General features: G+C 52.6%; 409 protein-coding genes, 4 tRNA genes, 3 rRNA genes, 1 other RNA gene, 4 pseudogenes and 1 riboswitch (1 of these 422 only partly in view). Of the genes and pseudogenes, 262 read left to right on the top strand and 159 right to left on the bottom strand.

Annotation, left to right across the window (positions count from 1 at the left end):
- A protein-coding gene (gene lptD / locus HVZ52_RS19190) for an LPS assembly protein LptD (protein ID WP_181598596.1) crosses the window boundary here: on the bottom strand, positions 1 to 464 show its 5' portion. It extends 1897 nt beyond the left edge of the window; 464 of the gene's 2361 nt are visible here — the first part of the coding sequence; the start codon lies at positions 462 to 464; its stop codon lies beyond the left edge, outside the window.
- Positions 465 to 807: 343 nt separating this feature from the next.
- Between lptD and djlA the strand changes: the two genes are divergently transcribed.
- Entirely contained in the window at positions 808 to 1623 is an 816-nt protein-coding gene (gene djlA / locus HVZ52_RS19185; protein ID WP_131380616.1) for a co-chaperone DjlA, read from the top strand.
- 94 nt (positions 1624 to 1717) lie between these two features.
- Here the strand turns inward: djlA and rluA are convergent, their stop codons facing one another.
- The 3 genes from rluA to polB all read right to left on the bottom strand — a co-directional run bounded on the left by rluA (position 1718) and on the right by polB (position 7824).
- Positions 1718 to 2377 (bottom strand): bifunctional tRNA pseudouridine(32) synthase/23S rRNA pseudouridine(746) synthase RluA, encoded by a 660-nt coding sequence (gene rluA, locus HVZ52_RS19180; protein WP_016151668.1) that lies wholly within the window; start codon positions 2375 to 2377, stop codon positions 1718 to 1720.
- 11 nt (positions 2378 to 2388) lie between these two features.
- A complete protein-coding gene (rapA, locus tag HVZ52_RS19175) occupies positions 2389 to 5295 on the bottom strand; it encodes an RNA polymerase-associated protein RapA (RefSeq protein WP_181598595.1) in 2907 nt (968 codons plus the stop codon).
- A 177-nt stretch (positions 5296 to 5472) separates the two neighbouring features.
- Complete coding sequence (gene polB / locus HVZ52_RS19170; protein WP_080859379.1) at positions 5473 to 7824, bottom strand: DNA polymerase II; 2352 nt, start codon at positions 7822 to 7824, stop codon at positions 5473 to 5475.
- Between the two features lie 599 nt (positions 7825 to 8423).
- On the opposite strand from polB, the gene HVZ52_RS19165 reads away from it, so the two are divergent.
- The gene (locus HVZ52_RS19165) at positions 8424 to 8807 is read left to right on the top strand and encodes a DUF4751 family protein (RefSeq protein ID WP_016155677.1); all 384 of its coding nucleotides are present in this window, start codon (positions 8424 to 8426) and stop codon (positions 8805 to 8807) included.
- A gap of 44 nt (positions 8808 to 8851) precedes the next feature.
- Here the strand turns inward: HVZ52_RS19165 and araD are convergent, their stop codons facing one another.
- The 3 genes from araD to araB are packed head-to-tail and all read right to left on the bottom strand — an operon-like array spanning position 8852 to position 12827.
- The gene (gene araD / locus HVZ52_RS19160) at positions 8852 to 9547 is read right to left on the bottom strand and encodes an L-ribulose-5-phosphate 4-epimerase (RefSeq protein WP_016151673.1); all 696 of its coding nucleotides are present in this window, start codon (positions 9545 to 9547) and stop codon (positions 8852 to 8854) included.
- Positions 9548 to 9604: 57 nt separating this feature from the next.
- The gene (gene araA, locus HVZ52_RS19155; RefSeq protein WP_181598594.1) at positions 9605 to 11107 is read right to left on the bottom strand and encodes an L-arabinose isomerase; all 1503 of its coding nucleotides are present in this window, start codon (positions 11105 to 11107) and stop codon (positions 9605 to 9607) included.
- A 10-nt stretch (positions 11108 to 11117) separates the two neighbouring features.
- The gene (araB, locus tag HVZ52_RS19150) at positions 11118 to 12827 is read right to left on the bottom strand and encodes a ribulokinase (protein ID WP_016151675.1); all 1710 of its coding nucleotides are present in this window, start codon (positions 12825 to 12827) and stop codon (positions 11118 to 11120) included.
- A gap of 339 nt (positions 12828 to 13166) precedes the next feature.
- Here araB and araC point away from each other — a divergent pair, with 339 nt between their 5' ends.
- Complete coding sequence (araC, locus tag HVZ52_RS19145; RefSeq protein ID WP_003018834.1) at positions 13167 to 14012, top strand: arabinose operon transcriptional regulator AraC; 846 nt, start codon at positions 13167 to 13169, stop codon at positions 14010 to 14012.
- A 119-nt stretch (positions 14013 to 14131) separates the two neighbouring features.
- A complete protein-coding gene (locus HVZ52_RS19140; RefSeq protein WP_047417216.1) occupies positions 14132 to 14899 on the top strand; it encodes a DedA family protein in 768 nt (255 codons plus the stop codon).
- 18 nt (positions 14900 to 14917) lie between these two features.
- Here HVZ52_RS19140 and thiQ read toward each other — a convergent pair whose 3' ends face one another.
- From thiQ to sgrR, 4 genes are all read right to left on the bottom strand, one after another.
- Positions 14918 to 15619: a thiamine ABC transporter ATP-binding protein ThiQ gene (thiQ, locus tag HVZ52_RS19135; protein WP_016151677.1), complete on the bottom strand. Its 702-nt coding sequence runs from the start codon at positions 15617 to 15619 to the stop codon at positions 14918 to 14920.
- Positions 15603 to 17213, bottom strand: coding sequence for a thiamine/thiamine pyrophosphate ABC transporter permease ThiP (thiP, locus tag HVZ52_RS19130; RefSeq protein ID WP_080859377.1), 1611 nt, complete (start codon positions 17211 to 17213; stop codon positions 15603 to 15605). Before thiP ends, thiQ begins: the two co-directional genes overlap by 17 nt.
- Positions 17189 to 18172, bottom strand: coding sequence for a thiamine ABC transporter substrate binding subunit (gene thiB / locus HVZ52_RS19125; RefSeq protein WP_181598593.1), 984 nt, complete (start codon positions 18170 to 18172; stop codon positions 17189 to 17191). The genes thiP and thiB overlap by 25 nt, the downstream gene beginning before the upstream one ends.
- A gap of 33 nt (positions 18173 to 18205) precedes the next feature.
- Positions 18206 to 18308, bottom strand: a riboswitch (TPP riboswitch).
- A gap of 239 nt (positions 18309 to 18547) precedes the next feature.
- Positions 18548 to 20203 (bottom strand): HTH-type transcriptional regulator SgrR, encoded by a 1656-nt coding sequence (gene sgrR, locus HVZ52_RS19120; protein WP_016155682.1) that lies wholly within the window; start codon positions 20201 to 20203, stop codon positions 18548 to 18550.
- Positions 20204 to 20302: 99 nt separating this feature from the next.
- On the opposite strand from sgrR, the gene sgrT reads away from it, so the two are divergent.
- Entirely contained in the window at positions 20303 to 20425 is a 123-nt protein-coding gene (gene sgrT / locus HVZ52_RS19115) for a glucose uptake inhibitor SgrT (protein WP_016151681.1), read from the top strand.
- 115 nt (positions 20426 to 20540) lie between these two features.
- The gene (locus HVZ52_RS19110; RefSeq protein WP_065554749.1) at positions 20541 to 21719 is read left to right on the top strand and encodes a sugar efflux transporter; all 1179 of its coding nucleotides are present in this window, start codon (positions 20541 to 20543) and stop codon (positions 21717 to 21719) included.
- A 45-nt stretch (positions 21720 to 21764) separates the two neighbouring features.
- Here the strand turns inward: HVZ52_RS19110 and leuD are convergent, their stop codons facing one another.
- Genes leuD through leuA form a run of 4 tightly spaced genes read right to left on the bottom strand, consistent with a single transcriptional unit; the run spans position 21765 to position 26446 of the window.
- Positions 21765 to 22370 (bottom strand): 3-isopropylmalate dehydratase small subunit, encoded by a 606-nt coding sequence (leuD, locus tag HVZ52_RS19105; protein ID WP_181598592.1) that lies wholly within the window; start codon positions 22368 to 22370, stop codon positions 21765 to 21767.
- A 10-nt stretch (positions 22371 to 22380) separates the two neighbouring features.
- Positions 22381 to 23781, bottom strand: coding sequence for a 3-isopropylmalate dehydratase large subunit (gene leuC, locus HVZ52_RS19100; protein ID WP_016155685.1), 1401 nt, complete (start codon positions 23779 to 23781; stop codon positions 22381 to 22383).
- A gap of 2 nt (positions 23782 to 23783) precedes the next feature.
- Positions 23784 to 24875 carry a 3-isopropylmalate dehydrogenase gene (leuB, locus tag HVZ52_RS19095; RefSeq protein WP_016155686.1) on the bottom strand — a complete coding sequence of 364 codons (1092 nt, stop codon included), beginning with the start codon at positions 24873 to 24875 and terminating at the stop codon, positions 23784 to 23786.
- Complete coding sequence (leuA, locus tag HVZ52_RS19090) at positions 24875 to 26446, bottom strand: 2-isopropylmalate synthase (protein WP_016151686.1); 1572 nt, start codon at positions 26444 to 26446, stop codon at positions 24875 to 24877. The genes leuB and leuA overlap by 1 nt, the downstream gene beginning before the upstream one ends.
- Before the next feature lie 831 nt (positions 26447 to 27277).
- On the opposite strand from leuA, the gene leuO reads away from it, so the two are divergent.
- From leuO to mutT, 23 genes are all read left to right on the top strand, one after another.
- Positions 27278 to 28225: a transcriptional regulator LeuO gene (gene leuO, locus HVZ52_RS19080; RefSeq protein ID WP_016151687.1), complete on the top strand. Its 948-nt coding sequence runs from the start codon at positions 27278 to 27280 to the stop codon at positions 28223 to 28225.
- A 318-nt stretch (positions 28226 to 28543) separates the two neighbouring features.
- Positions 28544 to 30268 (top strand): acetolactate synthase 3 large subunit, encoded by a 1725-nt coding sequence (gene ilvI / locus HVZ52_RS19075; protein WP_181546307.1) that lies wholly within the window; start codon positions 28544 to 28546, stop codon positions 30266 to 30268.
- A 2-nt stretch (positions 30269 to 30270) separates the two neighbouring features.
- Entirely contained in the window at positions 30271 to 30762 is a 492-nt protein-coding gene (ilvN, locus tag HVZ52_RS19070) for an acetolactate synthase small subunit (RefSeq protein ID WP_003829566.1), read from the top strand.
- A gap of 175 nt (positions 30763 to 30937) precedes the next feature.
- A complete protein-coding gene (gene cra / locus HVZ52_RS19065) occupies positions 30938 to 31942 on the top strand; it encodes a catabolite repressor/activator (RefSeq protein WP_016151689.1) in 1005 nt (334 codons plus the stop codon).
- A 613-nt stretch (positions 31943 to 32555) separates the two neighbouring features.
- Entirely contained in the window at positions 32556 to 33014 is a 459-nt protein-coding gene (gene mraZ / locus HVZ52_RS19060) for a division/cell wall cluster transcriptional repressor MraZ (RefSeq protein ID WP_005124560.1), read from the top strand.
- A 1-nt stretch (position 33015) separates the two neighbouring features.
- Entirely contained in the window at positions 33016 to 33957 is a 942-nt protein-coding gene (rsmH, locus tag HVZ52_RS19055) for a 16S rRNA (cytosine(1402)-N(4))-methyltransferase RsmH (RefSeq protein WP_016151690.1), read from the top strand.
- Positions 33954 to 34319, top strand: coding sequence for a cell division protein FtsL (gene ftsL / locus HVZ52_RS19050; RefSeq protein WP_006686695.1), 366 nt, complete (start codon positions 33954 to 33956; stop codon positions 34317 to 34319). The genes rsmH and ftsL overlap by 4 nt, the downstream gene beginning before the upstream one ends.
- A gap of 15 nt (positions 34320 to 34334) precedes the next feature.
- Positions 34335 to 36101, top strand: coding sequence for a peptidoglycan glycosyltransferase FtsI (gene ftsI / locus HVZ52_RS19045; protein ID WP_016151691.1), 1767 nt, complete (start codon positions 34335 to 34337; stop codon positions 36099 to 36101).
- Positions 36088 to 37575, top strand: a complete 1488-nt coding sequence (murE, locus tag HVZ52_RS19040) for a UDP-N-acetylmuramoyl-L-alanyl-D-glutamate--2,6-diaminopimelate ligase (protein WP_181598591.1) — start codon at positions 36088 to 36090, stop codon at positions 37573 to 37575. The genes ftsI and murE overlap by 14 nt, the downstream gene beginning before the upstream one ends.
- The gene (gene murF, locus HVZ52_RS19035; protein WP_019078371.1) at positions 37572 to 38930 is read left to right on the top strand and encodes a UDP-N-acetylmuramoyl-tripeptide--D-alanyl-D-alanine ligase; all 1359 of its coding nucleotides are present in this window, start codon (positions 37572 to 37574) and stop codon (positions 38928 to 38930) included. Before murE ends, murF begins: the two co-directional genes overlap by 4 nt.
- On the top strand, positions 38924 to 40006 hold the full coding sequence (gene mraY / locus HVZ52_RS19030; RefSeq protein WP_016151694.1) for a phospho-N-acetylmuramoyl-pentapeptide-transferase: 1083 nt from the start codon (positions 38924 to 38926) through the stop codon (positions 40004 to 40006). The genes murF and mraY overlap by 7 nt, the downstream gene beginning before the upstream one ends.
- 2 nt (positions 40007 to 40008) lie before the next feature.
- Complete coding sequence (gene murD, locus HVZ52_RS19025; protein WP_016151695.1) at positions 40009 to 41325, top strand: UDP-N-acetylmuramoyl-L-alanine--D-glutamate ligase; 1317 nt, start codon at positions 40009 to 40011, stop codon at positions 41323 to 41325.
- Entirely contained in the window at positions 41325 to 42569 is a 1245-nt protein-coding gene (ftsW, locus tag HVZ52_RS19020) for a cell division protein FtsW (protein ID WP_016155689.1), read from the top strand. The genes murD and ftsW overlap by 1 nt, the downstream gene beginning before the upstream one ends.
- A complete protein-coding gene (gene murG, locus HVZ52_RS19015) occupies positions 42566 to 43633 on the top strand; it encodes an undecaprenyldiphospho-muramoylpentapeptide beta-N-acetylglucosaminyltransferase (RefSeq protein ID WP_047499873.1) in 1068 nt (355 codons plus the stop codon). Before ftsW ends, murG begins: the two co-directional genes overlap by 4 nt.
- A gap of 51 nt (positions 43634 to 43684) precedes the next feature.
- Positions 43685 to 45160 carry a UDP-N-acetylmuramate--L-alanine ligase gene (gene murC / locus HVZ52_RS19010; protein WP_016151698.1) on the top strand — a complete coding sequence of 492 codons (1476 nt, stop codon included), beginning with the start codon at positions 43685 to 43687 and terminating at the stop codon, positions 45158 to 45160.
- The gene (locus HVZ52_RS19005) at positions 45153 to 46073 is read left to right on the top strand and encodes a D-alanine--D-alanine ligase (RefSeq protein ID WP_181598590.1); all 921 of its coding nucleotides are present in this window, start codon (positions 45153 to 45155) and stop codon (positions 46071 to 46073) included. Before murC ends, HVZ52_RS19005 begins: the two co-directional genes overlap by 8 nt.
- Before the next feature lies 1 nt (position 46074).
- A complete protein-coding gene (gene ftsQ, locus HVZ52_RS19000) occupies positions 46075 to 46908 on the top strand; it encodes a cell division protein FtsQ (RefSeq protein ID WP_003018758.1) in 834 nt (277 codons plus the stop codon).
- A complete protein-coding gene (ftsA, locus tag HVZ52_RS18995) occupies positions 46905 to 48167 on the top strand; it encodes a cell division protein FtsA (protein ID WP_003018755.1) in 1263 nt (420 codons plus the stop codon). The genes ftsQ and ftsA overlap by 4 nt, the downstream gene beginning before the upstream one ends.
- Positions 48168 to 48353: 186 nt before the next feature.
- Positions 48354 to 49505 (top strand): cell division protein FtsZ, encoded by a 1152-nt coding sequence (gene ftsZ / locus HVZ52_RS18990; RefSeq protein ID WP_181598589.1) that lies wholly within the window; start codon positions 48354 to 48356, stop codon positions 49503 to 49505.
- A 100-nt stretch (positions 49506 to 49605) separates the two neighbouring features.
- On the top strand, positions 49606 to 50523 hold the full coding sequence (gene lpxC, locus HVZ52_RS18985) for a UDP-3-O-acyl-N-acetylglucosamine deacetylase (protein WP_181598588.1): 918 nt from the start codon (positions 49606 to 49608) through the stop codon (positions 50521 to 50523).
- Between the two features lie 286 nt (positions 50524 to 50809).
- Positions 50810 to 51316, top strand: a complete 507-nt coding sequence (secM, locus tag HVZ52_RS18980) for a secA translation cis-regulator SecM (protein WP_029139762.1) — start codon at positions 50810 to 50812, stop codon at positions 51314 to 51316.
- Between the two features lie 60 nt (positions 51317 to 51376).
- Complete coding sequence (gene secA, locus HVZ52_RS18975) at positions 51377 to 54082, top strand: preprotein translocase subunit SecA (protein ID WP_016151702.1); 2706 nt, start codon at positions 51377 to 51379, stop codon at positions 54080 to 54082.
- A gap of 56 nt (positions 54083 to 54138) precedes the next feature.
- Entirely contained in the window at positions 54139 to 54528 is a 390-nt protein-coding gene (gene mutT, locus HVZ52_RS18970; protein WP_016155691.1) for an 8-oxo-dGTP diphosphatase MutT, read from the top strand.
- 88 nt (positions 54529 to 54616) lie between these two features.
- On the opposite strand, the gene yacG is transcribed toward mutT, so the two are convergent.
- From yacG to coaE, 3 genes are read right to left on the bottom strand one after another with little or no spacing between them, the layout of a single operon-like run.
- Entirely contained in the window at positions 54617 to 54811 is a 195-nt protein-coding gene (gene yacG, locus HVZ52_RS18965) for a DNA gyrase inhibitor YacG (protein ID WP_016151704.1), read from the bottom strand.
- A gap of 9 nt (positions 54812 to 54820) precedes the next feature.
- Entirely contained in the window at positions 54821 to 55564 is a 744-nt protein-coding gene (gene zapD, locus HVZ52_RS18960) for a cell division protein ZapD (protein ID WP_016151705.1), read from the bottom strand.
- Positions 55564 to 56184, bottom strand: coding sequence for a dephospho-CoA kinase (gene coaE / locus HVZ52_RS18955; protein WP_046275369.1), 621 nt, complete (start codon positions 56182 to 56184; stop codon positions 55564 to 55566). The genes zapD and coaE overlap by 1 nt, the downstream gene beginning before the upstream one ends.
- Positions 56185 to 56409: 225 nt before the next feature.
- On the opposite strand from coaE, the gene HVZ52_RS18950 reads away from it, so the two are divergent.
- A complete protein-coding gene (locus HVZ52_RS18950) occupies positions 56410 to 57453 on the top strand; it encodes a GMP reductase (RefSeq protein ID WP_019078378.1) in 1044 nt (347 codons plus the stop codon).
- A 55-nt stretch (positions 57454 to 57508) separates the two neighbouring features.
- Here the strand turns inward: HVZ52_RS18950 and hofC are convergent, their stop codons facing one another.
- The 4 genes from hofC to nadC form a co-directional block, all read right to left on the bottom strand.
- Positions 57509 to 58711 (bottom strand): protein transport protein HofC, encoded by a 1203-nt coding sequence (gene hofC, locus HVZ52_RS18945; protein ID WP_181598587.1) that lies wholly within the window; start codon positions 58709 to 58711, stop codon positions 57509 to 57511.
- Positions 58701 to 60086, bottom strand: a complete 1386-nt coding sequence (gene gspE, locus HVZ52_RS18940; protein ID WP_181598586.1) for a type II secretion system protein GspE — start codon at positions 60084 to 60086, stop codon at positions 58701 to 58703. The genes hofC and gspE overlap by 11 nt, the downstream gene beginning before the upstream one ends.
- A gap of 9 nt (positions 60087 to 60095) precedes the next feature.
- Positions 60096 to 60533, bottom strand: coding sequence for a prepilin peptidase-dependent pilin (gene ppdD, locus HVZ52_RS18935; RefSeq protein ID WP_016151710.1), 438 nt, complete (start codon positions 60531 to 60533; stop codon positions 60096 to 60098).
- Between the two features lie 242 nt (positions 60534 to 60775).
- Positions 60776 to 61669 (bottom strand): carboxylating nicotinate-nucleotide diphosphorylase, encoded by an 894-nt coding sequence (gene nadC / locus HVZ52_RS18930; protein ID WP_016151711.1) that lies wholly within the window; start codon positions 61667 to 61669, stop codon positions 60776 to 60778.
- A gap of 87 nt (positions 61670 to 61756) precedes the next feature.
- On the opposite strand from nadC, the gene ampD reads away from it, so the two are divergent.
- Both ampD and ampE read left to right on the top strand, forming a co-directional pair.
- Entirely contained in the window at positions 61757 to 62320 is a 564-nt protein-coding gene (ampD, locus tag HVZ52_RS18925) for a 1,6-anhydro-N-acetylmuramyl-L-alanine amidase AmpD (RefSeq protein WP_016151712.1), read from the top strand.
- Positions 62317 to 63171 (top strand): beta-lactamase regulator AmpE, encoded by an 855-nt coding sequence (gene ampE, locus HVZ52_RS18920; protein ID WP_016155697.1) that lies wholly within the window; start codon positions 62317 to 62319, stop codon positions 63169 to 63171. Before ampD ends, ampE begins: the two co-directional genes overlap by 4 nt.
- 81 nt (positions 63172 to 63252) lie before the next feature.
- Here ampE and HVZ52_RS18915 read toward each other — a convergent pair whose 3' ends face one another.
- The 3 genes from HVZ52_RS18915 to aroP form a co-directional block, all read right to left on the bottom strand.
- On the bottom strand, positions 63253 to 64203 hold the full coding sequence (locus HVZ52_RS18915) for a family 43 glycosylhydrolase (RefSeq protein WP_181598585.1): 951 nt from the start codon (positions 64201 to 64203) through the stop codon (positions 63253 to 63255).
- Positions 64203 to 65609 (bottom strand): MFS transporter, encoded by a 1407-nt coding sequence (locus HVZ52_RS18910; RefSeq protein WP_016151715.1) that lies wholly within the window; start codon positions 65607 to 65609, stop codon positions 64203 to 64205. The genes HVZ52_RS18915 and HVZ52_RS18910 overlap by 1 nt, the downstream gene beginning before the upstream one ends.
- 157 nt (positions 65610 to 65766) lie before the next feature.
- Positions 65767 to 67140, bottom strand: a complete 1374-nt coding sequence (aroP, locus tag HVZ52_RS18905; RefSeq protein WP_085951098.1) for an aromatic amino acid transporter AroP — start codon at positions 67138 to 67140, stop codon at positions 65767 to 65769.
- 564 nt (positions 67141 to 67704) lie between these two features.
- Between aroP and pdhR the strand changes: the two genes are divergently transcribed.
- From pdhR to traT, 5 genes are all read left to right on the top strand, one after another.
- On the top strand, positions 67705 to 68469 hold the full coding sequence (gene pdhR / locus HVZ52_RS18900) for a pyruvate dehydrogenase complex transcriptional repressor PdhR (protein ID WP_003018699.1): 765 nt from the start codon (positions 67705 to 67707) through the stop codon (positions 68467 to 68469).
- A gap of 162 nt (positions 68470 to 68631) precedes the next feature.
- A complete protein-coding gene (aceE, locus tag HVZ52_RS18895; RefSeq protein WP_016151717.1) occupies positions 68632 to 71295 on the top strand; it encodes a pyruvate dehydrogenase (acetyl-transferring), homodimeric type in 2664 nt (887 codons plus the stop codon).
- Between the two features lie 14 nt (positions 71296 to 71309).
- Complete coding sequence (gene aceF, locus HVZ52_RS18890) at positions 71310 to 73184, top strand: pyruvate dehydrogenase complex dihydrolipoyllysine-residue acetyltransferase (protein WP_181598584.1); 1875 nt, start codon at positions 71310 to 71312, stop codon at positions 73182 to 73184.
- Between the two features lie 175 nt (positions 73185 to 73359).
- Positions 73360 to 74784 (top strand): dihydrolipoyl dehydrogenase, encoded by a 1425-nt coding sequence (lpdA, locus tag HVZ52_RS18885; RefSeq protein WP_016155701.1) that lies wholly within the window; start codon positions 73360 to 73362, stop codon positions 74782 to 74784.
- A 195-nt stretch (positions 74785 to 74979) separates the two neighbouring features.
- Positions 74980 to 75711 (top strand): conjugal transfer complement resistance protein TraT, encoded by a 732-nt coding sequence (gene traT / locus HVZ52_RS18880; protein WP_043018444.1) that lies wholly within the window; start codon positions 74980 to 74982, stop codon positions 75709 to 75711.
- 61 nt (positions 75712 to 75772) lie between these two features.
- On the opposite strand, the gene HVZ52_RS18875 is transcribed toward traT, so the two are convergent.
- Both HVZ52_RS18875 and HVZ52_RS18870 read right to left on the bottom strand, forming a co-directional pair.
- Complete coding sequence (locus tag HVZ52_RS18875) at positions 75773 to 76567, bottom strand: DUF2950 family protein (RefSeq protein ID WP_094760762.1); 795 nt, start codon at positions 76565 to 76567, stop codon at positions 75773 to 75775.
- Positions 76568 to 76577: 10 nt separating this feature from the next.
- A complete protein-coding gene (locus HVZ52_RS18870; protein ID WP_181598583.1) occupies positions 76578 to 78179 on the bottom strand; it encodes a DUF3300 domain-containing protein in 1602 nt (533 codons plus the stop codon).
- A 447-nt stretch (positions 78180 to 78626) separates the two neighbouring features.
- Between HVZ52_RS18870 and acnB the strand changes: the two genes are divergently transcribed.
- The 6 genes from acnB (at position 78627) to HVZ52_RS18840 (ending at position 85912) form a co-directional block, all read left to right on the top strand.
- Positions 78627 to 81224: a bifunctional aconitate hydratase 2/2-methylisocitrate dehydratase gene (gene acnB, locus HVZ52_RS18865; RefSeq protein WP_016151723.1), complete on the top strand. Its 2598-nt coding sequence runs from the start codon at positions 78627 to 78629 to the stop codon at positions 81222 to 81224.
- A gap of 174 nt (positions 81225 to 81398) precedes the next feature.
- Complete coding sequence (gene yacL / locus HVZ52_RS18860) at positions 81399 to 81761, top strand: protein YacL (protein ID WP_046275362.1); 363 nt, start codon at positions 81399 to 81401, stop codon at positions 81759 to 81761.
- Between the two features lie 179 nt (positions 81762 to 81940).
- The gene (locus tag HVZ52_RS18855) at positions 81941 to 82894 is read left to right on the top strand and encodes a 2-keto-3-deoxygluconate permease 1 (protein WP_016151725.1); all 954 of its coding nucleotides are present in this window, start codon (positions 81941 to 81943) and stop codon (positions 82892 to 82894) included.
- Positions 82891 to 84162, top strand: a complete 1272-nt coding sequence (locus HVZ52_RS18850) for a D-threonate kinase (protein ID WP_181598582.1) — start codon at positions 82891 to 82893, stop codon at positions 84160 to 84162. The genes HVZ52_RS18855 and HVZ52_RS18850 overlap by 4 nt, the downstream gene beginning before the upstream one ends.
- The gene (locus tag HVZ52_RS18845; protein ID WP_181598581.1) at positions 84152 to 85135 is read left to right on the top strand and encodes a D-threonate 4-phosphate dehydrogenase; all 984 of its coding nucleotides are present in this window, start codon (positions 84152 to 84154) and stop codon (positions 85133 to 85135) included. Before HVZ52_RS18850 ends, HVZ52_RS18845 begins: the two co-directional genes overlap by 11 nt.
- A gap of 9 nt (positions 85136 to 85144) precedes the next feature.
- A complete protein-coding gene (locus tag HVZ52_RS18840) occupies positions 85145 to 85912 on the top strand; it encodes a DeoR/GlpR family DNA-binding transcription regulator (protein ID WP_053389229.1) in 768 nt (255 codons plus the stop codon).
- Positions 85913 to 85942: 30 nt separating this feature from the next.
- On the opposite strand, the gene HVZ52_RS18835 is transcribed toward HVZ52_RS18840, so the two are convergent.
- The gene (locus HVZ52_RS18835; protein WP_003018667.1) at positions 85943 to 86290 is read right to left on the bottom strand and encodes a YacC family pilotin-like protein; all 348 of its coding nucleotides are present in this window, start codon (positions 86288 to 86290) and stop codon (positions 85943 to 85945) included.
- A 153-nt stretch (positions 86291 to 86443) separates the two neighbouring features.
- Here HVZ52_RS18835 and cueO point away from each other — a divergent pair, with 153 nt between their 5' ends.
- Both cueO and HVZ52_RS18825 read left to right on the top strand, forming a co-directional pair.
- Positions 86444 to 88060 (top strand): multicopper oxidase CueO, encoded by a 1617-nt coding sequence (cueO, locus tag HVZ52_RS18830; protein ID WP_181598580.1) that lies wholly within the window; start codon positions 86444 to 86446, stop codon positions 88058 to 88060.
- Between the two features lie 121 nt (positions 88061 to 88181).
- Positions 88182 to 88703, top strand: a complete 522-nt coding sequence (locus HVZ52_RS18825; protein WP_080859360.1) for a hypothetical protein — start codon at positions 88182 to 88184, stop codon at positions 88701 to 88703.
- Between the two features lie 34 nt (positions 88704 to 88737).
- Here HVZ52_RS18825 and HVZ52_RS18820 read toward each other — a convergent pair whose 3' ends face one another.
- On the bottom strand, positions 88738 to 91128 hold the full coding sequence (locus tag HVZ52_RS18820) for a glucose/quinate/shikimate family membrane-bound PQQ-dependent dehydrogenase (RefSeq protein WP_181598579.1): 2391 nt from the start codon (positions 91126 to 91128) through the stop codon (positions 88738 to 88740).
- 203 nt (positions 91129 to 91331) lie between these two features.
- On the opposite strand from HVZ52_RS18820, the gene hpt reads away from it, so the two are divergent.
- Positions 91332 to 91868, top strand: a complete 537-nt coding sequence (hpt, locus tag HVZ52_RS18815) for a hypoxanthine phosphoribosyltransferase (RefSeq protein ID WP_016151732.1) — start codon at positions 91332 to 91334, stop codon at positions 91866 to 91868.
- A 70-nt stretch (positions 91869 to 91938) separates the two neighbouring features.
- On the opposite strand, the gene can is transcribed toward hpt, so the two are convergent.
- Positions 91939 to 92628: a carbonate dehydratase gene (gene can / locus HVZ52_RS18810; RefSeq protein ID WP_016151733.1), complete on the bottom strand. Its 690-nt coding sequence runs from the start codon at positions 92626 to 92628 to the stop codon at positions 91939 to 91941.
- Between the two features lie 101 nt (positions 92629 to 92729).
- Here can and HVZ52_RS18805 point away from each other — a divergent pair, with 101 nt between their 5' ends.
- From HVZ52_RS18805 to HVZ52_RS18790, 4 genes are all read left to right on the top strand, one after another.
- Positions 92730 to 93656, top strand: coding sequence for an ABC transporter ATP-binding protein (locus HVZ52_RS18805; RefSeq protein WP_016155710.1), 927 nt, complete (start codon positions 92730 to 92732; stop codon positions 93654 to 93656).
- Positions 93653 to 94423, top strand: coding sequence for an ABC transporter permease (locus tag HVZ52_RS18800; protein ID WP_003829467.1), 771 nt, complete (start codon positions 93653 to 93655; stop codon positions 94421 to 94423). Before HVZ52_RS18805 ends, HVZ52_RS18800 begins: the two co-directional genes overlap by 4 nt.
- A gap of 103 nt (positions 94424 to 94526) precedes the next feature.
- Positions 94527 to 94967 carry a PTS sugar transporter subunit IIA gene (locus tag HVZ52_RS18795; protein WP_181598578.1) on the top strand — a complete coding sequence of 147 codons (441 nt, stop codon included), beginning with the start codon at positions 94527 to 94529 and terminating at the stop codon, positions 94965 to 94967.
- 61 nt (positions 94968 to 95028) lie between these two features.
- Complete coding sequence (locus HVZ52_RS18790) at positions 95029 to 96258, top strand: polysaccharide deacetylase family protein (RefSeq protein ID WP_016151736.1); 1230 nt, start codon at positions 95029 to 95031, stop codon at positions 96256 to 96258.
- Positions 96259 to 96264: 6 nt separating this feature from the next.
- Here HVZ52_RS18790 and panD read toward each other — a convergent pair whose 3' ends face one another.
- The 9 genes from panD to thpR all read right to left on the bottom strand — a co-directional run bounded on the left by panD (position 96265) and on the right by thpR (position 103425).
- On the bottom strand, positions 96265 to 96645 hold the full coding sequence (gene panD / locus HVZ52_RS18785; RefSeq protein WP_000621526.1) for an aspartate 1-decarboxylase: 381 nt from the start codon (positions 96643 to 96645) through the stop codon (positions 96265 to 96267).
- 95 nt (positions 96646 to 96740) lie between these two features.
- A complete protein-coding gene (gene panC, locus HVZ52_RS18780; RefSeq protein ID WP_181598577.1) occupies positions 96741 to 97595 on the bottom strand; it encodes a pantoate--beta-alanine ligase in 855 nt (284 codons plus the stop codon).
- A gap of 125 nt (positions 97596 to 97720) precedes the next feature.
- Positions 97721 to 98512, bottom strand: a complete 792-nt coding sequence (gene panB / locus HVZ52_RS18775; protein ID WP_003829230.1) for a 3-methyl-2-oxobutanoate hydroxymethyltransferase — start codon at positions 98510 to 98512, stop codon at positions 97721 to 97723.
- A gap of 120 nt (positions 98513 to 98632) precedes the next feature.
- Positions 98633 to 99112 carry a 2-amino-4-hydroxy-6-hydroxymethyldihydropteridine diphosphokinase gene (folK, locus tag HVZ52_RS18770; RefSeq protein WP_016151739.1) on the bottom strand — a complete coding sequence of 160 codons (480 nt, stop codon included), beginning with the start codon at positions 99110 to 99112 and terminating at the stop codon, positions 98633 to 98635.
- The gene (gene pcnB / locus HVZ52_RS18765; protein ID WP_220132814.1) at positions 99109 to 100503 is read right to left on the bottom strand and encodes a polynucleotide adenylyltransferase PcnB; all 1395 of its coding nucleotides are present in this window, start codon (positions 100501 to 100503) and stop codon (positions 99109 to 99111) included. Before pcnB ends, folK begins: the two co-directional genes overlap by 4 nt.
- Positions 100504 to 100574: 71 nt before the next feature.
- Positions 100575 to 101471, bottom strand: coding sequence for a tRNA glutamyl-Q(34) synthetase GluQRS (gluQRS, locus tag HVZ52_RS18760; protein ID WP_181598575.1), 897 nt, complete (start codon positions 101469 to 101471; stop codon positions 100575 to 100577).
- 70 nt (positions 101472 to 101541) lie between these two features.
- Complete coding sequence (gene dksA, locus HVZ52_RS18755; RefSeq protein WP_003018625.1) at positions 101542 to 101997, bottom strand: RNA polymerase-binding protein DksA; 456 nt, start codon at positions 101995 to 101997, stop codon at positions 101542 to 101544.
- A gap of 177 nt (positions 101998 to 102174) precedes the next feature.
- Complete coding sequence (sfsA, locus tag HVZ52_RS18750) at positions 102175 to 102879, bottom strand: DNA/RNA nuclease SfsA (RefSeq protein ID WP_016151742.1); 705 nt, start codon at positions 102877 to 102879, stop codon at positions 102175 to 102177.
- Between the two features lie 15 nt (positions 102880 to 102894).
- Positions 102895 to 103425, bottom strand: a complete 531-nt coding sequence (gene thpR, locus HVZ52_RS18745; RefSeq protein WP_016155716.1) for an RNA 2',3'-cyclic phosphodiesterase — start codon at positions 103423 to 103425, stop codon at positions 102895 to 102897.
- Positions 103426 to 103498: 73 nt separating this feature from the next.
- On the opposite strand from thpR, the gene hrpB reads away from it, so the two are divergent.
- From hrpB to fhuB, 6 genes are all read left to right on the top strand, one after another.
- Positions 103499 to 105928, top strand: a complete 2430-nt coding sequence (gene hrpB, locus HVZ52_RS18740) for an ATP-dependent helicase HrpB (protein ID WP_181598574.1) — start codon at positions 103499 to 103501, stop codon at positions 105926 to 105928.
- Positions 105929 to 106063: 135 nt separating this feature from the next.
- A complete protein-coding gene (gene mrcB / locus HVZ52_RS18735) occupies positions 106064 to 108604 on the top strand; it encodes a bifunctional glycosyl transferase/transpeptidase (RefSeq protein WP_016151745.1) in 2541 nt (846 codons plus the stop codon).
- A gap of 232 nt (positions 108605 to 108836) precedes the next feature.
- Positions 108837 to 111086 (top strand): ferrichrome porin FhuA, encoded by a 2250-nt coding sequence (fhuA, locus tag HVZ52_RS18730; RefSeq protein WP_049269202.1) that lies wholly within the window; start codon positions 108837 to 108839, stop codon positions 111084 to 111086.
- A gap of 47 nt (positions 111087 to 111133) precedes the next feature.
- Positions 111134 to 111931: a Fe3+-hydroxamate ABC transporter ATP-binding protein FhuC gene (gene fhuC / locus HVZ52_RS18725; RefSeq protein WP_101700737.1), complete on the top strand. Its 798-nt coding sequence runs from the start codon at positions 111134 to 111136 to the stop codon at positions 111929 to 111931.
- Positions 111931 to 112821: a Fe(3+)-hydroxamate ABC transporter substrate-binding protein FhuD gene (fhuD, locus tag HVZ52_RS18720; RefSeq protein ID WP_049042714.1), complete on the top strand. Its 891-nt coding sequence runs from the start codon at positions 111931 to 111933 to the stop codon at positions 112819 to 112821. Before fhuC ends, fhuD begins: the two co-directional genes overlap by 1 nt.
- Positions 112818 to 114800, top strand: a complete 1983-nt coding sequence (fhuB, locus tag HVZ52_RS18715; RefSeq protein WP_019078398.1) for a Fe(3+)-hydroxamate ABC transporter permease FhuB — start codon at positions 112818 to 112820, stop codon at positions 114798 to 114800. Before fhuD ends, fhuB begins: the two co-directional genes overlap by 4 nt.
- Positions 114801 to 114900: 100 nt before the next feature.
- Here fhuB and hemL read toward each other — a convergent pair whose 3' ends face one another.
- Positions 114901 to 116181 carry a glutamate-1-semialdehyde 2,1-aminomutase gene (gene hemL, locus HVZ52_RS18710; RefSeq protein ID WP_016155721.1) on the bottom strand — a complete coding sequence of 427 codons (1281 nt, stop codon included), beginning with the start codon at positions 116179 to 116181 and terminating at the stop codon, positions 114901 to 114903.
- A gap of 168 nt (positions 116182 to 116349) precedes the next feature.
- Between hemL and clcA the strand changes: the two genes are divergently transcribed.
- The 3 genes and pseudogenes from clcA (at position 116350) to erpA (ending at position 118197) form a co-directional block, all read left to right on the top strand.
- The gene (gene clcA / locus HVZ52_RS18705) at positions 116350 to 117771 is read left to right on the top strand and encodes a H(+)/Cl(-) exchange transporter ClcA (protein ID WP_016151750.1); all 1422 of its coding nucleotides are present in this window, start codon (positions 116350 to 116352) and stop codon (positions 117769 to 117771) included.
- Positions 117772 to 117794: 23 nt separating this feature from the next.
- A pseudogene (gene yadW, locus HVZ52_RS22965) lies at positions 117795 to 117860 on the top strand (small protein YadW).
- Positions 117853 to 118197, top strand: a complete 345-nt coding sequence (erpA, locus tag HVZ52_RS18700; RefSeq protein WP_003018581.1) for an iron-sulfur cluster insertion protein ErpA — start codon at positions 117853 to 117855, stop codon at positions 118195 to 118197. Before yadW ends, erpA begins: the two are co-directional and overlap by 8 nt.
- 119 nt (positions 118198 to 118316) lie before the next feature.
- Here erpA and HVZ52_RS18695 read toward each other — a convergent pair whose 3' ends face one another.
- From HVZ52_RS18695 to mtnN, 3 genes are read right to left on the bottom strand one after another with little or no spacing between them, the layout of a single operon-like run.
- Positions 118317 to 118940 (bottom strand): TRIC cation channel family protein, encoded by a 624-nt coding sequence (locus HVZ52_RS18695; RefSeq protein WP_006686772.1) that lies wholly within the window; start codon positions 118938 to 118940, stop codon positions 118317 to 118319.
- Positions 118941 to 118977: 37 nt separating this feature from the next.
- Positions 118978 to 119778, bottom strand: coding sequence for a vitamin B12 ABC transporter substrate-binding protein BtuF (gene btuF, locus HVZ52_RS18690; RefSeq protein WP_016155723.1), 801 nt, complete (start codon positions 119776 to 119778; stop codon positions 118978 to 118980).
- Positions 119771 to 120469, bottom strand: coding sequence for a 5'-methylthioadenosine/S-adenosylhomocysteine nucleosidase (mtnN, locus tag HVZ52_RS18685; RefSeq protein ID WP_016151752.1), 699 nt, complete (start codon positions 120467 to 120469; stop codon positions 119771 to 119773). Before mtnN ends, btuF begins: the two co-directional genes overlap by 8 nt.
- Positions 120470 to 120552: 83 nt before the next feature.
- Here mtnN and dgt point away from each other — a divergent pair, with 83 nt between their 5' ends.
- The 3 genes from dgt (at position 120553) to cdaR (ending at position 124939) form a co-directional block, all read left to right on the top strand.
- Positions 120553 to 122070 carry a dGTPase gene (gene dgt / locus HVZ52_RS18680; protein ID WP_016155724.1) on the top strand — a complete coding sequence of 506 codons (1518 nt, stop codon included), beginning with the start codon at positions 120553 to 120555 and terminating at the stop codon, positions 122068 to 122070.
- 129 nt (positions 122071 to 122199) lie between these two features.
- Positions 122200 to 123633: a serine endoprotease DegP gene (degP, locus tag HVZ52_RS18675; RefSeq protein ID WP_016151754.1), complete on the top strand. Its 1434-nt coding sequence runs from the start codon at positions 122200 to 122202 to the stop codon at positions 123631 to 123633.
- Between the two features lie 148 nt (positions 123634 to 123781).
- Complete coding sequence (cdaR, locus tag HVZ52_RS18670) at positions 123782 to 124939, top strand: DNA-binding transcriptional regulator CdaR (RefSeq protein WP_016151755.1); 1158 nt, start codon at positions 123782 to 123784, stop codon at positions 124937 to 124939.
- A 42-nt stretch (positions 124940 to 124981) separates the two neighbouring features.
- On the opposite strand, the gene HVZ52_RS18665 is transcribed toward cdaR, so the two are convergent.
- From HVZ52_RS18665 to map, 4 genes are all read right to left on the bottom strand, one after another.
- A complete protein-coding gene (locus HVZ52_RS18665) occupies positions 124982 to 125368 on the bottom strand; it encodes a DUF3461 family protein (RefSeq protein WP_003018562.1) in 387 nt (128 codons plus the stop codon).
- 109 nt (positions 125369 to 125477) lie between these two features.
- A complete protein-coding gene (gene dapD / locus HVZ52_RS18660) occupies positions 125478 to 126302 on the bottom strand; it encodes a 2,3,4,5-tetrahydropyridine-2,6-dicarboxylate N-succinyltransferase (protein WP_003829186.1) in 825 nt (274 codons plus the stop codon).
- A gap of 31 nt (positions 126303 to 126333) precedes the next feature.
- The gene (gene glnD, locus HVZ52_RS18655) at positions 126334 to 129006 is read right to left on the bottom strand and encodes a bifunctional uridylyltransferase/uridylyl-removing protein GlnD (protein ID WP_016151756.1); all 2673 of its coding nucleotides are present in this window, start codon (positions 129004 to 129006) and stop codon (positions 126334 to 126336) included.
- A 114-nt stretch (positions 129007 to 129120) separates the two neighbouring features.
- Positions 129121 to 129915 (bottom strand): type I methionyl aminopeptidase, encoded by a 795-nt coding sequence (gene map / locus HVZ52_RS18650; RefSeq protein ID WP_016151757.1) that lies wholly within the window; start codon positions 129913 to 129915, stop codon positions 129121 to 129123.
- Positions 129916 to 130364: 449 nt separating this feature from the next.
- On the opposite strand from map, the gene rpsB reads away from it, so the two are divergent.
- The 20 genes from rpsB (at position 130365) to tilS (ending at position 154064) form a co-directional block, all read left to right on the top strand.
- The gene (gene rpsB / locus HVZ52_RS18645; RefSeq protein WP_016151758.1) at positions 130365 to 131090 is read left to right on the top strand and encodes a 30S ribosomal protein S2; all 726 of its coding nucleotides are present in this window, start codon (positions 130365 to 130367) and stop codon (positions 131088 to 131090) included.
- A 134-nt stretch (positions 131091 to 131224) separates the two neighbouring features.
- The gene (gene tsf, locus HVZ52_RS18640) at positions 131225 to 132076 is read left to right on the top strand and encodes a translation elongation factor Ts (RefSeq protein WP_016151759.1); all 852 of its coding nucleotides are present in this window, start codon (positions 131225 to 131227) and stop codon (positions 132074 to 132076) included.
- 145 nt (positions 132077 to 132221) lie between these two features.
- The gene (gene pyrH, locus HVZ52_RS18635) at positions 132222 to 132947 is read left to right on the top strand and encodes a UMP kinase (protein WP_005132114.1); all 726 of its coding nucleotides are present in this window, start codon (positions 132222 to 132224) and stop codon (positions 132945 to 132947) included.
- Between the two features lie 139 nt (positions 132948 to 133086).
- The gene (gene frr, locus HVZ52_RS18630; protein WP_016151760.1) at positions 133087 to 133644 is read left to right on the top strand and encodes a ribosome recycling factor; all 558 of its coding nucleotides are present in this window, start codon (positions 133087 to 133089) and stop codon (positions 133642 to 133644) included.
- 218 nt (positions 133645 to 133862) lie between these two features.
- Positions 133863 to 135059 (top strand): 1-deoxy-D-xylulose-5-phosphate reductoisomerase, encoded by a 1197-nt coding sequence (ispC, locus tag HVZ52_RS18625; RefSeq protein WP_016155727.1) that lies wholly within the window; start codon positions 133863 to 133865, stop codon positions 135057 to 135059.
- Between the two features lie 312 nt (positions 135060 to 135371).
- The gene (ispU, locus tag HVZ52_RS18620; RefSeq protein WP_003018543.1) at positions 135372 to 136130 is read left to right on the top strand and encodes a (2E,6E)-farnesyl-diphosphate-specific ditrans,polycis-undecaprenyl-diphosphate synthase; all 759 of its coding nucleotides are present in this window, start codon (positions 135372 to 135374) and stop codon (positions 136128 to 136130) included.
- A 12-nt stretch (positions 136131 to 136142) separates the two neighbouring features.
- Positions 136143 to 137000, top strand: a complete 858-nt coding sequence (gene cdsA / locus HVZ52_RS18615) for a phosphatidate cytidylyltransferase (RefSeq protein ID WP_047358501.1) — start codon at positions 136143 to 136145, stop codon at positions 136998 to 137000.
- An 11-nt stretch (positions 137001 to 137011) separates the two neighbouring features.
- Entirely contained in the window at positions 137012 to 138364 is a 1353-nt protein-coding gene (rseP, locus tag HVZ52_RS18610; protein WP_016151763.1) for a sigma E protease regulator RseP, read from the top strand.
- Positions 138365 to 138393: 29 nt separating this feature from the next.
- Positions 138394 to 140808, top strand: coding sequence for an outer membrane protein assembly factor BamA (gene bamA / locus HVZ52_RS18605; protein WP_016151764.1), 2415 nt, complete (start codon positions 138394 to 138396; stop codon positions 140806 to 140808).
- Positions 140809 to 140930: 122 nt separating this feature from the next.
- On the top strand, positions 140931 to 141416 hold the full coding sequence (gene skp, locus HVZ52_RS18600) for a molecular chaperone Skp (protein ID WP_016151765.1): 486 nt from the start codon (positions 140931 to 140933) through the stop codon (positions 141414 to 141416).
- 3 nt (positions 141417 to 141419) lie between these two features.
- Positions 141420 to 142445 (top strand): UDP-3-O-(3-hydroxymyristoyl)glucosamine N-acyltransferase, encoded by a 1026-nt coding sequence (gene lpxD / locus HVZ52_RS18595; RefSeq protein ID WP_003018531.1) that lies wholly within the window; start codon positions 141420 to 141422, stop codon positions 142443 to 142445.
- Between the two features lie 103 nt (positions 142446 to 142548).
- A complete protein-coding gene (gene fabZ, locus HVZ52_RS18590) occupies positions 142549 to 143004 on the top strand; it encodes a 3-hydroxyacyl-ACP dehydratase FabZ (RefSeq protein WP_003018528.1) in 456 nt (151 codons plus the stop codon).
- Positions 143005 to 143007: 3 nt separating this feature from the next.
- Positions 143008 to 143796: an acyl-ACP--UDP-N-acetylglucosamine O-acyltransferase gene (gene lpxA / locus HVZ52_RS18585; RefSeq protein ID WP_003018525.1), complete on the top strand. Its 789-nt coding sequence runs from the start codon at positions 143008 to 143010 to the stop codon at positions 143794 to 143796.
- Positions 143796 to 144944, top strand: a complete 1149-nt coding sequence (gene lpxB / locus HVZ52_RS18580; RefSeq protein WP_003829168.1) for a lipid-A-disaccharide synthase — start codon at positions 143796 to 143798, stop codon at positions 144942 to 144944. The genes lpxA and lpxB overlap by 1 nt, the downstream gene beginning before the upstream one ends.
- Complete coding sequence (gene rnhB / locus HVZ52_RS18575; RefSeq protein ID WP_019078405.1) at positions 144941 to 145537, top strand: ribonuclease HII; 597 nt, start codon at positions 144941 to 144943, stop codon at positions 145535 to 145537. The genes lpxB and rnhB overlap by 4 nt, the downstream gene beginning before the upstream one ends.
- Positions 145538 to 145561: 24 nt before the next feature.
- Positions 145562 to 149044, top strand: a complete 3483-nt coding sequence (dnaE, locus tag HVZ52_RS18570) for a DNA polymerase III subunit alpha (protein ID WP_016151769.1) — start codon at positions 145562 to 145564, stop codon at positions 149042 to 149044.
- A gap of 12 nt (positions 149045 to 149056) precedes the next feature.
- On the top strand, positions 149057 to 150016 hold the full coding sequence (accA, locus tag HVZ52_RS18565; protein ID WP_003018513.1) for an acetyl-CoA carboxylase carboxyl transferase subunit alpha: 960 nt from the start codon (positions 149057 to 149059) through the stop codon (positions 150014 to 150016).
- A gap of 99 nt (positions 150017 to 150115) precedes the next feature.
- Entirely contained in the window at positions 150116 to 152254 is a 2139-nt protein-coding gene (ldcC, locus tag HVZ52_RS18560; protein ID WP_046275340.1) for a lysine decarboxylase LdcC, read from the top strand.
- A 66-nt stretch (positions 152255 to 152320) separates the two neighbouring features.
- The gene (locus HVZ52_RS18555; RefSeq protein ID WP_016151771.1) at positions 152321 to 152710 is read left to right on the top strand and encodes a VOC family protein; all 390 of its coding nucleotides are present in this window, start codon (positions 152321 to 152323) and stop codon (positions 152708 to 152710) included.
- Positions 152711 to 152771: 61 nt separating this feature from the next.
- Positions 152772 to 154064: a tRNA lysidine(34) synthetase TilS gene (gene tilS, locus HVZ52_RS18550; protein WP_181598573.1), complete on the top strand. Its 1293-nt coding sequence runs from the start codon at positions 152772 to 152774 to the stop codon at positions 154062 to 154064.
- Positions 154065 to 154118: 54 nt separating this feature from the next.
- On the opposite strand, the gene rof is transcribed toward tilS, so the two are convergent.
- Both rof and HVZ52_RS18540 read right to left on the bottom strand, forming a co-directional pair.
- The gene (gene rof / locus HVZ52_RS18545) at positions 154119 to 154379 is read right to left on the bottom strand and encodes a Rho-binding antiterminator (protein WP_016151773.1); all 261 of its coding nucleotides are present in this window, start codon (positions 154377 to 154379) and stop codon (positions 154119 to 154121) included.
- Positions 154366 to 154566 (bottom strand): YaeP family protein, encoded by a 201-nt coding sequence (locus HVZ52_RS18540; RefSeq protein ID WP_003018499.1) that lies wholly within the window; start codon positions 154564 to 154566, stop codon positions 154366 to 154368. Before HVZ52_RS18540 ends, rof begins: the two co-directional genes overlap by 14 nt.
- A 188-nt stretch (positions 154567 to 154754) precedes the next feature.
- Between HVZ52_RS18540 and HVZ52_RS18535 the strand changes: the two genes are divergently transcribed.
- Genes HVZ52_RS18535 through nlpE form a run of 3 tightly spaced genes read left to right on the top strand, consistent with a single transcriptional unit; the run spans position 154755 to position 156451 of the window.
- Positions 154755 to 155300 (top strand): YaeQ family protein, encoded by a 546-nt coding sequence (locus HVZ52_RS18535; protein WP_046275338.1) that lies wholly within the window; start codon positions 154755 to 154757, stop codon positions 155298 to 155300.
- Positions 155297 to 155719, top strand: a complete 423-nt coding sequence (gene arfB / locus HVZ52_RS18530) for an alternative ribosome rescue aminoacyl-tRNA hydrolase ArfB (RefSeq protein WP_016151775.1) — start codon at positions 155297 to 155299, stop codon at positions 155717 to 155719. The genes HVZ52_RS18535 and arfB overlap by 4 nt, the downstream gene beginning before the upstream one ends.
- 30 nt (positions 155720 to 155749) lie before the next feature.
- A complete protein-coding gene (gene nlpE / locus HVZ52_RS18525) occupies positions 155750 to 156451 on the top strand; it encodes an envelope stress response activation lipoprotein NlpE (protein ID WP_087121852.1) in 702 nt (233 codons plus the stop codon).
- 47 nt (positions 156452 to 156498) lie between these two features.
- Here the strand turns inward: nlpE and HVZ52_RS18520 are convergent, their stop codons facing one another.
- From HVZ52_RS18520 to metN, 7 genes are all read right to left on the bottom strand, one after another.
- On the bottom strand, positions 156499 to 157323 hold the full coding sequence (locus HVZ52_RS18520; RefSeq protein ID WP_103928923.1) for a YaeF family permuted papain-like enzyme: 825 nt from the start codon (positions 157321 to 157323) through the stop codon (positions 156499 to 156501).
- 52 nt (positions 157324 to 157375) lie between these two features.
- On the bottom strand, positions 157376 to 159094 hold the full coding sequence (proS, locus tag HVZ52_RS18515; RefSeq protein WP_080859349.1) for a proline--tRNA ligase: 1719 nt from the start codon (positions 159092 to 159094) through the stop codon (positions 157376 to 157378).
- A 113-nt stretch (positions 159095 to 159207) separates the two neighbouring features.
- On the bottom strand, positions 159208 to 159915 hold the full coding sequence (tsaA, locus tag HVZ52_RS18510) for a tRNA (N6-threonylcarbamoyladenosine(37)-N6)-methyltransferase TrmO (protein ID WP_047417110.1): 708 nt from the start codon (positions 159913 to 159915) through the stop codon (positions 159208 to 159210).
- Positions 159912 to 160316 carry an Rcs stress response system protein RcsF gene (rcsF, locus tag HVZ52_RS18505; RefSeq protein ID WP_016151780.1) on the bottom strand — a complete coding sequence of 135 codons (405 nt, stop codon included), beginning with the start codon at positions 160314 to 160316 and terminating at the stop codon, positions 159912 to 159914. The genes tsaA and rcsF overlap by 4 nt, the downstream gene beginning before the upstream one ends.
- 116 nt (positions 160317 to 160432) lie before the next feature.
- Positions 160433 to 161248, bottom strand: coding sequence for a methionine ABC transporter substrate-binding lipoprotein MetQ (gene metQ, locus HVZ52_RS18500; protein ID WP_006686809.1), 816 nt, complete (start codon positions 161246 to 161248; stop codon positions 160433 to 160435).
- A gap of 44 nt (positions 161249 to 161292) precedes the next feature.
- A complete protein-coding gene (locus HVZ52_RS18495) occupies positions 161293 to 161946 on the bottom strand; it encodes a methionine ABC transporter permease MetI (RefSeq protein WP_016151781.1) in 654 nt (217 codons plus the stop codon).
- The gene (gene metN, locus HVZ52_RS18490; RefSeq protein WP_016151782.1) at positions 161939 to 162970 is read right to left on the bottom strand and encodes a methionine ABC transporter ATP-binding protein MetN; all 1032 of its coding nucleotides are present in this window, start codon (positions 162968 to 162970) and stop codon (positions 161939 to 161941) included. Before metN ends, HVZ52_RS18495 begins: the two co-directional genes overlap by 8 nt.
- 189 nt (positions 162971 to 163159) lie before the next feature.
- Here metN and gmhB point away from each other — a divergent pair, with 189 nt between their 5' ends.
- From gmhB to dkgB, 7 genes are all read left to right on the top strand, one after another.
- The gene (gene gmhB / locus HVZ52_RS18485) at positions 163160 to 163726 is read left to right on the top strand and encodes a D-glycero-beta-D-manno-heptose 1,7-bisphosphate 7-phosphatase (RefSeq protein ID WP_016151783.1); all 567 of its coding nucleotides are present in this window, start codon (positions 163160 to 163162) and stop codon (positions 163724 to 163726) included.
- 364 nt (positions 163727 to 164090) lie between these two features.
- Positions 164091 to 165632, top strand: a 16S ribosomal RNA gene (locus HVZ52_RS18480).
- A gap of 85 nt (positions 165633 to 165717) precedes the next feature.
- Positions 165718 to 165793: transfer RNA gene (locus HVZ52_RS18475), tRNA-Glu, on the top strand.
- Between the two features lie 219 nt (positions 165794 to 166012).
- Positions 166013 to 168919 (top strand): 23S ribosomal RNA (locus HVZ52_RS18470).
- Positions 168920 to 169016: 97 nt separating this feature from the next.
- Positions 169017 to 169132: ribosomal RNA gene (rrf, locus tag HVZ52_RS18465) — 5S ribosomal RNA — on the top strand.
- Together the 16S, 23S and 5S rRNA genes with 2 tRNA genes alongside form the textbook arrangement of a ribosomal RNA operon.
- Before the next feature lie 55 nt (positions 169133 to 169187).
- Positions 169188 to 169264 (top strand) — tRNA-Asp (locus HVZ52_RS18460).
- A gap of 164 nt (positions 169265 to 169428) precedes the next feature.
- Complete coding sequence (dkgB, locus tag HVZ52_RS18455; RefSeq protein ID WP_049282727.1) at positions 169429 to 170232, top strand: 2,5-didehydrogluconate reductase DkgB; 804 nt, start codon at positions 169429 to 169431, stop codon at positions 170230 to 170232.
- A gap of 20 nt (positions 170233 to 170252) precedes the next feature.
- Here the strand turns inward: dkgB and yafC are convergent, their stop codons facing one another.
- Positions 170253 to 171167, bottom strand: coding sequence for a DNA-binding transcriptional regulator YafC (yafC, locus tag HVZ52_RS18450; protein WP_016151798.1), 915 nt, complete (start codon positions 171165 to 171167; stop codon positions 170253 to 170255).
- A gap of 104 nt (positions 171168 to 171271) precedes the next feature.
- Here yafC and HVZ52_RS18445 point away from each other — a divergent pair, with 104 nt between their 5' ends.
- The 3 genes from HVZ52_RS18445 to HVZ52_RS18435 all read left to right on the top strand — a co-directional run bounded on the left by HVZ52_RS18445 (position 171272) and on the right by HVZ52_RS18435 (position 174226).
- Positions 171272 to 172447, top strand: a complete 1176-nt coding sequence (locus HVZ52_RS18445) for an MFS transporter (RefSeq protein WP_181598572.1) — start codon at positions 171272 to 171274, stop codon at positions 172445 to 172447.
- Between the two features lie 131 nt (positions 172448 to 172578).
- Positions 172579 to 173379: an endonuclease/exonuclease/phosphatase family protein gene (locus tag HVZ52_RS18440; RefSeq protein ID WP_029139415.1), complete on the top strand. Its 801-nt coding sequence runs from the start codon at positions 172579 to 172581 to the stop codon at positions 173377 to 173379.
- Positions 173380 to 173455: 76 nt separating this feature from the next.
- Positions 173456 to 174226, top strand: coding sequence for a class I SAM-dependent methyltransferase (locus HVZ52_RS18435; protein WP_016151801.1), 771 nt, complete (start codon positions 173456 to 173458; stop codon positions 174224 to 174226).
- Positions 174227 to 174275: 49 nt separating this feature from the next.
- Here the strand turns inward: HVZ52_RS18435 and mltD are convergent, their stop codons facing one another.
- Both mltD and gloB read right to left on the bottom strand, forming a co-directional pair.
- Complete coding sequence (gene mltD, locus HVZ52_RS18430; RefSeq protein WP_029139416.1) at positions 174276 to 175634, bottom strand: murein transglycosylase D; 1359 nt, start codon at positions 175632 to 175634, stop codon at positions 174276 to 174278.
- Between the two features lie 71 nt (positions 175635 to 175705).
- A complete protein-coding gene (gene gloB, locus HVZ52_RS18425) occupies positions 175706 to 176461 on the bottom strand; it encodes a hydroxyacylglutathione hydrolase (RefSeq protein WP_075846672.1) in 756 nt (251 codons plus the stop codon).
- A 33-nt stretch (positions 176462 to 176494) separates the two neighbouring features.
- Between gloB and HVZ52_RS18420 the strand changes: the two genes are divergently transcribed.
- Entirely contained in the window at positions 176495 to 177217 is a 723-nt protein-coding gene (locus tag HVZ52_RS18420) for a class I SAM-dependent methyltransferase (protein WP_046275000.1), read from the top strand.
- On the opposite strand, the gene rnhA is transcribed toward HVZ52_RS18420, so the two are convergent.
- A complete protein-coding gene (rnhA, locus tag HVZ52_RS18415) occupies positions 177214 to 177681 on the bottom strand; it encodes a ribonuclease HI (RefSeq protein WP_016151805.1) in 468 nt (155 codons plus the stop codon). The two genes, HVZ52_RS18420 and rnhA, sit on opposite strands and share 4 nt — an antisense overlap.
- 64 nt (positions 177682 to 177745) lie before the next feature.
- Here rnhA and dnaQ point away from each other — a divergent pair, with 64 nt between their 5' ends.
- Together dnaQ and HVZ52_RS18405 are read left to right on the top strand one after the other, a co-directional pair.
- Complete coding sequence (gene dnaQ / locus HVZ52_RS18410; RefSeq protein ID WP_029139417.1) at positions 177746 to 178474, top strand: DNA polymerase III subunit epsilon; 729 nt, start codon at positions 177746 to 177748, stop codon at positions 178472 to 178474.
- Between the two features lie 134 nt (positions 178475 to 178608).
- Positions 178609 to 178685, top strand: a tRNA-Asp gene (locus HVZ52_RS18405).
- A gap of 155 nt (positions 178686 to 178840) precedes the next feature.
- Here the strand turns inward: HVZ52_RS18405 and HVZ52_RS18400 are convergent.
- Both HVZ52_RS18400 and HVZ52_RS18395 read right to left on the bottom strand, forming a co-directional pair.
- On the bottom strand, positions 178841 to 179359 hold the full coding sequence (locus HVZ52_RS18400; RefSeq protein ID WP_016155747.1) for a hypothetical protein: 519 nt from the start codon (positions 179357 to 179359) through the stop codon (positions 178841 to 178843).
- A gap of 1 nt (position 179360) precedes the next feature.
- Entirely contained in the window at positions 179361 to 180044 is a 684-nt protein-coding gene (locus HVZ52_RS18395; protein ID WP_223307926.1) for a winged helix-turn-helix domain-containing protein, read from the bottom strand.
- A gap of 750 nt (positions 180045 to 180794) precedes the next feature.
- Here HVZ52_RS18395 and HVZ52_RS18390 point away from each other — a divergent pair.
- The 9 genes from HVZ52_RS18390 to HVZ52_RS18350 all read left to right on the top strand — a co-directional run bounded on the left by HVZ52_RS18390 (position 180795) and on the right by HVZ52_RS18350 (position 189898).
- Entirely contained in the window at positions 180795 to 181343 is a 549-nt protein-coding gene (locus HVZ52_RS18390; protein ID WP_016155749.1) for a fimbrial protein, read from the top strand.
- 69 nt (positions 181344 to 181412) lie between these two features.
- On the top strand, positions 181413 to 181961 hold the full coding sequence (locus HVZ52_RS18385; protein ID WP_181599306.1) for a fimbrial protein: 549 nt from the start codon (positions 181413 to 181415) through the stop codon (positions 181959 to 181961).
- Positions 181962 to 182002: 41 nt separating this feature from the next.
- Positions 182003 to 184474 carry a fimbria/pilus outer membrane usher protein gene (locus HVZ52_RS18380; protein ID WP_181598571.1) on the top strand — a complete coding sequence of 824 codons (2472 nt, stop codon included), beginning with the start codon at positions 182003 to 182005 and terminating at the stop codon, positions 184472 to 184474.
- Between the two features lie 26 nt (positions 184475 to 184500).
- Complete coding sequence (locus HVZ52_RS18375) at positions 184501 to 185277, top strand: fimbria/pilus periplasmic chaperone (RefSeq protein ID WP_049281688.1); 777 nt, start codon at positions 184501 to 184503, stop codon at positions 185275 to 185277.
- Between the two features lie 12 nt (positions 185278 to 185289).
- Positions 185290 to 185895: a fimbrial protein gene (locus HVZ52_RS18370; protein WP_181598570.1), complete on the top strand. Its 606-nt coding sequence runs from the start codon at positions 185290 to 185292 to the stop codon at positions 185893 to 185895.
- Positions 185892 to 186956, top strand: coding sequence for a fimbrial protein (locus HVZ52_RS18365; protein WP_016155754.1), 1065 nt, complete (start codon positions 185892 to 185894; stop codon positions 186954 to 186956). The genes HVZ52_RS18370 and HVZ52_RS18365 overlap by 4 nt, the downstream gene beginning before the upstream one ends.
- 9 nt (positions 186957 to 186965) lie before the next feature.
- Positions 186966 to 187508 (top strand): fimbrial protein, encoded by a 543-nt coding sequence (locus tag HVZ52_RS18360; RefSeq protein ID WP_016155755.1) that lies wholly within the window; start codon positions 186966 to 186968, stop codon positions 187506 to 187508.
- A gap of 1 nt (position 187509) precedes the next feature.
- Positions 187510 to 189177: an O-antigen ligase family protein gene (locus HVZ52_RS18355; protein ID WP_181598569.1), complete on the top strand. Its 1668-nt coding sequence runs from the start codon at positions 187510 to 187512 to the stop codon at positions 189175 to 189177.
- A gap of 1 nt (position 189178) precedes the next feature.
- Positions 189179 to 189898 carry an EAL domain-containing protein gene (locus HVZ52_RS18350; protein WP_131380677.1) on the top strand — a complete coding sequence of 240 codons (720 nt, stop codon included), beginning with the start codon at positions 189179 to 189181 and terminating at the stop codon, positions 189896 to 189898.
- Between the two features lie 15 nt (positions 189899 to 189913).
- On the opposite strand, the gene HVZ52_RS18345 is transcribed toward HVZ52_RS18350, so the two are convergent.
- The 3 genes from HVZ52_RS18345 to fadE all read right to left on the bottom strand — a co-directional run bounded on the left by HVZ52_RS18345 (position 189914) and on the right by fadE (position 193825).
- Complete coding sequence (locus HVZ52_RS18345) at positions 189914 to 190324, bottom strand: Spy/CpxP family protein refolding chaperone (protein WP_181598568.1); 411 nt, start codon at positions 190322 to 190324, stop codon at positions 189914 to 189916.
- A gap of 178 nt (positions 190325 to 190502) precedes the next feature.
- On the bottom strand, positions 190503 to 191270 hold the full coding sequence (locus tag HVZ52_RS18340) for an amidohydrolase (RefSeq protein ID WP_016151813.1): 768 nt from the start codon (positions 191268 to 191270) through the stop codon (positions 190503 to 190505).
- A gap of 110 nt (positions 191271 to 191380) precedes the next feature.
- The gene (gene fadE, locus HVZ52_RS18335) at positions 191381 to 193825 is read right to left on the bottom strand and encodes an acyl-CoA dehydrogenase FadE (RefSeq protein WP_181598567.1); all 2445 of its coding nucleotides are present in this window, start codon (positions 193823 to 193825) and stop codon (positions 191381 to 191383) included.
- A 239-nt stretch (positions 193826 to 194064) separates the two neighbouring features.
- Here fadE and lpcA point away from each other — a divergent pair, with 239 nt between their 5' ends.
- Both lpcA and HVZ52_RS18325 read left to right on the top strand, forming a co-directional pair.
- A complete protein-coding gene (gene lpcA / locus HVZ52_RS18330) occupies positions 194065 to 194643 on the top strand; it encodes a D-sedoheptulose 7-phosphate isomerase (RefSeq protein ID WP_016155760.1) in 579 nt (192 codons plus the stop codon).
- Between the two features lie 149 nt (positions 194644 to 194792).
- A complete protein-coding gene (locus HVZ52_RS18325; RefSeq protein WP_016151816.1) occupies positions 194793 to 195560 on the top strand; it encodes a class II glutamine amidotransferase in 768 nt (255 codons plus the stop codon).
- Here the strand turns inward: HVZ52_RS18325 and dpaA are convergent.
- Positions 195531 to 196271 carry a peptidoglycan meso-diaminopimelic acid protein amidase gene (gene dpaA, locus HVZ52_RS18320; RefSeq protein WP_016151817.1) on the bottom strand — a complete coding sequence of 247 codons (741 nt, stop codon included), beginning with the start codon at positions 196269 to 196271 and terminating at the stop codon, positions 195531 to 195533. The two genes, HVZ52_RS18325 and dpaA, sit on opposite strands and share 30 nt — an antisense overlap.
- Before the next feature lie 349 nt (positions 196272 to 196620).
- On the opposite strand from dpaA, the gene HVZ52_RS18315 reads away from it, so the two are divergent.
- Entirely contained in the window at positions 196621 to 197382 is a 762-nt protein-coding gene (locus HVZ52_RS18315) for a C40 family peptidase (protein WP_016155761.1), read from the top strand.
- A gap of 38 nt (positions 197383 to 197420) precedes the next feature.
- On the opposite strand, the gene HVZ52_RS18310 is transcribed toward HVZ52_RS18315, so the two are convergent.
- The 7 genes from HVZ52_RS18310 to HVZ52_RS18280 are packed head-to-tail and all read right to left on the bottom strand — an operon-like array spanning position 197421 to position 203678.
- Positions 197421 to 199514: a flagellar biosynthesis protein FlhA gene (locus tag HVZ52_RS18310; protein ID WP_181598566.1), complete on the bottom strand. Its 2094-nt coding sequence runs from the start codon at positions 199512 to 199514 to the stop codon at positions 197421 to 197423.
- Positions 199498 to 200637 carry a flagellar biosynthesis protein FlhB gene (flhB, locus tag HVZ52_RS18305; protein WP_181598565.1) on the bottom strand — a complete coding sequence of 380 codons (1140 nt, stop codon included), beginning with the start codon at positions 200635 to 200637 and terminating at the stop codon, positions 199498 to 199500. Before flhB ends, HVZ52_RS18310 begins: the two co-directional genes overlap by 17 nt.
- A complete protein-coding gene (gene fliR / locus HVZ52_RS18300) occupies positions 200627 to 201409 on the bottom strand; it encodes a flagellar biosynthetic protein FliR (protein ID WP_046275396.1) in 783 nt (260 codons plus the stop codon). Before fliR ends, flhB begins: the two co-directional genes overlap by 11 nt.
- A 1-nt stretch (position 201410) precedes the next feature.
- Positions 201411 to 201683, bottom strand: coding sequence for a flagellar biosynthetic protein FliQ (locus HVZ52_RS18295; RefSeq protein WP_016151822.1), 273 nt, complete (start codon positions 201681 to 201683; stop codon positions 201411 to 201413).
- Positions 201684 to 201695: 12 nt separating this feature from the next.
- Entirely contained in the window at positions 201696 to 202454 is a 759-nt protein-coding gene (fliP, locus tag HVZ52_RS18290; RefSeq protein WP_181598564.1) for a flagellar type III secretion system pore protein FliP, read from the bottom strand.
- A complete protein-coding gene (locus HVZ52_RS18285; RefSeq protein WP_181598563.1) occupies positions 202451 to 202822 on the bottom strand; it encodes a FliM/FliN family flagellar motor switch protein in 372 nt (123 codons plus the stop codon). Before HVZ52_RS18285 ends, fliP begins: the two co-directional genes overlap by 4 nt.
- Positions 202815 to 203678, bottom strand: coding sequence for a FliM/FliN family flagellar motor switch protein (locus tag HVZ52_RS18280; RefSeq protein WP_019076071.1), 864 nt, complete (start codon positions 203676 to 203678; stop codon positions 202815 to 202817). Before HVZ52_RS18280 ends, HVZ52_RS18285 begins: the two co-directional genes overlap by 8 nt.
- Before the next feature lie 594 nt (positions 203679 to 204272).
- Here HVZ52_RS18280 and HVZ52_RS18275 point away from each other — a divergent pair.
- From HVZ52_RS18275 to HVZ52_RS18230, 10 genes are read left to right on the top strand one after another with little or no spacing between them, the layout of a single operon-like run.
- Positions 204273 to 205259 carry a sigma-54 dependent transcriptional regulator gene (locus HVZ52_RS18275; RefSeq protein WP_016151826.1) on the top strand — a complete coding sequence of 329 codons (987 nt, stop codon included), beginning with the start codon at positions 204273 to 204275 and terminating at the stop codon, positions 205257 to 205259.
- 47 nt (positions 205260 to 205306) lie between these two features.
- Positions 205307 to 205669, top strand: a complete 363-nt coding sequence (locus HVZ52_RS18270; RefSeq protein ID WP_029139418.1) for a flagellar hook-basal body complex protein FliE — start codon at positions 205307 to 205309, stop codon at positions 205667 to 205669.
- Between the two features lie 4 nt (positions 205670 to 205673).
- Positions 205674 to 207353, top strand: coding sequence for a flagellar basal-body MS-ring/collar protein FliF (gene fliF, locus HVZ52_RS18265; RefSeq protein WP_181598562.1), 1680 nt, complete (start codon positions 205674 to 205676; stop codon positions 207351 to 207353).
- On the top strand, positions 207331 to 208347 hold the full coding sequence (locus HVZ52_RS18260; protein WP_003838846.1) for a flagellar motor switch protein FliG: 1017 nt from the start codon (positions 207331 to 207333) through the stop codon (positions 208345 to 208347). The genes fliF and HVZ52_RS18260 overlap by 23 nt, the downstream gene beginning before the upstream one ends.
- A gap of 3 nt (positions 208348 to 208350) precedes the next feature.
- A complete protein-coding gene (gene fliH / locus HVZ52_RS18255) occupies positions 208351 to 209061 on the top strand; it encodes a flagellar assembly protein FliH (protein WP_053389587.1) in 711 nt (236 codons plus the stop codon).
- Positions 209054 to 210394 carry a flagellar protein export ATPase FliI gene (fliI, locus tag HVZ52_RS18250; protein WP_046275400.1) on the top strand — a complete coding sequence of 447 codons (1341 nt, stop codon included), beginning with the start codon at positions 209054 to 209056 and terminating at the stop codon, positions 210392 to 210394. The genes fliH and fliI overlap by 8 nt, the downstream gene beginning before the upstream one ends.
- Positions 210395 to 210396: 2 nt before the next feature.
- Positions 210397 to 210840: a flagellar FliJ family protein gene (locus HVZ52_RS18245; protein WP_019076076.1), complete on the top strand. Its 444-nt coding sequence runs from the start codon at positions 210397 to 210399 to the stop codon at positions 210838 to 210840.
- The gene (locus tag HVZ52_RS18240) at positions 210837 to 211241 is read left to right on the top strand and encodes an adenylyltransferase/cytidyltransferase family protein (protein WP_181598561.1); all 405 of its coding nucleotides are present in this window, start codon (positions 210837 to 210839) and stop codon (positions 211239 to 211241) included. Before HVZ52_RS18245 ends, HVZ52_RS18240 begins: the two co-directional genes overlap by 4 nt.
- 6 nt (positions 211242 to 211247) lie before the next feature.
- Positions 211248 to 213338, top strand: coding sequence for a glycosyltransferase family 9 protein (locus tag HVZ52_RS18235; protein WP_249417943.1), 2091 nt, complete (start codon positions 211248 to 211250; stop codon positions 213336 to 213338).
- A 36-nt stretch (positions 213339 to 213374) separates the two neighbouring features.
- Positions 213375 to 214631 carry a class I SAM-dependent methyltransferase gene (locus HVZ52_RS18230; RefSeq protein ID WP_181598560.1) on the top strand — a complete coding sequence of 419 codons (1257 nt, stop codon included), beginning with the start codon at positions 213375 to 213377 and terminating at the stop codon, positions 214629 to 214631.
- 52 nt (positions 214632 to 214683) lie between these two features.
- Here HVZ52_RS18230 and HVZ52_RS18225 read toward each other — a convergent pair whose 3' ends face one another.
- From HVZ52_RS18225 to flgA, 5 genes are all read right to left on the bottom strand, one after another.
- On the bottom strand, positions 214684 to 217245 hold the full coding sequence (locus HVZ52_RS18225) for a glycosyltransferase (protein WP_181598559.1): 2562 nt from the start codon (positions 217243 to 217245) through the stop codon (positions 214684 to 214686).
- 56 nt (positions 217246 to 217301) lie between these two features.
- Entirely contained in the window at positions 217302 to 218246 is a 945-nt protein-coding gene (locus HVZ52_RS18220; RefSeq protein WP_181598558.1) for a lysine-N-methylase, read from the bottom strand.
- Between the two features lie 135 nt (positions 218247 to 218381).
- Positions 218382 to 218810 (bottom strand): flagellar protein FlgN, encoded by a 429-nt coding sequence (locus tag HVZ52_RS18215; RefSeq protein WP_046275405.1) that lies wholly within the window; start codon positions 218808 to 218810, stop codon positions 218382 to 218384.
- 12 nt (positions 218811 to 218822) lie between these two features.
- A complete protein-coding gene (gene flgM / locus HVZ52_RS18210; protein ID WP_016151838.1) occupies positions 218823 to 219110 on the bottom strand; it encodes a flagellar biosynthesis anti-sigma factor FlgM in 288 nt (95 codons plus the stop codon).
- A 96-nt stretch (positions 219111 to 219206) separates the two neighbouring features.
- Positions 219207 to 219977, bottom strand: coding sequence for a flagellar basal body P-ring formation chaperone FlgA (gene flgA / locus HVZ52_RS18205; protein ID WP_181598557.1), 771 nt, complete (start codon positions 219975 to 219977; stop codon positions 219207 to 219209).
- An 82-nt stretch (positions 219978 to 220059) separates the two neighbouring features.
- On the opposite strand from flgA, the gene flgB reads away from it, so the two are divergent.
- The 12 genes from flgB (at position 220060) to HVZ52_RS18145 (ending at position 230129) form a co-directional block, all read left to right on the top strand.
- On the top strand, positions 220060 to 220407 hold the full coding sequence (gene flgB, locus HVZ52_RS18200; protein ID WP_016151840.1) for a flagellar basal body rod protein FlgB: 348 nt from the start codon (positions 220060 to 220062) through the stop codon (positions 220405 to 220407).
- A gap of 2 nt (positions 220408 to 220409) precedes the next feature.
- Positions 220410 to 220841 (top strand): flagellar basal body rod protein FlgC, encoded by a 432-nt coding sequence (gene flgC / locus HVZ52_RS18195; RefSeq protein ID WP_016151841.1) that lies wholly within the window; start codon positions 220410 to 220412, stop codon positions 220839 to 220841.
- Positions 220841 to 221707 (top strand): flagellar hook capping FlgD N-terminal domain-containing protein, encoded by an 867-nt coding sequence (locus tag HVZ52_RS18190; RefSeq protein WP_046275407.1) that lies wholly within the window; start codon positions 220841 to 220843, stop codon positions 221705 to 221707. The genes flgC and HVZ52_RS18190 overlap by 1 nt, the downstream gene beginning before the upstream one ends.
- Before the next feature lie 26 nt (positions 221708 to 221733).
- Complete coding sequence (gene flgE / locus HVZ52_RS18185; protein WP_019076087.1) at positions 221734 to 222936, top strand: flagellar hook protein FlgE; 1203 nt, start codon at positions 221734 to 221736, stop codon at positions 222934 to 222936.
- A gap of 9 nt (positions 222937 to 222945) precedes the next feature.
- A complete protein-coding gene (locus HVZ52_RS18180) occupies positions 222946 to 223683 on the top strand; it encodes a flagellar basal body rod protein FlgF (protein WP_016151844.1) in 738 nt (245 codons plus the stop codon).
- 30 nt (positions 223684 to 223713) lie between these two features.
- Positions 223714 to 224499 carry a flagellar basal-body rod protein FlgG gene (gene flgG, locus HVZ52_RS18175; protein WP_019076088.1) on the top strand — a complete coding sequence of 262 codons (786 nt, stop codon included), beginning with the start codon at positions 223714 to 223716 and terminating at the stop codon, positions 224497 to 224499.
- A 68-nt stretch (positions 224500 to 224567) separates the two neighbouring features.
- The gene (gene flgH, locus HVZ52_RS18170) at positions 224568 to 225233 is read left to right on the top strand and encodes a flagellar basal body L-ring protein FlgH (RefSeq protein ID WP_029139421.1); all 666 of its coding nucleotides are present in this window, start codon (positions 224568 to 224570) and stop codon (positions 225231 to 225233) included.
- A gap of 14 nt (positions 225234 to 225247) precedes the next feature.
- Positions 225248 to 226369, top strand: coding sequence for a flagellar basal body P-ring protein FlgI (locus HVZ52_RS18165; protein ID WP_016151847.1), 1122 nt, complete (start codon positions 225248 to 225250; stop codon positions 226367 to 226369).
- 8 nt (positions 226370 to 226377) lie between these two features.
- Positions 226378 to 226680 (top strand): rod-binding protein, encoded by a 303-nt coding sequence (locus tag HVZ52_RS18160; RefSeq protein ID WP_029139422.1) that lies wholly within the window; start codon positions 226378 to 226380, stop codon positions 226678 to 226680.
- 98 nt (positions 226681 to 226778) lie between these two features.
- Entirely contained in the window at positions 226779 to 228155 is a 1377-nt protein-coding gene (gene flgK, locus HVZ52_RS18155) for a flagellar hook-associated protein FlgK (protein ID WP_065554271.1), read from the top strand.
- 17 nt (positions 228156 to 228172) lie between these two features.
- Positions 228173 to 229102, top strand: coding sequence for a flagellar hook-associated protein FlgL (gene flgL / locus HVZ52_RS18150; protein ID WP_019076091.1), 930 nt, complete (start codon positions 228173 to 228175; stop codon positions 229100 to 229102).
- Between the two features lie 25 nt (positions 229103 to 229127).
- Complete coding sequence (locus HVZ52_RS18145) at positions 229128 to 230129, top strand: hypothetical protein (RefSeq protein ID WP_046275411.1); 1002 nt, start codon at positions 229128 to 229130, stop codon at positions 230127 to 230129.
- On the opposite strand, the gene HVZ52_RS18140 is transcribed toward HVZ52_RS18145, so the two are convergent.
- A complete protein-coding gene (locus tag HVZ52_RS18140; protein WP_181598556.1) occupies positions 230126 to 230605 on the bottom strand; it encodes a hypothetical protein in 480 nt (159 codons plus the stop codon). The genes HVZ52_RS18145 and HVZ52_RS18140 overlap by 4 nt on opposite strands.
- A complete protein-coding gene (locus tag HVZ52_RS18135; protein WP_053389946.1) occupies positions 230583 to 231533 on the bottom strand; it encodes a winged helix-turn-helix domain-containing protein in 951 nt (316 codons plus the stop codon). The genes HVZ52_RS18140 and HVZ52_RS18135 overlap by 23 nt, the downstream gene beginning before the upstream one ends.
- A gap of 555 nt (positions 231534 to 232088) precedes the next feature.
- On the opposite strand from HVZ52_RS18135, the gene lafA reads away from it, so the two are divergent.
- The 11 genes from lafA to dinB all read left to right on the top strand — a co-directional run bounded on the left by lafA (position 232089) and on the right by dinB (position 241373).
- A complete protein-coding gene (gene lafA, locus HVZ52_RS18130) occupies positions 232089 to 233003 on the top strand; it encodes a lateral flagellin LafA (protein WP_049040787.1) in 915 nt (304 codons plus the stop codon).
- Positions 233004 to 233199: 196 nt separating this feature from the next.
- Complete coding sequence (gene fliD / locus HVZ52_RS18125; RefSeq protein WP_049040790.1) at positions 233200 to 234525, top strand: flagellar filament capping protein FliD; 1326 nt, start codon at positions 233200 to 233202, stop codon at positions 234523 to 234525.
- A 33-nt stretch (positions 234526 to 234558) separates the two neighbouring features.
- Positions 234559 to 234951, top strand: coding sequence for a flagellar export chaperone FliS (fliS, locus tag HVZ52_RS18120; protein ID WP_003843794.1), 393 nt, complete (start codon positions 234559 to 234561; stop codon positions 234949 to 234951).
- Between the two features lie 4 nt (positions 234952 to 234955).
- A complete protein-coding gene (locus tag HVZ52_RS18115; protein WP_016151855.1) occupies positions 234956 to 235273 on the top strand; it encodes a hypothetical protein in 318 nt (105 codons plus the stop codon).
- The gene (locus HVZ52_RS18110; RefSeq protein WP_065554269.1) at positions 235270 to 236445 is read left to right on the top strand and encodes a flagellar hook-length control protein FliK; all 1176 of its coding nucleotides are present in this window, start codon (positions 235270 to 235272) and stop codon (positions 236443 to 236445) included. Before HVZ52_RS18115 ends, HVZ52_RS18110 begins: the two co-directional genes overlap by 4 nt.
- 7 nt (positions 236446 to 236452) lie before the next feature.
- The gene (locus tag HVZ52_RS18105; RefSeq protein WP_075846718.1) at positions 236453 to 236923 is read left to right on the top strand and encodes a flagellar basal body-associated FliL family protein; all 471 of its coding nucleotides are present in this window, start codon (positions 236453 to 236455) and stop codon (positions 236921 to 236923) included.
- 20 nt (positions 236924 to 236943) lie between these two features.
- Complete coding sequence (locus HVZ52_RS18100; protein ID WP_046275416.1) at positions 236944 to 237660, top strand: FliA/WhiG family RNA polymerase sigma factor; 717 nt, start codon at positions 236944 to 236946, stop codon at positions 237658 to 237660.
- 29 nt (positions 237661 to 237689) lie between these two features.
- Complete coding sequence (gene motA, locus HVZ52_RS18095; protein WP_016151859.1) at positions 237690 to 238553, top strand: flagellar motor stator protein MotA; 864 nt, start codon at positions 237690 to 237692, stop codon at positions 238551 to 238553.
- A gap of 2 nt (positions 238554 to 238555) precedes the next feature.
- On the top strand, positions 238556 to 239554 hold the full coding sequence (gene lafU / locus HVZ52_RS18090; RefSeq protein WP_016151860.1) for a putative lateral flagellar export/assembly protein LafU: 999 nt from the start codon (positions 238556 to 238558) through the stop codon (positions 239552 to 239554).
- A gap of 55 nt (positions 239555 to 239609) precedes the next feature.
- Positions 239610 to 240251 (top strand): hypothetical protein, encoded by a 642-nt coding sequence (locus HVZ52_RS18085; RefSeq protein ID WP_016151861.1) that lies wholly within the window; start codon positions 239610 to 239612, stop codon positions 240249 to 240251.
- Between the two features lie 66 nt (positions 240252 to 240317).
- Positions 240318 to 241373, top strand: a complete 1056-nt coding sequence (gene dinB / locus HVZ52_RS18080) for a DNA polymerase IV (protein WP_047357632.1) — start codon at positions 240318 to 240320, stop codon at positions 241371 to 241373.
- A gap of 53 nt (positions 241374 to 241426) precedes the next feature.
- On the opposite strand, the gene pepD is transcribed toward dinB, so the two are convergent.
- Positions 241427 to 242884 carry a cytosol nonspecific dipeptidase gene (gene pepD, locus HVZ52_RS18075; protein WP_016151863.1) on the bottom strand — a complete coding sequence of 486 codons (1458 nt, stop codon included), beginning with the start codon at positions 242882 to 242884 and terminating at the stop codon, positions 241427 to 241429.
- 261 nt (positions 242885 to 243145) lie between these two features.
- On the opposite strand from pepD, the gene gpt reads away from it, so the two are divergent.
- The 3 genes from gpt (at position 243146) to crl (ending at position 245406) form a co-directional block, all read left to right on the top strand.
- Positions 243146 to 243604, top strand: coding sequence for a xanthine phosphoribosyltransferase (gene gpt / locus HVZ52_RS18070; protein ID WP_003031380.1), 459 nt, complete (start codon positions 243146 to 243148; stop codon positions 243602 to 243604).
- Positions 243605 to 243702: 98 nt separating this feature from the next.
- Positions 243703 to 244947 (top strand): esterase FrsA, encoded by a 1245-nt coding sequence (gene frsA / locus HVZ52_RS18065; protein WP_016155767.1) that lies wholly within the window; start codon positions 243703 to 243705, stop codon positions 244945 to 244947.
- Positions 244948 to 245004: 57 nt separating this feature from the next.
- Positions 245005 to 245406, top strand: coding sequence for a sigma factor-binding protein Crl (gene crl / locus HVZ52_RS18060; protein ID WP_016151866.1), 402 nt, complete (start codon positions 245005 to 245007; stop codon positions 245404 to 245406).
- 56 nt (positions 245407 to 245462) lie between these two features.
- Here the strand turns inward: crl and phoE are convergent, their stop codons facing one another.
- Complete coding sequence (phoE, locus tag HVZ52_RS18055; protein ID WP_016151867.1) at positions 245463 to 246518, bottom strand: phosphoporin PhoE; 1056 nt, start codon at positions 246516 to 246518, stop codon at positions 245463 to 245465.
- Positions 246519 to 246807: 289 nt separating this feature from the next.
- Here phoE and proB point away from each other — a divergent pair, with 289 nt between their 5' ends.
- The 13 genes from proB to HVZ52_RS17990 all read left to right on the top strand — a co-directional run bounded on the left by proB (position 246808) and on the right by HVZ52_RS17990 (position 260957).
- A complete protein-coding gene (gene proB, locus HVZ52_RS18050) occupies positions 246808 to 247911 on the top strand; it encodes a glutamate 5-kinase (RefSeq protein WP_003031373.1) in 1104 nt (367 codons plus the stop codon).
- A gap of 11 nt (positions 247912 to 247922) precedes the next feature.
- Positions 247923 to 249176, top strand: a complete 1254-nt coding sequence (gene proA / locus HVZ52_RS18045) for a glutamate-5-semialdehyde dehydrogenase (RefSeq protein WP_181598555.1) — start codon at positions 247923 to 247925, stop codon at positions 249174 to 249176.
- Between the two features lie 280 nt (positions 249177 to 249456).
- Positions 249457 to 250176, top strand: coding sequence for a Crp/Fnr family transcriptional regulator (locus HVZ52_RS18040; RefSeq protein WP_047498426.1), 720 nt, complete (start codon positions 249457 to 249459; stop codon positions 250174 to 250176).
- 595 nt (positions 250177 to 250771) lie between these two features.
- Positions 250772 to 251359: a common pilus major fimbrillin subunit EcpA gene (locus HVZ52_RS18035; protein ID WP_046276283.1), complete on the top strand. Its 588-nt coding sequence runs from the start codon at positions 250772 to 250774 to the stop codon at positions 251357 to 251359.
- A gap of 53 nt (positions 251360 to 251412) precedes the next feature.
- A complete protein-coding gene (locus HVZ52_RS18030) occupies positions 251413 to 252090 on the top strand; it encodes a hypothetical protein (RefSeq protein WP_046276284.1) in 678 nt (225 codons plus the stop codon).
- A gap of 47 nt (positions 252091 to 252137) precedes the next feature.
- The gene (locus tag HVZ52_RS18025; protein WP_181598554.1) at positions 252138 to 254630 is read left to right on the top strand and encodes a CS1-pili formation C-terminal domain-containing protein; all 2493 of its coding nucleotides are present in this window, start codon (positions 252138 to 252140) and stop codon (positions 254628 to 254630) included.
- A 4-nt stretch (positions 254631 to 254634) separates the two neighbouring features.
- Positions 254635 to 256251, top strand: coding sequence for a fimbrial protein (locus HVZ52_RS18020; protein WP_181598553.1), 1617 nt, complete (start codon positions 254635 to 254637; stop codon positions 256249 to 256251).
- The gene (locus tag HVZ52_RS18015; RefSeq protein ID WP_047417050.1) at positions 256248 to 256943 is read left to right on the top strand and encodes a fimbria/pilus periplasmic chaperone; all 696 of its coding nucleotides are present in this window, start codon (positions 256248 to 256250) and stop codon (positions 256941 to 256943) included. The genes HVZ52_RS18020 and HVZ52_RS18015 overlap by 4 nt, the downstream gene beginning before the upstream one ends.
- Positions 256944 to 257087: 144 nt before the next feature.
- Positions 257088 to 257819: a winged helix-turn-helix domain-containing protein gene (locus HVZ52_RS18010; protein ID WP_019076099.1), complete on the top strand. Its 732-nt coding sequence runs from the start codon at positions 257088 to 257090 to the stop codon at positions 257817 to 257819.
- Positions 257794 to 258267: a hypothetical protein gene (locus HVZ52_RS18005; RefSeq protein ID WP_046276288.1), complete on the top strand. Its 474-nt coding sequence runs from the start codon at positions 257794 to 257796 to the stop codon at positions 258265 to 258267. The genes HVZ52_RS18010 and HVZ52_RS18005 overlap by 26 nt, the downstream gene beginning before the upstream one ends.
- 342 nt (positions 258268 to 258609) lie before the next feature.
- Entirely contained in the window at positions 258610 to 260058 is a 1449-nt protein-coding gene (locus tag HVZ52_RS18000) for an EAL domain-containing protein (RefSeq protein WP_181598552.1), read from the top strand.
- A 313-nt stretch (positions 260059 to 260371) separates the two neighbouring features.
- Positions 260372 to 260716 carry an isoprenylcysteine carboxylmethyltransferase family protein gene (locus HVZ52_RS17995; protein ID WP_249417773.1) on the top strand — a complete coding sequence of 115 codons (345 nt, stop codon included), beginning with the start codon at positions 260372 to 260374 and terminating at the stop codon, positions 260714 to 260716.
- 165 nt (positions 260717 to 260881) lie between these two features.
- Positions 260882 to 260957, top strand: a tRNA-Thr gene (locus tag HVZ52_RS17990).
- Between the two features lie 251 nt (positions 260958 to 261208).
- On the opposite strand, the gene cbdX is transcribed toward HVZ52_RS17990, so the two are convergent.
- The 13 genes from cbdX to puuD form a co-directional block, all read right to left on the bottom strand.
- Positions 261209 to 261298 carry a cytochrome bd-II oxidase subunit CbdX gene (cbdX, locus tag HVZ52_RS17985; RefSeq protein WP_016151902.1) on the bottom strand — a complete coding sequence of 30 codons (90 nt, stop codon included), beginning with the start codon at positions 261296 to 261298 and terminating at the stop codon, positions 261209 to 261211.
- 13 nt (positions 261299 to 261311) lie between these two features.
- On the bottom strand, positions 261312 to 262448 hold the full coding sequence (gene appB / locus HVZ52_RS17980; protein ID WP_181598551.1) for a cytochrome d ubiquinol oxidase subunit II: 1137 nt from the start codon (positions 262446 to 262448) through the stop codon (positions 261312 to 261314).
- An 11-nt stretch (positions 262449 to 262459) separates the two neighbouring features.
- Entirely contained in the window at positions 262460 to 264004 is a 1545-nt protein-coding gene (appC, locus tag HVZ52_RS17975; protein WP_181598550.1) for a cytochrome bd-II oxidase subunit 1, read from the bottom strand.
- Between the two features lie 89 nt (positions 264005 to 264093).
- On the bottom strand, positions 264094 to 264951 hold the full coding sequence (locus tag HVZ52_RS17970; RefSeq protein ID WP_181598549.1) for a hydrogenase expression/formation protein: 858 nt from the start codon (positions 264949 to 264951) through the stop codon (positions 264094 to 264096).
- Entirely contained in the window at positions 264944 to 265351 is a 408-nt protein-coding gene (gene hyaE / locus HVZ52_RS17965) for a hydrogenase-1 operon protein HyaE (RefSeq protein ID WP_046276294.1), read from the bottom strand. The genes HVZ52_RS17970 and hyaE overlap by 8 nt, the downstream gene beginning before the upstream one ends.
- A 5-nt stretch (positions 265352 to 265356) precedes the next feature.
- The gene (gene hyaD, locus HVZ52_RS17960; RefSeq protein WP_046276295.1) at positions 265357 to 265938 is read right to left on the bottom strand and encodes a hydrogenase 1 maturation protease; all 582 of its coding nucleotides are present in this window, start codon (positions 265936 to 265938) and stop codon (positions 265357 to 265359) included.
- Positions 265935 to 266669 carry a Ni/Fe-hydrogenase b-type cytochrome subunit gene (gene hyaC, locus HVZ52_RS17955; RefSeq protein WP_046276296.1) on the bottom strand — a complete coding sequence of 245 codons (735 nt, stop codon included), beginning with the start codon at positions 266667 to 266669 and terminating at the stop codon, positions 265935 to 265937. The genes hyaD and hyaC overlap by 4 nt, the downstream gene beginning before the upstream one ends.
- 18 nt (positions 266670 to 266687) lie before the next feature.
- Entirely contained in the window at positions 266688 to 268481 is a 1794-nt protein-coding gene (hyaB, locus tag HVZ52_RS17950) for a Ni/Fe-hydrogenase large subunit (protein ID WP_153646537.1), read from the bottom strand.
- Positions 268478 to 269605, bottom strand: coding sequence for a hydrogenase 1 small subunit (hyaA, locus tag HVZ52_RS17945; protein WP_046276297.1), 1128 nt, complete (start codon positions 269603 to 269605; stop codon positions 268478 to 268480). Before hyaA ends, hyaB begins: the two co-directional genes overlap by 4 nt.
- Before the next feature lie 208 nt (positions 269606 to 269813).
- On the bottom strand, positions 269814 to 271094 hold the full coding sequence (locus HVZ52_RS17940; RefSeq protein ID WP_049042201.1) for an FAD-binding oxidoreductase: 1281 nt from the start codon (positions 271092 to 271094) through the stop codon (positions 269814 to 269816).
- Between the two features lie 2 nt (positions 271095 to 271096).
- Positions 271097 to 272584: an aldehyde dehydrogenase PuuC gene (puuC, locus tag HVZ52_RS17935; RefSeq protein ID WP_016151912.1), complete on the bottom strand. Its 1488-nt coding sequence runs from the start codon at positions 272582 to 272584 to the stop codon at positions 271097 to 271099.
- A gap of 137 nt (positions 272585 to 272721) precedes the next feature.
- The gene (puuR, locus tag HVZ52_RS17930) at positions 272722 to 273279 is read right to left on the bottom strand and encodes an HTH-type transcriptional regulator PuuR (protein WP_016151913.1); all 558 of its coding nucleotides are present in this window, start codon (positions 273277 to 273279) and stop codon (positions 272722 to 272724) included.
- A gap of 25 nt (positions 273280 to 273304) precedes the next feature.
- The gene (gene puuD, locus HVZ52_RS17925; protein WP_016151914.1) at positions 273305 to 274069 is read right to left on the bottom strand and encodes a gamma-glutamyl-gamma-aminobutyrate hydrolase; all 765 of its coding nucleotides are present in this window, start codon (positions 274067 to 274069) and stop codon (positions 273305 to 273307) included.
- A gap of 211 nt (positions 274070 to 274280) precedes the next feature.
- Between puuD and HVZ52_RS17920 the strand changes: the two genes are divergently transcribed.
- The 3 genes from HVZ52_RS17920 (at position 274281) to HVZ52_RS17910 (ending at position 278203) form a co-directional block, all read left to right on the top strand.
- A complete protein-coding gene (locus HVZ52_RS17920) occupies positions 274281 to 275699 on the top strand; it encodes a glutamine synthetase family protein (RefSeq protein ID WP_046276299.1) in 1419 nt (472 codons plus the stop codon).
- A gap of 386 nt (positions 275700 to 276085) precedes the next feature.
- The gene (locus HVZ52_RS17915) at positions 276086 to 277474 is read left to right on the top strand and encodes an APC family permease (RefSeq protein ID WP_016151916.1); all 1389 of its coding nucleotides are present in this window, start codon (positions 276086 to 276088) and stop codon (positions 277472 to 277474) included.
- Between the two features lie 165 nt (positions 277475 to 277639).
- Entirely contained in the window at positions 277640 to 278203 is a 564-nt protein-coding gene (locus HVZ52_RS17910; RefSeq protein ID WP_016151930.1) for a DJ-1/PfpI family protein, read from the top strand.
- Positions 278204 to 278252: 49 nt separating this feature from the next.
- Here the strand turns inward: HVZ52_RS17910 and HVZ52_RS17905 are convergent, their stop codons facing one another.
- Both HVZ52_RS17905 and HVZ52_RS17900 read right to left on the bottom strand, forming a co-directional pair.
- Positions 278253 to 278999 carry a class I SAM-dependent methyltransferase gene (locus HVZ52_RS17905; RefSeq protein WP_049281632.1) on the bottom strand — a complete coding sequence of 249 codons (747 nt, stop codon included), beginning with the start codon at positions 278997 to 278999 and terminating at the stop codon, positions 278253 to 278255.
- Between the two features lie 11 nt (positions 279000 to 279010).
- Positions 279011 to 279268 (bottom strand): YjhX family toxin, encoded by a 258-nt coding sequence (locus HVZ52_RS17900; RefSeq protein ID WP_016151932.1) that lies wholly within the window; start codon positions 279266 to 279268, stop codon positions 279011 to 279013.
- Between the two features lie 1311 nt (positions 279269 to 280579).
- Here HVZ52_RS17900 and pepT point away from each other — a divergent pair.
- The 7 genes from pepT (at position 280580) to foxA (ending at position 289971) form a co-directional block, all read left to right on the top strand.
- A complete protein-coding gene (pepT, locus tag HVZ52_RS17895; protein WP_046275633.1) occupies positions 280580 to 281836 on the top strand; it encodes a peptidase T in 1257 nt (418 codons plus the stop codon).
- Positions 281833 to 283194, top strand: a complete 1362-nt coding sequence (gene dcuC, locus HVZ52_RS17890; RefSeq protein ID WP_181598548.1) for a C4-dicarboxylate transporter DcuC — start codon at positions 281833 to 281835, stop codon at positions 283192 to 283194. The genes pepT and dcuC overlap by 4 nt, the downstream gene beginning before the upstream one ends.
- Before the next feature lie 528 nt (positions 283195 to 283722).
- Positions 283723 to 284358, top strand: coding sequence for a DUF2913 family protein (locus HVZ52_RS17885; RefSeq protein WP_137380736.1), 636 nt, complete (start codon positions 283723 to 283725; stop codon positions 284356 to 284358).
- A gap of 91 nt (positions 284359 to 284449) precedes the next feature.
- A complete protein-coding gene (locus tag HVZ52_RS17880; RefSeq protein WP_016151936.1) occupies positions 284450 to 284689 on the top strand; it encodes a hypothetical protein in 240 nt (79 codons plus the stop codon).
- A 208-nt stretch (positions 284690 to 284897) separates the two neighbouring features.
- A complete protein-coding gene (locus tag HVZ52_RS17875) occupies positions 284898 to 286478 on the top strand; it encodes a methyl-accepting chemotaxis protein (RefSeq protein ID WP_181598547.1) in 1581 nt (526 codons plus the stop codon).
- A 279-nt stretch (positions 286479 to 286757) separates the two neighbouring features.
- Positions 286758 to 287741: a helix-turn-helix transcriptional regulator gene (locus tag HVZ52_RS17870; protein WP_032931274.1), complete on the top strand. Its 984-nt coding sequence runs from the start codon at positions 286758 to 286760 to the stop codon at positions 287739 to 287741.
- Positions 287742 to 287862: 121 nt separating this feature from the next.
- Positions 287863 to 289971, top strand: coding sequence for a ferrioxamine B receptor FoxA (foxA, locus tag HVZ52_RS17865; protein WP_181598546.1), 2109 nt, complete (start codon positions 287863 to 287865; stop codon positions 289969 to 289971).
- 106 nt (positions 289972 to 290077) lie between these two features.
- Here the strand turns inward: foxA and HVZ52_RS17860 are convergent, their stop codons facing one another.
- The 4 genes from HVZ52_RS17860 to HVZ52_RS17845 all read right to left on the bottom strand — a co-directional run bounded on the left by HVZ52_RS17860 (position 290078) and on the right by HVZ52_RS17845 (position 294185).
- Positions 290078 to 290587, bottom strand: a complete 510-nt coding sequence (locus tag HVZ52_RS17860) for a hypothetical protein (RefSeq protein ID WP_249417941.1) — start codon at positions 290585 to 290587, stop codon at positions 290078 to 290080.
- A 183-nt stretch (positions 290588 to 290770) separates the two neighbouring features.
- Entirely contained in the window at positions 290771 to 291865 is a 1095-nt protein-coding gene (locus HVZ52_RS17855) for a 4Fe-4S binding protein (RefSeq protein ID WP_181598544.1), read from the bottom strand.
- 219 nt (positions 291866 to 292084) lie between these two features.
- On the bottom strand, positions 292085 to 293473 hold the full coding sequence (locus HVZ52_RS17850) for a diguanylate cyclase (RefSeq protein WP_016151942.1): 1389 nt from the start codon (positions 293471 to 293473) through the stop codon (positions 292085 to 292087).
- Between the two features lie 79 nt (positions 293474 to 293552).
- Complete coding sequence (locus HVZ52_RS17845; RefSeq protein WP_016151943.1) at positions 293553 to 294185, bottom strand: LysE family transporter; 633 nt, start codon at positions 294183 to 294185, stop codon at positions 293553 to 293555.
- A gap of 273 nt (positions 294186 to 294458) precedes the next feature.
- Between HVZ52_RS17845 and yahO the strand changes: the two genes are divergently transcribed.
- Positions 294459 to 294734 carry a DUF1471 family periplasmic protein YahO gene (gene yahO / locus HVZ52_RS17840; RefSeq protein ID WP_016151944.1) on the top strand — a complete coding sequence of 92 codons (276 nt, stop codon included), beginning with the start codon at positions 294459 to 294461 and terminating at the stop codon, positions 294732 to 294734.
- Positions 294735 to 294766: 32 nt separating this feature from the next.
- Here yahO and prpR read toward each other — a convergent pair whose 3' ends face one another.
- Positions 294767 to 296377, bottom strand: coding sequence for a propionate catabolism operon regulatory protein PrpR (gene prpR, locus HVZ52_RS17835; RefSeq protein WP_046275626.1), 1611 nt, complete (start codon positions 296375 to 296377; stop codon positions 294767 to 294769).
- Between the two features lie 251 nt (positions 296378 to 296628).
- Here prpR and prpB point away from each other — a divergent pair, with 251 nt between their 5' ends.
- The 4 genes from prpB (at position 296629) to prpE (ending at position 302175) form a co-directional block, all read left to right on the top strand.
- The gene (gene prpB, locus HVZ52_RS17830; protein WP_046275625.1) at positions 296629 to 297510 is read left to right on the top strand and encodes a methylisocitrate lyase; all 882 of its coding nucleotides are present in this window, start codon (positions 296629 to 296631) and stop codon (positions 297508 to 297510) included.
- Positions 297511 to 297590: 80 nt separating this feature from the next.
- A complete protein-coding gene (prpC, locus tag HVZ52_RS17825) occupies positions 297591 to 298760 on the top strand; it encodes a 2-methylcitrate synthase (protein WP_047497899.1) in 1170 nt (389 codons plus the stop codon).
- 37 nt (positions 298761 to 298797) lie between these two features.
- On the top strand, positions 298798 to 300249 hold the full coding sequence (locus HVZ52_RS17820; RefSeq protein WP_141894800.1) for a bifunctional 2-methylcitrate dehydratase/aconitate hydratase: 1452 nt from the start codon (positions 298798 to 298800) through the stop codon (positions 300247 to 300249).
- Between the two features lie 39 nt (positions 300250 to 300288).
- Positions 300289 to 302175 (top strand): propionate--CoA ligase, encoded by a 1887-nt coding sequence (gene prpE / locus HVZ52_RS17815; protein ID WP_016151949.1) that lies wholly within the window; start codon positions 300289 to 300291, stop codon positions 302173 to 302175.
- Between the two features lie 44 nt (positions 302176 to 302219).
- Here prpE and HVZ52_RS17810 read toward each other — a convergent pair whose 3' ends face one another.
- The 4 genes from HVZ52_RS17810 to HVZ52_RS17795 all read right to left on the bottom strand — a co-directional run bounded on the left by HVZ52_RS17810 (position 302220) and on the right by HVZ52_RS17795 (position 308241).
- Positions 302220 to 302492: a YceK/YidQ family lipoprotein gene (locus HVZ52_RS17810; protein ID WP_016151950.1), complete on the bottom strand. Its 273-nt coding sequence runs from the start codon at positions 302490 to 302492 to the stop codon at positions 302220 to 302222.
- A gap of 155 nt (positions 302493 to 302647) precedes the next feature.
- Positions 302648 to 303901, bottom strand: a complete 1254-nt coding sequence (locus HVZ52_RS17805; protein WP_046275623.1) for an MFS transporter — start codon at positions 303899 to 303901, stop codon at positions 302648 to 302650.
- Between the two features lie 52 nt (positions 303902 to 303953).
- Positions 303954 to 307037 carry a beta-galactosidase gene (locus tag HVZ52_RS17800; protein ID WP_181598543.1) on the bottom strand — a complete coding sequence of 1028 codons (3084 nt, stop codon included), beginning with the start codon at positions 307035 to 307037 and terminating at the stop codon, positions 303954 to 303956.
- A gap of 121 nt (positions 307038 to 307158) precedes the next feature.
- Complete coding sequence (locus tag HVZ52_RS17795; RefSeq protein WP_016151953.1) at positions 307159 to 308241, bottom strand: LacI family DNA-binding transcriptional regulator; 1083 nt, start codon at positions 308239 to 308241, stop codon at positions 307159 to 307161.
- A 164-nt stretch (positions 308242 to 308405) separates the two neighbouring features.
- Here HVZ52_RS17795 and HVZ52_RS17790 point away from each other — a divergent pair, with 164 nt between their 5' ends.
- Complete coding sequence (locus tag HVZ52_RS17790) at positions 308406 to 309014, top strand: class I SAM-dependent methyltransferase (RefSeq protein WP_046275621.1); 609 nt, start codon at positions 308406 to 308408, stop codon at positions 309012 to 309014.
- Positions 309015 to 309047: 33 nt separating this feature from the next.
- On the opposite strand, the gene HVZ52_RS17785 is transcribed toward HVZ52_RS17790, so the two are convergent.
- Positions 309048 to 309647, bottom strand: a complete 600-nt coding sequence (locus tag HVZ52_RS17785) for a hypothetical protein (protein ID WP_181598542.1) — start codon at positions 309645 to 309647, stop codon at positions 309048 to 309050.
- Positions 309648 to 310060: 413 nt separating this feature from the next.
- On the opposite strand from HVZ52_RS17785, the gene HVZ52_RS17780 reads away from it, so the two are divergent.
- The 11 genes and pseudogenes from HVZ52_RS17780 to HVZ52_RS17735 all read left to right on the top strand — a co-directional run bounded on the left by HVZ52_RS17780 (position 310061) and on the right by HVZ52_RS17735 (position 329548).
- Complete coding sequence (locus tag HVZ52_RS17780; protein WP_249417962.1) at positions 310061 to 311698, top strand: ShlB/FhaC/HecB family hemolysin secretion/activation protein; 1638 nt, start codon at positions 310061 to 310063, stop codon at positions 311696 to 311698.
- Between the two features lie 12 nt (positions 311699 to 311710).
- Positions 311711 to 323500, top strand: a complete 11790-nt coding sequence (locus HVZ52_RS17775) for a hemagglutinin repeat-containing protein (RefSeq protein WP_181598541.1) — start codon at positions 311711 to 311713, stop codon at positions 323498 to 323500.
- 290 nt (positions 323501 to 323790) lie between these two features.
- A pseudogene (locus tag HVZ52_RS23175) lies at positions 323791 to 323925 on the top strand (hypothetical protein); the annotation flags it as partial.
- A gap of 30 nt (positions 323926 to 323955) precedes the next feature.
- Complete coding sequence (locus HVZ52_RS17770) at positions 323956 to 324759, top strand: hypothetical protein (protein WP_249417940.1); 804 nt, start codon at positions 323956 to 323958, stop codon at positions 324757 to 324759.
- Positions 324756 to 325241: a hypothetical protein gene (locus tag HVZ52_RS17765; RefSeq protein WP_101700592.1), complete on the top strand. Its 486-nt coding sequence runs from the start codon at positions 324756 to 324758 to the stop codon at positions 325239 to 325241. The genes HVZ52_RS17770 and HVZ52_RS17765 overlap by 4 nt, the downstream gene beginning before the upstream one ends.
- A 354-nt stretch (positions 325242 to 325595) precedes the next feature.
- Complete coding sequence (locus tag HVZ52_RS23085) at positions 325596 to 326078, top strand: hypothetical protein (RefSeq protein WP_230852491.1); 483 nt, start codon at positions 325596 to 325598, stop codon at positions 326076 to 326078.
- 146 nt (positions 326079 to 326224) lie between these two features.
- Entirely contained in the window at positions 326225 to 326446 is a 222-nt protein-coding gene (locus tag HVZ52_RS17755) for a hypothetical protein (protein ID WP_101700593.1), read from the top strand.
- 273 nt (positions 326447 to 326719) lie between these two features.
- Positions 326720 to 327499 (top strand): hypothetical protein, encoded by a 780-nt coding sequence (locus tag HVZ52_RS17750; protein ID WP_101700594.1) that lies wholly within the window; start codon positions 326720 to 326722, stop codon positions 327497 to 327499.
- Between the two features lie 445 nt (positions 327500 to 327944).
- The gene (locus HVZ52_RS17745; RefSeq protein WP_230852492.1) at positions 327945 to 328418 is read left to right on the top strand and encodes a hypothetical protein; all 474 of its coding nucleotides are present in this window, start codon (positions 327945 to 327947) and stop codon (positions 328416 to 328418) included.
- Between the two features lie 321 nt (positions 328419 to 328739).
- The gene (locus HVZ52_RS17740; protein ID WP_101700595.1) at positions 328740 to 328985 is read left to right on the top strand and encodes a YmjA family protein; all 246 of its coding nucleotides are present in this window, start codon (positions 328740 to 328742) and stop codon (positions 328983 to 328985) included.
- An 86-nt stretch (positions 328986 to 329071) separates the two neighbouring features.
- A complete protein-coding gene (locus HVZ52_RS17735; RefSeq protein WP_016151966.1) occupies positions 329072 to 329548 on the top strand; it encodes a cold shock domain-containing protein in 477 nt (158 codons plus the stop codon).
- Positions 329549 to 329676: 128 nt separating this feature from the next.
- Here the strand turns inward: HVZ52_RS17735 and HVZ52_RS23170 are convergent.
- Both HVZ52_RS23170 and HVZ52_RS17730 read right to left on the bottom strand, forming a co-directional pair.
- Positions 329677 to 329763 (bottom strand): annotated as a pseudogene (locus HVZ52_RS23170) (antibiotic biosynthesis monooxygenase); the annotation flags it as partial.
- A gap of 77 nt (positions 329764 to 329840) precedes the next feature.
- A complete protein-coding gene (locus HVZ52_RS17730; protein WP_046275638.1) occupies positions 329841 to 330653 on the bottom strand; it encodes a DNA-binding transcriptional regulator in 813 nt (270 codons plus the stop codon).
- Between the two features lie 193 nt (positions 330654 to 330846).
- On the opposite strand from HVZ52_RS17730, the gene HVZ52_RS17725 reads away from it, so the two are divergent.
- From HVZ52_RS17725 to mmuM, 9 genes are all read left to right on the top strand, one after another.
- A complete protein-coding gene (locus tag HVZ52_RS17725; RefSeq protein WP_181598540.1) occupies positions 330847 to 332511 on the top strand; it encodes a bifunctional 3-(3-hydroxy-phenyl)propionate/3-hydroxycinnamic acid hydroxylase in 1665 nt (554 codons plus the stop codon).
- Position 332512: 1 nt separating this feature from the next.
- Positions 332513 to 333457: a 2,3-dihydroxyphenylpropionate/2,3-dihydroxicinnamic acid 1,2-dioxygenase gene (gene mhpB, locus HVZ52_RS17720; RefSeq protein WP_046275617.1), complete on the top strand. Its 945-nt coding sequence runs from the start codon at positions 332513 to 332515 to the stop codon at positions 333455 to 333457.
- A gap of 28 nt (positions 333458 to 333485) precedes the next feature.
- Entirely contained in the window at positions 333486 to 334352 is an 867-nt protein-coding gene (mhpC, locus tag HVZ52_RS17715; protein ID WP_181598539.1) for a 2-hydroxy-6-oxonona-2,4-dienedioate hydrolase, read from the top strand.
- A 9-nt stretch (positions 334353 to 334361) separates the two neighbouring features.
- Positions 334362 to 335171 carry a 2-keto-4-pentenoate hydratase gene (gene mhpD, locus HVZ52_RS17710; RefSeq protein ID WP_016151974.1) on the top strand — a complete coding sequence of 270 codons (810 nt, stop codon included), beginning with the start codon at positions 334362 to 334364 and terminating at the stop codon, positions 335169 to 335171.
- Positions 335168 to 336118 (top strand): acetaldehyde dehydrogenase, encoded by a 951-nt coding sequence (gene mhpF, locus HVZ52_RS17705; protein WP_181598538.1) that lies wholly within the window; start codon positions 335168 to 335170, stop codon positions 336116 to 336118. The genes mhpD and mhpF overlap by 4 nt, the downstream gene beginning before the upstream one ends.
- Positions 336115 to 337128 (top strand): 4-hydroxy-2-oxovalerate aldolase, encoded by a 1014-nt coding sequence (mhpE, locus tag HVZ52_RS17700; protein WP_137380950.1) that lies wholly within the window; start codon positions 336115 to 336117, stop codon positions 337126 to 337128. The genes mhpF and mhpE overlap by 4 nt, the downstream gene beginning before the upstream one ends.
- 68 nt (positions 337129 to 337196) lie before the next feature.
- Positions 337197 to 338408 carry a 3-(3-hydroxy-phenyl)propionate transporter MhpT gene (gene mhpT / locus HVZ52_RS17695; protein WP_181598537.1) on the top strand — a complete coding sequence of 404 codons (1212 nt, stop codon included), beginning with the start codon at positions 337197 to 337199 and terminating at the stop codon, positions 338406 to 338408.
- Between the two features lie 274 nt (positions 338409 to 338682).
- Positions 338683 to 340086 (top strand): S-methylmethionine permease, encoded by a 1404-nt coding sequence (gene mmuP, locus HVZ52_RS17690; RefSeq protein WP_032946968.1) that lies wholly within the window; start codon positions 338683 to 338685, stop codon positions 340084 to 340086.
- Entirely contained in the window at positions 340073 to 341014 is a 942-nt protein-coding gene (mmuM, locus tag HVZ52_RS17685) for a homocysteine S-methyltransferase (RefSeq protein WP_181598536.1), read from the top strand. The genes mmuP and mmuM overlap by 14 nt, the downstream gene beginning before the upstream one ends.
- Before the next feature lie 70 nt (positions 341015 to 341084).
- Here mmuM and fbpC read toward each other — a convergent pair whose 3' ends face one another.
- The 11 genes from fbpC to hemB form a co-directional block, all read right to left on the bottom strand.
- The gene (gene fbpC, locus HVZ52_RS17680) at positions 341085 to 342131 is read right to left on the bottom strand and encodes a ferric ABC transporter ATP-binding protein (protein WP_046275613.1); all 1047 of its coding nucleotides are present in this window, start codon (positions 342129 to 342131) and stop codon (positions 341085 to 341087) included.
- 11 nt (positions 342132 to 342142) lie between these two features.
- Positions 342143 to 344221 (bottom strand): iron ABC transporter permease, encoded by a 2079-nt coding sequence (locus tag HVZ52_RS17675; RefSeq protein WP_019076131.1) that lies wholly within the window; start codon positions 344219 to 344221, stop codon positions 342143 to 342145.
- 69 nt (positions 344222 to 344290) lie between these two features.
- Positions 344291 to 345322 carry an ABC transporter substrate-binding protein gene (locus HVZ52_RS17670; protein WP_016151983.1) on the bottom strand — a complete coding sequence of 344 codons (1032 nt, stop codon included), beginning with the start codon at positions 345320 to 345322 and terminating at the stop codon, positions 344291 to 344293.
- Complete coding sequence (gene uhpC, locus HVZ52_RS17665; RefSeq protein ID WP_049270217.1) at positions 345319 to 346623, bottom strand: MFS transporter family glucose-6-phosphate receptor UhpC; 1305 nt, start codon at positions 346621 to 346623, stop codon at positions 345319 to 345321. The genes HVZ52_RS17670 and uhpC overlap by 4 nt, the downstream gene beginning before the upstream one ends.
- Positions 346624 to 346708: 85 nt before the next feature.
- Positions 346709 to 348250, bottom strand: coding sequence for an MASE1 domain-containing protein (locus tag HVZ52_RS17660; protein WP_181598535.1), 1542 nt, complete (start codon positions 348248 to 348250; stop codon positions 346709 to 346711).
- Complete coding sequence (locus tag HVZ52_RS17655) at positions 348250 to 348879, bottom strand: response regulator transcription factor (RefSeq protein WP_029139427.1); 630 nt, start codon at positions 348877 to 348879, stop codon at positions 348250 to 348252. Before HVZ52_RS17655 ends, HVZ52_RS17660 begins: the two co-directional genes overlap by 1 nt.
- A gap of 229 nt (positions 348880 to 349108) precedes the next feature.
- A complete protein-coding gene (locus HVZ52_RS17650) occupies positions 349109 to 349891 on the bottom strand; it encodes a YaiO family outer membrane beta-barrel protein (RefSeq protein ID WP_249417961.1) in 783 nt (260 codons plus the stop codon).
- Positions 349888 to 350517, bottom strand: a complete 630-nt coding sequence (locus tag HVZ52_RS17645) for an acetyltransferase (protein ID WP_181598533.1) — start codon at positions 350515 to 350517, stop codon at positions 349888 to 349890. The genes HVZ52_RS17650 and HVZ52_RS17645 overlap by 4 nt, the downstream gene beginning before the upstream one ends.
- Positions 350456 to 351652, bottom strand: a complete 1197-nt coding sequence (locus HVZ52_RS17640; RefSeq protein WP_181598532.1) for a glycosyltransferase family 2 protein — start codon at positions 351650 to 351652, stop codon at positions 350456 to 350458. Before HVZ52_RS17640 ends, HVZ52_RS17645 begins: the two co-directional genes overlap by 62 nt.
- Positions 351653 to 351656: 4 nt before the next feature.
- Positions 351657 to 352298, bottom strand: a complete 642-nt coding sequence (locus tag HVZ52_RS17635; protein ID WP_016151990.1) for a PIG-L deacetylase family protein — start codon at positions 352296 to 352298, stop codon at positions 351657 to 351659.
- Positions 352299 to 352809: 511 nt separating this feature from the next.
- On the bottom strand, positions 352810 to 353784 hold the full coding sequence (gene hemB / locus HVZ52_RS17630; protein WP_075846783.1) for a porphobilinogen synthase: 975 nt from the start codon (positions 353782 to 353784) through the stop codon (positions 352810 to 352812).
- Between the two features lie 510 nt (positions 353785 to 354294).
- Between hemB and ehaB the strand changes: the two genes are divergently transcribed.
- Positions 354295 to 357219, top strand: coding sequence for an autotransporter adhesin EhaB (ehaB, locus tag HVZ52_RS17625; protein WP_181598531.1), 2925 nt, complete (start codon positions 354295 to 354297; stop codon positions 357217 to 357219).
- A gap of 90 nt (positions 357220 to 357309) precedes the next feature.
- Positions 357310 to 357933: a hydrogen peroxide resistance inhibitor IprA gene (iprA, locus tag HVZ52_RS17620; protein ID WP_047357670.1), complete on the top strand. Its 624-nt coding sequence runs from the start codon at positions 357310 to 357312 to the stop codon at positions 357931 to 357933.
- A gap of 1 nt (position 357934) precedes the next feature.
- Here the strand turns inward: iprA and ampH are convergent, their stop codons facing one another.
- Positions 357935 to 359092, bottom strand: coding sequence for a D-alanyl-D-alanine-carboxypeptidase/endopeptidase AmpH (gene ampH, locus HVZ52_RS17615; RefSeq protein WP_016151995.1), 1158 nt, complete (start codon positions 359090 to 359092; stop codon positions 357935 to 357937).
- Positions 359093 to 359475: 383 nt separating this feature from the next.
- On the opposite strand from ampH, the gene sbmA reads away from it, so the two are divergent.
- Together sbmA and HVZ52_RS17605 are read left to right on the top strand one after the other, a co-directional pair.
- Positions 359476 to 360696: a peptide antibiotic transporter SbmA gene (gene sbmA, locus HVZ52_RS17610; RefSeq protein ID WP_016155831.1), complete on the top strand. Its 1221-nt coding sequence runs from the start codon at positions 359476 to 359478 to the stop codon at positions 360694 to 360696.
- Positions 360697 to 360712: 16 nt separating this feature from the next.
- Positions 360713 to 361816, top strand: coding sequence for a DUF1615 domain-containing protein (locus tag HVZ52_RS17605; RefSeq protein WP_047497835.1), 1104 nt, complete (start codon positions 360713 to 360715; stop codon positions 361814 to 361816).
- Here HVZ52_RS17605 and HVZ52_RS17600 read toward each other — a convergent pair.
- On the bottom strand, positions 361801 to 362124 hold the full coding sequence (locus HVZ52_RS17600; RefSeq protein ID WP_016151998.1) for a DUF2755 family protein: 324 nt from the start codon (positions 362122 to 362124) through the stop codon (positions 361801 to 361803). The genes HVZ52_RS17605 and HVZ52_RS17600 overlap by 16 nt on opposite strands.
- A 263-nt stretch (positions 362125 to 362387) precedes the next feature.
- Between HVZ52_RS17600 and HVZ52_RS17595 the strand changes: the two genes are divergently transcribed.
- The gene (locus HVZ52_RS17595; RefSeq protein WP_019076140.1) at positions 362388 to 362609 is read left to right on the top strand and encodes a DUF2754 domain-containing protein; all 222 of its coding nucleotides are present in this window, start codon (positions 362388 to 362390) and stop codon (positions 362607 to 362609) included.
- A gap of 25 nt (positions 362610 to 362634) precedes the next feature.
- On the opposite strand, the gene ddlA is transcribed toward HVZ52_RS17595, so the two are convergent.
- Positions 362635 to 363729 carry a D-alanine--D-alanine ligase gene (gene ddlA, locus HVZ52_RS17590; protein WP_047416933.1) on the bottom strand — a complete coding sequence of 365 codons (1095 nt, stop codon included), beginning with the start codon at positions 363727 to 363729 and terminating at the stop codon, positions 362635 to 362637.
- A 301-nt stretch (positions 363730 to 364030) separates the two neighbouring features.
- Here ddlA and HVZ52_RS17585 point away from each other — a divergent pair, with 301 nt between their 5' ends.
- From HVZ52_RS17585 to adrA, 5 genes are all read left to right on the top strand, one after another.
- Entirely contained in the window at positions 364031 to 365227 is a 1197-nt protein-coding gene (locus HVZ52_RS17585) for a multidrug efflux MFS transporter (RefSeq protein ID WP_181598530.1), read from the top strand.
- A gap of 249 nt (positions 365228 to 365476) precedes the next feature.
- The gene (locus HVZ52_RS17580) at positions 365477 to 365719 is read left to right on the top strand and encodes a sigma-S stabilization anti-adapter protein IraP (protein WP_016152002.1); all 243 of its coding nucleotides are present in this window, start codon (positions 365477 to 365479) and stop codon (positions 365717 to 365719) included.
- A 104-nt stretch (positions 365720 to 365823) separates the two neighbouring features.
- The gene (gene phoA / locus HVZ52_RS17575; RefSeq protein ID WP_019076143.1) at positions 365824 to 367239 is read left to right on the top strand and encodes an alkaline phosphatase; all 1416 of its coding nucleotides are present in this window, start codon (positions 365824 to 365826) and stop codon (positions 367237 to 367239) included.
- A gap of 97 nt (positions 367240 to 367336) precedes the next feature.
- On the top strand, positions 367337 to 367657 hold the full coding sequence (gene psiF / locus HVZ52_RS17570; protein WP_003830956.1) for a phosphate starvation-inducible protein PsiF: 321 nt from the start codon (positions 367337 to 367339) through the stop codon (positions 367655 to 367657).
- 91 nt (positions 367658 to 367748) lie between these two features.
- The gene (adrA, locus tag HVZ52_RS17565) at positions 367749 to 368864 is read left to right on the top strand and encodes a diguanylate cyclase AdrA (RefSeq protein ID WP_181599303.1); all 1116 of its coding nucleotides are present in this window, start codon (positions 367749 to 367751) and stop codon (positions 368862 to 368864) included.
- A gap of 17 nt (positions 368865 to 368881) precedes the next feature.
- Here adrA and proC read toward each other — a convergent pair whose 3' ends face one another.
- A complete protein-coding gene (proC, locus tag HVZ52_RS17560; RefSeq protein ID WP_016152005.1) occupies positions 368882 to 369691 on the bottom strand; it encodes a pyrroline-5-carboxylate reductase in 810 nt (269 codons plus the stop codon).
- A gap of 148 nt (positions 369692 to 369839) precedes the next feature.
- Between proC and HVZ52_RS17555 the strand changes: the two genes are divergently transcribed.
- The 5 genes from HVZ52_RS17555 (at position 369840) to ppnP (ending at position 372525) form a co-directional block, all read left to right on the top strand.
- Positions 369840 to 370295, top strand: a complete 456-nt coding sequence (locus HVZ52_RS17555) for a YaiI/YqxD family protein (protein WP_016155837.1) — start codon at positions 369840 to 369842, stop codon at positions 370293 to 370295.
- Between the two features lie 185 nt (positions 370296 to 370480).
- On the top strand, positions 370481 to 371026 hold the full coding sequence (gene aroL / locus HVZ52_RS17550) for a shikimate kinase AroL (protein ID WP_046275381.1): 546 nt from the start codon (positions 370481 to 370483) through the stop codon (positions 371024 to 371026).
- Positions 371027 to 371052: 26 nt separating this feature from the next.
- Positions 371053 to 371244 (top strand): protein YaiA, encoded by a 192-nt coding sequence (gene yaiA / locus HVZ52_RS17545; protein WP_016155839.1) that lies wholly within the window; start codon positions 371053 to 371055, stop codon positions 371242 to 371244.
- Positions 371245 to 371491: 247 nt separating this feature from the next.
- Entirely contained in the window at positions 371492 to 372169 is a 678-nt protein-coding gene (locus HVZ52_RS17540; protein ID WP_016155840.1) for an AroM family protein, read from the top strand.
- Positions 372170 to 372240: 71 nt separating this feature from the next.
- Positions 372241 to 372525 (top strand): pyrimidine/purine nucleoside phosphorylase, encoded by a 285-nt coding sequence (ppnP, locus tag HVZ52_RS17535; RefSeq protein WP_016152010.1) that lies wholly within the window; start codon positions 372241 to 372243, stop codon positions 372523 to 372525.
- A 50-nt stretch (positions 372526 to 372575) separates the two neighbouring features.
- On the opposite strand, the gene rdgC is transcribed toward ppnP, so the two are convergent.
- The gene (rdgC, locus tag HVZ52_RS17530) at positions 372576 to 373487 is read right to left on the bottom strand and encodes a recombination-associated protein RdgC (protein WP_003021479.1); all 912 of its coding nucleotides are present in this window, start codon (positions 373485 to 373487) and stop codon (positions 372576 to 372578) included.
- Positions 373488 to 373578: 91 nt separating this feature from the next.
- Here rdgC and mak point away from each other — a divergent pair, with 91 nt between their 5' ends.
- Positions 373579 to 374487: a fructokinase gene (mak, locus tag HVZ52_RS17525; protein ID WP_151222900.1), complete on the top strand. Its 909-nt coding sequence runs from the start codon at positions 373579 to 373581 to the stop codon at positions 374485 to 374487.
- 27 nt (positions 374488 to 374514) lie between these two features.
- Here mak and araJ read toward each other — a convergent pair whose 3' ends face one another.
- From araJ to sbcD, 3 genes are all read right to left on the bottom strand, one after another.
- Complete coding sequence (gene araJ / locus HVZ52_RS17520; protein ID WP_181599302.1) at positions 374515 to 375687, bottom strand: MFS transporter AraJ; 1173 nt, start codon at positions 375685 to 375687, stop codon at positions 374515 to 374517.
- Between the two features lie 187 nt (positions 375688 to 375874).
- Positions 375875 to 379021: an exonuclease subunit SbcC gene (gene sbcC / locus HVZ52_RS17515; RefSeq protein ID WP_181598529.1), complete on the bottom strand. Its 3147-nt coding sequence runs from the start codon at positions 379019 to 379021 to the stop codon at positions 375875 to 375877.
- Positions 379018 to 380220 carry an exonuclease subunit SbcD gene (sbcD, locus tag HVZ52_RS17510; RefSeq protein ID WP_016152015.1) on the bottom strand — a complete coding sequence of 401 codons (1203 nt, stop codon included), beginning with the start codon at positions 380218 to 380220 and terminating at the stop codon, positions 379018 to 379020. Before sbcD ends, sbcC begins: the two co-directional genes overlap by 4 nt.
- Before the next feature lie 190 nt (positions 380221 to 380410).
- Between sbcD and phoB the strand changes: the two genes are divergently transcribed.
- The 5 genes from phoB (at position 380411) to malZ (ending at position 387581) form a co-directional block, all read left to right on the top strand.
- Positions 380411 to 381100 (top strand): phosphate response regulator transcription factor PhoB, encoded by a 690-nt coding sequence (gene phoB / locus HVZ52_RS17505; RefSeq protein ID WP_003021496.1) that lies wholly within the window; start codon positions 380411 to 380413, stop codon positions 381098 to 381100.
- A 50-nt stretch (positions 381101 to 381150) separates the two neighbouring features.
- Positions 381151 to 382446 (top strand): phosphate regulon sensor histidine kinase PhoR, encoded by a 1296-nt coding sequence (gene phoR, locus HVZ52_RS17500; RefSeq protein WP_047357682.1) that lies wholly within the window; start codon positions 381151 to 381153, stop codon positions 382444 to 382446.
- 405 nt (positions 382447 to 382851) lie between these two features.
- Positions 382852 to 384171, top strand: coding sequence for a branched-chain amino acid transporter carrier protein BrnQ (brnQ, locus tag HVZ52_RS17495; RefSeq protein ID WP_016152017.1), 1320 nt, complete (start codon positions 382852 to 382854; stop codon positions 384169 to 384171).
- An 80-nt stretch (positions 384172 to 384251) separates the two neighbouring features.
- Positions 384252 to 385625, top strand: a complete 1374-nt coding sequence (proY, locus tag HVZ52_RS17490; RefSeq protein ID WP_016152018.1) for a proline-specific permease ProY — start codon at positions 384252 to 384254, stop codon at positions 385623 to 385625.
- Positions 385626 to 385763: 138 nt separating this feature from the next.
- The gene (gene malZ / locus HVZ52_RS17485) at positions 385764 to 387581 is read left to right on the top strand and encodes a maltodextrin glucosidase (RefSeq protein ID WP_181598528.1); all 1818 of its coding nucleotides are present in this window, start codon (positions 385764 to 385766) and stop codon (positions 387579 to 387581) included.
- Here the strand turns inward: malZ and HVZ52_RS17480 are convergent.
- Positions 387575 to 388477 (bottom strand): LysR family transcriptional regulator, encoded by a 903-nt coding sequence (locus HVZ52_RS17480; protein ID WP_016152020.1) that lies wholly within the window; start codon positions 388475 to 388477, stop codon positions 387575 to 387577. The two genes, malZ and HVZ52_RS17480, sit on opposite strands and share 7 nt — an antisense overlap.
- Positions 388478 to 388750: 273 nt before the next feature.
- Between HVZ52_RS17480 and HVZ52_RS17475 the strand changes: the two genes are divergently transcribed.
- The 5 genes from HVZ52_RS17475 to HVZ52_RS17455 all read left to right on the top strand — a co-directional run bounded on the left by HVZ52_RS17475 (position 388751) and on the right by HVZ52_RS17455 (position 396171).
- Positions 388751 to 389392, top strand: coding sequence for a hydrolase (locus HVZ52_RS17475; RefSeq protein ID WP_047416914.1), 642 nt, complete (start codon positions 388751 to 388753; stop codon positions 389390 to 389392).
- A 173-nt stretch (positions 389393 to 389565) separates the two neighbouring features.
- Positions 389566 to 390111, top strand: coding sequence for an antibiotic biosynthesis monooxygenase (locus HVZ52_RS17470; RefSeq protein WP_016152022.1), 546 nt, complete (start codon positions 389566 to 389568; stop codon positions 390109 to 390111).
- A gap of 21 nt (positions 390112 to 390132) precedes the next feature.
- Positions 390133 to 392001, top strand: a complete 1869-nt coding sequence (locus tag HVZ52_RS17465) for an amidohydrolase (RefSeq protein WP_181598527.1) — start codon at positions 390133 to 390135, stop codon at positions 391999 to 392001.
- Between the two features lie 136 nt (positions 392002 to 392137).
- Positions 392138 to 394780, top strand: coding sequence for a DUF2339 domain-containing protein (locus HVZ52_RS17460; protein ID WP_181598526.1), 2643 nt, complete (start codon positions 392138 to 392140; stop codon positions 394778 to 394780).
- Positions 394777 to 396171, top strand: coding sequence for a DUF3999 domain-containing protein (locus HVZ52_RS17455; RefSeq protein WP_181598525.1), 1395 nt, complete (start codon positions 394777 to 394779; stop codon positions 396169 to 396171). Before HVZ52_RS17460 ends, HVZ52_RS17455 begins: the two co-directional genes overlap by 4 nt.
- Positions 396172 to 396218: 47 nt before the next feature.
- Here HVZ52_RS17455 and HVZ52_RS17450 read toward each other — a convergent pair whose 3' ends face one another.
- Positions 396219 to 396821 carry a peroxiredoxin gene (locus HVZ52_RS17450; protein ID WP_003021524.1) on the bottom strand — a complete coding sequence of 201 codons (603 nt, stop codon included), beginning with the start codon at positions 396819 to 396821 and terminating at the stop codon, positions 396219 to 396221.
- 168 nt (positions 396822 to 396989) lie between these two features.
- Entirely contained in the window at positions 396990 to 397571 is a 582-nt protein-coding gene (acpH, locus tag HVZ52_RS17445) for an ACP phosphodiesterase (protein WP_019076154.1), read from the bottom strand.
- A 217-nt stretch (positions 397572 to 397788) separates the two neighbouring features.
- Here acpH and queA point away from each other — a divergent pair, with 217 nt between their 5' ends.
- The 7 genes from queA (at position 397789) to HVZ52_RS17410 (ending at position 404505) form a co-directional block, all read left to right on the top strand.
- Positions 397789 to 398859 carry a tRNA preQ1(34) S-adenosylmethionine ribosyltransferase-isomerase QueA gene (queA, locus tag HVZ52_RS17440; protein WP_003021529.1) on the top strand — a complete coding sequence of 357 codons (1071 nt, stop codon included), beginning with the start codon at positions 397789 to 397791 and terminating at the stop codon, positions 398857 to 398859.
- Positions 398860 to 398914: 55 nt separating this feature from the next.
- The gene (gene tgt / locus HVZ52_RS17435) at positions 398915 to 400042 is read left to right on the top strand and encodes a tRNA guanosine(34) transglycosylase Tgt (protein ID WP_003021535.1); all 1128 of its coding nucleotides are present in this window, start codon (positions 398915 to 398917) and stop codon (positions 400040 to 400042) included.
- A gap of 22 nt (positions 400043 to 400064) precedes the next feature.
- The gene (gene yajC, locus HVZ52_RS17430; protein WP_003021544.1) at positions 400065 to 400397 is read left to right on the top strand and encodes a preprotein translocase subunit YajC; all 333 of its coding nucleotides are present in this window, start codon (positions 400065 to 400067) and stop codon (positions 400395 to 400397) included.
- 27 nt (positions 400398 to 400424) lie between these two features.
- Positions 400425 to 402272 (top strand): protein translocase subunit SecD, encoded by a 1848-nt coding sequence (gene secD, locus HVZ52_RS17425; RefSeq protein ID WP_003021547.1) that lies wholly within the window; start codon positions 400425 to 400427, stop codon positions 402270 to 402272.
- 10 nt (positions 402273 to 402282) lie between these two features.
- On the top strand, positions 402283 to 403254 hold the full coding sequence (secF, locus tag HVZ52_RS17420; protein ID WP_003021550.1) for a protein translocase subunit SecF: 972 nt from the start codon (positions 402283 to 402285) through the stop codon (positions 403252 to 403254).
- Positions 403255 to 403423: 169 nt separating this feature from the next.
- Complete coding sequence (locus HVZ52_RS17415) at positions 403424 to 403789, top strand: VOC family protein (RefSeq protein ID WP_016152028.1); 366 nt, start codon at positions 403424 to 403426, stop codon at positions 403787 to 403789.
- Positions 403790 to 403812: 23 nt separating this feature from the next.
- A complete protein-coding gene (locus HVZ52_RS17410; RefSeq protein WP_047357691.1) occupies positions 403813 to 404505 on the top strand; it encodes a YafY family protein in 693 nt (230 codons plus the stop codon).
- A gap of 45 nt (positions 404506 to 404550) precedes the next feature.
- Here the strand turns inward: HVZ52_RS17410 and HVZ52_RS17405 are convergent, their stop codons facing one another.
- Both HVZ52_RS17405 and HVZ52_RS17400 read right to left on the bottom strand, forming a co-directional pair.
- A complete protein-coding gene (locus HVZ52_RS17405) occupies positions 404551 to 405435 on the bottom strand; it encodes a nucleoside-specific channel-forming protein Tsx (RefSeq protein ID WP_016152030.1) in 885 nt (294 codons plus the stop codon).
- 298 nt (positions 405436 to 405733) lie between these two features.
- Positions 405734 to 406273 (bottom strand): DUF3251 domain-containing protein, encoded by a 540-nt coding sequence (locus HVZ52_RS17400; RefSeq protein WP_016155853.1) that lies wholly within the window; start codon positions 406271 to 406273, stop codon positions 405734 to 405736.
- A 153-nt stretch (positions 406274 to 406426) separates the two neighbouring features.
- Here HVZ52_RS17400 and nrdR point away from each other — a divergent pair, with 153 nt between their 5' ends.
- The 6 genes from nrdR (at position 406427) to pgpA (ending at position 410530) form a co-directional block, all read left to right on the top strand.
- Positions 406427 to 406876, top strand: a complete 450-nt coding sequence (nrdR, locus tag HVZ52_RS17395) for a transcriptional regulator NrdR (protein ID WP_016152032.1) — start codon at positions 406427 to 406429, stop codon at positions 406874 to 406876.
- Between the two features lie 3 nt (positions 406877 to 406879).
- On the top strand, positions 406880 to 407983 hold the full coding sequence (gene ribD, locus HVZ52_RS17390; protein ID WP_181598524.1) for a bifunctional diaminohydroxyphosphoribosylaminopyrimidine deaminase/5-amino-6-(5-phosphoribosylamino)uracil reductase RibD: 1104 nt from the start codon (positions 406880 to 406882) through the stop codon (positions 407981 to 407983).
- Between the two features lie 86 nt (positions 407984 to 408069).
- Positions 408070 to 408540 carry a 6,7-dimethyl-8-ribityllumazine synthase gene (ribE, locus tag HVZ52_RS17385; RefSeq protein WP_016152034.1) on the top strand — a complete coding sequence of 157 codons (471 nt, stop codon included), beginning with the start codon at positions 408070 to 408072 and terminating at the stop codon, positions 408538 to 408540.
- A 19-nt stretch (positions 408541 to 408559) separates the two neighbouring features.
- A complete protein-coding gene (gene nusB, locus HVZ52_RS17380) occupies positions 408560 to 408979 on the top strand; it encodes a transcription antitermination factor NusB (protein ID WP_000801129.1) in 420 nt (139 codons plus the stop codon).
- 77 nt (positions 408980 to 409056) lie between these two features.
- Positions 409057 to 410034 carry a thiamine-phosphate kinase gene (gene thiL, locus HVZ52_RS17375; RefSeq protein WP_181598523.1) on the top strand — a complete coding sequence of 326 codons (978 nt, stop codon included), beginning with the start codon at positions 409057 to 409059 and terminating at the stop codon, positions 410032 to 410034.
- Positions 410012 to 410530: a phosphatidylglycerophosphatase A gene (pgpA, locus tag HVZ52_RS17370; RefSeq protein WP_016152036.1), complete on the top strand. Its 519-nt coding sequence runs from the start codon at positions 410012 to 410014 to the stop codon at positions 410528 to 410530. The genes thiL and pgpA overlap by 23 nt, the downstream gene beginning before the upstream one ends.
- A gap of 100 nt (positions 410531 to 410630) precedes the next feature.
- Here pgpA and yajO read toward each other — a convergent pair whose 3' ends face one another.
- Genes yajO through xseB form a run of 4 tightly spaced genes read right to left on the bottom strand, consistent with a single transcriptional unit; the run spans position 410631 to position 414691 of the window.
- Positions 410631 to 411605 carry a 1-deoxyxylulose-5-phosphate synthase YajO gene (gene yajO, locus HVZ52_RS17365; protein ID WP_181598522.1) on the bottom strand — a complete coding sequence of 325 codons (975 nt, stop codon included), beginning with the start codon at positions 411603 to 411605 and terminating at the stop codon, positions 410631 to 410633.
- 56 nt (positions 411606 to 411661) lie between these two features.
- Positions 411662 to 413524, bottom strand: coding sequence for a 1-deoxy-D-xylulose-5-phosphate synthase (gene dxs / locus HVZ52_RS17360; protein ID WP_103928972.1), 1863 nt, complete (start codon positions 413522 to 413524; stop codon positions 411662 to 411664).
- A 24-nt stretch (positions 413525 to 413548) separates the two neighbouring features.
- Positions 413549 to 414448 (bottom strand): (2E,6E)-farnesyl diphosphate synthase, encoded by a 900-nt coding sequence (gene ispA / locus HVZ52_RS17355; RefSeq protein ID WP_016152039.1) that lies wholly within the window; start codon positions 414446 to 414448, stop codon positions 413549 to 413551.
- Positions 414449 to 414691 (bottom strand): exodeoxyribonuclease VII small subunit, encoded by a 243-nt coding sequence (gene xseB, locus HVZ52_RS17350; protein ID WP_181598521.1) that lies wholly within the window; start codon positions 414689 to 414691, stop codon positions 414449 to 414451.
- Between the two features lie 208 nt (positions 414692 to 414899).
- On the opposite strand from xseB, the gene thiI reads away from it, so the two are divergent.
- On the top strand, positions 414900 to 416348 hold the full coding sequence (gene thiI, locus HVZ52_RS17345) for a tRNA uracil 4-sulfurtransferase ThiI (RefSeq protein ID WP_005125147.1): 1449 nt from the start codon (positions 414900 to 414902) through the stop codon (positions 416346 to 416348).
- Between the two features lie 99 nt (positions 416349 to 416447).
- Here thiI and HVZ52_RS17340 read toward each other — a convergent pair whose 3' ends face one another.
- From HVZ52_RS17340 to panE, 3 genes are read right to left on the bottom strand one after another with little or no spacing between them, the layout of a single operon-like run.
- A complete protein-coding gene (locus HVZ52_RS17340; protein ID WP_046276092.1) occupies positions 416448 to 417527 on the bottom strand; it encodes a hypothetical protein in 1080 nt (359 codons plus the stop codon).
- Positions 417528 to 417558: 31 nt separating this feature from the next.
- Entirely contained in the window at positions 417559 to 418149 is a 591-nt protein-coding gene (gene yajL / locus HVZ52_RS17335) for a protein deglycase YajL (protein ID WP_016152043.1), read from the bottom strand.
- Positions 418112 to 419023 carry a 2-dehydropantoate 2-reductase gene (gene panE, locus HVZ52_RS17330; RefSeq protein ID WP_181598520.1) on the bottom strand — a complete coding sequence of 304 codons (912 nt, stop codon included), beginning with the start codon at positions 419021 to 419023 and terminating at the stop codon, positions 418112 to 418114. The genes yajL and panE overlap by 38 nt, the downstream gene beginning before the upstream one ends.
- A gap of 174 nt (positions 419024 to 419197) precedes the next feature.
- Here panE and HVZ52_RS17325 point away from each other — a divergent pair, with 174 nt between their 5' ends.
- Complete coding sequence (locus tag HVZ52_RS17325; RefSeq protein WP_003831002.1) at positions 419198 to 419689, top strand: YajQ family cyclic di-GMP-binding protein; 492 nt, start codon at positions 419198 to 419200, stop codon at positions 419687 to 419689.
- Positions 419690 to 419783: 94 nt separating this feature from the next.
- Here the strand turns inward: HVZ52_RS17325 and HVZ52_RS17320 are convergent, their stop codons facing one another.
- Positions 419784 to 421148 carry an MFS transporter gene (locus HVZ52_RS17320; RefSeq protein ID WP_016152045.1) on the bottom strand — a complete coding sequence of 455 codons (1365 nt, stop codon included), beginning with the start codon at positions 421146 to 421148 and terminating at the stop codon, positions 419784 to 419786.
- A 182-nt stretch (positions 421149 to 421330) separates the two neighbouring features.
- Between HVZ52_RS17320 and tssD the strand changes: the two genes are divergently transcribed.
- From tssD to HVZ52_RS17305, 3 genes are read left to right on the top strand one after another with little or no spacing between them, the layout of a single operon-like run.
- A complete protein-coding gene (gene tssD, locus HVZ52_RS17315; protein WP_046276105.1) occupies positions 421331 to 421813 on the top strand; it encodes a type VI secretion system tube protein TssD in 483 nt (160 codons plus the stop codon).
- 11 nt (positions 421814 to 421824) lie between these two features.
- Positions 421825 to 422274 (top strand): STM2901 family protein, encoded by a 450-nt coding sequence (locus HVZ52_RS17310; RefSeq protein ID WP_047357696.1) that lies wholly within the window; start codon positions 421825 to 421827, stop codon positions 422272 to 422274.
- Complete coding sequence (locus tag HVZ52_RS17305; RefSeq protein ID WP_047357697.1) at positions 422274 to 422603, top strand: DUF1493 family protein; 330 nt, start codon at positions 422274 to 422276, stop codon at positions 422601 to 422603. Before HVZ52_RS17310 ends, HVZ52_RS17305 begins: the two co-directional genes overlap by 1 nt.
- A 59-nt stretch (positions 422604 to 422662) precedes the next feature.
- Here the strand turns inward: HVZ52_RS17305 and cyoE are convergent, their stop codons facing one another.
- From cyoE to HVZ52_RS17270, 7 genes are all read right to left on the bottom strand, one after another.
- Entirely contained in the window at positions 422663 to 423553 is an 891-nt protein-coding gene (gene cyoE / locus HVZ52_RS17300) for a heme o synthase (protein WP_003831005.1), read from the bottom strand.
- 11 nt (positions 423554 to 423564) lie between these two features.
- Positions 423565 to 423894, bottom strand: coding sequence for a cytochrome o ubiquinol oxidase subunit IV (locus HVZ52_RS17295; protein WP_003831006.1), 330 nt, complete (start codon positions 423892 to 423894; stop codon positions 423565 to 423567).
- Positions 423894 to 424508 (bottom strand): cytochrome o ubiquinol oxidase subunit III, encoded by a 615-nt coding sequence (locus HVZ52_RS17290; protein WP_003831007.1) that lies wholly within the window; start codon positions 424506 to 424508, stop codon positions 423894 to 423896. Before HVZ52_RS17290 ends, HVZ52_RS17295 begins: the two co-directional genes overlap by 1 nt.
- Entirely contained in the window at positions 424498 to 426489 is a 1992-nt protein-coding gene (cyoB, locus tag HVZ52_RS17285) for a cytochrome o ubiquinol oxidase subunit I (protein WP_003831008.1), read from the bottom strand. The genes HVZ52_RS17290 and cyoB overlap by 11 nt, the downstream gene beginning before the upstream one ends.
- Positions 426490 to 426508: 19 nt before the next feature.
- Positions 426509 to 427456: a cytochrome o ubiquinol oxidase subunit II gene (cyoA, locus tag HVZ52_RS17280; protein ID WP_003847580.1), complete on the bottom strand. Its 948-nt coding sequence runs from the start codon at positions 427454 to 427456 to the stop codon at positions 426509 to 426511.
- A 459-nt stretch (positions 427457 to 427915) separates the two neighbouring features.
- On the bottom strand, positions 427916 to 429391 hold the full coding sequence (gene ampG, locus HVZ52_RS17275; RefSeq protein ID WP_181598519.1) for a muropeptide MFS transporter AmpG: 1476 nt from the start codon (positions 429389 to 429391) through the stop codon (positions 427916 to 427918).
- A 44-nt stretch (positions 429392 to 429435) separates the two neighbouring features.
- Entirely contained in the window at positions 429436 to 430014 is a 579-nt protein-coding gene (locus HVZ52_RS17270; RefSeq protein WP_016152050.1) for a lipoprotein, read from the bottom strand.
- Positions 430015 to 430320: 306 nt separating this feature from the next.
- On the opposite strand from HVZ52_RS17270, the gene bolA reads away from it, so the two are divergent.
- From bolA to fadM, 9 genes are all read left to right on the top strand, one after another.
- Complete coding sequence (gene bolA / locus HVZ52_RS17265; RefSeq protein ID WP_016152051.1) at positions 430321 to 430638, top strand: transcriptional regulator BolA; 318 nt, start codon at positions 430321 to 430323, stop codon at positions 430636 to 430638.
- A gap of 344 nt (positions 430639 to 430982) precedes the next feature.
- On the top strand, positions 430983 to 432281 hold the full coding sequence (gene tig, locus HVZ52_RS17260; RefSeq protein ID WP_003021622.1) for a trigger factor: 1299 nt from the start codon (positions 430983 to 430985) through the stop codon (positions 432279 to 432281).
- A 247-nt stretch (positions 432282 to 432528) separates the two neighbouring features.
- Positions 432529 to 433152: an ATP-dependent Clp endopeptidase proteolytic subunit ClpP gene (gene clpP, locus HVZ52_RS17255; RefSeq protein WP_003021624.1), complete on the top strand. Its 624-nt coding sequence runs from the start codon at positions 432529 to 432531 to the stop codon at positions 433150 to 433152.
- A 126-nt stretch (positions 433153 to 433278) separates the two neighbouring features.
- Positions 433279 to 434553: an ATP-dependent protease ATP-binding subunit ClpX gene (gene clpX / locus HVZ52_RS17250; RefSeq protein WP_003831013.1), complete on the top strand. Its 1275-nt coding sequence runs from the start codon at positions 433279 to 433281 to the stop codon at positions 434551 to 434553.
- Between the two features lie 184 nt (positions 434554 to 434737).
- Positions 434738 to 437092: an endopeptidase La gene (gene lon / locus HVZ52_RS17245; RefSeq protein ID WP_181598518.1), complete on the top strand. Its 2355-nt coding sequence runs from the start codon at positions 434738 to 434740 to the stop codon at positions 437090 to 437092.
- A 208-nt stretch (positions 437093 to 437300) separates the two neighbouring features.
- A complete protein-coding gene (gene hupB, locus HVZ52_RS17240) occupies positions 437301 to 437573 on the top strand; it encodes a nucleoid-associated protein HU-beta (protein ID WP_003021629.1) in 273 nt (90 codons plus the stop codon).
- Positions 437574 to 437840: 267 nt separating this feature from the next.
- A complete protein-coding gene (ppiD, locus tag HVZ52_RS17235) occupies positions 437841 to 439715 on the top strand; it encodes a peptidylprolyl isomerase (protein WP_016152053.1) in 1875 nt (624 codons plus the stop codon).
- 146 nt (positions 439716 to 439861) lie between these two features.
- Positions 439862 to 440236 carry a helix-hairpin-helix domain-containing protein gene (locus HVZ52_RS17230; protein WP_181598517.1) on the top strand — a complete coding sequence of 125 codons (375 nt, stop codon included), beginning with the start codon at positions 439862 to 439864 and terminating at the stop codon, positions 440234 to 440236.
- 105 nt (positions 440237 to 440341) lie between these two features.
- Positions 440342 to 440740, top strand: a complete 399-nt coding sequence (gene fadM, locus HVZ52_RS17225; protein WP_016152055.1) for a long-chain acyl-CoA thioesterase FadM — start codon at positions 440342 to 440344, stop codon at positions 440738 to 440740.
- A gap of 107 nt (positions 440741 to 440847) precedes the next feature.
- Here fadM and queC read toward each other — a convergent pair whose 3' ends face one another.
- Both queC and HVZ52_RS17215 read right to left on the bottom strand, forming a co-directional pair.
- On the bottom strand, positions 440848 to 441543 hold the full coding sequence (queC, locus tag HVZ52_RS17220) for a 7-cyano-7-deazaguanine synthase QueC (RefSeq protein ID WP_003021638.1): 696 nt from the start codon (positions 441541 to 441543) through the stop codon (positions 440848 to 440850).
- A gap of 64 nt (positions 441544 to 441607) precedes the next feature.
- Positions 441608 to 443308, bottom strand: coding sequence for an SgrR family transcriptional regulator (locus HVZ52_RS17215; RefSeq protein ID WP_047416878.1), 1701 nt, complete (start codon positions 443306 to 443308; stop codon positions 441608 to 441610).
- A 216-nt stretch (positions 443309 to 443524) separates the two neighbouring features.
- Here HVZ52_RS17215 and cof point away from each other — a divergent pair, with 216 nt between their 5' ends.
- Positions 443525 to 444343, top strand: coding sequence for an HMP-PP phosphatase (gene cof / locus HVZ52_RS17210; protein WP_181598516.1), 819 nt, complete (start codon positions 443525 to 443527; stop codon positions 444341 to 444343).
- 49 nt (positions 444344 to 444392) lie between these two features.
- On the opposite strand, the gene HVZ52_RS17205 is transcribed toward cof, so the two are convergent.
- Complete coding sequence (locus HVZ52_RS17205) at positions 444393 to 445448, bottom strand: PLP-dependent cysteine synthase family protein (protein ID WP_094168793.1); 1056 nt, start codon at positions 445446 to 445448, stop codon at positions 444393 to 444395.
- 116 nt (positions 445449 to 445564) lie between these two features.
- Here HVZ52_RS17205 and decR point away from each other — a divergent pair, with 116 nt between their 5' ends.
- The 5 genes from decR (at position 445565) to amtB (ending at position 451524) form a co-directional block, all read left to right on the top strand.
- Positions 445565 to 446023 (top strand): DNA-binding transcriptional regulator DecR, encoded by a 459-nt coding sequence (decR, locus tag HVZ52_RS17200; protein WP_016152059.1) that lies wholly within the window; start codon positions 445565 to 445567, stop codon positions 446021 to 446023.
- A 44-nt stretch (positions 446024 to 446067) separates the two neighbouring features.
- On the top strand, positions 446068 to 447840 hold the full coding sequence (locus tag HVZ52_RS17195) for a SmdA family multidrug ABC transporter permease/ATP-binding protein (protein WP_181598515.1): 1773 nt from the start codon (positions 446068 to 446070) through the stop codon (positions 447838 to 447840).
- Positions 447833 to 449611: a SmdB family multidrug efflux ABC transporter permease/ATP-binding protein gene (locus HVZ52_RS17190; protein ID WP_181598514.1), complete on the top strand. Its 1779-nt coding sequence runs from the start codon at positions 447833 to 447835 to the stop codon at positions 449609 to 449611. Before HVZ52_RS17195 ends, HVZ52_RS17190 begins: the two co-directional genes overlap by 8 nt.
- A gap of 256 nt (positions 449612 to 449867) precedes the next feature.
- Positions 449868 to 450206: a P-II family nitrogen regulator gene (gene glnK, locus HVZ52_RS17185; RefSeq protein WP_003021657.1), complete on the top strand. Its 339-nt coding sequence runs from the start codon at positions 449868 to 449870 to the stop codon at positions 450204 to 450206.
- Positions 450207 to 450237: 31 nt separating this feature from the next.
- Positions 450238 to 451524: an ammonium transporter AmtB gene (gene amtB, locus HVZ52_RS17180; RefSeq protein WP_008783954.1), complete on the top strand. Its 1287-nt coding sequence runs from the start codon at positions 450238 to 450240 to the stop codon at positions 451522 to 451524.
- Between the two features lie 49 nt (positions 451525 to 451573).
- On the opposite strand, the gene tesB is transcribed toward amtB, so the two are convergent.
- On the bottom strand, positions 451574 to 452434 hold the full coding sequence (gene tesB, locus HVZ52_RS17175; RefSeq protein WP_181598513.1) for an acyl-CoA thioesterase II: 861 nt from the start codon (positions 452432 to 452434) through the stop codon (positions 451574 to 451576).
- 212 nt (positions 452435 to 452646) lie between these two features.
- Between tesB and HVZ52_RS17170 the strand changes: the two genes are divergently transcribed.
- Positions 452647 to 453216 (top strand): YbaY family lipoprotein, encoded by a 570-nt coding sequence (locus HVZ52_RS17170; protein ID WP_016152063.1) that lies wholly within the window; start codon positions 452647 to 452649, stop codon positions 453214 to 453216.
- Between the two features lie 31 nt (positions 453217 to 453247).
- On the opposite strand, the pseudogene HVZ52_RS17165 reads toward HVZ52_RS17170, so the two are convergent.
- Positions 453248 to 453571, bottom strand: a pseudogene (locus HVZ52_RS17165) (MGMT family protein); the annotation flags it as partial.
- Positions 453572 to 453721: 150 nt separating this feature from the next.
- Here HVZ52_RS17165 and ffs point away from each other — a divergent pair.
- The 3 genes from ffs (at position 453722) to HVZ52_RS17150 (ending at position 454482) form a co-directional block, all read left to right on the top strand.
- Positions 453722 to 453818: signal recognition particle sRNA small type (gene ffs, locus HVZ52_RS17160), an RNA gene on the top strand.
- 197 nt (positions 453819 to 454015) lie between these two features.
- The gene (locus tag HVZ52_RS17155; RefSeq protein WP_016152065.1) at positions 454016 to 454267 is read left to right on the top strand and encodes a hypothetical protein; all 252 of its coding nucleotides are present in this window, start codon (positions 454016 to 454018) and stop codon (positions 454265 to 454267) included.
- Entirely contained in the window at positions 454264 to 454482 is a 219-nt protein-coding gene (locus HVZ52_RS17150; protein WP_016152066.1) for a hypothetical protein, read from the top strand. Before HVZ52_RS17155 ends, HVZ52_RS17150 begins: the two co-directional genes overlap by 4 nt.
- A 59-nt stretch (positions 454483 to 454541) precedes the next feature.
- Here the strand turns inward: HVZ52_RS17150 and HVZ52_RS17145 are convergent, their stop codons facing one another.
- Positions 454542 to 455969, bottom strand: coding sequence for a PLP-dependent aminotransferase family protein (locus HVZ52_RS17145; RefSeq protein WP_046276084.1), 1428 nt, complete (start codon positions 455967 to 455969; stop codon positions 454542 to 454544).
- Positions 455970 to 456056: 87 nt separating this feature from the next.
- Between HVZ52_RS17145 and HVZ52_RS17140 the strand changes: the two genes are divergently transcribed.
- Positions 456057 to 456686, top strand: a complete 630-nt coding sequence (locus HVZ52_RS17140; RefSeq protein ID WP_016152068.1) for a membrane protein — start codon at positions 456057 to 456059, stop codon at positions 456684 to 456686.
- 64 nt (positions 456687 to 456750) lie between these two features.
- Complete coding sequence (locus tag HVZ52_RS17135; RefSeq protein WP_181598512.1) at positions 456751 to 457104, top strand: DUF1428 family protein; 354 nt, start codon at positions 456751 to 456753, stop codon at positions 457102 to 457104.
- Between the two features lie 51 nt (positions 457105 to 457155).
- Here HVZ52_RS17135 and HVZ52_RS17130 read toward each other — a convergent pair whose 3' ends face one another.
- Complete coding sequence (locus HVZ52_RS17130) at positions 457156 to 458709, bottom strand: EAL domain-containing protein (protein WP_181598511.1); 1554 nt, start codon at positions 458707 to 458709, stop codon at positions 457156 to 457158.
- A 188-nt stretch (positions 458710 to 458897) separates the two neighbouring features.
- Between HVZ52_RS17130 and HVZ52_RS17125 the strand changes: the two genes are divergently transcribed.
- Together HVZ52_RS17125 and ykgO are read left to right on the top strand one after the other, a co-directional pair.
- Entirely contained in the window at positions 458898 to 459158 is a 261-nt protein-coding gene (locus HVZ52_RS17125) for a type B 50S ribosomal protein L31 (protein WP_016152070.1), read from the top strand.
- A 1-nt stretch (position 459159) separates the two neighbouring features.
- A complete protein-coding gene (gene ykgO / locus HVZ52_RS17120; protein ID WP_005125190.1) occupies positions 459160 to 459300 on the top strand; it encodes a type B 50S ribosomal protein L36 in 141 nt (46 codons plus the stop codon).
- A gap of 78 nt (positions 459301 to 459378) precedes the next feature.
- Here the strand turns inward: ykgO and HVZ52_RS17115 are convergent, their stop codons facing one another.
- From HVZ52_RS17115 to tomB, 4 genes are all read right to left on the bottom strand, one after another.
- Positions 459379 to 459849, bottom strand: a complete 471-nt coding sequence (locus HVZ52_RS17115) for a YlaC family protein (protein ID WP_016152071.1) — start codon at positions 459847 to 459849, stop codon at positions 459379 to 459381.
- A gap of 116 nt (positions 459850 to 459965) precedes the next feature.
- Positions 459966 to 460517 (bottom strand): maltose O-acetyltransferase, encoded by a 552-nt coding sequence (gene maa, locus HVZ52_RS17110; RefSeq protein WP_016155874.1) that lies wholly within the window; start codon positions 460515 to 460517, stop codon positions 459966 to 459968.
- Positions 460518 to 460697: 180 nt separating this feature from the next.
- Positions 460698 to 460916: an HHA domain-containing protein gene (locus HVZ52_RS17105; RefSeq protein WP_002892050.1), complete on the bottom strand. Its 219-nt coding sequence runs from the start codon at positions 460914 to 460916 to the stop codon at positions 460698 to 460700.
- 27 nt (positions 460917 to 460943) lie between these two features.
- Entirely contained in the window at positions 460944 to 461318 is a 375-nt protein-coding gene (tomB, locus tag HVZ52_RS17100; RefSeq protein WP_019076175.1) for an Hha toxicity modulator TomB, read from the bottom strand.
- Positions 461319 to 461373: the final 55 nt, after the last annotated feature.

Below are 461373 nucleotides of genomic sequence, written 5' to 3'. Positions count from 1 at the left end.
TTCATCAGATCGGCTTTTCCGCGCCCCTGACGACCTACCATCTGATAATCACCTTCCCAGATGTTGGTATCTTTGGTATTCAGATTAGACCAGCCCTTCGGCCCCTTCAGAATAACCTGATTGTCATCATAATGGACATTGCCCAGCGCATCGACGGTACGAACTGGCTCCGGCTGGCCTTCTGCCTGCTTCTGATGAAGCTGCACTTCGTCGGCCTGCAGGCGGCTGTTACCCTGTGCGATGTCCACATTGCCGGTAAACACCGCGTCATCCGGGTAATTCCCTTTCGCGTTGTCAGCAGTGATGGTGACGGGTAATTCATTAGTCTCGCCCTGTACCAGAGGACGGTCATAGCTTGGCACGCCCAGCATACACTGTGAGGCGAGATCGGCTGCCAGACCCTGATGGCTATAGAGGGCGCTGGCAATCATGGTGGCCAGAAGAGTGGGAATACGTTTTTTCATACGTTGTATTTATTGTTCCATCATCAGTAGCGTCGCGCGTGACAAACGGTCACAGCCTAACTTATCTCATCTTCACTTCGCTAGTATTAATCCTGCCCATTTTATCCCGCCACCTTTCAAGCTGCATCTTCGTTCCAGACGAATTGGTCACTGCGTTGCCGCCTTGTTGCAACTCGAAATCCAACGGGTATAGCGTTTGTGGTGTTAGGCACGGCATAGAATGACAGGTATGATAATGCAAATTATAGGCGATGTCCCACAATTGACCGCAGCCGTAAATCGGTAAAAGCACCTTATATTGTGGGACATATCCTGGCTGAGAGCAGAAAGATTTGGGGAGTCTATGCAGTATTGGGGAAAGATAATTGGTGTCGCCGTGGCCTTAATGATGGGCGGCGGCTTCTGGGGTGTGGTTCTGGGCCTGTTAGTTGGCCACATGTTCGACAAAGCCCGCATGCGCAAAATGGCGTGGTTTGCCAACCAGCGTGAACGCCAGGCGCTGTTTTTTGCCACCACTTTTGAGGTGATGGGGCATCTGACCAAATCCAAAGGTCGCGTCACGGAAGCCGATATCCATATCGCCAGTCAATTGATGGATCGAATGAATTTGCACGGTGAGTCGCGTACCGCCGCGCAACATGCCTTCCGGGTGGGGAAATCGGACAATTACCCATTACGTGAAAAAATGCGTCAGTTTCGCAGCGTCTGTTTTGGTCGCTTCGATCTGATCCGCATGTTTCTGGAGATTCAGATCCAGGCGGCTTTTGCCGATGGGTCGTTGCATCCGAACGAGCGTGAAGTGCTGTATGTGATTGCTGAAGAGTTGGGGATCTCACGTACCCAATTTGATCAGTTTCTGCGCATGATGCAGGGCGGCGCCCAGTTTGGCGGCGGATATCAGCAGCAGTCCGGCGGCGGTGGCTGGCAGCAGGCGCAACGCGGTCCGACGCTGGAAGACGCCTGCAATGTGCTGGGTGTGAAAGCGACCGATGATGCGACCACCATTAAGCGCGCATACCGTAAGCTGATGAGCGAGCACCATCCGGACAAACTGGTGGCGAAAGGTCTGCCGCCAGAAATGATGGAAATGGCGAAGCAAAAAGCGCAGGAAATTCAAAAAGCTTACGAGCTAATTAAAGAACAGAAAGGCTTTAAATAATCGTTATGCCGGATGGCAGCTAGCGCCTTATCCGGCCTACGTTAATGAATGTAGGCCGGGCAAGCGAAGCACCCGGCCTAAATGGGTCCTGCGTTTAAAAATCTGCCGGAACTTTAAACGTCATACTGTTGCCGTATTCGGGATGCGTGATAGTTAACATCTCTGCGTGCAGCAGCAGGCGCGGCGCTAACGCCAGGGCCTGTGGCGGGGCGTAGAAGCGGTCGCCCAGAATCGGATGCCCTAATGCCAGCATATGCACACGCAACTGGTGGGAGCGTCCGGTAATGGGTTTGAGCACGACCCGGGCGGTGTTATCTTCCGCGAACTCCACCACTTCATACTCGGTCTGCGCCGATTTTCCGGTCTCATAACACACTTTCTGCTTTGGCCGATTCGGCCAGTCGCAAATCAGCGGTAAATCAACCAGCCCCTCGGCCGGAGCGGGATGTCCCCAGACGCGTGCGACATACTGTTTCTTCGGCTCGCGTTCGCGAAACTGGCGCTTTAGCTCACGCTCTGCCGCTTTAGTTAGCGCCACTACAATCACGCCGCTGGTTGCCATATCCAGACGATGTACGGATTCAGCCTGCGGGTAATCGCGCTGAATACGCGTCATCACGCTGTCTTTGTGTTCATCCAGACGACCCGGCACGGACAACAAGCCGCTCGGCTTGTTGACCACCATAATGTGCTCATCCTGATACAGGATAACCAGCCAGGGTTCCTGCGGCGGATTATAGTTTTCCATCCCCATGTCAGGCTCCGTTACTGATGCGTCACGACGATCAGGCGCAGGGCATCCAGACGCCATCCCGCCTGATCCAGGCTTTCCATCACCAGCTGACGATTGCTTTCAATGGCGCTGAGTTCGTCATCACGGATGTTCGGGTTAACGGCACGCAGCGCTTCCAGACGGGAGAGTTCAGCCGTCAGCTTCTCGTCCGCTTCTTTGCGCGCCGCGTCGATCAGCGCGCGGGCCGATTTTTCTACCTGCGCTTCACCGAGTTGCAGAATGGCATGCACATCCTGCTGTACGGCGTTGACCAGTTTACTGCCGGTGTGGCGGTTAACGGCGCTGAGCTGACGGTTAAAGGTTTCGAATTCAACCTGCGCGGCAAGGTTGTTGCCGTTTTTGTCCAGCAGCATGCGTACCGGCGTTGGCGGCAGGAAGCGGTTTAACTGCAGCTGTTTTGGCGCTTGCGCTTCAACGACGTAGACCAGTTCAACCAGCAGAGTACCGACCGGTAATGCTTTGTTTTTCAGCAAAGAAATGGTGCTGCTTCCTGTGTCGCCGGAGAGGATCAGATCCAGACCATTACGGATCAGCGGATGCTCCCAGGTAACAAACTGCGCGTCTTCACGCGACAGGGCAACATCACGCTCAAACGTAATGGTACAGCCATCTTCCGGCAGCCCAGGGAAATCCGGCACCAGCATATGATCGGACGGTGTCAGCACGATCAAATTGTCGCCACGGTCATCCTGATTAATACCAACGATATCAAACAGGTTCATGGCGAAGGCGATCAGGCTGGTATCGTCGTCCTGTTCTTCAATACTCTCAGCCAGCGCCAGCGCTTTTTCGCCGCCGTTAGAGTGGATCTCCAGCAGGCGATCGCGACCTTGCTCCAGCTGCGCTTTCAGCGCGTCATGCTGTTCGCGACAGGTTTTGATCAGATCGTCAAAGCCATCGGTGTTTTCTGGCTCAGCCAGGTAGCCGATCAGATTGTTATATACCGTGTCATAGATGGTACGTCCGGTCGGGCAAGTGTGTTCGAACGCATCCAGACCTTCGTGGTACCAACGCACCAGCACGGATTGCGCGGTTTTTTCCAGGTATGGAACGTGGATCTGGATATCATGCACCTGACCAATACGGTCCAGACGGCCAATACGCTGTTCCAGCAGGTCCGGATTGAAAGGCAGATCAAACATCACCAGATGGCTGGCGAACTGGAAGTTACGCCCTTCGGAGCCGATTTCAGAGCACAGCATCACCTGGGCGCCGCTATCTTCTTCGCTAAACCAGGCCGCAGCGCGGTCACGTTCAATGATCGACATCCCTTCATGGAACACGGCGGCGCGGATACCTTCGCGCTCGCGCAGAACCTGCTCCAGCTGAAGCGCAGTGGTGGCTTTCGCACAGATGACCAGAACTTTTTGCGAGCGGTGGCTGGTCAGGTAGCCCATCAGCCATTCCACGCGCGGGTCAAAGTTCCACCAGGTGCCGGTGTCGCCTTCGAATTCCTGATAAATCTGCTCCGGGTAGAGCATGTCGCGCGCGCGGTCTTCCGCGCTCTTACGCGCGCCCATAATGCCGGAGACTTTAATGGCCGTCTGGTATTGGGTTGGCAACGGCAATTTGATGGTATGCAGCTCGCGTTTCGGGAAGCCTTTCACACCGTTACGGGTATTTCGGAACAGCACGCGGCTGGTGCCGTGGCGGTCCATCAGCATCGAAACCAGCTCCTGACGCGCGCTCTGGGCGTCTTCGCTGTCGCTGTTTGCCGCCTGCAATAACGGCTCAATGTCCTGTTCGCCAATCATGTCACCTAACATGTTCAGCTCATTGTTACTCAGCTTGTTGCCAGCCAGTAACATGGCGACGGCATCGGCGACCGGACGGTAATTTTTCTGTTCTTCAACAAACTGGGCGAAATCGTGGAAGCGGCTTGGATCCAGTAGACGCAGGCGCGCAAAGTGGCTTTCCAGGCCCAGCTGTTCCGGCGTTGCGGTCAGCAGCAGGATGCCTGGTACGCGCTCTGCCAACTGTTCAACGGCCATATATTCACGGCTGGGCGCGTCTTCGCTCCACACCAGGTGATGGGCTTCATCGACAATCAGCAGATCCCATTCGGCATCACACAGGTGCTCCAGACGCTGTTTACTGCGACGGGCAAAGTCCAGCGAACAGATAACCAACTGTTCGGTTTCAAACGGGTTGTAGGCATCGTGCTGCGCTTCTGCATAACGCTCATCATCAAACAGCGCAAAGCGCAGGTTGAAACGACGCAGCATTTCGACCAGCCACTGGTGCTGTAACGTCTCCGGGACGATGATCAGCACGCGCTCCGCGGCGCCTGACAGCAGTTGTTGATGCAGGATCATCCCAGCTTCAATGGTTTTACCTAAACCCACTTCGTCTGCCAGCAACACGCGAGGGGCATGACGACGGCCGACATCATGGGCAATGTTGAGCTGGTGGGGGATCAGGCTGGTACGTTGACCACGCAAACCACTCCACGGCATACGGTACTGTTCGCTCTGAAATTTACGTGCGCGATAGCGCAGCGCAAAGCGGTCCATACGGTCAATCTGGCCGGCAAACAGGCGATCCTGGGGTTTACTGAAAACCAGTTTGCTGTCGAGCAGCACTTCACGCAGCGTTACACCGGTTTCTTCGGTATCAAGGCGGGTTCCGATATAGGCAAGCAGGCCGTTTTCTTCTTTTACTTCATCGACATGCAGTTGCCAGCCTTCATGGCTCGTGATCGTGTCACCAGGATTGAACATCACGCGGGTCACGGGGGAATCACTGCGCGCATACAGACGGTTTTCACCCGTCGATGAGAAAAGTAAAGTGACGGTTCGCGCATCCATGGCGACAACAGTACCAAGTCCCAATTCGCTTTCTGTATCGCTGATCCAGCGTTGACCAAGTGTAAAAGGCATATATGTTCGGCTCTATATCTTTAATTGCAGGCAATACTCGTCATTTTCCGGGCTAGTCCCCGTTATTGAGAGCATACGACCCCGCTACCAGGCTAATAAATCAGTGGTAGGGGTGTTAAATGGGTCCAGGAATGGAAAGGGCGCTATGGTACTGGATGGCGGCGGTTTCGTCACGCGTCAAAATAACCCCAGTTGTCCTGTGAGTAGTGTAGCAAAATTATCGTCAATAAAGGGAAGAATTCCCTCGGCAACCGGCTGGATCTGGCGGGTCAGATAATGCTCGTAATCAAGTGCAGATAGCTGATAATCAACAGGTTCAGGTCCATTTATCGTCCAGACATATTTAATCGTGCCACGATTCTGATACTGCTGCGGACGCCCCAGTTTGACGTTCTGCTCATCGGCGAGCCGCGCGGCGCGAACGTGCGGCGGAACATTCCGCTGGTATTCGCTCAACGGGCGGCGCAGGCGTTTGCGGTACACCAGGTGTTCATCCAGTTCACCCGCCATCAGACGGTCGATAGTCTCGCGAACAAACTCTTGATAAGGCTCGTTACGAAAAATTCGCAGGTACAGCTCCTGCTGAAACTGCTGGGCCAGCGGCGTCCAGTCGGTTCGTACCGTTTCCAGACCTTTAAAGACCATGCGTTGCTCAGCGCCCGACTGAATCATTCCGGCGTAGCGTTTTTTGCTGCCGGTATCTGCACCGCGAATCGTCGGCATCAGAAAGCGACAAAAGTGGGTTTCAAATTCCAGCTCCAGCGCGCTGGTCAGGTTTTGCTGCTTCAGCGATTGCGCCCACCAGTTGTTGACATAGCTTACCAGCTCCCGACCAATCCGGGCCGCATCGTCTTCCGAGTGCGCCTTTTTAAGCCAGACAAAGGTGGAGTCGGTGTCGCCATAGATGACGTCGTAACCCTGAGCCTCAATCAGCGCTTTGGTCTGACGCATGATCGCGTGACCGCGCATGGTGATAGACGAAGCCAGCCTCGGGTCGAAAAAGCGGCAGGCGGTGGTGCCAAGCACGCCGTAAAACGCGTTCATGATGATTTTCAGCGCCTGTGAGAGCGGCTTATTGCCGCGGCGTTTGGCTTCATCGCGCCCATGCCAGATCTGGGTAACAATTTCCGGCAGACAGTGCTTTTCGCGTGAGAACCAGGCGTCAAGGAACCCCTCGGTACTGTGTTCCCGATCCGGCTGTGCCATCCCTTCGATAAGTCCCACTGGATCGATCAAAAAAGTACGAATAATTGACGGGTACAGGCTTTTGTAATCCAGCACCAGCACGGAGTCGTACAAACCCGGGCGCGAGTCCATCACGTAGCCACCGGGGCTGGCGTGCGCGGGAACCTCCCCCAGATTCGGTGCCACATAGCCCGCCCGGTGCATTCGCGGTAGGTAGAGATGGCCGAAGGCGGCAACGGAACCGCCGTGCCGGTCGACCGGCAGGCCGTTTACCGTCGATCGTTCCAGCAAAAATGGCATGATCTCGGTTTTATGAAAAATACGCGTGACCAGCTCACAGTCTTTGAGATTGTAGGTGGCGAGTGCGGGCTTATCCTGGGCAAACCGGCGATCTATTTCGTCCATCCTGTCCCAGGGATTATCTATCGACTTCCCTTCGCCCAGCAGCTCCTGTGACACCGTTTCCAGCGAAAAGGATGAGAAATTCCAGAATGCGGATTTAAGCGCCTCAATGCCGTCGATAATCAGGCGACCTTTAGCCTGCGCGAAGAATACGCCGTTTTTGAAGCCATGTTCGCGCCACTCCAGCTCGCTATTGTCACGGCCAAAACGCAGGGGAATGCGGTAACGTTCAGCATGCTTTTGCAGGACGCGTAAATCGAATTGCACGACGTTCCAGCCGATTACCACATCAGGATCGTGACGGGCAATCCAGTCGTTGAGCTTTTCCAGTAACTGCGGGCGGCTTGCGACGTATTCAAGTTCAAAATCCAGCGCTGAGGCATCGCCGTTTGCCGGGCCGAGCATGTAGACAATACGCTGCCCACAGCCTTCAAGGCCGATACAGTAGAGTTCGCCGTGGCGCGTGGTTTCGATATCCAGCGAGACCCATTTCAGCGGCGGTCGATAGTCAGGGTTTGGCTTCAACCGGGCATTAACCAGCGTACCGTTATGTCTGTCGCCTTCAACCCACACAGGCGAGGTGATAAAACGCTCCATCAGATACCGTTCCGGCGGACGCACGTCGGCCTCGTAGACGGTAATTGCGTTTTCACGCAGCAGCTTTTCCAGCCGCATGAGCTGGCGATGTGAGCGGCAATACAGGCCGGAAACGGGCTGCCGGTGGAAGTCTTGCAATTGCAGCGGCGTCAGACGATAGCCGTTTTCATTGCGTAATAATGACGCTACGCGAGGAACCTGACTGACAGGAATAAACGCGACCGACTCCTGAGGCGCGAGCGTGACCTGTAGCGGCCCGTCGTCTGTAGCCAGCCAGAATGTGACCTCAGTTCCCTGCGGGGTGTCCCGCCAGTGCCGGGTTAAAATAAAGCCTGCCTGCGCCACGCTGCGTATCCATTAAAAAACCAAGCATTATTATAGCCTGGTTTACACGATTGCACTGTTATTTTGTACAGTAAAAAATGAGAGCTGCGGGCAGTTATTGTGACAATAAAAGTAAAATGCCCTCCGCAGTAAAAGTGTTACTGGATAGGGTTTGATATTTAATAAATGAATGCCTTAATTGAAAACTCTTCCTTGAATTATTTTATTGGCCTGTCATGGCTATTTGTATCTATTATTCTTTTGTAATTATATTTGTTTCATAAATTGGAAGTCCGTTTCAGGATTTTTATGTCATTTTCGGAATCGTGCTCGTATGGTTTTGTTACTCATCCCTCGGTTCAGGAAAAATGGTTATTTTTTTTATTTGTTTTTATTCATGGTTAGTGTAACTATTTTAATCAAACACTCGGGTTACCAGGTTGAATATAATATATTTTTATGGCTTGCTATTGTCTGGATAAAAACGGATTTTCGGTTCGATTTCGTCGGGAATATCTCTCTGTATAATTTGCTTTTATCGCTGAATATAATTTTATTCATCTGATAGCTCGGGTGTTTTATATCAATAGCTTGGGTGCGTAGTGTTATGGAGGCCTATTATGGATATTTATACTCAGGCGTTACAGGTAGGATATGATCACTATTTATTTGTTAATACTCAGTTATCTAACCCTACAATTAAATCAGTAAGTCAATATATTGAGTATAGAACGTGGTCAGGTCAAATTTGGCGTACTGAGGTTATTGAACGTGGGAATGCTTTCTTTCACTGGCAAGGGCATGACAGAATAAATGGTCATCGTGATACGGTGATTAATTATCTGTTGAATGGACAGCGCTGGCAGTCAACGATTACAGATTACATTTTCTTTCATTCACTGGATGGTGAAGAGGCGCAGGGACATTATGACAACGTGATTAAATACGTTTGTGCTAATAACTGTGTGTATCGAAGTGCGTTTGCGGAATATATAAAGGAATAACCAGAGAGCGCGCCACCGAGATTTCGGGCGCGCTCAGATTGTTTTCACTGACCGTAGTAGGCTTTTGCGCCGTGTTTACGTAGGTAATGTTTATCTAACAGGGTTTGCTGCATATCCGGCAATTGCGGCGCGAGCTGGCGACAGAAGATCCCCATGTAGGCGACTTCTTCCAGCACGATGGCGTTGTGTACCGCATCTTCGGCGTTTTTTCCCCACGCAAACGGACCGTGAGAGTGCACCAGCACGCCAGGCATCTGCGAAGCGTCAATGCCTTGTTTCTCAAAGGTTTCAACGATCACGTTACCGGTTTCCCACTCATATTCGCCGTTGATTTCTTCCTCGGTCATTTTCCGTGTGCAGGGAATCGATCCGTAGAAATAGTCCGCATGAGTGGTACCCGTGGCTGGAATCGACTGGCCCGCCTGCGCCCAGATGGTTGCATGACGCGAATGGGTATGAACAATGCCGCCAATGGTCGGGAATGCCTGATACAGCAGACGGTGCGTTGGGGTATCGGAGGAGGGTTTCTTCGTACCTTCTACAACCTCACCGGTGGCGATACTGACTACGACCATATCTTCTGCGGTCATAACGCTGTAATCGACCCCGGAAGGTTTTATCACAAACACGCCGCGCTCGCGATCGACGGCACTCACGTTCCCCCAGGTCAAGGTGACCAGGTGGTGCTTAGGCAACGCCAGATTGGCTTCCAGCACCTGACGTTTGAGATCTTCTAACATGTTGATTCCTCTGTGCCGGATGGCGGGCAAGCGCAGAGCCATCCGGCAACAACATAATTAACGTTTAAAACCGTAATAGACGTCGTTCCAGCGCAGCGCGTCCTTAAAGGCCGGCAGGCGGGTATCGTTGTCGATCACGGCGATCTCGATATCGTGCATTTCAGCGAACTGGCGCATATCGTTCAGATCCAGCGCGTGGCTGAAGACGGTGTGGTGCGCGCCACCGGCCAGGATCCAGGCTTCAGATGCGGTTGGCAGATCAGGCTGAGCCTTCCACAATGCGTTAGCCACCGGCAGTTTCGGCAGGGAGTGCGGTGTTTGAACTGTGTCGATGCAGTTAACCAGCAGGCGATAGCGATCGCCAAGATCGATCAGGCTGGCAACGACTGCCGGGCCAGTTTTGGTGTTGAAGATCAGACGAGCGGGATCGTCTTTACCACCAATGCCGAGATGCTGAACATCGAGGATCGGTTTATCTTCCACCGCGATAGACGGGCACACTTCCAGCATGTGCGAGCCGAGCACCAGATCGTTGCCTTTCTCGAAGTGGTAGGTGTAATCCTCCATAAATGAGGTGCCGCCCTGCAGACCGGTTGACATCACCTTCATGATGCGAAGCAGAGCGGCGGTTTTCCAGTCGCCTTCGCCCGCAAAGCCATAGCCTTGCTGCATCAGACGCTGTACGGCCAGACCCGGGAGCTGTTTCAGGCCGTGTAAATCTTCAAATGTCGTGGTAAAGGCGTGGAATCCGCCCTGTTCCAGGAAACGCTTCATCCCCAGTTCAATACGGGCTGCTTCCAGTACGTTCTGACGTTTCTCACCGTGGACTTGCGTTGCCGCCGTCATGGTGTAGGTGTTTTCATACTCATCGATTAGCGCGTTGATTTCGCCGTCGCTAATGGAGTTCACTACCTGCACCAGATCGCCTACGGCCCAGGTATTTACCGAGAAGCCGAATTTGATCTGCGCAGCGACTTTATCGCCATCGGTGACTGCGACTTCACGCATGTTGTCGCCAAAACGGCAGACTTTCAGATGGCGGGTATCCTGTTTGGACACGGCCTGGCGCATCCAGGAGCCAATGCGTTCGTGCGCTTGTTTGTCCTGCCAGTGACCGGTGACCACGGCGTGCTGCTGACGCATACGTGCGCCGATGAAGCCGAATTCACGGCCGCCGTGCGCGGTCTGGTTCAGGTTCATAAAGTCCATATCAATGCTGTCCCACGGCAGGGCGGCGTTGAACTGGGTATGGAATTGCATCAGCGGCTTGTTGAGGATAGTCAGACCGTTAATCCACATTTTGGCCGGAGAGAAAGTGTGCAGCCAGACCACCAGACCTGCGCAGCGATCATCGTAGTTAGCGTCACGACAAATAGCGGTAATCTCGTCAGGTGAAGTACCCAGTGGTTTTAAAACCAGTTTGTAGGGCAGTTTAGCTTCAGTATTCAGCGCGTTAACGACGTGCTCGGCATGTTGGGTTACCTGACGCAGGGTTTCAGGGCCATACAGATGCTGGCTACCAATCACAAACCACACTTCATAGTTATCAAAAATCGTCATTGTCGTGTCCTTAATGTGTCAGGGTTGCCTGGTCTACCGGGGTTTGTTGCGCCGGAGCGGCAGTCGGAAGGTATTGTTGTTCAGCGCTTACCGCCCACTGCTGGTAGCGGCGGTAAAGCTGTTCAAAACGTTGAGCCTGCTCTGGTCGAGGTTGCAGCGTGTTTTCCACGGCGCTTGCCATCTGTTGCTGAGCGGCTGGGATATCGGTGTGTACTTTCGCGGCAACGGCGGCAAAGATAGCCGCACCGAGTGCGCAGCACTGGTCTGAAGCGACAATCTGTAGTGGACGGTTGAGCACGTCACAACAGGCCTGCATGATGACCGGATTTTTACGGGCGATGCCGCCTAGCGCCATTACGTTGTTAACCGCAATGCCTTGTTCGGTGAAGCATTCCATGATGGCGCGTGCACCAAAGGCGGTGGCGGCAATCAGACCGCCGAACAGCGCTGGCGCGTCGGTTGCCAGATTCAGATCGGTAATCACTCCTTTCAGACGCTGGTTGGCATTGGGCGTACGGCGACCGTTGAACCAGTCGAGTACCACCGGCAGGTGATCCAGCGACGGATTTCTCGCCCAGGCTTCGGTTAGCGCTGGTAGCAGCTGTTTTTGGCTGGCTTTAATCTGGGTCTTCAGCTCCGGGTGCTGCGCGGCAAGCTGCTCCAGCGGCCAGCTCAGCACACGGCTAAACCAGGCATAGATATCGCCGAACGCGGACTGGCCTGCCTCGAGGCCAATAAAATGCGGCACCACGCTGCCATCAACCTGGCCGCAAATGCCTTTCACCGCGCGCTCGCCGACGCTGTGTTTGTCAGCAATCAGAATGTCGCAGGTCGACGTGCCAATGACTTTCACCAGCGTATTGGGCTGTGCGCCCGCGCCGACCGCACCCATATGGCAGTCAAAAGCGCCGCCTGCAATCACCACGCTTTCCGGTAGTCCCAGACGCTGCGCCCACTCGGCGCACAGGGTGCCAACCGGCAGGTCGGCTGTGAAGGTATCGGTAAACATCGGGTATTGCAGATGGCGGTTGAGGATGGGGTCGAGTTCGTCAAAGAAACTGGCTGGCGGTAGACCACCCCAGCTTTCATGCCACAGGGATTTATGCCCGGCGCTGCAGCGACCGCGACGAATATCCTGTGGACGTACGGTATTAGAGAGCAGGGCCGGAACCCAGTCGCACAGTTCAATCCACGAAACCGCGGCCTCGGCAACCGCGTGGTCCTGACGGGTCACATGCAGGATTTTGGCCCAGAACCATTCGCTGGAATAAATACCGCCGATATAGCGGGAGTAATCGATCTTGCCCGGTGTGTGGCACAGACGGGTAATTTCTTCAGCTTCTTCTACTGAGGTGTGATCTTTCCACAGGACAAACATTGCATTTGGGTTTTCAGCGAACTCCGGACGCAACGCCAGTACGTTGCCGTCGGCATCGATGGGGGCCGGGGTTGAACCGGTGCTGTCAACGCCAATCCCGACCACTTCCGCACGCTGTTTAACGCTCAGTTCGGCCAGCACGGTTTTCAGCGCCGCTTCCATTGATTCAATGTAGTCGCGTGGATGATGGCGAAACTGGTTGTTTGGGCCATCGCAATACTGCCCTTCCTGCCAACGTGGATACCACTCTACGCTGGTGGCGATTTCTTCACCGGTGGCACATTCCACTGCCAAAGCGCGTACTGAATCACTGCCAAAATCGAGGCCAATTGCAATCGCCATCGTCTTACTCCATCCAAAAATACGGGTATGGATAAACAGTAGTTAGTAGGGATAAAAACCGTCAGGCAGGATTCGCTAATCTTATGGACTAAAATGCTGTGGCATCACAAAGTGTGACGCCGTGCAAATAATCAATGTGGACATTTCTGCCGTAGTTATAGACACTTTTGTTAGCCGATTTTAACGTTGGCGCAGTACATATTTTTTACAAAGTGCTTTTCACAAGCGGGGTTGATGGTCCATTACCGCAAACACAGCGGCCCGCAGGGGCGACGGCAATGATGTCTGGCGTAATATGGACAAATTGTTTCTTAGCAGAACATAGGGAGTATTGAAATTATGGCTGAAACGCAAAACGATCCCCTGCTGCCAGGCTATTCGTTTAACGCGCATTTGGTGGCCGGATTAACCCCCATCGAGGCGAACGGATACCTGGATTTTTTTATCGACAGGCCGCTGGGTATGAAGGGCTATATCCTCAATCTCACTATCCGTGGCGAAGGGGTTATCAATAATCAGGGCAAACAATTTGTCTGTCGGCCTGGCGATATTTTGCTGTTTCCGCCCGGAGAAATTCACCACTACGGACGCCATCCTGATGCCAGCGAGTGGTATCACCAGTGGGTTTACTTTCGCCCACGCGCCTACTGGCAGGAGTGGCTGACCTGGCCGGCCATTTTTGCCCAGACTGGATTCTTTCGCCCGGATGAAGCACATCAGCCGCATTTTAACGAACTGTTTGGGCAGATAATCAACGCCGGGCAGGGAGAAGGTCGCTATTCCGAACTGCTGGCGATTAATTTACTGGAACAGTTATTGCTCCGACGTATGGAAGCCATTAATGAATCGCTGCATCCCCCCATGGACAACCGCGTGCGCGACGCCTGCCAGTACATCAGCGATCACCTGGCGGACAGTAATTTTGATATTGCCAGCGTCGCACAGCACGTCTGCCTGTCGCCTTCCCGTTTGTCGCATCTGTTCCGTCAACAGTTGGGTATCAGCGTATTAAGCTGGCGCGAGGATCAGCGTATCAGCCAGGCCAAGCTATTGCTGAGTACCACTCGTATGCCCATTGCGACGGTGGGGCGCAATGTTGGCTTTGACGATCAGCTCTATTTTTCTCGCGTTTTCAAAAAATGTACTGGCGCCAGTCCGAGCGAGTTTCGCGCCGGATGTGAATAAAAAGTGAATGATGTGTCCTGAAAGTTGTCATAACTCGCAATCTATTCAGACAATTGATGGCTTGACGAAGTTGAGACGGGTTATCAAAATCCCTGCTTCGTAAATCTGACGGACACATTATGCAAGCATTGCTGGAACACTTTATTCTTCAGTCCGCCCTGTACTCCCTGATCGCCGTACTGCTGGTGGCCTTTCTGGAGTCACTGGCGCTGGTTGGTCTGATTCTGCCCGGTACCGTGATGATGGCGGGGCTGGGGGCGCTGATTGGCAGTGGCGAACTGAACTTCTGGCATGCCTGGCTTGCGGGCATCATTGGTTGCCTGTTGGGAGACTGGATCTCTTTCTGGTTGGGCTGGCGCTTTAAAAAGCCGCTGCACCGTTGGTCGTTCATGAAAAAGAACAAGGCGTTGCTGGATAAAACCGAGCACGCGCTGCATCAGCACAGCATGTTTACCATTCTGGTGGGGCGTTTTGTGGGACCGACGCGTCCGCTGGTGCCAATGGTGGCGGGCATGCTGGATCTGCCTGTCGCTAAATTTATCGTCCCGAATATTATTGGTTGCGTACTGTGGCCGCCGTTCTACTTCCTGCCGGGGATCCTGGCGGGGGCGGCAATTGATATTCCTTCTGAGATGCAGAGCGGGGATTTTAAATGGTTGCTGCTGGCGACGGCGCTGTTGCTATGGGTAGGGGGCTGGTTTTGCTGGCGACTGTGGCGTAGCGGCAAAGCGGCAGTCGATCGCTTAGCCGCGTATTTCCCCCGCAGCCGTTTACTGTATCTGGCGCCGTTGACGCTTGGGATCGGCGTGGTTGCGCTGGTGGCGTTACTGCGCCATCCGCTGATGCCGGTGTATATTGATATTCTGCGTAAAGTCGTGGGTTTTTGACGATTCTTTCAAAATCAATCACTCGGCTTTGATGCCCAAGAGCGTCGAGGCGCTGGCCTGACCGCTTAATAACTCATCCGTTTTGCCCTGCCAGGCGATGCGCCCGTCGGCGACCACAATCGAACGGGACGCAATTCGCGCCGCATCTTCTACGCTGTGGGACACCATCAGCAACGTAAGCTGTTTATCGCGACAGACCTCGGCAACCAGCGTTAACATCTCCTGGCGCAGGGCGGGATCGAGCGCAGAGAACGGTTCATCAAGCAGCAAAATGGGTTGTTCCCGCACCAGGCAACGCGCCAGCGCTACGCGCTGTCGCTGACCGCCGGAAAGCTCACCGGGGAGGCGCTCCAGAAGTGAGTCGATCCCCATTTGCTGGGCGATGTGATGCATTTTCTCCCGCTGCGATGCGTTCAGCTTCAATCCCGGGTTAAGGCCCAGGCCGATGTTTTGTTGCACGCTCAGGTGGCTGAACAGGTTATTTTCCTGAAACAGCATCGAAACGGGGCGACGTGAGGGAGGCGTGGCGGTGTGATCTTCACCTTCAATCAACATGGTACCGCTGGCAGGCGTGAGAAAGCCGGCGATCAGATTCAGCAGCGTACTTTTCCCGGCGCCGCTGGGCCCGAGGATCGCGACCTGCTCACCGCGTGCGATCGACAACGTAAAGCGCATCGGCAAATGGTGATAAAGCCATGTGATATCAATCAGTTTTAACATTTCGACCCGGCAATTTCTCAATAACGGTAAACAGCGTAAAGCACAGGATCAGCAGCAATAACGCCGTAACTGCGCCATCCTGACTGCGATAAGAGCCAATCTGCTGATATAAATAAAACGGCAGGGTGCGGAAATCCTCATTACCAAATAGCGCGACCACGCCAAAATCGCCAATCGACAGCACGCAGGCAAAAGCCATCGCCTGCGCCAGCGGGCGCTTCAGGGCACGCAGTTCAACCACTTTCAGGCGCGACCATCCCTCAATTCCCAACGACTGGCACAACATACTGTAGCGGGTGGTGACGTCCCGCATTGGGTTTTCCAGCACCTTCAGCGCGTAAGGGATCGCCATCAGCGCATTGGTAAAAATGACAATCCCGTCGGCTGATTCGGGGAGTCCAATGGTGTTATTGAGCAGCAGAAAGAAGCCGGTTGCCAGCACGATGCCCGGCATGGCGAGGATCATCATGCCGCTAAGTTCCAGCATCTGACCAGCCAGCACCTGCTGTCGGGCACGCAGTTCACGACTGCTCCATAACAGCATCATGGTGAGAACTACGCACAACGCACCTGCCGCCAGCGCAATGCGCAGCGAGGTTCCCAGTGCGTGCCACAGTACAGGTTGCTTAAGAACATCCAGCATATGGCGGTTAATACCATCGACAATTACCGCCAGCAGCGGCGGCAGCAGTAGCAGCAGGGCCAGAATAATCAGCAGTGCGTCTGCCAGGCGGCTGTGCAGATGATCGTCGGGATCGCGCCAGCCCTGAACCAACGTGGTACCGGGGGCGATGGCGCGGCTCAGACGTTGGCTGAAGAGCACCAGCGCTAAACAACAAACCATCTGGATCAACGCCAGCATGGCGGCGCGGGCGGGATCGTAATCAAAGTTCAGCGCCTGATAAATCGCCAGCTCGATGGTTGTGGCCTGCGGTCCACCGCCCAGTGACAAAACAGTGGCGAAGCTGGCGAAACAGAGCATAAAGATGAGCGCCGCGACGGGAAGAATTTGCCGACGCAGCCACGGCCATTCAACAAAGCGGAAGAAATGCCAGCCGCGCAGACCCAACTGAGCGGCTAACTGTCGCTGTTCGCCGGGAATATTCTCCAGCGACTGCAACAGCAGACGACTGGCCATCGGCAGATTGAAAAAGACGTGCGCCAGCAGAATGCCCTGCAGACCGTACGGCGAAAACGTCCATTCCAGCCCGAATGTATGCCAGATCGAGGCCAGCCAGCCCTGACGACCGTACACGCTAAGAATACCGAAGACCGCGACCAGCACTGGCAGGATTAACGTCATCGCGCACAGGCGCAGCAGCGCCAGTCGTCCTGGAAAACGGCGGCGATAGAGCGCTCTGGCAAGGAAAATCGCCGGGATGACCGACAACACTGCGGATAAAAAAGCCTGCCAGAAAGAAAAGCGCACCACGTGCCACAGGTAGTCGTCTTGCCACAGTGAGAGCCACTCCCCCCGTGGGGCGTTAAACCACAGCGCCAGAAACGCGGCCAGGGCAACGGCCACCATCAGCGTGGCGGCGGTAAGCCCTGGAACCAGCCAGCCGGAAATTAACGGCTGACGGCGCGTTGCCATTCGCTAATCCATGCCTGGCGTTGAGCCGCAACCTGCTGCGGCGTAAATTCCAGCGCGGTGGCTGGCTTATTCAGTTGCTCGAATCCAGAAGGCAGGGCGACCGGGGTTACCGGATACATCCAGTTGCCGGTCGGAATCGCATTCTGGAAGGCTGGAGACACCATAAACTTGAGGAATTTCTCGGCCAGTTCCGGCTGTTTGCTGGCCGCAGTACGGGCGGCGACTTCCACTTGCAAATAGTGGCCTTCGCTAAAGTTGGCTGCGGCGTAGTTGTCTTTTTTCTCGGCGATGATGTGATAGGCCGGAGAGGTGGTGTAGCTGAGTACCAGGTCGCTTTCGCCTTTCAGGAACAGGCCGTAGGCTTCACTCCAGCCCTTGGTGACCGTGACGGTTTTTGCCGAAAGCGCGCGCCAGGCCTCCGGCGCCTTATCGCCATAGACTTTTTGCATCCATAGCAGCAGGCCCAGCCCCGGCGTGCTGGTACGCGGGTCCTGATAAATGACGCGCCATTTTTGATCGCTTTCTACCAGTTCTTTCAGGCTTTTGGGCGGATTCTTCAGCTTGTTCTTATCATAAACGAAGGCGAAATAGCCGTAATCAAACGGAACGAAGGTATCGTTTTTCCAGCCGCCGGGCACGTTTACGGCTTCACTTGCTACACCGCTTTTGGCAAACAGTTTAGTTTGGGTGGCGGCTTCCAGAAGGTTGTTATCGAGGCCCAGTACGACGTCAGCTTTACTGTTTTTTCCTTCCATGCGCAGGCGGTTAAGCAGCGAGACACCATCTTCCAGCGCGACCAGTTTCAGTTCACAGTTGCAGTCAGCTTCAAAGGTTTTTTTTATTGTCGGGCCCGGGCCCCAGTCAGCTGCGAACGAGTCGTAGGTATAAACGGTCAGTACAGGTTTGGCGAAAGCAGGCGCTGCGCACAGCAGTAAAAGCGGAAGACATTTTTTAAACACTTTGCACCTCATAAAGTTGGGTGGCAAAGGACTTGAGTTGCAGCCTCAAATCCCTTCGCCGGCATTATCCGGATCAGGTTCGACGGGTATCTCTCAGCCCATACACTTCATCATTCACGCTGCCTCTGTGTTGGCTGCGTTACTCGGCCCATCTCCGGGCCTCGCCCCTTCGGGGCCGCTGCAAGCAGCGTTCAAATCTGCTCCCGGCAGATTTGTCGCTCACCCCAGTCACATAGTTATCTATGCTCCTGGGGACTCACTCGCTTGCCGCCTTGATGCAGCGTGAATGATTCTGTGTATGTTTTTATTTAGCACCCCGTTGAGAACGGCGTTAGTGTAATGATTTTGTTGCTATGCGGCAATCAAGAGCCGGATCTAAGGATCCGGTGGTGCAAACCACGCCGATTTAAAATCAAACCAGCCGAGGGTATTCATGCGTAACCCGCGCATACTGCGCTGTCCCTGAATGATCAGCCAGTGGTGGATCAGCGGCACAATGGCCTTTGTGGCGAGCAGCTGTTGGCACCATGCCGCCAGGCTCATTTCGCCCGTTCGCCAGCGGGCCGCATCGTTTTCCCAGTCCCGCGAGATACAGTTTTGCAGTAACGGGACTTCGCACAAATGGGCGAACAGCGAGAAATCCAGCGGTAGGGTAAAATTGGCGCTGTTGAGCCAGATATCGCTGACGATTTCACCCGCATGCCATTGATCGTAGTCGATCTCCTGAATATTTAACTGTACCTGATGCTCTGCCAGCAACGTCTTCATGATCTGCGCGATAATCCGATGTTCGATGTGATCGCGATAGTAGGTGATCGTCAGCGTTTCCAGTCCGGCGGGTTTTTCACCATGGCCGGGTTTGGCATGGTGCCAGCGGGGGAGCAAACCGTAGGCGGGAAACCACAGTCGCTGGAACTGTTCGTCGGCGTGGCAGATGAGATGGGTTGGCGAAAGAACGCGGCTAACCCAATCGCGAACCTCCTGATTAGCGCCACGGTGGGTGCGCGCATCAAACAGCAGGTAGTAGCATCCTTCCTCGAGGCGGCTTTCGATCGCCTTTTCATCCTCCGTGGGGCCTTTTAGCGTCAACCCACCGCCAGGCTCTTCACCGATATCGGGTAAAACCCAAACGTTAACTTCGTCGATCAGCGCCCGGTAGCCAAAATAATCATCAAATGCATGAATTTTCAGTTGGTTATTGGTATTGCGCATCACCGCATAGGGACCAGTGCCAATTGGGTGGCTGGAGAAGTTGCTGAGCGTCTCCCATTCTCGCGGCAGGATCATGGCGGGGACTTGCCCCAATAGCCAGGGAAGCCAGCGGTCGGGTTGGGCGAGATGGATATCCAGCGTCCAGGCCGTGGGAGAAACGATCTGCGTGATGTGCGAGTACAGCGGCAGGGCGTTAATGCGCATCAGCGAGGTGATGACATCTTCCATTTCCAGTTCGCGGCCATGATGAAAATGAATCCCCGGACGCAGGAAGAATCGCCAGTGTAAAGGTGAAATTTGCTGCCAGTGATGGGCGATGTCCGCTTCCAGTTCCCCATTTTCCTCATTTACCCGAATTAAGGCGCTGAAGATTTGCCGGGCGATATGAGTTTCTGAACGGCGTAGCGCCGTACCGGGAAGCAGGTTGTGCATGGGACGATAATAGAGAACGCGCATGATGTGCCGCCCCTGGCGAAAACTGCGCCCCAGGTGAGAAACCAGCATCTGTCGTACGGCCGTTTTGTCACCGACCAACTGCACCAGTTGATCGATGCGATCCTGTTCCAGCAGGTCTTCTGCCCGCTGCTGCTGGAGTGCCAGCCCGGTATAGAGGAAAGTCAGGCGCGAGCGTTTACCTCGCCCAACTTCGGCTTCCCACGTTAACCAGCCGCGTTCTTGCATGGTATTGAGCAGGGTACGCATATGGCGGCGCGAACAACTCAGCAGCTCCGCCAGCTCGTTCAGCGTCGTGTCTTGCGTTTTGCCGTCACAGCATTGCCACAGACGGATGAACTGTTGTTGCAGACGACCAGAAGACATAAAAGGGGAACTCCTGCGAAAAACTCAGCAATTTTATTATCCCTATATTAAGCCAATAATAGATTCCGATGAAGCGATGAGACAACGAAGGGGTCATCTATGCGTCAGTTCTGGTTGAAATACTTTACCGCGACGGAAAAATCGTCCTGGTTGGCTTGCCTGAGCGCACCGCAGCGCTTAAAGATGCTCGAAGAACTGATGCAGTGGGAGGTGACAGCCTGACTCCTGAATTGGGAATTGCAGACATCATGTGTGACTGAGTATTGGTGTTAATCGCCGCGCCAGCAGATAATCACTGCTGGCTTTTTTTGTTTCTGCTGCGCTAAAAGGAACTGTAATGCTCTGGATTATGACCATGGGACGGCGCCTCAACGGCGTTTACGCGGCATTTATGCTGGTCGCTTTTATGATGGGCGTAGCAGGTGCATTGCAGGCACCCACGCTGAGCTTGTTCCTGAGCCGTGAAGTCGGGGCGCAGCCGTTTTGGGTCGGGCTGTTTTATACCGTCAATGCGATTGTCGGGATCGTTGTCAGCCTTGGCCTCGCGAAACGATCCGACAGCCAGGGCGACAGGCGCAAGCTGATCATGTTCTGCTGTTTGATGGCAATCGGAAACGCGCTGCTGTTTGCGTTTAATCGCCACTATCTCACGCTTATCACCTGCGGTGTGCTGTTGGCCTCGCTGGCGAATACCGCCATGCCGCAGCTGTTTGCGCTGGCGCGGGAATACGCTGATAACTCCGCGCGTGAAGTGGTGATGTTTAGCTCGGTGATGCGTGCGCAGCTTTCGCTGGCCTGGGTAATTGGACCGCCGCTGGCCTTCATGCTGGCGCTGAATTACGGCTTTACGGCGATGTTTTCCATTGCCGCAGGGATTTTCGCCATTAGCCTGGTGCTGATTGCGCTGATACTGCCGTCAGTCACGCGGGTGGAGCAACCTGTTGACGTACCGCTGGAACAGACCGGCGGTTGGCAGGACAAAAATGTGCGCATGTTGTTTATTGCCTCCACGCTGATGTGGACCTGCAATACCATGTACATCATCGATATGCCGCTGTGGATAAGCCTTGAGCTGGGGTTACCGGACAAGCTGGCCGGTATCCTGATGGGGACGGCGGCTGGGCTGGAAATTCCGGCGATGATCCTGGCGGGCTACTATGTGAAGCGCTTTGGTAAACGGCGAATGATGATCGCGGCCGTCGCGGCGGGCGTACTGTTTTATCTTGGTTTGATCTTCTTTCACAGCCGCACGGCGCTGCTGGTGCTGCAACTATTTAATGCAGTATTTATCGGTATCATCGCCGGGATAGGAATGCTGTGGTTTCAGGATCTTATGCCAGGGCGTGCGGGGTCAGCGACCACATTATTTACCAACAGTATTTCAACGGGGGTCATTCTCGCGGGAGTGATTCAGGGGGCTGTTGCGCAAAGCTACGGTCACTTTGCCGTCTATTGGGTGATTGCGGCGATTTCTGTGATCACGCTGGTGATGACCGGGCGGGTAAAGGACGTTTGATTTTTGGAGTGCCGGATGCGCTGCGCTTATCCGGCACCACAAGGACTAGCGCATAAACGCTGGCTGCTTGTCTTCGTACTCGGTGATGGCTGCTTCATGCTGCAGCGTCAGCCCGATGCTGTCCAGACCGTTCAGCATGCAGTGGCGGCGGAAGTCGTCGATTTTAAAGCTGTAGGACTTATCGCCCGCTTTCACCACCTGCGCTTCCAGATCCACTTCAAATTTAATGCCCGGATTGGCTTTCACCAGGGCGAACATTTCATCTACCTGCGCGTCGCTCAAGGTCACCGGCAGCAGTTGGTTATTGAAGCTGTTGCCGTAGAAGATGTCAGCGAAGCTTGGCGCGATCACTACTTTAAAGCCGTAATCGGTCAGCGCCCATGGCGCATGTTCACGGGAAGAGCCGCAGCCAAAGTTTTCCCGCGCCAGCAGAATTGACGCGCCTTTATATTCCGGGAAGTTCAGTACGAACTCTGGGTTAGGCTGTTGCCCTTTTTCATCCAGAAAACGCCAGTCGTTAAACAGATGAGCGCCAAAACCGGTGCGCGTAACCTTCTGCAAAAACTGTTTGGGAATAATCGCGTCGGTATCCACGTTGGAGGCATCCAGTGGGACAACCAGGCCGGTATGTTGGGTAAATTTCTCTGCCATGGTAGTTTCCTTATTTGATGCTGCGAATGTCGGCAAAATGACCGGTAACGGCGGCAGCGGCGGCCATGGCCGGGCTGACTAAATGCGTGCGACCACCGCGGCCCTGGCGGCCTTCAAAGTTACGGTTGCTGGTGGATGCACAGCGCTCGCCTGGGTTCAGGCGGTCATTGTTCATGGCCAGACACATGGAACAGCCCGGTAAACGCCATTCAAACCCGGCTTCGATGAAGATCTTGTCCAGACCTTCCGCTTCAGCCTGCGCTTTCACCGGACCAGAACCCGGCACAACCAGCGCCTGTACGCCTGGCGCAACTTTGCGTCCTTTGGCGATTTGGGCCGCAGCGCGTAAATCTTCAATACGCGAGTTGGTACAGGAACCGATAAACACTTTATCAATAGCCACTTCTGTTAACGGAATACCCGGTTTCAGCCCCATATATGCCAGCGCTTTTTCAGCCGATGCGCGCTCAACGGGATCGGAAAATGACGCCGGGTCGGGAATATTATCGTTCACCGAGATGACCTGACCCGGGTTCGTACCCCAAGTGACCTGCGGTGCGATCTCTTCTGCCTGCAGGGTAACGACGGTATCAAACGTCGCGTTGTCGTCGGTTTTCAGCGTTTTCCAGTACGCAACCGCGTTGGTAAAATCCTCACCCTTCGGTGCGTGTAAACGCCCCTGCACATAGTTAAAGGTGGTTTCATCCGGTGCGACCAGACCCGCTTTGGCGCCCATTTCAATGGCCATGTTGCACAGGGTCATACGGCCTTCCATGCTCAGCGCACGGATGGCTTCGCCACAAAATTCAACGACGTGCCCGGTACCGCCTGCACTACCGGTTTTACCGATAATCGCCAGCACGATATCTTTGGCGGTAATGCCAGGTGCTGCCGTGCCGTTAACTTCAATCTTCATGGTTTTGGCACGCCCCTGTTTCAGGGTCTGCGTCGCCAGAACGTGTTCAACTTCAGAGGTGCCAATACCAAAGGCCAGCGCGCCAAACGCGCCGTGTGTGGCGGTGTGGGAGTCGCCGCAAACGATGGTCATACCCGGCAACGTTACGCCTTGCTCAGGCCCCATCACGTGAACGATCCCCTGATACGGGTGGTTCAGGTCGTACAGTTCGACGCCAAATTCATTGCAGTTTTTGATTAATTCCTGCATCTGAATGCGGGCCATTTCGCCGGAAGCGTTAATGTCTTTGGTCTGCGTGGAGACGTTATGGTCCATGGTGGCAAAGGTTTTACCCGGCTGGCGCACCTGACGGCCATGCGCACGCAGGCCATCAAACGCCTGCGGAGAGGTCACTTCATGCACCAGATGTCTGTCGATATACAACAGCGGGGTTTCGTTTTGCGCTTCGTAGACGACGTGCGCATCGAACAATTTTTCGTATAACGTTTTGGCCATGATTACACCCCTTCTGCGACGTAACGGGCAATAATGTCACCCATTTCATCGGTACCGACTGCGGCAGCGCCACGGGCTAAGTCACCGGTGCGAATGCCTTCTTCTAATGCGCGGTTGATGGCGCTCTCAATTGCGGTTGCCGCATCATTGGCGTCCAGGCTGTAGCGCAGCAGCAGCGCCAGCGAAAGGATTTGGGCGATAGGGTTAGCAATGTTTTTCCCGGCGATATCCGGAGCGGAGCCGCCAGCGGGCTCGTACAGACCAAAGCCCTGCTCATTCAGGCTGGCGGACGGTAACATCCCCATTGATCCGGTGATCATGGCGCATTCGTCAGACAGAATGTCGCCAAACAGGTTGGAGCACAGCAGCACGTCGAACTGGGATGGATCTTTGATCAACTGCATCGTCGCGTTGTCGATGTACATATGCGCCAGTTCAACGTCCGGATATTCATTAGCAATTTCATTGACGATTTGGCGCCACAGAATAGACGTTTGCAGTACGTTGGCTTTATCAATCGACGTGACTTTGCGGCGACGCTGGCGAGCAGATTCAAACGCGATACGTGCGATACGCTCGATCTCGAAACGGTGATAAACCTCGGTATCAAAGGCTTTTTCATGTTGTCCGCTGCCTTCGCGGCCCTTTGGCTGACCGAAGTAGATACCGCCAGTCAGTTCGCGCACGCACAGGATGTCGAAACCGTTTGCGGCAATATCTGCGCGCAGAGGGCAAAATGCTTCCAGACCCTGGTACAGCTTAGCCGGGCGCAGGTTGCTGAATAATTTGAAGTGTTTACGCAACGGCAGCAGCGCGCCGCGTTCAGGCTGCTGATTGGGTGGCAGATTTTCCCATTTCGGGCCGCCAACGGAGCCAAACAGAATGGCGTCAGCTTGCTCACAGCCTTCAACCGTCGCTGGCGGCAGCGGCTGACCATGGTTATCGATAGCGGCCCCCCCCACGTCGTAGTGGCTGGTGGTAATGCGCATGTTAAAACGGTTGCGGATTGCGTCCAGTACCTTCAGGGCTTGCGCCATCACTTCCGGGCCAATACCGTCGCCCGGCAAAACAGCAATATGATAATTCTTCGACATCACACGGTTTCCTTGTTGTTCTCGTTGTTCTGAGCTTTGCGTTGCAATTCTTTTTCGACTTCTTCGGCGCGCCAAATGTTGTTCAGCACATGAACCATCGCTTTCGCGGACGATTCGACGATATCTGTTGCCAGACCGACGCCGTGGAAGCGGCGACCGTTATAGTTAGCAACGATATCCACCTGGCCCAGCGCATCTTTACCGTGCCCTTTGGCGGTCAGGCTGTATTTCACCAGTTCGATGTTGTACTCGGTCACACGGTTGATGGCCTGATAAATGGCATCGACCGGACCGTTACCGTTCGCCGCTTCGGCTTTGACTTCTTCACCGCAGGCCAGCTTGACGGAGGCGGTGGCGATGTCATTTGAGCCGGACTGCACGCTGAAGTAATCCAGACGGAAATGCTCCGGCTCTTCCTGCTGTTTATTAATAAAGGCCAGCGCTTCCAGGTCGTAATCAAATACCTGACCTTTTTTATCCGCCAGCTTCAGGAATGCGTCGTACAGGTTGTCCAGGTTGTATTCATTCTCTTTATATCCCATCTCGTCCATACGGTGTTTCACTGCGGCGCGTCCGGAACGGGAAGTCAGGTTCAACTGCACCTGGTTCAGACCGATGGATTCAGGCGTCATGATTTCGTAGTTTTCACGATTTTTCAGTACGCCGTCCTGATGGATGCCAGAGGAGTGGGCAAAGGCGCCGCTACCGACAATGGCTTTGTTGGCCGGAATAGGCATGTTGCAGATTTGGCTGACTAACTGACTGGTACGCCAGATTTCCTGGTGATTAATGCGGGTCTGTACGTTCAGGATATCTTTGCGCACTTTGATCGCCATGATCACTTCTTCCAGTGAGCAGTTACCGGCGCGTTCGCCGATACCGTTCATCGCGCCTTCCACCTGGCGAGCACCGGCGTGGACGGCCGCCAACGCGTTGCCAACGCCCAGACCTAAATCATCATGGGTGTGCACGGAGATGATGGCTTTATCGATATTCGGTACGCGTTCATACAGACCAGAAATGATTGCTCCGAATTCGAAAGGCATGGTGTAGCCCACGGTATCGGGGATATTGATAGTTTTGGCTCCCGCATTAATCGCGGCTTCGACCACGCGGGCCAGATCGGCAATAGGGGTACGGCCAGCATCCTCGCATGAGAACTCCACGTCATCCGTATAATTACGCGCACGCTTCACCATGTAGACTGCTCGCTCGATCACTTCATCCAACGTGCTGCGCAATTTCGTCGCGATATGCATCGGCGAGGTGGCGATGAACGTATGAATGCGGAAAGCCTCAGCGACCTTCAGAGATTCTGCGGCAACGTCGATATCTTTTTCTACGCAGCGGGCTAAGGCGCAAACGCGGCTGTTCTTCACCTGACGAGCGATGGTTTGTACGGACTCAAAGTCACCCGGTGAAGAGACCGGAAAACCGACCTCCATCACGTCAACGCCCATACGCTCGAGGGCCAGCGCAATCTGCAGTTTTTCTTTCACACTCAGGCTCGCCTGTAACGCCTGTTCACCGTCACGTAAGGTGGTATCGAAAATAATGACTTGCTGGCTCATGGTTTAGGTCCTTGGTCTTTAGGGCGCCTTGCTTCGAGCATAAAAAAACCCGCGCAACGGCGCGGGTTTTTTGTCTTAACTGGAGCTGACTTAATGCTGAATGTCGTCCACCAGTCTACCGCGCAATGAGAATGCGTTTAGTAGTAGTAGACCGATAAAACGAGCAATGTAAGTCATCAATCAAGCTCCAGGCGAATGCGATATGCTTTTAGTGGTACTGGATATGAAGACTGATGTCAACCCCATTCCCTGCAAATGCTCCCGTTAAGGGGGAAAGTTTCTGATAAACTTAAGCGAATTGTGCTGAATTTCCCAGGGTATATAAAATTAATCATCTGATCGTTGAACATGTTTTTCACGGTTTGACATATTTAAGCATATTTATTTGCATTTATGGCAACGGAGAACTGAAGATAACGCCTCGTTTGGGATTTCATATCTTTATGATTTATCAGCTTTTATAGTCATTATGAATGGGTGAAACCAATGTGTTACCCAATAATTGATAAATTAATGTTAACTTTTAATGTGTTAATAATAGAAATGTTTAATTAAAACTTAAATACGTATTCACTGTGCGTATGATTGTGTATTCGCCATGCTTATGGTTATATTGTTTTCGAAATTTAAACATATGTATCATCGCGCAGTGACATCTGCCGCACTACGCTTGTGGTGTTCTTTTGTACATTTAGATTTGTGCCTTTATGTTTTCCTAATTTTAATGTTTTTCCTTTTTCTTATTTTATATGCATGGTAAATCATATTAACGGAGATTATTTCTGCACTCCGTCTGGGAAAAGGGAGTTTAGAGTGACAGTGGAGTTAAATATGCCAGAAGTAAAAATAATAGATAAATCTAATCTCATAGAGATGGGGAAGCCACAGCTTCGCATGGTTGATCTTAATTTATTAACTGTTTTTGATGCGGTGATGCAGGAACAAAATATTACGCGTGCTGCACATACGCTGGGGATGTCGCAACCCGCTGTCAGTAATGCGGTCGCACGCCTGAAAGTCATGTTTAACGATGAGCTTTTTGTTCGTTATGGCCGTGGAATCCAGCCGACAGCAAGAGCCTTCCAGCTGTTTGGCTCCGTTCGTCAGGCATTGCAATTAGTGCAGAATGAACTGCCTGGTTCTGGCTTTGAACCTACCAGCAGCGAGCGTGTATTCAATCTTTGCGTATGCAGTCCATTGGATAATATTCTAACTTCGTTGATTTATAATCGAGTTGAACAAGTCGCGCCGAACATTAATGTCGTTTTTAAATCTTCACTAAATCTAAATACCGAGCACCAATTACGTTATCAGGAAACTGAGTTTGTTATTAGCTATGAAGAATTCCGTCGTCCGGAATTTACCAGTGTTCCGTTATTCAATGACGAAATGGTGTTAGTGGCAAGCAAAAAACATCCGCGCATTAGTGGCCCATTGCTGGAAAGCAATCTCTATCATGAACAGCATGCCGTGGTTTCGCTCGATCGCTTCGCCTCATTCAGCCAGCCGTGGTATGACACACCGGATAAACAATCCTGCGTGGCTTATCAGGGAATGGCATTAATCAGCGTGCTTAATATTGTGTCGCAAACGCACCTGGTCTCTATTGCGCCGCGTTGGTTGGCGGAAGAGTTCGCCGATTCTTTAGAACTGCAGATATTGCCTTTACCTTTAAAATTGAATAGCCGCACATGTTATCTTTCCTGGCATGAGGCTGCGGGGCGCGATAAAGGACATCAATGGATGGAAGAACTGTTGGTCTCCGTCTGTAAGAAGTAGCCGCTGGCAGAATAAATCGGGGAATACATCTGGTTTATTCTGCTTTTATATTTATATCTAAAATTTTGTGCTGAACTCGACTTTTTACGTATGTCCGAAAGTGTAAAAAAATAGACTAATTGCTGTAAGTCCCCCTTTTTAAGCGATTATTTATCATATCAATTGCTTATGCTGGTTTAATTCTCCATTTATTCAATTCTTACCTCCGTTTTATTCTTATTTACTCCAGTGCCACCCCTTCGGAGTCAATTGCCATGCGTCATCGTCAGCGGTTAATGTGTTGTTAAACCGTAATTCATTATAAGAGTGAGGCAAGCCATGGAGATGTTGTCTGGAGCCGAGATGGTCGTCCGATCGCTTATCGATCAGGGTGTGAAGCAGGTATTCGGTTATCCCGGGGGGGCCGTCCTCGATATTTATGATGCATTGCATACGGTCGGCGGTATTGATCATGTGTTAGTCCGTCATGAGCAAGCCGCGGTACATATGGCTGATGGCCTGGCGCGTGCCACGGGAGAAGTGGGCGTCGTTTTGGTCACTTCCGGACCAGGGGCAACCAATGCGATCACCGGGATTGCAACGGCATATATGGATTCCATTCCGCTGGTGATCCTCTCCGGCCAGGTCGCCACCTCCCTGATTGGCTACGATGCCTTTCAGGAGTGCGACATGGTGGGTATATCCCGCCCGGTGGTAAAACACAGTTTTCTGGTTAAACAAACGGAAGATATCCCGCAGGTGCTGAAAAAAGCCTTCTGGTTGGCGGCAAGCGGTCGTCCGGGGCCGGTGGTGGTGGATTTGCCGAAAGATATTCTGAATCCGGCGAAAAAACTGCCTTATAGCTGGCCGGAGTCGGTGAGTATGCGTTCGTATAACCCGACAACGACCGGGCACAAAGGACAGATAAAACGTGCTTTGCAGACGCTGGTCGCGGCGAAGAAACCGGTTGTCTATGTTGGTGGTGGCGCGGTGAATGCCGCCTGTCACGAACAACTGGGGCAAATTGCCGAAGCACTTAATCTGCCGGTTGTCTCCTCGCTGATGGGGTTAGGCGCGTTTCCGGCCACGCATCGCCAGGCGCTGGGAATGTTGGGCATGCATGGTACTTACGAAGCGAATATGACCATGCATCATTCTGATGTGATCTTTGCCGTCGGCGTTCGTTTTGACGATCGAACGACCAATAACCTGGCAAAATATTGCCCGAATGCGACCGTGCTGCATATCGACATCGATCCGACCTCTATTTCAAAAACCGTCACTGCGGATATTCCGATTGTGGGCGATGCTCGCCTGGTGCTGGATCAGATGCTTGAACTGCTGCCGCAGGAGAAATCGCAGCAGCCGCTGGATGATAACCGTGACTGGTGGCAACAGATCGAACACTGGCGCGCTCGTCAGTGCCTGAAATACGACACGCAAAGTGAAAGTATTAAACCGCAGGCGGTGATTGAAACCATCTGGCGTCTGACGAAAGGGGAGGCATACGTGACCTCTGACGTTGGCCAGCATCAAATGTTTGCCGCACTTTACTATCCGTTCGATAAACCACGCCGCTGGATTAACTCAGGCGGCCTCGGCACCATGGGATTCGGTTTACCCGCGGCGTTAGGGGTGAAAATGGCGCTGCCGGATGAAACGGTGGTGTGCGTTACCGGGGATGGCAGCATTCAGATGAACATCCAGGAACTGTCGACGGCGCTGCAATATGAGCTACCGGTACTGGTGCTCAACCTTAACAACCGCTATCTCGGCATGGTCAAACAGTGGCAGGACATGATTTACTCCGGGCGTCACTCCCAGTCTTACATGCAGTCGCTACCCGATTTTGTGCGCCTTGCTGAAGCTTATGGGCATATCGGTATCCAGATTAATCATCCAGGCGAACTGGAGAGCAAGCTGGGCGAAGCGCTGGAACATGTGCGTAATCATCGCCTGGTGTTTGTTGATGTCACCGTCGACGGCAGTGAGCATGTCTACCCGATGCAGATTCGTGGGGGCGGGATGGACGAAATGTGGTTAAGTAAAACGGAGAGGACCTGATTATGCGCCGGATATTATCAGTATTGCTGGAAAACGAGTCGGGTGCATTGTCACGTGTGATTGGCCTCTTCGCCCAGCGCGGATACAACATTGAAAGCCTGACCGTCGCGCCGACTGACGACCCGACCTTATCGCGAATGACGATTCAAACGGTTGGGGATGAGAAAGTCCTGGAGCAGATCGAAAAGCAGCTACACAAACTGGTGGATGTTTTGCGCGTCAGCGAACTGGGGCAGGGCGCCCACGTTGAACGAGAAATCATGCTGGTGAAAATCCAGGCCAGCGGCTATGGCCGGGAAGAGGTGAAACGCAACACGGAGATATTCCGTGGGCAAATCATCGATGTTACGCCGTCGATCTACACCGTACAGCTGGCGGGCACCAGCGATAAGCTGGATGCGTTTCTGGCAACGCTACGGGAAGTCGCCAAAATCGTGGAAGTTGCCCGCTCCGGCGTGGTGGGGCTTTCCCGCGGCGATAAAATTATGCGCTAACGCTTACCTGACCTACGCGAGATGCATTGGCTACTGGTTGCTTTTTTTTGCGAAATCAGCAGTAACCAGCGACAAAAGCGGTTGCCGCAGTCATTATTCTGCGCTTAGATGTTAAGAAGTTTAACCCATGCCATCTCAAAGGTTATGGTTTGTACATTTTACGCAAGGGGCAATTGTGAAACTGGATGAAATCGCTCGGTTGGCCGGCGTTTCGCGAACGACTGCAAGCTACGTTATTAACGGCAAAGCAAAGCAATACCGCGTAAGCGACAAAACGGTTGAAAAAGTCATGGCGGTGGTGCGTGAGCATAATTACCACCCGAATGCCGTGGCGGCCGGGCTGCGTGCTGGACGCACACGTTCTATCGGGCTGGTGATCCCGGATCTCGAGAACACGAGCTATACCCGGATCGCAAACTATCTGGAGCGCCAGGCGCGTCAGCGCGGGTATCAACTACTGATTGCCTGCTCTGAAGATCAGCCGGATAACGAAATGCGCTGTATTGAGCATCTTTTACAACGTCAGGTTGATGCCATTATCGTTTCGACTTCCTTGCCGCCTGAACATCCGTTTTATCAGCGCTGGGCGAACAGTTCATTCCCGATTGTGGCGCTGGATCGCGCGCTGGATCGTGAACATTTCACCAGCGTGGTGGGCGCAGACCAGGATGATGCGCAGATGCTGGCGGAGGAGTTACGTAAATTCCCTGCTGAAACCGTGCTCTATCTGGGGGCGCTTCCTGAATTGTCCGTCAGTTTCCTGCGCGAACAGGGTTTCCGTACCGCGTGGAAGGACGATCCGCGTGAAGTGCATTTTCTCTATGCCAACAGCTATGAGCGGGAGGCGGCCGCGCAGTTATTTGATAAATGGCTGGAAACGCATCCAATGCCTCAGGCGCTGTTTACCACGTCGTTTGCCCTGTTGCAGGGGGTGATGGATGTGACCCTGCGCCGCGACGGGCAGTTACCGTCTGATTTAGCGATTGCGACTTTTGGCGACCACGAGCTGCTCGACTTCCTGCAGTGCCCGGTACTGGCGGTGGCGCAGCGCCATCGAGATGTCGCGGAACGCGTGCTGGAGATTGTGTTGGCAAGCCTGGATGAGCCGCGTAAACCCAAACCAGGTTTAACGCGTATACGGCGTAATTTGTACCGTCGCGGTATTCTAAGCCGTAACTAAGTTGCCTCAATTGATGATGTCGGCGGATAAGCCTCTGACATCATCAATTATCCCGTTCTCGGAAATAACCGCATTATAATTAAGAATATTCTTTAGAATTATCTGAAATTGATTCTTCTATTATGCCGAATTAAAAATGCAACTATCCATTTTTGGGTAATTGAGACGTAACGATGCGTTACGGTTGTATTATTTTGTTACAAGCATGTAGGGATTTGCCGAATTAACAAACACTTTACTGGTGTGTTGCGACAATCTCGCCCTTATCTCGCTCCTGTGCGGCGTACAGACTGATTAACTGGTACTGTTATCTCGCTGCATATTGTCCTAAAATGCCGCTCGCGTCGCAAACTGACACTTTATATTTTTCTTTTGATGATATTCAGTTGTTTTAAACAATCATGAGTTGTTGGATTTTTTTCTTACAAATATTCATGACGTTAATTTGCTTCGTTTGCTGTACGGAATTTGTTCAACGCTGATATTAGCCGTAAACAATGGGTTTTTTGCTCCGCTAAGCGCCGTGACTTGCTTGACAAGGTTTTCCTCCGCTCCGTAAACTCCTTTAAGTGGGAATTTGTGGGATAAAGTGGTAATCGGGGGTGAGGCTGGCATGTTCCGGGGAGCAACGTTAGTTAATCTCGACAGTAAAGGGCGCTTATCTGTGCCTACCCGTTATCGGGATCAACTGCTCGAGAGCGCTACCGGTCAAATGGTTTGCACCATTGACATCCATCACCCGTGCCTGCTGCTGTACCCCCTGCCTGAATGGGAAATTATCGAGCAGAAGTTATCGCGTCTGTCGAGCATGAATCCAGTTGAGCGTCGCGTACAGCGCCTGTTGTTGGGTCATGCTAGCGAATGTCAGATGGATAGCGCTGGCCGATTATTGATAGCGCCCATTCTGCGGCAACACGCAGGGCTAACGAAAGAAGTGATGCTGGTTGGGCAGTTCAATAAGTTTGAGCTGTGGGATGAAACGACCTGGTATCAACAGGTCAAGGAAGATATCGACGCTGAGCAGTCTGTTACCGGCGCGCTGTCGGAACGATTGCAGGATTTGTCTCTATAAAATGATGGAAAATTATAAACATACAACGGTGTTGCTGGATGAAGCCGTAAACGGCCTGAATATTCGTCCAGACGGCATCTACATTGACGGGACATTTGGTCGCGGTGGTCACTCACGTCTGATCCTCTCGCAACTTGGCGAAGAGGGGCGTTTACTGGCCATCGATCGCGATCCGCAGGCGATTGCCGTTGCAAAGACGATTACCGATCCCCGTTTTTCCATCGTCCATGGTCCTTTTTCTGCGCTGGCTGATTATGTCGCCGAGCGCGGACTTACCGGTAAGATCGACGGGATTCTTCTCGATCTTGGGGTTTCTTCTCCACAGCTTGATGATGCTGAGCGCGGATTCTCATTTATGCGTGACGGTCCGTTAGATATGCGTATGGACCCAACACGCGGTCAGTCAGCGGCCGAATGGCTGCAAACCGCCGATGAAGCAGACATTGCCTGGGTGATTAAAACCTTTGGCGAAGAGCGCTTCGGCAAACGTATTGCTCGCGCCATCGTAGAGCGCAACCGCATCGAACCGATGACCCGCACTAAAGAGCTGGCGGAAGTGATTGCGGCGGCAATGCCGGTGAAAGACAAATTCAAACATCCCGCGACCCGTACCTTCCAGGCGGTGCGCATTTGGGTGAACAGTGAACTGGAGGAGATAGAGCAGGCGCTAAAAAGCTCGCTCAGCGTGCTGGCACCAGGTGGTCGCCTTTCGGTAATCAGTTTCCATTCGCTTGAAGATCGCATTGTGAAACGCTTTATGCGCGAACAAAGCCGTGGTCCTCAGGTTCCGGCTGGAATACCGATGACCGAAGCGCAGATCAAAAAGCTGGGCGGCCGTGAGTTAAGAGCACTAGGCAAGATGATGCCGGGTGAAGAAGAGGTAGCTGAAAATCCTCGTGCCCGTAGTTCAGTTCTGCGTATTGCAGAGAGGACGAACGCATGATCAGCAGAGTGACAGAAGCCCTCAGCAAAGTTAAAGGATCGATAGGAAGCAACGAGCGCCATGCTTTGCCTGGCGTGATCGGTGACGATCTTTTGCGGTATGGGAAGCTGCCACTCTGCCTGTTCATTTGCATTATTTTGACGGCGGTTACCGTCGTGACAACAGCACACCATACGCGGTTACTGACCGCGCAGCGTGAGCAGCTGGTTCTGGAGCGAGATGCGCTGGATATCGAATGGCGCAACTTGATCCTTGAGGAGAACGCGCTCGGCGACCATAGCCGTGTTGAACGGATCGCAACGGAAAAGCTGCAAATGCAGCATGTTGATCCCTCACAAGAAAATATCGTAGTACAAAAATAAGGATAAACGCGACGCATGAAAGCAGCGGCAAAAACGCACAAGCCAAAACGCCAGGAAGAACAAGCCAACTTTATCAGTTGGCGTTTTGCGTTACTGTGCGGCTGTATTTTGCTGGCACTGGGTTTTCTGCTGGGGCGCGTTGCCTGGCTGCAAATCATCGCGCCAGACATGCTGGTGCGTCAGGGCGACATGCGCTCTCTGCGCGTACAGGAAGTGTCCACATCGCGCGGGATGATTACCGACCGTTCAGGTCGTCCGCTGGCGGTGAGCGTTCCGGTTAAGGCGATTTGGGCCGACCCCAAAGAGGTGCATGACGCAGGCGGCGTAAGCGTTGGTGAACGCTGGAGAGCGCTGTCGACCGCGCTGAATCTCCCGCTCGATCAACTGGCTTCCCGCATTAACGCCAACCCGAAAGGGCGCTTTATCTATCTGGCGCGTCAGGTAAACCCTGACATGGCTGACTACATCAAAAAACTGAAGCTGCCAGGCATTCACCTGCGCGAAGAATCCCGCCGTTACTATCCTTCCGGAGAAGTGACCGCTCACCTTATCGGCTTTACTAACGTCGACAGCCAGGGGATTGAAGGCGTTGAGAAAAGCTTCGACAAATGGCTCACCGGGCAACCGGGCGAACGTATTGTACGTAAAGACCGTTATGGCCGCGTCATTGAGGATATTTCCTCTACCGACAGCCAGGCGGCGCATAACCTTGCGCTAAGTATCGATGAGCGTTTACAGGCGCTGGTCTACCGTGAACTGAATAACGCCGTGGCGTTTAACAAGGCGGAGTCAGGCAGTGCGGTACTGGTGGATGTGAACACCGGTGAAGTGCTGGCGATGGCCAACAGCCCGTCCTACAACCCGAACAATCTCACCGGTACGCCGAAGGATGCGATGCGTAACCGTACGATTACCGACGTGTTTGAACCGGGTTCCACCGTCAAACCGATGGTGGTGATGACGGCGCTGCAGCGTGGCGTGGTTCGCGAAAATACCGTACTTAACACTATCCCTTACCGAATTAATGGCCATGAAATCAAAGACGTGGCGCGTTATAGCGAATTGACCCTCACCGGGGTTTTGCAGAAGTCGAGTAACGTCGGTGTTTCCAAGCTGGCGTTAGCGATGCCGTCCTCAGCGTTAGTAGACACTTACTCACGTTTTGGGCTGGGAAAAGCGACCAATTTGGGGTTGGTCGGAGAACGCAGTGGCTTATATCCTCAAAAACAACGGTGGTCTGACATAGAGAGGGCCACCTTCTCTTTCGGCTACGGGCTAATGGTAACGCCGTTACAGTTAGCGCGAGTCTATGCAACGATCGGCAGCTATGGCGTTTATCGGCCACTGTCGATCACCAAAGTTGACCCTCCTGTTCCGGGCGAGCGTATCTTCCCGGAATCAACCGTGCGTACCGTGGTGCACATGATGGAAAGCGTGGCGCTGCCCGGCGGCGGCGGCGTGAAGGCGGCGATTAAAGGCTATCGTATCGCCATTAAAACCGGTACGGCGAAGAAAGTAGGGCCGGATGGCCGCTACATCAACAAATACATTGCTTATACCGCAGGTGTTGCGCCTGCGAGTCAGCCGCGCTTCGCGCTGGTTGTTGTTATCAACGATCCGCAGGCGGGTAAATACTACGGTGGCGCCGTTTCCGCGCCGGTCTTTGGTGCCATCATGGGCGGCGTACTGCGCACCATGAACATCGAGCCGGATGCGCTGACAACGGGCGATAAAAATGAATTTGTGAATAATCAAGGCGAGGCAACAGGTGGCAGATCGTAATTTGCGCGACCTTCTTGCTCCATGGGTGCCGGGTGCACCGGAGCGAGCACTGCGGGAGATGACGCTCGACAGCCGTATGGCTGCATCGGGCGATCTCTTTGTCGCAGTATTGGGTCATCAGGCGGACGGGCGTCGATATATCCCGCAGGCGATAGCGCAAGGTGTGGCTGCCATTATTGCAGAAGCAAAAGATGAAGCTACTGACGGTGAAATCCGTGAAATGCACGGCGTTCCAGTTATCTATCTCAGTCAGCTTAACGAACGTTTATCTGCACTGGCGGGCCGCTTTTACCACGAGCCTTCTGAAAAAATGCAACTGGTCGGCGTGACCGGGACCAACGGTAAAACCACCACCACCCAATTGCTGGCACAGTGGAGCCAACTGCTTGGCGAAACCAGCGCGGTGATGGGAACAGTCGGCAATGGCCTGCTGGGCAAAGTGATCCCGACGGAAAATACCACCGGCTCAGCCGTTGATGTCCAGCATGTGCTGGCAGGGCTGGTTGCACAAGGCGCAACGGTTGGCGCAATGGAAGTGTCTTCACACGGTCTGGTTCAGCATCGCGTGGCGGCGCTGAAGTTTGCCGCATCAGTATTTACTAACTTAAGCCGTGACCATCTTGATTACCACGGCGACATGGAACATTACGAAGCCGCGAAATGGCTGCTGTATTCCACGCACCATTGCGGCCAGGCCATCGTTAATGCGGATGATGAAGTCGGTCGTCGCTGGTTGGCCAAACTTCCGGATGCGGTTGCCGTATCGATGGAAGACCACATCAACCCGAACTGTCACGGTCGTTGGTTAAAGGCGATTGACGTGAATTATCATGACAGCGGGGCAACGATTCGTTTTACCTCCTCATGGGGTGACGGCGAAATTGAAAGTCGCCTGATGGGCGCGTTTAACGTCAGCAATCTGCTGTTGGCGCTGGCAACGCTGCTGGCGTTGGGATATCCGTTAGCTGATTTACTGAAAACGGCGACACAATTACAGCCAGTTTGTGGGCGCATGGAAGTGTTCAGCGCGCCGGGTAAAACCACCGTTGTGGTTGATTATGCCCATACGCCAGATGCGCTGGAAAAAGCGCTGCAGGCGACACGTCTGCACTGTACTGGCAAACTGTGGTGCGTCTTTGGTTGCGGCGGCGATCGCGACAAAGGCAAACGTCCGTTGATGGGCGCGATTGCCGAGCAGTTTGCTGATGTTGTCGTGGTGACCGATGACAACCCACGTACCGAAGAGCCGCGCGCCATTATTAACGACATTCTGGCGGGTATGCTGGATGCCGGACAGGCGAAAGTGATGGAAGGTCGCGCAGAGGCTGTAACAAACGCCATTATGCAGGCGAAAGAAAACGACGTGGTGCTGGTGGCCGGGAAAGGTCACGAAGACTACCAGATCGTTGGCTCGCAGCGCCTCGACTATTCTGACCGCGTCACGGCAGCGCGTCTGCTGGGAGTCATCGCATGATTAGCGTAACGCTCAGCCAACTGGCGGAGATCCTCCGTGGCGAACTGAAAGGAGCCGATCTGACTCTTGATGCAGTGACAACCGATACGCGTAAAGTTACGCCGGGCTGCCTGTTTGTCGCGCTGAAAGGCGAACGCTTTGATGCCCACGATTTCGCAGACAAGGCGCAAGAGAGCGGGGCGGGTGCGCTGCTGGTCAGCCGTCCGTTGGACACCAACCTGCCGCAACTGATTGTTAAAGATACACGTCTGGCGTTTGGTGAACTGGCGGCATGGGTACGCGCCCAGGTTCCGGCGCGCGTTGTCGCGCTGACCGGCTCTTCCGGTAAAACGTCTGTCAAAGAGATGACCGCATCCATTCTGAGTCAGTGTGGCAACACCTTATATACCGCGGGCAACCTGAATAACGACATCGGCGTACCGATGACGCTGTTGCGCTTAAACAACGATTACGACTATGCCGTGATTGAGCTTGGCGCTAATCATCAGGGCGAAATCGCCTGGACCGTTGGCCTGACGCGTCCGGAAGCGGCGCTGGTGAACAACCTGGCAGCCGCGCATCTGGAAGGCTTTGGTTCACTGGCGGGTGTTGCGAAGGCAAAAGGTGAGATTTTTACCGGCCTGCCAGCGAACGGAATCGCCATTATGAATGCCGACAATAACGACTGGCTGAACTGGCAGAGCATTATCGGCGATCGCAAAGTCTGGCGCTTCTCCCCGAATGCGGCCAACAGCGACTTTTCGGCGGCCAATGTTCATGTGACTTCACACGGCACAGAGTTTTCTCTGCAAACGCCAACCGGAAGCATTGATGTTCTGCTGCCGCTGCCGGGTCGTCACAACATTGCTAACGCCCTGGCGGCGGCTGCGCTCTCTATGGCGGTAGGCGCGACGCACGAAGCGATTAAAGCGGGTCTGAAGGAGCTGCAAGCGGTACCGGGGCGTCTGTTCCCGATTCAACTGGCAGAAAATCAGCTACTGCTGGATGACTCCTATAACGCAAATGTCGGGTCAATGACCGCAGCGGTAAACGTGCTGTCCGAAATGCCGGGCTACCGCGTGTTGGTCGTTGGCGATATGGCAGAGCTTGGCGCGGAAAGCGAAGCATGCCACGTGCAGGTGGGTGACGCTGCGAAGGCTGCAGGTATCGACCGTGTGCTGAGTACAGGGAAACTGAGTCAGGCAATTAGCCATGCCAGCGGTGTGGGTGAGCATTTTGCGGATAAAACCGCGTTGACCGCGCATCTTAAGGCGCTGATTGCAGAACATCAGATTATGACGATTTTAGTGAAGGGTTCACGTAGTGCCGCCATGGAAGAGGTAGTACGCGCATTACAGGAGAATGGGACATGTTAGTTTGGCTGGCCGAACATTTGGTCAAATATTATTCCGGCTTTAACGTCTTTTCCTATCTGACGTTTCGCGCCATCGTCAGCCTGCTGACCGCGCTGTTCATCTCTTTGTGGATGGGCCCGCGCATGATCGCCCGCTTGCAAAAAATGTCCTTTGGACAGGTCGTGCGTAACGACGGTCCGGAATCACACTTCAGTAAACGCGGTACGCCGACTATGGGCGGGATTATGATCCTCACCGCGATTGTTATCTCCGTACTGCTGTGGGCATACCCGTCGAACCCGTACGTATGGTGCGTGCTGGTGGTATTGGTCGGTTACGGCATTATCGGTTTTGTCGATGACTACCGCAAAGTGGTACGCAAAGACACCAAGGGCCTGATCGCGCGCTGGAAATACTTCTGGATGTCGGTGATTGCGCTGGGCGTGGCCTTTGCCCTGTATCTGGCTGGTAAAGATACCCCGGCCACTGAGCTGGTGGTGCCGTTCTTTAAAGACGTGATGCCGCAGTTGGGGCTGTTCTACGTGCTGCTGGCGTACTTTGTGATTGTGGGTACTGGCAACGCGGTCAACCTCACCGATGGTCTGGATGGTCTGGCGATTATGCCGACCGTGTTTGTGGCCGCAGGTTTTGCGTTGGTGGCGTGGGCGACCGGTAACATGAACTTCGCCAACTATCTGCATATTCCCTATTTACGTCATGCCGGCGAATTGGTGATCGTTTGTACGGCAATTGTCGGTGCGGGGTTAGGCTTCTTGTGGTTTAACACTTATCCGGCGCAGGTCTTTATGGGCGACGTCGGATCGCTGGCGCTGGGCGGCGCGCTGGGCATTATTGCCGTGCTCCTGCGTCAGGAGTTCCTGCTGGTGATCATGGGCGGTGTATTCGTCGTAGAAACACTGTCGGTCATTTTGCAGGTTGGCTCCTTTAAGCTGCGCGGACAGCGCATCTTCCGTATGGCGCCGATCCACCATCACTATGAACTGAAAGGCTGGCCGGAACCGCGCGTAATTGTGCGCTTCTGGATTATTTCGCTGATGCTGGTGCTGATTGGCCTGGCAACGCTGAAGGTACGTTAATCATGGCTGATTACCAGGGTAAAAAAGTCGTCATTATCGGTCTGGGTTTGACTGGGCTGTCCTGCGTGGATTTCTTCCTGGCGCGTGGCGTGACGCCGCGCGTAATGGATACCCGCGCGACGCCGCCGGGCCTGGACAAATTACCGGAAGCGGTTGAGCGTCATGTTGGCAGTCTGAATGATGACTGGCTGCTGGCCGCTGATCTTATTGTCGCCAGCCCTGGTATTGCCCTGGCGCATCCTTCGTTGAGCGCCGCCGCAGATGCGGGAATTGAAATTGTCGGCGACATTGAGCTGTTCTGTCGCGAAGCACAGGCACCGATCGTCGCGATCACCGGTTCCAACGGGAAAAGTACAGTCACTACGCTGGTAGGTGAGATGGCGAAAGCGGCCGGTGTGAACGTGGGGGTTGGCGGTAATATTGGCCTGCCCGCGCTGATGCTGCTGGATGACGAACGTGAGCTGTATGTTCTGGAACTGTCGAGCTTCCAACTGGAAACGACCTCCAGCTTACAAGCCGTAGCCGCTACCATTTTGAACGTCACCGAAGACCATATGGACAGATATCCGTTTGGCTTGCAGCAGTACCGTGCGGCCAAACTGCGCGTCTATGAAAACGCGAAAGTGTGTGTGGTCAACGCTGATGATGCGCTGACCATGCCGGTTCGCGGGGCGGATGAGCGTTGCGTGAGCTTTGGCATCAACATGGGTGACTATCACCTGAACCGTCAGCAGGGCGAAACCTGGCTGCGAGTGAAGGGTGAAAAAGTTCTTAACGTGAAAGAGATGACGCTTTCCGGTCAGCATAACTATACCAACGCCCTGGCTGCGCTGGCGCTGGCGGATGCCGCAGGTCTGCCGCGGGCGTCGAGCCTTAAAGCGCTGACCACGTTTACCGGTCTGGCGCATCGTTTCCAGACTGTGCTTGAGCACAACGGCGTGCGCTGGATTAACGATTCTAAAGCCACCAACGTCGGCAGCACTGAAGCCGCGCTGAATGGCCTGCACGTTGACGGTACGTTGCACCTGTTGCTGGGGGGAGACGGGAAATCCGCTGACTTTACGCCGCTGCAACGATACCTGACCGGCGACAACATTCGTCTGTATTGCTTTGGTCGCGATGGCGCGCAGCTTGCTGCTCTGCGACCTGACGTTACGGAACAAACTGAAACCATGGAGCAGGCAATGCGTCTGCTCGCACCGCGCGTGAAGTCGGGCGATATGGTGCTGTTGTCGCCCGCCTGCGCCAGCCTCGACCAGTTCAAGAACTTTGAGCAACGCGGTGACGTCTTTACCCGCCTGGCGAAGGAGTTGGGTTGATGCGCTTATCTCTCCCTCGTCTGAGAATGCCGCGCTTACCGGGACTGGGTGTCCTGGCGTGGGTCTTCGCGGCACTTAAAGGCTGGGTGATGGCTTCGCGTGATAAAGACGCGGACAGCCTGATTATGTATGACCGCATGCTGCTGTGGTTGACCTTTGGTCTGGCAGCGATCGGTTTTGTGATGGTGACATCGGCATCGATGCCCGTAGGACAACGTCTGGCGGGCGATCCTTTCCTGTTTGCTAAGCGTGATGCACTGTACATCTTCCTCGCCTTCTGTCTGGCGATGGTGACGCTGCGTCTGCCGATGGAGTTCTGGCAAAAGTACAGTACGACGATGCTGATAGCCTCGATCATCATGCTGCTGATTGTGCTGGTGGTGGGTAGCTCCGTTAACGGGGCGTCGCGCTGGATTGCGCTGGGGCCGCTGCGTATTCAGCCTGCGGAATTTACCAAGCTGTCGCTGTTCTGTTACCTCGCCAACTACCTGGTGCGTAAAGTTGATGAAGTGCGTAACAACCTGCGCGGTTTCTTAAAACCGATGGGTGTGATCCTGGTGCTGGCTATTTTACTGCTGGCACAGCCTGACCTTGGTACGGTGGTAGTGCTGTTTGTCACTACCCTGGCGATGCTGTTTCTCGCCGGAGCGAAACTGTGGCAGTTCATTGCCATTATCGGCATGGGGATTTCAGCGGTCGTGCTGCTGATCCTTGCCGAACCGTATCGTATTCGCCGCGTAACCTCTTTCTGGAACCCATGGGAAGATCCGTTCGGCAGTGGCTACCAGCTGACGCAATCCCTGATGGCCTTTGGTCGCGGTGAGGTTTGGGGGCAGGGCTTAGGTAATTCAGTCCAAAAACTGGAGTATTTACCAGAAGCGCACACCGACTTCATCTTCGCCATCATTGGGGAAGAGCTGGGTTATATCGGTGTGGTATTGGCACTTTTAATGGTATTCTTCGTCGCTTTTCGCGCGATGTCGATTGGCCGTAAGGCGTTGGAAATTGACCACCGTTTTTCAGGCTTTTTAGCCTGCTCTATCGGGATCTGGTTTAGCTTCCAGGCACTGGTAAACGTCGGTGCGGCGGCGGGTATGCTGCCAACCAAAGGTCTGACGCTGCCGCTGATCAGTTATGGTGGTTCAAGTTTGTTGATTATGTCGACGGCCATCATGTTTTTGTTACGTATTGATTATGAAACGCGTCTGGAAAAAGCCCAGGCGTTTACACGAGGTGCACGATGAGTGGTCAACCGAAGCGGTTAATGGTGATGGCAGGCGGTACCGGCGGGCATGTGTTCCCGGGGCTGGCGGTCGCGCACCATTTAATGGCCCAGGGCTGGCAGGTTCGTTGGCTGGGCACCGCCGATCGTATGGAAGCGGACTTAGTGCCGAAACACGGCATTGAAATTGACTTTATTCGTATCTCCGGTTTGCGTGGTAAAGGCGTCAATGCGCTGCTTGCCGCACCTGTGCGTATTTTTAATGCCTGGCGTCAGGCGCGCGCCATCATGAAGCAGTTTAAACCCGATGTGGTGCTGGGTATGGGCGGCTACGTGTCTGGCCCTGGCGGTCTGGCGGCCTGGTCATTAGGTATTCCGGTTGTACTGCATGAGCAGAACGGCATTGCGGGATTAACTAACAAATGGCTGGCGAAGATTGCCACTACGGTGATGCAGGCTTTTCCTGGTGCTTTCCCGAATGCGGAAGTGGTAGGTAACCCGGTGCGCACTGACGTGCTGGCGCTGCCGTTGCCAAAAGCGCGTCTGGCCGGGCGTGAAGGTCCGGTTCGTGTATTGGTCGTCGGGGGATCTCAGGGCGCACGCGTACTGAACCAGACGATGCCGCAGGTTGCCGCAAAGCTTGGCGGCGCGGTGACTATCTGGCATCAGAGCGGCAAAGGCGCGCAGCAGACCGTTGAACAGGCGTATGCCGACGCGGGACAACCGCAGCACAAGGTCACTGAGTTTATTGATGATATGGCAGCGGCCTACGCGTGGGCTGATGTCGTGGTTTGTCGCTCAGGCGCGCTGACGGTGAGCGAAATTGCCGCCGCAGGTTTGCCTGCGCTGTTTGTGCCGTTCCAGCACAAAGACAGACAGCAGTATTGGAATGCGCTGCCGCTGGAGAAAGCGGGCGCCGCCAAAATTCTGGAGCAGCCGCAGTTTACTGTGGATGCCGTCGCCAGCACCCTTGCCGGGTGGTCGCGAGAAACGTTATTAACCATGGCAGAACGTGCGCGCGCCGCATCCATACCGGATGCCACAGAGCGCGTTGCAAATGAAGTGAGCCGGGCTGCCCGGGCGTAATTGTGGTGATGCCTTTTGCATCGCATGAACTAAGAAGTTAATGGCTAAAGAATGAATACACAACAACTGGCAAAACTGCGTTCCATCGTGCCCGAAATGCGTCGCGTTCGGCACATTCACTTTGTCGGCATCGGTGGTGCTGGTATGGGCGGTATTGCCGAAGTTTTGGCCAATGAAGGTTATCAGATCAGCGGTTCTGACTTAGCGCCGAATCCTGTGACGCAGCAGTTGACGAATCTGGGTGCCACGATTTTCTTCAACCATCGCCCGGAAAACGTGCGCGATGCGAGCGTGGTGGTGGTATCCAGCGCTATTTCTGCGGATAACCCGGAAATTGTTGCAGCGCATGAAGCACGTATTCCGGTGATTCGTCGTGCTGAAATGCTGGCGGAGTTAATGCGTTTTCGTCACGGTATTGCTATTGCCGGGACGCACGGTAAAACCACGACTACGGCAATGGTCTCCAGCATCTACGCGGAAGCGGGTCTGGATCCCACTTTTGTCAACGGCGGTCTGGTGAAGGCCGCAGGCGTGCATGCGCGCCTGGGTCATAGCCGTTATTTGATTGCCGAAGCAGACGAGAGCGACGCGTCGTTCCTGCATTTGCAGCCGATGGTGGCGATTGTCACCAATATCGAAGCTGACCACATGGATACCTACCATGGCGACTTCGAAAATTTAAAGCAGACGTTTATTAATTTCCTGCATAACTTGCCGTTTTATGGGCGTGCGGTGATGTGCGTTGACGATCCGGTGATCCGCGAACTGTTACCGCGAGTTGGCCGTCAAACCACAACCTATGGTTTCAGTGATGATGCCGATGTGCGCGTTGAAGATTACCAGCAGATTGGTCCACAAGGACACTTCACGCTGGTGCGTCAGGGGATGGCCGATTTACGTGTTACGTTAAACGCGCCGGGTCGTCACAATGCACTGAACGCGGCGGCGGCAGTGGCGGTCGCGACGGAAGAAGGTATTGAAGACGACGCTATTCTGCGCGCGCTGGAAAGTTTCCAGGGTACCGGACGTCGTTTTGACTTCCTCGGCGAATTCCCGCTTGAGCCGGTGAACGGTAAAGCCGGGACCGCGATGCTGGTTGATGATTATGGCCACCACCCAACGGAAGTGGACGCTACGATTAAAGCCGCGCGCGCGGGTTGGCCGGACAAAAACCTGGTGATGCTGTTCCAGCCGCACCGGTTTACGCGTACTCGCGATCTGTACGACGACTTTGCCAACGTGCTGACCCAGGTCGATGCGCTGTTGATGCTGGATGTGTATGCCGCGGGCGAAGCCGCGATTCCGGGGGCCGACAGCCGCTCGTTGTGCCGTACGATTCGTGGCCGCGGTAAGATCGATCCGATTCTGGTATCCGACCCGGCCCAGGTGGCAGAAATGCTGGCACCCGTATTAACCGGCAACGATCTGATTTTGGTGCAGGGCGCTGGAAATATCGGCAAAATCGCGCGTTCCTTAGCTGAAATCAAACTGAAGCCGCAAAACCCGGAGGAAGAACAACATGGCTGATAAAATCGCGGTCCTGTTAGGGGGAACCTCCGCTGAACGTGAAGTATCGCTGAATTCAGGCGCGGCCGTATTGGCAGGGTTACGCGAAGGTGGTGTAGATGCCCATCCGGTTGACCCTAAAGAGGTCGATGTCACTCTTCTGAAATCTATGGGGTTTCAGAAGGTGTTTATTGCGCTGCACGGTCGTGGCGGTGAAGATGGCACATTGCAGGGCATGCTGGAGCTGATTGGCCTGCCGTATACCGGCAGCGGCGTCATGGCTTCCGCGATTTCAATGGACAAACTTCGCAGCAAGCTGCTGTGGCAGGGCGCAGGTTTACCCGTCGCCCCATGGGTTGCGCTGACCCGCGCTGAGTTCGAAAAAGGTCTTAGCGATGAATCAGTTACAAAAATTTCTGCGTTAGGCTTGCCGTTGATTGTAAAGCCAAGCCGTGAAGGTTCCAGCGTAGGGATGTCAAAAGTTGAAGAAGAAAATGCTTTGCAGGGTGCATTAGCATTGGCTTTTCAGCATGATGAAGAAGTACTGATTGAAAAATGGCTCAGTGGCCCGGAATTTACAGTTGCGATACTTGGCGAAGAAATTTTACCGTCAATACGTATCCAACCCGCGGGAACCTTCTATGATTATGAGGCGAAGTATCTCTCTGATGAGACACAATATTTCTGCCCTGCTGGTCTGGAAGTCGAACAAGAAGCCTTTTTACAGGAATTAGTCCTGAAAGCGTGGACTGCATTGGGCTGTAAAGGTTGGGGTCGCATTGACGTCATGCTGGACAGCGATGGCCAGTTTTATCTGCTGGAAGCGAATACCTCTCCGGGTATGACCAGCCACAGTCTGGTGCCGATGGCGGCGCGTCAGGCGGGCCTGAGCTTCTCGCAGTTGGTGGTAAGAATTCTGGAGTTGGCGGACTGATATGTCGCAGGCTGCGCTGAACACGCGAAACGGTGATGAAGAAGAAGTAAACTCCTCACGCCGCAATAATGGAACGCGTCTTGCAGGAATACTGTTCCTGCTGACAGTGCTGTGCACCGTGTTTGTCAGCGGCTGGGTAGTGTTGGGATGGATGGAAGATGCGCAGCGCCTGCCATTGTCAAAACTGGTGTTAACCGGTGAACGGCATTACACGCGCAATGATGATATCCGTCAGTCCATCCTGGCGCTGGGCGCTCCGGGAACATTTATGACTCAGGATGTGAACATCATCCAGAGTCAGATTGAACGCCTCCCCTGGATCAAACAGGCGAGCGTCAGAAAGCAATGGCCTGATGAATTGAAGATTCATCTGGTTGAATATGTGCCAATAGCGCGTTGGAATGACCAACATATGGTGGATGCTGAAGGAAATACCTTCAGTGTCCCAACCGGTCGGGCCAATAAGCAGGTATTACCTATGTTGTACGGACCGGAAGGCAGCGCAAGTGAAGTGCTGCAAGGGTTCCGCGATATGGGGCAGGTGCTGGCTAAGGACAGATTCACCCTGAAGGAAGCGGCAATGACCGCTCGTCGTTCCTGGCAGTTGACGCTGAATAACGATATTAAGCTGAATCTGGGCAGGGGCGATACGATAAAACGTTTGGCTCGCTTTGTGGAACTCTACCCGGTTTTACAGCAGCAGGCGCAAACCGATGGCAAACGGATTAGCTACGTTGATTTGCGTTATGACTCAGGAGCGGCAGTAGGCTGGGTTCCCTTGCCTCCTGAGGAATCTAATCAGCAACAGAATCAGGCACAGGCAGAACAACAATGATCAAGGCGACGGACAGAAAACTGGTAGTTGGACTGGAGATTGGCACCGCGAAGGTAGCCGCTTTAGTAGGGGAAGTTCTGCCCGACGGTATGGTCAATATCATTGGCGTGGGCAGTTGCCCATCGCGAGGTATGGATAAAGGCGGGGTGAATGACCTTGAGTCAGTGGTGAAGTGCGTACAGCGCGCCATTGACCAGGCTGAACTGATGGCAGATTGCCAGATCTCTTCAGTGTATCTGGCGCTTTCCGGTAAACATATTAGCTGTCAGAATGAAATTGGTATGGTGCCCATTTCCGAAGAGGAAGTGACGCAGGAAGATGTGGAAAACGTGGTACATACGGCAAAATCCGTACGCGTTCGCGATGAACATCGTGTTCTGCACGTCATCCCGCAGGAATACGCCATCGACTACCAGGAAGGTATCAAAAATCCGGTCGGTCTTTCCGGTGTGCGTATGCAGGCAAAAGTCCATCTTATTACCTGCCACAACGACATGGCGAAGAATATTGTCAAAGCCGTTGAACGTTGTGGTCTGAAAGTTGACCAACTGATTTTTGCCGGGTTGGCAGCCAGTTATTCCGTATTGACGGAAGATGAACGTGAACTGGGTGTCTGCGTGGTGGATATTGGTGGTGGTACAATGGACATCGCCGTTTATACTGGCGGGGCGTTGCGCCACACTAAAGTTATCCCTTATGCAGGGAATGTCGTGACCAGCGATATCGCGTATGCCTTTGGTACGCCGCCGAGCGATGCTGAAGCCATCAAAGTGCGTCATGGCTGCGCATTGGGTTCCATCGTGGGTAAAGACGAGAGCGTTGAAGTGCCAAGCGTTGGTGGTCGTCCGCCGCGTAGCCTGCAACGTCAGACTCTGGCAGAGGTCATTGAGCCGCGTTATACCGAGCTGCTCAACCTGGTCAACGAAGAAATTTTGCAATTACAAGAACAGCTTCGCCAGCAGGGTGTGAAACATCATCTGGCGGCGGGGATTGTGTTAACCGGCGGCGCTGCGCAAATTGAAGGTCTTGCGGCCTGCGCACAGCGCGTGTTCCATACACAAGTACGTATTGGCGCACCGCTGAATATTACCGGTCTGACGGATTATGCCCAGGAGCCGTATTATTCAACGGCGGTGGGGCTGCTGCACTACGGGAAAGAATCCCATTTAAGTGGTGAGGCTGAAGTAGAAAAGCGCGTAACTGCCTCGGTCGGATCGTGGATCAAGCGACTGAATAGCTGGTTACGTAAAGAGTTTTAATTTTTAAAGAGACCGACGCAAATTAACGGTCTCAGGCGACAGGCACTACACAAAGTCATTCAAGTTGCATCGCGGCGGCAACTGAGCGAATCTCCTGGAGCATAGTTTACTATGTCACGGGAGTGAGTGAAGGCAGCCAACAAAGAGGCGGCTTGAAGGATGAAGTGTAAAACGGAGAGAGAAACTATGTTTGAACCTATGGAACTAACCAACGACGCGGTGATTAAAGTCATCGGCGTCGGTGGCGGCGGCGGTAATGCCGTTGAACACATGGTGCGTGAGCGCATCGAAGGTGTTGAATTCTTCGCGGTGAATACCGACGCTCAGGCGTTGCGTAAAACGGCGGTTGGACAGACCATTCAGATTGGTAGCGGCATCACCAAAGGTCTGGGCGCGGGAGCAAACCCGGAAGTCGGTCGTAATGCGGCAGACGAAGATCGCGAAGCTCTGCGCGCAGCGCTTGACGGCGCAGACATGGTGTTTATCGCAGCTGGCATGGGTGGCGGTACCGGTACCGGTGCAGCGCCAGTGGTAGCTGAAGTCGCAAAAGATTTAGGTATCCTGACCGTTGCTGTCGTGACTAAGCCTTTCAACTTTGAAGGCAAGAAGCGTATGGCATTCGCGGAGCAGGGTATCACCGAACTGTCCAAACACGTGGACTCTCTGATCACTATCCCGAACGACAAACTGCTGAAAGTACTGGGCCGTGGTATCTCCCTGCTGGATGCATTTGGCGCAGCGAACGACGTGCTGAAAGGCGCAGTCCAGGGTATCGCTGAACTGATTACTCGTCCGGGCCTGATGAACGTCGACTTTGCAGACGTGCGCACCGTGATGTCCGAAATGGGCTACGCGATGATGGGTTCTGGCGTGGCGAGCGGTGAAGACCGTGCAGAAGAAGCGGCTGAAATGGCTATCTCTTCTCCGCTGCTGGAAGATATCGATCTGTCCGGCGCACGCGGCGTGCTGGTTAACATTACTGCGGGCTTCGACCTGCGTCTGGATGAGTTCGAAACCGTGGGTAACACGATTCGTGCCTTTGCATCGGATAACGCAACTGTGGTTATCGGTACCTCTCTGGACCCGGATATGAACGACGAACTGCGCGTGACCGTTGTTGCGACTGGAATTGGTATGGACAAGCGTCCTGAAATCACTCTGGTGACCAACAAACAGGTACAGCAGCCGGTAATGGATCGTTACCAGCAGCACGGTATGGCGCCGTTGACGCAAGAGCAGAAACCGGTAGCGAAAGTGGTTAACGACAATACGCCGCAAGCCACGAAAGAGCCGGATTATCTGGATATCCCTGCATTCCTGCGTAAGCAAGCTGATTAAGAATTAGCTGGAATTTGGGAATTGTGGCTCTTTGTGCTAAACTGGCCCACCGAATGTATAGTACACTTCGGTTGGATAGGTAATTTGGCGAGATTATACGATGATCAAACAAAGGACTCTTAAACGTATCGTTCAGGCGACTGGCGTCGGTTTGCATACCGGCAAAAAAGTCACCCTGACATTACGCCCTGCGCCGGCCAACACCGGGGTCATCTATCGTCGCACCGACTTGAATCCTCCGGTAGATTTCCCGGCCGATGCCAAATCTGTGCGTGATACCATGCTCTGTACGTGTCTGGTCAATGAGCATGATGTGCGGATTTCAACCGTAGAGCACCTTAATGCTGCTCTGGCGGGCTTAGGTATCGATAACATCGTTATTGAAGTTAACGCCCCGGAAATCCCGATTATGGATGGCAGTGCCGCTCCGTTCGTTTACCTGCTGCTTGATGCAGGTATTGAAGAACTGAGCAGCGCCAAAAAATTTGTTCGCATCAAAGAGACCGTTCGTGTCGAAGATGGCGATAAGTGGGCTGAGTTTAAGCCGTATAATGGTTTTACGTTGGATTTCACCATCGACTTTAACCATCCGGCGATCGACTCCAGCACGCAGCGCTACGCGATGAACTTCTCTGCGGATGCGTTCATGCGCCAGATCAGCCGCGCGCGTACTTTCGGCTTCATGCGTGATATCGAATATCTGCAGTCCCGCGGCCTGTGCCTGGGCGGCAGCTTCGATTGTGCCATCGTTGTTGACGATTATCGCGTATTGAACGAAGACGGCCTGCGTTTTGAAGACGAATTCGTTCGTCACAAAATGCTCGACGCGATTGGTGACTTGTTCATGTGTGGTCACAACATTATTGGTGCATTCACCGCGTATAAATCCGGTCATGCACTGAATAACAAACTATTGCAGGCAGTCCTGGAAAAACAGGAAGCCTGGGAATATGTGACCTTCCAGGACGATGCAGAACTGCCGTTGGCGTTCAAAGCACCTTCGACTGTACTGGCATAACGACATACGCTGTCGCATAAATTCGACTGGTAAATCTGGCACTCTCTCCGGCCAGGTGAGCCAGTCGTTTTTTTTATCTTCCGATTGCAAAACCACCTTATCTGAAGCGACTTTTTCCCCACCGACAGATTAAAACACCGTTCGATCGCTGCTTTCTTAAGCATATTTACCCGCGACTTGCTGTCATTACTGCTGTGGAGCGTACGCTTTAATGGTAATATTTATGCGCAAAAAAATGGTTTTGCATTTGTAACCCCAAACGCAGGGTATATCAGGTGGCAATAACGTGAGTGGAATACTGACGCGTTGGCGACAGTTAGGCAGACGGTACTTCTGGCCGCATCTCCTGTTGGGGATGGTCGCGGCTAGTTTTGGCCTGCCTGCGCTCGGTAATGCTGCTGAACCTAATACTCCCGCGAAGGCGACCGCCAGCAATCACGATCAATCTGCCAAAGTTAACTTTAGCCAGCTTGCTTTGCTGGAGGCGACCAATCGCCGCCCGAATTTTACCGTTGACTACTGGCATCAGCATGCCATTCGTACGGTCATTCGCCATCTTTCTTTTGCCATGGCTCCTCAGGCGCTGCCTGTTGCCGAAGAGCCGTTGCCAATCCAGGCGCACCATCTTGCGTTACTGAATACGCTCAGCGCGATGCTGACGCAAGAAGGCAGACCGCCCGCGACCGTGAGTCGCGTGACATATGCCCATTTTACCTCTCAGGCCGCATTTAGCGTTCCGGTCTGGATCAGCCAGCTGCAGGGTATCCGTGCTGGCCCTCAACGCCTCAGCTAAAAAAGAACCTTCCAACTTATAATTTTTGACTCCGCACCGCGGGGCGTTTGAGATTTTATTATGCTAATCAAATTATTAACAAAAGTATTCGGTAGCCGTAACGAGCGTACGCTGCGTCGTATGCGTAAAGTGGTCAATGTCATCAATGCAATGGAACCGGAGATGGAAAAACTCTCCGATGATGAACTGAAAGCGAAGACCGCTGAATTCCGCGCCCGTCTGGAAAAAGGCGCCAGCGTTGAAAGCCTGATCCCGGAAGCGTTCGCGGTGGTCCGCGAAGCGAGTAAGCGTGTGTTCGGCATGCGTCATTTCGACGTACAGCTGCTGGGTGGTATGGTGCTTAACGATCGCTGCATCGCGGAAATGCGTACCGGTGAAGGTAAAACCCTGACCGCAACGCTGCCAGCCTACCTCAACGCCTTAAGCGGGAAAGGTGTACACGTGGTTACCGTGAACGACTACCTGGCTCAGCGTGACGCCGAAAATAACCGCCCGCTGTTTGAATTCCTCGGCATGACCGTGGGTATCAACATGTCTGGCCTGCCTGCGCCAGCCAAGCGTGAAGCCTACAATGCCGATATTACTTACGGTACTAACAACGAATACGGCTTTGACTACCTGCGCGACAACATGGCGTTTAGCCCGGAAGAGCGCGTTCAGCGTAAACTGCACTATGCGCTGGTTGATGAAGTCGACTCCATCCTGATCGATGAAGCGCGTACGCCGCTGATCATTTCCGGTCCGGCTGAAGACAGCTCGGAAATGTATAAAAAAGTGAACAAAATCATCCCGCACCTGATTCGTCAGGAGAAGGACGATTCCGACACGTTCCAGGGGGAAGGCCACTTCTCTGTTGATGAGAAAGCGCGCCAGGTCAACCTGACCGAACGTGGTCTGGTACTGATTGAAGAGCTGTTGGTTAACGAAGGCATTATGGATGAGGGCGAGTCGCTGTACTCTCCGGGCAATATTATGCTTATGCACCACGTGACTGCTGCACTGCGCGCGCACGTGTTGTTTACCCGCGACGTTGACTATATCGTGAAAGACGGCGAAGTTATCATCGTCGACGAACACACCGGTCGTACTATGCAGGGCCGCCGCTGGTCCGATGGTCTGCACCAGGCTGTTGAAGCCAAAGAAGGCGTAGATATCCAAAACGAGAACCAGACGCTGGCATCCATTACCTTCCAGAACTACTTCCGTTTGTACGAAAAACTGGCCGGTATGACCGGTACAGCAGATACTGAAGCCTTTGAATTCAGCTCCATTTACAAACTGGATACCGTTGTTGTGCCGACCAACCGCCCGATGATCCGTAAGGATTTACCGGATCTGGTGTACATGACTGAAGCGGAAAAAATTCAGGCGATCATTGAAGATATTAAAGAGCGTACCGCAAATGGCCAGCCGGTGCTGGTTGGTACTATCTCTATTGAAAAATCGGAAGTGGTTTCTAACGAGCTGAACAAGGCGGGTATCAAACACAACGTTCTGAACGCCAAGTTCCACGCCAACGAAGCCGCAATCGTCGCCCAGGCGGGTTATCCGTCCGCAGTGACTATCGCGACAAACATGGCAGGTCGTGGTACCGATATCGTGCTGGGTGGTAGCTGGCAGGCGGAAATTGCCGAGCTGGAGGACCCGACTCCAGAACAAATCGCGCAGATCAAAGCCGAGTGGCAGGTTCGCCATGATGCGGTGTTAGCTGCAGGCGGTTTACATATTATCGGTACCGAGCGTCACGAATCTCGTCGTATAGATAACCAACTGCGTGGTCGTTCTGGTCGTCAGGGGGATGCGGGGTCTTCTCGTTTCTATCTGTCGATGGAGGATGCGCTGATGCGTATTTTTGCTTCTGACCGCGTGTCCGGCATGATGCGTAAACTGGGCATGAAGCCTGGTGAAGCGATTGAACACCCGTGGGTGACTAAAGCGATTGCAAACGCGCAGCGTAAAGTAGAAAGCCGCAACTTCGATATTCGTAAGCAACTGCTGGAATATGATGACGTTGCCAATGACCAGCGTCGCGCAATCTACACCCAGCGTAACGAACTGCTGGACGTAACTGACGTTAGCGAAACCATTAATAGCATCCGTGAGGATGTCTTCAAAGCGACAATTGATGCCTATATTCCGCCGCAGTCTCTGGAAGAAATGTGGGATATCCCGGGTCTGCAGGAACGTCTGAAAAACGACTTCGATCTGGAAATGCCTATTTCAGAGTGGCTGGATAAAGAGCCTGAGCTGCATGAGGAAACGCTGCGCGAACGTATTCTGGCAAACGCCATCGAAGTTTATCAGCGTAAAGAAGAAGTTGTGGGTGCGGAGATGATGCGTCACTTCGAAAAAGGCGTGATGCTGCAAACTCTCGATTCTCTGTGGAAAGAGCACCTTGCGGCGATGGACTACCTGCGTCAGGGTATCCACCTGCGTGGTTATGCGCAAAAAGATCCGAAGCAGGAATACAAGCGTGAATCCTTCTCTATGTTTGCATCAATGCTGGAATCACTGAAGTACGAAGTGATCAGCACCCTGAGCAAAGTTCAGGTACGTATGCCTGAAGAAGTAGAAGCGATGGAGCAGCAACGTCGTGAAGACGCTGAACGTTTAGCGCAGATGCAGCAGTTGAGCCATAAAGGTGACGATTCTGCCGCGGCAGAAGAGCTGGCAGCACAAACTGGCGATCGTAAAGTGGGTCGTAACGATCCGTGTCCTTGCGGTTCCGGCAAAAAGTACAAACAGTGCCATGGCCGCCTGAGTTAAGAAAATAACTTACTGAAAAGGCGCAGAATTCTGCGCCTTTTTTATGGACTATAAAGATGAAAATACTGCAGATCGCCGTCGGGATTATTCGCAACCAGCACCATGAAATTTTTATTACCCAGCGTGCGGCTGATGCCCACATGGCAAATAAGCTGGAGTTCCCCGGCGGGAAAATTGAAGCGGGCGAAACGCCGGAGCAGGCGCTGATTCGCGAGTTACAGGAAGAAGTAGGCATTACGCCGACTCAAAGCTCACTGTTCGAAAAGCTGGAGTACCAGTTTCCGGACCGGCATATCACTCTGTGGTTCTGGCTGGTTGAAAGCTGGGAAGGCGAACCGTGGGGGAAAGAGGGGCAACCGGCGCAGTGGATTGCGCAAGATGCTCTGAATACAGAAGATTTTCCGCCTGCGAATGCGCCGGTAATTGAAAAGCTGATTGCTGGATAAAGGTGTTCGTAGGCCGGATTAGGCAACCCCACCATCCGGCAAATTAGGGCGGGGTCGCTACGCTTGCCCGCCCTACGTTTTAGCTGAATTACTTCTGCTCTTCACTCCAGTCGTCGTTTTCCGACAGATCACCAGAGCTTGGGATACGTTTCTCTTCTGCGGCCCACTCACCCAGATCGATTAACTGGCAGCGCTTGCTGCAGAATGGGCGAAACGGGCTGACTTCACCCCACACTACGGGTTTGCCGCAGGTTGGGCAGTTGACGATGGTTTGTTCAGACATGTTGACTCCTTAACAGCACGCCAGATCAAAATCGAGACGCTCAGGCACCTGGCCATTCTCGCTATCCAGCGGCATAAAGCGAATAGCAAAGCGGCTCTTATGACCAGAAATTTGCGGATAAAGCTGCGAATCAAGCGGCAACTGCAAGCGAAGCAGATCGGCATCTTCGCCGTTGTCCTGATAAAAACCATTCAAGCTGGTTTGCTTACGGAATGGCGCAGAGTTGCGAATTAAATCCAGCACCAGCGACAGTGCCTGATTGAGCGGATTCAGACTTGCAAGCCAGGTTTCAACCTGCGCGTCGCGATGCGACTGCGGTAGATGTAACCAAATATGCAGGGTCGGCAGATCGAAGCTGCAGCATCCGCCAGGAATACTTAAACGCTGACGTACAAGGCCAATCAGACGATCTTCGCGCAGCGTCTGTCCAATACGCGGAGCCGAAATCAGAATGCTGCCCGCGCTTTTTAACTGCTGGCGCAATGCGTCGATCCTGTTTTGATCGACGCCGGGAACTTCAACCCAGGCCTGGAGTTTACGCTGTTGTCTTTCCAGCTCTTTGAGGAGTTCGGTACGGACTTCGCCGCGTTCAAATACATCCAGTAAGTCTCCGATGTTGCGGAAAAAATGCAGTGCGCCTGCATGGTCCGCTATGGGTACATTAACGGAGAGCTGTTGGATTAAAAACTCAATGCGCAGCCATGTACGCATCTTCTCATTGAGAGGGTGTTCAAAAAGGACCTGGGTGTGCATTACGGTTTTTCCTGTGAGACAAACTGCAACGCGCATTGCAAATAGAGCGCGTGCAGGCGGGCGACATCCGAGGCGATGGCCTCCGGTGCGCCATTATTATCAATAACATCGTCTGCCACGGCCAGACGCGCTTCGCGCGTTGCCTGGGCAGCAAGAATTTGTTCAACATGCTCACGCGTGACGTCATCGCGCTGCATAGTGCGTCTGAGCTGTGTCTCGGGGGTAACATCCACCACGAGTACGCGGTTGGCTTTTTTATACAGCGAATTTTCCACCAGCAAAGGTACAACCCACAACAGATAAGGGGAGGTTGCTTGCTGAAACTGGCGCTGCGTTTCCTGCTGAATAAGCGGATGGAGCAAGGCATTCAGCCAGCTTTTCTCCTCAGGACTGGAAAAAATGCGTTCGCGTAAAATGCGTCGCTGCAACGATCCGTCGGTAGCTATAACTTCGGTACCAAAATGTTCTTCGATCGCCTTAAGGGCTGGGGTACCGGGTTCAACCACCTGGCGCGCAATAATATCTGCATCAATGACGTTTATTCCGAGGTCAGCGAACGCATTTGCAACGGTACTTTTACCACTGCCAATGCCGCCGGTTAAGGCTACCGTATACCTCATAGATGCAGATCCTGGAGTTTAAGTTTGATTATCAAACAGTTAAAAGTTACGCGTGCGACGGCGAGGTTGCTGCAGGATTAACCTACTATTCGCCAGGTAAATTTATGGGATTGTAGCGTAAAAAAAGAGAATTTCGCAGTCTTGCGCGGCATTGATTAGTGCGTATGATAGCGTCACTGGAGTTGTGAGTTTCGATTTTTCGCCATTAACCCCAGGAATCCGCACATGCGTATCGAAGAAGATCTGAAGTTAGGTTTCAAAGACGTTCTTATCCGCCCTAAGCGTTCTACTCTCAAAAGCCGTTCCGATGTTGAGCTGGAACGTCAATTTACCTTTAAGCACTCAGGTCAGACCTGGTCCGGCGTACCGATTATTGCCGCGAACATGGACACTGTCGGGACGTTTGCCATGGCAACGGCGCTGGCATCCTTCGACATCCTGACTGCGGTGCACAAACACTATTCTGTTGAAGACTGGACTGCTTTCATCGCAGAGAGCTCTGCTGATGTGCTCAAACACGTAATGGTTTCAACCGGCACCTCTGATGCAGATTTCGAAAAAACCAAACAGATTCTGGCGCTCAACCCGGCGCTGAACTTTATCTGCATTGATGTGGCAAATGGCTACTCAGAGCATTTTGTTCAGTTTGTGTCGAAAGCGCGTGAAGCATGGCCGACAAAAACAATTTGTGCGGGCAATGTGGTTACTGGAGAAATGTGTGAAGAGCTGGTACTTTCCGGCGCGGACATTGTTAAAGTCGGCATTGGCCCGGGTTCTGTATGTACCACACGTGTAAAAACCGGCGTTGGCTACCCACAGCTTTCTGCGGTTATTGAATGTGCTGATGCAGCTCACGGTCTGGGCGGCATGATTGTCAGTGACGGCGGCTGCACAATGCCGGGTGACGTGGCAAAAGCGTTCGGCGGTGGCGCGGACTTCGTTATGCTCGGCGGTATGTTGGCCGGTCATGAAGAAAGCGGCGGCAAAATTGTTGAAGAGAACGGTGAGAAATTCATGCTGTTCTACGGCATGAGCTCTGAATCAGCCATGACGCGTCACGTTGGTGGTGTTGCACAATACCGCGCTGCGGAAGGTAAAACAGTTAAGTTGCCTCTGCGTGGCCCGGTTGATAACACTGCACGCGATATCCTTGGCGGCCTGCGTTCTGCCTGTACCTATGTCGGTGCATCTCGCCTGAAAGAACTGACCAAACGTACAACGTTTATTCGTGTACAGGAACAAGAAAACCGCGTTTTCAATAGCCTGTAAGAACAGGTAGTACTATGACATGCCGGATAAGCTGTGCGCCATCCGGCATTTGAATTTATCCCACCCCGCTCATCGCATCTCCTAAATGAAAAATCGGCAAATACATCGCAACGACCAGCGTACCGATTATCAGCCCCGTAATGACCAGTAACGCAGGCTCGAGTAGCGCAGCCAGATTCTCTGCCTGAGACAATGTTTTCTCGCCGTGGTGATGGGCGAGATTACGCAGCATTGTATCCAGCGAGCCGGAAGCCTCACCTGTTCTGACCAACTGTATGCACAATGGGCTGAATTCACCGCAATTTTTTAGCGCTAACCAGACCGGTTTTCCGGCGCTGATATCTTGATGTACCTGCGCTAAGCGTTGCGACCAGAAAGGGTTGGCCAGCGTTTCAGTGACGCTCTCAAGGCCTTGCAGAAAAGGAATACCTGCATTTTGCGTTAACGCCAGAACAGTGAAGATCTGCGTGAGTTTTTGCCCTCTCACCATCGGTCCTATGACCGGGAAGCCGAGCAGCAATTTCTGGCGCAGAGTGAGCCAGTATGGCTGCTGCTTCGTCAGGTGATATGCCGCACCCGCTATCAGGCTGAATGCTCCCGCCAGCCATCCCCATTGGCTGCTAAAATGCGCGATGGCAATAATCCACTGAGTGAGTGCCGGTAGCGGGGTGTTAAACGTCTGGTAAATGGCGGCAAACTCAGGGAGTACAAACTGCAGCATCGCGAATACCACCATCACTGCCATCGTGATGATGAAAATCGGATAGCGTAGAGCTTTTTTAACTTTATCCGCCAGCTGCTGTTGATTCTTCTGCTGGCGAGCGAGTTCAAAGCAGCAGTCGTCCAGTTTACCCGTAAGCTCTCCGGTACGGATCATTGCCTGATAAAGAGGCGGAAAAACGTGTTGCCACTGAGATAGCGAGGTGGAGAGAGAAATACCCTGTTCCATATCGTGAGCCAGCGTGCGCAGTAGCGCTTGCCATTGGCTGCTGGGATGCTGTTCAGCCAGCAAAGCTAAACTTGCCGACAGTGTTAGCCCTGCTTTCAGCAACGTCGCCAGTTGATGTATGGTTTCAGCGCTTTTTTCACGGCTCCATTGTGAGGCTTTGACACGCATACGATTAATGCGCAGCGGCGTAATATGCCGTTGCTCGAGAGCAAGTATCAATGAGGGGCGGGTATCGGCCCAAAGTACGCCTTCCAGTGGATTACCTTCGTTGCTAATACCTTGCCAGCGCCAAAGCAGTTTAGCTGACATGGGGCATGCCCAGTACGCGTACCAACTCTTCAAATGTTGTTAACCCTTGTTCGACGGCCTTGCAACCATTTTCGAAAAGCGTGCTCATCCCCAGTTGCTGAGCATTCGATTCCACTCCGTCTACGGACGTACCGTTGGCGATGCTCTGGCGCAATGCAGGTGTAACGGGGAGAACTTCAAACAATGCCGTACGGCCATAAAATCCGTGATAGCAATGTTGGCAGCCCGGAGCCTGCCAACTAGGCAGTGGCGTAGGCCAGATCGCTTCCGGGAGCATGATCGACGTTTCCAGACGTTGTCGGCAATGGGGACACAATTTTCTCACCAACCGCTGCGCAATAACGAGCGTCAGCGCGGAGGCGATCATCCAGCGTGCAACCCCCATTTGCTGCAAGCGTATAAGTGTTTCTGTAGTGGAATTGGTATGCAGTGTTGATAGAACCAGATGACCGGTTTGTGCGGCTTTAAGGGCTATTTCGGCCGTTTCGCCATCACGGATTTCACCCACCATGATAATGTCGGGATCCTGACGCAGCAGCGCGCGCAATACTCCCTGAAAAGTGAGACCGGCACGTGGATGAATTTGTGTTTGGTTAAGACCTGCAATCGGGATCTCGACTGGATCTTCCACGCTACAGAGGTTAACGTCCGGAGTGTTTCGGGTCTGCAGCGCACTGTACAGCGTGACCGTTTTACCGCTTCCGGTTGGTCCGGTGACCAGAATCAGCCCCTGAGGCTGCTGCAACGCTTGTGAAAATGCTGCCAACTGCGCGTCCTGCATTCCCAGCGCGGTGATTTCCAGCGCTTGATCGACCTGATGCAGTAGCCGTAGCACCACTTTTTCGCCGAAACGACAGGGCAGGGTGGCGATGCGAAACGAGACCGGCTCTTCTGAAATCTCAACGGTAAATTGGCCGTCTTGCGCAAGTCGGTGCTCGGCAATATCCAGACTGCCTAAAACTTTTAGTCTGGCAGTGATGGCGATACCCATCTCGGTCGTGACGTCCGGTAAAGCATGCAGTACGCCATCCACACGTAATCTGATTCGATAGTGATTTTCCGCTGGCTCAAAATGAATATCAGAAGCCCGTTGCACCAGGGCGGATTGAAACGTCTGATTCAGCAAATCTGCTGCGCTGGCGCTGCTTTTCGTGACCACTGCCGGGAGCATTTTCTGTGGCGTATGCGTGTGGCCTTCCATTTGTTGACGCGTCCAGCAGACGATGTCGATACGTCGGGTGGTGGCAAAATGCAGTGCGTCCAGCAATTCGTGGGATGGAGCGTCCACGACGGCGATGTGCACCACTTCATTGTCTGCATCCAGTAATATTCCCTGATGACGTTGGCACAGCGCCGTAAGTTGGGTGGTATTCATCTCTTTTCCTTAATTGATATCGAAACGGAAAACGTCTTCACAGGCCTGTTGCAATGCGCTGTCATTCTGGATAACGCAGTTACGGCTCCAGCCGGTAATACCGTTGGCATTGTCCCAACCCGGCGTCATGGTGATGCTTAACCCGTTCAGGCTTTCTTGTCCGCTGAGGCTGACCACCCCTTTTTCAACGCTCATGGCTGAGACATAACGGGTGGTGGCTGGAGAAGGGATGCCATTCGTTCCGGCATCACAGGTTGTTGTTCCGCCATGCTCCAGCGCACAGAGCTCAACCGCCGTGCGATAGGGAACAAAGGTTTGCAGCATGTCTGTTAACGCGGCTTTGCGCAGATAGTTTTGATAAGCCGGAATACCGATGGCGCTAAGGATGGCAATAATGCCAATGACCACCATGAGTTCGATAAGTGTGAAGCCTCGTTGCTTGTCCATCGTTCGCTCCTTGAGTTAGCTGGCGCTACTTTGGCAAACGCTCGGGGTCACGGCGAGAGGCAAAAAACAGAACGGGAAGGCGGGTTCCGAGGATTTTTATGAAATTACAGAGTCAGACAACGTATTTGCGAAGAGGCTCGAAGAAACAGCCGTATGGCGGCGTAAACGCTTATCCGGCCGATAGAAAAACCGGCGTGATGGGCCCGATAAGTGAAAGTACTATCGGGCTAAACCATCAGTAATTAGCGAAAACGCATAGAGAGATCGAGCGCGCGAACATGCTTGGTCAGCGCGCCAACAGAGATGAAATCCACGCCGGTTTCAGCAAATTCGCGCAGAGTTTCATGAGTGACGTTACCCGACACTTCCAGACGCGCCTGGCCGTTGGTGCGTTTTACCGCTTCCCGCATTTGGTCAGTTTCGAAGTTATCGAGCATGATGATGTCGGCCCCTGCTTTCAGCGCGTCGTCCAGTTCATCCAGGCTTTCTACTTCGACTTCAACCGGCACATCCGGGTGCAGCCAGAAGGCTTTTTCAACGGCCTGACGTACCGAACCTGAAGCAATAATGTGGTTTTCTTTAATCAGGAAAGCGTCAGAAAGGCCCAGACGATGATTCGCGCCGCCGCCGCATAATACGGCGTATTTCAGCGCGGTACGCAGCCCCGGCAGAGTTTTACGTGTATCCAGCAGTTGGGTTTTTGTTCCCGCCAGCAGGTCGACATATTTACGCACCTCGCTCGCCACACCCGAAAGCGTCTGTACAAAATTAAGCGCGGTACGTTCGCCGGTTAGCAGCACGCGGGAAGGGCCGTCCAGTTCAAATAGCGGCTGATTGGCCTTAATGCTGTCGCCATCTTCGACATGCCAGGTGATGTTGACATCATCGCCAGCCAGTTGAATAAAGACCTCTTCCACCCAACGTTTTCCACAAAAAACGCCATCTTCGCGGGTGATCACGGTGGCGTGGGAGCGCATCTCCGCGGGTAAAAGCTGTGCGGTGATATCGTTATTGGCATCAACTTCTCCGCCTAAATCTTCACGCAGCGCCTGAGCTACAGCGGCAGGGATATCCAGATTTATGCGTTCCAACAGCGCGTCACGTCGGTAGTCAGGGTTATAGCGGCGAGGCGGCATGATAAAACTCCAAATTGCTAACGAATCATAAGGTGGAAACATGCTACCCTGAACCTGATATGAGCACCACCAATAAGGAGATTCTGCATGTTGTTAGACGAGGGCTGGCTGGCAGAGGCGCGACGCGTTCCCTCTCCTCATTACGATTGCCGCCCGGATGACGAAAACCCTTCTCTGCTGGTGGTGCATAATATCAGCCTGCCGCCTGGCGAGTTTGGCGGCCCGTGGATCGATGCGCTGTTTACGGGCACGATTGATCCCAATGCCCATCCTTATTTTGCCGGGATCGCCCATTTGCGCGTTTCGGCACATTGTTTAATTCGCCGTGACGGTGAAATCGTGCAGTATGTCCCCTTTGATAAACGCGCCTGGCATGCTGGCGTGTCGAACTATCAAGGCCGCGAACGCTGTAATGATTTCTCAATTGGTATTGAGCTGGAAGGGACGGATACGCTGGCCTATACCGATGCGCAGTATCAGCAACTGGCAGCCGTGACGAATGCCCTGATTACGCGTTATCCGGCCATTGCCAACAACATGACAGGACATTGCAATATTGCGCCCGAGCGTAAGACCGATCCCGGGCCCTCTTTTGACTGGGCAAGGTTTCGCGCCCTGGTCACCCCCTCGTCGCACAAGGAGATGACATGACGCTGTTTACAACATTACTGGTGTTGATTGTTGAACGCCTGTTTAAGCTGGGTGAGCACTGGCAGCTTGATCACCGGGTTGAAGCTTTTTTCCGCCGGGTGAAGCATTTTTCGATGATGCGTACGGTAGGCATGGCCCTTATTGCGATGGGGGTGACGTTCCTGCTGCTGCGCGCACTTCAAGGCCTGTTGTTTAACGTGCCTTTGCTGGTGGCGTGGATCTTAATTGGTTTGCTGTGCATCGGCGCTGGCAAGACGCGTCTTCATTATCATGCCTATCTGAACGCGGCTGCTCGCGATGACGCTCACGCCCGTGAAGCGATGGCCAGCGAGCTGACCCTGATTCATGGGATTCCGCCTGAGTGCGATGAGCGTGAGTTCTTGCGCGAACTGCAGAACGCGCTGTTATGGAACAACTTTCGTTTTTATCTGGCGCCGTTATTCTGGCTGATTGTCGGTGGCCCGTGGGGACCGGTGACGCTGGTGGGTTATGCCTTTCTACGTGCCTGGCAGTCTTGGCTGGCGCGCTATCAGACGCCACACCAGCGTTTGCAATCAGGTATCGATGCGATCCTGCATGTGCTGGACTGGATCCCGGTGCGCCTGGCGGGTGTCGTCTATGCGCTGCTGGGGCACGGCGAGAAGGCGTTGCCTGCCTGGTTTGCGTCGCTGGCGGATCTGCATACTTCGCAATATCAGGTGCTTACTCGCCTTGCGCAGTTTTCTTTAGCGCGTGAACCACATACCGATAAAGTCGCAACGCCAAAAGCCGCGGTTTCGATGGCGAAGAAGACCTCGTTTGTGGTGGTGGTGGTCATTGCCGTGTTGACCATTTATGGCACATTAATTTAAGCCATTATTGGTGGATGGCGCTGCGCTTATCCGTCGAGGAAAAAAATTGGCCCGGTCGCTTTGTGCTTGCGGGCCAATCTTTCAAAGCGTATCAGCAGGCGGGATGCCAAAATCTGGCATCCCGTTTTCGTTCCAGCGCACCAGCTTCAGACGAGTGTGGCGGTTTGGATCGTATAGCGGATCGCCCTCGATTTCAGTGTAATTTCTCGCGTGGTACACCAGCACATCTTCACCTTCCGGCGTTTGCGTAAAGCTGTTGTGCCCCGGCCCGTATTGGCGGTTTTCGTAGCTGGTGGTAAAGACCGGGCGCGGCGATTTGTGCCAGTTCTGCGGGTTGAGCGGATCGGCATTGAGATCAATCCACAATAATCCCATACAGTAGTTCTCATCGGTGGCGCTGGCGGAATAGCTGATAAACAGCTTATCGCCGTGAACCATGACGGCCGGGCCTTCGTTGACCCAAAAACCCCGGCATTCCCAGTCATACTCTGGATGACTGAGCATTACCGGCTCGCCTTTAATCGTCCATGGATTTTCCAGTTCGGCGAGATAGATATTGGAGTTTCCGGCGATATCGGGGGATTTCTGCGCCCACAGATACCACTGTTTTCCCTGATGGTTAAAGGTGGTGGCATCGAGCGCGAAGGTATCAAACTGCGTTTTAATCTGCCCTTTCTCTGTCCATTGGCCGGTCAGCGGATCGGCGTCTGCACATTCGAGCGCAAACATACGGTGCTGGAACATCCCCAGCTTGTCGAGCGCCTGTATGTGGGCGGCGGCAAAATATATGTACCACTTGCCTGCCAGATGATGGATCTCAGGTGCCCAGATCAACTGGCTCATGGGGCCGTTTTCTGGTTTGCGCCAGACGACAACCGGGACGGCGGTGCGTAACCCTTCCAGCGAGTCCGCCCGGCGGATCTCCAGACGATCGTATTCGGGCACTGAAGCAATGAAATAGTAGTGGCTACCGTCACGTAAAATAAACGGGTCGGCACGCTGTTCAATAAAGGGGTTTGGCCACTGATTCATTAGGCTTTCCTTACGTTTTCAGTCGTTTTTATATCGTGGTACTCATTCAGTTCACGGTAGTTGGCGCGGCGCTTTTCTAAATCTGTCTGGATTTGTTGCATAAACTCGCGGTCAACTTTCAGCAGACGAACTACGCCTGCGGTAATCAGGTAGCCTACACCCGGTATGATGGTAAACAGCAGCATAATACCGTTAATGGCGGAGTCGCTTTGCGCTTTCGCCCCTGCGTCGTAGCCGTACCAGGAGAGCAGGAAACCAACCATCGCTCCGGCAATCGCCAGGCCCAGTTTCAGGAAGAACAGGTTGCCGGAGAAGCTGATTCCGGTGATACGTTTACCGGTTTTCCACTCGCCGTAGTCATCGACATCTGCCATCAGCGACCAGTGCAGTGGGGATGGGATCTGGTGCAGAATGTTGAGCAGGAAGTAAAGCACCATAATCATCATGGTGGCTTTAGGATCGAAGAAGTAAAACGCGCCGGAGAAAATCGCCAGGATGATATTGGTCCAGAAGAAGACTTTCAGTTTGCACCAGCGATCGGTTAACACCTTCGCCAGCATGCTGCCGATCATCATGCCCACAACGCCAAGACTGATAAACAACGTTGCGAACTGCGTGCTTTGCTGCATAACCCAGGTTACGTAGTACATGGTGGCGGCCATGCGAATAAAGCCCGGACAGACGTTGCACAGAGTTAACAGCAGGATTTTTACCCACTGATCGTTCTTCCATACGTCTTTTAGGTCGGCTTTTAAATCGTCGTTAGTCGGGACGGCAGGACGTACGCGCTCACGGACGGTTGCAAAGCAAAACAGGAACATACACATGCCGATGAAGGCCAGCACTGCCATCGCCATCTGATAGCCTTTAGCTTTGTCTTCCCCGCCAAACCAGTCCGCCATTGGCAGTAAGGTGAGGGAGAGCAGCAGGGTTGCAATTCCTACCAACACAAAGCGATATGACTGGCAGGCGACACGTTCCTTTGGATCGTTAGTGATGACGCTGCCGAGCGAGCAGTAAGGGATGTTGATCGCCGTATAGGTGATAGAGAGCAGGAAGTAGGTGACGAACGCATAGATTACTTTGCTGTTATATGTCCACTCAGGGGTGGTAAACATGAGTACGCTAAATAATGCGTATGGGAAAGCCATCCACAAAAGCCATGGACGAAATCGACCATATTTGCTGCGGGTGCGGTCGGCCATCGCGCCCATAATAGGGTCGGTAACGGCATCTATAACGCGTACTGAGAGCAGTAACACGCCGACCAGGGCCGGTGCCAGGCCAAAAATATCTGTGTAAAAATAGTTAACAAACAACATGATGGCGCCAAAGATGATGTTGCATCCGGCGTCGCCCATTCCATAGCCGATCTTTTCTTTCACCGTGAGCTTACTGGTTTCCATCAACTGCACTCCATTAATAAGATATGGAGATAATTATTGTCTGGCAGAGGTGTTTTTGCGTTGCAGGATAACGCCAGTGATATGGACGAAACAGTCGTGAGTGGGAAAGTGTGAGGCAGGTAACAACCCCCACCTGATGCAGGTGGGGGAGGGAGAATTAATGCGCTTTAGCTACTTTGGCGGTTTTCTGTTTGCACAAATAGCCGATGCCAAGAATGGCTATCCATACCGGGATTAAGTACACCGAAATCGCCATGCCCGGCGTCATCAGCATAATCACCAGCACTGCAGCCATGAAAATCAGACATACCCAGTTACCAAGCGGATAGAGCAGCGCCGGGAAACGGGTGGTAACGCCTTGCTGCTGTTTGGCTTTGCGGAACTTCATGTGCGCCAGGCTAATCATTGCCCAGTTGATCACCAGTGCGGAAACCACCAGCGCCATCAGCAGGCCAAAGGCGGATTCCGGTGCCAGATAGTTGATCAGTACACACAGAGCCGTAACCAGCGCGGAGACCAGAATGGTGTTCACCGGTACGCCGCGTTTGTCGACGTTCATTAGCGCTTTTGGCGCGTTACCCTGCTGTGCCAGACCGAACAGCATGCGGCTGTTGCAGTATACGCAGCTGTTATAGACAGAAAGGGCAGCGGTCAGCACTACGATGTTCAGTGCATTGGCAACAAAGGTGTCGCCCAGCTCGTGGAAAATAAGGACAAACGGGCTGGTATCAGCCGTGACGCGCGTCCACGGCATCAGGGAAAGCAGAACAGCCAGCGAACCTACATAGAAAATCAGGATACGGTAGATAACCTGGTTGGTTGCTTTGGGAATGCTTTGCTCCGGGTTATCGGCTTCTGCTGCGGTGATCCCGACCAGCTCCAGCCCACCGAAAGAGAACATAATAATAGCCATCATCATCACCAGACCGGTGAAGCCGTGCGGCAGGAAGCCCCCCTGGCTCCACAGGTTACTGACGCTGGCCTGCGGGCCGCCGTTGCCGCTAAACAACAACCAGCCGCCGAACAGAATCATCGCAACCACGGCAATGACTTTAATAATGGCGAACCAGAACTCCATTTCCCCAAACACTTTCACGTTGGTCAGGTTGATGGCGTTGATCAGCACGAAGAAGGCTGCAGCTGAAACCCAGGTGGGGATATCCGGATACCAGAACTGGATGTATTTACCTACGGCAGTCAGTTCAGCCATGGCAACCAGGACGTACAGTACCCAATAGTTCCAGCCAGAAGAGAAGCCCGCAAAACCGCCCCAATATTTATAAGCAAAGTGGCTAAAGGAGCCTGCAACCGGCTCTTCAACCACCATTTCACCTAATTGACGCATAATCAAAAAGGCGATAAAGCCGGCAATTGCGTAACCCAGAATAATACCCGGTCCTGCAGACTGGATAACGGATGCGCTACCGAGGAATAACCCGGTACCAATCGCGCCACCCAGCGCGATTAGCTGTATATGGCGGTTCTTAAGACCGCGCTTGAGCTGATCGCCATGCTGTTGACTTTCCATCATTAAACCTCGTGTGTGGTTTTACTCTTCATATTTCGAGTGCTTATTTTTTGAACTACGCAGCAATGCGTGTGTAAGTTTGCAATTCCGTTTGTTGTATTTATTTGTTTACAGATGCTTTAGATAAAATATTGCCTCAATGCTTTTGTCTTGATCAGAATAATGATATGTGAGCGCGAATGCACCTGCTTTATGCGGGCAAGATGACGAGTTGAATAAAAAGAAACCATTTGTAAATGCGAGTTTATCTACCACAAAATTTCCGTTTTGAATTTTTATTCACTAATTGTGGCTAATTTGTCGATAAATAATCAGGTGAATCGGTTCAGATAAGATATTTTTTCGTTTCAATTCCGTTAAAACTACCCCGTGGTGGGTAAATTTAACATTTGTGCATAGTTACATGTTTGAAACGTTATTTCTGTAATGTTGTTAAAATATGCCCCCTTTACTGATTTCAATCAAAACCTGTATGGACAGAAGGTGAATACTTTGTTACTTTAGCGTCAAGAACATGAAATTGGTAAGACCAATTGACTCCGGGCAAATGGCTTAAGACAGGAAATCATGGCCTACAGCAAAATCCGCCAACCAAAACTCTCCGATGTGATTGAGCAGCAGCTGGAGTTTTTAATTCTTGAGGGGACACTTCGCCCCGGAGAAAAACTCCCACCGGAACGCGAGCTGGCAAAACAGTTCGACGTCTCCCGCCCCTCCTTACGCGAGGCGATCCAACGCCTTGAAGCGAAGGGGTTACTGCTTCGTCGTCAGGGCGGTGGCACTTTTGTTCAGAGCAGCCTGTGGCAGAGCTTTAGCGACCCACTGGTAGAGCTGCTCTCCGACCATCCTGAATCCCAGTTTGACCTGCTTGAGACGCGCCATGCGCTGGAAGGTATTGCAGCCTATTACGCTGCACTGCGCAGCACGGATGAAGACAAAACGCGTATCCGTGAACTCCACCATGCGATCGAGCTTGCTCAACAGTCCGGCGATCTTGACGGCGAATCTGACGCGGTACTCCAGTATCAAATTGCTGTCACCGAAGCGGCACATAATGTGGTGCTGCTCCATTTGCTAAGGTGTATGGAGCCGATGCTGGCCCAGAACGTTCGGCAAAACTTCGAATTGCTGTATGCGCGTCGCGAGATGCTGCCGCTGGTGAGCAGTCACCGTACCCGCATCTTTGAAGCAATTATCGCCGGGAAGCCTGAAGAAGCGCGTGAAGCGTCTCACCGTCACCTGGCTTTTATCGAAGAGATTCTGCTGGACAGGAGCCGTGAGGAAAGCCGTCGTGAACGCGCCTTACGCCGTCTGGAGCAACGAAAGAATTAGTGATTTTTCTGGCAGAACGTTAACCAGAAGATGTTGTAAATCAAGCGCTATCGAAAGGCGCGGCAACTAAACGCAGAACCTGTCTTATTACGCTCTCTGGTGAGAACGTAATGGGACAGGTTCCAGATAACTCAACGTATTAGATAGATAAGGAATACCCCCATGTCAGAACGTTTCCCAAATGACGTGGATCCGATCGAAACTCGCGACTGGCTACAGGCGATCGAATCGGTCATCCGTGAAGAAGGTGTTGAGCGTGCTCAGTATCTGATCGACCAACTGCTTTCAGAAGCTCGCAAAGGCGGCGTGAAAGTAGCGGCAGGTGCTGGGGCCAGCAATTATGTAAACACTATTGCCGTTGAAGATGAACCGGAATACCCGGGCAATCTGGAGCTGGAGCGTCGTATTCGTTCTGCTATCCGCTGGAACGCCATCATGACCGTACTGCGCGCGTCTAAAAAGGACCTCGAGCTGGGTGGCCACATGGCATCCTTCCAGTCCTCCGCAACGGTGTATGATGTTTGCTTCAACCACTTCTTCCGTGCACGCAACGAGCAGGATGGCGGAGATCTGGTTTACTTCCAGGGCCACATCTCTCCGGGCATCTACGCTCGCGCATTCCTGGAAGGTCGTCTGACTGAAGAGCAGATGAACAACTTCCGTCAGGAAGTACATGGCAAAGGCCTGTCTTCCTACCCGCACCCGAAACTGATGCCGGAATTCTGGCAGTTCCCGACCGTATCTATGGGTCTGGGCCCAATCGGTGCAATCTACCAGGCTAAATTCCTGAAATATCTGGAACACCGTGGCCTGAAAGATACCTCTAAACAAACCGTTTACGCCTTCCTGGGCGACGGCGAAATGGATGAGCCAGAATCTAAGGGTGCTATCACCATCGCGACCCGTGAGAAACTGGACAACCTGGTCTTTGTTATCAACTGTAACCTGCAGCGTCTTGACGGTCCGGTCACCGGTAACGGCAAGATTGTCAACGAACTGGAAGGCATCTTCGCGGGCGCTGGCTGGAACGTTATCAAAGTCATGTGGGGCGGTCGTTGGGATGAGCTGCTGCGTAAAGATACCAGCGGTAAACTGATCCAACTGATGAACGAAACCGTTGACGGCGACTACCAGACCTTTAAATCCAAAGATGGCGCATACGTACGTGAGCACTTCTTCGGTAAATACCCGGAAACCGCAGCCTTGGTTGCTGACTGGACTGACGAGCAGATTTGGGCTCTGAACCGTGGTGGTCACGATCCGAAGAAAGTCTACGCTGCACTGAAGAAAGCGCAGGAAACCAAAGGCAAAGCAACTGTAATCCTGGCCCATACCATCAAAGGTTACGGCATGGGTGACACCGCCGAAGGTAAAAACATCGCTCACCAGGTTAAGAAAATGAACATGGACGGCGTGCGTTATATCCGCGACCGTTTCAACGTTCCTGTGACCGATGAGCAGGTTGAAAACCTGTCTTACATCACCTTCCCGGAAGGTTCTGAAGAGCACACTTATCTGCACGCTCAGCGTCAGAAACTGCACGGCTATCTGCCTGCTCGTCAGCCGAACTTCACCGAGAAGCTGGAACTGCCTGCTCTGGAAGACTTCGGTGCGCTGCTGGAAGAGCAGAACAAAGAAATCTCCACCACTATCGCTTTCGTTCGTGCCCTGAACGTGATGCTGAAGAACAAGTCGATCAAAGATCGTCTGGTTCCGATCATCGCTGACGAAGCGCGTACTTTCGGTATGGAAGGTCTGTTCCGTCAGATCGGTATCTACAGCCCGAACGGTCAGCAGTACACCCCGCAGGACCGTGAGCAGGTTGCTTACTATAAAGAAGACGAGAAAGGTCAGATCCTGCAGGAAGGCATCAACGAACTGGGTGCTGGCGCATCCTGGCTGGCTGCTGCGACCTCCTACAGCACCAACGATCTGCCGATGATTCCGTTCTACATCTACTACTCCATGTTCGGGTTCCAGCGTATCGGTGACCTGTGCTGGCAGGCAGGCGACCAACAGGCTCGCGGCTTCCTGGTAGGGGGAACTTCTGGTCGTACGACGCTGAACGGCGAAGGTCTGCAGCACGAAGATGGTCACAGCCATATTCAGTCTCTGACTATCCCGAACTGTATCTCTTACGATCCGTCTTACGCGTACGAAGTTGCGGTCATCATGCACGATGGTCTGGAGCGTATGTACGGTGAGAAACAAGAGAACGTTTACTACTACATCACCACGCTGAATGAAAACTACCACATGCCGGCAATGCCAGCAGGTGCCGAGGAAGGTATCCGTAAAGGTATCTACAAACTCGAAACCCTCGAAGGTAAGAAAGGTAAAGTTCAGCTGCTGGGCTCCGGTTCTATCCTGCGTCACGTGCGTGAAGCAGCACAGATCCTGGCGAACGACTACGGTGTAGGTTCTGACGTTTACAGCGTAACCTCCTTCACTGAACTGGCGCGTGATGGCCAGGATTGTGAACGCTGGAACATGCTGCACCCGATGGAAACTCCGCGCGTTCCGTACATCGCTCAGGTGATGAACGACGCTCCGGCAGTGGCATCTACTGACTATATGAAACTGTTTGCCGAACAGGTTCGTACTTATGTACCGGCTGATGATTATCGCGTACTGGGTACTGACGGCTTCGGTCGCTCTGACAGCCGTGAAAACCTGCGTCACCACTTCGAAGTTGATGCTTCTTATGTGGTTGTAGCGGCCCTGGGCGAACTGGCTAAACGTGGCGAAATCGATAAGAAAGTGGTTGCTGACGCAATCATCAAATTCAACATCGATGCAGATAAAGTTAACCCGCGTCTGGCGTAAGAGGTAAAAGAATAATGGCTATCGAAATCAATGTACCGGACATCGGGGCTGATGAAGTTGAAATCACCGAGATCCTGGTCAAAGTGGGCGACAAAGTTGAAGCTGAACAGTCGCTGATCACCGTAGAAGGCGACAAAGCCTCTATGGAAGTTCCGTCTCCTCAGGCAGGTATCGTTAAAGAGATCAAAGTCTCTGTTGGCGACAAAACTGAGACCGGCAAACTGATCATGATTTTCGATTCCGCCGATGGTGCAGCAGCCGCTGCACCTGCTCCGGCAGAAGAGAAGAAAGAAGCAGCTCCGGCAGCAGCACCTGCTGCGGCAGCGGCGAAAGAAGTACACGTACCGGACATCGGCGGTGACGAAGTCGAAGTTACCGAGGTTATGGTTAAAGTGGGCGACACCGTTGCGGCTGAACAGTCTCTGATCACCGTTGAAGGCGATAAAGCGTCGATGGAAGTCCCGGCGCCGTTCGCGGGCACCGTTAAAGAGATCAAAATCAACACGGGCGATAAAGTGTCTACCGGTTCTCTGATTATGGTCTTCGAAGTTGCAGGCGCAGCGCCTGCTGCAGCACCGGCTCAGGCGGCAGCTCCAGCAGCAGCGGCGGCTCCGGCAGCTTCTGGCTCGAAAGAGGTTAACGTTCCGGATATCGGCGGTGACGAAGTTGAAGTCACTGAAGTGATGGTTAAAGTGGGCGATAAAGTTGCCGCTGAACAGTCACTGATTACCGTTGAAGGCGATAAAGCGTCGATGGAAGTTCCGGCACCGTTCGCGGGCACCGTGAAGGAAATCAAAATCAGCACCGGTGACAAAGTCAAAACCGGTTCTCTGATTATGATCTTCGAAGTTGAAGGCGCAGCACCTGCTGCCGCTCCAGCTGCCGCGGCTGCACCGGCTCAGGCTGCTAAACCAGCCGCAGCTCCGGCCGCGAAAGCGGAAGGTAAATCTGAGTTCGCTGAGAACGACGCTTACGTTCATGCAACACCGCTGATTCGTCGCCTGGCGCGCGAGTTCGGTGTAAACCTGGCGAAAGTGAAAGGTTCAGGCCGTAAAGGTCGTATCCTGCGTGAAGACGTTCAGGCTTACGTGAAAGACGCTATCAAGCGTGCTGAAGCTGCTCCGGCAGCAGCAGGCGGCGGTATTCCGGGCATGCTGCCTTGGCCGAAAGTGGACTTCAGCAAGTTTGGTGAAATCGAAGAAGTGGAACTGGGTCGTATCCAGAAAATCTCTGGTGCTAACCTGAGCCGTAACTGGGTGATGATCCCGCACGTTACTCACTTCGACAAGACCGATATCACCGATCTGGAAGCGTTCCGTAAACAGCAGAACGCCGAAGCTGAAAAACGTAAACTGGACGTGAAATTCACGCCAGTGGTCTTCATCATGAAAGCCGTTGCCGCCGCTCTGGAACAGATGCCACGCTTCAACAGCTCTCTGTCTGAAGACGGTCAGCGTCTGACCCTGAAAAAATACATCAACATCGGTGTCGCGGTGGATACGCCGAATGGTCTGGTTGTTCCGGTCTTCAAAGACGTGAACAAGAAGAGCATTACCGAGCTGTCTCGTGAACTGACCACCATCTCCAAGAAAGCGCGTGATGGCAAGCTGACCGCTGGCGAAATGCAGGGCGGTTGCTTCACCATCTCCAGCATCGGTGGCCTGGGTACGACCCACTTCGCGCCGATTGTGAACGCGCCGGAAGTGGCTATCCTCGGTGTCTCCAAGTCCTCTATGGAGCCAGTGTGGAACGGTAAAGAGTTTATGCCGCGTCTGATGATGCCGATTTCGCTCTCCTTCGACCACCGCGTAATCGACGGTGCTGATGGTGCGCGCTTTATTACCATCATCAACAACATGCTGTCTGACATTCGCCGCCTGGTGATGTAAGCGAAAAAGCCGGCCCGACGGCCGGCTTTTTTCTGGTAATCTCATGAAGTCAGTGAGGTTATTGTGCGAAAGACAAATCGGTTGCCGTTTGTTGTTTCAAAATTGTTAACAATTTTGTAAAATACGGGCGGATAGAACGACCCGGTGGACGACGGGTATAAATTAAGAGGTCATGATGAGCACTGAAATCAAAACTCAGGTCGTGGTACTTGGGGCAGGCCCTGCAGGTTACTCTGCTGCCTTCCGTTGCGCAGATTTAGGTCTGGAGACCGTCATCGTAGAACGTTACAGCACCCTCGGTGGTGTTTGTCTGAACGTCGGCTGTATCCCTTCTAAAGCGCTGCTGCACGTAGCAAAAGTTATCGAAGAAGCCAAAGCGCTGGCTGAACACGGTATCGTTTTTGGCGAGCCGAAAACCGATATCGACAAGATTCGTACCTGGAAAGAAAAAGTTATCACTCAACTGACCGGCGGTCTGGCGGGTATGGCCAAAGGCCGTAAAGTGAAAGTGGTTAACGGTCTGGGTAAATTTACCGGGGCAAACACCCTGGAAGTTGAAGGTGAAAACGGCAAAACCGTGATCAACTTTGACAACGCGATCATCGCGGCGGGTTCCCGTCCGATCGAACTGCCATTCATTCCGCATGAAGATCCGCGCGTGTGGGATTCCACCGATGCACTGGAACTGAAAACTGTTCCTAAGCGCCTGCTGGTAATGGGCGGCGGTATTATCGGTCTGGAAATGGGTACCGTTTACCATGCGCTGGGTTCAGAGATCGACGTGGTTGAAATGTTCGACCAGGTTATCCCGGCTGCCGATAAAGACGTGGTTAAAGTCTTTACCAAACGCATCAGCAAGAAATTCAACCTGATGCTGGAAACCAAAGTAACTGCCGTTGAAGCGAAAGAAGACGGTATCTACGTTTCCATGGAAGGCAAAAAAGCGCCTGCTGAAGCTCAGCGTTACGATGCAGTGTTGGTGGCTATCGGTCGTGTACCGAACGGCAAAAACCTCGACGCGGGCAAAGCTGGCGTGGAAGTTGATGACCGTGGCTTCATCCGCGTTGACAAACAGCTGCGTACCAACGTGCCGCACATCTTTGCTATCGGCGATATCGTCGGTCAGCCGATGCTGGCGCACAAAGGTGTTCACGAAGGTCACGTTGCCGCTGAAGTTATCGCCGGTAAGAAACACTACTTCGATCCGAAAGTTATCCCATCCATCGCATACACTGAACCAGAAGTTGCATGGGTTGGCCTGACTGAGAAAGAAGCGAAAGAGAAAGGCATCAGCTTTGAGACCGCCACCTTCCCGTGGGCTGCTTCTGGTCGTGCTATCGCTTCCGACTGCGCAGACGGTATGACTAAACTGATTTTCGACAAAGAATCTCACCGTGTTATCGGTGGTGCGATTGTCGGTACCAACGGCGGCGAGCTGCTGGGTGAAATCGGTCTGGCGATCGAAATGGGTTGTGATGCTGAAGACATCGCGCTGACCATCCACGCGCACCCGACTCTGCACGAGTCTGTGGGCCTGGCGGCAGAAGTGTTCGAAGGTAGCATCACCGACCTGCCAAACCCGAAAGCGAAGAAAAAGTAATCTTCCCGCTTTTGTGAAAACGCCTCTTCGGAGGCGTTTTTTTTGCCTGAAAGCTACCAGTTCTGGTAGTCATCTTATTGATATTTCCACTAAAAAAAATTGCGCAACTGCCGATACTTTTTTCGCCATTGTGTGGCTACTGGCCGCGCGGTTAAGAGGCTCTGGATTCTCTATTACACGAAAAAAGGAAATAACATGTCTTTAAAAAAAATCGCGGTTGTTGGCATGGTTGTCGCGACAATGACGCTGACTGGTTGTGGCGCGATGACCACCGCCGTTAAAAAACGTAATCTCGAAGTGAAAACGCAGATGAGTGAAACCATCTGGCTGGAGCCTTCCAGCGAGAAGACCGTCTACATTCAGGTAAAAAACACTTCTGATAAAGACATGAGCAACCTGCAAACCCTGCTGGCAAACGACCTGTCTGCGAAGGGCTATAAAGTGACCAGTTCACCAGACAGCGCTTACTACTGGGTGCAGGCGAACGTACTGAAAGCGGACAAAATGGATCTGCGTGAAGCTCAGGGCTTCCTGAAGACCGGCTATGAAGGGGCAGCGGTGGGTGCTGCGTTGGGGGCGGGGATCACTGCCTATAACAGCAACTCCTCCGGCGCGGCGCTGGGCGTTGGCCTGGCGGCGGGGCTGATCGGTATGGCCGCGGATGCCATGGTAGAAGACGTGAACTACACCATGGTCACTGACCTGCAAATCTCTGAGCGCAGCAAAGCGAAAGTGACAACGGATAACGTTGCCGCACTGCGCCAGGGCACGTCCGGTATCAAGCTGCAAACCAGCAGCGCGCAGGGCGATCGCGCAAAATACCAGACCCGCGTCGTGTCTAATGCCAACAAAGTGAACCTGAAGTTCGAAGAAGCGAAACCGGTTCTGGAAGCGCAGCTGGCGAAATCCGTCGCTAACATCCTGTAATCTCTCGTGAGTTGGCCGGAGGGGCTTCGCTTCCCCGGTCAACTCACTATTTGACTGGCATTCAGGGCGCTACGGGCTGCCAGTTTTTATCCAGATGATATGCGGTTAACGCCTGGGCTTTCTGCTGTGCATCAGCGCCGAGATCGGCCTGATAGACTTTATCATCACCGTTAATCATAAAACTCATAACGCCTGTGTGATCGTAGCTGACGGGCCAGGCAACCATCGCAAAGCCGCTGGTTTTATCGGGAAGGATACGGAAACGATAGCCGTGATAGCCCGTGCCAGGCTCTTGCGGACTAAAGGCCGGGCCAAGCGGGCTTGGCGCTTCGCCGGGCGAAACAGGCCAGTACAGACCATCTTTTTTCCCTTCAGAACTGACAATCTTTTGCGCGTATTTTTGGTTCATCGCAAAGTAGCTTTGCTGAGCATCTACATAGGCGTGTAATGCTTCAATAGCGGCAAGTTCGTTGCGCCCAATCTCACGGGTCAGGATCTCTTCAGCCGCTTCCTTGATATCAAATTGCCAGCCGGAAGCGGTTTTAACAACCGGGATCGGCAGTTGCCAGTCGCTGTCCCCGACCACCAGGTGTGCGCTATTGCCGTCGATGACGGTATTATGGCGGACCTTCCAGTCGCGCAGGAAGCGATCAACCGCATCAGGATCGACGCCTTCCGGTGGCAGAAACTCGCGCCAGTTTTCCCCGAGCAGGTTGTTCATCGCGCTTTCATTCTGCTCGCTTATCGCGGTTGCTAGGGCATCGGTCGCCTGGTCTGGTGTGCTGAAGGATTGCTGTGCCATCGCGGTGGTCGAAACCATGAATAACACCATTCCACTGAGTAGTTTATTTTTCATGTCGGTTCCCTTAACGATGACGGAATTCACGGTGTTCAGCACGGTCGCCGGATAGCTGGCGAGATGGCTGGTTGCGGGCGACCTGCCTGCTTTGAGCCCCTCGCTGCTGCTGCGCCTGCCAACTGGCGGAGCGACTGTCGTTGCCGCTCAGCGCATTGGCCCGCGGCTGGCTGGTCCGTTGTTGAAGATTGCGCTGCTGCACGTTGCGTTGCTGCGCTGGTTGCGTGACCCGTTTCTCTTGTCGCTGAGTGGCGGCCTGGCGATGTTCATGTTGCTGAGTGTTTGCCCGTTTTGCCGTTTGCGGTTTGGTATCGTAACCACGGTAGTTATTACGCTGGGAAATTTGCTTTAGCTGTTGGCTGGATGCCTGACGCTGGGCGTCTTTCGTTCCCGTACGCGCCGTCTGGGGGAAGGTTTTCCCCGTTGATTTTTCCATCTGACTCAACGCTGCCTGACGCTGGCTATCACGGTTGACCGGTCTTTGCTGGGTTGAGCTTAGGCCCGTAGCCGTGTTAGTGGAGTGGAAACGGTTATTGAGCTGGCTATTAGGGTACGGCACCCCTTCGCGATAGGCCGGGTTGTGCTGCCAGGTACGGTTGGCATCCGTCAGACGCTGTCCACTGATTTTATTGAAGTTATCAACGTTGATATTGATGTTGTTATCACCGTTGCGGTTATAGCCGCCATGGTTATCCCAGTCATCGTTATGATGGTGATCCCAGTCATCGTCGTCATCCCAGTCAATATTGCTGAAGATGGCATAAGTTGTGGCGACGCCGAGGCTGAAGCCTAAACCGTTAACGAAGCTGTTGCCAAACTGCTCGCCGGGCGTTGGCGGTAGATAGGTTGGCGGATAGGCGGTGTTCGGCCAGGTACCGTAAACCGTATTTGGGTTATAGGTGGGAACGTAAATTACCTGCGGGTCGGCGGATTCAATTTTGATTACCGTTGGGCTTGCTGAGGCGGCGGTCGTGGCTGTTGTGGTCGGTGACTCGCTGGTAACGGTTTTAGCCGGAGCTGCTTTGGCCACGGTGGTAACAGTCTGCTGCGGTGTTGATTGCAATGCTCCGGTCTGTTGCGCCAGCGCACGCAGGCGTTGAACGGAATCCATAACCTCTTTCGGCTGCGCAAGGAATGCATCGCCCAGGCTCTGTACCCACGGCGGATTTTCACCCATCAGCGACATCAGCTGCGGAAACGCCACCAGCGATTTTACGCTGGGATCCCAGGGTTGGCTGGCAACGGCCTGAATGGCGGCATCACCCTGCATTTTGGGATTGTCTTTTGACCACTGCGCGGCCTGGATGACGTTGGCCGGGTAGGTTGAGGCCATCAAAATTTGCGACAGCAGTGAATCCGGATAGAGCGCGATAGGCGCAACCCACTGGTCGATTTGTGCCGATGTGTACGTAGGGGCTGCGGTGGGCGCTGGTTGATCGGCCGGGGCAGGGGCCGCTACGGGAGCTGGAGCCGGTGCGGACGGTTGCTGTGCGACGGGGGCTGGAGCTGCTGGCTCCGTTGCGCGACTTTTAACGAACATCACGCCAGAGGCGGCAAACAGCCCGGCACTGCACAGAAGGACAAGCAGATGTGGCTTAAAGGGCAACTTCATAAAATGACTCCAACGAGACAAGCGCTGTGCCGTGAGGCGTTCTGTTGCCGCGAGTATTATTCACCCGTGTTAGATAGTTTTGACTTTTATTGGGGATTCACCCGGCAGGTCCGGAAAAAGAGTGTGAAGATTTATTACACAATTATATCTGATGGCTGAAAAATCGCTGAAATATTCAGCATGTCGCGTTTGAAAATCAACCGTTTCACATCGTTTTTAGGGAGCCTAAATTACGCCCCGCCTTGTCGCTACACCATTCTTAACGATTCAGCCAATTTTTTATGTTGCTTTTTTGTAAACGGATTAACACTTAATGAAAATCCTGTTATTGTGCCTTACGCGGTACCGGGCATTTACCCTACTAACTACTGTCTCACAGGAGCGTGAAGAGAATCGCCCATCTACAAAAGCGCCGCATTATGACAATGAGAGCGAGGAGATATCGTCGTGCTAGAAGAATACCGTAAGCACGTAGCTGAGCGTGCTGCCCAGGGGATTGTGCCAAAACCGTTAGACGCAACCCAAATGGCCGCACTTGTCGAGCTGCTGAAGACCCCGCCTGTGGGCGAAGAAGAATTCCTGTTAGACCTGTTGATCAACCGCGTTCCTCCTGGCGTAGATGAAGCCGCTTATGTTAAAGCGGGTTTTCTCGCTGCCGTCGCGAAAGGCGACACCACCTCCCCGCTGGTGACGCCAGAAAAAGCCATTGAACTGCTGGGCACTATGCAGGGTGGTTACAACATTCATCCGCTGATCGACGCGCTTGACGACGCAAAACTGGCGCCGATTGCCGCCAAAGCGCTCTCTTCAACGCTGCTGATGTTCGATAACTTCTACGATGTAGAAGAAAAAGCCAAAGCGGGCAACGAATATGCGAAGCAGGTAATGCAGTCCTGGGCCGATGCCGAATGGTTCCTGAACCGTCCTGCTCTGGCTGAAAAAATCACCGTTACCGTGTTTAAAGTGACGGGTGAAACCAACACCGATGACCTCTCTCCGGCACCGGACGCATGGTCTCGCCCGGATATCCCTCTGCACGCGCTGGCGATGCTGAAAAACGCCCGTGAAGGTATCGAACCGGACCAGCCGGGCGCGGTAGGCCCGATCAAACAGATTGAAGAACTGCAGAAAAAAGGCTACCCGCTGGCTTATGTGGGTGACGTTGTTGGTACCGGCTCTTCGCGTAAATCTGCAACCAACTCCGTACTGTGGTTCATGGGCGATGATATCCCTCATGTACCGAACAAGCGCGGCGGCGGTCTGTGTCTCGGCGGCAAAATTGCACCTATCTTCTTTAACACCATGGAAGATGCGGGCGCACTGCCAATCGAAGTGGACGTCTCGAACATGAACATGGGCGACGTGATTGACGTATACCCGTTCAAAGGAGAAGTGCGTAACCATGAAACCGGCGAATTGCTGGCAAGCTTTGAGCTGAAAACTGATGTGCTGATCGACGAAGTGCGCGCTGGTGGCCGTATTCCGCTGATCATCGGTCGTGGCCTGACTACCAAAGCGCGCGAAGCGCTGGGACTGCCGCACAGCGACGTATTCCGTCAGGCGAAAGACGTGGCGGAAAGCAGCCGCGGCTTCTCTCTGGCGCAGAAAATGGTGGGCCGCGCCTGCGGCGTGAAAGGTATCCGTCCGGGCGCGTACTGCGAACCGAAGATGACCTCTGTGGGTTCTCAGGATACCACCGGCCCGATGACCCGTGATGAACTGAAAGACCTGGCGTGCCTGGGCTTCTCTGCTGACCTGGTGATGCAGTCCTTCTGTCACACTGCCGCGTATCCAAAGCCGGTTGACGTGACCACGCACCACACTCTGCCGGACTTCATCATGAACCGTGGCGGCGTGTCGCTGCGTCCGGGCGATGGCGTAATCCACTCCTGGCTGAACCGCATGCTGTTGCCGGATACCGTCGGCACCGGTGGTGACTCCCATACTCGTTTCCCGATTGGCATCTCCTTCCCGGCGGGTTCTGGCCTGGTGGCGTTTGCTGCTGCGACCGGCGTGATGCCGCTGGATATGCCGGAATCCGTTCTGGTGCGTTTCAAAGGCAAAATGCAGCCGGGGATTACCCTGCGCGATCTGGTACACGCCATTCCGCTGTACGCGATCAAACAGGGTCTGCTGACCGTTGAGAAGAAAGGTAAGAAAAACATCTTCTCTGGCCGCATCCTCGAAATCGAAGGTCTGCCGGATCTGAAAGTGGAGCAGGCGTTCGAACTGACCGATGCCTCCGCTGAACGTTCCGCTGCCGGTTGTACCATCAAACTGAACAAAGAGCCGATCGTTGAGTATCTGAACTCTAACATCGTTCTGCTGAAGTGGATGATCGCTGAAGGTTACGGCGATCGCCGTACGCTGGAGCGTCGTGTGCAGGGGATGGAAAAATGGCTGGCGGATCCGCAATTGCTGGAAGCCGACGCTGACGCAGAATACGCGGCGGTGATCGACATCGATCTGGCGGATATCAAAGAGCCAATCCTGTGTGCACCGAACGATCCGGACGACGCGCGTCTGCTGTCTGACGTGCAGGGCGAGAAGATCGATGAAGTCTTCATCGGCTCCTGCATGACCAACATCGGCCACTTCCGTGCGGCGGGTAAACTGCTGGATGCACACAAAGGCCAGTTGCCGACGCGTCTGTGGGTGGCTCCGCCAACCCGTATGGATGCGGCGCAACTGACCGAAGAAGGCTACTACAGCGTGTTTGGTAAGAGCGGTGCGCGTATTGAGATCCCAGGCTGTTCGCTGTGCATGGGTAACCAGGCGCGTGTGGCTGACGGCGCAACGGTGGTTTCGACCTCTACCCGTAACTTCCCGAACCGTTTAGGTACCGGGGCGAACGTCTACCTGGCTTCTGCGGAGCTGGCGGCGGTTGCGGCGCTGATTGGCAAACTGCCGACGGCGGAAGAGTATCAGACCTATGTGGCGCAGGTTGATAAGACGGCGGTGGATACTTACCGTTATCTGAACTTCGACCAGTTGTCTCAGTATACTGAGAAAGCCGATGGTGTGATTTTCCAGACCGCGGTGTAATACGCAAACGCGATTTGTGTAAAAACGCATCAATGCCCGGAGAAGTCTGCTTCTCCGGGCATTTTTATTTCTATTCCTTATACCCGCTACGCTTTTTTTCTGCCGCGCTGCTGCGATAATTACAGCAAGGCGCAATGCGGTATTGGCGCATTGCCGGGAGCAGAGGAAGACATTATGGATTACGAATTTCTGCGCGATATTACCGGACTGGTAAAAGTGCGTATGTCCATGGGCCACGAGGTGGTGGGGCACTGGTTTAACGAAGAAGTGAAAGAAAACCTGGCCTTACTTGATGAAGTGGAACAGGCGGCGCATGCGGTGAAGGGCAGTGAGCGCTCCTGGCAGCGAGCAGGGCATGAATACACGCTCTGGCTGGATGGTGAAGAGGTGATGGTGCGCGCCAATCAGCTGGAATTCTCCGGAGATGAAATGGAAGAGGGGATGAGCTACTACGACGAAGAGAGCTTTTCACTTTGCGGCGTAGAGGACTTTCTTCAGGTCGTGGCGGCGTACCGCGAGTTTGTACAACAATCCTGAGATATTTCAGATATCAATGAAGCCGGGTGAGACGAACCCGGCTTTTTTTCATTGAAATGATTATTTGATTTTTATTAATCATTTTAAAACTGTGATCTGCCGCGTTTGCGATCTGTTTTTGATTGAATATAATCGTTATGATTTTATTTAATCACAACACAACAACAGGCGGGAAGACCATGAACATCAAGAAGGCAATAGAACGCGTACCCGGCGGCATGATGGTAGTGCCGTTGGTTATCGGTGCCATTATCAACACTTTTGCCCCGCAGGCGTTGCAGATCGGTGGATTCACCACGGCTTTATTTAAAAATGGTGCGGCTCCTTTGATCGGCGCGTTCCTGCTCTGCATGGGGGCGGGAATTAGTGTAAAGGCGGCACCACAGGCTTTGTTACAAGGCGGTACGATTACGCTGACGAAATTGCTGGTCGCAATCGCGATTGGTCTCGGGGTTGAACACCTGTTTGGTGCAGAAGGCATCTTTGGCTTGAGCGGTGTCGCCATTATTGCGGCAATGAGTAACTCCAATGGCGGGCTTTATGCGGCGCTGGTTGGGGAATTTGGCAACGAACGTGATGTCGGTGCGATTTCCATTCTGTCTTTGAATGACGGACCTTTCTTTACCATGATTGCACTGGGTGCTGCGGGTATGGCAAACATTCCTGTCATGGCGCTGGTGGCAGTTCTGGTACCGTTGGCGGTAGGTATGATCCTCGGTAACCTCGATGCCAATATGCGTGACTTCCTGACCAAAGGCGGTCCGTTGCTCATTCCTTTCTTTGCGTTTGCACTTGGGGCTGGCATTAATCTGGAAATGCTGCTGCAGGGTGGTCTGGCAGGCATTCTGCTTGGCGTGCTGACCACCTTTGTTGGCGGCTTCTTTAACATTCGTGCCGATCGTCTGGTAGGCGGAAGTGGTATTGCTGGCGCCGCTGCATCCAGTACAGCGGGGAACGCCGTCGCGACGCCGCTGGCGATAGCACAAGCCGATCCATCGTTGGCAGAGGTTGCCGCTGCGGCTGCGCCGTTGATTGCTGCGTCGGTAATTACCACCGCTATTCTGACGCCAATTCTTACGTCGTGGGTGGCGAAAAAACAGGCGCGTCAGGCGGTGCAGGAGAAGAAAGCATGAAAATGATCGTTATCGCCGATGATTTTACGGGGTCTAACGATACCGGCGTACAGTTGGCGAAAAAAGGCGCACGCACTGAGGTCATGCTTACATCGGCACAGAAGCCTTCTCGTCGCGTCGATGTTCTGGTCATCAACACGGAAAGTCGGGCGATGCCTGCAATGCAGGCCGCAGCAACTGTACAACAGGCGTTAGCGCCATGGTGTGAAGAAGCAATAAAACCGCTGGTGTACAAAAAAATCGACTCGACATTCCGTGGCAACGTAGGGGCTGAAGTTACTGCTGCCATGCACACAACTGGTCGGACTCAGGCCGTTATTGCGGCGGCGATTCCTGCCGCCGGGCGTACCACACGGGATGGATTATGCCTGGTTCATGGCGTACCGCTGTTGGAGACGGAATTCGCCAGCGATCCGAAAACGCCAATTCTCTCTTCACGTATTGCTGAACTGGTCGCGTTACAAAGCGATATCCCGGTACATGAGGTGTCGCTAGCGGATGTGCGTCGGGGAAGCTTGAGTGCGTTGCTGAGCGGATTCGCGACAGCAGGTGAATGTATGGTGGTGGTGGATGCGCAAGAGGAACGAGATCTCGCGTTGATTGCTCAGGCGGTCTGTGAGCAAAAACAGATGCCACTACTGGTCGGGGCGGCGGGGCTTGCAAATGCGCTACCGGCCGGAACGTTTATGCAAGAAAAGCAGGAATTGCCGGTGTTGGTTGTGGCGGGCTCAATGAGCGAAGCAACGCGACGTCAGGTGGAAAAGGCCTTGTGTCAGGACCGGGCAAAGGTGGTGGACGTTGATGCCGCACGCCTGGCAGGGTCAGAATTCGAGCAGGAAATGGCCTCCGTTATTGAGCAGGCTTGTGGGCTGTTGAGTCAACAACACCACACGATCCTGCGCACCAGTCGGCGTGCTGAAGACCGGGATATGATCGACGCGCTGTGTCGTAACGTGGAAATGAGCCGACAACAGCTAGGAGAACTGCTGAGCCAGCGTCTCGGAATGATAACGCTGCACATTATTGAACAGGCACGTATCGGCGGCTTGTTCCTGACCGGAGGTGATATTGCCACGGCGGTCGCCAGTGCGTTGGGAGCCGAAGGGTATCGCATTCAAAGTGAGGTTGCCCCCTGTATTCCGTGTGGAACGTTTGTGAATAGCGAGATTGATGACTTGCCTGTGATTACCAAAGCGGGCGGATTCGGTTCTGACACGACCCTTTGTGATGCGCTGTATTTTATTGAGGAGATGTACCGTGGTAACTAAAACAATTGCGATTACGATGGGAGATCCGGCGGGGATTGGTCCGGAAATTATTGTTAAAGCGCTACGCGAGGATGAGCTTAACGGTGCGCCGTTAGTGGTGTTTGGGTGCCTGAAAACGCTGCATCGATTGCAGGCCCAGGGGTTGGCCGAAGGGGTGACATTTCGCGCTATTGAACAGGTCGCCGATGCCCGATTTACATCAGATACGATTCATGTGATTGATGAACCGTTGGCACAACCCGATGAACTTGTTCCGGGAACCGTACAGGCGCAGGCGGGCGATCTGGCCTATCGCTGTGTGAAACGCGCGACGGAACTGGCAATGAAGGGCGATGTACATGCGATTGCGACCGCGCCGTTGAACAAAGAAGCATTGCATCTTGGTGGACACAATTATCCCGGACATACGGAACTGCTGGCAACGCTGACGGAAAGTCGTGATTACGCAATGGTGCTGTACACAGACAAACTGAAAGTCATCCATGTTTCCACGCATATCGCTCTGCGCAAATTCCTCGATACACTCAATGGGCAACGTGTCGAAACGGTGATTGGCATTGCTGATACTTTCCTGAAGCGCGTAGGCTTTGCGCATCCGCGTATTGCCGTTGCGGGAGTGAACCCACATGCCGGTGAGAATGGCCTGTTTGGTGATGAGGAAATCCGTATTGTCGGGCCTGCGATTGAGAATATGAAGGCGAAGGGGATGGATGTTTACGGTCCGTGCCCACCGGATACCGTGTTTTTACAGGCTTATGAAGGCCAGTATGACATGGTCGTGGCGATGTACCACGACCAGGGGCATATCCCACTGAAGTTGCTCGGTTTTTATGATGGTGTAAATATCACAGCAGGTTTGCCGTTCATTCGTACTTCTGCCGATCATGGTACGGCATTTGATATCGCCTGGACGGGAAAAGCAAAATCTGAGAGCATGGCCGTATCGATCAAACTGGCAATGCAACTGGCGTAATTTACTGTTATGAAAGGGCAACACCGTCTGGATAAGATAGTGGCGTATTTGAAAAATCATACGCTGGTTACCGTGGAACAATTGGTTGATGCGGTTGACGCTTCACCAGCAACGATCAGACGCGATCTCATTAAGCTGGATGAACAGGGTGTGATCAGCCGTAGCCACGGCGGTGTTGCGTTACGACGCTTTGAAGCGGCGCAGCCGACCACGAACGAAAAGCAACTGCGTTCGCGTGCTGAGAAACGGGCGATTGCGCGTTTTGCCGCCTCAATGGTGCGCGCGGGCGATGCCGTGGTGCTTGACGCCGGTACCACGATGCTGGAACTAGCAAAATGTTTGACGCATTTGCCGCTGCGCGTCATTACCGTTGATCTACACATTGCCCTGTTTTTGTCAGAATTTCGCCAGATAGAGGTGACGATCGTCGGTGGGCGCATCGATGACAGTAGCCAGTCCTGTATTGGTGAGTTTGGCCGGAAAATGTTGCGCAGCGTCTATCCTGATATCGCTTTTATGAGCTGTAACACCTGGAGTATGGAAAAGGGCGTAACCACGCCCACGGAAGACAAAGCGGGATTAAAGCAGGAAATTATTGCTAATGCTCAACGCAAGGTATTACTGGCGGATAGCAGTAAGTACGGCGCGCATTCGTTATTTAACGTCGCGCCGCTCAGCCGCTTTACCGATGTTGTTACCGATGTGAATCTAGCGCCAAACGCGCAGGCTGAATTAAAAGCGCAATCCGTTGCCCTCACGCTGGTTCATCCAGAGTAACGGTAATATCAACCGTGGTCGTGCCAGAGATTATTTAACGTAAGCCAACAGGCTCAGGGAGTCACGTGCCAGCGCTTTGCATTTCTTGGCCGTTGGGATGCCTATACCGCTGAGGTCGCGGTAGCTGTCTTCACCCAACGCTTTCATATTGAAGGTGTCGTAATTACTTAGGTCCCACTGGTTTTGCTGGGCAAAAAAGACCAGTGCGCGACGAATCTGCCCATTTGGCAAATTCTGGTATCCACAGTCATTTTTCAGAAAAACAAAAACTGCCGTTAAATCGGCCATATCTTCGGCTTCGGACTCACTAAGCGCGTAGCTGTTTGCGCATACGGCCATCAGGCTGCCGAACAAAACGGTTCTGAAAAACGTCTTCATTGCTTCTACCACTGCATCACGGAATTTAAACGTTAGCACACTGCGAGCGAAGCGACGACCTTTATTATTAGCCGTTTACTTGACCTTCCCGTAAGGGGAAGGCTTATGCTTAAAAGATAGCCTGCTTAAGCTGCTGAATATAAGGAAGTGATTATGCAACGTCGTGACTTTTTAAAGTACTCCGTGGCGCTGGGCGTCGCGTCAGCGTTACCTCTGTGGAGCCGGAGCGTATTTGCTGCAGACCGTCCCGCATTACCCATTCCAGACCTGTTAACCGCAGATGCCTCTAACCGTATGCAGCTGATCGTGCAAGCCGGACAGTCGAGTTTTGCCGGTAAAACAGCCACGACCTGGGGATATAACGGTAGTTTGCTCGGGCCGGCGGTCAAGCTGAGTAAAGGGCAATCGGTGACGGTGGATATCCATAACCAGCTTGCCGAAGAGACGACGTTGCACTGGCACGGGCTGGAAATCCCCGGTGAAGTCGACGGTGGCCCGCAAGGTATTATTCCGGCGGGTGGGAAACGTTCTGTGACCTTCACACCGGATCAGCGCGCGGCAACCTGCTGGTTCCACCCGCATCAGCATGGGAAGACTGGTCATCAGGTGGCGATGGGCCTGGCCGGACTGGTGCTGATTGAAGATGAAGAGATTCGCAAGCTGCTGCTGCCTAAGCAGTGGGGCATTGATGATGTGCCGGTGATTATTCAGGATAAACAGTTCTCTGCTGATGGTCAGGTTAACTATCAACTGGACATCATGACCGCTGCCGTCGGCTGGTTTGGCGATACGCTGCTGACCAATGGGGCGATTTATCCTCAGCATGCTGCACCGCGCGGTTGGCTGCGCCTGCGTCTGCTAAATGGTTGTAACGCACGCTCACTGAATATCGCGGCCAGCGACAATCGTCCTTTGTACGTTATTGCCAGCGACGGCGGACTGTTGGCGGAGCCAGTAAAAGTGACCGAACTTCCTATGCTGATGGGCGAACGCTTTGAAGTGCTGGTGGATGTGAGCGACGGTAAAGCGTTTGATCTGGTCACTCTGCCTGTGGGTCAGATGGGCATGGCGATTGCGCCATTTGATAAGCCGCATCCGGTGATGCGCGTTCAGCCGCTGCTGATTACCGCTTCCGGCACGTTGCCGGATACGCTGACATCCATGCCGGCGCTGCCATCGTTTGAGGGGCTGACGGTGCGCAAACTGCAATTATCGATGGACCCAATGCTCGACATGATGGGCATGCAAATGTTGATGAAGAAGTACGGCGCTCAGGCTATGGCGGGTATGGATCATGGCAAGATGATGGGCCATATGAATAATGACAATATGGGCCACGGGAACATGAAGCATGGCAATATGAACCACGGTGAGATGGGGAATATGCAGCATGGTGACATGGGCAACATGAAGCATGGAACATTCGATTTCCATAATGCCAACCGGATTAATGGTCAGGCGTTTGATATGAATAAACCGATGTTTGCCGCGGCGAAAGGTCAACACGAACGCTGGGTGATTTCCGGTCAGGGCGACATGATGCTGCATCCGTTCCACATTCACGGCACGCAGTTCCGTATTCTGTCTGAAAATGGCAAAGCGCCTGCTGCGCACCGCGCGGGATGGAAAGATACGGTGCGGGTAGAGGGCGGCGTGAGCGAGGTGCTGGTGAAATTTGACCACGACGCGCCAAAGGAACATGCCTATATGGCGCACTGCCATTTGTTAGAGCATGAAGACACCGGGATGATGCTCGGTTTTACCGTATAAACAGCGGCGGATAGCGGTGGCGCTATCCGCTAAATGTTTATTTCAAAAACGGATTATTACTCTATCGTCGAGTAAAGGCATTCATATACTGATGAGGTTAATCACTCATCACGAGGTATTCATGGCCCTTTTGCGTAAAGTACTGACGGCATCTTTTATTATGCTTCTGGCGGTTTCGGCACAGGCTGCGATGAAGATGGAACGCCAACAGATTTCAAAACTGAATTTAAGTCTCGAAATTCCGCAGACGCTCACGCCGATGCCGGACGAAATGGCAAAAATCAAATACCCTTCTGAAAACCGTCCACAGGTGATTTACGGTGACGAACGCGGTAAAGCGTCTCTAGGTATTACCGCCGGGCGCAACGCGTTGCCTGCCGCTCAGTTGGATATGGCAAAGGATGCGACACTGAAGATGCTGACCAACTTCAAGCCGCAGGCGGAACCTGTCACGGTTGATGGGCATAAAGCGTGGCTGATTACTTTCCGTTCTCAAGCGCCGGATACTGAAATTCTCAATATGCTGCTGATTACCTCGCAAAACGAGAAAGCGGTGCAGGTCTCCTTCAATATGACCAAAGATCTGGTGGCTCAGTATCAGGAAGCCGCAAAAGCGTCGTTACTGTCACTGAAGTTTGAATAAAAAAACGCCCGCTGATTAGCGGGCGTTGTCCATTTTACTTCGCGTCGTCCGGCAACGCGTATGCCACGATATAATCGCCCATCTTGGTGCCAAATGAGCCGTGGCCCCCGGCGGATATCACCACATATTGCTTACCGTTAACTTCATACGTCATCGGCGTTGCCTGGCCGCCTGCCGGAAGCCGACCCTGCCACAGTTTTTCACCGTTGCTCATGTTGTATGCGCGCAGATAGTTATCGGCAGTCGCGGCTATAAACAGCACGTTACCCGCGGTGGAGATAGGTCCACCCAGCATCGGCATTCCCATATTGAACGGCACCGGAACCGGCATTGGGAATGGCATGCTGTCCTGTGGTGTGCCAATGCGTTTTTTCCACACTACTTGATTGGTTTTCAGATCTACGGCGGAAATGTAGCCCCATGCTGGCTGTTTACACGGCAGGCCAAATGGTGAAAGGAATGGATTAAGCGTTACGCCGAACGGTACGCCGTACTGCGGCTGAATACCGGACTCCGTGCCAGTACCTTTGGCATCTTTCGGCGGCTCCATCGGATTGCCGGGACCGCGTGGGATCAGCTTAGAAACGAACGGCAGCGCCATCGGGTTGGCAATGGCTACCTGACGGTTGGGATCAACGGAAATGCCGCCCCATTCGAACATGCCGAGGTTACCCGGGAACACCAGAGTGCCTTGCTCTGAAGGCGGGGTAAAAATGCCTTCATAGCGCAGCTGGTGGAACATTACGCGGCACACCAACTGATCAAACATGGTTGCGCCCCACATATCCGCACCACTGAGATCTTTTTGCGGACGGAAACTGAGATCGGAGAACGGCTGGGTTTTGCTGACATAATCACCTTTGGCTGCACCTTGCGGCACCGGTTTTTCCGGGGCAGGCACCACCAGTTCACCATTACGGCGGTCAAGCACAAAGATATTACCGGTTTTTGCCGGGGCATAAATGACCGGAATTTTCTCTCCATTGACGTTGATATCCGCCAGGGTTGGCTGCGCCGGTAAGTCCATATCCCACAGATCGTGGTGAACGGTCTGATAGCTCCAGGCCAATTTCCCGGTCGCGGCATTTAACGCCAGAATGGCGCTGGCGTAACGTTCCTGTTCCGGTGTGCGGTTACCGCCCCAGATATCCGGCGTGGTAACGCCCATGGGCAGATACACCAGATCCAGCTTCGCGTCGTAGGCCGCAGGCGCCCAGGAGTTGGGTGAATTAAAGGTGAAGGTATGTTCATCTGACGGGATGAAATTAGGATCCTTGGCACCGGGATCAAACGCCCACAGAAGCTTGCCGTTATTGACGTCAAAACCACGTATCACCCCGGATGTTTCGCGGGTTGAGTAGTTATCGGTTACCGACCCGGCAATAACGATAGTTTTATCGGTGATTATCGGGGGAGACGTCGGTTCGTACAGGCCCGGTGAGGTATCCGGCATATTGGTCTGCAGATTTAAAATACCTTTATTGGCGAAGGTTTCGCACAGCTTGCCGGTCTCGGCATTCAAGGCAAACAGTCGACCATCATTGACCGGCAAAAGGATGCGGCGCGGACAGTCGGCCATCACCTCTGCAGAAACCGTATCCGGTTTGGCTTCATGATAAGAAACGCCGCGACAGGTTACGTGCTGGAAGCTGGTATTGGTATTGAGTTGGGGATCGAAATGCCACTTCTCTTTACCGCTGGCCGCATCCAGGGCGAACAGCCGCTGGTGGGCGGTACACAGATAAAGAGTATCCCCCACTTTTATTGGCGTGACTTCATTGGTGATTTCACCGGGATCGTTGGGTTGTTTTAAATCCCCGGTACGAAATACCCAGGCTTCTTTCAACTGATGAACGTTGTCAGCGTTAATTTGTTTTAACGGTGAGTAGCGCTGACCTTCCTGATTGCGACCGTAAGCCGGCCAGTCCTCGTCGGCAACCGCTGAGATTGCATCGGCCTGAGAGGTATCTGCACTCAGCGTGCCGTGAACCTCTTGTGGGTCGTTGAAGCCAGCCCAGGTCAGGATACCGCCGCTAATCAGCAGGGCCACCACCAGCGCCGCTACTGCGCCACTGGAAGGGATAATCAGGCGATGCCAGACGAAAGGCAGGATAAGCCAGATACCAAAGAAGACTAGGATGTCGCTACGCGGCGTCAGCGCCCAGAAATCAAAGCCGACTTCCCAGACGCCCCAAATCATGGTGGCGAGAAGCAGGGCGGCATACAGCCAAAGGGCGGATCGGTTACTGCGCCACAACAGGAGAGCCACACCGAGCATGGCAAGGCCCGCGATCGGGTAATACCAGGAGCCACCGATGGCGACCAGCCAGCCTCCACCAATCAGGAGATATAGTCCACAAAGTGCCGCAAACAGGGCGCTCAGGGTCACGATAAGCCGTTGAGAACGTACGTTGTTATTTGCCATAAAAAATACCATCACAGGTGTTATTTCTTTAATAGCAGTTAATTATAGGAGCTAAAACGCGTGATAAACGTCACATTATGAACTTTATCAACAGATGCCGCGTATGAATGCTTTTGCTGGTATACTGCGTGCCTTGCGCTTAGATGCTGGCTTATTAAAAGTTAGCATTGAGTGATTTGTTTTTAAATCATATGGTTAGAGATATGAAACATACTGTTGAAGTCATGATCCCGGAAGCGGAGATCAAAGCGCGTATTGCTGAACTGGGACGTCAGATTAACGAACGTTACAAGGACAGCGGCAGCGATATGGTGCTGGTTGGTCTGTTACGCGGCTCATTTATGTTTATGGCCGACCTGTGCCGTGAAGTGCATGTCTCCCACGAAGTCGATTTCATGACTGCTTCCAGCTATGGCAGCGGAATGTCCACCACGCGCGATGTTAAAATCCTGAAAGACCTGGATGAAGACATTCGTGGCAAGGACGTGCTGATTGTCGAAGACATCATCGACTCCGGTAACACGTTGTCCAAAGTGCGTGAGATTCTGAGCCTGCGCGAGCCGAAATCCCTGGCTATTTGTACGCTGCTGGACAAACCTACCCGTCGTGAAGTGGATGTTCCGGTTGAGTTTATCGGATTCTCTATCCCAGATGAGTTTGTTGTCGGCTATGGCATTGACTATGCCCAGCGTTATCGCCATCTGCCGTACGTTGGCAAAGTGGTGCTGCTGGACGAGTAATGTCGGGAGCGCCTGATGGCGCTTTGCTTATTCGGCCTGCACGATACTTCCCCGCAGGCCGAAAAGCGACTTAAGCGTCGCTGCCGCTTGTTGGTATCTGCTTGTGATTGGTATGTTTCTGGCTGAGGTTAGACAGCCCCTGGCGATAGCGCTGCTCCAGCGTCTCGCGACTGGTGGCGGTGACGTCCAGATCGCGCAGCAGGCCATCATGAATACCGTAAGCCCAGCCGTGAATGGTAACTTTCTGACCGCGCTTCCAGGCTGAACGCATGATGGTTGAGTGGCCCAAGTTGTAGACCTGCTCCATTACATTCAGTTCGCACAGGGTGTCAATGCGACGTTCCTGCGGCATTTCGCCCAGCAGTGAACTGTGTTTAAACCAGATATCGCGAATATGCAGTAACCAGTTATCAATCAGCCCCTGTTCTTTATTTTCAATAGCTGCCTGTACGCCACCACATCCATAGTGGCCGCAAATAATAATATGTTCCACTTCCAGCACATCCACCGCATACTGAACCACTGAGAGACAGTTCAGGTCGGTGTGAATAACCAGATTGGCAACATTACGGTGAACAAATAATTCACCCGGCTCAAGACCGGTTAAACGTTCTGCGGGAACGCGACTGTCGGAACATCCAATCCATAAAAAGCGCGGATTTTGTGCGTGAGTCAGCGTTTCAAAAAATCCGGGATCCTCTTCTACCAGCATCTTTGACCATAGCGCGTTGTTGCTGATGAGTGTATCTATGTCTTTCATGGAGGCTGTAACCAATTGAATTGCGTTGCGCTAATATAGGGTAACTCCTGATTTATTAAAACCAAATATCAAGCATTAGAATGTAAGGTAAGTAAAAAACCATGACCATTGCTCTGGAACTTCAACAACTTAAAAAAACCTATCCCGGTGGCGTTCAGGCGTTACGCGGAATAGATTTGCAAGTCGAAGCGGGGGATTTTTATGCGCTTTTGGGACCGAATGGCGCAGGCAAGTCCACCACCATCGGGATAATCAGCTCGCTGGTGAATAAAACCTCTGGGCGGGTGAGCGTCTTCGGATACGATCTTGAAAAAGATACCGTTAATGCGAAACGCCAGCTTGGTCTGGTACCGCAGGAGTTTAATTTTAACCCGTTTGAAACCGTGCAGCAGATCGTAGTCAACCAGGCGGGTTATTACGGCGTTGAGTATAAAGAGGCGGTCAAACGCAGCGAATTATATTTAAAGCAGCTCGATTTATGGGAAAAACGTAACGAGCGCGCGCGCATGCTCTCCGGCGGGATGAAACGCCGTCTGATGATTGCCCGCGCACTAATGCACGAGCCTAAATTACTCATCCTTGATGAACCGACGGCGGGGGTCGATATTGAGCTGCGTCGTTCAATGTGGGGTTTTTTAAAGGATTTAAACGACAAAGGCACCACGATTATTCTGACCACTCACTATCTCGAAGAAGCGGAAATGCTGTGTCGCAACATCGGCATTATTCAGCACGGCGAGCTGGTGGAAAACACCTCGATGAAGAGCCTGCTCTCTAAGCTGAAATCCGAGACCTTTATTCTCGATCTGGCGCCGAAAAGCCCGCTGCCAAAACTGGAGGGCTATCATTACCGGCTGGTGGATACCTCCACACTGGAAGTTGAAGTACTGCGTGAACAGGGGGTCAACAGCGTGTTCTCACAGCTGAGCGCCCAGGGCATTCAGGTATTGAGTATGCGAAACAAAGCGAACCGACTGGAAGAACTGTTTGTTTCTCTGGTGCATGAAAAACAAGGAGATCGCGCATGATGCAGCTTTATTGGGTTGCGCTGAAAAGCATCTGGGCGAAAGAGATCCACCGCTTTATGCGTATCTGGGTCCAGACTCTGGTTCCCCCCGTCATTACTATGACGCTCTATTTTATTATCTTTGGTAACCTGATCGGCTCGCGTATCGGCGAAATGCATGGTTTTAGCTACATGCAGTTTATCGTGCCAGGGCTGATTATGATGGCGGTAATTACCAACTCGTACGCCAACGTGGCATCGTCATTCTTCAGCGCCAAGTTTCAACGCAACATTGAAGAGCTACTGGTCGCTCCGGTACCGACGCACGTGATCATCGCCGGCTTTGTTGGCGGCGGCGTGGCGCGTGGCCTGTGCGTAGGGATCCTGGTAACAGCGATTTCGCTGTTCTTCGTGCCGTTCCAGGTGCATTCCTGGGTCTTTGTGGCGCTTACGCTGGTGTTAACGGCGGTGCTGTTTTCGTTGGCCGGTCTGTTGAACGCGGTTTTCGCTAAAACCTTTGACGATATCAGCCTGATCCCAACCTTCGTGCTGACTCCGCTGACCTATCTGGGCGGCGTTTTCTATTCGTTAACGTTGCTGCCGCCGTTCTGGCAGGGACTGTCCCATCTGAACCCGATTGTCTACATGATTAGCGGTTTCCGTTACGGCTTCCTGGGGATCCATGATGTTCCGCTGGTCACCACCTTTGGCGTGCTGGTGGTGTTTATCGCGGCGTTTTATTTGCTGTGCTGGTACCTGATTCAGCGCGGACGCGGCCTGCGCAGCTAAGTCTTTCTTCCTCTCCTTACCCGGGAGAGGAAGACTTTTGATGCTTATCACCATTACGGATTTATCACCCTGATAAACTACTTGCCTGCTAAGGAGGTAGGCAATGCTAGGTTGGGTAATTACCTGTCATGATGATAAGGCACAGGATATGCTGCATCATCTGGAGAAAAAGTACGGCCCGTTGGTTCAATGCCAGGCGGTGAGTTTTTGGTGTGGGCTTAGCTCGAATATGCTAAGCCGCATGATGTGCCATGCCCTGCATGCTACAGACTCTGGCGAGGGTGTGATATTCCTGACGGATATGGCCGGGGCCGCGCCTTACCGCGTGGCTTCGTTAATGAGCCATAAACATCCCCAGTGTGAAGTGATTTCAGGTATCAGTTATCCATTGCTTGAGCGAATGCTTTCGTCGCGGGAATCGATGAGCAGTTCTGCGTTTCGTGATAGCATCGTTGCGCTTGGCGGGCCCGAAGTCTCTAGCCTCTGGCATCAACAACAGAAAAATCCCCCCTTCGTATTGAAGCATGATTTGTATGAGTATTAATCATTGGTATTGATGGCGCTTTTGCTACAATAGCCGGGGTTTCTCGCCTCGGTTATCTCATATGGTGATGCGCGTTCTGCTTGTTTTATTGCTCCTGTTTTCTGGCAGCATAGCTGCGGCTTTGCCTGCTCGCTACATGCAAACCACCGAAGCAGCCGCCGTGTGGGCGCAGATTGGCAACAAGATGGTGACGGTAGGAAATATTCGCGCCGGGCAGATCCTCGCCGTTGAGCCAATTGCGGCAGACTATTACGAATTTACCTTTGGTTTTGGTACCGGGTTTATTGATAAGGGGCATCTGGAGCCTGTGCAGGGGCGGCAGAAAGTCGACGATGGTCTGGGCGATCTCAATAAACCCCTCAGCAACCAAAGCCTGATCACCTGGAAAGATACGCCGGTTTATAACGCTCCGGATGTTGGTAGCGCCCCGTTTGGCGTGCTGGCGGATAATCTGCGTTATCCGGTTATCAGCAAGCTTAAAGACCGTCTCAACCAAACCTGGTACCAGATCCGTATTGGCGGCAGACTGGCCTATATCAGCGCTCTGGATGCGCAGGAAGACAACGGTATCCCGGTGTTAACCTATCACCATATTCTGCGCGATGAAGAGAATACCCGTTTTCGTCACACCTCCACGACAACCTCCGTACGCGCCTTCAGCAACCAGATGGCCTGGCTACAGGACCGCGGTTACACCACGTTGACGATGTACCAACTGGAAGGCTATGTTCGCAACAATATGAATCTCCCGGCGCGGGCAGTGGTGCTGACTTTTGATGATGGTCTGAAGTCGGTGAGTCGTTATGCTTACCCGATTCTGAAGCAGCACGGCATGAAGGCAACGGCGTTTATTATCTCCTCACGTATCAAGCGCCACCCGCAGAAGTGGGATCCGAAATCACTGCAGTTTATGAGCATCGCGGAACTGAATGAGATCAGGGACGTGTTCGACTTCCAGTCGCATACCCATTTTTTACATCGGGTTGATGCGAATCACCGGCCAATCCTGCTGAGTCGCAGCTATCATAATATTCTGTTTGATTTCGCCCGTTCGCGTCGGGCGTTGTCTCAGTTTAACCCTCACGTTCTTTATCTTTCTTACCCGTTTGGCGGCTATAACGCCACCGCAGTAAAAGCGGCAGGCGACGCGGGATTCCACATGGCGGTCACCACGGTGAGAGGGAAGGTTAAACCGGGGGATAATCCGTTCTTATTGAAAAGACTTTATATTTTAAGAACGGATTCGCTGGAGACGATGTCGCGGCTGATAAGTAATCAGCCGCAGGGGTAAGGGCTGTCAGGCAACCTGTACCGGAATGGCTTTCGCGGTGCGCTTCATTTCGTTGTCGCCTTCAAAGTAGGCCACTTTCGGACGCCAGGTGCGGGCTTCTTCATCAGACATGGTGACGAAGCTGGCGATAATCACAATGTCGCCGACTTCAGCACAGTGCGCCGCTGCGCCGTTCACCGAGATGATTCTGGAGCCGCGTTCAGCCGCAATCGCATAGGTTGAGAAACGTTTACCGTTGGTCACGTTCCAGATATCAATAGCTTCGTTTTCCAGAATACCAGAGGCATCGAGGAAATCCTGGTCGATGGCGCAGGAGCCTTCGTAGTGCAGGTCCGCCTGCGTGACTTTTACGCGGTGGAGCTTGCCTTGCAGCATGGTGCGAATCATAACTTCTATACCCTGTCGTTTACCTTGGCTAAGCAGGCACTACTGGCCTGCTTTGAGAAATTCTCAGGCAGTATTGCCTGATTTTTAACCCCTGTCTACTGGGCTAATGTAACGCTTTGATTATCGATCAGACGTGCCTGACCCAGCCAGGCGGCGGCCAGAATCACCGCGCGTTTACTGGTTTCCGTCAGCTCCAGCAGCGTGTCGGCATCACGAATCTGAATATCGTCGGCACGGAAGCCTTTTTCATTCAGTTCCTGCTCGGCAATGGCAATAATCTCTTCCTGGTCACGATGGCCAGCAAGCAGCTTTTCAGCGATGCCGTTCATCACTTTGTGCAGACCCGGCGCAATTTTTCGCTGCTCTGCGGTCAGATAGCCGTTACGTGAGCTAAGCGCCAGACCGTCTTTGGCGCGAATAATCGGCACGCCAACGATCTCAATGTCATAACCCAGATCCGCCACCATTTTGCTGATCAGCGCGAGCTGCTGGAAATCTTTCTCGCCAAAGCAGGCGATATCTGGCTGGATCAGGTTAAACAGCTTGCTGACGATAGTGGAAACGCCACGGAAATGGCCTGGACGGCTGGCGCCTTCCAGCATGGTGGAGAGACCGGGAACTTCAACGAACGTCTGGCCTTCCAGCCCCTGCGGGTAGATTTCCTCAACGGCTGGCGCAAAAACATAATCGACTTTACGCTTGTTCAGCTTTTCACAATCTTCCTGCAGCGTGCGTGGATAGCGCACCAGATCGTCCGGTCGGTCAAACTGCATCGGGTTGACGAAAATGCTGACGATCACCACATCAGCCCGCGCTTTTGCCTCATCGACCAGCTTCATATGGCCGTCGTGCAGGTTGCCCATGGTGGGAACCAGAGCGACGCGTTTGCCTTCCTGACGCAGACGACGAATATGCTGGCGCAGCAGCGGCAGGGTTTCAATGATTAACACGACAAGACTCCTTGAGTTGCCTGAGGAACCGTAGGCCGGATAAGGCGTTTACGCCGCCATCCGGCAACATGCAGCGAACCGCCTGATGGCGCTACGCTTTTCAGGCCGATATATGGCCTGAAAAATTAGTGGAAACTGTGTTCTTCGCCCGGATAAACGCCGGACTCCACTTCAGCCATATACTGCCGCACTGCGGCGCGCATGTCGCCTGCTTCATTGAGGAAATTCTTTGCAAATTTCGGGATGTGGCCACCGGTAATACCAAAGGCATCGTGCATGACGAGGATTTGTCCATCGGTGACGTTACCAGCGCCGATTCCGATAACCGGAATCGACAGCGCTTCGGTGACGCGCTTCGCCAACTCAACCGGCACGCACTCCAGCACCAGCAACTGAGCGCCAGCGGCTTCTAAGGCCAGCGCGTCATCCAGCAATACCTGCCCGGCGTCGCCGCGGCCCTGAATTTTATAGCCGCCGAAAATATTCACCGACTGCGGTGTTAATCCCAGATGACCGCAAACCGGTACGGCGCGTTCGGTGAGCATTTTTACCGTATCCACCAGCCAGGCGCCGCCTTCAATTTTGACCATATTAGCGCCCGCCCGCATCACCACCGCGGCGTTTTCAAATGCTTGTTCCGGCGTGGCGTAAGCCATAAATGGCAGGTCGGAGAGCAGCAGACAGTTGGGAGCGCCACGACGTACGGCACGAGTGTGGTAAGCAATATCTTCAACGGTGACCGGTAGGGTGGAGTCATGCCCCTGAATCGTCATGCCCAGCGAGTCGCCAACCAGCATCACATTAATGCCTTCGTCGGCAAATAACTTAGCGAAGCTGTAGTCGTAGGCGGTAATGGTCGCGAAGCGTTTTTTCTCTTGCTTGCATTTCTGCAGCAGTGAAATGGTGGTGGGTTTCATAACATTTCCTGATGATGAAAGTCATATTTATCGGCATTCTAACAGTCACATTCAGGGGGGCAATTGTTTTAAGCAACCGTTTGGCACTAAAGTAGTAAACGCTGAAGGGGAGAGGATACTTTACCAGTGTGCAGGTTTTGCGGCACCAAGATGGGTGAGGTGCTGATGCAGGCTGATACCCTCCGGGAAGATAAGCTCAGGTGCGATTTCAGCGAGCGGCCACAGCATAAAACCACGGTTTTTCATGTCATAGTGCGGCACGGTCAGACGTTCGGTGTTAATCACTTCATCGCCAAACAGCATAATATCGAGGTCCAGAGTGCGCGGCCCCCAGCGTTCGGCTTTACGTACGCGTCCCTGTTGCAGCTCAATGCGTTGGGTATGATTAAGCAATTCTTCGGGAGCGAGAGTGGTTTCCAGCGCCACGGCAGCGTTCAGGTAATCTGGCTGATCCTGTGGGCCTAATGGCGGTGTACGGTAAAAGGAGGAAACAGCGACGATACGGCTGTCGGGAATGTCGCCAATCGCTTTTACGGCAGCATTAACCTGCTCCAGAGGAGAGGCCAGATTACTGCCGAGAGCGATATAGGCGATGGTCACGCGGAACCTTCACGGCGCGGGGCGCGTTTACGCGGGCGACGATGACGACGGCGTTCCGGTTCTTCGTCGAGTTCGTTGAGCATGCCTTTTTGTTCCGGCGGTGCTGAAACCTGGAATTCTCCCCACCACTGCGCCAGACGCTGCAGCTCAGCGTTGTTTTCCACTTCGGCACGCAGGGCCAGCAGATCGTAAGCGGCGCGGAACTTCGGATGCTCCATCAGCTTCCAGGCGCGTTTGCCCTGGCGACGAGACATGCGTAGCTGCAACTGCCAGATATCACGGGTCAGCGAGGTCAGACGTTTCGGGATCGCCAGCGAGCGGCAGGCTTCATCCAGTACGTCGTTCATCGCCAGTGCGAAGGCATCGTAGTAAGCCAGACCGCTTTCCTGGGCAATTTTCTGCGCAGCTTCCAGTAACGGATACCAGAACATGGCGGCGAACAAGAACGCCGGGTTAACGCGCATATCATTGTGGATGCGGTTATCGGTATTCTTCAGCACCTGAGCGATGATGCGTTCCATTGGGCTGTCACCGTCTTCGGTGAAATAGCGCGTAATGGTGGGGAACAGCGGCTGGAACAGGCTGTACTCACGCAGTTTTATATAGGTTTCATACCCATAGCCCGCCTGTAACAGTTTGAGTGCTTCTTCAAACAGGCGTGCGGGGGGAATATCGTTAAGCAGTGTTGCCAGACGCGGGATTGGCTCAGCGGTTTCCGGGCTGATACGCATGTCGAGCTTGGCGGCAAAGCGCACGGCCCGCAGCATACGTACAGGGTCTTCGCGGTAGCGCGTTTCCGGATTACCGATCAGGCGAACGATGCCCTCTTCGAGATCCTGCATGCCACCAACGTAATCACGCACGGTGAAATCGGCCACGCTGTAATACAGGCTGTTAATCGTGAAGTCGCGACGCTGGGCATCTTCTTCGATGGAGCCGAAGATGTTGTCGCGCAGCAGCATACCGTTTTGTCCGCGCTGTGAGGTTGTGCGATCGGACTCGCTGCCTTCATGATGACCACGGAAAGTTGCCACTTCGATAATTTCCGGGCCAAACATGACATGGGCCAGACGGAAACGGCGACCAACCAGACGACAGTTACGAAACAGTTTTCGCACCTGATCTGGCGTGGCGTTAGTCGTGACATCAAAATCTTTCGGCTTTTTGCCCAGCAAAAGATCGCGTACGCCTCCGCCAACCAGCCATGCCTCGTATCCGGCCTTATTGAGCCTGTACATTACCTTCAGGGCATTTTCACTGATATCTTTGCGGGAGATAGAGTGCTGCTCACGCGGGATTACCGTCATATGTGGACGGGCGACGGCGAGCTCGGCCTCGCGCTCCTCGCGGCTTAGCACCTTGCGGCAAAAATTAGCGACTCGGGTAAAAATAGTGCACCTCGGTAGTGTCAAACTTCAATCAGAACAAGTGTTGCTGTGTAAAAATAGCGGCTAATCATAGCTCAGCATGATGCATTTGAGAATGGCGGATTTACGATCGCCGATTCTGGCACCGCTGTCAGACTCCAGTTTTCAATGGCAAACGTGAGAATCTGATCCACGCGCATCTCCTGCCACGGGATATCGGAGTGCTGGCCGAGAAAGCGCAGCGCAGCAACAATCACCGGGCGTGGATCGCCTTGCGGCAGTGCAGGTGCATGATTTTGTTTTGAAAGTTTAGCGCCTTGCTCGTTGAGCGCCAGCGGCAGATGAATATAGTCCGGCGCTTGCCAGCCGAACTGTTGATACAACGAAATTTGCCGTACCGTCGGTTCGATAAGATCGGCACCGCGCACAATTTCCGTCACGCCCTGGAAGTGGTCGTCTACCACCACCGCGAGGTTATAGGCAAACAGCCCGTCGCGACGGTGAATAATAAAATCTTCCTTTGCAAGCCGCGGATCAGCCTGAATCACACCGCGCAGTTGGTCCGTAAACTGCATCACCGGATGGCGTTGCTTAATGCGGACCGCCGCCTGTTCAGGCCCGTGGCGTAGCTCACGGCAATGACCGTCGTAAATTCCGCCGACGCTTTGTATACGCGCGCGTGTACAGGTGCAGTAATAGCTCAGATCCTGCTGATGCAGCCAGGCCAGCGCCTCGCGGTAGGCGTCATGACGCTGGGATTGCCATAAAATATCGCCATCCCAGTGCAGTCCGTAATGTTCCAGCTGACGCAGAATCGTGTCTGCAGTACCGGGAACTTCACGAGGGGGGTCAATATCTTCAATGCGTACCCGCCAGATTCCGCGACGAGCACGGGCCTGCAGGTAACTCCCGAGGGCGGCAATCAGTGAACCAAAATGGAGTTCGCCAGAGGGGGAAGGGGCGAAGCGGCCAATATAATGTGAATCGCTCATTTTGCGGGCTAACAAATAATAAGGCGGGAGAAGCTCCCGCCTGTAGTAAACGTGGTAAAAATGACCGGAATTAACCTGCCATTTGTTTTTCGCGGATTTCTGCCAGCGTTTTACAGTCGATGCACAGATCGGCTGTCGGACGCGCTTCCAGACGGCGAATACCAATTTCTACGCCGCATGATTCGCAGTAGCCGAAATCTTCGTCTTCTACTTTCTTCAGCGTCTTCTCGATCTTTTTGATCAGTTTGCGCTCACGATCACGGTTACGCAGCTCAAGGCTGAATTCTTCTTCCTGCGCGGCGCGGTCCACCGGATCAGGGAAGTTAGCCGCTTCGTCTTGCATATGAGATACGGTGCGATCAACTTCATCCCTAAGTTGATTACGCCATGCCTCAAGAATACGCCTGAAGTGCGACAGCTGGGCTTCGTTCATATACTCTTCGCCCGGTTTCTCCTGGTACGGCTCCACCCCAGCGATGGCGAGAATACTCAGGGACGATGTTTTACGGTTTTGCCCTTCTTGCATGTTGCTTCTCCTTAACACGCACTATCGATCCCCATGTTCGGGGGAAAAATCAGGTCGCTATAAATAGCAGATGCTTTTCCGGATAGCAATTATCTAAACGTAACACTTGACAACCCTGTGAGGAAAAGCGTATTTGCCCACGCGCCCAGAATACTAATTAACCGAATATTTACACCATTACAAGGTAATGGGCAACGGCTCTTTAAGAGTCATACCATGGGCAGAAAGTTCCGCTTTATAAACCAGAATTTCTACCCCCTTAAGCTGTGCTTCAACTAATAATTGCGCATATTTTGCATCGATATGGCGCGCGGGTGAAAACCGTGTAATGGCTGAATGCAACACCGCGAAAAATATCACCGCGCGCTTGCCTTCGGCCGCTACGCTCATCAATTCCCGAAGATGTTTCTGACCTCGTTCAGTGATGGCATCGGGAAAATAACCCTGATCTTTTTCCGCCAACGTGACTGATTTCACTTCAATATAGCAGTCAGGTCGGGAATCCGCCTGTAACAAAAAGTCGATGCGGCTCCCTTCGGCGCCGTATTTTACTTCACTTTTCAAGGTGCTGTAGTCTGAAACTTCCGAAATTAACGAACGCTGAATAGCCTCTTTCGTTAATCTATTGGCCCACAGCGTGTTAACACAAATAAGTGCACCGGATTGGGTTTGCGTTAATTCCCAGGTATGTGGATATTTTCGTTTGGTATTTTCTGATGTCGAATACCAGACAGTATCTCCCGGCGTTGCGCAGCCGGTCATGGCTCCCGTATTGGGGCAGTGTAGCGTTAACGTTGTGCCATCCGGTGTGATCACATCCGCTAAAAAACGCTTATAGCGCTGAATGAGCGTTGCAGGTTGTAAAGGTGGAGAAAATTGCATGAACAGTTCCTTTGATTATTCAGTCAGCGTCCAGCGTTGCAACTGCGTGTAACGCGTGCGTCCTCGCATGAATGAGGAGGAATAAAGCCCAAACTCTGTTACCGGAAACGACCAGCCAAACCCTGGCGGAGGGATAGATACCGCGTGACCGGCGTCACGCAGCAGCGTGATATGCGGGTGAAACGGCTGCGGGCTCTGGTGGCATCCACTGCGTGCGGCTTGTGCCCGCAACATGTTCGCCAACTGCAGCAGCCCGCGCGGCGGCTGACGCATTCCCAACCACACGACACGCGAGCGCAGCCATTGCCCGGCATCGTCGAGTTTGAGCGTAAAACCCGGCTGGCGAATACGCCCTGCAAGCTGCGTTAACGCATGCTGCTTCTCAGCGCTGACGTCGCCCAAAAAGGCGAGCGTCAGATGCAGATTATCGGCGGCGACGGGACGCCCCGCTTCTGGGGGGAACTGCGCGGCCCGCCAGTGGATTAACTGCTCCCGAACCTCGCCAGGCAATTCAATCGCAAAGAACAGCCTTTTTGGCTCAGACATGATGGATACTCGGTTATGAATTAACGCGATGCTACAATGCAGCGCGAAGAATGTTAACCCTCTGGAGTCATTTGTGACGTCGTTGCCCGTTGCCGCCGTAGTGCCTGAACTACTTACCGCCCTTGATGCCTCGTCGCAGGTTCTGCTGACGGCGCCGACCGGTGCCGGGAAATCAACCTGGCTGCCGTTGCGACTCCTTGAACATCGCGGTATCAATGGACGAATTATTTTGCTGGAGCCGCGGCGTCTGGCAGCACGCAATGTGGCGCAGCGGTTGGCGGAATTGCTGAATGAAAAGCCTGGCGAGACCGTGGGGTATCGCATGCGTGCGCAAAGCTGCGTAGGGCCGCTGACCCGCCTTGAGGTGGTGACGGAGGGGGTTCTGACGCGCATGATCCAGCGCGACCCCGAATTGACGGGCGTTGGGCTGGTCATCCTCGACGAATTTCACGAGCGGAGTTTGCAGGCCGACCTGGCGCTGGCGCTGTTGCTGGATGTGCAGCAAGGGCTGCGTGACGATCTGAAACTGTTGATCATGTCTGCCACTTTGGACAACGGGCGTTTGCAGCAGATGTTGCCCGATGCGCCGACGATCGTTTCTGAAGGCCGCGCATTTCCCGTTGATCGACGATATCAGCCGTTGGCGGCGCATCTGCGTTTTGCTGAAGCGGTAGCGATAGCGACGGCAGAACTCCTGCGCCATGAAAGCGGGTCGCTGCTGCTGTTTTTACCGGGTGTAGGGGAAATCCAGCGCGTGCAGGAGCAACTGGCAACGCGTGTGGGCAGCGATGTGTTGTTGTGCCCACTGTACGGCGCGCTGACGCTTGCCGAGCAGCGTCAGGCGATTTTGCCCGCGCCGCAAGGCAAGCGCAAAGTGGTGCTGGCGACCAATATTGCCGAAACCAGCTTAACTATTGAAGGCATCCGGCTGGTGGTGGACAGCGCCCAGGAGCGCGTGGCGCGCTATGACGCGCGTACCGGTTTAACGCGACTGATTACCCAACGCATAAGCCAGGCCTCGATGACCCAGCGAGCGGGACGCGCGGGCCGTCTGGAACCCGGTATCTGCCTACATTTGCTTGCCAAAGAGCAGGCGGAAAGAGCGGCGGCGCAGGGAGAACCGGAGATTTTACAGAGCGACCTGTCCGGACTGCTGATGGAGTTGCTGCAATGGGGATGCACCGACCCTGAGCAACTGAACTGGCTGGATACCCCGCCCGCCATCAACCTGCAGGCGGCAAAGCGGCTGCTGCAGATGCTGGGGGCGCTTGAGGGTGACAGGCTCAGCGCCATTGGGCAGAAAATGGCGACGTTGGGTAACGACCCCCGTTTAGCGGCTATGCTGGTTAGCGCCAACAATGACAATGAAGCGGCAACGGCGGCAAAACTGGCTGCGATTCTGGAAGAGCCGCCGCGCGGTGGCAGTACCGATCTGGCTGTAGCGTTTTCACGAAATCAGCCCGCCTGGCAGCAGCGCAGTCAACAATTACTGAAACGGCTTAACGTTCGCAGCGGACAGCCGGACAGCGCGCTGCTCCCCTCATTACTGGCGCAGGCGTTTGCCGATCGGATCGCGCGTCGGCGCGGGCAGGAAGGGCGCTATCAACTGGCGAATGGCATGGGGGCAATGCTGGATGCCGATGACGCCTCCGGACGCCATGAATGGCTGATTGTGCCGCTGTTACTGCAGGGCAGCGCTTCGCCGGATGCGCGTATTCTGCTGGCTCTGCCGCTGGATATCGAGGTGCTGATACAGGCATGCCCTGAACTGCTACAACAATCTGACACCATCGAATGGGATGAAACTCAGGGAACGTTAAAAGCATTGCGTCGGTCGCGCATTGGCCAGCTAACGGTAAAAGTACAGGCGCTGGCCAAACCCTCGGAAGAGGAGTTGCATCTGGCGATGTTGAACGGCATTCGCGATAAAGGGCTAAGTGTGCTCAACTGGACGCCGGAAGCCGAGCAGTTTCGCCTGCGTCTGCAATGTGCGGCAAACTGGTTGCCAGAGTATAACTGGCCCGCGGTAGATGAGGATTCTCTGCTGGCGACGCTGGAGAGCTGGCTGCTGCCGCACATGAGCGGTGTGCACTCGTTACGCGCGTTAAAAGCGCTAAATGTGGGTCAGGCGTTGCGCGGTTTGCTGGATTGGTCAATGCTGCAACGTCTGGATAGTGAACTGCCAGCGCATTACACTGTGCCGACGGGAAGCCGGATTGCCATTCGCTATCATGAGGATAACCCTCCGGTATTGGCGGTTCGGATGCAGGAAATGTTTGGTGAAGCGAAGACCCCAACCATCGCCGAGGGGCGCGTGCCGCTGGTGCTGGAACTGCTGTCTCCGGCCCAACGACCGTTGCAGGTAACGAGCGATTTGAGCGCGTTCTGGCAGGGATCGTACCGTGAGGTGCAAAAAGAGATGAAAGGGCGCTATCCCAAACATGTCTGGCCGGACGATCCGGCGAATACCGCGCCAACGCGGCGAACAAAGAAGTATTCGTAATGAAACTGTAGGTCGGATAAAGCGAAGCCGTCATCCGGTATAAACACGGCAGTAAATTGAGAGATTTCTTCTTCTGTTAACTGACGGAAGAACAGAGAATCGGGCCCTTGCGCCTGAATGTTGCGGAGAAAAAGCATGGCGGGGAATGACCGCGAGCCAATTGGACGTAAAGGGAAACCCTCGCGTCCGGTGAAACAAAAGGTGAGCCGTCGTCAACTCAGAGATGAAGAGTATGACGACGATTATGATGATGATGACTATGAGGATGAAGAACCGATGCCGCGTAAGGGTAAAGGCAAAGGGCGTAAGCCTCGTGGTAAACGCGGCTGGTTCTGGCTGCTGGTAAAACTGTCGATTGTTTTTTTGGTGCTGATCGCCATTTACGGCGTTTATCTGGACCAAAAAATCCGCAGCCGTATAGATGGTAAAGTCTGGCAGCTTCCTGCGGCAGTATATGGCCGTATGGTTAACCTTGAGCCAGAAATGCCGATCGGCAAGAACGAGATGGTGAAACTGCTGGAGGCTACGCAGTATCGTCAGGTGACGAAAATGACGCGCCCTGGCGAATTCACCGTGCAGGCGAAAAGCATCGAGATGATCCGTCGTCCGTTTGATTTTCCGGACAGTAAAGAAGGTCAGGTGCGCGCGCGTCTGACCTTTGATGGCGACCATCTGGATACCATCGAGAATATGGATAACAACCGCCAGTTCGGTTTCTTCCGTCTCGATCCGCGACTGATTACCATGCTCTCTTCGCCTAACGGTGAGCAGCGCCTGTTTGTCCCGCGCAGTGGATTCCCGGATCTGCTGGTGGACACGCTGCTGGCGACCGAAGATCGTCACTTCTATGAGCATGACGGTATCAGCCTCTATTCCATTGGCCGCGCGGTGCTGGCGAACCTGACGGCGGGGCGCACGGTACAAGGGGCCAGTACGCTGACCCAGCAACTGGTGAAAAACCTGTTCCTGTCCAGCGAACGTTCCTACTGGCGTAAGGCCAACGAAGCCTATATGGCGCTGATCATGGATGCGCGTTACAGCAAAGACCGCATTCTTGAGCTGTACATGAACGAAGTCTATCTCGGTCAAAGCGGTGACAATGAGATCCGCGGCTTCCCGCTGGCGAGCCTTTACTACTTTGGCCGTCCGGTGGAAGAGCTGAGCCTCGACCAGCAGGCGCTGCTGGTAGGGATGGTTAAAGGAGCGTCAATCTATAACCCGTGGCGTAACCCGAAGCTGGCACTGGAGCGTCGTAACCTGGTGCTGCGTTTACTACAACAGCAGCAGATTATCGACCAGGATCTGTATGACATGCTGAGCGCGCGTCCGTTAGGCGTACAGCCGCGTGGTGGGGTGATCTCACCGCAGCCCGCCTTTATGCAGATGGTGCGCCAGGAGCTACAGGCAAAGCTGGGCGATAAAGTTAAAGACCTCTCCGGCGTGAAGATTTTCACCACCTTTGATTCCGTGGCGCAGGATGCTGCAGAAAAAGCGGCGGTGGAAGGTATTCCGGTGCTGAAGAAACAACGTAAGCTGAGCGATCTGGAAACCGCGATTGTGGTGGTCGACCGCTTCAGCGGCGAAGTGCGTGCCATGGTCGGGGGGGCAGAACCGCAGTTCGCTGGTTATAACCGTGCGATGCAGGCACGTCGTTCGATTGGTTCTTTGGCTAAACCAGCGACCTATCTGACCGCGCTCAGCCAGCCGAAGCTGTATCGTCTGAATACCTGGATTGCCGATGCCCCGATTGCGCTGCGTCAGCCTAACGGCCAGGTGTGGTCGCCGCAGAACGATGACCGTCGCTATAGCGAAAGCGGAAAAGTGATGCTGGTAGATGCGTTAACGCGCTCAATGAACGTGCCAACGGTAAATCTGGGGATGGCGCTGGGCCTGCCTGCCGTAACCGATACCTGGCTGAAGCTGGGCGCGCCGAAAGATCAGCTTAACCCGGTTCCGGCCATGCTGCTGGGGGCGTTGAACCTGACGCCGATCGAAGTGGCGCAGGCGTTCCAGACTATCGCCAGCGGCGGGAACCGTGCGCCGCTGTCGGCGCTGCGTTCGGTGATTGCCGAAGATGGTACGGTGCTGTATCAGAGCTTCCCGCAGGCCGAGCGTGCCGTTCCGGCGCAGGCGGCGTATATGACGCTGTGGACCATGCAGCAGGTGGTTCAGCGTGGTACGGGGCGTCAGCTTGGCGCGAAATATCCTGGGCTTCATCTGGCAGGGAAAACCGGGACCACTAACAACAACGTGGATACCTGGTTTGCCGGGATCGACGGCAGCCAGGTAACCATCACCTGGGTGGGCCGTGATAACAACCAGCCAACCAAGCTGTACGGTGCCAGCGGTGCGATGTCGATTTATCAGCGTTATCTTGCCAACCAGACGCCAACACCGCTGGTGCTGACACCGCCGGAAGATGTGGTGGATATGGGCGTGGACTACGACGGTAACTTCGTTTGTAGCGGGGGGATGCGTACGCTTCCGGTATGGACTACCGATCCTGATTCGCTGTGTCAGCAAGGTGAAATGATGCAACAGCCGACCGGGAATCCGTTCGATCAGTCAACGCCGCAGCAGCAGCCTCAACAGCAGCAGCAACAACCGGCGCAGCAGGAAAAGAAAGATAGCGACGGTGTCGCTGGCTGGATAAAGGATATGTTCGGCAGTAACTGATATTGCTCAAAACCCGCTTCGGCGGGTTTTTCTTCTTTGGTCCATTCTCAGGGCCGAATAACATTCCAGCCTAATTTATTAACCCTTTCTTTTCATCTGGTTATTTCTTAACCCCTCAGTTTTAGTAGGGACGCGTATTGCTTGCTATCTCGCCAGAGTTTCGAATATTATGCTGCCGTTATAATAATAATTCTCGTTTACGTTATCATTCACTTTCATCAGAGAAATACCAATGGCGCGTCTTAAAACTGCTCAGCCAAGTTCATCGCTGCGTAAAATCGCAGTAGTGGTAGCCACAGCGGTTAGCGGCATGTCTGTCTATGCACAGGCGGCGGTTGACCCGAAAGAAGAAACCATCACCGTAACTGCTGCTCCTGCCGCACAAGAAAGCGCATGGGGGCCAGCGGCAACCATCGCCGCACGACAGTCTGCTACGGCGACCAAAACCGACACCCCGATTCAAAAAGTTCCTCAGTCTATTTCAGTGGTCACCGCCGAAGAGATGGCGTTGCATCAGCCGAAATCAGTTAAAGAGGCGCTCAGCTACACGCCAGGCGTAGCCGTAGGCACCCGCGGCGCGTCTAACACCTATGACTACCTGATTATTCGCGGATTTGCCGCCGACGGCCAAAGTCAGAATAACTATCTGAATGGCCTGAAGATGCAGGGTAACTTCTACAACGATGCGGTAATCGACCCGTATATGCTGGAACGCGCTGAAGTGATGCGAGGTCCGGTTTCCGTTCTTTACGGAAAGAGTAACCCTGGCGGCTTGTTGAATATGGTCAGCAAACGCCCGACCACAGAGCCGTTAAAAGAAATTCAGTTCAAGATGGGCACTGACAGCCTGTTCCAGACCGGTTTTGACTTCAGCGATGCGCTGGATGACGATGGTGTGTACTCATACCGCCTGACCGGCCTGGCGCGTTCCGCGAATGCGCAGCAGCAGGGCGCGGAAGAACAACGCTACGCCATCGCGCCATCTTTCACATGGCGTCCGGATGATAAAACGAACTTCACCTTCCTCTCCTACTTCCAGAACGAGCCAGAAACTGGCTATTACGGCTGGCTGCCGAAAGAGGGGACGGTGACTGAGCTGCCGAACGGCAAGCGTCTGCCTACCGATTTCAACGAAGGTGCGAACAACAATACCTACTCTCGTAACGAGAAGATGGTGGGCTACAGCTTCGACCACGAATTTAACGACACCTTTACCGTGCGTCAGAACCTGCGTTACGCGCAAAACAAGGTTTCGCAGAACAGCGTGTATGGCTACGGTATGTGCTCTGATCCGCTCTATACAAAGGATCCGGCTAACAGTCCTTGCGCCAGCGTTCCTCAGTCCGAGTGGGCTCACACGCTGACTCGTCAGTATGTTGACGATAATGAGAAATTGCAGAACTTCGCTGTTGATACCCAGTTGCAGAGCAAATTCGCTACCGGTTCCGTGGATCACACATTGCTGACCGGCGTTGACTATATGCGGATGCGTAACGATATCAACTCCTGGTTTGGTTGGGCTGGTTCGGTAGCGCCTTCAGATATTTATAACCTTGATCGCAGCGACTTTGATTTTGGGGCACATACTGGACCGGGCGCTCCCTACCGTGTTCTGAATAAACAGGAACAAACGGGCCTGTACGCTCAGGATCAGATGCAGTGGGATAAGGTGCTGGTCACTCTGGGCGGTCGTTACGACTGGGCTAAGCAGGACTCACTGAACCGTGTTTCTGGCGTGCTTGATTCCCGTGATGACAGACAGTTCACCTGGCGTGGCGGTGTTAACTACCTGTTCGACAACGGTGTGACTCCGTATTTCAGCTACAGCGAATCGTTTGAACCTAGTTCTCAGGTCGGGGAAAGCGGTAATATCTTTACTCCATCTAAAGGTAAGCAGTACGAAGCGGGCGTGAAGTATGTGCCGAGCGATCGTCCGATCGTGATCACCGGTGCTGTTTACCAGTTGACCAAAACCAACAACCTGATGGCCGACCCGAACGGATCATTCTGGTCAGTTGAAGGCGGTGAAATTCGCTCACGTGGTGTGGAAATTGAAGCGAAAGCGGCGCTGTCAGCCAGCGTTAACGTGGTCGGTTCTTATACCTATACCGATGCGGAATACACCACTGACACCAACTACAAAGGTAACACGCCTGCTCAGGTGCCAAAACATATGGCATCACTGTGGGGGGATTACACCCTTTATGACGGCGCGCTTTCCGGGCTGACGTTGGGTACGGGTGTTCGTTATACTGGCTCCAGCTATGGCGATCCGGCAAACTCCTTCAAAGTGGGAAGCTATACGCTGGTGGATGCGTTAGTACGTTACGATCTGGCGCGCGTCGGCATGGCGGGTTCCAACGTGGCGCTGCATGTGAACAACCTGTTTGACCGTGAGTACGTCGCCAGCTGCTTCAATACCTATGGCTGCTTCTGGGGCGCAGAGCGTCAGGTCGTTGCAACCGCAACCTTCCGTTTCTAATTTCTTTTTGGGCACGCTTTGCGTGCCCGTTTTACAAGTTGGCTGCTATGCAGGAAAACAGATCCCATCCCGACACCACTTTCGCGTTGCGTAATGTCTCCTTTCGTGTGCCTGGCCGCACGCTGTTGCATCCTCTCTCATTAACTTTTCCGGTGGGGAAAGTAACCGGCCTTATCGGCCACAACGGGTCCGGAAAATCGACGTTATTGAAAATGCTGGGACGTCATCAGCCGCCGTCGGAAGGTGAAATCCTGCTCGACGAACAGCCGCTGGAGAACTGGAGCAGTAAAGCGTTTGCCCGCAAGGTCGCCTATCTGCCGCAGCAGTTGCCTCAGGCCGAAGGGATGACGGTGCGTGAACTGGTGGCGATTGGCCGCTATCCGTGGCACGGGGCGCTGGGACGTTTTGGCGTTGCCGACAGAGAGAAAGTAGAAGAAGCTATTTCGTTGGTCGGCTTAAAACCGCTGGCGCACCGCCTGGTGGATAGCCTGTCCGGCGGAGAACGCCAGCGTGCGTGGATTGCCATGCTGGTGGCACAGGACAGCCGCTGTCTGCTGCTTGATGAGCCGACTTCCGCGCTGGATATCGCTCATCAGGTTGACGTGCTGGCGCTGGTGCATCGCTTAAGCCAGCAGCGTGGGCTAACGGTGATTGCGGTGCTGCATGATATCAACATGGCGGCCCGCTACTGCGATTACTTAGTTGCGCTGCGCGGTGGTGAAATGATTGCGCAAGGAACGTCTGCTGAACTGATGCGCAGTGAAACTCTGGAACAGATTTACGGTATCCCGATGGGCATTTTGCCGCATCCGGCCGGTGCCGCACCCGTGAGTTTTGTCTATTAATGATTGAATTACATCATATTACCCGTCGGCGTCTGCTTACGGCGATGGCGCTCTCGCCGCTGCTGTGGCGGATGAATACGGCGTCCGCCGCGGCGATTGATCCGCAGCGTATTGTGGCGCTGGAATGGCTGCCGGTAGAGCTGTTGCTGGCGCTGGGTATTACGCCGTATGGCATTGCGGATATCCCTAACTACAAGCTGTGGGTCAGTGAGCCACCTCTACCGGACTCGGTGATTGATGTCGGGCTACGCACGGAACCCAATCTCGAACTGCTGACCGAAATGAAACCCTCGTTTCTGCTCTGGTCGGCAGGCTATGGTCCTTCCCCGGAAAAGCTGGCGCGTATTGCACCTGGTCGGGGATTTAACTTCAGCGACGGTAAAAAACCTCTGGTCGTTGCGCGACAATCGCTGCAGGAAATGGCGCAATTGTTCAATCTGCAGGACTCTGCTGAACGCCATCTGACTGAGTATGATCGTTTTATTGCCAGCCTGAAGCCGCGCTTCATTCAACGCGGCGCGCGCCCTGTGCTTCTCACCTCTCTGCTTGATTCGCGGCATATGCTGGTGTTTGGCCCAAACAGCCTGTTTCAGGACGTGCTGGACGAATATGGGATCCCCAACGCCTGGCAGGGAGAGACAAACTTTTGGGGCAGCACTGCCGTGAGTATTGACCGTCTGGCTGCTTTTCAGGATGTCGATGTATTGTGCTTTGATCACGGCAACGATAAAGAGATGGCTGCACTGATGTCTACGCCGTTGTGGCAGGCGATGCCCTTTGTTCGCAGTGGACGTTTTCAGCGCGTGCCGGCCGTCTGGTTCTATGGCGCAACGCTATCAGCCATGCATTTTGCCCGCATTCTGGATAATGCGCTGGGAGGCAAAGCGTGAGTAAACGTATCGCGCTGTTCCCCATTCTCCTGCTGACGGTTCTGTTTGTTGCCGCCTGTTGGCTCACATGGGTTAACTTCTCCGTTGCGCTACCGCGCAACCAGTGGCAACAGGCTATCTGGTCACCGGATATCGATGCCATTAAACAGATGGTTTTCCACTACAGCCTGCTGCCGAGGCTGGCGATTTCGCTGTTGGTCGGTGCCGGGCTGGGACTGGTCGGCGTATTGTTTCAGCAGGTGCTGCGTAACCCACTGGCGGAGCCAACCACGCTAGGCGTTGCGACCGGTGCGCAGTTGGGCATTACCGTCACGACGCTGTGGGCTATTCCCGGTGCGCTCACCACGCAATTTGCTGCGCTGGCAGGTGCTTGTGTCGTTGGGGCGCTGGTGTTTGGCGTCGCCTGGGGCAAACGTCTTTCTCCGGTGACGTTAATCCTCGCCGGACTGGTGGTCAGCCTGTACTGCGGGGCGATTAACCAGTTGATGGTTATCTTCCATCACGATCAACTGCAAAGCATGTTTTTATGGAGCAGCGGCACGCTAACCCAAACCGACTGGAGCGGCGTACAGCGACTGTGGCCACAGCTGCTGGGCGGCGTGATGCTGACTCTGCTGCTGTTGCGTCCAATGACGCTGATGGGACTGGATGACGGCGTGGCGCGTAACCTCGGTCTGGCGTTGTCGCTGGCGCGCCTGGCGGCCTTATCGCTGGCGATTGTCATCAGCGCCTTGCTGGTTAACGCGGTTGGGATTATCGGCTTTATTGGCCTCTTTGCACCGCTGCTGGCGAAAATGCTCGGCGCGCGGCGTCTGTTGGCGCGTCTGATGCTGGCCCCGCTGATTGGTGCGTTGATCCTCTGGCTCTCTGACCAAATCATTCTGTGGCTGACCCGCGTATGGATGGAGGTCTCCACCGGTTCGGTGACGGCGCTGATTGGCGCGCCATTGCTGCTGTGGTTATTGCCGCGCCTTAGAAGTATGAGCGCACCGGATATGAATGCCAGCAACCGTATCGCCGCGGAGCGTCAGAATGTACTGATGTTTGCGCTGGCGGGCGGGGTGGTTTTGCTGCTGACTCTGGTGGTGGCGCTGTCGTTTGGCCGCGATGCGCACGGCTGGACATGGGCCAGCGGCGCGATGCTGGATGAACTGATGCCCTGGCGCTGGCCACGTATTCTGGCGGCGTTGATTGCCGGGGTTATGCTGGCGGTAGCAGGCTGTATTATTCAGCGTCTGACCGGAAACCCAATGGCTAGCCCGGAAGTTCTGGGCATTAGCTCCGGCGCGGCATTTGGCGTGGTGTTAATGCTGTTTCTGGTCCCCGGAAATGCCTTTGGCTGGCTGCTGCCCGCAGGGAGCCTCGGGGCTGCGGTCACCTTGCTTATCATTATGATTGCCGCCGGGCGCGGTGGTTTTTCGCCGCACCGTATGCTGCTGGCAGGGATGGCGCTCAGTACTGCGTTTACTATGTTGTTGATGATGCTGCAGGCCAGCGGCGATCCGCGTATGGCGGGCGTGCTGACCTGGATCTCCGGCTCAACCTATAACGCGACGGGCGAACAGGTACTGCGCACCGGGATTGTGATGGTTATCCTGCTGGCACTGACGCCGCTGTGCCGTCGTTGGCTGACGATTTTACCGCTCGGCGGCGATACGGCGCGTGCGGTGGGTATGGCGATCACGCCGTCACGCGTGGGGTTACTGCTGTTGGCTGCGGGGCTGACGGCGACAGCAACCATGACCATTGGACCGTTGAGTTTTGTCGGGCTGATGGCTCCGCATATTGCCCGAATGATGGGTTTTCGTCGCGCGATGCCGCATATGCTGATTTCGGCGCTGGCGGGAGGTGTGCTGCTGGTCTTTGCTGACTGGTGCGGCAGGATGGTGCTGTTTCCGTATCAGATCCCGGCAGGATTACTGTCGACGTTTATTGGCGCGCCGTACTTTATCTATCTCCTACGTAAGCAGAGTCGCTGAGGTTAATCTCTTCCATTTAGGCTGCGTCGCCATCCGGCAATAAAAAAGCCGGGTGGCGGCTTCGCCTTACCCGGCCTACGTTATTTCTGGACGTTCTCTTTTACAATTTCGCAAACACCCGGCGCGCGGCGTCGATGGTGTTATTGATATCGTCTTCACTGTGCGCGACGGACATAAAGCCCGCTTCGAAGGCGGACGGCGCCAGGTAAATCCCTTCATCCAGCATCATGTGGAAGAAACGCTTGAAGCGTTCAACGTCGCATGCCATCACATCCTGATAGCAGGTCACGGTTTCTGCATCGGTGAAGAAAATCCCGAACATCCCGCCCACATGGTTAACCACCAGCGGAATATTCGTCTCTTCGGCGGCTTCCAGCAGACCTTCCGCCAGACGCGTCGTCAGTTCATTCAGCGTTTCATGAATACCCGGCTGGGCCACTTCGTTCAGACAAGCAAAACCTGCTGCCATCGCAATCGGGTTACCTGAAAGCGTACCCGCCTGATAAACCGGACCGGTCGGCGCCAGCGCGTCCATCACATCACGGCGACCGCCGAATGCGCCAACGGGCATCCCGCCACCGATGATTTTGCCAAGGCAGGTCAGATCCGGAACGACGCCGTAATAATCCTGCGCACCGGCTAGCGCCACGCGGAAACCGGTCATGACTTCATCGATGATCAACAGCGCGCCAAACTCATCACACAGGGCACGCAGGCCCGGCAGGAATTCTGGCAGCGGCGGGATGCAGTTCATGTTGCCTGCGACCGGCTCAACGATAATGCAGGCGATCTCCTGCGGATACTGTTCGAATGCCGCGCGAACGGAAGAGAGATCGTTGTAGGTGCAGGTCAGGGTGTGTTTCGCGAAATCGGCTGGAACGCCCGGAGAGTTTGGCTGACCCAGCGTTAACGCGCCGGAACCAGCTTTAACCAGCAGGCAGTCGGCATGACCGTGATAGCAACCTTCAAATTTGATGATCTTATCGCGACCGGTAAAACCGCGCGCCAGACGGATTGCGCTCATCGTCGCTTCCGTACCGGAGTTCACCATACGCACCATATCCATGGTCGGCACAAGTTCAGTGACCAGCTCCGCCATTTTCACTTCCATCTCGGTCGGCGCGCCGAAGCTTAAACCGCGTTCTGCGGCTTCAATCACCGCATTGCGAATTGCCGGGTGGTTATGGCCCAGTACCATCGGTCCCCAGGAACCGACGTAATCGACATAGGCTTTACCATCGACATCGTACAGATACGCGCCGTCCGCTTTTTCGATAAACAGCGGAGTACCACCCACGCCAGTAAAGGCGCGAACGGGGGAGTTAACGCCGCCAGGGATAAGTTCGCGTGCTGCGCTGTAGAGATTTTCAGACTTACTCATGGATGGGGTCCTGGTTCGTAGAAAAAGTAAATGCCCGCTATTCTAGTTATTCAGAGAAGGTTATGAAAGTTTTACGCATTTGAAACAATGCGATTTGCAGGGGATTTTCGTGAAATGTGCGAGTAGAATGCCGATTCCGTATTTGTATTACCAATTAATGATCATCTGATGAAGACTGACTCTCCCTCTTTTGAAGCACAACAAATTGTGCGTTTACGCCGCAGGGATCAAATCCGTCGACTCCTGGAACGCGACAAAACGCCGCTGGCGATCCTGTTGATGGCCGCCGTTGTCGGTACCGTGACGGGGCTTGTTGGCGTGGCATTTGAGAAAGCGGTGACCTGGGTACAAAATCAGCGCATTGGCGCCCTGGCCCAGGTTGCGGACCATGCCATTCTGCTGTGGCCGCTGGCGTTTATTCTCTCTGCATTGCTGGCGATGGTCGGCTATTTTCTGGTTCGTAAATTTGCGCCGGAAGCGGGAGGCTCGGGGATCCCTGAGATTGAAGGCGCGCTGGAAGAGCTACGACCTGTGCGCTGGTGGCGCGTTCTGCCGGTGAAATTTATTGGCGGCATGGGCACGCTGGGAGCCGGTATGGTGCTCGGGCGAGAAGGGCCGACCGTACAGATAGGCGGGAACATTGGGCGCATGGTGCTGGATATTTTCCGCATGCGCAGCGCCGAAGCGCGACATACCCTGCTGGCCACCGGTGCGGCTGCGGGTTTGTCGGCGGCGTTTAATGCGCCTCTGGCTGGGATCCTGTTCATTATTGAAGAGATGCGCCCGCAGTTTCGCTATAACCTCGTCTCGATCAAAGCCGTGTTTACCGGCGTTATTATGTCGAGCATTGTGTTTCGTGTGTTCAACGGTGAAGCACCGATTATTGAAGTCGGAAAGCTGTCTAATGCGCCGGTAAATACGCTGTGGCTGTATCTTGTGCTGGGGCTTATTTTTGGCTGTGTCGGGCCGTTGTTCAACACCATGGTGTTGCGTACCCAGGATATGTTCCAGCGCTTCCACGGCGGTGAAATTAAAAAATGGGTGCTGATGGGCGGCGCGATTGGTGGCCTGTGCGGGATCCTGGGATTAATTAAACCGGAAGCGGCAGGCGGCGGGTTTAACCTGATTCCTATCGCCGCGGCGGGTAATTTTAGCGTCGGTTTACTGCTGTTTATATTTATTACCCGGGTGATCACCACGCTGCTGTGCTTCTCGTCCGGCGCGCCCGGTGGGATTTTTGCCCCGATGCTGGCGCTGGGTACGTTACTTGGCACCGCGTTTGGTATGGCCGCGGCGGCCTCTTTTCCACAGTATCATCTGGAGGCCGGAACCTTTGCCATTGCCGGAATGGGGGCTTTGCTGGCGGCTTCGGTACGTGCACCGCTAACCGGTATTGTACTGGTGCTGGAGATGACCGATAACTATCAGCTCATTTTGCCAATGATTATTACCTGTCTTGGCGCAACACTATTAGCCCAATTTATGGGTGGAAAGCCGCTATACTCGACTATCCTTGCCCGCACGCTGGCAAAACAGGAAGCGGAGCAGGCGGCAAAAAACCAGAGTACCGCCGCTGGCGAGAATACTTGAACGAAATACCAGGGTATTAGATAATGGCCTTAACCATTGGGTTATAATTTGCCCAATTGCCAATGTCGTTTGGAGCAAAATATGAGTGATGACGTAGCGCTGCCACTGCAATTTACTGAAGCAGCAGCCAATAAAGTAAAAAGCCTGATCGCTGACGAAGATAACCCGAATCTGAAATTACGCGTGTATATCACCGGCGGTGGTTGCAGCGGTTTCCAGTACGGTTTCACCTTTGATGATCAGGTGAACGATGGTGATATGACCATTGAGAAACAAGGTGTGGGTCTGGTGGTTGATCCGATGAGCCTGCAATATCTGGTGGGCGGCGCGGTTGACTATACCGAAGGTCTGGAAGGTTCCCGCTTCGTTGTGACTAACCCCAATGCGAAAAGCACCTGCGGGTGTGGTTCTTCTTTCAGCATCTGATTGCTGCCTGTAATACCGATGGTCTGATGGTGTAGGCCCGGTAAGCGTAGCGCCACCGGGCAATGTGCCGGTTGGCGGCGTAAACGCCTTATCCGGCCTACATGTTCTGCATCATCACATCAGCGCCCGTTATCATCCAGTGCAAACGTCGGCAATTTCAAATGCCAGCGAATGGCGGCAAGCCTAATCAGCAGGGTGACGATCATCCCCATCATACTGGCGTTTTCCAGCGATACATTAAAGGTATAAAACGCTGTCGCATGCACGATCCCGCCGATAATACATGCCGTGGCGTAGATTTCGGTGCGCAGAATCATCGGGACTTCACGAGCTAACACGTCGCGAATGATCCCGCCGCCGACGCCGGTAATCACCCCCATACAAATCGCCACCAGGGGGCCCGTCCCGGCGAGAAATGCTTTATTGACGCCAATCCCCACGAACACAGCCAGGCCAACGGCATCCAGCACCGGAAGGATCCACTTCGGTAAACGTCGTGGCTGACGTACCAGCAGGATTGTCAGCATGCTGGTGATCATTGCCACCACCAGATCGGTGGGATCCTTAACCCAAAATACCGGCCCATGATCCAGCGCCATATCGCGGATCGTACCGCCGCCAACGGCGGTAACCACCCCGAGGACCAGGACGCCAAACGGGTCCATACGCAATTTTCCGGCCAGTAAGACGCCAGAGATAGCAAATACCGCGGTGCCGACAATATCCAGCCAATAGACGAGCATTTTTAAATCCTCACAACAGACCTGGTGGGGGCAGGCGCTAATTTATCTGTGAAAGCGCATTACAGAGTTGTTTTGCGGCGAGGATAATACGCGGGCTCGCGCGTTCGAACCAGTCACTATTAAGTGTAATAATGGGTATTTTTAGCTGGTTTCCCCAGTATTGTTCAATTTTCAGAGTTTCGCCTGGCCCTCCGGTTGCAACAATAGCCTGGGGCGCTCGTGCCAGGACCTGCTCACGGCTAACCTGCGGCCAGGGGACCCGACTGCCGGCAAAGATGTTTTCTCCACCGCATACCTCAAGAACTTCGTGCTGAATGGAGCCTTTTCCACTGGTAAACAGAGGATTTGCGCCAAACTGGAGAAACACGCGTTTTTTCGGTTTGTTGGCATACCGAGATTTTAGTAAAGCATAGTCATCAAGCATGGTTTGCGCCGCCTGTTTGGCCTGCTCAGGTTTTGGGCTCCACGCTGCCAGCTGGCGGAGCGCATCGGCGACCTGCTCGATGGTAACGGCGTCCACCCAGATGACCTTAATTCCCAGGGCGGTCAGTTGATTCACCTGCCGCTCAGCATTTCCCCCGCGCCAGGCGACGACTAAATCCGGTTTAAGCGCCACAATGCGTTCAAGGTTCATACCTTGCCAGGTGGAAACCTCCTCGATATTTTTGGCCGCTGGCGGGTAGTTTGAGTAGCTACTGACGCCTACGGGTGTAATGCCGGCGGCAAAGGCGAGTTCGGTATTGGCAGGAGAAAGCGTCACAACACGCGGTGCGGCGTACAGGAACGCCGGAAGAGTGAATAGCAGGGCGACCAGCGCCCTGGAGAGTAATTTAGCCATGCGCCAGTTTCTGTACCAGCGTTTCAACCATCAGGCTTGACTGTTTCGCGGCAACAACCAGGAACTCGTCAAAGCTGAGATGGGACTGCTGATCGGCGACGTCAGAGATGGCGCGAACCACGACAAACGGCACATTGAAGTTATGGCAAACGTGCGCAATCGCGGTCGCTTCCATCTCAACGGCAATGGCCTGCGGGAAGTTATGCTTAATTTTAGCCAGACCCACGGAGCCATTAATGAAGGCATCGCCGCTGACGATAAGTCCGCGAACGGCGTTCAGATTGAGTTGCGCAATGCAGGATTCTGCTGCAGCAATCAGCGCAGGATCGGCTTTAAAACCAGCCGGGCAGCCCGGTAACTGACCAAATTCATAGCCAAAGGCGGTGACGTCGGCATCGTGATAGCGCGCTTCGTCAGAAACCACAATATCGCCGACTTTCAGCGTAGAGGCCAGGCCGCCCGCGGAACCGGTGTTAATGATGGCATCCGGCTTGCAGCGTTCAAGCAGCAGCGTAGCGCCCAGCGCCGCCGCCACTTTACCGATACCTGATTTCAGTAGCGCAACCTCTGTACCGTTCAGTTGGCCGGTGTAAATTTCACAACCGCCGAGAGAGAGGGTCTGACGGTTTTCGATTTTGTCACGCAGCAGCGTAACTTCTTCTTCCATTGCACCAATGATGCCGATTTTCATAGATTTACTCGCGATAAGCCAGATTTGAGGGCATAGTCTATCATGCGCTTAAGGGGTAGCGCATTTCTCAGGCGGGAGAGGATATGGTACAGATCGATTTTCGAAAAAAAATAAACTGGCATCGTCGTTACCGTTCGCCGCAGGGCGTGAAGACGGAGCATGAGATCCTGCGTATTTTCGAAAGCGATCGTGGACGTATTATCAATTCTCCGGCTATTCGCCGACTGCAACAAAAAACCCAGGTTTTTCCGCTGGAGCGTAACGCGGCGGTGCGCACGCGCCTGACGCACTCGATGGAAGTTCAGCAAGTTGGGCGCTATATCGCTAAAGAGATCCTCAGCCGACTGAAAGAACTAAAACTGCTGGAGCAGTATGGTCTGGATGAACTGACGGGACCGTTTGAGAGTATTGTCGAAATGTCGTGCCTGATGCATGACATTGGCAATCCGCCGTTTGGTCATTTTGGTGAAGCGGCGATTAATGACTGGTTCCGCCAGCGGCTGTATCCCGCCGACGCGGAAAGTCAGCCCCTCAGCGATGACCGCTGCCTGGTGGCGGCGTTACGTTTGCGCGAAGGCGAAGAGTCGCTGAATGATATTCGCCGTAAGGTGCGCCAGGACCTGTGCCATTTTGAAGGTAATGCCCAGGGGATTCGTCTGGTGCATACTTTGATGCGTATGAATCTTACCTGGGCTCAGGTTGGTGGTATTTTAAAATATACCCGTCCGGCGTGGTGGCGCGGAAGTACGCCTACGACGCATGACTATTTAATGAAGAAGCCGGGCTATTACCTTTCTGAAGAACCGTATATTGAACGGTTACGTAAAGAATTATCATTAGCGCCCTACAGTCGCTTTCCTTTAACCTGGATAATGGAAGCTGCCGATGATATCTCTTATTGCGTGGCCGACCTGGAAGATGCCGTTGAGAAAAGAATCTTTAGTGTCGAACAACTTTATCACCATCTGCATGAGGCGTGGGGGCATCACGAAAAAGGTTCCCTGTTTAGTCAGGTTGTTGAGAATGCCTGGGAGAAATCACGTTCAAATACATTAAGCCGGAGCACGGAAGATCAGTTCTTTATGTATTTACGCGTCAATACGCTGAATAAACTGGTGCCGTATGCAGCCCAGCGGTTTATTGATAATTTACCGCAGGTTTTTGACGGCAGCTTTAATCACGCGCTGTTAGAAGATGCCAGTAGCTTTAGTCAGTTGCTGGGGGTCTATAAAAATGTGGCGGTAAAACACGTATTTAGTCATCCGGACGTTGAGCAGTTGGAATTGCAGGGGTATCGGGTGATCAGCGGGTTGCTGGAGATCTATCAGCCTTTATTAAAAATGTCCCAGTCAGATTTTACTGAGCTGGTCGACAATGAAAGAGTTAAACGTTTTCCTATCGAATCACGATTATTTCAGAAGTTGTCTACTCGCCATCGCCTTGCTTATGTCGAGGCGGTTAGTAAAATATCAACGGGTTGCGCTGAGTTTTCGGTAATGGAATATTATTATCGCTGCCGGCTGATTCAGGATTATATCAGCGGGATGACCGATCTGTATGCCTGGGATGAATATCGTCGCTTGATGGCCGTAGAACAATAAATACTCATTTGTAAAGACGGCCAATAAAATTTTACTTTTTCCTTAAACTCAATTCTGGAACTTAGCGCTATAAAACGACTCTGACGTATACAGCAATTTTGCGTTACCTGTTAATCGAGAACGAAACACATGAAAAAAACCACATTAGCAATGAGTGCACTGGCTCTGAGTTTAGGTTTGGCGTTGTCCCCCCTGTCTGCCACAGCGGCTGAGACGTCGTCTTCAGCAATGACCGCCCAACAGATGCCAAGCCTGGCCCCGATGCTCGAAAAAGTGATGCCATCGGTGGTAAGTATTAACGTCGAGGGGAGCACGACGGTAAATACGCCGCGTATGCCGCGTAATTTCCAGCAGTTCTTCGGTGATAATTCACCATTCTGCCAGGACGGTTCACCGTTCCAGAGTTCACCGTTCTGCCAGGGCGGCGCGCCGGGCGCTGACAACGGCGGCGGCCAGCAGCAGAAATTTATGGCGCTGGGTTCCGGCGTAATTATTGATGCCGCGAAAGGGTATGTCGTGACCAACAACCACGTGGTGGATAACGCCACGGTGATTAAGGTTCAGTTGAGCGATGGCCGTAAATTTGATGCGAAGATCGTGGGTAAAGATCCGCGATCCGATATCGCGCTGATCCAAATTCAGGATCCGAAAAACCTGACGGCGATTAAGCTGGCTGATTCCGACGCGCTGCGTGTGGGTGATTACACCGTAGCAATTGGTAACCCGTTTGGCCTCGGTGAGACCGTGACCTCCGGTATTGTTTCTGCGCTGGGCCGTAGCGGCCTGAACGCGGAAAACTACGAAAACTTTATTCAGACGGATGCCGCGATCAACCGGGGTAACTCCGGTGGCGCACTGGTTAACCTGAACGGTGAGCTGATCGGTATTAACACCGCGATCCTTGCGCCGGACGGCGGTAACATCGGTATCGGCTTTGCAATCCCGAGCAACATGGTGAAAAACCTGACGTCACAGATGGTTGAGTTTGGTCAGGTTAAACGCGGTGAGCTGGGTATTATGGGTACCGAGCTGAGCTCTGAGCTGGCGAAAGCGATGAAAGTTGATGCTCAGCGTGGCGCATTTGTCAGCCAGGTGATGCCGAACTCTTCCGCAGCGAAAGCTGGTATTAAAGCCGGGGATGTGATTACCTCCCTGAACGGTAAACCGATCAGCAGCTTCGCCGCCCTGCGTGCGCAGGTGGGTACGATGCCGGTAGGCAGCAAAATTAACCTTGGCCTGTTGCGTGACGGTAAGCCGGTCACTGTGAATCTGGAACTGCAGCAGAGCAGCCAGACTCAGGTTGATTCCAGCTCTATCTTCAAAGGCATTGAAGGGGCTGATATGAGCAACAAAGGCCAGGACAAAGGGGTCGTGGTCAGCGAGGTGAAAGCGAATTCTCCGGCTGCACGGATTGGCCTGAAGAAAGGGGATGTGATTATCGGTGCGAACCAGCAGCCGGTGAAAAATATCGCCGAACTGCGCAAAATCCTCGACAGCAAACCAGCTGTACTGGCGCTGAACATTCAGCGTGGTGACAGCTCCATCTATCTGTTGATGCAGTAATCTCCCTAAACCCCTTCCTGCACAGGAAGGGGTTTCTTTTTGTGATACTTCCCACAACTCCATACTTCTCCCTCTCGCTTTGTGCAGTTGCACAATGCCGCCGCTTATTATCTTCCCTATGCTTGAGCTCTGCTCACAGGAGGGGTTTATGGCTGGCTGGCATCTTGATACCAAAATGGCGCAGGATATCGTAGCGCGAACCATGCGCATCATTGATACCAATATCAACGTAATGGATGCCCGCGGGCGGATCATTGGCAGCGGCGATCGCGAACGAATTGGTGAATTGCACGAAGGCGCGCTGCTGGTGCTTTCACAAGGTCGGGTGGTCGATATTGACGATGCGGTAGCCCGGCATTTACACGGCGTGCGTCAGGGGATAAACCTGCCGCTGCGTCTGGAAGGCGAAATCGTTGGCGTTATCGGTCTTACTGGCGAGCCGGAACATCTGCGCAAGTATGGCGAACTGGTGTGCATGACCGCCGAAATGATGCTGGAACAGTCGCGTCTGATGCATCTGTTAGCGCAGGATAGCCGTCTGCGTGAAGAGCTGGTGATGAACCTGATTCAGGCTGAAGAGAATACCCCGGCGCTGATGGAATGGGCACAGCGATTGGGCATTGATTTGAACCAGCCGCGCGTGGTGGCGGTAGTGGAGGTCGACAGCGGTCAGCTTGGCGTTGATAGTGCGATGGCGGAGCTACAGCAATTGCAGAACGCGTTGACTACACCCGAACGTAATAATCTGATTGCGATTGTTTCTCTGACCGAGATGGTGGTGCTGAAACCAGCGCTCAATCAGTTTGGCCGCTGGGACGCTGAAGATCATCGCAAGCGCGTTGAGCAACTGATTGCCCGCATGAAAGAGAATGGACAACTGCGTTTTCGCGTGTCGCTGGGCAACTATTTTACCGGGCCCGGCAGCATTGCCCGTTCGTATCGTACGGCGCGCACCACCATGATGGTCGGCAAGCAGCGGATGCCGGAAAGCCGGAGCTATTTCTATCAGGACTTGATGCTGCCGGTGCTGCTGGACAGCCTGCGCGGCGGCTGGCAGGCCAATGAGCTGGCGCGCCCGCTGGTAAGGCTGAAAGCGATGGATAACAACGGTTTGCTGCGTCGAACATTATCGGCATGGTTTCGACATAACGTTCAGCCGCTGGCGACCTCAAAAGCATTGTTTATTCACCGCAATACGCTGGAGTATCGCCTGAACCGTATTTCAGAGCTGACCGGGCTGGATCTGGGGAATTTTGACGATCGACTGCTGCTGTATGTGGCGTTGCAACTGGATGAGCAGCATTGATTAATTGCCTGATAAGCGTAGCGCTATCAGGCAACAATCAACTTATTTGCGCGTTAGCTTTTCCAGATCGGCTTCAATCTCGCTGATCTTGTTGGTCACGACGCTTTCCAGATGACGTAAATCATCGAGGATCTTGCGTTTAAGATCGACTTCGCTGCGATCTCGCTGGCAGATCTGATCCAGTTCGTCGATCACGTAGCGCAGGTTGGGACTGATCTCCTGCACTTCTTTGTAACCCTGGCCGACGCCATCGGCGACAACCGTTTTACGCTGACGGGGATATTTGAACTTCACGCTCTTGGCAAAAAACTCGCCTTTATCCTTCTGGAAATAGATTTTCAGGATATCGTTGTTGGCTTCTTGCCGCAGACTGTAACGATCGATCTCTTCAGGATTAGTAATGCCCAGACTTTTCAGATTGTCATACATAGCGGTACCCTTAAGCTCACTATAACCATTGAATAATTAACGAAAAGCCTTGTTTATGCCACTCGCAGATGTAAAAAAAGCGGGCTAAGCCCGCTTTTTCAAATCGCTGTTAGTCGATGGTGCGTAACAGTTCGTTGATTCCCACTTTGCCACGCGTTTTGGCATCGACTTTCTTCACAATCACCGCACAGTACAGGCTGTATTTGCCATCTTTCGACGGCAGGTTGCCGGAGACGACCACGGAGCCCGCCGGAACGCGGCCGTAATGCACTTCGCCGGTTTCGCGATCGTAAATACGGGTGCTCTGGCCGATATACACACCCATAGAGATGACGGAGCCTTCTTCGACGATCACGCCTTCAACCACTTCAGAGCGCGCGCCGATGAAGCAGTTGTCTTCGATGATGGTCGGGTTAGCCTGCAACGGTTCCAGTACGCCACCAATACCAACGCCACCGGACAGGTGTACATTCTTACCGATTTGCGCACAGGAACCCACGGTCGCCCAGGTATCAACCATCGTACCTTCATCAACATAAGCGCCGATGTTCACGTAAGACGGCATCAGCACGGTGTTACGGGCGATAAACGCGCCCTGACGCACTGCCGCAGGCGGAACCACGCGGAAACCTTCTTTCTGGAAGCGCGCTTCGTCGTAGTTGGCGAATTTCATCGGCACTTTATCGAAGTAACGGCTTTCCGCACCTTCGATAACCTGATTATCGTTAATACGGAAAGAGAGCAGGACCGCCTTTTTCAGCCACTGATGCGTGACCCACTGACCCTCAATCTTTTCTGCGACGCGCAGTGCACCGGAATCCAGTAAAGAAATAACCTGATTCACCGCTTCGCGGGTTACGGTATCTACATTTGCCGGAGTAATGTCGGCACGGCGCTCGAAAGCGGACTCAATAACGTTCTGTAACTGCTGCATTGTTAAACTCTTTCCATAATAAATAAAAACATTACCCTTTATCGTTTGGATTGAGGGCCTCTGTCAACCGTTGATGCACTTCCTGCTGCAGCTCATTATTAAGGGCGCGCCGGTCGGCGGTGGCGATTATGAATAAATCTTCTACTCGCTCGCCAATAGTTGTAATTCGGGCGCCATGCAGCGAAATTCCCAGATCGGCAAAAATCTGCCCGACCCGCGCCAGCAGTCCTGGCTGGTCGAGAGCGATAAGCTCAAGAAATGATTTTCGGTCGGTATGGGTCGGCAGAAAAGTGACCTCGGTATCGACGGTAAAGTGACGTAATTTTGCCGGCTGGCGACGCGGTTGCGGCGGCTGCCAGCTACGCTGGGTGATCGCCTGTTCCAGCCCAAAACGGATCGCTTCGTGTCGGTCTGACGACAGCGGGCTACCGTCTGGTTCCAGCACAATGAACGTATCCATCGCCATCCCATCGCGGGTGGTGAAAATCTGCGCATCGTGGACGCTAAGGTTGCGCCTGTCCAGTTCGGCGCAGACGGCAGCAAACAGGTAAGGGCGGTCAGGGCTCCAGATGAAAATTTCCGTCCCGCCTCGCGTAGCCTGCGGGCTGAGCAGGATCAGCGGCTTGCTGAGATCGTGTTGCAGCAGATGACGCGCATGCCAGGCCAACTGATTTGGGCTGTGACGTACAAAATAGTTGGCGCGACAGCGCGACCAGATATGGTGTAGCGCTTCTTCATCAATGTTGTCCATGCGCAGTAGCGCCAGCGCCTGAAGCTGATGATGACGTACGCGCTCACGCATATCCGGCGTGTTTTGCATCCCGCGGCGTAACTGTTTTTCCGTCGCGAAGTACAGCTCGCGCAGCAAGCTTTGCTTCCAGCTATTCCACAGCGTTTCGTTGGTGGCGCAAATATCTGCGACGGTCAGGCACACCAAAAAGCGCAGACGATGTTCCGTTTGCACCTCTTCGGCGAATTGCTTAATGACTTCGGGATCCTGAATATCGCGGCGCTGAGCGGTAACCGACATCAGCAAATGCTGGCGCACCAGCCACACGATCAGTTGCGTTTCGCGGGAGTTCAGACCGTGCAGTTCGGCGAATTTGAGCACATCCTGGGCGCCGAGAACCGAGTGATCGCCGCCGCGACCTTTGGCGATATCGTGGAACAGCGCGGCAATCAGAATCAGCTCCGGCTGTCGCAGACGCGGCCACAGATCCACGCACAGCGGATGGCGCTGACGGGTCTCTTCGTTAGCAAAACTTTCCAGCTTAAGCATTACGCGAATAGTGTGTTCATCCACCGTATATGCATGAAACAGGTCAAACTGCATTTGGCCGACAATATGCGACCATTGCGGCATATAGGCCCACAACACGCTGTGGCGATGCATAGGCAGCAGGCCGCGACTCACCGCGCCCGGATGGCGCAACATACTGAGAAACAGCGAACGCGCTTCCGGGATGTAGCACAGCGGCTGCGTTAAATGACGGCGGGCATGACGCAAATGGCGCAGCGTAGTGGAGTAAATTCCGCTGATCGCGCTATTACGCACCATGATGTAAAACATCCGCAATATCGCTTCGGGTTTGCGAATAAACAGGTCGTCGTCGCGCAGATCAATCAACGTGCCGCGCAGTTGAAAGTCGTCATCAATCGGACGTGGTTTTTCATCGGCGGGCAGGGCGAGGATCGCCTCGTCGAACAGTTGCAACAGCATGTGGTTCAGTTCGCTGACCCGTCGTGTGACGCGGAAATAGTCTTTCATCATCCGCTCGATAGGCTCGTTGCCTTCACCGCCGTAGTTCAGGCGTTGCGCCACGCTGAGCTGACGATCAAACAGCAGACGGTTGTCGTAACGACTAACGACCAGATGCAGGGCAAAGCGAATGCGCCACAGGATATGCAAACATTCATTCAGCTCGGCACGTTCTGCCTGCGTCAAAAAGCCGAAACCGACCATTTCATCCAGTGAGGTGGCGCCAAAATGGCGGCGGGCCACCCATTGCAGGGTATGAATATCGCGCAGGCCGCCGGGGCTACTTTTGATATCCGGCTCCAGGTTATAGCTGGTGCCGTGATAGCGCTGGTGGCGCTGATTCTGCTCTTCAACTTTGGCTGCGTAAAACTTATCGGACGGCCAGAAACCTTCGCTAAAAATATGCTTTTGTAGCTCAAGAAACAGCGCCACATCACCAATCAGCAGGCGTGTTTCAATCAGGTTGGTAGCGACGGTTAAATCTGACAATCCTTCCAGCAGACACTCTTCCAGCGTGCGCACGCTGTGCCCAACCTCGAGCCTCACGTCCCATAGCAGCGTTAACAGTTCGCCAACTTTTTCGGCCTGCGCGTCTGGTAGCTTTTTACGACTCAGGATCAGCAGGTCAATATCGGAAAGCGGATGCAGTTCGCCGCGCCCGTAACCGCCAACGGCAACCAGCGCCAGGTCGGCAATTTGACCGAAACCGGCTTCAATCCACAGACGTTGCAGTAACTGGTCAATAAACTCGGTGCGGGCTTCAATCAGCTGTTCTGCGGAAATCCCGCTGTCAAACGCGTCACCTAACCAGTGCTGGAAAGTGTCGATATGCGCTTTAATGCCGGGGCAATTGAGATCGTGCTGCGGCCAGGTTCCGGGGTTCTGCGGTTGGCCTGGCAGGGTGGGGAGGGCAGTATTTGCGTGTTGTTCAGGAAGAGTATTCATTATGCGCCACCCATTAAAAAAGCCGGATGACGGCGTGAACGCCTTACCCGGCCTACGAAGTAGTACAATTTGTAGGCCTGATAAGATGCGGGCGCATCGCCATCAGGCAAAACATTATTCGTCGTGTGTGATGATCGCCGGGATGGTGTCATCCTTGCGTAATGTCAGAATTTCACAGCCTTTTTCCGTCACCACAATAGTATGCTCGTACTGAGCAGACAAGCTCCGATCTTTAGTTTTCACCGTCCATCCGTCTTTCATGGTGCGGATGCGGTAATCACCGGCATTCAGCATGGGCTCTACGGTGAAGGTCATGCCCGGCTGCAGTACCACACCGCCGTCGTCTGCATCGTAGTGCAGAACCTGCGGCTCTTCATGGAAGCCGCGACCGATGCCGTGACCGCAATATTCACGGACCACAGAGAAGCCTTCGCCTTCCGCGTATTTTTGAATCGCAGCGCCCAGCGTGCGCAGGCGAATACCCGGTTTTACCATCCGCAGCGCCAGATACAGGCTTTCCTGCGTGACGCGGCACAAACGCTCGCCCAGAATGGTTGGTTTGCCGACGATGAACATTTTCGAGGTATCACCGTGGAACTCGTCTTTAATCACGGTTACGTCGATGTTGACGATATCGCCGTCTTTCAGGAGCTTGGCGTCGTCCGGGATCCCATGGCACACCACTTCATTAATAGAGATGCACACGGACTTCGGATAACCGTGATAGCCCAGGCAGGCGGAAATGGCCTGCTGCTCATTCACGATGTAGTCATTACAGATGCGATCCAGTTCGCCGGTGCTGACGCCTGGCTTAACAAACGGTTCGATCATTTCCAGTACATCGGCGGCCAGACGGCCAGCGACGCGCATTTTTTCGATTTCTTCAGGGGTCTTGATTGAGATAGCCATGAATTCTGTCCATCAGTGCCGATGATATCGGCAATAATTGTTTAAGTGGTGCTAATGGTATCAGTCCGGCATACATGCTGCCAAATTGAGAATCATTCTGAACTTCGCCTTTCGTGCCACAGGTGTGTTGGCTGTATTTGTTCACTCCAGCCGCTTACTGCATGTAGGCTCCCGGAGATGCAAAAATTGGCGGCCTCCCTGTAACACGAAATTCATCGTTCATTCAGCACGCACCGCCAACAATTATTGGTGTCGGTAGCGTATTTGTGGTATAAAGCGCGCCGGACTTCCGATCCATTTGAAGACTACACACGATGGACGGGAGCGACAAATCTCACTTTGTGTAACAACACACACGTATCGGCACATATTCCGGGGTGCCCTTTGGGGTCGGTAATATGGGATGCGTGGAGGCTTAACCCCAACTTTTATATATAGAGGTTTTAATCATGGCAACTGTTTCCATGCGCGACATGCTCAAGGCTGGTGTTCACTTCGGTCACCAGACCCGTTACTGGAACCCGAAAATGAAGCCGTTCATCTTCGGTGCGCGTAACAAAGTTCACATCATCAACCTTGAGAAAACTGTACCGATGTTCAACGAAGCTCTGGCTGAACTGAACAAGATCTCTGCTCGTAAAGGTAAAATCCTTTTCGTTGGTACTAAACGCGCTGCAAGCGAAGCGGTGAAAGAAGCTGCTAACAACTGCGACCAGTTCTTCGTGAACCATCGCTGGTTGGGCGGCATGCTGACTAACTGGAAAACCGTTCGTCAGTCCATCAAACGTCTGAAAGATCTGGAAACTCAGTCTCAGGACGGTACTTTCGAAAAGCTGACCAAGAAAGAAGCGCTGATGCGTACTCGTGAGCTTGAGAAACTGGAAAACAGCCTGGGCGGTATCAAAGACATGGGCGGTCTGCCGGACGCTCTGTTCGTAATCGATGCTGACCACGAGCACATTGCTATCAAAGAAGCAAACAACCTGGGTATCCCAGTATTTGCTATCGTTGATACCAACTCTGATCCGGACGGTGTTGACTTCGTTATCCCGGGTAACGACGACGCAATCCGTGCTGTGACCCTGTACCTGGGCGCTGTAGCTACTACCGTTCGTGAAGGCCGTTCTCAGGATCTGGCTTCCCAGGCGGAAGAAAGCTTCGTAGAAGCTGAATAATAAGGCACGCTCGTTCGAGCCCCCTTATAAACCAGGTAGTATCACGTTTGGTTAGGGGCCCTTTAGGCCCCTTTTTCACTTTTAAATCTGTGCGGTTTCATGCCGGGCAGATCAAATCTTCCGAGGATTTTAGAATGGCTGAAATTACCGCATCCCTGGTAAAAGAGCTGCGTGAGCGTACTGGCGCAGGCATGATGGATTGCAAAAAAGCACTGACTGAAGCTAATGGCGACATCGAGCTGGCAATCGAAAACATGCGTAAGTCCGGCGCAATCAAAGCGGCGAAAAAAGCAGGCAACGTTGCTGCTGACGGCGTAATCAAAACCAAAATCGACGGCAACATCGCTTTCATTCTGGAAGTTAACTGCCAGACTGACTTCGTTGCTAAAGATGCTGGTTTCCAGGCATTTGCTGACAAAGTACTGGACGCTGCCGTTGCTGGCAAAATCACTGACGTTGAAGTTCTGAAAGCGCAGTTCGAAGAAGAACGTGTTGCTCTGGTTGCTAAAATCGGTGAGAACATCAACATCCGTCGCGTTGCTTCCCTGGAAGGCGAAGTTCTGGGTAACTACCAGCACGGTGCTCGTATCGGTGTTCTGGTTGCTGCAACTGGCGCTGACGAAGAGCTGGTTAAACAGCTGGCAATGCACGTTGCTGCAAGCAAACCAGAATTCGTTAAGCCGGAAGACGTTTCTGCTGAAGTGGTAGAGAAAGAATACCAGGTTCAACTGGACATCGCGATGCAGTCTGGTAAGCCGAAAGAAATCGCAGAGAAAATGGTTGAAGGCCGTATGAAGAAATTCACCGGCGAAGTTTCTCTGACTGGTCAGCCTTTCGTTATGGATCCGAGCAAATCTGTTGGTCAACTGCTGAAAGAGCACAACGCTGATGTAACAGGCTTCATCCGCTTTGAAGTGGGTGAAGGTATCGAGAAAGTTGAGACTGACTTTGCAGCAGAAGTTGCTGCGATGTCCAAGCAGTCTTAATTTTTAAAGGAGCCGCCTGAGGGCGGCTTCTTTTTGTGTCTGGCTTGTAAATTCAGCGAACCGCTATAGTGGTCATGCTGAAAAGCGACATACAATGTCGCCGGAATTAATTCATCTCATTCGTTGACAGTCTCAGGAAAGAAACATGGCTACCAATGCAAAACCCGTCTACAAACGTATTCTGCTTAAGTTAAGTGGCGAAGCTCTGCAAGGTTCAGAAGGCTTCGGTATTGATGCAAGCATCCTTGACCGTATGGCTCAGGAAATCAAAGAGCTGGTTGAGCTGGGTATCCAGGTTGGCGTAGTGATTGGTGGTGGTAACCTGTTCCGTGGCGCTGGTCTGGCGAAAGCAGGGATGAACCGCGTTGTGGGCGACCACATGGGCATGTTAGCCACCGTCATGAACGGTCTGGCGATGCGCGATGCGCTTCACCGCGCCTATGTGAACGCTCGCTTGATGTCCGCAATTCCTCTGAATGGCGTGTGTGATAACTACAGCTGGGCGGAAGCAATCAGCCTGCTGCGTAACAACCGCGTTGTTATTTTGTCTGCGGGTACTGGCAATCCGTTCTTCACTACCGACTCTGCGGCTTGCCTGCGTGGTATTGAAATTGAAGCGGATGTGGTACTGAAAGCCACCAAAGTCGATGGCGTATTTACGGCTGACCCGGCTAAAGATCCAACGGCGACTATGTACGAACAGTTGACCTATGCTGAAGTTCTGGATAAAGAGCTGAAAGTGATGGATCTTGCGGCGTTTACGCTGGCTCGTGACCACAAATTACCGATTCGTGTCTTTAACATGAACAAACCGGGTGCGCTGCGCCGTGTTGTTATGGGTGAAAAAGAAGGCACGTTAATCACGGAATAATTCCCGTTGCGGCTAAATGCAGGTAATATTCCGCTTTAATGTCGCGGGATACGTCCCTCAAAATTAATCAAGACTATACTTGTCACATCTTGCGTGGTGGGTATGGTCTGACTGAAACAAGCTTTCAAGGATTCGTAACGTGATCAACGATATCAGAAAAGATGCTGAAGTACGCATGGACAAATGCGTCGAAGCGTTCAAAAACCAAATCAGCAAAATTCGCACGGGCCGTGCTTCTCCTAGCCTGCTGGATGGTATTGTCGTGGAATATTACGGCACACCGACCCCGCTGCGCCAGCTGGCAAGCGTAACGGTTGAAGATTCCCGTACCCTGAAAATCAACGTGTTCGACCGTTCTATGGGGCCAGCCGTTGAGAAAGCAATTATGGCTTCCGACCTCGGTCTGAATCCAAGCTCTGCGGGTTCCGACATCCGCGTTCCGCTGCCGCCGCTGACTGAAGAACGTCGTAAAGATCTGACCAAGATCGTGCGTGGCGAAGCTGAAGGCGCGCGCGTTGCCGTACGTAACGTACGCCGCGATGCCAACGACAAAGTGAAAGCGTTGTTGAAAGAAAAAGAGATCAGCGAAGATGACGATCGCCGTTCTCAGGACGACGTACAGAAACTGACTGACGCAGCTATCAAGAAAGTTGATGCGGCGCTGGCAGAGAAAGAAACGGAACTGATGCAGTTCTGATTCGCCTGTACGCTAAAAACGCCGCTTAGAAGGCCTGAGAAGGCTGGATGGCGGCGTTTTGCTTTTTTCTGTCTATATACTCTAAATATTCGAGTTGCAGGAAGGCGGCGACGCAGGGCATCCCCGGGAGCGTACACCTGTGCGTGACAGGGGTGAACGAGGAGAGCCAACGTACATGCAACTTGAAATATGACGAGTAAAATTCTTCTGGATGTCTGATGAAGCAATTAACCATCCTGGGATCAACCGGTTCCATTGGTTGCAGTACGCTGGATGTAGTACGCCATAACCCGGAAAAATTTCGCGTTGCTGCGTTGGTGGCGGGTAAAAATGTCGTCCGTATGGTTGAGCAATGTCTGGAATTTTCTCCTCGCTATGCGGTAATGGACGATGAAAAAAGCGCTGCGTTGGTAAAAGCAGCTCTGCTGGAGCAGGGCAGTCGTACTGAGGTTATGAGCGGGCAGCAGGCTGCCTGTGATATGGCTGCGCTGGATGATGTTGATCAGGTTATGGCGGCGATTGTCGGCGCGGCGGGCTTGCTACCGACGCTGGCGGCAATCCGCGCGGGCAAAAGCATTTTGCTGGCGAATAAAGAGTCACTGGTGACCTGCGGGCGTCTGTTTATGGACGACGTGCAACGCCACAAAGCACAGCTTTTGCCGGTAGATAGCGAACATAACGCGATTTTTCAGAGTTTACCGCAACCTATCCAACACAATCTGGGATACGCTGACCTTGAGCAAAATGGCGTCATATCAGTTTTGCTTACCGGGTCTGGTGGCCCTTTCCGTGAAACGGCATTGCGCGATCTGGTTTCTATGACCCCCGATCAAGCATGTCGTCATCCGAATTGGTCGATGGGACGAAAAATCTCTGTCGATTCAGCCACCATGATGAATAAAGGTCTGGAATACATTGAAGCGCGTTGGTTATTTAATGCCAATGCAAGCCAGATGGAAGTGCTGATTCACCCGCAGTCGGTTATTCATTCGATGGTGCGTTATCAGGATGGTAGCGTTCTGGCGCAGTTGGGGGAACCTGATATGCGTACACCTATTGCTCATACGATGGCATGGCCAGAACGAGTGACGTCCGGCGTCAAGCCTGTCGACTTTTGCAAGCTCAGCGCGTTGACGTTTTCCGCACCTGATTACCAGCGTTATCCATGCCTGAAACTGGCGATGGACGCGTTTGAGCAAGGGCAGGCGGCGACGACCGCTTTGAACGCAGCGAATGAAATTACCGTTGCCGCATTTCTGGCGCAGCAGATCCGATTTACCGATATTGCTGACCTGAATTTATCCGTGCTGGATAAGATGGATTTGCAGGAGCCACAGAGCGTTGATGACGTGCTGAAGGTTGATGCTATCGCGCGGGAAGTCGCCAGAAAAGAAGTGATGCGACGCTCAAGCTGATGATAATCCCTCCTCGGAGAATCGCGCTATTTGTTAGCGTTGGGCTTCAGTGATATAGTCTGCGCCACTCGATCGCGGGTATTTGTTTTTTTTCGGTCGGGTAAGCCGTGGTTTGACACGGCTTTTTTGTGGATGCACAAAATCATTCAGGTTGCATCAAGGTGGCAAGTGGATGAGTCCCCTGGAGCATACAAAGAGTATGTGACTTGGGCGAAAATCACAGCCGACGAAGGAGCAGCCTGAAGGATGAAGCGCAAAAGGCTTCAGTATTCCTGAGTACCGTATAATCCTTTCAGGGACTAAAAACGCGTTATGTTGTCTGCAACTAAACCATTAAGCGAAAATTTGCCAGCACATGGTTGTCGCCATGTAGCAATTATCATGGATGGCAATGGCCGCTGGGCGAAAAAGCAAGGGAAGATTCGCGCCTTTGGACATAAGGCCGGAGCAAAGTCCGTCCGCCGGGCTGTCTCTTTTGCTGCCAATAACGGTATTGATGCGTTAACGCTGTATGCCTTTAGCAGTGAGAACTGGAACCGACCTGCGCAGGAAGTGAGCGCGTTAATGGAGCTGTTTGTGTGGGCGCTTGATAGCGAAGTGAAAAACCTGCACCGCCATAACGTACGTCTGCGTATTATCGGGGATATCAGTCGATTTAACTCACGTTTGCAAGAACGGATTCGCAAATCAGAAGCGATTACCGCCCAGAATACCGGGTTGACGCTAAATATTGCAGCGAATTACGGTGGACGGTGGGATATAGTCCAGGGAGTCAGACAACTGGCACAACAGGTGCAGGATGGTCTGCTGCGTCCAGAGCAAATCGATGAAGAGATGCTGGGGCAGCAAATTTGTATGCATGAACTGGCTCCTGTGGATTTAGTGATAAGGACTGGGGGAGAGCATCGAATTAGTAATTTTCTGTTGTGGCAAATTGCCTATGCCGAACTTTACTTTACGGATGTTCTCTGGCCCGATTTCGATGAACAAGACTTTGAAGGTGCGCTGCATGCCTTTGCTAATCGTGAGCGTCGTTTCGGCGGCACCGAGCCCGGTGATGAAAAAGCCTGATGGGGGTCGCTTTTGCTGAAGTATCGCCTGATTTCTGCTTTTGTTTTAATACCCGTTGTCATCGCGGCGCTGTTTTTGCTGCCGCCGGTGGGGTTCGCCATTGTTACGCTGGCCGTCTGTATGCTGGCCGCCTGGGAATGGGGACAGTTAAGCGGTTTTACCACGCGTACGCAGCGAGTCTGGCTGGCTGTTTTGTGCGGGCTATTGCTGGCACTGATGCTATTTTTGTTGCCGGAATACCATCGCAATATTCATCAGCCGCTGGTTGAAGTATCGCTGTGGGCGTCGCTGGGCTGGTGGGTCGTGGCGCTGTTACTGGTGCTGTTTTATCCCGGCTCTGCGTCGGTCTGGCGTAATTCCAAAACATTACGCATAATTTTCGGCGTGTTAACCATAGTCCCTTTCTTTTGGGGAATGCTGGCGCTACGTGTATGGCACTATGATGAGAATCATTATAGTGGCGCGTTATGGCTGCTGTATGTCATGATCCTCGTCTGGGGAGCGGACTCGGGTGCCTATATGTTTGGTAAGCTATTTGGCAAACATAAGCTGGCGCCGAAGGTTTCTCCTGGTAAAACCTGGCAGGGTTTTATTGGCGGACTCGCCACTGCGGCCGTGATCTCATGGGGTTATGGCATGTGGGCGAATCTTGAGGTTGCGCCTGTCACCTTGCTTATTTGCTCCATCGTAGCAGCCCTGGCCTCCGTGCTGGGTGACCTGACCGAGAGTATGTTTAAGCGTGAAGCAGGTATTAAGGACAGTGGTCACTTAATACCAGGACACGGCGGTATTTTGGATCGTATTGATAGCCTGACGGCTGCGGTACCGGTCTTTGCCTGCCTGTTGTTACTGGTATTCAGGACGCTCTAACGGATGGTCTTATGCTGAGTATTCTCTGGAATCTGGCTGCATTCATCGTTGCACTTGGTGTGCTTATCACCGTGCATGAATTTGGTCATTTCTGGGTTGCACGGCGCTGCGGAGTCCGCGTCGAACGCTTTTCCATTGGCTTTGGAAAAGCGCTTTGGCGGCGTACCGATAAATCAGGTACGGAATACGTCATCGCCCTGATTCCCCTCGGCGGTTACGTCAAAATGCTGGATGAGCGCGCTGAACCGGTCGCACCGGAGCTGCGCCATTACGCTTTCAACAATAAAACGGTTGGACAACGCGCAGCCATCATCGCCGCAGGTCCGATTGCCAACTTCCTTTTTGCTATTTTCGCGTATTGGCTGGTGTTTATCATCGGTGTCCCTGGCGTTCGTCCGGTTGTTGGTGAAATAACACCCAACTCGATTGCCGCACAGGCGCAAATTCAGCCGGGTACGGAACTAAAAGCGGTTGATGGTATCGAAACCCCTGATTGGGATGCCGTGCGATTACAACTGGTATCCAAAATTGGCGATGAACATACGACTCTCAGCGTGGCGCAGTTTGGCAGCAACCAGCGGCAGGACAAAACGCTGGATTTACGCCATTGGGCATTTGAGCCAGACAAAGAGGATCCTGTTTCCAGTTTAGGGATTCGCCCACGCGGTCCGCAGATTGAATCGGTGCTGTCAGAAGTGCAGGTAAACTCCGCTGCAAGTAAGGCGGGTTTGCAAGCTGGCGACAGGATCGTTAAAGTCAATGGTCAGCCGCTGACGCAATGGATGACGTTCGTGACGCTGGTGCGCGATAATCCGGATAAGCCGTTAGCGCTAGATATTGAAAGACAAGGAAGTTCCTTGTCTTTAACGTTAACCCCAGATTCAAAACAGGTTAACGGGAAGGCTGAGGGTTTTGCGGGCGTGGTGCCTAAAGTTATTCCTCTGCCTGATGAGTATAAGACTGTACGCCAGTATGGGCCATTCAGCGCCATCCTCGAAGCCTCGGATAAAACGTGGCAGTTGATGAAGCTGACGGTCAGTATGCTGGGAAAATTGATTACCGGTGATGTAAAACTGAACAACCTCAGTGGGCCGATTTCTATCGCCCAGGGGGCTGGGATGTCAGCGGAATTCGGGGTTATTTATTACCTGATGTTCCTTGCGCTTATCAGCGTGAACTTAGGGATAATCAACCTGTTTCCGTTGCCCGTTCTTGACGGGGGGCATCTGCTGTTCCTGGCGATTGAAAAGCTGAAGGGCGGTCCGGTATCCGAGCGGGTTCAAGACTTTAGTTATCGCATTGGCTCTATCTTGCTGGTGTTGTTAATGGGGCTTGCACTTTTCAATGATTTCTCTCGGTTGTAAGAGAGTGTTAGGAAGAACGCATAATAACGATGGCGATGAAAAAGTTGCTCATAGCGTCGCTGCTGTTTAGCAGCGCCACCGTATACGGTGCTGAAGGGTTCGTAGTGAAGGACATTCATTTCGAAGGCCTACAGCGAGTCGCCGTTGGTGCGGCTCTCCTTAGTATGCCGGTGCGCACAGGCGACACGGTTAATGATGAAGACATCAGTAATACCATTCGTGCTCTGTTCGCCACCGGTAACTTTGAGGATGTCCGCGTCCTGCGCGATGGTGATACCCTTCTGGTTCAGGTAAAAGAACGTCCGACGATTGCCAGCATCACTTTCTCCGGTAACAAATCGGTGAAAGATGACATGCTCAAGCAAAACCTCGAGGCTTCTGGTGTGCGTGTTGGCGAGTCTCTGGATCGCACTACGCTAGCCGATATCGAAAAGGGGCTGGAAGATTTCTACTATAGCGTCGGTAAGTACAGCGCCAGTGTGAAAGCGGTGGTAACGCCGTTGCCGCGTAACCGCGTTGACCTCAAGCTGGTCTTCCAGGAAGGCGTTTCGGCGAAGATCCAACAGATCAATATCGTCGGCAACCATGCTTTCTCGACCGACGAACTGATCTCTCACTTCCAACTGCGTGATGAAGTGCCGTGGTGGAACGTGGTGGGCGATCGTAAATACCAGAAACAGAAACTGGCAGGCGATCTTGAAACCTTGCGCAGTTACTATCTGGATCGCGGTTATGCTCGCTTCAATATCGATTCCACCCAGGTTAGCCTGACGCCGGATAAAAAAGGTATCTACATTACCGTTAACATCACTGAAGGCGATCAATACAAGCTTTCAGGGGTACAGGTGAGCGGTAACCTGGCTGGGCACTCCGCCGAAATTGAGACCCTGACCAAAATCGAGCCAGGCGAACTCTATAACGGCACCAAAGTGACCAAAATGGAAGATGATATCAAGAAGCTTCTGGGTCGCTATGGCTATGCCTATCCGCGCGTACAGTCGCAACCTGAAATCAACGACGCCGACAAAACCGTTAAATTACGCGTAAACGTGGATGCAGGTAACCGTTTCTACGTGCGTAAGATTCGTTTTGAAGGTAACGACACCTCTAAAGATTCTGTTCTGCGTCGCGAAATGCGCCAGATGGAAGGTGCCTGGTTGGGTAGCGATCTGGTCGATCAGGGTAAAGAGCGTCTGAACCGTCTGGGTTACTTTGAAACTGTCGATACCGATACTCAGCGTGTACCGGGTAGCCCGGATCAGGTTGATGTGGTCTATAAGGTTAAAGAGCGTAACACCGGTAGCTTTAACTTCGGCGTTGGTTACGGTACTGAAAGCGGCGTGAGCTTCCAGGCTGGCGTTCAGCAAGATAACTGGTTAGGTACCGGTTATTCAGTCGGGATCAACGGCACCAAAAACGACTATCAGACCTATACTGAGTTGTCTGTCACCAACCCATATTTCACCGTTGATGGGGTGAGCCTTGGTGGTCGCGTTTTCTACAATGACTTTAAAGCGGATGATGCAGACCTGTCCGACTATACCAACAAAAGTTATGGTACTGACGCAACGCTCGGCTTCCCGATCAACGAATACAACACCTTACGTGCGGGTGTGGGTTATGTGCATAACTCCTTGTCTAACATGGATCCACAGGTTGCAATGCAACGTTATCTGGTTTCAATGGGTAAGGATCCTGACGCTGATAGCTTTAAATCAGACGATTTCACCTTCAACTATGGGTGGACATATAACAAGCTGGACCGTGGGTACTTCCCAACGGAAGGTACGCGTGTCAACCTGAACGGTAAAGTAACCATTCCGGGTTCTGACAACGAATACTACAAAGCGACGTTGGATACCGCGACCTATGTGCCGATCGATGACGATCACAAATGGGTTGTTCTGGGTCGCACGAAGTGGGGCTATGGTGACGGCATCGGCAGCAAAGAGATGCCGTTCTACGAGAACTTCTATGCCGGTGGTTCCAGCACCGTGCGTGGTTTCCAGTCCAACACCATCGGTCCAAAGGCTGTCTATTTACCGGCTAATCGATATAACAACGATAGCGATTACGATAACGAATGTGACGCCACCAATACTTCACCGTGTAAATCGGATGATGCGGTGGGCGGTAACGCCATGGCTGTCGCCAGCCTGGAATTTATTACCCCGACGCCGTTTATCAGCGACAAGTATGCCAACTCGGTCCGTACCTCGTTCTTCTGGGATATGGGTACCGTTTGGGATACGAACTGGGATTCAGCTAAGTACTCTGGTTATCCGGACTACAGCGATCCGAACAATATCCGTATGTCAGCGGGTATCGCTTTACAATGGATGTCCCCATTGGGGCCGTTGGTTTTCTCCTACGCCCAGCCGTTCAAGAAGTACGATGGAGACAAAGCGGAACAGTTCCAGTTTAACATTGGTAAAACCTGGTAATTGTTCTTCGCAAAGGAATGTAGTGGTAGTGTAGCGATGACTTTAGGCGATCTTGCATGGGATCGCCTGGCCACGCAAAGAACTGTACCTTCGGGTGCAAATGGGATGGTAAGGAGTTAATTGTGAAAAAGTGGTTATTAGCTGCAGGTCTCGGTTTAGCGATGGCAACGTCCGCACAGGCTGCTGACAAAATTGCAATCGTCAACATGGGTAGCTTGTTCCAACAGGTTGCACAGAAGACGGGCGTTTCTGCTACGCTGGAAAACGAGTTCAAAGGCCGTGCCAGCGAACTGCAGCGTATGGAATCTGATCTGCAATCTAAAATGCAGCGTCTGCAATCCATGAAAGCGGGTAGCGATCGTACCAAGCTGGAAAAAGACGTCATGGCTCAGCGTCAGACTTTCTCTCAGAAAGCTCAGGCTTTTGAGCAGGATCGTGCGCGTCGTTCCAACGAAGAACGTGGCAAACTGGTTACTCGTATCCAGACAGCTGTGAAATCTGTTGCTAACAGTCAGAGCATCGATCTGGTTGTTGACGCAAACACCGTTGCATACAACAGCAGCGATGTAAAAGACATCACCGCTGACGTACTGAAACAGGTTAAATAAGTAATGCCTTCAATTCGACTGGCTGATTTAGCAGAGCAGTTGGATGCAGAATTACACGGTGATGGCGATATCGTCATCACCGGCGTAGCGTCCATGCAATCTGCGCAAACTGGCAATATCACGTTCATGGTGAATCCTAAGTACCGTGAACACTTAGGCGTATGCCAGGCCTCTGCCGTTGTGATGACGCAGGACGATCTTCCTTTTGCTAAGAGTGCTGCGCTGGTAGTGAAGAATCCCTACCTGACCTATGCACGTATGGCGCAAATCTTAGATACCACGCCGCAGCCCGCACAAAACATTGCACCGAGTGCAGTGATCGATGCGACGGCGAAGCTGGGTAATAATGTTTCTGTGGGCGCAAATGCGGTCATTGAGTCTGGCGTAGAACTGGGTGATAACGTCGTTATCGGCGCAGGCTGCTTCGTCGGAAAAAATACTAAAATCGGCGCAGGTTCACGCTTGTGGGCGAATGTGACGATTTACCACGACATTCAGATCGGTGAGAATTGCCTGATCCAGTCCAGCACTGTCGTCGGATCTGATGGATTTGGTTACGCGAACGATCGCGGTAACTGGGTGAAGATCCCGCAGCTTGGTCGCGTGATTATCGGCGATCGCGTCGAGATCGGCGCTTGTACCACCATTGACCGTGGTGCGCTGGACGATACTGTGATCGGTAATGGTGTTATCATTGATAACCAGTGCCAGATTGCGCATAACGTTGTGATTGGCGACAATACGGCGGTAGCCGGTGGCGTCATTATGGCGGGTAGCCTGAAGATTGGCCGTTACTGCATGATTGGCGGCGCCAGCGTGATCAATGGGCATATGGAAATATGCGATAAAGTCACGGTTACTGGCATGGGTATGGTGATGCGTCCTATCACCGAACCTGGCGTCTATTCCTCAGGCATTCCGCTACAGCCCAATAAGGTATGGCGTAAAACAGCTGCACTGGTGATGAATATTGATGATATGAGCAAGCGTCTCAAAGCGATTGAGCGCAAGGTTAATCAACAAGACTAAAGCACCGTTTTTGCATGTCTGACTTTTCGGCCTGTCCCATTCATACGATTGCGACAGGCCGTGTTATTATTGCCTTTTAGTATATTTTGACAGGAAGAGTATTTTGACTACTAACACTCATACTCTGCATATTGAAGAGATTTTAGAACTTCTGCCGCACCGTTTTCCGTTTCTGCTGGTTGACCGCGTGCTGGATTTTGAAGAAGGTCGCTTTCTGCGCGCAGTGAAAAATGTATCTGTTAACGAGCCTTTCTTCCAGGGCCACTTCCCGGGTAAACCTATTTTCCCAGGCGTACTGATTCTGGAAGCAATGGCGCAGGCCACCGGTATCCTCGCGTTTAAAAGCGTAGGGAAACTGGAACCAGGTGAACTGTACTATTTTGCGGGTATTGACGAAGCGCGCTTTAAGCGTCCTGTCGTGCCAGGCGATCAGATGATCATGGAAGTGACTTTCGAGAAAACGCGCCGCGGCCTGACCCGTTTTAAAGGGGTTGCGCTGGTCGACGGTAAAGTTGTGTGCGAAGCAACGATGATGTGTGCCCGTAGCCGGGAGGCCTGATACGTGATTGATAAATCCGCCTTTATTCACCCAACTGCCATTGTGGAAGAAGGCGCCAGCATTGGCGCTAACGCTCACATTGGCCCATTTTGTATTGTTGGACCCCATGTTGAAATTGGTGAGGGTACCGTACTGAAGTCTCACGTTGTCGTGAATGGCCATACAAAAATTGGTCGCGATAACGAGATCTATCAGTTTGCCTCCATCGGTGAAGTTAACCAGGATCTGAAATATGCTGGCGAACCGACCCGCGTGGAAATTGGCGATCGCAACCGCATCCGCGAAAGCGTCACCATTCATCGTGGCACAGTGCAGGGCGGTGGAGTGACGAAGGTGGGCAGCGATAACTTACTGATGATTAATGCGCACGTCGCGCATGATTGTACGGTAGGCAACCGCTGTATTCTGGCGAATAACGCCACGCTTGCCGGGCATGTATCGCTGGATGATTTTGTTATCATCGGCGGCATGACTGCGGTGCATCAGTTCTGCATCATCGGCGCGCATGTGATGGTTGGCGGCTGTTCTGGCGTTGCTCAGGACGTGCCTCCATACGTTATCGCCCAGGGCAACCACGCAACGCCATTTGGCGTCAATATCGAAGGTCTGAAGCGTCGTGGGTTCACCCGCGAAGCGATTACCGCGATTCGTAATGCCTACAAAGCGTTGTACCGTAGCGGTAAAACGCTGGAAGAAGTGAAACCGGAAATCGCGGAACTGGCGAAACAGTACCCTGAAGTTCAGGCTTTCAGCGACTTCTTTGAGCGCTCAACGCGTGGTCTGATTCGTTAATGACTGAGCAGCGTCCTTTAACGATTGCCCTCGTCGCCGGAGAAACCTCCGGCGATATTCTTGGTGCAGGGTTAATCCGTGCACTCAAGGCTCGCGTTCCCAATGCGCGTTTTGTTGGCGTGGCGGGTCCGCTGATGCAGGCCGAAGGCTGTGAAGCCTGGTACGAAATGGAAGAGCTGGCGGTAATGGGCATTGTTGAAGTGCTCGGACGCCTGCGCCGTTTACTGCATATTCGCGCCGATCTCACTCGCCGATTTACCGACTTAAAGCCGGATGTTTTCGTCGGTATTGATGCGCCTGATTTCAATATTACCCTCGAAGGGAATTTGAAAAAGCAGGGCATTAAAACCATTCATTACGTCAGCCCCTCTGTGTGGGCCTGGCGACAGAAACGCGTTTTCAAAATAGGCAGATCCACCAATATGGTGCTGGCCTTTCTGCCTTTCGAAAAAGCGTTTTATGACAAATTTAACGTCCCGTGCCGCTTTATCGGTCATACCATGGCAGATGCCATGCCGTTGGACCCGGATAAAAACGCGGCTCGCGATGTTCTGGGTATTCCCCATGACGCTCACTGCCTGGCGCTATTGCCAGGAAGCCGTGGCGCAGAAGTGGAGATGCTCAGCGCCGATTTTCTGAAAACGGCGCAGTTGTTACGCCAGCATTATCCAGATCTCGAAGTGGTAGTGCCGTTGGTGAATGCCAAACGTCGCGAGCAGTTTGAGCGCATTAAAGCTGAAGTTGCGCCGGAGCTTTCCGTACATCTGCTTAATGGGATGGGACGTGAAGCGATGGTTGCCAGCGATGCCGCACTGCTGGCTTCAGGCACCGCTGCGCTGGAATGTATGCTGGCAAAATGCCCGATGGTGGTTGGCTATCGTATGAAACCTTTCACCTTTTGGCTGGCAAAGCGTCTGGTGAAGACCGATTACGTTTCGCTACCTAACCTGCTGGCGGGAAGAGAACTGGTTAAAGAGCTGTTGCAGGAAGAGTGCGAACCGCAGGCGCTGTCGCAAGCGCTGTTGCCGTTGCTGGCGAATGGCAAAACCAGCCATGCAATGCACGACACATTCCGTGAACTGCATCAGCAGATCCGTTGCAACGCTGATGAGCAGGCGGCGGATGCGGTCCTGGAGTTAGCGCAATGATTGAATTTGTATATCCGCATACGCATTTAGTGGCGGGTGTAGATGAAGTTGGACGTGGTCCTTTAGTCGGCGCGGTCGTCACTGCCGCCGTCATTCTGGATCCGGCTCGCCCTATTATCGGTCTTAACGACTCAAAAAAACTGTCGGAAAAACGTCGCCTGGCGCTATTCGATGAGATTAAAGAAAAAGCGTTAAGCTGGAGCCTGGGGCGTGCGGAACCACATGAAATCGACGAGTTGAATATTTTACATGCCACTATGCTGGCCATGCAGCGTGCGGTTGCGGGTCTGCATATAGCGCCGGAATACGTACTGATCGACGGCAATCGTTGCCCGGCATTACCGGTGCCATCGCTGGCGGTGGTAAAAGGTGATAGCCGTGTGGCGGAGATTAGCGCGGCGTCGATACTGGCAAAAGTTACACGTGATGCTGAAATGGCGGCCCTGGATACGGTGTTCCCGCAGTATGGCTTTGCACAGCACAAAGGCTATCCAACCGCTTTTCATCTGGAAAAGTTGGCAATGCATGGCGCAACAGAGCACCATCGCCGTAGTTTTGGCCCCGTCAAACGCGCACTGGGACTCACGTCCTGATTCTTGTGTCGAAGGAATCTGAAGATGTCTGAACCTCGTTTCGTCCACCTGCGGGTGCACAGCGACTACTCCATGATCGATGGGCTGGCGAAAACCGGGCCGCTAGTGAAAAAGGCGGCCGCGTTAGGCATGCCTGCACTGGCGATCACCGATTTTACCAACCTGTGTGGTCTGGTGAAGTTTTACGGAGCGGGTCACGGTGCGGGTATCAAGCCGATAGTTGGCGCAGATTTTCATGTCCGTAGCGAGCTGCTGGGCGATGAACTCACGCAGCTCACCGTGCTGGCCGCAAACAATACTGGCTATCAGAACCTGACGTTGTTGATATCGAAAGCCTATCAGCGTGGTTATGGCGCAGAAGGGCCGGTCATCGACCGGGATTGGCTGGCCGAGTTAAAAGAAGGTTTGATTTTGCTCTCCGGCGGCCGCATGGGCGACGTCGGGCGCAGCCTGCTGCGCGGTAATAGCGCACTGGTTGATGAGTGCGTAGCGTTTTACGAAGAACATTTTCCAAATTGTTACTTCCTCGAGCTTATCCGCACCGGCAGGCAAGATGAAGAAAATTATCTGCATGCAGCGGTAGAACTGGCGGAAAGGCGTGGTCTTCCGGTGGTGGCGACCAACGATGTTCGTTTCCTTGAAACCGGTGATTTTGACGCGCATGAAATCCGCGTGGCAATCCATGACGGGTTCACCCTTGACGACCCGAAACGCCCGCGTAATTATTCGCCGCAGCAGTACATGCGTAGCGAAGATGAGATGTGCGAGCTGTTTTCCGATATTCCGGAAGCGCTGCAAAACACCGTTGAGATAGCTAAGCGCTGTAACGTGACGGTACGTCTGGGTGAGTATTTCCTGCCACAATTCCCGACCGGTGATATGACCACCGAGGATTTCCTCGTGGCGAAATCGCGCGAAGGTCTGGAAGAGCGTCTGGCGTTTTTGTTCCCGGACCCTGAAGTTCGCGCGCAGAAGCGCCCGCCTTATGACGAACGTCTGGAAGTTGAACTGAAAGTTATCAACCAGATGGGATTCCCTGGCTACTTCCTGATCGTGATGGAATTTATCCAGTGGTCGAAAGATAACGGCGTACCGGTAGGCCCTGGACGTGGTTCCGGTGCCGGCTCGCTTGTCGCCTATGCGCTGAAAATTACCGACCTGGATCCGCTGGAATTTGACCTGCTGTTCGAACGTTTCCTGAACCCGGAACGTGTCTCAATGCCCGACTTCGACGTTGACTTCTGTATGGAGAAACGCGACCGGGTAATTGAACACGTGGCGGAAATGTACGGTCGTGATGCGGTTTCGCAGATTATTACCTTCGGTACGATGGCGGCCAAAGCGGTTATCCGCGACGTGGGGCGCGTGCTGGGACACCCGTACGGCTTCGTGGACCGTATTTCGAAACTGGTGCCGCCCGATCCGGGCATGACGCTGGCAAAAGCCTTTGAAGCCGAACCCCAACTGCCGGAAATCTATGAGGCAGATGAAGAGGTTAAAGCGCTGATCGATATGGCGCGTAAGCTGGAAGGTGTCACGCGTAACGCCGGTAAACACGCCGGTGGTGTAGTTATCGCGCCGACCAAAATTACCGATTTTGCGCCGCTGTACTGCGATGAACAGGGGCTGCACCCGGTTACTCAGTTTGATAAGAACGACGTGGAATATGCTGGCCTTGTGAAGTTCGACTTCCTCGGCCTGCGTACGCTCACCATCATCAACTGGGCGCTGGAAATGATTAACGCGCGCCGTGAAAAGAACGGCGAGCCGCCGCTGGATATCGCCGCTATCCCGCTGGATGACAAGAAAAGCTTCGACATGCTGCAACGCTCGGAGACCACGGCGGTCTTCCAGCTTGAATCCCGCGGCATGAAAGATCTTATCAAACGTCTGCAGCCTGACTGCTTCGAAGATATGATCGCCCTGGTGGCCCTATTCCGTCCCGGTCCGCTACAGTCGGGGATGGTAGATAACTTTATCGACCGTAAGCATGGTCGCGAAGAGATTTCCTACCCGGACGTACAATGGCAGCATGAGTGTCTGAAACCGGTACTGGAGCCGACCTACGGCATTATCCTGTATCAGGAACAGGTTATGCAGATTGCCCAGGAGTTGTCCGGATATACCCTTGGCGGTGCGGACATGTTGCGTCGTGCGATGGGTAAGAAAAAGCCGGAAGAGATGGCTAAGCAGCGCGGCACCTTTGAAGAAGGGGCGAAAAAGCGCGGCGTCGACGGCGAACTGGCGATGAAAATCTTTGACCTGGTGGAGAAATTCGCCGGTTACGGATTTAACAAATCGCACTCCGCTGCCTATGCGCTGGTCTCTTACCAGACGCTATGGCTGAAGGCGCATTACCCCGCCGAGTTTATGGCGGCGGTAATGACCGCCGATATGGATAACACCGAGAAAGTGGTCGGGCTGGTGGATGAATGCTGGCGTATGGGGCTCAAAATCCTGCCGCCGGATATCAACTCCGGGCTTTATCATTTTCACGTGAATGATGATGGCGAAATTGTCTATGGCATCGGCGCGATAAAAGGCGTGGGTGAAGGGCCAATTGAAGCTATTATTGAGGCGCGCAACGAAGGCGGTTACTTCCGCGAGCTGTTTGATCTCTGTGCGCGCACGGACATCAAAAAACTCAACCGCCGGGTGCTGGAAAAGTTAATCATGTCCGGGGCGTTTGACCGCCTTGGTCCGCATCGTGCGGCGCTGATGAATTCGCTCAACGATGCGCTAAAAGCCGCCGATCAGCATGCGAAAGCCGAGGCAACGGGTCAGGCGGACATGTTTGGCGTGTTGGCTGAAGAGCCGGAACAAATTGAACAGTCTTATGCTAACTGTACACCGTGGCCGGAGCAGGTGGTATTAGAAGGGGAACGTGAAACGTTAGGGCTTTACCTGACGGGACACCCCATCAACCAGTATTTAAAAGAAATTGAGCGCTATGTTGGAGGCCACAGGCTGAAAGACATGCATCCGACAGAACGTGGTAAAGTCACCACGGCTGCGGGGCTCGTCATTGCTGCGCGGGTAATGGTCACCAAGCGCGGCAATCGTATCGGCATCTGTACCCTGGATGACCGTTCCGGGCGTCTGGAAGTTATGTTGTTTACCGACGCCCTGGATAAATACCAGCAATTGCTGGAAAAAGACCGCATACTTATCGTCAGCGGACAGGTCAGCTTTGATGACTTCAGTGGCGGGCTTAAAATGATGGCCCGTGAAGTCATGGATATTGACGAAGCCCGGGAAAAATATGCTCGCGGGCTTGCTATCTCGCTGACGGACAGGCAAATTGATGACCAGCTTTTAAACCGACTCCGTCAGTCTCTGGAACCCCACCGCTCGGGGACAATTCCAGTACATCTCTACTATCAGAGGGCGGATGCACGTGCGCGATTGCGTTTTGGCGCAACGTGGCGTGTCTCTCCGAGCGATCGTTTGCTAAACGATCTCCGTGGCCTTATTGGTTCGGAGCAGGTGGAACTGGAGTTTGACTAATACAGGAATACTATGAGTCTGAATTTCCTTGATTTTGAACAGCCGATTGCAGAGCTGGAAGCAAAAATCGATTCTCTGACTGCGGTTAGCCGTCAGGATGAGAAACTGGATATTAACATCGATGAAGAAGTGCATCGCCTGCGTGAAAAAAGCGTAGAGCTGACGCGTAAAATCTTCGCCGATCTTGGCGCATGGCAGGTAGCCCAGTTGGCGCGCCATCCACAGCGTCCGTACACCCTGGATTATGTCCGCCTGGCATTTGATGAATTTGATGAGCTGGCGGGCGATCGTGCCTATGCGGATGATAAAGCTATTGTCGGCGGCATCGCGCGTCTGGATGGCCGTCCGGTGATGATCATTGGTCATCAGAAAGGCCGTGAGACCAAAGAAAAAATTCGTCGTAATTTCGGCATGCCGGCACCGGAAGGCTATCGCAAAGCGCTGCGTCTGATGGAAATGGCCGAGCGTTTCAATATGCCGATCATTACCTTCATCGACACCCCAGGGGCTTATCCGGGCGTGGGCGCGGAAGAACGTGGTCAGTCTGAAGCGATTGCGCGCAACCTGCGTGAAATGTCGCGTCTGAGCGTACCGGTAATCTGCACCGTTATTGGTGAAGGTGGTTCCGGCGGCGCGCTGGCGATCGGCGTAGGCGATAAAGTGAATATGCTGCAATACAGCACCTATTCCGTTATCTCCCCGGAAGGCTGTGCCTCCATTCTGTGGAAAAGCGCCGACAAAGCGCCGCTGGCCGCAGAAGCAATGGGGATTATCGCGCCGCGTCTGAAAGAGCTGAAGCTTATCGACTCTATCATCCCGGAACCGCTGGGCGGCGCGCACCGCAACCCGGAAGTGATGGCTGCGTCCCTGAAAGCACAGCTGCTGGCCGATCTCGCCGATCTCGACGTGTTAAGCAAAGATGATTTGAAAAACCGTCGTTACCAGCGTCTGATGAGCTACGGTTACGCGTAAACTGCATTAATTCTGAAAAGGGCCACAACGCTGTGGCCCTTTTTTTTACCTGTGGTTTCACCAGGCTATGATTAACTAAGGTTTTTCCAGGAGGAACGCATGAATATCATTGCCATCATGGGACCGCATGGCGTCTTTTATAAAGATGAGCCCATCAAGGAACTTGAGCGTGCGCTGCAACAGCAGGGGTTTCAGATTATCTGGCCGCAGAATAGCGTCGACCTACTTAAGTTTATCGAACATAACCCACGAATTTGCGGTGTCATTTTTGACTGGGATGAATACAGCCTGGATCTGTGCAGTGACATCAACCAGCTCAACGAGTATCTCCCGCTCTACGCCTTTATTAATACTCATTCGACGATGGATGTCAGCGCACACGACCTGCGCATGGCGCTGTGGTTTTTTGAGTATGCGCTGGGCCAGTCTGAAGATATTGCAACCCGCATCCGTCAGTACACCAGCGAATACCTCGATAACATCACGCCTCCTTTCACCAAGGCGCTGTTTACCTATGTGAAGGAAGGGAAGTACACCTTCTGCACGCCCGGACATATGGCAGGAACGGCGTATCAGAAAAGCCCGGTCGGCTGCCTGTTCTATGATTTCTTTGGCGGCAATACGCTGAAGGCCGACGTGTCTATTTCCGTGACTGAACTGGGTTCGCTGCTGGATCATACCGGCCCGCATCTGGAAGCGGAGGAGTATATCGCGCGCACCTTTGGCGCCGAGCAGAGCTATATGGTGACCAACGGCACCTCGACGTCGAACAAAATTGTCGGCATGTATGCCGCGCCTTCAGGCAGTACGCTACTGATTGATCGCAACTGTCATAAGTCGCTGGCGCATTTGCTCATGATGAGCGATGTGGTGCCAATCTGGCTGAAGCCTACGCGCAATGCGCTGGGGATCCTCGGCGGTATACCTCGTCGGGAATTCACCCGCGCAAGCATTGAACGCAAGGTAGAAGAGACCCCTCAGGCGCTATGGCCGGTACATGCGGTGATCACCAATTCCACCTATGACGGCCTGTTGTATAACACCAACTGGATCAAGCAAACCCTGGATGTGCCCTCCATTCATTTTGATTCTGCCTGGGTGCCGTATACCCATTTTCACCCGATCTATCAGGGGAAAAGCGGGATGAGTGGCGAACGGGTGCCGGGGAAAGTGATTTTTGAAACCCAGTCAACCCACAAGATGCTGGCGGCACTATCACAGGCTTCTCTGATCCACATTAAGGGCGACTACGACGAAGAGACGTTCAACGAAGCCTTTATGATGCACACTTCCACTTCCCCGAGCTACCCGATTGTCGCGTCGATAGAAACGGCGGCGGCAATGCTGCGTGGCAATTCAGGCAAGCGGTTAATCAATCGTTCAGTGGAGCGGGCGCTGCATTTCCGTAAAGAAGTGCAGCGGCTACGCGAAGAGTCGGATGGCTGGTTCTTTGATATCTGGCAGCCGGAAAGGGTAGATGAGGCGGAGTGCTGGCCGGTAGCGCCTGGTGAAGACTGGCACGGATTTGTTGATGCTGACGCCGACCATATGTTCCTCGACCCGGTGAAGGTCACCATTCTTACGCCGGGAATGGATGAACAGGGAAATATGAGTGAAGAGGGGATCCCTGCGGCGCTGGTGGCGAAATTCCTTGATGAGCGCGGCGTCGTTGTCGAGAAAACGGGACCGTATAATCTCTTGTTCCTGTTCAGTATTGGCATTGATAAAACCCGGGCGATGGGACTACTGCGCGGCCTGACGGAATTTAAACGCTCGTACGATCTGAATTTACGCGTGAAAAATATACTGCCGGATCTGTATGCCGAAGATCCCGATTTCTATCGTAATATGCGTATTCAGGATCTGGCGCAGGGGATCCATAAGCTGATCCGCCAGCACGATCTCTCCGGGCTGATGCTGCGGGCATTTGATACCTTACCGGAAATGAAAATGACCCCGCACCAGGCCTGGCAGCGGCAGATCAAAGGTGAGGTCGAAACGGTGGCGCTCGACCAACTGGTGGGGCGCATTTCTGCCAATATGATTCTGCCTTATCCTCCCGGTGTGCCGCTCTTGATGCCCGGGGAAATGATCACGGCCAAAAGCCGGGCTGTACTCGATTTTCTGCTGATGTTGTGTTCAGTGGGCCATCACTATCCTGGATTTGAAACCGATATCCATGGCGCTAAACTGGGTGAAGATGGCGTGTATCGCGTGCGAGTCCTAAAAATGGCATGACGACTTGCGTGAACCCATTACGCACGAGTAATGTTCTGGCAGAAAAACGAAAGAGGCGATGACGCTATGCTGGGATTAAAACAGGTTCACCATATTGCCATTATTGCGACGGACTACGCGGCGAGTAAGGCATTTTACTGTGATGTGCTTGGCTTTACGCTAATCAGCGAAGCCTACCGGGAAGAACGTGACTCGTGGAAAGGTGATCTGGCATTGAACGGTCAGTATGTGATTGAGCTTTTTTCTTTTCCATTTCCGCCTTGCCGTCCGAGCCGACCGGAAGCCTGCGGTTTACGCCATCTGGCGTTCAGCGTAGATGACGTGGAAAAAGCGATCGCGCATCTGGAAGCTCACCACGTGAAGTGCGAATCCGTGCGTATCGATCCGTTTACCGGCAAACGCTTTACGTTTTTTAACGATCCGGACGGATTACCGCTCGAACTGTACGAGCTGTAAGTCTTATCATTGTGGCATTAGCCTGGCAATGTGCCGGGCAATGCCCTTGTAAGTAACCATCATGACGACACTCACGCTGAACACTTCACTGCTAAATTCTCAATCGATTCTGGTCGCCTTTAGCGGCGGGCTGGACTCCACCGTGCTGCTGCATCAGCTGGTACTGTGGCGAGCGCAAAATCCTGAGGTTGCCTTGCGCGCAATCCATATTCATCACGGATTAAGCCCGCAGGCAGACAGTTGGGTACAACACTGTGAATCGGTATGCGCACAGTGGCAGGTGCCGCTGGTGGTTGAACGGGTCCATCTTGAGGATGATGGTCTGGGCATCGAAGCTCAGGCGCGACGCGCGCGCTATCAGGCATTTGCGCAGACCTTACTACCGGGTGAAGTGCTGATGACCGCCCAGCATCTCGACGACCAGTGTGAAACTTTTCTACTGGCGCTTAAGCGCGGCAGTGGTCCTGCCGGGCTTTCCGCCATGGGCGAAAGCTCACCATTTGCCGGAACTCAACTGATTCGACCGCTGCTGGCGCAAACGCGAGAGGCGCTTGAAGCATGGGCGCGACAGCATGAATTATGCTGGATCGAAGATGAAAGTAATCAGGATGATGCCTACGATCGCAATTTTCTCAGATTGCGCATTACACCTTTGCTCCAACAGCGATGGCCGCACTTCGCGCAAGCCGCAGCCCGTAGCGCCGCGCTGTGCGCCGAGCAGGAGAGTTTACTGGATGAACTGCTGGCCAATGATTTAGCCGACTGCGTGACTGCCCAAGGCACGCTGTTACTGGCACCGTTAATGATGATGAGTGGCGTGCGGCGTGCCGCTCTGCTTCGTCGCTGGTTGGCGGGGGTAAATGCACCGATGCCTTCCCGGGACGGGCTGGAACGTATCTGGCAGGAAGTGGCGTTGGCGCGAGAAGATGCTTCCCCCTGTTTTCGTCTAGGAGAATATGAGGTCCGTCGCTATCAGTCACAGCTATGGTGGGTTAAATCGGTCGACGGGCAAAGCGAAACAGTCATCCCGTGGTCATGTCGGGAAACGCCGTTGACGCTGCCTGCCGGGTTAGGCTCGGTGCAGCTAATCTCTGCTGGCGAATTGCGCATGCCGCAAGCAGGTGAAGCGATCAGTATTCGTTTTAAAGCGCCAGGCGTATTGCATATTGTCGGGCGTAACGGTGGACGTAAATTAAAGAAAATCTGGCAGGAGCAGGGGATCCCGCCCTGGCGACGAGATACCACGCCGTTGTTGTTTTACGGTGAAACGTTGATAGCGGCTGCGGGTGTTTTTGTGACGCGTGAGGGTGCGGCGGTAGATGAAGAAGGTATGAGTCTGATTTGGCATGCCTGATGGCGGTGCGATTATCAGGCCTGGTCATTTAGGCCTGATAAGGCGCAAGAAAAGCTAAGATTCGCTGACGACCACGGTACCGATTTGCGGGTGGCTGAAGCTGGCAATTTTATCGAGACGAAGCTCCCGGATTTCACCTGCGACATCTGCGACCAGATACTCCACGTTTTTGCGTGAAACCAGGTCATTCGCTTTCGCCTGCAAAACTTCGCCATCTTTTAGCGCCAGCGTCAGTAACAAATGGTTCTGGCAGGCGAGTTCAAGATTGTCGTAATCATCACAATTGATGGGTTGATACGTTTCATTCATTGACATAATCGCTCACCAGTAAGTTGGCGGCAGCATAGGCCGCTTTTTCCCTGACCGACTCTGGAAGGGCGCTGTCTGCCGCCACTTCATTAAGCACCTTCAATACGCAACCCAGCGCATCCGGGATATACCCTAAGTCTCCGCTGGCGATTTCCGCGTACCGCTTGCGTATTAACTCACAATATTTTTCCACATGCCCTCCTGTCAGCACTCTGACTTAACCGTGGATGCAAGTCTAAGCCTACGAAGATAAACTCTGTTTAGCAAGGTGACTATACCATACTCATTCAAGCAATATCAGCGCCTTGATTGAGGAGCTGTTAGCAGCCTTTTGCCGCAGTTTTCGCTACAATGAGCGCCTGATTCGAAAGGAGTTCTCTCATGGCGCTTAAAGCGACAATTTATAAAGCCGTCGTCAACGTAGCGGATCTCGACCGCAACCAGTTCCTTGACGCGGCCTTGACGCTGGCGCGTCATCCCTCTGAAACCCAGGAGCGCATGATGCTGCGCCTGCTGGCCTGGATTAAATATGCCGATGAACGGCTGCAGTTCACGCGTGGCCTGAGTGCTGAAGACGAGCCTGAAGCATGGCTGCGTAACGACCATCTGGGCATCGATCTCTGGATTGAACTGGGTCTGCCGGATGAGCGTCGTATTAAAAAAGCCTGTACCCAGTCTGGTGAGGTTGCCCTGTTTACTTACAACAGCCGTGCGGCCCAGATCTGGTGGCAGCAAAACCAGAACAAGTGTGCGCAGTTTAAAAATCTCACCGTGTGGTATCTGGATGATGAACAGCTGGCGCAACTGAGTGATTTTGCTGGTCGTACAATGGCGCTGCAGGCAACTATCCAGGATGGCGCTATCTGGCTGTCTGATTCTCAGAACAATCTGGAAATTCATCTGACCGCGTGGCAGCCGCGTTCATGATTGTTATCTCCCGAAACGTCTCTATCCCTGACAGTGAGCTGGAAATCACGGCGATTCGGGCACAGGGCGCGGGCGGTCAGCACGTTAACAAGACCTCCACGGCTATCCATTTGCGCTTTGACATTCGGGCCTCAGGCCTGCCAGAGTATTACAAGGAACGTCTGCTGGCCGCCAGCCATCATCTGATTAGCAGCGATGGCGTTATTATCATTAAGGCGCAGGAATACCGTAGCCAGGAGCTAAATCGGGAAGCGGCAATCTCCCGACTGGTGGCGGTGATAAAAGAATTAACCGCGGTGCAAAAAAGCCGACAGGCAACACGTCCTACGCGCGCCTCGAAAGAGCGCAGGTTGTCATCGAAGGCGCAAAAATCCACAGTGAAAGCACTGCGTGGGAGAGTTCGTCGAACGCAAGACTGACGAGCGGGAATAAAAAATTATAAGGAATTCATAGTGAAAACAGCAATATTGTCCGTGGTCGCTGCATGCACGCTTTTTTCCTTGATCGGCTGTAACAACCGTACTGAAGTCGATGTACTACAGCCGACGCGGGCGGCAGAATTAAAACCGATGCAGCAAAGCTGGCGTGGCATTTTGCCTTGCGCGGACTGCGAAGGAATTGAAACCTCTCTGTTCCTGGAAAAAGACGGCACATGGGTGATGAACGAACGCTATCAGGGCGTGCGGGATGAACCGTCCTCCTTTGCCTCTTATGGTACATGGGCGCGCACTGCCGATAAGCTGGTGCTGACTGACAGCAAAGGTGAAAAGTCGTACTACCGGGCAAAAGGTGAAGCGCTGGAGATGCTCGATCGTGAAGGTAACCCGATTGAGTCACAGTTCAACTACACGCTTGAGCCAGTTTCTGCCAGCTTACCGGTGACGCCAATGCCGATGCGGGGGATGTACTTCTATATGGCTGACGCGGCAACCTTCACTGATTGTGCGACGGGTAAAAGAGTCTCTGTCGCGAACAATGCACAACTGGAGCGAGATTATCTGACTGCGCGTGGTGCAACGGATAAGGCAGTTCTGCTTACTGTGGAAGGGCACTTCACGATGGAAGAAAATCCTGATACGGGCACACCAGTGAAAACCTTAAGAGCGGATAAAGAAATTAAGTTTATCCCTGGCCAGAGTTGCGATGATTAATCTGCAGCTTATAAAAACTGTCCGGGCGATCGCCGGACAGTTTTTCCTTATCGGATCAATCCAACAAAACGGCTGGTTTTGATATAAATCCCTAACTTCAGGTGGCCGATATACTGTAGCTGCGTTTCAGACTTAAACGCGGAAATGTCACCTTCGCGCATATGCATCAGGTCGGAAGGGCTAATCCAACCCGGCTGCGCCATTGTTAGCGGATGCCCGGCTGTGGCAAACGCATCGGTTACAAATTCGGAGCAAAACCACGCCTTCTTTTCTCCTTCACTGGTATTGTTCAACTGTGCTTTTGCCAGCCCGCTGACGCATTGCTGGCGAAAATCCTCTGAGAAAGGATTCAATGAACATATTTGCCGGGTCACCATAAACGGAATAAATTCGACGATGCCGCGGTAGTTATAGCCGCTATCTTTGATTTTATAAGCGAATGTTTTGATTTCTTCGGCCTGCTGCGGTGTGAGGTTGGGGACCCGCAGAGCAAAAAGCTTATCGCTGTGATTTTCAGCCTTTTTGAGCGAAATGATTTGTACTCCCGCCCCGGTCGCTTCGGCAACTTCATTATCGCCAAGGTAAACGGCGACATGGCTGACAGAAGAGGTGCTGAACGCGCGAATACCAAATGAGGTCACCCCAAGACTAGAGGAAAACAGCAGGTCGCCCGGCCTGAGGTCGGTATCCGTAATTTCATGCAGCGCTTGATCGGTAAATGAACTTTGATGCTGGAGTTTTACCTCCCATTTCTTTGCCTGGGCATCAACAGCGGTTGCTGATGAATTTTGCTGACTGACGTCAATCGTGCAGGCTGAAAGCAGAAGAACGAAGGGGAGGAGCAGGCGGTAATACGCCGTTGGTTTAGCCATTTTATACAATCCATGTAAAAAAGGCCCTGATCCTCAGGGCCTTGTGCTGGTATTAGCCTTTAATAGCTTTGACCAGGTAGTCGACGATGTCGCCGGTTTTAATCAGCTCTTTCTCGCCGTTACGACGGTATTTGTATTCGATATCGTCGTTGTCGAGGTTACGGTCGCCCAGCACGATGGTATGCGGAATACCGATGAGCTCCATATCAGCAAACATCACGCCTGGACGCTCTTTACGATCGTCCATCAACACTTCAATACCCTGCGCGCGCAGCTCCGCGTACAGCTTCTCAGCCAGCTCCTGCACACGGTAGGATTTGTGCATGTTCATCGGCAGAATAGCAACCTGGAACGGGGCAATGGCGTCTGGCCATACAATGCCGCGATCGTCGTAGTTCTGTTCAATCGCAGCAGCCACAACGCGAGTGACCCCGATACCGTAGCAGCCCATGGTCAGCGTCTGGTTACGACCATCTTCTCCCTGAACGGCGGCTTTCATCGCTTCAGAGTACTTGGTACCCAACTGGAAGATGTGGCCCACTTCGATACCGCGTTTGATCATCAGCGTACCTTTGCCATCCGGGCTTGGGTCGCCGGCGACCACATTACGAATGTCAGCCACTTCCGGGGTGGCCACATCGCGATCCCAGTTGATACCGAAATAGTGTTTACCATCGATGTTGGCACCGGCAGCAAAATCGCTCATTACCGCAACGGTACGGTCGATAACCACCGGAATCGGCATGTTCACCGGACCCAGAGATCCTGGACCTGCTTTAACCAGCGCACGAATTTCTTCTTCGGTGGCGAAGGTCAGCGGGCTGGCAACCTGCGGCAGTTTTTCCGCCTTGACTTCGTTCAGCTCGTGATCGCCACGAACCAGCAGCGCAACCAGCGGGTAGCTGCTGCCTTCAATCGCTTTCACCAGCAGGGTTTTCACGGTTTTCTCGATAGGCAGGTTGAATTGTTCAACCAGCTCGGCGATGGTTTTAGCGTTCGGTGTATCAACCAGCGTCATTTCCTGTGTTGCAGCGGCGCGCGGTTCTTTCGGTGCAACAGCTTCGGCAAACTCGATGTTTGCCGCATAGTCGGAAGAGTCAGAGAAGATCACATCGTCTTCACCGCTCTGCGCCAGCACCTGGAATTCGTGAGAGGCGCTGCCGCCGATAGAACCGGTATCCGCTTGTACCGCACGGAAATCCAGCCCCATACGGCTGAAGATTTTGCTGTACGCAGCGTACATCGCGTCGTAGGTTTCCTGCAGAGATTCCTGAGAAGTGTGGAAAGAGTAGGCATCTTTCATCAGGAATTCGCGGGAACGCATCACGCCGAAGCGCGGACGCACTTCGTCACGGAATTTGGTCTGGATCTGATAGAAGTTCAGCGGCAGCTGTTTGTAAGAGCTCAGCTCATTACGGATCAGGTCGGTGATCACTTCTTCATGCGTTGGGCCGAGTACGAACGAACGATCGCCACGGTCAGCAATACGCAGCAGTTCCGGGCCGTATTGTTCCCAACGGCCGCTCTCTTCCCACAGTTCAGAAGGCTGAACGACCGGCATCAACACCTCGATCGCACCGGCGTTGTTCATCTCTTCACGCACGATGTTTTCGACTTTTTTCAGGACGCGCACGCCGGTCGGCAGCCAGGTATATAACCCGGAGGCCAGCTTGCGGATCATCCCGGCGCGCAGCATCAGCTGGTGGCTGATGACCTCGGCGTCGGCAGGTGTCTCCTTCAGAGTGGAGAGCAGATATTGGCTAGTACGCATGTTGTTACGGTTCCAGTTGAACGATCGAACAGGCTCAAAATGAGCCTGGCACAAAACAAAAGTGGTTTAGTTTACCAGCGAGAAGGGGATGTCAAAAGAGTACGCGATGCAAATTAGCGGGCTTCCAGAGCAAAGACCTCAAATCCTGACGGCGTCACGCGCCAGCGGACGTTAAAGTCCAGCAACCAGACGGCATAGGTTTTGCCTTCTTCCTCGTTTTTACGGTAGGCAGGACGCGGATCCTGCGCCAGCACTTCGGCAATAAACTGACGAAGATGCGGGTAACGCTGTTCGAGCTTTGGGAGTTGCTCAGCGAGCTCTTCACTGAACGTCACGTCTACACTGGCCTGCGGCGCGTCCTGAGCATAGCTGGCGCGAGCATCAGGCAGCGATTCGGCAAACGGCAGATACGGTTTTATATCCACTACCGGCGTGCCATCAACAAGATCCAGCCCGCCGAGCTCAAGGATTACGTGCTCTTTATGGCAACGGATGCCCCGCAGCTCAACCAACGACATGCCAACAGGGTTCGGACGAAACGTTGAACGCGTGGCAAAGACGCCCATCCTGGCATTGCCGCCAAGACGGGGAGGGCGCACGGTTGGACGCCATCCACCTTCCATTGTCTGGTGAAAAACAAAAATCACCCACAAATGGCTGAAGGCTTCCAGGCCGCGAACGGCATCGGCCTGGTTATAAGGTGCGAGCAAATGCAGTTCACCGCTGGCACTTTTCACCAGACCTGGCTGGCGTGGAACGGCGAACTTTTCTTTATAAGGTGAGCGGATAACGCCTATTTGCTCGAACTGAAAATGGCTCATTTCGCCGAAATGTTCAGTGCAGAACCGATGCAAACCGCCTGGCGATAGCAACCCGGCGTTCCGCTGGTTACTTCGCAACTGTGCAGTAATACCGCATTTGCTTTCATTTTAGATGCGTTAATCTGCATGCGTTTGCGTGCGGTTGGAATGCTCGGCGGTGAATCCTGGTTGGATGCCTGGCAGGATTCGCCGCTGACTTCGCCGAGATCGCGGAACGGTTTGCCAACTAAATCTTCAGCGTTAGTAATGATTCTTACTGGCGCCGCGCGCGGTGCTTTGGGTTTTTCCGGCTCCGCTTTAGGCGGGGTAGCGGTGCTTTGAACGGGTTCAACAGGGGATCTGCTTAACATAGAACAGCCGCTCAGCATGAGTGCTACTAAACAGATCGGTAAAGCACGCATAATATTTCCTCAATGAATGATCTAAACGTCAGATATTGAATCAGGTGCTTGCATAAATGACAAGACGGGCAAGCGCCCGTCCTGATGATATTACAGATTCTGGAAACAGCCTAAAATTACCAGCCCTTAACAGCACCGCCGTTGAAGACTTTGTTTGCTGCTTCGTACACTTCGTCAGACTGGTATGCCTGAACGAATTTCTTCACATTCTCAGCATCTTTATTGTCTTCACGAGTCACGATCAGGTTTACGTACGGAGAATCTTTATCTTCAACAAAGATACCGTCTTTAGCCGGGGTCAGGCCGATCTGGCTGGCGTAGGTCGTGTTGATGACCGCCAGTGCGATTTGCGCATCGTCCAGGGAACGCGGCAACTGCGGCGCTTCCAGTTCAACCAGCTTCAGGTTTTTCGGGTTTTCAATCACGTCCAGCGCGGTCGGCAGCAGACCAACACCGTCTTTCAGTTTGATTAAGCCCACTTTTTGCAGCAGCAGCAGGGAGCGGCCAAGGTTAGTCGGATCGTTTGGAATCGCGACCTGAGAGCCTTCCTGCAACTCATCCAGTGACTTGATTTTTTTAGAGTAGCCCGCAATCGGGTAAACAAAAGTATTACCTGCGGCAACCAGTTTGTAGCCGCGATCTTTGATCTGTTGATCCAGATACGGTTTGTGCTGGAAGGCGTTAGCATCAATATCGCCTTTGCTCAGTGCTTCGTTAGGCAGGACGTAATCGTTAAACGTGACCAGCTCAACGTCCAGACCGTATTTTTCTTTAGCCACTTTCTGCGCGACTTCTGCGACCTGCTGCTCTGCGCCAACAATAACGCCCACTTTGATGTGGTTAGGATCTTTTTCATCCTGACCGCAACCCACAAGTGCCAGAGAACCGATCAGGGCTCCAACTGCCGCAAAGGTTTTGAATTTGAACGCCATGCTTATTTCCTTTTCTTAATGAGTTTTTAGTGTTGTGTGCAACGTTATTTGTGCGTGACAGCCCGGACGATGCGATCGCCGGATAACTGAATTAAATAGACCAGAATGACGAGCAATACCAGCACTGTATTCATGACGGTAGCGTTGTAGCCAATATAACCGTACTGATAACCAATCTGGCCAAGACCACCGGCACCGACGGCACCGCCCATCGCGGAATAACCCACCAGCGTGATAAGGGTGATGGTGGCCGCATTGACCAGTCCAGGCAGTGCTTCTGGTAGTAATACCTTACGTACAATTTGCAGCGGCGTGGCGCCCATTGCCCGGGAGGCCTCAATCAGCCCGGTCGGGATTTCGAGCAGCGCGTTTTCCACCATACGGGCGATAAACGGCGCGGCGCCAACGGTCAGCGGGACGATAGCGGCCTGTAGTCCAATAGAGGTGCCAACGATCATGCGGGTGAACGGAATCATCCACACCAGCAAGATAATGAACGGGATGGAACGGAAAATATTCACCAGTGCAGAGAGCGTGCGGTAGAGCTTCGCGTTCTCAATGATTTGCCCCGGCCGCGTTACGTACAGCAACACGCCAACCGGCAGGCCAATCACAAAACCAAAAAAACCGGACACAAAGGTCATTGCCAGAGTTTCCCATACGCCGCGAACCAGTAGCCACATCATCGGCTCAGACATAACCCAGTACCTCTACTTTTACATGGTGTTCCTGCAACCAGTTAATGGCTGCTTGTGTATCTTCCTGTGTGCCGTGCATTTCAGTCAGCATGATGCCGAACTTCACGCCGCCGGCGTAATCCATCTGCGCGCTAATAATGTTGTTATTCACGTTAAAACGACGGGCCGTCTCCGAAAGTAATGGCGCATCAACCGAATGACCGGTGAATTCCATGCGCAGCATTGGCACGCTGTCGGCTTCTGGCTTTGCTTTTAAACGTTCCAGATAATCTTCCGGGATATCCAGGTGTAGCGTGGACTGGATAAATTTCTGTGCCAGCGGCGTTTTCGGGTGGGAGAACACTTCGCTGACGGTGTCCTGCTCAATCAGCTCACCATTACTGATGACCGCTACGCAGTCACAAATGCGTTTTACAACGTCCATCTCATGGGTGATCAGCAGAATGGTGAGTCCCAAACGACGGTTAATGTCTTTCAATAATTCCAGAATCGAGCGGGTTGTTGCCGGATCAAGTGCGCTGGTGGCTTCATCACACAGCAACACTTTTGGATTGCTGGCCAGCGCACGCGCAATCGCCACTCGCTGTTTTTGTCCACCGGAAAGGTTGGCCGGGTAGCTGTCGTGCTTGTCGCCAAGGCCGACTAAATCCAGCAGTTCTGTTACACGGCGTTTGATCTCTTCCTTTGGCGTGTTATCCAGTTCCAGCGGCAGCGCGACGTTGCCAAACACGGTACGGGAAGAGAGCAGGTTAAAGTGTTGGAAAATCATGCCGATTTGACGGCGAGCTTTGGTCAGCTCGGATTCAGAAAGCGTCGTCAGCTCCTGACCGCCAACCTGAACACTGCCTTCGGTTGGGCGTTCAAGTAAGTTAACGCAGCGAATGAGCGTACTTTTACCGGCACCGGAGGCGCCAATGACGCCATAAATCTGCCCGGCAGGAACGTGCAGGCTGACTTTATTTAGCGCCTGAATGGTGCGAGTCCCCTGCTGGAACACTTTGGTGATATTCGAAAGTTTAATCATTGGTTATTTATTATCGTAATTAAGTTAGCCGTGGCATTTTCGTCTGTCTGGGACGGTCGAAGCCGTCAACAAGATGGATGTTAAGGCATCCAGACGTCTAAATCAATCTAGCTTTGCACGATGAGCACTTTCTTGCCCGCCGAAACATGCGATACTAGAGCCACATGCCTTATTCAGGAGCTATAAAAGGTGGCAAAATCTGTACCCGCAATTTTTCTCGACCGCGACGGCACCATTAATGTGGACCACGGTTACGTACATGAGATTGACGAGTTCGAGTTTATCGACGGCGTTATTGATGCCATGCGTGAACTTAAAAATATGGGTTACGCGCTCATTATCGTGACAAACCAGTCTGGTATCGCTCGTGGCAAATTTACTGAGGCACAGTTTGAAACGTTGACCGAATGGATGGACTGGTCGCTGGCCGATCGCGACGTTGATTTGGATGGTATCTACTATTGCCCGCATCATCCGCAGGGCACAGTAGAAGAGTATCGTCAGGTCTGCGACTGTCGTAAACCGCATCCTGGAATGTTGATCTCCGCCCGAGACTTCCTGCATATCGATATGGCCGCTTCCTATATGGTAGGCGACAAGATAGAAGATATGCAGGCAGCAGCAGCGGCGAATGTTGGAACGAAGGTTCTGGTGCGCACGGGTAAACCTGTTACGCCGGAAGCAGAAAATGCGGCAGATTTGGTCATAAACAGTCTGGCAGACCTGCCAATGGCGATAAAAAAGCAGCAAAAGTAAGCGCAATGGATAAAAGGTGAGCGGTTGAAACAAAAATGCATTTTTCCGCTTGTCTTCCTGAGTCGACTCCCTATAATGCGCCTCCATCGACACGGCGGATGTGAATCACTTCACACAAACAGCCGGTTCGGTTGAAGAGAAAAACCTGAAAATGAGGGTTGACTCTGAAAGAGGAAAGCGTAATATACGCCACCTCGCGACAGAGCGCTAAAGCGCGTCGCAACTGCTCTTTAACAATTTATCAGACAATCTGTGTGGGCACTCGAAGATACGGATTCTTAACGTCGCAAGACGAAAAATGAATACCAAGTCTCTGAGTGAACACGTAATTCATTACGAAGTTTAATTCACGAGCATCAAACTTAAATTGAAGAGTTTGATCATGGCTCAGATTGAACGCTGGCGGCAGGCCTAACACATGCAAGTCGAACGGTAGCACAGAGGAGCTTGCTCCTTGGGTGACGAGTGGCGGACGGGTGAGTAATGTCTGGGAAACTGCCCGATGGAGGGGGATAACTACTGGAAACGGTAGCTAATACCGCATAACGTCGCAAGACCAAAGAGGGGGACCTTCGGGCCTCTTGCCATCGGATGTGCCCAGATGGGATTAGCTAGTAGGTGGGGTAACGGCTCACCTAGGCGACGATCCCTAGCTGGTCTGAGAGGATGACCAGCCACACTGGAACTGAGACACGGTCCAGACTCCTACGGGAGGCAGCAGTGGGGAATATTGCACAATGGGCGCAAGCCTGATGCAGCCATGCCGCGTGTATGAAGAAGGCCTTCGGGTTGTAAAGTACTTTCAGCGAGGAGGAAGGCATTGTGGTTAATAACCGCAGTGATTGACGTTACTCGCAGAAGAAGCACCGGCTAACTCCGTGCCAGCAGCCGCGGTAATACGGAGGGTGCAAGCGTTAATCGGAATTACTGGGCGTAAAGCGCACGCAGGCGGTCTGTCAAGTCGGATGTGAAATCCCCGGGCTCAACCTGGGAACTGCATCCGAAACTGGCAGGCTAGAGTCTTGTAGAGGGGGGTAGAATTCCAGGTGTAGCGGTGAAATGCGTAGAGATCTGGAGGAATACCGGTGGCGAAGGCGGCCCCCTGGACAAAGACTGACGCTCAGGTGCGAAAGCGTGGGGAGCAAACAGGATTAGATACCCTGGTAGTCCACGCCGTAAACGATGTCGACTTGGAGGTTGTGCCCTTGAGGCGTGGCTTCCGGAGCTAACGCGTTAAGTCGACCGCCTGGGGAGTACGGCCGCAAGGTTAAAACTCAAATGAATTGACGGGGGCCCGCACAAGCGGTGGAGCATGTGGTTTAATTCGATGCAACGCGAAGAACCTTACCTACTCTTGACATCCAGAGAACTTAGCAGAGATGCTTTGGTGCCTTCGGGAACTCTGAGACAGGTGCTGCATGGCTGTCGTCAGCTCGTGTTGTGAAATGTTGGGTTAAGTCCCGCAACGAGCGCAACCCTTATCCTTTGTTGCCAGCGGTCCGGCCGGGAACTCAAAGGAGACTGCCAGTGATAAACTGGAGGAAGGTGGGGATGACGTCAAGTCATCATGGCCCTTACGAGTAGGGCTACACACGTGCTACAATGGCATATACAAAGAGAAGCGACCTCGCGAGAGCAAGCGGACCTCATAAAGTATGTCGTAGTCCGGATTGGAGTCTGCAACTCGACTCCATGAAGTCGGAATCGCTAGTAATCGTGGATCAGAATGCCACGGTGAATACGTTCCCGGGCCTTGTACACACCGCCCGTCACACCATGGGAGTGGGTTGCAAAAGAAGTAGGTAGCTTAACCTTCGGGAGGGCGCTTACCACTTTGTGATTCATGACTGGGGTGAAGTCGTAACAAGGTAACCGTAGGGGAACCTGCGGTTGGATCACCTCCTTACCTTAAAGAACCGACCTTTGTAGTGCTCACACAGATTGTCTGATGAAAAGTAAATAGCAAGGCGTCTTGCGATTGAGACTTCAGTGTCCCCTTCGTCTAGAGGCCCAGGACACCGCCCTTTCACGGCGGTAACAGGGGTTCGAATCCCCTAGGGGACGCCACTTGCTGGTATGTGTGAGTGAAAGTCGCCGACCGAAGTATCTCAAAACAGACTTTCGAGTCTCGTTTGAGATATTTGCTCTTTAAAAATCTGGATCAAGCTGAAAATTGAAACGACACACTGTTTCATTTCTCCGTAATAAGAAATGAAAAGCGGTGTGTTCGAGTCTCTCAAATTTTCGCAACACTGAAGTGTTTTACGAAACATCTTCGGGTTGTGAGGTTAAGCGACTAAGCGTACACGGTGGATGCCCTGGCAGTCAGAGGCGATGAAGGACGTGCTAATCTGCGATAAGCGTCGGTAAGGTGATATGAACCGTTATAACCGGCGATTTCCGAATGGGGAAACCCAGTGTGATTCGTCACACTATCATTACGTGAATACATAGCGTAATGAAGCGAACCGGGGGAACTGAAACATCTAAGTACCCCGAGGAAAAGAAATCAACCGAGATTCCCCCAGTAGCGGCGAGCGAACGGGGAGCAGCCCAGAGTCTGAATCAGCATGTGTGGTAGTGGAACGGTCTGGAAAGTCCGACGGTACAGGGTGATAGTCCCGTACACAAAAGTGCATGTGTTGTGAACTCGAAGAGTAGGGCGGGACACGTGGTATCCTGTCTGAATATGGGGGGACCATCCTCCAAGGCTAAATACTCCTGACTGACCGATAGTGAACCAGTACCGTGAGGGAAAGGCGAAAAGAACCCCGGCGAGGGGAGTGAAAAAGAACCTGAAACCGTGTACGTACAAGCAGTGGGAGCCTCTTTATGGGGTGACTGCGTACCTTTTGTATAATGGGTCAGCGACTTATATTCTGTAGCAAGGTTAACCGAATAGGGGAGCCGAAGGGAAACCGAGTCTTAACTGGGCGTTAAGTTGCAGGGTATAGACCCGAAACCCGGTGATCTAGCCATGGGCAGGTTGAAGGTTGGGTAACACTAACTGGAGGACCGAACCGACTAATGTTGAAAAATTAGCGGATGACTTGTGGCTGGGGGTGAAAGGCCAATCAAACCGGGAGATAGCTGGTTCTCCCCGAAAGCTATTTAGGTAGCGCCTCGTGAACTCATCTTCGGGGGTAGAGCACTGTTTCGGCTAGGGGGTCATCCCGACTTACCAACCCGATGCAAACTGCGAATACCGAAGAATGTTATCACGGGAGACACACGGCGGGTGCTAACGTCCGTCGTGAAGAGGGAAACAACCCAGACCGCCAGCTAAGGTCCCAAAGTCATGGTTAAGTGGGAAACGATGTGGGAAGGCACAGACAGCCAGGATGTTGGCTTAGAAGCAGCCATCATTTAAAGAAAGCGTAATAGCTCACTGGTCGAGTCGGCCTGCGCGGAAGATGTAACGGGGCTAAACCATGCACCGAAGCTGCGGCAGCGACACTATGTGTTGTTGGGTAGGGGAGCGTTCTGTAAGCCGTTGAAGGTGTGCTGTGAGGCATGCTGGAGGTATCAGAAGTGCGAATGCTGACATAAGTAACGATAATGCGGGTGAAAAACCCGCACGCCGGAAGACCAAGGGTTCCTGTCCAACGTTAATCGGGGCAGGGTGAGTCGACCCCTAAGGCGAGGCCGAAAGGCGTAGTCGATGGGAAACAGGTTAATATTCCTGTACTTGGTGTTACTGCGAAGGGGGGACGGAGAAGGCTATGTTAGCCGGGCGACGGTTGTCCCGGTTTAAGCATGTAGGCGGAGATTCCAGGTAAATCCGGAGTCTTGTTAACGCTGAGGTGTGATGACGAGGCACTACGGTGCTGAAGTAACAAATGCCCTGCTTCCAGGAAAAGCCTCTAAGCATCAGGTAACACAAAATCGTACCCCAAACCGACACAGGTGGTCAGGTAGAGAATACCAAGGCGCTTGAGAGAACTCGGGTGAAGGAACTAGGCAAAATGGTGCCGTAACTTCGGGAGAAGGCACGCTGATATGTAGGTGAAGTGATTTACTCATGGAGCTGAAATCAGTCGAAGATACCAGCTGGCTGCAACTGTTTATTAAAAACACAGCACTGTGCAAACACGAAAGTGGACGTATACGGTGTGACGCCTGCCCGGTGCCGGAAGGTTAATTGATGGGGTTATCCGTAAGGAGAAGCTCTTGATCGAAGCCCCGGTAAACGGCGGCCGTAACTATAACGGTCCTAAGGTAGCGAAATTCCTTGTCGGGTAAGTTCCGACCTGCACGAATGGCGTAATGATGGCCAGGCTGTCTCCACCCGAGACTCAGTGAAATTGAACTCGCTGTGAAGATGCAGTGTACCCGCGGCAAGACGGAAAGACCCCGTGAACCTTTACTATAGCTTGACACTGAACACTGGTCCTTGATGTGTAGGATAGGTGGGAGGCTTTGAAGTGTGGACGCCAGTCTGCATGGAGCCAACCTTGAAATACCACCCTTTAATGGCTGGTGTTCTAACGTAGACCCGTAATCCGGGTTGCGGACAGTGTCTGGTGGGTAGTTTGACTGGGGCGGTCTCCTCCTAAAGAGTAACGGAGGAGCACGAAGGTTAGCTAATCCTGGTCGGACATCAGGAGGTTAGTGCAAAGGCATAAGCTAGCTTGACTGCGAGAGTGACGGCTCGAGCAGGTGCGAAAGCAGGTCTTAGTGATCCGGTGGTTCTGAATGGAAGGGCCATCGCTCAACGGATAAAAGGTACTCCGGGGATAACAGGCTGATACCGCCCAAGAGTTCATATCGACGGCGGTGTTTGGCACCTCGATGTCGGCTCATCACATCCTGGGGCTGAAGTAGGTCCCAAGGGTATGGCTGTTCGCCATTTAAAGTGGTACGCGAGCTGGGTTTAGAACGTCGTGAGACAGTTCGGTCCCTATCTGCCGTGGGCGCTGGAGAATTGAGGGGGGCTGCTCCTAGTACGAGAGGACCGGAGTGGACGCATCACTGGTGTTCGGGTTGTCATGCCAATGGCATTGCCCGGTAGCTAAATGCGGAAGAGATAAGTGCTGAAAGCATCTAAGCACGAAACTTGCCCCGAGATGAGTTCTCCCTGACCCTTTAAGGGTCCTGAAGGAACGTTGAAGACGACGACGTTGATAGGTCGGGTGTGTAAGCGTAGCGATACGTTGAGCTAACCGATACTAATGAACCGTGAGGCTTAACCTTACAACGCCGAAGGTGTTTTGGCGAAAGAGACACGAAATTCAGCTTGATTACAGATTACATCGACAGGCCCGAGAGGTGTGTTGATAAACAGAATTTGCCTGGCGGCTGTAGCGCGGTGGTCCCACCTGACCCCATGCCGAACTCAGAAGTGAAACGCCGTAGCGCCGATGGTAGTGTGGGGTCTCCCCATGCGAGAGTAGGGAACTGCCAGGCATCAAATTGCAGTAAACCGGGATGAATAATCCGGGTAGTGACAAAGATATTCGGTGGAGCGGTAGTTCAGTTGGTTAGAATACCTGCCTGTCACGCAGGGGGTCGCGGGTTCGAGTCCCGTCCGTTCCGCCACTTATTAAGAGCCCTGAGCTAACGCTCAGGGCTTTTTCTTTTCCAGCGATTTAATTATTGCTGAATCCGCAAAAATCATCTGCATTTTTCACTCTTTTTCGGCAAAGAACTTGTGGTCATAATCCTCTCAGTTAACGAACATAGTGATTAAAAAGAGGAATTCTATGACTATACCTGCATTTGGTTTAGGTACGTTTCGCCTGAAAGACGACGTGGTTATCGCTTCTGTCAAAACGGCGCTTGAGCTGGGCTACCGTGCTGTCGACACTGCGCAAATCTATGAAAATGAAGCGGCTGTTGGTCAGGCGATTGCCGAAAGTGGCGTACCGCGTAACGAGTTGTACATCACCACCAAGATCTGGATTGAAAATCTCAGCAAAGACAAACTGATCCCAAGTCTGAAAGAAAGTCTGAAGAAACTGCGTACGGATTATGTCGATCTGACGCTGATCCACTGGCCATCTCCGGGCGATGCGGTATCCGTTGAAGAGTTTATGCAGGCGCTGCTTGAAGCGAAAGAGCAGGGGCTGACTCGCGAAATTGGTGTCTCAAATTTCACTATTCCACTGATGGAAAAAGCCATTGCTACAGTAGGTGCAGACAATATCGCGACCAACCAGATTGAGCTGTCTCCGTATCTGCAGAGTCGTAAGGTGGTTGACTGGGCTAAAGCGCACGGTATCCACATCACCTCTTACATGACGCTGGCTTACGGTAAGGCGCTAAAAGATGAAGTGATTGCACGCATTGCCGCTAAACATAACGCGACCCCGGCGCAGGTTATTCTGGCATGGGCAATGGATGAAGGTTACTCCGTGATCCCTTCATCTACCAAGCGTGAAAACCTGGCAAGCAACCTGCTGGCGCTGGACCTGCATCTGGATACTGAAGATAAAAAAGCGATCGCGGCACTGGACTGCAACGATCGTCTGGTCAGCCCGGAAGGCCTGGCCCCTGATTGGGATTAATTGCCCGACCCTCTGTACCTTTAACCCTCTTTCACAGCTCCTTCGGGAGCTGTTCTTATATACTCACTTAAAAAGTCTATAAATGCCCGAATGCGTGTACTGACCGCACGATCGCTGTAGTAAACGGCGCTGAAAGGCATTTCTACCGGCAGACGTTTATCGGCCAGCAGCTCCACCAGTTCTCCCCGCGCGATCTCTTTATCAATCATATAATCTGAAAGACATGCGATACCATTGCCGCTCAGGCAAAGCTGTTTTAACGTTTCCCCGCTGTTGGAAGAAATCCCACATTCGACCTCATGGAGCTGTCCGTCGCTACGGGCAATCGGCCAGGTATTGAGTGAAAGGGGTTCGGAAAACCCCAGACACAGATGCTGCTTTAACTGTTCGACGGTCTCGGGCTTGCCAAAACGGGCAATATAGTCCGGTGAGGCAATAATCTTACGATAGCTGGTAAACAACGGACGCGCACGCAGGCTCGAGTCAGTCAGCATACCTGCTCGTATCGCGACATCCACTTTTCGTTCAATAAGATTGATGAACGTTTCTGAGGAGACAAGAGACAACGTCATCTCAGGATATCTCTCACGGAACGGTCTGATTAGCGGCATCAGGAAATGCAGCATCACCGGCGTTGCCGCGTCGATACGCAGCAGGCCGCGCGGGGTATTGCGCGACTCCATGATTTCCGTTTCTGCTGCTGCCATCTCTTGCAGTATCTGCTGCACACGCCTGAAGTAGCGTTCTCCTTCTTCAGTCAGGCTTAGCTGTCGGGTAGTTCGATTAAGCAGACTCACACCCAATTTCATCTCCAGCTTTTTTACTGCCCGACTGACCGCGGAATTTGCCTGACCGAGTTGTTCTGCCGCCCGGCTGAAGCTGCCGCTTTCCACAACGGCCACAAAAATCGCAAGTTCTTCAGAGGTTGCTTTCATTTTTGCACCTGACGCAAAATTATATTGAGATTTTGAATATTTTTGTTATTAAAACATCCCGGCATACTGCGTGTCATCTGATTACTGATGTTACGGAGTTATTTATGCCTCTCGCTTTATTTGCACTAACAATAAGAGCCTTCGCTATTGGCACGACTGAGTTTGTGATTGTTGGCCTGGTGCCGACCATTGCTCAACAACTGGCAATCTCGTTACCTTCAGCCGGGATGCTGGTTTCAATCTATGCGCTGGGTGTGGCGATTGGCGCACCGGTACTGACCGCTCTGACCGGAAGCCTGCCGCGTAAACAGCTGCTTGTCGCGCTGATGGTCCTGTTTACGGCGGGGAATTTACTGGCATGGCAGGCACCCGGGTATATGACACTTATTGTCGCCCGTCTGCTGACGGGGCTGGCTCACGGCGTATTCTTCTCGATTGGTTCCACTATCGCGACAAGTCTGGTGCCAAAAGAAAAAGCGGCTTCCGCTATCGCTATTATGTTCGGTGGCTTAACCGTTGCGTTGGTCACGGGCGTGCCGCTGGGTACGTTTATCGGCCAGCACTTTGGCTGGCGTGAGACTTTCCTGGCAGTATCAATGTTAGGCGTGATTGCGCTGATTAGTAGCCAACTACTGATCCCGGCTAACATTCCTGGTCGAGCGGCCGCCAGCATTCGCGACCAGGTGAAAGTGCTGACTCATCCTCGTCTGTTGCTGATTTACGCCGTTACGGCATTGGGCTACGGTGGTGTGTTCACGGCTTTCACCTTCCTGGCACCGATGATGCAGGATCTGGCGGGCTTCTCCCCGGCAGCGGTGAGCTGGATCTTACTGGGTTACGGGGTATCAGTCGCTATCGGCAATATCTGGGGCGGTAAACTGGCGGATAAGCATGGTGCGGTTCCTGCATTGAAATTCATTTTCGCCGCGCTGTTTGTTCTGCTGATGGTCTTCCAACTGACGGCTTCCACGCAGTACGCCGCGCTGGCTACCATTCTGGTGATGGGGATCTTTGCCTTCGGTAACGTACCAGGGTTGCAGGTCTACGTGGTACAGAAAGCGGAACAATTTACGCCCAATGCTGTTGATGTGGCGTCAGGGCTGAACATTGCAGCGTTTAATATTGGTATTGCACTGGGTTCCGTGATTGGCGGACAAACGGTCGAGCATTATGGGTTGGCGCAGACACCATGGATTGGCGCACTTATTGTTCTGGTGGCTTTCCTGCTGATGGGGCTGAGCGGCCGTCTTGATAAGCCCACGCACGTTGCTCTGGGGTAAATCATTGATGTAAGCGCCCACTTACAAAACAAACTGCAATTGTTCGTTGAAAGTGAGTGCTAAAATCCCTATAACAGAAGAACCAGTCCGGCTGCGGACTGGTTGACGTTACAGAGGTTTGAAAGTCTAAAGTGCGAAAAAACACCTATGCCATGCGTTATGTTGCCGGACAACCCGCCGAGCGGATTTTACCGCCGGGCTCGTTTGCGCATATTGGCCAGGCATTACCCGCAGGCGTACCGTTGAGCAGTGAAGATCGCATTCGCGTGCTGGTATGGAATATTTTTAAACAGCAGCGAGCAGAATGGCAGTCGGTGCTGAAGAATTTTGGTAAAGACGCGCATCTCGTGTTATTGCAGGAAGCGCAAACCACACCAGAACTGGTGCAGTTTGCGACCACTAACTATCTCGCTGCCGACCAGGTTCCCGCCTTTGTGCTGCCTCAGCACCCCTCTGGCGTTATGACACTCTCCTCCGCCCATCCCGTTTACTGCTGCCCATTGCGCGAGCGAGAGCCTATTTTACGGCTGGCGAAATCGGCGCTGGTGACGGTGTACCCGTTGCCTGACACTCGGTTGTTAATGGTGGTGAATATCCACGCGGTTAACTTTAGCCTTGGCGTTGATGTCTATAGTAAGCAGTTACTTCCCATTGGCGATCAGATTGCTCATCACAGCGGTCCGGTGATTATGGCCGGCGATTTTAATGCCTGGAGCCGTCGACGGATGAATGCGCTGTACCGCTTTGCGCGTGAAATGTCGCTGCGCCAGGTGCGCTTTACCGACGATCAGCGTCGCCGCGCGTTTGGTCGTCCTCTCGATTTTGTGTTCTATCGCGGTCTGAACGTGAGTGAGGCCTCTGTGCTGGTCACCCGCGCCTCCGACCACAACCCGCTACTCGTTGAATTCAGTCCCGGCAAACCTGAACAATAACGGTGTGTCAGGTCTGCCGTAGGGCAGGCCTGTGATGGTTGCCCTTCATATTTCACAACAACCGAAGGACAACACAATGACAACACGCTCTCATCATGACAACGTCGAAAAACAGTTTGGCTCTCAGGCTAATGCCTACTTAACCAGTGCGGTGCACGCCTCTGGTCGTGACTTGCAACGTCTGGGGGAAAGGTTGCTGGCATTTCCGCAGGCCCGCGTGTTGGATATGGGATGCGGAGCGGGGCACGCCAGCTTTGTGGCCGCGCAATACGTAAAGCAGGTAGTGGCATATGATTTATCGTCGCAGATGCTTGACGTGGTCACTGAAGCGGCAAAGGACAGAGGTCTGGAGAATATCGCCACACGGCAGGGTTATGCTGAAAGCCTGCCGTTTGAAGATAACGTATTTGACGTGGTGATTAGCCGCTATTCCGCGCATCACTGGCATGATGTCGGGCGTGCGTTGCGAGAAGTGAACCGCATTCTGAGGCCCGGCGGCGTGCTGATTGTGATGGATGTGATGTCGCCAGGCCATCCTGTACGTGACATCTGGTTGCAAACTGTGGAGGCGTTACGCGATACCTCGCACGTACGCAACTATTCCAGCGGAGAATGGCTGTCGTTAATCAATGACGCAAATCTGATTGCCGATACCTTGTTAACCGATCGTCTGCCGCTGGAGTTCAGTTCGTGGGTGGCGCGGATGCGCACGCCTGCAGCATTGAGCGACGCGATCCGTGTATACCAACAAAGTGCTTCTGCGGAAGTGAAAGCCTATTTTGCGTTACAGGAAGATGGCTCGTTTACCAGCGACACGATAATGGTTGAAGCACATAAAGCGGGATAAATAAAAAAGGCACTGGGGGGAAACCAGTGCCTTCATTTCTACAATGCTATCAGGAGTCCGGCATACCGCTGTTTTTCACAAACAACGTTAGCTGATCGCCTGGCTGCAGATTGTTCGTATCGCTGTTCCAGCGCATCACATCCTTGATGTTAACCCCGTGGCGTTTGGCAATGCTCGAGAGCGAGTCGCCTTTACGCACACGATAGGTGATGCTATCGCTGTTGTTCGCCAGTCGCTGTGCGCTGGTACCAGCGCCCACCGTCAGATTTTGGCCTACTTTCAGCGATGACCCGCGCAGATTATTCCACTGCTTAAGGTCATTGGTGCTCACGCCAAGACGTGAAGCGACACCAGAAAGCGTATCGCCAGAGCGAACTTTGTAGCTACGGCTATTCAGCGGCGTGTTATCCGCAACCAACGTTGACTGCACGGCTGCAATTTCGCCTGAGGCCAGAGACTCACGCAGCTTCTCTGCATGCTTCTTTGGCACCATCACATATTGCGGACCGCTGGCACCCAACGTGGAGCCTTTCACGCCTGCATTGAAGGTTTTCAGCTTGCTGACGGAAATACCCGCCATATCGGCAACCTGAGCCATTTCAACCGGGCTACTCAGGCGAACACGTGCCAACGCGCGGCTTTCGTCTGTTGTTGGCAGACGCACGCCATAGCGTTTGCTGTTTTTGAGTATATCGCTCAATGCCAGCATTTTTGGCACATATAGCTTCGTTTCCTGAGGCAATGGCAACGACCAGAAGTCAGTGGGTTTACCACGGGCTTTGTTCGTTTTAATTGCCTTCATGACACGACCTTCACCGCTATTATAAGCAGCAACGGTCAGCAGCCAGTCGCCATCAAACATTTTGTTCAGACGCTGCATCATGTCCAGTGCGGCGGTGGTGGAAGCCACAACGTCGCGACGTGCATCATAATTGCGGGTCTGTTTTAAACCATAATTGCGCCCCGTGCTCGGAATGATCTGCCAAATACCTGCGGCATTGGCGCCAGACGTTGCGTGAGGATCAAAAGCGCTCTCCACTATGGGTAGTAGTACCAGTTCCATTGGCATGTTACGTTTCTTAACCTGCCCGGCTATCCAGTACATATACGGCTCTGCCCGTAAAGTTACATCGTGGAGATAGCTCTTATTGCGTAAATACTTCTGTTTCTGTTCGCGAATCCGGTTGTTTTCCGGAATTCCCATCTTTAGCTCGTCACCAATGAAAGCCCACAAATCTTGATCAGCAGCGATAGATGTTCCGTCGTCCATCCATCGCGCCTGACTTGTAAACTTTCCTGCTTCCCCTTGACCAGCTGCAGAAAGGCTCTGTGCGTGTTGTTGGACGTTACCAGTATTCTGGCACCCAACAAGCAGGACAGAGGCGAGTAATATCGCTTTTGCCTTCATGTGTGTGTCAATAGTTGCTTAAAAGACGACCGATCATAACGGCGAAGTTTTCAAAAGGCAACCCGCAATTGTCAGAACGTATCTTTCTTTGACCTTAACCAGGCAAAACGCTCTTCAGGTTGTTGCAATATTGTTTTTTTATTTATTTCATTAATTAAATCAATATCTTCTGTTCTTAAAAAAAGATTATTTCGTCGCTCATTTTTCAGAATTACGGGGAGTGTCATTTGTTTTTTTACGCGTAACTCATTAACTTTACGATAATATTCATTTATGAACGGATCGTGCGGAAGAATGCTTAAGGCAAACTTCATGTTTGCTAATGTGTACTCATGTGCGCAACAAATCAATGTATCGTCAGGAAGTGCGTTTAGTTTTTTAAGTGATTGATACATTTGAGATGCTGTGCCTTCAAAAAGCCGACCGCAGCCACCGGAGAAGAGCGTGTCGCCGCAAAACAGGTAAGGGTGGCTAAAGTAACAGATATGTCCTAAAGTGTGACCCGGCGTAGCAATTACAGTAAATTCATGCCCCAAAACGAGTGCAATATCGCCATCTTCGACTATATGCGTCGTTCCCTTATCTTGCGTTTCAGCCGGTCCGTATACCGCTATTTGTGGGAAATGTTGCAGAAGTTCTTTCACGCCGCCCACGTGATCCTGATGATGATGTGTCAGCAGAATGGCCTCGGGAACCCAGTTATGTTCTGCAATAGCTTTCAGAACAGGTGCTGCTTCACCCGGGTCCACAATCAGACAATGTTTGTCATTATTCGACAGGACCCAGATGTAATTGTCCTGAAATGCAGGAATACTGTTAAGATTCATAGATTACCTCTCAATGCGTAACGGAAGGTTGTGATGAAACCGGCAAGGATCCCTCAAACTGTCGTAGCGCCCGTTAGTTGGGATGATTTGCCCTGGGGCGAACACTATCGTCAGGCGCTGGAGCATCAGCTTAACCCGTGGTTCGCAAAAATGTACGGATTTCATCTGCTTAAGATTGGTAATTTAAGCGCAGAAATCAATTCTGAAGCGTGCGCGGTTTCTCATCAGGTAAATGTTTCTTTGCAAGGCGCTCCCATGCAGGTGACTGCCGATCCTTTACATCTGCCCTTTGCCGATAAGTCCGTGGATGTTTGTTTGTTGGCTCATACGCTGCCGTGGTGTTCCGATCCACATCGCTTACTGCATGAAGCCGATCGCGTGCTTATTGATGACGGTTGGTTGATTCTGAGCGGCTTTAACCCGGTAAGTCTGATGGGATTGCGTAAACTGGTGCCCGTATTGCGTAAAACATCGCCCTACAACAGCCGGATGTTTACCCTCATGCGGCAGTTGGACTGGCTCTCATTGCTGAATTTTGAAGTACTGCACTACAGCCGTTTTCATGTCCTGCCCTGGAACAAGAAGGGCGGGAAAATGTTAAGCGCCCATATCCCTGCGCTGGGCTGTTTGCAACTGGTGGTTGCGCGTAAGCGAACCATTCCGCTTACGCTCAACCCGATGAAACAAAATAAAAGCAAAACGCCTATCCGCCAGGCCGTTGGCGCAACCCGGCAATACCGTAAACCGGACGCTTAAGCCTCCGCCTGATACCCAATATCATCCTGAGTGGGACGCATTGCAGCAGCGCGCGCAAGCTCATCACAGCGTTCGTTTTCCGGATGGCCCGCATGGCCTTTAACCCATTCCCATTTGATTTGATGCGGCCCCAGCGCGGTATCCAGACGTTTCCACAGATCGACGTTCTTCACTGGTTTTTTATCTGCTGTTTTCCAGCCGCGCTTCTTCCAGTTGTGGATCCACTGCGTAATGCCCTGGCGCACATACTGGCTGTCCGTGCTGAGTATCACTTCACACTGTTCTTTCAGGGCTTCCAGCGCAACGATTGCCGCCATCAGCTCCATGCGATTATTAGTGGTGAGGTTGTAGCCTTCGCTAAAGGTTTTTTCGCGCCCGCGATAGCGTAAAATCGCCCCATAACCACCTGGCCCTGGATTTCCCAGGCAAGAACCATCGGTGAAAATCTCTACCTGTTTAAGCATCTCTGGTAGACTTCCTGTTTTAGCAAATCGAAATCAAACGATAAGTCTGACATAAATGACCGTTATGAGCACTGGAATTACACGACAGATCGTCCTCGATACCGAAACCACCGGTATGAACCAGATTGGCGCCCACTACGAAGGCCACAAGATCATTGAGATCGGTGCGGTTGAAGTGGTGAACCGCCGCCTGACCGGGAATAACTTCCACGTTTACCTGAAACCGGATCGGCTGGTGGACCCGGAAGCGTTTGGTGTACACGGAATCGCAGACGAATTCCTGCTTGATAAACCTACGTTTGCCGATGTGGCCGATGAGTTTCTCGACTACATCCGCGGTGCAGAGCTGGTCATCCATAACGCATCGTTTGATATCGGCTTTATGGATTACGAATTCGCTAAGCTCAGGCGGGATATTCCAAAGACAAACGAATTCTGCAAAATTACCGATAGCCTGGCGCTGGCGAGGAAAATGTTTCCTGGCAAGCGCAACAGCCTTGATGCGTTATGCTCACGCTATGAAATAGACAACAGTAAGCGAACCCTGCACGGCGCATTGCTCGATGCCCAGATTCTGGCCGACGTTTATCTGATGATGACCGGTGGGCAGACCACGATGGCGTTCTCAATGGAAGGTGACAGCCAGCAGCAGAATGACACGGGGATCCAGCGTATTGTGCGACAGTCCAGCAAACTACGCGTTGTTTTCGCCACTGATGAAGAGTTAGCGGCCCATGAGTCGCGCCTTGACCTGGTGCAGAAGAAAGGCGGAAGTTGCCTCTGGCGGGCATAGTTTGTACGTTTTCCGTATGGAAATGACCATTCGGGTGATTTTTGCAGCAAACAATTAAAAAACGTGAGAAAAAGCGTTGACGACGCGTGAGGCAATCCGTAATATTCGCTTCGTTCCCAAGCGGAACACAACGCGGAGTGGTAGTTCAGTTGGTTAGAATACCTGCCTGTCACGCAGGGGGTCGCGGGTTCGAGTCCCGTCCATTCCGCCACTATTCAGAAAGCCTGAATCAGAAATGATTCAGGCTTTCGTCGTTTTAGCCCGCCACAATAATAATCTCATCATCACACTTTATCGACCACGTCCGTGCTATCGGGCAGGCAACACATCAGGTCATCCTTAACCCGACGCATATCCTGGGGCAGATCAACCTGCGAAGTGATTCATCACGCAGGCGAAGCGGGGGGAAAAGTTATCGCCGATAAGCACAGTTTCTTCATTCAAGTGCTTTAGCATATACAGCTTGTCGGCACGTTCGTAAGCGTCGAAGAAGAGATAATCGACAGCATCCGTTGCTTCATCATCGGGGGATTTTTCACGTCCGTTGGGAGTGAGCATGAAAACACCGGCGGTATGGCCGAGTGGTCGGGCATAGCGAAAGAACAGTTTTCGGTTCACAGCAAACTCGCCATCATCACTTTTGAGTTTCCCTTGTACTGACAATGAAAGGTGTCCGGAGTTGTAGCTGGTAATCAGCATTATTCCATGGAGTACCTTTTTTGTATCCTGGATGTCGAGTATCGACGTGAATTCCGAGGAGCAGGAAAAACTGATTTCTTGTTTTTTCGCATTCCCGGCGATAATAAAAAAAGCGATAGCCGCCAGCCCAAAAATGGCAATCACGACTGACCATAGTAAAGGAGAGTGATCGCTTTCTTGCTTCATATCATTCCTCATGATGGCGATACTGGCTGATGCAATGGTAATAGCCGAGGTTCAGCCCGCATTCAGCGGCAAACGACCACTCAACCAGATTATGGTTGCTCGCCCAGGTATTGAGATACAGATCTTTTGGGTACGAACAGTCGGGGTTAATGCCCACGGACTTGAAAATATCCAGCGCTTTCTTTTCGGTTATGGTATCGGTGAGGGCGTTTCCTAATATATGTACACGGCATTGTTCATAGTCGATAGTCCGCAGGATAGTCGCGTCCGTCATGGCGATTTCATTGGGAATCCATGTTAACCACGCTGTCGCCAGCACGGCGATACCGGTAATTAACGCGGTTATCGCCACAGGCCAACGGCTTTGTTTCTTTTTGTTGAGCGTCGATGCAACATTGGCAATTCTGGCGGGAGCTTGCGCTTCTTCCAGTTGCTGAATATTGATATTAGCGTCGCCCATCCGAAATCCCATCCGCGGAATTGTGACGATGAGCTCTGCAGGATGACCCGTAGACGTTATTGCTTTGCGCAGAAATGAAATGTGCTGATTGAGATTCGCATCCGTCGCTCTGGCGCCATTATGCTGAAAAACATTCAGCAGAATTTCATCACGCGAGGATATCTCTTTACCATTTTGCAACAAATAGAGCAGTAATTGTGTTGCCACATTATTCAATGTGGCCATTTCACCAGATGCCAGGTCTTTTAGGGTATTTTTATGTGGTCTGAAAACTAAGCCATCACCAATAATTACGGATTTAATTTTGTTTATTGGTATATGAGAAATCACTGATGTCTCCTTTAAAGCAGGATATCTCGCATTCGAGTGGGTGAAGCAATAGCATAACATAATTCATTTATAAAAAATGGTTGTACCATAGATCGCTTTATTAATATTTACATAACAATCTTTTAATATCTCTTATAGAATCCTCTTTTCTCCTTCCTCTCTTTCACTATCTTATTGTCATTACTCACTTTTGATATCCAATTTCATTTTTACAAAAATTTCATAAATACATTTTGCCTGTTGTTCTGGCTAAATAAAAAAATAGTTGATAGATAAAAACTCTATAAAAGTGCTAAATGATAGATACTAACACTGGCCACGTCGTGATTTTTGGCGGTTTTTTAGGTAAACGATCGCTGTGCAGACAGTGTTACAACATGATTCCCTGAGTTTGATTAATACCGGATTTTTGCATTGTGTCATTTTCTCGTCGACTTAATATAAGCCCCGAAACAGCGTAAACAACTGTGGACGGTATTTCGAATGGAATACCAATGAAGTTCAAAATACGGGGCGGCTTGAGATGGATTGTTTGCAAGGATATGCGCTACCGCCACCTGCAGATCAGGATTTTCCGGACATAAATTATCTGCGGAAATAGATCTTCGGAATAACTAAAAAACAGATATAAGGTTAAGTAGTAATATGAAAATGAAAAACGTGGCTGTGGCCTGTGCGCTGATGGCGGGAATGACTTTTACTGCCTCTTCTGCTTTTGCTGCAAAAAATGTCGAACCGACTAACGGTAAAATTCACTTCACCGGTTCTCTGGTTAATTCCGCATGCGGTCTGGCACCAGAATCCAGCCCGGTACAGGTTAATTTTGGTGAGATCCCAACTTCTCAGTTAAAAGACAACCAACGTGCTGGCGTTAAGCATGCCAAAATCGTTCTGCAGGGCTGTGATACGACCGTCGCGAAAACGGCCACTGTGACCTATACCCCGGCAACGATTGATACAGACAACAACGCGCTGGCTGCGTTCACCTCTGGTACTGCAAAGGGTGCGGGCATCGGTATGATTGACAGTGGCAACCAGGACGTGGAATGGGGTCAAGCCGCCTCTCAGGTCAACATTACCGATGGTGAAACCGACATTGATTTCGTCGCTTACCTGCAGGCAAACAACGCATCTGCAGCGGTAACCCCAGGTGATTTCGAATCTACCGTTAATTTCCAGATCGACTACCAGTAACGATCTGCAGCAGGCGCATTAGCGCGCCTGCTTAACCCTTCCTGCGAATAACTGAAAGGAAATGCGGTGATGCCTGGATGGCGAATTTTACTGCTTTTTATCTTCATATCGCCTGCATGGGTTTTGGCTGACACCAATCGTCTTGTCAGTTCGCCCGGCAAAATGCGCATGCGCGGAAATATTATTGAGGCTGCCTGTTATGTCGATCCACGCGACCGGTCGCTACTGGTTGAATTTGATGATCTCTCAGCCAGAGATATTTCCGGAAAACCAGAGAAAGTATCAGCGCATGATTTCAGCATTCATTTGTTGGGATGTTCATTAGGGGATTCTCAACACCCCGGGAATCTGTTTCAACGCGCCAATATTACCTTTTCTGGCGCACCGGATAGTGACAATCCTGATTATCTAAGCGTGCAATCGGAAACTGAAAATTTAGCGATAGAAATATATGACAGCAACGGACAGCAAATTCATCTGGGTGAGCCATCACCGGACTATGTGCTTAATCCAGGGAAAAACACGCTCAATTTTACGGCTTATTTGATCTCCCGCGACGGAAGAATGACATCTGGCGAATTTACTGCGGTCACGCATTTTGTTGTGAATTATCTCTGAGCTGCACTGCAATTCGGGTATCTGAAGGTTTGCGAACGAAAATGATCACGCTGAAAACAGATAAAAAACGTCTGGCGCTTTTTATTGCTCTGGTCTGTGCCTCTTCATGGGCTGAAGCGGATGAGACCATTGAATTTAATACCGACGTACTGGATGCCAGCGACAGGCACAATGTCGATTTGCAGCGTTTTTCCGAAGGCAACTTTGTGACTCCCGGAGAATATCTGCTGGATGTTCGTATTAACAGCCAGGAGATTCCACAGCAGTCGATCCGTTATATCGTCGATCCTGCCAACCCGCATAAATCCATGGCATGTCTGACCCCGCAACAACTCGAATTACTGGCGCTCAAAGAAGAAGCGCTGGCCTATATTCATCCGATTAGCGCGACCTGCTATGACATTTCCCGCCTGCCGGGTGTGGCGTTGAATAATAGCGCAGGCGTACTGGACATTATCGTGCCTCAGGCGTGGATGAAATATACCGATCCAGACTGGACGCCACCGGAGCGCTGGGATAACGGCGTCGCGGGGCTGATTTTTGACTACAGCGTCTCGGGCCAGGCCACACATTATGAACAGGGCGGCGATCGTTATCGCTCTCTGTCTGGCTATGGGCAGACAGGTTTTAACCTCGGCGCGTGGCGATTTCGTGGCCAGTATCAGGCCAATTACGCTTCGGATGATAATCGCGGCCGTATCGACTGGGATCAGATCTATGCCTATCGACCGTTGCCGATGCAGGCTGCAAAACTGACGGTCGGCGAAATCTACCTGAATTCACAGGTTTTTGATTCGGTACGTTTCACCGGGGCTAACCTCGCCAGCGACGAGCGTATGTTGCCACCGAATTTGCAGGGCTACGCGCCTGAAGTGCACGGCATCGCCCGCAGCAATGCGAAGGTTACCGTCAGTCAGCAGGGCCGTGTTATCTATCAAACCACCGTTCCTGCAGGGCCATTTAATATTCAGGATCTGCACGGTTCGGTACGCGGCACGCTGGATGTTCGCGTCGAGGAGCAGGATGGCAGCGTACACACTTTTCAGGTCAATACAGCCGATATTCCTTATCTGACGCGCCCAGGCTATGTGCGCTACAACGCCGCGGTCGGGAAGCCATCGCGTTATAACCACGACGTTCAGGGGCCTGCGTTTTATAGCGGTGATTTTTCATGGGGGGTCAGCAATGCATGGTCGCTGTACGGCGGCGCGCTGCTGACTGGCGATCGCTATAACGCCTGGTCGATGGGGATTGGGCGGGACTTGAGCTGGCTGGGGGCGCTGTCGGCTGATGCGACGCAATCCGTGAGTCGGGTAAAGCATCAGGCTGAACAAAAAGGCATGTCTTTTAAGCTCAGCTACGCCAAAACTTTTGATGAGTACAACAGCGCCATCACCTTTGCCGGTTACCGCTTCTCACAGCGTAACTTCCGCACTTTCTCGCAGTTTCTCGACGAGCAGTATGAAAATAACAACAGTGCCGGCAACGAAAAAGAGATGTACACCATCACCGGCAACAAAACCTTCTTTGCTGACGATCCACTATTAGCGACCACGCTGTACCTGACCTATACCCACCAGAACTATTGGGATCGCGGTTCCCAGGATCGTTACGGATTATCGATGGGGCACAGCTTTTCATTTGCTGGCATCCAGGGGATCAGCGCCAACGTTGCGGCTTACCGCTCTGAGTATCAGGGCAAACGAGACGACAGTCTTTCGCTTTCAATCTCGGTGCCATGGAGCGATGGCCGCTCTATGGATTACGAATTGCAGAACAGCGGCAACCAGACCAGCCAGATGGTTTCGTATTCCGATAACCGCGACCGTAACAATCCGTGGCGTTTGCGCACAGGGGTTTCCGGTGAAGGGCGTACGGCGTTTGATGGCTATTACAAGCACCGCAGCATGATGGCGGAACTGGAATCTAACGTCAGCTGGCAGCAATCACGTTATTTCTCCGTTGGCGGCACGATGCGCGGCGGCTTTACCGCGACGCGTCACGGTGCGGCGCTGCACAACAGCCAGGCGTCGATGAATACCGCCAGAGTGATGGTTGATACCGACGGGGTGGCGAACGTGCCGCTGAACGGCGAACAGGCGCACTCAAACCGCTTCGGTATTGCCGTCGTACCGGACGTCGTTAGCTATCACAGCTTTGATACCCGTATCGATGTGGACGCAATGGACGAGGACATTTCCGCGACTAAAGCCATTGTGACCAACACCCTGACGGAAGGTGCGATTGGCTACCAGCATTTTGCCGTGGCGCAGGGGCAAAAAATGATGGCGCTGCTGCGCCTGAAGGATGGTTCGGTACCGCCGTTTGGCGCCGAAGTGTTTAACGCTAACGGCGTTAGCGTCGCCATGGTAATGGAAAACGGTATGGCCTGGATTGCGGGTGTGAATCCGGCTGAGCGTCTTTCCGTTGCCTGGGCTGGCCGTGCGCAGTGCCACTTACAGGTGCCACAACAAATCAACCCGGAAGGTAACGTGCTGTTGCCTTGTGAATAATTTCAATAACCTGAATGAATTTTGTCATGAATAATCAAGCTTTTTACTCCGTGCAGCGTTGGCTTAAACCCGTGGCCTGTGGCCTGCTTTTGATTGCCGAGATCAACACCTCATGGGCAGGTATTGCGCTCGACCGTACCCGCATGATCATCACTGGTGATGCGCGCTCAGTCAGTGCGAACTTAACCAATACCAGCCCGAGCATTCCGTTTCTGGCTCAGTCGTGGGTGGAAGATGCCAACGGAACAAAAATTACCTCGCCGCTGATGGTCTTACCGCCGCTGCAACGAATTAACGGCGGGCAAAAGGGAATTGCCCGCGTGACGAAAACCAGCGGGATCAACGCCCTGCCGCAGGATCGCGAGAGCTTGTTCTACCTGAACGTACGTGAAATTCCGCCTAAACCGGATAAGCCGAACGTGCTGCAACTGGCGATGCAGTCGCGCATCAAATTGTTCTACCGTCCGGCCGCCATTGTGCCGGAAACGCCGGGCGCCGTGTGGCAAAACCAACTGGTCTTTCACAAGCAGGGCCAGCGCTGGAGTGTGGATAACCCAACGCCTTACTTCATCACCTTAATCGGCTTAAGCCGCAAGCCAGAAGCGCAGGGAGGCGGCAGATTGACCGACTTCCCCGGCGTTATGGTCTCACCAAAATCCTCTCTCGATTTCAGCGTCACGGACGGCAGCGTCAGCCAGTTCAGCATGATGTACGTGAACGATTTTGGCGGTCATCCCGAACTGAAATTCAGCTGCACAGGCAATGTATGTAAAGCATTGCCGATGGAGCAACAGCCCCGGTAACAGGAATCGTAAATGAAAAAGATGCTTTGCGCCCTGCTGATGGCGGGCATGGCCTGGCAGGTTCAGGCCACCAGCGGCCGCCTGGATATGAGCAACGTGTCCGGTGAGTATGGCAACGTCCGCTTTCATGGCCGGGTCTACGTGTCGCCGTGCGTGCTGGATATGGCCTCACGCGATCAGACCATCAATCTTGGTGATATTTCCGCCAGTCGGTTTCGCCAGGGCGGCGATCGCAGCGAACCGGTGTTGGTCACGCTGTACCTGAACGGCTGCTTAAAGGGCTCTGGTCATACCCTGAGGGATTTCCCCGGGCAGACCAGCGAAATGCCTGAGCTGGCGCACAGCACGGTGGAACGTGGCGTTTCGATGACGCTGATGGCCGAAGGCGCGCCGGAAAACAGTGACCTGGGGCGTATTCGTGGTGATGTGCGCGGCGCGGGCATTCGGCTACTGACCGAGCGTAATCAGCTGATCCATCTGAACCAACCGCAACGTATGTGGATCCTCAAACCAGGCGATAACGCCATTCACTTTCTGGCCACGCTGGAATCTTTTGGGCCAGAGGTGACTGCCGGAGAATTTAACGGCCTGGTGAGACTTAAGCTGGAGTATCTATGAGCGTATTACGCAAAGCGCTGTTGTGGGTTGCCCTGGCTGGCTGTCCACTGGCCGGGCAGGCATTTACACAGGGGGAAGGTGAGCCGGAGGGCGGGTCGCCGCATCAGTACGATATCGAATTGAGCTCGCTGGATGTCAGTAAAAACCACGTGGGGGGCAGAACGGATCCGTTTACCTGGAACCTGGGCAGTTGGTATGTGGTGAATTTCTATTGCGAGCAGGCTGACATCTCCCGGTCGCCGATTTACTACACCACCACGACTACGATGCCGCCTTCAAATCAGGGGGCGAACCGTTTTCGGCTAAATGAGTATCTGGATGTGGAAGTGCAGGTGTGGGTTGCCGGGGGCTATAAACAGTATGTTCAGGCGCCTTTTACCAACGTTTCAAACCGCAACAGCAATAACACTTGCAAAAAGCGCAAGGGCTACACGCGCGCCACTAACGTTGAAAGTGGTTCAAAAGGGAAAGTGACGTTTATTGTCACTAAACCCATTATCAACGGCATCAATATCACTTCCCAATCGCTGGTGGAGGTTGCCGGGCGCATGGGGAGCGCGGGACCTACGCCCACTACGGCGATTTCCCGTGTGGTGATTAAATCCGGGCTGATTACCGTACCGGACAAATGCACCTTCAACCGGGGAGACAAAATCAGCATTGAGTTTGGCGATCTGCCAGGATCCGCTGCCCGGCTCAATGGCACTAACTACAGCAAGTCGATCCCCATTCATGTTGTTTGTGAAGGCGGCAGCTTCGATCAGGGCGCGCTGAACATTAATCTTGGCGTACAAACTACCACGGCGTCAGGCACGGCGGGGTTCAACGATCATCTCCTCGGCACGCTGAGCGGCGGACAAAAGCGCGACGATCTCGGCATTATGCTTAAAGACGAGAGCGGTGGCACCGTCGTGCCCAATCAATTCTATAACGTGAAAGGTTTTTACCAGAATCAGGGCGACTGGAATCTCACCGCTGCACCGGTGGCAAAGCCGGGCGTGGGAAGCGTTAAGGAAGGTGAGTTTGAAGCCTCTGCCACCGTTGTTGCGCAGTTTCAGTAGGGGGATGCCATGAGATTTTCGGCGTTATTCGCGATCGGCGTGTTACTGCTTGGCGGCATGGCGCAGGCCGACACCAAACTGGTCGGCGGCGATATGTATTTTCACGGCACTATCAGAGCGCTGGCCTGCAGCCTGGCACCTGGAGGCGACAAGATCGAGGTCGATTTCGGGCAAATCGCAACGCAGGATCTCTATCTCTCGGGGCGCAGTAAGCCGGAAAAATTCAGCATTCAGCTACGCGACTGCAACCCCGAGGTCTTTCGCGGGATCTCGGTCACTTTCAGTGGTAGTGAGGATGCTGAACTGGACGATCATCTGGCGCTGGATAGCAGTGAACAGGGTGGCGCGACAGGGATCGGTATTGGGATGAGCGAAGAGGACGGCACGGCAATCCGCCTTGATGAGAGCACGTCAGTCAAAGAGATAACTGCAGGCTCGATGACGCTAAATTTTTGGGCGTGGGTCGCAGCAGAGCCGTCGGCGATAAAAAATCAGTCTCTCGAATACGGTCCGTTCAGCGCCAGCGGAACCTGGACACTGAACTACCAGTAGCATGATGAACGCACTGAATCGTATTGCCCCGCTGCCTGCGCAGAAATTATTGCTCGTTATTAGTCTGTTTTTCTGGTGTGGGGTAATGCATCTCTACTGGCCGAATAACGGCGGCAGCGGTCTGTCGTTGCCGCTTAATATTACGAGCTGGATTTATGCCGTTGTGCTGGCTGCAAGCGCATCAGTGCTGGTTCCTCGTCAACGCTGGCGCATCACTGTCCCCGCCACGGTTTTTTCGATGGGGGCGCTCATCCTGACGCTGCTTTGTCTACTGACGCCTGGCGTCTGGCAGTTCGAGGCGCAGCTGGTCGCAGGGGCGCTGCTGGGAGGCGTGCTCGTCTATCTGGTGACATTGCAGATTCCGCTTGCGGCAAACACCCTGACGGTACTGCTGACCCTGCTATGGGGCGCGTGCGTCATCGAATGTCTGGCGTTTTTGTATCAGTACTGGCATTTGCCGGGTGTTGATTACTGGGAGTTTGCCTGGCGACGCGGTACGCGGCCCTACGGTATTTTTCAGCAGGTCAATCTGATGGCCAGCTTCACTGCATCTGGTGTGCTGCTGTCAGCTCCGCTCTTTTTACGGCTACGCGACAGATATCGAATTGTCATCGGGGTTGCTCTGGTGATGATGGGCTTTGTGCTGCATGAATCCCAGTCGCAAACCGGCTATGTGTCTGTGGTGGTAGGTGAAGTCTTGCTGCTGGTGGTTTTCCCGGCGCAACGCCGTATGTTGTTGCTACTTCTGCTGCCGCTGGCGTTAGGCATGGTGGCGGGCACGCTCGCTCGCCATTTTTTGTCCGTTGCTACAGTCGATCACCTGACCACTTCCCAGGTGCGCTGGACGGTGCTTAAAACGTCACTGGCATTATTTGCCGAACGCCCGTGGACGGGGTGGGGCGTGGGCAGTTTTGCCGCCGTGTTTCTCGAACGCGCGGGGCCGTTAGGGCTGAGCAGCATCTCGCATCCGCACAATGAGTTGGTGCTGTGGCTGGTGGAGGGCGGCCTGGTTGGGCTGGCGGGGGCGCTGTGCTTTATTACGGGGGGGTTCTGGCTGTGGATGCACGGAAATCGCTGGCGTCGCGCTTGTCTGGTGGCGGCGCTGCCGGTGGTTATTCATATGTTGACGGAATACCCCGTCAGGCAGTCAACACCACACTGGTTACTGCTGGTCCTGTTGCTTCGTTGTGCAGATAGCCCGCTAAAAGTGGCTCGCCTGACGCTTACGTCGACGTCGCTGATTCGTGCGCTGGCATTGATCTCGTTTTTAACCTTCACGCCATTGTTGCTTCTCTCACTGCACACGCAACAGCAGTTGACGCTGGCGGAGCGACAATCAGCGCAGTGGCGTCTGGCCGAGTCGCTCCCGGTAGGAGGCTGGCTCCTTGCCCCTCGCTACCGGTTTGATGTTCAGATGGGGTATCTGCAACGGTATCAGCGTACCCGGGACGCTCGCTGGCTGGAAGCGGTTCGCCGCTGGGCGCCTGACTATGTGCGTGTTCACCCAGACCCGAATGTCTCCTTCACGCAAATCTTGCTGGCGTTACAGCAGCGCGACCTACCTGAGGCGCATCGTCTGGCGACGCGCTTTTACCTGACATACCCGAACGATCGTCGTATCCCGTGGCTGCAGGATGCACGACGTCCTTTCAATCAAAAAATGGAATGATATGAACAGATTCAGCGAACAGACCCGCCATGGGCCAGAGCTTCCCCGCAACGCCGAGCTGCTGCGGATCACCGGGATCCGTTTGCAGCGTATCCATTTTTTTGATGATGCATCGCTGGATGTCTGTGAGGTGTTAAGTCAGGTACGCACGCCGCTACCGCTCGATCTTTTTTTCAAGCACCTTTCCATCACCGCAAAACAGCAGCTATTTCTGTGGCAAATGCGGCAGGTACTGGCACTCTCAGGAAGTTATTCGCTGAATTTATCCGTCAGGATGCTGACCTGTCTATCGTGGATTGCGCAGCTCGCTCGGCAGGCGCATCAGGGGCGGATTGTTATCGAAATACAGGATCCTGGCACCATGATGCGACTGGAAAAGGCAGAACAGCAGGCCGTATGCATTGCCGTTAAAACCCTGGTGCGTCACGGGTTTCGCGTGTGGCTGGATGATGTTTCGCCTGAGCTATTTTTTGTCTGGCGACTGTCTGGCATCCGTTTCGATGCCATCAAAATTGAAAGCGGAATGTTTCATCAGTTCAGGACGTCGGAGTGGCAGTTGAGGGTACTGGTCAATCAATTTCGCGGGTTGGGAGAACGGGTTGTGATCGAGGGGGTGGAAACGCCGCAGGATTATGCCATTTGCCGTATGAGCGGCGCAGATGCTGTGCAGGGATTTTTGTTCGAGCAGGAAGTATTACCGAAAGGCCTGAATCATTGCTGATTCAGGCCATGGTCATTATTCGCTCAGCGTCTGTGCGATATCTTTTTGCACCTGCTGGCGCTGTTCTGGGGTCAGTACTTTGTTCAGGTCGAAATAGTATTTCACGCGGTAATAACGCGCCTGCTGTTCGATATTGCTGAACGCGGAAAGCTGTTTTTTGACGGCGGCTTCATCCCATTTCCCGGACTTGATGACGTCAATCAACGCGCCGTCTTTAACATCCTTCACCGATATCTGGCTAACGTTGGTTTCAAGCTGCTGGTGCAGTTTTTTAATCTGCGCAACCTGATCAGTGCTCAGTTTAAGGTGCTGAACTACCGGGTCCTGAGCTGGTGCGGGTACATTGGATACGTTTGCTGCAAGCGTGCTAAAAGAAGCGCCAGCCACGGTTGCCGCCAGCAAAGCCATGCGTACGAAGTTCTTCATTTCGGGATCCTGATAAGGGAATTATTAACTTTGTCTGTCACTCGCTGGTGACGAGTGATTATCCTTTGCAGAATACGATGCCCGAAACACGTCGCCACGCGAATTTGTTTTGCGGTTGGTTACGGAGTGAAACAATCCCGCTACGGAAAACGTTGTGCAGCGGGAGGGAAGGCGATATCTACAGCGTGAACGGGTCAGCGTCCTGCCAGGCGGGGAATTTCTCGCGGTACTCGCGCAGCGCCGAGAGTGACAGTTCAGCGTCAATGCGCGTAGCCTGATGTGGCTCGGCGGTGGCAATAATCTCCCCCTGCGGATTAATTACCCGGCTGTCACCGCGATAATGATGGCCGTTACCGTCAGTACCCACGCGGTTACATCCTGCTACATAAGCCTGGTTCTCAATTGCCCGCGCGGTGAGCAGAACCTGCCAGTGTAGCGAACGCGGCGCCGGCCAGTTGGCGACATACAATGCCAGGTCGTAATCGTTGCGGTTGCGCGACCATACCGGAAAACGCAGGTCATAACAGACCAACGGCAGAATGCGCCAGCCGCGCCATTCAAAAATAACCCGCGCGTCACCCGCCTGATAATGTTGATGTTCATCCGCCATGCGGAACAGGTGGCGCTTGTCATAGAAATGGACATTACCTTCGGGTTCGACCAGCAAAAAGCGGTTTACCGGGCCACGTTCAGACAGGAGAGCGGCGCTGCCTGCTATAAGGGCGTTCGTCTGTTGCGCCTTAGTGCGCATCCAACTGACAACCTCTTCCTGCGGCAGCGATTTGCTTGCCGCTTCCATGGCAAATCCGCTGGTAAACATTTCAGGTAACACAATGACATCACGTCCGGTGACGGTTTCCAGTTGGCGGTCGAAATGGCGCAGGTTAGCCGGACCATCCATCCAGATCAGCGGTTGTTGCAGCAGAGTAATTTTCAAACCGGGCACGATCGAGGCTCCTCATTGAACAACATTTTGACACTGTAGCATGAGCTCTAACTGAAATGTGGCAATAAAAAGCCCCGCATTAAGCGGGGCTAAACGTTGTGCGTGTGTCGTTACGCGGCTTCGACTTTACGCACCTTCTCTGGCAGCTTTACCGGCTGAGTCGCCAGCGCCTCGGGTTCAAAGTCATCCACGTTGATGCTACGCAGACGACTCGCTTCGGCTTTCACCAGAATTGCGGCTTCATCTTTATCAATCAGCCCTTTAGCCAGCGCATTGTGCGCCAGTTCATCCAGGCGGGTAAACGGCAGGTTTTTACCCAGATCTTTGCAGATCCGCTGGTGGATAGGGTCGGCTGCAATCACATCCAGCAAAGCCTCTTCCAGCAAACCTACCGGGTTATGCTCGCTCGGCGTCAGGTATTGACCGCGGCCAAGGCGAGAACGGGTGGCGCTCGGAACCTGCAGAATCTTCGCGACTTTATGATCCAGCTTGTCAGACGGTGCATGGTAGTGGCGACCGGTAGGGAAGATAACCACATTCAGCAAGCCCGCGACCAGTCGGTTCGGGAAGTTTTTCAGCAGGTCGTCCATCGCCTGTTCCGCTTTGTACAACGCATCCTGAACGCCCCAGTGAACCAACGGCAGGTCTGCTTCATTACGGCCTTCATCGTCATAACGCTTCAGTACCGCAGAGGCCAGATACAGCTGACTTAATACATCGCCCAGACGCGCGGAGATACGTTCACGGCGCTTCAGGCTACCGCCCAGTACGGCCATGGAGACATCCGAAAGCAGTGCCAGGTTAGCGCTCAGACGGTTCAGATGCTGGTAGTAACGTTTGGTCGCATCGCCGGTTGGCGTGCTGCTGGTTAAGCCACGCGTCAGGCCCAGCCAGAAGCTGCGCACTTTGTTACTACCGACGTGGCCGATGTGTTTGAACAGCAGCTTGTCGAACGCATTCACATCGTTACTCTGTGCCGCAGCCATCTCTTCCAGAACGTACGGATGGCAGCGAATCGCCCCCTGACCGAAGATCATCATGCTCCGGGTCAGAATGTTGGCACCTTCAACGGTAATGGCGATAGGCGCGCCCTGATAAGCACGGGCGAGGAAGTTGCTTTCGCCAAGCATAATGCCTTTACCGCCAGTAATATCCATTGCATCGATGATTGACTGCTGTCCACGGTGGGTACAGTGATACTTCACGATGGCCGACAGCACCGCCGGTTTTTCACCCAGCATAATACCGTAGGTAATCAGCGACGCCGCTGCATCCATCACGTACGCGTTACCCGCAATACGTGCCAACGGCTCTTCAATACCTTCCATCTTACCGATAGAGATTTTGAACTGGCGACGAATGTGCGCATACGCGCCGGTTGCCATTGCGACCGATTTCACGCCGCCCGTCGAGTTAGACGGCAGGGTAATACCGCGTCCCACGGACAGACATTCCACCAGCATGCGCCAGCCCTGACCGGCCATTTTTGGGCCACCGATGATGTAATCAATCGGCACGAAGACATCTTTGCCCAGCGTCGGACCGTTCTGGAACGGCACGTTCAGCGGGAAGTGTCGACGCCCAATTTGTACGCCTGGCGTTGACGTTGGGATCAGCGCACAGGTAATGCCGAGATCTTCTTCACCACCCAGCAGTTTTTCCGGGTCGGAGAGTTTAAATGCCAGACCCAGTACGGTAGCGATAGGCGCCAGCGTGATATAACGCTTATTCCAGGTCAGGCGCATACCCAGCACCTGCTGGCCCTGCCAGTCGCCCATACAAACCACGCCGGTATCAGGGATCGCGCCTGCATCGGAACCCGCTTCCGGGCTGGTCAGAGCAAAGCAGGGGATCTCCTGACCACGTGCCAGACGCGGCAGGTAATGATTCTTCTGCTCTTCGGTGCCGTAATGCTGCAGCAGTTCGCCAGGGCCTAGGGAGTTAGGTACGCCAACGGTGATCGCCAGGATCCCGGAAACGCCGGAGAGTTTCTGCAGAACGCGAGCCTGAGCATATGCGGAGAATTCCAGCCCGCCGTACTCTTTCTTAATGATCATCGCGAAGAAGCGGTGTTCTTTCAGATACGCCCACAGTTCCGGCGGCAGATCCGCGAGTTCATGGGTGATCTGGAAGTCGTTCGCCATGCGGCAGGCTTCTTCCACCGGGCCGTCAATAAACGCTTGTTCTTCAGCTGTCAGATGCGGCTGAGGATAGTTATGCAGTTTTTTCCAGTCTGGCTTGCCCTGGAACAGGTCGCCTTCCCACCAGGTTGTACCGGCATCAATCGCCTCTTTCTCAGTGCGCGACATCGGCGGCATGACTTTACGGAAACCGCGGAACACTGGCGCAGAGATCATGGATTTGCGCATTGGCGTAAAGTTAAACGGTACGAGGAGAATGGCCAGAGGAACCAGCAGCCAGATTGACCACAGGCCAACCACGCCAAGCGCAGCTGTCCAGGCGAGCAAAATTAAGCTGCTGAGGAATAAGCTCACGCGGTGATAAAACAGAACGCTGAGCAGAACAACCGTAGCGATAATACTCAAAATCATCATAACGAAAAGCTCCCTTGCTTGTAGGAGGTCTGACCACTTGTGATGATATGGTTGTAGTGGATGTAAATTCTTTTAGCAATGTGTTTACAAAATAATTACAACAAAGCTCACATTGTTGCTGTTTTAACCGGCACAAAAAATCAAAAGCCGCAGCCATTCCTGTGGCTTGTACTTCTCGCTGGTAGCGCTATCCGGTACACTGCATCTTGTCATTTACATTCATGCTGAAGGATATCCTCATGTACCAGGATCTTATTCGTAACGAACTGAGCGAAGCGGCGGAAACGCTGGCTAATTTTCTTAAAGATGACGCCAATATTCACGCCATTCAGCGCGCGGCGGTCCTGTTGGCAGACAGCTTTAAAGCTGGCGGTAAGGTACTTTCTTGCGGTAACGGCGGTTCCCATTGCGACGCGATGCACTTCGCCGAAGAGCTGACCGGACGTTATCGCGAAAACCGCCCAGGCTACCCGGCGATCGCTATCTCTGATGTCAGCCATATCTCCTGCGTCAGCAACGATTTCGGTTACGATTATGTCTTCTCCCGCTACGTTGAAGCCGTGGGTCGCGAAGGCGATGTCCTGTTAGGCATCTCTACTTCGGGTAACTCCGCTAACGTGATTAAAGCGATTGCCGCAGCGCGTGAGAAAGGGATGAAAGTCATCACCCTGACGGGTAAAGATGGCGGCAAAATGGCGGGCAGTGCGGATATCGAAATTCGCGTACCACACTTTGGCTATGCTGACCGCATTCAGGAAATTCATATCAAAGTGATCCATATCCTGATCCAGTTGATCGAAAAAGAGATGGTGAAGTAAGAAGGCTATTTTATTTGCCATTTTGAATCCGGGCAGTGCCCGAAATCCTCACGTACTACGTGTACGCTCCGGTTTCTGCGCGCTGTCCGAATCTAAACTGGCTGCAACAATTACGCCTTCCCGCTTAAAGGCGTTTGTGGAGGTGATGTATGTGCGAACTGCTCGGGATGAGCGCCAATGTGCCAACCGATATCTGCTTTAGCTTCACCGGGCTGGTTCAGCGCGGCGGAGGTACCGGGCCGCACAAAGACGGCTGGGGTATTACGTTTTATGAAGGTAAGGGTTGCCGTACGTTTAAAGATCCGCAACCCAGCTTTAATTCGCCTATCGCCAAACTGGTACAAGACTATCCCATCAAATCCTGTTCCGTGATTGCCCATATTCGTCAGGCGAATCGTGGCGAAGTGGCATTGGAAAATACCCATCCATTTACGCGTGAACTGTGGGGACGTAACTGGACGTACGCTCATAACGGACAGCTCAGCGGCTATAAATCGCTGGAAACCGGTAATTTCCGCCCGGTTGGGGAAACCGACAGCGAAAAAGCTTTCTGCTGGCTGCTCCACAAGCTAACTGAACGGTATCCGCGTACGCCTGGCAATATGACGGCAGTGTTTAAATATATCGCGATGCTGGCAGGAGAATTGCGTGAGAAGGGCGTCTTCAACATGCTGTTGTCTGACGGGCGTTATGTGATGGCTTTCTGCTCGACCAACCTGTTTTGGATCACCCGTCGTGCGCCGTTTGGCGTGGCGACACTGCTGGATCAGGATGTGGAAATCGATTTTAGCTCAGAGACCACACCCAATGATGTGGTCACCGTGATTGCCACTCAGCCGCTAACCGGCAATGAAACCTGGCAAAAGATTATGCCAGGCGAGTGGGCGTTATTTTGTCTCGGGGAGCGTATAGTTTGATGCCAGTTGCGGCTGAACCACTTCGTGACTCAACGGCTTGCTGATAACGTAACGGCCATCGACGACGGAAACGGTCGGTGGCTTACGCGTTTGTTCAAAGTAATCGTAGCCAGGCTTTAGCTGCGCCCAGAATTCTTTGTAATACGAGAACTTATGGCGCTGCATGTTGGCATCGGTCATGCGGAATGGATAAATGCTAACCTGCACGCTGGACTGCCCAAATACCAGTGCGCCGGTGACAAACTGGAAAATCTCATCAATGCCGTTGTCGGTCATTGCGTAGCAGCCGACGGAAACGCAGGCGCCGTGGATCATCAGGTATTTACCTTCATAACCGTGTGCGCGGTCGTAGGCGTTAGGGAAACCAATGTTAATCGCTTTATAAAAGCGGCTATCCGGTTTCAACTGTCCGCGCTGTACGCTGTAAAACCCTTCCGGGCTTTTGAAATCGCCCTGACGCTGTTTCGGACCTAAGCCGCCGGAATAATTGCAGATCTTATAGCTGTCGAGCAATTGATACTGTTCGCCCATCTTGACGTACAGATCCAGCGTTCGCTCTTCTTTGAAGATCTGGATATAGACGGGGGAGCCCATTAATTGCTGCTTATATTCTTTGCTGACAGGCGTAGTCGGGCTGCTGCTGCTCAGCAAACCGGCAAATGAAACGCACGGCAATAAAAGCATCGCAAGAAAAAATGCGATTTTACGCATACTGCTTATTCCTTGATAAAACGATTACACACGCCAGGACGGCAAAAAGAGTTCCCAAATCGGATAAATCTGGATCTGGAGCGCTCACATTATCACCCAGAGAGTTTTTCGCAAGTCTCTCGTGCGGCGTTTACACTTTAGATTTTCTTTATACGGAAAATTGTGCTTAAAGGCAGTCAGACACTGACGTATTTTGTGGGTTAGCGCACGTCATTAAGTCTTCTGAGTGCAGAATTCCTAATATATTGAATTTAAAAAATTAATAATTTAATAATCGAATATTAAAATGGAATGCCCGGCAATAGCGGTAGACTGCGGCGAACGTGTTTGATTAGGTAGTGTTGTTTTCATGTCTTTTGTCTCTGCGCCCCGACGCTTTTTGCCGGGTCTGCTGTCTTTGTGTGTTGTGTTGTCCTCGCCGTCTGTCGCCAAAGTTCAGCCCCTCTTATCTGACGCCCATTTAAGCTATGCGGCGCAATTACGCATGCGTAACCGCGCCCGGCTGCTGAAGCAGTACCACGCGCAGGTAAAAAAGCAGGCAAGTTATGTGGTGGAAGGTAATGCGCAAAGTAAAAGCGCGCTGCGCCAGCAAAACAGGACGCTGATTAAACAGCACCCGGAGTGGTTCCCGGGGCCACTAAAAGCGAGCGATCAACGCTGGCAGGAGCTGGCTGAGAATGACCATTTTCTCAGTAGCGATCATCTGCACAACATAACCGAAGTGGCAATCCACCGTCTTGAGCAGCAGTTAGGTAAACCCTATTTGTGGGGCGGGACCAGCCCGGAACAAGGCTTTGACTGTAGCGGGCTGATCTTTTATGCCTACAACAAAATTCTGGCAGCAAAATTGCCACGTACGGCGAATGAAATGTATCACTATCGGCGGGCGACCATCGTCGCTAATCGCGACCTTCGTCGTGGTGATTTATTGTTCTTTCATATTCACAGTAGGGATATTGCCGATCATATGGGCGTCTATTTGGGGCAGGGACAATTTATTGAATCGCCGCGTACGGGAGAAACGATTCGGGTGAGCAATTTATCCGATGACTTCTGGCAGGATCATTATCTCGGCGCTCGTCGTATTCTGACGGAAAATACCATTCTGTAATCAAAAAGGCGGTGCGAATGGCACCGCCTCGTCAGGGGTTAACTCAACGCCCCCATAATCTTTAATTCCAGCTCATCCGGAACTTCGTTATATGACAACACCTGTAAGCCTGGTGCAAACAGGCGCGCATAGCGCGCAAGCAGAGGACGTAGCTGCGGTGCGACCAGCAGTACCGGCTCTTTACCCGCGGCTTTCATCTGTTCTTTAATCTGCGGCATATTGGTCTGGAACTGATTCAGCATATTAGGATCGACCGGTACGCTATCGAGCACCACTTTGCCGCTTTGCTGAGCCTGATTCACTACATTAGCCAGCAGATTCTCCAGCTCATTATTCAGCGTGTAGACCGCCAGCTCATCTTTGCGCACAAACGGATGGGTAATGCTGCGACGGAGCGCCAGACGCACATCTGCCGTCAACAGAATATGATCTTTAGTGACGGCGCTACTGGCGACCAGTACGGTGGCAATGGTAACGATATCGCGCAGCGGCACGCCTTCGACCAGCAGCGCCCGATAAACCTTCAAGAGCTGGCTGTAATTCAGCGCCGCGCTCAGATCTTCCGCCAGACGGGGGGCCATCGAAGAGAGGCGGTTATGCAGTTGGGTAATATCATCGTAGTTAAACAGGTCGGGAATAAAGTTGCGAATGACCTTATTCACATGCGTCGCAATGACGCTGGCACTATCAATGACCTGATACCCCATATTTAGCGCTTTGGCTTTTTGCGCCGGGACAATCCACGTCACCGGCATACCATAGGCCGGATCGTGGCCTAAAACACCATCGATCTCGCCATACGTTTCATTGGAGGGCAGCGCCATCAGCTTATCTGAGGGAATATCGGCCTCATCAGCTTTGATCCCATTGATAAAAATGGCGTACTGGGTCGGTTTTAGACGGAAGTTTTCGCGAATGCGAATTTCCGGGAGCAGCACGCCGTTAGTGTCTGAGATAACCTGCCGTACACCGCGAATACGTTGAGTGAGCGGATTCCCTTTGGATTTGTCTACCAGCGATACCAGCTTGTACCCCAGGCTCAGGCTGATTGGCTCGATCAAAGGAATAGTTTCCCAACTGACCTGTTGCTCGGTGGTTTCAACGATGGTTTTGGTCAGCGTCTCAAGATTTTTCTCTTCAGTTTCAGACACCTTCGGGCGCTTGCTCATACGCCAGGCGGTGAACCCCATCAGGGCGCTGAACACCAGGAACGGGAAATGCGGCATTCCCGGTACCACCGCCAGTACAAACATAATGCTGGTGGCGGTATAGAGTACGGAGGGGCTGGCCAGTAACTGGCTACGCACGTCTGTGGCGATATCACCGCTGTCGCTCACGCGAGTAACGATAATCGCCGCCGCCGTCGACAGCAGCAGAGATGGGATCTGGGCAACCAGACCGTCGCCGATGGTCATCAGTACGTATTGCTGGAATGCGGCTTCGGCGCTTAAATCGTATTTAAAAATACCGATACAGACGCCGCCTATCAGGTTGATGGCCAGGATCATCATCCCGGCGATGGCATCACCGCGCACGAACTTCGACGCACCGTCCATTGCGCCATAGAAATCCGCTTCGCCCGCCACATCTTTACGTCGCGCCTGCGCCTGGGCCTGATTAATCAGGCCTGCGTTCAGATCGGCATCGATCGCCATCTGCTTCCCGGGCATGGCGTCCAGCGTAAAGCGGGCCGAAACCTCGGAGATACGCTCGGCACCCTTGGTAACCACGATAAAGTTGATGATCATCAGGATGATGAACACCACAAAACCGACGACAAAGTTACCGCCGATCACCACCTGACCAAAGGACTCAATCACCTTACCGGCAGCGCCTGCGCCCATATGGCCGTGCAGTAACACCACGCGCGTTGATGCTACGTTCAGCGTCAAGCGCATTAAGGTGGTGATCAGCAAAATGGTCGGGAACAGGCTGAATTCGAGCGGGCGTTTCGCGGAAACGGCCACCAACAGCACCATCACCGCCAGCACGATGTTAAAGGTGAACAGAATATCCAGCACGGCCGGTGGTAATGGCAGGATCACCATCGCCAGGATAGACAGTATGACCAGCGGAATGCCGATGTTACCGTTACGCAGCAGCGCGAGGAATTGTTTAGTTGTTTTCGGCATCCAGTTTAAGAACCTCTTTTGGAATGGAAATATGTCTGTTCAGCGAAGGGCGTGCTTGTGAACCGTCACGCCAGTGCTTCATTTGCAGTACATAGGTCAGGACGTGTGCTATCGCCCGATAAAGTTGAAATGGGATCTGTTGATTGACCTGGGTGGTGTAATAAACGGAGCGCGCCAGCTTAGGAAATTCAACAATCTCAATATTGCTCTCCGCCGCCACCTGACGGATATACAGCGCGATTTCATCGGTGCCTTTGGCGACAACGAAGGGCGCGGCGGCGCGCGACTGGTCATACTGTAGCGCCACGGCATAGTGGGTTGGGTTGGTGATCACCACATCGGCTTTTGGCACCACCTTGCGAATTTGCCCCATCGCCATTTGCCGTTGCAGGCGACGGATCCTGGCCCGTACCTCCGGCTTACCTTCCTGATTTTTATACTCTTCCTTCACTTCCTGTTTGGTCATCTTCAACCCTTTGGTGAACATTTTTTTCGCCAGAGGAACATCAATCAGAGCGAAAAAAATAAACAGGATGACAAAGTTGCGCATGATGCTGCTGTACAGCGCCAGGCCATCGCTGACGGCCTGTTTGAAATACAGCTCCTGTAGCCCCAGAAAGGCGGCAACGTTATTGCGTACGCTAATCCACAGCATCACCAGCAGTACCATCGCTTTGAGCGTCATCTTGCCGGTGTCCACCAGATGGTCGGTGGAAAACAGACGGCCAATCCCTTTGAGCGGGCTTAATTTGCTAAAGTCCGGCAAAATTTTCTTCGGCAGGAACAGCCAGCCTCCGGGAATCAGCGAGGCAAACAGCGCCGCAACCGGCATGGGTAACAGCGTCAGGATGAACTTGGCTAAAATCAGCAGATGGTGCTCAAGGAACTGGCCGATAATGTCCGGATCATTAATGTTCTGCGCATACTGATGCACACTGATAAAGCTTTCGCGGACAAAATCTTCATACCAGTGGAAGCTGCTGGAGATCACCATAAACGCGGCAAACAGACTGGCGGCAAGCCCCATATCTTTTGAGCGCGGAATTTGCCCCTCTTGCCTGGCTTTGCGAAGTTTTTGCGCCGAGGGTTTTTCTGTTTTTTCTTCGCTGCTGCTATCCGCCATAGTGCCCCTTGAGCGCGTCAAGTTGCTGCAAGACGAAATTTGCCAGGTGCAAATAGTGGTCGGGCAGGTTGTAAAGCAGAGTCGCAAAGCAGACAAGACCCGCCAGCATGTTGATCGGAAAACCTAACGAGTACAGGTTGAGCGGAGGCGCAATGCGGTTCAACAGGCCAAAGCAGCCCTGGACAATCAACATGATAAAGGTTGTCGGTAGCGCCAGCAGGGTGGCCGCGGCAAATACCCAGCCCAGCCCCAGGGAAATGGTGCGCAAAGATTGTGGATGCAGCGCATTACCAATCGGCCAGTAAGTAAAGCCTTTGAATAAAATGCTCACCAGCAGCAAATGCCCATCCATCGCAAAGAACAGGATCACCGCGTAGATGTTGATCATCTCCGCCAGTACCGTCGTTGATGCGCCGCTGCTCGGGTCGTTCATCACCGCCATGCTCATCCCCATATTGAAAGAGAGGATCTGGCCCGCCAGCTGCAGCGCTAAAAATAAAAACTGCAGCATCAGGCCGAAAAGCATGCCCCACAGAAACTGCTCTGCGGTCAAAATAATGCTGTTGATCGACAGCAGGCTGTCAGGAACCGGATGGGGAATAAGCGGCGTAATGATAAAGGCCAGCGCCAGGGACAAAATAATGCGTATGCGCACCGTGAGCGCCGCGTTATCCAGTACCGGCGCGTAGTGAATAAACGCCATAATGCGCACGAATGGAAACCACATGCCCAGTATCAGGTTACTTAATTGTGTAACGTCTGTTTCGCGCATGTCAGTGCACCAGAATGGCGGCCTGAGTGAACAGATGCACGCAGAGATCGCTTAACTGGACGATCATCCATTTTCCGCTAATGCCCAAAACTGCGAGGGTGACGATAAGCCTGGGCAAAAAGCTGAGCGTTTGTTCGTTAATCTGCGTAACGGCCTGAAAAATGCTGACCAGCATCCCCACCAGCAGGCTGGGAACGACCAACACGCAGACTAAAATGATCACGACTTTTATGCCGCTGGCGACGATATCTGCGGCTACATCAATGGTTAACATATCCGATCTCCGTTAGCCCAGTCCCAGACCGCGAATACTGGAGGTCAGCGTACCGACGGTCAGCGCCCAGCCGTCAATAAGCACAAACAGCATCAGCTTAAAGGGGAGGGAAACGATCAGCGGGGACAGCATCATCATCCCCATCGCCATCAGCACGCTGGCGACGATCAGGTCGATCACCAGAAACGGGATGTAAATCATGAAGCCTATCTGGAAGGCGGTTTTAAGTTCGCTCAGCACATACGCCGGGACGATAATGGAGAGATCCTGATCGGCTGCATTACCTTTCGCGTTGGCGATCGTCATGATCTGCGTAATCGCTTTTTTGTTGGTCTGCGCCAGCATAAAGCGCTTCAGGGGCGAGGCGGCGGTGCTCAGGGCGTCAGGGAGCGTGATTTGATCGTTTTCAAAAGGCACAACCGCGTGGTCGTATATGTTGATCCAGACCGGACGCATCACCAGCATGGTTAACGACAGCGCAATGCCTATCAGTATGCGGTTGGGTGGCGTTTGCTGTAGCCCCAACGCCTGGCGCAGCAGAGAGAGAACAATAATAAAACGCGTAAAGCAGGTCATCATCAGCACCAGGGTTGGCAGAATGCCCACCAGGGTCATCAGGATCAGGACCTGGATTTTTACGCTGTATTCCTGGCTATTACCGTGTGAAATCACATTCAGCAACGGGATATCTCCCCCTTGCGCGCAGGCAAAGGGAGAAAGGATGAGTAATGAGATACCCAGTATGAGCGTGAGGGTTGGTGCGCGTTTCATGGTGCCAGGTCGTTGATTTCATGCGTGTTGAATTCAAGGACGCGCAGGCCATATTTTTCATTGACCACCACCACTTCAGCCTTGCCCAGCAGGATGTTATTAACCTTAATATCCAGCGGTTCACCGGCAAGCTTGTCCATCTCAATGACGGTGTCGTCATCAATGTTCAGCAGATCGGACAGCATCACTTCCACGGATGACACTTCCAGCGTTAGCGTGACCGGAATACGTTTGAGTAATGACATCGACTCGGAAAAGCGGTCTTCTAAACGCGCCACCAACGTTTCTGTTGCCGACGGTGCCGTTGGCGTGGTTGTTTGGGGCGCTAACTCGAAACCTTGCTCTAAAATATCTTCTGGCTTACTCATAGGATTTCTCCGTCTTGCTCGTTAATTCGGATAAAAACAGTTTGTCTTTGTCCTCTACGATCAGGGCATTAAATAATTCGGATTTCCCAATATAAACAGGGAAAGTTTCAGGCATTGCGATAGGTAAAATATCCCCGGGTTTAATTGTCGTCAGGTCGGCGACATTGAGGGGAATTTCTGCAATCTTGACGTTCATGGTCAGCGGCAGCGTATGAATGATTTCTTTAATCAGCGTTTTTTTACGCATCTCAACGTTGGCTTTATCAACCTGCTTTTTCTTCTCGCCGTGCTCGCTACGGCGGATTAAATTCAGAATGTAATCGGTATGGGAATCGTCCAGTAAGATGCGGAAACTGCAATTCTCCTCATCACCTAAAACAAAAGTGAGCTGATAAGCCCAATGTGTTTGTACGGTACTGCTGTCAGGTTTAAGCGTCAGCGGAATGCCTGATATGTTTTTATTAAAAATGATATTGCTAATATCCAGCGCCAGCCTGCTTCTCAGCCGGGTTTCCGTCTTGGTTGGTAAATCATCTTCTGAATTTTCGTCCGCAAGCGATGAAGTCAGGCCATAAAAGTTACCTAATAACATTAACAATAACGCGCGATCGATATCAAAAGCCAAATGTCCAACCTGCGAGACTAATAACTCAGCGCTTTTATTGATAACGTCCATCTCACATTGTATTTTTCTGAGTGTTATATTTGTGCGATGTTTTTTCAGAAAATAGTTTCCGAGATGTGATTCAATTGTATCAAAATTACCTGTAAACATAGTCGGCAGACGATGATAAGGACGCCCAAGCCGGTTGCCTTCAAGTTTAAAGATTCCGGGCGTTTGACTATATTTCAGCATGGTACGCTTTCTCAGCTGTAATTTCTGGGGCGGATGAGTTGATATCAAATCCCGCGGTTATAAAAGAAAATACTACTCCATTTAATTTATGGTTCATCCTTGACGCTTTCTCATATTGTTGAAGTCCATTAGATATGAAATGCAGTACCTACTCTCGTCTCTGATGTAGGGCTGGACATTAGATATTTTACCTCTCTCCTCTGCAAGTTATTAATGGTGTCAGGTTATAATTAAAAAATAATTAATTACGTATACGTGATGCTCCCCGCTAATCCTCTTACCTTGGTAAGGCACGTCTTGTGTGCCTTGGTTTTATACCTATACATCCATAACTTGTTGTTTTTTATGTAATAATAATTTTATTATCTTTTAATTTAAGATTGTTAAAGGCACCGGTGTTACTATTTTTTTAGGAAAAACCCTATTTTGAAATAGTCTTCGATAGGGCTGCCCTTTGATGGGGCGGTAAAACATGAGCAAGGATGGGATTAAAACATGGCACGGGCGATATCTATTATTCGATGATTGTGCTTTGGAATGATTTGTATATTTCTCGTAACGGATGTTAACTTTACTTCTAAGTGTAAAATAATCATGTTTGAACTTATTGCCGAAGCAGCCTCCAGTATCAATGTTTTTTCAATGGCAAGGCGTATTGCTGCGTTTAATGTTCCAGTGCTTATCCATGGTGAAACCGGTACTGGTAAAGAATGTATCGCCAAATTTATCCATTCAATTACGTTTGCGCAGGAGCCACAGGCCCCCTATATCGGGGTGAACTGTGCTGCTATCCCTGAAAATATGCTCGAAGCCACGTTGTTTGGTTATGACAAAGGGGCATTCACCGGAGCAGTGGCGACCGTGCCGGGGAAAATGGAATTAGCCAATAACGGTACATTATTACTGGATGAGATTGGCGATATGCCTTTAGCGCTACAGGCTAAAATATTGCGTGTATTGCAGGAGCAACAGGTTGAGCGCTTAGGCAGTAACCGTTTAATCAAACTGAACTTCCGTTTAATTGCCTGTACCAATAAAAATCTTGAAGAAGAAGTGGCTGCAGGACGCTTCAGAGAAGATCTCTATTATCGGTTGTCAGTTATTCCGTTGACGATGCCGCCGCTGCGCGAGCGTATGGAAGACATTATTCCGCTGGCGGAGTCCTTTATCAAAAAATACTCCACGGTACTGGTTAAAAATATCAAGCTTTCTGAATCGTCACGCCGGGCGTTACTCAGCTACGAATGGCCGGGGAACGTGCGTCAACTTGAGAACGCTATCCAACGGGGAATGATCCTGAATCGTGATGGTGTCATTTATCCCGATACCTTAGGTCTGCCATCCATTGAATCTGATTCCTGGAGCGAACCGCAATGGCAGCCAAAGCCCAGTATGCCAATAACGACCAGCGATAATCTGGGGCAGCATGGCCGTAGCGCGCAGTATCAATATATCGCTGACCTGATGCGTAAATATCAGGGTAATAAAACCAAAATTGCTGATTTATTAGGCATTACCCCACGCGCGCTTCGTTATCGTCTGGCGTCAATGCGAAAACAGGGAATAGAGATCTTTTCCTGAATCAGTCTGTGGTAGCGAGAACGCTTTTTTAATTTTAAGAGTAGGTCATGAGCATAAATACGATAGCCCCAGCCAGTACGATGCAGACGCAAATGATGCAGGACATGCAGCAGATGAAAGCGGTCGCTCAGGCGCCTGTCCTTTCGCCGATGCAGATTAACGCCGTGGGCGCCCAGTCGGCATCATCTCCGGTCTCGTTCGACCACGTCATGCAAGGCGCGCTGAATCATGTTGATCAATTTCAGCAGGTCGCGGAGCAAAAACAAACGGCCATTGAGATGGGGAAAAGCGACGACCTGGCGGGGGCCATGATTGCCAGTCAGCAGGCATCGTTATCGTTTTCTGCTCTGGTTCAGGTCAGAAATAAAGTCGCTTCCGGATTCAATGACCTGATGAGCATGTCAGTCTAACGCTATGAATGAATTAATAAAAAAACTCACTCAATTTTTACCCTCGTTCTCTTTTCGCCTGGATGGTAATAAACGTCTGGCGTTACTGGCGGCAGCGGCCATTGCGGCGACTGCCATTATTGTCAGCGTGCTGTGGAACAGCAATCACGGCTACGTTTCGCTGTACGGTAGTCAGGAACATCTCCCGGTTTCACAAATAGTTACCGTGCTGGATGGTGAAAAGCTGGAATATCGTATCGACCCGCAAAGCGGGCAAATTCTGGTTCCGGAAGAGGCGCTGTCGAAAACGCGGATGACGCTGGCGGCGAAAGGCGTGCAAGCCATGCTGCCCAGCGGCTACGAGCTGATGGATAAAGACGAAGTGCTGGGCGCCAGTCAGTTTGTGCAGAACGTCCGCTATAAGCGGAGCCTGGAAGGTGAACTGGCGCAGAGCATCATGACGCTGGACGCCGTCGAGAGCGCCCGCGTGCATCTGGCGCTGAATGAAGAGAGTTCATTTGTCGTCAGCGATGAGCCGCAAAACAGCGCTTCAGTAGTGGTGCGTCTGCATTATGGCAGCAAGCTGGACATGGACCAGGTAAATGCCATTGTGCATCTGGTGTCCGGCAGTGTGCCCAATTTGAATGCCTCGAAGGTTAGCGTTGTCGACCAGGCGGGGAATTTACTGTCCGACGGCATTGGCGCGGGAGAAGCCGTTTCTGCGGCGACGCGTAAGCGCGACCAGATCCTCAAAGATATTCAGGATAAGACCCGCGCCAGTCTCGCCAATGTCCTCGACTCGCTGGTCGGAACCGGCAACTACCGCGTGAGCGTGATGCCGGATCTCGATCTGAGCAATATCGATGAAACCCAGGAGCATTACGGTGACACGCCGAAGGTTAATCGTGAAGAAACGGTACTCGATAGTGATACCAACCAAATCGCCATGGGGATCCCCGGCTCGCTGAGCAATCGTCCTCCGTTGGCGGCAAACCAGGCGGGAAATGGCGCCACAGGGACGACGCCTGAGGATTCTCGCCAGCCAGCCGCGCTGTCAAAACATAGCGAGAACAAACGCGACTACTCCTGGGACCGTAGCGTTGAACATATCCAGCACCCTGGATTCGACATCAAACGTTTAAATGTGGCCATAGTCCTCAACCAGAGCGCGCCGGCATTAAAGAACTGGAAACCGGAACAAACTACGCAGCTGATGGTGCTGTTGAATAACGCTGCCGGGATTGATGCAAAGCGTGGCGACAATCTGTCCTTATCCCTGCTCAACTTTGTGCCGCAGTCGATCCCCGTCGAGCCGACGCTGCCTTTATGGAAGGATGACAGCATTCTGGCCTGGGTTCGCTTAATTGGCTGTGGCCTGCTGGCGTTACTGCTGCTGCTGTTTGTCGTGCGCCCGGTCATGAAACGATTGACTGTCGAGCGCCGCCGGACCTCTACGCCTGAACTGGCGCTGGACGCCGCACCGATCGCGATCCCTGCGGACAAGCCCCATTTTGCGGCTGCTGAAGATGAACGCAAAAATATCGAACTGCCTTCTTTCCCTGGTGACGACAGCCTGCCTTCGCAGAGTTCCGGCCTGGAAGTGAAGCTGGAGTTCCTGCAAAAACTGGCGATGAGCGACACCGATCGCGTAGCTGAAGTTCTCAGACAATGGATTACCAGCAATGAGCGAATTGACAATAAATAACGGCAGTAACAACAGCTACCTGGAACAGGCCGCAATTTTATTGCTGTGTCTGGGCGAGGAGGCGGCAGCCACGGTGATGCAAAAGCTCAGCCGTGAAGAGGTGGTTCGTCTGAGTGAAAACATGGCGCGTCTGTCTGGCGTGAAAACCAGCATGGCGAAAAAAGTGATCAATAACTTTTTTGATGAGTTCCGCGAGCAGAGCGGCATCAACGGTGCCTCGCGTTCCATGCTGCAAGGGATCCTCAATAAAGCGCTGGGAACAGAAATCGCCAGCAGCGTGATCAACGGCATTTATGGTGATGAGATCCGCTCGCGGATGGCGCGTTTACAGTGGGTGGAACCGCGCCAACTGGCGATACTGATCTCAGAAGAACATTTGCAATTGCAGGCCGTCTTCCTTGCCTTCCTGACGCCGGAGATCTCGGCCACGGTACTGTCTTACATGAATGAGTCGGTGCAAAACGAGATCCTCTATCGGGTTGCCAAGCTCAACGATGTGAATCGCGATGTTGTGGATGAGCTGGATCGGTTGATCGAACGTGGGCTGTCGGTGCTGTCCGAACATGGTTCGAAAGTGAAGGGGATCAAGCAGGCCGCGGATATCGTTAACCGCTTCCAGGGTAACCAACAGGTGATCCTCGATCAGCTGCGTGAACGCGATGAAGATGTTCTTGAGCAGTTGCAGGACGAAATGTACGACTTCTTTATCCTGAGCCGCCAAAGTGATGAGGTGCGCCGTCGTCTCCTTGATGAAGTGCCGATGGAAGACTGGGCTGTGGCGCTGAAAGGTACCGAAGCGCTGTTGCGCCGGTCGATTTATGCCGTGATGCCTAAGCGTCAGGTACAACAGCTGGAGGCGATAACGTCGCGCCTGGGTCCGGTTCCGGTGAGCCGTATTGAACAGATCCGCCGTGAAATCATGGGGATTGCCCGCGAGCTTGAGGAAGCGGGTGAAATTCAGCTTCAGCTGTTTGCTGAACAGACGGCGGAGTAACACATGGCGATTGAAACCATTCGTGGTCGTTACCGACTGCACCGCTTTCCTCCTCGCCAGCGCCATTTGCAGGCTGAACAGCTCACGCCGGGGATCACGCCTGCGGATTATCAGCGCCAACTGATGGACGGCTTCCAGGAGGGCCTGCAAAAAGGCTTTGAACAGGGGATGACGGAAGGTCAGGAGCAGGGCTTTCAGGAAGGCCATCAGAAGGGGCACGATGAAGGCCGTCGTCAGGGATACACTGAAGGCAGCTTGGCCGGGCAACAGGAAGGGCGTAAGCAGTTTGAGCAAGCAGCGCAACCGCTGGAAGCCATCACTGGCAAAGTGAACGACTACCTGGCGCACATTCAGCGTAAACAGCGGGAAGACCTGCTGCAACTGGTTGAAAAGGTCACTCGCCAGGTGATTCGTTGCGAGCTGGCGCTGCAACCGACGCAGTTACTGTCGCTGGTTGAAGAGGCGATTTCGGCCTTTCCTGCGATGCCTGAGTCGCTACAGGTCCTGCTAAGTCATGAAGAATTTAACCGCATTAAAGATGCTGCCCCGGAGAAGGTCACTGAATGGGGGCTGACCCCATCACCCGAACTGCAGGCGGGCGAGTGTCGGGTGATTACCGATAAATCCGAGCTGGATATTGGCTGCGAACATCGACTCGACCAGTGCATGTCGGCGCTCAAAGAGTCGCTTCTGCCGGAGCCGACGGGTGAGTGACCTGTCCAGCGTTGACAACGCGCTGCGTTCCATTGAGTCGATCCCTTTAGCCCGGGTTGCCGGGCGGCTGGTGCGCGTAAACGGCATTTTGCTGGAGAGCGTGGGCTGTCCGCTGGCGACCGGCCAGTTGTGCCGCGTCGAAAGCGCCGACCATACGTTGATCGACGCGCAGGCGGTAGGGTTTAACCGCGATATCACCTACCTGATGCCCTTCAAGCATCCCGTCGGACTGATGGCGGGTGCGCGCGTTTTCCCCGAAGAAAAAACCCAGGAGATCCTGATCAGCGAAAGCTGGCTGGGGCGAGTAGTCAATGGCCTGGGCGAACCGCTGGATGCCAAAGGGCGTCTGACGGGCAATGACGTATTGCCGCCTCAGGCACCTTCCATTAACCCCCTCACGCGTCGGTCGGTGAACCAACCGCTGGATGTTGGCGTTAAAGCAATCAACGGTCTGCTAACTATCGGCAAAGGCCAGCGCGTGGGCTTGATGGCCGGCAGCGGCGTGGGAAAAAGCGTACTGCTGGGGATGATCACCCGCCAGACCAAGGCCGACATCGTGGTGGTGGGGTTAATTGGCGAGCGTGGCCGCGAGGTGAAGGAGTTTATCGATCACGCTCTGGGCGCGGAAGGGTTGGCAAAATCAATTATCGTGGCGGCGCCTGCGGATGAGTCGCCGTTAATGCGTTTGAAAGCCACCGAGCTTTGCCACTCTATTGCCGCCTGGTTTCGCGATCGCGGACATCACGTTTTGCTGCTGGTGGATTCGTTAACCCGTTATGCCATGGCGCAGCGCGAGATTGCGTTGTCACTGGGTGAACCTCCGGCGACGAAAGGCTATCCACCGTCGGCGTTCGGCATGATCCCAAAGCTTGTGGAAAGCGCTGGGAACAGTGAAAGCGATGGGTCAATGACCGCCATTTATACGGTGTTGGCGGAAGGAGACGATCAGCAGGATCCGATCGTCGACTGCGCGCGTGCGGTGCTGGACGGGCACATTGTTCTGACCCGTAAGCTGGCGGAGGCCGGACATTATCCGGCTATTGATATCGGGCAGTCGATCAGTCGATGCATGACCCAGGTAACTCCCCACGCGCATCAGCAGTCGGCCCGCCTGCTCAAACAGAACTATGCCGCCTATATGGAAATTAAGCCGCTGATCCCGTTGGGAGGATATGTTGCAGGAGCCGATCCCGGCGTGGATAAGGCCGTCAAAGTGTTCCCCGCCATTGAGCGTTTTCTGCGCCAGGAAGTCAGTGAACCGGCCTCTCTGGAACTGGTGCAAAGCCGCTTACAGGCCCTTTTCCCGCAGGCAAAGAAAACGGAAGGTAAATAATCATGCGGCAAATTATCGATACCCTGGCGCAACTGCAGCGCCTGCGGGATAAATCAGTCAAAGATATGACGGTACAGCTGGCTAAACAGCAACAAGTTTGCATCGGTTTTGACAATAATATCAAAGCGCTGGGCTACCTGATTCAAAAAACCGGCACCGGCGTGGAGGTGCCTTGCGTTGAATCGCTCAAAAATGTGACCGGATATAAAGGCACGCTGCGCACGGTTATTGCCTGGCAAGAGCAGGAGAAAACGCTGGCTAAAATCAAAGAGCAGCGTATTCAGAAAAACCTGGTGTCAGCGGCATGTGAAGAGAAAATTGTCGCCATGACGCTCGATGATAAGCGCGATGAACTGAGCAATGAGGCACTGGTTAAAGAGCAAAAAGCCGTAGATGAAATTGCCGCACAATGCTGGCTAAGACAGAAGACGCTGGGAGTGGTATGAAAACGATCATTACTTTCGGCACGTTTGATGTTTTTCATATCGGGCATTTGCGTATTCTGCAACGTGCCAGACAGTTGGGGGAGCGACTGATCGTCGGTATCTCTTCCGATGCGCTAAATATGCAGAAAAAAGGTCGGATGCCGGTTTACAGCCAAAGCGATCGCATGGGGATTGTTGCCGGGCTGAAATGTGTGGACAGCGTGTTTCTCGAAGAGTCGCTGGAGAAAAAAGCGGACTATATTCGCCAGTTTAACGCCGATACGCTGGTGATGGGCGATGACTGGGCAGGGCGTTTTGATAGTTTGTCGTACCTGTGCGAAGTGGTCTATTTTCCCAGAACGCCATCGATATCCACCACCTCGATTATTGAGGTAATTACCAACCAAAATCAAAACCTGTAAAATAATATGAAAATAAGACTATTCATTGAAACTAAAGAAGTTACGCTGCCGCTTCAAATGTCTAATTTTATTCAAGATATGGATGGAGTAGTTAATATATTATTTATTTGTTCTGATAAATTGAGTGAAAAATGGCTGGAAAAGAATTCAAATATTGTTTTTAAATATAATGAATCCACACTACTGCCTGCGCTGGATAAAATATCACATGTACTAACTAAGCTCTCGCCAACAGCACTAGATATCCATGCGGCGCTGGCTGAAAGCTATGACTTACTTATTCCGTTGTTGATGAGATTAAACTCTCTTCGGTCGCTAATCCATCTTCATGTTTATGAAGGAGAGATAGCCGAGCTAGTTGCTGCTTCTGCACTTGAAAAAATCCCAGTAAATTTATTTAATAAATTGGTCACTGGATATGGTAATACCATAAGTATGGCATTAAATAATAATCATAACATGCCAAAAGATGAGTGGAATATTGCCGCCGGATATGCCTGGCATAAAGTGTTAACAACAACTTATTATCTACAAGAGAATAGCTCATTCAAAAATTCAAAGAAATTGCCTTGTGGTAATGTACCGGCAATCGATGAAAATAAAATAACGGATTTTCTGGAACTATTCAAGATACCAAATGGTATTTATTCTCAATTACGAAAGATAAGCTCGTCATCTCTACTATTACTCAGCACCTCACCTCGCTTTCCCTCGCTGAAAAAACAACATCAAGAAGCGCTTGTGGACGTTATTCAGCATGCAATCAATGAATTTGCAATTTCTGAAGAGAAAATCCTTCTCTTCCGCGAAAAGAAAGAGGGTGAAGTCGATGGTGAAATATTACGTCAGTTGGGATGCAAGGCTATCAAACTCCCTGAGTTAATCACTCTTAATTTTTTAAAGGTTCTACAAATATTACCTTTAGCCATTGCCGGATATTTTTCAGATGAACTATATCAAGCGCCAGAGAAAAGTATTCTATTTTTTCTAACAACAGAGTTACCAGAAGATACTGATAAGTACGCTGGTCACATCAACTTTAGCAATAAGAAAATTTATCATGTAAATGAGTTAGTTGGTGTTAAATCCGGTTCGTTTAAGAAAAGGGTATTTTATTGTCCTGGGTCGATGGGGGACGCGATCTACGCGTTGGGTTGCCTCACTGCATTTAGAGAATGTCATGATGAGGATTTTATCTTTATTGCACACAAATTGTATCATGACCTTATCGCTTCAAGTCCTGTGGTGGCACAGTATTGGGATATCAATGCGCTGACAGAAGATGCTTATATTGATATTGCGATTGCGCGTCAGGAAAATAAATTTCATTTCCTTGGCCACTGGGAGGATATAGTAGCATCTGAACATATGACGGATGCTTTTATCGGTGATAGTATTCATAATCATTCCTTGTGTAATAAGCAGCCTATGATTTCATTGGCGTCATTGGATAAGAAAAACGTCAATGATTTTATTCATAATCATCATTTGCAGAAAGAAAAAACAGTCTTATTACATCCCAATATAGGCTCTCCAAACCGGACGTGGACCGAAAAGGGATGGAATCAACTCGCGAAATACTTTATTGCTGCAGGCTGGAAAGTTGTCATTATTGGCAGCGATAATAATAAGTATCAAGAGAAGAAGATGATGGATATAGATATCCCGGAGGCTATCAATTGCATTAATCAGTTCTCTATGCTTGAGATGATTTATTTGATGGAGCGGTGTCAGCTACTGGTTGCTTGTGATTCTGGTCCTGTCGCACTTGCTGGACTCACTTCAATTGCTATTTGCGCGTTGTACTCTATTATTCCGGCCAGTTACCGATTGCCCTACAGGAATGGTCGGTATGGGTGGAATGCTATGGGTATTGATACAGAATGTCAGTTTGGTCAATGCGGTCACCTTATCATGAGTCCGCAATTCGTTAAAAACAAACTGGGCAAAGAATTTACACGTCCACGAGGTGATGAATTTTCTGTCTGGTGTCCGAATGATAAAAAATATCGGTGCATGAAGAAGGTTACCGCCGAATATTTTTGGCATCAGATTCAATTATTTTTGAGTTCTGATGATTATGTGAAAAATTCTTAAGTATTTCTATGATTAAATATTCTAAATGGAGTGGTTATGGGGTTTTTAGGTCGTTTTCCTTTACGCAAAATAGTTGAAAAATACCAGGTGACGCATTTGGTTGAAACTGGGTATGGTATTGGTAACTCATGTCGTATGGCATTGTCGGCAGGTTTTCACCATGCGTTGTCCTGTGAGATATATCAGCCATTGTATGAAAAAGCACTACAAGAAAAAAATGAAAATATTACAGTTTGTCCGGATGATAGCTTATCATTTCTGAACTCGGAAGCGGTCAATGATATTTTGAGGAGCCGCCGTAGTCTCATTTTTCTGGATGCTCATTATCCTGGTTCAGATTACTGCAATGAACACTATCGCAGTGACGAATGGGATAAAGATATTCGCTTACCACTAATTAACGAGTTGCGAATTCTGGAAGGCAAAATTGATAATGCGATCGTTATTATTGATGATTGCAGAATATATTTGAAAGACTTTGCCGTGACAAGTGGTACTTTACCAGAATATGCCGATCATGGGTTTGATCGTGCTAATGAGTTTATTGGACTATTAGAGAGTTTTGCCGATACGCACTCCTTGCACTGGTATCCTGAAGATACTGGATACGCAGTTTTATGGCCGCATAGTTTAGCTGGTGAAGCGATTAAACCACTCATTTTACCTGGGGATGTTACCAGTAAGTTTCTGATTAACCGGGGCGTTGTGGGGACGACCAGTATGTCTGTAAATCGTCGACTTATGGATGCACGGTTTACTTCTCGTTGGTTTGTTGGCGCTGGTTTGGATATAGGTGGAGGACCGGACAGTATTGGGATTTACCGCTCGCTTTTCCCTCTAATGAGAACGGTGACGGTCTATGACTTACCGCAAGGTGATGCCCAATACTTAGATAACGTTAGTGATGATAGTTTTGATTTTGTGTATTCTGCACACTGTCTGGAACATGTGGTTGACCCGTTCATTGCTATCAATAACTGGATGCGAGTGCTTAAACCAAATGGTCATCTCATTATTACTGTTCCTGACGAAGATATGTATGAACAAAAAGTATGGCCATCGACTTTTAATACCGATCACAAGCATACTTTCAGTATCTTCAAGAAAAGTAGTTGGTCACCGGTATCGATAAATGTATTGGAATTGATTCAGACGATAACCGCAAATCATGACGTTCAGAAAATTGAATTACTAAATCATAGCTATTTGTCTGGTCTCCCTCGGTTTGATCAAACTCGCACACCATTTGCGGAAAGTGGTATCGAGATTGTTATAAAAAAACGACCACAATAAAATTAAAACCACCGGTTTAACGGTGGTTTTATCGCCAATTCATATCAGAAATCTAGCTAAAAAGTTTTCTCTGTAGACTATGTAATAGCGTATTACTGTGGGCATTCTCTGTTTCCGTAAGCAAAGCGGCGATCTCCTGAGCCGCCCGTTTCCCCGCCTGACCATCCCTAAACGCATCGCAATAATGGTGGCGAATCTCCTCCAGTGGCGCTTCCAGCGCAGTCCAGTCAAATGCGGATGACAGGGCGTGGCGCAACGTCTGTATATCCTGTGCCACCGGGAGAACATCGCGAATACGCTGATCAGCGCTGTCAGGAGTAGAGAAACTTTGTTGACCATCGAGCAGCGAGGGCATATCTGGCCAGCTCAATAAAATAACGCGTTTATTCATATGAATGGCGTCAAAAATAAAGCCGCTGCTGTCTGTCAGGACATAATCCGCCTGCGCGATAAGCGCCAGCAGATGCTGTGGATCGTCAATTCGGTTTTTTAAATAGCGCTGCGCCAGTGCCAGAGAGGCGGCTTCTTCCGGTCTGTGCAGGGTGCCATGATGTAGTTTGGTGACGACATTGTATTCATGACTTAACCGGCTGAGCTGTTCCGCCCAGTGAGGGAGAGAGCTTAGCGCGCCATAGGTTGGCGCATACAGGATGGTCTGCTTTTTCGCATTCAGCTTCAGGCTTTTTGGCAGCGCAGTATCGTAAGTGTGATTATGCCACTCATCGAAACGGGGATTGCCCACCACTTTGGCGCTGCCACCGATATCAAGCGCGTGCTGGCTATAGTGGCTGTAACACAGGATGCGGTGATAAAAGGCGTTCCACCAGGCATGATTCCACTCTTCTTTCGCCAGGCCATACAGGGTGCGTACATGGGTATCCGCCAGCCCGTTCAGCAGTGGCGTGTAGTAAGGGCTGACCAGGCACCGGAAGCGCTGACGGTTCTCAATGACCGCTGAAAGACGCGTACCGCCGAGCGCAGGGTCGTTGATGGCTTTAATCGTCGCGGTCATCTCATCCAGAAACGATTTAGGTATTTTGTCACTGACCAGCAGCGAGCAGGTATGGCCCATCGCCTGAAGCGCGGTAATGATAGGGCGGTAGACCGCGTAGTGCAGCGAGGTTTCCATATAGAAGCCAATGGCATCTATCTGCGTGGATGCCGTAGGAAGCGGGTTGCTTACCAGCGTATTGACGGTGGCGGGTTTCTTATTGATTTTGTTGAAGTAGTAACCGATGTTATCGGTTTCTTTTTTCTCAATATCGCTGTATCCCGCGCGCTGATAGCAGATGCTCGGATAACAGGAGAGCCATTTCCCTTCACGCAGCAGCGGCTGCCATTGTCCTTCGAGCGTATCTGAGAGGTCATGCTCCATCTGCTGAGCCAGCACCGGGTAATAGCTGCTGTTGACCAGATAGGCGCAAACCTTATTGCAGTCGCGGGCATGGATCATGCCATTGAGGCTTTTGAGTTCGCGGCCTTGTTTAATTTCTCCGCCGAGGATAACCACTTCCCACGGAAAACCAGGCAGCGCATTCAGAAGTGAATTGAGTACCCGGATATGCTTATCCTGCTTCAGGATCACGCTATCGTCTTCAAGTAGCAGGTAGTTTTTCCAGCCGTTACGCTGTGCCAGTTGCAGCGCCTGCAGATGGGACTGGCGGCGACCAGCATGGCCGTTAGTGGCAACGGACGCTGCAAGGCGGGTGATCTTTTGCGTCGGGAAATTGAGAAACGCCAGCTCTTGCTGGATGTGTGCTAAACGATCCGGGCGTGAGTCCAGATTCACGATCACCACCTGATCGATGTCATCCCACTGGATCGGCTGATGATGGGTGGCGTTATGCAGACTTTGATACCAGTTTTTCAGCATCGGGTCTGTAATCGCCTGTGCCAGCGAGGTTTCCAGCGGCTCGCTGCTGCCCAGCACAAAGTCTTTATCGAACGTATTTTGACTGTGCGAGATACAAATAATGGTGCGCTCGCCCGGCAATTGCAGCGGGTTTGCGGTGAATTGATTAGTGAATCCTTCCTCTTCGCCTAAGTTACATTCATCATCGTAACGGTGCTTTTTTAAATAATTGCGGTGGTAGCAAAAGGTGCCGTTGAGAATGTTCTGCGGGCCAAAGCTGCGGCTTTTGAACACGCGGTTGATATGGCTATACCAGATGGGGATCTGATCGGAACCTGAAATCAACGCCCGGTGGCGCTGCATCATGTCGATGGTGTAGGAGATCTTATCCGCCGGATAATAATCATCGTCATCCATACAGAGAATATATTCGCCTAACGCCAGCGCATTGAGCATGTTGCGCTTTTTTCCCAGCGTCAGTTTTTCCGCATGGTAGATATAACGAATATTGAATTTCTCCGGGTGATTCTGCGTCAGCCTGTCAATGATTGACTGATGGCTTTGTGGGGAATCATCCAGGATTACCAGCTCCCGGCGGTCGGCAGGGTAGTCCTGATAGCGGAACATATACAGCAAATAGGGTAAGAAAGCGCCGCGGTTCCACGTGGGAGTAATGACGCTGACAAACGGTTTTTCGCGACCAGTGTCGAGCGTTTTAACGATGCCGGTCAGGGCGGAACGTGCTTTGGAGGATTCAGACATGGTGATGTGTATTCGCGATTCGAAAAAGGACCGGGTATGCACCCGGCCAACAGGCGCTAACGTGTAATCAGGGAAAACGCCGAGAGCAGAGGATCTCCCGGCAGCATATCCAGAATATGCTGACGTAACGAGTGGGCATTCTCGCTGTTGCGCCACGCTTCAAACAGCGCGAAAAGGGCGTAGATTTCGTCATGGCTCAGCGTGGAATCATCCATTGTCCACAGGCAAAATAGGGTGCGAAGCATAAAGACGTCAGCTACCAGCCAGAAGAAGCGCAACAGCGCGCTTTCACTCTCGTGCTGCGGGAAGGTATCGTGATACAGGCGATAAATCAGATAGTTACTGAATATCCATGCGTCATGGGCAAAGTAGCGCTCATAGGTATTTAACCACTGATCCTGCAACTGCTGCTGAAGCATAGCTTCACTGTTTGCATCCTGGAGCATCAGCAGACTTACCTGCAGAGGTAAGGTCAGCTTGCGCGTGCTTTCCGGCAACAGATCCCAATTGAACTCACAACTGCCCATTTGGGTGATCAGCTCCCGCTGCAACTGGGGCAGGCTGGGCAGTTGCACGAACTGCTCCTGCAGTTTTCCGCTTTGCGCATGGGCGGCCAGAACCTGCGGCAGCGAGGCCAGTTTTTCAAGCATAGGATCGCTGTCGCCAGGGCATTTCTCTGAAAAAGAGAGCATGATGCCCAGCGCATACAAGCGCAGTTCCGGCGACAAACCGGGGAGCGTGATGGTATGCAGAGCAGATTGATTAAGTACCTGATCGCGTGGAGATAACGCCGGGCTGTCCGCATCGGCTGCACATTGCGAGGTATGCAGCACAAAGGCGTTGGGATCGCCTAACGCAGCCTGACAGCTGGCCGGATCGGTTAATACCAGACTCTGACGTACTTCCGTTTTCCAGCGCATTTCGGCCAGCAAAGCGGAATCCGGATGGTGGGATAAAAACAACCGGACAAAGTCAGGTTCATAACAATCAATCATACTCATAATGTGTTCTCAGCAATCCCTAAATTCAAAATCTGGCTACATCATTGCAATATCCATGCCTGAATTTTTATTTTATTTATATCAATTAGTTAGGGTGTGCGCGGAAAGTCGTTTTCCGCGTCAGGGAAGGAAGGTTTAGCGCTGGTAAATAAAATCCGGCTCGGTGCCTAAAAAAGTCTGAATAAATTCATACTGGCGGATCAGCAACTCGCCGTTTTTTTCGTTGTACGCCTTGCAGCGTTTCGCTTTTTGCTCAAGGCTCTGCCACCAACCCTCTGCGGCACTTTTTTGTAAGCCTGGCAACCAGCTAAATACCTGTTCCATCCCTGCACGATCAACGCTTACGCCCAGCAATTGCAGGATTGAGCGGCGCTGCTGGCTGCTGTTATTCAACTGCTCATAATGCTGTTGAATCGTCTCATTGACCGCCAACAGCTCTTCACTGGCGCGACGGATCATGCACAGACGTTGTTGTTCTAACTGATGTCTGAGCGCGTCATATCGCGTCCCGTCCTCCCGGATACCCTGAAGCAGCGTTTTCACCTGCTGTAGCCTGGTACTCACAATTTTGGCCTCTTATTTCTGGAAAAAGCTGAGCATGTCACCAGCCAGTTGCTGGGTATCAACCTGCATGTCGCCTGCGGCCAGCATGGCCTGCATTTGCGCCACTTTGTCGTAATCAACGTCGCTTTGCGGATCGCTGTTCAGCGTTTGCTGCGCCGTTTGCAATCCCGCCTGAGTAATATCGTCGGCGGAAAGTGTCGCGGCGCTGGAGGTAGTGGTCTGCGTGCTGCTCTTGTCTGAACGCGTCTGCCCGGTTGTAGATGCAGGGCGATCGCCTGGCAGAGTCGGGGTAATTTTCATAGCAACCTCGTACATATTTCGTTGGGTTGGTTATCTGTTATTGGCTAAAAGCGACGGTAAGAGAGGAAAACTTTAATCCCATCACAAAAAATCCCTTCACTGCTCGGCCGTCAGCGTGGTGACCACGCCGATATCGTCCACCATCCCGCTAATGATCCGCTGGCTGCTGCTGTTGCGAATTTTTATCACATCCCCTTTGCGCCCGTTCTTCAACGCCACGCCCGGCATCGAGGCGGTAATTCCGGCCGTATGGGAGACGATCATCACCGGTTGGTCGCGTTTGACCAGCACCGGTTGAACCAGTTCGCTCCGGGTAATCGGTTTGCCCGGTTGCAGGGCGCGCTTGCTGGTGAGACCAATCGCCTCATCCATATTTGTCATTAACCCTTCCCGCTGGTTGCTGATATTGAATTTTTTAAGCTGCAGGTCGTTGACCGTAATTACCGTATCTCGGGCAATCAACGACTTTGGCATCACTACCGGCACCGACACGTCGGGGCGTACCGCAACGTTAAATTGCCAGCCCGCGCTGCCCGGACAACTCACCACAAAGTTCATTCGCGTCAGGGCCATTCCTGGGGATGTGCTGGAGGTGATCTGGGGCTCTGTTGCGCATAGCGCGCTGGTGCTCACCGTTGAGGGAATATAGACGTTGAACGTGTAGCGATAGTCCTGCCACTGCTGTTTTTTCGCCAGCGCGTCAATTTCATGACCGGCGGCAGTTATGACCCGCGCGTTGATCTGTTCCCGGGCGCTGTGCTGAATGGGATGGACGGCGGCATGTGCGGGTAAGACACAGCATAACGCCAGCATTATTTCCGCGGCAAAGGGGAAAGAAGGCTTCCTTATGTCGAAGGGGAATTTCATAAAGTCATTTCTCATCAATCACTTAAAAGTTGGCATACATATTGCTAATAACAGCGATATCTACGCAGGAGTGATGTAAGAAATGGGAATCAGTTTTCAGCAGGCATTGGGTGTACATCCGCAGGCAGTGAAGTTACGTCTTGAGAGGACCGAGCTACTGACTGCGAATCTGGCAAACGTCGATACACCAAATTTCAAAGCTAAAGATATTGATTTTGCCGCTGAGATGCAACGGGCAAGTCGCACAAATGTGCTGCCCGAGGCTGACGTGAAATACCGTGTGCCGATGCAGCCCTCAGAGGATGGCAATACCGTAGAGCTGAATACCGAGCAGGCCCGGTTTTCACAAAATAGTATGGATTATCAAAGCAGTCTGACCTTTTTGAACCTGCAACTTAGCGGTATCAAAGAGGCCATCGAAGGGAAATAACCATGTCGTTTACTGATATTTACCAGATTTCCGGCTCGGCGATGACGGCGCAAACCATCCGTCTGAATACCGTCGCCAGCAACATGGCGAATGCGGAATCTCCCGCCAGCAGCGAGGCGCAGGCCTACAAGGCGCGCAGCCCGGTTTTTGCCGCGGTTTACCACAATAGCCTGATGGGTGGGCATAACCGCCATGCCATTGATGGTGCCAGCGTACAGGTACAGGACGTCATGCAAAGCGGCGGGGCGGTGAAGCGTTATGAGCCGCACCATCCGATGGCGGACCAGAACGGTTTCGTCTGGTATCCGGATGTCAATGTGGTCGAGCAAATGGCCGACATGATGTCCGCCTCACGTGATTTTGAAACTGACGTTGATGTGCTGAATAACGTCAAAAGTATGCAGCAAAGCTTACTCAAACTGGGAGAAGTGTAATGAATACCCTGACTCTGTATGCCCAATCTCAGGCGCAGGCTCCTTCTTCGGAGAATACGGCGGTGGCTGAAAATAACGTCGGCGCCACGGCGCAAAGCAGCAATCTGGGAGACAGCAGTTCTTCCTCAACGTCGTCAACAACGAATACTAGCGGGACAAGCGGTACTCCAACCACGACAACGTCCACCGAAACGTCCGCGGTTGATACGTTTTTGACGCTGTTCGTGGCTGAAATTGAAAACCAGGACCCGACCGATCCAACCGATCCTACGGCCTATATCGATCAGCTCGCCTCCATGGCGCAGGTTGCCATGATGGAAGAGATGAGCGTTGAGGCAAACACTAACGCCGTACTGATGAGCAACATTCAGGTGATGGCGCTGGGGAATATGGTCGGCGACGACATCATGGTGCAAACCACCTCGCTGGATATCGAAGACAACAGCAAAGAAATCCAGGGACGCGTGACGCTGGATGACAGTTGTACCGATGTGGATCTGCACTTTACCGATGAAGCCGGTGATGACTACACCGTGTCGCTGATCCCGCAAGGTGAAACCTCCGTCGGGCCCGGCCAGGTGGATTTCGACATCAATCCTGCGGATTACGGCATCCCGCCGGGCGATTACAGCGTATCCGTGGTGACCAATACCGGAGAAGAGGAAGTGCCGATTGAGGTGACCGGAACGGTGGAAGATGTGCGTATTCCGCTCGATGGCAGCACGCCAGTGCTCAACGTTGACGGCGTTGGCGAAGTGCCTTTCACCATGATCACCCAGTTTGGCGTTCCGGACAGCACTGATGACATCACGCCGCCGGATACTGACGACGGCGGCGATAACGCCGACAGCAACACCGTGATCTGATCTCGTTTACATTACAGGAAGAAACAATGAGTTATGAAATTGCAGCGACGGGACTGAACGCCGTCAACGAACAGCTTGATGGCATCAGTAACAACATCGCAAACTCCGGGACGGTCGGGTATAAATCGATGACCACCCAGTTCTCCGCCATGTATGCCGGAACGCAGGCGATGGGCGTGAGCGTGGCGGGTTCGGCACAAAGCATCTCCACCGGCGGCTCTATGGTTTCAACCGGCAATGCGCTGGATCTGGCGATCAACGACGATGGTTTTTTTGTGATGTGCGACAGCGCCGGGAACATCTCCTATACCCGCGCGGGTTCCTTCGTGACGGACAAAAACGGCTATATCGTCAATGCGTCCGGCGATTACCTGCAAGGCTATCCGGTTGATGACAGCGGCACGCTGCAAACCGGTACCGTTACAGATATCCAGATTAAAACCGGCAACATCCCGGCGCAGGCCACGGACAGCATGACCTTCACGGCAAACTTTGACGCCAGTGATGAAACAATCGATCGCGCAACCGTGCCGTTTGATGCCAACAACAGCGATACCTACACCGACAGCTACACCACCACCGTGTATGACTCGCTGGGTAATGAGCACTCGGTTAGCCAGTACTTTACTAAAACGGCGGATAACACCTGGGAAGTGCAATACACCTTTGATGGTGAAGCGCAGAGCGGTGTACCGCCGACTACGCTGACCTTCGACCCAAATACCGGCAAGCTGACGGCTCCAACCACACCGCAAACCATCACCTTCACCACCGATGAAGCCGCACCGATTTCAATGACGATTGACTACTCCGATTGTACTCAGTACGGCTCTGACTTCTCGGTTACCACCAATTCCGCGACCGGATACGCATCGGCAACGCAAAACGGCGTGCAGGTCGATGACGACGGTAAAGTGTACGCCACCTACAGCAACGGTGAGCGCATGCTGCAGGGCCAGGTTGTACTCGCCACCTTCCCGGATGAGAACGGACTGGAAGCCGTGAGCGGTACTGCCTGGGTACAGACGGGCGAATCCGGTACGCCGCTGATAGGTACGCCTGGCTCCGGCTCCTGCGGCACGCTCTCCTCCGGCATGCTCGAAAGCTCCAACGTGGATATCACCAACGAACTGGTCAATCTCATGACCGCCCAGCGTAACTACCAGGCGAACACCAAGGTGATTTCCACCAGTACGCAGTTGGATCAGGCTCTCTTCCAGGCGATGTAAGGCTAAGAAATGGATCGGTTGATTTATACCGCGCTGAGCGGCGCCACCCAGACGTTGCAAGAGCAGCAAATTAGCGCCAACAACCTCGCCAACGTCAACACCAATGGTTTTCGCGCGGATATGGCGATGGCGAGTAATGACAAAGTGAAGGGCGGTGGTTTTGATACGCGTTTTATGGCGAAGGAAAGTCCCAGCGGCGTCAATGACAGTACCGGCGTGGCGGAAAAAACCGAGCGCCCGCTGGACGTCGCCATTCAGGGGACGGGCTATATCGCCGTGCAGGATAAAGCCGGAAACGAGGTCTATACCCGCAACGGCAATATTCAGCAAGACGATCAGGGTCAGCTGACCATCGACGGTAACGTGGTGCTCGGAGATAACGGCCCGATTATTTTGCCGCCAAACGCGATTGCCTCTTTCGGCAGCGACGGCACGCTCTCGGTTACGCCTGACGACGGTGATGTTACCGCCACGATGGATATCGATCGGCTGAAGCTGGTGGATATCCCGGTCGCCAATCTGGCGAAAAACAGCGAGGGAATGCTGGTGACGGCGGATGGCGTACCGGCCCAGCGCGATGAAAACATCAAAGTAAGCGGCGGCTTTCTGGAAGGCAGTAACGTGTCTGCGGTGAGCGAAATGATGTCGTCCATTGCGATGAACCGCCAGTTTGAAGCGCAAATCAAGATGATGAAAACCGCTGAAGATCTCAGCGACTCCGGCAACAGGCTGCTACGCGGCTCCTGAGTCGTAGCCTTTAATCAGGGATAAAGTTTTATGAACGCAGCGTTATGGATCAGTAAAACCGGCCTGTCGGCGCAGGATGCTGAGATGAGTGCGATTGCCAACAACATCGCCAACGTCAACACCACGGGCTTTAAGCGTGACCGCGTGATGTTCCAGGATCTGTTTTATCAGACTCAGGAAGCGCCGGGCGCCATGCTCGATCAAAACAACATCATGCCGACCGGAATGCAGTTCGGTAGCGGTGTGCGCATCGTTGGAACCCAAAAAACCTTCACCGAAGGGAATGTGGAAACCACCGACAATGCGATGAACGTGGCCATCATGGGGCAGGGGTTCTGGCAGGTGCAAAAGGCCAACGGGGATATTGCGTATACCCGTGACGGCAATATGCAGATTAACGCCGACGGCGTGCTAACCAACGCCCAGGGCTTGCCGCTGCAACCGGAAATTGATGTTCCCGCTGGCGCGACCAACGTGGCATTTGGCGAAGATGGCACCGTGACGGCGATCCTGCCCGGCGACAGCGATCCGACCGAACTGGGGCAACTAACGCTGGTGAACTTCGCCAACCCGGCGGGGCTTTCAGCCGAAGGCGACAACCTGTATCTGGAAACGGCAGCCAGCGGTCAACCGACGGAAGGTATTCCGGGGGAAGATGGTCTGGGCACCTTGCAGGACAGCGCGCTGGAAGGCTCGAATGTGGATATTGTCAACGAAATGGTGGCGATGATTAACGTGCAGCGCGCCTATGAGATGAACGCCAAAATGGTCTCTGCGGCAGACGATATGCTGCAGTTTATTAGTCAGACGCTGTAATTCAAGAATGTGAAATGCCGGATAGCGGTTTCGCCTTATCCGGCAAATTTAAAGTAAACAGGCAGAACGTGAAAAATTATCTCTGGCTGGTGGTACTGCTGCCCCTGTTAAGCGGGTGCGAATCGCAGGCCCTCCTGGTCAAAAAAAATGACGAATTCTTTGCTCCTCCCAAAACCGAGTTGCCGCCAACGGCGGATGGTCGCGCGGGAGGAGTGTTCGAAACGGGTTACAAGTGGTCGCTGACGGCAGACCGCCGCGCCTATCGGGTGGGCGACATCCTGACCGTGATGCTGGAAGAATCCACCCAGTCGAGCAAACAGGCGAAAACCAATTTCGGCAAGAACAATACCGTTGATATCGGTGCACCGACTCTTTTTGGGCATACCAAAGATAATCTTTCCGCTTCCGTGGACGCCAATCGCGACTTCAACGGGACGGCGACCTCGCAGCAGCAAAACAGTTTACGTGGCGAAATTACGGTGTCGGTGCACTCGGTACAGTCGAACGGCATTCTGGAAATTCGCGGTGAAAAATGGCTCACCCTCAACCAGGGGGATGAGTACATTCGCCTGAGTGGTCTGGTGCGCGCCGATGATATTCAAAACGACAACTCCGTTTCATCGCAGCGCATTGCCGATGCGCGTATCTCCTATGCGGGCCGTGGCGCATTGAGCGATGCCAATGCGGCGGGCTGGCTGACGCGTCTGTTTAACCATCCTCTCTTCCCGATCTAATGCAGGATTTTAATATGCAACACATAAGCGGGCGCTGGATGAAGGCGTTAAACGGCATCGTTATCGCCCTGAGCCTGGTGCTGCCCGGCACTACGCAGGCGCAATCTCTGGAGTCGCTGGTCAACGTCCAGGGGATCAGGGAAAACCAACTTGTTGGCTACAGCCTGGTGGTGGGGCTGGACGGAACCGGGGATAAAAACCAGGTCAAATTCACGAACCAAACTATTACCAACATGCTGCGCCAGTTCGGGGTACAACTGCCGGGTAAAATCGATCCGAAGGTGAAAAACGTCGCGGCGGTAGCGGTCAGCGCGATGCTGCCGCCAATGTACTCGCGTGGGCAGACCATTGATGTCACGGTCTCGTCGATTGGCGATGCCAAAAGCCTGCGCGGCGGTACGTTATTGCTCACCCAGCTACATGGCGCAGATGGGGAGGTTTATGCCCTTGCACAAGGGAGCGTGGTGGTGGGCGGGATGAACGCGACCGGGGCTAGCGGCTCCAGCGTGACCGTGAATACCCCCACAGCCGGACTGATACCGAATGGCGCGTCAGTCGAACGTGAAATTCCCAGCGATTTCCAGATGGGTGACACCATTACGCTTAATCTGAAACGTCCCTCCTTTAAAGATGCCAATAACATTGCGGCGGCGATCAACGCTTCGTTTGGCGGCATTGCTACGGCACAAAGCTCGACCAACGTCAGCGTCCGCGCGCCAACCAGCCCAGGGGCACGCGTTGCCTTTATGTCTCAGTTAGATGACGTCCAGGTTCAGGCAGAAAAAGTACGCGCCCGCGTGGTGTTTAACTCGCGTACCGGCACGGTGGTGATGGGGGATGGTATTGCCCTGCACGCGGCGGCGGTATCGCATGGCAGCCTGACGGTTTCCATCAATGAAAGCAGCAACGTCAGCCAGCCGAATGCCTTTGCCGGTGGTCGTACGGCGGTGACGCCGCAGAGCAATATTTCGGTGAATCACGCCCGACCGGGGATGATTACGCTGCCTGAATCCAGCAGCCTGAAAACGCTGGTTAATGCGCTCAACAGTCTCGGGGCCACGCCGGACGACATTATGTCCATTTTACAGGCCCTGCATGAAGCCGGGGCACTGGATGCCGATCTGGAGGTCATTTAATGGCCGACATCAAAGTGAATCATAGCGGGGGCATTGACGGTAGCGATGCGTTAATGGGCCCGAAAATTAAAGATAACGATTTGCAGAAAGCCGCCCAGCAGTTTGAAGCCATTTTCTTACGCAACATGCTGAAAGAAATGCGTAAAACCAATGAGATCTTCGACTCCAAAGATAACCCGTTTAACAGCGACTCGGTGCGCATGATGCAGGGGTTTTACGACGATCAGTTATGTAACAGCCTGGCCCAGCAGCACGGTATTGGGATTGCGGCGATGATCGTTAAACAGCTCTCCCCGCATCACAAAGGATAAAGGTTGCGCGGCGGCTTAAGAACTGAGGTTTTTTCGCCGCTTTTAATCGGCAAGGTTGTTAACGACAGACCGGGGAACTGACCGGCGAGGACTCTTTGATGGACATGATTAACATTGGCTACAGCGGCGCATCTACTGCGCAGGTGGAGCTTAACGTAACGGCGCAAAACACGGCGAACGCCATGACCGACGGTTATACCCGGCAGGTGGCTGTCACCAGTACTATTGGCGCAAGCTCAGGCTCGGCGAACAGTGCGGGTAACGGTGTGCAGGTGGACAGTATTCGCCGGGTATCCAACCAGTATCAGGTGAACCAGGTCTGGTATGCCGCCAGCGATTACGGCTATTACAACACCCAGCAGACGTATTTAACTCAACTGGAAACCGTGCTCAGTGATGATAACAGCAGCCTGAGCGGCGGCTTTGACAACTTTTTTGCCGCGCTAAACGCAGCCACCACCAGCCCGGATGACTCTGCTCTGCGTGAGCAGGTGATCAGCGAGTCTGGCGCGCTGGCGCTGCGCGTGGATAACACCCTCGATTATATCGATTCGCAAAGCAGTGAAATCGTTAGTCAGGAGCAGGCGATGGTGGCGCAGGTGAATACGCTTACCAGCGGTATTGCCAGCTACAACCAGCAGATCACTGAAGCCGAAGCCAACGGGGATAACGCGTCTGCGCTCTACGATGCGCGCGACCAGATGGTGGAAGAACTGAGCGGCATCATGGATGTTCAGGTCAATATTGATGATGAAGGTAACTACAACGTCACGCTGCAAAACGGTCAGCCGTTGGTGAGCGGGCAAGAGAGTTCCACCCTCGAACTGGAAACCAACGCCGACGGCACGCAGAGCATGTCGCTGACGTTCGCCGGAACCACGTCATCCATGAACACTGATACCGGCGGCTCGCTGGGCGCGCTGTTTGATTATCAGAATGAGGTACTGACGCCATTGACGGGGACGATTAACAGCATGGCAGAGCAGTTTGCCGATGCGGTTAACACCCAACTGGCGCAGGGCTACGACCTGAACGGAAATCCCGGCGAGCCGCTGTTTATTTATGACGAAAACTCCTCGGATGGCCCGCTGGAAGTGAACCCCGATATCACCGCCGATGAGCTGGCGTTTTCCAGTTCGCCGGATGAAAGCGGCAACAGCGATAACCTGCAGGCGCTGATCAACCTCTCAACCGAACCGTTAGATATCGAGGGGCTTGGTAGCGTAACCGTGGGCGAAGCCTGTTCATCAATCATCAGTAACATCGGTATTTACAGCCAGCAAAACCAGACGGAAGCGGAAGCGGCGGCGAACGTGTACTCCGAAGCACAGAACCAGCAGAGCAGCGTCAGCGGCGTCAGCATGGATGAAGAAGCGGTAAACCTCATTACCTACCAGCAAATTTACGAGGCCAACCTCAAAGTTATCTCAACGGGCGCAGATATTTTCGACTCTGTGCTGGAAATGTGTAGTTAATCTGGAGGGCTATTATCATGCGCGTGTCTACCCAACAATCCTATGTGTCTATGACGCAGAGTTTTAACGACCTTTCCAGCGATCTTTCCCACGTTGTCACGCAGATGGCGACAGGGAAAAGTATTCTGCTGCCGTCAGACGATCCTATCGCTGCGACACGAATCACCCAGCTTAACCGCCAGCAATCGGCTCTCGATCAGTATCAAACTAATATTGATTCCGCCTCGGCGGGGATGAGCCAGCAGGAGTCTATTCTGGATGGCGTCAACAACGATCTGTTAGCGATTCGCGACGATCTGCTGGAGGCCGCCAACGGCACCAACACCGCCGAGTCGTTATCAAGCCTGGGGCAGGATATTCAGTCGATGACCGAAGCGATGGTCTCGGCGCTGAATTATCAGGATGAAGACGGTCACTATGTGTTTGGCGGGACGGTGAACGATCAACCGCCCATTGTCGCAGTAGATGAGGACGGTGACGGGGTGACCGACAGTTATACCTATCAGGGTAACGACGATCATCGCCAGACCACGGTGTCCAATGGCGTTGAGGTTGATACCAATGTGGCAGTCAGCGATTTCTTCGGCGATAGCCTCGACGTTCTGAACACTCTGACGTCGTTGTCGAAAGAATTACAGGATCCGTCGGTTGACCCTGCCGATCCACAGGTGCAAAGCGATATTCAAAATGCCATTGATACGGTGGATGTGGCCTCAGACGCGCTCAACGCTTCTATAGCCACCATTGGTGAAACGCAGAATACGATGAGCATGCTGAGCAGTGCTCAGACGGATATCACTACCTCCAACGATCAGCTTATCAGTCAGTTGAGCGATCTGGATTATGGCCCAGCCTCCATTACCTTTACCGGTCTGGAAATGGCGATGGAAGCCACTTTAAAAACCTACTCCAAAGTGAGTGAGTTAAACCTTTTCAGTGTGATTTAACAGTTAGCAGTAGCTCAGGAATAGTATGCAGGTCGGTTTAAATACAACATCACTCTCCGGTAGCGGAGCGCTTAATCCTTCTGTGCAGCAGCATACCGTTGCGCAGAATGCCCCTGTCCGTCAAAAGTTACCCGCAACGGCGAGTGATTACCCGGCCTCACCCCTTATTACTACCCGGCCTCAGCGCTACAGCGTGCAGCTTAACGATCAGCTCACCACGCTGCAGCAAGCTGACCACTACCTGGGTCAACTGGAGCAGCATTTGCTGGACTTTCGTCACGCTTCTCGCCGCGGCGGACAGGCGCTGCAGCAGAAGGGGGCTGAACTAACTCAGTGGCTGGAAAAACGGCCAGCATTGTCCGGTGATGCGGTCGACAGGCAGTTGCGTCCGGTTTTACAGGGTGAGGCACGCGTCACTTTTCACTCGCCTGAACTGGCGCAGATGCTGCAAAAAAACGCGATAAGTTCACGCATGTTCAGTGTTTCTGACGGGCGGCAGACGCAGCACTCTGCGGTGGTGGTAGGCGAGGACCTGGATCCTGGTCAATACAAAATGATGATGAGCAACGCACTGCGCCGTGTCGGTGTACAGGTGCACGATCAGCAGGGGGCGCTGAGCTTTTCCACGACGGAAAAGCAATGGCAGCAGATCCAACAAACCCTGAGCGTACGTGATGTTGACGCGAAGTCCTCGGCGTTTACTCTGCTAAAGACATTTGCCGATCCCTCTCGTTCAGATGAGCTTCTGCAACATATCGCGCAGGGCAGTTCCCGCACTCAGGATGGGTTACAGCAGGCGCTGGATGCGATTGGCGATCAGCGCGCGCAAATGGCCGCGCAGCAGGAGAAGGCCCGGCAGCTGATTGACGGTATGGCGCGTTTTCCACAGGCAGAAAGTGCGGTTAAAGCATCTGAATCACTGGGCGGGGTACTGGATCATGCTAATCACAACTATCAGGTTTTAGCCCAGGCGGTCAACGGACAAGCCCGGCTTTCCAGCCAGACTGTCCGTAGCTTATTAAGTTAATTCTGCTGACAAGATGTTGTCGAAAAGGTAAATGCCGAGGGGTCTGTGATTAACAGGCCTCCTACATCCTGAGTGAAGAGCAAATTTTGCTGCGGGTTTAAATGAATCCACCACGTATGAAGGTTATGCTCAACAATAAAGGAACTGAAATTGGATAAGCGGAGATCGTTATTATCCGCTTTCGCATCGCTAAAATGAAGCTCACCTTGTTGAGATGATTCTGTAGAACGATTAAGGCAAGTGGAGATCTCGAATACTGAAGGAACCTGGTTATTATGTTCCAAAGGGATGAGCGTAAGGGCCGTATCCTTGTGTTGTGGGCTCAGAATAAGTTGGTAATGTGCATTCCTTCCGGCGTTAAGATCATAATAGGCAATAACCGCGTGCTCAATGTGGGCATGGGCCAGAAAACTAAAAAATAGGGAGGAAATAGCCAGGATATAAAAAGCGTAATTATTTGCATTTTGGCATTTCATTTAACATTTTCTCCACTTCTTTAATTAAAATACCATTCATTTCGTTATCTTTATTTAGCCAGTTATCAAAGCTTAGTGCTAACTGCCAGCTATCATTGCATTGATTGCTCATCACAATATCAAGTGCGAGTTTGTTCAATGAGACCCGATAATAAAGGGTCATCGAGGCGCTATGCGCGACCAACAGTTGATTGATTTGCTCTATACCAGGAAGAATATGTTTTGAAACAAGCGATAACGATTTCTTATTCTCACCTGGATCGTAAAGTTGATAGACCGTAATACGGTTGGCATTTTCAAGCGTTTCTTTAACCAGTTGTGGAGTTTCTTCCGTTTTAGTGGATGACGGCGCTTTAAAATATGAGATCAGTGCAAACAGCGACAGAGCGACAACGATAACGGGCAAGGTAATCAGAACAGCCCGATAAGGATGATGTTTGGTTGCCAGTTTTTTCTTGCTGACTTCATGTAATGAACTGTTATTTAAAGTTATTTTTTCTGTTGTTGTTGATGGCAGTTGCTCCTCAGACGCGAGGGTTTCAACCACCTCAGCATTCTCTTCGGTTACCTCACTGGCGCTGTCATCAACCTTATTTTCATTAGGAGCAATGATTTCAGTTAGATAGAGTTTATTAAACAAATACCCTTTTTTTGGTATGGTTTTTATAATTTCTTGTTGTTTACCATCATCATCAATAGCGACGCGCAGGGCGTGAACGGCTGTCGGCAGACTATTTCCACCGACGATGCGATTCTTCCAGACAGCGGTCATTAAAAATGAACGAGATAAAACAACATCGGCATTTTTAGCTAATGTCTCTAACAGAATAAAATGGTATTCGCCCAGGCGACGTATCTCACCTGTTTCACAGTGGATTAACGCATTAAGCGAAGAGTCCATCCGCCAATTGTTGACTACAATACTCATGGTTTATTATACCCGCGCAAGATTTTTTTATCCCTGGTGTCACACCGTTAAAAATCAGTGCATTAAAATTCTGGAGAAATTGAGATGTCTTCTGCCTGAGAAACAGCAGGTAAATCGGTATTGAGTGTTTTTTATGCTGTGCAAAAGAGGATTGGAAATGTAGCGAAAGTGTCTGAGACTCACAATATAAAAATACATGGCATTTGCAACCAAATGTAAAATAAAGTTATAACCAGGTTCTTTAAAACATTTTTATCTAAGCATAATCTTATTTTTATCATAAGGTTAACATAGCAGGTGCGTAATCGATCGGGTCGTTATTAGATATTTCTAATAATCTTTTAATTAAATCTTGATTGAGATCTTCCTTATGCAGTGATTGTTTTGGTGAGGAGCACGGAAAGCTAAAATAGAGGTGGGAGACGTTTTATCTCTCGCGTTAACGATGTTGTGCAAGGCGTAAAAAATTTTTCTGCAGCGCTTTAAGTTTTCCGAAGGGGTGGTCGTTTTTACAGAGTATCGAAACGAAAACGATTATTCCCAAGGAGCAGTACCATGTTATCGATTAATACTAATACCGCATCAATGTCCGCTGTTAACGCTATCAACAAAAGCAGCGCATCACTGTCTACTTCTATGGAACGTCTGGCGACAGGTAACCGTATTAACTCTTCTGCAGATGATGCTGCGGGCAAACAGATTGCCAACCGTCTGACTGCGCAGTCCAGCGGTATGGGCGTTGCGCTGAGCAACATTCAGGACGCGACTGCGATGCTGCAAACTGCAGACAGCATGTTTGACGAAATGACCGACGTACTGGGCCGTATGAAAGACCTGTCCACTCAGGCAGCGAACGGAACCTACAGCGACGAAGATTTGCAGGCGATGCAGGACGAATACGACGAACTGGGTCAGCAGATGTCCGATATGCTGCAGAACACCACTTACGGCGGCACCAACCTGTTCGGTGTTTCCGGTACCAGCAACACCGGCAAAGACGGTCTGTTCCAGGGGGCGGTAACCTTCCAGGTTGGTGCTGAATCTTCTGACACCATGACCGTTGATATCTCCAGCCAACTGGACTCTCTGGTTACCGATTTAAAAAGCGTTAGCAACTCTTTCGAAGCTGATCAGTTAGATGCGACCGGTACTGCAGGCATTTCCGGTGGTACTGAGCTGACCGCTTCTGGTTCTGCAAACCAGATGATCACTACTATCCAGACTGCAATGGACGACGTGTCTAAGATCCAGTCCAAACTGGGTGCATCTATCAACCGTCTGAACGATACCGCCGCTAACCTGACCAGCATGCAGGACAACACTGAAGTGGCGATCGGTAACATTATGGATACCGACTACGCGACGGAAGCGTCCAACATGACCCAGCAACAGGTGCTGATGCAAACCGGCATCACCATGCTGAAGCAGTCCAACAGCATGTCCAGCATGGTTTCCAGCCTGCTGCAGTAATTCCTGACTTAACGTCATTTCCAACACCGCCACCCGGCGGTGTTGTGCTTTCAGCGACCTGGCTTTTACCTGGAAACCTTCCTGGGGAAGGGAAAATTCATTTCCGCTACTAAGTTAACTCACTGAATTTTAATTGTAAAAATTATTGGCATGTATTTTGCTTTTACATAAATAACGTTGCACGGAGTCATTGATCATGAGCTATACGAGTCCGATCCAAAAATTAGCACAACAATTTGCCTACGCCGATATTGCCACCCAGGCGACGAATCTGCAGAACCAACAGAACGAGTTGAATGCTGAGAGCAGCGGTCTGGACTCGCTAAGTACCGCGCTGACTGATTTTCAGACGGCAATCGATGCGCTGAACAGCGACACCGACGGCCCACTGACGTTTTCCGCCACCACAAATAATGAGTCGAATACGGTGTCGGCTAACTCGCAGGCACAGGCGGGGACCTATTCATTTTATGTTTCGCAGTTAGCTCAGGGGCAACAAACCACGTTCAGCATGAGCGACGATACTTACGCCGCGACGGGTTCATTTGAGATAACCATGGATGACGGCACAACCATGGATATTGACCTGTCTACGGTCGATGAGGATGGCGATAACTGTGTTGATGCCAGTGAACTGGTTGATGCGATTAATAACTCGGACGATAACCCAGGCGTGTCGGCGGCATTGGTTAAGACCGACGGCACGACCACCATCATGCTGACCTCTGATACCACCGGTGAGCAAAGCGGTTTTTCGGTGAGCGTTTCGGGTAACACCGATCTGGCTACGGCGGAATCCTCCAGTGAACAACAGATAACGCAAGCGCAGGACGCCATTATTCACCTCGGTAACGAGGATGGCCCTGCGATCACCAGCAGCACCAATACCTTTGACGATGTGATCCCCGGCGTGACGATGACTTTTTCTGAGGTTAGCGATCCTGATGATCCTAACGATGTGACCACTTTTACCGTCGCGGAAGACTCCAGCGGATCGCAGGCCAAAGTACAGACCTTTGTTGATGCCTACAACACCTTGGTCGACACCATCGATTCACTGACCAGCTATGGCGATGACGACACGGCGTCCGGGGTTTTTGCGGGTGACGCCGGGATGAATTCGCTGGCAAATCAGATGGATGATATTGCTCACGCGTCTTACGGTGGCGTGTCGATTGTTGATTATGGCATCACGCTGGATTCCGACGGTCACTTACAAATTGACTCCACTCAGTTCAGCGAAGCAATGGAAGAAAACCCGGACGGTTTGACCGCTATTTTTGTCGGGGAGGACAGCATGGTCGCGCAGATGGACGACCTGATGGAAAGCTATCTGGATTCCAGCAACGGCATCATCGCCCTGCGCCAGGAAAACATTGATGACCAGCAGAGCAAAATTCAGGACGAAAGCGATCAGCTGACTGAAACCTATAACACCAACTACGAGCGCTATGTGGAAGAGTACACCAATACGCTGGTGGAAACGTACACCATGAAAATGAGTATGGCCGCGTTTATGTAACCGGCTGATTTAAGAGAAGGATTGAGAATCAACATGTACGACACGCAGGATGGTTATTCGCAATACAAAGAGATGGATCTTGCTGCGCGTACCGCAGCAGCATCGCCATTAGAGCTGGTGCTGGTGCTGTTTTCGGGGCTGATGGACGAGCTGGAACGCGCCAAAAGCCACATTGAGAACAAACGCTATGAGCGCAAGGCGCAAAGCATCAACAAATGCATCGATATTCTCAACGCCTTAACCAGCTCGCTGGAGTTTGAAACGGGCGGCGAGTTGGTGGTGAATTTGTCCCGGCTGTATGACCACTGCGTCTACCGCCTGTATGAAGCCAGCGGCGAATTGTCGCTGGAAAAAATTGATGAAGTGATCCTCATCCTGACCAATCTACGCACAGGCTGGGAAGGTCTGTCGGCAAAGCTGGGATAAGACGATGGAAAGAGAGCGTCAGCAACAGCAGCTTTATGCCCTGGTAAAAGAGATGAACGAGGCGCTGGATCGAAAGCGTTGGCGCCGATTACCCGGCCTGCATCAGCAGGTGATGCGCGTTTTTCATGACTATGCCGCCTGGGAAACCGATGCCACCGCGTTGCGAGAGGTCAAAGACACCCTGCATGCGGCGTTTGAGGTGCTGATTGCCCGACGAACGCAGCGTGCGGAAGAACTCAAAGCGCGCATGGATCAACATCAGCAAAATCAGGAAGGAATGTTGGCGTACTCAATGGTTAATTTAATTTCGGAGAAGGCATGAATCCTGTATTACTGGCCTCGGCCAGTGCGTTGGCAGAGGCCACACCGGAAAAGGCGGCTATTTCGGCCCCAACAACGTCAACGAGCGGCAGCACGTTTTCTTTACCGCAGGCCGGGCTTAACGCGGTGGCTGAACGTTTGATCGGCGCAAAAATAAACCAACAGCAGGCGTCGTTGCCTGAGCATCAACGCGATGATGCAGATCCTGCGGCCATGCAGGCATTGCTGGCGATGTTACTGGCGCAACCGGCACAGCCGTTAACGCCTGCGGCGGCGCAGAAGCAGCCTGACGGTGAGATGCTGAAAATGCTGACGCAGGCGCAAACTACGGGGGCGGGGTCTGCGCTTTTGCGTCAACTGGCGAGCGCGATGGCCGGGCAAGGAAAACAATCCATGCCGTCGGCTGAGCAGCACGCCACGGATTTATCGTCACTGTCGCCAAAGCTGCAAACGTTACTGGCATCGATCACCGAGAATTTGCCCCAGGCAACCCCGGATCAGCAGGCCAAACTGGCGACATTCTCCGCCCAGGATCTGCGCGCGATCGCGCCTGAACCTGTCTCGCTTTCGACCTCACAGCAAATTTCCGCCCGGGTGAAGTCAGCGGATCACGCCGTTTCTCGCCCGATGGCGGTGAGAAAAACGGATAGCGTAACGGTTAACCCATCGCTTGCGTCGCAAAGTTTACTCAATACGGCGGCGCAGGGAACTCAGCCGGTAAATGCCCTGAGCGACCACAACGTGGTGTCGACGCAAGTTTCCGCGCCTACCACGCTGTCAACAGAGGAGCTCGGCGAGAAGCTCACCGCGCTGCTCAAAGACAGAATTCAGTTCCAGTTGGGTCAGCAACAGCAGGTGTCGACCATTCGTCTAGACCCGCCATCGCTGGGCAAACTGGAAATTGCCGTGCAGCTGGACGCAGGAAAGCTGATGGTGCACATCGGCGCAAATCAGAGCGATGTCTGCCGCTCGTTGCAGCAATTTAGCGAGAACTTACGCCAGCACCTCACGGCGCAGAACTTCATGGAAGTGAATGTTCAGGTCTCTTCCGAGGGACAATCGCAACAGCAACAACAGCAGTCAGGCCATCAACAGGACGAGGTGACGTCGGCGCTAACGCTTAACGACGAACCTCAATTTCAACAGAACGAATCCGTTCTGATCAAAGTGTAAAAGCAAGATGAAGAAAATTGTTATTGCGTGTGTGATCAGCTCTGTCGTTGCTCTGGGTATTGCTGGTGGGGCTGGATGGGGTATTTATCATTTTATGAATAAAGGTGCGACAGATAAGGCAGCAAAACCCGCTGAGATACCCGAAGAAAATCAGGATGAGAGCAGCAGCATATTTGTCTCTCTGCCGGAAACGGTGGTTACGCTTCATGATAGTGAAGGGACAGACCGATACATGGTGGCAGAGCTGGTAATGGTCGTTGATTCAGAGAAAGACGCTGAAAAAATTAAGAAAGACGAACCGCTCTATCAAAGTATTACGGTAGATGAACTCTCGAATATGAAATATGAAGAGATTCGGGCGCTGAAGATCTCCGATATCAGAAAGAAAGTTTTTGAAAATCTGAAAATTGAATTAGCGAAACGCAAAATGGCGACACCGTATAAGGACATATTGGTGAAAAAAGTCGTGTTTCAATAAGCGACAAGCCAGGAAATAACATGATCCAGGATGCTTACGAGTCAGAAGATTTTAATGCGACGCCCGTGCTAACGCCAAAGCAAGAGAGCCATTATTTACAGGCTTATCTTCCTTTGGTGCGCAAAGTGGTGCGTCAACTTGCGCCGCAATGTACCTGCGTTATGGACAGGCAGGATATGGAGCAAACGGCGCTGATGGGATTGCTGAATGCGATTCGCCGCTATGGTCAACCGGATGAGGGCTTTGCCGGTTATGCCGTCCATCGTATCCGCGGAGCCATACTCGATGAGCTGCGCAGCCTCGACTGGCGGCCTCGTCAGCTACGACAAAAATACCATCAGATTAAAGATTTGATTCGTGATGCGCGTACTCAGCTCGGGCATGAACCCTCATGGGAAGAGCTTTCCCGGTTGGGTTTGTCGTCTGAAGATTATCAGGAATATCAACAGCTGGAAGGTGCTGAATCGCTGGCCAGCCTGGATGAATTACTGAATGGCGATATACCGATTGCGCCGCTCGAAGGGCGGGGGCTTGAAGAACAATTCGTCACGCAGGAAATGCTGGGTTATGCCCTGAGCCAACTCAGCGAAAAGGAGGGACTGGTGCTCTCAATGTATTACCAGCACGATATGAATTTAAAAGAAATCGCGCTGGTATTAGGGCTGACTGAAGCTCGAATTTGTCAAATGAATAAAAAAATCACGCACAAGATTCGTGATTGTTTATATCCAGATTAACAATTCCGAATCAACATGCGGAGGACGTAATGCAAAAGATTTTTGGTTTATTGGTGGTTTTAGGCTGCGTATTTGGTGGCTACTTTGAGGCTGGCGGACAGTTAATTGCTATCTGGCAGCCGGCAGAAATTATTATTATCGTGGGGGCCGGTCTGGGGGCGATGATTATCGGTAACCCAATGCATGTGCTTAAAGAGATTGCTCACCAGATCAAAGGCGTGGTCAGCAAAAAGAAAATGGGGCCGGAGTTCCAGCGTCAGCTGCTGATGTGCCTGTATGAACTGCTGGAAATGGTGCAGAACGGCGGTCTGCGTATGTTGGATCAGCATATCGAACAGCCGGAAGAGAGTACCATTTTCCAGAAATACCCGCTGGTACTGACCCAGAAACGACTGGTGACCTTTATCGCCGATAATTTCCGTCTGATGGCGATGGGAAAAATTGATGCCCACGAGCTGGAAGGGATCCTCGATCAGGAACTGGATACCGCGGAAGAATCGCTGTTAACCCCTTCGCGTTCCCTGCAGCGTACCGCCGAGGCGATGCCTGGCTTCGGCATTTGCGCGGCGGTGCTGGGTATCATCATCACCATGCAGTCAATCGATGGTTCCATTGCGCTTATCGGCCTGAAAGTGGCGGCGGCGCTGGTGGGGACATTCTTAGGGGTCTTCATCTGTTATTGCGTGATGGATCCGCTGGCAAACGCCATGGAACAGCAGGCGCGGGCGGAACATTCGCTGCTCGAATGTGTACGTACCGTGCTGGTGGCGCAAGCGGGCGGTAAGCCGACGCTGCTGGCGGTTGATGCGGGACGTAAACTTCTTCATCTGGCTTCCAAACCCACATTCGCCAATCTGGATGCGTGGGTGAATGCGATGCTGGAGCAAGAATAAGCATGAGGAAGGGGCCAAATCGTCGCGATCGCGGCGCGAAAACCACCATTATCCGCCGACAAATCAAAAAGAATCATGCAGGTCATCATGGGGGAGCGTGGAAGGTGGCATTTGCTGACTTTACGCTGGCGATGATGGCGTTGTTTATGACGTTGTGGATTGTGAACAGCGTCAGTAAAGCTGACCGCGAAAATATCGTGGCGGCGCTGCATGGTCAGTCAATCTTTAACGGTGGCGGTATGGCGCCGTTAAATAAGCTGGGCAAGCAGCCGATAGCGCCGGGAGCGCAGAAGAAAAACGTCACGCGCAACAAACTCGATAAAACCGTCAACCCGCAGGAGACGGCGAAAATTACGGAAGAGAACGCGAAAAAGGCGCTGGATGTGAATGAAAAAGCGGTGCTGCTGAAACAAAAATCAGCCCGCGAATTGGGCGAACTGGCGACCGACATTAACGTTATCGCCCGCAATGCGCATATGGAAACTAACCTCGAGATGGAGATTGTTCCTCAGGGGCTGCGCGTACTGATTAAAGATGACCAAAATCGCAATATGTTTGAGCGCGGTAGCGCCAGGATTATGCCGTTCTTTAAATCGCTGCTGGTTGAACTGACTCCCGTGTTTGACTCGCTTGATAACAAGATAATCATCACCGGGCATACAGACGCGATGAGCTATAAGAGTAACATTTACAACAACTGGAACCTCTCCGGCGACCGCGCTTTGTCGGCGCGACGCGTGCTGGAGGATGCCGGAATGCCGCAGAATAAAGTCATGCAGGTCAGCGCGATGGCGGACCAAATGCTGCTGGATGCGAAAAACCCGGAAAGTGCCGGGAACCGTCGCATTGAGATCATGGTGCTGACGCAAAGCGCTTCCGATACGTTGTATCAATATTTTGGCCAGCAGGGAGAGAAGGTTGTGCAACCGCTGGTTGATAAGCTGGACAAGCAAAAGCAGGTGACTTCTTTACGTCAACAATCTGCTCCCGTCACTCATTAATTCTGTTCTCGTCCCCCACGCAACGTGGGGGCAATTTATTCCTCAGGAAGGCAATGTGATAGATGTAACCCATATTATTCCATTGGAGATTCATACTGATAACGTCACCGATGTAGCCTGTCAGGGGGCGCATTTCGACAAGGTCTCAGGTATCTGGTACACCGAACCCCACGAGCTAAACGGGGCGCTTCGTGACTATGTCTACGACACCGACAATTTTAATATTGTCGCGCCGTACTATCTGGTGATTACCTCGAAGATGCACTGCTGGAGCTGCCACCAAATTACCCGCATCCATGGCGTGATGTTTACCCGCTTTATTAAGAAAAATCAGGATGGTCAGGGCTGGCAGTCGGTCAGGCGTAACAGCTTTTTGTTCCACATTAATTCTCTGCCTGAAGAGATAAAAAAGAACATCAAAGCCAGCAATTACTACCTCGATAAAAGTAAAACCACCGGGCTACGTTACTGGATGAATCACTGTGAAATTTGTGGTGAACGTCTGGGCGACTACGAGCTTTTCTGCGTTGAAAATGATGCCTTCCGCCTGATGACAATCGAAAAACTGCTGCGGGCAAATGTTCGCAAAGTGAATAAACTGTTTGTCAGTACGGCGGGGAATCCCGCAGAACATACGAAAAAGGATATTGTGCGTTACCTGTGCGATGCCCGCTTCGTCATGAATGGTCCGGCGTAAGGAATAATCATACTTCTCACACTATAAAAATACTGTATACTTAAACAGTGTTGTGGGAGGCGAGTAATGCGCAAAATCATACATGTTGATATGGACTGCTTTTTCGCAGCGGTGGAAATGCGCGATAACCCCGCTCTGCGTGACATTCCCATTGCCATCGGCGGCAGCCGGGAGCGCCGGGGGGTTATCAGTACAGCCAATTACCCGGCGCGCAAATTTGGCGTGCGTAGCGCGATGCCAACGGGAATGGCGTTAAAGCTATGCCCGCATCTTACCTTATTACCCGGTCGCTACGAGGCCTACAAAGAAGCCTCCCGCCAGATTCAGGCTATTTTCTCCCGCTATACCTCGCTGATTGAACCCCTGTCGCTGGATGAAGCCTATCTGGATGTAACCGACAGCACCTACTGCCACGGTTCTGCCACGCTGATCGCCCAGGAGATCCGCCAGACGATTTTTAACGAGCTGCAGCTAACCGCCTCCGCCGGGATTGCGCCGGTTAAATTTCTGGCAAAAATAGCCTCCGATCTCAACAAGCCCAACGGGCAATATGTGATTACACCTGCCGATGTTCCTGAATTTCTCAAAACGTTACCGCTCGGCAAAATTCCCGGCGTCGGCAAAGTCTCCGCCGCTAAGCTGGAATCAATGGGATTGCGTACCTGCGAGGATGTTCAAAAATACGACCTGGCAATGCTGCTCAAACGTTTTGGTAAGTTTGGTCGCGTGCTGTGGGAGCGAAGTCAGGGCATTGACGAGCGGGACGTTAACAACGACAGACTGCGCAAATCCGTCGGCGTGGAGCGTACGCTGGCGGAAGATATTCATGAGTGGTCAGAATGCGAGGCGATTATTGAGCGGCTTTATCCCGAACTGGAACGGCGTCTGGCCAAGGTAAAGCCGGATCTCCTTATCGCTCGCCAGGGGATAAAACTCAAGTTTAATGATTTTCAGCAGACCACGCAGGAGCACGTCTGGCCGCGCTTAAATAAAGATGACTTAATTGCGACGGCGCGTAAAACCTGGGAAGAACGTCGGGGAGGGCGAGGCGTGAGGCTGGTGGGATTACACGTCACGCTGCTGGATCCCCAACTGGAAAGACAGCTGCTGTTGGGGCTGTGACTCTGATGGATTGCCGGATAAGCGTAGCGCCATCCGGCATTTAGCGCAGGATCTTACTTCGCCGGAATCGACTTCAGCAGTTCAGTCAGCAGCGTCCAGTAGTGACCAACGCTTTCGATATGAACCTGCTCATCCGGGGAGTGCGGACCGGTGATGGTTGGCCCGATGGAAACCATGTCCATTTCCGGATACGGTTTCTTGAACAGGCCACATTCCAGACCGGCGTGAATGATCTGGATGTTTGGCGTTTTGTTGAACAGACGCTGGTAGGTTTCGCGAACCAGGTGCATAACCGGAGAGTTAGCATCCGGCTGCCAGCCAGGGTATCCGCCTTTGGCCTGGGTTTTCGCGCCAGCCAGTTTACCCAGTGAATCCAGCATGCTTACCACGTAGTCTTTACCGCTGTCGATCAGGGAACGGATCAGGCAGTGAATTTCAACGTTGTCGTCAGTCATGGTTACAACGCCGACGTTCAGGGAGGTTTCAACCACGCCTTTGGCTACGTCGGAATTGCGGATAACACCGTTCGGGGTGGCGTTCAGCAGACGTACGAAGCTGTCGCGAGACTGAGTGGTCAGCGCGGCTTTGTCGTGAGTCACGGCATCCAGCAGCAGAGCCAGGTTCTTCTCTTTGGCTTCCAGTTCGTTTTTCAGGATTTCCTGGTAGGTGTTGACCAGCGCTTTTAACGCATCAACTTTATCTGCCGCCACGGCGAGGGTGGCAAAGGCTTCACGCGGAATTGCGTTGCGCAGCGTACCGCCGTTGAAATCAACCAGACGCAGATCCAGCTCTTCAGCGTGACCCGCCAGGAAGCGTACCAGCAGCTTGTTAGCGTTACCGAGACCAACGTGGATTTCGCCACCGGAGTGACCGCCTTTCAGGCCTTTCAACGTCAGCTTAAAGCTCTGGAAGCCAGCCGGGATTGCTTCACGGGACAGCGGCAGGTTAGAGGTAAAGTCGATACCGCCTGCGCAACCCATATAGATCTCACCTTCTTCTTCAGAGTCGGTGTTGATCAGAATATCTGCCTGCAGCCAGTTAGCCTGCAGACCAAACGCGCCATCCATACCTGCTTCTTCGGTCATGGTCAGCAGCACTTCGAGCGGACCGTGTACCACGTTGTCATCAGCCAGAACGGCCAGTGCGGACGCCATACCGATGCCGTTATCCGCACCCAGCGTGGTGCCACGGGCTTTTACCCATTCGCCGTCAATATAAGGCTGGATAGGATCTTTAGTGAAGTCGTGCACGGTGTCGTTATTTTTCTGCGGGACCATATCCAGGTGCGCTTGCAGAACGACCGGCTTGCGGTTTTCCATTCCTGCGGTAGCGGGTTTGCGAATCAGGATATTACCGACCTGATCGCGCTCGACGTGGAAACCTTTCTCTTGGGCCCAGCTCAGAATGTGTTCAGCGAGCTGCTCTTCATGGTAGGACGGATGAGGAATAGAACAGATTTTGGCAAAAATATCCCACAGCGGTTGCGGGGATAACTGAGACAGTTCAGACACGTTGAGTCTCCTTGGCGATGTCCTACAAAACTTGCTTGCAGGCCACAGGGTTAGCAGAATTAAAAACATCACAAGTCAGGCTTGCGCGATGCGATTGAGAATACCACTTTCTCCGCTGACGGCTAGCATAAAGCATGCAAAAAGAGGCGCGGATTCCGCGAAACACTGGTTTTTAGTGCGTCAGATCTCTATAATCTCGCGCAACCTATTTCCCCCTCGAACACTTTTTAAGCCGTAGATAAACAGGCTGGGACACTTCACATGAGCGAAAAATACGTCGTCACCTGGGACATGTTGCAGATCCATGCACGTAAACTGGCAAGCCGCCTGATGCCTTCTGAACAATGGAAAGGCATTATTGCCGTTAGCCGTGGTGGTCTGGTGCCGGGCGCATTGCTGGCGCGTGAATTGGGTATTCGTCATGTCGATACCGTATGCATCTCCAGCTACGATCACGACAACCAGCGCGAACTGAAAGTGCTGAAGCGTGCCGAAGGCGACGGTGAAGGTTTCATCGTAATTGATGACCTGGTTGACACCGGTGGTACCGCCGTAGCGATCCGCGAAATGTACCCTAAAGCGCATTTCGTCACTATTTTCGCTAAGCCGGCAGGTCGCCCGCTGGTGAATGATTATGTTGTTGATATCCCTCAGGATACCTGGATTGAGCAGCCGTGGGATATGGGCGTAGTGTTCGTTCCGCCGATCTCGGGTCGCTAATCTAAAAAGTTTTCAACGCCCGCACTGTCGGGCGTTGTTCTTTTTGTGCTGTGTCAGGTTACACTATGCCTTAGTGAGTACTCATGGAGGCTGCAATCATGTCACAGGCTAACCTCAGCGAAGTCCTGTTTAAACCCCGCTTCAAACACCCTGAAACGTCAACGCTGGTTCGTCGTTTTAATCACGGCGCGCAGCCGTCCGTACAATCGACCCTGGATGGCAAAACCATCCCGCACTGGTACCGCATGGTGAACCGCCTGATGTGGATCTGGCGTGGCGTCGATCCGCGCGAAATCCTCGAAGTGCAGGCACGTATCGTCATGAGCGAAGCCGAACGCACCGATAAAGAGCTTTACGACACGGTTATCGGCTATCGCGGCGGAAACTGGATTTACGAGTGGGCGAAGCAGGCGATGGACTGGCAACAGAAAGCCTCTATGGAAGAGGATCCGCAGGTGAGCGGACGCCACTGGCTGCATGCTTCCACGCTCTACAACATCGCCGCTTATCCGCACTTAAAAGGCGATGAGCTGGCAGAGCAGGCGCAGGCTCTGGCCAATCGCGCCTATGAAGAGGCCGCACAGCGTCTGCCGGGCACGCTGCGTGAGATGGAATTTGCCGTTACCGGCGGCGCGCCGATTACCGGCTTCCTGCATATGCCAAAAGGCGACGGTCCGTTCCCGACGGTGCTGATGTGCGGTGGCCTCGATTCCATGCAAACGGATTATTACACTCTGTATGAGCGCTACTTTGCCCCGCGCGGTATTGCCATGCTGACGTTGGATATGCCGTCGGTCGGGTTCTCGTCAAAATGGAAACTGACCCAGGACTCCAGCCTGCTGCACCAGCACGTATTAAAAGCGCTGCCGAATGTTCCATGGGTGGATCACACCCGTGTGGCGGCCTTCGGCTTCCGCTTTGGCGCCAACGTGGCGGTACGCCTTGCGTATCTGGAATCATCACGTCTGAAGGCGGTGGCCTGTTTGGGGCCGGTGGTTCATGCGCTGCTTAGCGACCCGCAGCGCCAGGCAAGCGTCCCGGAAATGTACCTTGACGTTCTGGCCAGTCGTTTAGGGATGCACGACGCATCCGATGAAGCGTTGCGCGTTGAGCTTAATCGCTATTCATTAAAAGTGCAGGGTCTGCTGGGCCGACGCTGCCCGACGCCAATGCTGTCGGGGTTCTGGAAAAACGATCCGTTTAGCCCGGAAGAGGAGTCGCGTTTAATCACATCTTCATCTTCTGACGGTAAGCTGCTGGAGATTCCATTCAACCCGGTGTATCGCAATTTTGACAAAGGGCTGCAGGAAATAACCGGTTGGATCAATCAGAGATTGTGTTAAAAGTTTGCTAAATTTTATCGATTTGGTAAAACAGGTGCTTCACCTAAGGAGATCGTAATGACGTTACCGAGTGGGCATCCGAAAAGTAGATTGATCAAGAAATTCACCGCGCTTGGCCCGTACATCCGGGAAGGGCAGTGCGAAGATAATCGGTTTTTTTTCGATTGTCTGGCTGTTTGCGTCAATGTGAAACCCGCCCCAGAGAAACGCGAGTTTTGGGGCTGGTGGATGGAACTGGAGGCGCAGGAAAAACGCTTCACGTACAGCTACCAGTTTGGCTTGTTCGATAAAGACGGGAACTGGACTGCGGTGCCGGTGAAAGAGACTGAAGTGGTAGAGCGACTGGAATACACCTTACGTGAATTTCATGAAAAATTACGTGGGTTGTTAACGTCGCTGAATCTGGCGCTGGAGCCTGCTGACGATTTTAACGATGAACCGGTTAAATTAACGGCATAATGAACAGTAAAATGCCGGATGGCGGCGCAACCCATCCGGCATTTTTTTATGCTACATCAGAACTGATAAACCATACCGACAGCAACGATATCATCATTGTTGATGCCCAGTTTATTGTCGCTATCGAGCTGGTTGATTTTATAATCGACAAACGCGGACATATTTTTGTTGAAATAGTACGTTGCGCCAACGTCGATATAATTGACCAGATCCTCATTGCCTACGCCTTCAATATCTTTCCCTTTTGACAGCACATAACCCAGTGACGGACGCAGACCAAAGTCAAACTGGTACTGAACTACCGCTTCGAAGTTCTGTGTTTTATTGGCGAAGCCACCGGAAATTGGCGTCATATTGCGCGTTTCAGAATAGAACGTCGCAATATAAATATCGTTAGCATCATATTTTAAACCGGTCGCCCAGGCTTCTGCTTTATCGCCAGTCCCACGCGTTTGCAGATTCTGCTGGTTGGTACGATCGGAGTTGGTATACGCACCGCTCACCGCGAAATCGCTGCCGCCAAAATCATAGGTAACGGAAGTACCAAAACCGTCGCCGTTTTGTTTTTTCACATCGCGGTCCTGATTTTTCCCCTGGTATTGCAGGGTGAGATCCAGACCATCCACGACGCCGAAGAAGTCGGTGTTACGGTAGGTCGCCAGGCCGCTGGCGCGTTTGGTCATAAAGTTATCGGTCTGCGCGGAGGAGTCGCCGCCGAATTCCGGGAACATATCGGTCCACGCTTCCACGTCGTACAGCGCGCCGAGGTTACGACCGTAATCAAACGAGCCAAGGTTTTTTAATTTCAGACCGGCAAAGGCCAGACGGGTTTTTTGCTGGTTTGAGTCGCTTTCGGCTTTATTGCCGGCGAACTCTGCTTCCCAGCGGCCATATCCCGTCAGTTCATCGTTAATTTGCGTTTCGCCTTTAAAACCTAAACGGATATAGCTCTGGTCGCCGTCTTTGCTGTCATAATCCGTCATGTAATGCATGGCTTTTACTTTGCCGTACAAGTCCAGTTTATTACCGTTCTTGTTATACACTTCCGCTGCCTGTACGGATGCTGACGCAGTAATACCCATCACCACTAATGCCAGAGTGCTCTTTTTCATTTTCATTCCTGATTAAAAGTACGCGCTAATATTCACTGGGTGTGATCCCCGTTAAAAGACAGGAGGGTTTTTAACGTCTGGTAATGAACGTTTTATGACAAAGTAAGAATATTTCTAAAAAAGGATGTTTTTTTGTTTCTGTAATAAATGCGTCAAAATCTGCCGCTACGCTTGCTGATCCTGCGCAATAAAAATTCATGCTTTGTGCGCTGGTTGTTGGCAACCGGGGCCAGTCCTGCTAAAACGTTCGTTTGATATCATTTTCCCCAATTTTGAATGGCAGAGAATCATGAGTGACAGCCAGACGCTGGTGGTAAAACTTGGCACCAGTGTGTTAACGGGCGGATCGCGCCGCCTGAACCGCGCCCACATCGTAGAACTGGTTCGCCAGTGTGCGCAGCTCCATGCCGCAGGGCATCGTATTGTTATCGTTACCTCGGGCGCGATTGCCGCCGGACGTGAGCATCTGGGTTACCCTGAGCTCCCGGCAACGATAGCCTCGAAACAGCTGTTGGCGGCGGTAGGGCAGAGCCGATTGATTCAACTGTGGGAACAGTTGTTCTCGATTTACGGTATTCACATCGGACAGATGCTGCTAACGCGTGCGGATATGGAAGACAGAGAGCGCTTCCTTAACGCCCGCGATACGCTACGCGCGCTGCTGGATAACAACATCGTTCCTGTCATTAATGAGAACGACGCCGTAGCGACCGCCGAAATTAAAGTCGGTGATAACGACAACCTTTCAGCGCTGGCGGCGATTCTGGCCGGGGCCGATAAGCTGCTGCTGCTGACCGATCAGCAAGGGCTGTTTACCGCCGATCCGCGCACCAACCCGCAGGCTGAGCTGATCAAAGACGTTCACGGTATTGATGATGCGCTGCGCGCCATTGCCGGTGATAGCGTCTCGGGTCTGGGAACCGGCGGTATGGGGACTAAACTGCAGGCCGCTGATGTTGCATGCCGTGCCGGGATTGACACCATTATTGCCGCAGGCAGCAAGCCGGGTGTAATTGGCGACGTGATGGAAGGCGTCTCCGTTGGGACGCGTTTCCATGCACAGGCCTCTCCGCTGGAGAACCGTAAACGCTGGATCTTCGGCGCACCGCCTGCCGGGGAAATTACCGTTGATGAGGGTGCGACCGCAGCGATTCTGGAGCGTGGCAGTTCATTACTGCCAAAAGGCATTAAAAGCGTGACAGGCAACTTCTCTCGTGGTGAAGTGATCCGCATCTGCAATCTCGAAGGGCGCGATATTGCCCACGGCGTTACCCGCTATAACAGCGATGCGCTGCGCCGTATTGCCGGACATCACTCACAACAGATCGACACCATCCTGGGCTACGAATACGGTCCGGTTGCTGTCCATCGCGACGACATGATTACCCGTTAAGGAACAGGCATATGCTGGAACAAATGGGCATTGCTGCCAAAGCTGCGTCATACAAGCTGGCGCTGCTCTCCAGTCGCGAAAAAAACCGCGTACTGGAAACGATAGCTGATGAGCTGGAAGCGCAAACGGAAAGCATCCTCAGCGCGAACGTACAAGATGTTGAGCAAGCGCGAGCCAACGGCCTGAGCGAAGCGATGCTCGACCGCCTGGCGCTGACTCCGGCGCGTCTGAAAGCGATTGCCGACGATGTGCGTCAGGTATGTAATCTCGCCGACCCGGTCGGGCAGGTGATTGACGGCGGTCTGCTGGATAGCGGCCTGCGTCTCGAACGTCGTCGCGTTCCGCTGGGCGTGATTGGCGTGATTTATGAAGCGCGTCCAAATGTCACCGTTGACGTGGCTTCCCTGTGCCTGAAAACCGGTAATGCGGCGATCCTGCGCGGTGGGAAAGAGACGTACCGGACGAATGCGGCAACCGTGGCGGTTATCCAAAAGGCGCTGGAAGCCTGTGGTTTACCCGCCGCAGCCGTGCAGTCGATAGATAACCCGGACCGCGCGCTGGTCGCTGAAATGCTGCGTATGGATAAGTACATTGATATGCTGATCCCTCGCGGTGGCGCGGGTCTGCATAAGCTGTGCCGTGAGCAGTCGACTATCCCGGTCATCACCGGCGGCATTGGGGTTTGTCATATTTATGTTGATGATACCGCGGAGATCGACCCGGCGCTGAAGATTATCGTCAACGCCAAAACCCAGCGTCCGAGCACCTGTAACACCGTAGAAACCCTGCTGGTGCATCAGGATATCGCTGCGCGTTTTCTGCCTGCGCTGAGCCAGCAGATGGCACAAAGCGGCGTCACGCTGCATGCCGACGACACCGCGCTGGCCACATTGCAGGCAGGGCCCGCTAACGTGGTTGCGGTGAAAGCCGAAGAGTATGACGACGAGTTTCTGTCGTTGGATCTGAACGTGAAAATCGTTACCGATCTGGACGATGCTATCACCCACATTCGCGAGCATGGGACCCAGCATTCCGATGCCATCCTGACGCGCACACTGCGTAACGCCGATCGTTTCGTGAATGAAGTGGACTCTTCTGCCGTGTACGTTAACGCCTCTACTCGTTTTACCGATGGCGGCCAATTCGGACTGGGGGCGGAAGTGGCTGTGAGTACGCAAAAACTGCACGCGCGTGGCCCAATGGGTCTGGAAGCACTGACCACCTATAAGTGGGTTGGCTTCGGTGACGACACGATTCGTGTGTAATTGAAAACGGGCGATGCCATAATAGGTCTATGATTTTAAAGTCTATTAAGGCATTGCCCGGTTAATTCTACTCTTTACCCCGCTACCGTATTTGTTTTCTATCCTGCGTTTTATCATCATCCGCATCAGTCTGGTTTTTACCCAGGCGCTCCCTGACGTTGAAAGACGACGTATCACAGAATTTTCCCTGCCAGCATGAATTTTCTGGGTCTGCGGCTCACGTATTGTTCCTATGGTCCAATCTATTAGAATCAGTCTCATTTTTATGAGGAGTCGTTGCGTGAAATCGGATATTCACAAACATAGCATTCCTGTTGTGCCACTCGGCAACCCGTTTCCCCCCCGGCATTGTTCACTGTGTCCAAAGGGCGCGGCGATTGATCGTGATAATCAATACCGATTAATAGACAAAAGAAGGAAGTTTAAAGCGGGGGAGATACTCGCCCGCCAGGATGGAGCCGCGGACATGCTTTTTGTTATTCACGAGGGGTACTGCACGTCCAGCGTGGAATGTGGTGATAACGATTTTATCAGTCGCTTTTATGTTCCGGGAGACATCATGGCGCTGGATGCCGTTGAGGGGGGTAAGTATCTGACAACGATCAAGGCTGCAACGGCTGCGGAGGTATGTCATATCGATATTGCGCGGTTGTTCAAGGCAGCAGAAAAGGAGCCGTCGGTTGCAGCGGCAGTCATCAAGTTTCTCTGCAGGGACAATGGATTCATTGTTGAAAAACTACGGCGTTATGCCAATAAACATGCTGAGGCCAGAATCGCTGCTTTCCTCGTGGAGTTTTACGAAATGCATTTACGTATTGGCAGGCCTGAAACGACGCTTCGCTTGCCATTCTCGCGGGAGGAAATTGCCAGTTATCTCGATCTTAAAATTGAAACCGTTAGCCGCTCATTAAAATCCCTCGAACATCAAAAGTTGATTAGCTTACATCGGGTCCGTACGGTAACAATTAATAGTTATTTGGGGTTGAAAGGTTTCAGCTAACCCTATCTTTGCCGTGCGTTATTTATCTCTTGATATTCCAGGAATATTCATTTTATATGGAAAATTCCTGGTTTTATTTATGTGGAATAATTATCAATTCGAATGATAATCCTACAGGTCAGCGCTATTTTTATAAGAATATTCCCTCTTAAATAAATATTTCATGAGAATTTTCTTGTGAAGTTAAAAAATTAGCATAATTGCAACAAATAATAAGCATTACAGAGAGAGTATGTGGATGTTAATTATCTTTATGTTTTTTAAGGGTTTTACTCCTGGGCTATTTGTATGATCTTTTTGATATTTATCAAAAACATAAAAAAGATGAATTGTTTGGTTTTTATTGTTCGTGTGGATAATAATTCTAAAAATGTACGTATTTTAAGTAATTATATCTTAGGAAACTTCTTAGATAATGTTTTTTATAGGAAAATTCTTAGTTTTTTGTAATTTTTACGTTTCAGGGTTTGTTGAGATGTTACTTAATCCAAATGATAATTTTTTGGCGCGGCAATTCTGGCTCGCAATTAATGGAACCGCTGGAGTGACTTAATAATAAGACTCGGTGGTGAGTTTGTTCTTAGGAGAAGATAAAATGAAAAAAATATTATTAGTAACATCTCTGGCTTCTGTATTTGTTGCAGCAAATGCAATGGCAGATGTTACTGCTTCTGCAACAGCCTCGTGGGACGCGACGGCAACGAAAGATACCACCAGCATGTTGGTTGTCACCCCGCTGAACTCTTTAACTTTCCAGTATGCTGAAGGGCTGAATGCCTTCAACTCTCAGGACGGTGCTTTTGATGTGACGATTCAGGGTCAGGAGACGGCAACTGATTTTGAACTGACTGCTCAGATTATTAGTAACACTCTGATCAACGCCAGTGGTGATGCTTCTACCCTGAACGTAGGGGTGGCATGGAATGGCACTGCGCTGACTAATTCATCAGATACTGTCCTTGTTAACTCCAGCTCCACTTCTGGTCTTGAAAGCTTGATGGCTGATGGCGCTTATAACGGTGCCGATCGTGTCAGCGATCAATCCAACTTCAAATTCACCATCGCGTCAGCGACTTCTGATGGTAGTCAGACAGTAGCAGATTACTCTGCACTGCCAGACGGCTATTGGACTGGCGATGTAAAAGTACAGTTCAATGCAACCTGGACGACTCCGTCTGCCTAAGTAATAAAAAATTCGGGAGAATTTGTTCTCCCGAATTTATCAGGAATGGTGTCATGAAAAAATATTTACCGGCAGCGATGTTGGTAGGGTTAGTAGCATCTTTTCCCGGATGGGCAATTAATGTTGGTGAAATCACATCGATCATGACTTCTGCTGAGAGTTCATTATCGAAAGAAATTATCAATACGACAGATGCGGCGCGTTATGTCAGTGTTTCGGTAAAACAATTGTCATCACCTTTGGCGGGGGGAATCGAAATAAAGCCCGTTAATTCCGGAGAATTACTCTCTACACCTGCCAATCTTATTCTTCCTGGCCAGGCGAAGGATGTATTTCGTTTCTTTTATAAAGGACCTGCAGATGATGTCGAGCGTTATTATCGTCTGCAATGGATAGATGAGCCGGTCACCGAGAGCGCGGAAACCCGGGCGAATAAAATGGCTGTTGCAACAGCGTCGGCTGAAATTGGCACTATCCTGGTAGTCGCGCCGCGCAAGGAGCGTTTTGAATATAGCCGAAATGGCGATGTTATTACTAATACCGGCAATGTTTCGTTTCGTGTGATCGCCTATGGGGCTTGTAAAGATAAGGCTCGCGATCGGGGACGAGGCTGTCGCGAACGTTATTACATTATGCCGGGTACAAAAATAAAATTACAGTTTACCGACATTAGTAATAGCCGTTCACGCATCGGTATCTGGCACGGTAAGCAGTTTATTACAGTGAAGTGATGGTCAATAGCAGGGATAAATAAAATTACCGGAAAGTAAGGATGCAGATGACAACAACAAATATTGTCGGCGGTAGCATTTGTCTTTTTCTTGCGCTGACACCAGGATTTTCACATGCAGCCCCAGTAAAAGTGGGTAATTATGTTATCCCCAGCGCTTTCGCCCGTTCCCTGGAGCAGGGAATGACGGTGCCGGTATATATTCGTTACAACGAGACTGATGAGAAAAGTCAGCAAAAAGTTGCCGATGCGGTGATTTCCCTTGTTGATGGCAATATTACGGTTAAATCCCTGGCTCTTGCTGAATTGCCCAATAATGCCGTGTTATCTGGAAAAACCCGCGCGTTGGTGGAAAAAATTCGTGATGTGAAGTTTCACGATAACACCAACATCGAGCTATCGAATGATGCACGTCTGCAACTCAACGTCTCTTCATTTCACCTGGAGATGATTGTCAGCAAAGATGCGTTAACTGAAGCGATTGTCGCACGCAGCAGCCTGCTTGGACCTTCCAGCGTGGAGACTCTCTCTAACGTCCTGAATTATAACTTTGGCACCTACTACAACGATTATCATAACGGCAGCAGTACCCGCAGCTATCTGACGATGGACAATACAACATCGCTGCGTGAACACCATGTCAACATTAACGGTTCGTTTTACGGCATAGGCGACAGCAACAGCACCAGTAAACTCTATCGCGCGATGTATGAGCGTGATTATGACGGATATCGACTGGCGCTCGGGATGCTCGACACCTGGAATGTCCAGTCTATTGCCAGCCTGAATGCGCTGAATGGTGGGAAAATTTATGGCGTAAGCTACGGAAACAAAGGAAGTACGGTTGTTGAGAATACCTCGCTTTCGCTCACGCCAATTACCGTATTTTTGCCAGCCGCTGGCGAGGTTCATGTATTTCGTGACGGGCGTTTGCTCAGCGTACAGAACTTTAATATGGGCAGTTATGAAATTGATACCAGTCGTTTCCCGTATGGTGTTTATGATGTCACGGTAGATATCGTGGTCAATGGCCGGACAATTAATAGTCGTATCAGTCGGGTTAATAAAATCTTTGCCCGCCAACAGGCAGCCGGAATTGATCAGCTCTCATGGCAACTGTTTGGTGGCTCACTGGATTATGACCGTGTGAGTTATAAGCGAAACCACTATCAGGATTTAGGCAATGAGCAGACCTGGATTGCCGGCGGTGCCGCATCGGTGACGCTGGCGATATTGTCGGGGCTGGGCCTGAAATCTACGCTCTACGGTTTTGGCAACAATACGGTTAATGAAACGGATGTCACACTCAATGTGAATGAATACGTAAGCATTGGCAATCAGACGCTGGTAGCGAACGATTCGTCATGGCGAAACATCAGTAATATCAATCTCAATATCCCCGAGGGATATGGTTCCCTTTGGGCATCTCGTGAAGACAGTAAAATTGGCGACCGTCTGCCCATGCAGGAGCGTGACAATTATTCCATTGGTGGCACTCTTAACCTCGGGAAGTTTATTCCTCATGGCGGCTCGCTTACCGTGAGTCAGACGGAGAATCGCTACTCGGGAAATAAATACCGTAACCTGGACTACAGCACGAACCTTTATTCAGGCAAGTATGCCACGGTTGGGTTGCGCGCAGGTATTCAGCGTTATTACTACAACAACCGGAATGACGATGGGCGACAGGAACGTTATGTCAGCCTGGATTTATCGTTGCCGTTGGCGTCCTGGATGAGCATGGGCGTCTCCCGGGATCGCTATGGCAGCACTCAGGGTAATCTCAGCGCGCGCAAGCAGTATGCTGAAGGCCCCATTAAATCGGTCGGATTGTCGGCTTCGACACGCCTGAGTGGTGAGCAGTATTACGACAATAATTACTCGGTAAACGGCAATCTGAGTTATGACACGAAATATAACGCCGGCACCGTATCGGTAACGCGTTCTGCGGACAACTCCACCAATATGAACTTCTCTTCTCAAGGTTCCCTGGCGTGGGCAGGAAAAGATTTCGGTCTGAGTAAAGAGAGGCAAAGGTCAGGCATTATTGTGAAAACCGATTTGACCGGCGAAGGGAAACTGGCTGCGAAGATTAATAACCGAAATTATCTTCTCAGCGGTAAATCAAATTTCATTGCACTGCCGCCTTATGCTCAGTATAAGCTGGAGATCCTCAATGATAAAAACTCTGAAGACAGCTTTGATATTGTTTCAGGGCGCAAACAGGAACTGACGCTATATCCGGGTAACGTGGGTGTTATCAACCCTGAAGTGAAAAGTATGGTCACCGTATTCGGGCGTATTCGTTATCCCGATGGGCAGTTGGCTGCAAACACCGATATTCATAATCACATCGGTAAAACGCGTACGGATGAAAAAGGGGAGTTTGCTATCGATATCGATAAGAAATATCCGGTCATCACGTTAATTTCAGCCAATGGCAGCCTATGCGAAGCCGATCTCGATTTGGAAAAAGCACGCGGCGCAGCGTGGGTTGGTGATGTGAAATGTGCCACGCAAACCACGATGGCGCAGAGGTAATAAAATGAAAGTATTAATTAAAGTAGCTACTGTAATCTGTGCCGTGGGGAGTTTCACGCCTGCGCCTGCTTTGGCTTTGAATGCAGTATCTTCCGGCTCAGTCAGTAATAACTATTTGTTTATTGAAAATGCCATTGATAGTGAATACTTTATCACCCCCTCCGCACTCGACCCTCGTTTCAGCGGTTCAAACACGTGGATAAAATACGGTACCTCTCAGGTAAGTCTCGGGTATTTAGGTTTTGTCATCTGGACTGCGCCAGGAAATTATTATCAGGACATGTGGATTGATAATTCCCCGATTAACGGGCCTTTTCGGGGGATCCGTTGTTATAGCGGCAGCCAGTGTCCATCAACTGGATTTATTGCCGGGCAAGGCACTGATAAAAACGGCTTTTATCATGCGCAGGTAGGCTCTGTCGCAGGTGTTATTGGTGGCGCCTACGGATTCGCTTCCCTGACGGATACTGCCTATGAGTACTTTCGCAATGTGCCTACCGGTAGCAGCGAAACCTATGTGTTCAACCGTTGTTATACTTCCGTGGATTATGATTATTCTTCCGGGCAACGTTGCAAAGATCAATCGAAAGGATTATGGAATTACGTCAATTATACGTTAACCAAACGCGGTCATCTGTCACTTGTATCGACTAATGCATTTCAGGAGCTTTGGGTTGCCAGTGACGGTACGCCGAGCATCACCAAAGACACTGGTTATTGCGAGCTTGGCGTGGTTAACGGCGAAGACGGCGTGATTTGCAAAATGGTAAATTATAACCTGCAACAAACCGCCAATCTGACCGCCTCTCTGACGTTTCGCGCTTATGTCGACACGGCGATGCTTGGTTTTACGCCTGGACCGGCCACCGTGAAATACTCCGGGAATGGTTCAAACTGGTATAACTATGGTACTTCAACTGCTTATTACAACGTTTTCACGACCTCTGGAGAGTACATATATATTTTTCTGTCAAAAGTATTCCTGAAAAAACTCGTCGATTCAGGAATCAGCATTACTAACACTCAACCGTTTACCTTCGGTTTTTATAATGGCTTAACACCTGAGTCAGGGCACTACCAGTTTACGCCTTCGCTACAGATCAATATTGTGCCGAAGGAGTATGGGATCAGTATCGTCTCTTCAGACAACACCGCTTCTGCGAGCGGCAGTGGCACGATTGGCGACGCCGCTCCTATAGAAATAGATTACACCGTGACAGTCTCCGGTCCTCGTCAGGCTGATAGCATTACCGCGCAAGTTATTGGAGAAAGTACGACGATAAACAGTGTGCCTTACTGTCTGTTTACCTCCCCTCAAGGCGGGCTGTCAGTCCCAATCCCCGCCTTTCTGCAGTACAACAGTCAGTTGGGGGGCGTGGTGAAGAAACGAAATAGCTGTAGTGAAGCAGCAATCAATATGAGCGATGCGCAGTGGCAACAGACGCCCTGGGACGCAAATAACAATGATGATGGAAGCTACTATACTACGGATTTAAAATTGCTTTTCCCAATGAATGATTCACGGTCGATGTTAACTGTTTCCGGAACAGATTGGGAAGGTGTCGTCAGTGCCAGTGGAGAGATAAAAGTCACGGCGAATTGGGTGGGAGTGACGCCATGAACCGCTGCCGTTTGGTGTTTAGATGGGTATTTATCTTACTTTCCGGGTTGACTATATTCTCCGCACAGGCTGTCTACCTGGAGTCGACCATTTATGAGATGCCATCGGATAAATCATTTATCAGCAAACGGATCTATAACGATAGCCAGAAACAGAATTTGTACAGTATTGGCGCAGTAAAAATTGATAAGCCTGGACCGGGAGGTGAAAACAGAAGTGCCATTGCTGAAGGCGAACTTCTGTTTACGCCGCTGAATTTTTCACTGGCTCCGCAGGCGAGTGAGTTTTTTAAGATTTTCTACCGTGGACCGCAGGATGATAAAGAACGCTATTACCGAATTCTGTTTCGTGAAATGCCGATAACGCTGTTTACCGAGCGTAATCAAGGGAAAGGAGGGCAGGCTCTCCCGGTGATCGCTATGGACACCATATTGGTTGTTCGCCCGAGAAAAATGAATCTGGCCTACACCATTGATGAGGCAAACGGAACACTGAAAAACACCGGGAATACTTTTTTTAAAATCATCGTACATCTGGGGTGCAACTCAACCGATGATGAAGCCACCATGCGTTATGTGTTGCCGGGTGAAACCTGGCGTAGTAGCGAATTGAAATCAAAAAACCGGAAATTTATCGTTGCATTGCAGAAATACATACCAGTAGGTCAGGGGTGCTTCAAACTCAATCAATAGTAAGCATTAAGTCTGATCCGATATGTCATGGTTAGATATCGAACCTATACTGTAACTATCTTTATACAATGCAGTGATCAGCTCGGCACAGATGAAATTTTAGTCATTTGCACTCAACGTCACGGTAATTAAGAGTCAGGTAGTATGAACAGTATAATTAATGAACAGGTTGAGTATGATTCCACCAGAAAAAGCCTGAAACATCGCGATACGACAATAATTCTTTCGGCGTCTACCGCGAGACTACTTGAGCTATTCATTGCCCATAAAAATCAACAAGTCCACCGCGAGTTTATCATTGAAGAAGTCTGGAAAAAGCATGGCATGGCCCCATCGGGTCATAGTCTTAATAAAAGCATCAGTATTTTGCGAAAAGCATTTAGTGAGCTGGGGGCGGGTAATCCCATTGAAACGCTGCCTCGGCAGGGATTTTTGTTCCATGCTTCGATCAGCGATGAATCGTCATCTTCCTCTGAAGATGAAACTGTGCGTTCGGTAACTGAGACGGTGAACTCATCCGTAAGACCAAAACGTAAAAACATTATTCTGTTCATTTTATTATTTGCATTTCTTGGAAGCGCTATTTTTATATTTTTAGCACTTAATTCAAGTTCCAAAAATTTTATCTATATCAGGGCAATAGATGATTGTGAACTTTATACTGCCGATGACAATAATGCTGATAAAACGAAAGCATTTTTATCTTCTGATATGTGGCGAAAAGTAAATGCGGCTTGTCATGATGGCAAGAAAACAATTGTTTTTTATGACGATAATAATTTATCAGCCGGCAATGATCTTAGAGTGAATTTGCTTGGGATTTGTACGTTAGAGAAAGGAGGGGTTGTCCGTGAATGTGAAAATTTTGTTTATTAGTGGGGCAATCTTTCTTGCAGCGATAACAGCATATTTTTTATATCGCCATCAAGAACCTGAGACGCTGACCTGCTCGGCAAAAACTTACCTGCATCTGGAGGCGCAAACTCAGGGGGTAAAAATTGAAGGTGAAGTTCTGCTGGTTTTTCGTATTTCTTCTGCTACCGAAGGGCGGGTATCTCAGATAGGAAGCCTCAATATTCAGGGTAAAAATTATGCTGTAGATCGTAATGTTATCCTGAATTTTATTGGTAAAGATCGTGATGGTTACCTGCAGACCCGTCGTGTAGCTATTGTTAAAAATAAAAATGATAATGTTCCTGATGACGTTACCGAACAACTCATGTCACGACAGGAAATTTTTTATTATAAGATCATCCATATCGCCAAAAATGTCTATGCGATCAGAGATCTGCGACGTACGTTAATGGTTTGTCGGGCAGCATGAGTAACAATAATATGTTATCATTACGGTTTTAGTAGTTTTATATTTTGTCATTTTTAGTATTCGTGGTTTTTTGTTTTGTCTTGCAGTGAAAATGAGCAATAGGATTTGTATTGATGAAGAATTAGGATTTTTCCTTTTTCAATAATTAAAATGGCCTTAACATTTAATGGTAATATTCATATGGATAATCGTGATTATAAAATCTGAAACTGCGTGAGATGACTTATGGATAAAGTTAATTCGCGGACTGCATTGTAATTTCTGGAGGCTAAAGGTGTTGTATATTCTCTCGTGTATAAAACGAGGGACCTGCCATGCCATAAATTTAAGTTGGTGGTAACTATGAATACGAAAAAGGTTTTTCTGCTCAGTTATGATATTTTTCTTTTCTCAGGGATAAAAGCGTGGTTGCCAAATCTGGTGTTGGTCGATGCGCGGGCATTTATTTCTGGTTCACAGTCAATTATTCCACGGTATCCATCCTGTTTACTGGTAATCGATAACCGGTTACCATTATTCCAGGTCAGGAAGTGGTTTCAGAGAAATAGCACGCAGTTTATCAATATAAACTGTATTGTTCTTCGGATGAATGAAAATCGTTCTATTAATCGGGGGTATGAGGAGTATGCATTCATTAATGGACGGGAACTATCGGATCAGCTGATTTCTCAGTTGAGAGCCAATCTAATGGCTCCCAATGAGGTTGTGGAAGTCACTAAAGGTTCAGCGATATTTACTTTTCATTTGACTGAGTTTGAAGAGAAAATGCTGTATGCATCTTTCACAAAGGAAAAATTGCACGATTTTTGTCATGCTAACTCGATAACAATTAAGTCAGTGTATCGATATCGGGAACGAATTACCGCTCGTCTGGGGTTTTCTCATTTTAATGAAACTATCATTTTTTTAACCAGGAATAATCTATTGCATGAAGGTTCCTCGACGTTCAGTCATTCTGGTAAGAATGTAACATACGGCGAAGCATATGATGTCTCAGATTCTAGTCGACTGAGTATGGCAATAAGGAATGAAGAGATCATTCCTTATTTTCAACCCATCGTAAATATCAACGAAGATGTCTGTGGTGTTGAGGTTTTGGCTCGTTGGCCACAGGGAGATAATTATGCTATTTCTCAGCGTGAGTTTATACCGCTGGCTGAAAAAAGTGGCTTAATGAATGAGTTAACGAGCTATTTAATGAACACCGTCGCGCGTAATCTGGTCGACGGAAGCGAGGATTTCAATAAAACTTTATTCGTCTCCTTTAATGTGAGCCCATCAGGTTTAAGTAACCCCGTCTTTTATTGGGAGTGTCTTAATTTTATGGAAATAACGCAAAGGCTACCGATAAAATTGATGATTGAAATAACTGAAAACCAGACTCTCACTATTACTCCTGCAATCAAAGAGCTGATACGATCGTTGCGAAACAGAGGGGTTCTGTTTGCTTTAGATGATTTTGGGACGGGATACGCTAACCTTTGCTATCTCAATGAGTTAGACCTGGATGTTATAAAAATTGATAAAACGTTTATCAAAGCGATTAAAGAAGTTGAGCAACATATCCCTATGCTCGAGTCAATCATTCACCTTTCCGAACTTCTGGGGTTACGCATGGTGGCGGAAGGCGTTGAACATGGCTATCAGCAGCAATGGTTGGGGAAAAATAATGTTGATTACCTGCAGGGTTATCAATTTTTACCGCCAGTGACGTTTGATGATTTTATGCGTTACTACAAGCCGTCTTTAGATTTTTTTGAATCAGCGTCGGATTCTACTTTCTCAACGTAAAGCCTTTCGGGAACATCAGGGGCGGATGCCTCTGATGCAGGTTTTTTTGTCGAGGTGAGTACGATAACTCCCGCCTGTCTGGTGAAGGCGATAGCCTGTTGTGAGTGAGGCATCGTTTGTTTATGTATCTAATACGGGGTATTTATAGCGGTATCAGCGTTAATTAAACCGATGCCGAGGTGAGTTCCTGGCCATGCGTCATTTCCTGACAAAATTAAGAGTCTGGTTTCCGCCGCCTCTTATCTTAGTACTTTTTCTCGTTGCGGATGTGCTAACGGCGAGTCCGCGTTTCACATTCGGCGGGGTGAATATCGTGATAAGCGCATTGCTGGCCGGCGTCAGTCTGTTGGTGATATTGCACACCGCGTGGCAGATGCGGATGAAACGTACGACCCTGAATCCGCTGCATGCACATAAATCGACCACGCTTGTTACCGACGGATGTTACGCCTGGAGCCGCAACCCGATCTACCTTGGTATGAGTGGAATCCAGTTGGCCTTTGCTCTTTACATCGGTAGCCTGACTGGAGTACTGGCTGTACCGGTGTTTATGCTGGCGGTTGCCAGATTGCATATCGATTTTGAAGAGGAACAACTGCGAAAACATTTCGGGCTGGAATGGGAGCGCTATGAACAACACGTTCGCCGCTGGTTATAGTAATACCCGACCGCGTATAAGCATGCCTGTAACGACACGATTCGTGCGTAATTGAAACCGGATGATGCAAAAATAGGCGTTTGATTCGCAAGGCCATTGACGCATCGCCCGGTTAGTTTTAACCTTCTACCCCGTGCTCACATTCGTGGACATGTCCTTTTCAGGGCCGATATAGCTCAGTTGGTAGAGCAGCGCATTCGTAATGCGAAGGTCGTAGGTTCGACTCCTATTATCGGCACCATTCAATCAAGCAGTTACAACTCCACATCTTCAATGTAATCCCCTTCTTTTTGTCTCGCGCACTGGTTTAGCACTCTATAGCTTCTCATTTCCTTTCCGCTCTTCGAACACGTCCATTGCAGCACCGCTCTGCGGTTTATAGAAAAGCTTGGTGCTAACCAGGGTTTGGGTACAGCCATGCTGCTTTTGTGTGAACGAATAAAGACTCCCCGAATAAACAGTGGAGCCTGGAAGCGTAACGCACGCGCAGGGCTATTTCTGCCGTGACTCAAGCCAGACCAGCGCCAGCGTGGAGAGCGTACACATCAGCAGAATGCCGACAAACCAAAACAGATACCACATCGTACAGTCCTCCCTAATAAAGTTCGTGGTTGTGGCGGCGGATGGTTTCTACGTTGATTCGTCCCAGCATCTTGTAATAACTCCACAAGGTATAAAGCAGAACTATCGGTAGGAAAATCAGCACGATAACCAGCATGATACTGAGCGTCGTCTGGCTGGAGGTACTGTCCCACACCGTCAGGCTAGAGAGTGGATACGCGCTGGATGGCATCACAAATGGAAACAGGGTGATTCCAGCGGTGAAGATCACACAGGTCTGGGTCAATGAAGCAAACAGAAATCCGCACACGGCCCGACGTTGCCCGCAGGCATAGATCGCGAGCATTGGAAAAATCATGCCCAACAACGGAATAACCAACAGTAGTGGTGAATTTTCAAAGTGCGCCATCCACGCGCCCGGTGCGGTTGTTACTGCCTTTAATAGCGGGTTGGACGGACCATTAGGATCCTGGCTAAGCAGCACATAGCCATCGATCCCCGTCCACAGCCAGTACCCGGCTAACAGGAAGCAGAGCACCACTAACATCGCGCTGCGGCGGGTGGCAGACAGCGCGCGCAGGTGAAGAAGGCCGTCGGTTTTCAACTGGAGCCACACGCCCCCCTGCATAATGACCAACATCAGGCTTAATGCGCCGCACAATAGGGCAAAAGGAGAGAGCAATTCCCAGAAAGTGCCCAGGTATTGCACATGTAATTGTGGTGTGAACACAAAAGGCACCCCCAGGAACAGATTGCCGAAGGCGACGCCGAAGATAACCGGTGGCACCAGGCTGCCGATAACCAACCCGGTGTCCCACATGGCGCGCCAGCGTGCATTCGCTATTTTACCGCGATAATCAAAGGCCAATGGACGAAAGAAAAGGGCGCACAGCACCAGAATCATCGCCACATAAAACCCCGAAAATGCGGCAGCATAGACGCGCGGCCAGGCTGCGAATAATGCGCCGCCCGCCAGAATGAGCCACACCTGGTTACCTTCCCAGTGCGCCCCTACGCTATTGATTAACACCCGACGTTCATCATCGTTGCGCGCGATCAGCGGTAACAGGCAGCCGACCCCCATATCAAACCCGTCAGTGACCATAAAGGCCACCAGAATAATGCCAATCAGCAGCCACCAAATGAGCCGCAACGTTTCATAATCCAACATGATGCTCTCCTTTATTCCTGTGGTTGTGCCGGTTGTTGACGTTGCATCGCATCTGGACCAAGACGCGCGTATTTTTGCATCAGGTAGACTTCGGCAATTAAAAACAGGGTGTAAAGCGTGAGGATTAGCCCCATGGAGAAGGCCAGTTGGCCCGCGCTCAGCGCAGAGTGGGCGTACCAGGTCGGCAAAATATCCTGAATCGCCCACGGCTGGCGGCCAAACTCCGTCATAAACCAGCCTGCTTCAATGGCAATCCACGGTAGTGGCAGGCTCCACAGCGTTATGTGCAGTACCCAGCGATGCTGGTCGATACGCCAGCGTAAGGTCTGTATCAGCGCAATCGCCATCACCAGCAGCAGAAGGGAACCGCACCCAATCATGATGCGAAAGCTCCAGAACACGGGGGCGACTTGCGGAATAGCGCCGCGTTGTGCGGCCTGATATTGCGCTGGCGTGACATGGTTCATGTCAGGGGCGTAGTTTGCTAACAGGATGCCGTAACCCAGATCTTTTTCCACGGCGTGAAAAGCGTGCAGTAGCTGAGGCGTGCGGTTACCTTTGGCGATTTCCTGCATCAGCAACCATGCTTCCCGGCCCCGCTGCAGGCGGGGTAGCGCGTCGGCCATCAGGTTCTTCAGCCCCGGAACTGGCGTATCTAAAGAGTGAGTCGCCAGGATACCCAGCAGGGCCGGTATCCTCACGGAAAAGGCGTTACGCTCTTGCTCCTGCTGCGGCCAGGCTATCACATGAAAGGGCGCAGGTGCCGGTTCGGTTTGCCATTCCCCTTCCATTGCCGCCAGTTTTACCGGCTGGCGTTGGGCGACCTCATAGGCTGAGCTATCTCCCAGTTGCAGAGTGCCGAGGATAGCCAGTGTGCCAAAGACGGAACCTACCGCGAAGGAGCGCAGGGCGAACTCGCGAGCGCGACCACGCAGCAGATACCAGGCGCTGATGGACATCACAAACATGGCGCCTGTGACATAACCGGACATCACGGTATGCACAAATTTCACCTGGCTGATGGGGTTAAAAACCAGCTCGCTAAAGCTGCTCATCTCCATGCGCAGGGTATCAATATTAAAGTGAGCGCCCGTTGGATATTGCATCCAGCCGTTGGCGTTGAGGATCCACAGGGCCGAGATATTGGAGCCAAACGCTACCAGCCAGGTCACCAGTAAATGCTGGTACTTGTTTAAGCGCTGCCAGCCGAAGAAGAACAGCCCCACGAATGTGGATTCAAGAAAGAAAGCCATCAAGGCTTCCATCGCCAGCGGAGCACCGAAAATATCGCCCACATAGTTGGAATAGAGCGACCAGTTAGTCCCGAACTGAAACTCCATGGTCAGGCCGGTCGCCACACCGAGCGCAAAGTTAATACCGAATAACTTTCCCCAGAAACGCGTCATGTCGCGGTAGACTGTTTTGCCCGTCACCACGAACAGGGTTTCCATGATGGCCAGCAAAAAAATCAGCCCCAGCGTCAGGGGAACAAACAGAAAATGGTACAGCGCGGTCAGCGCAAACTGCCAGCGCGATAAGTCAATGACGTCCCACATGCGAACTCCATCAGGCATTAGAGAGTGAATAGATAAGGAAGAAAACGCCAGACCCGCAGCAGAAAAGTATGCGGGTCGGGAGAAGGGGATCAGGCCGGCGGGCCGGATGCCAGCCAGCTACAGACTTCATCCAGGCGCTGGAGCGAGTCGAGCAGATCCTCCGGAGCAGCCAGTATCAGTTCCGGTAATGGACAGATCTCATAACTCTCGAGCAGAAGCCCTTTCAGGGTATCCAGACAGCGCACATGCCAGACATGGCGCAGCGCCGTGGCGTCGATTTGGCTCTCGCCGTAGCCGATGGTGCGGATCTGGATGCGCTCTTCGCCACACAGGCGGGAGAGGAACTGGCGATCCGCATCGCTAACCGGGAGTTGGGTGAGGTTAATGCTATGAGGTTGCGTGGCCGGATCGCGCACGTGCGCCAGCAGTTCCTGAGCCAGCGTCAGGCCATTCATCAACCCATCGACGGGCGGAGGTAACAGGCTATCGTCTGGCAGCGTCGTGATTGTTGCTGCCTGCCACAGCGCCCGTGGCGCGCTGCCTGCCTCCAGATGCTCCTCCCATTGACCCAAGTCATTCTGGCAACGCACCCGCCAGATTCCGCAGAAAATAGACTCCTGAATCTCGCTCGCCCTGCCGTCGGCCTGCTGGATACGCACGGAAACTTCGCCTTCGCCGAGTAGCGTATTCAAAAACGTGAGGTCGTCTGCGTTGAGCGTGGATAAATCCCATCCCAGCACGTCCTGTTTTGCGGGAATTTTCTGGCTTAGCTGGTGGCGCACGTCGGCTAACAATGCCATCACCGCCGGGCTGTGCGGACAGTTTTCCAGCCTCGCCATGCTGGGGCTGCTGTTGACCTGGCAGGTGAGGGGCAAGGGATTCATGCTGAAGCTGTCATCGCCCGGCTGGGTTCCCGGCCCCAGCAGATGAAAAAAGGTATCACTCATCTTGCAGGCTCCGGGGGATGCGTTCTTCAACGAGGGGGCGCATCAGGTTGAGCAGGTCGGCCCACGGGTGGATGCCACTGAGAATGCCGCGCAGCTCGCCGTGGATAAATACCAGCGTGGCCGGGAAGCGAAATACGCCAAAACGATCGCCGATAGCCTCGCTGTGCTCGAGATCCGCCATAGCGATTTGCCAGTCAAACTGGGGAAACTCGCGGAGCAACTCGGCAATCATTACCGGGTTATCGCTGACTTCTGGCGTGCGGCGGGGATCGCTACTGAGCAGCACCACGACATCACGCACACGCGTTACCCAGTCATCCAGTTCAGATGCGGTCAGCGGTTGCCAGCCGCGCGCCAGCATGCGTTGCCATAGCGCAGAAAATGGTTTGTCATTCAACATGTTGCTTATCTCTCCAGCGTTACACGATACTGGCGAATACGCACGCCTTCATAGTTTTCCAGCGACAGGCATTCATAGTTCAGGCAACGCGTTTCATCGATTGTCTGTGGCGCGATGCCCCACGCAGCCAGTTGCCTTAGCGCGGCTTGTTCTGCCGCCGGGAGCTGAGCGCGCGCGATGTCGGTCAGGCTGCCGCCATAGTCGTCCAGCTGCACCGGCTGTAGTCCTACGAGGGCGATGTGGGCGGGCAGATGACCGCGAATCTCCGCCAGAGCAAGCACTTCGGAGAAGCTGTTCTGATGCAGACTCATTTTTTTGGCGCTGAGGTAACTGGGGACTTGTTCACCAGCGTAGGATTGCAAAGTGCCTGGCGCGAGTCCGTAGTCGATGGCGTCCAGCAGCAACAAATGGCTGGCCTGCTCAACGTAGCCCAGCAGATTCAGCCCTTGCGTGCCGCCGTCGACAATCTCTACCCATTCCGGCCAGTGATAGTGGGCGTACAGGCGTTCGGCAACGCGAATGCCAAATCCTTCATCTGCCCACAGCAGGTTGCCTAAGCCCATCACGATGACGTTAGGTTCGCTCATGACGCCTCCTTATCGTGCTGGCGTTTGGCAAATTTGTGGCTACGGTAGCCGTTGATCATGGTTGAGATGACGGTATCGTCAGACATGATGTCCTCACGGATAGCCATATACACATGACCGATGATGAAGGCGGCGATGAACCACATCCCCAACCGATGCCAGCTGTGGATATCGAGAGAGTTACCGCCGGTCCAGTAGAAAAACTCCGTAACATAGCGGAAGGGGGTAAAAATGGCGTACTGGCTATGCTCGCTGTATAAGGCAAAACCGGTGAGGATCATAAAAACTGAGAGCAGGAAATAACCGAACATCGCCGCCTGCGCGACGGGGTTATGGCCGATATCTTCTCCCGGTTTTTTTTCCAGAAACAGATACCAGCGCACCACCGAAAAGGCACCCTGCCACCAGCTGCGACGCCAGACCGGCACGACAAACAGCTCGCGTGAATAGCGATTGCCGACGAAGGCCCAGTAAATGCGACCCAACAGTATCACCGTAAACACCATGGCTGCGGCGAAATGTACTAACCGGATGTCGCCCATGTAGAACAGGTAAGTGGCCTCGCCGTTGACCGACGGCAGTGGTCGGCCAATGAAGTATCCGGTTACCATCAAAACCAACATGCAGCCCACTGTCAGCCAGTGCCACAAGCGTACGGGCGCTTCAAACACATAGTGGCTGACGGCGGTATCACGCGCCTCCCCGACGCGTGGGGATATCTTTCCAGTCATCGTTCCGTTCCTTAACGCTTAGCGAACCTGGACTGCGATAAGTTCGCTGCCGTCGTCGCCGAGGACGTGGGTTGAACATGCCAGGCAGGGGTCGAAGCTGTGCAAGGTGCGCAGGATCTCCAGTGGTTGATCCGGTATCGCCATTTGGGTGCCCATCAACGCCGCCTCGTAGGCGCCAATTTGCCCCTTCGGATCGCGCGGGCTGGCATTCCAGGTGGTCGGCACTACGCACTGATACACGTCGATCTTCTGGTCGCGAATCGACGCCCAGTGACCGAGTGCTCCGCGCGGCGCCTCGGTAAAACCGATCCCACGGCACTGCTGCGGCCAGCTTGCAGGCTCCCATTTTTCGGTATTCGCCGTAGCCAGATTGCCGTTTTTCAGGTTGGTCATCAGCTTGTCGAAGAAATATTGCAGCTTGCTCACGGCCCACTGCGCCTCGTGCGCGCGGCACAAAATACGCCCCAGCGTCGACTGCATACCCGACAGCGGCAGTTTGAGTGCGGACATCATGCGATCGACGGATTCAATCGTGGCGGCATCCCCTTTGTGATAGGCAATCAGCGTACGCGCCAACGGTCCAACTTCCATGGCGTGTCCGCGCCAGCGCGGGGCTTTAATCCACGAGTAGCGTTCCTGTTCGTTGAGCTGCTGGATATCGGTATCGCTGCCTTTGACATCGCCGGGGTTGTACCAGGGTTCAGTAATCCCCTCGAACGGGTGACGACCTAATTGATCGTCCGGATAACGGTACCAGGCATGATCGACAAACTCCTGAATTTGCTGCTGATCGGCCAGATCCACCGGCATGACGTTGTTAAAATCACCGTTAATGACCGCGCCGCCAGGCATCAACAGGCTCTTCGCGCTGAAGTCGTTGGCAATATCCGGGAACGCGCCGTAGCTTAAGACGCACTTATCAGACAGCCCGGTGCCAATCTGGCTCCAGGGTTTGTTGAACTGGCCGATAGCCAGCGCGTCAGGAACCATGACGTTGTTGATGAAGTCGGCGGTGCGGGTGATGATCGACTGTACCAGGTTAAGGCGTTCCATATCGACCGCGCCAACCGCGCCGCTCTGATCGATATTGATAGCGCATGGCATGCCGCCGACAATCCAGTTAGGATGCGGATTCTTGCCGCCAAACACCGTATGGATTTTGATAATCTCGCGCTGAAAATCGAGCGCTTCCAGATAATGGGCAAAGCCCATCAGGTTAGCCTCTGGCGACAGTTTGTACTGCGGATGTCCCCAATAACCGTTGCGGAAAATCCCCAACTGACCGCCGTCGACAAATTTCTTCAGGCGGTTTTGTACGTCAAAGAAGTAGCCCGGGGAGGACATCGGCCAGGCAGAAAGGTTTTGTGCCAACTGCGAGGTTGCGCGCGGGTCGGCTTTCAGGGCATTCAGAACGTCAATCCAGTCCATTCCGGCTAGCTGGTAAAAGTGGACCAGGTGGTCGTGGCACCACAGCGTCGCCAGCATAATATTGCGAATGATGTTGGCGTTATCGGGCACCTTGATGCCAATGGCATCTTCAATGGCATAGACCGATGCGAGCGCATGTACGCCAGTGCACACCCCGCAAATTCGTTCGACAAATGCCCAGGCATCGCGCGGGTCGCGCCCTTGCAGAATAATTTCCAGTCCACGGAACATGGTGCCGCAGGACACCGCGTTGGTGATGATGTTCTGCTCATCAATGTTCACCTCACAACGCATATGGCCTTCAATGCGCGTAATGGGGTCGACAACCAAGCGCCGGCCGGCATTATTGACCGTATATCCCTGGGTTTGATACGAATTGCTCATGCCTGTTTATCCTCATTGTCTGGCGACTGTTGTCCGGCGTCGGCTAATTGCTGTTTGTGGCGGTTATGTTGATTGACGGCGCTGGCGACTGCGTGGACACCGACGCTGGCAGCCACCACGCCAAGCGCGGTGAGGCCCACGGTATCGGCGGTTGAATGCGTCCCCATCTGCGGGATATCCACCACGCGGCTGTAGAACGAACCGCGATCCCAGAAGCCGTTCTCTGAACATCCCAGACACCCATGACCGGACTGGATGGGGAAAGAAACGCCGCCATTCCAGCGGGTGGTGGAGCAGGCGTTATAAGTGGTAGGCCCTTTGCAGCCCATTTTGTACAGGCAATAGCCTTTTCGGGCAGCGTCATCGTCCCAACTCTCAACGAACTCCCCGGCGTCAAAGTGGGCGCGGCGGTAGCATTTGTCGTGAATACGCTGACCATAGAACATCAGCGGACGCCCCAGACGATCGAGTTCAGGCAGACGATCAAACGTCACCATATAGGTAATGATGGCGCTCATGACATCCGGAATCGGCGGGCAGCCGGGCACTTTCACGATTGGTTTATCGGTGATCACCTTATCGATCGGCGTTGCCTGGGTTGGATTAGGCCGGGCGGCCTGCACGCAGCCCCAGGAGGCACAGGTTCCCCAGGCGATAATCGCGCTGGCGCCTGCCGCAGCTCTTTTTAGCTTTTCAATAAACGGTCGCCCGCCGCTGATGCAGAACATTCCTTGTTCACCCAGCGGAGGATTGCCCTCGACGGCCAGAATGTATCGGCCGTGGTAGCGGCTCAGAATGTCTTCAAATACCTCTTCGGCCTGCGTTCCGGCGGCGGCCATCAGGGTGTCGTCGTAATCAAGAGAAATCAGGGAGAGGATGACGTCTTTGGCGAGTGGGTGAGAGGAGCGGATAAATGATTCGGTGCAACAGGTGCATTCCAGCCCGTGGATCCAGACGACCGGGATCCGGGGTTTGTTTTCCAGCGCCCAGGCTATTCTGGGCGTCATTGCGGCTCCCAGCCCAAGCGATGTTGCTGCGAGGCTGCAATATTTGAGAAAACTGCGTCGACTCACCCCTTTGCGGCGCATCGCCTGATAAAAGGTCTCCTCGTTATTCGTATTCATAACACGCGTTTCTTCCCCCGTTGAGTTCTGGCCACGTCGCCAGCGATAATCTAAAAAAGCCTATCCGATCAGCGGGGAGAAACAATGCAAAGTGTAGGGTTATGTCCTATTGCGATATTTTCGTGCCCGTTACCTGTTTTTCACTGTCCGGGAATAAAAAAACGCACAGGGGAGACCGCCCTGTGCGTCGGGTTTATTGCGGAAGAACTTAAACCCCAAGGCGATCGCGTAAGCTGTAATATGCCGCCCCCATGGCGGTAAACGGAATGCGCAGGCTGCGCCCCCCCGGGAACGGGTAGTGCGGCAGTTTGGCGAAAGCGTCAAAGCGCTCGGCATCCCCGCGCAGCAGTTCAGAAATCAGACGTCCTGCCAGGTGGGTACAGGTCACGCCGTGGCCGCTGTAGCCCTGCATATAGTAAATGTTGGTATCAAGACGGCCAAACTGCGGCATGCGAGATAGCGTTAACAGGAAATTACCGGTCCAGCGGTAATCAATTTTTACCCCCTGCAATTGCGGGAAGGTTTTCAGCAGTTTCGGCATTACCAGACGTTCAATATCGTCCGGATCGCGGGCGCCGTAGACCACGCCGCCGCCGTACAGCAGGCGGTTATCACCGGTCAGACGGTAGTAATCCAGCAGATAGTTACAATCTTCCACGCAGTAGTTTTTAGGAATCAGCGAGCGCGCCATCTCTGCAGACAACGGTTCGGTGGTTAACACCTGTGTGCCGCATGGCATGCTGCTTTTTGCCAGCGCAGGCTCCAGTTTGTCGCCGAGGTAGGCGTTGCCCGCGACGATCACAAAGCGGGCCGTAACCTGACCTTTTTCGGTGCTGACCACCGCCGGGCTGGTGTGCTGGATACGGGTGACCGGCGACTGTTCGAAGACGCGCCCGCCGTTCAGACGAATGGCGTTAGCTTCGCCAATCGCCAGGTTCAGCGGATGAATATGACCACCGCTGTGGTCGAGCAGCGCGCCGACATAACGATCGCTGCTGACTTCGCGACGAATTTCGCTGTTGTCTAACAGTTCAAGCTGCGTGTTGCCATAGCGTTCCCAGTTCGACTTCTGCTCCTCCAGCGTTTCCATCTGCTTGTGGTTCAGCGCCACAAACAGTCCGCCGGGGCGATAGTCGCATTCGATCTGATAACGCTTGATACGTTCGCGGATGATATTACCGCCTTCAAACATCATGCTGCCAAGCATTTTGGCGGCGTCCGGGCCATAGGTGCGCTCGATGACGTCGATATCGCGACTGTAGGAGTTCACCAACTGACCGCCGTTACGTCCGCTGGCCCCGAAGCCAATACGCGCGGATTCCAGTAGCACTACGTCGTAACCCATCTCCGCTAAGTGCAGGGCGGAGGAGAGTCCGGTATATCCACCGCCCACGACGCAAACATCACAGCTAACCGACTCGCTAAGGGTGGGAAACGGTTCGTACTGATTGGCGCTTGCGGCGTAATAACTGCTGGTATGTTCAGTCATGATTAAGGCTCCAGGGAGATCCAAATGGTTTTCAGTTCGCTAAATTTTTCCAGCGCATGCAGGGACTTATCGCGCCCGTTGCCGCTTTGCTTATAACCGCCGAACGGCACAGTCATATCACCGTCGTTGTAGTTATTAACGAAGACCGAACCGGCCTTCAGGCGACGGCTCATGCGGTGGGCGCGCGACAGATCGCGGGTCCAGACCGCGGCCCCCAGGCCGTAGTCACTGTCGTTGGCCAGCGCCAGGGCTTCGGCTTCGCTGCTAAAACGGGTGACGACCAGTACCGGGCCGAAGATCTCATCGCGGCTGACGTGGGCTTGCGGGGCTGTATCGACAAAAATAGTCGGGCCGATAGCCGCTGGGTGTACGTGGCTGCGACCATCCAGCGCCAGCGTGCCTTGCGCTTCACCGTCGCGAATAAAACCGTGCACGGTGTCGGCATGCGCGTTGTCGATAAGCGTGCCCATCGTGGTTTCCGGATCCAGCGGGTTGCCCGGCTGCCAGTTTTTCGCCTGCTCTTTCAGCAGGGCGATGAACTCGTCGGCAATACTCTCTTCCAGTAACAGACGCGTACCGGCGATACAGACCTGACCCTGGTTATAGAAGATGCCTGCTGCAGCATTGGCGGCGGCTTTCGGCAGATCCGGGCAGTCGGCAAAAACGATGTTGGCACTTTTACCACCGGCCTCCAGCCAGACGCGTTTCATATTGCTGTCGCCAGCGTCTTTGAGCAGTTGCTTGCCGGTGCGGGTCGAGCCGGTAAAGGTGATCACATCAACATCCGGATGCTGCGACAACGCCTGGCCCGCTTCGTGGCCATATCCGCTCACCACGCTGAGAACGCCATCGGGCAAACCTGCTTTTTTTGCCAACGCAGCAAGGCGAATGGCGGTCAGCGGTGATTTTTCTGAAGGTTTGAGGATCACGCTGTTGCCTGCAGCCAGTGCCGGGCCAAGTTTCCAGCAGGCCAGCAGCAGGGGAAAATTCCACGGCACGATGGCCGCAATGACGCCCACCGGCTCGCGCACAATCAGCGCCAGATCGCTCACCGAGGTGGTGGCCACTTCGCCATAGACTTTATCTATTGCTTCGGCGTACCAACGGATGGCGCGTGCCGCGCCTGGAATATCATCACGCAGGCTATGGCGAATCGGTTTACCGGTGTCGAGCGTTTCCAGTAGCGCCAGCTCCTCGTGATGCTGCTCCATTAAATCGGCGAACTTGTGCAGGACTGCCTTGCGCTCTGCGGGTGATGCTTGCGACCAGTCTCCGCGTTCAAACACGGTGCGGGCTGCGGTGACCGCTCGGTCTACATCTGCTTTTTTGCCGCGGGCGACTTTGGCGAGCGGACGTTGTCCTGCCGGATCCTGCGTAATAAAGGTTTCGTTATCGGCGGCTGCGCAATATTCGCCGTTAATAAATAAACGGGTCTCCGGCGAATAATGGCTGGCTTTTTCACGCCAATATTTAAGATTCTGAAAGTTCATAGCTACTCCTTTTATATCAATAAGATAAAGTTCGTTGCTGATCTTTTCAGGCAAAATCAGGCTGCACGATGCCCCAGGGATGTACCCTGTTAATGCGCGTTATTTAAGAAGGCCTGAGAAACTCAGGCCGCTACTTATTAGAAAGTGGTAGGAGTGTGGGCACTGATGATGCGGCAGATCCCTGCCGAGGTGTTGCTGAAGCTATGTGGTATACCGGTGTTAATGGCATAACTTTGCCCTGCAACAAGATGATACGTTTGACCGTTGATGGTCAGTATCACTTCACCTTCCAGTATTGTCCCAATCTCTTCACCCTGGTGTTTAATTCTCTCCCCGGTTGTCGTACCTGGCTGATAGGTTTCAAACATCATGGCCAGCGTACGATTCGGATTTCCGTTGTGTACCAGCTTCATGGATACTCCCTGACTCCCGATCTCAATCAAATCATCCTGATTGATAACCACCTGCGGTTCGTCAGGCTTTTCCGGTTCCGCGAAGAACTCGGAGAGCGACAGCCCATAAACTTTCAATAGCTTTTGCAGCGTACTGATGGCAGGACTGACTTTATCCTGCTCTATGGTGCTGATGGCGCTATGCGTTAACCCAGACAGTTCGGCGGCACGACGCTGTGAAAGACCCAATTGCTGGCGGATCTCTGACAAACGTTTACCCGGCGCCAGGCCGTCATCGCTCATAATTGCATTTCCTTAACTGTAGTGGTCAGAGTCGCTGTTTTTCAGCGAGGTGGTTCTGACAAGCGGTGATAAAACCTTCAAGTAACAAACGCGACAGGGCGTATTCGCTACTGTTCCATTCCGGGTGCCATTGCACGCCGAGCGCGAAAGGATGGTCGTGAACGCTGGCTGCTTCCACTAATCCATCCTGCGAGCGTGCTTCCACGCGCAGTTGCGGGCCAAGGGTTTTTGCGCCCTGACCATGCAAGGAGTTAACCCAAAACGTGCTGCAACCTGGTATTAGCTGAGATAGCAATCCTCCCTGTTGAACCTGGACTTCATGAGATGGCGCATATTGCTGCTCCACCGGGAGTTCCGCATCTTCACGATGTTCCAGGAACTGTGAGTGATCGCACAGGCGACGATACAGAGTCCCGCCAGTGGCGACAACTAATTCCTGTAAGCCCCGGCAGATGGCGAAAATGGGAATGCGCCTTTCGAGCCCGGCGGTAATTAGCGCCATGCTCAGAAGATCACGCCCGGGATCGGCGTCAGACTCATCGCCATTTTCACCATAGAGGTGCGGCTGCACATTGCTTGGGCTTCCTGGCAGGAAGATACCATCCAGTTTCGGTAACAGCGCGTTCAGTAATTCGGGTTCCGCAAGCGCATGGGGAATCGCTATCGGTAATCCACCGGCGTTCAATACTGCATTCAGGTACTTTTCTTGCAGAGTCTGGGTCTCGTGACCCTTAAGCCTGTTCCTACACATCACTACACCAATAACTGGCTTGTCAAATATATTGCCCATGATCGACCTCACGTTTTGGAATAAATTATTGCCAAACGGTTCCTTGTTATGCCATTCCGTTCATTATTTTCTCAATCTAGCAGTGGAATAACCTTCTAGCAAACTTAATTTAACATTTGACAAACAATTTGTTTGCATCCAGAGTCGAAGAGTGGACATTATATTTAACAGTCAAATCACAGAACAGCTTACAGGCCAACGGCGGTGAATCATGGAAACCAATATCGTAGAAGTTGAGAATTTTGTTCAGCATTCTGAAGAGAGACGAAGTAGCGCGTTTGCGCGTGAAGTTAAGCAGTATCTGGAGCGCTATCCCAACACGCAGTTCGTGGATGTGCTGTTAACCGACCTGAATGGTTGTTTTCGTGGTAAACGCATTCCCGTTGCGGGATTACACAAGTTAGAGAAAGGCTGCTATTTCCCGGCATCCGTTTTCGCGATGGATATTCTTGGCAATGTGGTCGAAGAGGCGGGATTAGGCCAGGAGCTTGGCGAACCGGATCGGACTTGTGTCCCGGTGCCTGGCACGTTAACGCCTTCGGCCGCCGATCCGGAATGTATTGCGCAGATGATGCTGACGATGCTGGATGAAGATGGCGCTCCCTTTGACGTTGAGCCGCGGAACGTACTTAACCGACTCTGGCAGAAACTTCGCCAGCGCGGTCTGTTCCCCGTCGTAGCGGTAGAGCTGGAGTTCTATTTACTCGATCGTAAGCGCGATCCCGAAGGTTATCTGCAGCCGCCGTGCGCGCCGGGAACGGACGATCGGAATACGCAAAGTCAGGTTTACTCGGTTGATAACCTGAACCACTTTGCTGATGTGCTAAACGATATCGATGAACTGGCCCGTTTGCAGCTGATCCCGGCTGACGGCGCGGTGGCTGAAGCCTCCCCTGGGCAGTTTGAAATCAACCTCTACCATACCGATAACGTACTCGACGCCTGCGACGACGCGCTGGCGCTGAAACGCCTGGTACGGCTGGTGGCGGAGAAACATAAGATGCATGCCACGTTTATGGCAAAACCTTATGAGGAGCATGCCGGTAGCGGAATGCATATCCACATCAGCATTATGAATAATAAAGGCGAGAACGTGCTGGCCGATGCGAATGGCGATGATTCCGCGTTACTTAAGCGTGCGCTTGCCGGGATGATTGATCTGATGCCCGCGTCAATGGCGCTGCTGGCGCCGAATGTGAACTCTTATCGCCGCTTCCAGCCGGGGATGTATGTTCCGACCCAGGCTTCCTGGGGGCACAACAACCGTACGGTGGCGCTGCGCATTCCCTGCGGCGATCGTGATAACCATCGGGTTGAATATCGCGTGGCGGGGGCTGACGCCAACCCGTATCTGGTGATGTCGACCATTCTGGCGGGGATCCTGCATGGTCTGGATAACGAGCTGCCGTTGCAGGAAGAGGTGGAAGGCAACGGCCTGGAGCAGGAAGGGCTACCGTTCCCGATCCGCCAGAGCGATGCGCTGTGGGAGTTCATGCAAAATGACAGTCTGCGTGAGTTGCTCGGGGAGCGTTTTAGCCATGTGTATCACGCCTGTAAACACGATGAACTGATCCAGTTTGAACGCCTGATTACCGACACTGAAATTGAGTGGATGCTGAAAAACGCCTGACAGGAAAGTGGCCCGGCGGCGGAATGTTTGTCGGGCCTGTCGCATTGTTTAGTCATTGAAAAAAAGAAGTCGCATCATGCGGTCTGAGCGGAGCCAGCCCGTCAATATTGCAGGATCACCTGCCATTTCCCGGATGTCGCGTAATGGAGCGGCTTGCGACAACGGGTCTTCAGATAACCGACAGAGTTTGTGACGAGGAAATGTGATGATGCCAATGTTTAAAAACCCGCCCCGCGTGAGCATCCATGGCTCCCGCAGTAAGTACGGACCGCATCTGTGCCGTGCAACATTGACGCCTTTCTTTTGGCTTTCCACCCCGACACGACCCAGGTCTGCTGTACCCACGTTTCGAACGCAGATCTGGGCCCGTGGCGGGGAGGAAAGCTATGTCGACTAATTCTTCTGTGGATCTCGCGGCCCAGCCGGGCAAAGCACAGTTGCGTAAATCCCTCAAGCTGTGGCAGGTGGTGGTGATGGGGCTGGCCTATCTCACACCGATGACGGTATTTGACACCTTTGGTATTGTTTCGGGTATCAGCAATGGCCATGTTCCGGCCTCCTATCTGCTGGCCCTGGCGGGCGTGCTGTTTACCGCCATCAGTTACGGAAAGCTGGTTCGCCAGTTTCCACAAGCCGGTTCGGCCTACACCTATGCGCAAAAAGCGATCAACCCGCATGTGGGGTTTATGGTCGGCTGGTCGTCACTGCTTGATTACCTGTTCCTGCCGATGATTAACGTCCTGCTGGCGAAAATTTACCTTTCCGCGCTGTTCCCGGGCGTTGCGCCATGGATTTGGGTGGTGATGTTTGTAGCGATCCTTACCGCGGCCAATTTGAAAAGCGTTAATCTGGTGGCGAACTTCAATGCGCTGTTTGTACTGGTGCAGGTCGCGATAATCGTGGTGTTCATTGTTCTTGTGGTGCAGGGGCTGCACAAAGGCGAAGGGGTCGGGACCGTCTGGTCGCTGCAACCCTTTATCAGCCAGAATGCGCATTTGATCCCGATTATCACCGGGGCGACCATCGTCTGCTTCTCGTTTCTCGGTTTTGATGCGGTAACCACGCTCTCTGAAGAGACACCGGATGCCGCGCGTACCATTCCAAAAGCTATTTTCCTTACCGCGCTTTACGGCGGACTGATCTTCATTGCCGCCTCGTTCTTTATGCAGCTGTTCTTTCCGGATATTAGCCGATTTAAAGACCCGGACGCGGCGCTGCCTGAGATTGCGCTGTACGTCGGCGGCAAACTGTTCCAGTCTATTTTCTTGTGTACGACCTTTGTGAATACGCTGGCGTCAGGTCTGGCGTCCCATGCCAGCGTTTCGCGTCTGCTGTACGTGATGGGCCGCGATAACGTCTTCCCGGAGAAGTACTTCGGCTATGTCCATCCGAAATGGCGTACACCCGCGCTGAACGTCATTATGGTCGGGATTGTGGCACTCTCGGCCCTGTTTTTTGACCTGGTAACCGCCACGGCGTTGATTAACTTTGGCGCACTGGTGGCCTTTACGTTCGTTAATTTGTCCGTGTTTAACCACTTCTGGCGTCGTGAAGGACGTAAGCATACCTGGCAGGAAAAGTTGCACTACCTGGTATTGCCAATGGTCGGCGCCGCCACCGTTGCCGTACTGTGGGTGAACCTGGAGGTGACATCGCTGACGCTGGGACTGGTATGGGCTGGCGTGGGGTTGGTGTATCTCGCCTACCTGACCGGACGTTTCCGCAAGCCACCGCCGCAGTTTGACGCCGCGAAATCTGAGCAGGCCTGGGAGTGACAGAAACTTCAGGTATTAACAACAGGGCACGCCGTCAGGGGCAACCACCTTCAGACGTACGGTGACGGCGTGTCCTGCGGTATTTATTAATGTCGTGAAATGCGTGGGCTATAGTAAAGATGGCCGTTATTTCTCATCATTAATAACCGTGAGCGGGGGATGTGAATGAAGAAGATACTGATGCTGGTCGGCGATTATGTCGAAGATTATGAAACGATGGTGCCTTTTCAGGCATTGCAGATGCTGGGCCATCGTGTTGATGCCGTCTGTCCGGATAAAAGTCAGGGGGACTACGTTCAAACCGCTATTCATGATTTTGATGGGGCGCAGACCTACAGTGAAAAACCGGGTCATCGTTTTACGCTGAATGCGAATTTTGCCGAGGCGCGGGCCACCGATTACGACGCGCTGCTGATCCCCGGCGGACGTGCTCCGGAATATCTCCGGCTGAATCCGGATGTTATTAAGCTGGTGCAAGATTTCAACGCTGCCGGTAAGCCTATCGCCGCGGTCTGTCATGGACCTCAGCTGTTAGCGGCGGCGGGGGTGTTAGAAAACCGGACCTGTAGCGCCTATCCGGCCTGTGCGCCAGAAGTTCGTCTGAGCGGCGGGCATTACGCAGATATCGGCATTGATCAAGCCCACGTGGATGGCAATCTGATTACCGCGCCTGCATGGCCCGCGCATCCGCAATGGCTGGCTAAATTTGTTGAAGTATTAATGAAGTAAGCGATGAAAAAAGTCGGTATAACCTGCCTGGTTATACCGACTGTAGATATTACCTCTGTATGAGTGCGAATACGCCCCAACCAATGTACTCCCGGGTGAAGGCTACGTGGCGTGTTGGTGAACTCCTCAGTTGCTCTCTGACTTCCGGGGCAAATTCATCGTCCGGATTTGCCTCCAGCCACCGGCGCATCGTCAGCCATTTGGCCGCCTCGTATCTGTCCCAACCCTCCTGGTCAGCCAGTACCATTTCCACCACGTCATAACCGAGCAGGTCGAAAGATGAAACGAGCTCTGGCAGAGAAAGAAAATCAGTCACTGAAGTCGCGCCGCAAGCCTGGGCGATCTTCTCCGTGGCGGGTATTTGACGCCAGTACGGTTCGCCGATGAGTATGATCCCACCTGGTTTGAGACTTTGTTCCAGTTGTCTGATCGTTCCAGCGACGCCGCCGGCAATCCAGGTCGCACCAACGCAGGCGGCAATATCGAATTTTTCTTCGGCGATATAACCTGTTGCATCGGCATGAATAAAACGCACGTGCTCATTGACTCCCAACTCTTTGGCCCGCAGGGTGGCTTGCTCACTGAACAGCCGGCTCATATCGATACCAACGCCGGAAATACCGTGATCGCGTGCCCAGGTGCACAACATCTCACCCGAACCGCTGCCGAGGTCCAGAATGCGTGTTCCCGGTGCCATCCGTAAAACCTGGCCTAACGTGGCGTATTTCTGTGCGGTGAACGGATTATGAATGCGATGTGCGCTTTCGCTGATGGTAAAAATCTTCGGGATATCCATCTCTCTCTCCTTTAGCGATTATCAAGTTGGGCGCGAACGTTGTTCAGGCCGGTCGTATTAATACGGTAGGGCTGACCATTGACGGATTTGATCAGTTTCTTGGTTCTGAGCTTTTTGAACACCTCGAGCGTGCAGTCGCAGAGCAGCAACCCTTCACGGCTATAGCATTCGACGGAAGTGACGCGGCCAGAGGCATCGCGGACGTGAGCAATACGGCCACCTTTGGCGAGAACGTGTAAGGTACGTTGTTCCTGACGGGATAAATTCATACTGGAAAACCTGTTTAATCATCATGTGCAAAACGTGCAAACACACAGCGGTGTCCGCATTCGAATTCGGCGCATTGATAACCAGTCCGGCCTGAAAAGGTCGGGAAGCTGATTATCAGATGATTACATTCTCCAGCATCAAAGCCTCGGGTTGAGTTGAAAGGTATTTACATGCTGAATCATACCTGCAAGAAACAGTAGGGGAACTTCCTTGTAGTGGAAGTGTGATCTGTAACGAAAAATTGTATTTCTTTTATTTAATGACTTTTTAATTCTCGTTATGTAAATCGCATTTATTCATTAAATTAATTTAATGTTTCAGCGTCGCCAGAAACGCTATCGGTAGCCATACAGCATTGCTTTTTTATCACCTCATTGATTAGTATGGTTTACTCTTTTTGCTGGTTAATTTTGTTCTTTGATAAATGCTCCTTTATCATAATTGTGGTTTTAAATGAAATTTGCAATTTAATGTTTTTAAGAATTTTCTTAACGTGGCTAAGTGTGTATACTCGGTCCTGCAAGAAGCGCTTCTGTTATCATTAAAACTATAAGTATGTCCTTAACACCCGTATTACCTCTGCCCTGAATCTCTTCTCGGGGGAGAGGTTTTTTTTCCTGCATATTATTTGGCTTATCGTCATAAATAGAATTTTTAATATTATCGTTATTGATGTTAAACATTATTGATTACGACGATTTAGCTCTACTGACCCCTACGGCAATATTGAAATAGTATCAGCCTGAATCTATTTCATAGTGAATAGTATAATTCTGGCTATGTTTATGTGGGTATTATATAGCTTTCCTTATAACTGCCTTTTTTTCAGCGCGATAGAAGTTTTTTGCTTTTGAGGTAATTGTGATTTTGTTCACGGATTTTAGTGCGCGAAGTGGCTATTTGTAGAGAGGTGCAAACGGTTGCATGTTGCTGATACAGTATTCGTTCATTAAAAAAATATAGCGATGGTATGTCTTATGCCAGTACAGAGTACAGGAATCTAAATGATTTCTATTATCTCATAGGTATAGGGATGCCGTTTATGACTTCTGTTAGCTTAACACCATGGGAAATAGCAGTAAAAACAGACAGGGAATATGATTTTATCAATCAGAAAGGAGTTTTTTAATCGCAGGTATAATCACTAGCCTTTTTATCTTCCTTTATATAAATCGTTGTCGTAATGCCCATAAAATCAGCGTTCTGGGATGAGCGCTGATTTTATTTGGTTCTCAGATTATTTACTCCACGCTGCATGCAGAACACCTCTCGCAGTACCTCATAAATGATACATTAAAGGATCTCCTGGAATGGATATTGTTGAACGCTTTATTAACTACACGAAAATCAATACCACAACATCAAGGGAAAACGGCGCTAATGGGATAATGCCTTCTTCTCCTGGTCAAATGGAACTGGCAAAACTGCTTGCAGCAGAACTTGAAGCATTAGGAATGGAAAACATTGAGGTCAGGGATACCGCTATAGTGACGGCAACCTTACCTGCAAATACCGATGGCACGATCCCGGTGGTCTCTTTTTTTGGTCATCTGGATACCAGTGCGGAACAGACGGCAGACACCAAAGCACAGCGCCTGCATTATCACGGCGGGGATTTATGCCTGAACAAAGAGCTGAATATTTACCTGCGCGAAAGTGAATTTCCGGAACTGAAAAATTATATCGGTGATGACCTGCTGGTGACCGACGGGACCAGTCTGTTGGGCGCTGATGATAAAGCAGCCATCGCCGCGATTATGAATGCTCTTGAGTATCTGGTCGCACACCCGGAAATAAAACATGGGCCGGTAAAAGTGGGTTTTGTCCCGGATGAGGAACAGGGCTTGCGTGGCGCAAAAGCGTTTGATGTTGCCGCGTTTGGTGCTGATTTTGGCTATACCCTGGATTGCTGCGGTATCGGTGAGTTTGTTTACGAGAACTGGAATGCGGGCGATGCGGAAATCATCTTTACCGGCCAGTCCGCACACCCGATGTCGGCCAAAGGTAAGTTAAAGAATTCGCTGCTGATGGCGCATAAGTTTATTGCCATGCTCCCAGGGGGAGAAGCGCCTGAATATACGGAAGGGCGCGAAGGGTATTACTGGGTAAAACAGCTACAGGGTAACAGCGCCCGCACGGTACTTAAGCTGGATATCCGCGATTTCAGTGAAGAAGGTTATAAGGCGCGTATGGCGTTTATTCGCCAGCTTGCCGTCAGCACCTGTGCCCTGTGGGGGGAAAACAGCGTGGTCTGTCATTTAGCCGATCGCTACGCGAATGTGTTGAACAGTTTGCAGGGGGACGCTCACTACCCGATTGATATTGCATTCCGCGCGTATCAGAAATGCGGCATAACGCCCGCACCTGTCGCCATGCGTGGCGGGTATGATGGCGCGGTACTGTCGCAGAAAGGATTGCCGTGCCCGAATATTTTTACCGGTGCTCATAACTTCCATTCAATTTATGAGTATCTGCCGGTGCGTTCTCTGCGGGCCGCCAGTGATGTGGTGGTGGCGGTGATTGAGGAAACTTATACTGAGTTCGCGCAGCGGAGAGCTCAGTCATGATTCAGGTGTTAATCGCACTTCTGGTTATCGTGGTGGTCGCGCGTCTGATTCTGAAAGGTTATCGCGCTGAACCGGTGCTCTTCATTGCGGGCTTAGTCTTGATGATTTGCACCGCGTTAACCGGATGGGGGTCCGTATTACCGAAGGGGGTTGCCAGTACGGGGATTTCATTTCTCGAACCTTTCGAGGTAATGCGCGATCTCTTCAGCACGCGCGCCGCCGATCTCGGCCTGATGATCATGGCGTTAATGGGATTTGCGCATTACATGGATCATATCGGCGCAAATGAGGCGGTCGTGCGGGTAGTAACGAAACCCTTACGGGCGCTGCGTTCGCCCTATGTGCTCCTCTTTTTCTCCTACCTGCTCGCCAGCCTCCTGCAGTTGGCCATTCCTTCTGCAACCGGGCTTGCCGTGTTGCTGATGGGGACGATGTTCCCCATTATGCTGGGGTTAGGGCTCTCAGCGGCCTCGGCTGCCGGGGTCATTGCTACTTCGCTTGGCGTGGCTTACACCCCGACGGCAATCGATGCTATCAGGGGCTCTAAAGCAGTGAATATGGATGTAGTGGAATATGTTGTTTACCACCAGGGACCCGCCGCGCTGGCAACGGTTCTGGTTGTCGGCGTGTGCCATTTTTTCTGGCAGCGGCATTGCGACCGTAAAGCAGGGACGTTACCGCGGGAAATCGGTAGCGCAGAAGTGACTGATTCAGGAAAATCCCCGGCTTTTTACGCGCTGCTCCCCATGCTTCCGATACTGATGGCAGTAGGGTCATCCGAAATGTTCGTCAGGGGTATCAACCTGAATATTATCACCATTGTCCTCATTTCAATGACCATCTGTATGCTGATTGAATGGCTGCGGGTGCGTGATTTAAAGTCGGTCTGCGAAGGTTTCAGCCATTTCCTGAAAGGAATGGGCACTGCGTTTACCGGTGTGGTTGGACTGTTGGTTGCGGCAGGGGTTTTTGCTCACGGAATTAAAGTCATCGGTGCGATCGATCAGCTCATTCTGATGGCCGAACACGTGGGATTACCGCCGTTTGCCATGGCGGTAGTATTTGCGCTGGTGACGCTGGCCGCGGCTATCATTATGGGGTCGGGGAATGCGCCATTCCTCGCCTTCGTTGAGCTCATCCCGCAAATTGCCGCCAGTATGGGCGCTAACGCCGTTGCCATGATCCTGCCGATGCAGCAGGCATCGCATATGGGACGGGCCATTTCACCGGTATCCGGCGTCGTGATTGCCGTTTCCAGCGGAGCGAAAATAACCCCATTCGATGTGGTGAAGCGTACCGCCGTACCGCTGATTGTGGGGTTCGTTACTCACACCCTGATCATCGGTATTTTCTATTAACCGTACCAGCGACAAGCCAACTTCCGGTTCATTGAATCCGGAGGTTGGCTTTTTGAATTAGGCGAAATTTAAAAGCGTTAATATTACTGATACCTGTATAAAAAGCCTTGCCTGCTGCTGTGAGGCTGTCTGTCGCTCAGCGGAGGATAAAATGCGATTTCATTAGGATGTTTAATGGCTGTTTAGCGTTGAAATGGATGTTTGTCTGGGGGGGGCTGGTCAAAACTATCAGGATATTTCTTCTAATCAGCAATTTTTGAAGTTTTATGATGATCATATTTTTAACAGTAGGTGGAATTGATAACCTGTGAGTATTATTAGTTTTTATCTTTATCGTATAATTCTTATTATTTATCGCTGAGCCATCCGGGCATCAATGATTAATAAGAGTGATGTGTTAAGTTTGCAATTTTATTACATAGGGATTAATTAATCTGGATCATATTTTGATGTTTTTAGTTGTAGTATTTTTTAAAATGAAATAATGCAAGATTTACATGTAATAATGATTTATTTGGGCAGGTTTAAGTGGTAAGGGATTCAGGAAAAGTTAGTACGTTACGACACCATTATCAGGATGACCTGGAAGCGTTTACCTGGAGTGCATTGGTAGCAATTGGTATCGCAATACGGGACCGTAAGATTCATTCTAAAATGTCAGAGCATCTTTTTATTATGCAATGGCTGGCCATCGCTAAAAAAAGAAAGCTCTTCTCAAGGAGCGTAATCAATGAACTTCAATGGCTAATAGATGAAGGGAAGAAAAAAAGCCTCAATGCACAACTTAAATTTAAAATAGAATATCTATACTCGACTTCGAGTGGCGATGTATCGATGCAAAACGACTATTTTAAGTTTACTCATACGATTGAGGTGTTGAGAAATAATGGCTGGGAAAGCTTTCTGCTTACGCCAGAGAAATGGCGAGATCTGCATGAAAAGATTAAGGTAAGAGAAGGTAATTTTATTTTTATGGATGACACTCGGCTGCAGGCGTGTTTTGGCGTGCAGGGTGAGATTGTCAAACCCTTCTGTATCCGGGTATATGGCGATGTTGAGTTTGCAAAGTTAACGTTCATTAAACATAACCTTCCGGCTGAATTTGTAAAACACGTTTCAAATGAGTTTTATCACTTCCATTTTCTTCTGGTAAGTAATGCTTAACTGACGATGTGAACAATGTGCTGTTAATGCAAAGAATAGATTGATCAACTTGTAAATTTATCGGATAGAAACCACGCGCCAAGGACAGCGAATGTTTACTCGAAAGTTAGTTATTGCCAACGAATGGATAAGGTTGTCTGATATTCCAGACAGTGTGTCCATTTCTTTTCGGGGCGTTCTCGAGATAACTGAAAGTACAGGTGTGCCAGACGCCAGCACGCCTTTGTTACGTTTAGAAAATGAAATGGCACCGATCACCGTCGATTCGTTGTCCTGGGTGCGGGTGCCTGTCGATAGTCAGAAAGACATTACCGTTTATATCCATAAATAATATTAATGTTGAATAGTTTTGGCCTTATTTTTGCCAATGTTAGAGGGCTGCTGTTTATCGCAGTATGTCTCCCTGAGTAATTAATTTACTACCTGAAAATGAATGCGGAAACTTTCTAATAATTAACCATTTTACAGGTTAAGGTATTACGTGATGTGTCGATAACAATTAAGTCGTAGAGGATTTTTATTGTTATGGAGATGTTTAAATGTTAAAGAATATGAGAATTAAAACCAGCCTGTTATTATTGCTGTTGTTATTTACCTTCATGCAGTTCTTTTCCAATGGATTTGAGTTAGTTGATCTCAAAGGAAATCAAAAAAATACGTTATTACTACATAACATCATTAAGGAGCAGGATACCCTGCATAAGGTCGTTGAGGCTGTTTATAAAGTCAGAAGCGTTCGTGATAATATTCAACAACATAATGCGACCGATGCCCGACAGACAGTGAATCAAATGCAAGATCAGATGGCGTATGCCAGAAAACAGTTCGATATTTTCTGGGGTATTCCTGGATTGACGGCTGACGATCCGCAAATCGGTAAAGTCATCAGAACGGCTTTTGAGCAACAAATGAATGCTGAGCAAAAGTCTATTGATACATTAAATCAGACGCTTTCCAGCAACAGTATTATTAATGCACAAGAAAATGCTAATGCGGAACTGCTCGCGGCTCGCAAAAATTTCGATAACGAAGTGACGAATTATTACAAATCAACAATGCTGATTGGTGAGAAGATCGTTGCACAAACACACGTTCAGTTTAATACCTCGATCCTGAAAGTATCCGTGATCCTGGTCATTACGGTACTTATCTTCGTTATCTGTAATTTCTGGTTGAACCGGACCATCATTCAGCCTTTAAAAATCGTTTCTGAACATTTTGCGCGGATTGGTAAAGGCGATCTCAGCCATCCTGTTAAGGTATCGGGTAACAATGAAATCGGCATACTGTGCTTAAATTTGCATAATATGCAAAAAGGCCTACGCGAGACTGTCAGCACTATTCGCGATGGCGTTGAGTCTATTAATATCGGTATGCAGGAAATTGCTTCCGGTAATTCCGATTTATCAACCAGAACGGAACAGCAGGCTGCGGCAGTCGTTGAAACGGCGGCCAGTATGGAGCAGATTTCAGTCACAACAAAAAATAATACTGATAAGTCACATCAGGCATCCGTCATGACCAGCGAAAGCACGGAAATGGCATTGCGTGGCGAGCGTTTAATGAGTGATATGGTTGAGAAAATTCACCTGATCAGCCGTAATGCGCAAGGCGTGAACGAAATATCCAATGTTATTGATAGTATTGCTTTTCAAACCAATATCCTGGCATTAAACGCGGCGGTGGAAGCCGCACGCGCTGGTGAGTCCGGGCGTGGGTTTGCCGTTGTGGCGAGTGAAGTCCGAACGCTTGCTCAGCGCAGCGCCTCCTCGGCGAAAGAAATCAGTGAACTGGTTGCCAAAGCGGCAATTAGCGTCAAGGAAGGGGTAGAGATAGCCGAAAACAGTGGCGCCATGATGGCGGATATTGCGAAGGCAATACGCAACATTAATGTCTTAATGGAAGATATCTCCGGAGCCTCGGGGGAACAGAGTCGCGGCATCGAACAGATCCGAGTTGCGGTAACGCAAATGGAGCAAGTGACTCAGCAAAACGCCTCGCTGGTTGAGGAGATAGCCGCCACGACAGGCAGTGTGGAAGAGCAGTCAGCAATGCTATCCCAGGCTGTGGCGGTGTTCCAGGTGGAAGAAAACCAGCCTGAAATTCAGCATAATAAGTAGAGTACAAACTCGGCGGGTATCGTGGTGCGTTTGACGTGCCCGTTTATGACAGTGAGAAAGGTTGAGCTGCACACGGCTCACAGACCGCAGCTCATCAGGTGTCAATGTTGCCTGATGAGCTGCGCGAGAAGAATATCGGGAATGACGTTCTCCAGCGCGATTTGAAATCGCATACGTCATATTGATAATAATTCTCATTATTATTGTTGTGTTGTACAGGTAATGGTAATGTTGCTTCAGTTATCAACCGTTAATCCCATTTCCTGTGCAGAAGACAGCATGAACAACACCACCGCCCTGAATACGTCCAGACGCGTAGCCCGCACCTTCTCCGTCAGCGAGTTTATGGATTTTGGTGAGCGTTACGGGATCGATTACCGTTTTCCCCTGCTGGCGCAAAAGCCGGATTTGTCGTCTTGCAGCCCCGTTCTGCAGGGAGAGGTAGAGGAGATGACGCTCCCCTGCGGGATGTGTGTCACGCACTCTGATGTGCAGGTGCTACAACCCTACGAAACCACCTCCCGCCACAGCAGTCCTCTGTATATGCTGGTGGTTCTGGAAGGCTGCGTCATCCTGACGCTCAACGGGCAGGAGCATGTGGTACGTTCCGGGATGGCGTTTAGCTCACGCCTGAGCGAGCATCAGACGATGCGTGCCCGCCATCATGCTGACTGCAAACTGCGCACGTTATCGCTCGGTCTGTATCCCGACGGCGCGTGGCGCACGGGGTTGCTCGAATCGTTGATGCGTGAGTGGGAAAGATGCGAAACGCCGACGCTTATCTGGCAGGTGCCGGGGTTTTTACTCAGCGGCCTGCAGTATGCGCAGCGGAGCACGATCGGCCATGTTTCTCGCCAACTGATGCTGGAAGGGCTGATATTACAACTGTTCGGCCATGGCCTCAGCGTGTGTCAGGTCGAGAGTGGCAAGCGGCTTGCGGCAAGCGGTGAACAGCAGCGGCTGGAGGTCGTTCGTCGTCTTCTGGAGCAGAGTCCCGAGAATGACTACACCCTCAATGCCCTGGCCCAACGCGCGGCGATGAGCCCCAGCAGCCTGCGCAGCAAGTTCCGTGCGGCCTATGGCTGTTCCGTCTTTGACTACCTGCGTGATTGCCGTCTGGAACGCGCGCGCGGCTATTTACTGGAAGGATACAGCGTACAGCAGGCGGCCTGGATGTCGGGTTATCAACATGCTACCAACTTCTCTACCGCATTTCGGCGTCGTTACGGCTTTTCGCCTGGCGATGTGCTCAAACTTTGCTAATCCATTTTTACGTTTTGCGCACGTGCCTTCCCGACAATTTGGCACTGCGCATAGGCAACCTGGCATCCTGCATAGCTATCTCTGTTAGCAAAAAGGTAATAATTCTCACTTACAATTAGACATGCCTTTGGAGATATTCATGTTCGCGAAGACTCGGTTGGCGCTAGTGGTGGGATGGGTGACCGGTAGCGTGGCTTTTCCACTGCTGGCGCAGGAAACAACAAAAAACGATACGGTGGTTGTCACCTCGCAAATGCAAAGCGGGGCCACGAAGCTCGCCACGCCGGATATTGAAACGCCTCAGTCGGTATCGATCATTACCCGTGAACAGTTTGAAGAGCAGGGCGCAACCAGCGTGCGCCAGGCCGTGAGCTATACGCCGGGGGTGTACAGCAATCAGATTGGTGCCTCCAACCGCTTTGACTATATTGTGCTGCGTGGTTTCTCGGATGGTAGCCTGGACAACGTCTATCTGGATGGCCTGAAGATGATGGGGGACACCAACTCACACAGCTCGCTGGTGGTTGATCCGTGGTTCCTCGAAGATATCGAAGTAGTACGCGGCCCGGCTTCCGTACTGTATGGCCGTTCTTCTCCGGGCGGTATTGTCGCGCTGACATCACGTAAGCCGTCGTTTGATGCTGGCGGAGAAGTGAAACTGTTTGCTGGCAACAATAACCAGCGCGGCGCGGCGTTTGACGTCACCGGGGCGCTGGATGATAACGATCGCGTGGCGGCACGACTGAGTGGAATGACGCGTTACGCAGACTCGCAGTTTGGTCCATTGAAAGAAGAACGTTATGCGCTGATGCCCAGCCTGACCTGGCGCATCACCGACCAGACGCGTCTGGATCTGATGGCTTATCTGCACCGTGACCCGGAAGGCGGAAGCCACTCCGGTCTGCCGTATGACGGCACCGTGGTTCCACATTACGGGCAAAAGATCTCCAACACCTTTTACGAAGGCGAGGATGATTACGACAAATACGATCGCCGTGAAAACATGGTGGGCTACAACGTTGAGCACCTGTTTGATAACGGCTGGTCGGTGCGGCAAAAACTGCGCTACCTGCATACCGACGTTGAGCTGAATCAGGTGTATGCGGCAGGCTGGCTGAATGAAACCGAGCTTAACCGCGGCTACTCCGGCTCCGATGAAAAAATGTCAGCGATTACGCTGGATAACCAACTCGACGGCAGCTTTGATACCTGGCAGGTCAACCACCGTGTGCTGGTGGGGATCGATTATCAGGATCGCAGCAATAATACCACCGGTTACTACGGTGCATTCCCGCCGATTGACGCCTTTAACCCGGTATACGGCGCGCAGCCTGATTACATCAACATGTATGCGCGTGAGAAGCACAAGCTGCGCCAGACAGGCTACTATTTGCAGGATCAGATGTCATGGGATCGCTGGCGTATTACGCTCGGCGGTCGCTACGATCAGGTCAGCGTTTCTAACATTGATAAGATCAACGATACCCGTAGCGATCTGGACAAAAACAACTTCAGCACCCGTGCTGCGCTGCTCTATTTGTTCGATAACGGCTTTGCGCCGTATGTGAGTTATTCCACCGCCTTTACGCCAACCAGCTTTGCCGATGAGAACGGCAATTTGCTGGATCCGATGAAAGGCAAGCAGTGGGAAGCCGGGCTGAAATATGAGCCGGAAGGACTCAACAGTCAGTTCAGCGCGTCGGTATTCCGTATCAATCAGACGAATATTGCCACCAAAGAAGAGCCGACCGATCCGTACCGCTCGATTGGGGAAATTGAGTCTGAAGGGGTGGAACTGGAGGCCATTAGCCAATTGACGGAGAACTTCCGTCTGCAGGCGGCGTATACCTATACCGACATTCGCTATAAGAAAAGCAGCCCGGAAGAGCAGGGTAAGCGTGCAGTGTACGCGCCGCGTAACCAGGCCAGTACCTGGCTGAGCTACGATGTGAAAAGCGGTCCGCTGGATGGCCTGACGCTGGGCTCAGGCGTGCGTTATGTCAACGGTATTGCCAGCGATCGCCTGAATACTCACACTCTGCCGTCCTACACGCTGGTGGATATGGCAATTGGCTACGACTTAACGAATATCGGTATTAAAGGGTTGAGCGCTCAGTTGAACGTCAACAACCTGACCGACAAGCGCTACGTTGCAGCTTGTAATTCGCTCTCATACTGCTACTTCGGTGCCGAGCGCAGCATTGTCGGCAGCGTTTCATGGAAGTTCTGAGTATCGTTTTTTAGCCGGATGGCGGCGCTGGCGTCTTATCAAGCCTACAGATGCGTGCAAATTGTAGGCCTGATAAGCGCAGCGCCATCAGGCTGGGGGATTGCGGTTATTGTGTAAAACCGTTTTGCATACAAATCTGTGCGCTGGTTCTCAGGGTAAAGGCGACTTTGTCTGGGTACTGGCTGTAATAGTTATGCTCTTCTTCCAACCCTTTCGCCTGCGCCAGACGTACCGTTTCCAGCGAGCAGGTACGATAGATCAGGTCTTTATTCATATTGGTCTGCTTTTCACGCTGTTTATCTGCGGACAGCGCCAGCCAGCTCTCGGACAGCGAGTAATCGTAGACCACCCGGTTTCCTTTCGCCTGCACATTTTCAATGGTAATGAATTCGTCGATTTTCAGTCTTGGTTGCCCACGCATTTTTTTCTTATCTTCTGCGGCGGCATATTGGGCCAGCGCATTAATATCCATGATTGCTATTTTCTGTTTATAGATATCGACATAAGCGGCGGGCTGCTGATAACGCTGAGCGTAAGCGTTTCTTAATTCTCCATCGCTCACCGTACAACCCGCCAGAAACAGAGGTAAAAGCAGCGCCAGTTTTATTTTAGTCATGATGTTATCCCGTTCATTATTGTGGTCCCAGTCGCCCATAACATAATAAAAAAATGATTACGGGTGATATTTAAGGTTGTATAAACGGGGACACGATGACACAAGTTCAATAGTCTTAAAATGGCGTTACAGGCAGGAAACCCTGCCAGAATTGGCAGGGGTTTTGAACATACTGGTAAAGAATTAATGGCCGATCATTTTTGCTTTCGGGATCAACTGGAAATACAGGTGATCCGGCACCGGCGTATCCCAGACATTGGCATATACCGCATAACCAATGGTGGCAAACAGAATCCCCAGCACCAGTATTGTCATGGCAACACCCGACAGTGCCGTTTGTCGCCATAACGCTTTACCGCTGCCTTTTACACCCGGCGGTGTCTGCAGGGAAAAGCTCAATGTTGAAGCCACCGGGCAGGATTCAACACAGGTCATGCAGCCAGTGCATTCCACAGTACGCACCTGAATCAGTCTGTCGACCGGGATTTTCGATGGGCAATTTTTCGCGCATTTCCCGCAATCAATGCAACTGTCGGCGTTGCGGCGGATTTTAAACGGCGAGAACAGCGAGAACAGACCAAGTAGTGCGCCGTAAGGACACAGATAACGACACCAGGCGTTGCGAATAAACAGGCTCAGGAGGCTGATAACCACCACGGAGATGAGCGTGGCGGAGCCAATATGGCGAAAGAAATCGAGCATCTTCACATCGATGATGATTCCATAGGCTGACGTCAGAAAGTACTGAATCCCCTGGGCGGGCATCGACAGGGCGATATACAAGAAAAACCCCAGCAGCAGATACTTCAGGCTGAGCAGCGGGATATCCAGCCAGCGCGGCAGCGTAAAGTTACGACCGAATAATTTTCTCCCCAGATTACCGAGCAGTTCGGAAAGCGTCCCCACTGGGCATAACCATGAACAGAAAGCTTTTTTTAACAACAGGCTAATCAGGATAAACGCAACTAACAGCAGCATAGAGGCGGCATGGATGGGCGGAAGAAAACCGGTCTCTAGCGTATAGCGGAAATTCATCAAACCCGCTATCGGCAGCCATCCCTCAATACCGCCGGGCCTTGGAATATAAACGCTGGTGCCGGCGGTTTCGAAATAGTGGACCCAATACCAGAACGCCACGCCAATATAAATATTGATAGCCAGCAGGAGAAACTGGGTGGCTTTTCGCCAGCTGCTGGCGTTGCGCCAGTCATTCCACGGCAGTTTGCCCCCGGTCGTGCCTGGGCGGCGCTGCCAGCGCATTCTCATCTTCCCGTTCATGGTTTTATAGTATCCCTCATATTTCCCCTTCTGCATTCAGAAGGCGTCATCACCGGGATATGCTAGCGCTATTCAGATTTGGTGTATTTGATTTGCATCTTATTACGCGGCTGTTATTTTCTTCATGCCAATATGCCTGAAAAATAATAACAGCCCGATATTTATCACAGGTCAGATAAATACCCTGAACGGGGTATTTATTTCTCTGCTGGGCAACGATTATTCCTGATAAACCTCAACGCGGTCGCGGCCATTACTTTTCGCCAGATAAAGTGCGCGATCGGCTTTATCAACCAACTGTTTATAGTCGGGATGATAGTCATATTCGGCAATACCAATACTGACGGTAATAGAAAACGTTTCTGTCGCTGAGGCTGCCATGCGCATCTCGGCAATTTTCATACGCAGCGTTTCCAGAATAATACTGGCCTGTGTTTCATCTGACTCGACGAGCAGAATCATAAATTCTTCGCCACCGTAGCGGAACACGTAATCGCTGCTGCGGATATGATCGTAAATGACCGCCGCGACGTTTTTGAGCGTCAGATCGCCAGTATTATGCCCGAAGTTATCGTTAATTTGCTTGAAGTAGTCGATATCCAGCATCGCCAGGGTAAAAGGCTTACGCGTATGTAACGCCAGCGAGATCTCGCGCCGCATGATAGTCGGAATAAAGCGGCGATTAAGCAACTGGGTCAGCGAATCTTTACCATTTTCCTGCTTAACCAGCGCGTCGAACATTGAGGCGAGCAGGAAATGGATTTTTGCCGATAGCTGGCGTACATCCTGCAATAAGCTCATCCGCTCGGGTTCTGTCGGCTGATGCTGATGCGACAGGGTTGTTGTCAGACGACTGTCGATCTCTGCAATCAGTGATTCCATCTTATTCAGCAGATTGCTGTTGCCGAGGATATGTTTTCCCTTATGTGATAACCACATACCGAAGTCAGAATTCGCCAGAAACACCATCTCACCGAAAGGCATTCCGGTGGCGATGTTATAGATAAACTGGTTTTCCCAGTCGGTAAACGAACGGATTTGCCGCTCGCGCTCGACGTTAACGTCATCGTAAATAGTCTGTAGACGGTACTGCTCCTGCGTGTGCATAGAGTTTTGAAAACTGGGGGAATAGGAGACCGTCATGGCCTCCAGCGCAGTATCCATTGCCAGACTGCTGAAACAGATAGCATCGCTCAGCAAGGCGGGAGTGGAATCTGCCTTTGTTTTTAACACCCTGTACAGCTCATCTTTCAGCTTGCGCGCGCCGCGGTTAACCAGATCGATGGGCAGGCCGATACGGGCATGCACCACACCAATTTTGCGCTGTTTGGCCAGCAGTTGTGAGAGATCTTCGTGGGCGCTGCCAAGTACGCTGCGCAGCCAGTCAAACATGCTGCCGCTGAGGCGGGTACTGACCTGTTCTGTATTGAGGAACAATGCGCTCTCCGCATGGGAGAGCATATAGTCATAAAAAACGGTTACTAAATGGCGGATCTCTTCATCGCTTAACGATGTCAGGAGTGTGTGAACTTCAGGCGATGTTTGACGTAACAGCGCCTGCCATTCTGTAAGGAGTAATGTGTCGTTTACCGGTTCAACCTGTTCCATCTTACTGCCACTCAACGTGCGATTAAAAATTCAGGCGGTATTACGGACAATTACCTCACGATGGTCAAGCTAAACTCTCTTATCGATGGCTAATACCTTCATAAATAAGCCTGAGCGCGAAGACACCAATAATGGCGCCAATCACCCGGCTGGCAACCCGTTGGATTCGGCCATACGCACGGCGCACGGCGGGCAACGAAAACGCCTGGCTGAGAAAAATACGCCAGATAACGGAAGACAACACAATGCCGGCCCAGGCCATCAACCTCGCCCACGTTGGCGTGTCTGCGCTTAAGGTGACCGAGAAGATACTAATAAAAAACAGCACGGTTTGCGGATTAGATAAATCCGTTAATAACCCGCGGCGGAAAAACACATACCAGGGGGCGGAAAGCGGCTGCTGTAGCGTTGGCATTTGCGGTGTAGCCTGATGCCGGATGCTGTTCCAGGCGAACCACAGCAGATAGGCGCCGCCGACAATCTTAATCAACGAAAAAATCTCTTCACACTGAGTGATAAGCGTCGCCATGCCAAAGAGCCCGAGGCCGGAGTAGAACGCATCGCCTAAGGCGACGCCCAGACCGGTTATCACGCCCGCGCGTCGCCCTGACGCCAGGCTGGTTTGCACCACCACAAACAGGTTCGCGCCGGGGTTAAAAAAAGTTAAAACAAACAGGCTGACGGTGAGTACGACGGCGTGCAGAGGTTCCATAGACAACAATTCCTCAGATTCTCATAAAGTTAACACTATAATTTCAGTGCGCTGTCTGTTCTGAGGATCAACTCACACTGGCTATTGAAACTTTGAACAGGTTGACGCGCTGCTACCCGGTGACCGGTTTTTTCTGCGCCGCAAAATCTCTATATATTCCTGCTGAATGTGGATTTTTTATCCAGGCTGGACTAGTTATTAATCATCCTTGAATCGCGTTATGTAATGTTCAGGGATCGATGATGGCGTAATAACAAAACCTGGAGCTGGTCTATGAAAACTGGAATTAAAGTACTTATTGGTGCATTAGCTTTTGTCGTGACCAACGCATATGCCGCGGAATTTATGACAAAACTTGAATTTGAAAAGGTTGAGTCGCAGTACACAAAAATCGGTGATATCTCAACGAGTAATGAAGTTTCTGTCTCAGACGCTAAAGAAGAGCTGCTGAAGAAAGCAGAAGAGAAAGGGGCCGATGTGGTGGTATTAACCTCCGGTCAAACGGATAATAAAATCCATGGCACAGCCAATATCTACAAGAAAAAATAATACGCTACTGTAAAAATCGCGATACCCGCCGGTCATTGTATCGGCGGGTTTTCTTTTAATCTGCGCCAGAAGGTGGTTCGGCTTACCCCGAGATATCGTGCAGCCGCGGTTTTATCGCCATTGAATTGCGCCAGCACCTGCTGTGGCGTCAGCGATGAGGATACCTGTGGCGCGTCAGCAGCAACGGCCAGTTCCGGTAACAACTGCTGCAGGAATTGTACGTTCAGCTCCGGCTGCGGCTCGACGCTTAAAAACAGCGCCAGGCGCTCCATCATATTACGCAGTTCACGGATATTCCCAGGCCAGCCATAATTCAGTAACGTCGGTTGACTCAGACCCAGCCCCTTGCGCACAGGTTCAGAAAACGGCACCTCCAGTTCCGCCAGCGACTGTTTTAAAAAGCCTTCCGCCAGCGGCAGGATATCGGGCAATCGCTCGCGTAGCGGCGGTAGCGTGAGGCGCAAAATACTCAGGCGATAAAACAGATCGGTGCGAAATTCTCCCTGTTTTATCTCCTGCTCCAGATGACAGTGGGTGGCGCTAATCACCCGTACATCGACCGGAATCGGCTGATGTCCACCGACCCGGGTGACCTCTTTTTCTTCCAGTACGCGCAACAGTCGGGTTTGTAACGGCAGCGGCATTTCGCCTATCTCATCAAGAAACAGCGTTCCGCCGTGGGCGATTTCAAACAGGCCCGCGCGTCCTCCCCGACGGGAGCCGGTAAAGGCGCCATCCTCATAGCCGAACAGTTCCGCTTCCAGTAATGATTCGGTGATTGCCCCGCAGTTGACAGCAACAAACGGCGGCGAAGGTTTACCGCGCCGGTTCTCCTGACGGGTGAAAAACTCACGATGAATTGCCTGCGCCGCCAGTTCTTTGCCCGTGCCTGTTTCGCCCTGAATCAGCACCGGCGCACGCGAACGGGCATAAAGCATAATGGTGTGCCGCACCTGTTCCATCTGTGCCGAGTGACCGCGCATATCCCCCAGCGCATAGCGGGTGCGCAGCGTATCGCCGGAAACGTACGGACCGTTTCTGCGCAGCGTCAGACGAGTCATATCGAGCGCATCGACAAAGGCCTGGCGCACGGTGGCCGCCGAATAGATAAAGATGCCGGTCATGCCTGCTTCTTCAGCCAGGTCGGTAATCAACCCCGCGCCGACGACCGCCTGCGTGCCGCTGGCCTTCAGCTCGTTGATTTGCCCACGGGCATCTTCTTCCGTGATATAGCTGCGCTGTTCAAGCTGCAAATTGAAGGTTTTTTGAAAAGCGAGCAGCGCGGGGAGGGTTTCCTGATAGGTAATGACGCCAATCGACGAGGTGAGCTTTCCTGCTTTGGCCAGCGCCTGTAGCACGTCAAACCCGCTGGGTTTAATCAGGATCACCGGAATCGATAAACGGCTTTTCAGATACGCCCCGTTGGAACCCGCGGCAATGATGGCATCACAACGCTCGGTGGCTAACTTCTTGCGGATATACGTCACCGCTTTTTCAAAACCAAGCTGAATAGGGGTGATGGTTGCCAGGTGGTCGAACTCCAGGCTGATGTCGCGAAACAGTTCGAACAGGCGCGTGACCGAAACGGTCCAGATAACCGGTTTGTCGTCGTTCACCCGCGGCGGAAGATGCGTATCAGCCATAACCATCCTAAAAAGTAAGGCACCGAGTATTAGGGTTTAGTTGTGTTTCATTAATGTTGCAATGAAACGTGAAGGAACGTTTCATGAAACGATAGCTGACACGCTTTTGTGCAACAAAGATACAAGGATTTAATTTAATATATTGTTTTTAAAGGTAAATATATAAAATAATTAAAAATTAAGGTCTTTGGCATACCCCTTGCTTTAAATAAATCAACGAACGATAACAAGTTGATAACAAAGGACGGGATATGTCTCTACACTCCCCAGGGCAGGCGTTTCGCGCCGCGCTCAGCAAAGAAAACCCATTACAAATCGTTGGCACCATCAACGCCAACCACGCTCTGCTGGCCCAACGCGCCGGATATCAGGCGATTTATCTCTCCGGCGGCGGCGTCGCGGCTGGGTCTCTGGGTCTGCCGGATCTTGGTATTTCTACCCTTGATGATGTGCTAACCGATATTCGCCGTATTACTGATGTTTGCCCGCTGCCATTGCTGGTGGATGCGGATATCGGTTTTGGATCGTCAGCCTTCAACGTGGCGCGGACCGTGAAGTCGATTTCCAAAGCCGGTGCCGCCGCGCTGCATATTGAAGATCAGATCGGCGCCAAACGCTGCGGTCATCGCCCGAACAAGGCGATCGTCTCGAAAGAAGAGATGGTCGACAGGATCCGCGCTGCCGTCGATGCGCGTACCGATCCCAACTTTGTGATCATGGCGCGGACCGATGCATTGGCGGTGGAAGGGTTAGAGGCCGCCATCGATCGTGCCCAGGCGTACGTCGAAGCAGGCGCGGATATGTTGTTCCCGGAAGCCATTACCGAGCTTGCCATGTACCGTCAGTTTGCCGATGCGGTACAGGTGCCGATCCTCGCCAACATTACCGAATTTGGCGCTACGCCACTGTTCACCACTGATGAACTGCGCAGCGCGAACGTCGCGATGGCGCTGTATCCACTGTCGGCCTTCCGCGCCATGAACCGCGCTGCGGAAAAGGTTTACAACGTGCTGCGCCAGGAAGGAACGCAAAAGAGCGTTGTCGACATTATGCAGACGCGCAACGAGCTGTACGAAAGCATCAATTACTACCAGTTCGAAGAGAAACTCGACGCGTTGTATACCAAGAAGTAACCGTCGTAGGCCGGATAAGGCGTAGTCGCCATCCGGCAATAAATTTGTACCCTACATATTATAAAAATGACGAGGACAACATGAGCGACACAACGATCCTGCAAAATAGTACCCATGTCATTAAACCTAAAAAATCGGTTGCGCTGTCAGGCGTCGCAGCCGGAAATACCGCGCTGTGTACCGTAGGCAAAAGCGGTAACGACCTGCACTATCGCGGCTACGATATTCTCGACCTGGCGCAGCAGTGTGAATTTGAAGAAGTCGCGCACCTGCTGATCCACGGGAAATTGCCCACCCGTGATGAGCTCACCGCCTATAAAATCAAATTAAAAGCGCTGCGCGGACTGCCCGCAAACGTGCGTACCGTCCTGGAAGCGCTGCCTGCTGCCTCGCACCCGATGGACGTGATGCGCACCGGCGTCTCCGCGCTGGGCTGTACGTTGCCGGAAAAAGAAGGGCATACCGTCTCCGGCGCACGCGATATTGCTGACAAGCTGCTGGCATCGCTCAGTTCTATTCTCCTGTACTGGTATCACTACAGCCATAACGGCGAGCGTATTCAGCCGGAAACTGACGATGATTCCATTGGTGGACACTTCCTGCATCTGCTGCATGGCGAAAAGCCGTCGCGAAGCTGGGAAAAAGCGATGCATATTTCGCTGGTGCTGTACGCCGAACACGAATTCAACGCCTCCACCTTCACCAGCCGCGTGATTGCAGGGACCGGATCCGATATGTATTCCGCGATTATCGGCGCGATTGGCGCACTGCGTGGTCCGAAACACGGCGGGGCGAATGAAGTATCGCTGGAGATCCAACAGCGCTACGAAACGCCAGACGAAGCGGAAGCGGATATCCGTAAACGCGTTGAAAACAAAGAAGTGGTGATTGGCTTTGGTCATCCGGTTTACACCATCGCCGACCCGCGCCATCAGGTGATAAAGCGCGTGGCGAAACAGCTTTCTCAGGAAGGCGGTTCGCTGAAAATGTACAACATCGCCGACCGTCTGGAAGACGTGATGTGGGAAACGAAAAAGATGTTCCCCAACCTCGACTGGTTCTCGGCAGTCTCCTACAACATGATGGGCGTCCCGACCGAAATGTTCACACCGCTGTTTGTCATCGCCCGCGTCACCGGCTGGGCGGCGCACATCATTGAACAGCGCCAGGACAACAAAATTATCCGTCCTTCCGCCAATTACACCGGCCCGGAAGATCGTGTCTTTGTCGCGATAGATCAGCGTTGCTAATACAAAACCTCTAAATATAAAAACAGGAACCCTTGTTATGTCTGCACATATTTCGAACGTCCGCCCGGAATTTGACCGTGAAATCGTTGATATCGTTGATTACGTCATGAATTACGAGATCACTTCGACGGTAGCGTATGACACCGCGCATTATTGCCTGCTTGATACCTTAGGCTGCGGCCTGGAAGCGCTGGAATATCCGGCCTGTAAAAAACTGCTGGGGCCGGTAGTCCCAGGGACTGTGGTGCCGAACGGCGTGCGCGTTCCGGGCACCCAGTTCCAGCTCGACCCGGTGCAGGCGGCGTTTAACATCGGCGCGATGATCCGCTGGCTGGACTTTAACGACACCTGGCTGGCCGCGGAATGGGGGCATCCTTCCGATAACCTCGGCGGCATTCTGGCTACGGCTGACTGGCTGTCACGCAATGCGGTAGCGGTGGGGAAAGCGCCGTTAACCATGAAAAAAGTGCTCACCGGAATGATTAAAGCCCATGAAATTCAGGGCTGCATCGCGCTGGAAAACTCTTTTAACCGCGTCGGTCTCGATCACGTACTGCTGGTCAAAGTGGCCTCCACGGCGGTGGTCGCCGAGATGCTTGGCCTGAACCGGGATGAAATCCTCAACGCCGTGTCGCTGGCGTGGGTTGACGGGCAGTCGCTGCGTACCTATCGCCATGCGCCAAATACCGGCACGCGTAAATCCTGGGCAGCTGGCGATGCAACTTCGCGCGCGGTACGTCTGGCGCTGATGGCGAAAACCGGTGAGATGGGGTATCCGTCTGCGCTGACGGCGAAAACCTGGGGCTTTTATGACGTCTCTTTCAAAGGCGAATCGTTCCGCTTCCAGCGCTCGTACGGCTCTTATGTGATGGAAAACGTGCTGTTTAAAATCTCCTTCCCGGCCGAGTTCCACTCGCAGACTGCGGTAGAGGCGGCGATGACGCTGTACGAGCAGCTACAGGCTGCAGGGAAAACGGCGGCGGATATCGAAAAAGTGACCATTCGTACGCACGAAGCCTGTATCCGCATCATCGATAAAAAAGGCCCGCTGAATAACCCGGCGGATCGCGATCACTGCATCCAGTATATGGTCGCCATTCCGCTGCTGTTCGGGCGTTTAACCGCGGCAGATTATGAAGACGGCGTGGCGCAGGACAAACGCATTGATGCCCTGCGCGAGAAGATCAACTGCTTTGAAGATCCGGCCTTTACAGCCGATTACCACGATCCTGAAAAACGCGCCATCGCGAATGCCATCACCCTGGAATTCACCGACGGATCACGTTTTGAAGAAGTGGTGGTGGAGTACCCAATCGGCCACGCTCGCCGTCGTAACGACGGGATGCCGAAGCTGGTCGAGAAGTTCAAAATCAACCTGGCGCGTCAGTTCCCGACCCGTCAGCAGCAGCGCATTCTGGATGTCTCCCTGGACAGAACTCGCCTGGAGCAGATGCCGGTCAATGAGTATATGGATTTGTTTGTTATCTGAAACCCGACTCATCAGGCGTAAGTTCAACAGGAGAGCATTATGTCTTATAGCGAGTTTTATCAACGTTCTATTACGCAGCCGGAGTCGTTCTGGGCCGAGCAGGCCCAGCGTATTGACTGGCAGCAGCCGTATACGCAGATACTGGACCACAGCAATCCGCCGTTTGCCCGCTGGTTTTGCGGCGGGACGACCAATCTGTGCCATAACGCCATCGACCGCTGGCTGGAGAAACAGCCCGAGGCGCTGGCGCTGATTGCTGTGTCATCAGAAACCGAAGAAGAACGCACGTTTACCTTTCGTCAGTTGTATGACGAAGTGAATGTTGTGGCAGCGATGCTGTTGTCGCTCGGCGTACAGCGCGGGGATCGGGTACTAGTTTATATGCCGATGATCGCCGAAGCGCACATTACGCTGCTGGCCTGCGCACGCATTGGGGCGATCCATTCGGTGGTGTTCGGTGGTTTTGCTTCGCACAGCGTGGCGGCGCGCATCGACGACGCCCGACCGGTGGTTATCGTTTCGGCGGATGCCGGGGCGCGCGGCGGCAAGATCCTGCCCTATAAAAAGCTACTCGATGATGCGATCGATCAGGCTCAGCATCAGCCGCGTCATGTGGTGCTGGTCGACCGCGGTCTGGCGAAAATGGCGCGGGTGGAGGGGCGTGACCTCGACTTTGCCGCGCTACGCCAACAGCATCTCGGCGCACGGGTGCCGGTTGTCTGGCTGGAGTCGAACGAAACGTCCTGCATTCTCTACACCTCCGGGACAACCGGTAAACCGAAAGGTGTCCAGCGCGACGTTGGTGGTTACGCGGTCGCGCTGGCGACCTCGATGGACACCATTTTCGGCGGCAAAGCGGGCGGCGTGTTCTTCTGCGCGTCGGATATCGGCTGGGTGGTTGGGCATTCCTATATCGTGTATGCCCCGCTGCTGGCGGGGATGGCGACGGTGGTTTACGAAGGGCTGCCAACGTATCCGGACTGCGGCGTATGGTGGAAAATTGTTGAGAAGTATCAGGTCAGCCGGATGTTCTCGGCCCCGACCGCCATCCGCGTGCTGAAAAAATTCCCGACCGCGCAAATCCGCAATCACGATCTCTCCTCGCTGGAGGTGCTGTATCTGGCGGGTGAGCCGCTGGATGAACCGACCGCCAGTTGGGTAACGGAAACGCTGGGCGTCCCGGTTATCGACAACTACTGGCAGACTGAATCCGGCTGGCCGATTATGGCTATCGCCCGCGGGCTGGACGACCGACCGTCGCGGCTGGGCAGTCCTGGCGTGCCGATGTACGGCTATAACGTGCAGTTGCTCAATGAGGTGACCGGTGAACCTTGTGCGGCGAACGAGAAGGGGATGCTGGTGATTGAAGGGCCGCTGCCGCCGGGCTGTATTCAGACTATCTGGGGGGATGACGCGCGGTTTGTGAATACCTACTGGTCGCTGTTTTCCCGCCAGGTGTACGCCACCTTTGACTGGGGCATTCGCGATGCCGATGGCTATTACTTCATTCTTGGCCGTACGGATGACGTGATCAACGTGGCCGGACACCGGCTGGGGACGCGCGAGATAGAGGAGAGTATTTCCAGCTATCCAAACGTCGCCGAAGTGGCGGTGGTCGGTGTGAAGGATGCGCTGAAAGGTCAGGTGGCGGTCGCGTTTGTTATTCCAAAACAGAGCGACAGTCTGGAAGACAGCGACATTGCCCATTCGGAAGAGAAGGCGATTATGGCGCTGGTGGACAGTCAAATTGGTAATTTTGGTCGTCCGGCGCACGTCTGGTTTGTGTCGCAGCTGCCGAAAACACGCTCCGGCAAAATGCTCAGACGGACGATTCAGGCGATCTGCGAAGGCCGCGATCCTGGCGATCTGACGACCATTGACGATCCCGCATCCTTGCAGCAAATCCGTCAGGCGATCGAGGAGTAACGTCGTGTGATGCCCGGTGGCGCAATGCTTACCGGGCCTACGTGTTAATCAACTTTCTTATACGGCCCGTGATAGTAATCAAACGGCGCATAAACCGTATCGGCCACGAACGATAACGGCACATCAACGAATAACAGCGCTAAATCGAAATAGTTATAATCGTAAGCGCCCGGGTTTTTTAGTTTATCAATATCATGGCGCATTCCCACGTAATACGTATCTGAATCCTCGCCTGCCGTGCGCGCATCAATGCTGCCACATCCTGTAAGTAATACGCTGATAAAGAGCGTTGTTACCGCAACCGTCTTTTTGCTCATGCTATGACCTGGCTTCTCGCCCCGTTTTACCATAACGATAAAAAAGCGGCGTGTTGTCCTCGGAACTTAAACCACCAGGTCAGGACTCATCGTGTGAGGATGGCACATCGAAGGCCGGATAAACCACGTGAGTGGTGTATCCGGCAAAGAGGCTTTTACAGCGTGACGCTTTCGCGACGACGCAGCAGAGAAAACGGCCCCGGTCCACTTAGGGTAAATACGGAAATCAACGTGAAGCTTAGCGCAATTATCCCCAGCACCAGATACGCCCCCTGGAAACCAATACTCTCATACATTTTTCCGGCCAGAACTGACATGAAAATCATTGCTAACTGTTTGAAGAAACAGAAGCACACCAGGTAAATTGTGGCCGAGAAGCGCACTTCAAACTGACTGGTGATGTATTTGAAGCAACCGACGATCAGGAACGGTATTTCAAACATATGCAGCGTTTTGAGAATGACGACCTCCAGCGCAGAGGTGGCGAAGGAGGAGCCGATGATCCGCACCGACATTATCGTACCGGCCAGCAGTAAGGCGTTCTTTCCGCCAATGCGGTTCACAATCAGCGGCGCAAAGAACATGATAGAGGCATTAAGTAATTCCCCCATGGTCGTGACGTAGCCAAACACACGGGTACCCTGTTCGCCGGTGGCAAAGAATGAGGTAAAGAAGTTGGCGAACTGCTGGTCAAACACATCATACGTACAGGAAACGCCGACCACGTATAGGGAGAGGAACCAGAGTTTCGGTTGTTTAAATAACTCCAGCGCCAGCTTCAGACTGAATGCTGAGTTGTTGGCGCCTACCGCATCCGCAACTTTTGCAGAAGAGGGGACATCTGTTTTTGAAAAGAGCAGCAGCAATGCCAGAATGACCGCACAGCCGGAACCTAACCAGAAGACAAACTGGTTATTGATGGTGAACATAATCCCGGCAATTGAGGCGCACAGCGCCCAGCCCACGCAGCCAAACATGCGCGCGCGACCAAATTCAAAATTGCTTCGGCGGCTGGCTTTTTCAATATAGGCTTCAATCGCCGGGGCGCCGGCATTGTAGATAAAGCCAAGGTAAATCCCGCCGACAATCGAACCCAGTAAAATATTAACCTGTAATAACGGGCCAAAGACGTAAATAAAGAACGGGGCAAACATTACCAGCATTCCGGTAATTACCCACAGCAGGTGTTTACGCAGGCCAAGCTTATCGGAAAGCAGTCCGAAAACAGGCTGGAATAATAACGAAAATAGTGAAATACAGGCGAAAATGATCCCGGTGTCACCTTTACTGATATGGTTTACATCGTGTAACCAGATAGGGAAGAAGGGGAAATAGGCACCCATAATGAAAAAGTAAAAGAAAAAGAAGAAGCCGAACATCCAAAAGTTAGTGTTTTTCAAATAATACATAATGGACTTCCTTACGATGAATGCGGGCAGGGGGGAACCTGCCCGATTATTATTATTTTTGACCCCAGACCAGCTGGTAGTGGTAGCGTCCGGCACTCAGCAGGAACTCTGGTGAAACGGAAGGACTCCAGGAGTCGTCACCGCCCACGCCCATATGGAAGCCATCAATATTGACCCAGGTACCAGCCTCCGGTTGCAGCAGATGGCGGTGGCTGGTTTCCATCAGTTGCTTCTGGCTAAAGCGGCTGATGTTGAACAGGAAGTCCCCTCGCCATTGATGCGCGCCGTAGCGTAGCTCACGCGTGTTGCAGCGCAGACCGTTTTCGCCAGGGAAAACATATGGGGTGTACATCTCATCAAGTGACAAATCCCAACGATCAAAACAGGCGGCGCTCAGGCGATCCGGGTAGTTCTCATGTGGGCCGAGACCTAACCAGTTCACCCGCTCAGCGATCTGCGCCAGTTGGCAGCTCAGGCCGATGCGGGCCGGATGTGGCGTGCCGCTGGCGACGTCGACATCCACCGTTATCTGCATTTCACCATTGCCGTCAATGCGATAGCTTTTTCGGCTGACGAACAGCGTTGCGCCCTGATACTGCCACGCATGTTCGGTGGCGATCAGTACCGCATTGCTCAGCGTGTCGGCAGCACAGTGCAGTAACGTTGCTTCGACCAGATAATGACCGGCGGCTTTCCAGCGTTCGACCCAGGCGTTAGGGTCGATGCGGGTTGACTCGCTCACGCCGATGTCGTTGTCCAGCGGCGCGCGGGTGAACTGGTCAGTAAGCGGGGTTAACAGCTGGGCTGCGTCGCCAATCCAGTACTGTGTCAGCAGGCCAGACTGACGGTCGAATTGCCAGCGCTTGTCGTTGACCTCAACAGTAAAGGTGTTTTCGCTCACGTTCAGCAGTGGTGCGGTACGGGCAATTGGCCGTGGCGCCAGGCTGAGTTTCTCTTCCAGCTTCCATTGCTGCCAGGCGCTAATGTGCCCGGCGTCTGACCATGCGGTGGCCTGAGGTTGCTCTACGCGTACCGTTAGCCATAACTGACCGGCGGTTTCCGGTAGCGGGACATCTGGCAGGGTAATCACCTGGCGACTCTGTGGGGCGATATCCAGCACGATTTCTCCGGCGGCCAGCGGGTTGCCATCCTGGGCAATCGACCAGTGCAGAACTTCGTTATCGCTGTGGCGGAACAGATATTCGCTGGTTACTTCAATCTGGCGTTTGGGTCCCGGCAGCAGCGTAAACTGGAAAAACTGCTGCACATGTTTGGCCTCGTATAATGCCGGATGCGGGGTGCGATCGGCGAACACCAGGCCGTTCATGCAAAACTGACGATCGTTAGGCGTGTCGCCAAAATCACCACCGTAGGCAGACCATGCCTTACCGTTCTCATCATATTTAATCAGCGACTGATCTACCCAGTCCCAGACAAACCCGCCCTGTAGGCGCGGAAATTGACGGAACGCTTGCCAGTATTTGGCGAAGCCGCCAAAACTGTTGCCCATGGCGTGGGCGTATTCGCAGAGGATCAGCGGACGCTGCTCGCCGGGCATCGACAGCCACTTTTTAATCGACCATTTGGGTACCGCGGGGAAGGGCTGATCCTGATCGACGCGGGCGTACATTGGGCAAATAATGTCGGTTGCCGTGGTATTTGCGCCGCCGCCTTCATACTGTACCGGACGGGACGGATCTTCTGATTTTATCCAGCGGTAGAGCGCGTCATGGTTGGTGCCATGCCCGGATTCATTGCCCAGTGACCAGATGATGATGCTCGGGTGGTTGCGATCGCGTTGCACCATGCGCGTGACGCGCTGGCTCATGGCTGGCAGCCACGCGGGATCGTCGGTGAGGCGATTCATCGGCACCATGCCGTGGGTTTCAATGTTGGCTTCGTCGACCACATACAGGCCGTAGCGATCGCACAGGGTGTACCACAATGGATGGTTCGGGTAATGGGAGCAGCGCACGGCGTTAAAGTTGTTCTGCTTCATCAGCAGAATATCCTGCACCATCGTCGCCTCGTCCATCACCTGACCGTTGACCGGATGGTGCTCATGACGGTTGGTGCCGCGAATCAACAGCGGCTTACCGTTGAGTAACAGCAGGCCGTTTTCAATACGAACCTGACGAAAGCCGACATCACAGGCTTCCGCTTCAATCAGCGCTCCGTCAGCGGTACGTAACTGGACCACAGCGCGGTACAGATTAGGCGTTTCGGCACTCCACAGCGCCGGGTTTTCGACGTTCAGACGCAGGGTAACACGATCATGATAAGCGCCGCGTTCATCAATAATTTCGCTGCCGAGCGGGGAAGTCGTTTCGTGAGTGAGCGTTTCACCGTCCCACAATTGCAGGGTGACGCGTAAATCTTCGCACTCGTTGCCCGCCACTCTGACTTCTGTTTCCAGCGTGGCGCGGCTGAAATCGTCGTTAAAACGGGTGTTAATGCGCAGGTCGCGGATTTGCGTAGTGGGCTTATGCAGCAAAGATACATCGCGAAAGATCCCGCTCATGCGCCACATGTCCTGGTCTTCCAGATAACTGCCATCGCTCCAGCGCAGCACCATCACAGCCAGGCGGTTTTCGCCTGGCAGCAGATAATCGCTAAGATCGAATTCAGACGGCAGGCGGCTGTCCTGACCGTAGCCAACCCAGCGACCGTTGCACCACAGATGAAACGCGGAATTCACCCCGTCAAAAATAATGCGCGTCTGACCTTCATCTAACCACGCGTCTTCGATACTGAATGTGAGCGAGTAACATCCTGTCGGATTCTGCGCTGGAACGTACGGGGGGTTAACCGGGATCGGGTAGGTGACGTTGGTATAAATTGGCGCGTCGTAACCGTCCATCTGCCAGTTAGAGGGGACGTTGATAGTATCAGCCTGTGGCAGATCGCTTGTCAGCCAGCTTTCCGGCACGGCCTCAGGCGCGGAAAACCAGGCGAACTGCCACTTGCCATTCAGCGAGCGTAACTGAGTTGAGCGCTGATTGGTGCGCGCATCATCCGCTGAGCGCCAGCTACAAAACGGCGGGTGCGCCTCCAGGCGGTTGAGCTGCGTGACGCCGGGATTTTCCCAGTCACGGCGGGCCAGTACAGCGGAGAGTGAATCTGTGTTCAGGTTCATAACGGTATCCTGTTTGAATTTGTTATTCGCTCACAATTTCAATCAAAATACGAATAAGCGATCCCAACTGTAAAGGATGGGGCGCTCAATGAGTGAACTGACTCACACAATTGTTATGCGTTCACAATTTGGGTGTGAGCTGCGAAACTTGCCGCGCTAGCTGGATCAGTGAGTCGGCCAGCACCTGGGGTGAGAGGGTTTGCGTATCGGGAGGCAGAACCGTATTGCGCTTAACCAGGGTTACGGGCAGCAGTTGGTTGCCCACGCTTGAGGTCCCACGGGGAAGTTGCAGCAGTCTGTCGACGCTGGTTTCACCCAGTAACGGAAAATCCTGCCTGATGGTGGTCAGTGGTGGGATGTAGCAGGCGCTGTCTTCGGTGTCATCGTAGCCGATCACCGAGATATCAACCGCCACCCGCAGACCGAACTCGCTGATCGCCCGCATCGCGCCCAGCGCCATTTGATCGTTAGCGACCAGCATGGCGGTGGGGAGATTACCACCATTAAGCATATGCAGCGTTTGCTGAAAACCTGACATCGCGCTCCAGTCGCCTTCCAGCTCCGCGGTGGGTTGCAGCTGGTAGTGCGCCAGATATTTATGCCACCCCGCATGGCGAAGCCTTGCCGAAACTGAAGTGTGTGGCCCGCTCAGCAGGGCGATACGCTGATGCCCATGCTGCACCAGATGTTCAACGCCGAGACGTGCGCCGTCGTCATGGGAGAAAATCACGCTGTTAATTGGCGTCTGATCAGAGACATCGAGAAACAGTACCGGCACCGTACCGCAGGCGGTAGCCACGGCAATGGCGTCTTCTTCATCCAGCGGGTAGTTGATGATAAGCCCGGTTACGCGTTGAGAAAGCAGGTTGTGGACTGCGGCTTTACATGCCTCAACGCCGCTACGTTCGACCATGGCGATCACCACGCTGGCCCCGGACTGGTCGGCGCGGGATTTTATGGCGGCAACGATTTGCGAGGGGGCGTGCAGGGCAAGGTTCGCTGTCACGACGCCAATCAGCGGCGTCTGTTTGCCCGCCAGCTGCTGTGCGACACGGTTGGGGATGTAATTGAGCTCCGCCATCGCGGCCTCAACTTTCTGTCGGGTTTTTGCGGAAACGTGGCTGGCCTGATTCACGACGCGCGAGACGGTCTGGTAAGAGACTCCTGCATGGTCTGCCACATCGTATAGCGTTACCGGTTTCACGTTTATCACCCCTGTCATGACGTTATCTGCGCGCTATGATGCCACAGCGGGACGGTTTTGGGGTATTTGCGCATTGGTTCTGCGAGGCGCATTCCAGGGTTGCAAATCGTGTCCTGGAGGATTTATCGTCGTGATGCTTAACAGAATAAAAAAGTGAGGACATCGTGAGCGACTCTGCGGCAAACAACATTCTGTCCATCTACCAACGTCATGCGGAGGCCTTTGCCAGCCAGCGTTCACGCGCACTGTTCGAGAAAAGCTGGCTGGATAAGTTCATTACCGTGATGGGCGGGCAAGGCAGCATTGTGGATATTGGCTGCGGCAACGGTCAGCCGATTGCTGGTTATTTTATTCAGCAAGGCTTTCAGCTTACGGGAATTGATGGTTCTGCGGCGATGCTGGCGCGGGCCCGGCACTCTTTTCCCGCACAGCGCTGGCTGGAGCAGGATATGCGCGAGCTGGGACTTAACGAGACTTTCGATGGTCTGATCGCCTGGGACAGCTTTTTCCATTTAACTCAGCAGGATCAGCAAAAGATGTTCCCGATTTTTGACCGACTCAGCCGTCCCGGCAGCGCGCTGATGTTTACCAGCGGAACGGAAAACGGTATCGCGATGGGGCAATTTGAGGGCGAACCGCTGTTTCACGCCAGCCTCGCGCCGGATGAATACCGCGCATTGCTGTCAGCGCACGGTTTTGTGGTGGTAGAGATGGTGATGGAAGATCCGCACTGCGCCGGGCATACCATCTGGCTGGCGCAAAAACGTGGCTAAATTCTAAACGTTAAGCGTTCCCTTCTCCTGATATTATTCTGCAGTGGCTGTTTTAACATTCCGGAACTTCAGTTCAAGGATTTTATTTATTGTTTGATCCAGTTCTGAACCTTTTATTGGAGAGCATATTTCAGCATACTCTTTTACGTATTTTTGGCATGTGTTGACGACTTCTGGTTGTGGGAGGAAATATGCGGCGACTGAGACAGGGGAAAAAATTGCTGAATAGAAAGTAATGTAGAGTCCCTTCGACAAATATTCAACATCCTTGATACGCTCGGTTCCACAAGCAGAGGGGATTCTTTTTATAACAGTGTCGTACCTGTCACGAAAGTGCTCGTTAATGGTAGGGCAGGTTTCAGGGGATGAGCTGTTAAATACCGCTAGATCTATTTGCGCAGAGTAATCCTTCCCATCTGTTTTGGTGAGAACTATTAAAACAAAAGGCATAATTGTTAAAATAAGGGAGGTGGTTGCTAAAAAATACTGATATGGGCTGTATTCGTCGGAACGAAATTTACACAGGGTATAAATCGACAAGAATAAACCCAGGGTTGCAATAAAACCATTGAGTATTGCCAGAATAAGGAAGAAAAGAACGATCGAGGAAGGTTTAATTATGCTGGTATTCATTTCTAATTATTCCATGTTTTTTAACGCTATTACTTTACGACAATTAAGTTAAGCGATAATAGTACAATTTCCAGGTATTGCGGATTCCGCTTATTTAGTGCCGGGGAGGTGTGTCTGTTAGCACGATGCGAGTGGCGTCATCGTAGCGTATTGTCCAGATCGTTAATGTGGGTAAATGGGCGATTTGCGATGGGATTAGGTCAACAGAGTAAGGATAATTTAACTTAAGAGCATAAGAAATCCTAAAATGCAATTGGAATGAAGTGAAATAGCACTTAATGTCTTTACTTTTGTTTACATTTTGTGCTTTTTTACAAGGATCGGCTGTGCTTTACAGTCAAGTTCGCTTTCGTACTTTTATGGGGGGTGGGGTGAAGTTCAGGGATGAAAGAAAGTTGGCAATATTAATTGGGATGTTAATTTTGCCGTTCACAACTGTTTCTGCGGCGCCACTCTCTCCTGCGGATCGGAATACCATTCAGCAGCAACAGCAGCAGCGACTTAATGAAAACCAGCGCCAGCGTGAAGAGCTGGAGCGTAGCGTTACGCTACCCGAAACCGTAACGCCGAAAACGCCAGCCCAGACTGAAGGGCCGTGTTTTATGATTTCGCGTATTGATATTGACGGCGCAACGAAGTTGTCCGCCGCTGCCTCGGCAAAGCTTACCGCGCCATGGGTGAATCAATGCCTGAATATTCCCCGCCTTACGGAACTGATAAATGCAATTTCCGACTGGTATATCAGTCGAGGCTACATCACCAGTCGTGCCTTTTTAACCGAACAGGATCTCTCATCCGGGGTGCTGCACATTGCGGTGCTTGAGGGTAAATTGCAGCAAATACGTCTGGAAGGCGTCCCATCGCGCACTCTGCTGATGACCTTTCCCGGAATGGAAGGAAAAATTCTCAATCTGCGTGACATTGAACAGGGGATGGAGCAGTTGAACCGGGTTCGCCAGACGCCGGTGGAAATTGAAATTTTGCCGGGCAGTCAGCAGGGGTTCTCAATAGTTAACCTCACCGCCACGCCTGAATTTCCACTCAATGGCTCAGTTAGTTTTGATAACAGTGGACAAAAGAGCACCGGAACCGGACAGCTCAGTGGTGCGCTATTTTTCAATAACATGCTCGGCCTGGCGGATAAATGGTTTATTAGCGGCGGACGCAGTAGCGATTTTTCCAGCAGCAAAGATGCGCAGAACTTTGCGGCCGGCGTGAGTATTCCTTACGGCTACGGACTGCTTGATTACAACTACAGCTGGAGTAACTACCTCAGCACGATTGATAACAATGGTTATGCCTGGCGTTCCACCGGAGATAGCGAAACCCATCGTCTGAACGGATCCTGGGTTTTGTTTCGCAATGGTGATGTCAAAACCGCTGCATCGCTGGGTTTGACGCATCGAATTAACCGTAACAAATTGAATGATATCCTGCTGGAAACCAGTAGTCGCAAGCTTTCCAGCGTTTCGCTGGGCATCAACCATACGCAAAAAATTGCTTCCGGCGTTGCGACGTTTAACCCTTCATTCACCCAGGGCGTGCCATGGTTTGGCGCAGAGGATGACAACGATAAACAGGGTGATGTGCCAAGGGCGGAATTTCGCAAATGGAGCGTCAGCGGTAGTTTCCAGCGCCCGTTGGCAGAGAAACTGTGGTGGCTAAGCAGCGTGTATTTTCAATGGTCTTCAGACCGACTCTATGGAAGTGAACGCCTGACGCTGGGCGGAGAAACCTCCGTTCGCGGTTTTAAAGAACAGTACATTTCTGGAGATAACGGCGGCTACTGGCGCAATGAAGTGAATTATTCGCTATTTACGCTGCCGGTGCTGGGACAGATTGGCGCGATAGCGGCATTCGACGGCGGCTGGCTGAAAAAGGATAACGTTGATAGCTATGCCTCCGGCACGTTGTGGGGGGCTGCGCTGGGATTAACCAGTTCAGGGCGCTGGTTTTCCAGTCAGTTTACCGTAGGAACGCCAGTTAACTATCCGGACTGGCTGGCGCCGGATCATCTCAATGTGTATTACCGCGTTGCGGTGGCATTTTAAGGAATAAGGGTGATGAAAAAGGATCAGGTTCGTTTTTCCCAGCGTTTGCTAAGTGGCATGTTGAGTTTCCTGTTGGCTACCCAACCACTGCTCCCAGCGATGGCCGCCGCCATCACGCCTGAAGGCAATACGCAGATGGATAAAGCCGCCAATGGTGTTCCGGTGGTGAATATTGCCACGCCGAACCAGTCCGGGATTTCACACAATAAATATAACGACTACAACGTGGGAAAAGAGGGGCTGATCCTCAACAACGCGACCGGGCAATTTACCCAGACCCAGCTCGGCGGCATCATCCAGAATAACCCGAACCTGCAACCGGGAAAGGAAGCTTCAGGGATCATCAACGAAGTTACCGGCGCTAACCGTTCGCAGCTTCAGGGCTATACCGAAGTCGCGGGGAAAGCTGCCAACGTCATGGTTGCCAACCCCTATGGCATTACCTGTAATGGTTGTGGATTTATCAACACGCCTAACGCCACGCTGACCACCGGTAAACCCGTGTTGGATGCCAACGGCAACCTACAGTCGCTGGATGTAAGCAAGGGCAGCATTACCATCGAAGGTAAGGGGCTGGATGGTAGTCAGAGCGATGCGGTGTCGATTATTGCCCGTGCCACGGAAATTAATGCTGCGTTGCACGCCAAGGATCTGACGGTTATCGCCGGCGCGAATCGCGTGGCGGCGAATGGCCAGGTGAGCCCGCTGAATGGCGAAGGGGAAGCACCGAAAATTGCGGTAGACACCGGTGCGTTAGGCGGCATGTATGCTAATCGAATTCATCTGGTCTCCAGCGAGAAAGGGCTGGGGGTCAACCTCGGGAATCTGAATGCCCGTCAGGGTGATATCACCCTCAATGCTAACGGGAAATTAACGATCGGCAACAGTCTTGCAAATGGTGGTCTATCCGCCAGTGGCGAAGGCGTCACGTTGACCGGCAGTCATAAGACCGGAAGCTGGATGGTCATCAACAGCACCGGGGCGTTAGCGTTACAGAATGCAAATCTCTCCAGCGGCGCAGGCGTGCAACTGGGCAGCGATGGCAAGGTGACGATCGAGGGGGGCGGGGTTGCCGCAGCTGGCGAGTTGCAGGTGGCTGCTAAACAGGATGTAGCCATTGCGGCAACCACTTTGGTTAGCCAGAAAAACACCTCACTGCGCAGTGACGGTTCGCTGAAAATCACCGACGGCAGCCTGACCAGTAAAGAAAAAATGCATGTTACGGGTACTAATGGGCTGGCGCTGACCCGTTCCACGCTGGGGAGTGATACTGATGTCAGCCTTAACAGTCAAGGCGAACTGTCGGCGCAGGGGGGATTGCTCTCAGCAGGTAACGGATTAACGCTGAAGGCACAGCGCATAGCTCTGAATAACGCCAGTCGTGCCGATGCGAAGGGCGCATTAAGCCTGACCGGTAGCGACATGAACAACCAGGGACAGGTCAATGCGGGAGGCGCGTTGTCCCTTTCTGGTGGGCACCTCGTTAATGGTGGTCAACTGGCTGCAAATGGCAGTCTTGATGTTTCTGTCAGCAGCCTTAACAACGCAGGTCTGATGCAGGGTAACAGCGTATCGGTCAACAGCGGGGCGCTGGATAATATGGGTACGCTGGCGAGCGGCGGCCAGCTTTCAGTACAAACGGTAGCGCTGAACCAACAGGGGATCCTGAGCGCGAAAAACGATGCGGATATCCGGGCTGATGCCACGCTGAGTAATGGTGGAAAGTTGCTCTCTGATGGCACATTAACGGTGCAGGCCGCGACAGTTGAACAACATGGCGTCCTCTCTGGCAACCAGGGGGTAACGGTCAATGCTGAAAACCTCACCACCGCGAAAGATTCGCTGATCGCCGGGCAACAGGACATACAGTTAAACGTTACGCAAAACCTTAACCTGAATGGTCAGGTTAATGCCGCTGGTGCGCTTAATGTCGGCGCAAAGCAGTTGACTACTGGCAAAGACGGTCATTTACAGAGTGGTCTGGACCTTGCGATTACGGGCAACAACGTGACGCTGAACGGCGTACAGGCGGCAAAAGGTTCGTTGGATGTGACGGCTGACAGGCTCAGTCATGGCGGGAAATCCACTGGGGAACGCGTCGGTTTCAGCGCGCAGCAGTCAGTTGATAACCATGGAGATCTGCTGGCCGATACTCTGGCGCTCAGTGGGACAACGCTGACCCATAGCGGTAGCGCCAGCGCCGAACGCATCTCGATTATTGCATCTGATGGACTCGCCAGCAGCGGCTCTCTGATCGCCGACACGTTAACTCTCCAGAGTCAGCATGTCGTGAACAGCGGTTTGGTGCAGGGCAACACCGCGCTGAACCTGTATACCGACAGACTGGAAAACCTCAGCGGCGGCTCACTCTACAGCAAAGCATCTCTAGCGCTGGATATACCGTATCTGGCCAACCATGGGTTGATTACAACCGACGGTTCATTGCACCTCAACGGTCGCCAGTTGGTTAACGGCGGAGAAATTAACGGCGTTAATCTGCAAAGTGAATATGCGACGATAAAAAACGAAGCCGCGGGACGCCTGCTGGCTGACACGTCATTATCTGTTCACGGACAGCAGACAGATAACCTCGGACTCATGGCCGCCGATACGCTCGCGCTGAACAGTCAGGACGTGAATAACGACGGTAATGTGTTGTCGGTGGGTGAATTAAGTCTTAAGAATCAGACTCTCCACAACACTGGCTTGCTGCAGGGCGGTACGCTGAATCTGGAAGCAAATACGTGGCAAAATAGCGGTAATGCGTTGGGTGAAACGGGGGTAACGGCAACAGTACACGACGCGTTCACTAACCAGGGAAAAGTACTCAGTCAACAAGGTATGACCGTCCATGCCGCCAGCGTGAATAACAGCGGAATGCTGGCAGCGAAGGTGCTGGCATTATACGGCGATCTCAGCAACAGTGGGATCCTGCAGGGGAATCAGGCGCTCGCCTGGGATGGGAATCGCTTTACAAACCTTGCTGGTGGGCAGGTGACCAGCGGTGAAGATCTACAGCTCAGCGGAAAGCGTTTTGAAAATGATGGCCAACTAGAGGGCCGTACCGCGGCGATTAGACTGGATAACCTGCGCAATAGCGGCAGCGTTCAGGCACTGGACAGTCTGAAGATTAAGGCTAACGGGCGACTGGATAATCAGGGATCGCTGCGCAGTCTCAACCTGTTTGAGTTGGCTGCGGCACAGTTGTTTAACGACGAAATGATTGCTGCAAAATCCCTGAGCATTTCCGCACCGGAGCTGGTGAATAACGGCATTGTGCAGGGTAATTCGGCGCTACAACTCACCACCCGCAATATGTTCAATGGTCAGCAGGGACAACTGGTTAGCGGCGCGGGGTTGGATTTAGGCCTAGACACGCTGGAAAACCACGGTCTGCTGCTGACAAATACCGACTTCACACTGCGCGGCAGCAAATTAATTAACGCAGGTGATATTCAGGCCGATTCCCTGAACCTGACGCTGGCGAACTCGGTTGAAAACCAGGGGAGTATGGTGGCGAAACAGGGGGCGTCGATGAATACTGCATCCCTGGATAACCGCGGTACGCTGGCGGCGAAAAGTGTCACTCTGGATGGAAAATCAATCCGTAACAGCGGTCTGGTACAGAGCAACGACAATACCTCGGTTTCTGCGAATACCTTCATCACGGATACCGCAGGTAAATGGCTGGCCGGTAATGCGCTGCTGGTGCATTCCGGTGCGATGGAAAACGCCGGCGTACTGCAAGGCGATACCCTGACATTCACTGCCGACTCGCTGAATAACAGCGGCGTGTTTAACGGTTTGCATGGCCTGGAAGGCAAGCTGTCCGGGCGACTTACCAACCCCGGACACATTCAAAGTGGCGGCGCACTGACGCTTACGGCTGATGATATCAACAGCGCCGGGCGTATTACCGGTGACAGGCTGACACTTGCAGCCTCGACGTTAAACAATACAGGCCTGTGGCAGGGGACGAATGGGCTTACGCTGGCTGGCGATGTGCTCACGACGGGCATTACGTCCCGTACGCTGAGCGGCGGCGCGTTGAGCGTCAATGCCGGCACTATCACGACGCAGGGAACGCTGCAGGGGCAGCAACTTACGCTGACCGCAGATGACTGGCTGCACAAAGGATCGCTGATAAGCCTGGGTAATCTGACGGCTGATGTAAACAACGGCCTTACTACATCAGGCGAAGTGATGAGTCATGGCGGAATGTCACTGACCGCGCAGCAGCTTGATAACAGCGGCAAGCTGCTCAGCGAAAGCGACGTAACGCTAGACGGCGTGCAGCTTAATAACAGTGGCACGGTACAGGGAAATACCCTGACCCTGCAGCAAAACCGGATCCACAATCAGGGTACGCTGACCGGTCTGCAAAGCCTGACGCTAGAGGCTCGTCAGCGTCTGATGGCGCGCATGGCGATGGCTTCACCGCAACAGAAATTGATTAACGCAGCAGGTGGTTCACTGCTGACGCAGGGGACGCTGAAACTCTCTTCTGGCGAGGTGACGAATAACGGCGTGTGGCAAGGGCAGTCTGTTCTGCTCAATGCGCAAACGCTGACAAACAACGGGGCAATACAAAGCGCCGACGCTCTGCAGCTTACGCTCGCAAATAACCTGACGTCTGCGGCGGGCAGCAAAATTACTGCCCTTGGTAACGCGACGCTACAGGCGCTTTCTCTGGCTAACGCCGGGCAATGGACGGCGAAAAATCTTACGCTGAAGGGGACAACCCTTGATAACAGTGCGGCGATTAGCGGCGTAAATGCGTTTACGCTTGCCATGAACGGCGCGGTCAGGCAGCAGAAAGCGGGCAGTATGCTGAGCGGGGGCGCGTTGGATCTGACTGCGGCGTCAGTCACCAATGAGGGCAAAATTCAGGGGGCGACGCTGGGCATGACGACCGGCGCATTGACCAACAGCGGACGACTGCAAGGGGATAATGGCGCAACGCTGTCGCTGAGCGGTGATTTGATAAACCAGGCTTCCGGGGAGATTGTCAGCCGCCAGGGGCTGACGCTTTCTACGCCAGTGCTGTCCAACTACGGTTTAATGCAGGGCGGTGGAGAGACCCATCTTAACGCCACAACTCGCGCACTCAATGACGGCAAACTGCTTTCTGGCGCGGGAATGAAGCTGACCACGCCGCAGTATTCCGGCGCAGGCTGGTTACAGGCGGCAAACCTCATTCTGAATGCAGCAACGGCCACCAATAGCGGGAACTGGCTGGCTGACAGCGCCACGCTTGCAGGGACCAGTTTTACCAACCTGGGAACCGTGCAGGCCGGTCAACTGGCGGTGAAATACACGCAACTGACAAATAACGGTACGCTGTTGGGCACCTCGCAACTGAGTGTTAATGCCAGCCAGATTAATCAGAATGCGGCAGGGAAACTGTTCAGCGGCGGCGATCTGTCCGTTGAAAGTCACGGGCTGGGTACGTTGGGGCAAGTGGTTGCGCTGGGTAATCTGACGCTGAAACTGGTGAATGACTTTACTGTGCAAAGCGCTTTTGCCGCGGGTAAAACGCTGACCATTACCAGCGATGGCGCTATCGACAACCGTAGCGTGCTTCAGGGGCAATCGCTCAACCTGACGGCGGGCGGACAGCTCAGCAATAATGGACAAATCACCACTGGCAACGGCGCCAGTTATCTCAGCGGCGACAGCGTAGCGCTCAATACAGCCGGAACGTTACAGGGCGGCGGCGATATTACGCTGACCAGTCGCGGTAATATTTCAGTCTCTGGTTTCACCGGAACGCGTGGCTCTCTGACGCTCAATGCACCGGGTGCCATCGTCAATACGGCGCTGTTGTACGCGGCAAATAATCTGGCGCTATATGCTAACACCATTACCAACCAGCGCGGCGATATCCTCGCGGGAAACAATCTGTGGATGCAGCGAGATGCGGCGGGAAATGCCAACAGCGAAGTGGTCAACACCTCCGGTAATATCGAAACCCAGAACGGTGATATCACCATCAAAACCGGGCATCTGCTGAATCAGCGGGATGGGCTTACTATCAGTCAGAGAAAGCAGGAATTTTCTAATGCATTACCTTCGGGACCATTTTTATTTTCAAGCACGATCGGTGATGGTAAGAAAAAGCCGGATGTTGAGCTTAGTTTGCAGGAATGGCTGAAGTCCCCTGAGAATATTATCTGGAGCTATTGGGGGGAAAGATGTGCCGGAAATAGTCAGATCTGCCACGATATATATAAGTATCTTTTACTTGGGAATGATATTCGTCGTTTTATATTAAGTGAATTAATAGTTGAAGCGAATGCTACGGGGGATGCCGCACGTATTGCCGCAGGTCGGGACATTGTTATCGACGCTACAATAATGGATAACCGTGCAAGTCATGTTCTTTCGGACAGAGATGCATTACTGAGTGGAGATTCGTTGAATAATCTTTCTGCCGAAGCTGGGCATGAAATCGTTTATCAAGAGGCTGAATACCGGTGTGAGTGGTTCTCTGATAACTGCAATGTAACCCCTTTGAAACTAAAGGACTCTCCAAAATACGGTAAATGGTATCAGTCCACTAATACTTACGGAATATCAGCTTTACCCACTAAAAATGGCTTCGAATACATAGGGGTTCCGTATATTTTAGGGGGGATTAAAAAAGAGTTTACAGCTGATAGTGAATCATACCGCTCAGTGATTAGTGCGGGTGGGAATATCACAGCGACGTTCACTAATGACATTAGTAATACCAGCATCACGGCAAACAGTGGAGTTGGCATCACTATTTCTGTGCCTACCCTCAACACCCTCAGCAACCAAACCATCAGTAATGGGGTGCAAAAGCAGGCGTTGGCAAGCAATGACACGGTAAGTGTCAGCTCTCCACAGTGGAACGATCGACTGCATGACGTATTGCAGAAGATTAACGGCGGCGGCGCGCTGGAAAGCAGCGGCGTATCAGACGCTACGCTCAACCCTGTTTCTACCACGCAGAAAGGTAACGCCAGCCTCGGCCAACTCAATGGCCTGATTAACCCAGGCGAGAAGGGCGTGAATGCCGCCGGGATAAATCAGGGCAAAACGGTGGATACCAGCGCTTATCCGTTGCCTTCCGGAAAGAATGGGTATTTCGTCGTCTCCGACGATCCGAAAAGCCCGTATCTGATCAACGTTAACCCGGAACTGAATGGTCTTGGTCAGCTCGATCCCAGCCTGTTTGGTGATTTGAATGCAATGCTGGGTATCAAACCTGGCGAAGCGCCGCGTGAAACCAATATTGCGTATACCGATCAAAACCAGTTCCTGGGATCGGCCTATATGCTCGATCGTCTCAAACTCAACCCTGAATATGACTACCGTTTCCTCGGTGATGCGGCGTTCGATACCCGCTATGTTAGTAACGCCATGCTGAATAAGACGGGAAGTCGATACATCAACGGCATTGGTTCTGACCTTGACCAGATGCGTTATCTGATGGATAGCGCTGCAAGCACTCAGCAGTCGCTGGGACTGAAATTTGGGGTGGCACTGACGGCAGATCAGATAGCGTCCCTTGAGCACAGCATGCTGTGGTGGGAAGCCGCCACCATCAACGGTGAGACGGTAATGATACCGAAGCTGTATCTCTCGCCGAAAGATATCACCGTGAACAACGGTAGCGTCATTGCCGGGAATAATGTTCAGCTTACCAGCGGGAATATCACCAACTCCGGCAGTACGCTGTTGGCGAGAAACGACCTCACTCTCGACAGCCAAAACAGTATTAACAACCTTAACAATGGTCTGATGCAGGCCGGGGGCAACCTCGACCTGAGCGCGATTGGTGATATCAATAACGTCAGCTCCGCCATCAGCGGAAAAACGGTGGCGCTGGAAAGCCTGGGCGGCAACATCAATAATCTGACGCTGGCAGAACAGATTGATGTGAGTGCCAGGGACAAATACCGCAATGTGAGCTTTAAAGATACTCTGCTGGGGTCTACGGCATCGATAACCGCGCAGGACGGATTGTCGCTCTCGGCAGGCAAAGATATCACTGTTACTGGCGCGAATCTCTCTGCAGGCGGCTCATTGCTGATGGATGCGTGGGGGGATATTGCGGTAAATGCCAACCAGATTAACGATGCCCGGAGTCACTCCGGACGCTGGATAACTGAGACTGGTCGGTCGTCAGTGGACTGGCAGGGTAACGCCATCAGCGCGGGCGGTAACCTCGGTATCAATGCCGGGAATAACCTCAATATCACCGCCAGCGATGTTAAAGCGGGAGGGAATGCTCAGCTAACAGCGGGTAACGATCTCAATCTGAATGCGGCTACCACTCAGCAAAGTAGCCGTAACGGGGGCAGTGAATCGCACAGCACCGGGCTTTCCCGTACTACCGTTTCAGCGGGTGACAATCTGGTGTTGAAAGCGGGTCAGGATATTAATTCCCATGCGGCTGGGCTGGCTGCGGAGAATGATGTCGGTCTGCTGGCCGGGCGAGATGTCAACCTGCTGGCTGAAGCAACGACCGACGGCGACAGCTATCGTGCGAAGAAGAAAACCGTGGTCAATGACGCCGTACGCCAGCAGGGAACGGAAATTGCCAGCGGCGGCGACGCCGTCATTATTGCCGGGCGTGATGTAAACGCACAGGCAGCAGATGTTACGGCACAGGCCGATATCGGCGTAACGGCAGGCCGGGATGTGAATCTCACGACCGCCACAGAGAGCGATTATCACTACCAGGAAACCACGAAAACCAAAAAAGGATTCCTTAGTAAAAAGACTACCCATACGATTGAAGAAGACAGCGCTACGCGGGAAAAAGGCGCGCTGCTGAGTGGGAACAATGTAACTGTCACCGCCGGGAATAACATTTTGGTACAGGGCTCAGCCGTTGCCGGTGACGGCAATGTGGCGCTGGGGGCTGGCAACAATGTGGATATCGTTGCCGCCACCAATACCGATACCTCATGGCGCTTTAAAGAGACTAAAAAGAGCGGCCTGATGGGGTCAGGCGGGATCGGCTTCACCATCGGTAGCAGCAAAACCACGCACGATCTGCGCGAAAAAGGCACCACCCAAAGCGAGAGCTTCAGTACTGTCGGCTCAACGGCGGGCAACGTCAGTATCACCGCAGGCCAGCAGGCACATATCGGCGGCGCGGATATCATCGCCCAGAAAGATATTGCTGTTCGCGGCGACAGCGTACTTATTGAACCGGGTCATGACAAACGCACACGTGATGAGAAGTTTGAGCAGAAAACCAGCGGACTGACGGTGGCGCTGTCGGGGGCTGCGGGCAGTGCGGTGAACAGCGCGGTTTCAGCAGCACAGGGAGCAAAACAAAGCAGCGATTCCCGACTAGCGGCACTGCAGGGTACGCAGGCAGTTCTCTCCGGAGTACAGGCCGGGCAGGCTGTGGCTCTGGATCAGGCGAAAGGGACCGCTAAAGACAATACCAATACGATAGGTGTCAGTGCTTCTCTGGGCTCACAGTCCTCAAAATCGACCTCCCACAGTGAGCAGGATTCAACGACGGGAAGTACTCTGAACGCAGGCAACAGCGTCAATGTCACGTCCACAGGAAGCGATATTACTATTGCAGGCAGTGAAGTGAAGGCCGGTAAGGATGTGGTGCTGGATGCCACACGTGACGTGAATCTTATCGCTTCGCAGGATACGCAACTGACGACCGGTAAAAACAGCAGCAGCGGTGGCAGTATTGGCGTGGGTATCGGTGTGGGTTCCGGTGGCGCGGGGATCAGCGTCTCGGCGAACGCCAACAGCAGTAAAGGGCGTGAGAAAGGCAACGGCACCTGGCAGAATGAAACCACGGTGGATGCGGGTAATCAGGTCACGATAAACAGCGGGCGGGACACTACGCTTGCTGGTGCGCAGGTCAACGGCAATCAAGTGACGGCAGATGTAGGCCGCGATCTGACGATTACCAGTACGCAGGACAGCGACCACTACGATAGCAAACAGAACAGCGTGAGCGGAGGAGTGGGATATACCTTCGGCGCGGGGACGGCTTCTGCGAGTATCAATGCCAGCCGCGACAGGATGAAGAGCGACTATGACTCGGTGCAGGAGCAGAGCGGGATATTTGCGGGAGACGGTGGCTTTGATATCACTGTGGGCAAGCACACCCAACTGGATGGCGCGGTCATTGCTTCTACCGGTTCAGTGGATAAAAACAGTCTGGATACGGGCACGCTGGGCTTTGGCGATATCCACAATCAGGCAGATTACAAAGTGGAGCACCAGGGGGGAGGGATCAGTACGGGAGGCAGTATTGGTCAACAGTTCGCGGGTAATCTGGCGAACGCCCTGATTGCAGGAGGTGGCAGCAGCGGGCATGCGGAAGGAACAACGCAGGCGGCGGTGAGTGAGGGGACGTTAACTGTTCGCGACACGGAAAACCAGAAGCAGGATGTCGCCGGTCTGAGCCGGGATGCGGAGCATGCAAACGGCAGCATCAGTCCTATTTTTGACAAGGAAAAAGAGCAGAGACGTCTGCAAGAAGTGCAACTGATAGCCCAGATAGGTAACCAGGCGGCGGATATCGCGCGGACGCAAGGTGAGATAAATGGCCTGAACGCGGGTAAAAAAGCACTGGCAAAGGAAGGCATTCCTGAGCCGGATGTGAACGCCAGTGATGAAGAAAAAGCAAGATACCAGACGCAACTACGGAACTCCGCGGCATATAAAACCGAGCAGACGAAATACGGTACGGGCAGTGACGTGCAGCGGGGTATTCAGGCTGCAGTAGGCGCTCTGCAAGGGCTGGCTGGCGGTAATATTGGCGCGGCGCTGGCGGGGGCATCGGCACCGGAGCTTGCCAATATCATAGGCCATAAGGCGGGCCTCAGCGAGGATGATATCGCGGCTAAAGCCATCGCGCATGCGATACTGGGTGGTGCTGCGGCGGCTATGCAGGGGAACAATGTAGCAGCCGGAGCGGCTGGCGCAGCGGCAGGAGAGCTTGCTGCTAATGCGATACTGAAAACGATGTATCCGGGCAAGCGCGTCAGCGAACTGGATGAAAGTGACAGGCAGTTAGTCAGCAATCTTGCGACTATTGCATCCGGGCTGGCAGGTAATCTGGCCGGGGGGGATTCGAAAAGCACGACAACAGGGGCGCAGTCTGGTAAAAATTCAGTTGAGAATAATTTACTCGGTGGTAGTGAAGATGCTCAGGCTGCATGGATACGTCAGCATGGGCTCGATATGGCGAGCTGTTCTGATAATCCTGATGGAGCCGCATGCCATAAGGCTAAAAATGAACGGGATGCGGTAGGACTTGCTCTGGCAACAGGTACAGTGGCTCTGCTTCCTGGTGGTGCTCAGGCTATGTGGGGACTGGGAGCAAGTGCGAATGCCGGTATCAGTTATCTGGCTGATGGTACTATAGACCCTGCAAACGCAGCCATTGCTGGTTGGGTGAATGTATTCAGTATGGGGAATGGCCTGGCAGGTACAGTCGGCTGGAATGCCGCAGGTGGTGCGCTGGGTAACTGGATTGACAACAAAGACCCGCTGTCGGGGGCGCTAATCAATGGGGCCGGTTCGGGTATTGGCTATGGCATCGGTAAAGGGGTCTCATGGGGCGTTAATTCTGGTGTTAACTGGTGGAAAGGTGGTTGGGATCCTAAGTTTAATCCTGCTCTGAGGCAGTTTACTGAAGTGAAAGGAGAGCTTGGGCTTTCAAAAGAAATGACACCTAGCTATTTTCCAGGTATAGCTGGCGATATCGGTGGTAGCGTGGGATCTGAACTTAGCGGGAAATATATAGAGCAGAAATCCTCTCAGGAGGATCGCAAAAAATGAGAAAGCAAAATAAGTTTCTGCACCTGCCTCTTTTTATCGCATTAAGTATTGTGTCCATTTTTTTGACATCAATTACTTTATACGTAGCAGGGGAGTTGTTGTTCTTCTTTTTCAAAGGGATACCAATTAATTTCACTATGGAAAATATATTGCTACTCTGTAAGATTAGTCTCAGTGTCGGAAGCTTTGTCGGTGGTGGGATGTGGATAGCTCGGTTATTGAAATTAAAAGGATTCTAAGTTGTTGTTGAGAATAACTTCCTCAGCGTATCGGATAAGACAGAGCTTGAAATAGCTAAACAGAAGCTCAACAGCAAAGATCAGGCTGTACGTGAAAAAGCGCAGCAAACCATTAATGATCTGTGCGAAAAAGACATCACCAGCGATCAGAAGGTCATCAGTGCCTGCGGCAATGGCAATGCAGCCAGTTCAGCCTGCGCCACTGCCAGGCTGGATGTGATTAAAGCAAGAGGAGAGTACGAAAATACCGGGAACTATAATTCAAAGGCCAGCCAGCAGTACGCAGATGCTTATGGTCAGATAGTTAACCTGCTCGATATCACCGGTGTTGATGCGCAAAATCAGCAGCAGGTGAAGGATGCGATGGTGAACTATGCCATAGTGCAGTTTGGGGTCGATAAGGCGACGGCAGAGGCATACGTTGAAACTTATGATGGAATGAAGGTTGTAGCGGCTTCGATGGCACCAGTCATAGGTGCTGCGGCGGCCAGTAAGATAGAAGTTCTGGCTGGTAAACAACGCTTGTCTAATAGTTTCGAGGTTAGCTCACACCCAGATGCAAATGGGAAAAATCACATCACGGCTGTAAAAGGTGATGCTAAAATACCTGTCGATAAGATTGAACTATATATGCGTGGTAAAGCTTCTGGTGACCTTGAGTCTTTGCAAATAGAATATAATTCTTTAAAAGATGCAAAAATTAGCAGCCAAAAAGAATTTGCAAAAGATCCAAATAATGCTAAAAGGATGGAAGTGTTAGAAAAACAAATCCATAATATTGAGCGTTCTCAAGATATGGCTCGTGTATTAGAGCAAGCAGGTATGGTGAATACTGCCAGTAATAACAGCATGATAATGGATAAGTTATTGGACTCAGCTCAGGGGGCTACGTCTGCAAATAGAAAAACATCTGTTGTTGTATCAGGGCCTAACGGTAACGTAAGGGTTTATGCTACATGGACAATATTACCTGATGGCACGAAAAGACTTTCAACTGTTAATACGGGAGCATTCAAATGATAAATGTGAATAGTACCACAAAGGATATTGAAGGTTTAGAAAGTTACCTGGCTAATGGCTATGTAGAGGCTAACTCTTTTAACGACCCAGAGGATGATGCGTTAGAGTGTCTCAGTAATTTATTAGTTAAAGATTCGGGGTGCTGTCTGTCATTTTGTAAAAAAATACTTAATTCAAATAACATTGATGGTGTTTTCATTAAAGGTTCGGCGCTGAATTTCTTATTATTGTCAGAACAGTGGTCTTACGCATTTGAGTATTTGACAGGCAATGCGGATAATATAACTCTTGCAGAGCTTGAAAAGGCGCTTTTCTATTTTTACTGTGCAAAAAATGAGGCAGATCCTTATCCTGTACCAGAGGGTTTATTCAAAAAACTAATGAAAAGATATGAAGAACTGAAAAATGACCCTGATGCAAAATTTTATCATCTTCATGAAACGTACAATGATTTTTCAAAAGCTTACCCTCTGAATAATTAGAAGCTATCGCCCGTGTAATATTGTCTATGACTGCATGGAAGGATGATGGTCATAGTGTGTTGGGAGCTATTCTTTAACAGATTTGGGGGAAATGGTGTAACTGGCTGAAAGGGCGCGTCAGGGCAAAAAAGTTAGTGGGCTGGAAGTATAGCAGAGAAAACTATTTTTAAGTAACTGAAAATAAAGGGGAAACTGTTATTGTTACGAGGGTGCGCACCGGAAAGAGTTGTTGTTGAGAATAATCTGCTCGGCGGTACTGAAAGCGGCCAGGAGAAGTTTGTTCAGGAGCATGGCAAGAATATCGCATCTTGCAGCACTGACCCAAGATCAGCGTCCTGCCAGAAAGGGCTGGCGATGAATGATGCCCTGATGGTGGCCCTTCCGGCGGGTCTTGGTGGTGGTTTACTGGCTGCGGCCACACCTGAAATCGCAGCGGCTGCTAAAGTAGCGATACAAGCGTGTGCAGGTAATGTAGTGCTGTGCCTGAATAATGCTGGTATCCAGATGTCAGAAGCGATAGTGCCAGGTGGTGTTGGAGCTGGCGGTGCTGTAGGTATCGGAAAAACTGCGGCAGAGGCGACTGCGGCTAAAGCTGAGACAGTGGCGGCTAATGCAGTGAGGAGTCTTCCGTCTGGTTTGGGGCCAAAAATTAATACAGGCAAATTTGGTCAACTTGATTTAGATGCAATTTCACAAACCGGTGCTAAAACAGATTCGGCCGTTAAAGCGGGAAATTTCACTGTTGCTGGTAGAGCATTGCAAAAACATGGCAGTCGTGAAGGGAGCGCTTTTCCTGTTGCCAAGGGCACACCGGCTCAGATGAATGAACAAGGGTAAAAAATATTGGATGGCATTGTTAAAACTCCAGGCGCGACGGTCAAAGAAGGTAACCGCTTTGGTGGTTTTGATGTTATAGCGCCTGACGGACGGGGAGCTCGCTTTGACCCTCAGGGTAATTTCCGTGGATTTTTGGAGCCTTAAGAATGACTCAGAAACATCAATTAAAAATTATTGTGGCTAGTGATGTTGATTATGAAAAATTAATAGCTGAAATCTACTGTGATGAAGAGTTTATCGCGCTTTTACAGCAAGAAGACGGTGAGAATAACATCAAAGTTGAGTTTTCACCGAATATTAGGGTGGTAGATTTTGATTGGCTTCAACAAGCATTGTTGGAAGCCAGAAGAGCCTTACTGAATAAGTAATTGCACAGCCCTGGTCGCTTCGGGAGCGTGTTTCTACAACCTAAAACCTCGCTCTTCACCCCGCTACTGTGCGGCGTTGGGAGGATTACGTAATGGGCTGAAAAAAGCGCGTCGGGGCAAAAAGTAACGGCCAGCGAAACGCCTCATCAAAAAACGGATGTAACTGACTGATAGGACAGGGAAAAATCGTGTTCGCCGTCAGACTGTACACCGGAGCGAGTTGTTGTTGAGAATAATTTACTGAGCAGTACCTCCTCGGAAAAACGTGATGCTTTGGCAGAGAAAGTCTTAAAAGGCGATAAATCCCTGCAAACCGCGAAAGAGTTTTTACAACTTGAGAATGCCGATAAACGTAGCGATGCACTGGTTGCTAAGTTCAATAAAGAACCAGCGGAGTTGAGCACGGCAGAGCGAACCGAGTTGGTAAGTTATTTGAAAATATATGCATCTGACATGCAGGCTAAATATGGTGAGGCAGTAACTAAAGAGCTGATCGCAGGAATGCTGACTGGGCAGGATTATATGAAGTCAGCGCCACAGACAGAGGCGCAGCAGAAAGCACAAACCATCATGAATACATGGGGTTATCATAAATTCAACGCCAGTATTGGAGACCCGGTATTGTTATTTGGCAGCAGTGTCCTTGGCACCACAATAAAAGAAAGTATGACGCTTAATGCGTCAATCGGTGTGGGCGTGAATACGGGCGTACAACTTAGCGGGAATGATCCTTTCAGCTATGTTGATGCAATTCTCGCCGGTGTGACAGCTGCCGCGACTACAGGTAAAAGTTGGCAGGCATCAGCAGCGATCAATATGGGAGGTGCTGCGATTGGCAGTGCGATTAAAGGGGAAGATCCGACTAACTCTGTGATAAGTACTGGCTTTGGTAGTGCGGCTGGTAGTTTAGGGGGAAAAGTTGTTGATTCATTGTCTCCGGTAACTGATCAAGTGACAAAGGATGTTATTGGTGCAGTTACAGGTTCTACTGCTTCCGAACTTACAGGAAAAGCTGTAAAAGATGAATTAGACAAGCGGGAGAAGAAGCAATGAATCTCTTCAGCAAGGTTGGTACCCTTTGGCTTCTTTTCTTGGTTGTGTACTGTACTGCCTTAATCTCTGTTGTTCTTTTCATATGCCAACTAGGAGTGTCAACAATTTTCTACTTCAAGGATGGGGCATTCCTTTTTTCATGGGAAGAGGCATTATATATCGCATTGAAAAAAGGGAGCATCGCAGGAGTAGTATTAGGTGCTGGAGTATGGTTGAAAAATAAATTGCATGAGCGTCATAGGAAATAATAGTTGTTGAGAATAACTCGCTCAGTGGTGACCGGGCCCGCGAAGCGGCGAAACAGGCCGCTGAATCCCTGAAAAATCAGGTCAGGGAAAAACTGGGTGACGGTACAACCTCTTCCATCGCGAACGGTGTTATCAATGTCCTCGCTGATACCGGTGATGCAGCACTAGGTTCAGCGGATTATGCTGCTGATGCGGCCATGGCGCTGGCAGCCTGTGCTGCGGGTGATAGTTACTGCATCAATGCCATGAGTGATCTGGACGGGGAGAATCAGGCGCTGACAGACAGCGTTACTGCGCTGATGAAGAGTGAAACCTGGTCGGCGATAGCGGATACAGTTAAAGACGCTTCAACAGGGAACCAGGTTGCGCTTGAAGCGACAGGTGGTTTGCTGGCTGGCATTATATTGCCAGGTAAGATAGTACCTGGCTCAGTAACTCGAATTGAAACAATATTAAAGTCTGAGAAAAACTGGGAAAATGCTCGAAATAAGGCGCTAAATATTGTAGGTAATTTAGGTGCTGACTCTACACCTGTAATTGGGTGGTTAGAAGCAAGCGTAGGGAATGGAAAAATAATTGGACGCCAATCGAAGGGATGGACTCGCGGTCTGGCCGCCATCCTGGAGGGGGGAGTGGCGGCGAGGATAAATGCTCGATGGCGCTTCGCTTAGCAGGCCAGCAGGGGAATCATTATTTTTTGCTGTTTAATCACCGGAATATCCCCTAAATCATTTAATGCTCCGGGAAAAGACTTAACTACTTTCCTTCGTTACTACACTATTTAACCTGTGGCTGTTATACCGAGCTGAATAAAAACGTCATTTAAATAAGAGTAGACTTATTAAATACGAAGCGAGTCCAGAAAATAGTGTTGATATATGCAACGTATTACAGCCAATAAAACAGATCGCGAACCATGAAATAAGAATGCTATCATTCACACCAGACGCGGCAGGCAACTGCTGGCACACGCATTTACCCCGGAGCACCCGATGAACAACGACATTCCGCTAAAATTTTATGATATCGCCGACGAATACGCGACTGAAGCTGCAAAGCCGGTGAGCGATACAGAACGCGACGCACTGGCACACTACTTCCAGCTGTTGATCACTCGTTTGATGAACAATGAAGAGATCAGCGAAGAAGCGCAGCAGGAGATGGCAACCGAGGCCGGAGTCGACGCACAACGTATTGATGATATCGCGGAGTTCCTCAATCGTTGGGGTAACGAGTAGCCAAAGACATGGCCTGTGTTTTACACTGCGCGCAAATTGAGTAGGTATACTCTACAAGTAATAGGTTTAATCAGGCGGAAACAGCAATGAACGGAACAATCACAACGTGGTTTAAAGATAAAGGCTTTGGATTTATCAAGGATGAAAACGGCGACAACCGCTATTTTCATGTGATTAAGGTTGCTAATCCTGAGCTGATCAAGAAAGACGCGGCGGTGACCTTTGAGCCTACCACCAACAACAAAGGCTTATCTGCCTACGCGGTAAAAGTCATACCCGACAGCAAATACATCTATATCGCCGGCGAGCGTCTGAAGCTCACGGCGATCAAGTCTTACCTGGTCTACAGCGAAGAAGTCCCTGCTGAGACTCGTATCGACAAAGAAAATGCGGTGCTGTCCGTTGGTGTGCTGATGAACAGCATCCGACCGAAATCAGACGTGAAGCCTGGCGAAATGCGCACGCTGAAAAAGCTGGCCATCACCACCTTCCAGGGCACGACGCTGATCTTCTCGGAAGATGAAATCGATATCGACGAGACGGTGAAACTGCTTAAGGTCTGAAGCCCTTCAGAGTGAATGAAAACCGAAATCCTGCTCTTTTCAGAAGCGGGGTTTCGGTTTTTTTATGCGTATTTTTGTCAGAAGGGAATATCCATTTGAGCCAAATAGCAAATGGATATTCTGTTTTTTTATTTTGACGAGGCACCTGGAATTACCACGTCATCCATCAGTATGTAACGTGCTTCCTGGCGCGTGTATTGATCGATTAGGGCAAGACGCCACAGTGTTATATCGGTCGGTGAGTGAGTTATCTCAGCTATTAATCCGATGATCCGCTTAACTGTGATCCATCTCACCTCCCGGCAACCAAAATCTCCTGCGACTCAACGCCATCTTCTATCTGTTTCGCCACCTTTTGTAAGGCCGGAAGATGTTTTTCCGCGGCCTGTTCGATGGTCATGGCGCTGGCCATATACACCAGATTCAGGCAGCCGATCACCCGCTGTTCACTGCGAATGGGGACGGCGATAGAGGCGATTTTCTCCTCCTGATCCCAACCGCGAAAGTTCTGGCCAAAACCGTCTTTACGCGCACGGCTCAAAATGGCGTCGAGCTTCAGCGGTTCGCGCGCCAACTGGAACTCATCTCCCGGTCGTGAAGCCAGCATTTCAATCAGTTCCTGACGTTCATTCTCCGGGCTAAATGCCAGCCAGGTCAGGCCGGATGCGGTTTTCAGCAGCGGCAAACGACGCCCGACCATCGCCCGATGAAACGACAGGCGGCTGAAGCGATGGGTGGTTTCACGCACCACCATCGCGTCCACATCCAGCGTGGAAACGTCGGTCGGCCAGATGACCTCGCGCAGCAAATCCCCCAACAGCGGGGCGGCGAGCGCAGAAATCCACTGCTCGTCACGAAATCCCTCACTGAGCTGACGGACCTTAATGGTTAAGCGAAAGCTGTCATCGGACAGACTGCGCCGGACGTAACCCTCATCCTGCAGGGTTTCCAGTAGTCGCCTGACCGTGGTGCGGTGCAGGCCGCTCAGCTCTGCCAGCAGGCCAACGCTGGCCCCGCCGTCGAGACGATTTAACATATTTAATAACATTAGTCCGCGCGTTAACCCGCGCACGGTTTTGTATTCTGTACCGTCGTCACTTTTCATATTTATTGACAAATCTACAGTTAAAACAACGTTGTGCACTTAGTGCACATCCAGGCATGTTTTGATTGTAGCGCAAAAACTCACTTCTATACTGACCGCACAATAAAAAATAATTCACATTCTTTTAACAAAAAAACAATTGCGCCTCACCAGGGGCTGCAATTGCATTTTGTCCGAGTAGTGAGGTTCTGAAATGACAACAATAAATCCAGATATCCAACCCGCTGTGCAGCACACCGTGCAGGTAGCGATTGCCGGAGCCGGTCCGGTAGGGCTGATGATGGCGAACTATCTTGGCCAGATGGGCATTGAGGTGTTGGTGGTGGAGAAGCTCGATACCCTTATCGACTATCCTCGCGCCATCGGCATTGACGATGAAGCGCTGCGCACCATGCAGTCCGTCGGTCTGGTCGAAAATGTTCTGCCGCACACCACGCCGTGGCATGCGATGCGCTTTCTCACCCCGAAAGGGCGCTGTTTTGCTGATATCCAGCCGATGACCGACGAATTTGGCTGGTCGCGCCGCAACGCGTTTATTCAGCCGCAGGTGGACGCGGTGATGCTGGAAGGGCTGTCGCGTTTTCCCAACGTGCGCTGCCTGTTCTCTCGCGAACTGGAAGCCTTCAGCCAGCAAAATGGTGAAGTGACGTTGAACCTGAAAGCGCCGGATGGCCAGCGTGAAACGGTGAAAGCTCAGTGGCTGGTGGCCTGCGACGGTGGGGCCAGCAACGTCAGACGTTCGCTGAATGTGCCATTTGAAGGCAAAACCGCGCCGAATCAGTGGATTGTGGTGGATATCGCTAACGATCCGCTCAGCACGCCGCATGTGTATCTGTGCTGCGATCCGGTGCGCCCGTATGTCTCCGCCGCGCTGCCGCACGCGGTGCGCCGCTTTGAATTTATGGTAATGCCAGGGGAAACCGAAGCGCAGCTCAGCGAACCGCAGAATATGCGCCAGCTTTTGAGCAAAGTGCTGCCGAACCCGGACAACGTCGAGCTGATCCGCCAGCGCGTATATACCCATAACGCACGTCTGGCCGAACGTTTTCGCATTGACCGCGTGCTGCTGGCGGGCGATGCGGCGCACATTATGCCGGTCTGGCAGGGGCAGGGGTACAACAGTGGCATGCGCGATGCTTTCAATCTGGCGTGGAAACTGGCGCTGGTGATTGAGGGCAAAGCCGGTGATGCGCTGTTGGATACCTACCAGCAGGAACGCCGCGACCACGCCAAAGCGATGATCGATCTCTCGGTGACCGCAGGCAACGTACTTGCGCCGCCGAAACGCTGGCACGGCGCGGTGCGCGACGGGGTTTCCTGGCTGCTGAACTACATTCCGCCGGTCAAACGCTACTTTCTTGAAATGCGCTTTAAGCCGATGCCGCAGTACCACGCTGGGGCGCTGGTGCGTGAAGGCGACGCGAAAACCTCTCCCGTTGGCAAGATGTTTATCCAGCCGAAGGTAACGCTGGAATCAGGTGAAGTGACGCTGCTCGACAACGTCATCGGACCGAATTTCGCGGTGATCGGTTGGGGCTGTAACCCGCTGTGGGGCATGAGCGAGGCGCAGATCCATCAGTGGCAGGCGCTGGGGACGCAGTTTATCCAGGTGGTGCCGGATACACAGATACAAACCGATCAGGATAACCACGACGGCGTTACCCGCATTGGCGATACGCAAAACCGCCTGCGCACGTGGTTTGCCCAGCACAACGCCGCGCTGGTGGTGATACGCCCGGACCGCTTTGTGGCTGCCATCGCCATTCCGCAAACCCTGGGCAGTACCCTGAATAAACTGGCGTCGGTGATGACGCTCACCCGCGTTAATGCCCACATTCCCGCTGAAAAGGTGGCCTGATATGCACGCTTATCTTCACTGTCTTTCCCACTCGCCGCTGGTGGGTTACGTCGACCCGGCGCAGGCCGTGCTCGACGAGGTTAACGGTGTGATCGCCAGCGCCCGGGCACGTATTGCGGCGTTCGACCCTGAACTGGTGGTGCTGTTTGCCCCCGATCACTACAACGGATTTTTCTACGACGTGATGCCGCCGTTCTGTTTAGGCGTAGGCGCTACGGCGATCGGCGATTTCGGCAGCGCGGCGGGGGAACTGCCGGTGCCGACAGATCTCGCTGAAGCCTGCGCCCACGCGGTAATGAAAAGCGGCATCGATCTCGCCGTGTCCTACAACATGCAGGTCGATCACGGCTTCGCGCAGCCGCTGGAGTTTTTGCTCGGCGGTCTGGATAACGTGCCGGTGCTGCCGGTGTTTATTAACGGCGTCGCCACGCCGCTGCCGGGCTTTCAGCGTACCCGCATGCTCGGTGAAGCGATTGGCCGATTCGCCAGCTCGCTGAATCAGCGTGTGCTGTTTTTAGGCTCCGGCGGCCTGTCGCATCAGCCGCCGGTCCCGGAGCTGGCGAAGGCTGATGCCCATATGCGCGACCGCCTGCTCGGCAGCGGCAAACAACTACCTGAAAACGAGCGCGAGCTGCGCCAGCAGCGGGTGATCAGCGCCGCCGAGAAGTTTGTGGCCGATCAACACACGCTGCATCCGCTTAACCCTGTCTGGGATAACCGCTTTATGACGCTGCTTGAGCAGGGGCGTTTGCAGGAGCTGGACGCGGTCAGTAACGAAGAACTGTCCGCGATGGCGGGCAAATCAACGCACGAAGTTAAAACCTGGGTTGCTGCCTTCGCCGCTATTTCTGCCTTTGGCAACTGGCGCAGCGAAGGCCGTTATTACCGCCCGATCCCAGAGTGGATCGCTGGATTCGGCTCCCTGAGCGCCACCACACAGAACTGAAACAGAACTGAATATGCAGGAGAACATCATGACTTACCAACCGCAAACCGAAGCCGCAACCAGTCGTTTTCTGCAGGTGCAGGAAGCAGGCGAAACGCTGCGCGTGCATTTCAATGACTGTGGACAGGGCGAAGAGACCGTCGTGCTGTTGCATGGGTCTGGTCCGGGTGCGACGGGCTGGGCGAACTTCAGCCGCAATATCGATCCGCTGGTGGAGGCTGGATACCGGGTGATCCTGCTGGATTGTCCTGGCTGGGGCAAAAGCGATGGCATCGTTAACCACGGTTCGCGATCCGATCTTAATGCTCGCATCCTGAAAAGCGTGGTCGATCAGTTGGATATTCAGAAAATCCATCTGCTGGGCAACTCGATGGGGGGCCACAGTGCCGTGGCGTTCACCCTGAGCTGGCCGGAGCGTGTGGGCAAGCTGGTGCTGATGGGCGGCGGGACGGGGGGCATGAGCCTGTTTACCCCGATGCCGACCGAAGGCATCAAGCGCCTGAATCAGCTGTACCGCGAACCGACCATCGAGAACCTGAAGCTGATGATGGAGATCTTTGTCTTCGACACCAGCGACCTGACCGAGGCGCTGTTTGAGGCGCGTCTGAATAACATGCTGTCGCGTCGCGATCACCTGGAAAACTTTGTCCACAGCCTTGAAGCCAACCCGAAACAGTTTCCGGATTTCAGCCCGCGCCTGGGGGAAATCAAAGCCCAGACCCTGATTGTCTGGGGACGCAACGACCGCTTCGTGCCGATGGACGCCGGCCTGCGCCTGCTCTCCGGGATTGCCGGGTCTGAGCTGCACATCTACCGCGACTGCGGGCACTGGGCACAGTGGGAACATGCGGATGCTTTTAACCAGCTGGTGCTGAACTTCCTCGCACGCCCTTAAGGAACGGACATGACGAATCTTAATCTTGAGCAGTTAGCCGCCGATTTACGTCAGGCTGAGGAAAAAGGGGACGCTATCGCCCCGCTGCGTGAACTGATCGGCGTGGATAACGCCGAAGCGGCCTACGCCATTCAGCGTATCAATGTGCAGTATGACGTGGCGCGAGGGCGTCGCGTCGTCGGGCGCAAAGTGGGGCTGACGCACCCGAAAGTGCAACAGCAGTTGGGCGTCGATCAGCCGGACTTCGGCACGCTGTTCGCCGACATGTGCTACGGCGACAACGACACCATTGCGTTTGCCCGCGTGCTACAACCGCGTATTGAAGCGGAGATTGCGCTGGTGCTGAACCGCGATCTGCCCAATGCCGATACCACCTTTGACGAGCTGTACAACGCCATCGAGTGGGTGCTACCCGCGCTGGAAGTGGTCGGCAGCCGTATTCGCGACTGGTCGATCAAGTTTGTTGATACCGTGGCGGATAACGCCTCCTGTGGCGTGTATGTGGTCGGCGGTCCGGCACAGCGTCCGGCAGGGTTAGATCTGAAAAACTGCGCGATGAAAATGACGCGCAATAACGAAGAGGTTTCCAGCGGGCGCGGTAGCGAATGTCTGGGACATCCGATCAACGCCGCCGTGTGGCTGGCGCGCAAAATGGCCAGCCTCGGCGAGCCGCTGCGTGCCGGGGACATTATTCTCACCGGGGCGTTAGGCCCGATGGTGGCGGTGAATGCGGGCGATCGTTTCGAAGCCCATATCGACGGTATTGGTTCAGTTGCCGCCACCTTTTCAGCGGCGGTTACAAAAGGAAGTCAGTCATGAGTAAGCGTAAAGTCGCCATTATCGGCTCTGGCAACATCGGCACCGATTTGATGATTAAAATTCTGCGTCACGGCGTACGTCTGGAGATGGCGGTGATGGTGGGGATTGATCCGCAATCCGACGGTCTGGCACGCGCCCGGCGTATGGGCGTTGCCACCACCCATGAAGGGGTGACGGGGCTTCTTGCGATGCCAGAATTCGCTGACATTGACATCGTGTTTGATGCCACCAGCGCGGGCGCGCACGTGAAAAATGACGCCGCGCTGCGCGCCGTAAAACCGGGGATCCGTCTGATCGACCTGACGCCCGCAGCGATCGGCCCGTACTGCGTCCCGGTGGTGAACCTGGAGGCTAACGTTGACCAACAGAACGTCAATATGGTGACCTGCGGCGGGCAGGCGACCATTCCGATGGTGGCGGCGGTTTCTCGCGTGGCAAAAGTCCATTACGCCGAAATTATCGCCTCGATCGCCAGTAAATCTGCGGGACCGGGCACCCGCGCCAATATCGACGAGTTTACCGAAACCACCTCGAAGGCGATTGAAGTGGTGGGGGGCGCGGCCAAAGGCAAAGCCATTATCGTACTTAACCCGGCTGAGCCGCCGCTGATGATGCGCGACACGGTGTATGTGTTGAGCGAAGCGGCCTCTCAGCTTGAAGTTGAAGCGTCGATTAATGACATGGCGGCGGCGGTGCAGGCGTATGTGCCGGGCTATCGCCTGAAACAGCGCGTCCAGTTTGAAATCATCCCGGAGGATAAACCGGTGAATCTGCCGGGTATTGGTCAGTTTTCCGGGCTGAAAACCGCGGTGTATCTGGAAGTGGAAGGTGCGGCGCACTATTTACCCGCCTACGCGGGCAACCTCGACATTATGACCTCCAGCGCGCTGGCGACCGCTGAGCAGATGGCGCAGTCACTCACCCGTCAGGCAGGAGAAGCAGCATGAACGGTAAAAAACTCTATATCTCTGACGTGACCCTGCGCGACGGTATGCATGCGATTCGTCACCAGTATTCGCTGGAAAACGTGCGCCAGATTGCCAAAGCGCTGGACGACGCGCGGGTTGATTCCATTGAGGTGGCCCACGGCGACGGTTTACAAGGTTCCAGCTTTAACTACGGCTTTGGCGCGCACAGCGATCTCGAGTGGATTGAAGCGGCTGCAGACGTGGTCAAACACGCAAAGATCGCCACGCTGTTGCTGCCGGGCATCGGCACTCTTCATGACTTGAAAAACGCGTATCAGGCCGGCGCGCGAGTGGTGCGCGTGGCGACCCACTGCACCGAGGCGGACGTGTCGGCCCAGCATATTCAGTACGCGCGTGAGCTCGGCATGGATACCGTCGGCTTTCTGATGATGAGCCATATGACCACGCCGGAGAATCTGGCGCAGCAGGCGAAGCTGATGGAAAACTACGGCGCGACTTGTATCTACGTGGTCGATTCCGGCGGGGCGATGAATATGAGCGATATTCGCGCCCGCTTCCGCGCCCTGAAAGCGGTGCTGAAGCCAGAGACAGAAACCGGAATGCATGCGCATCACAACCTGAGCCTCGGCGTGGCGAACTCGATTGCCGCGGTGGAAGAGGGCTGCGACCGTATCGACGCCAGCCTGGCGGGTATGGGCGCTGGCGCGGGCAACGCGCCGCTGGAAGTATTTATCGCCGCTGCGGATAAGCTCGGCTGGCAGCACGGCACCGATCTGTATGCGCTGATGGACGCCGCCGACGATCTGGTGCGTCCACTGCAGGACCGTCCGGTGCGGGTGGATCGCGAAACGCTGGCACTGGGCTATGCCGGGGTGTACTCCAGCTTCTTGCGTCACTGCGAAGTGGCGGCGGCGCGTTATGGCCTGAGCGCGGTCGATATTCTGGTTGAACTGGGCAAACGCCGAATGGTGGGCGGCCAGGAAGATATGATCGTCGACGTGGCGCTGGATCTGCGCAATAGAAAATAAAAATGATTACGCGGCTGGCAACGTATCAGCCGCGACTCACCTGCATCGTGACCTCAGAGGCACATCTTATGACTACCCGTACCCCCACATCTTACCGACTGACGTTAACCGTCGGGCTTTGCTTTTTAGTTGCCCTGATGGAAGGGCTGGATCTACAGGCCGCCGGGATCGCTGCCGTCGGTATCGCCCAGGTGTTTGCGCTGGATAAAATGCAGATGGGCTGGATCTTCAGTGCGGGCATTCTCGGACTGCTGCCCGGCGCGCTGGTGGGCGGCATGCTGGCCGATCGCTATGGCCGCAAGCGCATTCTTATTGCCTCCGTGGCGCTGTTCGGCCTGTTCTCGCTGGCGACGGCGATTTCCTGGGATTTCTCGTCGCTGGTGTTTGCCCGTCTGATGACCGGCGTCGGGTTGGGCGCGGCGTTGCCGAATCTGATCGCGCTGACCTCCGAAGCGGCGGGCCCGCGTTTTCGCGGTACGGCGGTGAGCCTGATGTACTGTGGTGTGCCGATTGGCGCGGCGTTAGCGGCGGCGCTCGGGTTTAGCGGTCTGGCCGCCGCCTGGCAAACGGTGTTCTGGGTTGGCGGAGTGATCCCGCTGCTGCTGGTGCCGTTGTTGATGCGCTGGCTGCCGGAATCACAGGTTTATGCCCAGCAAACGCAGGTGGCCGCCGCGCCGTTGCGCGCCCTGTTCGCACCCGCTACCGCCACCGCCACGCTGCTGCTGTGGCTGTGCTATTTCTTCACCCTGCTGGTGGTGTATATGCTGATTAACTGGCTGCCGATGCTGCTGGTGGAGCAGGGCTTTCAGCCCTCGCAGGCGGCTGGCGTGATGTTTGCTCTGCAAATCGGTGCGGCCAGCGGCACGTTAATTCTCGGGGCGTTAATGGACAAACTGCGCCCGGTGGTCATGTCGCTTCTGATCTACACCGGGATGTTGGCTTCATTGCTGGCGCTGGGGACGGTGTCGTCATTGAGCGGTATGCTGATGGCCGGATTTGTGGCGGGGATGTTTGCCACTGGAGGACAAAGCGTGCTGTATGCGCTGGCTCCGCTGTTTTACAGTACGCAGATCCGCGCGACAGGCGTGGGTACCGCCGTCGCTGTTGGGCGTCTGGGGGCGATGAGCGGCCCGCTGCTGGCAGGAAAAATGTTAGCGCTCGGCACAGGAACGGTAGGCGTGATGGCGGCTTCTGCGCCGGGCATTTTACTGGCAGGGCTGGCGGTATTTTTCCTGATGAGCCGTAAATCGCAGATGCCGATCCCGACCAGTGGCTCATAAACAATCGTTCGGTTGTATGAGTGGGGAGATACGGTTCCCACTTCCGGGTGAACGCCAGCCGGCGATGACGTTGCCAGAGTTTATGTAAAGCCTGGCAACGGAGGCGTTATGAGCTGGCGGCCCTTTTTATATTTGATAATTAACCCCCACCCGATATTAAGCGCCCGGCGCGGTCATCTGCGTCTGGTGCAGGGTTGATTTTGCATTGTGTTAACAAACGCGGTATAACACACCTTCTTTGGATGTTTAGATGTCCATACGTTTGGAAGGTTATATGCAAACAACACAACAAAATGCGCCACTGAAGCGCACGATGAAAACGCGTCACCTGATTATGCTCTCCTTAGGCGGCGTGATTGGCACAGGGTTATTCTTCAATACCGGCTACATCATCTCCACTACCGGGGCCGCGGGAACGCTGCTGGCCTATCTGATTGGCGCGCTGGTGGTCTGGCTGGTTATGCAGTGTCTGGGCGAGCTGTCGGTCGCGATGCCGGAGACCGGGGCGTTTCACGTCTATGCAGCGCGCTATCTCGGCCCGGCGACGGGGTATACCGTGGCCTGGCTCTACTGGCTGACCTGGACCGTGGCGCTTGGTTCGAGTTTTACCGCTGCCGGATTCTGTATGCAGTACTGGTTTCCGTTGGTGCCAGTATGGGTCTGGTGCGTGGTGTTCTGTGTGATTATTTTTGGCCTGAATGTTATCTCCACGCGCTTTTTTGCCGAAGGGGAGTTCTGGTTCTCACTGGTGAAAGTGGTCACTATCATCGCCTTTATTATCCTCGGCGGGGCGGCGATTTTTGGCTTTATCCCGATGCAGGATGGCTCGCCCGCGCCGGGGCTGAGTAATATCACGGCGGAAGGTTGGTTCCCGCATGGCGGCTTACCGATCCTGATGACTATGGTGGCGGTGAACTTTGCTTTTTCGGGAACCGAGCTTATCGGTATTGCCGCCGGTGAAACGGAAAATCCGCGCAAGGTGATCCCGGTGGCGATTCGTACCACCATCGCGCGACTGATTATTTTCTTTATCGGCACCGTGTTTGTGCTGGCGGCGCTGATCCCGATGCAGCAGGCGGGCGTGGAGAAAAGCCCGTTTGTGCTGGTGTTTGAGAAGGTAGGGATTCCGTACGCCGCCGATATTTTTAACTTCGTGATCCTGACTGCCATTCTTTCTGCGGCGAACTCCGGACTGTATGCCTCCGGGCGCATGCTCTGGTCGCTGTCGAATGAACGTACGCTGCCAGCCTGTTTTGCGCGAGTAACGAAAAACGGCGTGCCGCTGACGGCGCTGTCGGTCAGTATGCTCGGCGGCGTACTGGCGTTGTTTTCCAGCGTGGTGGCCCCGGACACGGTATTTGTCGCGCTGTCGGCAATCTCCGGGTTTGCGGTGGTGGCGGTGTGGCTGAGCATCTGCGCTTCGCACTTTGTTTTTCGCCGCCGTCATTTGCAACAGGGTAAGGCATTGAGTGCATTACATTATCGTGCGCCGTGGTATCCGCTGGTGCCGGTATTAGGATTTGTGTTGTGCCTGGTGGCCTGTGTAGGGCTGGCATTCGATCCAGCGCAGAGAATTGCGTTGTGGTGCGGGTTACCGTTTGTTGCGTTGTGCTATGGTGCATATTTCCTTACTCAACCCCGTAACGCAAAACAGGAGCCAGAACATGTCGCAGAATAATCCGTTACGCGCTCTCCTTGAGAAACAGGATGTCCTGTTACTGGATGGCGCGATGGCGACGGAGCTGGAAGCGCGAGGGTGTAACTTAGCCGACAGCCTGTGGTCAGCCAAAGTGCTGGTAGAAAACCCGGAGCTTATCCGCGAAGTGCATCTTGATTATTACCGGGCGGGGGCGCAATGCGCGATCACCGCCAGCTATCAGGCGACACCGGCGGGCTTTGCCGCGCGTGGCCTGGATGAAGCGCAGTCGAAAGCGCTGATTGGCAAAAGCGTGGAGCTGGCGCGTAAAGCGCGTGAAGCGTATCTGGCAGAGAACCCGCAAGCGGGCACGCTGTTGGTGGCGGGATCTGTCGGACCTTACGGCGCGTATCTGGCGGACGGCTCTGAATACCGTGGCGATTACCAGCGCAGCGCCGAGGCGTTCCAGGCGTTTCATCGCCCGCGTGTGGAAGCATTGCTGGATGCCGGGGCCGATCTGCTGGCCTGCGAAACCCTGCCGAATTTTGTCGAGATTGGCGCACTGGCTGAGCTGTTGACCGCGTACCCGCGTGCACGAGTCTGGTTCTCATTTACTCTGCGTGACAGCGAGCACCTGAGCGACGGTACGCCGCTGCGTGACGTGGTCGCGTTGCTGGCGGATTATCCGCAGGTGGTGGCGTTAGGCATTAACTGCATTGCGCTGGAAAACACCACCGCTGCGTTGCAGCATTTACACGGCTTAACGGCGCTGCCGCTGGTGGTGTATCCGAATTCGGGCGAGCAGTACGATGCCGCGAGCAAAACCTGGCATCATCACGGTGAGTCTTGTGCGCAACTGGCGGATTATCTGCCACAGTGGCAGGCCGCTGGCGCACGATTGATTGGCGGGTGCTGTCGCACCACGCCTGCGGATATTGCCGCGTTAAAAGTTCAGGCCCAGGCCCGATAAGACGTAAGCCGCCATCGGGCATTTTTTGCCAGATGGCGATACGGTATGAACCGGAAACATGGGTAACACTTTATGCCGCATCCGCCAGCACAAACATGCCGTACGGATGGATTTCGAGATAATACTGCTCGCCGACGTCCGGCTGCAGACGCGTAGCGTTGACCTGCAATAAAATCTCCTGTCCGTGCCACTCCACCGTGACCTCATATTGGGGTCCCATATACGCGACGTGGCGGATCACGCAGCGCTGGCTCTCTTCGCCGCGGTCGCTGAGGGTGATCGCTTCCGGGCGCACGCCTACCATGCCCTCGCCTTGATCGCTAAAGTGCAGTGGGCGCGGCAGATGATAGCCGTAGATATCAACGTATCTGTCGCTGAAGGTGGCCGGGAACAGGTTGGCATCGCCCATAAAGCTCGCCATAAAGCGGGAGGCGGGCTGGCGATAGAGATCCTGCGGCGAGCCGATCTGCATGATGTGTCCCTTGTTCATCACCAGTACGGTATCGGAAACCGCAAAGGCTTCGCTTTGATCGTGGGTGACGTACAGCGAGGTGATATCAAACTGCTTTTGCAGCTCGCGGATCTTGTCGCGCATGCTGCGACGCAGGTTGGCGTCCAGGTTACTTAACGGCTCATCAAACAGCAGCACTTTCGGTTTGAGGATCAACGCACGGGCCAGCGCCACGCGCTGCTGCTGACCGCCGGAGATCTGATCGACAAAGCGGTCTTCAAATCCTTCCAGATCCACCATCGCCAGCGCCTCTTTGACGCGGGTTTTCACCTCCGCGCGCGACACGCCGAGCATCTTCAGGCCATAACCGACGTTCTCCCCTAACGACATGTGCGGGAACAGGGCATATGACTGAAACACCATACAGATATCGCGCTGCTGAATAGAACGATGGGTAACGTCTTCGCCATCAATGAAAATTTGTCCTTCGCTCGGTTTTTCCAGCCCGGCAACCAGACGCAAGATGGTGGTTTTACCGCAGCCGGACGGGCCGAGCAGCGTTACCATTTGCCCCTGCGGAATGGTGAGATTGATATTGTCGATAACCGTGTTGCTGCCAAATCGTTTAGTGACGTTGCGCAGTTCAACGAAATTTTTCTGAGTCATAGTGCGCTCCATTACGCCTGGTTTTTGGCTTTTGAACGGGAGGTACGTGATTCACCGATCAGCCAGTCAAAGATGAAAATAATCGCCAGCATCACCACGATTAAAATGGAACCGTAGGCAATCGCCACGCCGTATTCGCCGTCTTCTACGCGGTTCAGGATGTAGGCCGTGGCCACGCGGGTATCCGGCGTGACGAGGAACACAATGGCGCTGACGGTGGTAATGGCGCGCACAAAGCTGTAGATCAGCGCTGAGAGGATCGCCGGGCGCAGCAGCGGCAACAGGATATGCGTAATGGTGCGCAGGGAACCGGCACGCAGACTGAGCGAGGCTTCATCCAGCGATTTATCGATTTGGCCTAAGCCCGCAATGCCCGCCCGGATACCGACCGGGACATTACGCATTACCATTGAGATAATCACGATGGCGGCGGTGCCGGTGAGGTATACCGGGGCGCTGTTAAAGGCCAGAATGTACGACACGCCCGCTACGGTGCCCGGAACGGCAAAGCACAGCATAGTGGTGAACTCGATGGTCTTTTTGCCTTTAAACTGCTGACGCACCACAACCCATGCGATCAGCAGGCCGAAGATAGCGGTGATCGGCGCGGCAATCCCGGCGTAGAGCAGGGTGTCGAGCAGTGAAGGCCACGCGCCGTCGCTCATTCCCTGACCGAACAGTTTGGTAAAGTTCGCCAGCGTCAGGGTGTAGTCCACGCCCCAGTTTACGGTGAAACTGCCGTAGAAAATGCTGCCGTAGAGCAGGGCGTTAAAGGCAATCCACACCGCCAGGAGCGCGACCACGCTCCATACCAGCGTTACCGGCAGCGGCTGCACGTCGCCCCGATAGGATTTACCAGAAACGGTGACGTACGAGCGTTTACCAATCCACATGTACTGCACGCAGAACACCAGCAGCGAGAACAGCAACAGGAAGGCACCCAGCGTACTGGCGGCCTGGTAGTCGAGCTGGGAACCGGTGATGTAGAAGTAGATTTGCGTTGCCAGCACATCGAAGTTACCGCCAAGCACCAGCGGGTTACTGAAGTCGGCCAGCGACTGCACCACCACAATTAAAAAGGCGTTTGCCAGTGCCGGTTTTAGCAGCGGGACAAACACGCCGTTAAAGGTTTGCCAGCGGCTGGCGCGCAGGGTGTATGACGCCTCCTCCAGCGACGGATGAATGGTTTTGATCGCCCCGTCGAGGATCATAAACGCCATCGGAGTGAAGGCCAGCACCTGCGCCAGCCAGATGCCGGTAAAACCGTACAGCCAGTTGGTGTTGGTCAAACCAAACCATTCGACCATAAATTCGGTGATGTAACCGGAGCGTCCCATCATCAGCGTTACGCCTAAACCCACAACAAACGGCGGGGTGACGATTGGCAGAATCGAGAAAATACGTCCAATAATGGCGCTGCGTTTCGCAATACGGGTGGTGTAGATAGCCAGCACCAGGCCAAAGAAGGTACAGCCGACGCCGACGGCAATCGACAGCATAATCGAGTTGAGGATCACCTGAATGATATGCGCCTGCGACAGCACATTCATAAACGCCAGCGGAGCAAATTCTCCGGCGTCGTTGGTGAACATCGGAATGAAAATAGCGATACTTGGCCAGACGATAAAAATACCGATCAGCGCGACAATCGCGGTGAGCGAGCCGATGACGAAACGGTCGCCGCCCAGCCATTCCAGACGGGTGAGCGCCAGGGTCATGATCGCGCCAAGTGCCACAAACAGCACGATGGTGGCATAGCCTAAGCCGCGTCCCTCAATAGTCGCGCTGGCGACGATAAACGCCATACAGAAAAACGCCCAGCCCGCATCAAAATAATGGCGGCTGCGCTGTTCGCGTCTGGCTTCATGGAACGGGCGCACCAGCAGCAGGCTTGGCAGCAGATACCAGAGCCAACTGATATTGAACTGTGACCAGCCGTAGGCGGCGAGAATTTCTTCGCGCGTCGATTCCAGCAGACCGTAGTCCAGGCTCCAGCTCGGCAGCAGGGCAAACGCCAGCCAGCCGAGTAAAATCCAAAGAAATATCGCATCCCGTTTTTTCACGGGATGGAGTGCAAGTGTGTGTGACATAGCGGTTCCGGTATTTCAGGCCGGATATGGCGTTGAGGCCGTATCCGGCAAATGAACGTAAATCTGGGGTTATTTACCCATCTTCACTTCGCTGACCCACTTATTGATCAGGGCTTTACGCACGTCGGTCGAGCCGTACTTATCCATGTCGTAATTGATAAGCTTCAGGTCGTCGAGCTTCAGCGAGTTAGGGGACGTCTCGGCGGTGGTGTTGGTCAGGATCTGATAGGATTTACCTTTCTTCCACGCCAGCTCCTGCGCGTCTTTCGACAGTACCCAGTCAACGAACAGTTTGGCGTTATCGAGGTTGCGCGCGCCTTTCAGGATGCTGACACCGCCGATTTCATAACCGGTACCTTCGCACGGTGAGACAAGTTCCAGCGGTGCGCCCTGTTCTTTTTCCAGTGAGTAGTCGTGCAAGAAACCGATGCCGATAGCCGTTTCGCCACGGGCGGCGTTGCGCGCCGGGGCAATGCCGGATTTGGTGTACTGCGAGACGTTGGCGTTGAGCTGTTTCAGGTAGTCAAAGGCCTGATCTTCCCCCCACAGTTGGGCAAAAGTCGCCAGTGCGGTATAGGCGGTACCGGAGCTTTGCGGATCAGCAATCTGGATTTCGCCTTTGTATTCCGGTTTGGTCAGATCCTTCCAGCATTTTGGCACCGGTAGGTTTTTCTCTTTCAGGCGCTGGGTATTGACGCCAAAGCCCAGAATACCGACATAAACCGCCGAGGAGAGGTTGCCTTTCACTTTTGCCGGATCGCGGAACTTCTCCATGATTTGTTCGAGGTTTGGTGATTTATACGGCTGCAGCAAGCCCATTTCACCGGCCTGAGACTGTGGATCCAGCGTACCGCCGTACCAGACATCCGCTTGCGGGTTTTTCTTCTCGGCATCCACTTTCGCCAGCGTACTGCCTGAGCCGTTGCGAATGAATGAAGTCTTCACATCATATTTTTCACCGAAGGCTTTGGTTTCGGTTTCGCACATTTCGTTGGTGGCGCTGCAATACACCACTAGACGACCCTGCGCCTGAGCTGCACTGCTGAAGGCTGCCAGCGTCAGAGCGGAGGCAATTAGGGTAGAGGTAAGCGTCAGTTTCATTGTTTTATCCTTTGACTGAGAGAAGGGGGAATGCCCGCAATGAGCAATGGCATCAGCAATAAACCCATAAAGACAGCGGCAACCGAGAGCAAACTGAACATTCCCGACCAGCCGTAGTGTTCTATGACCAGCGACAGCGGCCAACCCGCCAGCGCGGCCCCCAGATAGGCGAACAGCCCGAGAAAACCAGTAATTGAACCTGCTGCCGCTTTATGTCCGCATTCCACGGCCGCGAGGCCAATTAGCATCTGTGGGCCAAACACAAAAAAGCCCACGGTAAAGAAACACACTGCCAGTAGCGCGTAGTGGTGCACCGGCGCCAGCCACAGCGCGGCGACGGAGACCATCAGCCCCAGTGTGAACAGCAAAATCATTGGCGCACGCTGACCGCTGAACAGCAAATCCGATCCCCATCCGGCAAACAGCGCCCCCAGCAAGCCGCCGACTTCAAACAGCATTACCGTGGCATTGGCGCTGAGCAGGTTCACACCGTGGCTTTCCGTCAGCCAGATGTTGCCCCAGTCGTTGAGCGCTATGCGGATCAAATAGACCAACACATATGACACGCCGAGTAGCCAGATCATCGGGTTCTTCAGCATGGTGGTGCGCAACATTTGCCACAGTCCCATCGGCGGGCTTTGCTGCTCCTGACGCAACTCCAGCGGGTCTTGCCGCCATTCCCCAACCGTGGGTAAGCCTTCTTCCCGGGGCGTGCCTTTCAGTTGCAGGGTGAGCCAGACGCCTAACGCCATGCTGATTATTCCTGGAGCCAGCATGGCTGCCTGCCAACCCCACCAGTGGGCGGCAAAGACGCTAATCAGCGGGATGATGGCCCCACCGATGTTGATCGACATATTCCAGCAGCCCCACCAGAAGCCGCGTTCGTTACGCGAGTACCAGTGAGTCAGTAGTCGGGCGCAGGGTGGCCAGCCCCAGCCCTGAAAAAATCCGTTCAGCGTCCAGACCACCAGGAGCAGCGTCAGCGATTCACCAAAGGCGAACAGCACGTTTAAAACGCCGGTCGCAAACAGGCCAATGCCCATAAACGCGCGCTGTCCGTGGCTGTCGTGCCATAGCCCAGCGGTGAATTTTGACAGGCCATAGGTCAGATAAAACAGCGATCCCAGCAGGCCGATATCGCCTTTATCCAGACCCAGATCCGTTTGCAGCGCCGGGAGGACGTAGTTAACGCTTTTGCGCGTCAGATAAAACGCGGCGTACCCAATCACCATACACATCAGCAGCCGGGGGCGTAGCGCCCGGTATTGTTGGTCTGTTTCGCGTGATGCACGTGCATGCATGGCAGCCTCCGTTTATGCTGACTATAGGAAAGTGAAAGCAAAATGGGATGAGATAAAGTCCGCAGTGACTAAGACTTTTTCCTGGTTAACGGCTGATTTGTTGCAAATTTGTGGGCAGGTTAACAATTACCCGCGTGCCGTTGTTCGATTCGAGCGTCAGTTCGCCGCCAAGGGCGCTGACCCGCTCACGCATCCCCTGGATACCGAACCCGGGGATTTTCTCCGCGAGAATACCTACGCCGTTGTCAGCGACGTGCAGAAACACGCGGTGTTCCTGCTGGTGCAGCGTAATCGACACTTCGCTGGCGTCGGCATGTTTACAGACGTTATTGAGCAACTCCTGCAGCAGGCGATACAGTGTGAAACGCACCGTTTCATTTTCTGGCGTATTTTCAAGCTGATAGTCAAACCAACAGCGAATGCCGCGTTCGGCAAAGGCAAATTCATTCACCAGATGATGCAGTGCATCTTTAAAGGCCAGTTCATCGAGCGCGGGCGGTCGCAGCTGGCGCAACAGTTGGCGGGTGGAGCGGTGAATGCGCCGGGCAAGGTCGTTGATCTGATTTGCCGCTTCAAGCGTTTGCTCGCGACCCGGCGCGCGCTTGACCAGTTGCGACTGAATTTGAATGGCGGTGATGTTCTGACCAATTTCGTCGTGTAGCTCCCGCGCCAGGCTTTTGCGCGTATTTTCCTCGGTGCGGATCAGTTGTTCGGTCAGCGCGCGTCGCGCTGCCAGTTCGGCTTCCAGACGCTGGCGATAATGGTGCAGGTTTTGCGCCAGATGCTGCTGGCGGCTGATAGCGATCCCGAGCCCTATGCCCAGCAGCGCCTGGGTGGCGAGGAAAATCTCCAGCTCCAGTAAATTGCTGAACCCGACGCCGATTTGCCGGGCGATGGTGATCATCATACTGCCGAGCAGTCCGGACAACACGCCGCCCTGCCAGCCAAATTTCCACGCCATCACCACGTTTGGTAAGAACACCACGATTAGCAGCAGGCGCTCGATCTCCGGTGACAGCACCATCTGGGTACCTATGCCGATAATGAAAAACAGACTGCACCAGATGATAAGCGAGGTACGCAGGGGGGGATTGGTGGTATCCAGTCCGAGCAAATGATAGCGGTGCTGCTGGCGCAGAAATTCATAGATCAGATAGACAAACGGCGTCAGCAGCACGCCGCCGGTAAACGACGCCAGGCCAATTAACGTTGCCGGGCTTTGGATAAACGGTGAAAGCAGGAGGGTATTGAGCAATGACGTGATCGTCACCGCGGCCAGCAGCAACGTTAAGCGCTGCCAGTAAAGGGGGAAGCGGTGCCAGTATGACTGGCCGATACTCGCCGGGATCAGGCTAATCAACGGCGCAACCAGCAGGATATAGCCATTCACTAATTGCTCGCTGTGCAGCCAGAACAGCATCAGCACCGGCGGCAGTACCAGCGCGGGCCAGTAACGGCGAGAAAGCAGGATTAGCAGGGCGAGATAGACGCCGTGCGGCAGGAATAGCGCTGACTGCTGGCCGTTGTGGGTCAGGTAAAACCCCAGCGTCCACAGCATCAACCAGCCCGATCCCCAGGCCAGCAGAATAAACAGAGAAATAACCCAATGACGAAGGCTGCGTGACATTAATGCCCCGTCAGCAACTGGTGGTCGAGTGCAAAATGCACCAGATCGATGGTGCTGTGGCATTGCAGTTTGCCCAGCACGTTCGCACGATGAACGTGCACTGTTTTATGGCTGAGGTCGAGCTTGAAGGCGATCTCTTTTACGCTGTCGCCTTTGACCAGCAGATCAAACACTTCGCGCTCGCGCGGGGTCAATACCTCCAGTACCTGCGCGGGCTGTTCGCCGCCGCGTAGCGCCCGCAGCGCGTCGGCGCACAGGTAATGCCCGCCCATACCAACCGAACGTACCGCCTGCACCAGTTCCTCTGGCCCGCAGCGTTTGGTCAGATAACCGCTGGCACCGGCATCCAGTGCGCTTTGCACAAACGTGGGTGAGTCATAGATGCTGAGAATAATGGCGCGAAAACCGGGCTTCTGCGCCCGCAGTCGTTTTAACAGGCTCAGGCCATTTTCATCCGGCATGGCGATATCCATCACCGCAACGTTGACGTCATCATGCAGTAATGCAGGCCACGCCTGTGCCGCGCTGCTGTACTGGCCAGCAACGTTGAGATCGTCTTCGAGACTGAGTAATTGCGCAAAGCCGGAACGCACCACCACATGGTCATCCACCAGCACAACATGAATCATGATCTTGCTCTCTTGCCTGACAATGGCATCTATGATGCCTGCCAGCGCCGCGCTGGCAATCCCCGTGGCGCGGATATGTAACGAATGTAACAAAATCGCAATAATTTGCCGGGTGTTGTAGGACGGATAAGCGTTGCGTATCCGGCATTGATTGATGGATGGTGGCGTGAGGGCTGAGAGAATGGCTATTTCATTGGTGGTTGATTCTCCCCTATCGAGGGGGAGAGATTTAAAACTGCCAGGTGAGATCGGCGAGAATTTGCTGGCTGTGATAGCTCTCAACCGGCGTGTCATACCATTGTTTGCCGAGGGCAAGACCGAGAGTTAATTGCTCGGTCAGCGGCTGATTGCGACGCAGGCTGATGCTTTTTAACGTTCCTTTTTTGGTGTCCGGTGACCAGTCATAGGTATAGGCTCCCGTTCCGCGGCTTACCCAGAGCTGCGTATTGCCTTTACCGTTCAGGTCGTTCAGGCGCAGTGAAACGATGTGGCTATAGCTTCCCCCAGCATCTTCAGTATCGTAATGCGTATAACGCCATGAGGTGATAAACGGTCCGGTATACAGAGATATTCCGCCTGAAAAAGCATTGACGTCCGTATCGTCAAAGTAGTTGGCATAGCGATAACCAAAGGTAAATACGGTTTTAGGCAGAACTTTTACGCTGATATCCTGCTGAGCATCGCGTCTGGCAAAAACGGGGGTGTTTTCGGCAATTGCCAGACCCGTTTTTGTTGATAACCACTGATTCCAGTTATACCAAACGGTCGCGCGGCCACGTAACGCGTTCCATGATTCACCGTTGTCGTAATCGCGTCTGCCTTCGGAAATATTGAAAACCGCGGCACCATCGTCAATCTGCGTCTTTAATTCGCTGAACATGACGTTACGGGTGCCATGCCCTGCCGAATAATCAGTAAAGTCGTATCCGGCTGTCAGCTTCAGGTCGGTTGCTTCAGCCGGGAGAGAAGCCGTGCTGAGTATCAACGATACAAATAAAGTCCTTTTCATTATTCTTCACCTACGAGACAGGAGATCTCTTGTTTGAGGATATATTTACCTTTTGGCAGGTTTTGCTCGATGGTTATCCGTGGGCCAATTGTGCTTTCAGCTGCGATATATCGGCCTGGTAAAATAATGACCTGAACACCAAGCCGCGCACCGGGACCGATATAACACCCTAATTTTTCGCAGCCTGTATCAATGTCTTCATCGTCCAGCCTGACATGCACGGTTTTACCATCGAGGCGATGATTGCTGGTTCTTACCTGCGCGCCCAGGTAAGCGCCTTTGCCAATAACCGAGTCAGAAATAAAGCATTGGGGACCGATGGTGGTCGTCGATTCCAATACTGCGTTTTTGATTTCGGTGCCATAGCCAATACGTACTTGATTGCCAATTAAGCAACCAGGTCGAATAAAGGCGTAATTACCAATAATGCAATCGGCCCCAATTACGACAGGCCCCTGAATAACTGCACCATGACAAATTTTACTGCCAGCACCGATCGTCACCGCTCCCGCGCTTTCATCAATAACAACGCCAGGTGCAATGGATACTGACTTATTATTCTGTTCGCTAAGATTTAGATAGTTCTTCACCACCGCGGGTAGTTGTGGGGGGGTTATTGTTTGGCGCATCCACCACCGCGGTATAGCGTGTGGGTTTGTCACGTAGGGGTTCACGTCCAGTAAAAAAGGCAATAAGTCCATATACAATCCAAATTAAATAAGCCAGAAGTACGTAAAAAACAGAAAAAGGCGCAAGGAAAATAAGTTTCCAGCATCGGTGATACCAGGCACTAAATGCTCCAATTGAGCAAACCACTCCAACCCAAATAATGGGAAACAAGGAAAGCACAATCGCATGTGGGCCGATAGTGAGCGTGATGTGTTGCCATGTAATGAGATAGATTGCTACGCCATACAACACGACCAGCACCATTGGGAGTATGCTGAAGATGCCGAATCTGCTGAGGATGAGTGATTTATGCAGACGCATGCAAACGGCATAGCCCACGATCCAGCGCCGCCATCGTTTCCATTCATCGCCCAAGGTATTGCACTCCTGAGGATAAACAATGCAGCGGTTTGCCTGACGGATACAATAACCATTCGCGACCAGGGTCCAGGTCAAATCGAGATCCTCCACCTTGGTACGATCGGAAAAACCAAATTTGCGCAGCACATCAGTACGAAACATGCCGCAGGCTCCGCTAATAATAAAAGGTGCACCGCCGAGCAACTGCTGTAATGTCCGCTTCATGACGATCATCGGAAGTTTTACCGTTGCACGGATATGTGGCAGCAATCCAGCACCAGGGAGATGTGTTGAGGGGATTCCACCAACGGCATCGGCGCCATTTTCTATTTCTGCTAACATGAATCCCATACCGTCACCATCAGGAGGGACATAGGTGTCAGCATCGCTTAAAAAAACCTGCTCACAGGTAGCATAGTTTAATCCATTCATTAAGGCGCCACCTTTCCCGGTATTCTTTTGCGTCACGGTAATCAGGCGTTCTCCCCATTTTTCTTTCACTTTATGCATAATGATTTCGGTATCATCAGTGGAACCATCGTTTACACATATGACTCGATGAAAATAGGGATTTAATAACAAGTTTTCCAGCGATTGTGCCAGGCAAGCACCTTCGTTATAGGCCGGAATAATGGCGTCAATACTGTCGTTACGTAAACTAGGTTTTCGTTTTAAGGTTGTGAGGAACCAAAGTAATATACATAGGCTCATCATAATAAAAAATATTGTTTTCATATAATTAGAGAATCATTTTGTGAACAACAAAACCTTCAGATAATTCACATCCGGCCTGTTGCCCTCGGAATTGAGCTACGGTACGCAGACGTTCTGTACGCATATAATCACGTTGCTGCTGGCTTTGGTGAAATGAAAGCGCACGAAGTTTTTGAATGAAACAGTTTTCACTGACCTTTTCAAAAACTTGGGGAATAAACGTCAGCCAGGTACTGGGGGTTTCATAACCGAGAACTTGGGGAATATTTCGGCAGGCAACGATAGAAGCCTTATGTACCGCGCGATGATCCTGATGCCGGTCAGAATCATGCATAGTATAAGTTCGCACGATGTTGATTTGTTCGGGAATGTGATTTGTGATGACGTCTTCAAGTGATTTGATCATCGTATCAACAAAGTACGGTGTGCGTGTGTCCTCAAAATGAAAATGAAAAATCTGATGGCAGCCTAATGATGTTAATGCCGATTGAGATTCTGCGTGTCGGTCGGCTTTTAAAGCGCATCCTTCAGCCCCTGCGGTCATGACGACGGCAGTAACGTGATAGCCTTCTTTTATTAAGCGGGATAACGAGGCACCACATCCGAGTTCAATATCGTCCGGATGCGCACCGATTGCTAATATCCCTTTTTGGTATGATGTAACCATGAGCAAATCCTTCACATTTCTATGAGAGTGTTATCTGGGTGTTCAATGAATATAAACACAATATCTGTTTTGCAGATATTTTAAGCTCTTGTTGGAAAGACAGGATGGATTAGTGTTTGCCGTAATAAAGATATTACAGTGTGTAATTTGATTAGTCAAAAAATAATATTTATTGAAAGTTAGGATGTTTTTTCTTAATCAATAAGAAAAATGAATGCATTAATTTTTTTACTGGTTTGATTTTTCTGAATGATTGATTTTTTGTAATTAGATAATGAAGTTATTAAATTGTACTGTAACTATACCTTCAAACAGAAGAATGGAATACATATGTCATTTTGGTATTCTTTTACGAATAATTGATATTGATTGTAATGATGAATTTCAGAGGGGATATTACTTTCAGAATGAATCATAAACAGCAAGACGCTGAGCGCTGGTACTCGTTAGAATCTTTAGGCTGGCGATAAAAGGCCGGATGGTTTACGCCACCCGGCATGGAACAATAAAGTTAGCGCAGGATTTTTTTCTCAGCCAGATCCAGTGCGAAGTAGCTGAAGATCAGATCCGCGCCAGCGCGTTTGATCGAGCCTAAGCTTTCCAGCACCACTTTCTCTTCATCTATGGCACCCGCGAGGGCTGCAAACTTGATCATCGCGTATTCACCGCTGACCTGATAAGCGCCAATCGGCAGCTCGGTGCGCTCGCGGATATCGCGCAGAATATCGAGGTATGCGCCAGCCGGTTTGACCATCAGGCAGTCTGCGCCCTGGGCTTCATCCAGCAGCGATTCGCGGATCGCTTCCCGACGGTTCATCGGGTTCATCTGATAGGTTTTACGATCGCCCTTCAGCGCAGTACCTGCGGCTTCACGGAATGGGCCATAGAAAGAAGAGGCAAATTTGGTGGAGTAGGACATGATCGCGGTATCGGTAAAGCCCGCGGCATCCAGCGCCTGGCGAATCGCCTGCACCTGGCCGTCCATTGCGGCGGAAGGGGCGATGAAATCTGCGCCCGCAGCGGCGGCAACGACCGCCTGTTTGCCGAGATTGGCAAGGGTTAAATCGTTATCAACGCCGTGCTCGCATAATACGCCGCAGTGACCGTGCGAGGTGTATTCACAGAAGCAGGTGTCGGACATGACGATCATCTCCGGTACGGCCTGCTTACAGATACGCGACATGCGCGCCACCAGACCGTCTTCTTTCCAGGCGTCGCTGCCGGTGTCATCGGTGTGATGAGAAATGCCGAATGTCATGACCGAGCGGATGCCTGCATTAGCAATGCGTTCAATTTCGCGCGCCAGATGCTTCTCTGGAATGCGCATCACGCCGGGCATGGCCTCGATAGCTTTGTAATCGTCGAGTTCTTCTTCAACAAAGATCGGCAACACCAGGTCATTTAAGCTGAGTGTTGTCTCTTCAAACATAGCGCGCAGCGCAGGTGATTTGCGCAGGCGGCGAGGGCGTTGGATTAGGTCTGTCATGGTATGCCTGATGTTTGTGGAATCGAAGGCCGTAGTATACCCGAACCTGAGGGTGGGTGGTTTACGAAAGTTAGCGTTATATCTGGATTTTCCATCGTGGAAGGCTGAATCATTAGAGCAATTTATTCACATTTATGGCAAGTTATTTATATTTATTATTTTGCTTGTTTCTGTTTTTATTATTTTAAATATCGATGCGTTTATTTGTGTAGGGCTGGTGATAATTTCTCTTTATTTATTGTTTATTTGTTTGGGTGTGTGGTGAGTTATTTGTTAATTATATGGTTTAGAGATGTGTTGTGCGGTATTTCATTGAAAGAATGAGTTTTTTTGTTTTTTGTGTCAGAGGTGAGGATATTCGTAGTGTTGTCCGGTTTCGGACGACTAGCAAAGAATAATTGAACCTTTACTTTGTGAAACCGCATAATCGTCCCCGCGAAACATAAAATGTTTTCTTTGCATTGATAATTGATGGATCAACTATATTACGTCCCTGAGGAGGGATGACAAATGCACACTTGGAAAAAGAAACTAGTAGTCTCACAATTAGCATTAGCCTGTACTTTGGCAATCACTTCTCAGGCGAATGCTTCTACTGATATTTCTGGAACCACATACACAACGTTCACCCATTATAATGACGCATCACATGTTGATGACGTTTACTTCGATGGATATGTCGGTTGGAACAATTACGGCACTGATAGTATTTATAATGGTGATATTTATCCGGTAATCAATAACGCTACTGTCAACGGCGTTATTTCTACTTATTATCTGGATGATGGACTGTCAACTAACGGCAATTATAACAGCCTGACGATTAAAAACAGTACCATTCACGGAATGGTGACATCCGAATGTATGACCACGGATTGTACTAACCGTACGGGTACCGACTATTACTACGACCGTCTGGCAATGAACGTCATCAATTCCACTATCGATGACAACTACGAACATTATACCTACAACGGTACCTATAATGACGTGGCTGATACGCACGTTGTCGACGTTTATAACCTGGGCACGGCTATCACTCTGGATCAAGAAGTTGATCTGTCTATCTCCAACAACTCTCACGTCGCGGGTATTACCCTGACTCAGGGTTATGAGTGGGAAGATATTGACGATAATACCGTCATCACCGGCGTAAACAGCGGCGAAGTGTTTAACAACACTATCGCTGTTACCGACTCTACCCTGACCTCAGGTTCCTGGTCTGATGAAGGAAGATCCGGCTGGTTTGGTAACACCAGCAATGCGAGCGACTACAACGGTAACGGTTGGAATGCGAATGATATCGCATTGGCGGTTATTGCTAATCCCAATGCAGATAACGCGATGCAGACCACCGCCACGTTTGATAACGCTACGCTGATGGGCGATGTGCTGTTCTCCAGCAACTTTGATGAGAACTTCTTCCCGAACGGTGCTGATACTTACCGTGATACCGATGCTGATCTGGATACCAACGGCTGGGATGGTACTGACCGTCTGGATCTGACCCTGAACCACGGCAGCAAGTGGGTTGGTGCGGCAATGTCCGTCCATCAGGTTGACGTTGATGGTGATGGCGTTTACGAAAGCTATGCTGAGGGCACTGAAGCCACTCCTACGCTGATTGATATCGCTGCCAACAGCCTGTGGCCTTCTTCAACCTACGGTATCGATAGCGACACATCCTCTTATGACGAAAATGGTCATGTGGTTGGCAATACCGTTTATCAGAGCGGTCTGTTCAACGTGACGCTGAACGGCGCTTCCCAGTGGGATACCACCAAAACTTCTCTGATTGACACTTTGAGCATCAACAGCGGTTCCGTTGTCAACGTGGGTGATTCTGCGCTGGTTTCTGACTCCATCACTCTGACCGGTGCTTCTGCACTGAACATCAATGAAGATGGTCGTGTTGCGACTAATACGCTGTCTATTGACAACAGTACCGTAACGATTGCTGATGATGTCTCTGCTGGCTGGAATGTGCTTAATGCCGCGCTGTATGCCAATACCATTAACGTCACCAACAACGGCGTTCTGGATGTGGGCAACAGCACCGGGAACGCGCTGCAGGTTGATACCCTGAATCTGACCAGCTACACCGACGCTTACAACCATGTTAATGCGGGTGTTTTCGACATCAACAGCGCTAACTATGTGTTGAATGCTGACCTGACCAACGATCGTACCAACGATACGCGCCAGGCTAACTACGGTTATGGCGTGATCGCGATGAACTCTGATGGTCATCTGACTATCAACGGTAACGGCGATTCCGACACCTCAGGCGATCAGTCTGAAGTTGATAACTACGGTGATCACGTAGCAGCGGCAACCGGTAACTATAAAGTTCGCATCGATAACGCCACTGGCGCAGGTTCTGTTACCGATTACAAGGGTAACGAGCTGATCTACGTTAACGACAAGAACAGCACCGCAACCTTCTCTGCAGCCAACAAAGCAGACCTGGGTGCTTACACCTATCAGGCTCAGCAGCAGGGTAACACCGTTGTTCTGCAGCAGATGGAGCTGACCGACTACGCGAACATGGCGCTGAGTATTCCGTCTGCCAACACCAATATCTGGAACCTGGAGCAAGACACCGTTGGTACTCGTCTGACTAACGCGCGTCATGGTCTGGTAGATAACGGTGGTGCATGGGTGAGCTACTTCGGCGGCAGCTTCGATGCGGATAACGGCAACATTAACTATGATCAGGATGTTAACGGCATCATGGTCGGTGTTGATTCCAAAATCGATGGTAACAACGCTAAGTGGATTGTCGGTGCTGCGGCAGGCTTCGCGAAAGGTGACATGAGTGATCGTACCGGTCAGGTAGATCAGGATAGCCAGACTGCCTATTTCTACTCTTCTGCTCGTTTTGCGAACAACATCTTTGTTGACAGTAACTTAAGCTACTCCCACTTCAACAACGATCTGTCTGCCAGCATGAGCAACGGTCAGTATGTTGATGGCAGCACCTCTTCTGATGCCTGGGGCTTCGGCTTGAAACTGGGTTATGACCTGAAGCTGGGTGAAGCAGGTTACGTAACCCCTTACGGTAGCGTATCCGGTCTGTTCCAGTCTGGTGATGGCTATAAGCTGAGCAACGACATGAAAGTTGACGGTCAGTCTTATGACAGCATGCGTTATGAACTTGGTGTAGATGCGGGTTATACCTTCGCCTACAGCGATGACCAGGCGCTGACCCCGTACTTAAAACTGGCCTACGTTTACGACGACTCTAACAACGATTCTGATGTAAACGGTGATTCTATCGACAACGGCGTAGAAGGTTCTGCGGTACGCGTTGGGCTGGGTACTCAGTTCAGCTTCACCAAGAACTTCAGCGCGTACACCGATGCTAATTACCTCGGTGGCGGTGATGTCGATCAAGACTGGTCTGCAAACGTTGGTGTTAAATATACCTGGTAACAACTTTCTTGCAGAGAAATAAAAGGTAATTTTATTTAGAAATAATGCCCGTCACGCATTTGACGGGCATTTCTTGCAAGGAATTCGCACATGCTATCTTCAAATAAACCTCTTCTTGAGTTTGGTAAGCTTGATAAATGTTTAGCGAAATATGGTAAGCACTTTGAGTGTGATAACGACAAAGAAATAATTTTTTCCAGCGATATTAATAGTGACGAAACTTTTGTTATTTTAAGTGGTGTTGTTTCCTTACGTAGAGGGGAAAGCGTGCTGGTCGGGATTGCACAGGCGCCTTTTATTATGGGCCTTTCTGATGGTGTGATGAAAACAGATGTACAATACAGATTAATAACCGAAAATAATTGTACGGGATACCACCTGCCTGCTTCGCAAACGATAAATATAATTGAACAATGCCAGCTTTGGCGTGAAGCCTTTTGCTGGTTAGCATGGCAAAATTCCATGTTTGAGTTGCGCGATCTGCAGCTGATCGGCAATAACTCCTACGATCAGATCCGCGCGACGCTGATATCCATGATGAAATGGGACGACGTACTGCGTTCGCGTATCGGCGTCATGAACTATATTCACCAACGCACACGAATTTCACGCTCAGTTGTCGCTGAGGTTCTCGCGGCATTGCGTAAAGGTGGTTACATTGAAATGAATAAAGGCAAACTGGTGAGCATTAACCGTTTGCCTTTTGAGTATTAAGTCAGGATGCAGGAATAACCTGCGGTTTGTTCCCGCTCAACTCTGCAACCAGATCGTTGATACCGTCGCTCATATTGGTAAATCGGGTTAGCGGAGAACGGGTTACCACGATAAATGCCCCGACGTTTTGCTGTGGGATCATCGCCATATAGGTAATGAAGCCGCCGCCGCCACCGGTTTTTTGAATAATTCCTGGTCGCCCATTCTTCGGCGCCATATAGACCCAGCCCAAACCCAGCGCATCGGCTCTACCCGGAACATCCATCCCTATCACTTTGGTTAACTGCGTCCGCTGATAAATCAGCGTCTGCATACGGTCGGCCTGCTGGCTACGATGGTAAAAATCAGATGAGAGATACTGCTGCATCCAGCGCATCATATCACCGGGCGTTGAATAAACACCACCGCTACCCATTGCCGCCAGGGTATTGTTGCAAGGACTGGCACCTTTTTCCGCGACCATCAGGCGTCTGCATTGATCGGGGGATGGGGTAAAGGTGGTGTCTTTCATCCCCAGCGGACGAGTAATTTTTTCTTCAAACAGCTGCGGATAAGGCTTTCCGGATGCGGTTCCCAGCGCATCGGCCAGCAGGTCAAACGCCAGGTTGGAATAAGAAGCCTGCGAACCCGGTGCGGCTTTAAGCGTGGCGGTTGAGAGATAGCTCCAGCGCTGTTCACGGGTTGGCCAGACAAACACCGGGCGCTTCGCCGCGCCGCCAGGCTGTTCGCGCGGCAGCGCGCTGGTATGCGTCGCCAGATTCACCAGCGTAATCGGCGTGCCCTGATAAGTCGGCACGCGCGCGCCAGGCGGCGCATATTTGCTCAATGGATCGTTGAGTTTAACCGTACCCTGATCGAGTAATTTCACCAGCATTTCGCTGGTCATTAATTTAGTAATAGAGGCAATTCGAATAACGGAATCCAGCTGTGGATGAACGTTATTGCCAGGGCGTGTTTCGCCGAAGCTGCGAAATACGCGCTGGTTACCATCAATCACCACGAGCGCCATCCCCGTAGCACCGCTGCCGTAAAATATATGGTCGGCATAACGATCGACGATATCAGAGGCGAAGACCGGATCGGTTATAGGCTGTGCCGCCTGGACAGATGTCAATGACGCCGCACACAGCGCGGCAGAAAAAAGCAGACTACGTTTCAACGGTGGTGTCCATGAGTTAGAGAAAGTGAAAAAGGATGTCGTGCGTATGCGTATTTATACTACTCATCGGCGTATTGCAAAGCGCTTATCAGCCAATGATAGTGTGAAAAACGTAACGATGAGTAAACGCGAGCGTTTCCCGGATTACGGATGTTCGCTTTTGTGATCTCACGCTGTGATAATCTGCACTTGCTGGAACGTTGTCGAGTGTGAAAATCACAGAAACAATTCTTCATACCCGGGTGCGAACTAAGTGCCGCGGTTTTGGTCACACTTGTCGGTTTCAGCTTGTGTTTTTGGGCGTAAGCCGTCTGGCCGCCGCACTCCACGGTGGCAAATACACAGCAGTCGTCATAACGATAAGAAGTTAGCAGGAGAGCACTATGTTTAAGTCTTTTTTCCCAAAGCCGGGGCCGTTCTTTATTTCGGCATTTATTTGGGCACTGGTCGCCGTTGTATTCTGGCAAGGAGGTGGGGGAGCCTGGGTTGCACATATTACCGGCGCGTCGGGAGACGTACCGATTAGCGCGGCCCGATTCTGGTCACTGGATTACCTGATTTTTTATGCGTATTACATTCTTTGTGTTGGTGTGTTCGCGCTGTTCTGGTTTATCTACAGCCCGCACCGCTGGCAGTACTGGTCCATACTGGGCACGTCGCTGATTATTTTCGTGACCTGGTTTCTGGTTGAAGTTGGCGTCGCCGTCAACGCCTGGTATGCGCCATTCTATGATCTGATTCAATCCGCGTTGAGTGCGCCGCATAAGGTGAAGATTGAGCAGTTCTATCATGAAGTAGGCATCTTTCTTGGCATTGCGCTGATTGCCGTGGTCATTGGGGTGATGAACAACTTCTTCGTCAGCCACTATGTATTCCGCTGGCGTACCGCAATGAACGAACACTATATGGCGCACTGGCAGCATCTGCGTCATATCGAAGGCGCGGCGCAGCGTGTGCAGGAAGATACCATGCGTTTTGCCTCCACGCTTGAAGATATGGGGGTCAGCTTTATCAATGCGATTATGACGCTGATTGCCTTCTTACCTGTACTGGTCACACTCTCAGCCCATGTGCCGGACCTGCCAATTGTTGGACATGTTCCTTATGGCCTGGTGATTGCCGCGATTGTCTGGTCGTTGATGGGAACCGGCTTGCTGGCGGTAGTCGGCATCAAACTTCCGGGGCTGGAGTTTAAAAACCAGCGCGTGGAAGCGGCCTACCGTAAAGAACTGGTTTACGGTGAAGATGACGCTAATCGTGCGACCCCGCCGACGGTGCGTGAACTGTTCCATGCGGTGCGCCAGAACTACTTCCGCCTCTATTTTCACTATATGTACTTCAATATCGCCCGCATTCTATACCTGCAGGTTGATAACGTTTTCGGCTTGTTCCTGCTGTTCCCGTCGATTGTTGCCGGTACGATTACGCTCGGCCTGATGACGCAAATCACCAACGTGTTTGGCCAGGTGCGAGGCTCGTTCCAGTATTTGATTAACTCCTGGACAACGTTAGTAGAACTGATGTCTATTTATAAGCGTCTGCGCAGCTTTGAACGTGAGCTTGATGGTCAGGATATTCAGGAAGTTACCCATACGCTTAGTTAATAAAAAAGGAGATGTTATGTCGACGGTTTCCCGTCTTTACCCCTTGTCCGGTCTGGCCGCTCTGGTGCTGGTGGGATGTAGTAGCCAACCCGCGCAGCCGCTAAAAAAAGGGGAGAAAGCCGTCGATGTGGCGAGCGTGGTGCGCCAGAAAATGCCCGCCAGCGTGAAAGACCGGGACGCATGGGCGCAGGATTTAGCGAAGACGTTTGAAAGCCAGAAGCTGGCGCCGACGGTTGAAAATATCTGTTCGGTGCTGGCGGTCGCGCAACAGGAGTCAAACTATCAGGCGGATCCGGCCGTTCCAAACTTAAGTAAAATCGCCTGGAAAGAGATCGACCGGCGCGCCGAGCGTATGCATATCCCGCAGTTTGTGGTGCATACCGCACTGAAGATTAACTCGCCAACGGGGAAAAGCTACAGCGAGCGTCTGGATACGGTGAAAACGGAAAAACAGCTTAGCGCCATTTTTGATGATTTTATCAATATGGTACCGATGGGGCAGACGCTGTTTGGTTCGCTTAATCCGGTACATACCGGTGGGCCAATGCAGGTCAGTATCGCGTTTGCCGAGCAGCACGCCGACGGGTATCCGTGGAAAATGGCGGGAACAGTACGTCAGGAAGTGTTCAGCCGCCGCGGTGGGCTGTGGTTCGGTACGTATCATCTGCTTAACTACCCGGCGAATTACAGCGCGCCAATCTTCCGTTTCGCCGATTTCAATGCGGGATGGTATGCCAGCCGTAATGCGGCTTTCCAGAATGCGGTCAGTAAAGCCAGCGGAGTGAAGCTGGCGATGGATGGTGATTTGATTCTCTACGGCAGCAGCGAGCCGGGCAAAACCGAGCTGGCGGTACGTAAACTGGCCGGAAAGCTGGGGATGAGCGAGAGTGAGATCCACCGCCAACTGCAAAAAGGTGACAGCCTGGCCTTTGAGGATACCGCGCTGTACGAGAAGGTCTATAAGCTAGCGGAAGCGAAGAGCGGGAAAGCGCTACCCCGTGAAATGCTGCCAGGCATTCAGCTGGAAAGCCCGAAGATTACACGTAATCTGACTACCGCGTGGTTTGCGAAACGCGTGGACGATCGTCGGGCGAAATGTATGGGTCAGTCATCGTTATGATGACGGCGGCGCCAGCGCACGAATGCCGCGATGGCGCCAAGAATCAGACTTCCGGCAAGGAAAGGGACCAGCCCAAAAAGGGTACCGACGCCTAAGCCAATTTCAACTCGTGGGCGTCCTGTCTCTTGCATTTGCAACTGCATCAGTTGTTCATAGATGCCGGGAGCGTGGGCCAACAGATTTAAAACCTGCGCGCCTGCCCAAAAGCAAAACAGCACAAATACGGCATACGCAATGTTGCCGGGCAGGGAGGAGGTATCCCGATGCTTGCCCTTAAACAGGGATTTTGAGAGCGTAAAATCAGCCATAAAGACCTCCGGAAATAACCTGCTTTTTTGACGTGATGCCTGGAACTGACAGTGAGTCTGACAGGTGATCGGCAATGTCAATATCAGAATGATGGTAATTTCAGGTAGAGATTATTCCTGGATCTCGGTTTTTTGCTGATTGTCACAATTACGTAACCTTAAGTGAAATCAAGTTACATTTCAGAAATTCCGCACAGGCCACAGACGTCTATGAGGAAATGTGCGAGGATGCGCTTTCACGTTGTATTTCCACCGGAGCTGTTATGAACCTGCCTGTTAAAATCCGCCGAGACTGGCACTACTATGCCTTCGCTATTGGGCTTATCTTTATTCTGAACGGTGTGGTCGGCTTACTGGGTTTTGAAGCGCAGGGATGGCAGACCTATGCGGTGGGGTTGGTAACGTGGGTGATTAGCTTTTGGCTGGCCGGATTAATTATCCGTCGCCGCGTGGAAGATGAAGAAGAAGCAAAGGATGCCCAATAGCTATCGATCAGGCATCCAGGCGGGTTTACATACTGGTTTTCAACGCGCTATCCGCCGCATGACGTTCCAGCGCCAGTTCGATCAGGCGAGTGATCAAATCGGTATAGCCTAAGCCGCTCGCCTGCCACAATTTTGGATACATGCTGATGTTGGTAAAGCCCGGCAGCGTGTTGATCTCATTGATCACAACATCGTTCTCTGCGGTTAAGAAAACGTCCACGCGCGCCATACCGGCGCAGCCCAGCGCCTGATAAGCCTGAATAGCAATGTCGCGGATCTTATCGTTAACTTCCGGTGCGATCGCTGCCGGAACAACCACTTTGGCACCGTTATCGTCAATGTATTTGGTGTCGTAAGCGTAAAAATCACTGTTCAGCACGATCTCGCCACAGGTACTGGCCTGCGGTTGATCGTTGCCCAGCACCGCGCATTCGATCTCGCGGCCCTTAATCCCTTGTTCCACCACGACTTTATGGTCGAATTCAAATGCCAGCGCGACGGCCTGATTGTATTGCGCTTCGCTGGTCACTTTACTGACGCCAACGGACGAGCCCTGGTTGGCTGGTTTCACAAACAGCGGCAGGCCAAGGCGGGATTCCACCTCGGCAAAGCTGATGCGGTTGCGATTAGCGCGAGTGAGCGTAATAAATGGCGCGATGTTTAATCCGGCATCGCGCAGTAGACGTTTGGTCACGTCTTTATCCATACATGCCGCAGAACCCAGGACATCAGAACCGACGAACGGCAGATTCGCCACGCGCAGCATACCCTGCAGAGAGCCATCTTCACCCAACGTGCCGTGTACGATCGGGAAAATAACATCGACCGTTGGCAGTGGCTGACCGTTTTGCGCATCGATCAACTGGTGCTCTTGTTTACCCGGGACCTGAGCCAGGCTGGTCGCGGAAGGACGCAGCGCAATATGCGCTGGATCATCTGAATTGAGCAGATAGTTACTGGCATCGCTAATGTGCCATTGCCCTTGCTTATCAATACCTAACAGCACAACGTCAAAGCGAGTCTTGTCGATGGCATCGACAATATTTTTTGCCGATTGCAATGACACTTCATGTTCCGCTGATTTACCACCAAATACGATTCCTACCCGCAACTTTGCCATCTTAAAAACCCATTCCATGAATGCAAAGCACATACATTACCACGACAAAACGCAGGTTTCCTCGGCTTCTGGCAGATTGTTTTGGTGGGCAACAGAGGAACAGATAAGCGCAAACGCGCAGAACGGACGCGGAGCATAAACCCCTGCTGATATTGTGGGGTTGATGTGAGGTATATCACAAATATGATGAGCGGGAAGATAAAATCCTAAACTGTGATATATCGCACCTGTGGACCCTTATTTGGCTAAGTAATTTGTTAAGCTGCTCGCAGTTTTCAGCTACTTATCGTTATGAGTCCCTATGGAATCCTGGAGAGTCAACCTCATTTCCGTATGGTTCGGTTGCTTTTTCACCGGCCTGGCAATCAGCCAAATCCTGCCTTTTTTACCGCTCTATATCTCCCAACTGGGGGTAAGCTCCCATGAAGCACTCTCAATGTGGTCTGGCTTAACGTTTAGCGTCACCTTCCTGATTTCAGCCATCGTCTCTCCGATGTGGGGGAGTTTAGCCGACCGTAAAGGACGCAAGCTGATGCTGCTGCGGGCCTCTTTGGGTATGGCGATTGCGATTTTACTGCAGGCCTTTGCCACTAACGTCTGGCAGCTTTTTCTGCTGCGTGGGATCATGGGGTTAACGTCTGGCTATATTCCCAATGCGATGGCGCTGGTAGCCTCACAGGTTCCGCGCGAACGCAGCGGGTGGGCGCTGAGTACGCTCTCGACGGCGCAAATTAGCGGCGTTATTGGCGGACCGCTGATGGGGGGCTTTATTGCCGACCACGTTGGCTTACGGGCGGTATTCTGTATTACCGCGGCTTTGCTGGTAGTGAGTTTTCTGGTCACGCTGTTCTTTATCAAAGAAGGTGTGCGCCCGACAATCAAAAAAAGCGAACGCCTGAGCGGGAAGGCCGTCTTTGCCTCGCTGCCTTATCCGGCGCTGGTGATCAGCCTGTTTTTTACTACGATGGTGATCCAGTTATGTAACGGCTCAATTGGGCCGATTCTGGCGCTGTTTATTAAATCAATGGTCCCAGACAGTTCTAATATTGCCTTTCTCAGCGGGCTGATTGCTTCGGTTCCGGGCATCTCGGCGCTGATTTCTGCGCCCCGGCTAGGTAAATTAGGCGATCGTATTGGGACCGAGCGGATTTTAATGGCGACGTTAATCTTCTCCGTCGTTTTGTTTTTCGCCATGTCATGGGTCACTACGCCGTTGCAGTTGGGGATCTTACGTTTTCTGCTCGGCTTTGCCGACGGCGCGATGTTGCCCGCGGTGCAGACGCTGCTGGTGAAATACTCCAGCGACCAGATAACCGGGCGCATTTTTGGTTATAACCAGTCATTTATGTACCTCGGCAACGTAGCCGGGCCATTAATGGGAGCAACGGTTTCGGCAATGGCGGGCTTTCGCTGGGTGTTTATTGCCACGGCGTGCATTGTGCTAATCAACATCTGGCAACTGGCTATCGCGTTGCGACGTCGGCGCTGCGCACGCTGAGTACCTGATTAACAACGCTGCCCGCAAGCGTTGTTAATCCATCATTATGCATTTATATATCCAGGTGATTATTAATCCCCTTACCCTTTTATATGGAATAATTCTGCGCTAAGACTCCTTCCCCCTTATTTTGTGTTGTGATTGTTTTCGCAAAACGTTTTATTTCTTATGAAAATACAACTTTCATCCTCTAGGCAGTTGTGAGTCTTAATGATAACGTGGCCTATATTTGGTTAAGGGAATACGTAAATGAAAAATCTCGTTACTGAGTTGTTACTTAAGCTCGCCCAAAAAGAAGAAGAGTCGCAAGAACTGACGGCGCAGGTTGAAACGCTGGAGCAGGTAATCATCGAAATGCTGCGCAATATGACGTGTAACGATCGGCAAATATTTATTCGCCAAATTGAGGGGGCTTTGGCTGGAGAAGGCCGTATGCCTGCATTTCTGACCAACGTTCATAACGCTGGCGAGAGTGTGCCAAAAGCGTTTTGAGTAATCCGTGGTGCGTCATCCACAAATTATCATAAAAGTGTCACATCAAATACTTATAGTCGCTTTGTTTTAATTTTACCGTATTTATACATGGAGAAAATAAAGTGAAACAAAGCGCACTCGCTATTGCCCTGTTACCTTTGCTGTTTACCCCGGTTATTAATGCAGAAACCTCTGCCATAGCGGTTATGGATAATCGTGCCGCTCAGGGTGATATCACCACGCCGGGCGGCGCCCGCCGATTGTCTGCCGATCAAACGGCGGCTCTGCGCGAATCTCTGAGCGATAAACCTGCCAAAAATATTATTTTATTGATTGGCGATGGGATGGGTGACTCAGAAATAACGGCCGCGCGAAATTATGCCGAAGGCGCAGGCGGCTTTTTTAAAGGAATTGATGCTTTACCGTTGACCGGACAATACACGCACTATGCGTTGGATAAGAAAACGGGTAAACCCGATTATGTGACGGATTCTGCGGCATCCGCGACGGCGTGGACCACCGGTGTGAAAACCTATAATGGTGCGCTGGGCGTTGATATCCATGAAAAAGATCACGCCACAATTCTTGAAATGGCAAAAGCGGCGGGGCTGGCAACGGGTAACGTTTCTACCGCTGAATTGCAGGATGCTACCCCGGCGGCGCTGGTTGCCCATGTGACTTCGCGTAAGTGCTATGGCCCAGGCGTGACACGTGAAAAATGCCCAACCAATGCGCTGGAAAAAGGCGGTAAAGGGTCAATCACCGAACAATTACTGAATGCCCGGGCTGACGTTACGCTGGGCGGCGGGGCCAAAACGTTTGCGGAAACCGCTGCGGCAGGCGAGTGGCAGGGTAAAACGTTGCGTGAACAAGCCCTGGCCCGCGGTTATCAGATGGTGAGTGATACCGCGACGCTGGCGGCGATTACCGAAGCTAATCAGGATAAACCGCTGCTGGGCCTGTTCTCTGATGGCAATATGCCCGTGCGCTGGGAAGGTCCGAAAGCGTCTTATCATGGCAATCTGGATAAGCCGGTTGTGACCTGTACGCCAAATCCAAAGCGTGACGACAGCGTGCCAACGCTGGCGCAGATGACGGATAAAGCGATTGAGTTGTTAAGCAAAAATGAGAAAGGTTTCTTCCTGCAAGTGGAAGGGGCGTCAATCGATAAACAGGACCACGCCGCCAACCCGTGCGGACAGATTGGTGAAACGGTCGATCTGGACGAAGCGGTACAGCGCGCGCTTGCCTTTGCGAAGAAAGATGGCAACACCCTGGTGGTGGTAACCGCTGACCACGCACATGCCAGCCAGATTGTCGCGCCGGATACCAAAGCACCAGGCCTGACCCAGGCGCTGAACACCAAAGATGGCGCGGTTATGGTCATCAGCTACGGCAACTCTGAAGAGGAATCTCAGGAGCACACCGGCAGCCAACTGCGAATTGCAGCCTATGGCCCGCATGCGGCGAATGTGGTCGGCCTGACCGATCAAACCGACCTGTTTTACACCATGAAAGCGGCGTTAGGACTGAAATAACCCGACGCCCGGCGGCAATACTTTTGCCGCCGGGTGGTATTTTTATCGTTAGCAGCCAAACTTACCTGTGTGTTGTCGTTCAGAAAAGAAGGATGCTATGAAAATTACATTATTAATGACGCTGCTTTTTGGTCTGATTTTTTTAACTACCGTCGGTGCTGCCGAGAAGACTTTAACCCCGCAACAACAGCGTATGACCACCTGCAATCAGCAGGCAACGGCGCAGACCTTAAAAGGGGATGCGCGTAAGACATATATGAGTGATTGCCTGAAAAACAGTAAATCTGCGCCGGAGGAAAAGAGCCTGACGCCGCAGCAGCAAAAAATGCGTGAATGTAACGTTAAGGCGACGGAGCAGTCTCTGAAAGGTGATGATCGTAATAAATTTATGAGCGCTTGCCTGAAGAAATCTGCGTAGCACTTACGGGTGAGCAGGTAAAATCGCTCACCCGAAATATCATACTTCCGCCACCAGACCCCTTCCTATAATTTGGGAAATTTGTTTCAGAATATTCCCAAATACAATGAATGATGAAAACTTTTATCAAAAGAAGGTCGTCCCGAATGAAGCATTTTTATCGCTTCATCAAAATGACCACCAACGTTCCGGTCTGCGATTCGCCCGACGAATCAGGCTGCCGCGAGCGGTGGGATTGGGGGGAATGTTTTTCCCTATCGCGTCGGTATTAGTTGCTCAGCCCATTACCGGTGGCTGGTGGCTATTACTGGTGGGATGGGCGTTTGTCTGGCCGCATTTGGCCTGGCAGTTGGCCAGCAAAGCCGACGATCCTCTGCATAGCGAATTTACCAACTTAAAAGCCGATGCCATTCTTGCCGGTATGTGGATAGGGATTATGGGCGTAAACCTGTTGCCATCCACGGCGCTGCTGATGATTATCTGCATCAACCTGATGGGCGCAGGCGGGATGCGAATATTCATCGCAGGCGCCGTTTTGATGATGGTTTCATGCCTGGTGACGTTACAGTTAACCGATATCTCCGCCGCTTTTAGCAGTACTCAACTTAGCGTGCTATTGACGCTGCCGGTGCTGGTGATTTATCCGCTGCTGTTTGCCTGGGTCAGCTACCAGACGGTCATCAAGCTGGCGGAACATAAACGCCGTTTACAGGTGATGAGTACGCGAGATGGCATGACTGGGGTGTACAACCGCCGCCATTGGGAACTGTTACTGCGTAATGAATTTGATAATTGCCGCCGCTACCAGCGTGACGCCACGTTACTGATTATCGATATCGACCATTTTAAGAGCATCAATGATACCTGGGGTCATGACGTTGGGGACCAGGCGATTGTCGCGCTGACCCGCCAGTTGCAGATGACCTTACGCGGTAGCGACGTGATCGGGCGCTTTGGCGGTGATGAGTTTGCGGTGATTATGTGCGGCACGCCGGCAACCAGCGCGATTGCGGCGATGTCTCGCGTTCACGAACGACTTGGCCAACTGCGTTTATCCTGCGCGCCGCAGGTTGCTCTGCGGATCAGCGTGGGCGTTGCGCCGCTGACCGCAGAAACCGAGCATTATCGAGAATGGTTAAAGTCGGCGGATATGGCGCTCTACAAAGCAAAGAATTCCGGACGTAACCGCACTGAGGCGGCGGCCTGACGTCCGGCGGTGTTAACTCAGGAGCGGCTGAGTTTTTCCGACTGCTCCATGCACTTAATCATCGCTTCAATCACTGATGAACGAAAACCTCGTTCTTCCAGGACGCGTACCGCTTCAATGGTGGTTCCACCAGGCGAGCACACCATATCCTTCAGTTCTCCGGGATGTTTACCCGTATCCAGCACCATCTTCGCCGAACCCATTACTGCCTGCGCCGCGAATTTATAAGCTTGCGCGCGAGGCATGCCACCCTGCACGGCGGCGTCCGCCATCGCTTCAATAAACATAAACACATAAGCCGGGGCTGAACCACTGACGCCAACGACCGGATGAATCATTGCCTCCGCAATGACTTCCGCTTCGCCAAAGCAGCGGAAGATATTCAGCACGTCGGCGGTGTCTTCTGGCGTGACTAAGGCGTTCGGTGTGACGGAAGTCATTCCGGCATTCACCAGTGACGGCGTGTTTGGCATCGCGCGAATGATTTTACGGTCATGGCCTAGCGCGCGGGCGAGCTGATCGAGGGTGACGCCAGCGGCAATCGAGACGACCAGGGAGTCTTTGTTCAGGCTGGAGGTAATTTCGCTCAGCACTTTAATCATGATGCCTGGTTTTACGGCCCCAAAAACGATGTCAGCGATTTGCGCGACCTCTTGCGCAGACTGCGCCGCATTAATACCGTACTGGTCGTGCAATGCAGCGACTTTATCGGGGGAAGGGGTGTAGACCCAGATTTGTCCGGGGAGAACCTGGCCGCTGGCGATCATGCCGCCAAGTATCGCTTTGCCCATATTACCGCAGCCGATAAAACCGATTTTCTTGTCCATTTTGTCACTCCCTATGCGTGATATTCATTGTTTTACCTGGGAAAGCTAAGCTTAGCGCGGATTGAATACGTGCAGAAGGATAAACAGCACTTTGCCTGCAAGTAAAAGCACGCGACAATGTGCAACTGCACATCAGTGGGGAGAAATTATGACAATATGGGTGGATGCCGATGCGTGTCCGAATGTGATTAAAGATATTTTGTACCGCGCTTCTGAGCGCATGCAGATGCCGCTTATTTTGGTAGCCAACCAAAGTTTGCGCGTCCCGTCTTCGCGGTTTATCCGCACATTACGTGTTCCCGCCGGGTTTGACGTGGCGGATAACGAGATTGTACGTCAGTGTAGTGCCGGTGATTTAGTGATAACAGCGGATATCCCGCTGGCGGCAGAAGTCATTGAAAAAGGTGCGGCGGCGCTTAATCCGCGCGGTGAACGTTATACCGAAGCCACGATCCGTGAGCGTCTGATGATGCGTGATTTTATGGATACGCTACGCGCCAGCGGTATTCAGACCGGCGGGCCGGACAGCCTTTCACCACGAGACAGGCAGCATTTTGCTGCTGAGCTTGATAAGTGGTGGCTGGAAGTACAGCGCAGAAAATAAAACGTGTAATTTATTATTTACACTTTATTCATGGTGAATTCTTGTTATAGTAGGAGTTAATAGGTATCTCTACCCTGTATGTAATTTTTTCTTTACGTTTTGGCGATGTACTAGTTTGGTGATATGATTATATCTTTAACCGCATCAGATCCCGCTCGCTCGCGGCTCCCTGGGGAATTTCTGTAATGACGCAACCTCTTTATCTTGTCGGCCCCCGGGGGTGTGGTAAGACAACTACCGGTATGGCGCTGGCGAAGGCTATCGATTTCCAGTTTGTCGATACCGATCGCTGGTTGCAATCGCACGTGCAGATGACCGTGGCGGAGATCGTCGAAAGGGAAGGATGGGAAGGGTTTCGTGCCCAGGAGACGAGCGCTCTGCAGGCCGTCACAGCCCCAGCAACGGTTGTTGCGACCGGCGGCGGCATCATTCTTACCGAATTTAATCGTCATTACATGCGCAGCCACGGCGTGGTTATCTATTTAAGCGCACCGGTACCAGTACTGGTTGATCGTCTGGAGGCCACGCCTGAAGAGGGATTGCGCCCAACCTTAACCGGTAAGCCGTTGACTGAAGAGGTGCAGGAAGTGCTCGCCCAGCGCGATGTTCTGTACCGTGAAGCTGCGCACTACATCGTTGATGCCACCCATAAACCTGCGCAGGTGGTGGAAGACATTCTTGAGATACTGGCGCAGGCAGCGCCACGGTTACAGGGCGGTGTCTATACTTAATGTTCATCCAGTGAAAAGGAAGAACTATGCCGACAAAACCACCTTACCCACGTCAAGCGAACATTGTTACGGTTGAAAAGGGGACGCCAGGCCAGACGGTAACCTGGTATCAACTTCGAGCCGATCACCCTAAACCGAATACGTTGATCAGTGAGCATCCTTCTGCGCAGGAAGCCATGGATGCCAAAAAACGCTACGAAGACCCCGATAAAACCTGATATTAAGCACCGTCCTGGCACGAGTCTGAAAAGTGCCACGACGGGCGTTCATCACATTTTCTTAAATTTCGCCGTATACCGTTAAAATTGAAAATTAAGCAATAACAATCCAGTACCGGAATGATTTGGAATCTTTACACAATACACCGCCGATCAGCTGCTACGCTTTTGAGCATTTGTAGCGCAGGTCAGCGCCCGGCACTTGCCCGGGATTTCACAGCAAAGTAAGAAGACGGTGGAGCAACAAATGAGTGCGTCGTTGGCTATCCTCACGATTGGCGTGGTGCCGATGTGTGAGGTGTTACCGCTCCTGACGGAATATATCGATGAACAGCACATTACTCACCACAGTCTGCTTGGACAGATGCGGCGAGAAGATGTGATGGCTGAGTATGGCGTTTCGCCCGGTGACGAGCCTTTATTAACGCTGCTCAGCGACCACCAACTTGCGCATGTCTCACGCCAGAAGGTTGAGCGCTCGCTGCAAAGTATCGTGGAGGTGCTGGATAACCAGGGCTTTGACGTGATCCTGCTGATGAGTACCGCCTCAATCGCTCGCCTGACCGCCCGCAATAGCATTCTGCTGGAGCCGTTACGTATTATCCCCCCGCTAGTGGCCTCGATTGTCGATGGGCATCAGGTCGGGGTTATTGTCCCCGTCACCGAATTGCTCAAAGCCCAGACGCAAAAATGGCAGGTGTTACAAACTCCACCAGTGTATGCCGTGGCGAATCCGATCGAAGGTACCGAACAACAATTGATTGATGCCGGGAAAGAACTGCTGGAGCAAGGCGCGGATGTGATTATGCTGGATTGTCTGGGGTTCAATCAACGCCATCGTGATTTACTGCAAAAATCTCTGGATGTCCCGGTTCTTCTGTCTAATGTGTTGATTGCCCGACTGGCTTCGGAGCTGTTGGCGTAATTTTGCGTGACAGGTGGAACGTCAGCCCCCTATATTGGTTCTCAACTTAATCACGAGATAGGGCCAGTTGTATGCTTCAAAGTAATGAATACTTTTCCGGCAAAGTAAAATCGATCGGTTTTACCAGCAGCAGTACTGGCCGCGCCAGTGTTGGCGTGATGGCTGAAGGCGAATATACCTTTAGTACTGCGGCGCCTGAAGAGATGACTGTCGTTAGCGGCGCACTGAACGTGCTGCTGCCGGGGGAAACCGAGTGGAAGGTGTATGCCGCAGGGGACGTGTTCAACGTACCGGGCAACAGCGAGTTTCATCTGCAGGTGGCAGAGCCAACATCCTATCTTTGCCGCTATCTGTAAGCATAGAAATGACGAATGGCGACATTATGCCGCCATTCGGTAAGTACGGCTTAACGTTGCGCTTCGCCGCCTAATCCTTCCACCAGACTTTTAATCAGCGCCGCCAGTTCACCCGTCATCAGGATGAAATCGGCATCAAAACGCTGAGCATAATCTTCGCGGTCAATATCTTCGTTCTGATCGCGCAGCTCGTCGCTAAACTTCAAACGCTTAATAGAGCCGTCGTCACACATCACGAACTGAATGCGCTGCTGCCAGTCGAGGGCCAGCTTGGTGACTAGTTTGCCCGCTTCGATATGCACGGCGATTTCGTCGCAGACCAGATCCTGCTTTTTCGCGCGGATCACGCCGCCGTCTTCAAGGATCGCTTTTAGTTCGGCTTCATCCAGTAACTGGAATCCCTGTGCCGTTGTGCCGGAGCGAACCCATTCGGTCAGCGTCAGCTCAATGGGGTTTTCCATCGTCAGCGGAACGACCGGCAGCGAACCGAGACTCTTACGCAGCAGCGCCAGCGTATCTTCGGCTTTCTTCGCACTCGCGCAATCAACCATGATCAGATCGTTGACGGTATCGATCCACATCATCGTCTGGCTGAAACGGCTAAAGGCGCGCGGCAGCAATGAGTGCAGAACTTCATCTTTCAGCGAGTCTTTTTCGGTCTTCTTGAGTTTGCGACCTTGCTCAGCTTCCAGTTTGAATATTTTGGCTTCCAGCGCCTGTTTGATAACCGGCGACGGCAGAATTTTTTCTTCTTTGCGGGCGCAGATAATAATTTGGCCATTGGCGGTATGCGTTAATGCATCGCTGTGCGATCCCATCGGCGGAACCCAGCCCATTTTTGCCATATCCTGGCTACCGCAAGGGGTGAACGTCATTGATGCCAGCTGTTTTTCCATCTCTTCGGCACGCAAAGAAACATCGCGGCTAAGACGGTAAACCATTAAATTTTTGAACCACAGCATGATAATTTCCACGGCCTTGTCGTTAAATCCAGCGGGCATGATAGCGAATTGTCGCTATGCTTGCATTGTTAATCGGGAAGAGGAGCAAACAGTGCGTATAGGTATCGATTTAGGCGGTACGAAAACGGAAGTTATCGCGCTTGGCGATGCAGGCGAACAGCTTTTTCGCCATCGCCTGCCCACGCCGCGTGATGATTATCGGCATACGATAGAAACCATCGCCGCGCTGGTGGAGATGGCGGAAAAGGCCACCGGGCAGTCAGGAACCGTGGGGATGGGCATTCCCGGTTCAATTTCGCCCTACACCGGAGTGGTGAAGAATGCCAACTCGACCTGGCTTAACGGGCAACCTTTTGACAAAGACCTGAGTACGCGTCTGAATCGCGAAGTGCGGCTGGCAAATGATGCCAACTGCCTGGCGGTTTCTGAAGCCGTTGATGGTGCAGCGGCGGGGGCGCAAACCGTGTTTGCGGTGATTATCGGTACAGGATGTGGCGCTGGAGTGGCGCTGAACGGACGGGCGCACACGGGCGGGAACGGTACTGCGGGCGAGTGGGGGCATAATCCGCTGCCGTGGATGGACGAAGACGAACTGCGTTATCGGCAGGAAGTGCCCTGCTATTGCGGCAAGCAAGGCTGTATTGAAACCTTCATTTCCGGAACCGGTTTTGCCACCGACTACCAGCGTCTGAGCGGTAAGTCGCTCAAGGGCAGTGAAATTATCAGTCTTGTTAATGCCCGGGATGCCCAGGCCGAACAGGCGTTGAGTCGTTACGAGCTGCGTCTGGCGAAATCACTGGCGCATGTGGTGAATATTCTCGATCCGGACGTAATCGTGCTGGGCGGCGGAATGAGCAATGTCGACCGACTGTATCAAAACGTGCCAACGTTGATTAAACAGTTTGTCTTTGGCGGCGAGTGCGAAACGCCTCTACGCAAGGCGCTGCACGGTGACTCCAGCGGCGTGCGCGGCGCGGCCTGGTTGTGGCCGCAGGAGTAATGTTCGCGCTGCCGGGTAGCGCAGAGGCTATCCGGCAGCGGGAGTCATCTGGGATACGCTGCGCTTCAGGCGACCATAGAGCAGCAGCGACGACATCGCAGAAAACGACAGCAGCGCCGCCGGCAACGTCACGTAGTTGTAGGCAAAGCCCAGCGTCAGCATCATACCACCGCACCAGGCGCCAATCGCGCTGCCGAGATTAAAGGCAATTTGCCCCCCAGCCGCACCCAGCAGCTCACCCCCTTTAGCATTTTGCAGCAGCAAAATTTGCAGCGGCGCCGATAGGGCAAACAGGCCCGCGCAGCAAATAAAGGCGAAGATCAGCGACGCGGCTTTGATCCCGCCAAAGGCAAAGAGCAGCAGCAGAGCCAGCACAATTACAAAGTCGGTTATTACCGCAATACGCAGCGGCGTATAGCGGCCAGAAAGGCGGCCGCTCAGCAGATTTCCCAACACCATCCCCAATCCCACCAGCATCATGATGAAGGTCATCAGCGCTTCGGAAAAGCCGGAGATGAACATCATGTACGGTTTGACGTAGCTGAACCAGGCGAAAACCCCGGCGTTACCAAACATGGTGGCGGAAAAGATGAGCCACGGGGCGGGGGTTTTCAAAAAGTGAAATTGTTCGCGCAGTTTCCCTTTTGCTTCATCGCTGATGTTGGGTACCCAAAAAGTTATCGAGACCATCACGGCGATATTAAAGACGGCTATCAGCAGAAACGTGTAGCGCCAGCTAAATTCCTGGCTCAGCCAGGTGCCGATGGGAATGCCAATCAGATTAGCAACGGTCATACCCGAAACCATGCCCGCGACGGCGGCGGTGACTTTTCCCGGACGGGCCAGCTTCGACAGGATAATCGCGCCAACGCCAAAAAACGCGCCGTGTGGAAAGCCGGAAACCAGCCTGCCCACCGCCAGCATTAAATATGAGGAGGAGAGGGTGAAGATGGCGTTGCCGATCACGCACAGCGTGACCAGAAACAGCAGAATATGCTTGAGAGAAAAGCGGTTGGAAAAGAGCGCAATAATAGGTGCGCCCAGCACCACGCCAAAAGCGTAAAACGAAATCATATGGCCAGCGGCAGGGATGGAAATTCCCACGTCCCGCGCCAGCTCGGTGAGTACACCCATGATGCCAAACTCGGCCATGCCCAGCCCAAATGTCCCCAGAGCTAAAGAGAAAATGACTTTTTTCATACCACCTGCCAACAAGAAAGACGCACGATATGCGCCATAGCGGCGAACGTTCGCCGCCAATAGAGATAGCTTGCGGATAAGCGAAGTGGAATGCCATTTCATATCCGTCTTTGTGTATTCACGATCGTGCTATGTGCCGTGCCGGATAGCGCTGGCGCATATCCGGCCTCCAGGTGCTGAGCTGCTATCAGGCATCAACTGCAAACATTTTATCGAGTTTACTGTAGCCCAGTCCGTTGATTTTTTTGACCTTGATCTGCACCGGAATGCGTTCTTTCATCGCTTCAACGTGGCTGATGACACCAATGGTTTTGCCAGTGGCGTTGAGCGCATCGAGCGCATCCAGGGCGGTATCCAGCGTTTCGCTGTCCAACGTGCCGAAACCTTCGTCGAGGAACAGGGAGTCAATTCGCGTTTTGTGGCTGACCAGATCGGACAACGCCAGCGCCAGCGCCAGACTCACGAGGAAGCTCTCGCCGCCGGAAAGCGTACGCGTGTCACGCACGGCATCGGCCTGCCAGGTATCAACCACTTCCAGCTCCAGCGCTTCGCTGGCCTTGCGCTGCAACAGATAGCGACCGTGCAGACGGGTCAACTGGTTGTTGGCAAGCCAGACCAGATTATCCAGCGTCAGCCCCTGGGCAAACTTGCGGAATTTATCTCCCTCTTTCGAGCCGATCAGCGCGTTCAGATAGCCCCAGTCTTCGACCTGCTGTGCGACTTTCGCAATCTCCAGCATCAGCGCCTGCTGCTGCTGGCGGTTTTCACCATCCTGCTTGAGCTGCTGGCGAATTTCGCCCTGACGAGTGGTGTTCTCCCGTAGCAGTTGGGTGAGTTGCGCCAGCGCGTCGTGAAGATGTTGCACGGTGAGCGTGAGATCCACCCCGGTTGGTAGCTGTTGTTGATGAGTCGCCAGCGCCTGCTGCGCCTGATTAAGCAGCGTTTGCGCCTGCTGTCGCTGGCCTTCCAGTGATTGCTTCAATTGTTCAAGGCGGTTAAAGGTCTCTTCATCCAGCAGGGCGGCAACAAAGGCGTCGCGATCGGCAAAGATGCTGGCCTGCAATGCGGTATCAAACTGCGCCTGAATTTCTGCAGCGCGCTGAACCTCCTGCGCCTCCTGCTGCTGTAAGGTTTGCCACTGCCCCTGTAAAGAGAGGCAATCGTCGTGCACCTGCCGCCAGTTTTCCAGCGACAGATTCTCAATGTTTTCACCAAGCGCATCGGTTTCAGGCAGCGTTTCCAGCACCGGCGCAAGCTGGGCGATTCGAGCCTGTAATTCAGTCAGTTCGTTCTGGCGCAACTGCCACATTTGCGCTTCGTTCGCCCGCTCGCTCAGCCATGAGGCGACTTCACCCTCGGCCGGAAGGGACAGACCATGACGGGCCAGCTCGGCGGTTAACGTTGCCTGACGCTGGTCAATATGCTGCTGGAGCTGAGTAATCTGCTCTGTGTGTGCGGTGATTTGCGCCTGCAGGGTATGACGCAGACTCAACTGGTGAAGCTGCTGCTCGTGCTCTTCCTGGGCGGCAAGCCACGGGGCGATGTCATCCTGCGGTTGCAGCGTCACGTTGAGGCTGGCGGTGACGGTCTGCCACTCTTGAGTAAGTGCTTGCTCTTCCTGAGAAAGCGTTTGTACTTCGCGTTCATCGCGCTGAAGTTGCTGGGTTATCGCCTCAAGTTGACCGCGTAGCGTTGAACCCTCATCGGCCAGCGTTTTGACCTCTTTTTCCAGCGCTTCACGCCGTGTCTGATTCACACTCAGTTCGAGCGTTTGATAGCGCTCAATCGCCGGGTGCGTGGTGGAGCCGCAAAGTGGGCAAGGCATGCCGGATTGCAATAGTGCCCGCTGGCTTTCCAGATCTTTGATCCGGGCTTCCTGCTCGCAAATGATTCTCACATCGGCAAGCTGCTGATTTTTATCTTTATAGCGCTGACGCTTTTCTGTAAGCACCGCATTGCGCTGGGCCAGTTCCTGCTGACGCTGCACAAGCGTGGCGCGTAGCTGCGCCAGTTGCTTTTGCTTCGGGGCGATTTGCCCGTGCAGATTACTCAGCCGCTGGCGTAACGGACGAAGCTGCACATGTTGCGCCAGCGCTTCCGTTACCTGTTGTACCGAAAAGGTCAGCTTGGGAAGCGCCAGCGCATCGAGCTTGCGCATGTCGTTCTCCCGCAACTGCTGCCACTGGCGCAGTTGGGCGCTGGCGTCGGACTGTTGGGCCAGCAGCGCTTTCCATCCTGCCAGTTCGCTACTCCACAAACGGAAGCGGTCATGTTCTTTCAGCCAGTCGGTTAACGTTTGCTGTCCGGCGAGCATAGCGGCTGACTGCGTTTGTGCCTGCTGACGAATACGTCCGCGCAGCGCTAAGCTGCTTTGTAAGCGAGCATTCACTTCCTGAATCTTCTGTCGCGTACGGTTAATCGTAGCCGTTTGTTCCTGGATTCGCTCCCAGTGTGGGCGTAACGCTCTGGCTGGGAGTGCCAGACTCAGCGCCGCCAGTTGCGGCTGCGCCTCTTCCTGCGCCTGAAGTGCAGCCTGTAATACCTGCTGGTGGCGGTTTATCTCCGCCTGTAGCTCATTTTGCCGCATGAGCCAGTTGAGGTGCTGCTGCTGGGCTTGTTGGCTGGTAAGGTATTGTTTTTCTTCGTCAGTAAGTACCTGCAAACTTTCTGTCAGAGATTGCAGCTGTTCTGGCGCTAACAGCGCAACACCGCTGGCCTGGGCCTGCAGTTTTTCCAGTTCCGTACGCGCTGATTTGTGCTTTTCAAATACCATGGCGGAGATTTGGCCGTAGATCTCTGTGCCGGTCAGTTCTTCCAGCAGCTCGGCGCGTTCTTTCGGTTTGGCATTGAGAAATGCGGCAAACTGCCCCTGAGACAGCAGCATCGAACGGGTAAAACGTCCGTAATCCAGCCCGGTAAGCTCGGCGGTCATCTCCAGCTTATCTTTGACCTTATCGGCGAGGATTTTACCGTCGGAGCAGCGGGCCAGCTCTACGCGAGGGACCTGCAGATTGCCCTCCGGCTGATTGCGCGCCCGGTTCTGGCTCCAGAATGCGCGGTAGGCTTCGCCCCGCACCTCAAACTCGACCTCGGCCAGACACTCCGCGGTGTCGCGGGTCATCAGGTCGTTTTGCGACTGTGACACGGTATTCAGGCGCGGCGTTTCGTGGTACAGCGCAAGGCAAATTGCGTCCAGCAGGGTCGTTTTCCCCGCGCCCGTTGGCCCGGTGATAGCGAACAACCCGTTGCTGGCAAACGGTTCTGCCGTAAAATCGACTTTCCATTCTCCCTTCAGGGAGTTGAGGTTTTTCAGGCGTAGGCTGAGAATTTTCATGCTTCAGCCTCCCCGGCAAGCGTTTGTAAGGTTGCGCTAAACAGCTGGTTAAGCCGCTCACGCTGCGGTTCTTCGAGTTCTTCCAGCGCCAGGCGGCGGTCAAAAACCTCTGCCACGCTCAGCTCGCTTAACGTTTCACGTCGTTCATTGGCCATAATGCGTTCGCGCTGTTCACGACTGCGGCGCACCAGTAGCACTTCTACCGGTAAATCTTCGGTTAAGGCCTGGATCTTACGTTGCATATCATGCAGGTAGTCATCGGTGGTGATTTCAATATCCAGCCACACCGGTGGCTCTTGCTGCACGCCGCGCCACTGCTCAAGCTGGGTAGTAATGGCGGCTAAATCGCCTTTCAGTACCGCAAGCTGCTGCGTAACCGGCACGGTGAGATTTTCAACGGCGCTGAGTTTCCCCGCGTCAAAGCTCACCAGATGTACACATTTGCTTTTGCCGCACTCGTCAAAACTGAGGGCAATCGGCGAGCCGCAGTAGCGAATATGTTCCGTGCCGCCGATAACCTGCGCCCGGTGAATATGTCCCAGCGCGATGTAGTCTGCCGGTGGGAAGTTTTGCGCCGGGAAGGCGTCCAGCGTACCGATATAAATGTCACGTACGGCGTCGCTTTTACTGGCTCCAACGGTGGTCAAATGCCCGGTCGCAATGATGGGGAGATTGTGGTCGCCGCGCAGCGTGCAGGCATCCTGATACTGCTGCTGATAGTAGTCGGTGATTGCGCCCAGTAAATGCTGTTGTTTTTCTTGTCCTGTCAGCCCGGCCTGGCTGGTGATGATGTCGCGCGGACGTAAAAAAGGCACCGGACACAGGATCGCCCCCGGCGTACCGTCGCGTAGCGGCAGTATCTGCGGCCCATGACCAGCGCTGGCAACCACCGTGGTGTTGAGAAACGCCAGAATATCTCGGGATTCATTGAGTGTGGCGACGGAGTCGTGGTTGCCTGCCAGCACCACCAGATGACAGCCGGTTTGCTGCAGATTGACGACAAAACGGTTATACAGCTCACGGGCATAGCTAGGCGGTGAGCCGGTATCGAAAATATCGCCTGCCACAATAATGGCATCCACCTGCTGGGATTGTGCCGTTTCCAGCAGCCAGTCGAGAAAGGCCTGATGCTCGGCGGCGCGGCTCTTGCTGTAGAAGTTTTGGCCCAGATGCCAGTCAGACGTGTGAAGGATGCGCATAAGAGTTCCATGACGATAAAACAATGGCGGGGATTATAACCCTTCACGAGTGGGAATATCTTGTCTCCGGGCTGTCATAATTCGCCGGGCTGCGTTAAACCTGGACTATCTTTTCATAAATCTGTCATAAAACTGACGCATAATGGCACTGTATTGATGGCAAACGATTTAATTACAAACAGGGCAAATCATGGCGAGACGTATTCTGGTCGTAGAAGATGAAGCTCCAATTCGTGAAATGGTCTGCTTCGTGCTCGAGCAAAACGGATTTCAACCCGTTGAAGCCGAAGACTATGACAGTGCTGTGAACCAACTCAATGAACCCTGGCCGGATCTCGTCCTGCTTGATTGGATGCTTCCCGGCGGCTCGGGTCTACAGTTTATTAAACATCTTAAGCGCGAAGCGATGACACGGGACATCCCGGTGATGATGCTGACGGCGAGGGGGGAAGAGGAAGATCGCGTCCGGGGGCTGGAAACCGGCGCGGATGATTATATTACCAAGCCCTTTTCTCCCAAGGAGCTGGTGGCGCGTATTAAAGCAGTTCTGCGTCGTATTTCACCGATGGCGGTGGAAGAGGTTATAGAGATGCAGGGGCTAAGCCTTGATCCCACCTCGCATCGCGTGATGACCGGCGAGGATCCGCTGGATATGGGGCCGACCGAATTCAAACTGTTGCACTTCTTTATGACTCATCCCGAGCGTGTCTACAGTCGCGAGCAACTCCTCAATCATGTCTGGGGAACCAATGTGTACGTGGAAGACCGGACAGTGGATGTGCACATCCGCCGCTTACGTAAGGCGCTGGAGCACAGCGGACACGATCGTATGGTGCAGACGGTTCGCGGGACGGGATATCGTTTTTCAACCCGCTTCTGACTGACAAGAATCAGTGCCTGAAGGAATAGGCCGTATAGGGAGTAAGACGTTTGCTAGAACGATTGTCATGGAAAAGGTTGGTACTGGAGCTGATCCTGTGCTGCATACCGGCATTTATCCTTAGCGCTTTTTTCGGTTACCTGCCCTGGTTTTTACTGGCGTCGGTAACGGGCCTGCTTATCTGGCATTTCTGGAATTTATTACGTTTGTCCTGGTGGCTATGGGTCGACAGAAGCATGACGCCGCCGCCGGGGCGAGGCAGTTGGGAGCCGTTGCTGTACGGGCTGCATCAAATGCAACTGCGCAACAAAAAGCGCCGTCGTGAACTGGGTAATCTGATTAAACGTTTTCGCAGCGGGGCGGAATCGCTACCCGACGCGGTGGTGCTGACCACTGAAGAAGGCGGTATCTTCTGGTGTAACGGACTGGCCCAGCAGGTTCTGGGACTGCGCTGGCCGGACGATAGCGGGCAAAATATTCTTAACCTGTTGCGCTACCCGGAATTTACACAATATCTGAAAACGCGCGATTTTAGCCGACCGATCAATCTGGTACTCAATACCGGACGGCATCTGGAAATTCGCGTGATGCCCTATACCGATAAGCAATTGCTGATGGTGGCGCGCGACGTTACCCAGATGCATCAACTGGAAGGTTCACGACGTAACTTTTTCGCCAACGCCAGCCATGAACTGCGTACGCCGCTGACGGTGTTACAAGGGTACCTGGAAATGATGCAGGAGCATCCGCTGGAAGGGACGACGCGTGAAAAAGCGCTGCATACCATGCGCGAACAAACGTATCGCATGGAAGGGCTGGTGAAACAACTGCTGACGCTGTCAAAAATTGAGGCTGCGCCGACGCTACTGCTGAATGAGAAAGTCGATGTGCCCATGATGCTGCGCGTGCTCGAACACGAAGCGCAAACGCTGAGCCAGCAAAAACATACGTTTACCTTTGATGTTGATAACAGCCTGAACGTGCGGGGTAACGAGGAGCAGTTGCGTAGCGCTATCTCGAATCTCGTCTACAACGCGGTGAACCATACGCCAGCGGGAACGCACATTACCGTACGCTGGCAGCATGTGGCGTCGGGGGCGGAGTTTTGCGTGGAAGACAACGGTCCAGGCATTGCCGCCGAGCATATTCCACGCTTAACCGAACGTTTTTATCGTGTGGATAAGGCGCGATCGCGGCAAACGGGCGGCAGCGGACTTGGTTTGGCCATCGTTAAGCATGCGCTGCATCATCACGACAGTCGCTTGAATATCGAAAGCGAACCAGGCGTTGGGACGCGATTTAGTTTCGTGATCCCGGAACGTTTAATTGCCAAAATTAACGGTTAAGGCGCATTCGTAAGATAATCTTTCCAAAAGCCAGCGCAAGCTGGCTTTTTCTATGCGGTCAATATAAGCATCCTGAATTTTACGACGTTTGGTTGTTTTTTGTTCGAACTATTACCCATACCTTTTTCCATGAAATGGTGTTTTGTGCTAACCCCATTTTTCATATCGCTATATTGTTCTGGTTTTTGGATCCCACCTTGCTTTAAAACGTTATAAGCGTTTAAATTGCGCTCCAGGTGCTGTCATACCGACTGCATTTACGCGGTAAATCGAAAAACTATTCTTCGCCGCGCCAGCCTGGGAGTGTTTCCCGCTGGAATTGAGCAAAAATGCCGCTGTATTGTCCCCCAGGGAAAGGCAAAAATTTATTATTTTCAACACCACATCCACAGGCAGTAAGACTTTATGACCCATCAGTTAAAATCGCGCGATATTATCGCTTTGGGATTTATGACATTTGCACTGTTCGTTGGTGCAGGTAACATCATCTTCCCCCCAATGGTTGGTTTGCAGGCAGGTGAACACGTCTGGACTGCGGCTTTTGGCTTTTTGATTACCGCCGTTGGCCTGCCGGTACTTACCGTTGTCGCGCTGGCGAAAGTCGGTGGTGGTGTGGACCGACTGAGCACGCCTATCGGTAAAGTCGCTGGTTTGCTGCTGGCGACCGTGTGCTACCTGGCTGTTGGACCGTTATTTGCTACGCCGCGTACCGCGACGGTCTCTTTCGAAGTCGGGATTGCACCGCTGACCGGTGACTCCGCGCTGCCACTGCTTATCTACAGCGTGGTCTATTTCGCGATTGTGATTCTGGTTTCGCTGTATCCGGGCAAACTGCTGGATACGGTTGGTAATTTCTTGGCTCCGCTGAAAATCCTGGCGCTGGTGGTCCTGTCTGTCGCCGCAATCGTCTGGCCAGCAGGCCCGATCAGCAATGCGATGGAAGCCTATCAAACTGCGGCGTTTTCTAATGGCTTCGTGAACGGGTATCTGACCATGGATACGCTGGGCGCGATGGTATTTGGTATTGTTATCGTCAACGCCGCTCGCTCGCGTGGCGTTACTGAAGCGCGTCTGCTGACCCGTTATACCGTTTGGGCGGGTTTGATGGCGGGTGTGGGCTTAACGCTGCTGTATCTCGCGCTGTTCCGTCTGGGTTCAGATAGCGCAATTCTGGTCGATCAATCTGCTAACGGCGCGGCAATTCTGCATGCGTATGTTCAGCACACCTTTGGTGGCGCAGGGAGCTTCCTGCTGGCGGCGTTGATTTTCATCGCCTGTCTGGTCACCGCGGTTGGCCTGACCTGCGCGTGCGCAGAGTTCTTTGCCCAGTACGTTCCACTGTCTTATCGTACGCTGGTATTTATCCTCGGCGGCTTCTCGATGGTGGTCTCTAACCTGGGGCTGAGCCATCTGATTCAGATCTCTATTCCGGTGCTGACGGCTATCTATCCGCCATGTATCGCACTGGTTGTATTAAGTTTTACCCGCTCATGGTGGCATAATTCTTCCCGCGTCATTGCACCTGCGATGTTTATCAGCCTGATTTTTGGTATCCTTGATGGCATTAAAGCTTCTGCAATTGGCGACGTGTTACCGGCCTGGACCCAGCGTTTACCGCTGGCGGAGCAGGGGCTGGCGTGGTTGATGCCAACAGTCGTGATGGTGGTCCTGGCAGTTATCTGGGATCGTGCAGCGGGTCGACAAGTGACCTCCAGCGCACACTAATATCACTGACAATAAGTTTTAACCACGGGGCTATTAACATGGCCCCGTGGTTTTTTATTGTGTTAACAGGTTAGGAATCGATGGAAAGTAATAACAAGCTAAAGCGTGGGCTGAGCACCCGGCACATTCGCTTTATGGCATTAGGTTCAGCAATTGGTACCGGGCTGTTCTACGGCTCGGCCGATGCCATCAAAATGGCGGGGCCAAGCGTGTTGCTGGCCTATATTATCGGCGGCGTAGCGGCGTATATCATTATGCGCGCGCTGGGCGAAATGTCCGTTCATAACCCTGCAGCCAGCTCCTTCTCGCGCTATGCGCAGGAAAACCTCGGACCGCTGGCAGGCTACATAACCGGCTGGACCTACTGTTTTGAAATCCTGATTGTCGCCATTGCCGATGTGACTGCCTTTGGTATTTACATGGGCGTCTGGTTCCCGGCCGTACCACACTGGATTTGGGTACTCAGCGTGGTATTGATTATCTGCGCCATCAACCTGATGAGCGTGAAGGTGTTTGGCGAGCTGGAATTTTGGTTTTCGTTCTTTAAAGTCGCCACCATTATCATCATGATTGTCGCCGGTTTTGGCATCATCATTTGGGGGATTGGTAACGGCGGACAGCCTACCGGTATCCATAATCTGTGGAGCAACGGCGGTTTCTTCAGCAACGGCTGGCTCGGCATGGTGATGTCGCTACAAATGGTGATGTTCGCCTACGGCGGGATTGAGATTATCGGGATTACCGCTGGCGAAGCCAAAGACCCGGAAAAATCTATTCCGCGCGCCATCAATTCCGTACCGATGCGCATCCTCGTGTTTTACGTGGGGACGCTGTTCGTCATCATGTCTATTTACCCGTGGAACCAGGTCGGCACTGACGGTAGCCCGTTCGTTCTGACGTTCCAGCATATGGGGATTACCTTTGCTGCCGGGATCCTCAACTTCGTAGTCCTGACCGCGTCGCTGTCGGCCATCAACTCTGACGTCTTTGGCGTGGGGCGTATGCTGCACGGTATGGCGGAGCAGGGCAGCGCGCCGAAAATGTTCGCCAAGACGTCGCGTCGTGGCGTGCCATGGGTGACGGTGATGGTGATGACCATCGCGCTGCTGTTTGCGGTGTATCTTAACTACATCATGCCGGAAAACGTCTTCCTAGTGATCGCCTCTCTGGCGACCTTCGCAACGGTATGGGTGTGGATTATGATCCTGCTGTCACAAATTGCCTTCCGTCGTCGTCTGCCGCCGGAAGAGGTTAAGGCGCTGAAGTTTAAAGTGCCGGGTGGGGTTGTGACGACCGTTATTGGCCTGATTTTCCTGGTCTTTATCATCGCGCTTATCGGCTATCATCCGGATACCCGCATTTCGCTATACGTCGGCTTTGCGTGGATTATCCTGCTGCTTGCCGGCTGGGTTTTCAAGCGCCGTCGCGAGCGCCAACTGGCTGAAGCGCAGTAATATTTTTGCCGGGTAGCTTAATGTTACCCGGCAATTTTCTCCTCCCCCACACTCCTCCCCCAATAAACGTTAAGATGATGAGTGATCCTGCACTTCGCTATGGCAAGGTGACGTCATTATCATCAAAGGGGATACGTGATGTTGAACGCCTGGCACCTTCCGGTTGCCCCATTTGTTAAGCAAAACAAAGATCAACTGACGATTACATTATGGCTGGCGGGGGAAAATCCACCCCAGCGGGTGACGCTACGCGCAGAAAACGATAACGAAGAGATTTCGCTGGGTATGCACAAGCAACGCAGCCAGCCGCAGCCGGGCGTGACCGCGTGGAGAGCGGCGATCGATCTCTCCAGCGGACAGCCTCGTCGACGCTATAGCTTTAAATTACTTTGGCTCGATCGTCAGTTGTGGTTTACCCCGCAGGGATTCAGCCGTTTTCCGCCTGCGCGTCTGGAGCAGTTTGCTGTTGATGTGCCGGATAACGGTCCGCAGTGGGCCGCCGATCAGATTTTTTACCAAATTTTCCCGGACCGTTTTGCCCGCAGCCAGTCGCGTGAAGCGACTCAGGATAACGTCTATTACCACCACGCTGCCGGACACGATATTGTGCGGCGCGAGTGGGATGAACCGCTTACGGCCCAGGCCGGTGGCTCCACGTTTTATGGCGGCGATTTGGACGGCATCAGCGAAAAGCTGCCGTATCTGAAAACGTTAGGCGTCACGGCGCTGTACCTGAATCCGGTATTTACCGCGCCGAGCGTGCATAAATACGATACCGAAGATTACCGTCATGTTGATCCGCAGTTTGGCGGCGACAGGGCGCTGCTGCGCCTGCGTCACACCACCCAACAGCAGGGGATGCGCCTGATTCTCGACGGTGTTTTTAACCATAGCGGCGATTCACACGCCTGGTTTGACCGACATAATCGGGGAACGGATGGCGCGTGCCATAATCCGCAATCCCCCTGGCGCGACTGGTATCATTTCTCAGCCGACGGCGTCGCGCTCGACTGGCTGGGGTATTCCAGCCTGCCCAAGCTGGACTTTTCCTCTGAAAGCCTGGTGAATGAAATTTATCGCGGCGAAGACAGCATCGTTCGCCACTGGCTGAAAGCGCCGTGGAGTATGGACGGCTGGCGTCTTGACGTGGTGCATATGCTGGGAGAGGCCGGTGGTGCGCACAACAACCTGCAGCACGTGGCCGGAATTACGCAGGCGGCGAAAGAGACCCAGTCAGAGGCGTATGTGGTGGGCGAGCATTTTGGCGACGCGCGCCAATGGTTGCAGGCCGACGCGGAAGATGCCGCCATGAACTATCGCGGTTTTACCTTCCCGATATGGGGATTTCTCGCCAATACCGATATCTCATACGATCCGCAATTCATTGACGCCCAGACCTGTATGGCGTGGATGGATAACTATCGCGCGGGTTTGTCACATCAGCAGCAGTTGCGGATGTTCAACCAGCTCGACAGCCACGATACCGCCCGTTTTAAATCTCTGCTCGGTAAAGACGTCGCACGTTTACCGTTGGCGGTGGTGTGGCTGTTTACCTGGCCTGGCGTGCCCTGTATTTACTACGGTGACGAAGTGGGACTGGATGGGAACAACGATCCGTTTTGTCGCAAACCATTCCCGTGGCAGCCTGAAAAACAGGACGCTAACCTGCTGGCGTTGTATCAGCGGCTGGCAACATTACGCCACCAGAGCCAGGCGCTGCGCCATGGTGGTTGTCAGGTGATTTACGCCGAGGATAACGTGGTGGTGTTTGTACGCGTGCTAAACCGCCAGCGTGTATTGGTGGCGATTAACCGTGGCTACGCCTGTGAAGTGGTCCTGCCAGCCTCGCCATTACTGAGCGTCAGCCAATGGCAGCACCAGGAGGGCAAAGGCGTGCTTGCCGAGGATATCCTGACGCTGCCGGCGATTTCCGCCTCGGTGTGGATGGGTCATTGATATAAGCGCGTAACATCCGGGCTTGCCAGCAGCGTTTCCCGCCACCAGCGCTGCGCTAATCCATCGCGGTTATTGCGCCAGGCCATATAGGCCACGTCTTTTTGGCGAAATGAGATCACCGTTTTTTCCACCAGCTCGCCCGTGGCAAGCCACGGGTTAGCAATATGGCGGGGGAGAAATCCGCAGCCCAAGCCGGCCCGCAGTAGCATCACCTTACTGTGGAAATCATCAACGCGAATCTGCGCCTGCTCCTCCATCAGATTGGTTTGTAACGGATGACAAAAGCGGGCGCTGTCGCTAATGACAATCGCCCGGTGCAGGCACAGCTGTTCGTTAGTCAGGCCATCCGGTGCTGCGGCCAGCGGATGCTCAGGCGCAACGACAAACACATTGTCCAGCGTGCCAAGCATTTTGTAGGACCAGGCCGCTGACGTAGGCGGTTCATTAATCGCCCCCAAAATAATATCTGCTCCATTATGCGTCAGCTCCTCCCAGGAGCCTGCCAGCGTATGGTGGGTGAAGTTAAGGCGGGTTTGCTTATTCAGCGCGTGAAATTCATCGATAATGGGCAACAGCGAGGCGAAAGGGAAGGAGTCGTCCAGCGCAATCGCCAGCTCTTTTTCCCAGCCTGAACTCAGCTGCACCGCCTGCTTTTCGAGATCTTTTGCCGCACTCAGCAGCAAACGTCCCTTTTCCAGCATCATCTGACCGGTGTCGGTAAATTTTGCCCGGTGACCGGAACGGTCAAGCAACTCGATATTCAAATCACTTTCCAGCTTTTGAATCATATAGCTGAGTGCTGCAGGGGTTTTAAACAGCGATTCCGCCGCCGCGGCAAATGAACCCTGTTTATCAAGTGCGTCGAGAATTAGCAAAACATCCAGATTGATGCGCATAAGCAGAAAATATCCTGAAAATTAAACCCCTCTGTTGTACCGAATGGAGAAAAACAATGCCAGTGAATAAATTAGATGAGTCATGCGCATTTTTTTGATGTTGTTTAGGATATATCGCAACACAAAATTAATAGTTTCACTGGATGGTAAGTTTTCTTTAATAACTCGTTAGAAATTTCCCGCTATACTCAACAAGCTTTCTGATTCAGGATCCTGCTGCTGACGGCAGATACAGACCGTTGCCTTTTAACTTATTGATTAAGAAGGTGTGCTATGTCTATTCGGGAACTGATTGACCCTCAAAACTCAACGCTTATTTTTATTGATCATCAGCCGCAAATGTCATTTGGTGTGGCGAATATTGACCGCCAGACTTTGAAAAATAATACCGTGGCATTAGCGAAGGCCGGGAAAATATTTAATGTTCCGGTGATTTATACTTCTGTGGAAACGAAAAGTTTTAGCGGCTATATCTGGCCGGAATTGTTAGCGGTTCATCCTGATGTGAAACCAATTGAACGCACCTCGATGAACTCCTGGGAAGATGCGGCGTTTGTGAAAGCCGTGGCAGCGACCGGGCGCAAAAAATTGATTATCTCCGCGCTGTGGACCGAAGTATGCCTGACTTTCCCGGCGCTGATGGCGCTGGAAGCGGGTTACGAAGTTTATGTGGTAACTGACACTTCCGGCGGCACGTCCGTGGATGCCCATGAGCGTTCTATCGACCGCATGGTACAAGCGGGCGCCGTACCAGTGACCTGGCAACAGGTTCTTCTCGAGTACCAGCGCGACTGGTCCCGCAAAGAAACCTACGACGCCGTCATGGATCTGGTACGTGAGCACAGCGGCGCCTACGGTATGGGCGTGGATTACGCCTACACCATGGTGCATGGCGCGCCGGAACGTAAAGCCTAAATACACCTCATCCTTCATGTTGCCTCTTTGTAGGCTTCGTTTGCGTACCCCGGTCACTCACTTTGTCAGCTTCCGGGGATACACAATCTTGCCGCTTCGATGCGCCATGAATGATTTTGTGTATTGCTTCCGTGGCCTAAGCGGGCCTGTTTCCTCTCCACAAGGAACCCTTTATGGCGCAGAACAAACATGTGACGTTGGTGATTTCCCACACCCTGCTGCCTGAACAAGCGCAGCGGTATGAGCAGTGGCTGGGGAAAATCATGCCGGTGGCGGCCGAGTTTCCCGGTCATCTTGGGGCGAATGTGATTCGTCCTGCAGATGGCAACAATTTGTGGAACATCATTATCCGCTTCGACACGCTTGAGCATCTGTATAACTGGACCCAGTCCGATACGCGCCGCGTGCTGGTCGAAGAGATTGCCCCGCTGCTGGCGGAAGGGGATAAAACTGAAATCCGCACCGAAGCAGCGTTCTGGTTTACACCGCCCGCGCCCCATGTACGTCAGCCCAGGCGCTGGAAACAGTTTCTGATAACCCTGCTGGTGATTTTTCCCAGCACCAATCTGGTGCCGTGGTTGACCGGCATTGTGCTGCCTGCCATGAAGGGCTCGTTACTCCTGCATCTGATCAATGATGCCTGTGTGGTTGCGCTGGTGGTCTGGTTCTGGATGCCCATCGTAACCCGTCTGTTTGCCGGATGGCTGAAAAAAGCCTGACCGGTTTCTCAGGAGATTGTTATGTCTCAAACTGCCACACTGATTCTGACTCACGGAAAAATTCATACTCTCGAAAGACAAAACCCGCAGGTCGAGGCGGTGGCGATCGCCAATGGTAAGATCCTGGCGACCGGTAGCCACGATCGCATCATGAGTTTTGCCACCGACGGGACGCAGGTTGTCGATCTGCAGGGACATACGGTGATCCCGGGCCTGAACGATTCGCACCTGCACCTCATTCGCGGCGGTCTGAATTACAACCTGGAATTGCGTTGGGAAGGCGTTCCGTCGCTGGCGGACGCGCTACGCATGCTCAAAGAGCAGGCTGACAGAACGCCATCGCCGCAATGGGTGCGCGTGGTGGGCGGCTGGAGCGAATTCCAGTTTGCCGAACGTCGCATGCCAACCCTCGAAGAACTGAATGAAGCTGCCCCGGATACCCCAGTTTTTGTTCTGCACCTCTACGACAGAGCTTTGCTGAACCGTGCCGCACTGAAAGCAGTCGGCTACACCAAAGCGACGCCGGACCCGGCGGGTGGTGAGATTGTGCGTGATAGCAACGGTAACCCAACCGGGATGCTGATCGCCAAACCCAACGCCATGATCCTTTATTCGACGCTGGCAAAAGGACCAAAACTGCCGCTGGAAATGCAGGTCAACTCGACCCGGCAGTTTATGCGCGAGCTGAACCGTCTCGGGCTGACCAGCGCCATCGATGCAGGCGGTGGTTTTCAGAACTACCCGGAAGATTACGAGATAATTGAGCAGTTACACGCCAACAAACAGATGACGGTGCGCATCGCCTACAACTTGTTTACCCAGCGTCCGCAGCAGGAACTGGAAGACTTTGAACGCTGGACCGATATGCTCAAACCAGGGCAGGGGACCGACTTCTACCGTGCCAATGGGGCAGGGGAAATGCTGGTCTTCTCGGCCGCGGATTTTGAAGACTTCCTCCAGCCACGCCCGGATCTGCCGGAAGGTATGGAAGATGAGTTGGAGCGCGTGGTGCGCCACCTCGTGGAGCACCGCTGGCCGTTCCGCCTGCACGCCACCTACGATGAATCCATCAGCCGAATGCTCGACGTATTCGAGAAGGTGAATCGCGATATCCCGTTCAATGGCCTGCACTGGTTCTTCGATCACGCTGAAACGATTACCGAACGGAATATCGAGCGCGTAAAAGCGCTGGGGGGCGGGATCGCTGTTCAGCACCGTATGGCGTTCCAGGGCGAATATTTTGTCGATCGCTATGGCAAAGATGCGGTCAAACATACCCCGCCAGTGGCGAAAATGCTGGCGGCTGACGTTCCGGTAGGGCTGGGGACTGATGCCACCCGCGTGGCCAGCTACAACCCGTGGACAGCGCTCTACTGGCTGGTTTCGGGCCGTACTGTGGGAGGGATGGCGATGTACGATGATAACAATCGCCTGCCGCGCGATGTGGCGCTGGAATTGTGGACGGCCGGTAGCGCCTGGTTCTCCAGCGAACAGGGTAAGAAAGGGCGCATCGAGAAAGACCAACTGGCCGACCTGGTGGTGCTGTCTAAAGATTACTTCAGTGTGCCGGAAGAGGAGATCAAAGGCATAGAGTCGGTGATGACCATTGTCGATGGCAAAGTGGTGTATGCGGCCGGGCATTTCACTCCGCTGGCGCCGCCAGCCATCCCGGTTGTACCTGACTGGTCGCCGGTGGTAAAAGTGCCGGGGCACTATCGCTCAGCGCCGCCTGCTGCGGCGAAAATTGGCGCAATGGTGCAGATGCACCAGTGCTGCGGCAGCTGCGACGTACACGGCCATCAGCATGATATAGCGCGTAAATCGGCAATTCCGGTGTCAGATGACCGGGCTTTCTGGGGCGCGCTTGGCTGCTCCTGCTTCGCGTTTTAATCCCTCATCACAGCCCCTGGCCAAACGCAGGGGCTGATTGTCTATTCTGAAAAGCGGTTCATCGTGTTAACCGATATGGCGCAACTGCAACAATTTGTGTCATTCTGGTCTGTCTTTATACAGTGAAGGTGGAAACATGGATGAGCTGCTAACCCTTGGCTGCATTGTATTATTCTTCGCGCTGGTAGTGGTTCCTGGCCTCGCGATCGTGGCATTCAGACGCAGTGCGGCTGTACGTTCTGAGCTGATGGTCTTGCGCCGTCGGGTAGAGGAGCTGGAGCTGCGCGGTGTGGCGCAGACCAGCGCCGTTGAGCCAACGGCAGCAAAAGATATTGTTCCTGCCGATGCGCCAACGACTGCGATGAGCAGCGTATCGCCGGAGCCTGTAACTGAGCCGCCGCCAGAGCCCGTTAACCCGTGGGCTTCACTGCCGAAGCCGGATAATGCGGCGGTATCTACGCCCGACGTCGAGCGGCCTTCTGCTTTTGGCGGGGTAATGTCATCGCTGGTGCGCTGGTTTATGCAGGGTAACCCGTTGGCAAAGCTCGGTATTTTGCTCCTGTTTTTGGGGCTTTCTTTCCTGCTGCGTTATACGGTCGAACATTCTCTGTTTCCGCTGGAGCTGCGTCTGGTGGCGGCCGCGCTGTTCGCTATTGTGCTGTTGGCGTTGGGCTGGCGGCTGCGGCATAAGCAACCGATCTATGCGCTGATATTACAGGGGGGAGCTACCGGAGCACTCTATCTCACCGTCTTTGGCGCGTTCCGGCTGTGGCAAATGCTGCCAATGACGCTGGCATTTGCGCTGCTGGTGGTGATTTGTGCGGCGAGTGTGGGGCTGGCTATTCTGCAAAAGGCGCTCAGCCTGGCGATGCTGGCAAGTCTTGGCGGTTATCTCGCGCCGCTGTTGCTTTCCACCGGCGGCGGCAGTCATGTCGCGCTCTTCTCTTTCTATCTTCTGCTCTCGGTCGGCATTCTCGCCATCAGCATCTGGCAGCACTGGCGGGAGCTTAATCTGCTCGGCCTGCTGTTCACCTTCGGCGTTGGCGGGGTGTGGGGCCTGGAGGGCTATCGACCAGAGTATTACCTGAGTTGCCAACTGTTCCTGATCGCCAACACGATTATTTTTGGCGTGCTGAGCGTGGCGTTGTCGCTCCGGGCGCAGGAAAAAGGCAAACAGATTATTGACGGCGTACTGCTGTTTGCCCCACCGCTGATCGGTTTTGGAATGCAGTATGCCATTACCCGGCATATGGCTTATGGTCCGGCGCTTAGTGCGCTGGGCTACGGTGGTTTCTATCTGGTGTTAGCAAAGTTTGCGTTGCGGCGTTCCTCTTCTCTGGGGAGACCTCTGGTATTGTCCGCCCTGGCGCTCGGTGGTGCGTTTACCACTCTTGCTATCCCGTTGGCGCTTTCAGCCCGTTGGACGGCGATGGCCTGGTCGCTGGAAGGGCTTGGGATCCTCTGGCTGGGCGTGCAACAACAGCAACGACGCATGAGTTATAGCGGTACGGCGCTGCTCGTGCTGGCCGTGGGCAGCGCGCTATGGGCGCTGGCGAACGGAACAACCGCGCTCTCAGTCATGCTGATTTTTGCCGTGCTCAGCCTCAGTTGGCTGGTTGCTGCATGGCTATGGCGCAACATTTGGATGCCGGGCAGTTGGGCGCTACTCGCTGGTGGTTTGGTTTTCTGGATTGTTGCGCTCGTTGCGGCATCGCAACTCGTTCTGAAACAGGAGCGGTGGGTACTGTCTGGCGTGCTGGCATTAATGGCGGTATCGAGCTGGGGCTGGCGAAGTATCGCGGGTCGCCTGGCGTGGCGGGAGCTGGATGCCAGTAAATGGCTGCTGTGGCCGATGATGCTGGTGATGCTGATGTATCAGATCGCTGTACAGCAGATTTTTGCGGCGGGCTGGCCGAATCTGGCCTGGTGCGCGGCGCTAATTGTTGCGGTAGCGCTGCTCTGGCGTGACGCACAAATATTACCGCCAATGCTTTCCAGACTGGCGCATTTATCGTTCTTCTGGATGATTTTACTGGCGCTCGCGGTTGAGCTGTTCTGGTTCGCGCAGGGGCTGCCGTGGGGAAGGGCCGCGTGGGGTAGCGGCCTGATGATGGCGGCTGGCGGGCTGCTTATTTTCCTGATTTATCAGTCTGTTCATCGACAAATCTGGCCGTTTCGCATCTGGCCTACCCTCTATTCTGTTCAGGCGATGGTTCCCGTTGTGCTGGTGCTGGTCGGTCTGCTCGTGCTGACCAATTTACAAGATGGCGTGGTTTATCGTCAGACTTATCTGCCGTTGCTCAACCCGCTGGAAGAGGGCGCAGCTTTTGCCCTGCTGGGCTTGGTGGTGTTTTATCGCGCGTCTGAACGCTATTTCCCGGCGCAGCTTTCGGTATGTCGCCCATGGCCGGTTGTGGCGCTGATGGCGCTCAGCTTTTGGTGGCTCAATGGTGTGCTGCTGCGCGCATTGTCCTGGTATGGCGAGGTTGCGTGGCGTGTAGACACACTATGGGATTCACGGCTGATTCAAACCTGTTTTGCTCTGTTCTGGATGCTGGCGGCATTGGTGGTGATGCTGCGGGCGACCCGGCGCCGCTCGCGTCGGGAATGGCTGTGTGGCGCGGTATTGTTGGGGATAGTCATTGTGAAACTGATGCTGGTGGACAGCGCAGGAGGCGGCGGCCTGGCGCGCGCGGTTGCGTTTATCGGCGTGGCCATTCTGGTGTTGATTATCGGGTATTTTTCACCATTACCGCCCAAAGCTGGAGAAGAAAAATGAAATGGATGAAAGCGGTGTTATGCAGCGTACTGCTGGGCGCGACAGGCGCGGCGGTAAGCAGCGATGAAGTGAAAGAGTCTCCGGCGGACTACGTAACGGGGGTGACGCTGGAAACTACGGGCACATCGCCGTGGTATCGCCTTTCGCTACCTCCGGCGGTGTATCCGGGTACCGCCTGGGCGGATTTGCGCGATGTCCGGGTCTTTAACCATCTGGGGGAGACGGTGCCGTTTACTCTGGTGGCGCAGAAAACCCAGCCCGTTACGCCAGAGGCAGTGGCGCTGCGTTTTTTCCCGCTTGATATGTCACCGGTTGCGCCGCGTGAGGAGGGGCAACGAGGCGGAGACGCTATTGTTTTACGCTCGAAGAGCGGCATTGAAATTCATTTGCAAAGTGATGATGTCAAAGCGCTCGGCCAGAGCTATTTACTGGCGCTCCCGGAAGAGACGAAAGATGCCTTTTCACTGGCGCAGTTACGCCTGAACTGGGACTCGCAGGCGGGCAACTGGCAGGGGAAAGCCTCGGTTTATGCAAGCAGTGATTTGCGCTACTGGCGACCCGTGCAGGAAGATGCGCCGTTAATGGATCTGACGCGTGATAACGATCGCCTGAAAATGGACACCATCAGCGCCAGCCTCACGCTCTCTGTGGAGGCGACTCGCTACCTGCTTGTGATCCTCGACTCGCAAAGTCCGGCGCTGACGTTAAACAGCGTGAGCGCGATAGCGGCCAGCAGCGAGCCGGAATCCGAGCGTATCGTGATTGAAGCCCAGGGGAAAAAGGTTTCGGATGACGAAGCCGTCTGGCGATGGGCGCAGCCCCAGCCGCTGACCTCGCTTCGCATCGATCTGGAAAGTGAAGGTGTTTTACCGGTGGAACTGGCCTGGCGCAGCGCTGAAAAAGAGCCCTGGCAGCCGCTGACAAAAACCATGCTTTACAATCTGGACTGGAGGAGTTCGGAAGATATTCGTCTTTCCGGTCAGTTGGTTGAGGCCGTCCGGATGACGACCATTAACGCCCGGTTGCCAGAGAGGCTGCCTGAGTTGAGCGGCATGCGCGACAGTTATCAACTGGTGTTTAATACGCAGGGCAAAGGGCCTTATATGCTGGCGTGGGGAAACCGGGCGGCGAAAAAGGCAGATGTTGGTCTCGATATGCTGATCCCGGCGTCGCTGCGTAAATCGCAGGAGATAGATTATCTACCGTGGGCGACTCTTCAGGAGAGCGTAGCGCTTGGTGGTGAAGCGCGATTGACGGCAACGTCAGTAGCTGAGCAACAAAGCCAGTGGAAAACGCTGTTGGTGTGGGGGGCGTTAATTCTTGGGGTCGCCGTACTGGCGCTTATGGCGTGGCGAATCTGGCGTGAAGTGAAAAAGGGTAATCCGACATAGACCAGTAAAAAAGCCCGCATTTGCGGGCCTCTTACGATTCATGCCAATTACAGGCTGGAAACGTTCTCGGTCAGGTATTTTGCCACGCCGTCCGGAGACGCGTTCATACCTTCTTTACCTTTTTCCCACTGTGCCGGGCAAACGTCGCCGTGCTCTTCGTGGAACTGCAGCGCGTCAACCATGCGCAGCATTTCGTCGATGTTACGACCCAGCGGCAGATCGTTAACCACCTGGTGGCGAACAACGCCGTTAGCGTCGATCAGGAAAGAACCGCGCAGAGCAACGCCCGCTTCCGGGTGCTCGATGCCGTAGGCTTTCTGGATTTCGCGTTTGATGTCAGCAACCATTGCGTATTTCACTGCACCGATGCCGCCTTTGTCGACAGGGGTGTTACGCCATGCGTTGTGGACAAATTCAGAGTCGAAGGAAACGCCAACAACTTCCACGCCGCGCTTCTGGAATTCTTCGTAACGTTTGTCGAAAGCGATCAGTTCAGACGGGCAAACGAAGGTGAAGTCCATCGGCCAGAAGAACAGAACGGTAGTTTTACCGTTGGTATGCTGTTTGAAGTTGAAGTTTTCAACGATCTCACCGCTACCCAGTACCGCAGCTGCTGTGAAATCCGGAGCCTGACGAGTTACCAGTACCATATAATTCTCCTGCAATGTTAAGGGTTTTTTGGAACGCAACGCGGGCCAGTATAGAGAGTGTTCGCGAATAAGACAAAGAGGCGCTGGCAATCAATGAGACAGGTTTTGTCTATCAATCTTTTGCCGGATGGCGGCTACTGCTTATCCGGCGGCTAATACGGGCTGTAGTCAAAGGGTTTTACGCTGCGCCTGTTCCATCATTTGCGGATAAAACTGCCAGAACCGTTCCTCTAACGCATCGTAATGCGTATCCAGGTCATACCATGAGTCACGCAGGGCATCGAGTCGTGGGCGGCGGCTGGCCATGCCATTCAGGACGTTCTGGATAAAATCCATGTCCCGATAGCGCTCAAGCCATTTCTCTGACCACATATAGTTGTTTAAATTGATAAAGCGCGGTGGCGATTCAGGCAAAATAGTGGTCACCTGGGTGCGAGCATAGCGCACAAAGTCCGCCAGCGGGAAGTCGGGGGATATTTCCGACCAGTGGCGCGACAGAAAATGATCCCACATTACGTCCAGCGTAATCGGCGCGACACGGCGCGTTTCGCTGCGAAACCACTCTTTGGCTTCACGCACCTGCGGCAGGTTATCGGTCATCACGTCGATACGACGGTGCATGAAGATGCCTTCCACCACGTCAGGCGAATAGTGCGTTTCCGGATTGCCCCGGACAAAGTCGGCCAACAAATTGCCGGAAAGCGAGCTGTCGGCGAGGTGAGCCAGATGCAAATGTGCAAGAAAATTCATATCCACTTCATCCTTCAAACTGCCTCTTTGTTGGCTGCCTTCACTCACCCCAGTCACTTACTTGAGTAAGCTCCCGGGGACTCATTCAGTTGCCGCCTCGATGCATCTTGAATGATTTTGTGTATAGATTATGTCTTTTAACTTGAGGGGTAAAGGTTGCAGGGAGGACGCCCCGGCACTAGACTACCCGCCTCTTATTTTAGTCTGAGTCAGTGTCATGCGCGTTACCGATTTCACCTTTGAACTACCCGAATCCCTGATTGCCCACTATCCGCAAGCTGAGCGCAGTAGTTGCCGCTTGCTGTCTTTGGACGGGCCGACGGGCGCGCTGACGCACGGTACTTTCACCGATTTGCTCGATAAGCTCAACCCTGGCGATTTGCTGGTCTTTAACAACACCCGCGTTATTCCGGCGCGTCTGTTTGGCCGTAAAGCCAGCGGCGGCAAGATTGAAGTGCTGGTCGAGCGTATGCTGGATGACAAACGTATTCTGGCGCATATTCGCGCCTCGAAAGCGCCGAAGCCGGGGGCCGAGCTGCTGCTGGGCGACGACGAAAGTATTAAAGCAACGATGGTGGCACGCCATGACGCGCTGTTTGAAGTCGAGTTTAACGACGAGCGCAGCGTGCTGGATATCCTTAACGCCATCGGCCATATGCCGCTGCCACCGTATATTGACCGTCCGGATGAAGACGCCGATCGCGAGCTGTATCAGACCGTGTATAGCGAAAAACCCGGTGCGGTCGCCGCGCCGACTGCGGGTCTGCACTTTGACGATCCGCTGCTGGCTAAGCTGCGCGATAAAGGCATTGAAATGGCGTTCGTCACGCTGCACGTGGGCGCGGGGACTTTCCAGCCGGTGCGCGTAGACACCATCGAAGATCACATCATGCACTCCGAATATGCGGAAGTGCCGCAGGATGTCGTTGATGCTGTGCTGGCGGCGAAAGCTCGCGGCAACCGCGTGATTGCGGTGGGCACCACCTCCGTACGTTCACTGGAAAGCGCGGCACAGGCGGCCAAAAACGACCTTATCGAGCCGTTTTTCGGCGATACGCAAATATTCATTTATCCTGGCTATAAATATCAGGTGATTGATGCCCTGGTAACCAACTTCCACCTGCCGGAATCAACGCTGATCATGCTGGTTTCCGCGTTTGCTGGTTATAAAAACACCATGCACGCCTATCATGAAGCGGTAAAAGCGGAATATCGCTTTTTTAGTTACGGTGATGCGATGTTTATCACGTACAATCCGCAGGCTATTTCTGAGCGTGTCGGGGAATAAATCCGCGATATGAGTATTTAAAACGTCGGACTGTTTTTCTGACGCAGGAGTTAAGATGAAATTTGAACTGGATACCACAGACGGTCGCGCTCGCCGCGGCCGCCTGGTTTTTGATCGTGGCGTAGTAGAAACACCTGCTTTTATGCCGGTCGGTACTTACGGCACCGTGAAAGGCATGACGCCGGAAGAAGTTGAAGCAACTGGCGCGCAGATTATCCTCGGTAACACCTTCCACCTGTGGCTGCGCCCGGGGCAGGAAATCATGAAACTGCATGGCGATCTGCACGATTTTATGCAGTGGAAAGGGCCAATCCTCACCGATTCCGGCGGCTTCCAGGTTTTCAGCCTGGGTGATATCCGTAAGATTACCGAGCAGGGCGTGCATTTCCGTAACCCAATCAACGGCGATCCGATTTTCCTCGATCCCGAGAAGTCGATGGAGATTCAATACGATCTCGGTTCCGATATCGTCATGATCTTCGACGAATGTACACCGTATCCGGCCGACTGGGACTATGCTAAACGCTCGATGGAGATGTCTCTGCGTTGGGCGAAGCGCAGTCGGGATCGTTTTGATAGCCTCGGCAACAAAAATGCGCTTTTTGGCATCATTCAGGGCAGTGTTTACGAAGATTTACGTGATATCTCCGTTAAAGGTCTGGTAGACATCGGTTTTGATGGCTACGCTGTCGGCGGTTTGGCTGTCGGTGAGCCGAAGGAAGATATGCACCGCATCCTGGAGCATGTATGCCCACAGATTCCGGCAGATAAACCTCGTTACCTGATGGGCGTCGGCAAACCAGAAGATCTGGTTGAAGGCGTACGTCGCGGTATCGATATGTTTGACTGCGTGATGCCAACGCGAAATGCCCGTAATGGTCATTTGTTTGTGACTGACGGCGTGGTAAAAATTCGTAACGCGAAACATAAAAGCGACACCAGTCCGCTCGATGCTGAGTGTGATTGCTACACCTGTCGCAATTATTCGCGCGCTTACTTGCATCATCTCGACCGTTGCAACGAAATATTGGGCGCGCGACTCAACACGATTCATAACCTTCGCTACTACCAGCGTTTGATGGCGGGTTTACGCAAGGCTATTGAAGAGGGTAAATTAGAGAGCTTCGTGACCGATTTTTACCAACGTCAGGGTAGACCAGTTCCACCTGTGAACGTTGATTAATTTTAATAATGAGGGAATTTGAATGAGCTTTTTTATTTCTGATGCGGTAGCGGCAACAGGTGCTCCGGCGCAGGGCAGCCCGATGTCTCTGATTCTGATGCTGGTGGTGTTTGGTCTGATTTTCTACTTCATGATCCTGCGCCCGCAGCAAAAGCGCACCAAAGAACACAAAAATCTGATGAACTCCATTGCGAAAGGCGATGAAGTGCTGACTAACGGTGGTCTGGTGGGTCGCGTGACCAAAGTAGCAGAATCTGGCTACATCGCTATCGCGCTGAACGACACCACTGAAGTGGTTATTAAACGTGATTTCGTAGCTGCCGTTCTGCCGAAAGGCACCATGAAGGCGCTGTAATTTATTGTTTTCCCAAAGGGAACTGCCGTGTTAAACCGTTATCCTTTGTGGAAGTATGTCATGCTGATCGTCGTTATTGTCGTCGGTCTGCTCTATGCGCTTCCCAACCTGTATGGTGAGGATCCGGCTGTTCAAATCACTGGCGTGCGCGGTGCCGCCGCCAGTGAGCAAACGCTGATCCAGGTCCAGAAAACGTTACAAGAAGATAAAATCACACCTAAGTCTGTGGCTCTGGAAGAGGGTGCTATTCTTGCGCGCTTCGACTCCACTGATACCCAACTGCGCGCTCGTGAAGTGTTAATGGGCGTATTGGGCGATCAATACGTCGTGGCGCTTAACCTTGCACCGGCAACTCCACGCTGGCTGGCAGCCATTCACGCAGAACCGATGAAACTCGGTCTTGACCTGCGTGGCGGCGTTCACTTCCTGATGGAAGTAGATATGGACACCGCGCTGAGTAAGTTGCAGGAACAAAATATCGATAGCCTGCGCAGCGATCTGCGTGAAAAAGGCATTCCTTATACTACCGTTCGCAAAGAAGATAACTACGGTCTGAGCATCACCTTCCGTGATAGCAGCGCTCGTGATGAAGCTATCTCTTACCTGAGCAAGCGTCACCAGGATCTGGTTATTTCCAGCCAGGGCAGCAATGCTCTGCGTGCGGTGATGACCGATGCGCGCCTGAGCGAAGCCCGTGAATACGCGGTACAGCAGAACATCAACATTCTGCGTAATCGTGTTAACCAACTGGGTGTTGCTGAGCCGGTGGTCCAACGTCAGGGTGCTGACCGCATTGTGGTCGAACTGCCAGGCATTCAGGATACCGCGCGTGCGAAAGAAATTCTGGGCGCTACCGCGACGCTGGAATTCCGTCTGGTGAACACCAACGTTGACCAGTCTGCTGCGGCATCCGGGCGTGTACCGGGTGATTCGGAAGTGAAACAGTCTCGTGAAGGTCAGCCGGTTGTGCTGTACAAACGCGTGATCCTGACCGGTGATCATATCACCGACTCCACTTCCAGCCAGGACGAATACAATCAGCCGCAGGTTAACATCTCGCTGGATAGCGCGGGTGGTAACATCATGTCCAACTTCACCAAGGACAACATCGGTAAGCCGATGGCGACCCTGTTCGTGGAGTACAAAGACAGCGGTAAAAAAGATGCCAATGGTCGCGCAGTGCTGGTGAAACAGGAAGAGGTGATTAACATCGCCAACATCCAGTCTCGCCTGGGCAACAGCTTCCGTATCACCGGTATTAACAACCCGAACGAAGCGCGTCAGCTTTCTCTGCTGTTACGTGCCGGTGCGTTGATTGCGCCGATTCAGATTGTTGAAGAACGTACCATCGGTCCTACCCTGGGTATGCAGAACATTAAACAGGGTCTGGAAGCGTGTCTGGCCGGTCTGGTGGTGTCTATCCTGTTCATGATCTTCTTCTATAAGAAGTTCGGTCTGATTGCGACCAGTGCGCTGATTGCTAACCTGGTACTGATTGTCGGTATTATGTCGCTGCTGCCGGGCGCTACGCTGAGTATGCCGGGGATTGCGGGGATCGTCTTAACCCTTGCCGTCGCGGTCGATGCGAACGTACTGATTAACGAACGTATCAAAGAAGAGTTGAGTAACGGGCGTTCAGTGCAGCAGGCCATCAATGAAGGTTATGCGGGTGCATTTAGCTCCATCTTTGATGCGAACATTACGACGCTGATTAAGGTCATTATCCTGTACGCAGTTGGCACCGGGGCAATTAAAGGGTTCGCGATTACTACCGGTATTGGTGTGGCGACGTCGATGTTTACCGCGATTGTCGGTACACGTGCCATCGTAAACCTGTTGTATGGCGGCAAGCGCGTCAAAAAGCTGTCAATCTGAGGAGTGCGAAGTGGCACAGGAATATACTGTTGAACAATTGAACCACGGCCGTAAAGTCTGGGACTTTATGCGCTGGGACTACTGGGCTTTCGGCATTTCAGGTTTCCTGCTGATTGCGGCCATCGTGGTGATGGGCGTACGCGGGTTTAACTGGGGTCTCGATTTCACCGGTGGTACGGTAATTGAAATCACGCTGGAAAAACCGGCCGATATGGACGTGATGCGCGATGCGCTGGAGAAAGCGGGCTTTGTTGATCCGCTTCTGCAGAACTTCGGCAGCAGCCACGACATTATGGTGCGTATGCCGCCAACTGAAGGCGCAGACGGCGGTCAGGTACTGGGCAGCAAAGTGTTGAGTGTGATTAACGAATCCACCAACCAAAACGCCGCGGTGAAGCGAATTGAATTCGTGGGTCCGAGCGTGGGTGCAGACCTGGCGCAAACCGGTGCAATGGCGCTGATGGCGGCGTTAATATCCATCCTGGTGTACGTCGGTTTCCGCTTTGAGTGGCGACTGGCGGCAGGGGTAGTTATCGCTCTGGCGCACGACGTGATTATCACACTTGGGATCCTGTCGTTGTTCCATATCGAGATTGATCTGACTATCGTCGCATCGTTGATGTCGGTAATCGGTTACTCGCTGAACGACAGTATCGTCGTATCTGACCGTATTCGTGAAAACTTCCGCAAAATTCGTCGCGGTACGCCTTACGAAATCTTTAACGTGTCATTGACTCAGACGCTGCACCGTACGTTGATTACGTCCGGTACGACGTTGATGGTTATTCTGATGCTGTTCCTGTTCGGTGGTCCGGTACTGGAAGGCTTCTCGCTGACGATGCTGATCGGTGTTTCCATCGGTACTGCATCTTCTATCTACGTAGCATCGGCGCTGGCGCTGAAGCTGGGTATGAAGCGTGAGCACATGCTGCAGCAGAAGGTTGAGAAAGAAGGGGCGGATCAACCGTCAATTCTGCCTTAAACTATTAAGAGTGAAGATACTGGAATCCCGATCGCAAGGTCGGGATTTTTTTTGCCTGTGATTTGGTAGCAGTCCATTATCTTTTCCGGTCGCCATACTACTGACAGTATGCTGTCAGTAGCCCTGTCTTATAGTCCTTCTGAGATTACCCACACAGGCAGGAGGAAGTATGAATAACGTAATTAGCTGGTTTGAAATCCCCGTGGCACAAATGGAGCGCGCCATTGCTTTTTATGAGCCAGTGATGCAGGTTTCTTTGCGTCGTGAGAATATGGACAGCGCGGAGCTGGCCGTATTTCCACATCAGGATCCCGCTCCCGGCGGGGCGCTGGCTAAATTTGACGGTATTACGCCTTCAGCGCAGGGCGCTATTATTTATCTGCATACGGATGATTTGGCTGCAACGCTTAAACGCGTCGCCACCGCTGGCGGCCAGTGCGTGTTTGGTCCGCTCGAACTGGGGCAGGATATTGGCACTATTGCGCTGTTTACTGACAGCGAAGGCAATCGCGTTGGTTTACATCAACCCGCGTAATATTTTCAGGACTGAGGATTAAAATGACCAGACGCGCCGACCGCTTGTTTCAGATTGTACAAATCCTGCGTGGCAGGCGAGTGACAACGGCGGCGCTGCTGGCAGAACGTCTTGAGGTTTCTGAACGGACGATTTATCGCGATATCCGCGATCTCTCTTTATCCGGCGTGCCCATTGAAGGTGAAGTGGGCAGTGGATACCGCTTAATGGCGGGGTTTGATCTGCCGCCGTTGATGTTAACGCATCGCGAATCAGAAGCGTTAATGGTAGCGATTCGGTTGCTGAAAACATGGGGCGGGGATTCACTCTCACAGGCGCTGGAATCCGCGCAGGAAAAAGTGCTGGCGATATTGCCGCCAGAGTGTCGGCGCAGAGCCGAGCAAACGCGGGTTTTCGCGCCAGATTTTGGCAATCAGCCGCATTCACGCAGTGCTTTTGATCTCATACATCGCGCGGTTTCGGCGCAGCATGTGTTGGCGCTGCATTATCGCGACGAGTCCGGGAATCTCTCCTGGCGCGACGTTCAGCCGCTGGGGTTATTTTTCTGGGGTGAGCACTGGTTGCTGGTTGCCTGGTGCGAGAAACGTGACGATTATCGCTGCTTTCGCGTTGATCGTTGTCTGAAGATCACGCCGCTCGACAGGCATTTTCGTGAATCTGCAGATCGCTCGCTAAGTGACTTTTTACGTAAAGTACGCTGTGAAGACCAGCCATAAAAAAGCCAGCGGTTAAGCTGGCTTGTCTGCGATAAATTGGCAGGATTAGAAGTTGTAACCTACGACCAAGTAACCACCCCAACCGGTAGAACGGACGTTAAAGTTGCCTTTATTGAAGTTCAGCTCTGCATCATCATTCCATTGACCCCCGTTGTGCCAGTAACGAGCGACGACGGAATAATGCCAGTGATCGTAATTCAGCGCCAGAATATGGCTGGAAGCGATAGAGTTGTTAGTACGCGCTTTATTGCCATTAAGATCGGAGAAATCATCGTCGCCCAGATCGGATCCCCAATCGAAGTTGGTAAAGCCAATGTAGCTAAGATTACCGCCCCACAGTTCAGTGATTGGTACAAAATATTTCACTTTGAAACGATAGCCGTCCCACTCGTTTTCGTTGGCTGCACCGTAGTTCTGCCACTGATATTTGGCATACACGTTAAGAGACAGGCTCATCGGCAGACCGGTATCGATATCGGTACCCAGACCCATATACCAGGTGCTCTGGCGGCCATCTTTGTTACGACCCATATCGTAGATGTAGTTATTGGCGAAGTACCACTCTTTGAATGGACCGAAGCTCAGGTCGGTGCCGGTCAGTTTATCGATGGAGAAGCGCGGTTCAATTTCCATAAACAGCGGAGAACCGTGGTTCCAGATACCTTTCGCATCAGTGTTACCACCAAAGAAGACAGGTGCATCCATGTAACCATAGAAATCGAACCAATCTTTTTTCGCAAAAGCTTCATATTCCAGGTAGGTATCGTTGCGAATCTGCGGTCCGAAACGGGTGTGGTAGCTTCCCACTACGTTGACGCTCTGGTGCCACCAGTCGGACAGATATTGCGGTTTGTCATTTTCTGCAGCGTTGGCAGTAAAAGACGAGGAGAGCGCCAGCACTGCACCGGCTGCAAGTAATGTTTTTTTCATATGTATGCCACTGTTTGAAATCCCTTTCGGGAGTGAAAAAGGCGCAAATTGCGTTTCTAAATATTTCGTGTTTCTTCGGAGCCTATTATAAAAATCATTGTTCACAAAAATATGTGTTGTTTCACAGTTCTATCATTTACGTAATCGATTGCGTTCACGTTTGTTTACTTTAGGCGGCGAATTGTACTGGCTCCCATGAATGTTGCCAAGTTTTACCAGAAATATCGGTTATGTCAGGTGAGTAACAAAACGGGCCGGAGTGATGTTGCGGAACGCACAAAACGTCCCGCAAAAAAGTTTATTGATTAACAGGCTGGATGTCGTGGATACGAACAAATCCTAACTGGTCCGGAGAGAGGCCATTTATCTGCAGCGGAATGTCTACGTCGCTGGGAGCAAGGATACTTGCCGGGGCCGTTACCAATTGGTTCTGAACGTTCGTTTCCTGATAGTTATCCGTGGTGCCCTGAATTTGTCCATACTCGACGGTGGCACTAAAGGCGGGTAAAGGCGTAGTGGATTCACCCTGAATACGTAATGTAAGCCGCGTGCCGTCGGCGTTCGGCGCAATATTGACAAGTGACATTCGTAACATGCCAATCTGGCTGTCCAGTCGGGCTGGTGTATTGGAACCCGGCAGCAGATAGGCTCCGCTGGTTGATTTGGCATTCAACATATTTTGTTGTGTAATTTTTACCGTTTCCTGATTTAGCTGTGTCATCTCTTTATTCAACGTGCTAACGCTTTGATGCATCTGGCGTACTTCGCTTTGCTGTGCGCATGCGCTAAGACTAAAGAGACTTCCCACCAGGAGAATTCTTAGGTAACGTCTTGTCATTGTGATTACTTCCTTCATTGTCGCGATAGCATAATGGTAGTGCGCACCGAGCACGAAGGCATCGATCCTTTGTCTCAAAAGCGCTGCGCCTTTGTTGTCACGCCAGTTCAGGGTAAAATAGATTTCTGTTAACCACTGAGGACAGGACGCCGTATGCATTGCCCATTCTGTTTCGCCGTAGACACTAAGGTAATTGACTCTCGTCTTGTAGGCGAGGGCTCCTCAGTACGCCGCCGTCGGCAGTGTCTGGTCTGTAACGAACGTTTCACCACTTTTGAAGTGGCTGAACTTGTCATGCCACGCGTTGTGAAAAGCAACGATGTGCGTGAACCCTTTAATGAAGATAAGCTGCGCAGCGGCATGCTCAGAGCGCTTGAGAAACGTCCGGTCAGCTCAGATGACGTCGAAATGGCGTTGAACCATATCAAATCACAACTGCGTGCGACTGGCGAGCGTGAGGTGCCGAGCAAGATGATCGGCAACCTGGTGATGGAGCAGTTGAAAAAACTCGATAAAGTCGCCTACATCCGCTTTGCCTCGGTTTACCGGAGTTTCGAAGATATCAAAGAATTTGGCGAAGAGATTGCTCGCCTACAGGACTAAGCCATGCAGGATGAATTGTACATGGCGCGCGCGCTGAAGCTTGCTGCGCGCGGACGTTTTACCACTCACCCCAATCCCAACGTGGGCTGCGTGATTGTCAAAGATGGGGGGATCGTCGGTGAAGGGTATCATCACCGCGCGGGCGAACCGCATGCCGAAGTCCACGCTCTGCGCATGGCTGGAGAAAAAGCGCAAGGGGCGACTGCCTATGTAACGCTTGAACCCTGCAGCCATCATGGTCGTACCCCCCCGTGCTGCGATGCGCTGATTGCCGCAGGCGTGTCACGTGTGGTTGCAGCGATGCAGGATCCCAATCCGCAGGTAGCCGGTCGTGGTCTCTACCGTTTGCAGCAGGCGGGCATTGACGTCAGTCACGGGCTGATGATGAGCGAGGTTGAGCAGCTTAATAAAGGCTTTCTCAAGCGTATGCGTACGGGATTCCCCTACGTGCAGCTTAAACTTGGTGCGTCGCTTGATGGGCGTACGGCGATGGCCAGTGGTGAAAGCCAGTGGATAACCTCGCCACAGGCGCGTCGCGATGTGCAACGATTACGGGCGCATAGCCACGCCATCTTAACCAGCAGCTCTACGGTGTTGGCTGACGACCCTCAGCTTACCGTGCGTTGGTCGGAACTTGGGGAGTCAACCCAGGCGAGTTACCCGCAGGAAAATCTGCGCCAGCCTATCCGCATTGTTGTTGATAGCCAGAATCAGGTCACGCCGGAACACCGTATTGTGCAACAGCCTGGAGAAACCTGGATTGCCCGGACAAAAGATGATCCTCGTAGTTGGCCGGAGACGGTGCGCAGCCTGAAGGTGCCGGAACATAACGGGCATCTGGATCTGGTGGTGCTGATGATGCAACTGGGCAAGCAGCAAATTAACAGCATTTGGGTTGAAGCAGGTCCAACGCTTGCGGGCGCGTTATTACAGGCCGGTCTGGTCGATGAGCTAATCGTGTATGTTGCGCCTAAACTGTTAGGCAGCGATGCACGGGGATTATGTGTGCTTCCAGGCCTTGAGAAACTGGCTGACGCCCCCCATTTCAAATTCAACGAAATACGCCATGTAGGTCCGGACCTTTGCCTGCATTTAGTGGGCGCATGATCTCCCGGTTCGAAAGGGAAGCAGCGCACAGATTATTATGATAAAATCCGCCCCCCTGCGGGGTCTAGTGAATCCGAAGGAAGAATATGAACATTATTGAAGCTAACGTTGCTACCCCGGACGCTCGCGTCGCCATCACCATTGCGCGTTTCAACAACTTTATCAATGACAGCCTGCTGGAAGGTGCGATCGACGCCCTGAAACGTATTGGTCAGGTTAAAGATGAAAACATTACCGTCGTTTGGGTTCCGGGCGCGTATGAGCTGCCGCTGGCAGCCTCGGTACTTGCAAAATCCGGTAAATACGACGCGGTGATTGCGTTAGGTACGGTGATTCGTGGTGGCACCGCGCACTTCGAATATGTGGCTGGCGGTGCAAGTAATGGCCTGGCGCATGTCGCTCAGGACAGTGGCATTCCGGTAGCCTTCGGTGTTCTGACCACCGAAAGTATTGAACAAGCCATCGAACGTGCTGGCACTAAAGCTGGCAACAAAGGCGCAGAAGCTGCACTGACTGCACTTGAAATGATTAATGTATTGAAAGCCATCAAGGCCTGATTTTTGTAAGGGGAAATCCGTGAAACCTGCTGCTCGTCGCCGCGCCCGTGAGTGTGCCGTCCAGGCGCTCTACTCCTGGCAGTTGTCCCAGAACGACATCGCTGATGTTGAATACCAGTTCCTGGCGGAACAGGACGTAAAAGATGTCGACGTTCTGTATTTCCGTGAACTGCTGTCCGGGGTGGCGACTAACAGCGCGTACCTGGATGGATTAATGAAGCCTTATCTGTCTCGTCTGTTGGAAGAGCTGGGTCAGGTAGAAAAAGCCGTGCTGCGTATTGCGCTGTTTGAACTGTCTAAACGTAGTGATGTGCCGTACAAAGTGGCCATCAACGAAGCGATTGAACTGGCGAAAACCTTCGGCGCTGAAGACAGCCATAAATTCGTGAACGGCGTACTGGATAAAGCAGCACCTGTGATTCGCCCCAACAAAAAGTAATCCCGAGGCCGGCTGGATGGTGGAACTTGTTTCCGCTGCCCCCGGCTTTTTCTTTTTTTTCTGCTGAGGCATAACGTATGGCATGCGGCGAATTTTCCCTGATTGCCCGTTATTTTGACCGCGTAAGAACGTCTCGTCTTGATGTCGAAACCGGTATTGGTGACGATTGCGCACTTCTGAACATCCCTGAAAAACAAACGCTGGCGATCAGCACCGATACGCTTGTGGCAGGCAACCACTTCCTCCCCGACATTGATCCCACCGATCTCGCCTGGAAAGCGCTGGCGGTGAATTTGAGCGATCTGGCGGCGATGGGAGCCGATCCTGCGTGGCTGACGCTGGCGCTCACGCTGCCTGACGTCGATGAAGCCTGGCTTGAAGCCTTCAGCGATGGCCTGTTTGAACTCCTCAATTACTATGATATGCAGCTGATAGGTGGTGACACCACGCGTGGGCCACTGTCGATGACGCTGGGTATCCACGGCTACGTCCCTGTTGGACGGGCCTTAAAACGCTCCGGTGCGAAACCGGGGGACTGGATTTATGTGACCGGTACGCCGGGCGACAGCGCGGCCGGGCTGGCGATTTTGCAGGATCGCTTGCAGGTGGCAGATGCAAAAGACGCAGACTATCTGCTTAAACGTCATCTGCGTCCAACGCCGCGTATTTTGCAGGGACAAGCTCTGCGCGATCTGGCCAGTGCGGCTATCGATATTTCCGACGGCCTGATTTCCGATCTGGGGCATATCGTCAATGTCTGCGGCTGTGGGGCGCGGGTTAACGTCGATGCGTTGCCATACTCTACGGCATTTGCCCAACACGTTGAGCCGGAACAAGCCCTGCGCTGGGCGCTTTCGGGGGGTGAAGATTATGAGTTATGCTTTACCGTACCGGAAATTAACCGTGGCGCACTGGACGTGGCGCTGGGGAATCTCGGCGCATCGTTTACCTGCATTGGGCAGATGAGCGCGGACGTGGAAGGCATTCATTTTACGCGCGACGGAAAACCCGTCACGTTCGACTGGAAAGGATATGACCATTTTGCCGCGCCTTAAAAAAGATGTCGCCAAAAGTCGCCTGAGTATGCGCAATCCGTGGCACCTGTTGGCCACCGGTTTTGGTAGCGGGCTGAGCCCAATTGTTCCAGGCACGATGGGATCGCTGGCGGCGATCCCTTTTTGGTATTTAATGACGTTTCTGCCGTGGCAACTGTATTCACTGGTGGTCATGTTGTCTATCTGTATCGGCGTTTATCTGTGCCATCAAACGGCGAAAGATATGGGCGTGCACGATCACGGTAGCATTGTCTGGGACGAGTTTGTCGGGATGTGGATAACCCTGATGGCGCTGCCGACCCACGACTGGCAGTGGGTCGCCGCGGGATTTGTGATTTTCCGTATTCTGGATATGTGGAAGCCGTGGCCGATCCGTTGGTTCGATCGCAACGTGCATGGCGGTACGGGGATCATGATTGATGATATTGTGGCCGGAATACTCTCCGCCGGAATTTTGTATTTTATCGGCCATCACTGGCCGGTAGGGATCATTTAAATAGGTTTGCCGGATGGCAGCGTAAACGCCTTATCCGGCCTGGAAACACGATGGCGGTTTCGTAGGCCCGATAAGCGCAGCGCCATCGGGCAATGCCAGATTATTTAAATCCGACCACCGGATGCTGTTTGTACGGCGTTTCCAGCTCGGCAATCTGCTCCGGCTTCAGCGTCAAATCCACCGCATTAAGTAACTCATCCAGCTGTTCCTCGCGCGAAGTGCCGATAATCGGCGCTGCCACACCCGGTTTGCTCAGCAGCCAGGCCAGCGCAACCTGCGCACGCGTTACGCCTAATTCCTCACTGACACCGGTCAGCCGCGCGGCAATTTGCGCGTCGTTTTCATCGCTCTCAGAGTATAAATTTTTACCGACTTCATCAGAAACCAGACGTGCGGTCGTTTCTCCCCAGGGGCGCGTCAGGCGACCACGCGCTAGCGGACTCCATGGGATCACCGCGACGCCTTCCTGATAGCAAAGCGGCAGCATTTCTCGTTCTTCCTCACGGTAGATCAGGTTGTAGTGATCCTGCATGCTAACGAACTGCGCCCAGCCGTGTTGTTTCTGTAAGGCCAGCGCCTGAGCAAACTGAGACGCGTGCATGGATGAGGCGCCAATAAAGCGAGCTTTACCGGCTTTCACTACGTCGTTAAGGGCTTCCAGCGTTTCTTCGATAGGCGTATTGTAATCCCAGCGGTGAATTTGCAGGATGTCCACATAGTCCATACCCAGGCGTCTGAGGCTATCGTCGATTGAGCGCAAGATTTGTGCGCGGGATAATCCTTCCGCTAAATCATCAACCTGGTGAAAAACCTTGGTGGCGACCACGACCTCTTCGCGGCGGGCGAAATCACGCAGCGCGCGGCCGACAATCTCTTCGCTGCTGCCAGCGGAGTAGCTATTGGCGGTATCAAAAAAGTTAATGCCGCCTTCAATAGCGTGTTTGATTATCGGGCGGCTGCTTTCTTCAGGTAGCGTCCAGGCGTGATTGCCGCGATTGGGCTCGCCAAACGTCATGCAACCCAGGCAAAGGCGGGAGACCCGTAGGTCGGTTTTTCCTAAGGTGTTGTATTTCATTAATCCACTCCTGCTATGCTCGTGATGAGTTAAGCATAGCAGGAGCGGGGAGGGGATTATGCCAGCCAGGCCTTGATTTTGGCCTCAATTCCGGCGGCATTAAGTCCCAGTTCGGCGCGAGCCTCGTCCTGAGTCCCCTGCGGGATGAAGAAGTCAGGCAGGCCAATGTTCAGCACCGGAACAGGCTTGCGATGGGCCATTAGCACTTCGTTTACGCCGCTACCAGCGCCGCCCATAATGGCATTCTCTTCGAGGGTGACCAGCACCTCGTGTTGGGCTGCCATTTCGAGGATCAACGTTTCATCCAACGGTTTCACAAAGCGCATATCAACCAGCGTGGCGTTCAGTGATTCTGCGACCTGATCGGCTTCTGGCATTAGGGTGCCGAAGTTGAGAATCGCCACTTTCGCACCGTGACGCTTCACGATGCCTTTGCCGATTGGCAGATGTTCCAGCGGCGCCAGCTCAACACCCACCGCGTTACCGCGCGGATAACGTACGACCGTTGGACCGTCGTTGTAGTGATAGCCGGTGAACAGCATCTGGCGACATTCGTTCTCATCGCTTGGGGTCATAATGACCATTTCCGGGATACAGCGCAGGAAAGAGAGGTCGAACGCCCCTTGGTGGGTTTGTCCATCTGCGCCAACGATACCTGCCCGGTCGACGGCGAACAGGACCGGCAGTTTCTGGATGGCGACATCATGCAGTACCTGATCGTAAGCGCGTTGCAGGAAGGTGGAATAAATAGCCACGACCGGCTTATAACCGCCAATCGCCAGACCGGCTGCAAACGTCACCGCGTGCTGCTCGGCAATCGCCACATCAAAGTAGCGGTCCGGGAACTTACGTGAGAACTCCACCATACCGGAGCCTTCGCGCATCGCCGGGGTGATCGCCATCAGCTTATTGTCTTTCGCCGCGGTCTCGCACAGCCAGTCACCGAAGATTTTTGAATAGCTCGGCAGGCCGCCGCTGCTTTTCGGCAGGCATCCGCTGGATGGATCGAATTTGGGTACCGCGTGGAACGTAATCGGATCTTTTTCCGCAGGCTCGTAGCCACGACCTTTTTTGGTCATGATGTGCAGGAACTGTGGACCTTTGAGATCGCGCATGTTCTTAAGCGTGGTGATAAGCCCCAGCACGTCGTGACCGTCCACCGGACCAATATAGTTAAAGCCCAGCTCTTCAAACAGCGTACCCGGCACAACCATGCCTTTGATGTGCTCTTCGGTACGTTTGAGCAGTTCTTTAATCGGTGGTACACCGGAGAACACTTTCTTCCCGCCTTCGCGCAGCGAGGAGTAGAGTTTGCCAGAGAGCAGTTGCGCCAGGTGATTGTTCAGCGCGCCGACGTTCTCTGAAATCGACATTTCGTTGTCGTTGAGGATAACCAGCATGTCGGGCTTAATATCACCCGCGTGGTTCATCGCTTCAAATGCCATGCCTGCGGTGATTGCACCGTCCCCAATCACACAAACGGTACGGCGTTCCTTGCCTTCTTTCTCGGCGGCAACCGCAATACCGATACCTGCGCTGATGGAGGTTGAGGAGTGCCCAACGCTCAGTACGTCATATTCGCTCTCACCGCGCCATGGGAATGGATGCAAACCGCCTTTCTGCCGAATGGTGCCGATTTTATCGCGGCGGCCGGTCAGAATTTTGTGCGGGTAAGCCTGATGTCCCACATCCCAGATTAACTGGTCAAACGGGGTGTTGTAGACGTAGTGCAGCGCTACGGTGAGTTCCACCGTGCCCAGACCAGAGGCGAAGTGCCCGCTGGAACGGCTTACGCTGTCGAGCAAATAGCGGCGCAGTTCGTCGCAAAGCTTTGGCAGGCTCTCTTTTGGCAGCAGGCGTAACTCCTGAGTGGAGTCGACCAGCGCCAGGGTCGGGTATTTGGCTATATCAAAACTCATCGCAAGCTCATGGGATATGTTGGTTTATTTATCACGCTGGATTATGTAGTCCGCTAGCGCTTCCAGTGCCGAGGTATCGAGTGACTGTGCAGCCAGCAAACTTAGCGACTGGCGGGCATCCTCAATTAAATCCCGGGCTTTATTCTGGGCTTGCTCAAGACCCAGAAGTGCAGGATAGGTACTTTTGCCAAGCTGCTGGTCAGCACCCTGACGTTTACCCAATGTTGCAGTATCGCCTACCACATCCAGGATGTCATCCTGAACCTGGAAGGCCAGACCGATGCTTTCTGCGTACTTGTCGAGTATTGCCAGGCATTCTCGCCCTTTATCGCCAGCGCTTAACGCACCCAGACGCACGGCAGCGCGAATCAATGCCCCGGTTTTATGGCGGTGAATACGCTCCAGCGCATCCAATTCTACCTGATGGCCTTCAGCGTCCAGATCCAACGCCTGACCGCCGCACATACCGGCGATACCGCTGGCCTGGGCCAGTTCAGAGATCATCGCGATGCGATCACGATCAGAAACTTCCGGCATCGGGGCGTCGCTGATAATGGAGAACGCTAGCGTCTGTAGCGCATCTCCAGCCAGGATCGCATTAGCCTCGCCAAATTTTACGTGGCAGGTCGGCAGACCGCGGCGCAGGTCATCGTCGTCCATCGCGGGTAAGTCATCGTGCATCAGCGAATAGGCATGGATACACTCGACGGCGGCAGCGGGAGCATCAAGCGTACTCAGGCTGACGCCAAACATCTGACCGGTCGCATACACCAGAAACGGGCGCAGACGTTTACCGCCTAATAATGCGCCATATTGCATGGTTTCGACCACGGGAGTGTTCTGAAAGGGCAATGGCGCGATAAAACGGCTCAGTGCCTGGTTGGCCTGCTCAACGCAAGCCTGTAGCTGCTGCGTAAAATCCATTTACTCATTATCCGGTGTGAAAGGCGTAAGGGCGTCGTCTTCAGTATCTGACAGCAGGATTTGTACGCGCTGTTCAGCCTGCTGCAACTTGACCTGTCCCTGACGTGCTAACTGTACGCCACGTTCAAATTCGTTCAGCGCTTCTTCCAGCGGCAGGTCGCCGCTTTCCAGACGGGTAACAATCTGTTCCAGGTCGCTCAGCGCTGTTTCAAAACTGGCTGGCGCTTCATTTTTCTTCGGCATAATGAATGTCTGACTCTCTGTATTGGCAGCACAAGGCTATGGTAACGGACTCGCACTGATAAGCAAATAACGCGCAATGGTAAGGCGATGTGCACAGGATGACCATGATGGTGGTATACTTGCGCGCCTGGATGCAGCCGCAGGGTATGGGCTGCTGTATTTTTTTCCATTACAAGTCATTCAGACTTGCCAAAGAACCATTGCCGCCATGAAGTTTATCATTAAATTGTTCCCAGAAATCACCATCAAAAGCCAATCTGTGCGTTTGCGCTTTATAAAAATTCTGACAGGGAACATTCGTAACGTTTTAAAGCACTATGATGAAGACCTTGCCGTTGTCCGCCACTGGGATCACGTTGAGGTTCGCGCTAAAGATGAAAGCCAGCGCCTGGATATTCGCGACGCGCTGACCCGTATTCCGGGGATCCACCATATTCTCGAAGTTGAAGACGTGCCGTTTACCGATATGCACGATATTTTCGAGAAAGCGCTGGTGCAGTATCGCGATCAACTGGAAGGCAAAACCTTCTGCGTACGCGTTAAGCGTCGCGGTAAGCATGAGTTTAGCTCTATTGAGGTGGAACGCTATGTTGGCGGTGGACTGAACCAGCATATTGAATCCGCACGCGTGAAGCTGACGAAGCCGGACGTGACGGTTAATCTTGAAATCGAAAACGACCGTCTGCTGCTGGTTAAAGGCCGCTATGAAGGTATTGGCGGTTTCCCGATCGGGACGCAGGAAGATGTACTGTCGCTGATTTCCGGTGGTTTCGACTCCGGCGTGTCCAGCTATATGCTGATGCGTCGCGGCTGCCGTGTACACTACTGCTTCTTTAATCTCGGCGGCGCAGCGCATGAAATCGGCGTTCGCCAGGTGGCGCATTATCTGTGGAACCGCTTTGGTAGCTCGCATCGCGTGCGTTTTGTCGCGATCAACTTTGAGCCGGTGGTTGGCGAGATCCTGGAGAAAGTCGACGACGGTCAGATGGGCGTGGTCCTTAAACGTATGATGGTTCGTGCAGCGTCGAAAGTCGCTGAGCGCTACGGCGTACAGGCGCTGGTAACCGGTGAAGCGCTGGGCCAGGTGTCCAGCCAGACGCTGACCAACCTGCGCCTGATCGATAACGTTTCTGACACCCTGATCCTGCGCCCGCTTATCTCCCATGATAAGGAGCACATCATTAATCTGGCGCGTGAAATTGGTACTGAGGACTTTGCCCGTACCATGCCGGAATACTGCGGTGTGATTTCAAAAAGCCCGACGGTGAAAGCGATTAAAGCGAAGATTGAGGCCGAAGAAGAAAACTTCGATTTCTCTATCCTCGATAAAGTGGTTGAAGAAGCGAACAATATCGATATTCGTGATATCGCCCAGCAGACGCAGCAGACCGTGGTGGAAGTGGAAACCGTGAGCGGCTTCGGCCCGAACGATGTGATTCTGGATATCCGCTCTGTGGATGAACAGGATGACAAACCGCTGAAGGTTGACGGTGTGGACGTCGTTTCTCTGCCGTTCTACAAACTGAGCACCAAATTCGGCGATCTGGACCAGAGTAAAACCTGGCTGCTGTGGTGTGAACGCGGAGTGATGAGCCGTCTGCAGGCGCTGTATCTGCGCGAGCAGGGCTTTGAAAACGTGAAGGTATATCGCCCGTAGTGACTTTTGCCTGAGGGTGCTGCGCTTATCAGGCCTGCAAGCGGTATGTTTTGTAGGCCTGATAAATTGTTTACGCTGCCATCCGGCAATATAACAATATTATTCAAAACGGATGGGGAGCTTTTTCCCGTTCGACTCCCAGACACCCTGATAGACGCCGTCTTTTAACTCCAGCGTTATCTTCTCTTCCGATTGTTCAGCGGCAGAGGTCTTCAGTACATAATGTTGATTGTCGGCTGTGTCGCATTTACCGTTTAATTCAATCGGTGCGCCAAATTTCTGGTAAAAGTAAGCCCCTTCAAAAAAATCACCGTATTTGCAGTCGACCTTCAACACAATACGCATGCTTTTTCCCAACGTGCCGTACATGACCTTGCCGTCAATGCCGGGCGCTGGCGAAACCGGTGTAGATCTCTTTGCGGCAGTCAGATACTGGCCGTAAGGCGTGAGCTGATTATGCAGTTCAACGGTCGGGATTTTCGTGGTGAAATCGCCCAGTTCGTCACCCGCGCGATTGGCGTGGTTGCTACAACGTCCGTTCAGGAAAGCCAGATGGTCTTTTTGCAGGGAGAATTTGTCGATGTAGTACAGACCGTCGGTGTAGGTTGCACACGATGCGTAGAATTCGGCAAAGCCAGAATCTCCACCGTCTTCTTTTATTTGCTCCGGCTTTTGTGATTTCTGTGCGGCAACAAAGGTATCAATTTGGCTGCGGATATCTTTTCTGATACGGGTGTTTAATTCGGTCATCGTGGAGCGGGAAAAGAGGTCGTTAAGGGTAATTGTCGCGCCGTTGGCTAAATCGAAGCTGATCGGTACATTGTACGACTCGCAATACGCCCCGCAGCCTTCGACAAACATGTTGAGGGTCAACACTTTGGCGTCGCGATACTCAACCGTGTAGTCAAGGTTTGCGGTGGGATTCATCTCTGATTTCGCAAACTGATTCACGGTCGCTCGTGGATTATTTCCCGGTAGCTGATTGATAAAGCTTGTGAAAATATAATCGTTAATGCGTTTTGCAACCTGTGGGTTATCCGTTGAGGTAAACCACGGCACGCGATATTGCATCTCAGTGCTTGCGGGATAGCGATACTCAAGGCTCTCAATTTCAAGTTGAGTCGCACTGGCGTAGCCGGAAAGGAGCAGTAAAGCCACTCCGCTCAGATATCCTTTCATCATAATTCCTTGAATGCGAGTGGCCTGAAGATTACTCGTAGTAGTTATAAATTCCCGCTGCCATCACCAGTTGTGATGCCACTTCGTAAGCTTTTTCGCGACTCACCAGGAGATCAATGATTTTTAAACCGAAATCGATTGAGGTTCCCGGTCCCTGGCTGGTTAACAGATTGACGCGCGGATCCCATACGACGCGCTTATCCTGCCACTGGTCAGTGGGAATATTGTCTTTCAGCGCCGGAAAACCGGTCATGTTACCAATGGGAAAAATATCGTGTGGGACGAGGACTGTGGCGGCAGCGGCGCAAATTGCCGCGACAATGCGCCCGGAGCGATGAAACTGTTTCACGGTTTCGACAAGCAGAGGGCTGTCGCGAAAACACTCGGCGCCTTTAATACCGCCGGGCAGCACGATAATGTCGAAATCCCCGTCAGCAACTTCCACTAATGGTGCATCCGCCAGTAGTTTTACGCCGCGTGAGCACACGATCGTCAGGCCGCCATCGCTGGCAACGCTGGCGGTCGTGACCTTAATTCCGCCGCGAACCAGCAGATCGATAGTGGTGACCGCTTCGGTCTCTTCACTACCAGGGGCGAGACATACCAGTGCTTGAGCGCTCATACTCACTTTCCTTTCTCTTAACCATTTCAAACAGGCGGGCATTTTCCGGTACGGCGATGCCGTGCGCGCGGGCGCGTTTTAACAAATAACCAGTAATGTAGTCGATCTCAGTATGGCGCAGGGCATGTATGTCTTGCAGCATTGATGAGATATTTTCCGCCGTACTGTCAATCACTTGCTCAACATAATAGCGTAAATCATCTGCTGATGTGTGGTGGCCTTCGCGTTCAATGACCGCCGCCACCTCCTCGCAGATGAGCGCTATTTTTTCAGGATGATGGCGTAACTCTCCATTTGAGCAATCCCATAATGCGGTCAGCGGGTTAATGACGCAGTTGACGGCCAGCTTGCGCCACAACTCAGCACGAATATTGTTGTGCCAGGCGACGTCCGGCAGCACCTCTTGCAGGACTTCAGCCAGATAACTGAAATCACCGTCTTGTTCACGCGGCGGACCAATCCTTGTTGTTCCCTGAGCGACATGAATGATCACGTTCCCGTCACGGCGTGCCGCGTGGGTTGTGGTGCCCATCAATAGAGGTTGCTTAATGTTATGCAACTCTTCAATCGTCCCCATACCGTTGTGAATCAGCAGAATGGGAGTGGTGTCAGGCAGAATGGCGGCCAGGCCTTTGACCGCATCAGAAACCTGCCAGGCTTTCAGAGTGACAAGCAGCAGGTCGCTTTTCGCCAAAAAATCGGGGTCGTTTGCCGTCAGGGATTCATTGAATACTGACCCATCCGTGTCGATCAGGTTAACGCTGCAATAGGGTTGCGGTACGCGTAGCCACCCCTGAACCTCATGTCCATGTTTGCACAGCGTGGTTAGCCAAAGCTGTCCTAACGCTCCACATCCCAGTACGGTAATTTTCATTCTTCCTCCTCACCTGCAACATCACCAGGTGTTAATCCATATCGGCCGTACCCCATTATTGTTCGCCGGTATCAGTACCACGTACAATTAAAGGATACAGCCTAGTATAGCGCTGTCTGTTGTGTAACTTTGCAGGTATTATGCTTCGCATCAAAAATGAAGGGAGAGGAAAAGATGCCATCTTTCGATATTGTTTCTGAAGTTGATCTTCAGGAAGCCCGTAACGCGGTAGATAACGCCAGCCGCGAAGTGGAGTCACGCTTTGATTTTCGTGGCGTTGAAGCGACTTTTGAGCTGAACGAGTCGAATAAGACGATTAAGGTGCTAAGCGAGTCTGATTTCCAGGTCAATCAGTTGCTGGATATTTTACGTGCCAAGCTGCTGAAACGTGGTATTGAAGGCACTTCGTTGGACGTACCAGAAACCTTCGTGCACAGCGGTAAAACCTGGTTTGTTGAAGCTAAGCTGAAACAGGGCATTGAAAGCGCGGTGCAAAAGAAAATCGTTAAGCTGATCAAAGACAGCAAACTGAAGGTGCAGGCGCAGATTCAGGGCGAAGAAATCCGCGTGACCGGCAAGGCGCGTGACGATCTGCAATCCGTTATGGCGCTGGTTCGCGGCGGCGATCTCGGCCAGCCGTTCCAGTTTAAGAACTTCCGCGATTAAGTCGTAATGCCTGATGGCGCTACGCTTATCCGGCCTACAGGTTGCACACGCTATTTGTAGGCTGGATCAAACGATAGTCGCCATCTGGCACTCTTCACGCCTGGCTGATGGCCTGTTCAACCTCAAATCGATTCGTCACTTTGCTGTCGATTTTCACGTAAGCCGAATGCTCTTTCGCAACAATTAACACTTCGCTTATCCCTTCTTTAGCCAGTAGACGCTGCTTAAGGGTGTCATCTGCGGCAATCTCAGGTGGGATTTCCACTCGCAGGCTACTGACATACGGCGGCTCTTTCATTGTGCTTGCCACCAACAACCAAACTGCCGCCAGAAGCGCGCCGGCCAGGAATACCGCCTGACCATCAAACATTTCGACCACCCAACCGCCGAGCGAACCGCCAATCGCCACGCCAAGAAACTGGCTGGTGGAGTAAACGCCCATCGCCGTGCCTTTATAGCCAGCCGGAGACTCTTTGCTGATAAGCGAGGGGAGGAGGGCCTCCATCAGGTTGAAGGCGAGGAAGAATATCTGAACGCCCGCAATCAGCCCCCAAAAACGCACGTTAGCGCTCCACAATACAATCTCTGCGATAAGGATCAGTAACACGCAGGCGAGGAATACGCGCTTCATCCGCCGCTTCACTTCTGCGTAAATGATGAACGGCACCACGGAAACAAAGGACAGCAGCATCGTCACCAGATAAATTTTCCAGTGCTCTGCGGCGGGGAAACCGGCTTTCGCCAGTTGGCCCGGTAAGGCGACGAAAGTGGACATCAACAAAATGTGCAGACACATGATGCCAAAGTTGAGCTTGAGCAGTTTGGGCTCCGCCAGCACTTTGCTGAAGCTGCCTTTTACCATGCCAGATTCGCGGTTCAGCACGTGGCTGGTGCTATTGGGAACGACCCAAATGGTTAGCACGATGCCGGTGGTTGCAAGAGCTGCAATCATCCAGAACAGCGCGTGTAGTCCCAGCGCATGGGTAACGATCGGTCCTAGCACCATCGCAATGGCGAAGGTGATACCAAAGCTGACGCCGATAAACGCCATCGCTTTGGTACGGTTTTGCTCACGGGTTAAGTCGGAAAGCAGCGCCATCACGGCGGCGGCAATCGCGCCAGAGCCTTGCAAAGCGCGACCGAGAATAATGCCCCAGATTGAATCGGAGAGGGCGGCAATCACGCTGCCGAGAACGAATACCGCCAGCCCGCCGACGATAAGCGGCTTACGACCGATGCGGTCTGAAAGCAGACCAAAGGGGATCTGGAAAACGGCTTGCGCCAGACCATAAATGCCAATAGCAAGGCCAATCAGCGCTTCACTGGCCCCCTGTAGCGCCATACCGTACGTGGTCAGAACCGGCAGAACCATAAACATGCCAAGCATGCGCAACGAGAATACGGTCCCTAAACCCCAGGTGGCGCGCAACTCACCGGGCGTCATTTTGTAATCGTTCATTCCCACCTCTGTATTAATTTCGCGCCTAGTGTAAAGCGGGGAAGGAGTGCGGTAAACCTCTACGATATGTGGAATTGTGTAGTGGGAAAATTGAAATAATTACAATTGCGACTAATTTACTTGCGATAATTACAGGTGTAGTCTTTTTGTGGTTATTTCTAATGGAAAGAGGGAAAAGGAAAATGGCGATTCCGGGCAATATGTGGATTTATGACGATGGTGGTGCGCTGATTAAGGGCGGGTGTGATGTAGAGGGAAGAGAATACAGTATTGAATTTAAAGGCTTTCATCACAATTTGTCTATTCCCACTGATAACGGTACAGGCAAGCCAACAGGCACACGCCAACATTCACCGATGATGATCATCAAAGAGTTTGACTACTCTAGCCCGTATTTATACAAAGCTGTCGCTTCTGGTCAGAATCTTAAGTCTGCAGAGATTCGTTGGTACAAAATCAATGATGCCGGTCAGGAAGTTGAATACTTCAATATGTTTCTGGAAGGGGTGCGGATTGTCTCCGTTTCTCCCTCGATGGCTGGTCCAGAGGACATGAATAATAACCATCTTGAAACCATAGAATTACGCTACGAAAAAATCACCTGGAAGCATTGCGACGGGAACATTATCTATACCGACGCATGGAATGACCGGCAGACGGCATAATGGGGGATTGAATGGACACAACTGAAGAGGCGAATGGAACCTATTGGTATCATGGTCACAGCAATCTGTCCGCTGGCGAATTGTTCGATCTCATCTTTCTGGAACAGTTTTGTGATGAGTTAGGTATTGGTATTGAATCGGGAGCCGCTATTCTGGCTGGTCAACCCTGGTTGAAGACGAGACAAAAACCTTCCGGGGCTATTGAAGGAACAAGTGTTGTTTCCAAATACGGGAGAATGCTTCTGAAAGATGCGCGGGTACCATTTGGTATTAAAGTCCCCACTCCGGTGGGGTTAAGGATACAAAGCACTAACAAACTCGCTGCTGTGATTGCTCGTTATGTACCCTGGCTTGGGTGGATTGGTCTTGTAAATGCACTTGTGCAAGTATCCAGAAAGACTCAGATAAAATACAACTTAATTGCTCGCTCTAAAGATCGCATTCAGTGGACATCATTCTAATGAGTATTCAAGACGATGTGTTAAAGCTTTTCAGGGAAGAAATACCTGGGTATTTGGATGAAAACTGGAAAGAGGTTCCTTTAGAACTCGACTCAGATTTGTTTGATGCCCCCGGTGATGATCTTCACAGTGCTCTGGATCGATATGAGAAAGAGTTCAAAGTCGATTTATCATGTGTGAACTGGAAACCTTATTATCCATGGCACAATCTGCCACTATTCACTAGATGGTTCAAAGCTAACCGGGAAGAAGTGGAAGCAACACGCATACCGCTAACCGTAAGGATGTTTGCTGAGTCGGCTGAAGCGGGGAAATGGCTTTATGACTGAATAACATCCCTGCCAATAAAAAAGGGTGCCGGAGGCACCCTTTTCGTATCAGCAGATCGTTACCAGACGTAAGTCAGCAGGTTCTGCGAGTTTGGCACCATAAAGTCAACGGACATCATCACGGAAAGCGCGGTAATGGCGATGATGGAGAAACCGAACAGCTTGCGTGCCCAGACCCTGTCATCTTCCACTTTATAACCGCGCAGCGCCATGCCCAACCACCAGACACTCACCGCCGCAGCAACAATCAGGTATTTATAACCAGCATAGCCGCCCAGGGTTAGCATCAGCGTGGCGATAGCAAACGCCACGATGTACAGCGTGATATGGTTCTTCGCGACCGAAATACCTTTCACCACCGGCAGTACCGGGATGTTGGCTGCCTGATAATCCTTAAAGCGGAAAATCGCAATCGCGTAAGAGTGCGGCATCTGCCACAGACTGAAAATAGCCAGCAGAATCAGCGCACCGCTATCGAACTCACCGGTTACGGCGCAGTAGCCAATCACCGGCGGCGCAGCACCGGAGAGTGAGCCAATCAGCGTGCCATAAACGGAATGGCGCTTCATGTACAGGCTATAGACGCCCACATAGACCACGAAGCCCATTACCCCCAGCCAGCAGGCCAGAGGGTTCGCGCCAAACCACAGCAGCATAAAGCCAGCAATACCCAGCAGGGTGGCGTATACCAGCGAGACCGCAGGGGAAATCAGACCTTTAACCAGCACGCGGTTTTTGGTCCTCTCCATCTTCCTGTCGATATCCCTGTCGATGTAGTTGTTAAATACACAACCCGACGCCACAACCAGTGACACCCCAACCAACGTGTAGATAAACAGGGGATAATCAATGCTGCCTTTCGAGGCCAGCAGGAATCCCCCAATCACCGAGATCAGGTTGCCAAAGATGATGCCTGGTTTTGTTACTTGCAGGTATTGCTTAAACATCATAATCGCCGCTCTTAGTGCATCATCATGTTGTAGTTAAGGTTCCACATAATCCAGATGGAGCCCACAACCAGGATGGCGATGATTAGCACAGTAAAGACAAAGGCTGTCATGTTCCAACCTTCATCAGATTTGCTATTCATGTGCAGGAAGCACACCAGGTGCACCAGAATCTGTACCACTGCCATTGCCAGAATAGTTCCCAGAATGACGGCAGGAGAGGCAGAACCTGTCATGACCATCCAGAACGGAATAACCGTCAGGATTATCGACAGGATAAAACCTGTCATGTAGGTTTTTACGCTGCCATGGGATGCGCCGCCGCTCTCGTTAGAATGACTCATTACATCGCCCCCATCAGATAAACAACAGTGAACACACAGATCCACACCACATCCAGGAAGTGCCAGAACAGGCTCAGGCACATGATGCGGGTACGGTTAGTACTGGTCAGGCCGCGACGAGCAACTTGCACCATCAGCACTGCCATCCAGATAAGACCGGAGGTGACGTGCAGACCGTGCGTGCCGACCAGCGCGAAGAACGCAGACAGGAAGCCGCTGCGATCCGGGCCCATACCGTTAACAATCAGGTGATGGAATTCATAGAGTTCCATCCCGATGAATCCGGCACCGAACAAGAAGGTCAACGCCAGCCAGGAGATAACCTGGCTCTTGTTGTTCTTGTACATGGCGATCGCCGCCATGCCGTAAGTAATAGAGCTGAATAACAGCAGGAATGTTTCAACCAGAACGAACGGCAGTTCAAAAATGTCCTTACCTGTTGGACCACCAGCGGTGCCGTTCACCAGAACGGCATAGGTTGCAAACAGAATAGAGAACAGAATGCAGTCGCTCATCAGGTAGACCCAGAATCCGAAGATCTTGGTCTGGCCTGCATCGTGGTGCCCGTGTTCGTGCGCGTGGGCAGTCGCGTGCGTTAAAGTATCAGTTGCCATTTTTCAGCCCTGCCTTAGTAATCTCATCGAAATGCTGGTTTTCCAGTTTTTCGACTTCCGGGACCGGCACGTAGTAATCCACGTCTTCATCAAAGCTTTTCACAATCCAGCTGATGATCATGCCTGCGAAGCTTGCAATCGCCAGCCACCAGATATGCCAGATCATGGCGAAACCAAACAGTGTTGCGAAGGCGGTAATGACGATACCGGCACCGCTGTTTTTCGGCATATGAATTTCTTCATAGTGCGCAGGCTGCTTGTACGCTTCACCTTTTTCTTTCATTTCCCAGAAGGCATCACGCTCATGAACGTGCGGCACAACGGCAAAGTTGTAGAACGGAGGCGGGGAAGAGGTTGCCCACTCCAGCGTACGACCACCCCATGGGTCACCGGTCAGGTCGCGGTTCTGCTCGCGGTCGCGAATAGAAACGAAGATCTGAATCAGCTGGCACAGGATACCCAATGCAATCAGCGCGGCACCGCAGGCGGCAACGACCAGCATCGGATGGAACTGCGGGTCAATCTGCTGGCTGAGGCGACGGGTCATCCCCATAAAGCCCAGCACATACAGCGGCATAAACGCCACGAAGAAGCCGATGATCCAGAACCAGAATGCGCGTTTACCCCAGGTTTCGTTCAGCGTGAAGCCAAACGCTTTTGGCCACCAGTAGGTCATACCTGCGAAGCATCCAAATACGACGCCGCCGATGATAACGTTATGGAAGTGCGCAATCAGGAACAGACTGTTGTGCAGCACGAAGTCCGCACCCGGAACCGCCAGCAGTACGCCGGTCATGCCGCCGACTGAGAAGGTAACGATAAAGCCAATCGTCCACAGCATCGCTGAGTGGAATACGATACGACCCTGGTACATGGTGAACAGCCAGTTGAAGATCTTCACCCCGGTCGGGATGGCGATAATCATGGTGGTAATACCGAAGAAGGCGTTTACGTTAGCGCCTGCACCCATGGTGAAGAAGTGGTGCAGCCAAACAACGAACGACAGAACGGTGATACAGACGGTTGCCCACACCAGTGAGGTGTAACCAAACAGACGTTTACGTGAGAAGGTTGCAGCGATTTCGGAGAACACACCGAAGACCGGCAGAACCAGAATGTACACTTCCGGATGGCCCCAGGCCCAAATCAGGTTGATGTACATCATCATGTTGCCGCCCATATCGTTGGTAAAGAAATGGGTGCCCAGATAGCGATCCAGGGTCAGCAACGCGACGGTAACCGTCAGGATTGGGAAAGACGCGATAATCAGGATGTTCGCACACAGCGATGCCCAGCTAAATACCGGCATCTTGAACATGGTCATTCCTGGCGCACGCATCTTAATGATGGTCACAAAGAAGTTGATCCCGGTTAGGGTTGTACCAATACCGGACAACTGGACTGCCCATATCCAATAATCGACCCCGACGCTTGGACTGTACTCTATTCCCGAGAGTGGCGGGTACGCCAGCCAACCGGTCTGTGCGAATTCACCCACGCCCAGAGACAGGTTAACCAGGATTACGCCGACAACGGTGAACCAGAAGCTCAGGTTGTTCAGGAACGGGAATGCAACGTCACGTGCGCCGATCTGCAGCGGAACCACCAGGTTCATCAGACCGATAACAAATGGCATTGCCACGAAGAAGATCATAATCACGCCGTGAGCCGTGAAGATCTGGTCGTAGTGGTGAGGTGGCAGGAAGCCCGCTTCACCTGCAGAAGCCAGCGCTTGCTGACTACGCATCATGATGGCGTCGGCAAAGCCACGAATCAACATGACGATTGCGACAATGACATACATGATGCCAAGACGTTTGTGGTCAACCGAAGTTAGCCACTCTTTCCACAGGTAGGTCCACTTACCGAAGTAAGTGATTAGGCCCAGTAAGGCCGCACCACCGATGATAATGGCAGCGATCGTAACCATGACAATTGGTTCATGGAACGGCACTGCATCCAGCGTCAATTTTCCGAACATCGTATTCTTCCTCGGCCCCTTAGTGAGCGGATTCCGCGTGGCTCATGTCCATGCCTTCCATTCCTTCGTGTGCGCTGTGCTCACCTTCGGGTTGGGTCATGTCCATGCTCTTACCGTGAGCCATAAATTTGTTAATAACGTCTTTAAACAAATCTGGTTTCACGTTGGAGAAGTATTCCACCTGGTTGTATTCGCTTGGCACAGCCACTTTTTCGAACGCAGCCATGTCGCTCATGGTGTTCGTGGACTGTTTAGCTTTAGCAACCCATTGGTCGAATTCGGCGCGGTCCTTTGTTGCGATAGCCTTGAACTTCATACCGGAGAAGCCTGGTCCGCTATAGCTTGCGGAGATACCATCATAAGTACCGACTTCGTTGGCGATCAGATGCAGTCGAGTCTGCATACCGGCCATGGCATAAATCTGGCTACCCAGACGCGGGATAAAGAAGGAGTTCATCACGGAGTTGGACGTCACTTTGAACTCAACCGGAGTATTCGCCGGGAAGGCGATTTCATTCACGGTAGCGATACCTTGTTCCGGATAGATGAAGAACCATTTCCAGTCCATGGAAACCACTTCAATGGTAATGGGCTTCTCGTCATGCGCCAGCGGTTTGCTTGGCTCAAGAGCGTGAGTGGTTTTCCAGGTCAGTACGGCAAGGAAAATGATGATTAAGATCGGCACCGTCCAGACCACAGCTTCCACTTTATTGGAGTGTGACCAGTTCGGGCTGTACTTCGCATCTTTATTGCTTGCACGATACTTCCAGGCGAAACCAACAGCCATCAAGATGGCAGGAATAACGACAATCAACATCAGGCCAAATGCCGTCAGTATCAGAGAACGTTGTTCCAGTCCAATCTGTCCTTTAGGGTCAAGCAGCGCAGAATTACAGCCACTGAGTAATGCAGTGCCTGCAATTAATGACAACCATCCCAAACTTTTATTGTATTTCCTGAGTCTCATTTAACGACCTCAATTCCACGGGACCGGGTGGCGTTTAAAGTGTGAGGGCATTTTACGGGAAGGTTACATTACTGTAAACATCCTTGGATCTGTGTTACTGGGTTCTGCCGGGCATGTCACATATGTTGCAATATATGTCGTTTTGACTTTAAGAACCTGTTGCAACATCACGTTATAACGAAAGCGGGCAAGCGGGAGACGTGCTGAGGGCAATTGGTATAACCAATACGAAAATAAAACAATTGTTTAACAATTGATTATCAATAAAAAGACAATTGAAGAACAAAAAATAAATCTGTAGTGGCTGAATCGAGTAAGGGAAATAGTATATATAAAAGGCGTCAATAATTTCCAAATTCTTTGGCGCACAAAATAACAAATAATATTTTTAATAATTGTTGTTTATTTAGCCGTTATAATTACGCAGGGTGATTACAACGGCGATATTAATGTGGATTTTTACGCCAGGCGGGTTTTGCGCAGTGCCAGATAATCCAGCAATCCACCAAAAACGACCCCGCAGACCGCGACCACCACCGAGATTTCCAGCAGTTCCGGCAGGAAGGAGAAGCGGGTGTAATCCAGCGCGTTCATGGTTAATAGCAGCAGCCAAACCACCAGCAGACAGCAGCCCGCAACCAACGTCATTAATGCCAGGCTGTACGCGCTACGAAATTCCGTGCGCGGAATGAAGCTCTCATTTTGCCAGCTATGTTCCAGAGTCTGACGACAAACCAGCAGCAGTATGAGGCCGGGGATAGCGGCAAACACAGAGAACAAATAAAACGTTGGCCACCCATGCGCTTCGACAAACCAACCTGCTACCGGGCCAACGTAAACGCGACCAACGGCGGAAAGCGCGGAGAGCAGAGCGAACTGGGTCGCTGAAAAGGACTTATTGCACAGCGTCATTAATAAGGCGACAAACGCTGCCGTACCCATGCCACCACACAGGTTTTCAAAGAAGACGGCGGCGGCCATACTGAACATGTGTTTGTCAGTGATGGACAATAGCCAGTAGCCCGCATTCGACGCCCCCTGCAGGATGCCGAAAATCAGCAATGCGCGAAACAGCGAAAGGCGTTGCATCAGGATCCCGCCGTACAGCGCGCCAACGATGGTTGCCAGCAGTCCGAGCGTTTTATTCACCACGCCTACTTCACCCGCATCAAATCCGACGCCGCGGATTAAAAAGGTTGTAGTCAGGCTCATGGCAAAGGCATCCCCGAGCTTATACAGAACGATAAGCAGCAGAATTAGCCAGGCGTTGTTACGACCAAAGAAGTCGCGCAGAGGGGCCACAACCGCCTGCTCCAGCGTTTTGGGCACCGGAATGGCATCAGTCGGTTCGGGCGCTAGCAGGGTAGCAATGATGCAAGGTATCAGCAGCGCCGCCATCAGCCAGTACATTCCTTGCCAGCCCAGCCAGCGGTCGGCCATCCACAGAGCCAGCCCACCGGAAACCAGCATCCCTAAACGATAGCCCAGCACGCTGATAGCCGCGCCGGTGCCGCGTTCTTCGGCGGGTAGCACGTCGGTTTTCCATGCGTCAAAGACGATATCCTGCGATGCCGAGCAAAACGCGATCACCACCGCAAGCGCGGCCATCCAGCGTAGCTGCGTGCCAGGCTCCAGAAAGCCCATCGCGGCGATAGAAATCAGTAACAGCACCTGAGTTGCCAGCAGCCAACCACGACGTCGACCTAAAAACGGCGGCGTGTAGCGGTCCATTAGCGGAGACCAGAGGAACTTAAACACGTAGGCCTGGCCGACCAGAGAAAAGAAACCGATGGTTTTAAGATCGATATTCTCGACCGTCATCCATGCCTGAAGCGTACCCGAGGTCAGTGCGAGTGGTAAACCGGAGGCGAATCCCAGTATGAGCAGGATAGCTGAACGTGGTTGCTGAAAAATACGTAAGTAATGACTGGACATGGGCTTCTATAGGCCCGACGAACGCCGGGCCATATGGGCAGAAATTAACGAGCGTTCTGCTTGATGAAATCGTGAACGCTGGTGTCCTGAGACATATCAGCGATGGTATCGGTCAGCACGCTGTTAACGGCGTCAGCGATATTTTTGTTAGAGGCCTGCAGTGCGCCTTCAACAGAATAGCTTGCGCGGTAGTTTTTGGTCATCTTGTTGCCGTTAGCAGCAGTCGCAATGATGGCGATGTCTGCCTTGGTGGCGATGTTATAGCGCACGCTACCCTGGGACACGTCTGCATACAGCTGGCTAACAATGATTTGCAGGTTAACAGCACCGTTTGGCCCAATCATATAACCGCGTGCGGTCATCTGTTTTTCCAGTACTTCTTGCAGCAGGAAGCGCAGATCGCGGGACGCGGTCAGGGTAACAAGCTGGTTGTCACGGGTAACTTTTGCCAGCGCCTGATCCTGACGCTGGTCGGCACCATTGATGCTAACGGTCACACCCATCAGGCTCGGGTCCTGCTGTGGCAGGGTAATTTTCGGGGAAACTTCAATAGTGGTCGGCGGCGTTGCGCATCCAGCTAACATAAACAGCGCGACAAACGGGACGAGGATTTTTTTAAACATGCCAGGGCTCTCAGCGAATCTAAATTGTATGGTTGGAGAAAATTCCCGCCATCATAACATCGCCAACGATGAGGGGAAGTGGGTAACGCATGTAAATTCATTGTGTTGTCAGTTTTATGTCTTTGTGGAGACCATAAACGGACTTTTTGCAATAAATCGAAGTGAGGATTTAGTGAACTTCATCCATTTGGCTGAGAAAATCAGACAAACGCTAATTTTTTGTTGCTAAGGTGTAATGAAAGCGGTAAAAGCGGCTAGTATTTAAAGGGATGGGTGACATCTCAGCGTTGTCGGAGGAAAAACTTCATGATGATTCGTGAGCAAATAGAAGAAAAATTAAGGGCAGCGTTCCAACCCGTGTTCCTCGAAGTTGTGGATGAAAGCTATCGTCACAATGTCCCGGCAGGTTCTGAAAGCCACTTTAAGGTTGTGCTGGTTAGCGATCGCTTTACAGGTGAACGTTTTCTGAATCGTCATCGGATGATTTACAGCACCTTAACGGTGGAGCTTTCCACAACCGTTCATGCACTTGCCCTGCATACCTACACCATTAAGGAGTGGGAAGCGTTGCAGGATACGATTTTTGCATCGCCTCCGTGTCGTGGGGCGGGAAGCATCGCGTAAAAACGGATTTGCAACAACCGACGCTTTTCCAGTATGTTGCTACAGATTATGTGAAAACGGCCTGCGGGCCGTTTTGTTTTGTCTGAATTCTGGGGCAGTCGTACAGTATTCAGACAAAAATTAGCCGGGAATTGTGAAAAAAGCCGCAGCAACGCGCGATAACCGTTCTCGACTCATAAAAGTGATGCCGCTATAATGCGCGTCTTATTTTTCGGAATGTCTTCGGGATGATTCTGACGACAGGGAATGTGATTGCTTATGAGAACATCCCAGTTCCGCGAAGCCAACAACCTGTGCTTGCGGAGAAGAGTTGACCGAGCACTGTGATTTTTTGAGGTAACAAGATGCAAGTTTCAGTTGAAACCACTCAAGGCCTTGGCCGCCGTGTAACGATTACTATCGCTGCTGACAGCATCGAGACCGCTGTGAAAAGCGAGCTGGTCAACGTAGCGAAGAAAGTGCGTATTGACGGTTTCCGCAAAGGAAAAGTACCGATGAATGTTGTTGCTCAGCGTTATGGCGCGTCTGTTCGCCAGGACGTTCTGGGCGACCTGATGAGCCGCAACTTCGTTGACGCGATCATCAAAGAAAAAATCAATCCGGCTGGCGCACCGAACTACGTTCCGGGCGAATACAAACTGGGTGAAGATTTTACTTACGCGGTAGAGTTCGAAGTTTACCCGGAAGTTGAGCTGACTGGCCTGGAAGCAATCGAAGTTGAAAAACCGGTTGTTGAAGTCACCGACGCTGACGTTGACGTGATGCTGGACACCCTGCGTAAGCAGCAGGCTACCTGGAAAGACAAAGACGGCGCTGCTGATGCAGAAGACCGTGTAACCATCGACTTCACCGGCTCTGTAGACGGCGAAGAGTTCGAAGGCGGCAAAGCGTCTGACTTCGTACTGGCGATGGGCCAGGGTCGTATGATCCCAGGCTTTGAAGAAGGTGTTAAAGGCCACAAAGCTGGCGAAGAGTTCACTATCGATGTGACCTTCCCGGAAGAGTACCACGCTGAAAACCTGAAAGGTAAAGCCGCTAAGTTCGTTATCAACCTGAAGAAAGTTGAAGAGCGCGAACTGCCGGAACTGACTGAAGAATTCATCAAACGTTTCGGCGTTGAAGATGGTTCCGTAGCGGGTCTGCGCGCTGAAGTACGTAAAAACATGGAACGTGAGCTGAAAGGCGCTGTGCGCAACCGCGTTAAGTCTCAGGCGATCGAAGGTCTGGTAAAAGCTAACGACATCGACGTTCCGGCTGCTCTGATCGACAGCGAAATCGACGTTCTGCGTCGTCAGGCTGCACAGCGTTTTGGCGGCAACGAAAAACAAGCTCTGGAACTGCCGCGTGAACTGTTCGAAGAACAGGCTAAGCGTCGCGTAGTTGTAGGTCTGCTGCTGGGCGAAGTGATTCGTACCAACGAGCTGAAAGCTGACGAAGATCGCGTTAAAGGCCTGATCGAAGAGATGGCTTCTGCTTACGAAGATCCGAAAGAAGTTGTTGAGTTCTACAGCAAAAATAAAGAGCTGATGGACAACATGCGTAACGTCGCTCTGGAAGAGCAGGCTGTTGAAGCCGTTCTGGCGAAAGCGAAAGTGACTGAAAAAGCCACTTCCTTCAACGAGCTGATGAACCAGCAGGCGTAATTCGTCGCTTATTTAGCACGAATTTCGTACGCAAGCCCGTCACCTTTTGGTGGCGGGTTTTTTTTTGTCACGGATTTTGCATGGGAAGAGTGCGAAAACAGCGTTTCAGTGTTAGCGTTACAACAAAAGATTGTTATGCTTGAATTATGGCGATGTCGTACCCATTACAGAGGGACTAGCTGATAATCCGTCCATAAGGTTACAATCAGCACAGCAGGTTTTTTCAAATTTTATCCAGGAGACGGAAATGTCATACAGCGGCGAACGAGATAACTTTGCACCCCATATGGCGCTGGTGCCGATGGTCATTGAACAGACCTCACGTGGTGAGCGCTCTTTTGATATCTATTCTCGTCTACTTAAGGAACGCGTCATTTTTCTGACCGGCCAGGTCGAAGACCATATGGCTAACCTGATCGTGGCGCAGATGCTGTTCCTGGAAGCAGAAAACCCAGAAAAAGATATCTACCTGTACATCAACTCCCCTGGTGGAGTGATCACTGCCGGGATGTCTATCTATGACACCATGCAGTTTATTAAGCCGGACGTCAGCACCATTTGTATGGGCCAGGCGGCCTCAATGGGCGCGTTCCTGCTGACTGCCGGGGCGAAAGGTAAACGTTTTTGCCTGCCTAACTCTCGCGTCATGATCCACCAGCCTCTGGGCGGTTACCAGGGCCAGGCAACGGATATTGAAATTCATGCCCGTGAAATCCTGAAGGTAAAAGGGCGCATGAACGAACTTATGGCGCATCATACGGGTCAATCTCTTGAGCAGATTGAACGTGATACCGAGCGCGATCGCTTCCTCTCCGCTTCTGAAGCGGTAGAGTACGGTCTGGTCGACTCGATTTTGACCCATCGTAATTAATGCCCAGCGCGCAGGTGTACCGCTATAATTACCTGGAGCGGCACAACGCTGACTAGCGTCTTGCGCCTGAGAATGGCATTTGCGTCGTCGTGTGCGGCACAAAGAACAAAGAAGAGGTTTTGACCCATGACAGATAAACGCAAAGATGGCTCGGGCAAATTGTTGTACTGCTCTTTTTGCGGCAAAAGCCAGCATGAAGTGCGTAAGCTGATTGCCGGACCATCCGTGTATATCTGCGACGAATGTGTTGATTTATGTAACGACATCATTCGCGAAGAGATTAAGGAAGTAGCACCGCACCGTGAACGCAGTGCGCTGCCGACGCCGCATGAAATTCGCAACCACCTGGACGATTACGTTATCGGTCAGGAGCAGGCGAAGAAAGTGCTGGCGGTCGCGGTATACAACCATTACAAACGTCTGCGCAACGGCGACACCAGCAATGGCGTCGAGTTGGGCAAAAGTAACATCCTGCTGATTGGCCCGACGGGTTCCGGTAAAACGCTGCTGGCTGAAACGCTGGCACGCCTGCTGGACGTTCCGTTCACTATGGCCGATGCCACCACGCTGACCGAAGCTGGTTATGTGGGTGAAGATGTTGAAAATATTATTCAGAAACTGCTGCAGAAGTGCGATTACGACGTGCAGAAAGCACAGCGCGGGATCGTCTATATCGATGAAATCGACAAGATTTCTCGTAAGTCTGACAACCCGTCCATTACCCGTGACGTTTCCGGCGAAGGCGTACAGCAGGCGCTGTTGAAACTGATCGAAGGTACGGTTGCTGCCGTTCCACCGCAGGGGGGGCGTAAACATCCTCAGCAGGAATTCCTGCAGGTTGATACCTCCAAGATCCTGTTTATCTGCGGCGGTGCCTTTGCCGGTCTGGATAAAGTCATTGCTAACCGTGTTGAAACGGGCTCCGGCATTGGTTTTGGCGCAACGGTAAAAGCGCAGTCTGATAAAGCCAGTGAAGGTGAACTGCTGTCGCAGGTGGAGCCGGAAGATCTGATCAAATTTGGTCTGATCCCTGAGTTCATCGGGCGTCTGCCGGTTGTAGCGACGCTGAGCGAACTGAGTGAAGAAGCGCTGATCCAGATCCTGAAAGAGCCGAAAAACGCCCTGACCAAGCAGTACCAGGCGCTGTTCAATCTTGAAGGTGTTGATCTGGAATTCCGTGAGGAAGCGCTGGATGCGATCGCCAAGAAAGCGATGGCACGTAAAACCGGTGCTCGTGGTCTGCGTTCTATCGTCGAAGCCGCGCTGCTTGACACCATGTACGATCTGCCTTCTATGGAAGACGTCGAAAAAGTGGTGATCGATGAGTCGGTGATTGGCGGCCAGAGCAAGCCATTGCTGATTTACGGTAAGCCGGAAGCGCAGCAGGCATCTGGCGAATAATTCATCAATTCATACAGACATTTAATTAATAAGGGGGGATTTTATCTCCCCTTTTATTTTTCCGTAAACATGGCGTTGAATGTGTGGGAAACATCCCCATATACTGACATACATGTTAAAGGTGGTGTGGAGCACAGTCGTACCACCTGATTACCTGGCGGAAACTAAACTAAGAGAGAGCTCTATGAATCCTGAGCGTTCTGAACGCATTGAAATCCCCGTATTGCCGTTGCGCGATGTGGTGGTTTATCCGCACATGGTCATACCCTTATTTGTAGGGCGGGAAAAATCTATCCGTTGTCTGGAAGCGGCTATGGACCATGATAAAAAAATCATGCTGGTTGCCCAGAAAGAAGCGTCAACGGATGAGCCGGGTGTAAACGATCTTTTCACCGTCGGGACCGTGGCCTCTATTTTGCAGATGCTGAAACTGCCTGACGGCACCGTAAAAGTGCTGGTCGAGGGGTTACAGCGCGCGCGTATTTCAGCGCTGTCTGACAACGGCGAGCACTTCTCTGCGAAAGCGGAGTACCTTGACTCGCCTGCTATTGATGAGCGCGAACAGGAAGTGCTGGTGCGTACCGCTATCAGCCAGTTCGAAGGCTATATCAAGCTGAACAAGAAAATCCCGCCCGAAGTGCTGACGTCGCTGAACAGCATTGACGATCCTGCACGTCTGGCGGACACCATTGCTGCGCACATGCCGCTGAAGCTTGCTGACAAGCAGTCCGTACTGGAGATGTCCGACGTTAACGAACGTCTGGAATATCTGATGGCGATGATGGAGTCTGAAATCGATCTGCTGCAGGTTGAGAAACGCATTCGCAACCGCGTGAAAAAGCAGATGGAAAAATCCCAGCGTGAGTACTATCTGAACGAGCAGATGAAAGCCATTCAGAAAGAGCTCGGCGAGATGGACGATGCGCCGGACGAAAACGAAGCGTTGAAGCGTAAAATCGACGCGGCGAAAATGCCGAAAGAGGCAAAAGAGAAAGCGGAAGCAGAACTGCAGAAGCTGAAAATGATGTCTCCGATGTCAGCGGAAGCGACCGTAGTGCGTGGCTACATCGACTGGATGGTTCAGGTGCCGTGGAATGCGCGTAGCAAGGTCAAAAAAGATCTGCGTCAGGCTCAGGAAATCCTCGATACTGACCATTACGGTCTGGAACGCGTCAAAGACCGTATTCTTGAGTATCTCGCGGTTCAAAGCCGTGTGAATAAAATCAAGGGGCCGATCCTGTGCCTGGTTGGGCCGCCGGGGGTAGGTAAAACGTCTCTGGGACAGTCCATCGCTAAAGCAACCGGACGTAAATACATCCGTATGGCGCTGGGCGGCGTGCGTGATGAAGCTGAAATTCGCGGTCACCGCCGGACCTATATTGGTTCGATGCCGGGTAAACTGATCCAGAAAATGGCTAAAGTGGGCGTTAAAAACCCGCTGTTCCTGCTTGATGAGATCGACAAAATGTCTTCCGACATGCGTGGCGATCCGGCTTCCGCATTGCTTGAGGTGCTGGATCCAGAGCAGAACGTGGCGTTCAGCGATCACTACCTGGAAGTGGACTACGATCTCAGCGACGTGATGTTCGTTGCGACCTCTAACTCCATGAATATTGCCGCACCGTTGCTGGATCGTATGGAAGTGATCCGTCTGTCCGGGTATACCGAAGACGAGAAGCTGAACATTGCTAAACGTCACCTGTTGCCGAAACAGATTGAGCGTAACGCGCTGAAAAAAGGCGAGCTGACGGTCGACGATAGCGCCATTGTGGGCATTATTCGTTATTACACCCGTGAAGCTGGCGTGCGTAGTCTGGAGCGTGAAATTTCCAAACTGTGCCGTAAAGCGGTGAAACAGCTGCTGCTCGACAAGTCGCTGAAACATATTGAGATCAATGGTGACAATCTGCACGACTACCTGGGCGTACAGCGCTTTGACTATGGCCGCGCGGACAACGAAAACCGCGTTGGTCAGGTAACCGGTCTGGCATGGACGGAAGTGGGCGGCGATCTGCTGACCATCGAAACCGCTTGCGTACCGGGTAAAGGTAAGCTGACCTACACCGGTTCTCTGGGTGAAGTCATGCAGGAATCCATTCAGGCTGCGCTGACCGTGGTGCGCGCGCGTGCGGAAAAACTGGGTATTAATCCGGACTTTTACGAAAAACGCGACATCCACGTTCACGTACCTGAAGGGGCGACGCCGAAAGACGGTCCAAGTGCAGGTATTGCCATGTGTACCGCGCTGGTTTCTTGTCTGACCGGTAACCCGGTTCGCGCCGACGTCGCGATGACCGGCGAGATCACCCTGCGTGGCCAGGTTCTGCCTATTGGTGGTTTGAAAGAAAAACTGCTGGCAGCACACCGTGGTGGTATTAAAACGGTCTTAATTCCAGACGAAAACAAACGTGACCTGGAAGAGATTCCGGACAACGTAATTGCCGATCTGGACATCCATCCGGTGAAACGCATTGAGGAGGTTCTGACGCTCGCGTTGCAAAATGAGCCCTCCGGAATGCAGGTTGTGACCGCAAAATAGTGACCTCGCGCAAAGAGCACTAATAAAAACAGGGCTGGCAGGCCATTTCGGACTTGCCAGCCTTTTTTTGTATAGCTAATTTAGATGACGGATTGGGCTTGCCATCATTAACGGGTGTTGTAAGGGCATGGCAGGCCTGATATAACTGCTGCGCGTTCGCACTTTGAAGGATTCAGGTGCGATATAAATTATAAAGAGGAAGAGAAGAGTGAATAAATCTCAACTGATCGACAAAATTGCTGCAGGGGCTGATATCTCTAAAGCTGCGGCTGGACGTGCGTTAGATGCAATTATTGCTTCTGTTACCGAATCTCTGAAAGAAGGTGATGACGTAGCGCTGGTAGGTTTTGGTACTTTTGCCGTTAAAGAGCGTGCTGCCCGTACTGGTCGCAACCCGCAAACAGGTAAAGAGATCACCATCGCCGCGGCTAAAGTACCGGGCTTCCGTGCAGGTAAAGCACTGAAAGACGCGGTAAACTAAGTGATTTCCCCTTTGGGGATGTGACGAAGTACAAGGGCGCATCGACTGATGTGCCTTTTTTATTTGTAATTCCGGTACTTTCTACGCGTTGTGGGCTGACAATTGCCCCTGTTTCTTGTCACAATAGGCCTTTGTACGCAGCATTCAGGAAACGCTATGCTGCGTGAAGCATATATACTCAAAATCCTTGCCGCCGCTGTTGTGACAACGCGCAGGCGGCTTGAGAGATAACGCGTATAGTCATCTACAGCGGAGTGTGGTTACACCATGATGGACAGCTTACGCACGGCTGCTAACAGTCTCGTGCTCAAGATTATTTTCGGTATCATTATCGTGTCGTTCATTTTGACCGGCGTGAGTGGTTACCTGATTGGCGGGGGCAATAACTTCGCCGCCAAAGTGAATGGCCAGGAGATTAGCCGCGGGCAGTTCGAGAATGCGTTCAACAGCGAACGTAACCGCATGCAGCAACAGCTGGGCGATCAATACTCCGAACTGGCTGCGAACGAAGGCTACATGAAAACGCTGCGTCAGCAGGTGCTGAATCGTCTTATTGACGAAGCGCTGCTGGATCAGTACTCCCGCGAGCTTAATCTCAACATCAGCGACGATCAGGTTAAACAGGCTATTTTCGCCACGCCTGCGTTCCAGGTGGACGGTAAATTTGATAACAATCGCTACAACGCGATTGTTAATCAGATGGGAATGACCGCAGACCAGTACGCTCAGGCATTACGTAATCAGCTTACTACCCAGCAACTGATTAACGGCGTTGCCGGTACGGACTTCATGCTGAAAGGCGAAACGGACGAGCTGGCGGCGCTGGTCGCACAGCAGCGTATCGTTCGCGAGGCGACAATTGACGTTAACGCACTGGCCGCGAAGCAGTCTGTTACCGAGCAGGAAGTTGCCAGCTACTACGAGCAGAATAAAAACAACTTTATGACGCCGGAACAGTTCCGCGTGAGCTACATCAAGCTGGATGCTGCTGCTATGCAGGAGACGGCCAGCGATGCTGATATTCAGGCTTATTATGACCAGCATCAGGATCAGTTCACTCAGCCGCAGCGTAACCGCTACAGCATCATTCAGACCAAAACGGAAGATGAAGCCAAAGCGGTACTGGACGAGCTGAACAAAGGCGGTGATTTCGCTGCGCTGGCAAAAGAAAAATCTGCTGACATCATCTCTGCCCGTAAAGGCGGCGATATGGGATGGCTGGAAGATTCCACCACCCCGGATGAGCTGAAGAATGCCGGTCTGAAAGAGAAAGGCCAGCTGTCAGGTGTGATTAAGTCTTCCGTTGGTTTCCTCGTTGCGCGTCTTGACGACGTGCAGCCTGCGCAGGTTAAACCGCTGAGCGAAGCGCGTGACGACATTGCGGCGAAAGTGAAGCAGGAAAAAGCGCTGGATGCCTACTATGCGCTGCAGCAGAAAGTGAGCGATGCCGCCAGCAACGATAACGAATCCCTGGCGGGCGCGGAGCAGGCGGCGGGTATGAAAGCGGTTGAAACGGGCTGGTTTAGCCGTGACAGCCTGCCGGAAGAGCTGAACTTCAAACCGGTCGCTGACATCATTTTCAATGGTGGTTTGGTTGGTGAGAACGGTACGCCTGGCAGTAACTCTGACATCATCACCGTGGATGGCGATCGCGCGTTTGTACTGCGTATTGCAGAGCACAAAGCTGAAGCCGTTAAACCACTGGCTGAAGTGAAAGATCAGGTAACTGCGCTTGTTAAGCACAATAAAGCAGAGCAGCAGGCGAAGCTTGATGCCGATAAACTGCTGGCGGATCTGAAAGCTGGTAAGGGCGATGAAGCCATGAAAGCGGCGGGTCTGAGCTTTGGCGAAGCGAAAACGCTGAGCCGTACGGGTCAGGATCCGCTGAGTCAGGCGGCCTTTGGCCTGAGCCTGCCGGCGAAAGACAAACCGAGCTACGGCGTGGCGAACGACATGCAGGGTAACGTTGTACTGCTGGCGCTGGACGAGGTGAAAGCCGGTTCTATGCCTGAAGAGCAGAAGAAAGCGATGGTTCAGGGGATTACCCAGAACAATGCGCAGATTGTCTTTGAAGCGCTGATGAGCAACCTGCGTAAAGCCGCAAAAATTAAAGTCGGTGACGCACTGGAACAGCAGCAATAACCGAGGCTACTCGCAAAAAATTGCAAAAAGTTGTATCAACCAAAGGCCGCTTTCGCGGCCTTTTCCATTTCTGATATTTGCCGTTTGTCTGCCGTTCTGCACCTCGCTATCGTGATTCCACTGTTAACAAACAAGGAGAAAACAGTATGAAACATGGAATCAAAGCCCTGCTTATTACCCTTTCATTGACCTGTGCCAGTATGGCTCAAAGCGCACTGGCTGCAGAGCCAGTCGCCAAAAGCCAGGCGACTCAAGTCAAAGCGGATGCTACGGGAGTAGCACAAAGCAAAGCCACACAACCGGCTAAAGCGAGCGATGATGAAGGCACCAGGGTAAGCATCAACAGCGCTTCTGCGGAGGATTTAGCGCGAGTCATGAATGGCGTAGGTCTGAAGAAAGCGCAGGCGATTGTCAGCTATCGTGAGGAGTACGGGCCGTTTAAAACGGTGGAGGACTTAAAGCAGGTGCCGGGCATGGGGAGTTCGCTGGTAGAGCGCAATCTGGCAGTTTTAACACTTTAATAACTTGCAGAGTGCTGAAAGTTTGCCAGACTGTAGAGGTCATACCAGTTATGACCTCTTACCCTGAAGTGTGTTCCTATAAAAACAACGTAAGGCTCCTGCGCTATGCAAACACAAATCAAAGTTCGTGGTTTTCATCTTGATGTCTATCAGCACGTTAACAATGCTCGCTATCTTGAGTTTCTGGAAGAAGCCCGCTGGGATGGCCTGGAAAACAGCGACAGCTTTCAGTGGATGACCGCACACAACATCGCTTTTGTGGTCGTGAATATTAACATTAACTACCGCCGCCCTGCGGTACTGAGCGACCTGCTGACCATTACCAGTCAGGTGCAACAGTTAAATGGCAAAAGCGGTGTGTTGAACCAGACTATCACCCTGGAGCCGGAAGGACAGGTGGTGGCAGACGCGTTGATTACCTTCGTCTGTATTGATTTGAAAACGCAAAAGGCGCTACCGCTGGAAGGGGAGTTGCGCGAAAAACTGGAGCAGATGGTGAAGTGATGGAAGGAAGCCTGACGGCGCTTTGCTTATCAGGCTTACGGGCGATATTGACCACGGTGAACGTCGAAAGCCGGATAAGGTGCGTGCACCGCCATCCGGCAAATCGATCACTTTAGTCCTGTTTTCTGCTTCATTGCCGCCATCACTGCCGGTTTATCTGCCAGATAATGGTTCAGGCCGTTGGCGCGCAGATTACAGGCCGCGCAGTGACCGCAACCGTCACCTTTGATGCCGTTATAGCAGGTCAGCGTTTCTTCGCGTACCAGGTCCAGCTTGCCCCAGTAATCGGCCAGTGCCCAGGTTTCGGCTTTATCGATCCACATCAGCGGGGTTTCAAAGCGGATATCTTTCGCCATTCCCAGGCTTACGGCATGGTTCAGGGCTTTGACGAACTCATCGCGGCAGTCCGGATATCCAGAGAAATCCGTTTCACAAACGCCGGTAATGACTGCCTCCGCCTGCACCTGATACGCGTAAATCGCCGCCAGCGTTAAAAACAGAATATTGCGTCCTGGCACAAAGGTATTGGGAATGCCGTTCGCATCCGGTTCGTAATCGGGTACCGGAATGTTATCGCGGGTCAGGCTGCTGACGGCCAGTTCGCTGAGCAGCGTTACATCAAGTACCTTGTGCGCACGCGCGCCAAGTTTTAAGGCCAGGTCACGTGCGACATCAATCTCAGCGCGATGGCGCTGACCATAATCAAAGGTCACGCAGTGCACTTCATCATACTGATGCAGCGCTTGCGCCAGACAGGTTGTGGAGTCCTGACCCCCACTGAATACAACAACGGCACGTTTCATGGTTTTTCCTGACAAATAACGAAACCCTTATGGTAGCGCCTGGGCGTGTCGCCGACCAGCTTCTTCACGCCGACGGAGGCGGTAGCCAGGCTTCGGTAAATTCAAACCAGCCGCGAGGATTCAGGCGTACGCCGTTCACGCCCGGCGGAGCGCTAATACGATAGTGATAATTGAACAGCGGTGTCAGGGTCGCGTCATGCATCAGCGAGGCGAAAACGTGTTGTAAAGCCGCATGACGATCGTCCTCATCGGCCTGGATTTGCAGGGCATCCAGGGTGGTTTGCAGATGAGTATATGCTGGCGAGCTCAATACATGTGACCAGAGTTGATCGCAGCGCAGCCACTGTTCGAGGGTATATTCAGGTGCTTCGCCAATCAGCCTGTCGCCCATCATCAGGTCGGCCTGGGCTAAAGGATGGTCGCCATCCCAGTTTTTAGCATTATGAAAAATAAGCGTTAATTCACAGCCGAGTAGCGCCAGCGCCTGGCGAAGCTGTTCAGCCATGGCGTGCAACTCTACCGGCAGGTGATAGGCCAGCGTAAGTTTTTCCGGTAGCGGCACGTCGTCCAGTTCATCCCATTGGGGGATCGTCCATCCCGGCAGCAGCGCATTGCTTGGCGTGATCAGGTTTTCATCCACGTCAAGCGTTTGTAGCAGGGAAGAGCGGTGGATAATATTGACCAGGCGACGGGCCTGCTGCGTATTCAGCCGCGCGCTTTTTCTGAGCGTGAGATAGCAGAAACCGAGGCTGATCCCGCTGCTTACCTGGCTTAGCATGGGAAGCTCTTCGGGTTTACCAATTGCAATTTGAACCGGATGGCGACAGCTGGTGCCCAAATCCTGGGAGAAAAGCTGCGGGGTTATCCAGTATTCAATGGCTTTTAGTAGCGGATGACTCAGGTGGTAGTGATCGTGACTCTCGATGCGCACCAGGTCTGGGGTAAACAGCGTCAACCGAAACGGACCGGTACCAACAAACGGGAGTTCGGGATGTGCCAGGTGACTGCTGTAGCTTGCCAGACGATGCGCCAGCCAGAAGTCGGGGCGATGCAAAATAAAGGTTAGGCACTGGGGATGCGTCACCTCAATGCGCTTTACGCTGATAAACAGCTTATTTAACGCGGGTAGCTCTAACAGCTTCAGCAACTGTTGATGTAGCTGTGTGCTGCTGACCGCATCGCCGTTATGCCAGTACAGGGTGGAGCGAATATAGAAATCCCAGCGCTGGCCGTCGGCGGAGATATTCCAGTGGTGGGCTAAATCTCCGCAGGGGCGTTGCGTAATACTGTCGAACCGGGTCAGGCCCGAGAATATTTGTCCGGCGAGATGTTGTTCTGCGCGACCGGGGAGAAATCCAGGGTGCAAAGGGTCGAGCTGGCGGTAATAGGGGATGCGCAGGGTTGGCGTGTCGTTTTGCCACTGCCCGCCCATAAACGGCTGGAGCAGCGTTCTTAATTCTCCCGGCGCCAGCTGAGCCAGCTCCAGTACGCTAAGTTGCTCGCCCTTTTGCAGCGCTTGCTCCATCATAATGCTGCGTAGCGAATCTGGCGTCACCAAAAAGCGCAGCTGCCCGCGTTTCCCACGTCCCGACTGGGCGTGCCACTCCAGCCAGCCAGCATCCTGCGCTTGCTTCAGCAGGGTACGCACGTGGCGCTCGCTGCAAAAACAGCGTTCTGCCAGCTCCCCGACGGTCACCGACTGCGGTTCTCCCGCCGAAGGCTGCCACAGGCGTTGGTACTGATTCAGGCGATTCAACAATCTCATGTACACGTCATCCTTCAAGCAGCCTCTTTGTTGGCGCGTTAATTCACCCCAGTCACTGTATGCTCCTGGACGTTCACTCACTTGCCGCCTGGATGCAACTTGAATGATTTTGTGTAATAAACCCGGAACAATTCATTTTATCTATTCACTATTACTTCCGTATATCTCAGGTGATACTGAATCACAAGTTAACCGCGTCACAGTGTGGAGAAAGAAATGGCTCGTCTGGCTGCATTTGATATGGATGGCACCCTTTTGATGCCGAATCACCATTTAGGTGACGAAACGCTTTCAACGCTGGCGCGCCTGCGTGAACGCGATATCACCCTGACATTTGCCACCGGCCGCCATGTGCTGGAGATGCGCCATATTTTGGGGGCTATCTCACTGGACGCCTTTTTGATTACGGGTAACGGCACGCGCATTCACTCTGTTGAGGGCGATGTATTGCACCGTCAGGATCTGGATCCGACTGTGGCGGATATCGTGTTACATCAGAAGTGGGATACTACAGCCAGCATGCATGTCTTTAATGACAACGGTTGGTTCACCGGACAAGAGATCCCATCGCTGCTACAGGCGCATGTGTATAGCGGATTTCGCTACCAGATCGTCGATGTGAAACGTATCCCGGCTCATCAGGTAACGAAAGTCTGTTTCTGTGGGGATCATGACTCCCTGATCCAATTACGCATTCAACTGAATGAGGCGCTGGGTGAGCAGGCAACTCTTTGTTTTTCCGCGGTTGATTGCCTTGAGGTGCTGCCGCTGGGCTGTAACAAAGGATCGGCGCTGGCGGTACTAAGCGACCACTTAGGTTATTCAATGGCCGAATGTATGGCGTTTGGTGATGCCATGAACGATCGCGAAATGTTAGGCAGCGTTGGGCGCGGCCTGATTATGGGTAACGCGATGCCACAACTGATTGCTGAACTGCCGCATTTGTCGGTGATTGGGCATTGCCGCAATCAGGCGGTGTCACACTTTTTGACGCATTGGCTGGACAATCCGCATCTACCTTATTCCCCCGAATGAGAGATCCCTTCCAGCAAGCCAGACTTCGCGTCTGGTTTTTTTTATCCCATTAATGGGTGTTCAGAAGCCGGGTGAGTTCCGCTTTCCACGGCGTTAAATCACCGATGTGCGTGTCGATCCACTGCGGGTTGTAGTAGGTTTCAAGATAGCGTTCGCCGCTGTCGCACAGCAGCGTGACCAGTGAACCGCTTTCTCCGGCATCGCGCATACGGGCGGCAAGTTGCAGCGTTCCCCACATGTTGGTGCCGGTTGAAGCGCCGACTTTGCGGCCCAACTGCGTTTCCAGCCAGTGTGCGGTGGCCACGCTTGCGGCATCCGGCACGCGCAGCATTTCATCGACTACGTCAGGAATGAAGGAGGGTTCGACACGTGGGCGGCCGATGCCTTCGATTTTGCTTCCTACCGGGCTGCGTAACGTTGCATCGCGATCCTGCCAGAAGGGCAGAAAGACTGAGTTTTCCGGATCCACCACCATCAGGCGGGTGTCGTAGCCCTGACAACGAATATAGCGGCCAATGGTTGCAGAGGTGCCGCCGGTTCCGGCACTCATTACAATATGGCGGGGGACGGGGTTGGGCTCGCACTGCATCTGACGGAAGATGCTGTCAGCAATATTGTTATTGCCACGCCAGTCGGTAGCGCGCTCAGCATAAGTGAACTGGTCCATGTAATGACCGTTCAGCTCACGCGCCAGCTGTTCAGAGGCCGCATAGATTTCACAGGCGCTTTCCACGAAATGACAGCGACCGCCGTAAAACTCAATCTGTTCAATTTTACGCTTCGCCGTACAGGAAGGCATGACGGCAATAAACGGCAGTCCTAACAGTCGAGCGAAATAAGCCTCGGAGACCGCCGTTGAACCGGACGATGATTCAATGATGGTGGTGCCTTCTTTAATCCAGCCATTGCACAATCCGTACAGAAACAGTGAACGCGCCAGACGATGCTTCAGGCTCCCGGTGGGATGCGTGCTCTCATCTTTTAAATAGATCTGAATGCCCGGGAACGCCGGTAGCGACAGACGAATGAGATGCGTATCCGCAGAACGCTGATAATCCGCGTTGATTTCATTGATGGCGTTTTTAACCCAGGAGCTATTCATCATTAATAGATATCCATTTGTCATTTTGTGCCAAGAATAGCGAAAAGCACGGAAAAAATTGTTGCCATTTAGCCTTTAAAATAGAATGTAAGGAGAAAATTATTCTCTGTGGAGTGGATATGTTAGACAAAATTGACCGTAAGCTGCTTAGCTTACTGCAACAGGACTGCACCCTTTCTTTGCAGGCGTTAGCAGATGCCGTTAATCTGACTACCACCCCCTGCTGGAAACGCCTCAAACGGCTTGAAGATGACGGTATCCTGCTGGGTAGAGTCGCCCTGTTGGATCCAGAAAAACTGGGACTGGGGCTGACCGCGTTTGTGCTGATTAAGACTCAGCATCACAGCAGTGAATGGTATTGCCGCTTTGTCACCGAAGTCACCGGTATGCCGGAGGTTCTGGGGTTCTGGCGTATGGCAGGGGAATATGATTACCTGATGCGAGTGCAGGTCGCCGATATGAAAAGCTACGATGAATTTTATAAGCGCCTGGTGAACAGCGTACCGGGCCTGTCTGACGTCACCTCCAGCTTTGCGATGGAACAGATTAAATACACAACTGCTCTCCCGATTGAATAACTCTCCCGGCGCTTATTGCCGGAAATCTTGTCAGGACATAACGCGTGCGATTATTTGCTCAATTAAGCTGGTACTTCCGCCGGGAGTGGCGTCGCTACCTCGGGGCGGTGGCCCTGCTTATCATCATCGCTATCCTTCAGCTCATTCCGCCGAAAGTGGTCGGGATCATTGTGGATGGCGTGACGACTCAACGCTTCACCACCGAGCGACTGCTGATGTGGGTGGGAACAATTGCCCTGATTGCAGTGGTGGTTTATTTGCTGCGCTATGTCTGGCGCGTGCTGCTGTTTGGCGCATCCTACCAACTGGCGGTTGAGCTGCGGGAAGATTATTACCGTCAGTTGAGTCGCCAGCATCCTGAATTTTATCTGCGTCACCGCACGGGCGATCTGATGGCGCGTGCGACCAACGATGTCGATCGCGTCGTATTTGCCGCCGGAGAAGGCGTGCTGACGCTGGTAGATTCGCTGGTAATGGGATGTGCGGTGCTGATCGTGATGTCAACGCAGATAAGCTGGCAGTTGACGTTAATTGCGCTGCTGCCGATGCCGGTGATGGCGTTGATGATCAAACGTTACGGCGATCGACTCCATAACCGCTTTAAGCTGGCGCAGGCGGCGTTTTCCAGTCTCAACGACCGTACTCAGGAAAGCCTGACCAGTATTCGCATGATCAAGGCCTTCGGTCTGGAGGATCGGCAATCGGCATTATTTGCCGCCGATGCCGAAGATACCGGTAAGAAAAACCTGCGCGTGGCGCGCATTGACGCCCGCTTTGATCCCACGATTTATATCGCCATTGGCATGGCTAACTTACTGGCGATTGCTGGGGGAAGCTGGATGGTGGTGCACGGCTCGCTGACGCTCGGCCAGCTCACCAGCTTTATGATGTATCTCGGTTTGATGATTTGGCCGATGCTGGCGCTGGCATGGATGTTTAACATCGTCGAACGTGGCAGCGCGGCGTACAGCCGTATTCGCGCCATGCTGTCTGAAGCGCCGGTGGTGGATGACGGCACTGAACCGGTACCGGAAGGGCGTGGAGAGCTGGCGGTGACGATTCGCGAATTTTGCTACCCGCAAACGACATACCCGGCGCTGGAAAATGTGAACTTCCAGCTTAAACCTGGGCAGATGCTGGGCATCTGTGGGCCTACCGGCGCGGGGAAAAGTACGGTGCTGTCGCTGATTCAGCGTCATTTTGATATCACCCACGGCGATGTGCGCTTTCATGATATCCCCTTAACGCGATTACAACTGGATAGCTGGCGCAGCCGGCTGGCCGTTGTCAGCCAGACGCCATTCCTGTTTTCGGATACCGTTGGCAATAACATCGCGTTAGGACGCCCTCAGGCCACGCAGGAAGAGATCGAGTATGTGGCACGCCTTGCCAGCGTTCATGAGGATATTTTACGTCTTCCGCAGGGCTACGACACCGAAGTGGGCGAACGTGGGGTGATGCTGTCTGGTGGGCAAAAACAGCGTATTTCTATCGCTCGAGCGCTACTCCTGAACGCTGAAATCCTGATTCTGGATGATGCGCTGTCGGCGGTAGATGGTCGTACCGAACATCAGATCCTGCATAACCTGCGCCAGTGGGGCGAAGGCAGAACCGTCATTATTAGCGCCCACCGTTTATCGGCCCTGACGGAAGCCAGTGAGATTATCGTGATGCAGCATGGGCATATTGCCCAGCGCGGCGAGCATGATGCGTTAGTGCAGCAGCCTGGCTGGTATCGCGATATGTACCGCTATCAGCAACTGGAAGCGGCGCTGACTGATGCACCAGAGATAAACGAGGAGGCGGCTAATGCGTAGTTTTGGGCAATTATGGCCGACCCTAAAAAGATTGCTGGCGTATGGCTCTCCATGGCGAAAACAGCTGGCTATTGCGGTAGTCATGCTGTGGGTGGCGGCTGCGGCGGAAGTCAGCGGTCCGCTGCTGATTAGCTATTTTATCGATAACATGGTGGCGAAGAATAATCTGCCGCTGGCGATGGTCGCCGGGCTGGTTGCGGCATATATCGGTCTACAACTGCTGGCGGCTGGCCTGCATTACGCGCAGTCATTGTTGTTTAACCAGGCGGCAGTTGGCGTAGTACAACAGTTGCGCACCGACGTAATGGACGCTGCGCTGCGCCAGCCGCTCAGCGCCTTTGATACTCAACCCGTCGGGCAGCTAATCTCCCGCGTGACCAACGACACTGAAGTTATTCGCGACCTGTACGTGACAGTGGTAGCAACAGTCCTGCGCAGCGCGGCATTAATTGGCGCCATGCTGGTAGCGATGTTCAGCCTTGAGTGGCGTATGGCGGTAGTGGCGATGGCCATTTTCCCGGCCGTGCTGGTGGTGATGGTGATTTATCAACGCTACAGCACCCCGATTGTGCGCCGGGTTCGCGCTTATCTGGCGGATATTAACGATGGCTTTAACGAAGTCATCAACGGCATGAGTGTTATCCAGCAGTTCCGCCAGCAGGCGCGATTTGGCGAGAGAATGGGCGAAGCAAGCCGCTCGCACTATATGGCGCGTATGCAAACCCTGCGACTGGATGGTTTTTTGTTGCGCCCGCTGCTTAGCCTTTTCTCGGCGCTGATCCTCTGCGGATTGCTGATGCTGTTCAGTTTTACCTCTGGCAGCTCGATCGAGGTTGGCGTGCTGTACGCGTTTATCAGCTACCTCGGCCGTTTGAACGAACCGCTGATCGAGTTGACCACTCAGCAATCAATGCTGCAGCAGGCGGTTGTCGCCGGTGAGCGAGTGTTCGAACTGATGGATGGGCCACGTCAGCGCTATGGTGAAGATGAGCGACCGCTAAAGAGCGGGGACATTGAGGTGGATAACGTTTCATTTGCCTATCGCGACGACAATCTGGTGCTGCAAAATATCAGTCTGTCCGTGCCTTCGCGCAGCTTTGTGGCTTTGGTCGGACACACCGGCAGTGGTAAAAGCACGCTCGCCAGCCTGTTGATGGGTTACTACCCGCTGACGCAGGGGGAAATCCGCCTTGATGGACGGCCGCTGTCTTCACTGAGCCACGGTGCGTTACGTCAGGGCATCGCCATGGTGCAGCAGGATCCGGTGGTGATGGCAGATACCTTCCTGGCGAACGTCACGCTGGGCCGCGATATATCAGAAGAGCGGGTATGGCAGGCGCTGGAGACCGTGCAACTGGCAGAACTGGCGCGAGGTCTGAGCGAGGGGATTCATACCCGGCTGGGCGAGCAGGGCAATAATCTCTCCGTTGGTCAAAAACAGCTGCTGGCGTTGGCGCGGGTGTTGGTTGAAACGCCACAGGTGTTGATCCTCGACGAAGCCACGGCCAGTATTGACTCCGGTACTGAACAGGCCATTCAGCAAGCTCTGGCGGCGGTACGTGAACACACCACGCTGGTGGTGATTGCGCATCGGTTATCGACGATTGTCGATGCGGACACCATTCTGGTGCTGCATCGCGGTCAGGCGGTGGAGCGTGGTACGCACCAGCAATTACTGGCGGCGCACGGCCGTTACTGGCAGATGTATCAGCTACAGCTGGCGGGTGAAGAGTTAGCCGCCAGTACGCAAGACGATTCTGTTATCGCCTGATGGCGCGGCGCTTATCCGGTCTGGGGCCAGCACGGTCTCGTAGGCTGGGTAAGGCGTTTACGCTGCCATCCGGCAATCAACAATCTGGTGCAAAAATGTAACGCACTATGCACCGTTATAGTGCGTTTTTTCTTTTTCTCTCCCGGAAGTACCCTGAGAACCTGAATCATCCCGCCTTTTTCATTTCTGGCACATCCCTTGCAATATCCCTCTCGTGTATCTGCAGCCACTACTGAATTCTGACTGGAGGGGATCTATGAAGCTGGTTACCGTGGTAATCAAACCGTTCAAACTGGAAGACGTCCGTGAAGCATTGTCGTCTATTGGTATTCAGGGGCTGACCGTCACCGAAGTGAAGGGGTTTGGCCGACAGAAAGGTCATGCTGAGCTGTACCGTGGGGCTGAATATAGCGTCAATTTTCTGCCGAAGGTGAAGATTGATGTGGCGATTGCCGACGACCAACTGGATGGCGTGATTGATGTCATCAGTAAGGCGGCATACACCGGAAAAATTGGCGACGGCAAAATCTTCGTCGCCGAGCTGCAACGTGTGATTCGTATTCGTACCGGCGAAGCCGACGAAGCCGCACTGTAACGTCTGGCACACAGTGATAGGAAACCAAAAAATGAAGATAGCAACGATGAAAACAGGTATTGCTTCACTGGCGCTGCTGCCGGGACTGGCGATGGCGGCACCGGCGGTTGCGGATAAAGCGGATAACGCTTTTATGATGATCTGTACCGCGTTGGTGCTGTTTATGACCATCCCTGGTATTGCGCTGTTCTACGGCGGTTTGATTCGCGGTAAGAACGTGCTGTCGATGCTGACTCAGGTCACGGTGACATTCGCTCTGGTTTGTATTTTATGGGTGGTTTATGGCTACTCACTGGCCTTTGGTGAAGGAAATAATTTCTTCGGCAACTTCAACTGGGTATTGCTGAAGAATATTGCGCTGACGGCGGTAACGGGGAGCTTCTACCAGTACATTCACGTTGCTTTTCAGGGCTCGTTCGCCTGCATCACCGTTGGGCTAATCGTCGGTGCGCTGGCTGAACGTATTCGCTTCTCCGCGGTGCTGATTTTTGTGGTGGTATGGTTAACGCTGTCGTACATCCCCATTGCCCATATGGTCTGGGGCGGCGGCTTGCTGGCTTCCCACGGCGCGCTGGATTTTGCCGGCGGAACGGTTGTGCACATCAACGCGGCGATTGCTGGTCTGGTAGGCGCGTATCTGATTGGCAAACGTGTCGGTTTTGGCAAAGAAGCTTTTAAACCGCATAACCTGCCGATGGTCTTCACCGGTACCGCTATTCTCTACATTGGTTGGTTTGGCTTTAACGCTGGTTCAGCGGGTACGGCAAATGAAATCGCCGCACTGGCCTTCGTCAATACCGTGGTCGCCACCGCTGCAGCCATCCTCGGATGGATCTTCGGTGAATGGGCGCTGCGTGGTAAACCGTCTCTGCTGGGCGCCTGCTCTGGCGCCATTGCGGGTCTGGTGGGCGTAACACCTGCATGTGGCTATATCGGTGTCGGCGGCGCGCTGATTATCGGTGTCGTTGCGGGTCTGGCAGGCCTGTGGGGCGTGACCATGCTGAAGCGTTTTCTGCGTGTGGACGATCCGTGTGACGTGTTTGGCGTTCACGGCGTGTGCGGCATTGTCGGCTGTATCCTGACCGGAGTTTTCGCTGCCAGCTCTTTGGGAGGCGTCGGCTTTGCCGAGGGCGTGACCATGGGGCATCAGCTGCTGGTGCAACTGGAAAGCGTGGCGATCACCATCGTCTGGTCTGGCGTGGTGGCTTTCATTGGCTATAAGCTGGCGGATATGACGGTTGGTTTGCGCGTACCGGAAGAGCAGGAGCGCGAAGGTCTGGATGTAAACAGTCACGGCGAGAACGCTTACAACGCCTGATTCTCAATTTGCCGGATGGCAACGCTTTTGCGCCACCATCCGGTAATTCTCAATTGCGATTACGCATTACCCCTTCCTGTACGGTAGAAGCGACCAGCACGCCATCCTGGGTATAAAACTCTCCGCGTACAAAGCCCCGGGCACCGGATGCCGAAGTACTCTCGACGTTATACAGCAGCCATTCATTGATATTAAACGGACGGTGGAACCACATGGAATGGTCAATGGTGGCGATCTGAATCCCTTTTTCCAGGAAGCCAATCCCGTACGGTTGCAGCGCAACAGGCAGGAAGTTCAGGTCTGAGGCATAACCCAGCAGATACTGATGGACGCGCAGATCGTCCTGCAGCACGCCGTTAGCTCGGATCCATACCTGGCGCGTCGGAGGTGCGACGTGACCTTTTAGGGGGTTATGAAACTCGACAGGGCGTACTTCCAACGGACGATCGTTGATAAATTTTTCTTTCAACAGCGGCGGCAGCAAATGCGCCACTGAGTGGGCAATTTCCGTTTCTGATTTCAGCTCATCGGGACCCGGCGCATCTGGCATGGTTTTCTGATGTTCAAATCCGTCTTCCGGTGCCTGAAAAGAGGCAGTCATGTAAAAAATGGGTTTACCATTCTGGATCGCGGCAACGCGGCGCGCGCTGAAGCTGTTACCATCACGCAGGACTTCCACATCATAGATGATGGGCTTTTGGCTATCGCCGGGGCGTAAAAAGTAGCTGTGAAAAGAGTGTACCAGACGCTCTTCCGGTACGGTTTCTTTTGCGGCATATAGCGCCTGACCGACAACCTGTCCCCCAAAAACCTGACGTAACCCTAAGTCTTCACTTTGGCCCCGAAAGAGTCCTTCTTCAATTTTTTCCAGATTTAACAATGTCAGCAAATTTTTCAGTGCCAGACTCATACGTGCTCTCCAGGTGATATCGATGTCGCAGCGAGGTAGGCAGAGTATAACGCAATTTTAAAAGTGGTCCGATGGGTGCAATTGTCTGAATTACTGGCCTATTACAGGCAAAAATAGCTGTCTTGTGCCACACTTAGTCACGTTATGTTTTTGTTAACCACTCTTCTGGCGAGGAAAGTTCTCGCTGGTGCATAGATGATAAGGAGAATTTAATGAAACTCGTGCACATGGTAAGTGGTTTAGCGGTTGCAGTCGCTCTGGCGGCCTGTGCCGATAAAAGCGCTGATATTCAGACACCTGCGCCAAGCCCTAATACGTCAATTTCTGACACACAGTCTAAAATTCAGCAGCCAAATGTCTCCGGTACAGTATGGATCCGTCAGAAAGTGGCCTTGCCACCCGATGCGGTACTAACCGTTACGCTGTCAGATGCTTCACTGGCCGATGCGCCGTCAAAAGTGCTGTCGCAAAAAGCGGTTCGTACTGAAGGTAAACAAGCGCCATTCAGCTTTGTATTACCGTTTAACCCGGCAGATATTCAACCTAACGCCCGTATTCTGCTGAGTGCGGCTATTACGGTAAATGATAAACTGGTCTTTATTACTGATACCGTTCAGACGGTCATCAATCAGGGTGGGACTAAAGCTGACCTGACGCTGGTCCCTGTACAGCAAACAGCAGTACCGGTTCAGGCGAGCGGTGGGGCTACTACCACGGTTCCGTCAACGTCACCAACCCAGGTGAATCCGTCATCTGCGGTTCCGGCTCCCACGCAGTACTAAGGTCGTTGTAACCCTCTCCGCCTGGAGAGGGTTAGTACACCCAGCGATAGCGCTGTAAATCGATCTGTCCGCTTCCTGAAACCACTATTCCTTCTGCCAGCAACGCCTGACGTTGTCGTTGCAGGTCGGGACCTGTCAGCGAAATGGCCCCATGGCGATTGACCACCCGATGCCAGGGCAGGGCGCTGCCTTCGGGGAGACGCTTAAGCACGCCGCCTACCTGACGCGCAGCGCGCGGCGATCCCGCAAGCCGGGCAACATCGCCATACGTGGTGACGAAACCTTCGGGGATTGAAGCGACGATTTGCCAGACGCGTTGGGGGAAAGTGTCTTGTATATCCATCATTTATTCCTGCGCTAATCCTCCAGCATAATGCCGAATGGCGAAGGAGTGAAGCCGCATTGCACAAGAAAACAGCATCCGATGCTGGATGGGTTGCAATTACAGGGTGCAGCAGTGATAATGCGCCTGCGCGTTGGTTAACAACGCTCTCAATGGGGGCTCTGTTGGTTCTCCCGCAACACTACTCTGTTTACCAGGTCAGGTCCGGAAGGAAGCAGCCAAGGCAGATGACGTGTGTGCCGGGATGTAGCTGGCAGGGCCCCCACCCAATTCTGCCGTTCGGCAATTTCTCTTCTGTTTATCTTCTTTTCTTTGTCATCGTATCGTCATTTTATTGTCATCAAATACTGTCACTGTGTTTTGGGGATGTTATTTGAGCTTTTGCCGCCGCTATTGCGTTGTAATGACATGGTCTTACATCCGGTGTGTTGTGGCTGACCACAAGGATTTTCTACGATGTCGACCGCTGTATTGAATGTCAAAGTTGATGAGGCGCTAAAAGAAAAGCTTCGCCATTATGCTGAAGTGCATAATGAAAATTTGAGTATCGCCACGGAAAAACTGCTACTGATCGCGTTTTCCGCCATTGAAGAGGTGGGAGTCTCCGCTGAGGATATCGATAGCCAGCATACGGAAGAATCCGTAGTTGATGCACTGACTCCTAAAGAAATCAAAGCATTGCGAAGATTACTGAAGAAGAAAAAATGAAACAACAATCGCTCTCAACCGCCTGTAATTATGGCGAAGCCTGTGAAATGCTGCGCTCCGGTTATGTGAAACACGTTCGTCTGAGCTGGAATGTCGGTAGCGATGAGTTCTTCCGTATTGCCTCCGACTGGTGTGATGCTGGGGCAAAAATTAAGAAAGATGGTGAGAATTTCGTGATTTCCCTGAAGGGTTTTCCGGTTCCTCCTCAGCGGTAGTATTGCCTGGACCTCCTCGTCCATCACGGCATTCAAGAGCGAGTCCTTTAACTCGTCGTTTAGATTATTTTACGCATTTTCCCACTGCTGGCCTGCAAGCGCAGGCTATCCCAAATGGGTTGCAACACTCTGAAGGCGGCACACGCTGTGTCATCCGGCAACGTGAAGGGCATACGCAAAAATCGGTCGAATGCGCCATCAAGGCCGAACCGCGTACCGGTTCCCAACTGAATGCCTGCACTTTCGGCGCGCGTGGCAAAGAGCGTCGCCAGCGTATCAGGCAGTTCAACCCAGAAAGAAAGTCCTCCTTGTGGCTGGGTAAATTGCCATTCCGGGAAATGTGAGTTCATCAGGCGCGAGCACAGGTCTCGCTGTGATGTGAGTCGGCGTCTTCTGTCAGGAAGAAAGTCCTCGGCGTTATCCAGCAGCCAACTGGTGGCGAGTTGTTCAAGCACCGGGGAGCCCAAATCGAAAGTGTCGCGGGTTTGGACCAGCGCGGCAATGGTACGCGCCGACGCCCGAATCCAGCCCAGACGTAATCCGCCCCAAAAGCTTTTCCCTGCTGAACCGAGCAGGATGATTGGGGCATCGCGATTGAATGCGGCAAGCGGCGGTGGCGGTGGTGCGTCATACCACAGGTTCACCATGGTCTCATCGACCACCAACGTCGTGTGGGTTCTTTCAGCAATATCCGCCACGACCTGGCGAGTAGCCGTGTCCATACAGCGCCCGGTCGGGTTGTGAAAATCCGGCATCAGATAGGCCATTCTCGGTGCAGTTTGCGCGATGGTGGCGACCAGACCCGCCGTATCCCAACCGTGCTCGGGCAGCGAAACGCCGACGGGGCGACATGACGCCCCTTGTATTGCTGCAATGGCCAGCGGATAAGTGGGGTGATCTACCACTACGCGATCGCCGGGGCCGGTGAGTAAACGCAGGATCAACGCCAGACCGCTGACCGCGCCGTTCACGACCATTATTTCGTCGGGCTGCGTCGGGAGTCCGCGTTCGCAATAATGCCGGGCGATGGATTCACGCAAAACCGACAGTCCCTGCGGTAGATACCCGGAGCTCAGCAGATGCTGCGGCATTGCGAACAGTGCCTGCTGGTAAGCCTGATGAATTTCAGGACCGGCACTCAGCGCTGCCGTGGACAAATCAAGCGCTGTGCCAGTGCTGGTCCGCGTTGGCACATGGCGAATGTGTTCCGGCAGGATCACCCGTGAACCGCTACCATGTCGGCTTTCCAGATATCCCTCCTCACGCAGTTGCGCCATGGCGCTGGCGACGGTGGTTCGGCTGACTTGCAGAACGGCAGCGAGTTCGCGTTCACCGGGCAAGCGGCTATCCAGCGCCAGTCGCCCATCGAGGATCAGCAAACGTAACGCTTCTGCCAACTGTCGCCAGATGGGCGTTCGCGAGGGACTTTCCTGCCAGTGTCCGAGCAGGCGTTGCAAAGACTGGCTTCCGTAACGGCGAGATGACATAGCAGTCCACTTTTTGAAAACTGGACATTAATCATAGTGCCAATTGCGGTGAAGATGAAAGTTATCTGAGAGTAAGAGGGGAAGAACATGCTGCGTCGTTTATTTCAGCTGTTTATCGGGCTGACGCTGTACGGTGTGTCGACGGCGATGTTTGTCCGTGCCGATTTAGGGGCCGATCCGTGGAACGTGTTTCACCTGGGGGTGGCAAATTTACTGTCGATGAATATCGGCGTGGTGATTATTGCCGTGGGTGTGTTGGTGCTTCTGGCGTGGATACCGCTACGCCAGCGCCCAGGGTTTGGCACGTTAAGCAACGTGATTATGATTGGGCTGGCGGCAGATGTCGCGCTGCTGGTGATTCCGGGATTTGAATCCCTGCTGGCGCGCAGCGGGCTGCTGGTGTCAGCGGTGATACTGAATGCGTTAGCAACCGCTCTGTACATTGGTGCCGGTTTTGGCGCGGGCCCGCGTGACGGTCTGATGACTGGAATTCACGCGCGTACCGGCTGGCCAGTACGACGAATTCGAACCGCAATCGAAGTGTCCGTGTTGCTTATTGGTTGGCTGCTGGGGGGAACCGTTGGGTTTGGAACGGTGCTGTATGCACTGGCTATTGGGCCGCTGATTCAAATTTGCCTGCCATGGTTTTGCCATCAGCCGCAGGCGCGTATTCGTATCAGGAATGCGCCTGGGGCACGATCGCCTGCTGGCGACTAAACTTAACCTCGACTGACGCGGCCGGAATCGGCTTGCCGCGCAGTACACTTCGGAGGTTTTTCTCATGAAGTATGTTGATGGCTTTGTGGTTGCCGTACCCGCTGAAAACAAGGAGGCGTACATTGCGATGGCGGCAAAAGCAGCTCCGCTTTTCAAGGAGCTTGGTGCATTGCGCGTGGTGGAGTGCTGGGCAGATGATGTCCCCGACGGCAAACTGACCGATTTTCGCATGGCTGTGAAAGCGCAGGATCATGAAGAAGTGGTATTCAGCTGGATTGAATACCCTTCCAAAGAGGTCCGCGATGCGGCGAATCAGAAGATGATGTCCGATCCCCGTATGAAGGAATTCGGTGAATCTATGCCATTTGATGGCAAGCGAATGATCTACGGTGGATTTGCGCCCATTATGGAAGAGTGATGTGACTGGCTGTGCGGCGTGCCGCCAGCCATCTCAACATCAACAGCCATGCTAAAGCCGTTTTTCTGCCCACAGAATAAATTCCGCTTTCGGCAGCGCTTTACTGTAGAGCCAGCCCTGACCGTACTGCACGCCGTGCTGGCGTAGCCAAGCTTCCTGATTCTCGGTTTCAATACCTTCTGCCACCATCTCCAGCTTCAGCGTTTTCGCGATCTCGATGATATGCGGCGTGACGTTGTTGTACTCCAGCGCATCGACGAACGATTTGTCGATCTTCAGGATATCCACATCCAGATCCTGCAAATAGCTAAGACTTGAATAGCCGGTACCAAAGTCATCAATATAGATCGAATGGCCTGCCTGTCGGTATTTAGCAATAAACGGCGCGCTGTTTTTTGGGTCGGCAAATTCGCGTTCGGTCAGCTCCAGCGCGATTTGCGCAGGCTTAAGTTGCCAGTGGTTCACCTTCTGGCTTAACAGAGCAGGAAGCGTTTCGGAGGTCAGATCGGCTGACTCAAGGTTAATGGATATATGCTGGTGGGGATATTGACGCAACCATTTTCCTAAATCGTCAAATACGCTTTCAATAATCAAACGGGTGAGCGGCTCTGAAAGCCCGGTCTCTTGCGCCAGTGCGACGAAAATCTCAGGCGACAGATAGCTCCCGTCGGCCTGTGGCCAGCGAGCCAGCGCCTCTGCCCCGACCACTTTCCCCGTTTTGAGCGAGATAATCGGTTGGTAGTAGACCTTGATATCCCGATGCTGGATAGCGTTCTGCAACTGGTGATGAGGGGACTGTAAACGGCGCAAAATACGCAGAATAAAGGCTGCGGTGAGTAAGCCGAGAAGGATCCCTGCCGGCAGCCAGATGAGCGCTTGTCGGTGCCAGCTCTTTTGCAAAGGTACAGTGGATGCCCAGGTTACAACCGTAATGCCCAGTTCGGGGAAGGGGCGGGCGTTATAAATACTGCCGTCTTTCTGCAGATGGGTAATCGAATGCTCTAGTTGCACATGTTGTAAAACATCCGGTGGCAGATCGGTGCTACTGGCTACCACCGTGTTACGCGCGGTACCAATGATAGCGACTTCAATCGGCCATGAGCCAAACGGGATGACATCAATAAAAGAACCGGGATCGATCATCACGACGTAATGCTTGCTACCTAATGCCGCCATAAAACGCTTGATGCCCAAATCGTTTTGCATGGTCAACCATGCGTGGTAGCCATCGGGCGTGATTTTCATTGCTGGAGGAAACGCGGCTGCCCGGCTTCTTTTTTCCAGGGATGAGCATTGTGGAACGTTATCTTTGAGGTACAGCACTTCCTGAATATAGCGATAGCTATATGACAAACGACGCATTTCAAGCAGATGCTCTTCACTACAAGGTTCACCCTGAAAAGCTTCAATATGGCGCAACGCTTTTTTGGCCTGTTCACCTACGCGTTCCGTACGTAATGCGACTCGGGTTGAGAACATATCGAGTTCATCGATAAATTTCGTTTCGACCTGACGATGCGCCAGCCACAGGCTTAAACCTACGGGCGCGAGGATGGAAAGAAACAGCACCCCAGTCACCAGGCTTATCAGATGTCGTGTTATCACAGTGATATCCTTATTAACACAGCGTAGGGAAAGTATATCCGAAAGCCGAAAAAGCTATTCGATTGGCATCATATATTTACGGCCACTTATCATCCCGTTTAACTCTTAATCGCGTAAACCAGGTTGTGATTTATACAAGAGTGGTGTATTTTGATAGTTATGTTATAACGTAACAAATTGAGGTTGCCATGAAGCCGGATATTCATCCTTTTTACCGTACTGTGGTGTTTCACGATACCAGCGCCAATGAATTTTTTAAGGTCGGCTCGACCATTAAAACGGAACGTGAGATTGAGTTTGAGGGGAAAATGTATCCGTACGTGACCCTGGATATCTCTTCCAAATCGCATCCGTACTATACCGGGAAACAAAAAACCTTTGATAATGAAGGCAGTGCAGCACGTTTCCAGAAACGTTTTGGTCATTTTATTGGCACTAAGCGAGGTTAAGATGCAGGTACTCAATTCACTTCGTAGTGCAAAACAGCGTCATCCTGACTGCCAGATAGTGAAACGCAAAGGGCGTTTGTACGTAATCTGCAAAACGAATCCGCGCTTTAAAGCTGTTCAGGGTCGTAAAAAAAGACGTTAGTTTCTTTACCAACATTTCAGGGATTAAAGTGCGTTTCCTTCACCGGGACGCACTTTTTTTATCTGCGTTGAGATGTGGTTACTGGCTGGTCTGGGGGCGGGTTAGCGTAAAGACATCGTAGAACGAGAGTTCACCCTTACGCGATATCATCTTTTGCAGCTGCGCTTTATGTTCGCTATCGACGGAAGGTGAGTGCAGGATGGTATCGATGAGTGAAGGGGGGACAAAGCGCGTGTTATACCATTCCCCGTTATAGCAAACTCTGAAATCCAGTACGTCGATATCTTCAAAGCGGTATCGCGGCGCAACGTCGAAAAAGAAAAACGCGTTGAGTATGACGAACAGAACCACCAGCAGCCATACTGAATCGACTAACGTTTCTGACTGCAGCATCACCGCCAGCGTGGCAAACCACGCAACATACATGCCGATGAACAAGCCGGGATGTTTGCGAATAAAGCTGATGCTAAAGCGCGGTTTGTTGTCGCGCTTTTCGCGAATATTTAAGTCGTCGATGGTTTCGGTAAGCAGGCGCTGTATTTCTGTCATCTCTTGCCTTTGTGGTGTCTGCGATATTCAGATGCGATCGCCCTATTTTAAAAGGGGATACCTTGTGAAGAAAGTAACAGATTAACCACAATTTAGCATAACAGTTACATTTAAGATCACAGCGTTTTGATAATCCTGGCGGGATTGCCCCCAACCACGCAGTTTGCCGGAACGCTTTTCGTGACCACCGCGCCCGAGGCCACAACCACGTTATCACCCAACGTTACGCCAGGGTTTATCACTGCGCGTCCACCTATCCAGACGTTGTGGCCAATAGTCACGGGTTTGCCGAGCTCCATGCCACTGTTTCGCTCGGTGGCATCCAGCGGGTGGGTGGCGGTATAAATATGGACTCCTGGGGCTAACATGCAGTTGTCGCCAATATGGATCGGGCAGACGTCGAGCATAACGCAGTCGAAGTTGGCGTAAAATTCTTTACCGAGATAAATGTTATAGCCGTAATCACAACGAAAAGAGGGTTCAATATAAGCCCCTTCGCTCTGGCCCAACAGCTCATGCAGGATAGCTTGTCGCGCATTTTTTTCATCGGGAGCGGTGAGGTTGTAGCGATGGGTCAACTGACGAGCGCGTAGTCGGTCGTGGCGCAATGTTTCATCCGCCGGGCGATAAAGTTCACCGGCGATCATTTTTTGCTTTTCATTACTCATTACGAATTTCCTGTGTACTGGAGGTCATTTCAACACAGTAAAACGCAATGCAAACAAGGGGAACGTTCCCATTTCTTCGTTGTGATCGTAGTCACGTGATTTGATTTAAATAACCATTGTAAATACGAAAATGGTCAGCCAGACAAATGTACCGCTATACCTGACTTAACCCGTGAGCAATTAGCGAATGAATTTCCAAACAGAAGTTGGAATCTTGTCGTAGAGCTTATTCATAGTCAATTCAGCAAGGCGGTGATCTGCTGCTGAGTAAAATACAGCCAGTTCGTTGTCGGACAATTCATATTTATTTTTTTCAATAACGCGCTCAAGTGTGTCAATTGTCTGACAACGTCGCAGGCGCATCAAATAATCAGTTTTAGTTAATGGTTTATCGGACATAAATCTTACCTATGATTGTAATAATTTTTAACAAGACAAACTAACAGGATTAGCCCTGGTGGCATTGACAAAACAGCGAAACAGTCGATTACCTGACTTCCGCCATTTCTGCAGATCCTGCGTATTAATACCATAACTGCTGAACAACATAAAAGTGTCATCCAGGTATTCATCTATCTGCGCGACCAGCTTATTGTCCTCATTGTACTTAATTTTATAATTAAGTGCGAAGGTTGCAATATGCTCTATCAGTTCATTGAGCTGCAAGCTGGTGGCAGAGGTAGGGTCATTAACCCAGCCATGGTTACTTTGTTCAAGGTTTGCAAGACAGTCATGATACAGGGTTTCGCAGAGAAATTTAAGCTGCGCGATATCATGTCTTTTGGGTGAGTATTCATCCATAACGCATCCCCTTCTTCGTGGCTTAAACTAACCGAACACCTTCGGGATGGATACA

Origin of the sequence: Citrobacter sp. RHB36-C18 (genome assembly GCF_013814485.1) — a bacterium.
GTDB classification, from domain to species: Bacteria; Pseudomonadota; Gammaproteobacteria; order Enterobacterales; family Enterobacteriaceae; genus Citrobacter; species Citrobacter braakii.
The sequence above is the reverse complement of the archived record's forward strand: the minus strand, read 5'-3'. Positions and strand labels throughout refer to the sequence as shown.

Bases quoted from the DNA above. Each gene is read 5' to 3' on its own strand.
- djlA (WP_131380616.1), top strand. From the start codon at position 808: ATGCAGTATTGGGGAAAGATAATTGGTGTCGCCGTGGCCTTAATGATG.
- rluA (WP_016151668.1), bottom strand. From the start codon at position 2,377: ATGGGGATGGAAAACTATAATCCGCCGCAGGAACCCTGGCTGGTTATC.
- rapA (WP_181598595.1), bottom strand. From the start codon at position 5,295: ATGCCTTTTACACTTGGTCAACGCTGGATCAGCGATACAGAAAGCGAA.
- HVZ52_RS19165 (WP_016155677.1), top strand. From the start codon at position 8,424: ATGGATATTTATACTCAGGCGTTACAGGTAGGATATGATCACTATTTA.
- araD (WP_016151673.1), bottom strand. From the start codon at position 9,547: ATGTTAGAAGATCTCAAACGTCAGGTGCTGGAAGCCAATCTGGCGTTG.
- araA (WP_181598594.1), bottom strand. From the start codon at position 11,107: ATGACGATTTTTGATAACTATGAAGTGTGGTTTGTGATTGGTAGCCAG.
- araB (WP_016151675.1), bottom strand. From the start codon at position 12,827: ATGGCGATTGCAATTGGCCTCGATTTTGGCAGTGATTCAGTACGCGCT.
- araC (WP_003018834.1), top strand. From the start codon at position 13,167: ATGGCTGAAACGCAAAACGATCCCCTGCTGCCAGGCTATTCGTTTAAC.
- HVZ52_RS19140 (WP_047417216.1), top strand. From the start codon at position 14,132: ATGCAAGCATTGCTGGAACACTTTATTCTTCAGTCCGCCCTGTACTCC.
- thiQ (WP_016151677.1), bottom strand. From the start codon at position 15,619: ATGTTAAAACTGATTGATATCACATGGCTTTATCACCATTTGCCGATG.
- thiP (WP_080859377.1), bottom strand. From the start codon at position 17,213: ATGGCAACGCGCCGTCAGCCGTTAATTTCCGGCTGGCTGGTTCCAGGG.
- sgrR (WP_016155682.1), bottom strand. From the start codon at position 20,203: ATGTCTTCTGGTCGTCTGCAACAACAGTTCATCCGTCTGTGGCAATGC.
- sgrT (WP_016151681.1), top strand. From the start codon at position 20,303: ATGCGTCAGTTCTGGTTGAAATACTTTACCGCGACGGAAAAATCGTCC.
- HVZ52_RS19110 (WP_065554749.1), top strand. From the start codon at position 20,541: ATGCTCTGGATTATGACCATGGGACGGCGCCTCAACGGCGTTTACGCG.
- leuD (WP_181598592.1), bottom strand. From the start codon at position 22,370: ATGGCAGAGAAATTTACCCAACATACCGGCCTGGTTGTCCCACTGGAT.
- leuC (WP_016155685.1), bottom strand. From the start codon at position 23,781: ATGGCCAAAACGTTATACGAAAAATTGTTCGATGCGCACGTCGTCTAC.
- leuB (WP_016155686.1), bottom strand. From the start codon at position 24,875: ATGTCGAAGAATTATCATATTGCTGTTTTGCCGGGCGACGGTATTGGC.
- leuA (WP_016151686.1), bottom strand. From the start codon at position 26,446: ATGAGCCAGCAAGTCATTATTTTCGATACCACCTTACGTGACGGTGAA.
- leuO (WP_016151687.1), top strand. From the start codon at position 27,278: ATGCCAGAAGTAAAAATAATAGATAAATCTAATCTCATAGAGATGGGG.
- ilvI (WP_181546307.1), top strand. From the start codon at position 28,544: ATGGAGATGTTGTCTGGAGCCGAGATGGTCGTCCGATCGCTTATCGAT.
- ilvN (WP_003829566.1), top strand. From the start codon at position 30,271: ATGCGCCGGATATTATCAGTATTGCTGGAAAACGAGTCGGGTGCATTG.
- mraZ (WP_005124560.1), top strand. From the start codon at position 32,556: ATGTTCCGGGGAGCAACGTTAGTTAATCTCGACAGTAAAGGGCGCTTA.
- rsmH (WP_016151690.1), top strand. From the start codon at position 33,016: ATGATGGAAAATTATAAACATACAACGGTGTTGCTGGATGAAGCCGTA.
- ftsL (WP_006686695.1), top strand. From the start codon at position 33,954: ATGATCAGCAGAGTGACAGAAGCCCTCAGCAAAGTTAAAGGATCGATA.
- ftsI (WP_016151691.1), top strand. From the start codon at position 34,335: ATGAAAGCAGCGGCAAAAACGCACAAGCCAAAACGCCAGGAAGAACAA.
- murF (WP_019078371.1), top strand. From the start codon at position 37,572: ATGATTAGCGTAACGCTCAGCCAACTGGCGGAGATCCTCCGTGGCGAA.
- mraY (WP_016151694.1), top strand. From the start codon at position 38,924: ATGTTAGTTTGGCTGGCCGAACATTTGGTCAAATATTATTCCGGCTTT.
- murD (WP_016151695.1), top strand. From the start codon at position 40,009: ATGGCTGATTACCAGGGTAAAAAAGTCGTCATTATCGGTCTGGGTTTG.
- ftsW (WP_016155689.1), top strand. From the start codon at position 41,325: ATGCGCTTATCTCTCCCTCGTCTGAGAATGCCGCGCTTACCGGGACTG.
- murG (WP_047499873.1), top strand. From the start codon at position 42,566: ATGAGTGGTCAACCGAAGCGGTTAATGGTGATGGCAGGCGGTACCGGC.
- murC (WP_016151698.1), top strand. From the start codon at position 43,685: ATGAATACACAACAACTGGCAAAACTGCGTTCCATCGTGCCCGAAATG.
- HVZ52_RS19005 (WP_181598590.1), top strand. From the start codon at position 45,153: ATGGCTGATAAAATCGCGGTCCTGTTAGGGGGAACCTCCGCTGAACGT.
- ftsQ (WP_003018758.1), top strand. From the start codon at position 46,075: ATGTCGCAGGCTGCGCTGAACACGCGAAACGGTGATGAAGAAGAAGTA.
- ftsA (WP_003018755.1), top strand. From the start codon at position 46,905: ATGATCAAGGCGACGGACAGAAAACTGGTAGTTGGACTGGAGATTGGC.
- ftsZ (WP_181598589.1), top strand. From the start codon at position 48,354: ATGTTTGAACCTATGGAACTAACCAACGACGCGGTGATTAAAGTCATC.
- lpxC (WP_181598588.1), top strand. From the start codon at position 49,606: ATGATCAAACAAAGGACTCTTAAACGTATCGTTCAGGCGACTGGCGTC.
- secA (WP_016151702.1), top strand. From the start codon at position 51,377: ATGCTAATCAAATTATTAACAAAAGTATTCGGTAGCCGTAACGAGCGT.
- mutT (WP_016155691.1), top strand. From the start codon at position 54,139: ATGAAAATACTGCAGATCGCCGTCGGGATTATTCGCAACCAGCACCAT.
- yacG (WP_016151704.1), bottom strand. From the start codon at position 54,811: ATGTCTGAACAAACCATCGTCAACTGCCCAACCTGCGGCAAACCCGTA.
- zapD (WP_016151705.1), bottom strand. From the start codon at position 55,564: ATGCACACCCAGGTCCTTTTTGAACACCCTCTCAATGAGAAGATGCGT.
- coaE (WP_046275369.1), bottom strand. From the start codon at position 56,184: ATGAGGTATACGGTAGCCTTAACCGGCGGCATTGGCAGTGGTAAAAGT.
- HVZ52_RS18950 (WP_019078378.1), top strand. From the start codon at position 56,410: ATGCGTATCGAAGAAGATCTGAAGTTAGGTTTCAAAGACGTTCTTATC.
- hofC (WP_181598587.1), bottom strand. From the start codon at position 58,711: ATGTCAGCTAAACTGCTTTGGCGCTGGCAAGGTATTAGCAACGAAGGT.
- gspE (WP_181598586.1), bottom strand. From the start codon at position 60,086: ATGAATACCACCCAACTTACGGCGCTGTGCCAACGTCATCAGGGAATA.
- ppdD (WP_016151710.1), bottom strand. From the start codon at position 60,533: ATGGACAAGCAACGAGGCTTCACACTTATCGAACTCATGGTGGTCATT.
- nadC (WP_016151711.1), bottom strand. From the start codon at position 61,669: ATGCCGCCTCGCCGCTATAACCCTGACTACCGACGTGACGCGCTGTTG.
- ampD (WP_016151712.1), top strand. From the start codon at position 61,757: ATGTTGTTAGACGAGGGCTGGCTGGCAGAGGCGCGACGCGTTCCCTCT.
- ampE (WP_016155697.1), top strand. From the start codon at position 62,317: ATGACGCTGTTTACAACATTACTGGTGTTGATTGTTGAACGCCTGTTT.
- HVZ52_RS18915 (WP_181598585.1), bottom strand. From the start codon at position 64,203: ATGAATCAGTGGCCAAACCCCTTTATTGAACAGCGTGCCGACCCGTTT.
- HVZ52_RS18910 (WP_016151715.1), bottom strand. From the start codon at position 65,609: ATGGAAACCAGTAAGCTCACGGTGAAAGAAAAGATCGGCTATGGAATG.
- aroP (WP_085951098.1), bottom strand. From the start codon at position 67,140: ATGATGGAAAGTCAACAGCATGGCGATCAGCTCAAGCGCGGTCTTAAG.
- pdhR (WP_003018699.1), top strand. From the start codon at position 67,705: ATGGCCTACAGCAAAATCCGCCAACCAAAACTCTCCGATGTGATTGAG.
- aceE (WP_016151717.1), top strand. From the start codon at position 68,632: ATGTCAGAACGTTTCCCAAATGACGTGGATCCGATCGAAACTCGCGAC.
- aceF (WP_181598584.1), top strand. From the start codon at position 71,310: ATGGCTATCGAAATCAATGTACCGGACATCGGGGCTGATGAAGTTGAA.
- lpdA (WP_016155701.1), top strand. From the start codon at position 73,360: ATGAGCACTGAAATCAAAACTCAGGTCGTGGTACTTGGGGCAGGCCCT.
- traT (WP_043018444.1), top strand. From the start codon at position 74,980: ATGTCTTTAAAAAAAATCGCGGTTGTTGGCATGGTTGTCGCGACAATG.
- HVZ52_RS18875 (WP_094760762.1), bottom strand. From the start codon at position 76,567: ATGAAAAATAAACTACTCAGTGGAATGGTGTTATTCATGGTTTCGACC.
- HVZ52_RS18870 (WP_181598583.1), bottom strand. From the start codon at position 78,179: ATGAAGTTGCCCTTTAAGCCACATCTGCTTGTCCTTCTGTGCAGTGCC.
- yacL (WP_046275362.1), top strand. From the start codon at position 81,399: ATGGATTACGAATTTCTGCGCGATATTACCGGACTGGTAAAAGTGCGT.
- HVZ52_RS18855 (WP_016151725.1), top strand. From the start codon at position 81,941: ATGAACATCAAGAAGGCAATAGAACGCGTACCCGGCGGCATGATGGTA.
- HVZ52_RS18850 (WP_181598582.1), top strand. From the start codon at position 82,891: ATGAAAATGATCGTTATCGCCGATGATTTTACGGGGTCTAACGATACC.
- HVZ52_RS18840 (WP_053389229.1), top strand. From the start codon at position 85,145: ATGAAAGGGCAACACCGTCTGGATAAGATAGTGGCGTATTTGAAAAAT.
- HVZ52_RS18835 (WP_003018667.1), bottom strand. From the start codon at position 86,290: ATGAAGACGTTTTTCAGAACCGTTTTGTTCGGCAGCCTGATGGCCGTA.
- cueO (WP_181598580.1), top strand. From the start codon at position 86,444: ATGCAACGTCGTGACTTTTTAAAGTACTCCGTGGCGCTGGGCGTCGCG.
- HVZ52_RS18825 (WP_080859360.1), top strand. From the start codon at position 88,182: ATGGCCCTTTTGCGTAAAGTACTGACGGCATCTTTTATTATGCTTCTG.
- HVZ52_RS18820 (WP_181598579.1), bottom strand. From the start codon at position 91,128: ATGGCAAATAACAACGTACGTTCTCAACGGCTTATCGTGACCCTGAGC.
- hpt (WP_016151732.1), top strand. From the start codon at position 91,332: ATGAAACATACTGTTGAAGTCATGATCCCGGAAGCGGAGATCAAAGCG.
- can (WP_016151733.1), bottom strand. From the start codon at position 92,628: ATGAAAGACATAGATACACTCATCAGCAACAACGCGCTATGGTCAAAG.
- HVZ52_RS18805 (WP_016155710.1), top strand. From the start codon at position 92,730: ATGACCATTGCTCTGGAACTTCAACAACTTAAAAAAACCTATCCCGGT.
- HVZ52_RS18800 (WP_003829467.1), top strand. From the start codon at position 93,653: ATGATGCAGCTTTATTGGGTTGCGCTGAAAAGCATCTGGGCGAAAGAG.
- HVZ52_RS18795 (WP_181598578.1), top strand. From the start codon at position 94,527: ATGCTAGGTTGGGTAATTACCTGTCATGATGATAAGGCACAGGATATG.
- HVZ52_RS18790 (WP_016151736.1), top strand. From the start codon at position 95,029: ATGGTGATGCGCGTTCTGCTTGTTTTATTGCTCCTGTTTTCTGGCAGC.
- panD (WP_000621526.1), bottom strand. From the start codon at position 96,645: ATGATTCGCACCATGCTGCAAGGCAAGCTCCACCGCGTAAAAGTCACG.
- panB (WP_003829230.1), bottom strand. From the start codon at position 98,512: ATGAAACCCACCACCATTTCACTGCTGCAGAAATGCAAGCAAGAGAAA.
- gluQRS (WP_181598575.1), bottom strand. From the start codon at position 101,471: ATGAGCGATTCACATTATATTGGCCGCTTCGCCCCTTCCCCCTCTGGC.
- dksA (WP_003018625.1), bottom strand. From the start codon at position 101,997: ATGCAAGAAGGGCAAAACCGTAAAACATCGTCCCTGAGTATTCTCGCC.
- sfsA (WP_016151742.1), bottom strand. From the start codon at position 102,879: ATGCAATTTTCTCCACCTTTACAACCTGCAACGCTCATTCAGCGCTAT.
- thpR (WP_016155716.1), bottom strand. From the start codon at position 103,425: ATGTCTGAGCCAAAAAGGCTGTTCTTTGCGATTGAATTGCCTGGCGAG.
- mrcB (WP_016151745.1), top strand. From the start codon at position 106,064: ATGGCGGGGAATGACCGCGAGCCAATTGGACGTAAAGGGAAACCCTCG.
- fhuA (WP_049269202.1), top strand. From the start codon at position 108,837: ATGGCGCGTCTTAAAACTGCTCAGCCAAGTTCATCGCTGCGTAAAATC.
- fhuC (WP_101700737.1), top strand. From the start codon at position 111,134: ATGCAGGAAAACAGATCCCATCCCGACACCACTTTCGCGTTGCGTAAT.
- fhuD (WP_049042714.1), top strand. From the start codon at position 111,931: ATGATTGAATTACATCATATTACCCGTCGGCGTCTGCTTACGGCGATG.
- hemL (WP_016155721.1), bottom strand. From the start codon at position 116,181: ATGAGTAAGTCTGAAAATCTCTACAGCGCAGCACGCGAACTTATCCCT.
- clcA (WP_016151750.1), top strand. From the start codon at position 116,350: ATGAAGACTGACTCTCCCTCTTTTGAAGCACAACAAATTGTGCGTTTA.
- erpA (WP_003018581.1), top strand. From the start codon at position 117,853: ATGAGTGATGACGTAGCGCTGCCACTGCAATTTACTGAAGCAGCAGCC.
- HVZ52_RS18695 (WP_006686772.1), bottom strand. From the start codon at position 118,940: ATGCTCGTCTATTGGCTGGATATTGTCGGCACCGCGGTATTTGCTATC.
- btuF (WP_016155723.1), bottom strand. From the start codon at position 119,778: ATGGCTAAATTACTCTCCAGGGCGCTGGTCGCCCTGCTATTCACTCTT.
- mtnN (WP_016151752.1), bottom strand. From the start codon at position 120,469: ATGAAAATCGGCATCATTGGTGCAATGGAAGAAGAAGTTACGCTGCTG.
- dgt (WP_016155724.1), top strand. From the start codon at position 120,553: ATGGTACAGATCGATTTTCGAAAAAAAATAAACTGGCATCGTCGTTAC.
- degP (WP_016151754.1), top strand. From the start codon at position 122,200: ATGAAAAAAACCACATTAGCAATGAGTGCACTGGCTCTGAGTTTAGGT.
- cdaR (WP_016151755.1), top strand. From the start codon at position 123,782: ATGGCTGGCTGGCATCTTGATACCAAAATGGCGCAGGATATCGTAGCG.
- HVZ52_RS18665 (WP_003018562.1), bottom strand. From the start codon at position 125,368: ATGTATGACAATCTGAAAAGTCTGGGCATTACTAATCCTGAAGAGATC.
- dapD (WP_003829186.1), bottom strand. From the start codon at position 126,302: ATGCAGCAGTTACAGAACGTTATTGAGTCCGCTTTCGAGCGCCGTGCC.
- glnD (WP_016151756.1), bottom strand. From the start codon at position 129,006: ATGAATACTCTTCCTGAACAACACGCAAATACTGCCCTCCCCACCCTG.
- map (WP_016151757.1), bottom strand. From the start codon at position 129,915: ATGGCTATCTCAATCAAGACCCCTGAAGAAATCGAAAAAATGCGCGTC.
- rpsB (WP_016151758.1), top strand. From the start codon at position 130,365: ATGGCAACTGTTTCCATGCGCGACATGCTCAAGGCTGGTGTTCACTTC.
- tsf (WP_016151759.1), top strand. From the start codon at position 131,225: ATGGCTGAAATTACCGCATCCCTGGTAAAAGAGCTGCGTGAGCGTACT.
- pyrH (WP_005132114.1), top strand. From the start codon at position 132,222: ATGGCTACCAATGCAAAACCCGTCTACAAACGTATTCTGCTTAAGTTA.
- ispC (WP_016155727.1), top strand. From the start codon at position 133,863: ATGAAGCAATTAACCATCCTGGGATCAACCGGTTCCATTGGTTGCAGT.
- ispU (WP_003018543.1), top strand. From the start codon at position 135,372: ATGTTGTCTGCAACTAAACCATTAAGCGAAAATTTGCCAGCACATGGT.
- rseP (WP_016151763.1), top strand. From the start codon at position 137,012: ATGCTGAGTATTCTCTGGAATCTGGCTGCATTCATCGTTGCACTTGGT.
- bamA (WP_016151764.1), top strand. From the start codon at position 138,394: ATGGCGATGAAAAAGTTGCTCATAGCGTCGCTGCTGTTTAGCAGCGCC.
- lpxD (WP_003018531.1), top strand. From the start codon at position 141,420: ATGCCTTCAATTCGACTGGCTGATTTAGCAGAGCAGTTGGATGCAGAA.
- lpxB (WP_003829168.1), top strand. From the start codon at position 143,796: ATGACTGAGCAGCGTCCTTTAACGATTGCCCTCGTCGCCGGAGAAACC.
- rnhB (WP_019078405.1), top strand. From the start codon at position 144,941: ATGATTGAATTTGTATATCCGCATACGCATTTAGTGGCGGGTGTAGAT.
- dnaE (WP_016151769.1), top strand. From the start codon at position 145,562: ATGTCTGAACCTCGTTTCGTCCACCTGCGGGTGCACAGCGACTACTCC.
- accA (WP_003018513.1), top strand. From the start codon at position 149,057: ATGAGTCTGAATTTCCTTGATTTTGAACAGCCGATTGCAGAGCTGGAA.
- ldcC (WP_046275340.1), top strand. From the start codon at position 150,116: ATGAATATCATTGCCATCATGGGACCGCATGGCGTCTTTTATAAAGAT.
- HVZ52_RS18555 (WP_016151771.1), top strand. From the start codon at position 152,321: ATGCTGGGATTAAAACAGGTTCACCATATTGCCATTATTGCGACGGAC.
- tilS (WP_181598573.1), top strand. From the start codon at position 152,772: ATGACGACACTCACGCTGAACACTTCACTGCTAAATTCTCAATCGATT.
- rof (WP_016151773.1), bottom strand. From the start codon at position 154,379: ATGTCAATGAATGAAACGTATCAACCCATCAATTGTGATGATTACGAC.
- HVZ52_RS18535 (WP_046275338.1), top strand. From the start codon at position 154,755: ATGGCGCTTAAAGCGACAATTTATAAAGCCGTCGTCAACGTAGCGGAT.
- arfB (WP_016151775.1), top strand. From the start codon at position 155,297: ATGATTGTTATCTCCCGAAACGTCTCTATCCCTGACAGTGAGCTGGAA.
- HVZ52_RS18520 (WP_103928923.1), bottom strand. From the start codon at position 157,323: ATGGCTAAACCAACGGCGTATTACCGCCTGCTCCTCCCCTTCGTTCTT.
- proS (WP_080859349.1), bottom strand. From the start codon at position 159,094: ATGCGTACTAGCCAATATCTGCTCTCCACTCTGAAGGAGACACCTGCC.
- tsaA (WP_047417110.1), bottom strand. From the start codon at position 159,915: ATGAGCCATTTTCAGTTCGAGCAAATAGGCGTTATCCGCTCACCTTAT.
- rcsF (WP_016151780.1), bottom strand. From the start codon at position 160,316: ATGCGTGCTTTACCGATCTGTTTAGTAGCACTCATGCTGAGCGGCTGT.
- metQ (WP_006686809.1), bottom strand. From the start codon at position 161,248: ATGGCGTTCAAATTCAAAACCTTTGCGGCAGTTGGAGCCCTGATCGGT.
- HVZ52_RS18495 (WP_016151781.1), bottom strand. From the start codon at position 161,946: ATGTCTGAGCCGATGATGTGGCTACTGGTTCGCGGCGTATGGGAAACT.
- metN (WP_016151782.1), bottom strand. From the start codon at position 162,970: ATGATTAAACTTTCGAATATCACCAAAGTGTTCCAGCAGGGGACTCGC.
- dkgB (WP_049282727.1), top strand. From the start codon at position 169,429: ATGACTATACCTGCATTTGGTTTAGGTACGTTTCGCCTGAAAGACGAC.
- yafC (WP_016151798.1), bottom strand. From the start codon at position 171,167: ATGAAAGCAACCTCTGAAGAACTTGCGATTTTTGTGGCCGTTGTGGAA.
- HVZ52_RS18445 (WP_181598572.1), top strand. From the start codon at position 171,272: ATGCCTCTCGCTTTATTTGCACTAACAATAAGAGCCTTCGCTATTGGC.
- HVZ52_RS18435 (WP_016151801.1), top strand. From the start codon at position 173,456: ATGACAACACGCTCTCATCATGACAACGTCGAAAAACAGTTTGGCTCT.
- mltD (WP_029139416.1), bottom strand. From the start codon at position 175,634: ATGAAGGCAAAAGCGATATTACTCGCCTCTGTCCTGCTTGTTGGGTGC.
- gloB (WP_075846672.1), bottom strand. From the start codon at position 176,461: ATGAATCTTAACAGTATTCCTGCATTTCAGGACAATTACATCTGGGTC.
- HVZ52_RS18420 (WP_046275000.1), top strand. From the start codon at position 176,495: ATGAAACCGGCAAGGATCCCTCAAACTGTCGTAGCGCCCGTTAGTTGG.
- rnhA (WP_016151805.1), bottom strand. From the start codon at position 177,681: ATGCTTAAACAGGTAGAGATTTTCACCGATGGTTCTTGCCTGGGAAAT.
- dnaQ (WP_029139417.1), top strand. From the start codon at position 177,746: ATGAGCACTGGAATTACACGACAGATCGTCCTCGATACCGAAACCACC.
- HVZ52_RS18400 (WP_016155747.1), bottom strand. From the start codon at position 179,359: ATGAAGCAAGAAAGCGATCACTCTCCTTTACTATGGTCAGTCGTGATT.
- HVZ52_RS18395 (WP_223307926.1), bottom strand. From the start codon at position 180,044: ATGGCCACATTGAATAATGTGGCAACACAATTACTGCTCTATTTGTTG.
- HVZ52_RS18390 (WP_016155749.1), top strand. From the start codon at position 180,795: ATGAAAATGAAAAACGTGGCTGTGGCCTGTGCGCTGATGGCGGGAATG.
- HVZ52_RS18385 (WP_181599306.1), top strand. From the start codon at position 181,413: ATGCCTGGATGGCGAATTTTACTGCTTTTTATCTTCATATCGCCTGCA.
- HVZ52_RS18380 (WP_181598571.1), top strand. From the start codon at position 182,003: ATGATCACGCTGAAAACAGATAAAAAACGTCTGGCGCTTTTTATTGCT.
- HVZ52_RS18375 (WP_049281688.1), top strand. From the start codon at position 184,501: ATGAATAATCAAGCTTTTTACTCCGTGCAGCGTTGGCTTAAACCCGTG.
- HVZ52_RS18370 (WP_181598570.1), top strand. From the start codon at position 185,290: ATGAAAAAGATGCTTTGCGCCCTGCTGATGGCGGGCATGGCCTGGCAG.
- HVZ52_RS18365 (WP_016155754.1), top strand. From the start codon at position 185,892: ATGAGCGTATTACGCAAAGCGCTGTTGTGGGTTGCCCTGGCTGGCTGT.
- HVZ52_RS18360 (WP_016155755.1), top strand. From the start codon at position 186,966: ATGAGATTTTCGGCGTTATTCGCGATCGGCGTGTTACTGCTTGGCGGC.
- HVZ52_RS18355 (WP_181598569.1), top strand. From the start codon at position 187,510: ATGATGAACGCACTGAATCGTATTGCCCCGCTGCCTGCGCAGAAATTA.
- HVZ52_RS18350 (WP_131380677.1), top strand. From the start codon at position 189,179: ATGAACAGATTCAGCGAACAGACCCGCCATGGGCCAGAGCTTCCCCGC.
- HVZ52_RS18345 (WP_181598568.1), bottom strand. From the start codon at position 190,324: ATGAAGAACTTCGTACGCATGGCTTTGCTGGCGGCAACCGTGGCTGGC.
- fadE (WP_181598567.1), bottom strand. From the start codon at position 193,825: ATGATGATTTTGAGTATTATCGCTACGGTTGTTCTGCTCAGCGTTCTG.
- lpcA (WP_016155760.1), top strand. From the start codon at position 194,065: ATGTACCAGGATCTTATTCGTAACGAACTGAGCGAAGCGGCGGAAACG.
- HVZ52_RS18325 (WP_016151816.1), top strand. From the start codon at position 194,793: ATGTGCGAACTGCTCGGGATGAGCGCCAATGTGCCAACCGATATCTGC.
- dpaA (WP_016151817.1), bottom strand. From the start codon at position 196,271: ATGCGTAAAATCGCATTTTTTCTTGCGATGCTTTTATTGCCGTGCGTT.
- HVZ52_RS18315 (WP_016155761.1), top strand. From the start codon at position 196,621: ATGTCTTTTGTCTCTGCGCCCCGACGCTTTTTGCCGGGTCTGCTGTCT.
- HVZ52_RS18310 (WP_181598566.1), bottom strand. From the start codon at position 199,514: ATGCCGAAAACAACTAAACAATTCCTCGCGCTGCTGCGTAACGGTAAC.
- flhB (WP_181598565.1), bottom strand. From the start codon at position 200,637: ATGGCGGATAGCAGCAGCGAAGAAAAAACAGAAAAACCCTCGGCGCAA.
- fliR (WP_046275396.1), bottom strand. From the start codon at position 201,409: ATGCGCGAAACAGACGTTACACAATTAAGTAACCTGATACTGGGCATG.
- HVZ52_RS18295 (WP_016151822.1), bottom strand. From the start codon at position 201,683: ATGTTAACCATTGATGTAGCCGCAGATATCGTCGCCAGCGGCATAAAA.
- fliP (WP_181598564.1), bottom strand. From the start codon at position 202,454: ATGAAACGCGCACCAACCCTCACGCTCATACTGGGTATCTCATTACTC.
- HVZ52_RS18285 (WP_181598563.1), bottom strand. From the start codon at position 202,822: ATGAGTAAGCCAGAAGATATTTTAGAGCAAGGTTTCGAGTTAGCGCCC.
- HVZ52_RS18280 (WP_019076071.1), bottom strand. From the start codon at position 203,678: ATGCTGAAATATAGTCAAACGCCCGGAATCTTTAAACTTGAAGGCAAC.
- HVZ52_RS18275 (WP_016151826.1), top strand. From the start codon at position 204,273: ATGTTTGAACTTATTGCCGAAGCAGCCTCCAGTATCAATGTTTTTTCA.
- HVZ52_RS18270 (WP_029139418.1), top strand. From the start codon at position 205,307: ATGAGCATAAATACGATAGCCCCAGCCAGTACGATGCAGACGCAAATG.
- fliF (WP_181598562.1), top strand. From the start codon at position 205,674: ATGAATGAATTAATAAAAAAACTCACTCAATTTTTACCCTCGTTCTCT.
- HVZ52_RS18260 (WP_003838846.1), top strand. From the start codon at position 207,331: ATGAGCGAATTGACAATAAATAACGGCAGTAACAACAGCTACCTGGAA.
- fliH (WP_053389587.1), top strand. From the start codon at position 208,351: ATGGCGATTGAAACCATTCGTGGTCGTTACCGACTGCACCGCTTTCCT.
- HVZ52_RS18245 (WP_019076076.1), top strand. From the start codon at position 210,397: ATGCGGCAAATTATCGATACCCTGGCGCAACTGCAGCGCCTGCGGGAT.
- HVZ52_RS18240 (WP_181598561.1), top strand. From the start codon at position 210,837: ATGAAAACGATCATTACTTTCGGCACGTTTGATGTTTTTCATATCGGG.
- HVZ52_RS18235 (WP_249417943.1), top strand. From the start codon at position 211,248: ATGAAAATAAGACTATTCATTGAAACTAAAGAAGTTACGCTGCCGCTT.
- HVZ52_RS18230 (WP_181598560.1), top strand. From the start codon at position 213,375: ATGGGGTTTTTAGGTCGTTTTCCTTTACGCAAAATAGTTGAAAAATAC.
- HVZ52_RS18225 (WP_181598559.1), bottom strand. From the start codon at position 217,245: ATGTCTGAATCCTCCAAAGCACGTTCCGCCCTGACCGGCATCGTTAAA.
- HVZ52_RS18220 (WP_181598558.1), bottom strand. From the start codon at position 218,246: ATGAGTATGATTGATTGTTATGAACCTGACTTTGTCCGGTTGTTTTTA.
- flgM (WP_016151838.1), bottom strand. From the start codon at position 219,110: ATGAAAATTACCCCGACTCTGCCAGGCGATCGCCCTGCATCTACAACC.
- flgA (WP_181598557.1), bottom strand. From the start codon at position 219,977: ATGAAATTCCCCTTCGACATAAGGAAGCCTTCTTTCCCCTTTGCCGCG.
- flgB (WP_016151840.1), top strand. From the start codon at position 220,060: ATGGGAATCAGTTTTCAGCAGGCATTGGGTGTACATCCGCAGGCAGTG.
- flgC (WP_016151841.1), top strand. From the start codon at position 220,410: ATGTCGTTTACTGATATTTACCAGATTTCCGGCTCGGCGATGACGGCG.
- HVZ52_RS18190 (WP_046275407.1), top strand. From the start codon at position 220,841: ATGAATACCCTGACTCTGTATGCCCAATCTCAGGCGCAGGCTCCTTCT.
- flgE (WP_019076087.1), top strand. From the start codon at position 221,734: ATGAGTTATGAAATTGCAGCGACGGGACTGAACGCCGTCAACGAACAG.
- HVZ52_RS18180 (WP_016151844.1), top strand. From the start codon at position 222,946: ATGGATCGGTTGATTTATACCGCGCTGAGCGGCGCCACCCAGACGTTG.
- flgG (WP_019076088.1), top strand. From the start codon at position 223,714: ATGAACGCAGCGTTATGGATCAGTAAAACCGGCCTGTCGGCGCAGGAT.
- HVZ52_RS18165 (WP_016151847.1), top strand. From the start codon at position 225,248: ATGCAACACATAAGCGGGCGCTGGATGAAGGCGTTAAACGGCATCGTT.
- flgK (WP_065554271.1), top strand. From the start codon at position 226,779: ATGGACATGATTAACATTGGCTACAGCGGCGCATCTACTGCGCAGGTG.
- flgL (WP_019076091.1), top strand. From the start codon at position 228,173: ATGCGCGTGTCTACCCAACAATCCTATGTGTCTATGACGCAGAGTTTT.
- HVZ52_RS18145 (WP_046275411.1), top strand. From the start codon at position 229,128: ATGCAGGTCGGTTTAAATACAACATCACTCTCCGGTAGCGGAGCGCTT.
- HVZ52_RS18140 (WP_181598556.1), bottom strand. From the start codon at position 230,605: ATGAAATGCCAAAATGCAAATAATTACGCTTTTTATATCCTGGCTATT.
- HVZ52_RS18135 (WP_053389946.1), bottom strand. From the start codon at position 231,533: ATGAGTATTGTAGTCAACAATTGGCGGATGGACTCTTCGCTTAATGCG.
- lafA (WP_049040787.1), top strand. From the start codon at position 232,089: ATGTTATCGATTAATACTAATACCGCATCAATGTCCGCTGTTAACGCT.
- fliD (WP_049040790.1), top strand. From the start codon at position 233,200: ATGAGCTATACGAGTCCGATCCAAAAATTAGCACAACAATTTGCCTAC.
- fliS (WP_003843794.1), top strand. From the start codon at position 234,559: ATGTACGACACGCAGGATGGTTATTCGCAATACAAAGAGATGGATCTT.
- HVZ52_RS18115 (WP_016151855.1), top strand. From the start codon at position 234,956: ATGGAAAGAGAGCGTCAGCAACAGCAGCTTTATGCCCTGGTAAAAGAG.
- HVZ52_RS18110 (WP_065554269.1), top strand. From the start codon at position 235,270: ATGAATCCTGTATTACTGGCCTCGGCCAGTGCGTTGGCAGAGGCCACA.
- HVZ52_RS18105 (WP_075846718.1), top strand. From the start codon at position 236,453: ATGAAGAAAATTGTTATTGCGTGTGTGATCAGCTCTGTCGTTGCTCTG.
- HVZ52_RS18100 (WP_046275416.1), top strand. From the start codon at position 236,944: ATGATCCAGGATGCTTACGAGTCAGAAGATTTTAATGCGACGCCCGTG.
- motA (WP_016151859.1), top strand. From the start codon at position 237,690: ATGCAAAAGATTTTTGGTTTATTGGTGGTTTTAGGCTGCGTATTTGGT.
- lafU (WP_016151860.1), top strand. From the start codon at position 238,556: ATGAGGAAGGGGCCAAATCGTCGCGATCGCGGCGCGAAAACCACCATT.
- dinB (WP_047357632.1), top strand. From the start codon at position 240,318: ATGCGCAAAATCATACATGTTGATATGGACTGCTTTTTCGCAGCGGTG.
- gpt (WP_003031380.1), top strand. From the start codon at position 243,146: ATGAGCGAAAAATACGTCGTCACCTGGGACATGTTGCAGATCCATGCA.
- frsA (WP_016155767.1), top strand. From the start codon at position 243,703: ATGTCACAGGCTAACCTCAGCGAAGTCCTGTTTAAACCCCGCTTCAAA.
- crl (WP_016151866.1), top strand. From the start codon at position 245,005: ATGACGTTACCGAGTGGGCATCCGAAAAGTAGATTGATCAAGAAATTC.
- phoE (WP_016151867.1), bottom strand. From the start codon at position 246,518: ATGAAAAAGAGCACTCTGGCATTAGTGGTGATGGGTATTACTGCGTCA.
- proB (WP_003031373.1), top strand. From the start codon at position 246,808: ATGAGTGACAGCCAGACGCTGGTGGTAAAACTTGGCACCAGTGTGTTA.
- proA (WP_181598555.1), top strand. From the start codon at position 247,923: ATGCTGGAACAAATGGGCATTGCTGCCAAAGCTGCGTCATACAAGCTG.
- HVZ52_RS18035 (WP_046276283.1), top strand. From the start codon at position 250,772: ATGAAAAAAATATTATTAGTAACATCTCTGGCTTCTGTATTTGTTGCA.
- HVZ52_RS18030 (WP_046276284.1), top strand. From the start codon at position 251,413: ATGAAAAAATATTTACCGGCAGCGATGTTGGTAGGGTTAGTAGCATCT.
- HVZ52_RS18025 (WP_181598554.1), top strand. From the start codon at position 252,138: ATGACAACAACAAATATTGTCGGCGGTAGCATTTGTCTTTTTCTTGCG.
- HVZ52_RS18020 (WP_181598553.1), top strand. From the start codon at position 254,635: ATGAAAGTATTAATTAAAGTAGCTACTGTAATCTGTGCCGTGGGGAGT.
- HVZ52_RS18015 (WP_047417050.1), top strand. From the start codon at position 256,248: ATGAACCGCTGCCGTTTGGTGTTTAGATGGGTATTTATCTTACTTTCC.
- HVZ52_RS18010 (WP_019076099.1), top strand. From the start codon at position 257,088: ATGAACAGTATAATTAATGAACAGGTTGAGTATGATTCCACCAGAAAA.
- HVZ52_RS18000 (WP_181598552.1), top strand. From the start codon at position 258,610: ATGAATACGAAAAAGGTTTTTCTGCTCAGTTATGATATTTTTCTTTTC.
- cbdX (WP_016151902.1), bottom strand. From the start codon at position 261,298: ATGTGGTATCTGTTTTGGTTTGTCGGCATTCTGCTGATGTGTACGCTC.
- appB (WP_181598551.1), bottom strand. From the start codon at position 262,448: ATGTTGGATTATGAAACGTTGCGGCTCATTTGGTGGCTGCTGATTGGC.
- appC (WP_181598550.1), bottom strand. From the start codon at position 264,004: ATGTGGGACGTCATTGACTTATCGCGCTGGCAGTTTGCGCTGACCGCG.
- HVZ52_RS17970 (WP_181598549.1), bottom strand. From the start codon at position 264,951: ATGAGTGATACCTTTTTTCATCTGCTGGGGCCGGGAACCCAGCCGGGC.
- hyaE (WP_046276294.1), bottom strand. From the start codon at position 265,351: ATGTTGAATGACAAACCATTTTCTGCGCTATGGCAACGCATGCTGGCG.
- hyaD (WP_046276295.1), bottom strand. From the start codon at position 265,938: ATGAGCGAACCTAACGTCATCGTGATGGGCTTAGGCAACCTGCTGTGG.
- hyaC (WP_046276296.1), bottom strand. From the start codon at position 266,669: ATGACTGGAAAGATATCCCCACGCGTCGGGGAGGCGCGTGATACCGCC.
- hyaB (WP_153646537.1), bottom strand. From the start codon at position 268,481: ATGAGCAATTCGTATCAAACCCAGGGATATACGGTCAATAATGCCGGC.
- hyaA (WP_046276297.1), bottom strand. From the start codon at position 269,605: ATGAATACGAATAACGAGGAGACCTTTTATCAGGCGATGCGCCGCAAA.
- HVZ52_RS17940 (WP_049042201.1), bottom strand. From the start codon at position 271,094: ATGACTGAACATACCAGCAGTTATTACGCCGCAAGCGCCAATCAGTAC.
- puuC (WP_016151912.1), bottom strand. From the start codon at position 272,584: ATGAACTTTCAGAATCTTAAATATTGGCGTGAAAAAGCCAGCCATTAT.
- puuR (WP_016151913.1), bottom strand. From the start codon at position 273,279: ATGAGCGATGACGGCCTGGCGCCGGGTAAACGTTTGTCAGAGATCCGC.
- puuD (WP_016151914.1), bottom strand. From the start codon at position 274,069: ATGGGCAATATATTTGACAAGCCAGTTATTGGTGTAGTGATGTGTAGG.
- HVZ52_RS17920 (WP_046276299.1), top strand. From the start codon at position 274,281: ATGGAAACCAATATCGTAGAAGTTGAGAATTTTGTTCAGCATTCTGAA.
- HVZ52_RS17915 (WP_016151916.1), top strand. From the start codon at position 276,086: ATGTCGACTAATTCTTCTGTGGATCTCGCGGCCCAGCCGGGCAAAGCA.
- HVZ52_RS17910 (WP_016151930.1), top strand. From the start codon at position 277,640: ATGAAGAAGATACTGATGCTGGTCGGCGATTATGTCGAAGATTATGAA.
- HVZ52_RS17905 (WP_049281632.1), bottom strand. From the start codon at position 278,999: ATGGATATCCCGAAGATTTTTACCATCAGCGAAAGCGCACATCGCATT.
- HVZ52_RS17900 (WP_016151932.1), bottom strand. From the start codon at position 279,268: ATGAATTTATCCCGTCAGGAACAACGTACCTTACACGTTCTCGCCAAA.
- pepT (WP_046275633.1), top strand. From the start codon at position 280,580: ATGGATATTGTTGAACGCTTTATTAACTACACGAAAATCAATACCACA.
- dcuC (WP_181598548.1), top strand. From the start codon at position 281,833: ATGATTCAGGTGTTAATCGCACTTCTGGTTATCGTGGTGGTCGCGCGT.
- HVZ52_RS17880 (WP_016151936.1), top strand. From the start codon at position 284,450: ATGTTTACTCGAAAGTTAGTTATTGCCAACGAATGGATAAGGTTGTCT.
- HVZ52_RS17875 (WP_181598547.1), top strand. From the start codon at position 284,898: ATGTTAAAGAATATGAGAATTAAAACCAGCCTGTTATTATTGCTGTTG.
- HVZ52_RS17870 (WP_032931274.1), top strand. From the start codon at position 286,758: ATGAACAACACCACCGCCCTGAATACGTCCAGACGCGTAGCCCGCACC.
- foxA (WP_181598546.1), top strand. From the start codon at position 287,863: ATGCCTTTGGAGATATTCATGTTCGCGAAGACTCGGTTGGCGCTAGTG.
- HVZ52_RS17860 (WP_249417941.1), bottom strand. From the start codon at position 290,587: ATGACTAAAATAAAACTGGCGCTGCTTTTACCTCTGTTTCTGGCGGGT.
- HVZ52_RS17855 (WP_181598544.1), bottom strand. From the start codon at position 291,865: ATGAACGGGAAGATGAGAATGCGCTGGCAGCGCCGCCCAGGCACGACC.
- HVZ52_RS17850 (WP_016151942.1), bottom strand. From the start codon at position 293,473: ATGGAACAGGTTGAACCGGTAAACGACACATTACTCCTTACAGAATGG.
- HVZ52_RS17845 (WP_016151943.1), bottom strand. From the start codon at position 294,185: ATGGAACCTCTGCACGCCGTCGTACTCACCGTCAGCCTGTTTGTTTTA.
- yahO (WP_016151944.1), top strand. From the start codon at position 294,459: ATGAAAACTGGAATTAAAGTACTTATTGGTGCATTAGCTTTTGTCGTG.
- prpR (WP_046275626.1), bottom strand. From the start codon at position 296,377: ATGGCTGATACGCATCTTCCGCCGCGGGTGAACGACGACAAACCGGTT.
- prpB (WP_046275625.1), top strand. From the start codon at position 296,629: ATGTCTCTACACTCCCCAGGGCAGGCGTTTCGCGCCGCGCTCAGCAAA.
- prpC (WP_047497899.1), top strand. From the start codon at position 297,591: ATGAGCGACACAACGATCCTGCAAAATAGTACCCATGTCATTAAACCT.
- HVZ52_RS17820 (WP_141894800.1), top strand. From the start codon at position 298,798: ATGTCTGCACATATTTCGAACGTCCGCCCGGAATTTGACCGTGAAATC.
- prpE (WP_016151949.1), top strand. From the start codon at position 300,289: ATGTCTTATAGCGAGTTTTATCAACGTTCTATTACGCAGCCGGAGTCG.
- HVZ52_RS17810 (WP_016151950.1), bottom strand. From the start codon at position 302,492: ATGAGCAAAAAGACGGTTGCGGTAACAACGCTCTTTATCAGCGTATTA.
- HVZ52_RS17805 (WP_046275623.1), bottom strand. From the start codon at position 303,901: ATGTATTATTTGAAAAACACTAACTTTTGGATGTTCGGCTTCTTCTTT.
- HVZ52_RS17800 (WP_181598543.1), bottom strand. From the start codon at position 307,037: ATGAACCTGAACACAGATTCACTCTCCGCTGTACTGGCCCGCCGTGAC.
- HVZ52_RS17785 (WP_181598542.1), bottom strand. From the start codon at position 309,647: ATGAATACCAGCATAATTAAACCTTCCTCGATCGTTCTTTTCTTCCTT.
- HVZ52_RS17780 (WP_249417962.1), top strand. From the start codon at position 310,061: ATGTTAATTTTGCCGTTCACAACTGTTTCTGCGGCGCCACTCTCTCCT.
- HVZ52_RS17775 (WP_181598541.1), top strand. From the start codon at position 311,711: ATGAAAAAGGATCAGGTTCGTTTTTCCCAGCGTTTGCTAAGTGGCATG.
- HVZ52_RS17765 (WP_101700592.1), top strand. From the start codon at position 324,756: ATGATAAATGTGAATAGTACCACAAAGGATATTGAAGGTTTAGAAAGT.
- HVZ52_RS23085 (WP_230852491.1), top strand. From the start codon at position 325,596: ATGAATGATGCCCTGATGGTGGCCCTTCCGGCGGGTCTTGGTGGTGGT.
- HVZ52_RS17755 (WP_101700593.1), top strand. From the start codon at position 326,225: ATGACTCAGAAACATCAATTAAAAATTATTGTGGCTAGTGATGTTGAT.
- HVZ52_RS17745 (WP_230852492.1), top strand. From the start codon at position 327,945: ATGGCGCTGGCAGCCTGTGCTGCGGGTGATAGTTACTGCATCAATGCC.
- HVZ52_RS17740 (WP_101700595.1), top strand. From the start codon at position 328,740: ATGAACAACGACATTCCGCTAAAATTTTATGATATCGCCGACGAATAC.
- HVZ52_RS17735 (WP_016151966.1), top strand. From the start codon at position 329,072: ATGAACGGAACAATCACAACGTGGTTTAAAGATAAAGGCTTTGGATTT.
- HVZ52_RS17730 (WP_046275638.1), bottom strand. From the start codon at position 330,653: ATGAAAAGTGACGACGGTACAGAATACAAAACCGTGCGCGGGTTAACG.
- HVZ52_RS17725 (WP_181598540.1), top strand. From the start codon at position 330,847: ATGACAACAATAAATCCAGATATCCAACCCGCTGTGCAGCACACCGTG.
- mhpB (WP_046275617.1), top strand. From the start codon at position 332,513: ATGCACGCTTATCTTCACTGTCTTTCCCACTCGCCGCTGGTGGGTTAC.
- mhpC (WP_181598539.1), top strand. From the start codon at position 333,486: ATGACTTACCAACCGCAAACCGAAGCCGCAACCAGTCGTTTTCTGCAG.
- mhpD (WP_016151974.1), top strand. From the start codon at position 334,362: ATGACGAATCTTAATCTTGAGCAGTTAGCCGCCGATTTACGTCAGGCT.
- mhpF (WP_181598538.1), top strand. From the start codon at position 335,168: ATGAGTAAGCGTAAAGTCGCCATTATCGGCTCTGGCAACATCGGCACC.
- mhpE (WP_137380950.1), top strand. From the start codon at position 336,115: ATGAACGGTAAAAAACTCTATATCTCTGACGTGACCCTGCGCGACGGT.
- mhpT (WP_181598537.1), top strand. From the start codon at position 337,197: ATGACTACCCGTACCCCCACATCTTACCGACTGACGTTAACCGTCGGG.
- mmuP (WP_032946968.1), top strand. From the start codon at position 338,683: ATGCAAACAACACAACAAAATGCGCCACTGAAGCGCACGATGAAAACG.
- mmuM (WP_181598536.1), top strand. From the start codon at position 340,073: ATGTCGCAGAATAATCCGTTACGCGCTCTCCTTGAGAAACAGGATGTC.
- fbpC (WP_046275613.1), bottom strand. From the start codon at position 342,131: ATGACTCAGAAAAATTTCGTTGAACTGCGCAACGTCACTAAACGATTT.
- HVZ52_RS17675 (WP_019076131.1), bottom strand. From the start codon at position 344,221: ATGTCACACACACTTGCACTCCATCCCGTGAAAAAACGGGATGCGATA.
- HVZ52_RS17670 (WP_016151983.1), bottom strand. From the start codon at position 345,322: ATGAAACTGACGCTTACCTCTACCCTAATTGCCTCCGCTCTGACGCTG.
- uhpC (WP_049270217.1), bottom strand. From the start codon at position 346,623: ATGCATGCACGTGCATCACGCGAAACAGACCAACAATACCGGGCGCTA.
- HVZ52_RS17660 (WP_181598535.1), bottom strand. From the start codon at position 348,250: ATGTCACGCAGCCTTCGTCATTGGGTTATTTCTCTGTTTATTCTGCTG.
- HVZ52_RS17655 (WP_029139427.1), bottom strand. From the start codon at position 348,879: ATGATTCATGTTGTGCTGGTGGATGACCATGTGGTGGTGCGTTCCGGC.
- HVZ52_RS17645 (WP_181598533.1), bottom strand. From the start codon at position 350,517: ATGCGCCAAACAATAACCCCCCCACAACTACCCGCGGTGGTGAAGAAC.
- HVZ52_RS17640 (WP_181598532.1), bottom strand. From the start codon at position 351,652: ATGAAAACAATATTTTTTATTATGATGAGCCTATGTATATTACTTTGG.
- HVZ52_RS17635 (WP_016151990.1), bottom strand. From the start codon at position 352,298: ATGGTTACATCATACCAAAAAGGGATATTAGCAATCGGTGCGCATCCG.
- hemB (WP_075846783.1), bottom strand. From the start codon at position 353,784: ATGACAGACCTAATCCAACGCCCTCGCCGCCTGCGCAAATCACCTGCG.
- ehaB (WP_181598531.1), top strand. From the start codon at position 354,295: ATGCACACTTGGAAAAAGAAACTAGTAGTCTCACAATTAGCATTAGCC.
- iprA (WP_047357670.1), top strand. From the start codon at position 357,310: ATGCTATCTTCAAATAAACCTCTTCTTGAGTTTGGTAAGCTTGATAAA.
- sbmA (WP_016155831.1), top strand. From the start codon at position 359,476: ATGTTTAAGTCTTTTTTCCCAAAGCCGGGGCCGTTCTTTATTTCGGCA.
- HVZ52_RS17605 (WP_047497835.1), top strand. From the start codon at position 360,713: ATGTCGACGGTTTCCCGTCTTTACCCCTTGTCCGGTCTGGCCGCTCTG.
- HVZ52_RS17600 (WP_016151998.1), bottom strand. From the start codon at position 362,124: ATGGCTGATTTTACGCTCTCAAAATCCCTGTTTAAGGGCAAGCATCGG.
- HVZ52_RS17595 (WP_019076140.1), top strand. From the start codon at position 362,388: ATGAACCTGCCTGTTAAAATCCGCCGAGACTGGCACTACTATGCCTTC.
- ddlA (WP_047416933.1), bottom strand. From the start codon at position 363,729: ATGGCAAAGTTGCGGGTAGGAATCGTATTTGGTGGTAAATCAGCGGAA.
- HVZ52_RS17585 (WP_181598530.1), top strand. From the start codon at position 364,031: ATGGAATCCTGGAGAGTCAACCTCATTTCCGTATGGTTCGGTTGCTTT.
- HVZ52_RS17580 (WP_016152002.1), top strand. From the start codon at position 365,477: ATGAAAAATCTCGTTACTGAGTTGTTACTTAAGCTCGCCCAAAAAGAA.
- psiF (WP_003830956.1), top strand. From the start codon at position 367,337: ATGAAAATTACATTATTAATGACGCTGCTTTTTGGTCTGATTTTTTTA.
- proC (WP_016152005.1), bottom strand. From the start codon at position 369,691: ATGGACAAGAAAATCGGTTTTATCGGCTGCGGTAATATGGGCAAAGCG.
- HVZ52_RS17555 (WP_016155837.1), top strand. From the start codon at position 369,840: ATGACAATATGGGTGGATGCCGATGCGTGTCCGAATGTGATTAAAGAT.
- aroL (WP_046275381.1), top strand. From the start codon at position 370,481: ATGACGCAACCTCTTTATCTTGTCGGCCCCCGGGGGTGTGGTAAGACA.
- yaiA (WP_016155839.1), top strand. From the start codon at position 371,053: ATGCCGACAAAACCACCTTACCCACGTCAAGCGAACATTGTTACGGTT.
- HVZ52_RS17540 (WP_016155840.1), top strand. From the start codon at position 371,492: ATGAGTGCGTCGTTGGCTATCCTCACGATTGGCGTGGTGCCGATGTGT.
- ppnP (WP_016152010.1), top strand. From the start codon at position 372,241: ATGCTTCAAAGTAATGAATACTTTTCCGGCAAAGTAAAATCGATCGGT.
- rdgC (WP_003021479.1), bottom strand. From the start codon at position 373,487: ATGCTGTGGTTCAAAAATTTAATGGTTTACCGTCTTAGCCGCGATGTT.
- araJ (WP_181599302.1), bottom strand. From the start codon at position 375,687: ATGAAAAAAGTCATTTTCTCTTTAGCTCTGGGGACATTTGGGCTGGGC.
- sbcC (WP_181598529.1), bottom strand. From the start codon at position 379,021: ATGAAAATTCTCAGCCTACGCCTGAAAAACCTCAACTCCCTGAAGGGA.
- sbcD (WP_016152015.1), bottom strand. From the start codon at position 380,220: ATGCGCATCCTTCACACGTCTGACTGGCATCTGGGCCAAAACTTCTAC.
- phoB (WP_003021496.1), top strand. From the start codon at position 380,411: ATGGCGAGACGTATTCTGGTCGTAGAAGATGAAGCTCCAATTCGTGAA.
- brnQ (WP_016152017.1), top strand. From the start codon at position 382,852: ATGACCCATCAGTTAAAATCGCGCGATATTATCGCTTTGGGATTTATG.
- proY (WP_016152018.1), top strand. From the start codon at position 384,252: ATGGAAAGTAATAACAAGCTAAAGCGTGGGCTGAGCACCCGGCACATT.
- malZ (WP_181598528.1), top strand. From the start codon at position 385,764: ATGTTGAACGCCTGGCACCTTCCGGTTGCCCCATTTGTTAAGCAAAAC.
- HVZ52_RS17480 (WP_016152020.1), bottom strand. From the start codon at position 388,477: ATGCGCATCAATCTGGATGTTTTGCTAATTCTCGACGCACTTGATAAA.
- HVZ52_RS17475 (WP_047416914.1), top strand. From the start codon at position 388,751: ATGTCTATTCGGGAACTGATTGACCCTCAAAACTCAACGCTTATTTTT.
- HVZ52_RS17470 (WP_016152022.1), top strand. From the start codon at position 389,566: ATGGCGCAGAACAAACATGTGACGTTGGTGATTTCCCACACCCTGCTG.
- HVZ52_RS17465 (WP_181598527.1), top strand. From the start codon at position 390,133: ATGTCTCAAACTGCCACACTGATTCTGACTCACGGAAAAATTCATACT.
- HVZ52_RS17460 (WP_181598526.1), top strand. From the start codon at position 392,138: ATGGATGAGCTGCTAACCCTTGGCTGCATTGTATTATTCTTCGCGCTG.
- HVZ52_RS17455 (WP_181598525.1), top strand. From the start codon at position 394,777: ATGAAATGGATGAAAGCGGTGTTATGCAGCGTACTGCTGGGCGCGACA.
- HVZ52_RS17450 (WP_003021524.1), bottom strand. From the start codon at position 396,821: ATGGTACTGGTAACTCGTCAGGCTCCGGATTTCACAGCAGCTGCGGTA.
- acpH (WP_019076154.1), bottom strand. From the start codon at position 397,571: ATGAATTTTCTTGCACATTTGCATCTGGCTCACCTCGCCGACAGCTCG.
- queA (WP_003021529.1), top strand. From the start codon at position 397,789: ATGCGCGTTACCGATTTCACCTTTGAACTACCCGAATCCCTGATTGCC.
- tgt (WP_003021535.1), top strand. From the start codon at position 398,915: ATGAAATTTGAACTGGATACCACAGACGGTCGCGCTCGCCGCGGCCGC.
- yajC (WP_003021544.1), top strand. From the start codon at position 400,065: ATGAGCTTTTTTATTTCTGATGCGGTAGCGGCAACAGGTGCTCCGGCG.
- HVZ52_RS17415 (WP_016152028.1), top strand. From the start codon at position 403,424: ATGAATAACGTAATTAGCTGGTTTGAAATCCCCGTGGCACAAATGGAG.
- HVZ52_RS17410 (WP_047357691.1), top strand. From the start codon at position 403,813: ATGACCAGACGCGCCGACCGCTTGTTTCAGATTGTACAAATCCTGCGT.
- HVZ52_RS17405 (WP_016152030.1), bottom strand. From the start codon at position 405,435: ATGAAAAAAACATTACTTGCAGCCGGTGCAGTGCTGGCGCTCTCCTCG.
- HVZ52_RS17400 (WP_016155853.1), bottom strand. From the start codon at position 406,273: ATGACAAGACGTTACCTAAGAATTCTCCTGGTGGGAAGTCTCTTTAGT.
- nrdR (WP_016152032.1), top strand. From the start codon at position 406,427: ATGCATTGCCCATTCTGTTTCGCCGTAGACACTAAGGTAATTGACTCT.
- ribD (WP_181598524.1), top strand. From the start codon at position 406,880: ATGCAGGATGAATTGTACATGGCGCGCGCGCTGAAGCTTGCTGCGCGC.
- ribE (WP_016152034.1), top strand. From the start codon at position 408,070: ATGAACATTATTGAAGCTAACGTTGCTACCCCGGACGCTCGCGTCGCC.
- thiL (WP_181598523.1), top strand. From the start codon at position 409,057: ATGGCATGCGGCGAATTTTCCCTGATTGCCCGTTATTTTGACCGCGTA.
- pgpA (WP_016152036.1), top strand. From the start codon at position 410,012: ATGACCATTTTGCCGCGCCTTAAAAAAGATGTCGCCAAAAGTCGCCTG.
- yajO (WP_181598522.1), bottom strand. From the start codon at position 411,605: ATGAAATACAACACCTTAGGAAAAACCGACCTACGGGTCTCCCGCCTT.
- dxs (WP_103928972.1), bottom strand. From the start codon at position 413,524: ATGAGTTTTGATATAGCCAAATACCCGACCCTGGCGCTGGTCGACTCC.
- ispA (WP_016152039.1), bottom strand. From the start codon at position 414,448: ATGGATTTTACGCAGCAGCTACAGGCTTGCGTTGAGCAGGCCAACCAG.
- xseB (WP_181598521.1), bottom strand. From the start codon at position 414,691: ATGCCGAAGAAAAATGAAGCGCCAGCCAGTTTTGAAACAGCGCTGAGC.
- thiI (WP_005125147.1), top strand. From the start codon at position 414,900: ATGAAGTTTATCATTAAATTGTTCCCAGAAATCACCATCAAAAGCCAA.
- HVZ52_RS17340 (WP_046276092.1), bottom strand. From the start codon at position 417,527: ATGAAAGGATATCTGAGCGGAGTGGCTTTACTGCTCCTTTCCGGCTAC.
- yajL (WP_016152043.1), bottom strand. From the start codon at position 418,149: ATGAGCGCTCAAGCACTGGTATGTCTCGCCCCTGGTAGTGAAGAGACC.
- panE (WP_181598520.1), bottom strand. From the start codon at position 419,023: ATGAAAATTACCGTACTGGGATGTGGAGCGTTAGGACAGCTTTGGCTA.
- HVZ52_RS17325 (WP_003831002.1), top strand. From the start codon at position 419,198: ATGCCATCTTTCGATATTGTTTCTGAAGTTGATCTTCAGGAAGCCCGT.
- HVZ52_RS17320 (WP_016152045.1), bottom strand. From the start codon at position 421,148: ATGAACGATTACAAAATGACGCCCGGTGAGTTGCGCGCCACCTGGGGT.
- tssD (WP_046276105.1), top strand. From the start codon at position 421,331: ATGGCGATTCCGGGCAATATGTGGATTTATGACGATGGTGGTGCGCTG.
- HVZ52_RS17310 (WP_047357696.1), top strand. From the start codon at position 421,825: ATGGACACAACTGAAGAGGCGAATGGAACCTATTGGTATCATGGTCAC.
- HVZ52_RS17305 (WP_047357697.1), top strand. From the start codon at position 422,274: ATGAGTATTCAAGACGATGTGTTAAAGCTTTTCAGGGAAGAAATACCT.
- cyoE (WP_003831005.1), bottom strand. From the start codon at position 423,553: ATGATGTTTAAGCAATACCTGCAAGTAACAAAACCAGGCATCATCTTT.
- HVZ52_RS17295 (WP_003831006.1), bottom strand. From the start codon at position 423,894: ATGAGTCATTCTAACGAGAGCGGCGGCGCATCCCATGGCAGCGTAAAA.
- HVZ52_RS17290 (WP_003831007.1), bottom strand. From the start codon at position 424,508: ATGGCAACTGATACTTTAACGCACGCGACTGCCCACGCGCACGAACAC.
- cyoB (WP_003831008.1), bottom strand. From the start codon at position 426,489: ATGTTCGGAAAATTGACGCTGGATGCAGTGCCGTTCCATGAACCAATT.
- cyoA (WP_003847580.1), bottom strand. From the start codon at position 427,456: ATGAGACTCAGGAAATACAATAAAAGTTTGGGATGGTTGTCATTAATT.
- ampG (WP_181598519.1), bottom strand. From the start codon at position 429,391: ATGTCCAGTCATTACTTACGTATTTTTCAGCAACCACGTTCAGCTATC.
- HVZ52_RS17270 (WP_016152050.1), bottom strand. From the start codon at position 430,014: ATGTTTAAAAAAATCCTCGTCCCGTTTGTCGCGCTGTTTATGTTAGCT.
- bolA (WP_016152051.1), top strand. From the start codon at position 430,321: ATGATGATTCGTGAGCAAATAGAAGAAAAATTAAGGGCAGCGTTCCAA.
- tig (WP_003021622.1), top strand. From the start codon at position 430,983: ATGCAAGTTTCAGTTGAAACCACTCAAGGCCTTGGCCGCCGTGTAACG.
- clpP (WP_003021624.1), top strand. From the start codon at position 432,529: ATGTCATACAGCGGCGAACGAGATAACTTTGCACCCCATATGGCGCTG.
- clpX (WP_003831013.1), top strand. From the start codon at position 433,279: ATGACAGATAAACGCAAAGATGGCTCGGGCAAATTGTTGTACTGCTCT.
- lon (WP_181598518.1), top strand. From the start codon at position 434,738: ATGAATCCTGAGCGTTCTGAACGCATTGAAATCCCCGTATTGCCGTTG.
- ppiD (WP_016152053.1), top strand. From the start codon at position 437,841: ATGATGGACAGCTTACGCACGGCTGCTAACAGTCTCGTGCTCAAGATT.
- HVZ52_RS17230 (WP_181598517.1), top strand. From the start codon at position 439,862: ATGAAACATGGAATCAAAGCCCTGCTTATTACCCTTTCATTGACCTGT.
- fadM (WP_016152055.1), top strand. From the start codon at position 440,342: ATGCAAACACAAATCAAAGTTCGTGGTTTTCATCTTGATGTCTATCAG.
- queC (WP_003021638.1), bottom strand. From the start codon at position 441,543: ATGAAACGTGCCGTTGTTGTATTCAGTGGGGGTCAGGACTCCACAACC.
- HVZ52_RS17215 (WP_047416878.1), bottom strand. From the start codon at position 443,308: ATGAGATTGTTGAATCGCCTGAATCAGTACCAACGCCTGTGGCAGCCT.
- cof (WP_181598516.1), top strand. From the start codon at position 443,525: ATGGCTCGTCTGGCTGCATTTGATATGGATGGCACCCTTTTGATGCCG.
- HVZ52_RS17205 (WP_094168793.1), bottom strand. From the start codon at position 445,448: ATGATGAATAGCTCCTGGGTTAAAAACGCCATCAATGAAATCAACGCG.
- decR (WP_016152059.1), top strand. From the start codon at position 445,565: ATGTTAGACAAAATTGACCGTAAGCTGCTTAGCTTACTGCAACAGGAC.
- HVZ52_RS17190 (WP_181598514.1), top strand. From the start codon at position 447,833: ATGCGTAGTTTTGGGCAATTATGGCCGACCCTAAAAAGATTGCTGGCG.
- glnK (WP_003021657.1), top strand. From the start codon at position 449,868: ATGAAGCTGGTTACCGTGGTAATCAAACCGTTCAAACTGGAAGACGTC.
- amtB (WP_008783954.1), top strand. From the start codon at position 450,238: ATGAAGATAGCAACGATGAAAACAGGTATTGCTTCACTGGCGCTGCTG.
- tesB (WP_181598513.1), bottom strand. From the start codon at position 452,434: ATGAGTCTGGCACTGAAAAATTTGCTGACATTGTTAAATCTGGAAAAA.
- HVZ52_RS17170 (WP_016152063.1), top strand. From the start codon at position 452,647: ATGAAACTCGTGCACATGGTAAGTGGTTTAGCGGTTGCAGTCGCTCTG.
- HVZ52_RS17155 (WP_016152065.1), top strand. From the start codon at position 454,016: ATGTCGACCGCTGTATTGAATGTCAAAGTTGATGAGGCGCTAAAAGAA.
- HVZ52_RS17150 (WP_016152066.1), top strand. From the start codon at position 454,264: ATGAAACAACAATCGCTCTCAACCGCCTGTAATTATGGCGAAGCCTGT.
- HVZ52_RS17145 (WP_046276084.1), bottom strand. From the start codon at position 455,969: ATGTCATCTCGCCGTTACGGAAGCCAGTCTTTGCAACGCCTGCTCGGA.
- HVZ52_RS17140 (WP_016152068.1), top strand. From the start codon at position 456,057: ATGCTGCGTCGTTTATTTCAGCTGTTTATCGGGCTGACGCTGTACGGT.
- HVZ52_RS17135 (WP_181598512.1), top strand. From the start codon at position 456,751: ATGAAGTATGTTGATGGCTTTGTGGTTGCCGTACCCGCTGAAAACAAG.
- HVZ52_RS17125 (WP_016152070.1), top strand. From the start codon at position 458,898: ATGAAGCCGGATATTCATCCTTTTTACCGTACTGTGGTGTTTCACGAT.
- ykgO (WP_005125190.1), top strand. From the start codon at position 459,160: ATGCAGGTACTCAATTCACTTCGTAGTGCAAAACAGCGTCATCCTGAC.
- HVZ52_RS17115 (WP_016152071.1), bottom strand. From the start codon at position 459,849: ATGACAGAAATACAGCGCCTGCTTACCGAAACCATCGACGACTTAAAT.
- maa (WP_016155874.1), bottom strand. From the start codon at position 460,517: ATGAGTAATGAAAAGCAAAAAATGATCGCCGGTGAACTTTATCGCCCG.
- HVZ52_RS17105 (WP_002892050.1), bottom strand. From the start codon at position 460,916: ATGTCCGATAAACCATTAACTAAAACTGATTATTTGATGCGCCTGCGA.
- tomB (WP_019076175.1), bottom strand. From the start codon at position 461,318: ATGGATGAATACTCACCCAAAAGACATGATATCGCGCAGCTTAAATTT.